Genomic DNA, 448,101 nt, shown 5'->3' with positions numbered 1-448,101 from the left:
TCCGCGATCGTTTCTGGCGCGTCGATTCACGAGAATTATAAGTTCACGGAGTCCGCGTACCCGATATGTCAATCGCCGACACCGCATCGACGGCGGAGGCCGTCGTCGACGAAGTGCTCTCCGCAGTCGTCGCCGATCGAACCGTCCTCGAGGAGGTAACCGCCGGGATCCTCGCCCGCGGTCACGTCCTACTCGAGGACGTTCCCGGGACGGGCAAGACGCTAACGGCCCGGTCGCTCGCCACCGCGCTCGGACTGAAGTTCTCCCGAATTCAGTTCACGCCCGACCTCATGCCCTCCGACGTCACCGGCTCGTACGTCTTCGAGGAGGAGACCGGCGAGTTCCACTTCACCCCCGGCCCGGTGTTCGCGAACGTCGTCCTCGCCGACGAGATCAACCGCGCCCCGCCCAAGACGCAGTCCGCGCTGCTGGAAGCGATGGAGGAACGGCAGGTGACGGTCGACGGCGAGACCCACGATCTCCCGGACCCGTTCGTCGTCATCGCGACGCAAAACCCCGTCGAACAGGAGGGAACGTTCGAACTCCCGGAAGCCCAGCGCGATCGCTTCATGATCAAGACCTCGCTGGGCTACCCCGACGCCGACGGGACGCGCGAACTGATCGACCGGCGGGCCGACCGCGACCGCCCGGATCCGACCGTCGAACCGATCGTCGATCGCGAGACCGTCCGCGAACTCCAGCGCGTCCCAGAGGCCGTCACCGTCGAGGGGCCGGTGCGCGACTACATCGGCGCGGTCTGTCGCGCCACCCGGACCGACGGTCGCGTCGACGTCGGCGTCTCGCCCCGCGGCGTCCAGCGGCTGTTCGAGGTGAGTCGGGCGCGAGCCGTCCTCGAGGGGCGCGACTACGTCGTTCCGGACGACGTCGCGCACATCGCCGCTCCCGCGCTCGCCCATCGACTCGTCCTGACGCCCGAGGCCAGCGTCGACGGCGTCTCCCGACGCACGGTCGTCGACGCCGTGCTGGACGACGTCGAGGTACCGGCGATGGAGCCGCCGTCAGCGGAACAGTAACCAGGCCCCGGCCACGAGCGCAGCGACGCCGCCGAGGACGCCCGCCGTCGCCGGCACCGACAGCGTCGGCGCGAGAACCGTCGCGCCCAGGAAGCCGACCACGGCGACGGGGACGCCGACGGCCGCTACCGTGCCACGCCAGCCGAGCTGGACGAGCTGTGGCCGTCGCAACGCACCCTCGGGACCGATCTCGCGTGCGAGCGTCCGTCCGTAGCGGCCGGCGTCGTACGCGAACAGCCCGGCTGCGATCGCGACGAGCGGTCCCGCCCCGACGCGAATCGTCGCCAGTCCGGGGGCGGCATCGACGGTCGCGCCGACGGTAAGCCCGCCGGCCACGAGCGCGGCGGCGATCGCGGTCGCCGGGCCGGGCACGTCTTCCGTCCGCGTCGCCTCGAGAGCGACTCCTACCGCGACATAGCTCAGGCCGAGAACGATCGTCGCCGCGCCGAAGAGCCCGGCCACGAGGCCGATCCTGCCCCCACTGGCCCCGATCGCGATCGGAGCCGGCAGGACCACCCCGCAGATCGCGACGACGACGAGGGGAACGATGGCGTTGTCCCGGCCGGACGTCTGGACCCACGATCCGCGGACGACCGTCCCGACGACGGCAATCGCGAGGCTCCCCCCCGTCAGCGCCGCGATAAGCCCGCGAACGATGGTACTGTCGGCGATCGCCCCGACGACCGTGTCGATCGGGGGGACGAACCAGGACAGGACCGTCGCCGCCACCAGCAGCGCGACCGCGAGCAGGGTCGTGTACCCGATCGACCACGCGATCGCGGCCCGGACCGTCGCGTACGAATCGCGGTCGGCGGGCGTCGCGAGCGCGGCGGGCGGGACGGCGAACAGGCCGCCCACCACCGCGGCCGCGGCGACGAGACACCCGACGAGTAGGCCGGAAACGCCGTCGCCGGTGAGCCACAGCGCCGACGCGAGCCCCGATCGGAGACCTCCCGCCGTGGAGACGCTGAACACGAGCACAGCCATCCCGCCGGCAGCGCCCGCCGCGTACAGCGCGGTCGATCCCGCGCGCTCGATCGCGACCGGCGTCGGCCGGCCGACGACCACCGCGACGCCGATGCCGACGATCGCACTCAGGATCGTCAGGACGCCGCCGACCGGGTCGGCTCCGACGGCGACGCCGGCGACGGCGATCGCGCCGAGGACGACGACTGGCAGGAGCGCCGCCGCGACCGTCACGCGGCGGTAGGAGCCATCGAACCAGCGCGTTACGGCCACGGCCGCGATCCCGAAGACGGCCCCGACGGCGGCCGACGGTTCCTGGACGACCATCGCGAGCGTCCCGACGACGGCGGCGAGCGCGATCGTCCACGCCGTCGTCGGCGGGATCCGGTCGTCGGGGGCGCTCATCGGTCACCCACCTCCCCGATGGCATCGCCCAGTACCAGCCCGAGCGGACGGTCGAGATCCCAGTCGACGACCCGGGCACCGGTGGCGCGAGCCCTCGCGAGTCGGGTCCCGCGATCGAGCGCCTGCAGTCGCGTCGCGACGTCGTCGGCGTCGTCGGTGACGTCCGGCGCGACGACGCGAACGGCGTACCCGTGCGTTCGGAGCCGTTCGACGAGGTCGATCGGTGCGTCGTCCACGAACGAGGAGAAGAGGTACACCTGCGCTTCCCCGGGAAGCGTCCGGGGGAGTTCCTCGACCGGGTCGCAGACTCGCTTCCGGACGGACTCCCCGCGGATCCCACCCGATCGCCGCGTCGCGGCCAGCAGGTCCGTCGCGCGCCGTCGCGTCGCGGGGTCGGTCCCCGGCGGGACGGTCGCCAGTCGCCGATCACCGATGCCGACGACGCCGGTCGGGTGGCCCGCGTCGACCAGCGTCTCGACCGTTCGCTCGGCAGCGTCGGCCGACAGGTCGACCGCGGGGAGGTGAGCGGTCGTCGCCGCGCGAAACTGGCTCGGGCGGGCGTCGACGACGCAGACGATCCGCGTCGCCCGTTCGGCGCGGTACTCGACGGTCGCCAGGTCCCGGGTTCCGGCGTACCGCCGCCAGTCGATCGCGCCGACCGGATCGCCCGGTTCGTACTCCCGGACGGAGTAGAACTCGACGCCGCTGCCGCCCTCGTCCGTCGGCACCTCGCCCGCGTAGTCGTTCGTCCCACCCCCGAGTGGCACCGACTCGACGACCGGCGAACAGCGGACCGCCTCGTCACCCATCACGCTCGCCGTCCACGTCTCGGCCACCGTTCCCGTGAGGTCCCGCGTTCGGATCGTCGCGTCGTCGAAGCGATGCTCGCCGCGGCGAAGTTCGACCTCGTACTCGAGGGTCGCCGTCTCGAGCGGGTCGAGGGTGACACACGCTCTCGGGGTGCCGGAAACGACCGGCAGCGTCTCGGGAACGCCGTCGACGACGCGCAGGTCGACGATCGGGTCCGAGCCGGCGTTCTGGACGGTCGTCCGCACCGTAACGGTGTCACCGGGATCGCCGACGAGAGCGGATTCCGATCCGACGGCCTCGTCACCGTCGACGAGCCGTCGGCGAACCCGAACCATCGCCCGCTGGCGGCTCCCGAGGACGGTCGCAGCGACGTACCACAGCGGGAGCGTGGCAGCGACGACGAGTAACTGACTCCCGACGGCGATCCCGACGCCCGCGAGCGCGAGCGCGGTGGCGACGGCCCACTCGCCGCGATCGAGCCTGTCGACGGCGCGGTCGCTCATCGAGCCACCTCCGGCCCGTCCCGCGAGTCCGCGTCGGCCGACTCGATCCCCGATCTGCCGTCGTCGATCGCCTCGATCGCGGCGAGCGTGCGCCGGACGCGGCGCTGATACGCCGCCCCGGGATCGATCGCCGCGTGCAACCGTTCGCGGACCGGCTGGCGCAGGTCGTCCGCGAGGAACGCGGCGGCGACCGGGTCACCGGTCCACGTCCCCGACTCTACGGCCTCGCGGGCCGCCTCCGGCGCGAAGCCGCGTTTCGTGGTGAGAACGCGAGTCGCGCCGTCGACGAGGCGGCGGCGAACGTCCGCGGTCGACTCGGACGGCCAACACCGATACCAGTCACCCGCCGCGGTGTCGAGGAGCTGCGCCGTCTCGCGACCGACCCGGTAGTCGGTACGCGTGACGCCCGCCTCGGGGGGGTCGTCCTCGAGCATCGCACCGCGGCTCGACGGGCCGACGGTCCAGACCCACCCGAGCGCGTAGCCCGCGATCGCGAGTCCGAGAATCGGGAACAGCGCCGCAAGCGAATACAGCAATCCGACGAGCAATCGCCCGGTCGGAACGAAGCCCCCGAGTAGCACCGCGCCGATCGCCAGCCCGGTCCCACCGACGACGACCGCGGTTGCGACTCGATCCGGATCGATCTCGACGAACCGGTCGGCCAGTCCCGATCCCCCGGACGATCGGCGGCTCACGTCGATCCCCCCTCGTCAGGATCGTGATCGAGCAACTCGGTCGCCGCCGCCCGTGCACGCGCCACCCGATCCGGCGACGGGTCGCGGCCACCGTACTCGACCTCGCGGACGACCGTGACGAGTCGGGAGACGGGTTCGGCCGGGAACCCGTCGGCGAGCGCACGGCGGGCGACCGCTCCCGGCGTCGCCGTCTCGCGGTCGACCACGTCGAGCCGATCGAGGACCGCGTGCCACGCCGCCCGGATCTCCGCACGCGGCCCGCGGGGAGCGAGCGGTTCGTCCGCCAGCGCGGGACCGGCCGCCGCGGAATCGGTCGGAGCGTCGGATTCGGCGTCGTCGGAGCCGAAGACCTTGCGGAGTGGCGACTCGGGGAGCGGCGATCCGCCGCCCCGCCCCGGCGAACTGAGGAGCGATCCGAGCGACGGTACCGTCCCGAGCGCGCTGCCGAACGACGCGAGAGCCGGGCCGACTGACGGGAACTGCCACTCGAATCCCGGCCGCGGAACCGTGAACGCGGGCAGCGATATCGACGGCCGGTCGATCCCCCGGAGCAGGTCGGCGAGTGCCGCGAACGCGTCGGAGAGCCCCGCGAGGACGTCCGCGAGTACGACGAACGTTCCAACGAGCGCCGCCCCCCGACGGCGCTCGCGAGTCGCGACGAACCGCAGGTAGGTCATCGATCCGCCGACGAGGAATCCGGGGACGAGCACGACCAGCGCGGCCAGCCGACGGTAGAGGTTCCCGACGGTCGCCGTCGCGGTTTCGGCCCCGACCTCGGCGGTCACGGTCGCCTCGTCCTCGATCGGCAGCCACACTCGCGCCCGACCGTCTGCGCCGGTCGTGCTCGTGCCGCCGTCCGCGAGCGATACCGTCGCGTCCGGGACGGCGTCTCCGTCCGCCGACACCTGCACGGGGGCCGGAGAGCCGGGGAACAGCAGGGGAGAGACGAACCGCACCGTCGGTTCGGCGACGTCGACGGTGTGGTTGCCCTCGACCGGCCCGCGTTCGACGCGCAGGTGGGCCGGACCGGCCGTCTCGGGGAGCGTCACGGTGGCCCGTCCGTCCTCGTCTGTGGTCGCGACGGGATGGCCGTCGAGCGACACGGTCGCGTTTGTGACCGGCGTCGATCCGACCGCGGCCGAGAGTTCGAACTCGCGGTCCGGGACCGCCCCGTCGTGCGTCTCGATCGTCGCGTCCGTCTCGACGTCGACCGTTCGCGAGACGTTGTCCTCGGGAACCGAGACGGTCATCTCCTCGGCGTACGGCACGACGAGATCTATCCGTCTCCAGTCCGTCTTTCCGGCCGGTTGGCCGTTCACCTCGACGGTCCGCTCGTTGAACGGGCCGATGTCGTCGATCTCGACCCGCACCTCGTTGCCCGGTTCGATCGGGCCGTCGATCTCGATGTCGGGGGAGATCGGATCGTCGTCCGCGTCGTCCGTATCGGTCGCGCCCGCCCGATCGTCCGGCGGCGTCGTATCGAACTCGGGCGTTCCGTCGATCGAGTCCCACTCGCCGGCGGTCGGTTCCCCGCCGGGATCCCCGGGCGGGTCGAGTCGCGGATCGGCCGCGGGGAGCGCGGTGGCGACGGCGAGCAGACACACGACACAGCCGAGGGCGAACAGCACTCGTCGCGTTCCGGTCACGATACCCCCTCCAGTTCGGCGGCCAGTGCCTGGAGTCGCCGGACGCGGGCGTCGACGGGCGGGTGCGTGTCGGACCCCGCGTCGACGGGATCCGACGGCGTGGTTCCCTCGAGCCACGACGTTACGCGCTCGCGCCGCCGTGCGGCGTCGATCGGCCGATCGAGATCCGGGACCGACGTCGTCCCGTCGCCGGTGACGGGGTCCGCCGGCACGATACACAACGCGCGCAGGCCCGCCACGCGGAGGTCCGTCTCCGGCGTGGTCGTCGTCTCGGCGAGCGTCACCAGTGCGGTCGCGAGCGCGAGTGGCTCGCCGGTGATCCGCGCGGCCGCCGCGTCCGCGGCGAACTCCCGGGCGTGCGAGAGGGTTCGGGTCGCCCGGTTAGCGATGGCGGGAAACGCCCACAGGATCGGCGCGACGAAGACGTACGTTAGCGCGACCAGTGGGAGAAACCACTGGATCGCGACGGTTCCCCGGGTCGACAGCGCGTCCGGGTCGGACAGCGCCCGACGGGCGAGCCGTGCCGCGTGATAGGCTCGATCCGCGATTTCGACGAACAGCGTCGTGATCGTCATCAGCGTCACGTCGCGGTTCGCGACGTGGGCGATCTCGTGGGCGAGGACGGCCTCGAGTTCGTCGGCGTCGAGTCGGTCGACCAGCCCCGTCGTGACAACGATCGTCGCGTCGGTGAGCCGACCGACGGTGTAACAGCTCGGTGCGTCGTCGTCGACGACGCGAACGGCCGGGTCGGGCACGTCGGCGGTCATCGCCAGTCGGCGGACGATCCGCGCGACCGCGTGCTCAGCGTCGCCGGTGTCGCCGCTGGTGCCCGAGAGGACGCGCCGATACCCGTAGTACGTCTGCGCCGCGAGGAAGCCCGCGACCAGGAGCAGGAATGCGGGCCACGAGACGGGGGCCTGGAGGAGGTCGAATCCGACGGTGCCGTGGCGGGCGTAGACGATGCTCCCGGCGACGATCCCCGGGAGCAGAACGCCGTACGCCCACAGCAGCGCGAAGGCGAACAGGGCGTTTACCGCGACGAACACTCCGAGGACGGCACAGATCCGCAGTCGGAGGGTCATGGAGGGAATTGGTTGGTCTTCTTACCGTACGGACAAAAATTTTCCGTGACCGATCGTCTCGTCAGTCACGTTCCGAGCGGCGCCGAACCTTCGACGAGCACGTCGCGGCCGTTCTCGATCGCTTCGCCGATCGCGACGAGGGCGACGAGGACGAGGACGACGAGGACGAGAGCGACGACTACCGGGGTGTGGCCGCGGCAGCCCACCGGGACGAGGCGATCCGCACCACCCGTCCGGTCGGCGGGACTCGCGATCGAGTCGAGGGAATGGTCGAGACGGCGTACACCGACCGTTGGCGGCGCCCGGGGATCAATGGCTACTATCCCGTCGATAATATCGCAATTACCGCTGGAAGTCCCGGTTACATCGCGTGATCAAAAGTCGGACACGTATCGGTGATTTCGGGCGTTAGCTTCGATATAGCAGTGAAATCGGGCCTACGATTTATACGTCCAGTCGTGGTCGGGAGGCCAGTATGTCAGACGCGAACGTCCACAAAATGTCGGCACCGGACGAAACGGTCAGTCACGAGGAGTTCGATCCGGTTGGAACGCTGGTGCTGATCGCGCTGTACTTTCTGGTACTCATGTTGATGTGGCTGTTCACGTACTTCGTCGAGTTTCTCGGGAGCGGCCCGACACCGCTGGTGATCGCATGAGGATCCACACGTACGAGAAGTTGTGGCTCGTTGCAGCGCTGGTGTTGATCGTCGCGTTCATCGTGACGATCACGTACGGCTCGATCGGGCTCGGCATCTCGATGATCGACGACAGCGAGGAAGTGCTGCCCCCCGACGACATCAGCGAGGACGATCGGTTCAGCGAACCGCGCGTCGAGCAGGTCGGCGAGAACGAGTACGAGGCGTACGTCGTCGCCCGGACGTTCATCTTCCAGCCCGACCCGATCGAGGTGCCGGCGAACAGCGAAGTGACGTTCTACGTGACGAGCGCGGACGTCATCCACGGCTTCAGCGTCGTCGGGACGAACACCAACACGATGGTCATCCCCGGCGAGGTGTCGACGATGACGGTCGAGTTCGACGAGCCCGAGGAGTACGGGGTGATCTGTCACGAGTACTGCGGCTCCCAACACCACACCATGGAGGGGAAACTCAACGTCGTTCCCGAAGACGAGTTCGACCTGACCGAACTGTCGGTCGAGGCTCCCGACGAGGTCGAACCCGGGAACGAAACCGAGTTCGAGGTCACGGTCGAGAACGGCCAACTCGAGGACCTCGAGACCACGATCGCGCTCGAAATCGGCAACGAAACGTTCGAGGAGGACGTCACGGTCCCTGGCGACGACAGCGAGACGGTGACGTTCACGGTCGACACGGCCGATCTCGGCGAGGGCGACCACGACTGGACGGTCATCGTCGACGACCACGAGGAGAGCGGGACCCTGACCGTGGCGGAAGCCGGGGACGAGGGCGAGCAGGGCGACGACGGCGGCGACGGGAACGAGACCGGGGCCGGCGACGGGAACGAAACCGGCGACGAGACCGGGACCGACGGCGAAGGTGATGACGATGCGTGAGACGTTCGCCGACGAGTATCCCGTCCAGGCGCGTCTCGTTCGACTGGTGTTTACGTCCTCGTTCGTCGCGTTCGGCGTCGGTGCGATCTTCGGACTCATCCAGGCGCTCCACCGGACGGACGTGTACAGGTTCATCGAGTCGGAGGCCTACTACACCGTGTTGACGGGCCACGGCGTCTTCCTCGTGGTTACGTTCACGATCTTCTTCCTCGTGGGCGTCTATCAGTGGGCGGTCACCGACAGCCTCGGGCGCGGTCCCGTCGACATGCGGGTCACCTGGGTCTGGTACGGCCTGATGGTCACCGGGACCCTACTCGCGGCGTTCGCGATCCTGGCCGGCTTCGTCGACTGGATCAACGTGGATTCGGACACGCTCTTTACCTTTTACGCGCCGCTGCAGGGGCATCCGATCTTTTACGTCGGCCTCGTCGTCTTCGTCGTCGGGACGTGGCTCGCGGGCGTCGACTGGTTCCGCTCGTGGTGGGCCTGGAAGGGGGACCACCCCGGCGAGCGGATCCCGCTGCCGACGTTCATGGTACTGACGACGATGATCATGTGGTACCTCTCGTCGATCGGCGTCGCCGTGGCGATTCTGGCGTTCATCTTGCCGTGGTCGCTCGGCATCGTCGAGTCGATCAACCCGCTGCTGACGCGGACGCTGTTCTGGTACTTCGGCCACTCCGTCGTCTACTTCTGGCTGCTGCCGGCGTACCTGCTGTGGTACATCCTGCTGCCGAAGCTCTCCGGGGGACGGCTGTTCAGCGACCCGCTGGCTCGCGTCGTCTTCATCCTGTTCGTCCTGCTGGGAACCCCGGTGGGCATCCACCACCAGTACCTCGACCCGGGGATCGCGGAGGGGTTCAAGTTCATCGCGATGACGAACACGATGTTCCTGCTGTTGCCGAGCCTGCTGACGGCGTTCACCGTCGTCGCCAGCATGGAACACGGCGCTCGCCAGCGCGGCGGCGAGGGCTATCTCGGCTGGTTGACGGCGCTGCCGTGGCGAGAGCCGGCGTTCACCGGGATGGCGCTGGCCGGTGCCGTCTTCGCGTTCGGCGGATTCACCGGCATCGTCAACGCCGGGATGAACATCAACTACCTCGTCCACAACACGCTCTGGATACCCGGTCACATCCACACGCAGGTGGGAACCGCCGCCGCGCTGACGTTCATGGCCGGCTCCTACTGGCTCGTCCCGCAACTGACCGGGAACCGCCTCGTCGGACGGGGCCTCGGGCTGGTCCAGGTCCTCCTCTGGTTCGTCGGCATCGTCTTCATGACGAACTCGATGTACCGCGGCGGGCTGGCCGGGATACCCCGCCGAACGGCCGAACCGCAGTACGAGGGGTTCGAGTACGAGATCGCCGCCGGCTCGATCGGGGAACTCAACGCCCAGCTCGCGATCGGCGGCATCCTCCTGTTCGTCTCGGCGATGCTGTTTCTCGCGTTGATGCTCCTGACGGCGTTCAACGGGGGTACCGAGCCGATCGACGATCACCGGATCCCGCGTCCGCTGTCGGGTCCCGAGGACTCGCCGCGGGTGCTCGACAACCTGAAGCTGTGGGCCGGCATCGCGATCGTCCTGCTGGTGCTCGCTTACGGGTTCCCGCTCGCCAGTATCGTCTCGAGAGGCGGACTGTTCGGTCCGGATATCGGGCCGTTCCCCGTCCTGACCGAACCGGCGAGTCTCGTCGCCCTCCTCCGTGCGACCGTCGAGGGTGGACTCGCGAGCGTCGGCTACGGATAGTGCGAGTGATCGATCGATGCGAACCACGCTCCCTCGGCTGTTGATCGTGATCGCGATTCTCCTCGTACTCCTCGTCGAACTCCGGACCGCGCTCGCGTTCTTCGGCGTGCGGGTGTCGTTTACGACGACGATCATCGTCGGCGCCGTCGTGATCGGCCTGATCGTCCTCTGGGCTGTGAGTCCGACCGACGACCGATCGAAGGAGTGAACGAGGCCTGCCGATCGCCCCTCCGATCGGTCCCAGCAGTCGGTGAACGCCCGTTCGCGTTCCTCGATCGCGCCGACGGCGACGACCGTTCGAGTGCGATCGGCGTGCGAGTCGATCCGACCGCGGTACCGCCGTCGCAACCGTAATCCGTCGGGCTTTTGCCCTCCCGGACCCGACGATGGTGCAACGACGAATGGCCCGGTACCACATCGAGACGTACGGCTGTACGTCCAACCGCGGAGAGAGTCGCGAGATCGAGCGGCGACTCCGCGACGCGGGCCATTACCGGGTCGACGGCCCCGGGGAGGCGGACGTCGCCATCCTCAACACCTGTACCGTCGTCGAGAAGACCGAGCGGAACATGCTCCGCCGGGCCGAGGAACTGGCCGACGAGACCGCGGACCTCTTCATCACGGGCTGTATGGCCCTCGCACAGGGCGAGGAGTTCGCGAAGGCCGACGTCGACGGCCAGGTCCTCCACTGGGACGAGGTCCCGGAAGCGGTCACCAACGGCGAGTGCCCGACGACGACTCCCGACGCCGAACCCGTCCTCGACGGCGTCGTCGGCATCCTCCCGATCGCGCGGGGCTGTATGTCCGACTGTTCGTACTGCATCACCAAGCACGCGACGGGCAAGATCGAGTCGCCGTCGATCGAGGACAACGTCGAGAAAGCCCGGGCGCTGATCCACGCCGGCGCGACGGAGATTCGGATCACGGGCCAGGACACCGGCGTCTACGGCTGGGACGAGGGCGAGCGCAAACTCCACCGCCTGCTCGATCGGATCTGTGACATCGACGGTGACTTCCGAGTCCGCGTGGGGATGGCCAACCCGAAGGGCGTCCACGGCATCCGCGAGGAACTGGCCGAGGTCTTCGCCGAAAACGAGGAACTCTACGACTTCCTTCACGCGCCCGTCCAGTCGGGCAGCGACGACGTGCTCGGCGACATGCGCCGCCAGCACCAGGTCGAAGAGTACCTCGAAGTCGTCGAAACGTTCGACGAGGCGCTGGACTACTGGACGCTCTCGACGGACTTCATCGTCGGCTTCCCCACCGAGACCGACCACGACCACGAACAGTCGATGGCCCTCCTCCGGGAAACGCGGCCGGAGAAGATCAACGTCACCCGCTTCTCGAAGCGCCCGGGTACCGACGCCGCCGAGATGAAGGGACTGGGTGGCACGATCAAGAAGGAGCGATCGAAGGAGATGAGCGCGGTGAAACGCGAGATCGTCGGCGAGGCCTACGCGGACATGGTCGGGAAGACCCGCGAGGACGTGCTCGTCGTCGAGGAGGGAACCGCCGACTCCGTGAAGTGTCGCGACTCGGCCTACCGACAACTCATCGTCCGGAATGCGGACGAGTACGGGCTCGAACCCGGCGATTTCGTCGATCTCGAGGTAACGGCCCACGAGACGATGTACGCCTTTGGCGAACCGGCGTAGTGTGCAGGCGGTATAGCGGTGCAGGCGGTATACTGGTCGAGACGGGATAGCCATCCAGACAGCATCGCAGCGGCCGCCGGCCCGGTGTTCCGGTCCACGTCGTCCTCGTCGTCAATTCCCGCAGACTGGGAGTAGTGTGCGAGATACACCTTTCCGGACGTACAACGGGCAGATATGAGCGAGACAGCCGACAACCGACCCCGGTGTACGTACGCCGAGCAGGACGGCCCGATGGGGTGTGATCCCCACTCGATAATCGAACTGCTCGCCGCCGGCGACACGCGAGACGTATATCTGCGTGCGGAAGAACCGGTGACGGTCCGTGAAATCGCCGAGGAACTCGACCTGCCGCGATCGACGGCGTACAGGAAAGTCGAGCGGCTTCAGGAGGCCGGATTACTCCGGCAACTCAACGAGCGTTCCAAGGGCGGGCTGCCCGCCCACTACGTCCAGTCGATGGACGCCGTCTCGGTGACCTACGACGATCCCGTCCAGATCGAGTGCTCCCGCAACGGGGCGACCCTCTGGTGTGAACCCGAGTGAGCCCATCCCGAGAACCTTCCCCTCTCCGGATCAGTTCCCGTTCCGCCGGCACGCAACGGCGACCGTCGAGAGTTACTGGCGGACCGCTTTCACTGCCGAGTTGCGTGTCACGAACCAGTGTGTAGTCAGCGGCGCCCCCCTCCCAAAACGTATTATCGTCACGCCAGAGCGGCATCTTATGGCACCAGATCTCCCTCGCCGCACACTTCTCGGGAGCGCGGGAGCAGTCAGCAGTCGTGACTGCGGGTTGTCTCGGCGATCGGACCGACGACAACGTCGAGACGAGTGACGGCGAACGAGAGAAGGCAGCGGATCGAGAGCGAGCGGGCGACGACGCAGACGACACTCCCGACGAATGTGACCTTCGCTCTCGAATCCGCGGGGGCAGGCGGATCCACTCGAAACGATCGTCGAGATCGATCGGGCGGACGACGAAACGGAAGCCTGTCTCAGCGCCGCGTCCGAGGTCGTTCTCGGTCGACTGGAAGAGCGACTCGGTCTCGGCCTTACCGATCCCGAATCGAAGTGGATCACGGCGGGGTGGCGGCGATCCGACGGCCAGTACGCGGTTACGATCGACGTCAGGGCGATAAAACGCAGCGAGGCAACGGGTGATGGGTCGTACACGGTCTGCCCGGACCGCGAGTTCGACTACGACGAGGCGATCGAGTCCATCCCGAGTGACGTGACAGTTACCCTCCGGATCGCGACCGAACGGGACGAGTACGAGTGTTCGCACGAAGTACAGTTGAGACAACGTCGTGTGCAGATCGACTGAGAACATCCCCTGGCACCCGGTCCCACCGTTCGTTTCGACGGCACCTGCCCCTAGGGATCGCCTCACGCGAACCGCCGACGTCGATCAGAGGTCCCCGACAGCGGTTTCGATATCCGATCGGGGGAGCGGCGAGATCCAGTCGTCCGCGACGAACGCGTACTGCACCTCGCGGTCGGGGTCGACGACGAACGCCGATCGCCACGGCGTCGAGACGTTCGCCATGTGATCGCGGTCGGCGAGTAGATCGAGCGACTCGCTCACGGTCCCGTTTACGTCCGCAAAGAACCGAAAGTCGGGCCGGTCCAGCCAGCGGAGGAACTCGTTCTGGGCGTACGGGCCGTCCCGGCTTACACCGAGCACCGGAACCTCCTCAAACTCGTCCCAGTCGGCGCGGAGGAATCGCTTCCACCAATTCTGGGCGATCGCGCTGAACGCGAAGCCGGTACAGACGACGATGCCACCCCGATCGCCGAGCGCCCCGGAGAGAGTCGTCGATCGGAACGTCTCGCCGTCACACAGCGGTGCCTCGAAGTCGGGGAGCGTCTCACCCTCTGACGGTGGCATACCCGGGACTCGCACGCGGGGACCAAAAATCTCCGCACACCGGAACGATGGGGCGAACGACGGAACGACGACGGATCGGGCCGTCGCCCGACGACGGAACGGGGGAGCGATCGGCGGGAAACCGGACGGGACCAGTCGCGGCAGCAAAATCCGACGGGACCAGCCGCGGCGGAACAACCGGAACGAGACGTGGGCCTCACCCACGCTTTTGCCCGTTCGGTGCGAACGACGCCGCATGGTCACCCTGTACCGCCTCGAAGGCTGTCCGTACTGCGAGGTCGTCGTCGATCGGCTCGAGGAACTCGACGTCGACTACGAGAGCGTCTGGGTCGAGGGGCTGCACTCGAAACGAAACGAGGTCAGGCGCGTCTCCGGCCAGCGGCAGGTCCCCGTCGTCGTCGACGAGGAGTACGGGGTCACGATGGCCGAATCGGAGCGGATCCTGGACTATCTCGAGTCGACGTACGCCTGAGAACCGACCGATCGCCCGCGGTTACTCGTCGGCCTCGTCGTCGAGACTGTGCGGATCGAGCCCCGGGTCCTCGACGGCCGGCGCGCCGATCGCGAGGACGACCCCCTCCTCGTCGCCGACGTTACGGTGGCCGTGGCCGATCTCCGGCCGGGCCATCCAGAACGTGCCCGGCCCGGCCTCGACGTACTCTTCCTCGCCCGATCGGCCGAGTTTAAGCGAGAACTCCCCCTCGACGACGAAGTACAGTTCCTCCTGTTCGGCGTGGGCGTGATACTGGATCTCCTCGCCGGGCTCGAAGTACCAGAGCTTGAGCTGGACGTTCTCGGTGGGTAGTACCTCGTCGATCGCTCGGATCTGCAGGTCCGGCGGCACCTCGTCGATCTCCGAGAGATCCGTGATCGGGACGTCCTCCGTGTGGACGACTTCGTACTCCATGTCGCTCGAGAACACGACCCATTCACTCAAAAGCGTATGGACAGGCGGACCGTTTTGCTGGCTCACGGATCGGCGGACCCGCCGATCGAGACGCCACTCGCTCCCGAGAGGCGGTACGAGGGCTCCGCCTTCGTGATCCGTGGAGTTACGGCTCGAAGGCGACGTTCGTCACCGTATCCACGACGCCCGCAACGCCGTGGATTTCGTCGGCAACGACCCGGGGGAGATCGTCGGAATCGTCGAGTTCGAGTTGTGCGACGACGTCGTATTCGCCGGTAACGACGTGGACTGTACTGACCGCGTCGAGGTCGCCGATCTCGTTCGCGGCGGCAGTGACGGCACCCGGGTCGACCAGGATATTGACGTATGCGTCGGTCATGTGTTTCACACCCTGTTACGTTATAGCATGACACGACGGTTCTATTCAAGGTTTCCACCGTCCGCCGAAACGGGCGAATCGGACGCCGAACCCGCGTTTTCGGCCTACTGCTCCGCGTCACCGACGATCGCGTCCCTGAGCCGTGGCACGACCTCGGTCACGTCCGCCCGGAACTCGTGGGTCGCCCGGCGCGACAGCGGCGTCCGATCGAGGTTCGCGATCACGAGCGTCGCGCCGCGATCGGCGGCCGTCTTCGGGAGCGAGGCGGCCGGTTCGACGGTCAGCGAGGAACCGATCGCGAGGAAGGCGTCGGCCGACCGGGCGGCAGCCTGCGATCGCAACAGGGCGTGTTCGGGGAGCGGTTCGCCGAAGAGGACGGTATCCGGTTTGAGAGTGCCGTCGCACTCGTCGCAGGTCGGCGGCAGTTCGCCGTCGCGGGCCCGCTCGAGGATCGGGTCGGCGTCGTACCGCTGCCGGCACGACTGGCAGACCGCTTTCGCCGCGGTTCCGTGGAGTCTGACCACGGAATCGGAGCCGGCGTCGGCGTGGAGGCCGTCGATATTCTGCGTGACGAGCGTGTCGAGGTGGCCCGCGGCCTCGAGGTCGGAAAGCGCCTCGTGGGCGCCGTTCGGTTCGACGTCGTCGTCGAAGAATTCGTCGTGCAGGTCGAGGTGCTGGTCCCAGTAACCGCCCGGATCCGATCGGAACCGATCGACGTGGAAGTCACCCGGGTCGTACTGCTGCCAGAGTCCGTCGTCACCCCGGAAGTCCGGGATCCCCGACGCGGTGGAGACGCCCGCACCGGTCAGGGCGACGGTTTCGTCGGCGTCGCGAATCGCCCGTGCAGCGGTCGCGAGGGTCTCGTCGGTCGTCACGGGAACCCGTTGTGTGCGAGTGCCCAAAACTCCCGGCACTCGACAGCTATCGAACTACTCCACGACGACCGCGGCGTCGTCGCCCGGGACCGTCGTCCCCGCCTGCTCGGCGAACGCCTCGTGGACCCGATCGTAGGTGTCCTCGAGTGCCTGGACGATCACCGACGTATCACTGAGGACGGGCATGAAGTTGGTGTCACCCTTCCAGCGCGGGACGACGTGCGTGTGGAGGTGATCTCCGATCGAGCCCCCGGCCCCCTCGCCGAGGTTGAGGCCGGCGTTGAAGCCGTCCGGTTCGAGGGCCGTCTCGAGTGCGTCGAACGTCCGCTGTTTCAGACGGGCGTGATCGAGCAGTTGCTCGTCGTCGAGGTCGCCGTAGTCGCCGGTGTGTGCGTCGGGGATCACCATCGCGTGACCCGGGTTGTACGGGTAGTTGTTCAGCATGACGACGGCGCGGTCGCTGCGCGCGACGATCAGGTGATTCCGATCGGCGTCCAGCGCCGGGAGTTCGCAGAAAACGCACTCCTCGACGTCGGGGTTTTTCTCCTCGCGTTCGATCCACTCGATCCGCCACGGTGCGAACACCTGCTCCATAGTCGCGAGTCTCCCCACGTCGGTAAGTCGTCTTCGCCACGTCACTGCCACCAGAGAACGAACCCGTCGGAGACCGGACGTGACGAGACGGAGGCGGCGAACTGGTCCCCGCGACCCGTACGTCAGGAGAGACGCGACAGCTACCGGATACTCCAGCGTACCGAGACTGTCACGACGCCCGATCGCCGGTCGAAAATCACCGAGAACTGATACTAAGCAGCACTGAACGCCCTCAGTACGTTTTGCAGGGACGGTGATGCCGACTTGTAATCTGCTAAACTCGTGTTTCGAGACGAAGCAGGGGTTTAAGACGGTACTATTCCAACGGCTCCAGTAATGGCAACGACAGACGATCCGTTCGACGGGATAACCGAGCGCTGTGACGACTGTGGCCTCGAAACTCTCCACGAGGTGTCCGTTCAAATCCGGACCGAGAGCCTCAAAAACGAGAACGCCGAGTTCTCCCGCGAACCCTACCGCGTGGCCGAGTGCCAGCGGTGTGGTAACCGGACCAGCCAGCGGATGAACAACGCCTGACCGACGACCGTCGACTCCGACCCGACGATCGCCGACGCGAATCCGACGATCCTCGACTCGAATTCGAACCGATCGCGATCGGTGCTCTCACAGGAATTCGCGATCGCAGAACGGACGACGTTCGGTCCCTCCCGTTTTCCTCCCTACCTCGTCGTCACTTCACAGCCGTCTTCGGTGACGATGAGCGTGTGTTCCTTCTGGCTGACGAGGAATCCGTCGTCCTCCTTGAGCACCGGATAGCCGTGGACGATGTCGTTGCGCTTGAGTCGGCGCAGCGCCATCTCGGCCCGATCGGTCTCGAGCCAGCGCGTCGCGAAGGGGAGCGTGCGGAACTCCTCGGTGATCTGGTCGAGCGCGTCGCGGGCCTGCCGGTTGCGGACGGTCCCCTCGCGCTCGAGGGCGAAGATTTCCTCGCTGGCCCCCTCGGAAACCTTCCCGCCGCCGTCGGTCGCGAACGGTTCGATCGCGACGACGTCGCCGACCTCGAGCGTCGTCCCCTGCGAGACGGCGCGGTTGGGGATGTTCGGGCTGGTGTGTTGTTCCCAGTGGCCCAGGCCGTGGCCGGTGAGGTTGACGACCGGGTTGAAGCCGTAGCCGTCGATGACGTCCTCGATCTCGGCACCGATCTCGCCGGTCTCGACGCCCGGTTCGACCACCTCGAGCGCCGCCTCGAGGGCCTCTTCGGAGGCCTCGGCGAGTTCCGGGTTCCCCGAGAGGTCGACCGTGATCGCCGTGTCGGCGAGCCAGCCGTCGACGTGGACGCCGATGTCCAGGTTGATCATCTCCTCACCGAAGGTCGTCTCGTCGTCGATCGACGGCGTGGCGTGGGCCGCCTCCTCGTCGATCGAGATGTTCACCGGGAACGCCGGTTTGCCGCCGAGTTCCCGGATCCGGTCCTCGGCGAACTCGGCGACCTCGAGGTGGCTCGCACCGACCTCGACGCGGTCGACCGTCTCTTCGCGTACCTGCGAGAGGATCTCGCCGGCTTCCCGGTGTTTCTCGTACTGCTCGGACTCCAGGTCCACCTCGGATTCGGCCATGCAACTGGGTTGTATCGGTCGACAAAAAGAGGTTCCGCCTCCGGTCGACGCGACGGATCAGCGTTCGGCCCGTCGGTCGTCGATCCAGTTGCAGTCGGGACAGGTGTCGACGCCCTGGACGTTCGAGAGCGTCGCTGCACACTCCGGACACTGTCGCGCCGCGTGATATGAGGGTTCGAGCATCAGTTCTGGAGAAGGTCACGTCAATAATAAAACTATGTGACGACGATCGTCGAATTTCCGAGAACGAGATCCGCCCCGGTAAACCCGGCGTCGACTGTTTCTTTCGGAAACGACTCGTAACGGGGTCGAATTCTGTGAAACGGTCGTGACGAATTATTCCCGTCGACCACCTCCGTCCCGGATGGCGTGAGAGACGCCACAGCCCTCGATCGAGTCGGTTACCGGGCCGTCCAGGCGAGGGGCCCCTCGAGACCGACGGTACCGTACCCGGCGGGAGGCAGCCGGTCTCGAGGGCGGTACCCCGTGGACGAGGGCGTTACCCCGTAGAGGACGTCGCGCGAGCGGTCTGCATCGCGGCACTGTTGTACGCCGACCCGAGAGTACCACGCGCGTCGAGAACGATCACTCCTGCCGTCGAGCCCGTGAGTTCCGCGAACTCCTCGATCGCGAGTTCCGCCGCCGCGGACGCGTCGTGGCCGCGCTCGACGTGACGAGCGACCCGTCGCGAGAGCGTGACGCGGGCGATGTCCTCGCCGGCACCCGTCGCGCTGACCGCGGCGGCGGGCGAACAGTAGAATCCGGCCCCGACCTGCGGAACGTCGCCGACCCGGCCTGCGAGCGCGAGCCAGCGCCCGCCCGTCGACGTCGCCGCGGCGAGCGACTCCCCATCGAACGCGACCGCTCCGACTGTGTCGTGGTCGTACTCGTCGACCGGCCCCGTCCCGTGGTCGCCGGGTCGTCCGCTCCCGTCTGCCCGTTCGTCCCGCCCGTCGGGATCCGATCGGCCGTACCGGTCGCGGATCCACGCGAGTTCGTCGCGAGTGCCTCCGGTCGGCGGGTCGAGTTCCGACCACCGCTCGCGCGTCCGATCGGTCCAGCAGTCGACCCCCGTCTCGACACCGAACGCCTCGGCCAGCGAGACGGCGTGGTCGCCAGAGACGAATCCGTGCGGCGTTTCCTCCAAGACGACGCGGGCGACGCTGACCGCGTGCTCGACGTCCGGCATCGAACACGCCGCCCCGACCGATCGGTCGTCGGTCATGAGCCCCGCGTCGGTCCGGATCCGGCCGTCGCTCTGGACGGCGCTCCCGACGCCCGCGTTGAACCGCGGCGAAGACTCCAGCCGATTGACGGCCGTCTCCACCGCGTCGACGGCCGACGGAGCCGCTGCGCCGGCGTCGGCCGCCGCTTCGAGGACCTCGCGCCGCGAGCCGGGATCGTCGGGATCGCTTCCTGCACCACCGTGGACGAGTACCTGCATACGCGTTCCCTCTCGGACGGCGGCCCTTGTGGTTTTCTACCCCGGGTCCGACGCGGGCGTCCGGCGCGGTCGAACCACCGGGACTTACGATGGCGGCCCGAATACCGCGACGACGATGACGCCGGCCTTCCTGCTCGTCGCGTTCTGTGCCGCGATGGCAGCGATCGCAACCGCACGGCTGGCGGTCGACGACGAGCGGGATCCCGTCGACGTCGGGGTCGTACTGATCGTCGTCGGCAGCACGTCGCTGTCGCTCCTGTGGATGAGTCTCACGGAATCCTGGACGACGACGATCGGCCGATCCGTACTCGCGAGCGTCGGCAGCGTCCTCGTCGTTGCCGGGACGGTACTGCTGTTCCGATACCTGACCCCGCCTCCGGAGTACCCGTCCTGAGCGGCCGCGCGAGGATCCGTCCTGAACCGCCGGGAGCACCACCCCGATCGGCCACCGGAGTACCGTCTCGACCGGCGGGTGCGGGCCCGTTCTGTGGGCGCGGGCCGAATCGGGACCGATCGATTCCCGGTACGAAATTGCGGTTTTGTCGGTATCCCATCGTTCATTCAACGAATGTTTATGATGGAACGAGGGGAATATTTCGGCGCGTATAGCCGCTCGACCGCATCGGTTCTCCTCGCTCCCGGGGTGACGTCGAATTCGTTCTCGTACAATTTTTGCCGCCGTCGATGGAAATGGTAGACCTTTTACCCCCATCGGAGCACCGTACAGACGAGATGAGCTACGACAAGATCGAGGTCCCCGACGCGGGGGAGAAGATTACGCTGAAAGAGGGAACCGACGACGAGCTCGAGGTTCCCGACAACCCGATCATCCCGATCATCCACGGTGACGGTGTGGGGAGCGACGTCGGCCCCGCCGCACAGAAGGTCCTCGAGGCCGCCGCGGAGGAAACCGGCCGCGAGATCAACTGGATGCGGGTCTACGCCGGCGCGAGCGCTCGCGAGAAGTACGACGAGAACCTCCCCGAGGAGACCGTCGAGGCGATCAAGGAACACCGCGTCGCGATCAAGGGCCCGCTGACGACGCCCGTCGGCGCCGGCTTCCGATCGCTCAACGTCGCGCTGCGGAAGAAACTCGACCTCTACGCGAACGTCCGTCCGACCTACCACCTCGACGGCGTCCCGTCGCCGGTCAAAGACCCCGAACAGATGGACATGATCACCTTCCGTGAGAACACGGAAGACGTCTACGCCGGCATCGAGTGGGAGGCCGGCACCGACGAAGTCGAGCAGGTCAAGGAGTTCGTCGAAGACGAGATGGGCGCGACGGGCGTCATCCACGACGGCCCCGTCGGCATCGGCGTCAAGCCGATCACGGAGTTCGGATCCAAGCGTCTCGTCCGCCGTGCGATCGACTACGCCCTCGAACACGACCGCGACTCGGTCACGCTGGTCCACAAGGGTAACATCATGAAGTTCACCGAGGGCCAGTTCCGCGACTGGGGCTACGAGGTCGCCGAAGAGGAGTACGGCGACGAGGTCATCACCGAGGACACCCTCTGGGAGGAACGCGACGGCGAGGCCCCCGAGGACGCCGTGGTCGTCAACGATCGCATCGCGGACAACATGCTCCAGCAGATCCTCACCCGCACCGACGAGTACGACGTCGTCGCGACGATGAACCTGAACGGGGACTACATGTCCGACGCCTGCGGTGCCCAGATCGGTGGGCTCGGTATCGCCCCCGGTTCTAACTTCGGCGACGGTCGCATGCTCGCCGAACCCGTCCACGGCTCCGCACCCAAGTACGAGGGCCAGGACAAGGTCAACCCGACCGCCATGATCCTCTCGGGGCGCATGATGCTCGAGTACCTCGGCTGGAGCGACGCCGCCGACCTCGTCCGCGACGCCGTCGAGGAGACCATCTCCTCCGGCAAGGTCACCTACGACCTCGAACGCCAGCTCGACGACGCCGAGAAACTCGCCACCAGCGAGTTCGCCGACGAAGTCGTCAGCAATATCGAGACGCTCGCGTAAGCTCGCTTCTCGGTCGTTCGGCTCGCGCCGAACGCATCGAAAGGCCGTCGTAGACGGTTTTCGAGCAGTCAGAACCGCCGCGCTCTATCTCTCGGAACACTATTCTCGTGCCCTCTCGGTGCCGCCGAGATTTCCGTTCGTTCTTCGACGGCAGTACGTCGAGCAGGAACCAGTACCCGGTCGGCGCGCACCGCGGTCGAAACCAGCAGCTTTTCGGCCCGGCATCCCCCCATCTCACACATGACATCCGGTCTCGACCTCGATCCGGAGTCCCTGTGCGATCGCGACGAGGTCGCCGTCCAGACCGAGACGCGGACCGGTACTCGATCGGAGTTCGAGACGGCGCGCGAACTCGAACACCACGTGACGGTCGGGATCACAAACGACGACGGGGAGGTACTGCTGGTGAGCGACGGCGCCCGCGGGTGGACCCTGCCAGCCGTTCCCGTCGACCCCGACGAGGACTGGGCCGCGGCTGGGCGACGGGCGATCACGACGACGACCGGCGCCGAGGCGAGCCTCGACGAGCCAGTTCGCGTTCGCCGCGTCGAGTTCAGACAGGACGACCACGCGAATCGGGTCGTGACGACGTACGACGTCCTCGTCCGAGCCACGGTCACCGGCCGGCCGATCGCGGACGAACCAACCCTCGCCGGTGACGACGTGGCGGATCTCCTCTGGCTCGATCGGGCCCCGGAAGCGGGGACGGACGGCGTCGCGGCTGACGTACGAGCGGTCCTCGATCGATCGACGGCGTAGGACGCGGGCGGTGAGGTGCGCCCGTCGTTTCCGGACGGGATGCGGACGGGTCGAAACGCTCTCGGCACGGCGTTGCCTACACCCTCGCGATGGCCGAGGTACGCGCAGTCGACTCGGAAGAGCAACGAGAAGACGCCTACGACGTCCGACAGACGGTGTTCGTCGAGGAACAGGGCGTCGACGAGGCGATCGAGTACGACGAGCACGAGGACGAGTCGGTTCACTTCGTCGCCTACGACGAGGGCGAACCGATCGGGGCCGCCCGCCTCCGCGAGACGGAACCGGGACTCGGCAAGGTCGAACGCGTCGCCGTCCTGGAGTCGCGACGCGAGGAGGGGATCGGCCGGGAGCTGATGGACGCCGTCGAAGACGAGGCCCGCGAGCAGGGACTGACGGCGCTCAAACTCCACTCCCAGACCCGCGCCGCCGAGTTCTACCGCCGGCTCGGCTACGAACGCCGCGGCGAGGAGTTCGAGGAGGCGGGGATCCCCCACGTCGAGATGCGCAAGTCCCTGGAGTGACGCCCACGACTGAACGGAAGTGCTACCCGAGTCGCGGCAACTCGCCCGTTCGCTCCTTCCGAATGAGGTCGCGCACGAACAACCGGAGCTGGCGCTCCAGATCCGCCCGATCGTCGTAGGAGTAGATCCGTGCCTCCCAGCGATCACGGACGGCGGCGATCATCGCGCTGCGGACGCCCGACTCGTGGACGAACATGACCCGCTCGCGGCGGCGGGCCGCGGTCTCCTCGTTGAAAAGGGCCTCGAGGACCGATCCGACCTCGATTCCGACACCGAGGTTGTCGCCAACGGCGGGGACCACGTACACGACCGCATTGCTCGCTCGGGCGAATGCGATGCTCTGGCTCGCGGCGTCCATCTCGGACAGCTCTACACCGACGTCGATCGCGAGGAACGCATTGACGCCCGCTGACGTCCGAAGATGGTCGCGAACGTCCAGCAACAGGTCGAGTGCCGCCTCGTCCCGGCCGAGTTCGTGATCCGACCCGACGAGCGACCCGAAATCGACCGATTCGGGGATCGCGTCGGGATCGACGTCTGCGACCGCACGCTCGACGTCGAACGCCTCGTACGGGCCCATCAGGTAGACGAGAAACCGCGATCGTGGAAGATCACCCAGTTCGTCGATGATCCGGTCGCGCATACCTCGGGTGCTCACCGACCGTATATAAATATGGGTTGTTTCAGTGATTCTTGACTCAGCGAACGCTTAAACAGGAGGGGATTCAAAATAGATGTATGGCCGAATCCGAGCGCTCCGTACGACGATCGGGGGACGAGTTACTGCCCGAACACAGCGTCCTCTCGCTCGAAGAGTACCTCGCGATGCAGCGATCGATCGGGAACGAGACGCGGTTTCGCGTGCTGAACGCGCTGGTCGAGGCGGGACCGCAAAGCGCGAGCGAACTGCGTGACCGACTCGACGTCGAGTCGAACGTCCTCCACTACCACCTCGACGAACTCGTCGACGTCGGTCTCGTCGAGAACCGAAAACGCAAGGAACCCGACACCGACGGGCTCTATTCCTATTACCGGGCGACGTCGCTCGGTGAGGGAATTCTCGATCACGGCGTCCGCGAACTCATGGCCCGCGAGTGGGACGCGATCGAGGAATATAGCTAATTCCGGATCACGCGTTCAACCGAACCGCCTCTCCCACGTCTGGGCGGAATCGACTGCGCGTCGAGGTGGCAGGACTCCGCAATCGTTCGGCGATTACCTGTTCAACTGCGAAGCTTCCCGTTCGAGCGGGTCGAACGCCGTCTGCAGGTCGTGTGGGAGATGGCCCGGATCGTCCCCCGCGGTCGCCCGCTCGAGGTACTCCCGGAGGTCGTCGCGGAAGGCGGGATGGGCACACTCCTCGATCAGCCGGTCGGCGCGGTCGCTCGGCCCGAGTCCGCGAAGGTCCGTGACGCCCTGTTCCGTCACGACGATGTCGATGTCGTGATCCGGGTGATCGACGTGGGTTGCCATCGGGACGATTCGCGACACGGTACCGTCGCGAGCCGTCGAGGGGAGAACGATCACCGACACGAGCGCGTTCCGTGCGAAGTCGCCGCTCCCGCCGATCCCCTGAAGGACCTGTGAGCCCCGGACGTGTGAGGAATTCGCGTTGCCGTAGACGTCGACTTCGACGGCGCTGTTGATGCCGACGAGGCCGAGCCGTCGGATCACCGACGGCTCGTTCGCGACGTCGACGGGCCGAACGCGAAGGCGGTCAGTGAACGTCTCTGCCTCGTCGTACAGTCGGTCTATCCACTTCTGAGAGATGACGATCCCGGTACCGCTTGCGGCCTCGAGCGTTCCGTCGGCGAGCAACTCGAGCAGTCCGTCCTGGATCACTTCACCGTAGTACGCGAGTTCACGACCCGGCGCGGCGAGTCCGTCCAGCCGACGCATGATCTCGTCGCCGAGCGTACCGACGCCGACCTCTACTGTCAGTCGGTCCTCGAACGCGGGGTTGCGCTCGACCTCGCGTTTGAGGAAATCGACGGTCGCATCCGCGATCTCCCGTTCGTCCCCGGTGAGATCGCGGAACGGATACGGCATCGGCGGCTGATCGGATCGGACGACGGCGTCCGGACCGTCGGGGAGTTCGACGTACCGATCGCCGAGTCGGTCGTCGGGGGCGGAAAGCGGGATCGGATCTCGCGGCGGGGTGCCGGGCCGGTAGACGTCGTGGAACTCCCCGACCGCGAGGGGAACGGCTTCGTTCACCTCGACGATCACCCGATCCGCGTGTTCGACGAACGTCGGTATGGCTCCGATAGCCGTCGTCGGCACGAATCGGTCGTCGTCGACCGCCACCGCTTCGACGATGGCGACGGTCGGCCCGTCGAACCCGAACTCGGGTGTGAACACGTCCTGCTGGACCGTCCGGGAGATCGAGGAGAAGTGGTCGTCGACGAACGTCAGTTCGCCCCCATTTGCCGCCTGTCGATGATCCGGCCAGACGGCGAAGGGATACCGGAAGTCGACGCCGCCGCTGCCCACGACCTGCGTGTCTGTGAGAAAGCCCGCGTCGGCGCTGCTGATGATCGACAGCGATAGGTCTCGGTCCGAGCGGGCGAGCGCGAGCGGCAACTCCTTCGGTCCCGTGCCGATACCGCCGGTGTAGAGGGTCGCCTCGTTCGGTATCGACGCCGCTGCGTCGGCGGCCGAGACGACCGGTAGTCCGTCCGCGATTCGATCGTTTGTCATCGTTCTAGGCGTTCGTCGTCCTGACGAATATATGTTTTCTTTATTACACTACTATAAACTTGATTATAGTTTATCGCATCCTCCCCCGAGTTGTTCTCGTTGGAATATACATATTAAAAGAGATAGTTCCGGCGTCCACGCCGACCGATCACGAGCGACGATGCACTCGACGCGAACGGCTGGTCGTGCCGAGACCCCCTACGCCTGCCAGTTCGGGTTCTCGCGCGGCGGGCTGAAGATGTCGATGCCGCGGACCGTCTCGTCGCCCCGGTTCTCGGCCGCGTGGGGCTGCTCGCCCGGGATCGCGTAGGAGTCACCGGGCTCGCAGACGATCTCTTCGCCGTCCGTGAGAAAGACCAGTTCGCCCTCGTAGATGAACCCCGTCTGCTCGTGGGGGTGGCTGTGTTCCTCGACGGTCGCGCCGGGTTCGATCTCGAAGTGCTGGACGTTCATCGATTCGGTGCCCGCCATCAGCGCCAGGTGAACGCCGTCGGCGGCTTCTGACGGATCGAGGTCGGACAGGGGAACGCGTTCCATACGTCTCGACACGGGGTAGCGCCCCTCATAGTTTCCGGAGTGCGATCGGCGACGCGGTGGCAGCCGAGACGCCCGATCGGACCGTACTTCGGACGCCAGGCCGTAGTACGTCGCCAGGAGAACGGCCGGAACGCCGACGAACAGGAGCAGAAATACGACGACGATGCCGTCCAGTAGCAGCGCGCCGCTAACCGGTCCCTCGGGAACTGGCATCGGCGGACAGTATCAGTCAGATACCGAAAACGTTCCGGTCGGCGACACGATCGCGGCGACGGTGCGTGATCACTTCCACCGCGCTTGCCGAACCTTGAACTACGGCCCGCCCGGATCTCGGGGCATGTACGCCGTCGTCGGCTGCAGCGAGTGTTCACACCTCTGGCTCATCGAGGGTCGATCGGAGACGACGCAGTGTCCCCGCTGTGGGTCGCGGAAAGCCTACGAGAAGCGCAAGAAGTTCGTCGAGACCGACGACGCCGACGAGGCTCGCGAGGTCCGGGCTTCGATGCTGGCGAACCGGCAGGGCGAGGGCGAGACGTTCGCCGAACTGGACTCCTTCGCGGCCCTCGAAGACGACGTCGCGGACGGCGTCGTCGACGACGAGGAGTACCTCGACGAGTCGGGCCTCGACGTCGACGAGGTCGCGGACGCGGGCGAGCGGGATCCGCGCGGGCCGAACCGCAGCGGCAGCAAGAAGGAAATCGTCGAGGCGGCACTCGCGGACCTCGATCGGCCGACGGAAGACGAGATCGTCGAGTACGCGAGCGAACGCGGCGTCTCGGCCGCGTACGTCAGGAACGCCCTCGAGAAACTCACCAGACGCGGTGCGGTGAGCGAGAGCCGTGGCCGATACCGCCGCCTGTAGTCCCGGCGTAGCCTGTCGTCCCCGGCGTGACGATCCGGGACGTGTCGGTCCGTGAGCGATCGAACGGCAGGGCTTTGGGTCGCCACGGGACAGAGACACCCATGGACGAAACGGTCGACGTGCAGGAAGTGACGATCGGCGTCGGGACGGTCGTCGCCGTCGCGTTCCTCGCCTACGGCACGCTCGTCAGCCAGTCGATCTTCGGGATCGAGACGACGACGCTGGCGACGGGAACGTTCGCCCTGACCGTCCTCGCGATTGCCATCCTCCACGGGGCCTACGGCCGGCGTGACCTCGCCGGCGCGTACGCCCTCGCGGGAGTCGGACTCCTCCTGGTCTCGACCGCCGCCAGCGGCCGGCAGGTCGCGGGCGGCTTGCTCCTGCTCGTCGCCGGCGGGTCGTACGTCGCGGTCGTGACGATCCGGACCCGGCGGGAGAGCGGCGACGCGCCCGGCTGACCAGTACAGAGACGAGGACCCCCGAAAACGACTACCGCCCGAGATCCTCGTGTGCGCTCGCGAGGTGGTTCGACGCGAGTGCGGCGAGCAGGGAGAGTTCGCCGGCGAGCGCACCGACGGCGACGATCTCGGCGAGCGCGTCCGCGTTCGACCCCGGCGGATCGCCGCCGCCGCGGAGGCCGAGAACGTCGAGGGCCTCGGACTGCGTGGGGAGTTTCGTCCCGCCGCCGACGGTACCGACCTCGAGCGAGGCCAGCGAGACGCTGGCGTAGAGGTCGGTTCCCCCGTCGTCGGACGCTCGAGCGTCCATCGTCGTGATCGCGTTCGCCCCCTCGACGACCTGGGCCTCGTCTTGCCCGGTCGCGAGGAACGCCGCGCCGACGACGTTCGCCGCGTGAGCGTTAAAGCCCAGGCTGCCCGCCTTGGCGCTCCCGACGAGGTTCTTACGGGTGTTGGCCTCGACGATCGCGTCCGCCGTGGTGTGCAGCCGATCCGCGACGACGTCGCCGGGGATCACGACGTCCGCGGTGACCGATCGGCCCCGGCCCTCGACGGCGTTGATCGCGGCAGGTTTCTTGTCCGAACAGAGGTTCCCCGAGAGGGCGACGAGCGAGGCGGGGGTTTCGCGCTCGACGACCTCGCAGGCCGCCTCGGTCGCGATCGTGGCCATGTTCATCCCCATCGCGTCCTTGGTGTCGTAGGCGAAGCGCAGGTAGACGGAGTCGCCGACGACGTAGGGTTCGACGGCCAGCAGTTCGCCGTGGCTCGTGGTGGACTCGGCGGCCTCGCGCAGTGCGTCGACGTTCCCCTCGACCCAGTCGACCGTCTCGGCCGCCTCGGCCACGCCGTCGACCCGGAACACCGGCGCGCGGGTCATCCCGTTCTTCGTGACGCGAGCGTCTGCACCCCCCGCGGAGCGGATCACCGAGAGCCCGCGGTTGACCGACGCGAGCAACGCGCCCTCCGTGGTTGCGAGCGGCAGGTGGTACTCGCCGTCGGCCGCGCCGCCCGCCACGGGGACGGGACCGACGACGCCCATCGGGACCTGGGCCGCCCCGATCATGTTCTCGATGTTCGGCTCCGCGGCTTCGGCCGGGAAGGTGTAGTCGCCGATCGCCTCGAGATCGGTGCCTGTCTCGCGCTCGACGAACAGCCGTCGGGCTTCGGCGGCGGTGTCTGCGTCGGCGTGCGCCTCGAGTTCGTGAATCCGGAGATCGCCCTCGCGGACGCGATCGGCGAGGTCCTGGGGGTCCGTCATAGGTTGGCCATGACAGCCGTGGGTCCTAACAGTTGCTGATCGTCGCGACGCGTCACCCACCGGAATCGAGCGGTGACTCGTCCGTCCGCGCCGCCCGATAGCCGGTGACGACCTCGTAGCAGACGGCTCCCAGGAACACGGTCCCGGCGATGGCGTAGATCGACGCCCGCTGTAGCCCCGTCGCGTCCGAGACGATCGAGAACGCCAAGCCAACCGCGGCGACGGTCGCGAACCAGATCCGGTATCGCGGTGAGACGTCGTCGTCCGTCCTCGCGAGGTAGAGCTGTGGGAGGACGATCGCCACGCCGGCGAGCAGAAGATACCCGACCAGCGGGGCGTCGCCGATCGAGACTCCCAGCCGGCGGTCTGCGAAGGCGATACCGGCGACGACGGCCACGAAGAGGAGGAACGAGCCGAGGATGACGCGGTTCTCGCGGGAGACCATACGAACGGTTCACGCGCTGACAGCTAAGTAGCTGTGGTCCTCGATCGGCCGACTCGATCGTCCGGGTAGACGTCGAGGCGACCGGCTAGCCGCCGCTCGACGACGGTTCCGAACCGGGGTCATCGGCGTCGTCGATGACGGCGAACGCGGTCGAGCCGCAACTGCACCCCTCCTGTCCGATCAGTTTAACCGATCCGTCTGGCCACTGCCGCGCGGCGTAGATGGAACCGCACTCGACGCAGGACGCGAGAACTCTGGTCACGTCGTCTCTGCTCGCCATTGGGGATGAGGTATGGTATGGTAGCACCCACCATGAAAGTATCAGTTCCGGGGCCGCCGTGACGATCACCACGGGCTGAACGTTCCCGCCGCAGTCGCGGATGAACCGAGAGAATCGTCCCCCGGTCAGGACCGGCGCACCGATCGAACCCAACTGTTTTGCTCCTCGCCCGCGCGCACTCTCCCATGACCGCGGCTGCGGATCTCCTGCTGACGAACGCGGAGGTACACACCCTGACGGAGCCCGATCGGACCCACGAGGCCGTCGCGATCCGGGACGGCGAGATCGTCCGCGTGGGCGATACGTACGAGATCGCGTTCCTCGAGGGAGTCGAGACCCATCGGATCGACTGCGAGGGACGAGTCGTCCTGCCGGGCTTTATCGACGCACACACCCACCTCGAGCAACTGGGCCAGCACCTCGTGCACGCGGACCTCTCGGCCGCCCGGAGCCGCGCGGAGTGTCTCGACCTGCTGGCCGAACAGGCGGCGAGCGACCCCGATCGAGAGTGGGTCCTCGGGTTCGGTTACGACGAGAGCGAGTGGGACGAGTCCCGAAATCTCACCCGCGACGACCTCGACAGGGTGAGCGAGGAGCGGCCGGTCGTCGCCATGCGGGTCGACCTGCACACCGCCTCGCTGAACTCGACGGCGTTAGAACGGCTCCGGGACGAGATGCCCGAGTCCGACCTGCGCTCCGCGGACGGGGAGCCGACCGGCGTCGCCGTCGAGGACGCCGCCGAGGCTGTCCGGCGCGAGATCACGGCCGATCGGGCGGAGATGCGCGAGGTGATCGCAGCCGCGGCGGATCACGCCGTCGCCCTCGGCGTCACCGGCGTCCACGACAAGGTCCGGGGATCGATGGCCCCGCGAGTGTATCGAGACATGGCCGCCGACGGCGACCTGCCGTTGCGGGTGCGGATCGACTACTGGAGCGATCACCTCGACGCCCTCGTGGAGGTCGGGCTGGCGACCGATACCGAAGCCGGCGCGGGGACCGGAGCCGCGGCGACCGGCGGATTCGTCCAGACCGGGGCCATCAAGTCCTTCTCGGACGGCAGCATCGGCAGCGAGACGGCGAAGCTGTGGGAGCCGTACGTCGGTGCGGCCGACAGCGGGGACAGGATCGCGACCAGCGACGGCGACGCGGACGACGACCGCGGCCAGTGGGTCGTCGACCCCGGGGAACTCGCCGCGCTCGTCGATCGAGCCGACGGCCACGGCTACCAGCTCTCGATCCACGCGATCGGCGACGCGGCGATCGCGGAGACGCTGTCGGCCCTCGAGGCCACGTCCGATCCCGGCGGAGATCGCCACCGGATCGAACACGCGGAACTGGCGACCGACGACCAGTTCGAGCGGATGGCCGAGGCCGGCATCGTGGCGTCGATGCAGCCGAACTTCCACCGCTGGGCGGGAGCGGGCGGCCTCTACGACCAGCGCCTCGGGGTGGAGCGCCGGGAGCGAACGAACCGGTTCCGGCGCGCCCTCGAGTACGACGTCCCGCTCGCGTTCGGGTCGGACTGCATGCCGCTCGATCCGCTGCTCGGGATCCACCACGCGGTGAACGCGCCCGTCGACGCCCAGCGACTGTCGGTCACCGAGGCGCTCCGGGCCTACACGCGGGGCGCGGCCTACGCCGGTTTCGACGAGGATCGGCTGGGGACGATCGAGGCCGGGAAGCGGGCCGACCTGGTCGTCCTCGAGGCGTCGCCGTGGGACCAGGCCGATCGAATCGACGCGATCGACGTGGCGCTGACGCTGGTCGACGGCGAGGTCGTCTACGACGGTCGGTAAGCCGATCGAGCCGTCGTTCGACTCGTGACGTCCCGGCGACGAGACTATGTGACCGGCGACCAAACAGGAGCCCAATGGCGGATCGTCGCCGGCTCGAGCGGTTCCTGCGATCGAAACTTCGGGAAGCGGGCGAGCAGTACGAGGAGCTACGCACGTCGACCGACGCGCAACTCGACGAGGCCCGGGAGGCCTACCGGGTGGCGAGAAACGCCCGCGAGTTGCCGTCGGACGAGGAGGGACGGGCGAAGATCGTCTGTCGGCGCTACGCCGAACGGCGGGCGGCGACGCTGGACGACGAGTACCGGCCGGCCTGTTACGAGGCGGGCCACCCCGACTGCGAGGGGTGTGCTGAGGACGTGCGAGCGGGGCGAATCGAGACCTGGTAGACGAACCGACTCCGTTCTGCCCGCGCACGGCCGGCGAGGGCGCGTCGACGTGACCTCGCGACCTCGTGGTCCCCGTCACGAACGGGACTGGGGACCAGTGAACGCGTCGCCCGCGGACGATCGATCAGTCGCCGTTCGAGAGGTCGCGGGCCGTTGTGTCGTCGTCGCTTTCGCCGTTCTCGTCTTCGGGCAGGAACGCCCAGACGAGGATCACGCTCACGAGGACGAGGCCGATCAGTGCCGTCTGAGCCACGCTCAGTTCGACGTCGAACCAGGCGAGTACCGTCCGGAGTTCGACGAGGAGCGGGGCGAGCAGCGCGAGGACGACGAGCAGTGCCCCTTTCGAGATGCGCACTATCGGATCACCCCCACGAGGGTCGAGCGGGCGAGGTCGCCGGCGGACGCGAGCGCGCCCGTGGCCGAGTGTTCGATCGCCGTCGCGAGCAGCGTCAGCGAGTCGACGCTGGCCGGGAACGGGTTGATGTCGGGGCCGAACAGCCCACCGCGCTGGATGATGCTCATGAGGGGGAACGTGTACGCGAAGATCACGAGCACGATCGCGATCGCGGTCCAGAGTTTCAGGTTGTCGAGCACGAGCGGGGCGTCCTCGGGACCCGAGAGCGTTTCAGCGTACTCGTTCGCCGGGAGATCGTCGCTCCGGCCGTTGAACGCCGTGCCGATCACGTTCGTAAAGAACAGCACGAGCGAGAGGAACAGCAGGGTGCCGCCGAGCGCGATCTGGGCGTTGAGTTCGCCGACGCTCCCGACGGCGGCGTCGAAGGTCACGCCCTCGTACTGCGGTTCGGCAGTCCGGCGCGGTATGCTGAGCAGGCCGGCACGGTGCATCGCGTTGGACATGAACGTCATCCCGAGGAACCAGATCACGACCTGTGCGAGGGCGACCGATCGGTTCCACAGCGCCTTGCCGGTCACCTGCGGGAGGAACCAGTAGGTGGCGGCCATGAACGTCAGCGCGACGGCGGTGCCGACGGTGAGGTGGAAGTGACCGACGACCCAGAACGTGTTGTGGACGAGGTAGTTGATGTTCATCCCGGCGTTGATCATCCCGGAGAAGCCGGCGGCCGCGAACATCAGGCCGGCGAGCGCCATCCCCGTGAAGACGGGATCGCGCCACGGCAGTGCGGTCAGCCAGCCGAGATAGCCCTCGCCGCCGCGCTGGCGAGCGCCGTGTTCCATGCTGGCGACGACGGTGAACGCCGTCAGCAGGCTCGGCAACAGCAGGAACATCGTGTTCGTCATCGCGATGAACTTGAACCCCTCCGCGATCCCCGGATCGAGGTACTGGTGGTGGATGCCCGTCGGCACCGACAGCACCAGGAACAGCACGAACACGACGCGGGCCAGCGGATCGCTGAACAGTTTTCCACCTGAAATCTTCGGCAGCATGATGTACCACATCATGTACGCCGGCATCAGCCAGAAGTAGACGACCGGGTGGCCGAAGAACCAGAACAGCGTCCTGGTCAGCAGCGGATTGACTGTCTCGATCAGGCCGAGCGACCACGGCAACAGGAACAGCAGGATCGCCGAAGCGACGCCGAGCGTGGCGAGATACCACATCAGCGTCGTCGTCAGCGCCATGAACGTCGGCAGCGGGATCCGCTCGTCGGGATTCTCCTGCTTCCAGGCCCACCACGAGCGGAACCAGTCGACGCCCGCGAGCCACGACCCGACCACGAACAGCACGAGGCCGAGGTAGAACAGCGGGTGGCCCTGCAGCGGCGCGTAGAACGTGAACAGCACCGAGGCGCTCATGTCGATCGAATCGACGAAGCCGGCGAAGATCGGGATCCCGGCGAACACGGTCCCGACGACCATCAGGCCGTACCAGCCCCAGGTGAACCGGAGGTCCTCGACGCCCCGATCGAGACTGGTCGTCACCGCCCAGGTGAAGATCCCGACGAGGAAGAAGATCGTGAACGTGAGCGCGAGCAACACCCCGTGGGCCGTGAGGACGGTGTAGTAGTCCGTCGAGTCGATGAACCGGAAGACGTTGGTCCGGTGGAGCGTCTGGATGATCCCGAACAGTCCCCCGATCGCGAGCGCGAGGAAGGAACTGTAGAACGTCGCCCGGACGACCTTCGCTTCCGCTGGGAAGTCGTCGATGTACGCGTTACTCATCGGTGTCACCTCCGTCGCCGTTCTCGGCGTCCGGATCGACCACGGTCAGGGTCCCGCTCTCCTCGTAGTCGTCGACGGTGACCGTCCAGTCGTGGTCGCCCTCGCCGAGGTCGGCCGTGTCGACCGTGAACGTCACCGTCTCGCTGTCGTCGCCAGGGACCGTGACGTCCTCTTCGAACGTTTCGTTACCGATTTCGAGCGCGATCGTGGTCTCGAGGTCCTCGAGTTGGCCGTTCTCGACCGTGACCTCGAACTCGGTTTCGTTCCCGGGTTCGACCTCGTCGGGAGCCTCGACCGACAGTTCGGTCAGGTCGAACTCGTCTTCGGGGACGACGGTGATCTGTCCTTCCATGGTGTGGTGTCCGGAGCCGCAGTACTCGTTGCAGACGATTCCGTACTCCTCGGGCTCGTCGAATTCGGCCGTCATCGTCGACACCTCGCCGGGAATGACCATCGTGTTGACGTTCGTCCCGACGACGCTGAAGCCGTGAATGACGTCCGGACTCGTCACGTAGAAGGTCACCTCGCTACCGGCCGGTATCTCGATCGGGTCGGGCTGGAACATGAACGTCCGGGCGACGACGTACGCCTCGTACTCGTTCTCGCCGACCTGCTCGACGCGCGGTTCGCTGAACCGATCGTCCTCGCTGAGCGCGCTCGGATCGATCGTTTCCTCGCTGTCGTCGATCATCGCGATACCGAGTCCGACCGAGCCGTAGGTGATCGTCCCGATGAACGCGACGATCAGGAGCAGTGCCGCGACCAGCCAGATTTTCTCGTACGTGTGTATGTTCATAGTCCCCCCATCACCATTCCGACGACCGTCGGATCGTTTCCGAGGAATTCGACGAAGTACATGAAGAACCACAGGGCGACCAGGATCAGGAAGTACAGCCCGATCAGGACGAGCGTCCCGATCGGATCGTACTCGTCGTGGCCGATCTCCTGCGTCTCTTCCGGAGTGCGTACCCCGTCTCGTTCTTCCGATACCTGACTCATATGCCCGTATTGGGAAAGTCACTCCTTAATCAATGGACCAATTCCCGCCCCGTAGGAACGGGGGTTATTATTATACACTGGCTCTGGTAACGACCCAGTATGGTACTCGAGGATCTCTCACCGCGGACCGCACTCGTCGTCGGATTGCTGGCGCTCTTGCCGGTCACGTGGTACGGGCTCGGGAGTTCCCTCTCGGCGGGCGTCGTCTCCGGCATCAACGTCCTCATCATCGTCACCGCACTCTACGTCGCGTTCGAACCCGTCCCCGACACCCACCACGGTCACGAACCGAACGACGCGTAATCCCGCATGACCGGGCACGCGGCAGTCGTTATCGGGACGCTCGTTGCGACACACGATCACGCGGCGACCGGAACCGCCGAACACGCCGACCTGCTGGTGTTCCTGGTCGTCGGCCTGCTCGCAGGGGCCCACTGCCTGGGCATGTGCGGCCCGCTCGTGACGACCTACGCCGATCGGATGCGCAAGGCAAAGGCCGACGGCGGCCGAACCGGGAGAACGCACGAGGACACGCTGACGCTGTTCGAGGTCCGCCAGCACGGCCTCTTCAACCTCGGTCGGGCCGCGAGTTACGGGCTGCTCGGCGGCCTGTTCGGCCTGCTCGGCGGGCTGGCGTTTACGTCGGCAGACACCGTCGCGGCGGTCGGCGACACGGTCCGGGGGGCGATGGGCATCCTCGTCGGGATCGCGATCATCGCCAGCGGTCTCTACTACCTGCGGGGCCGGGCCGGCGTCCCGCACGGTCTGCCCGTCGTCGGCACCGTCTTCGGGTGGCTCTCGGGCCTGCTCGCGAGCCGCGTCGATCGACTCGCCGGGTCGCCCGGCATCGTCGGCCTCGGCGCGGTCCACGGGCTGTTGCCGTGTCCGATCATCTACCCCGCGTACCTCTACGCGTTCGCGCTCGGCGATCCGCTCCGGGGGGCACTCTCGCTGGCCGTCCTCGGGATCGGCACGATCCCGACGCTGTTCCTGTACGGCACGATCCTCACCTCGATCGGGACGGCGAACCGGGTTCGGCTCCACCGGGGACTCGGCGCGGCCTTCCTCCTGCTGGGCTACCTCCCGCTCCAGCACGGGCTGATGCTGTACGGCATCCACCTCCCGCACCCGCCAGTGCCGTTCTACCAGCCTCTCTAACCGGTTTTCGGCCAATGAGCTACCCCAACGCCAACGACTCGCGAGACGAACTCGCCGGCGAGACCGACACGCCGAGCGGTGGCGCCGTCCCCGCCGGCCCCGACGCGGCCGACGACGGCACGTGTACTCTCTGTTCGTTCCCGACGCCGGCCGAACCCCACACCGCACCGGACGTCGACGGCACCTTCTGCTGTCAGGGGTGTCTCGAGGTCCACCGAACGCTCGACGAGGTCGACGACGTCTCGGCCGACGCCGTCCGCGATCGGATCGACGACGGGTCGACCGACTCGGACGACATCGACGGCGAGGACGCGTTCCTCGCGGTCGACGGGATGCACTGTGCGACCTGCGAGGCGTTTCTCGAGACCCGGGCGACGAACACCGATGGCGTGCGAGGTGCGGCGGCGAGTTACGCCACGGACACGGTACGGGTGACGTACGACCCGGACGAGATCGACCCCGCGGACCTCCCCGAGGTCGTCTCCGGCTACGGCTACGACGCCCACGATCGGACCGAGAGCCGTGACGAGGAGCCCCGCGACGCCGCGCTCGTGAAGTTCCTCGTCGGCGGCGGGATGTTCGGGATGATGGTGATGATCTGGTACGCGCTCTTTCTGTACCCGACCTACTTCGGCTACGAGCCGATCGCCGACTTCGGGAGCTACGACGGCTACTACGTGGCCGCGAACATCTGGCTCATGACGTCGTTCGTCCTCTTCTACACCGGCTACCCGATCCTCCGGGGCGCGTACGTGAGTCTCCGGGCCGGGATGCCGAACATGGACCTGCTGATCGCCGTCGCCGCCGTCGGCTCGTACGCCTACAGCACGCTCGCGATGGGGCTCGGCCGGACGGACCTGTACTTCGACGTCAGCGTCGCGATCATCCTCGCGGTCACCGCCGGCAACTACTACGAGGATCGTATCAAGCGCCGGGCGACCGGACTCCTCTCGGACCTGACCGAACAGCAGGTCGACGAGGCGCGTCGGGCGGACGGCGAGACCGTTCCGCGCTCCGAGATCGAGCCCGGAGACCGACTCCTCGTCCGCCCCGGCGAACGGATCCCCCTGGATGGCGACGTCGTCAAGGGCGAGGCGGCGATCGACGAATCGCTCGTCACCGGCGAGTCGGTACCGATCGAGAAGGGGCCCGGCGACGCGGTCCGTGGCGGGACCGTCGTCACCGACGCCCCGGTCGTCGTCGAAGTCGGCGAGGACGCCGAGAGCACCCTGGATCACCTCGTCTCCCTGCTGTGGTCGATCCAGAGCGCCCGCCCCGGCGTCCAGCGTCTCGCGGACAAACTCGCGACGATCTTCGTCCCGCTCGTGCTCGCCATCGCGACGGGCGTGGCCGCCGTCCTGCTCGCCACCGGCTCGGCACCCTCGACGGCGCTGCTCGTCGGCCTCACCGTCGTCATCGTCTCCTGTCCGTGCGCGCTCGGGCTCGCGACCCCGCTCGCGATCGCCTCGGGCGTCCAGTCGGCCGCGAAACGGCGGATCGTCGTCGCCGCGGAGTCGATCTTCGAGGACGCCCCCGAGGTCGACGTCGTCGTCCTCGACAAGACGGGGACGCTCACGACCGGGTCGATGACCGTCGCGGACGTCCACGTCGACGCGGACGCAGACGCCGAGACGGTCCTCGCCCGCGCCGGGGCGGTCGAAACCCTCTCCGAGCACCCGATCGGGGCCGCGATCGCCGAGACGGCCGCAGACGGAACGGATCCCGTCGAGGCCGACGTGAACACCTTCGAGCGTGATAGCCGCGGCGTCAGCGCGATCGTGAACGCGGACGAGGACGACGATCGCGTCGTCGTCGGCCACCCCGACTACCTCCGGGAGCGGGGCCTGTCCGTTCCCGGGACCCTCGAGCCCCACGTCGAGCGCGCCCGATCGAACGGCGACGTGCCGGTCGTCGTCGGCTGGGACGGTCGCGCCCGCGGCGTGATCGTCGTCGGCGACGCGCCCCGCGAGGAGTGGCGCGAGGCCGTCGAGACGCTCTCGGCCGGCCGAGAGATCGTCGTCCTCACGGGCGACGAGGGCGCGGCGGCCGATCGGTTCCGGGACGTCGACGCCGTCGACGAGGTCTTCGCCGGGGTCCCCCCAGAAGCGAAGGCGGAGACGGTCCGCCGACTCCGCTCCAGAGGGACCGTCGCGATGGTCGGCGACGGGAGCAACGACGCGCCCGCACTCGCGGCGGCGGACGTGGGAATCGCGATGGGCAGCGGGACGAAACTCGCGACCGAAGCCGCGGACGCGGTGATCGTCGGCGACGACCTCGGGGCCGTCGCGGAGACGTTCGCGGTCGCGGCCGGCACGCACCGACGGATTCGACAGAACCTCGCGTGGGCGTTCGCCTACAACGCGGTCGCGATCCCGCTGGCGATCGCGGGCCTGCTGAATCCGCTGTTCGCCGCCGTCGCGATGGCGGGCAGCAGCGTGATCGTCGTTGTGAACTCCTCGCGATCGATCTGATGGGGTCGATCGGACCCAGAATCGCCGTTACTCGGACTCCTCGTCGGTGACGACGCGATCGACCACCCGCCGCTCCCCGTCCTCGTAGACGTACGTCTCGTCGTCCTCGTCGGTCGTCCGCCGGTGGCTGCCGTCACAGAACGGGAACGACTCGGAGAGCCCGCACTGGCAGACCGCGACGTCGCCCTTCTCGTCGTCGATGTCCGCTGTGGTCAGTTTCCGCGGTCCTGTCGCGTCGAGTTCGACCAGTCGCGTCATGGGACGTGGTCGGAACCACGACACCGAAAAGCTTCGCCCGGATGCCCGTAACCGGGAGGAAATCGGTGGCCGTTTGCAGCGGTTCACCCGTCGAAACGGCAAACTACTTGGCCCCCGTCTATCATCTCGAACGTACGAAGGGATGAGCCTGCACAGCAGCGGAGCGACGATGGCGATCGCCCTCGCAGTCGTCAAGACGCTCGTGTTGCTCGTCGGCGGCACCATCACGTTTTTCGCGTACAAGGCCTACCGTCGCACGGAACAGCGGGCACTCGGGCTGCTCGCCGCCGGGTTCGGGCTCGTCACGCTCGGGTTCGTCCTCGCGGGCGTGCTGTACGAACTGCTGGACATTTCGCTGTACCTCGGGATTCTGTTCGAGAGTCTCCTGATGCTCGCCGGTTTCCTGGTGATCGCGTACTCGCTGTACGTGAGTTGACCGGCTCCACATCGTTCCCGGACCGCAGCGACGATCGGTCGATCCCGATCGGCGAACGGGGCAAACGATTAGGAGGGGTGCCGTCGGAGTGTGAGACCGTCGCATGGATTGGGATCGGCGCGAAACCCGTGACGCGGCCCTGCCGTCGCGGCTCGACGCGACACCCGCGAGCGGGGGCCGACGCGGACCAGCAACCGGAGCCGACGAGGACGGGGGCGCCACCGGGGCGGACAGGGATGGAACCGCCACCGGAGCGGACAGGAACGAAGCTGCGTCCACGTACGGGCACAGGTTTCTCGAGACTGCCGGCTACCTGACCGAGCCGCGCGAACGGGAGACGGCGTACGCGGCGGGCCGCAGCGTCAGGTACACGGCGAGCGTCGCCGGCCCCGTTCGAATCGGATACTTCGAGTTTCCGTTCAGTTCGGTACCGCGAGAGACGCCCGTCCGCATCGCTCGGGGGCTGGCCCGCCGAACGCGGCTCCAGTACTGCTGGTTTGTCGACCCAGCGACCGATCGCGTCCGGGTGGTTCGAACCGCCGGGCGTCCCGCCCAGTTCGACTACGACCCGGCGTCCGATCCGCCGTCCAGACGGGGCCGGCTCGAGCGCGCCGAGGAGGACATTGCCGCGCTGTTCGACCGCAGCGACGTCGTCGATCGGTTCGCCGGCGACCTCCGGGCGGAGCGTGCGCGGCTCGCGCGGACGCTGACGATCGACGACGCGAGCGACGCCACGGGACGGGAGCGGCTCCTCGCGGCCCAGCGGCTCCTCGATCGGCTGCTGTACTGTTACGTTCTCGTGGCGGGTGGCGTCGTCGTGCCGGTCGACGGCGACGGGACGCCCGCGTCGCACCAGCCGAGTCGGGTCTTCCGGCCGATCGTTCGCGAGTGCGACGACGTCGCGGCGACGCTGGCGACGATCGTCGAGACGCTGCACGCCCCCGAGCCGGCGATCCTGCAGGTGACCGATTCCCGCCGGCTGCACGTACCGTTTCTCGGCCGCGACGACGGCCGATCGGCGGGCCGTGGGCCCGGCGTTGACGACCCGACGGGCGACCGCACGACCGCGACCGTCGACGGCTTCGACTGGGACGGGTTGCTCGATCGGCTCGACGGCTACGACTGGCGACTGAGCGGCTTCCCGTGGGGAGACGGACGCGAGTCCGGGGTCGAATCCAACCCGGCCGCGAACGGGACGATCACGCCTGCGGTACTCGGCGACTGCGGCGAGCGGTTCGTCGTCGCCGTCCGGGACTTCGACGACGGTCGGCTGGACGAGCCCGACGACGCCGCCCGATCGGAGCCCCACTCCGGGGGCAACGACGAACTGGGTGCCTACTACACCGGCGAGCGGATCGCCGACTTCGTGGGTCGACGTGCCCTCTGGGAGGCGCTCCGGGAGTCGATCGACAAGGACCTGGCGGCGGGAACGGCACCGAGTGCCCTCGAGTCGACGCCGCTGTACCGGCCGGCACGCGGACGGCGACGGGAGATCGAGGCCGCGCAGCGGGACGGGTTCGACGCCCTCTACGAGGCATGCGGGGACGACGAGCGCGTACTCGCGTACGTGGACGCGAAACTCCGCGACCTGACCGTCTGTGACCCGGCCGTCGGCAGCGGCTCGTTCGTGCTCGCCGTCGCGAACGTCCTCTTCGAGTGGCGATCGATGTGCCGCCCGACCGTCGACGCGGCCACGCTTCGGCGCGAGATCGTCGCCGACAACGTCTTCGGCGTCGACGTGCGCGACGACGTCGCGGCCCGCTGCAGACGCCGACTCCGGTGCTGGGTGCTCGCCGCGACGCCGATCGCGGACCGCGAGCCGAGTGCGAACTGCGGACCCGACGCAGAGAGTGAGACCGGTGCGAATCGACCGACGCCCCCGGCGCTGTCGGCGCGTTCGATCGGGATCCGATCGGGGAACAGCCTGTTCGGGATCACCGACCCGGACGCCGTCTCCGAGACCGTCCCGAACCGGCCGGATCCGGACCCGCAGGACCCGGAGCAGTACGACGCGGTCCGGGCCGAACTCGACGAACGGTTCGCCAGCACCCGGTGCGACGCCGAGACGGGGTCGCCACTCGAGGTCGAGGACCGCGTCGACACCGCCAGCGCGGCGTGGGAGAGTCTCCGGACCGGTTCGACCGCCGCCACGACGCTCTGCGTGGAGGTCCCGTCGGGGATTCCGGACGGGGTCGACGCGGCCCTGAACGCGCTCGGATTCACCACCTACACGTACAAGGCCCGTCTCGAACGGCCGTTTGCGGAGTCACCGCCGGGAGTCGAACCGGGCGACCTCGGTGCCCTGTTCGGGCTGCTGGGCGATCGGATCGGCGACCGCGACGCGTGGTCGGTCGTCGTCGAACGCGAGTACGCGGGCGTGGACTTCGCCCCGGACGCGCTCGACGCCTGCCACTGGCCCCTCGAGTTCCCGGAGGTCTTCGACGACGGGGGCTTCGACGTCGTCGTCTCCAATCCACCGTACGGGGCCGAACTCGGCCCCGAAGCGGAGCCGCTGGTGAAGCGAAGCGGGACCTACACGTGCCAGGGGGCCAGCGACACCTGCGAGTGGTTCCTCGAACGGATGCTGACCCTCGCGAGCGAGACCGGCGTCGTCGCAGCCGTCGTCCCAAAGAGCGTCGCGTTCTACGGTTCCTGGAGCGACGTCCGTGGACGACTCCTCGCGGAGACGACGATCAAACACGTCCTCGACGTCGGACTCGGGTTCGCCGGCGTGACCCTCGAGACGATCGCACTCGTCGGAACGTGCGCCGACGACGGCGACGGTCCGGTCGCGGATACCGCCGAGCGCGAGGGCGCGATCGGGCCGACGATCCACCGCAGCCGCGACTGTCGGCAGCCGACGGCGAACGAACCGGTTCACCTCGGGCGAGTTCCGCGGCGGTACGTGCGGGACGCGGGAACGATCGTCTTTCGCCCGATCACCGACGACCAGGACGCGGTACTCGATCGGATCGTCGCCGCCGATCGGCGGCTGGGAGAGGTGCTGTCGACCGACGAGACGACGCGCCAGCTCTACGTTCCGGACGACGCGAAGGCGAACCTGGACGAGGGGACCGACCCATACGTCGAGAAGGTCCCGTGGGTCAGCCGCTACCACCTGACGGACGTCCGGTACGCGGATCTGAGCGACTACGACGACGCGGTCGAGCGCTACACCGTTCCGCGGGTGATGCTGAAGGTGCTGCGGGGGTCACGACTCCGGGCGTGGCTCGACCCGATCGGCGCGCTCGTCGGGACGGAAAAGCTGGTGAACGTCCCGCTGACCGGCCGCGAGGGGCGCGAGATCGCGTTCGTCTACGCCGTGTGCAACCACCCGTTCGCGTCGTTTTACCTCCAGAAGACGATCTTCTCGGAGACGACCGAGACCGCCAGGGTGCTCGACGGCCAGTACTCCCGCCCGATTCCGGTCCCCGATCCCGGCCGGGCGACCGAAGCCGCGGTCGCTCGACTCGCCTGGACGCTGACGATCGCGCGGCAACTGGCGGTCGATCGCGAGCGTGGCACGATGGACGCGGCCGCCGATGCAAGAGGGAGCGTCGAGGAAGTGACCGTACCCGTGGACGCGGGTGACCGGGACCTCGAAGACGTGTCCGCGGACCTCGAGCGCGCACTGGAGGCGCTCGTCGCCGCGTGTTACCTGCGTGACGAACTGTGCGATCGCTGGACGGCGGCCCTCGAGCGACGCGGCCCTGCCGCCTCCGCGGTCGAAACGCTTTTCGACGAGTTCTACGCCGAGCGGTACGCGAGAGCGGACGGAACCCCCGGGGCCCGCTGGCCCGCGATCCGGGACGTGCTCGCGGAGACGGTGGCCGTCACGGACGACTGGGCCGTCGATCGGATTCACGAGAGCCACGATCTGGCCGTGGTCAGGGACGTCCTCGAGTGAGAGCGAGACGCCGACGCGTCGGTTCGCCCCCTGCAGTAGCCGGTGTCGGCTATTACTCGATGGACCGAAAAGGCATCCCCGTGAGCGCAAACTTCACAGCGGACGACGAGGGGAAACGAGTCGTCAACGCACAAGGAGACGAAATCGGCGTCGTCCACGACGTCGAACGAGGAACGGCCCACGTCAAACCCGACCCGGGGATGACGGACACGATCAAGTCCAAACTCGGCTGGGGCGATGCCGACGACGAGACCTACGCGCTCGATGCCGACAGCGTCGAGCGGATCACGGACGACGAGGTACGACTCGGACGGCTGTAAACGGCCGCTGCCGGCCCGACGGTTACCCGTTACCCTTTTCGATCGACGACGTGCGCCCGAACGGCCTCGAGCAGCGACTCCCGTGACGGCCGGACCTCGACGAGGGTGACGATCCCCAGTGCCCGGGTGCTGACCTCGCGAACCGGCAGTTCGGCCTCGACGAGCAGTTCGAGCGGTTCCTGGTTCCACCGACACCCCGCCTGCGCGTAGTGGGCGTCGGCCCGCCAGTCCTGGAATCGGGCGATCGGCCCGACGTAGCTCCGGCCGTGTTCGAACAGGAGGATCCGCCCGTCGGGCCGGCAGACCCGGTCCATCTCTTCGAGTGCGGCCACGGGGTCGGGAAACGTACAGGTCGACAGCGACGAGATGACGGTGTCGAAGCTGTCGTCTGCGAACGCGAGGTCCTGCGCGTCCATCTCCCGGAGGCGCCCGTCGATCCCGAGTCGATCGAGCCGTTCGTTCGCCTTCGCCAGCATCTCCGGGCTGACGTCGATCCCGACGAGGTCGACAGTCGACGGCAGGTACTCGAAGTTCGGTCCCGTGCCGCAGGCGACGTCGAGGACCCGGCCCCTCGCAGACTCGAAGAGTTCGCGTCGGTATCGGCCGGTGAGACGCCGTTCGAGCCAGTCGAATCGGGCGGCCCAGTCGGCACACTCCGCGTAGGACGCGCGAATCTCCTCGATCGACATGGGACGGCGCGCCGCCGGATCGTTGGGTTCCGACGCCGTGCGGGAATCGATCGCCATCGCCGTCACCTCCGTCCCCCGCAGCGACGATCGTGGATGGGCGGTACGCTATCCCGACGAGCGGTCCCGCGACGTCGGTCGACGGAGCGGTGATAGCCGGACATCACGGATAGTGGTACCATATAGCGCGCCTTAGTGGTGTCTCCTCGAACCCCGGCAACGGGCAAACACCCGTCACCCGCTGGATCCAACACCCACGCTCTTGTATCACTCCCCAGTACTGATCGGCAATGCTCCGTCGAATCCGCGAACGGGGGCCCGTCGCCCTCGTGCCGCTCGCCTGGCTCGTCGTCACCGGCGCGCATCTGGACCTCGTCGGCGACGACGCGATCTTCGTCGCCCACCTGGTGATGGCCGTCTTCATCGCGGGGTTCGTCGTTACCGGCTGGTCGGCGATGGCCACGGGGGCACTGGCCGGCTGGCGGGCCGTCATGGTCGTCGGGTTCGGGATCACGCTGACCGGTATCGTCGGCTTTCTCGAGTCCGCCGAGCCGGCACTCGCGGTCAGTCTCGTCGGCTGGATGCTCCTTCCGGCTGCCGGACTGGCGTACACCGCTCGCGAACTCCACGCCGCCCGGTTTCGCTACACCGGAGCCGCGCTGTCGTCGACGCTCGGTGCCGGCTGCTACCTCGCCTGGTTGCTGGCCGGCGTCGGCGACTCGATCGCCCTCACCGGATTCGCGCTCGTCGGACTCGGACAGACTGCCGGCATCGTCGACGCCGCGGTCCGCAGCTAACTGCTGGACCGGACGGTAACGCCCACCGCGGGCCGCACACCGTCACGGTTCGATCGCCGCTGCGCCGCGGACCTATCGCGCCGGGGAGGACCGATCCGTTCGCCGACCCCGGCCGATCGCACCGCCGTACCGATCGAGGACGCGGGAGAACAGTTCCCGTTCGGCCCGCCGGAGCAGGACCGACGCGGTGCTCTCCGCACAGTCGAGCGCGTCTGCGACGTCGGCGAGCGACGCGTCCCGCGGCACGGCGTAGTAGCCGATCGCGAGCGCCGTGTCGATCGCGTCGAGTTGTCGCTCCGTGAGCGCACCGGCGACCGTGCCGCCGCGGCGATCGTAGGTTCCGATTTCGTCGATCGTCACGTCGATGGCGTCGGGGAGGTCCGCGAGAACGGCCTGGATATCCGCGCCGTCCCCGACGATCGTCATTCCCATCGCGGCTTCGTCGTCGAATCGGACCGGCGGGACGACGATCAGGTGGCGGTCCTCGAAGGCACCGCGCCACGCCCGGCTCTCGGGACGGGTCTCCTCGCAGACCCAGACGTTGAGCGCGTCGTCGTCGATCGGTGCGAGTTCGTACTCGACGATCGAGTCGACCCGGTCGATCGCGTCCCGATACCGCCCGGGATCACCGGCCACCTCGACGTAGTACAGCGCGTACTCCACGTCCGATTCGGGTCGGATGCTCCAGGCGCGCAGTTCCTCGTACCGTACGACGTCCTCCTCCCGGATGAACCGCTGCATCGGGTGGAGCATCCAGTCTGGCTGGCGCAGTCGCACGTCCAGGTACTTCACGGGGCTGTCACGTCCTACGCGAGTGACTCGTATAAATCGACTAGGAGGTTCGACGGAATCACGATTGTCCCGGCCGTACAACTCGACTGCATGGGAACACAGCGTTCGACGGATCGAACCGGACCGAGCGACGCGCACCGATCGGACGAAAAGCGTCCGCTCCCGCCCGGGCCGGACGGGTATCCGATCGTCGGCACCGTCGTCCAGTTGCTCCGCGATCCGTTCGGGTTCTACGAGACGTTCGACGAGTACGGTGACGTCGTGCGCTACGACGTCGCCGGACGGACGTTCACGGCGCTGCTCGCGCCCGAGTACGTCGAGCGCGTCCTCGTCGAGGAGCCGTGGCGATTCGAACGGTGGGAGTTCGCGGACGTCGGAGTGGAGTTCGCGCCGGAGGGACTCCTCTCCAGCGACCGCGAGCAGTGGCAGGGTCAGCGCCAGCTCATGCAACCGATGTTCACGATGGAACGGATCCGATCGTACGCCGACGTGATGGCCGACATCGCCGATCGCGTCGCCGACGGATGGACGGACGGGCAGACGGTCGCGCTCGACGACGCCTTCTCGGAACTCGCGCTGGCGATCCTCTCGAAGACCCTGTTCGACCTGGAGATCGATCCGGAGTCGGCCGAGGGCGCGATCCCCCGCGCCGCCAGGGCGATCAACGAGCGCACCGGTCCGGAGCGGAACCTCACGATGTTCGTCCCGGACTGGGTGCCGACGCCGGGGAATCGACGGTACAACCGGGCAATGAGCGACGTCGACGAGGTGCTCGATCAGCTACTCGAGCACCGGCGAGCGACGGATCGGAACGCGAACGATCTGCTCTCGTTGCTACTCGAGGCGGAGGGGCCGGACGGGTACGAACTCTCGGAGGCGGAGATCCGCGACAACCTGCTGACGTTCCTCTTCGCGGGCCACGAGACGACGGCGCTCGGACTCACCTACACGATCATGCTGCTCGCCGAGCACGACGACGCCGCGGTCGCCCTTCGCGAGGAACTGGACGCCGTGCTGGACGGCGATACGCCGGGGTTCGAGCACGTCCCGCAACTGGAATACACGGAGCAGGTCGTCACGGAAGCGCTTCGCCTGTACCCGCCCGCGTTCATCATGTTCCGCCGGGCGACCGAGGACGCCGTCGTCGGCGGCTACCGGATCCCCGAGGGAACGATCCTGACGCTCCCCCAGTTCCACATTCACACCGACGATCGGTTCTACGACGACCCCGACGCGTTCCGGCCCGATCGATGGGCCGACGAGCGCGCGGCCGATCGGCCGGAGTACGCCTACTTCCCGTTCGGCGGCGGTCCGCGACACTGCATCGGGATGCGCTTTGCCATGCTCGAACTGCAACTCGTCGTCGCGACGCTGGCGCGGCGGTTCGAATTCGAACACCTGAGCGACCCCGATCCGGAACTCGCGGCCGGCGCGACGTTACGGCCCGCCGAGAACGTCCGCGTCCGGGTTCGCGAGCGAGAGTGATCGACCCGCCGACGGTGCCGTCGGCTCAATCGTCGTCCGCGACTGCCGCCGAGCGCTGCTCGATCGCGTCGAACCCGCGCTCGAGGTCGGCGAGCAGATCGGCGGTCCCCTCCACCCCGGCGGAGACTCGAACGAGCGTGTCGGTGATCCCCAACTCCTCGCGTTCCCCCTTCGGAAGCGGTTCGTGGGTCATCCCTGCCGGGAGTTCGATCAGGCTCTCGACGCCGCCGACCGACACCGCGAGGGTGAACTCCTCGAGCGCCTCCAGGAACGCCGCGGCGTCGTCGATATCGCCCTCGAGTTCGAACGAGAGAATGCCACCGAAGCCGTCCATCCGCTCGCAGGCGAGGTCGTGCTGTGGATGACCCTCGAGACCGGGGTAGTAGACGTCCGAAACGCGCTCGTGGCCCTCGAGGAACTCCGCGATGGCCACGGCGTTGCGTTCGTGCTGGCGCATCCGCATGTGGAGGGTTTTCAGCCCGCGGAGCACGAGGTAACTGTCGAACGGCGCGAGCACGTCGCCGACGCCGACCTGCTGGAGGAATTGCAACTCTTCGGCGAGCGCTCACTCCGGAAACGTCACCGGTTCGAACTGCGCGAGTCCGAAACACGTCAGGACGACGGCACCGACGCCCGTCACGAGGAGTGCGATCGCGGCGAGGACGCCGCCGCAGTTCGCCACCGGTGACGGGCGTCGGCCCGGGGACGTCCGCCCTCGCTCACGCGGAGTTCTGGCCCGGGAAACTGGTCGTCGTACAGCCAGGTGTCGCCGAGTTCACCTGATACGACCTCGATCTGCCCTTCCGAGGCGACGTAAGTCACTTCCCGTGGGCCGGTACCATCGTCCTGAAATGACCGCTGGCTGGAGGCCGATCCAACTCCGTTCCCGGTCCGACGTCCCGTGGTCCCTCCCAGCGCCACGACTCCGCCAGCGCGCAGTACCCGGCGACGTGCGATGTTCTCCTCGTTACTGACCATCACACGGCGTACCACAGCCACGAGAATAAATCGGGGGCGAGCCACGGAACCGGCAGCGATCGTGACACCGAGTCAGTTGCTCGCCCGATACCGACTGATTTTGCGGCCGGACTCAGCGATCGTCGTGATCGTCGGTCTCATCGTGATCGTCGGTCTCATCGTGATCGTCGGTTTCATCGTGATCGTCGCCGAGTGCGTCTCTCACCACGTCGTTCAATTCTGTCAGTTTTTCACGGACGGTCGCAGACCTGTCGGAAGGTGGTTCCGCCAGCGCACGCTGGTCGTGTGGATCGGGGCGGCCGACGACGACACTGCCGATCATTCCGGCCGTCTCGTGTGGGGCACAGTAATAGTGGTACACGCCCTCGGTTTCGAACGTGTGATCGAAGGTCGCCCCCTGTTCCGACAGGACGCCGCTGTCCCACGCTGCTGCCTCGTCGGGGGCGAGTTGCGGGTCGTCATTTGCTGCGTGATAGACCGTCGTAGAGTGACTGCCGCTCTCGTTGGTCCAGCTAACGCTCCCGCCTTTCTCGACCCAGACGACGTGTGGGTCGAAGTGGTCCCCCGAATCGGTAGCGGTCATCAGTACCTCGGCTGCTGCCGAGGGTCCGGCGAGTTCCTCACCGTGGCCTCCGTGGCTCTGCTCGTCCTCTTCGTGAGAATCGTCGTGCGTATCCTCCGCGTCGCTGTGGCCGGTATCCTCGCTGTGGTCGTCAGTATCCGCGTCTCGACCGTCGCTTCCCTGCTGGTCGCTGCCAGTCAGACACCCGGCCAGTCCGGTCACGATTGCGCCGCTGGCGATACCGAGTACGGTCCGTCGAGATGACAGGTCGTTCATTGTCGTCGCTAAAATGGCGATACGGCTGTACTGACTTCCTTATCTGGTCTATAACGTCTCCTGCAAGCCTGCAAGAGAGCTCCCGCGGTGACTATTCCGTACCCCTCCGAAGAGAATCGGTTATCGGTCGGTGGTTGTGACCCCCGATCCCGCTCTGCTGACGCCTGGTATCCTGCTCGCATCCGGGCGTCGTCGAGGCGCTGGAAGACGCACCTCGAACCGTAGTCCACCGACGAGCGCAATCGTGGAGACGAACCACGTCCCCGATCGAAAGTCTCGCGGTCATTCCGTCATCCGATCGGTACTGACGACCGCAGTCGCCGGCGGCTGACGGACGTGCTGCCCGGTGGCTGGAACGATAGTATCAGCCCGATTCCCCATCAATACAGGTACTTCCAGTAGAACGGATAGCCCCTGACGGCGACCGCTCGCAGAAGTGCTGGACACCGCCCGCGGTGAACGACCCCGTTCATCGTGAAGAGTGCGGTGTTCCGTCCGAGGGACACGACTCTCGGATGCCACCGAACGTCGTGTTCTTTCAATCGACGTCCTCGAATCCCTCGACGGACGTTCTTCGCCGCAGTTCTGGCTTCCAGCCCCGCGGAGTAGCCGTCTTTCGCCTTGCCCGGGTACTCGATGACGTCACCGGCGGCGTACACGTCACTGGTACCATCGCAGCGCAGATAGGGATCCACGCGCAAGCCTCGCTCGTTTTGCGGGAGATCGAAGGGTTCGATTACCGGATTCGGTTGCACGCCACCCGCCCAGACGGTTAGATCGGTCCGCACGACGCGGTCCCCGCCCAGCACGACGCGATTCTCTGTCACGTCGCTCACCCGCGTATTCACTCGAAGGTCGATCCCTCGTCGTCGTAACTCCCGCTCGACGAGTTCGCTCGCGCGCGGCGGAAAGTCAGATAACGGACGACGGTCGGACGTGACGAGCGTTACGTCGACGTCCTCGAGAGCGGTCGAGAGCGTTGCACCCGTCTCGACGCCGACCGGGCCCCCGCCGACGATGACGACGTCGCGAACGTCGGGGGACGCCACTGCGCTTCGTATGTCTCGGGCATCAGTCCGAATATCCAGGACGTGCCTTCGATCGTCGATTGTGTACTTCGTCACTCCGCCGACCGTGATCAGGAGCGTATCGAAATGCAGTGACCCGCTTCGAAGGTGGATTCGATTCTCGGCCAGGTCCAGCGTCTCGACGAGCCCCTGAACGAAGGTGACGTCCGTACCTCGGAACGTGCGTCGAAGGTCGAGGCACGCGCTGTCGAACGTTCGGCCCGCTATCACGCGGTAGAGGAGAAACGAGAAGACGTGGTACTCACGCTCGGAGATAACGACCACGTCGGTCTCCGTATCCCGCGCTAAATACGCCGTCGCGATCAATCCCGCGTCGCCACAGCCGAGGATAACCGTCCGCTCCATGTCGTCTGGGATCCCGCTTCTTCGGTGCGACTACGGGGCGACGCTAAACGATTGGGGTCGGACGTAAGTGACACGCGTGCGATTCCAGGATGGCGTCGAAGGGAACGGATCGCGAGCGCTTTCGCCGCGCGCGTGGTCTCCCCGAGAGCTACCGTGCGGTCGCCAGCGTCCGCGATCGGTGCTGGACCGAACGATTCTCGTGATCGGATGGCAGATTTTCGCTCACCACCGTAGCCGGACCCTGTCGGGGCCGACACGCAGCGCCACCGTAGCGGAAGCTAGTTCACGCGGGTATCGGCAAAATAATGGGACCGAAACCGGAATTTACGGTCGATCTCGTGAGTAGAGTATCACAACCCCCCGGAACGCTGAGACTAGATACTGATCGATTCTGGCACGGGACTACTCGCAGGAACGTGCGGGCTCCCTGTCCCTGGTTGTCACGGTGAGCTCGTGCCGTGCGTTATCTCTTTCTGGAGGCTACAAACAGCGGTGAACACGATAACAGCACTGACGAGTACGGGTGCGCCGAAGATAAGCGCGATACTGACCGTGTCGAGCACCTCGATGACGAGGTGATCGCTGAGTTCCTTCGCGGCGATCGAAAGGCTACCAGCGAATAACGTCGCCGCGAAGTAGCCCTTGACGTCGTCCTCGCCGACGTGCTTCGTCGCGCCGACTCCGATACGAGCGCCGAGAGCGCTACCAGCGAGCAGCGATCCGACGGCCGGGAGCGCAACCGCGTTAGCGTCCGCGTAGACGAACGTACCGTATGCACTGGAGACGGTGATCTGCAGAATGTCGGTCCCGACCGCGACCGTGGCAGGAACGCCAAATCCGTACACCATCGCCGGCAGCAGGAAGAATCCGCCCCCGACGCCGAGGACTCCGGAAAGGATTCCGATCATACCTCCGACGGCGAGGACGAGCCACGATGAGACGACGAGATCTCCAGTCAGCGTGACCGTCGGCGGAAGCCGAATCGCCTGCACCAGGGTGGCGAAGTGGAACCGATCAGACCTATCACGGTCACCGCGTGCATCACTCAACGTGAACGTCCCGACGAGTGCTAGCAGGCCGACGTAGGCGACGCTGATCACAAGATCAACCGATCCGATCTTCTCGAGGAGGAAGACGACTCGCATACCGACCTCCACACCGATCGTCATTCCGAGTAGCATCAACGTCGCCAGTTTGTAGTCGATCTGACCGTGGGCGCGGTGTCCGAGCGCACCGATGACGCTAGTACCGAATACAAAGGCGAGCCCGCTCCCGACGGCCACCGGTACCGGATAGCCTACCACGAGCAGCGCCGGCGTCACGAGAAACGACCCGCCCATCCCGAAGAAACCGAAAAGCACGCCGATTAGCAGACCGAATCCGGCGAAGAGCGCGATCGATACGATACCGAGGCCGAAGATTTCCATGGTCAGAGACTCGCGAGCATCTCACGGACGACCGGGCCAGTGATCTGCATCAACGCCCCGTATCCGACGTAGAGCACCAGCGCTTCCGTCAAGACGAGTCCAATCGTGACAGCGGCCCGTTCGGACCCGCCGAGTGCCGGCGCGATCAGCAGGACGGCCAGCGGCACCACCAGCAGGCACACGAGTACGGGGTCGAATACCGACGATCGCCGCGAGATTGCCCCGGGTTCACCGTCGTGATCACTCATGGTTCACTCCACCGTCTGTCCGAACGCTTCCAGACGGTGCGGTGTTCTGATCGAGGCCGAAGGGATTCGTCGGGTCGTACTCGTCCTTCAGCGCAACCAATCGCTCGCACGTCGGCCCGAACGTGGTCCACATCACGTCGTCACCCTCTTCGAGGAACGTATCTGGTCGTCGTCGATCGACTGTTGTGCCATGCGAAATCGTACGACGTGACGGTCGTTGACCTCATCTATCGGACAGCGTTCGGCCGAGAGAATTGGGTTTCAGATAGTGAGAGGACTTTCGGGTCGCGTACGGGGTAGAGTTACACTCGGGTCTACGCCTCTGTCAGAGGGGATTCCGACCCGCTCGACGAACGGACTGATCTGATTCGGTGACACGCGTTCGGTACGGATGGAATAGCTCGTCGGTTTGGGTGCGTGATTTGATCTACCGGATTGGGGAACAGTGCGAGGGTCTCCCGGTACTCCAGTGTCCGAGTCGGATCAGGCGATCGCGGAGTCGGTTCGGGTTCGATACCGCACGCGATTTGATTTCGAGGCGAACGAGCGTTTTCCGAGTTGGACCAAGATCTATGCGTTTCGTCGGCCAGTACTACACATGACCGACCAGCGTGACACGATCGAACCGTTCCCGATACAGCGGCGAGGGACCGTTGACGCACTGCGCATGGCCAGCCGACGAAGCGTCGTTCACGGACTCGTCGAGTTCGACGTAACCGAGGCCCGACGGCGCATTGACGAGCGAGAAGAGCGGACAGGAGCGGAACTCTCGTTCACCGCCTTTCTCGTGTTTGCTCTGGCCCGAGCCCTCGAAGATCATCCCCACATCAACGCATACCGTGACTGGCGGGGGCGGATCGTCCAGTTCGATGACGTCGACGTGATGGTCATCATCGAGGTCGAAATCGACGGGAAACGGATCGGCGTTCCGCACGTCATCAGAGCGGCGAATCGGCGGACACTTCGGTCGATTCACGACGAGATCCGGACGGCCCAGCGGGACCCGGACGAACGACAACGGCCGGGGTTGGCCTCCCTGGCCGTCCGCCTTCCCGGACCTGTACGGCGGCTGTTCTTTCGGCTCCCACAGTGGTTTCCTCGACGCTGGAAACGTATCGCAGGCACAGTCGCTGTGACGTCCGTCGGAATGTTTGGTACCGGCGGCGGGTGGGGAATTACTCCGACGAACTACACGCTTCAACTCACGGTCGGCGGAACCGGCCAGAAGCCGGGGGTCGTCGACGGCGAGATCGAACCCCGCGAGTACCTTTCCATCACGGCGACGTTCGATCACGACATCGTTGACGGCGCACCCGCAACTCGGTTCGTTCAACGGCTGAAGGAACTCGTCGAAGATCCCGAGGTGCTACAACGTGATTCGTCGCGCGCAACCGACTGATCTCGCTGCCAGAGTCGGTCAGACAGTTCATCTCCGGATAGCCGATGAACCGCTCACACGATATTGGTGACAGAGGCCGTCGAAATCGTCACTTGGAGACTCCACAGCGGAGGCTCGCTCATGGGGTTGTCAACAAAACGATTCAAGCCTAGGCCGGGATTTGAACCCGGGCTCTCGTCCTTACCAAGGACGCGCTTTACCGCTAAGCTACCCAGGCGCTACATTCAGATGGAGTGGTGCCACGGGTTATATTGCTTTCCATCTACGGGTGCCGTGTCAGGCGATTCCACCCCGTCAAGGATCGGTCGCCGACGTCGCCCGATCGGTCGTCGGATCGTCGAGCGATCGGTCGGGGGACGTCTCGAAGCGGGTCAGACACTCCCCAGCGGGTGGGAGGGAGGTGCCGACGGTGTCGGCGAGTTGGTCAGCGATCCCGAGCAGTCGTGGCGAGGGCGTCTCGCCGATGGCGGCCGCCCCGGCGAGGACGGCGAGTTCGAGGACGTCGCGTTCGAGGTTGGCGTCGATCGACGCGGAATCGACGGGGCTGGCGGCGTCGGCGTCGGCGGTGGATCCGTCGTGGCCGAACTCCTCGTCGTGTCTCGGTTCGTCGCGAGGGACGGCGTCGCGGCGCGTCTGGTCGCGGCCGAACGCCTGGACGGTCCGGACCGCCTTGCCGGCGGCGTCGGTCCGGGCGAGGAGGTAGAACCCGCGAGCGACGAGGATGTCGGCGGCGAGAATCGCCAGATCGCCGTCCTCGGCCGCGTCGTCGAGGCCAGTCCACGGCGGGTCGTGAGAGAGCGATCGCGTCAGCCGGAGTCCTTCGTAGATGAGTTGGACCCCGGCGGCGTGGGTGACGACTGCCGCTGTCGGGTCGTCGCCGGAGTCGGTCGGATCGTCGCCGGGTCCGCCAGTCCTCGCGTCGGGTTCGACGGCCCCGTCGTGTCCGTGATCGAGTGTCGGATCGAGCCCACCGGTCGTCTCCGGGGCGGCCGCGGCGGCGCTTTCGAGGGTGAGAACCCCGGGAAGCATCGACGCACCGTCGAGCACTGCGTCGATGCGATCGTGCAGCCGGGGCGGTTCGACGTCCGCGACGGCCTCGGCGGCGGCACGCCGACAGCTGTCGGCCTGGTCCATTACCGGGGGGTTACGACGGAGGACGCAAAGACCTTTGGAAAGTGCCAGAGAGGGACCGGGTATGATAACGATCGATACTGAGGATCGGCGATCGATCCGGACCGTGACGCTCGACCGCCCGGACGCGCGGAACGCGCTGACCGTCGCGGGACTGGAGGGTCTCGAGGCGGCGATCGCCGACGCCGACGAAGCGGTGATCTACCTCCAGGGGCGCGGCCCGGCCTTCTGTGCCGGTGCCGACCTCGAGGTCGTGGGTGATCTCGACGGCGATCGCGACCGGGCCGCGGAGTTCGCCCGACTGGGACAGCGCGTCGCCCGGACGATCGAGGACTCGCCGGCGATTGTCGTGGCGGGGATCGACGGCCCCGCCCGGGGTGGCGGCCTCGAACTGGCGCTCGCCTGCGACGTACGCGTCGGGACGCCGGATTCGACGTACGGCGAACCCGGCGTCACGTTCGGCCTGTTCGGCGCGTGGGGCGGCACCGTCCGCCTGCCGCGGGTGGTCGGCGAGGGAGACGCCCTCGAGTTCGCGCTCTCGGGTCGCGTGATCGACGCCGACGAGGCACTGCAAACCGGACTGATCTCGCGGATCGAGGGCGACCCCCGATCGGTCGCCGAGGAAATCGCCGACAACGCCCACGATGCCCTCGGCGTGTTGAAACGGCGGTTGCGAGACGATCGCGAACGGGCCACCCAGGAGCGGCGTGAAGCACAGGTGTTCGGCGACCTCGTGGCGGCCCACGCGGACGATATCGACGCCGTACTCGAGTAACTGCCGGTCGCCGTGCTCGAGCAGCTACGTCGATCGCGAGCGATCGCCGGGAACACGGGTCCCGATATCGGTAGTTCGTCGGTCGTGTGACTTCGTATCACACCGCCGAATGATTCTTCTCCCTCGCGTCGGACAGTAGCCCAATGCCAGGTCCCGTATTTCTGGGCGGCGACGACGTCGCGCTCCGACCGATCGAAGAGGAGGACCTCGACTTCCTCCAGACGCAGATCAACGATTCGGACGTCTGGCGGCCGATCGGCCGATCGAAACCCCTCAACGCCGAGCAGGAGCGGGAGTTCTACGAGAACGTGATCTGTGACGACGACGGGGTTCATCTCCTGATTACCGCCGACTCGACGCCGGTCGGGACGATCGGCCTCCACAACGTCGACTGGGAGACCCAGAAGGCGGAGGTCGGCTACTGGGTGGCCCCCGACTACCACGGCCGAGGGTACGGCACCGAAGCGACGACGCGCCTCGTCGAACACGGGTTCGATCAGCTCGGTCTCCACCGGATCGCCGCGTGCGTGTTCGAGTTCAACGAACCGTCACAGCGGCTCCTCGAGAGCGTCGGCTTCACCCGGGAAGGCGTCCATCGTGACGCCGAGTTCGTCGACGGGGAGTACCAGGACGTCTACTGGTACGGCCTCCTCGAGCACGAGTGGCGCGAGGGGTAAGCACGCTGGAAAGACAGATCAGGCCGGTGGCTCCGGGGCCGGCGGAACCTGACGCTTGTGTTCGCTCCGTTCGTACATCCCGCGGATCTTCTCTACGGTTTCCTCGTCGACGTCGAGCAACCGGCAGGTCGCGGCGACCGACAGCGGGCCGTCGACGTGGGTCACGAGGATCGAATCCAGGGTCTCGTAACTGATTCCTAGCTCGTCCTCGTCGGTCTGGTCGGCCCACAGCTCCGCGGTGGCGGTCTTGGCCGCGAGATCCTCGGGGACGCCCACGTGGCGGGCGAGCTGTCGGACCTGCCCCTTGTAGAGGTTTCCGATCGGGTGACAGTCGACGGCCCCGTCGCCGTACTTGGTGAAGTAGCCGACGGCTGCCTCGCTGCGGTTCCCGGTCCCCAGGACGAGCCGGCCGTCGTGATTGGCGACCAGATAGTTCAGGACCGCTCGGACGCGTGCGCGGGCGTTCCCTACGGCCTCGCGATCGCCCTCCGCTTCGGGGTAGGCGGCGAGCAGCGAGTCGACGATCGGATTGATCTCGATGACGTCGTAGCCGATCTCGAGGTCGCGAGCGACCCGTTCGGCGTCGCTCATGTTCCCCTCGCGGCTGACGTCGCCGGGAAGGACGAGTCCGTGGACGTTCTCGGCACCGAGCGCGTCGACCGCGAGGTGGGCCACGAGCGTGCTGTCGATTCCGCCCGAGAGCCCGAGGACGACACCGCTCGCGCCGGCGGCGTCGACCCGGTCGCGGACGAAGTCGGTGATGTGTTCGCGTCGCTGTTCCAGTTCCGCCTCCGAGAACCGAAGGTCGAGCATTGAATGCCTGTACGGGCCGATCGGTCTAATAGACACTCCCTACGTGAGAAAAGTGACCACACGACCACTTCAATCCGGAACTGGAGTGGGGACGACAACCCTCCGGCTCGATCGAGGTCCGATACCGGAGACCCAACACCGAGGTATTGAACCGCTGGATCGTCGCAGTAGGGAGAAAATTCGAGAAGGGATTGGAGTACACCTGTGAGAATCACGACCAGTTGCATGGCCAAGCAATCATCGACGTTGCCCGTGGGATCGACACTGGCAACGCTGCTCTTCTCGAACAAGGGATCGAATCGATGCTCGAGTACCACGATCGCCAACGGCACGAGGACAATGTGATCGATCTCATTATGTCGCCCGAGGCGACGGCGCTGCACATCGTCGCTCGAGAAAGGGGGTATGACGTCGAAATCGACAGCGAATCCATTCCCACGGAACTCGTCGAGATGAATACGTGATAGGCTAACGTTCGTGGGTTGGCTCTCGATCTTCCTTCTCGTTTCTGGTATGCTGCATGAGATACTGGTCGGTCAACAAGAGGTTGGTGATTGTTCAGTACAGATGACGAGTTCAGCACATCCGCGTCGTTTCTATCAGCGATTCTGTGTGAAGTTCACACCCCGGCTATATGTTGTTGGCACGAGTACCCACATACATGGCCCACGTCCCAGAACGCCCGGAAAAGTACGTTTGCACAGCCTGTCAGACGATGCACGCCGGGACGGTCTCCGCACGAACCGATAGCGGTCCCCAGTACGATGCACCTGCGGAGTGTGGCTGTTGCGGCGCAACGGAGCTGGTCACTGAAGAAAACTGGCCACATTTCAAGCAATGACTACTCTCTCGATCCGAGTCGACGAACACCAGTAGTTCCTGACAGAAATGCCGACGATCGGTTCGCAGACCAGGGTGTGCAGCCGAAGCAATTCAGACAGCCTGAAAGAGACGACGCCGTCGTGATGGAGACATCCCCTTATTAGCGTGCACTGCGAATCGTACAAGAGAATGGCTACGTCACGGGCGATGGGCCGATGGATGAGCGAGAACGTCGGCTATCTCGGGGCCGCACTCGCGTATCTCGTCGCCAGCATCCACCTCCTTCACCCGAAGCGAGGCTTTCCCCGTCTCCTTACGCTCGTCACGACTGGAAACGCGTCGTTGCTCGTCTACGACCCCCGCCCGATCGCCTTCGTGCTGTCGGCGTTCGCTATCCTGCTCGGTATCAAATTAGTGATCGCAGACACCGCGCGCAAGCCCGTGTACGCCCTCGGGATGGTGCTGATAGCGACCTACTTCGTCGGCTACTTCGCCTGGCACCTGTCGGGGCATGGCGGCTTTCTCCCTGGACGGGAACCGCTGTACCACGGTCTCCATCCCGTCGAGGCCGTCGTCTCACACCTTGTGAACTACCCGTTGGCAGCTCTCTCGAAACTCGCGGAAGCGGCCCTATTCATCGTGCTTGTAGTCCTGTACCGCGAAGAATCGTGAGACAGTAACAGCGGTAGGTTCGCACTCCTACTGAGCAACGGGTCCAGTGCAGACCGTGCGAAAGTAGCCAGGTCGTCGTACCGAATTCATCCTCTATCTCTCGCGTTCCATTACTGACAGCAGGTCGGTAGTTCGGTCAGGGTCTGCTGAATAGAAGACGCGTATCGGTTGTGGGCACTACCGCAACCTACGCCTTCAGTATCGGCACGAACAGATCAAGAAAAGCGATGAGAAGGGGCCTCGCAGTGGGTGTGCCTGTGTTTTTATGAACACAGTCGCGTTAATAGGCGTATGACTGATAATAAAGTCGCAGTAGTGACAGCAGCAGGAAGCGGTATCGGGGAGGCCTGCGCACGGCGACTGAACGAGGATGGATACACGCCAGTTCTGTTGTCACGGTCGGGAAGCGCCGTCGAGGTTGCGAACGACCTCGGCGGAGATGGATTTGAAGGCTCGGTGACCGATCCTGATGACTTGGCAGCCCTCGTCGAGACGACGTACGAGCGCTACGGTCGTATCGACGCGGTGGTGAACAACACGGGTCACCCGGCGTCCGGCGACCTCCTCGAAATCTCTGACGAGGAGTGGCACGAGGGGGTAGACCTCGTGCTGTTGAATACTGTCCGGATGGCACGACTCGTCACACCCATCATGGATGAACAAGGCCGCGGATCGATCGTGAACATCTCCACATTCTCGGCATTCGAACCGTCGAGTGAGTTCCCCGTCTCATCGGTGCTTCGGGCTGGACTCGGGAGTTTCACCAAACTCTACGCTGACCAACACGCGGCGAACGGAATCCGGATGAACACGGTTCAGCCCGGGTTCGTCGATAGTTACGACGTAGACGAGGAAACGAGAGAGCGGATCCCGATAGGACGTCCGGCACAAACCGCAGAGATTGCAGACGCAGTCGCGTACCTTCTTTCACCTGCTTCAAGCTACATCACCGGACAGAATATCCGCGTCGATGGTGGCCTTACAGCGTCCGTATAGACGCCGCAGGCTCTCCCAGTGTCTCGTTCTTTAGGAACCATCGCCGTACTGACTCCACCTTCTGTATTCGGCACACCGCTCCTGACAGTGTGTCGGTAGTGCGATCGAGTTCTGCTGAATAGAAGGCGTATCTCGCGCGGGCTTGCCACCAGATTTAGATCACTGAGTCGCTACGTGTAGAGTGGGTATTCGGCGCGCCAACGCAGTAGTGGTATCACCCAAGCATGACCCACGACACGCCCCACGAGACGAGCGAGCGACTGCAGTGGTGTGAGAACTGTCAGCTGAACGTTGAACCGTCAATGGGCGATTCCGGCCTCGAATGTCCGTCCTGCGGCGGCGACTTCGGAGGAACCAGCTCGTGACGAGTATGCGAAGCGCTATGTAGCTACTAATTCGGCAGAACGCACCTGAAGCAACCGTGGATGGAGTGCTGGTACGAGTGCTCCAGCGGTGGCCGTGAGTCGATGACGGCTGGTGGCACAGGAATACGAGAGGCACAACAGCTACACAGATTTGGCGATCCCCGGCTTCGGTTGGGATTCCAGGATGGGGATCCTGCGAGGGCAAGTGCATCTACTGTTGGCCGGTAGCTAGTTTCGAACACAGATCTAGAACACCACATACGAAACGACGTCCCCGGGCTCGCCTTTTGAACCCTGATGGATAGATTGTAGCTAGTTCGGAGCGTGATACAGGTATGTTCGACGACACCTACAGCAACGGCATCATCCGGTCAGAGGGGTATCTGACGGCGGACCAGCCGCACCATCCACCAGTCGATCGCGACGCCGAGATTCACGCGTTTCGTCATGGCGGACACCTCCGGATCGGCCGGTTCGTCTGGCAGTTTGCCGGTGGCTGATCGGTGGTTATACCTCTAGTGGGCCTGAACAGTTTTATAATCGCGTGGCTACGGCGGGGTGATGACACGCAACCCGCCTTGTGGTCTTGGATGGGCATGTGGCTAACTCCTGGAGGATGCCCGAAAGCCAGCGGGAGAAGCCCTGTGGAGTGCGCTGGCCGGGAGTTGAACCCGGGCTATGAGCTTGGGAAAGGGGTTGTGTCAGACGTACGAAATTTCGTGTCACCCACCCGCCAAATCGTCATCGTTCCTGCATCTTTTCACACGTGATTATCTCTCGATCGCCTCTCCGTACTGCATTCTCTTTCGTTGGCGTTCCGGATTTCCTCGCTACGTAATACTATCCAGAATATTATAAAGGCCCGGACCGTGAGCTTCGAGCTTATTTTGGTAAGGTGAATTCACTCAGCACGTAGATTCCGTTGAGTAGTGAACCGACCAATGGAGCTATCACGAACCCTGAATGTTCGATACAAAAAATTAGTCAGGATATGTAGTATCCACTACCAACATCAATAATGATTAAATTACCAATCCGATTTTTCGATATACGACGAGCAGATTCGAAATGAGGGGAAAGAGATCGACTTCCTCAACTGGCCATTTCTTCATTATGCGTTGAAAATAACCGTACAACGGCATGAATCGATAAACTATTCTGACAGAAGATAGTATGGGACGGAAGAAGTTAGCTGTCTCGTTACCGGGTGGCCGCTATCAACTATCGTTAGACGGGGCAGCAGTGGATTTACTGTGTGATGCGCTCGGGTACACCACCGACGACTTCGTGCCGGAACCGTTCGTTCCGATTCTCGTCGCAACCGGTGATGCGTGGTTCCCTCGACAGCGCAACCTCAGAAGCATCGTGGAGGATCTCCCGGTTGACGGATCGGTAACCGAACGAGAGGCGCTCGTCGAATATCTCAGGACAGTTCGGATAAGTCCGCGAAACGAGACACTCGTCAAATCGGTGGTCGCCGAGTCTCCTGTGGCCGACACGATCGATCCGGAGGAACTGCGAGTCAACGAACTGCCACCGATACCGGAGGGAATCGATCTGGGAGGCGAATCGAGAGCGGAGACGGGAACTCGAGAGTTGGACGACGAGGGAACTGAGACGACATCGCCGGATCCGTCTCACGCTGCATCACCTCGCAGTGAGGAGACGAGCGACCGGTCGGTCGACGAGACAGATCTCTGTACCATTCCTGGGATCGGTCCTCACCGCGCTGAAAAACTTCTGGGCTATGGATACGCGAGCGTCGAGCAAATCGCGGATTCGCGACCATCAGACATCGGCGAAGCGACCGGAATCGGCGAACAGTTGGCGACGGTCGCCGTCGAAGGAGCGCGAGAAATCGTCGGATACGAGCAGTCAACGGCATCCCGCCTGGCTTCCGAAACGGGCGTCGAGGAGGACGAATTCGATGCGGCACTGGCTGCGCTGGCCGCGTCTGGTGTTCCACCCTCGGAGGCATCGCCGGTGCTCCGGGTGCTTTACGGTCCATCTATCGTCGAGATCGAGTCTGTCACGGGACAGCAGGCGTACACTGCTCACTAAACGTGCGTATTGATCGCTCGGGAGCCTTCCAGATACAGTCGCCTTTCAAAGAACCGTGCGAGATACAGGGCGCGAATGCGGTACGAGATTCGACTCGATTTGCGAAGATGATAAACGCTCAATCTAGGTGAAAAACAACTCGCTCAGTACTGGTAAAAGATCTTTCAGCAGCGTTCTTCTACGAAGGTCTGGTTTCCTTCTTGGGGAGATCTTTCCGCTCTGAAAAGTAATAGAGTATCACGGCAAATCCACCTGCGGGGACTATTACCCCCAACCAATACATTTCTGGATTTTTAAGGTTGAGTCGCTTTGCATCAAAATACATTAAAATAGCTATAGGATGTTGGATAACGAGCGCACCCAATAACAGTACGACCAAACGGGACATAGTTAATGATCTGACACACTATGGCTTAGCTTTGTTGAAACCCTCAGTAGATGACAAGAGGTGTCTGCTGAATAGAGAGAGTGGATGCAGTAATCCGACCTCATTTGTTCCAAGGGGTCTGTGCTGAATTTGCTGATCAGTAGTCCCGCGAACTACCTACGGGAATCGGTTCGCCATCTACGCTGATGAACACCTCATCTAGCGGACGTGGCTTCCCACAAGGTACAGAACCGCGCCGAAACGGTCCTACATGATCGCCAAGACACCAACTGTCCAGGCCGGAAGCGTAAGCAGTACGAGGGCACTGATAAGTGGACGGTCACGCAGAGACGCCGCCGCGGCGTACAATCCGGCGAAGACGACGGTCCTTCCGAGATAGAGTAACATTTGCCACTGAGTGAATTCGGAGCCACCGGACACCAGACTGGTTGAGATCCGGACGTCGCTCAGTACTAAGGGTGCGAAAAAGAACATGAAGAAATACGCAGCGGCTATCGCGCACGCCCCCCAGAGTACGACGAGACCGATTTCCAAGGCACTCGCTGCAGGTCGGTTCCGCACGTACGCGAGGGCACCGACCACGAAGGGCATTAACCCGACGATTGGTTGCAGTGGTTCCAACAACGCTCGCAGCAGGTCGATCCTTAGCGCTATCGTCGTCCAGTAGGCCCACTCCAGGGCCAGTCCGAACCCGACGATGCCGACCAGCAAGCCGATAAACGTCCGCCTGTCCAGGTTGATGATCGACGAACGAATCTCTCGAGCCAGGTCGGCGACCGATGAAAGAACCTCCGAAATTGTGAACATACTGACTTATAATCTCATGATAATAAGTACTTTCTGAGTCTGGCACCTCCCAGATAGATAGGTTATCTCGCCGTCACATACTTGCCCTGTACTGGCCATTGGACCCTTCCTGAGTGGACGACGATCAATACTACATTCGCGCTATCTATTCAGCAGAAGTTCTGTGAACTACCGAAACGCTGTCAAGTAGTGCCTGCGAGATACAGAGGATAGATTCAGCATACCGATTTCGTTTGTCCCGGACACTCTGTGCTGCATCAGCCGGTCAGTAGAGCGGTATACAGGGCGCGAAAGACATCTTGGATTGACGGCCGTTCGAAACCGAATTCGATCGCTCAGTATAGCGGCGATAATTAGCGGATTGGGCCCCGTTTGTTTTGCATGTGAGACCGTACTGATACGACCAGAAAATCTGTACACCGGACAGTATAGTGACTGGGAGCGTGAAAGTTTATATGAGTGATGACGATACTGTAGGTACGATGGAAAATTCAACAAAATTTATTCTGTGCTGTCTCGGCGCTACCTTCCTCACGTTTACAACAATCGTTGTGGGAGTCGTTTCTTATCCCCTCATCGGTGGCGTTGCTGCCGTAGTGTTAGCTTGTGGTGCAGTTCTAACGACTTCATCGAGTCAGCGCATCGTCGTAGGAACGATCGGCGCATTCGCCGTAATCATGGCTGGGGCCGTTGTCCCGTTAGGTTTGGAGGAAGTAGCAATGCGATGGAACCTGAGCGAGGGCTTATTCGTCTCACTTCTTCTGGCTGGTTCAGTGGCTACGCTCGGAGTTTCTCTCGAGGCTATTCGAAGACGGATGACTGATGTCGAATCGATCCAGTAGCCTCCTGTATTGACCGCTCACCGTTCACCTCAACTGAATAGTTGACCTGCTGAACACACGCTCTGGGCCTTGTTTAGACGGTTAACTTCAGGAAGCGTTGCGCTCATGAAGTTAGTATCGACGTGCTAGTAGCTCCGAGGAAATACCAAATCTACTAGGAAGTGAAGCGGAACGAGTTGGGTGTACAAACCAAGATAGCCCGCTTCACGGAGACAGTCGTATCGCTTGTCCAAAAAGCCGTCGCTGGTGATCCCGAACCAGCCTATCAACCGGGCAAGGACGGGGTACGCTGACTGGGTGATTCTGGCCATTCAAGGACTGAAAGAGTATCTCGGACACGCCCACAGGAAGCTGCTAGATGTACTCGAAGAAATGCCGAGAGTTGCGAAACTGCCTGGGTTGACGGTTGAGACGTTACGCACTTCTCGACGGTTTGCACACGAAAACAAGACATCCCAATGAAGCGGTGGCGAGCAATTTTTGATTCTTCTATTGAATTGTATGATCTTGGTGATGTCCAAGCGATCGATGTAACTGGCGTCGATCGCGTCCAGGCCAGTCAACATTACGCAAAGCGGACGGATTACACGATTGAAGCGGTCAAAACGTCGCTGCTCGTCGATTGCGAAACCAGTGCAATCCTCGACATACACTGCTCGATGAAACAACCGCACGACACACGGATCGGCTGGCAAGTACTCGTGCGGAATCTCGACGAATTGAGCACTGTCGTGGCCGATAACGGATATGACTGGGAAGCTCTTCGTGAAAAACTACGTGCAGAAGGTATCACTCCGCGGATTCCGACGAGAGAGAAAGATCTGATGGGACGAGACAGGAACCTGTTACTCGATGAACGAACGTATCACCTTCGCTCGAACGCTGAATCAGTGTTTTTCGCTCTGCGTCATCGGTACGGTGATACGTTGTGGTCGAGGACGTGGTTCGGTCAGTTCCGTGAACTTGTCATGAAATCGGCGGTGCGCAACATCGAACGCGCTATTGAGGGCCCTACCCGATGAATGCAAGCGTCTGAACAACGCCCAGAGGATGAGTTCACCACGACGGCTTCGTTTGTTTCACTCTGAAACCGGTGTACCATCCGCTCAGTAGACCTGCGAATATTGCCCAATATACGTCTGCGGAGTATGATAAACAAACTTTTAACACATTCGCATCCACGCCGATATATGGATGCAATAAAACAGGCTTTTCTCGGAGTTCAAACGACATTGATCGGCATCTGGATATTGGTTTTCTCTATACCCACACAAAATGCGAATGGATTCTGGCTCAGTGTCATCTTCCTGCTTATCGGAACAATTGTTGTCGGTTCAGCGCTCTCATCCAGCGATTCATCCTGAGGCTGTACTGAGCGACGTGTGCTTCGCCTGTACCAACCGTTCATCACCCTTGATAAATTGTCCTTCGGCTTGTGCTACATTCGCGCTATCTATCTTGCAGAGATTCAACGAATTACCGAGTCGCTGTCAAAATCGGTGTGCGAGATACAGAGGATGAATTCCGCACCCAGGGTGATGTTCTATTCACGCATTCGCGGCAGAGATACTCTCTCGAGAGAGCTGGTACGTGTTGCGCCAGCGTCCGCGTGGGCAATGCGGGGCAGTTCCTCCGCTTTGCGACCGAAGACCGAAGAGTCGACGAGACCGACGTTCTCAACCGCATAGACCCACTGAGGAGTGGCGGTGGCGAGGCCATGATGACGGCACGACGGGTGGACGACCCGACACGCAAGTTCTGGGGCCGACTCACGGCCGTCAGATCCGCATACTGTTTGTTCGTCACGCCAGAGCGATTCCGCTTCAGTTCGTCCGTGATCCGTTATTCCACCCGATCTATCTCACGGTCGAGAAACCAGTCGTAGTGGCGGTTCAACTGGTGGCATTCACCGGACTCGGCAGCGGGTAGAGGTCGGCTGTGGTGTCGTCGCGCGTCGCGTCGACGAGTACGCGGTCGTTCACCGTCACGACAACCCGCTCGTAGTCGATCGGGAGCGAGACGCCCATCTCGAACCGCGTGCGGAACCGCTCGCAGTCGAGTGACTTCTCGGCCGTGTGCTCGACCGTCCGGAAGGCGAGTTCGTACTCGCCGTTCGCCCGGGGGATCACCTCGGCAGTCACCTCAGTACCCGCATCGTGGACGACGGTGGCGTTAAGCGTCACCGCGTACGACCTGCCCGCGGCCACTTCGTGGACCCAGCCAGCGTTCGGAGTCGCGCTGCCGTTGTAACAGCTCGGACCCGCCGAGGAGATCGAGGTCGGCGGGTTCTCGGGGTCGGGAGCCGACTCTCCTGGTCTCTCGGCGAGGCCGGAGGACCCGGCCAGGATGACGGCACCCGCGAGGACGCCCGCGAGAAACACCATCGCGATCGAGAGCCTACGGAGGGAGATCCCGTTCATGACGCTCTATTGTTATTTGTTACTCTTCATTGTTATTTATTACTTTTCATAAAACTTCGCACGCGATCGGCGGATCCAGCGATCGTCGCCGAACCGACCCGGATATCGCCCCCCGTGCTCGTGGTCGAACCGAGTGACTCCTCTCGGCACTCGGCGCGATCGGCGATCGACGTCCGGGATAGAGAGAACGTGTGTGAGGTGACCATCCGGCACTATCAGGAGGCCAGTTACCCACCGTTTGCCGCCTCGATAGAAGAGCGTGATGAGGCAGACGTCTGGCCCTCAAGTCTGGCGAAGTAAAGCGGGCGGTGTTCCATCCAGCGGAGGAGTGTTAGGTGGTGCGCCTCTCCAACCGTAGGATATTGTCTGATATGTCTTCTCACTGAACAAGGACTCAACTGGCTCTATTGAACTTCTTATCAACTGATAATACCGCCCTGCGGGATACAGAGGCTGTCTCCATCACAACAATTTCGGTCGGCCCTCGCCAGAAACCTCGAATCACCCCGTCAGTAACCCTGCGAATCTACCTTCGTATGACGAAACAGCCGAATTTTGAGTGAGAAACCGACCGACTTTTGAAAGCCGTGTCGGTTGTGGCATATGTGCCCTCTGAGAAGACGTGTCCGGACTGTCAGGAACCGTTGGAGCAAATGGAGCTGCAAGGAACTGACGCCCTTGGAACGATCTCTATCGTCTCGCCGGCCTCAGACGACGGGTTTCTTAGCAGCATTCGGGCAGATGAAATCCTCACACCAGTTCCGTACGTCTGTCCAAAGTGTCGGCGGACTCTCGTGTATGCGGAATAGTAACCGAGAACCGGACTCGAAACGCCCACGAGCAACATCGTACGATATAACGAATTGTGGCCCATTTGCTGCGGTGTCCTGCCACTACGTGATTAGTGGCTGTTCTGTAGGTAACACCGAGGCTGGGAAGGTCGTGTGACCGATACGCGTTGTGAGTTCAGCAGGGATAGTCAAAAATAATCGACTTCTGTCAGGAGTGGCGTGACCGACTCAGAGCATGCGTTCAGCACGACGGTTTTATTTGTTTCATCCCAAAGTTGATGAATCAAATATTCAGTAGATCTGCGCACTGAACGCCTTACTAGACTACTGGCTTGCTTTATCGGCATGGATAGACCAAAGGATATGTACACCGGGATGTTGGTGGTCAAGATGTTCCAGGAGTAGTGCTCCTGTTTCGAATTCGACGTTACAGATGTTACAGTAATACTGATGGTGTGGCCATGGCACGGTCTCTTTCTGAAGATCACCGAGAGCGCGTCGCGTTGAGGACGCCACAGGTGGCGCGAGATGCCAGCGCCGTGGACGAAGACGACGAGCGAGTGCGGGGAGAGCATTGTCTGCCGACACTTCTCTGAGGGACCCCAAAGCGTTCACTGTCGTCCGATGACCCGATGTGCGGATTATTTGTGTGTGAGTGTTAGATCCCACTCTACTGATGATTTGGGGCGTGAACGAGTCTGTGCGGGTACGAAAAGTTATCACATTTATCGCATTGGCGTTCGGCATCTCGTGGTCGGGGGCTCTTTTGGTTGCAATCGCGAAAATCGACCTGGCGTCCATTCAGGGGATTGTACTCGTCGTCGTTCTGTACATGTGGGCCCCTGCGATAGCTGCACTCATCACTCAATTGCGGACCGGGGCGTCAATCCGTGTTGGATGCGGCCTCTTCAGAGGACGGCTTCGGTGGGTTGGACTCGCCTGGCTGACACCGGTCGCCCTCCTCGTACTGACGATCGGTATCGGTGCACTATTCCCAGACGTGACGATCACCACGGATTACGCTGCGTTCCTTCGTGGCCTCGGCCTCCCGGAGTCACAGATCGAAGAGTCACTCGCAGTCCTTGCGGAGGTGCCAGTTCCCACGCCCGTGTTCTTCGTCCTCCAGGGGCTCCTTGGTGGACTGACAATCAATGCTGTTGCGGCCCTCGGAGAAGAGCTGGGCTGGCGAGGGCTCCTCCTACGGGAACTTTCGCCGCTCGGATTCTGGCGAGTATCCCTTCTCACGGGAGTTGTCTGGGGTATCTGGCACGCACCGCTCATCGTCCAGGGCCATAACTTCCCGGATGCGCCGTATCTGGGTATCCTGGTGATGACGGGCTGGACTGTTGCTGCCACGCCGGTGTTCACGTACCTGACGGTCCGTGCAGAGTCCGTGTTCGCTCCCACGCTCCTACACGGGTCCTTCAATGCGGTCGCCTCTCTCTCGCTGGTATATCTCACGGGTGCAGGTGCACTGTTCGTGGGCCCGGTCGGCATCGCTGGCATCGGTGCCGGATTATTTGCGACCGCTGCCTGTGTGGTCCACGACCGGTACATCGCTGGGAGACCGCTGACGACAGGTGGAGCGCTCCCGACGTGGGAAGCCCGGTAAATCAACGTCATTGTACAACACGACTCATACGAACTCGCTCTCCCTCGAGAGACCGCTACGAGAAAACCCGAGGAAAGAGCAATCCCATCGTGTGAGCGGATGCGTTATCGGATCCTCACACGTCGTTGTAATCGTGCCGTCCATCTATTGCTCTTCATTCCACAATGGTTGTTCTCACATGCATACCGACTCGCCAAGGGGGTCGCGGAAGAACCTCTTCATTCCATAATAGTTGTTCTCAAATCAATTGTTCACATCGAATACACTCTGTTACCTGAACCTCGGTCGCTGTAATACCGCATGGTTGAGCCAGTTCTGGAGTTCCGGGTAGTCATCGACGATTGGTTTCGACTGTCTATTTTCTCATCTGTACGGATCGGTTCCTTCGTATTCGGATCTGACACCCCCTGAAAGAGATCGATTGAAGGCACGATCGGTTCGGCGAGACGTTGCGGGCTAGAACGTGGTTTGACCAGTTCAGAGGACTCATCCTAAAGGCCGCCGTCAGAAACATCGCGCAAGCCATGAGGCTCTAACACTACTGATCTCATGCGTCTAAACAAGCCCGAAAGCGCATGTTCAGCAGAGCCGAGTCTCAATTAGGAGTAGCGGCGATCGCTCAGTGTGGGTGAAGGACGCACCACCAGAAGGTAGTTCCATAAGAAGCGGAAGAACTGTATATCCAATGACAGATTCGGCACTCATCTGGATAGGACTCATCGTGATTGTAGGCGGCGTATCTACGTCCATTTCATCCGGACATACGCGGCTATCGGTGAACTCGACTACAGGGCGTTTGCAGTCATGTTTCTGTGCTGTGCGGGTTTTCTCGAACTCGGGATGGCCAACGGCTATCTTCCCGTCACAAGGACACATACCGTTGTTAGCGGACTCTCTCCAGTTGTTGCTCTTGTGCTTGTCGTCGTCGCAGTCCGAAAACGAGACACAGGATGGTCTGTGCTGAGGTGCGGCCCACAATAGCTGCGCAGAGCTACTGAACGACTGGTCCATTGGATTTAGCATGAAACGAACAGAGTCGCTGTGCTGAACTCGTCCTCTGTCTCTCGCAGGCACCACTTGACAGCGTTTCGGTAGTTCACAGAGCTTCTGCTGAATAGAACGCGCACCTGAGGCACAGTGACCGCCCCAGCGAAACGCGCGACGGATCGATACGGATGGACATCTACTGGAACGATCGGTATAGAGAGGACCGAATTACCGTCTCCCCCGGCGTCAGTTCGACGTCGTTACCTCCAGCGTGTTTTAATACAGATGGTCATCGAACAGTCCAGGCACGACGAGTGCGACAGTCAGGATGAGGACGGCAACGACCAGCAACACGGCAGGCCCCATCTGTGGGTCAGCGCCCACGGCCCGTGCTGCTCCTCTAGCGACGGGGTCTGTTTCCGTCTCGATTCCCTGGCCAGCGACACCGGTTGCACCGACGCCTATACCTGCGGTGATGACGGCCGGCGGGCCACCTGCTTTCGCGGCTCGACGTATCCTGTGAGAGTCGCCCTGTCCAGGCATGTGGCTTACTGATAGATGCAGTCGGTATAAGCATTCCCAAGACTCTGAACGTTCCCGACAAGATACCCTCGTCGCCGCTACTGGCAGTACAGATCGAGGGACCCTGTTGAACCCCCTCTCTAACCGATATGCTTCAGCAGTCGTGCTGCACAGAGGGCGCGAATGCGGTAGGAACTGATGATCGATCAGGTGGGTCGGAGATCGATCAGTACAGATCGTTCACTTTGCAAACGCTCGTCCGAAATGTATATTCGAGATAGCTGATTAAGCAATTTATGAAGCGCCGCTCGGTTCTTGCTGCTTCTGGTTGTGCTCTCCTGTCGTTATCTGGTTGCGTCGCTGAACCCGGTACGAATGGAGGGTTGTTAGAAATACTTGATGTACAGAAGCCTTCCGGGGCAACAGTTACGCCAGCAAGCGATGAGCGGATTCGTTCTGTAGAACCAATCCAAACCGCACTTGATCGGGCAAGTGCGAACGGAACTGCCGATCTACGGTTGGACCAATCTGAATTTGATGCTACCGCAACTGCACTCACCCCGTTGCCATGGTACGAACGGAAAGGGGACTCTCCCTCGGGAATCTATCTTCGTCACGAAGACGAAATCTTCGTTGCGTCACTGTGGTCCTATTGTGCTGATTCAGTTCTTGGAAGTGGAGAAAGCGAGCGCGGCGTCTACGGTCGTGGTGGTTGTCTGGATCCAGAGGATCGCCCAGGAAATCCTTGATCGATACGCATGGGTAGTAAGTAGACGGGTCACCGGTTTCGGCGTGAAACAAATGAAGTCGTTGTGCTGACCTCATGCTCTGAGTCGGTCACGCCACTCCTGACAGAAGCCGAGTAGTTCGAACAACCTGTGCTGAACTCACAGCGCGTGTCGCGCACACCGTCGATGTCGGAAATGGCGTGTCGCAGTAACGCAAACTTCACTGGTAAGTCGGGTACTTGCTCGCGAAGTCGAACGTTCTGATCTCCGACGACCCCGACCAGCTGGATCGTGTATCCACCTCGTGTACAGAGAGCCGATCGCCGAGATTTGCGACGGTCGCTGTATCCCCCAGTTGAGCGCTATTGAATCCGTCCCGACTCACCCGTTTCAGACTGTATCCAGAACCACCCAATGCAGTCCCAGAGACGCCGAGCCTGTAGGTTACGTCGCTGAAGTCAGCGTTTAGACGGCTATCTAAACTTTGATTCACGGTGATCGTTCTCGGCGACTGGACTGCGTCCTCAGCGTAGGATGACGCGCACGAGATGTTGATCTCGTCTCCCGGTGGTAACACTGACAACAAAATGCGACCGTGTCGCTGTCGTCCGTTAGACTCCCACGAAACGTCGATATATTTCCGTTTGACCTCGCCGGTCACAGAGATGTGTTCGACCCCGAGCCAACCGAGTCCACCAATCGCTGCGAGACCGCCACCACCAAGAAGAAAAGTCCGTCTTGAGGGCATATGGTGAAGTCGCTTGTCGAAGCCTAAAAGCACACGGTTCGTCTGGAGAGACGCGGCAGGCTCTCCGATTATCTCCTCGCTTCTTGCCCAACGGAGTAGCCGCTACGTAGTATAACGCTCTGCTGTACACATCCTCTCGGCCTTGTTTAGACGCGAGTGAGAGCGGTGCTGTGGCTCGATGCTGATCTGCTATCCGATACCTCGTCGAGAGTTTTGACCCTCGATCGAGGCGATGGTGTCCCTCCAACCTCAACAAAACGGCTGTAGAAACGAAATTGTAGAGATTAGTTCCTCGATGGCGATTCCATTTCCAGCCCCTTCGTGTCTACTCTCGGTCTGCGGCTGTCGTTACCCTCGAATTTTCGCGTCTAAACACGGCCCACCCTCTGTATTCAGCAGACGAGATCAGAACTGACGAGGCGTTGGCAAGAGCGGCGTGCTGAATTGAGAGGATCTATACAGTACTCGGTCATCGTTGATTTTCATAACGTTACTAGTGATCCAAGCTCTCAGTAGCTGTGTGTATAGAATACCGATCAGAGCCTGTTTCAGAAATCTGGCAACCTCAACTGAAGTAGCAATAAGTTAATACTTATCTTAGGTGATCTAGGTAATATGGTTGATCCAATCAGTGGGGCAGCGGTCGGTGGAGCAGAAAACACAGATCATCATCGGTCGAACCTATCGAGGGCCCCCTCAGTCAACCCTCCCCCACCACCGTCTACTCCTACGCAATCCGACACGTCACTATTCGATTCGTCTCAGCGTCGTTCGTCGCGTCGAGCGGTTCTCGCAGGCGTGGGAACCGCGACGGCGAGTGTGCTCGCCGGGTGTAGCGTCCTTGGCGACGGAGAGGACGCCGCGACGTTCTACGACGATAACTGGCACCAGTACGGCAACAGCTCGAAGAATACGAACCGCGTCGCTGGCGACGCGCCAAAGCCGGACGAGCATGAATATCTCACCTCGGTCGGCTGGACGTACGCTCCGCCGGTCATTCGTGACGGTGTCGCCTACTTCACCACCGAACGGCGAGTCGTCGCAGTCGCACCCGACGGCAGAAAGCGGTGGTCACGGAACCTCGATGTAGAGGTTTCCGGAGCGCCGGCCCTCAACCCGGATCGTGGTCGTCTCTATGTTCCGACGCGAGTCGTTCCGACGACCACCGGGCCGGATCCAGCACCGGCGTCCGTGACCGTGCTCTCGATCGCAGACGGCGAGGTCATCGGCGCGCCCCGCATCGGTGACGACCGAACGTACGGTGTCTCCATCTTCGACGGCAACGTGTATGCCCGGAGTGCAACCACGTGTGTCAGGCTCGCACCTGACGGCACCGAACGCTGGCGGCGCCCGCTTGACCCACTTATTTACGATGAGTACAACCTCGGCGATGACACTGCGACGCAGGTCGCACCCGCCGTCACCGAGAACGGCGTTTACGTTCCCGACCGGAACGCGCTCGTGATGCTCGACCGCGAGACCGGGAAGGAACGCTGGCGCGTTTCCGTCGATACACCGTACGCCGCCTCGGTTGTCGACGATGGCGGGGTCATCCAAGCAGGTTGGCAGGAGACCATCGCGGTCAACCACTCGGGCGGTGTCCGCTGGCGGCGAGACCTCCACAGTATCGCTGCCGCTGCGGCATCCGACGGGGATGTCTACGTTGCCGCAGGTGACCTCTACGAGCTTGAGGCAGCGTCCGGCGAGACAAACTGGCAGGCCCACGTCTCGGAAAATGGAACGGCTGCACCTGTCGTAACGGACGACGCCGTGTTCCTCCCGATGGGTAACGTCGTGGCGTACCGCAGGGATGCAGGTGGAGCCTTCGGCCCGGATCGCAAGCGGTGGCAGACCTCGTCGGTCAATGCGTCCGCATATTCGTCGCTCGTGATGGCGGCCGGTCACATATTCGCCGCTGGGCCTCGTAGCCTGTTAGCACTCGGATCCGGAGCGGACGGCTGAGGATGGCGAAGGACTCGTTCTGGTACCTAGCGGTGTAGTCCGTCTTCAAACAGGAATCACCTATTTCATTAATTAAATTTTTATACCAATGGAGGCGAACTATGCCACCATCGTCGTGACCATCCTCGTCGTCGTGGGCCTCGGCGTCGGAGCGATAGGACTACTGGAACTGTCCCAGCCGCCCTGTCAGGAGGGATACTACGTTTCCATCCACCACGACGACGGTGTAGAATCGTCCGAAGACGTCGTAGCGTACGACGACCTGCCGGACGACGCCCAGCGAGTGTTCCGGTCGGCACTCCACGCCAGCCGATCCGAATCGGGCGACGACGTCGTCCTCCATCCCACGGATCACCCGGGAACGTTCTCGGAGTCTCTCACGTACGTACGCTACCGCGGTGATACCTATCGCCTCGCCACCACGAACAAGTGGTACGGATGCCCGCCGAACTACGGACCTGAACTACTTCTCGGAGGGCTGTGCGGACTACTGGCCGGTGCAACCGTCTCCGCGTACGGCCGGTTTTCGGCGTGACCCTTCGATCGCGAGGGCACTGTCTGGTCGAGCACCTCCTCGGCTGACGTCCGTCCGTCGAGAGACCGATCCGGTCGATCGTGGTTGTAACCTCTGTATCTCGCACACCGTTCTTGACAAATACTGGGTGATTCTTCCGACCGATCGATATGTGAGTCCCCTGTACTGAGCGATCACTGTCTTCGCAACTTAAGCTAGACTTCGTGCGGCATTCGCGCTCTCTATTCAGCAACGGCTCCGCGATCTGCCCGAACACTGTCACAAATAGCGTGCTGACTACAGAGAATGAGTCCAGTATGACGGCTTCGTTGTTTCACGCCGAATTCAATAAACCAACCATTCAGTAAATCTGCAAACTCGGTGGTAGGAAACTCACTCACACTCAAGCTGTGGCGCTCTCGAAATTCGATTGTCCCAAAAGAAGTGCTGATAATAGAAATATAAGTAGAGGCAAAATCTGTCGTCAGGACTCCCCAAATCATCAAACTCGAAGGTCTCTTGATATTCACCAACCTCCCCATGGAATGCTACGGGATAGGCACCTTCTGGTGGGTCGATAAATACAACCTCCTCGGTATCAGCCTCAACTGTCTGTGATTGCCAATCTAACACTCCCTCTTCGATTTCGAGGGCGACGTTGAATGTCCGAGATCGACTATCCCTATTGTAGATTATTACACCAACTTCTCGAACGGAAGCCTTTGCTCCGAGAATATCTAAACATCCGGAAAGTGCGGACAAGGAAACGCATCCACTGGAGAGCAGAACGTCTCGTCGGGAGGGCATTCGTTGTCTGTTTGGTTGATGTATACTCAACTGTTACGAACCAGATGCCACCTGTATTATACGATCACTATTCCACGTTGAGCGGCCGCTGGCTCATGCTACATCCGCGCCCTGTATCTTGCACAGGTCGTTCTATCTATGCGATCTCTGCCAGAAACCGCCTGTAAGATTTAGCGAATGAGTTCAGCACAACAGCCTCGTTTGTTTCACTTTGGAGTCAGTGGACTACCCATTCAATAGACCTGCGAACTGACCACCGGACGTTTCGAACGTTTTTTGTAAACTTGCCACAAAAAAGAATGTATGGTCCCCCTTCAGTTCGGATTTCCCGGTGGTATCGAACTACTGGTCTTCTTCGGATTTTTTCTGGTCGTTCCTGTCGTACTCGGCTTCGTTCTGGCCTACTGGGTGTACACCGATGCAGATGGACGTGGGGACGAGAACGCTGCACTGTGGGCGCTCGCCGTTGGTGTATTACTGATAACGACGTTCTTTGGCGGGTTACTAGCGTTCGCGGTCTACATCTGGCAACGCGAGTGATACGTTGACTGTCTGTACTGAGCGATCACCACCGTCGCAAATCGAGCCGGATCTCGTGCGACATTTGCGCCCTGAGTTCAGCACACACTACACAAATTACCCGATTCTTGTCAGAAAAGACGTGACCGACTCAGAGGATGCATCTCACAAGGAGACCTCGTTTATTCCGTCTCACCGGTACTGAACTAACCGCGAAATAGCGCGTGCGAGCGTATTAGTGTCCAGCCATTAATCTCAAGATATTTGTTACTTGGGTATGGATTGATACAGATGCCTTCCAGACGACAAATTCTTGGCGTCGTTGGAACCGCCTTTGCCAGTGGCTTGGCTGGTTGTACAACTTTTCAGACTACCTCCGGGGTGGTCGAACGTAAAAAAATCACGGTCGGTGTACCGAGAACTTCAGGCACACCCGTTGACGTATCTGTCGCGTTGCTCACGTACGAATTCGACCAGAGACTGGTATCGGGCGAGCACGCAGACATTCTCCGGGAGGTTGTCAAGGACGGTTCAATGTCCGTCTCCAATACGGTACACGATCGATTGACCCAGCAGTTTGCGTACGTCCACTACTATACGAATATCGTTCCAATGGATGGTTCACAACCCACCAACGGATTCCTCCCCCGGACAGCCTTCAATACCCTCTCGATTGGAGGGACCGCCGTCGTCGAACCCACCATGAAACCCTTTGATTCCTATCTCCGACTCAACAAAACGTCGCCTCTTGACCAGCCTCCCCGAGAGGTCAGGGTTTCCCAGTACAGCTGGGAAGACCGTATTGATGGAATTATTTGGCGGTGACAGATAGGCCCAGGTCCTGTACTGAGCGATTTGAATCCGTTGCTGTACGGCAGAGTCGCTGGCCGATACGCGCCCTCGGCCGTGTTTAGACGCGGAAACAATCGGCTCTCACACGTTGTTATCTACATACAAAACTGGACTGTGAGGTGGTCACTACCGTATTCTGGTTAGACGAAAGGACTCCTGATTCGTCCATTCAGGGGCGTCTAAACAAGGCCCGCGCCCTCTATTCAGCAGCGTCTATACGAACTGCCAGATCACTGTTAAGAGCGGCGTGCTGAATACAGAGGATGAGTTCAGCCCGATAATCTCGTTTATTTCACATCCGATCTAATGAACCATCCGTTCTGTAGATACGCGTATCTAACGCTGGCACTTCTCTCAGCTATCGGTGATGTTGGCAGAATCATGCTGAATACAAAGCGCGTATCGGTCACCAAGTTTTCGTGATTACCTCTTGTAGGAATGCTCCAAACGGTGGGTGGACACGATGCGATTCAGTCGCCGGACAGGTGCTTCCCACGAGCGAGGACATACATAAGTACGATCCCCGCACCGACGGCGAGGATAAATTGCCCGATCACTGCCAGTATCGCAGCTGGACCCTGAGCACCGAGCAAGAATACGAGAGTGAACGGGACGAGACTGACGAGCGCGAACGCACCGATGAGTTTGCGGTGCGGGACTGCTTCGTATCGAATCCAAGACTATCGTCGCAACGGCCCGGCGGCGTGAGGGAGTGCTCGCCATCCATTGTCCGCTTCGATGTCCGAGTGCTTGCGCGTTGTACTGCTGGGCGTCCAAGCAGACCATATTCCGTATCAGGAATGGTTCCACTACCTCGGTGGTGGAGCGGGGTATAGAGGGCTGCAGTACCTACTAGTAGTGATGTCCGAATCAGAAGTGATCCGCTGGGAGTACGAGACGCTTCGCCCACCGCGCGATGAGAGCCAAAAAGAAGCAGAGGATCCGAATGCAGAGTTGAATCAACTCGGTGCAGAGGGCTGGGAGTTTGTGGAGACGATCGACTACGAGGGAGGCGGCACCAAGTACCTCGTTTTCAAGCGACCTGCCCAATCGAGTGAGCCAGTATGACTGACGAGACCGACATCAGTACGGCCAACACGATGCGTGAGCGCTCAGGCGAGAGTCGGATTAAACTCTGGTTGCTGCTGCGCGCGAACCGCCTTCTCGTCTCCAGCGTCCTGATCAGTGCCGTGTTCGTCGCATTCGTCATCGCCGTCGCTGTCCTCAATCCACCATTTTCACGGCAAATCGAGTCCGGCGACATGATCGACACGATGTTCTCGACGATGATCACGGTCATCGTGACTGGGACGACACTCGTCGTCACGATCGGTCAGCTCGTCCTCACCCAAGAGAACGGCCCGCTCGGCGATCAACGCGAGCGTATGTCCAGTTCAATGGATGTCCGGGACTTTACTGAAGAATTAATCGGGTCTCCGAGTCCTGCCGACCCATCCGAATTCCTCCGCCAGATCATCGGAATCACGGCACAACGGACGACGGCTCTTCGAGAGTCTATTGACAAGAATGATAACGAGAACCTCCGAGAAGAGGTCGAGGAATTCGCTGAAAGCGTCACCGGGAACGCTGACACGGTACGTGACCAACTTGAAGGTGCGCAGTTCGGCTCGTTCGATGTGTTATTCGCCGCACTGAATTTCAATTATAGCTGGAAAATCTTCCAAGTTGAACGTCTCGCGAACGAATACGAAGAGAGCCTCAATGAGGAAGAACACGGCTTGCTTGACGACCTCAAAACAGCGCTGTCTCTGTTTGGTCCGGCGCGCGAACACATCAAGACGCTGTACTTCCAGTGGGCACTCATCGACTTGTCTCAGATGATTCTCTATGCTGCAGTCCCGGCATTGGCCGTTGCGGGTATCATGGTCGGAATCGTCGATGTGGGGACGTTCCCAGGAAGCACACTCGGTCTCGATCACATCATCCTCGTCGTGGGCGGTGCGTTTGCGGTGACGCTCGTTCCATTCATGCTGTTCGTCTCGTACGTCCTTCGCATCCTCACCATAGCAAAACGGACACTTGCCATCGAGCCGCTGATCCTCCGCGAATCACAACGCTAAGATCCGACGCAGAACTCAAACCTCAGACACGGTTGGATGTGGACGCTTCGTGAGGTACTGAGGGTAGTCACTCTCAGAACGGGCGTCGATTGCTCGCGTCCCGCCACAGTTCCAATACCGTCCACCGCGAGGAGATCGACACAGGCACTGTTGAATGCCTTTGGGAAATTCCCCAACCCCATTGCAGCCTCTAACATCGAAAATATAGCCCCGAAACGATTCGTCGCCCCTAATCCACTGGAATGACCGATGGACACTCTGTATCTTGCACGCGCTTTCTGACAGCTACTGGATAGATTGAGCGAGGCATGTTGAATACAGAGCGCGAATGATGCACGACATTTGGCACGATCTGCGAAGACGGTGATCGCTCAGTACAGATGCGAATGTAGCATCAAATGGGCATTAATATAGTTGTTCAATAGTTAGTGTAAATATGCATCGACGGACGCTTTTAGCTGGAATCGGTATCGGTATTCCAGCGGTAGTGGCAGGATGCGCTGGAAACGACGAGAACTCAGATCCCACGGCCGCTGTTGAGAACGACGACACCTCCGGTCCGACCGACGCAGTCGAGAACTATTTTCAGGCGGTCGCAGATGGGGATCGAGAGACTGCAAACCAGTACGCACATCCTGACGGTGATTTCTATCTCACGGCCGACCGTTCGATTTCCGAAATGCAGGACCTCCAAATCACGGAGACAGAAATAGTCGAACTCGAAGACGCAGTACAGAGAATGGTTGACGATCCGGAGCACGAATCGGTTGACGAACTCATTGAGGCAGAGCGAACTGGAATCGAGACGCTAAAAGACGAATACGGGTTTGACGCGCATGCGTACGTGCATTACGACGCCAAGCCAGACGATCTATCGCCTTACTCGGACGTGCTCCTCTTTAAAAGCGAGGACCAATGGCTCATTTGGGCAGTACCTGCAATGGTAGCACACTACTGACGAATACATCTTCTGTGAAGACGTCTATCACCGTCGCTCGATTGTTAAAGCAATCTTCTTCGCATTGACACATCGGTTCGGCGAGACGTTACAAGCGAGAACGTGGTTTGGCTGGTTCAGAGAACTCGTCCTAAAAGCCGTCGTCAGAAACGTCAAGCAAGCTGTACAGTTTTGCCACCACAAGTCTCGTGCGTCTAAACAAGCTCCATCCTCTGTATTCAGCACGCCGTTTCTGACAGCAGTTCGGTAGTTCGTTGTGGCTCTGCAAGATACAAGGCGCGACTCTCCCACGAGAGTGGATCGATTTGTGAAGGGGTGATGGCTCTGTGCAGGTGACACAGCTATCGAGACACTGTCCACCAGAAGACCCTTCGCAGATGCTGCTAAAGATCGGTTGAATGAAGCGGCGCGACGTGATCGCCATCGGTGGGCTCAGCGCACTTGGCAGCAGTGGTGCGATCGTCGGCGCGGCCCTGTATGGGTCATCCAGCCTCGATCTCGAACGGACAGACGATGGTACTGTCGTCCGCAAGGATGGTGAACAGATTGATTCCCTTAGCCCCGCTGTTACCCCCGTCGAGGACGACGACGCACTCCTCGGGGTCTCGATCCCTGAGCGAACGACGGAGCAAAAGGTGGCTGTCGAAGTCGTCTGGGCAATACAACGGGACGGGCTCTGGTCAGACGTTACCGTTGAACTCGTGGCGACTGGTGATGTCAGAGCAACGCTCAATCCCGGTATTGCGACCTCCTATAGTTCGACATGGGGTAGATCACCCTCGGAAGCCGAGGGGTCGACGTCTTCCAAGCGCCGATACACGTACCCGCGTGGAACGACAGCGGGGCGCGTCCACTTCCTGCTCACGGTTCTGGATAACACTGATTCTGAGGAGGGGATGGTCGAACTTGAGGCCCGGCTGTCGGCACGCTCACTCAGCGGCACTCGGGTCGAACTCACTGTACCGGCTGAATTGATCTCCAACCTCGGTTAGCAAGCATCTCTACTGAAGGAATGGTTCATTGACTTCGGCGTGAAACAAATGAAGTTGACGTACTGCACTCATCCTCTGTATCTTGCACGCGCTTTCTACCAGTTTCTGAATGGGTTGTGCGAGGCGTGCGAGATACACAGCGCGAATGTGGTACAGATTGAGTGCCGATCTGTGAGGGTAGTGATCGGTCATGATTCCTCTTCGAAGGCTATGATTCCCTCAGTGGTGGCAACGAGACAGAGTCCATCAGCGAGAGATACCGATTGGGCGTAGCCGTCAAGTTCGTGCGTTTCGAGAATCTCTCCACTCGCAAGGTCGACGAGGTGGAACTCATCCATTAAGGGAAGAAACACCGTCTCTCCGCCCACTGCCGCCGAGCGGATACGTACGTCTTCGTCCTCCTCCGGTTCGAATGTCCACCGTTTGTTTCCTGTCGTCGGATCAATCGTATGCAGGCTATCCGACCGATCAGTACCATCCGATTCAATGACCACCAGTATATCATCCGAAGAAACAATCGGTTCGAGTGTGAGCGGAGCGTGCTCCCGTCCGCCTTCGGTGGGAAGTTCTGGATGCGTCTCTGGCGTCACCCACTCCGTTTCACCGGTGGCCGCATTAAGGGCAATCAACATCCCACGGAACGTCCCGAAAAAGAGGCGATCAGTCCCGGCGACGAGGGGATCTCGAACGGCGTCGAACTTCGGATGAAAATACTCAGAAATATCGGTATTCCACTGCTGATCTCCCGTCCCCGCGTCAAGCGCGATGATTTCGCCGTCCCTGCCGGTATCCATTACAATGGTTTCTCCGGCGTGGATAGTACTTGACCTGAGATGATCTGTGAAGCGTTCCCGCCAGCATTCTTCACCGGTACGAGCGTCTATTGCGATCAGATCTGGGGAATCCCGGAAGACGAGTAGCCCTGCATCAAGTACCGGTGCGACGTGTCCGCTGGGTATATCACTAGTCCACTGTTCGCTTCCGTCGGCTGTGGCCCATACCCTCGAGACCGTGTCTCCGTCTTCGCTATCTTGCGGTATCACGAGAGAATCGCCGCCTGCCATGGGCGAGAGTCGCAGTCCCGGCTGTGTCGTGGTGATGGGTTTCGTCCATCGTTCTTCGCCGGTGAACAGATCGTACGAGATAACGAAATCCGGCCGTATTCCCGCGACGAAAACGGAACCGTTGATTGCGATGGGTTGTCCTGGGTCTTGGACGCTGACACTCCATTTCTCGGACAACCCGCTCTCGGGCGCGTGTTCGGACGGGACAGTACGAGTGTTCCCTCCATCGTAGTTGGGGAGGGGCCAGTCAGTCGGCGAGGTATCCAGCGGTGCGGGATTGCAATCGTCATCGGGCAAGAATCCCGACCCGTATGCGTATCCACCGAGTGCACCGCCCCCCACGCAGGAGCCGCAGAGAGCCAGAAGTTGACGCTTCGTAAGAGCGTGACTTTGATCAGTGGAGGGCATAATAGCGAGTTTTCATCAGGGAAATAAAATCCTTTTTACTATAAGGGACACAGGGCTACTGACCGGATGATTCAGCACTAATTCTTGGAAGAGACAAGGGTGGCTTGCTGTATTCATCCTCTCTATTCAGCACGCGACTCCTGTCAACTGAAGGATTCAAGGACACTGAATAGAGAGCGTAAATGTGGCACAAATCGAGAGCCGATCTGCGAAGGGAATTGATCGGCGGGACAGGTAGAGGAAGTATCGAAGACAGTCGATCGCCACTGGAATGGGTGAGTTAGTCTCTGGCTGTCTGATCTTTGCGGGTGAAGTGAAAATATACATGATGGTCATTGGGGCAGTGAACGAGTCGGGTCGTGGTACCTTCGTCTTCGGGCCTTGTGGAATCTGGCTCGGAACTAACCTCAACCTTTGAAATCCCCTGCGGCAGCCCCACTGGCACGGATTCTGAGCAAATCGGACACGTTACTTCCCGAATACCCATAGTGGCTTAGAGTCAACAGAATACTAAAATTCCACTAGCTAAGTCCTTTGATTCTCAGCGGTTGCGGTCCCGACGATCGATCTAAACAGTCGGTACGCACGCGTGGTGAGCGGACGGTTCACCGGTTACGGTATAATTTCGTTGTCGTGCTGGACCCACTCTATATTCAGCAGGCATATTCTGACAATATCTGAGTAGAACGTTCAGTCTCTGCTGAGAATGTAGCATAGATTGATGCCGACTCAGTGAAGCGGCTCAGTACAGGGCACATAGCTCGCCCTTGATCACTGTTGACGACGGACGGTCCCCATCGCTCTGCTACCAGCAACTGCCGCCAGTGGGTCGAATCCCGCTGAAAATGATCACTCGTCCCGCTATTCGAAGGCGGCCACCAACCTCCCTCGATCGAGCGGGTCAGGCGCTCGCGATTCGAACTCATCTACCTCTAACACGGCTGTTCGCTCGGTGATCGACTTCGCGGCTCTCGCCGCGCCGGTTTCGTCGACCGCATATACGACACCCTCGAGCTCCGCGGATGCCGTGCCCTCGCCGCCATCTTCGAAAACCGTCGAGTATATCCCGACTTGTCGAATGAGTACTACGATCGCGATGTCGTCGTACCACTCGTACGCCACGCGCTCTGAAACGTGGTCTGCTATGCTGGTCACGTAGGGGTAGCCCTCCCGGTCACAGAGCACGTCGTGTGTCTCGTACGCCTGATCGAACGCTTCGACGTAGTCGGCGACGTCCTCGCAGGCGAACGACGTCGGTGGCTCCGGATACGGGATCGTCCCTGCGGTCTCGAACGTCTCTACTTCTTTGCGTCCATCGAGGGATCTCGACTCGAATTCGATCGTCTTCGAATCTCGATCACACTCCGGCCGCGTTGCGTCGCCGTCGAAGTGCCCGGCGACTGTATCCGCGTCCGGGGTTCGACTTCCCCCGGATCCGGACGCTCTACAGTCGCCTCGACCATCGCCCAGTACGCCAGCGCAGCCGGCGACGGTGATCGTCGGCGTCGTCCCGACCGCAGCCAGCAGTGTCCGTCTGTCCATTGTTTGAGTACTTTATTGGTTATTTCCTAATGTATTGTGGTGCGTGAAACAGATGTTTTAGTCTACGATAGAAGGTGACCCGCGCTATCGGGCGCTCTCCGTTACTGCATACACCATCTGTATTCAGGCTACTTTTGGGATATTTCGGATAGATCGATAGCCGCTATGCTACCTACTTCCCCTGCACATAGCACGACCGTTAAGTACCTATCAACAACAAAGGGTTTCAACAGGGCCGGTGCATTCATCCGTTCCCGACACTGGTGGAAGTAGTTCCGAGAACTCACCATCGCCTGTATCAGTCACAACGTTGAGCTGAATAGCGTGGGAAATTCAGCCGTTCGTAGCAACGTCGAATGGACGCACTATGCCTACCGCTCAACTTTCGCCTGAAGACGGAGGTATGCGCTATCGGTCTGTATCAAGCTGAGGGTGACGTTTTTCACAGACAGTCTTCTCGTTTAGCACGTGTTGAGAGCGCAGATGAAGAGCTTCAGTGACGTAGAGGTGTGCTCGGCCATCCTTATCGCTGTGGTTGTCAGCGCTACCGTTACGTCCCAAATCGACGTGAGCGGCGTGGTGCTATGGAGTGCGGCTTTCTTTTCGACACTCTTCGCAGCAGCTGCGTTCTTCGCCGGGCTATTGGTTTTGAAACGGTATCAACAGGACATCGAGGGGGAGTTCGAACTCTTCGAGTGCCGATGAGATGAGTTCCGATAGAACCCCAAGACAATTTCAGACCTCGGAAGCGAATCGCTGATACACGTCGAGGCGACGGAGGCCATACTCAATCCCTGCTACGATGAGTATGATGCCCAGGTAGAAGAACCAGCCTCCGAAGTAGAGTGTGTGGGGATCTTCCACATTCGCTGTGAACGCTGCTTGTACGTCGATCAGGATGAACAACGTCAGTAGCGTCGCTGGTGCAATCAGGCGATGCCGTACTAGAAGATAGAGTGGAACCGCCGCGATCACCCACATCCCGACGGCACCGAAAAGATACAACAGCCATTCGAGGCCACCGGAAAGCGTTACCCCGAGCCGAGCAGCGTACCACACCATCACAGCGGCGTGGAGAAGCCCGCCCGCAGCAGCGATAGCAGTCGCTCGTCGTTGTGGTGCAGGAATCGACAGCCACGGAACCGACCCCGGAACTGACGGAGGGTACGTCCACGTATTTCGAACCGCGTATTCGACGAGCCCGAGAAACAAGAAACCGACCGTCCAGACCGAGGCGTTGACCATGTAGCGGACGATATAGAGCCCGTTCTCAACGACGGTGATGCCGGTCGGTTCGGCGAGCCCTTCGAGCTCGGCGACGTCACGAAACGTCGGCCCAGGAGGCGTAAGCTCCACCCCAAGGACGTAGGCCGTCGTAAGGGTGAGAGCAATCAGAGGTGTAATGAGGCGAAATCGGACAGCGAGCCAAACAGGAACTGCCGCTACGACGACCAGACCACCATATCGCCACAGGAGACTGACGGGCGAATACTCCGATGGTCCAATCGAATACCCGAGGCTCACAGCGACGACGAGCAGACCTACCGCATGGACGAAACCGATGGCGAGACTGAAAAAACGGCTCGTCTGGAGGGCATACGTTTTACTATGGGTTCTTCCAGCTTCTTTGTTCTCCCGAAATATATCAGAGAGATGGTGAATCGCTCGGTGCGCTCCAGTCAATCGTCGTGAAGACGGGCAGTCAGCCGACGCTTTCCGCCCTCGTTGACGACCATTCGGAGTCCCCGACGTGTATGCGAGTTTCCCAATCGCAGTAACAATGAGAGCCCACGGAACGTACAGCACCGTGAGTGATCTAATCACGTTCATCACCAGATTCCCTTATGTGATCCGCTCTAAATAAAAGCGAAACCACTCATTCTGAAAGACTGATCGTTGCCGGTAGCCCAACAATGTGGGGTGAAGCTGAGACCAGACGACAGATTGACAACGTGTTCCTTAGAACGTCCAAGATGGTCCTCGATCGGCGAACGGCCCCCCATCTCGCCGGAACAACGGTAGCCACAGCTCTTGGAGGCTGTGCATCACTCACACCCGGTGCCACCACGGATCCAAAGAATGAATATAGCCTCTCACTCGGTCAGATCAATCAACCACTTGTTGAATACGCCCTCTACCATCCAGACGAATCGGTATACGACCAGCCTGCCCACAGGGCATTATCCGAGATTCTTCCCGACGGACAGCATACGACCTACGGCTATAGACCACTGCCCGAGGACGCGTACGTTTCCCACGATGATCGTTACTATCAGACGAAGATCGTCGTCACCGGTGAGCAGCGAATGGAACGATCGTTCGTTCGCGTCATCTCCGTTCCAAAGGAGCAGGCGCCCGACGATGCCCCCACGGTCGAATCACTCGCCCAACCCGTCGGACGCGTCATCAAAATCCTCCACAGTTACACAGTTACAAACGGGAAAGCGGAAGTGCGGATCTGCTTCGTGACGATGCCTACGTATTACGGCGGCCGTACGAACAGAACAGTCGGCTAACCGATGATCTCGACGGGCAAATCGTAGCGGTGGATTCCGACGGTCACTGGGCCTACCGAATCAACGTCACCACTGAACAGCTTCACGAACCCGCATATACGACGCTCGCTGTCGAAGTCGCCGCGACGACAGACGCATTCCGCGACATCGCATTCGCCGCCAGAGTCGATACCCGACTCGACCCAGCCGAACTCGACACGCCCGTTCAACAGTTATTAGAACAAGTCATCGCTCAAGACACATATCAAGAAACGACTCCGCTCTCAACGGAGTATACAAATCTGATCGACGCGCTTGACCTCGAACACATCGAGACTGCCTCAAACGGCCATCACCTCTGGTACGACGACATGCTGTACCGATACGGCCTCTACATCAACGACGCGAACTAGCCCCCACTCTCATTCGCTTCGAGAGACGCCTGAGGTGTACTATCTGCCCCGTTTCCAGTCAACTATGGTCTCCCGTCAAACACTCCGGAACGCCCTTCTCGGCCGTGACGTAGCCATCGCCTACGCGATCACCGTCGCAAATCGGGTCGAATCTCGTGCGACATTCGCGCCCTGTATTCATCACGACGCCTAAAACCTATCAGCGATTGTGGGTTTCAACAAGGCCACTCAAACGTATTTGAGTAACCGGTCTGGCAATTGGTAATCAATATGACAATATTTATCCAGTCATCGTAAGAAGCATCAGCTATGTCACCACCTCGCCTCTCATTCATCGATGACCATCCCGTCGCAGCGTTCTTCATGGGCGCATACGCGTACACGTGGATCGTTTCGGCCCCGGCCGCGTTCATGGAAGAGAGTTGGACCCCATGGATTCTCATCTACGTGGGCAGTTTCGGGCCGCCGGTGAGCGCAGCGGTGGTAACGTGGTTACGAGGCGACGACGTCAGGGCGTGGGCACATCAGATCGTTCGGTGGCGAGTCGGCTGGCCCTGGTGGGTCGCCGCCTTTGGGCTACCGGTTGCTATCGTCGCGGTCACCACAGTGGTTCTCGTGGTTATCGGCGGCCCGGTCGACCTCGATCAACCCCTCCAGTCACCCGTTCTGATCGCCATTGTCTTCCTCTTCGGACTCACGGTCAGCGGTGGGTTGAACGAGGAACCAGGGTGGCGAGGGTTTGCACAACCCTATCTGAACGATCGGTACAGTGCGCTGACGGCGAGCCTCATCATCGGCGTGGTTTGGGCGGGCTGGCACCTTCCATACTTCTTTATCCCCATCACCCCCCAGTCCGGATTCACGCTCGCAAATCAGATCGGGTGGTTCTTCGGAATCGTCCTGTTGTCGATCATCCTCGCATGGAGCTACAACAACACGGGCAGCGTGCTGATCGCGATGGTTCTCCACGCCATGGTGAATACCGCCGACATACTCCTCCCGCTGGCTCCGGACCTACTCGTCGTCGATGGTGTCGTCGACGAAACAGCCATCGCAACAGTTACGGCAACACAAGTGATGGTCCAGTTGCTGGTCGTCCTCGCTATTGTCGCGTACTTTGGCCGGAAATCCCTCTCTCGCGGGGAGATACCGGGGGCAGCCTACATCAGAGGGGAAAACCGGTGATCGTGAACGCACCGCACCGACAGCACAACTGCAAGCAACCGATGGAGGGACTGTAACCGTGGCTGTGATCGAAATCGACGATGTTCGCCTCTCTTACGACGACGTGACGGCACTGGACGGACTCTCAATGACGTTTGGTCCGGGGTTCAACGTCGTCCTGGGGCCGAACGGCGCGGGCAAAACAACGCTGTTCCGCGTCGGTGCCGGCATTCTCCCGCCGGACAGCGGCGACGTAACGATCGACGGGACGGACCCCTTTGCGGACCCGTCGGTGAAGACCAAAATCGGGTACTTGCCGCACGGCACGCCCCTGAACGGCCAGCTGACGGTTCGTGAGAATCTCGACTACTGGGGACGAGTACTCGGCCTCGATGCACAGACTCGGGCGGAACGAATCGAGCAGACGACCGCCACGATGGCCGTCGACGACCTCCTCGATCGGCCCGCAACGGATCTGAGTCGTGGTCAACGCCAGCGGGTGACGATCACCCGGCTGTTGCTCAGCGACCCACGGGTGCTGTTCCTCGACGAACCGACGACCGGACTGGACCCGAGTGCAGCGAAGGTGCTCCGGGATCAGTTGGACGGTCTGGCCTCGGAGGGTCGAATCCTGTGTTACTCGACGCACAACCTCTACGAGGCCGAACTCCTCGCGGACGAACTCGTGGTTATCAAAGACGGGAGGGTCGTTGCCCACGGGCCGAAAGACGAACTCGTCGGGCGGCTCAAAGGGGAGGGATCGCGGGAGATCCGCATTGAGGCCAACGTGGATCCCGAACTGTTCGCCGAAATCGGGGTCGAGGCGCGTGACGTGCGGGACGGCTGGGTCGTAACACTCCCGTCAGAGTGGTCCGTGAGTGACCTCGTCACGTCGCTCGTCAAGCATGGGGTCGCCATTGAAGCCGTCCACGAGGAGGAGACGTCGCTCGAAGAGCTGTATCGTCGGTTGACCGAGGACGAGGAGGTGAGGGTCCGATGAGCGCGACGCCGGGCTGGTGGACGCTCGCGAGAGCCGTCGTCTGGAGTGAACTCCGAGGGCGCGGCTGGCGGCTGTTTGCCTTCCCGGTCGGAGCGGGCCTGCTCTTCCTGGGGCTGCTCGGGGTCACTGCCGTCACTCCCGGCGTCCTCACGGGTACGACCCGCGAGGCACTCGCCGCTCAGGCGGGCCACTACTTCACCGGCATGGACAGCGACACGGCGCTCCTGCTCGCGATGCTGGTCATCCAGGGGCCGTACTTCATCGCGATGACCGGGGCGGTCCTGTCGGTGCTCATCACCCAGACTGGCGTCGGACAGCGGTTAGCTGCTGGTGAACTGGAACTCCTGTTGAGCGGCCCCTATCGCGAACGGGAGGTGTTCGTCGCGCTGATCGCCGGCTCGTTCGTCCTCGCGCTGCTGATGATCGGCGTATTGATGGCGATCGCCTTCGGCGGATCGGCGCTCGTGCTCGTGTGGGCCGACGTGACGTTGACGACGAACGCGTTCCGGCTTCTCGGAACTGGTCTCCTGACACCGATCCCGCTGGCGCTGTGGGCAACGTTCCTCGCGGTCGTCGTTTACCTCCGGTTCCCGAACACACCCGTCAACGGCACGGAACCCGGCAATCTTCTCATACTGGTCGGCATCCTGCCGGCAGTGTCACTCGTCGTCTTGCCTACCGCGGTCCCCTCGATCGATCCGCTCCTGCTCTCGGTCGGTGGAATCGCCGTCTCGCTGGCAGCGGTCGGGATCGGCTGGGCTAGCGTCAGACAGTGGCTCGACGTAAAGACGCTCCTGTAGGTGAGTTTGACCAAGGAATACCACACCCATGAGTTCTGAAAACGAAGGCGAAATTGGCAGTGCTGGCACCGACATACGCACGGCGTCATCGGACACGGGACACTGGTGGACGTTCGGTATTTTCGTGACGAGTACGTTCGCGTTCTCCTGGGGTCTGTGGACCCCGCTCCTGGTCGGGCTGGCCCCGTCGTCGCTGACTGTTCCCCTGATCATGCTCGGCGGGTTCGGTCCGTTCGTCGGGGCTCTGATCACACTCCGATTCACTGGACGGAGCATCCGTGGGTGGCTCCGCTCGAACCTGCGCTACCGCATCCCGCTCCGGTGGTACGCCATCGCGCTCGCCGTACCGCCGCTGTTTATCCTCGTCGGGAGCGTCGTCTACGTGAGCGTCTTCGACGCGTCGTTCGCGCTCGACGAACTAGCGTCCCTGTGGATGTTCCCTCTCGCCCTCGTGCTGGCGTTCTTCCTCGGCGGCGGCCAGGAAGAGCTGGGCTGGCGCGGGTTCGCACAGCCCGCTCTCCAAGACGGCATCTCGGCGTTGTCGGCCAGCCTGCTCGTCGGCGTCGTCTGGTTCGTCTGGCACGTCCCGCTGTTCTACGTGCCGGGGAGCTCCCAGGCCGGGGTCCCCATGGCCCCGTACGCCGTCGCCGTGGTCGCCACAGCGGTCGTGCTCGGCTGGCTCTACAACGCCTCGGGGAGCCTCCTCGTCCCGTGGTTGTACCACGCCAGCCTCAACCCCGCCGGTATGTTCTTCCTGGCCGGCGTCGCCGGACTGAAGACAGCCGCCGGGTACGGCTCGTACGCGCTCCTCGTCGCAGCCGTCGCGATCGTTCTGCTCGTCCACTTCGGTCCGGCTGACCTCGCAGCGAGGTCTCGGGTTCAGCTCTCGAACCTCGTTTGAGTTGTCTCCGTCCTGGCCAAGCGAGAAATCACGTCAGAGCGGTCGCTTAGCGAAGCTCTTTTGATAGAACAGTAAGGGGGTGATGTTTGTGTACAACACTCCTTCCTCTTATCTCGATTACCCGAATGATGCGCTGATCGCCAGCGAAAACGTTGAATCGATATTCGGGATCGGTCGTCGGAATTTTACCGGGTTTCCGAACGTCGATCGAAACGGGAGGATACGCTGCCGGTGGGATTCTATCGACGGCCCCGGATATCGCCGGATTCGTCCGATCGGTATTCACCGGTGCGGTGTTAGAGGAGAGGACGAGTTACTCGGAGAGATGCGGACGTTCGTTGACGCCCTCGACGAAGATGTTTCGGAGCAACAGGGCTACGGCCCCGGTATTCGACACTTACGGATTGACGGCGAGGATGAGCTCTGACACACCGGTACGATTCCTGGCTATTCAGCGATCGCAATCCCGTTGACATTTACGTAACCTATCTGGGCCTTGTTTAGACGCGTGAGATCAGTGGTGTTAGAGCCTCACAGCTTGCTCGATGTTTCTGACGGCGGCCTCTAGGACGAGTTCTCTGAACTGGCCAAACCACGTTCTGGTCCGCAACGTCTCGCCGAACCGATGTGTCAGTGCGAAGAAGGTCGCTTCGACGATCGAGCGGCGGCGATAGACGTTCTCGTCGTGGCGAGCGTTGTGCGCCTTGTCGAGTCCATAGAACTCACGATGTGTAATCACCGGGCGAATACCAGCATTTCTGAGTTTGTGCCGCAGCGCGTCCCAGTCGTAGCTTTTGTCGGCGGTAATCGTGGTGAGCTGGATGAGATTTCTCGTCAGTACCTGCCGTCCAACTTGTGTGTCGTGTGGATGTTTCATCGAACAGTGTACGTCGAGGATCGAACTGGTATCGCAATCGACGAGTGCTGTCGTCTCGATATCGTCAAAGTTGTAGCCGACGCGGAGAACGTAGTGACGGCTGGCTTGATGGCGTTTGAAGCCGGTTGCACCGATCGCCTGAACGTCGCCGAGTTCGTGTAGTGAGACAGACAGCCGCAGCAAGACTCGCCAGACGCGCATTTTGAGATCCTGTTTCCGTGTGCAGACGGTGGTGAAGTCCGGTAGCTGATCCACCGCAAGGCCGAGTTTCGCGACGATTCCGGGCATCTCGTACAGAATGTCGAGCATCCGTCGATAGGGCTGGTTCAGGTACTCTCGAAGGCCGTGGATCGAGACGATCACCCAGTCAGCGTAGCCGCCGTCACCCTTCTCGATCACCGGTGCTGGCTCGCCAGTAACAGCGTTCTGGGACAAATCGACACATCGGTCGGTGAAGCGGGCGAGTTGAGACGGCATACTCGCCGCTTCCTCACTCAACGCCACATAATCCCGGTCGAGACGGCAACTGAGCGGCGTCTAAACGTGGCCCGCGCGCTGTATTCACAGCAGACTCTGTCCAAACTACCGAGTAGCTGTCGAAAGTGGCGTGGAACATGTGGAGGATGGATTTAGCTTCTGGTTCGGTGTCCGCGTCTCCAGCCCGATGTTCTGGACCCGTGTTATCCGGCTCCGCCAGCACCTTGCCGGCGGATGAGCTGTAGCGCAACAGGGCTCGGTAACGTCCTTTATCGACGAGACACTGACAGACTTGCGCCGTCTGTTCAGCAGAAATCGATCGACCTACCCCAATGCCGTCAGAAGTACCGTGCTGCATAAAGTGGATGAGTTTAGCACGACGGCTGCGTTTGTTTCATCCCGAAGTCAATGAATCAGCTGTTCAGTAGATATGCGCACTGATCACCCGTCCGACGAACTGGATGCCTGAGTGACGGCGTCAACAGCCTATTTCCTTCACGAATTTATAATCATAAAATACTTATAATATCTCCAAGTTGGTGTGATATGCCCACTTCTCCATTGTCTCGCTCGTCGGTCGCCGACTGGGACAGGCTCACGTTTGCTGGCTTGCTGGGAGGTATCGTCGTGATCGGGCTGGCCGTGCAGACGTTCGTACTGGTGCGATCCACGGTCCCACCGGCCGAACTGGTACGAGTCGCGCTGGTGCCTATCGTGGTCGGAACGCTCGCATACGTCCGCAACCGTCCGACAGCGGCAGCCTTGGAACTCGGCATCGTCGCAGTCTGGGGGGTCTTCGCCCAGCGGATCGCGAGTTACGCTTGGTATATAGTTGTCATACCCTCCTTCGCGGGCGAAGTCTCGATCTCGGCCACACTGCTGTCCGGTGCCGCTGTGCTCCGCCTGATGGTACTGTTGCGGTTTCTCGGAATGGCCGCCGTCTTCGCCGGGTTCTACGCCGCAGCGGCGTCTCGACGCGATCGACCGATCGTGAGCGTAATCACGTTGTTTGCCGTTCCGGTCGTGTTGGTCGTTATCTATGCGATCGTATAGCACCGCGTGACATCTTGGGCGGCCCTCATCACATGGAGAAGGACAATTGTACGACCGCAGTGAGTAACTCCCCGCTGTAAGAAACCGATTCGGACTTCGTGGAGAGGCCAACCGAACGGTACGTATCCTATACGAAGCATTCGCCCTTTTGGCGGCGTACTGGCCGGTTAGCATATTCGAAACGCGTTTGGCGACACGACAGGCAAGCGTTGAGACTCTCTAAAACAATTTTGTATTCAATAACAGCCGAGTCGGCACTCGTTTCGTCCAGATACTAGAGAATCGTATTTCTGTTGTCAATATGTGGGTGCGGGATGCCAGAAAAATATCAGAATTTTCTAACAAGTGATAAATAGTTTAGAGACTGGTCACTCGGATCGTTCGAGCTTGTCACGTCGAGCTTCGAATTCTTCATCCGTGAGATCGCCACGGGCGTACGCCATACGGAGTTCCTCCATCGCGGGATTGTGAGACGTCTGCGTTTCGCTTATGCGCCGGAAGACAAGGTAGCCACCGCCGATAAGCACGAGGAGGAGGATGATCGGGATGAGCATCCCGACGAACGGCCACCACCCGCCTGTACTACCATACTGGCCCATCATCCCGCCGAATCCCATGCCCATCGTGAGCAAGGGAAGGACGACGATTGCTCCGAGGATCAGAAGCAGTATCGTCGTAGCGTCTAGTTGATCCGATGAAGACATCGCAAGTCAGGCCTCCGATACGGGTTCAAATTCGTCTGTAACGGCTGCCAGTACACGATCGAATCGCTCGGTGACCTCGGTCGCGATGGAGTCAAGCGCGTCGTTGTCTGCGATCCCGACCAACTGCCCCGGGTCAACCGCACTCACTACGATGTCACCATCATCATTCTCATAGACGATGACGTTACAGGGTAAGAGCGCACCGAGTTCGATTTCTTCGGTCAATCCTTCGTATGCCAGCGGGGGATTACACGCACCGAGGATCCGATACTGACGGAATTCTTCGTCGAGTTTCTCTTTAAGTGTCGCCTGGATATCGATGTCACAGAGGACACCGAATCCCTCATCTTTGAGTGCAGCATTCGTTGCGTCGACGACGTCGTCAAACTCACCAGTGACTGAAGTCTGTATTGTGTATTCCATGGGATTTCATACCCCGTTGCCGGGGTTAATGTTTGGTCCCGCCCCGGCAGCCGTTGGGCGGGAATCGTGTTGGACGAGACTACCTCTCGCTCGTTCATCCGGACTGTTCGAGCTGTTTTCGTCGCTGTTCGAACTCCTCGTCGGTGAGTTCACCGCGGGCGTAGCGCTCGCGGAGAACCGATAGCGGTCGTGTATCGTTCTCTCCAGACGCTCGATCGAGGAGCTTGTAGGCGATGTAGAGCGGGATGGCAAGCAGGAGTCCCATCCAGAGGAGACCCCAGAGGCCCATTCCACCGCCGAATAGCCCCCAGCCGCCGCCACCCATCATACTACCGCCGTAGCCTCCGCCACCGTGAGCAGCTGCAGTGCCTGTTGCTGCAACCAACAGCGGAATGCCGAGCATGGCGATTCGACGAGTCGTCCGTCCGAGGGTGTTGGTGTAGTGTGTCATCGTGATCGTTTGTTGGGTAATTCGAGTGTTTATCGTGCTAAACGAATGAAAATCGAACGGGGATCGTTAGCAGCCGTGTCCCTGTCCGTTCATCCCGGCGGTGGTGTGATTGTTGTCCGCCATATCCTGGGCCATTTCATCGACGGTCACGCCCATGTGTGATTCCATCTCGTCAACGGCATCTGGCCCCATGTGGTCGGTCATGTGGCCTTCCATCCAGGCCGACCAGTCCGCTGCTTCACCGTCAGCTGCCGTCTCGTTCCCTTGCGTTGGTTCGTCACCGTGTGCGCTGACTACCGGGGCTGCAAACGCGAGTCCGACGATCGCAAGCACCACGAGCAGCCACCTTCCGAGGTTTTTGTTGGTCATTGTCCTTCGCCTCAAGTAGTCCTACGGGGGATCCGGAGTTATCTCCGTGGGTGTAAATCCAAACAGGAGATCGTTCGAGAACGTCTATAGCGGCTGCTAAACGTTTTGTATCGCGAAGATCGTTCATACCCGCCGAATTCGAAGGTTCCGACCGTCCGATAGCCCGAGACTATTGTCCCGGTTGTTGTTGCCGAAGGTCGTCGCTCGGATAAATGCGATATGTCCGACCTTGCCGCTCCCGGTACAACAAGCCGCGCTCTTCGAGAGAACTCACAGTCTGGCTTACTTTGCTTTTCGAGAAATCGGACCGATCACGTAATTCAATCTGCGTGATACCGGGAGAATTCAGAACAGGCTCTAGGACGCGTCGTTCGTCGTCCGGTAAGAGATCGAGAATACGCGCCCCAGGGTTCGCTTCAGGATTGATAGATTCCCCTTGCGTGTCCCCATTATCCATCGACGCAGACGCCTCCGACGATGACGGATCGAGATCGACACCCTCCACATAGACGGTCTCCTCTGAACCTGTGAGTTCCCCCCGAACCAGGAAATAGACGCCACCGATAACGGCTGCGACGAGAACCGTCCCAAACACGTACCAGAGTGGATCTGGTCCGTGCATTGTCCCCATCGACGAATCCATCATCGAACCCATCGACTGTTCGACGGCACGACGCTGTTGATAGGCCCGCCAACTGAGTGTCCCGCCGGCTAAGAGGACGAACCCGAGGAGCACTCCAACGACGGTATCCGCTCGACGGCGGTTCATATGACGACCCCTGGCTGCGAGACCGGACTACTCATACGGTCATTTTGGGCTCGACGGGTGTGTCAATTACGAATTTAGCAGCTGAGATCACGATCTCCCCACAGGAGATAATCGATGAGTATTCAGTGGTCGTGGTCATGGCTTGTTACCTGTGGACTTTGATCGGCAAACTCCGTCGGATTTTCTTCGAACGTTCGCTGGCAGGTGGTAGAGCAGAAGTAGTACGCCGTTCCCTCGTGGGATGCGCTCGGACCATCGTCGTCGGTCCCGTCGGTCCGCATTCCACAGACGGGGTCACGGTACTGGCCAGGCGTACCGAGGCCACGACGATGCACGTCCAGGAGAAAAAGAGTAACTGGATGCGTTTTCTGGGCTTTCACGTCACTGTGTGAGGGGGCAGGCATCTTCTTGAATCCAGCATGAGCGTGCGCGTTTCGGTACTGCGAGAACGTGTCCCAGAGTCGGAGTGCCGCTGGCGGAGACGGTGCACCGTCCGCCCGTTGGATCCGTACGTACTTACCCAGTTGTCGTGCAACGTCCGTCCGGACCTCCACATCAAGCCAATCGACATCCGTGCCATGCTGTTCATATAGTAGCCGGTTGAGGAAGAGTTCGCGGGCACACTCGAGCGCAAACCAGTGCTTATGATTGTCGTAGTAGAATTGCACCAGATCGCGTTCGCGCTCCAGTTCGCGCTGTGTCAACGTGCTTTCCGCTTTCTCGTCCCCCTCGATGGACTGCTCGAGTTCGAACGGGGCAAGTTCCTCATCCAGCGGCGACTCGAGAACTCCGTCGAGAAGGGCGGCTTGCAGATCTAGACTATCACAGCCATCTGTTTTGTTAGTTGTTCTTAAGAAACTGAAGGGGTAGGCGGCGTCGGTCTTGTATTCAAAAGCTATCCTTGCTATCAACTGTGGTCACCCGTTCAAGATTCGTGTTCAGACTCATCAGTTCTGCGTGTCACTGGCTCCAGTCGGTGGTTACTGCTTGTTCTCCTGACGGACCGGTCACACGGATATGGGCGTTGTCCGCTGTTTCCTCCCGCGATAATCTCGTGCCGTGCTAATAGAGCAGCCCTCCCTTTCGATTTGTAAGAGAAATCCGTATGAAGGAGTCGAGCGTATCTCTAGTCATGAGCACTACTACCACAAACCAAGATGCGTACGAAATGGACTCCACCGCCAGTGGGATGCACCTCGACGCGCTGGCGCTCGCCGGAGCTGCAGCTGTACTCTCCGCCGTCGTGATGCTCCTGCTCGGTGTGTTCGGAGCGATCGGTGTCTATGAGGGTGCAGTCGAAGCGATGGAACAGTGGCACCTGTTCTTCGAACCGACCGTCGTCGGGACCGTGGCGGGCATGGTAGAGGCAGCTGTCATTAGTTTCGTTCTCGTGTACGCCTTCGCGTGGTTGTACAACGCGTTCGCACGATGAGAGCGGAGTGAGATTGGAGACGCTACCATGTACGTCACCGACAGAGCGGAAATCGTCATCGACGCCAGTCCCGAAGAGATCTGGGAGTACGTGACTGACCCGGTCCACTGGACGGCGTCGAACCCCGAGGAACACTACGGGCTCGAATACGACACGCCCGATAACCGCCCCCGTGAGGGCGCGACGTTCCACCAGGCCGAAGAGGTCGCCGGGATGTACGCCGACCTGCACGGTCGCTTCCCTTACATCGACTATCCGAACGTGGCAGTCTGGACGGGAACGGCGTACTATCCGCTCCTTCGCGGGCTCATCACCGTTCGGATTCCCGAAGGTGGCACCATTCGACTGGAGGAGACCGAAGACGGAACGCGGATGTCACACGCCGTCTGGATGGATTTCCCGAACACCCGTCGTGGCCGAGCGTTGAAGTGGATGTTCACGACCGTCCTCAGCGGGAAGGCGAAACTCTACGACCACACGAACAAGGAACTCGTGTACTTCAAGGATCGTATCGAATCGGCGCCGCCTACGGAACCAAAGCCATCGATTGGTCACTGGATTCAACGCCTTTCTAATGGAACGTTGTTATTCAAATCTACTTGCGCCGAAAATATTCTACGATCAAATCACTCGCAGTTTATGCTGTATATACGCCTTGTATCTTGCACGAGGTTACGAACACTCTCTCCAACTGGTAGGAATGCGGCGATCAACAAGCACGCTCAATCTCCTGTTGGATTCCTCGAATCGCGGGCAAATCAAACCGCTGTAATTAGTTCTATGACACCCTCGGTGAGTGGCTATTCGGGAAGTGTCTTAGTTTCGCTGAAGTCCTGAACCAGGTGAAGCGCGATCTGGTCACTCTGGATGTCCCGTTCCGCTATCCGTTGTCGGAGTCTTTTTTGACGATCTCGGTTCGACAGACGATCCAGACCGCGGCGTCGTTCTCGAGGTGTTTTTCCACGTGTTCCAGTTCCCGTGGATTGTTTTCCATCGCGACCTCGACTGCCAGGTCTGTGTTTCCCGTGCTGACGTAGACATCCGCATCATCACGTTCAAGCTCGGCCGGCCAGCCTGCCTCTTCGAACCGTTCTCTGATCCGGTGTTGCCAGTACCGATGGACGATACCGCCTCGTCCCTCGAACTGCGGGTTGACGTCGAGATTGTCTTCGACGTATACCCGACCTTGCTGGGTGAGTTCCAGTAACTTCCGTTGGTCCCCACCTTTGACCTTTCTCTCGATGACGAGGCCGTGGTCGACGAGTTCGTTCTTCAGCTTGTTTTCCTTATACCGGCTCGGAAACTGCTGGTATTGCTCGAGCAACGGCTTGAACGGGTGATCGACCACGTCTTCGAGGAGGAGTTCAGCGTCTCTGGACACCCCCTCATCACCGTGATCGTTGCTGGACTCCGACCTGGTCCGATCGCCCGTCCGGCCACCGCTGAGCATGTAATCTAACCGGGGTGTGATTTCACGCGGTTCGTGGGCGAGTTGCTGCCACGCTCTGCGTTGGTGGTTCTCCAGTTCCTGATCGGAAATCGTCTTCTCTACGCTGTATTTCCGGAGGTACACTGGAATCGGATCCCTGTTCCCGACCTGTACGATCGCCTCTCCAACCTCGAGCCGTCGTGCGAACGCTTGCTGGCGGTCGGACAGCGATATCGAGTCCACAATCGCACGAAACTGTTTCTGATCGCCGATCGGCAACAAGACTTTGGTCGCAGTGTTGGCCTTGATCGAGTCGGTGAGTTTCGACGCTTCCTGATCCGCGACGACGAGTCCTTCACCGAACTCACGCATCTTCGCGGTCAGTTGATCGATTTCAGGGATCCCCGCGGCGTCCTGGCGTTCCTTGTAGACGGAGAACACCTGCTTTCCCTCGTCGAGGAAGAAGACGTGTTCGAGTCCAGTATCTCGCTGGTTCTGCGCCAACCGGTACTCGTAGACGGACGCGAACAGGATCTCCATCAGGAAGTTCTGGAGATCGCGGTTGAGGCCGTCGAACTCGAACACGATGTTCCGATCGAGCAGCGTGTCCAAGGCAGGGCCGTGGCTGCAGTCGAAGACAGTACCCGCTACAAGGTTCATCGCGTCCAATCGGTTGAGGACGGTGTCGCGATAGTTCGACGTCTTCCGGACATAGTTGATGTTCTCGTCCCAGATCAGGAGTTCGAGTTCGTGGAGGCTCGGGTACGGTGGCGACCGGTCGTTGAACAGGTCGTAGAGCTTGTAAAGCATGACCACGTGCTTCAGCAGGTAGTTCTTGGAACCGGACAGCAGCGCCGTCGCGTGACCGAAGATTTCGGCGGAGACCTGTGCCCAGCGCAGCGGAGGAACTCCCTCTGGCGGCTTCAACGGGTTGAACTTCAACTCCGACCACGGCAACACAGGAGGTCATCCCACTCGTGGATGAGGTGGCGGTAGTCCTGCTTCAGGTCGAAACTCCAGAACGGCACCTCGAGTTGGCACATCAGGTTGTAGAAGAACGTGGTCTTTCCCGCACCGGACTGCCCGACTGCGAGGAGGTGCTTGGTGAGGTCATCAGGACTGATACCGACAGGGCGCTGCTGAGGAGTCGTCCCCAACTGAATCGAAGCTGGGTGTCCGTCCTCGGGAAAGGGATAGATCTGCTGCTCCGCCGCTTTCACTGCGAAAATCTGGAGTGCATCCTCTGTGAGCGACTGGCTGCTGGTAACGGTGGCTGCCTTGAGTAACTCGTCGAGGTTCGGATCCTGGACCTCCAATTCGTCTGCGAGACGCAGCAGTCGCTCTACCCGGGTGCGATTCTCGTTTCGACTCACGGGGACCGTTTCGAAGCAGAGTCTCGGATACCTATGGGAAGGGGACGGTTCGGATGAAGTAGCCGGTTTGACTATGGACAACAGATCGAGTGACTCAAGAGCGACACACAAACTCTCGCTGTCTGACTCTTCTAATTACAAGCGCCTGAAGAATTATCCGACACCGTTAGATGGGTTCTCGTGATAGGATTTCGTCCTCTTCTGGATCGCGATGAGTGTTCCCTTTCCTGTTCTGCCGTGTGATTCAGCCGCCAGTCAATCGGATTCCAGCCATCGCAAAGAACAATAGATGGCTATTCCACAAGGTTTGTGTCAAAAACCGCCTCCGGTTCTTCGACGTACTCCGTGAGTCGTTCCAAGAACCGACCGGAATCCGCTCCGTCGAGAACGCGATGGTCAATAGTCAGACTCATGGTGATCACCTTCTCGAAACCGACGGATCCGTCGCGTTCGACCGGCGCGTATTTCCGCCGGCCGAGCGCGAGGATCGCAACCTCCGGCGGATTGATTATGGAGTACGAAATGTCTATGTCGAAAACGCCGACGTTCGTGACGGTGAACGTTCCTCCTCGAAGATCTTCGGGGGTATGATCGCCTTCCAGAACCCGCTGAACGAGATTGTGGCGATGCTCGGCGAGTTCCGGAAGGGAACGATCGGTCACCGTTCTAATCACCGGAACGACAAGCCCCCGCTCTCCGTCGACGGCGTACCCGACGTTCACTTCGTCGATGAGCTTGTGTTCTCCGTCTTCGAAGTGAGCGTTGAATTCGGGAAGATCTTCGAGTACCTGCCCTACCAGAGATACCAGCAGATCGTTCAGCGATACCTCGACGTCGAATCGATCCGTAAGTTGGTCGCGAAACGTTTCGAGTTGTTCGATGGGAATCTCTCGAGTTCCCATAACGTGTGGTTTCTCCCGTGCGCTCCGACTGAGCCTGTCAGCGATAACTTTTCGCGTTCCGGTCAGCTCCGTCGATTCGACGACCGTGAGATCTGGTTCGTCCACGGGTTCCGGCGGCTGCTCGCTTTCCATCGCCGTCAAGTGCTCTTCGACGTCGTCTTCGGAGATTGCGCCTTGTGGACCGGTGCCCTCGATTTCGCTCAGATCGACGTCCGCCTCGCGCGCTCGTCGTTTCGCACGCGGCGTAGCCGTGATGTCTGGTGACGAATCCGTTTCGCTTGCCGGTTCGGACCCCCGTTCGGAAGCGACTGTTGACGCGCCCTCTGTCGACGGTTCGCTCTCGTCTTCGATGTCCGTGAGCGATGGCGGCGTCTCTCCTTCTTCGCCGACGACTGCGAGCGGCTTTCCGACTTCGATGGAAATCTCTTCCCCTTCCTCGACGTACGTTTGCAGTAAGGTGCCATCCGCCGGCGACTCGATCTCGGCGCTTGCCTTGTCTGACTCGAGCACGGCGACGACATCCCCCTCCGAGACCTGGTGACCACGCTCGACTTCCCACGAGACCAGTTCGCCGTACTCGCTCAATCCCAGTTTCGGGATCCTGACGATAGTTACCATACAGCTATGAATATGGTTTGACCAATTAAATCTGATCCAGACACCTTATACATCGAATCGTCGAGACGCGATACATCAGCTCTCCGAATTGGTATTCACAGTTTCGATGGTGAAGTAAACTATATCCACTAGATTGTAGTATGACAACACTGGCATGAAGGCTGCCAGATTGTACGAACCGCACGATCTCAGAGTGATCGATATCGACGAACCAGGGTTGGAACCTGGAATGGTCGAAGTTGATATCGCCTACACGGGGATCTGTGGATCGGACGTTCACGAGTACAAGATTGGTCCGGTGCCGATCCGTGCGGAGGATCAGGATCACCACATTCGGGAATCGGAGTGGGACGAACAACTCCCGAAGAATATGGGACACGAGATCGCCGGAACGGTGACAACGGTCGGGGAGGGTGTCGAAGACGTCTCCGTCGGCGATGACGTCGCGCTGAACATCCTCCTGTCCTGTGGAGAGTGTCAGTACTGCCGCGAGGGGAAAGTGCAGCTCTGTACCGCGTACGACGGCGCGGTAGTGGATAGTGCCGGGTTCGCCGAGTCGATCGTCGTTCCAGCCGAGGCTGCGGTCCCAGTTCCCGATTCCGTGCCGCTTCGACACGCCGCACTGGCCGAACCGATGAGCGTCTCCGTTCACGCTGTCCGACGGTCGGACCTGCAGATGGGTGACGACGTCGCCGTCTTCGGTGCTGGCCCGATCGGACTCGGCATCGTCGACGCCGCGATTGCTGCCGGGGCGAATCGCGTGCTGGTTAGTGAACCCCGAGAAGCGAGACGAGAAATCGCGGCCGATCTCGGCGCAAGTATGGTCGTCGATCCGCAGGAAGAGGAACCGATCGATCGGTTTACCGAAATCTCCGATGGCGGCGTCGATGTCGCCTTCGAGGTCGCCGGCGTCAGCGAGACGTTGACGCAGTCGATGCGATCGACGAAATACGACGGAACGGTGGTCGTCGTGAGCGTCTTCGAGGAGAACGCGTCCATCCATCCGAACGACATCATGCAGGCGGAACGAACCGTTACGGGGGCGTTCGCGTACGTGGACGAGTTCCCGATGACGCTCTCGATGATGGCCGATGGTCGTCTCTCTCCCGAGAAACTTGTCACTGGAGAAGTGCCGCTGGAAGACGTCGACGACGCGTTCGAATCGCTGATCGATCCGGAGAGTACCGACGTCAAGATCCTCGTGGAACCTTGACATCCTCCCTATCCTGAAAAGCGAGGATTCCCGCGCTGGGATAGTAAGTGCCCAAGTGTGGGAGCGTCAGTCCTCGAACGCTCCCATCTCGTCGAGCGTATCCCAGTAGCTGTGGAGACCGCGGATGTGCTGTCCGCCGTCGACATAGATCGTCTCCCCGGTCACCCATTGTGCATACTCGGAGCAGAGAAATGCGACTACGTTCGCGACGTCCCCCGGTTCGCCGAACCGTCTCTCGAGTACCGTTCGGTCGAGGAACTCCTCGCCGATCTTGCCCTCGAGAAGCCCGTTTTCTTCGGTCATCGGTGTTCGCGTAGACCCTGGTGCGACGGCGTTGACCCGAATTCCGTGACGGCCGGCCTCTGCCGCGACGACTTTTGTGAACTGACTTACGCCGGCCTTCGCAGCCGAATAGTGGGGTAAGCCGTCGGTAGCGGCGCTGTAGTTCAGCGAACTCACGTTGACGATCGCTCCATCGTGACCTGCGTCGAGAACGTGATTGAGGACCGCTTTCGTGCACAGGAACGGGCCGTTCAGACAGACGTCGACCGTCTGCCGCCACTCGGATTCGGGCATTTCCCAGGTCCGGGCCAGGTCTGCCGCACCGGCGTTGTTGACGAGAATCCCGATCTCACCGAACTGGTCGACGGATCGATCGACCATTCGGTCGACGGTCTCCGAATCCGTCACATCACAGCGAATAGCGATCGCCTCTCCGTCGTACGTCTCGGTGAGTTCTTCGCTCGTTTCGCGGGCACCCTCCTCGTCGATGTCAGCAAGAACGACCGACGCCCCGTGCTCCATGAGCTCCTCGGCGATCCCGCGTCCGATGCCTTGCGCACCACCCGTCACGATAGCATGATTGTTAACTAATCGCATGGCCCCATTCGCAATATCTTTCGATATAAAACTACCTGGCGCCCGTAATTTTCTGACCGTTCTTACGGATTACACCCGAGACGAGCAGTAGATTCTCGTCTATTTCCCACTCTGGGATAGTTTTATGACTAACACTATGGGATTCTCGTTACGTGGTGTCATATGACACATGACGTCAGCGTAGATGATGAAATGGCCAAGCATCTCCTCCAGGAGATGCTTCGAATCAAGATATTCGAAGAGGAGACGAAGGCTCGATACGAGGAAGGCGAAATTCCCGGATTCGTCCACCTCGATCGGGGGCACGAGGGTTCTCACGCCGGAATGGCGGCGGCAATGCGAGACGACGACTGGCTGGCCGTCGGCGGTGCACGACTCGTCGGACAGTACATCGTTAAAGGTGTCCCGCTCGGCGAGATCATGGCGGAACTCTACGGTCGAACTGGGGGATCGAACAAGGGACACGGCGGTCAGATGCACGTCTCCAAGGTCGATCGGAAACTGTACGGCCACGCCGCGACGATCGGTTCCGGGCAGAATCCTGCGGTCGGACTCGCACTGGCGGAGGAGATGAAGGGAACGGACAACGTGGCAGTGACGACTATCGGTGATGGCGGGACGAGTCGCGGATCGTTCCACACGGCACTCATCTTCGCCGCATACTGGGACCTTCCCGTCGTGTTCATTATCGAGAACAACGGGTGGGCGATATCGACGCCATCCGAGTCGTTACCGCCGGACCGACTCTCCGACTACGGAGATCCGGTTAACATCCCCACCGAGAGTATCGACGGAAGTGACGTGGAGACGGTGTACCACACCGTCTCCGAAGCCATCGACCGGGCCCGCGACGGCGGCGGGCCGACGGTCATCGAAAGCCGGGTCGCCAGGCTCAACCCCCATTTCGAGGGCGACAAAGAGACCTACCGTGACGAGGAGGAACTCGAGCGGGCGCTCGAAGAAAAAGACCCGGTCAAGAACTATCGAGAGCGGGTTCTCGAAGCGGGCGTGGTGAGCGAGAGCGAGATCGAGGACATAATCGACACCATCGAGCGCGAGGTCCAGGAGGCTGTCGAGTACGCCCGCGAGAGTCCCGACCCGGAACCGGAAGCGGCCTACGAACACGTCTACAAGACCCCCCTCTACGGCCAGGGTGAGCAGGAATGACCCGAGAGATCACGTACATCGAGGCGGTTGCGGAGGCGATCGACGAGGAAATGGATCGGGACGACGACGTCATCCTCTTCGGCGAAGACGTCGAGGACTTCGGCGGTAACTTCGGCGAAACGGCGGGCCTCCACGAAAAGTACGATGACGATCGAGTTCGGAACACGCCGCTCGCGGAGATCGGAATCGCGGGGATGGCACTGGGTGCCGCGGTCGGCGGCATCCGGCCCGTCGCGGAACTACAGTTCGCCGACTTCGCGGCGACCGCCGGCGACGAGATCTTCAATCAGATCCCGAAACAGCCGTACGTCAGCGGTGGCAGTCTCGAAGTGCCGCTGACGATCTTCGCCCCGTCCGGCGCGGGGATCGGTGCGGGCGCGCAACACTCGCAGTCCGTCCACTCGTGGCTCGGCAACGTGCCGGGGTGGGTCGTCGTCACCGCGACGACGCCGTACGACGCGAAGGGGCTGCTCAAAAGCGCCATTCGGGACGATAATCCGGTGTTCTACCTGCCACACAAAGCGCTCGTCGAGACGCAGGGCGAAGTTCCAGACGAGGAGTACACGCTTCCGCTCGGCGAAGCAGTCGTCGAAGAAGAAGGCGAAGATGTCACTGTCGTAGCCACCCAGGTTATGTTCCATCGGGCGAAAGAAGCTGCCGCTGATCTCGACGTCAACGTCGAACTCATCAATCCACGCACGTTCGCGCCCCTGGATACCGAGACGATCGCCGAAAGCGTCGAGAAGACGGGGCGACTCGTCGTCGTCGACGAAACCGTCGAACGCTACGGCACGCAAAGTCACATCGCGAACGAAATCGTCGAAAATCACTTCTTCAGCTTCGATGCACCGCCGAAGACGATCGGTGTGAAGGATGTACCTATTCCGGTCAGTCCGACACTCGAGACCGAAGTGATCCCGGGGACCGAGCGTATCAAAGCTGGGATCGAGTCCGTGTTCTAATCTACTTCTCTTCGGACACGGGCTCTCAACCGAGGCGATCCACGTACACTCCCGGCGATAAATGCTATATGTTAGTTTGTGGGAAGGAAACGTATGCGTGGATTAGCGCATAAAAGCGGCTTCGTTACCGGTGGTGCATCGGGAATCGGCCGCGCGACGGCCATTCGACTCGCCGAAGAGGGCGTCGACGTTTGCGTGGCCGATATCGATCGAAAGGGTGGCGAAGAAACGGTCGAGAAGATCACAGCGGCGGAAGACGCGGACGGCGACGCGTATTTCCGAGAACTCGACGTCCAGGACTACGACGACTTCGAGGACGCGCTGATCGAAACTGCTGAAGGGTTCGGGTCGGTCGACGTTCTATTCAACAATGCAGGCATCGGCGAAATGCAGAACTTCGAAGAAACCGACCCTGAACACGTTGCTGAGTTGATCGACGTCAATATCATGGGCGTTTGGAACGGCTGCCATGCCGTGTTGCCAATCATGAAAGATCAGGAGAGTGGATCCATCATCAACACGTCATCGATGGCGGGCTGGCTTCCGTCCGAAATAACCACGTACGGCCTCACGAAAGCGGCAGTTTTGCATTTCACCCGATCAATCGCAGCAGAACTCGGTGAACACGGGATCCGAGTCAATGCCATCTGTCCGGGACTGATCGATACGAGCATGACGCGGACATGGTTTACCGACGAAATGAGAGAACAGGCGCCGCTTCGAACGGCGTTCGATCGATGGGGTGAGCCGGAGGAGGTAGCCAGTTGCGTCGCGTTCCTCGCGAGTGATGATGCGTCGTACGTAACCGGTCGGCCGCTCAAGATTGATGCCGGGTACGTGTAAATTTCCGTTCGACTCGCACGCGGTCGCCATCGTCTACTCCTCCAGGACGAGCCGTTTCGAGGAACGGATCGTCGTACGGAGACTCAGAAGACCGCGCTGAATACGAGGCGCAGGCCGTGTTTAGATGCGGAAACAATCGGCTCTCACGCGTTGTTCTCTACATACGAAACTGGACCGTGAGGTGGTCACCACCGTATTCTGGTTAGACGAAGGGACTCCTGACTCGTCCATTCAGGGGCGTCTAAACAAGGCCCGAGGCGCAGATGCGTGTCGACGGCCGGGATAGGAAGACTCGCCCGAGAGTGGGAACCGAATCGCGTGGCTGTTTCGATCCGCCCTCACCCGTCCGCGCTGTGAACCGATCGATCGCTTTCTCCCGATATCCGGCTGCCCCTCCCTCGGTTGGCACCCTGATTTATATTTCAGAAAATAGTGTGTGAGGCACTAGCAATGAACGATCGAAGGAACGGCGAGGCAGTGATGACGCTCGACCGGTTTTACGCCGGCCTCTTCGATCGGTACGACGAACGGACGGCGATCGTCGACGAACGGCAAGAACTGACGTACGGCGAACTCGGCGATCGAACTGCACGATTCGCGAACGTACTCGCATCAATCGGACTTGGCAACGGAGACTTCGTCGGAATACTGCTCAGCAATCGACTCGAGTACCTCATCGCACAACTCGGCGCCGCACGGGCTGGCGTCGTCGCTGTCCCATTCAATTACCAGGTAGACCAGTCGACGATCGGTCCGATCCTCGAAGATGCGAACGTCAAGACGTTGGTCGTCGGACCGGAGCACTTCGAGACCATCCAGCAGCTCCGACAAGAGGCCTTCGAGTTCAACTACCTCATCGGCGTCGGAGACGAATCAGCGCCGCCGCTTGGCTTTCACCAGTTCTGCGAGATGCTCTCGAGAGTCGACGCCGATCCGCCGTCGATCGCAACGGCTCCGGACGACGCGGCTGCGATCCACTACACCGGCGGTACGACCGGTCCTCCGAAGGGAACGGTTCACACCCACTACGCGACCATCCTGAACATGTACGCCCACGTCAACGAACTCGAGGTCCACCACGGCGTCGAGATGCTGTTGGTGACGCCGCTCGGGCACTCTGCCGGGAAATTCGTCCTCGCCGGACTGATGCAGGGCGGAACGGTGCATCTGCAACAGCAGTTCGACGGGCAGCGGGTTCTTCGGACGATCGACCGGGAGGGGATCACGTGGACGTACCTCATCCCCACGATGATCGCACGTCTGCTGGACGAGCCGGCGATCGACGATCACGATCTCGACAGTCTGGAAACGCTGACCTACGGGTCGGCACCCATCCCGCCGGCCAGACTGGCCGAAGGTCTCGACCGACTCGGCAAGGTGTTCGTCCAATTCTACGGCCTGACCGAGGTACCGAATCTGGTGGCCGTGCTGCCGAAGTCGAAACACGATCCCGAGGACGACCACTGGCTCCGATCGGCGGGCCTTCGAGCCCAGTTAGCCGAGATCACGATCTTCGACGACGAGACGAACTGGGACGACGACGTCGGTGAAATCGGGATCCGGTCGCCGTACGCCGTCGACGGCTATCTGAACCGAGACGGCCCCTTCGACGCCGACGGCTGGATTCGAACCGGCGACGTCGGTTACCTCGACGACGAGGGGCGGTTGTACGTCCTCGATCGCATCCAGGACGTCCTCACGGTCGACGGCGAGGCGGTGTACTCGACCGAGGTCGAGAGCGTCATCCAGCGTCATCCCGACGTTAGCCAGGTTGCGGTTATCGGCGTCCCGACGGAACCGACGCGAGCGGCCGACGGCCTCGATCGGATCAGGATCGATCAACGAGTGAAGGCGATAGTCGTTCCCGCGGACGACGCCGAACTCACGGCCGAGGAACTCCGGGCGTTCTCTGCCGGAGATCTGCCGGACCGCGCTCTTCCAGAGTCGATAGATACGGTCGGACAGCTCCCGGAGACACCGTACGGGAAGATCGACAAGCGGTTACTTCGAGAACCGTACTGGTAATGCCTGGCGATTTCCTCCGGGTGCGATTTCAGCTGCGCGCCGATGACCGGCTCGCACGCTTCGTCGGTGCCGGCGACCGGTTCGGGACGATCGAACTGGACAATGCGATCTACGCGGGCGCCGGACAGTGGTTCGAGTACCTGACGTTCGTGGGAGGCGAGACCGATCCCGAAATGACTCTAGATACCCGGTCCGCGATCGAGGTCCTCGATTGCTGGACCGTCGGCGGTGATCCACCAGTCTACCATGCCGTCCTGTTCGTCGACGAGGTCCCGGAGTTCGTGCTTTCCGAGATCACCCGCTGTCGAGCGCTCCCCCATCGGATCCTGCTCGAGGACGATCGGCTGCGGGTGGTCGCCACCGTCCGGGACTGGAACCACTTGAAAGAGTTCGCCAACGACCTCGAACGAACGTATGCGGGATTCGAGTTACTCGGCACCGAGCAGATCGACGACATCGGCTTTCCGCTCGGCGGGAACGACCTGAAGCATACGGTTCACGGAAAACTGACCCCGGATCAACTGCTGGTCCTGGAAGTTGCCTACCGGATGGGATACTTTCGGGTCCCACAGGAAGCGACCGGGAAGGAAATCGCCGAACAGCTCGAAACGAGCCAGTCCGCAATCAGCGAGCGCCTGCGCAACGCCCAGCAACGGCTCCTCTCGGTCCTGTTCGGATCCCAACTGTAGCGGTATAAAGTCCTGATATATATCACCGGCCTTCGGGCCAATCTTGTTAAGTGCTAACGTAGGACGGGTGGTTGCATGGTATTACCAATCAAATTTTCGCCAGGTGATGACTGGCGAGTAATCAGGAGGTAGAGACGATGGCAGTGGAGGATACGAACGATCCGGAACTCCTTTCGCTCGACACGGGCGGAACGATGACCGACACGTTCGTCGTCGACCACGAGGGGAACTATACCGTCGGAAAAGCACAGACAACACCCGAAGACGAATCCGAGGGTGTCATCGACTCGTTCGACGACGCCCTCGGCTACTGGGGCACCTCGATCGAGGATTCCGCTGACACGCTCCGCGGGACCGTCTATTCCGGAACGGCGATGCTCAATCGCCTGCTCGAACGAGAGGGCGAGGGGAACATTGGTGTCATCACGAACAAGGGGTACGAGGATACTCATCGATTCGGTCGCGGCATCCAGTCGTGGGTGGACCTGCCGTATTCGGGGCGGCTTCACGCCCGCGAACACGAACATCCGGAACCGATCGTTCCGCGAGAGAACATCCGCGGCGTTCGAAGTCGAGTCGGGATGGCAGGACAGGAACTCGTTCCGCTTTATGAGTCGGAAGCGCGCGAGGCCATCGAAGACCTGCTCGATCGCGGCGTTCGCGTCATCTGTGTGTCGCTCGTGTACTCCTATCAGAACCCGGAACACGAGCAGCGCATCAAGGCGATCGCTGAGGACGTGATGGACGAGCGGGGTGTCGAGGTTCCAGTCTGGCTGTCCTCTGAACAGAATCCTGTCAGGGGTGAACTCCCACGGTTGAACAGCCTGATTCTCGAAGCCTACGCCGTCGATCCGTCGCGAGAGCAACTTCGGGGAATCGAAGAATCGCTCCAAGAGCAGGGCAACGACTCGCCGTTCAGGGTGCTCTCTTCCTCAGGTGGGACGGTCTCGCCGGACCACGACTGGCTCGTCGAGACGATGGTCTCCGGCCCGATCGGGGGGATCTTCGGCGGCGAGTTTCTCGCCGACGAGCTCGGCATCGACAACCTCGTCTGTTCGGACGTCGGCGGCACGAGTTTCGACGTCGGTCTCATCACCGAGGGGCACTACCCGACGCGCTGGGACCAATCGCTCGCCCAGTTCATGGTGAACATTCCGATGACGGCGATGGACACCATCGGTTCGGGGACCGGTTCCTACGTGCGGGTCGACAAGGCGTCGAACCGCATCGAGGTCGGTCCCGACTCGGCGGGATACCTCGTCGGCGTCTGTAACGAGGAGAGCGGTCTCGAGACGCCGACCGTCACCGACTGTACCGCAATGCTCGGCTACCTGAACCCGGACTACTTCCTGGGCGGCGACATCGATCTGAACGTCGATCGAGCCGAGGAGTACGTCGAAGACCAGATCGCGGGCCCGCTGGACCAGGATCCCTACGAGACGGCCCGCGGAGTGCTCGACATCGTCGAGCGCAATATGACGAACGAGCTTCGAGCGATGATCCTCGGACTCGGTTACAGCCCGGAAAACTACAACCTCGTGAGCTACGGCGGCGGTGGACCGCTGCACGCGGCCGGCTACACCGAGTCACTCGAATTCAAAGACGTTCTCATCCCGGACTGGGCGGCTGCGTTCTCGGCGTTTGGGTGTGCGACGGCCGATTATGCCTACCGATACGACCACTCGCTCGATCTAGTAATCCAGCCGGATCTGAGCAACGCCGACGAAGCCGCAACGGCACTGACCGACACGCTGCAGAAACTCCACGAGCAGGCCGAAGACGCCTTCGAACGTGACGGGATCGACGTCGAGGAGATGCGCTTCAAGCCCGCCGTCCGCATGCAGTACACCGGCATGCTCGACGATCTCGAGGTGACGATCCCGCAGGAGATCTGGTCCGGCGAGCTCTCGGCGGACGACCTCGTCGACGTCATCGACGTCTACGACCGGGAGTTCGAGCGAGTATTCCAGCGCGCCGCCCAGAGCCCGGAGCAGGGATACACCATCACGATGGCCGTCGGGACCGGGATCGCCCCGTCGCCGAGCCCGACCCTGCCGGACGAAGAGCCGGGCGAGGAGACGCCGCCCGAGGAGGCGAGTCGCGGCGAGCGAGAGATCTACTGGGACGGCGCCTGGCACGACGCAGCGCTGTGGGAGATGTCCGACCTGCGGGCCGGTAACGTCGTCGAGTCGCCGGCCGTGATCGAGGCACCCGCGACGACGACGCTCGTTCCGCCGGGCTTCGAGGCACCGCTCGACAACAACCGCATCTTCCACCTTCAGCAAACCGACTCATGAGTAAACCAGACCAACAGCTAGAGACCGACGAGGTCCAGTACGAACGGGTCGATCCCCCGATCGGCTGGGACGGCAAGACGCTTCACGAGATGCTCGAGGAGAGCGATCGCCACCTCGAGGAGACCGACCGATACTACGGTCTCGACGAACTCGGGATGAAAGCGGACCGGCCGTTCGAGTACGAACAGATGTTCTCCCAGCTTCGCGGGGCGCTCGTTTCCGCGCGGGAGACGGCGCTGCACGTCAGTGCATCGCCGATCGTCCGCGAGATCGGCGAACTGTGTTTCCAAGTGTACACGCCAGAGGGCGACTGCATCGCGCTCTCGACGGGGATCATCGTCCACGTTCACACCGGCTCGCTGGCGATCAAGTACATGATCGAAGAGGATTACGAACACGACCGCGGCATCCAGCCCGGTGATATCTTCTGTAACAACGACAACGATCTCGGCAACGTCCACACGACGGACGTCCACACGATCGTTCCGATCTTCCACGACGACGAACTCGTCGCGTGGGTCGACGGCGTCACTCACCAGGTCGACATCGGCGGGATGACCCGCGGCCACGACCAGTTAGCGAGTACGACCCGCTACGAGGACGGTCTGTACGCCACCTGTGAGAAGATCGGCGAGAACGACGAACTCTTCCAGGACTGGCGCGACCGCGCCCAGCGGGCCGTGCGGACGCCGATGTACTGGGACCTCGACGAGAAGTGTCGGCTGGCCGGGTGTCACATGATCCGCAACGCGGTCAAGTCGATGATCGACGACGTCGGCGTCGAGACGTTCAAGCAGTTCTCCCGCGAAGCCGTCGAAGAGGGGCGCCAGACGCTGCACTCCCGGGTTAAAGAGCGACTCTTCCCGGGAACGTACCGCGACTCGAGTTTCATGCCCGTCCCGTTCGGAGACGAGGCCTGGAAACCGTCGTCGAAGCAGGACATGCTGAACCACCTGCCCGTCGAGGTCAGGGTGGACGCGGACGGCGGCCTGACCCTCGACATGGAAGGGGCGAGCCCGCCCGGACCGCACGCGTACAACTGCGCCGAAGGCGCGATGGAGGGCGGACTCTGGGTATCGCTCACCCAGAGCCTGTTACACGACGGGAAGGTCAACGACGGCTCGTACTTCGCCGTCGACACGAACTATCCCGAGGGGAGCATCGTCAATCCCGAGGACCCGAGCCGATCGTTCCACACTTCGTGGGGATCGCTGATGCCGACGTACAACGCCTTCTGGAAGAACGTCTCGCGAGCGTTCTTCGCGCGCGGGTTCCGCGAGGAGGTCGTCACCGGCTACTCCGAGACCGGCGATCCGCTTCAGGGCGGTGGCCTGTACGAGCCGACGGATCAGTACTTCCCCGTTGCCCCCTTCGAACACTCCTGCCAGGGACTGGGTGCGTCGGCCGTTCGAGACGGACTCGACTGGGGCTACGCCATGTGGAACCCCGAGTCCGACATGGGCGACGTCGAGGAATGGGAGCTCATCGAGTGGGGGCTTCCGTACCTCTCCCGGCAGGTCAAACCGAACACGGCGGGCCACGGCAAGTATCGAGGGGGCTCCGGCTGGGAAGGAATCCGGATGGTCTCGAACAGTTCGGACGTCTCCCTGTACAAACACGTCGTCCCCGGCGTCGGCTTCACGACCTCGGGAATGGCCGGCGGGTACCCCAACTCGCTGAACTACTCGCTGCGAGCCCACGACACCGACCTCGAAGACCGATTCGAGAACGAGGAGCCCTACCCGATCGGCGACTCGCCCCCCGAATCGTTCGACGAGGATATCGAAGGCGACGTCCGGCGAAGTCAGAAGGGCCTGTACTTCCCGGAGGAGTACGAGAACCACGACCTCGTTCACTATCAGATGGGCGGCGGCCCCGGCTACGGGGATCCGCTCGAGCGATCGATCGAACTCGTGGTCGAAGACGTCGAGGACGGGATCTACACGCCCGACATCGTCGAACAGGTGTACGGCGTCGTCGGTGAGTTCGACGAGGACGAGCGCGAGTTCACCGTCGACGAGGATGCAACCGAGCAGCGTCGCGAGGAACTCATGGAGACGCGCCGCGAGGAGACCCGCCCGTACGACGAATTCTACGAGGACGAGCGCGAGCGGGTCGTCGAGGGCGACGTCAGCGACCCGGCGAAGTGGATGTACGAGGGCGTGTTCGACCAGTCCGCGGACTGGGGCGCGTTCTTCCGGGAGTTCTGGGACGTAGACGACGACTTCCGATTCGACCAGGAGGAGTGATACGATGGCAGACACAGACCGCAACCAGATCGAGAAACTCATCGACGGCGACCTCACGTGGGACGAACTGCGCAGCGATGTCCTACCGGACCCGAAGGACGAACAGCGATTCGAAGTCACTCGCGAGATCCTGCAAGAGCGAGTCGAGTGGGACGACCCGATCCTCGTCCCGCTGAACGACCACCTCTTCGCCGTCGCGAAGAACGGCGACCGGATCGTCAAGGCCGAGTGCGGCCACGAGTTCGGCCCCCTCGAAGACAACTGGAAAACGGAGTGTCAGGTGCGAGTCAAGGAGAGCGAAACCGACATGCGCCAGTTGTACCCCAAGTGGATGACGCCGGACGAGGACTGGGGATTCCAGCTCCGGGAGTTCTTCTGCCCGGAGTGTTACACGCTCCTGGACGTCGACGCCGTCCCGGCCGGATACCCGGTCTTGAAACCCTTCGAACCGGACGTCGACGTCTTCTACGAAGAGTGGCTCGAGCAACCAGCACCCGATGCGACACCCTGACCCATGAGCGAGTCGATCACGACGACGGCGAGCGAGCCCGAACCGGGGGCCACGCTGAAAGACGTCTTCGAGACGAGCCTCCGGAAGTACGCCGATCGGACCGCCGTCGTGGATGGCGACCGGGAGCTGACCTACGAGGAATTGGATCGCCGCGCTAACGCCGTTGCTCACGGACTCGTCGAACGGGGAGTGGGCGTCGGCGATCGCGTCGCGCTCATGATGTCGAACCGCCTCGAGTACGTCGTGGCGGACGTGGCGGTGATCAAGGTGGGCGCCGCGAAGCTCCCACTGAACGACATGCTCACCCCCGACGAGTTCGAGTACATGCTCCGAGACTCCGGCACGGAGACGGTCATCTGCGGGCCTAACTTCACCGACACGATGGCGTCGATCCGGGAGGATCTGCCTGCGGTCGAGACCGTGATCGGGATCGAGGACGCCTCACCGGAGGGGTTCGTCCCATTCGAGAACCTCGACGGCGACGAATCCGAGCCACCCGACCAGGTACCCGGCGAGGAGGACGTCGCGGGCCACTACTACACCGGCGGCACGACCGGCAAGCCGAAAGGGGTGTTGCACACCCACGACGGGATTACGACGAACGTCTACGCGCACGTCGTCGAACTCGGGATCACGGGTGACGACACGCTCCTGCTAATGACGCCGTTACCACACTCTGCAGGGATGTTCCTGTGGGGCGCCCTGGTAACGGGGGCGACGTCGATTATCCGTCCGGGGTTCGAGCCCGATGCTGCGCTCGAGTTGATCGACCACCACGACGTCACCTGGACGTTCATGGTGCCGACGATGATCTACCGTGTGTTGGATCGCCCCGACCTCGAGACGACAGATACGAGTTCGCTCGAAAGTCTCGTGTACGGCGCGGCACCGATGACACCGGCGCGACTCCGGGAGGGACTCGACGCGTTCGGGTCGGTGTTCTGTCAGTTCTATGGCCAGACAGAAGTGCCGAACCTCATCACGACGTTTGGAAAAGCGGAACACAGGGTCGCAGTCGAGAGCGATCGCAGCGAGAGGCTTTCGTCGGCGGGACAACCGTGTCTCATGGCGGATGTACGGATCGTCGACGCCGAAACTGGCGATCCGGACGACCGGGTCGATCCCGGTGAGAGCGGCGAGATCCTCGCGACGGCACCGTACGTGATGCGCGAATACTACGAACGGCCCGAGGCGACGGCCGAAACGGTCGTCGACGGCTGGGTCAGAACCGGCGACATCGGTCGCCGCGACGAGGACGGCTATCTCTACCTGCTCGACCGCGCCAGTGATCTCATCATTTCCGGCGGTATGAACGTCTACTCGACGGAGGTCGAAGAAGCGCTCGACGAACATGCCGGCATCCAGGAAGTCGCCGTCATCGGCGTTCCGGACGACGATTGGGGCGAGGCGGTCAAGGCTGTCGTCGTCCCACGGGACGAGGAGTCGCTCAGCACGGACGAGATCGTCGCGTTTGCCGATGATCGCCTCGCCGACTACAAGAAACCGAAGTCGATCGATTTCGTCGACGAAATCCCGAAAACGCCGTACGGAAAGATGGACAAGAAGGCACTTCGCGAACCCTATTGGGAAGACGAGGAACGAGCTGTCGGCTAATCCGTTCTCCGTTCTTCTTGTCGATCAGACTCATAGCAACTTTGAGGCCGAGTGCCTCAATAATACCTCACCTGATGAGGGTGGCCCGTACATATCAACAGTGTCTCGAACTCTATTGAGGCGGTCGTGGTACGCAGGTGTGTCCCGCGCTTCAGATTTGAACCTCGTGGGCTTCCAGTAGTTCTCGGACAGCATCAGTTTCACCGTTCCAGTACTCTTCCTCTCTATGGTCGTCGGATTCGGGCAACTGGTTTGCGCGGTTCGTGACCGTATTCTCACCAAGTATTTCAGGGTGAGGGATACCATCTCCGTACTTGAGGCTGGCCTGCTTGATCTTTCGGCGCTCGGCCATCGTAAGGAAATCCCGAATCTGGTGGGTGTTCGACCCGCCGTTCGAATACTGGATGGACGGATCCCACTCGAGGTTTCGCCCCTTCTCGTACCGATAATACTTGAACAGGGTCTTGATCGCCTTCTGGATGCCCGCCTTGTGCGTCTGCGACGTCTCCTCGTAGGCTAGCTCCTTGCTGTACTCGTCGGCGTGCTCGGTCGTCACCGCCAGCGTGCAGCCGTCTTCGTACTCCCAGACCCAGCGGTAGAACGCGTCGATCTTGTAGCTGCGCTGGCGCGTCGTGTCGTGAGCATATCCCTCGGCATTCTCCGGATCCTTTCCGAGATGGCGCATCCATGTGATGAGTTTGCGCCGGTGGTCGCGATAGTCCTCCAGCTGGCACAGATTCAGTACGTCGTGGCTTGCCTCGGGAACGACGACGATCCCGTCGACTTTCTCCTGCGTGCTCGTCATCGTCTCATCACCGTCCGGGTCGCGCCCTGAATCACGGGGCCGCGTGACCCATCATTCCTAGTAAATCTGTCACGTTTTAAAATCGCTAGACAGCGGAACGATTGTGTTCGAGTACCCACGTTGTGAGCTTTTTTGGGCATGGTTGGGTTTCATCGGGAAACCCGGAAAACCGCCGAGAGAAGGCGTCTGGAGTGCGCTGGCCGGGAATTGAACCCGGGCTATGAGCTTGGGAAGCTCATGTCCTACCACTAGACCACCAGCGCTCGTCCGCGTCGTTCGCTCGCGCCGTCGTTCGTGATTCCTGCGGGATCACTCACCACCAGCGCTCGTGTCGAACTGAACGGCCGGCTCGTATTAAAAGGACCGGACTGCGTGCCCGGCCCGATCGTGTCACTGAGTTGCCGCCGATCGGTCACAAGTAGCCGAATAGTGTACCGGCGAGCAGCAACACCCACATCATCGCCCCGACCAGCAGCATGTCGTTGAACTTCGAGCGCCGAGCGGCTCGCTTGGCCGCGCCGCCGGCGATCAGTCCGAGCGCGACGACGACGAGCATCCGTTGGACGATGACGCCGACGGGCAGCGCGCTGACGCCGAGCAGGCTGTAGTCGAGCCAGATCGCGACCGCGAGAGAGCCCGCGGCGACGACAGCGGCATCGAGTCGGCGCGTGAGCCCGCGTGCGATCAGGTAGGTCGCGATCGGAATCCCGGTCCCGATCACCGGGTACAGTAGCGCGGCGATCTGGTGGGGCGTGAGGAACCCGGCCTGATGCTCGAGGACGAGACCGCCCATTCGGACGCCAAGGTACAGCGTCAGGATGGCACAGACGAGGAGGACGTGACCGGCCTCGAGGCGGGCGTAGGCGGCGGCGAGTCGCTGGCGGTCGACGTCGGTCAGGCGATCGTCGATCGCGTCGGGGGTCCGCTGGGCGATGCGCTCGCCCGATTCCTCGGTTTCGCTGGACGCCTTCGCAGTGCGCCTGCCCGCTCTGACGCCGACTACCGTGGGGACGACGAGCAGTCCGGCGAGTTCGACGACGGTCGCCCAGCCGTCGGCATCGGCGGAGTTTCTGTTATCGAGATATCTGCGTCGCACGTCGTCCTGAACGTCGACTCGCGGGTATTCCATGAGGTCGGCCTCGATTTTCGTCTGGGCGTCCTGCGAGCCGTGGACGCGGTGACGGAGCGTGAACCAGTCGAAGTGTTCGGAGTGGGTCTGCATGATAACCCAGTCGTCGTCCTCGTTGGGGCTCTCGTAGAGCCGGATGTGGTATCGCTGTCCGTAGTAGTCGCCGTCCTCGAGCTGGCGGGTTTCGGTCGTCCAGTACCCGCTCTCGTTCGGACCGGGGTCGACGTAGGCGTAGCGGGTGCCGCCGTCGGCTTCCCCCCAGTCGAGATTCGGGATCGGACCCTGCGGTTCGTCTACCGTCTCGTTGGTCGCGTTCTTCGACGAGTCGCTCGCCGTCGTTTCGTTGCCGGTTCCGTTCTCCGGTCGCGTTCCGTTGTCGGGGGCGTTGTCACCGGTCAGCGAGTAGGTGTCCGGCAGCGCTTCCTCCTCGGACTCGTTGATCTCGGACCAGTCGCCGCCGGCGTCGGCGTCGACCAGTATCCGCTCGACGTCCTCGGCGTCGCCGCGGACGATCACGTTGATCGGACTCCGCTTCTGGAACGTCTGCCGGGGACTGAGATACATCCAGAAACTGCTCTCGGAGTCTTCGATCGTGACGAGCTCCGGCGTCGATTTCGGCTGGGACTGCGACTGCGTCGTCGCGTCGGGTGCAGTCCGATCGGTCGACATCGACAGCAAAAGCGACGGTCCTCCAACGAGCAGAAACGCGAGGACGAGCAACACGGTCGCGATCACGATCGAACGTCGCATCTCCTCGTTACTAGCGACGGGGGAACATATCAAACCGTGTGCAACGTATCTGGTGTGGAAGCGAGCACCGACGGGCCGGTACTCGAGGTCGGTCGTTCAAACGTCGGGACCGACAGTGGTAACGGGGACGGAGGCTTCGCGGACGACCCGCTGGGAGACGCTGCCGACGACGTTGCGCTCGTACTCGTCGCCGCTGGTCCCCATCACGATCAGGTCGGCGTCGACCGCGTCGGCGTAGTCGACGATACGCTCGGCGGGGTTTCCGGTGTCGATCGCCGTGACCGTCTCGACGTCGTGGTCGGCGGCACGTGTCGCGGCCGCGTCGGTCGCTTCGCGGGCAGTTTCCCGGAGGTCCGATCGAACCTGCTCGACGCGGTCGTCGTCGAGCACGAGAAACGCGCGGTCGTCGACCACCGAGAGGACGTGGAGGGTCGCGTTCCGGGTCCGGGCGACGTCGATCGCGTGATCGAGAACGGTCGCCGCGTGCTCACTCCCGTCGGTCGGATAGAGGATCGTCTCGTACATCGCCTTACAGTCGGAACACGGGCGGCCGTGGAGAAAGCCCTTCTCCTCGTTCCCCCGTCGCGGGAACTCGGGGTCGGATCGGACGCGGACTCGGACGCGAACACTGGATCGACGCGACGCCGATCGGGTTCAGACCCCGGGGACGCCGATCGCGTCGGGCGTGAAGAGTCCGAAGACGGTCAGCGCGTAGACGAGTCCGACCGCGACGATCCACGCGACGAACCCGATCGCGGCGGCGGAGCCCCAGCCGCCGGGATACCGCCAGTTGATGACGCCGACCCAGGCGACGAGCATCAGGATGACGCCCAGAAGCGGGATCCAGCCGAGAAAGTAGCTCACGGCCGCCCAGACGAGCGCGCCGATGAGGGCGGTCAGCGCGGCGTTCAGGACGCCGGCGTCGCTGTCGATGACGAGTCGCACGCCGGCCAGGATCGCGATCGTCCCGATGAGGAGGCTGACGACGAACGCGAGGGAGACAGCCAGGACGGACATGGTTCAGGGCTTCCAGTTCAGTTCGATCGTGATCGTCTCGCGGTTCCCCCGCAGCATCGACGATCGTTCCACGACGTCGACGGAGACGTTGACGCTCTCGGGCGGGTTGAGATCGACGGTCTTGTTCCCGACCGTGACGTTGATCTCGTCGCCGCCGCCCTCGAACTCGTCGCCGAGAGAGGCGAGGTACGCAGCGAGTTCCGATCGCGTCATCGTCTCGTCGGCTGTCGTCCGTTCGGTCATATGGATCCCTTGCCGACGCTGTCCGCAAAAGTATGGGCCGCGAACGGAACGCAAACACCGGATTACTGTGGGGGTGTGCGCGGAAACGCTCCACTACGAACGATGCTCCGCGAGGCCGATGTGCCGGCCCGGCGTCCTGGCGATGTGTCGTCCCGACATCCCGGCGATCCGCCGTCCCGCCGACGAGGTTGAGACGACTCGCGGTTCCGGCGACCGTGACGCCACGCGCCGGTGGGAGGCGACGGCAGGGCAACGATCGGCATCGAAGGGAAACGTTCCATACGGGGGTGTGCAGTGTCCTCGCGGGACAGTTCAGGTATGTCGTAGCGTCCCATCCAGACGAGTGTTGTTACCGTCGGGGCTCGAGGCAGACCTTTTTGAGTGCGGGAGGGCTATCCGCCATCGATGGACGTCGACGTCGGACTGGTCGCACAGCGGGAGAACGAGCGCGCACAGGAACTGGCCGCGTCCCTCGCCGAGACGCTCGACGGCGGAGCGGTCTCCGTCGTCGTCGACGAGGCCACCGGCTCCGCGATCGATCGCCCCGCCGTGCCGGTCGCCGCGATGATCGATCGCGACCTCGTCGTGAGTATCGGCGGCGACGGGACCCTGCTATTCGTCGCTCGCGAGGTCGGTGAAACGCCGATTCTCGGGGTCAACCTCGGCGAGGTCGGCTTTCTCAACGCCGTCGCCCCCGCCGACGCGATCGACGTCACGACGGACCTCGTCGCGACCCTTCGGAACGGCAACGATCTCCCGGGCCGCGACCTCGCGCGCCTGCAGGCGTCCGGCGGCGACTGGGCGCTCGAACCCGCGCTCAACGAGGTCGTCGTTCACGGCCCCCGGCGTGGGCACGGTGGCGGCGCGACCGTCGAGATTCGGGTCGACGGGATCCGGTACACCGAGGGCCACGCTGACGGCGTCCTCGTGGCCACGCCGACCGGGTCGACCGCCTACAACCTCAGCGAGGGTGGGCCGCTCGTCCACCCTACTGCGGGGACTCTCGTCGTCACGCAGATGGCCGCACCCGAATCGATGCCGCCGCTCGTCGTGGACCGCGGCGCGGAACTCTCGCTGCGAGTCACCGACGCCGACACCGCCTTCGCGATCAGCGACGGCCGAAACAGACGGACACTCGCGCCGCCCGCGACCGTCTCGGTGTCGATCGCGGACGAGTCGGTCCGGCTGGTCGGCCCGCAGGTGAACTTCTTCGACGGCCTCGAAAAGCTGGACTAGGCCGCGTCGCGAGCGCGCCTCTCTTCCGGGGGACGGGAGACCGGACTTACGTTCCCTCGATCAGTCGCTCGAGTTGTGCCGGCGGCACCGCGCCACGGGCGGCGTGGCCCTCGAAGACGAACGTCGGGACGCCGGTGATTCGTTGCTGTCGTGCCGCGTCGAAGCGATCCTCGAGTTCCGCCCGGAGTCCGTCGTCGTCGACCGCGTCCCGGATCTCGTCCGCGGGCAGTCCGGCGTCTTCGGCCAGCTCGGACAGCACCTCGACGTCGCCGATGTCGCGGCCGTCCTGCCAGAGCGCGTCGTAGATCGCCGCGTCGAAGTCGGCCCAGCGATCGGGATAGGTGTTCTTGACGTACCACGACGCCTGTTGGGCCTGCAGCGAGTCGACCTCGATCGCGATCTCCTGGGCCATGTCGACGCCGTACTCGTCCTGGAGCCGTCGGACGTTTTCTTTCGCCTGTTCGAAGTACGCGTCGTCTTTCCCGTCGTCGACGTCGTGGTCGATCGAGCCGTCAGGACCTCGTTTTCCGCGGCGGAGGTCGAACGGGTGCCAGTCGATCGCGAGCGGCTCGTCGCGCGTCTCGCGATACTGTTCGAGCGATCGCTTCCCCAGGTAACAGAACGGACAGACGTAGTCCGCGTAGAGCGTGAGCGACTCGGAGTCCGAGGAGGTCGAAACCATAGCGGACAGTAGCGGCGCTAGCGTCAAAAATGACTCCTTCGAGACGAGCGAGCGACCCCCGGACGAACGAGCGCCCCTGGGACGAACGAGAGAGGGCGGACCGATCCGGCGAGTCGCCGGGTGTCGACACGCTTCTCGCTTATCCGTCGTTCTCCCACGCTTCGACGAGTTCCTCGCTCGTGGTTCGTTCGGCGTCGTAGACGTCCTCGAGGTAGGTCAGTCCGTCCTGGTGAGCGTCCTCGCTGAACGCCTCGAGGCAGTCAGCTGGCGCAGCGATGTCGTAGCCCCGGAAGAACGCGCTTGCGGACGTGTGACGTGCACACATGTTCGTATGGAGCCCCGTCACGACGATCCGATCGACGCCCAGACTTCGAAGGTGCTCATCGAGGCCGGTGCCGTAAAACGCGTCGTAGAAACGCTTCTCGAAGACGTCGTCCGCGTCGGTGGGGGTGAGTTCCGGAATCACCTCGGCACCCTCCGTACCGGCCATCGCGTGCTCCCCCCAGACGTCGAGTTCGGTGTCCTCGGGCCGGTGAGCATCGTTCGCGTAGATGACCTGGATCCCGTGTTCGCGAGCGCTGGGGAGCAGTTCGTCGCGGAGCGTCGGGATGATCCGTTCGGCCCGTTCGGCGGCGATCTCGCCGGTCACGAAGTCGTTCAGCATGTCGAGGACGATAACTGCATCCGTCATGGCCGATCAAGGTGTGCAGGGAGTGTCAACTGACCACCTGCATGAGAAGGGCGACACCGTCGTTCCGGCGTGGACTCGGCTCTCCCACCTGAAGCGAGTCACGTCTCCTCGGGGTCGGTCGCATCGCCGCTCGTCGATTCAGGGAGGTTCGGATCGCGGTACGGATTCCGGCCGTAGGCCGGGAGGTCGTCGTCGAGCTGGGCCTTGAGGACCCGGCGCAATCGGTTCAGACTCGTCGTGTCGAGCCCGTACTGGGCCGCGAGCCGCCTGAACGCCGTCTCCTCGGTGATGTCGTGGGCGCGGTACTGGCCGAACAGTTCGTCCATTCGATCCGGGGACAGTTCCTGGACGTCGATGTCGTCGAGACCGAAGTACCGCTGGCGGTCGACGTCGACGACGTGGCGGATCACCACCAGTGCGACCTTCGGGATGGCACGCTGGCTGCCGAACTCGGTGAGGTCGATCTCGTCCATCACGCCCAGCGCGAGGTCCCGCTGCCACGGCGTGAGATCGAGCGCGTTACACAGCGCTTGGGTCGTCCGCAGTCGATCGAGGTGGTGTGCGCGTTCGCTGTACCCCGGTGTCGCACCGTGCTGTTCGTCGTGGAGTCGCCGGATGCTCTCCGATAGATCCCCGTCAGGCGACTCCGCACGCCCGATGACGGTCGCACTCGGCGTGACGACCCCCCATCGACGGACGGTCGAGTCCCGCTGGACGTCCGCCCGCGAGAGCGAACCGGAGCCGGGACGCAGCTCGAGACGGCGGTCGTGGTCCTCGTCGACGGCCATCGTTTGCTCACCGCCCGCCCCGGGGTCAGCACCGTCGTATTGCATCTCGTGTTCCGCTCGGACAGGGAGACGGAAAAAGGCTCGCTCGTTTCGTCGGACCTCTAGACGGGACTGACAGTCCTCGTGATACGTCTCCGGGCACGATCGCGTGGCGTAATACGATTCGGCGGACGATCGCGGCGCCGTCGCTCCCGGACAGACGACCCGAAAATCCCTTCGTAGCTTCACCTTGTAACCAGAACCACTTAAAGGCCGAACGGGGGCTGGATCGGCGTCGACTGAGACGATAGGGAGCGATCCAGCCTGCCGAAAGAGCCGCGGCCACTCGATACCGAGCGACCTGAGCCGAGGCTACTCGGTACTGACGTCCGCGAGAACGACCGAATCTCCCGTCATAGCTCCACCTTGTTACCAGAAGCACTTAAAGGCCGATCGCCCCCGACGGCTCGATCACCGCACCGCGGCGAGTATCTCGTCGACGAACTCGTTCAGTCGATCGGGGTCGGGGCCGTCCCGCGCGTGAATGGCGGGGTCGATCTCGATCGGTGGATGCGCGAACTCGCGGCCGACGACGTCGCCGATCGTCGCCGCACCCTCGCCGCGTCGTTTTCGCTCGAGGAGCGTCCGCGCGCGGTCGATCCGGTCCTCGTCGAAGACGGCCGGTGCCTGCTCGGTCAGGAACCGTTCGAAATCGAGCGCCGGCAGGTCGTGGTCCCCGCGCTCGCCGGTCGCTCTCAGGTAGCGAGCCGACATCGCCGCCCGACAGATCGTGAGGTTGCGCTTCACCGTCGGTCGCGTCTGCGTTTCGGCGTATCGCTCGTCGTCCCGATCGACGGTGGTCGTCCCGTCGTCCGTCTCGACGACGTACGCGTCGCCACGCGCCTCGACGATCGGAAAGGTGGCGTCGTCGGTGCGAACCAGGTGCTCGGAGAGGTACTTTCGGTAGTTGCTCGTCGCGATACCGCGCCACGCGTGATAGAGGTCCATCGGGTCGTACGTTCGTTCGACGTACGCGCGGAGTTCCCCGGGGTCGTACGCGGTCCGATACCGGATCGGACTCCGGAGCAGGTCGAACGCGCCGTCGTTCGACGCCGCGAGGAGGGACATCGTCTTTCGCACGTCCCAGCCCTGATACTCGAACTCGCCGCGCTCCGCAGTGATGACCGCGTCCGGCCCGTCGAGGTGGGCGTAGACCCGCAGATCCGTCGGAACGAAGACGAACCCGACGTCGTGGTCGCTGTCGGGAGCGGCTCCGCCCCACGCGTGGCTCCCGCGGGCGGCCGCGAGGGCGACAATCACGTCGTGTCGGACCTCGATCGCGTCGAGGTGCTCCGCGACGGTTTCGTGAACGTGCTGCGGAACGGTTGACATGGACGGATCTCGTGTAGTGAACGGACGAACGATCGGTCGGTAGAACGGCCCGCGTGGCAACCGCTCTTCGATTCGACTGCCGTCCCGAAAACCCCTTCGTATCTTCACCTTGTGACCAGAGACACTTAAAGAACCGATCGCATCCTCGGCAGTTCGACCTCCGACGCAATCGATCGAATCGCCCGCCACATATACTATGGCTTCCGAAAGCCATAATCGCCTGCTACCCTGAATGCGGCCAATGAGTCACCAACTGCCTGACGTGCAGGCTACGTCGCCGGACGTCACCGTCGGCCTGAGCCAGGTCGGCGTCACCGGCGTCGAAAAGCTCGTCAAGATCGCCCGCGAGGGGGAGCGCCCGATCGTCCTCACCGCGGAGTTCGAGGTCTTCGTCGATCTTCCCGCCTGGCGCAAGGGCGCGGACATGAGCCGCAACATGGAGGTCATCGACGAGATTCTCGAGGATGCGACCCGCGACGAGGCCTACCGCGTCGAGGAGGTCTGTGGCGAGGCCGCCGAACGACTCCTCGAGAAACACGACTACACCACGCGCGCCGAGGTTTCGATGGAGGCCGAGTTCATGCGCCGCGAGCAGACGCCCGCGAGCGATCGCGAGACCCAGCATACCGTCGACATCGTGGCCGCCGCGACGGCGACCGACGAGGGCACCCGCGAGGAGATCGGCGCAACGGTCACCGGGATGACCGTCTGCCCGTGTTCGCAGGGCATGTCAGCCGCCCGGGCGAAACAGACCCTCGAGGACCTCGGCGTCGAGGAGGAGACGATCGCCCGGTTCCTCGAGGAGGTGCCACAGGCGGGTCACTCCCAGCGCGGCCACGCGACGCTGACGATCGACGCCGCCGGTGATCCCGACGTAGACCTGAACGACCTCATCGACGTCGCCCGCGACTCGATGAGCGCGCGGATCTACAATCTCGCGAAGCGACCCGACGAGGACCACATGACCTACGCGGCCCACGCGGACGCGAAGTTCGTGGAGGACTGCGTCCGATCGATGGCCGAGGGCGTCGTCGACGAGTTCGATCACCTTCCCGACGACGCGGTGATCACGATGAAACAGTCCAACGACGAGTCGATCCACCAGCACAACGCCCACGCCGAGCGCGTCGTCGAGATGGCGACGCTGCGCGACGAGGTCAACGGCAGGAACTGATTCGCCGCGCAGGAACGTCGGCCGTCGATAGACCGCGATCGGTCCGGCAAAATCGGCTACGGGCGATCGGTCCGTCGATCAGAACTCGAGTGGCTCCGCGTTCTGCCAGTGTGGCGTGAACTCGTCGTGGACGTCGGCCGCGAACTCGGGGTCTTTCAGGTCGATCATGCCGAACGCCTCGCTCGATGAGAGCGGGTTCGGCACCTGGATGCAGACCTCCACGCCATCGATGATGTTGAACGAACCGGAGACCTCCTCGCTCGTCCGCACGTCGAAGTCGTTGCGAGCCTGTAGCGTCTCCTGGTACCGCCTGCCGACGTTCTCGGAGAGGGACGCGACCAGATCCCGGGTCATCAGGATGTCGACCGAGACGCCGCGGTCGAGGGCGTCTTCGAGCTGGGCGAGGACCTCGTCGCCGACCGTTCGGATGTCCATCTGGGGAACCGGGTCCGCGGCGACCATGACGATGTTCCGATCCGCAGCTGCGAGCCGCTCGAGGAGGAGGTCGATCGTCTCTTCGGGGCCGACGGCGGCGGTCCAGAACTGCTCCTCGACGGGTTCGGCCGCGTCGAGTTCGTCGGCGAGGTTGTCGACGATCGATTCGTACTGTTCGGCCTTCTCCTCGAGTTCCCGTTTCTTGTCGTCGAGCAGCCGATCCAGCGCGGTCGAGGGTTCGACGGCGACGTACTTCTTCGGGCGGCTCGCGGTCTGGCTGCGGACGAGGTTGTACTGCTCGATGCTGTTCAACACGTCGTAGATCCGACCCATCGGAACGTCACTCGCGCGTGAGAGTTCCTTCGCCGTCGTCGGACCGGTGTTCAACAGTGCTCGATACGCTCGAGCTTCGTATTCCGAGAGCCCGAGGTCCCTGAGGCTGGCCATATGCAAGCAACACTGACCGTAGCAACATAAACGCTGTGGTGGTTTGCTGTTCGAACGATCTCGGGCGTCTCAGGCCCGGAAATCACTCGTGTATGTTCTGGACGCGGTCGCTCAACTGCTCTGGAGTTTCGGCGGGTGTCGAACGACGGCCGTCACGTTCGACTCGTGCCGTTCCCGGTTCGAGGTCGTCGGTCGCGTCCGGGACGACGATTTTCTCGTGGTCGGCCAGCCGGAGCGCGGCCCGGTGGAGGTCAGTCCCCGGGTCGTCGGCGACGCGGATTACGAGCGGTCCCTCGAGCAGCCGGGCGGCGGCCGTCCCGTACTGTGCGATCTGGACACCGAACCGATCGCTCGCCCCGGCGAACGCCTCGAGCGTCTCCCGAGCGTACTCCCGGTACCGGTCCTCGTCCGTGAGCACCGCGAGTTCGAGCAGCCCGTCCGCGAACGCGACGTTCGAATCCAGCGGCCGCAGCGGCCGCTCGCAGAGGCCGACGCCCGTCGCCGGCCCGTCGAGGAACGAGTCCTCGTCGTGGAGTCGATCGATCGTCGCGTCCGCGACCGCGCGAGCGTCCGCGAGCAGGTCGGTATCGAGCGTGCTGGCGGCCGTCGTGAGCGCGGCCAGGACGCGGGCCTGGTTCGCGAGCAGGCACGTCGGCTCGTCGCCAGCCTGCAGCGTCGCGTCGCGCTCGTGGAGTGCGACACCCTCGTGGAGCATGTCCTCCCGCAGCGTCGCGAGCGCCCGCTCGGCGTACCGGCGGGCTCGCTCGTCGTCGGTGTAGGCGTAGTACGTGAGTAGCCCCTCGATCGCGAGCCCGTTCGGGCCGGCGAAGACGCCCTCGTCGACCGGGGGGTCGTCGGCCGTCGCCCGATCGGTCGCGTCGAGACCGTGGGCGTCGGGTTCGCCGGGCGCCTGACTGTTCGCGAAGGCGTCCGCACTGCTGTTCCATAACGTCGTCGTCAGATACTCGATGGTGCGTTCGGCCGGTTCGCGGTACTCGTCCGCGCCGGTGTGGAGGTAGGCGTTGGCGAACGCCCGCACGAGCGCGCCGTTGGAGTCGAGCAGTTTCTCGTGTTGTAGCCCCGACCAGTCCCGATCGGTCGCGAAGCGGTAGAAGCCGCCGTCGAACTCGTCTAGCAGGTTCGCACCGACGGCGTCGAAGGAGCGCAGTGCCATCTCCCGATCGCGCTTGAGCGCGAACTCGAGGGCGTCGGGTAGGGGGAATTTCGGACGCTCCCCCCAGCCGCCGGCGACCTCGTCGTAGGTCTCGGTCAGCTGACCCAGCATCGCCGACTCGATTTCGGGCGAGAGGTCGCCCGCGGGCGGGTTGTCCTCCCGCAGTGGCCGGGGAATCCGGGCGGCTCCGCTCCCCTTCGTCTCCCACATGGTCCGGACGCTGTCTAACACCTGTCGCATCCCATCGGGGCCGAGATAGCCCGCACCGGTGAGGACGCCGCCGTCCGGCGCACAGAAGACCGTCGACGGAAACCCACCCATGTTGTACCGATCGCGCACCCGCGGATGGCGGTCGACGTCGACGCGCACGGGAACGAAACTGTCGTTGACGTTCGCCGCAATTCGCGGCTCCGCGTACGTCTCCGCGTCCATCTCGTGGCAGTGGTCACACCACGTCGCAGTGAGCGAGAGCAAGACGGGGCGGTCGGCCTCTGCAGCCTCGTCGAAGGCCGCCTGGCCCCACTCGCGCCACTCGACGCGTGTCGGATCGTCCATACCGGAGGGTAGCGAGTCGCGGGCGTAAGCCCTTCGCTGTGAATCGATCGCGACCGAACCGGTAGGGAGGAGTCGATCGGAATTACCTCGAACGCCCCGTTCGGGCGGGGATTCATAGCGGTCTCCATCGCCCATTCCGTCCGAATCACCGCGAGCAAGCGACGCGACGAGAGTAAAGGGTTTTCACCCTTCGTCGGCTATATCGGGGCATGCTTCGGTGGATCTTCGCGCTATTGCTCATCCCGTTTCTCGACGCAGTGCTACTCGCACTCATCGTCACCCAGTTCGGCTTCGTGAGCTGGGTCGGGATGATCCTGCTCGTCGTCCTGACTGGACTCGTCGGCATGCTGCTGGTCCGCGCCGAGGGTCGACGGACGATCAGCAAGATGCAGCGATCGCTGGCCCAGGGTCAGCCGCCGACGAACGAACTGCTTGACGGTGGCCTGCTCATCGCCGCCGGGGCCTTCCTGCTCACGCCTGGCCTGGTCACGGACCTGCTCGGGTTCCTGCTGGTGCTTCCGATCAGCCGGATCCCGATCCGGATGGGACTCAAGCGCTTCGTGATCGTCCCCTACGCGGACAAGAAGACGGGTGGCTTCGCGAGCGGCGGGGTCTGGACGTACGGCTTCCCCGACGACGACGCGGCTCCCGGTCCCGGAGCGGACACGGCCGAACCGACCGACGGCGGTACCTACGACCTCGGCGAGGACGCCTACACCGTCGACTCGGGCGACGACGAGTCGTACACGATCGACTTCGGCGAGAACGATCGGAACGGGGACGGAGACGAGGGAGACGATCGCGACCCCCTCGCTCGGTAGCGGTTCGCACGGCCCCCGAAGAAAGAAACGCTTAAACATACCAGCGGACAACTGTTTGATGCCGACGCGGGCCAATAGCTCAATCAGGTTGAGCGCCACTCTGATAAGGTGGAGGCTCTCGGTTCAAATCCGAGTTGGCCCATACTTTTGCGGCGAGCAAAATCGCGAGTCGCAAGTATGGAATTCGACTCGGATTTGAATTACGGAAGACGCACGCTCACGAGCGAAGCGAGTGAGACCGTCTTCAGGTGGTTCAAATCCGAGTTGGCCCACTGATTTTCCGACGACCAAACCGGTGAGTCGGACTACCCGTGGGTTGTTCAGCCCCTTCCCGATCGACCGGTCATCGATGTCCGTGGTTTTCCCCGTACAGCCCGTAGTGGGACCATGCACCTGCTGGTAACCGGCGGCAACGGCTTCATCGGCCGCCGCATCTGCGAGCGTGCCGTCGCGGACGGCCACGAGGTGACGAGCGTCGCACGAACCGGCCCACCCGCACAGCGCCACTGTGGGCCGTGGGCCGCCGACGTAACGTGGGTGGCCGCCGACGTGTTCAGCCCGGAGACGTGGCGCGATGCGCTGCCGAGCGTCGACTGCGTGGTGCACTCGATCGGAACCATCTCCGAGACTCCCGACGCCGGCGGGAGCTTCGATCGGATCAACGGCGATTCCGCGATCGTGGCTGCCCTCGAGGCCGAGCGGGCCGACGTCGACCGGTTCGTCTACATCTCCTCCTCGGCGAAGCCGCCACTGGTCGGCCAGTCGTACATCACTGCCCGCCGGCGCGCCGAGCGGGCCATCGCCGATCTCGACATGGAGGTGGTCGTCCCGCGCTTTGGCCCGGTGTACGGTCCCGACCAGCCACACTTTCCCGAACTGGCGAACTGGCTGTTCGCCGCAGTCGGAGCGTTCGAACCTATCGCGCGACGACTGGGCGACGATCGGCCCTTCGCCGTCGACAGAGCGGCGGCGGCGATCTATCGACTGGCGGCGATGCCCGACCCACCTGCCAGTCCCGTCATGGCGGGGACGCTCGCCGATCTCGCCTGATACGGTCTGCTGTCACTGGTTACCGGCGCACCCGCGACCCGCCGTGCGGGTGTGCCGGAGATGGCTGACAGTAGTCCGGACGAGTCACGCGTCCCGGAAGAAACGGCCGTGGAAGCCGAAAGGTTCCGCGTGTGGGAGAACCGCCCGCGCCCGAACGTCCAACGTCGCTGCATCGAAGATCATGAGCAGCGTCCGCTCGCGTTCGGTGTCCAGCGCCGTCGCGAGCACGACGCCGTCGTCCTCGTCGTCGGCCTCGGGGTGCTGGACGGGGACCGGTTCCTCGACGTAGACCGAGCGCTCCCACCACTCCCTGGCGGTGCCCGTCTCGCAGTCCACTTTGACGAGTCCGTTCGCGCCCGCGCGATCGGTCGCCTGACCGTACGCGTAGCGGTGGCGTCGGCCGACGACCGAGCGGGCGACGCGCGGCATCTCCATCCCGCCGTCGTAGAGTCGCGTCCGGCTGACCGTGTTCGCGTCGGGGTCGATGCGGTACCGCACCAGGCGGGCGTCGGGCACGGCCGGAAAGCCGTCGCCCTCGAGTTCGGACAGCGACATGGTGTCGACGATGTCGCCGTCCGGGAACTCCACGAGGTCGAGGACGATCGTCCCGCCGTCGACGTAGGCGTTGACGTGGTGGAACGTGAAGGCCGGATCGAGCGTCGGGTCGGCCACGAGGTCGCCGGTATCGCGGTCGACCACGAGCACGCGCGTGTCGCGCTCCGGCTGCCAGTCGAGCATGTCGATCGCGCCCTCCGCGAACGGATTCGCTGCGCGGAGCACCGAGAGGACGAGCGGCGACTCCACGATGACGACGTGATCGGCGGTGACGCTGCAGTCGTGCACGTACGCCGGCCCGTTCGCGTCGATGGAGGCGATGCGTTCGCGCGTACGACGTCCCCGTGGGAGACGGTAGAGGTGGTATCGTGGCGTCAGACCGAACTGCGTGGCGAAGCCGACCAGTTCGTCGCGGTGGGGGTCGTCGACGAGGTGCGCGGCCGTGATGTGCTCAGTCAGGTCGTCGTGGAACCGAAAACGCCCGCGTGTCTCGAGCGTCTCGAGGTCGAAGGCGACCCGGCACGGGGACTCGGTGAGCGCGACGTACTCGCCGTCGATGCGGGCGACGTGAACGTTCGCGTTGTCGGTCGGGTCGGGCACCCCGAGCGAGGTGATCGTCTCGAGGATGCGCCGCCAGCCCCGCGTGTCAGTGCCGAACTGGCCGGTCAGCCGACCGTCCATCGCCTCCTCGTAGGCATCGGTGCGGAGGAACCGGTTCGAATAGCGGAGTCGGCCGTCGTCGAAGGCGTAGCGGCGGAGCATCGCTAACCCGTCGAACCAGTGGTTGACTCGGCGGTCGCCCGCTTCGAAGCGGCCGGGGCCGTTGCGAACCAGCGTCCCGGAGAGCCAGTCGGGGATGGTGCCCTCGACCGTCGGGTGGTGGTCGTGGAGTTCAGTGGTCAGCGAGTGAAAGCCGACGCCGGATACTGTCACGGCCGTGTATTCGGGCGAAACAGCTATCAATCCTCCGTGCGCGTGGATCCGGCGCGTATGCGCGGCTCAGGCCGTCGGGGTCCGCTGATGGCCCGCTGTTTCCGGTGTTCGGATCGGGTACCGTCTGAAGACGGTGGAAGTAGCGACCCCTGCGATCCGAGACGCTATAGTAGCCACTGAAATTCAGTGCACACCCGATCGCACGACGTCTGTACGATCGGTGTGTGAACAGTTTCAGTGGCTACTATAACGGACGATCGAAAGAAGTACTCCGTGCGGGACGCGACTCGGAAGGTCGTTCGGCCCGCTCACGTTCCCGAGACCACACCGTACGGCGTCTGAATGGGGCTGGAACGGGAGCAAGAGGACCTCGAGTGAAGACCGCCATCGCCCGGAGCGATCCAGGCCGGTACGACCCAGCACCGACCGACGCGATCAGTACCGCTTCTGGACCCTGTCGATCTGGCACTGGACACAGAGATCGTCCGCGAAACACCCGACGCTGTCGTACGGACAGTCGTATTCCTCGACGTCGACCGAGAGTCGACGTTTCGCGTGCCGCCATTCGGTTGCCCAGACCCCAATGTCCATCTCGGCGGAAGTGAAGACGACCTCGTCGTCCCGATCGACGATCTTCACGACGGTAGCCGACGACACTGCTTCTTTCGCGGTCTCGATCGCGTCCTCGTACGACGAACACCGGATTCGATCGCGGCGGCCCTCGTCCCTGAGGACGAGAACCGTGATCCGCCCGTCGTACGATTCTGTCGGCTCCAGCCCACGCGTCATGCGCGGAAGGTCGGCGGCCGACGACTAAAGCCCCCCGTTCTGGGTGATGACCTCGCGCTACGACGGCACCGGTTCGAAGCCAGCGAGACACGACCGGGGCGATCGGTCCGGCGGTCGAGCGTCGTCCGACGAGACACATGACGGATAGCTGGTAGAGTTTGATACCACCCAGCATTTCGACACATCTCGAATGAGATGATCAGAGTCCTGCTGGATCGCAGGACTCCGTCGATCGTCCCACCGTGGCTGTGTCGGGGAAGAACGGACGAGTCCCCTCGCGGGCACAGGTCCGCTACACGCGGTACTGGCGGCGGTTCGTAGCGACCGAACCGGAAACGCGTTCGAGCGGTCGCCGGACACCGATCGTGGTCCGTGAACCGAACCGAAAACCCGTACGAAAGGCGTGGTGCCGAGCGTTCTAGCCGTAGACGATGCTTCGAACGGGTCGACTCACCCTGGTTTCGTCGTCGATCGGAGGAGATCGACGCACGTGGAACACGGTATCCGATTGATTCATCACGAAGCTATCTATACGAGAACTATTATTCGAATCCGATATATTATCTCGTTCGAGCGATCGACTTCGGAAGGGTACGATCCAGGTGAACAAATATCAATCGCCGATTTCGATCGCACCGGAATCATCTGCGAGAGGGACCATCGGGCGAATAGTAGCGCTCGAGGATGGCACACCCATCCCAGTGTGAGTGCGGGAACGATACGCCTGCCGAGATTCGTCCCGGCGAACGGGCGAGTGACGTCGTCATTCGTAGCGTCGCGGCCGTCACGAGCCGGGAACCGCTGGCCCTCTCGCCGCTCCACAACTCGATCGACGCGGGCGCGCTCGATCGACTCGTTCGAGACGCGCGGGCCCCGGAGGCGTCACACGCACCGGCCCCGGACGCGTCGAGTACCGTCACGATCCGCTTCGAGTACGAAGGGTGCGAGGTCTGCGTCGTTGACGACGCCGTCCACGTGAAGCGACGGTGAGTCACGAGGCACGAGGGACGCGTCGATCGGTCCGGATCGACCGGGGCACCCGTCCGGTTACGACTCGTGCGACTGTTCCGTCGAGGGGACGCGATAGTCACCTTTTTGTTGCATTGCGGAGACGCGTTAGTCACGTATTTGTAGCCGTTGTGCGAACGGAATGACGTGAACGGCTACTCGATCGACTGTCTCCCCGCCCACCGACGATGAACGGGTACTACCGGCGCTATCTCCAGGTCCTCGTTCGGTTCTTCCCCGTCGCGATCGCCTTCCTGCGGGATCGGCGGCGGTTTCTGCTGTTCGGCCCGTCCCGGACGGTCTCCACGGCAGTCCACCGTGCCCGTGCCGAACGGCTCACCGAGACGATGCTCGACCTCGGGCCGGCGTTCATCAAGGTGGGGCAGGTACTCTCGACGCGACCGGACATCGTGCCGCCGACGTACGTCGACGTCTTCGCGACGCTGCAGGACGAGGTCCCCGAGGACGCGGGCGGCGATCCGTTCGCCGTCCTCGAAACGGAACTCGGCGACGAGATCGACCTGGAAACGGTCGAACCGGTCGCCGGCGGCTCGCTCGCGTTCGTCTACACCGCCGAGTACGAGGGCGATCGAATCGCCCTGAAAGTCCGCCGACCGGGGCTCGTGGCCCAGATCGAACGCGACCTGCGGGTCATCCGGGGACTCCTCCCACTGCTTACAGCCTTCGCCAACGAGCGCCAGCGGTACTCGCTCGAGAACGCGGCGGACGACTTCGAGGAGATCATCCTCGGGGAACTGGACTTCGAGCGCGAGGCGACGATCATGGCGGAGATCGAGGACAACTTCGCCGACGACGACCGGATCGTCGTCCCCGAAACGTACGACGAGTTGTGTTCCGATCGCGTGGTGGCGATGGAGTACGTCGAGGGCCGGAAGATCACCGACGAACGCGTCCTCGCCGACCTCGGGATGGAGCCGACGGAGATGGCGACGCTGATCGCCCGGACGTACCTGAAGATGGGGCTCGTCGACGGGGTGTTCCACGCGGATCCACACCCCGGCAACCTCGCGGTGACCGACGAGGGTCGGCTGGTCATCTACGACTATGGCATGAGTCAACGACTCAGCCAACAGGAACAGGAGGACATTACGAGCCTCTATCGAACCCTGGTTCGTCGCGACGTCGACGGTCTGTTGAACACGCTCATCGCGCTCGAGGTTCTCGAGCCGTCGGTCGATCGGGTCGCCGTCCGGCGGGTGCTCGAACTGGTGATCGACAATCTCGAGGGGCGATCGGACGTCACCTGGCGACTGATCATCAGGGAACTGCTCTCGATGCTGCACGACTTTCCGTTTCGCATCCCGCCGAACGTGATGTTGCTGATGCGGGTCGGAACGGTCGGCGAAGGGGTCTGCCGGAGTCTCGATCCCGAGTTCGACTTCATCGCCGTCACGCGATCGTTTCTCGTCGACCACGGGTTCATCGAGAGCGAGTTCGAGGTGCTGTTCGAGGACGTAAAGCGGGATCTCCGGGAGTCGGTACCCGTGCTGGCGCGGGTACCCGCCCGGTTCGACGCCGTCTTCGGACAACTCGAACGCGGCGAACTCGTCGTCAGGACCGATCCGATCGAACCGACGCCGGGCGGCGACCCGGGGGTCGGCTACGCCGTCCTCGCCGGGGCGCTGTTCGTCGCCACCGCCGTGCTGACGTTTCACGCCCAGCCGTACGAACTCGCCAGTCTGGCCGCGGCACTCGTCGCCGCGCTCCAGTACGTTCGAACGCGCCGATCGAAGGGGCGCTGAGTTCCCGTCAGCAGTTCCACCCGAAATCGATCGCCCGATGCCGGCGGGAGAGCTTCATAGGTATCGTGACCGTACGTTCACCATGGACAGAATCGAGTACGTGTACACGTTCGGCATGGAGGCCGACGAAATCGAACGCCGCCTCGAAGCGGGAGCGGTCGGAGTCCTGGGGCTCGCGGACGACTCGTCCGCGTACGCAATCCCGGTGGACTATCACTACGACGGCGAGTCGCTGTATATCCGGTTGGCGGACGACGGGTCGAGTACGAAGATAGAGTACGTCGAGACGACGACCGACGCCTGCCTGTGTCTCTACAGCGACGGTTCCGGCACGGATAGCTGGAGCGTGCTCGTCAGGGGTCCGTTGCGGAAACTCACCGATGCCGAACGGGAAGCGTTCGACGCAATGACGCTCAACGAGTCGTTCCACCGGCTGCACGTCTTCGACCAGGACGTCGAGGCGATCGACCTCGAGATCTACGAACTGGAGATCGAGTCGATCACCGGCCGGAAAACGGGCGAGTGAACGGGTCCGAAGGCGATCGCCTGTCGGCCGTGCCTACTCGCTGAGCCACCAGCCGTACATCTTGGCGACGTCCGCGTCGTCGCCGGTCCTCTCGTTCAGGGCGTGGGTCTTCCCCTCGAGGATCTGGCGTTCGACCGCGTTCAGGGCGAGCGACACGGCGTGGCCGTCACCGTACCCCTCACCGGAGGCAACGAACAGCCCCTTGTCGGTGTAGAGGCGAACCCGGGCGAGCAGCAGGGGAACGCCCCGGAGTTGCTCGGTGTGCTTCTGGAGGTGGACCTTGGCCTCGAGGACGCGCATGTCCTCGTACTTCCCCGCGACCGCCTCGATCCGATCGGCCAGTTCCGATCGGGAGAGGTCCGTCAGGAGGTCCGCGCCGTACACCTGGATCGGGAGCCGTCCCTCGTCGGTCCAGGTCAGCGACTCGAGCAGGTCCGTCTTCGTGACGATCCCGTCGAGGTTGCCGTCCTCGTCGAGAACGATCGACGAGGAGGCCCCGTGCTCGACCATCGTCGCGAGCGTCTCGTCGATCGTCTCGCTCGCCCGTGCCGTTCCGAGGGTCTCGACCATCACGTTACGCACCGGCAGGCTGAGCAGGTCGTCGCTCTCGCCCTCCCGGGCGCCGAACCCGCCGTGGTGGCCGCCGGACGCGGCGTCCACGTTGGCCGCCGGATCGCCGCCCTGCGACCGCTGGAGTTCCCGCGTGACGAACTCGAGGACGTCGGCGAGACTCACGATGCCGACGACCCCGTCGGACCCGGATTCGGTGACGGGCAGGTGCTGGATGCGCTCGGTTCGGAACGTCGAGAGCGCCGCACCCAGCGACTCGTCCGGGCGCACGGTGACGACCTCTCTCGTCGCGACGTCGTCGACCGCGAGCACCGACAGGTACGGCTGGACCTGCTCCAGGAGGTCGTCCGCACGGACGACACCGGCGAGGTCGTCGCCCTCGAGCACCGGAAGGACCCTGGTGTCGCCGGCGATCATGAGCCGCGCGACCTCTCGGACGTCCTCGTCGCGACCGATCGTCGGGACCGGGCGGACGAGCGACGCCGCCTTCCGGGAGGTCTTCTGGTGGGACGAGATGACGTCCCGCCGAGTGACGATCCCCTCGAACGCGCCGTCCCGGGCGATCAACAGCGTCTGCTGACCGGTCTCCTCGAACGCGCCGCGGAGTTTCGACACCGGCGTCGACTCGTCGTACGTCTCGAACTCGTCGGCAACGATTTCGCGAACGTTCATACGAGACCGTTTCTGTTCCACGGTATACCCGGTACCGACTATTCCCATGCAGGAGGACTTGTCGAAACGCCCAGACAGTCCCAGATTGCGAAGAATCCGGTGCCGACGGCCCGTCCTCTCCGTCGGCAGGCCGCCACCGATCGAGATGGCGAACGTCCACTATCCGGAGAGATTCCACGTGGCGGGAACGTCCCCGGCGGTATATACGTTCGACGGGCGAACGACCGCGTATGCACGTCCTTGTCCCGGTCGACGACTCCGACCCGGCGCGAGCGGCACTCGAACACGCTATCACGACGTTTCCCGACGCGGAGATCACGGTCCTGCACGTGATCAACCCGTCGATATCCGCCTACGACGGGGACGTCCCGTACAACTTCCAGCGGGCCGTCGAAGCCGAGGAAGAGGAGGCCGAACGGCTGTTCGACGCCGCACGAGAGTTCGGCGAGGAACACGACGCGTCGATCGCGACCGAGACGATCGTCGGCGCACCAGCCCGGGGAATCGTCGAGTTCGCCGACGACGCCGACGTCGACGGGATCGTCCTCGGCAGTCACGGCCGGTCGGGCATCTCGCGCGTCCTGCTCGGCAGCGTCGCGGAACAGGTCGTGCGACGCGCGTCGGTACCGGTGACGGTCGTCCGGTGATCGACCGCCGACGACGTCGATGACGATTCCGACGACCCGGGACGGAGATATTTCAGTGTTCCCGGCGAAGGTATTCCCATGGCAACTGACGACTCGATCGTTCGAACGCTCCTGCTCATCATCGCCCTCGTCCTGCTCCTGCCGTTCCTGCTGATGGTACTGATGGCGCCGACGATGGGCATGTGGGGAGGTGGACACATGTGGGACGGCGGGATGTGGAACGGCACGACGGGTGCGTGGATGGGAATCGTGATGTGGCTCGTGTTCTTGCTGGTGATACTCGGAATCGGCTACCTGCTGTACCGGGCGATTCAGGAGCCCGGAGACGAATCCGACGCCGCGATCGAGGAGTTGCGAACGGCCTACGCTCGCGGCGACCTCTCCGAGGAGGAGTACGAGAATCGCCGCGAGCGACTCGAACGGGATCGATGATCGTCCATCCGACTGCACTCGCTCTGCGGTCCGTCAAGGGTACACCTGTCGTCGGATTCCGACGCGGAGTGGACACCCCTGTAATTGGATTCAGCCGCTCCCGTCTCGGGTCGGTTTTCCGTACGGTTCAACGATCGTCGATCTTTCACGCGGTGGGAAGACGTTGGGTATACTTTACGCCGCGCGATCGTAGTTCGACTATCGAAAACCATGGTTGAGTGTCCGATCATCGACGAAGACGGGAATATCAGTTGTGAATGCGATACGGACACCGTCCTTCGCCTACTCGCGGATAACCGTCGCCGGACGATCGTCTCCGTGCTGGACGCCCACGACGACACCGAGATCGAGGTCGAACGACTGGCAGCGACCCTGTCCACGGTGACCGAGGTGAAAGAGACCGACCGCTGGAAAACGGAACTCCATCACGTCCACTTACCGTCGCTCGAAGACGGGAAACTGATCGACTACGACCAACAGAGCGAGACGGTCCGATACTACCAGTGCGAACTGGCCTCGACCGTTCTCGACGCGTCTGAACCGGACGAGATCGGGTGATCGAGACGGTGAGACGCAGGCCAGCGACAGTCTCAGAACCTCGGGACCGGGGTGGGTCGGCAGGAACCGGCACCGACAGTTATCACGGGTGACGTCGATCGTTTATTCGAACCGATGTCCGAGACGACCTTCGGCTACCTGACGGAGCAGAACCTCCCGCTGTTCACCGACCTCTACGAGTTGCGGATGATGCAGGCCTACCACGAACAGGACCACAACCCGAGAGCGACGTTCAGCCTCTTCGTCCGCGATCTGCCGCCGAATCGAGGTTACATGGTGGCCGCGGGAGTAGCGCAGGCGATCCACTACGTCGAAACCCTCTCGTTCGGGGAGCGAGCGATCGAGTACCTGACCGAGCAGGGATTCGACGACGCGTTCCTGTCGTACCTGGCCGATTTCGAGTTCACCGGCGAGGTACGCGCGCTGCCCGAAGGGACGCTGGTGTTCCCGAACGAACCGTTGCTCGAAGTGACGGCGCCCATCCTGCAGGCCCAGCTCCTCGAGACCGCACTGATCAACCAGGTCGGCTACCAGTCGCTCATCGCGACGAAAGCGAGCCGGATGCGGGACGTGATCGATCGCGAGGGGGACGGCCAGCGACTGGTCGACTTCGGCTCCCGACGCGCCCACGGCACCGACGCCGCCATGAAGGCCGCTCGGGCCGCGTACATCGGCGGCTTCGACGCCACCTCGAACGTCGCCGCGGGAGAGGCGTTCGACATCCCCGTCTCGGGAACGATGGCCCACTCGTGGGTCCAGAATTTCGAACACGAACGCGACGCGTTCGAGGCGTTCGTCGACGAGTACGGAGACGAGAGCGTCCTCCTGATCGACACCTACGACACCGTCAGGGGGGCGGAGATCGCGAAGGACGTCGCCGAGACCAGGGAGGTGGACCTCCGCGGCGTTCGCCTCGACTCGGGCGATCTCCCGGCGCTCTCGAAGGCCGTCGACGAGGTCATCCCGGAGATCGACCAGTTCATCTCCTCCGGCATGGACGAGTACGCCATCCACGAGTTCTTCGATCGCGACGGCGTCGGGGCGGGCTTCGGGCCGGGGACCGCCCTGGTGACGAGCACGGACGCCCCCAAAGTCGAGGGCGTCTACAAACTCGTGGCGGTCGAACGCGACGGCGAGATGCAGCCGTCGATGAAGCTCTCGAAAGGCAAGGTGACCTATCCGGGGGCAAAAAGCGTGCGCCGGATCGAATCCGACGGCCGGTACACCGGCGACGTTCTCGGTCTCCGTGGCGAGGAGTCTCCCGGGGAGGAGCAACTGGTCACCGTCATCGAAGACGGCGATCGAAGCTACGAGATCCCTGCTCTCGACGAAATACGGGAGACTGCCCGAGAGCAGCGCCAGAAACTGCCGGAGGAACACCGGCGAATCGAAGATCCCGAACCCTACGACGTCCGGATCAGCGACGGACTTCGGGAGGAGACGGACGAACTGCGGGCGACGATCGAGTCCCGGATTTCGGAGTAGACGGAGCCAGCGGATCCATACGGGGATCGGGGCGTCACGGGGGGTCAGGGTGATCCGATCGACTCTCGCCGGGAGCAGAGGAGGTGAGGCTTTTTGATGCCACCCGGAGACCGTCTACATATGTCAGTCGATGAACTCCAGGACTACGGGCTGGCCGAAATGGACGACGGCGAAATCCGATCCTTCCTGTCGACCCAGAAGATGGGCGTGCTCGGCCTCCCCGAAGACGGTGGTCCCTATCTCCTCCCGCTGTCGTTCGGGTACGACGGCGACAGCCGACTCTACTTCACGTATCTCCTCGGTTCCAGGAGCCGAAAGGAAACGATGAGCGAGGCGGCGGACGACGCGAGCTTTCTCGTATACAAAGTCGATACGATGTACAACTGGCAGAGCGTCCTCCTGTCGGGAACGATCAGCGCCGTCCACGAATCGGGGTGGGACGATCTCGAGGAGATCCTGAGCGACGTGTGGCGCCCGGATCTGTTCGAAACGGCCACCCTGTCCGGGGAGATCAAAGTCTACGAGTTCCGGATCGACGACTGGACCGGGATCAAACACCAGGGACTCCCGCCCGCGCTCGAATCGAACGACGAGTAGGCGCGCCACGACGCCGAGGCCGTCCGCCATCGCCCGTGCCCCGTGTCCGACCGGCGGGCGGAAGTCCGATCGTCGACCGTCGTCGAACGCCGCGGTGCTCGGACATCGTCCGATGGGCCACGGTCGACCGGTGAAGGGGGCAACTCAGGGGGGCGACCCACCTCACCGATCGAGACCCGCTCGACGGCTAGGAGACCGTCAGGACGGGGATCGGTGATCGGCGGACGACGCGAGCCGTCGTGCTTCCCAGCAGTCGGCCGGAGCCGACCGCTCGCCCGCGCGTGCCCATGGCGACGAGGTCGGCGTCGACCCCCGACGCGTACTCGAGGAGTTCCGCGGCCGGGACGCCGCGAAGAACGTCGGTTCCCACGTCGAGGCCCCGCTCGCGCGCCATGTCGGCGATCGCCTCCGTCGCGTTGTTCCCACCCTCCTTGAGCAGTCCGACGATGCTTCGGGGTGCGTCCTCCAGATCGTACGTCGTCGAATCGACCACGTAGACGGCGTGGACGTCGGCGTCGTACTTTTCCGCGACGTCGAGTGCCGTCTCCGCGGCGCGTTCGGCGGCGTCGCTCCCGTCCGTCGGGATCACGAGTCGATCGTACCCGCCATCCCCTGGCTCGGGGGCCTCGCCGGTTTCCATCAGGCGAACCGACAGCACCGGCACGTCCGCCCGCGTGATCACGCGTTCGGTGGTACTGCCCAGGCGGACCCGATCGGCACCGGTCCGGCCGTGGGTCCCCATGACGATCACGTCGACGTCGTGGTCGTCGGCGTACGCGAGGATCTCCCTGTAGGGGACGCCCTCCCGAATCTCCCGTGCAGCTTGCAGGTCCCGCTCCTCGGCTCGGTTCGTGATCCGGATCGTCGCCTCGCGGCCCCGTCGCTCGGACGAGTCGTAGAAGTCCTCGCGATCGTCGTCGGCGAACCCGATCGGCTCGGCACCGGTGTCGACGACGAAGAGTGCGTGCACGGCTGCGCCGTAGGCCCCGGCCAGTTCGGTCGCGTGGGCGATCGTCGCTTCGGCACCGGCGCTGCCGTCCGTCGGGACGAGTACGGTCCTGAACATACCGGTTGGTTCGACCCGAACGCTCATCAAAGCCACTCGTACGCTCACCGAACGTGACCAGTACGCCGTCGGCGAGCAGTGGCCGCACCTGCAGTCACTGCTCCGTGTACGACCCCTCCTCGAGTCGAACCGCTGGAATCGACGGCGGTGCGTAGTACCGGACGATGTGAACGTCGTACGCCGCGTTTTCGGCGACCCCTCCGGCGACGCTGGTCACCGGCTGGGCGATCTCGCCGACGTTTTCCGTGCCGATGAAGACGACCGACGGCCGGATCTCGTCGGCGATTTCGGTGATCCGGGTCGCGATCGCGACGGCCGACGCGGTGTCGATCTGCTCGTGCCGGAACGAGGCCTGGGGGGCAATATCGACCACCCCGTCGCGAAGTTTGCCGGCGACGTACGGAACGCTGAACGGTTCGTCTTCCCCGCGCTCGTACCACCCGACGTCGATCGCGTACGCCTCGTCGTCGGGAACGACGGACAGAGCGACGACGTCCTCGTCGAGCGCCTGGCCGTACTCGGACGCCCGCATCAGTGCTGCTTCCGCCAGATAGGACCCATCGAAGGGGACGAGAAACGCCATGACGGGTAGTACTTGGCCCTTGTCGGTAAACAACCTAGTGGACGCTTCCCCCGACAAGAGAACGGAGACGCTACCCTCGGTCAGGAACCCGTCGTCTCGATCGAACAGGTGAGGCTGGCTGATGATTCGCCGCGAGTCGCGGCCCGCGATCGAGACCTCACCGAACGACGGTGACCGGGACCGGCGCGCGCCGAACGACGGTCTCGGCGACGCTCCCGAAGAGCGGCCGCGTCGTTCCCGGCCGCCCGTGTGACCCGAGGATCACGTGATCGACGGCCTCCTCCGTGGCGTACTCCACGACGAGTCGCTTCGGATCGCCGATGTCCGAGTCGGTCGCGACCGATCGGTCGTAGTCGGCGGCGACCTCGGCGACCTCCGCGAAGAGCCGGTCGGTCGCGTCATCGACGGCCCTGTACCACTCTGCCGAGCCGATCATCGGTTCGTAGGACGACTCGACGTCGGTGCTGTAGTCGGGTTCGAACAGGTCAACCACGTGGTAGGCCGTGATCTCCGCGTCGGGAAACTCCCGCAACGCGTGCCGGAGTGCACGCATGGACAACGGCGATCCATCGACGGGGACGAGAACGCGACTGGTCATACGTGTCCTTTCGGGCGGAATACTATAGTATGACGGGCCGAACTGCCCGTAGCGTGAGCCGAGCGCGGACGGGGATCGGTCGAACTCGCGAACGACTCAGGCCCTGCGATAACGGGCGGGGAGGTAGGGAAACAGCGAGTCCGGAATCAGCGCGACGAGGCGCTCGGCGACGCCCGCGAGGTGCCTGCGCAACAGAACGTACACGGCCGACACCGTGACGAACGCGAGTACGACGGCGGTGACGGGCCGCGTCCCCGTGGCGGCCAGCGGCACCGCCGCGAAGCCGGCGAGCGCGAGATCCTCGGGTGCGCCGTCGTAGCGGATCCAGCGGCGGGGACGGACCCATCGATCGTGATAGTGGCTGTAGACGGCCCGCTCGGAGGTTCCTTCCCAGGGCCGTAGCTCGAGTCCTCCGCCGAAGACGTCGGCCACGGCGTGTAGCGCCGCCGCAGCGAGTCCGACGCCGAGCGCGACCGTCAGCGTCGACGGCGCGAGGAGTGCCAGCGTCAGCGCAGGCACCGCTGCGATCGACGCGTAGACGGGATAGTGGAACGTCTTCCGGTGGCCGGTGTAGAGGTCGAGGTCGGGGACCAGCCCACCGACGAACCCCGCCACGAGCGCGATCGGTGCGAGTTCCGGGGCGATCGCGAGCGCGGGAAGGGCGAGCACCATCCCCCAGAGCGCGTGGGTCGTCGCCATCATTGTGACCAGTCGTAGGCGACGAAACGATAAATGTGTTTCCTGCGAACCGGTACCACCCGTCGGGCCGGATCGATCGAAATGCAGGTGCAACTGATACCACACTCGTCGTAGACAGTTCGCCCAGACCATGCACTCACCGTCCCTCGCGGACCGGTCGATAGCGGCGTACGACGCCGTGACGGGTCCCGATCGGCTCCAGCGGCTCCGCACGCTCGCCGAGGCCCTCGACGACGTCCGGATCCTCCACGTGAACTCGACGGCGACTGGCGGCGGCGTCGCGGAACTCCTCCGCTCGATCGTTCCGCTGTGCAACGACCTCGGGGTCGACACCGACTGGTACGTGATGGAGGCGGACGAGTCCTTCTTCGAGGTGACCAAAGCCCTTCACAACGGACTCCAGGGCAGCGGGACGCGGTTGACCGACGAGATGAAAGCGACCTATCGCGCGGTAACGGGGCGAAACGCGGCCGCGATCGCCGACGAGTACGACGTCGTCGTGCTGCACGATCCACAGCCCCTGGGGATGGTCGAGACGCTGGCGGAGGCGATTCCGAACGCCGCCATCGTCTGGCGCTGTCACCTCGACCTGAGCGATCCGACCCGGGAGCACCTCGCGTTCGTCGCCGAGTACATCGAGCGCGTCGATCACGCGGTCTTCAGCCGGTCCGTCTACGAGGACGGGATCGCCGTTCCGTCCTCGAGCGTCGTCCATCCGTCGATCGATCCCCTGGCGGCGAAGAACGCGGACCTGGACGAGTCGACGGTGGCGACCGAACGCGACCGCCTCGCCCCGATCTCGCTGGACGCACCGCTCGTGACGCAGGTGTCCCGGTTCGACCCGTGGAAAGACCAGTTCGGCACGCTCGAGGCCTACCGGCGAGTCCGCTCTCGGGTGCCGGACGCTCAGCTAGCGCTCGTCGGCAGCATGGCCGACGACGACCCGGAAGGGGCGGCGGTATACGATCGGGTTGCGGCTGCGGCGGCGGACGACCCGGACGTGTTCGTCCTGTCGGAGCTCCCGGATACGGCCGTGAACGTCCTGCAGCGCCGATCGGACGTCGTCGTCCAGAAATCGATACGGGAGGGGTTCGGCCTCGTCGTCTCCGAGGCGCTCTGGAAGCGCACACCGGTCGTCGGGTCGACCGCCGGCGGCATCCCGCTGCAGATCGAGGACGGCCGGAACGGCTACCTCGTAGCGCCGGACGACGTCGGGGGCGTCGCACGGCGAGTCGAACGACTCCTCGACGACGAGGAGCGACGGACGTCGTTCGGTCGGAACGGGCGCGCTCACGTTCGTGACGGGTTCCTGCTGCCGCGCCAGCTCGTGGACTGTCTCGAGGTCTTCGCCGAACTCGGAGACCGCGATCCGTGACTCGTGGGCCGCTCGATCGCGGTCCGAGAACCGGCGCGAGACGGATCGGATCGGCGGGAGTACGGGTTCTCGTCTTCCGAAACTGTTAGCCGTCGGGTCGGAGTACCCCGGGTGATGGCGAGCATCATCCTGCCGACGTTCGAGTGGACGCCGTCGTGCGAGCAGTTGGCCCGTCAGCTCGAGGCCGACGACGAGCTCCTGGTCGTCTGTGACAGCGACGACGATCCGGTCGCGACCGCCGACCGCCCCGACGAGGCCGAACTGCTCGTCGCGGGCGAGCCCGAGGGCTGCTCGGGAAAAGCAAACGCCGTCGCGGTCGGCCTCGAGCACGCCTCTCAGGACCGGATCGTGTTGACCGACGACGACGTCGATCGCGACGAGGACTGGCTGGCGACGATCAAACGCCTCGGGGAGGAACACGGCACGGTAACGGCGATTCCCGTCTTTACCAGCGAGGAATACCCGTTCAAACTGTTCGAACCCCCGTGTCTCGTCGTCGGCTCGTTCGTGGTCGATCGATCCAACTGGGTGCCGTGGGGTGGCGGCGTCACGTTCGATCGGCGCGACGTCGACGTCGATGCGTACGTCGAAGACCTGCGACGGACCGTCTCGGACGACGCGTTGCTCGCCGAGTACGTCGACGAGGTCGTCGCGTCGCGGGAACTCGTCTCCCGGGTCAGCGTTCCGGGCGGGCCACGCGCGACGTACGAGCGGATAACCCGGTTCGCCAAGATCTTCTACCGGTTCGATCCGACCAGAACGCTGGCGTCGCTCGCCCTCTTTCTCTCCGTCATCGCGGTCGGACTCGTCTTCCCGGTCGCGGTTGCCGTGGGTGTGACCGTGCTCGCATACACGCACTACCGCGCGCTCCGCGTCGATCGGCGGACGTGGCTGTTCGCGGCACCATCGCTCGTCCTCGCTCCCATCATCGGCGTCGCCGGACTCGTTCGCCCGACGTTCGTTTGGGGCGGCCGACGGTACCGATGGGACGACACGTTCGACGTGGCTGTCGTCGACTGAACCGGATTTTCCCCTCGTTTTCTCGCCGAGAGTCACGACCGATCGACTATGGCGCTGGACGAACTCGCGATAACGATGGGCAAGCTCGGAGCCGGGGAGTGGACGCTTCGCCTGGACGACGGCGAGACAGTCGCCGCGACCCTCGACGAGGTCGAGGTCAGCGAGGAGCGTGGCTTCCACGCTGAGGGGCGCGACGAGGAGCGGGCGCTGTTGTACGAACTCACGACCGGTACCCAGAACACATGTCAGCTGACCTTCCCACCCGAGACGAACTCGGCCAGGGAACGACCGTGGAGATCGAACAGGAGAACGGCGATCGTATCGTCGGGGAGGTCGGCGTCGTCCTGACCGACGAGCGGACCCACCCCGAAGGAATCCTCGTGAAACTCAAGTCCGGTGCCCAGGGGCGCGTCAAGCGTATCGGGCCGGAGACGTGATTCGGTCCCTGCCTGCGGTGGAGCGGGGAATTCGACCTCACGATTCGTTTTAACTAACTCGGGACCGAACGCACGGACATGAAGGCCCTCGTAGCCGTCGACGGATCCGAAGAGTCCGAGAACGCACTCGCCTACGCCGCCGATATCGTGGACGCGATGGGCGGCTCGATCACGGTGGTCCACGCGGTCGATCCCACCGCTCACGACGAGGGCGGAGCCGAACCGATCACGTCGCTCTCCGATGCCGACCAGCGCCTGATCCTCGAGAGCGTCGAAGACGCCGAACAGCGAGGCCTGGACCTCACCGACGACGCGTCCGACCTGGCCGCCGAACTCGGCCACGACGTCGAGGTTGTACTCCTCTACGGGAATCCGATCACGGAGATCGCCACCTACGCCGAGGCCGAAGGGTTCGACGCGCTCTTCGTCGGCCACCGTGGCCGATCGGAGCGTGCGGGGCTGATGCTCGGCAGCGTCGCGAAGTCGCTCGTCGAACGGGCAACCGTTCCAGTGACCGTCGTGCGATGACGTCGCCCGCTTGCTCCATCACCAGCGGTTGCGGTGGCGATCACTCCTCGAGCAGCCACCCGAACCGTTTCTCCCAGAACTCCTCGCTCGGGGGCTTCTTGCTCCGGCCGTAGGTCTTCTCGTCGCGGATCTGGCGCTCCAGAACCTCGCTCGCCTCGTTGATCGCGTGACTCGCGCCGTACCCCTCCCCGGAGGCGATAAACAGCCCCCGGTCGGTGTGCAGCCGAATCCGGGCGAGCAGGAGCGGCCGCCCGCGGCGCGTCTCGTCGTGTTCGTGGAGGTGGACCTTCGCGTCCAGCACGTTCATCCCGTGATCCCTGTCGTCGAATTTCTCGACTTTCGCGACGATCTCGTCGTACGTCACGTCGTCTATCAGGTTGGTCCCGTAGACCTGGACGCCCCGGTTCCCGCCGGCCTCCCACGTGAGCGAGTCGAGAACGTCGGTCTTCGTGACGATGCCGTGGGGATCGCCGTTCTCGGTGACGACCAGCGACGACGCGTTGATCTCGAACATCTCTTCGACCGCGATATCGAGCGTCTCGTCCGGGCGAATCGTGCGCACGGGCGAGACCATGATGTCCCGGACCGGGAGGTCCAGCATCCGCTCGGACTCACCCTCCCGGGCGCCGAAGCCGCCGCGGCGCGAGCGAGCCGTACTGTCGGATATTTCGCCCCCGAACGGATCCGTCCCGCCCGCATCGCCACCCTGGCTCTGCACCTCGGCCCGAACCGTGATGCCGGTCACGTCGTAGAGGCTGAGGATACCGACTGCCGTGCTATTCTCGACGACCGGAAGGTGCGTGATGTGGTTCTCCTGGAAGACGTTGAGTGCGTTGCCAAGGGTTGACGTCGAATCGACCGAGACCAGATCGGCGGAGTGGGCCTCGGCAACGGTCGCCGCATCGAGGAACGGTTTAACCTTCCGGAGGATCGCGTCGACGGTGACGACGCCGATCAGCTCCCGGCCCTCGAACACGGGGAGCAGCTGCGAATCGCTGTCGATCATGAGCTGTGCCACTTTGCGGACGTCCTCGTCCGGCGCGAGCCGAGGCACGTGCCAGACGAGCGACCCGAGCTTTTCGTTGGGCTGGCGATGCGAGGTAGCGAGTTGTCTCCTGGTGACGACCCCCTCGAACTCGTCGTCGCGGATCACGACGCCCTTGACGTCGGAATCCGCGAACGTACCGACGAGCTTCGAGACGGGCGTCTCCGGGGTGAATTCGACGTACTCTTTCGAAACGATGTCAGCGATATCCATGATTTGTATGAGATTTTTCGATCGATCGGGGTGCTATACCACCGGGACGACGCTGCCATCAGTGCGTTCCCTACTGGAGGGGACGTGTCCGACGGTCGTTATCGTTGCGATCGTTCTCGGCATCGAGGAGACGACCGACGATGCTGGTCGCATACCAGTTACCGTTCCAGATACGCCATCGCCTCCTCGTCGGTCACCTGGCCGAAGGTCTGGTAGAACTGCCCCACGCCCCTGAAACCGCGCGGCGTCTCGAGACAGACGACCTCGTCGGCCTCGGCCTCCAGTTCGGCGATCGTCTCCGGTGGGCCGACTGGGACTGCCAGCACGATACGGTCGGCGTCCGTTTCGTTGAGCTTCCTGAGGCAGGCCCTGACGGTCGATCCCGTCGCCACGCCGTCGTCCACGACGACCACGGTCTTGTCGGTCAGGTCGGGTTCCGATCGATCGCCCCGGTAGCGTTCGGCCTTCCGACGGGCGTTCGCTGCTTCCTCCTCGCGCTGTCGTTCGAAGTACTCCTCGTCGGCTCCCGATCCACGAAATCCCTGTTCGTTCCGCCAGACGCTCCCGTCGCTCGCGACGGCACCGATGGCGTACTCCGGATTGCCCGGGGCACCGATCTTCTTCGCGACGACGATGTCGAGCGGGACGTCGAGCGCGTTGGCCACCGATCGTCCGAGCGGGAGGCCGCCCCGGGGGATGGCGAGCGCGATATCCGCGTCGACCTCCCGCTCACGGAGTACCTCCGCGAGTTGCTCTCCGGCGTCCATCCGGTCTTTGAATCGGCGAGTTTCTCGCATCGTTCTCGGATGGGAACACGGAAAGCGGCTACATATAACACACAGGTGGGATACCCCCGCGGGGGACGACCCCCCTGTATAAAGATCGCCGACGGTGTCAGGTCGAATATGGCACCGCGATCAGAGACCCTCGCGTCCATCCCGGTCGACGACGTGACGCTCGAAGGCATGCTCGAAATCCCGGCGGATGCACGGGGAGTGGTCGTCTTCGCTCACGGGAGCGGCTCCAGTCGAAAGAGCCCTCGCAACAACTTCGTCGCGGAGGTCATCCGCGACAGAGGACTCGGGACCCTGTTGTTCGACCTGCTCACCGAGGAAGAAGACCGGATCCGCGACAATCGCTTCGACATTCCACTGTTGACGGACCGTCTCGTCGCAGCTACCGAGTGGCTGTGGGATCGCGAGGACGCTCGTAACACGCCCGTCGGGTACTTCGGCTCCAGTACGGGAGCGGCGTCCGCGCTCCGGGCAGCGGCGCGCCTGCGGGACGACGTCGACGCCGTCGTCTCGCGCGGCGGCCGCGTCGACATGGCGTCCGACGTCCTCGACGAGGTCCGGGCACCGACCCTGTTCATCGTCGGTGGTGCCGATACCCAGGTGCTCGAACTCAACCGCGAGGCCGAAGCCAAGCTTTCCTGCGAAAAGGACTTGCACGTCGTCGAGGGGGCGGGGCATCTCTTCGAAGGGGAGGGCGAACTCGAAGAAGTCGCCGACGTGGCAGCCGACTGGTTCGCCCGGACGCTGAAGTAGGGGACCGTGACGCCACCTTCCGCTCGGGAACCGGTTCGGGAGCGACCGCAGGAAGTGGCTCTCGAGTAGAGTATCCGCTGAAAGTCAGTACGCACCCGATCGGACAGCTATCGTGCGATCGGTGTAACCCGTTTCAGTAGCTACTATCGCGTCAGGTCCCGTCAGCGTCGACGATGTCGTGCTGTTCGAAGTAGAGGCGGAGTTTCCGCATCGACGGCACGACGACGTCGCAGTGCTGTTCGACGACCGGCACCGGATCGAATCCGACGGCGGTTCCGGCTGCGCGAAGCATCGGGAGATCCGTGGCCCCGCCACCGACCGCGATCGTCCGGTCGAGGTTGTCCCCCTCGGCGACGGCGAGTTCCCCCAGTGGCTGATCTTTCCTGTCGTCGAGCAAGGGACCTTCGACGTCGCCCGTCAGCGCCCCGTTTTCCGTCACGAGCCGATTCGCGACGAGGTGATCGACCGCGACCCCGGCTCGATCGAGCGCCGTCTCGACGCCCCGGTCGAAACTACCCGTAACGATCGCCACGGACACGTCGGATCGTCGCAGGTCCGCGATCAACTCGGCGGCGCCGTCGCGCAACTGACACCGATCGAACGCGGTTTCGACCCGGCGTTCCGGCATCCCCTCGAGCAACGAGACGCGCTCTCGAAGGCTCGTCTCGAAATCGATCTCGTCACGCAGTCCCTGCTCGAGGAGGCCACGCATCTCGCTTGCCACGTCGTACTCCCTCCCGAGGAGGATACTCAGGTCGGACTGGGTGAGCGTTTCGTCGAAGTCGAATGCGACGAGCGTCATGGAGTCCCGTTCATCCGCCGTTTCAAAAATACCCACCTGTCGGATCTCGGCCGCCGGCTGAACGGGGTGAGCCCTTCGAAGCGGGATGTGGGTGCCACCTAGATTAACGTTGCTGGTTCGCGAACGTCGTGGCATGAACTTCGACGAATTCACCGGTACGGTTCAGCACCGGCTCGAGCTCCCGGATACCGGCCGAACAGTACGGGCGATCCGGGCGACCCTTATGACGCTGGGCCAGCGAATCCCCGCGGGGAACGCCGACGACCTCGCCGGCTCGCTCCCGCTCGAAATCAGGTGGTACCTGTCCGGTGCCGTCCACGAACACGGCCAGCGATTCGACTGGCAGGAGTTCGTCGACCGCGTCAGCGAGATCGAAGGGGTCGATCGATCGGATGCGGCCTACCACGCCCGGGTCGTCGTCGACCTCGTCGAAACCGCGGTTCCTCCGTCCGACTTCCAGCAACTCCGCGACCAGCTGCCCGAGAGCGAAGACGACGAGAACTGGCGCAAACTCTTCGAAGTAGTCGACGCTGGCGGGTGGGGAGAGGGCGAGGAGGCACAGGCCGGTGGCGGCCCGCAATCCGACGCGACGAGTCAGCCAGACGCCGATCCGACGGACGAGGGGTCGACCAACGGCGGAGCGGAATAACACGGCCGCGCCGGACCGTCGCGGCGGAGCCGACGAGGGCGCACCCATCGGAATCCGCGTCGCGGACTCGAGCCTACGAGTCGGCCGCCCGATCGACCAGTTCGAGAAGCGGACCGTACGCGTCGGGGAGTTGTTGCAGGGCGTTTTCGAACTCTTCTGGAGGGACTGCATCGGCGAGCGCTGCCATCACGGCCCGCACGTGCTCTCTCATCTCGGCGGTGTCGATCTGTGTGAATACCCCTTAGTTGTCGCGGACCGAAGAAGGAGGTATGGACTCGATCGATACCGTCGCCGAGACGGTCCTTCGCCGACGATACCTCCGACGGGACGAAGACGGGGAGGTCGTCGAGACGCCGGCAGGGATGTTCCGTCGCGTGGCAGAAACCCTCGCGCAGGCAGAGGCACAGTTCGACGGGGACGTCGAAGCGACCGAACAGGAGTTCTACGAAGCGATGACGAACCTCGAGTTCCTCCCGAACTCGCCGACGCTCATGAACGCCGGGACGGAACTCCAGCAACTCGCCGCCTGCTTCGTCCTGCCGGTCGGGGACTCGCTGGAGGCGATATTCACCGCTCTCAAGCAGGCCGCACTCGTCCACCAGAGCGGCGGCGGCACCGGATTCTCGTTCTCGAATCTCCGGCCCGAGGGAGACGTCGTCAAGAAGACGGGTGGCGTGGCCTCTGGGCCGGTGAGTTTCATGCGGATCTTCGACGCGGCCACCGAGCAGATCAAGCAGGGCGGCCGTCGACGCGGTGCGAACATGGGCGTCCTCGACGCCACCCATCCCGACGTCGAGGCGTTCGTCACCGCCAAGGAAGGGGCGGACGCCTTTCGGAACTTCAACCTCTCGGTGGGGACGGACGCGACGTTCTGGGAGGCATACGACGCCGGCGAGCCCTACGACCTCGTCAATCCGCGGACGGACGAGGTCGTGGGACAGGCGGATCCTGACGACGTCCTCGACCTGGTCGCCGAACTGGCGTGGGAAACCGGCGATCCGGGGCTTCTCTTTCTCGACACGATCAACGAACACAACCCGACGCCTCACCTCGGCCGACTCGAGGCGACCAACCCCTGTGGCGAGGTCCCCCTGCTCCCCTACGAGGCGTGCGTCCTCGGCTCGATCAACCTCGCTCGACACACCGACGGCGAGGCGGTCGACTGGGACAAACTCCGCGAGACCGTCCACCTGGGCGTCCGCTTTCTGGACGACACCATCGAGATGTCCGAATTTCCGGTCCCCGAGATCGAGGAGTTGATGGAGACGAACCGCAAGGTGGGGCTGGGAGTGATGGGATTTCACGACACGCTCGTGGATCTGGGGATCCCGTACTACTCCCGAGAGGCCGTCGAGTTCGCAAGCGAGGTGATGGCGTTCATCCACGACGAATCGTGGGCAGCGTCCAGGCAGTTGGCGGATGAACGGGGGCCGTTCCCGGAGTGGGAGGACTCCACTCGGGCGGAGCCGATGCGAAACGCCACGACCACGACCGTCGCCCCTACGGGGACGATCTCGCTCATCGCGGGCTGCTCGGCCAGTATCGAACCGATATACAACGTGGCCTATACGAAGCAGGTGATGGGGGGACTGGAAATCGTCAACGACCGGTTCGTCGACCTCGCGAAAGAGCGCGGGTTCTACTCCGAGGAGCTCGTGGCGGACCTCCACGATCGGACCACGATCCAGAACGTCGAGGAGATTCCGGACGACGTGAAACCGCTGTTCCACACGGCCCACGACGTGCCCGCCGACGGCCACCTCCGCGTTCAGGCCGCGTTCCAGGAACACGTCGACAACGCCGTGAGCAAGACGGTGAACCTGCCACGATCGGCGTCCGTCGAGAACGTCAAAGACGTCTTCCTCACTGCTCGGGAACTCGAAGTCAAGGGAATCACCGTCTTCCGGAGCGGGGCCAGACCCGAGCAAGTACTCGGCGAGACGCCCCTCAAGGAGGAGTGTGCGGGCGAATGCGACTACGTCGCTCCCTGACGCGACGAACGAGTACCGAAGCGGTACCGTGCCGAACGGCGACTTGCCGGTGGTGATCTCGAACGGGACCGCTCGAGGGATCCGGAACGGGGCCTGGCGTCCTACTCGATCTCGTGCACCTCGACGTCGAGACGCGGGCCGACTGACCGGGCGGGGACCCGCCCCGTCCGACAGCGATCCGGTCACGTACCGACGAAGACGACGAGCCCGCTAGCACCGACCAGTACCATCGACGCCACTCCCTTCGATCGCATCTGTCCACCGACGACTTCGACCAGAACGATACTCGTGACGTACTCCGACTCGAGATGGCTAGCGGTGCAGCGGAGCGGCGACCGAATCCGCTTCTATCGCGTCCGGGGCTCGGGTGCAGGCCGTCTCGAATGGTGATCGACAGCGTCGCCAGCAGTCCTGCCGCTCGTGCTGACGTTCGTCACCGGTACCATCGCTGCGGGTTGCTTCGTCGGTGCCGCATTCGGCCCGGTACCGCCGCGACAACGGGCGGGAATTGCCATCCCAGGTATCATCGTCGACTGGTTTCCCGTCGTGACGGGTTGGATGAAAGTCGGTACCGCTCCGTCACAGGTACTACTTGCCGCGCATTTCGGGTTCGGGATCGGCGGGTGTCTGCTGTTGCTATACTGTTTGCTCGGGTGGGTGCGGGATCCCGAACGAACTCGAGCGACGAGAGTCGCATTCGTCGGTATCTGGGGAATCACGTATCTGGCAGGGGAATCGATGGTGATCGACTCGCTTTTGCACTGAGATGAAAGCCCGGAGTACTCCGAACCCCCCTCACCGAAAGCTGTTGACCGGTCGTAGTCGGAACGTCTACCGGTGGCGGTTGGGATCTCGATGCCGACCACACCGGTGCGTAGTTTCACGCCACTTCGACGGCGACCCAGTCGAGGCGATCGGACTCACGGCCGAACCGCAGACTGTTTATCCGCCGACAGAAAAGGGGGCGTATGTCCGAATCCGACGGGGGGTGGATCGCGCTCTTCTCCGGGGGCAAGGAGTCCTCGTGGGCGCTCTACCGGGCCCTGGAGAGCGGTCGTGACGTTCGCAGACTCGCGATCGTCCGGCCGCCGGCGGACTCCCACATGTACCACGCGCCCGCCACGTCGGTGACCCGACTGGCGGCACAGAGCGTCGGGATTCCAGTCGTCGATGTCGGACTCCCCGTTGTCAACATCGAGCCCCCCGACATCGGCGGTGACGTCGCGTCCGCGTCGGGAGGGCAGGACGGCGTGGGGTTCGAACCGCTCGAATCCGCCCTCCGGACGCTAGACGACGAACTCGGCGGCGGCGTGGACGGGATCGTCGCTGGCACCGTCGAGGGCGAGTATCAGGCCGATCGCCTCCGGTCGATGTGCGATCGAATCGGGTGCGAGTTCTTCGCGCCGCTGTGGCGCGCGGATCCGCGCGTGCTCGCAGAAACGATGCTCGAGGCCGGCCTCGAGATCGTCTTCGTCGAGGTGGCGGGGCCCGGGTTCGACGAGTCCTGGCTCGGCCGACGACTGGATCGCGACGCCCTGGCCGACCTGGAGGAACTCCACCGCGAGTACGGCGTCCACCTCCTGGGCGAGGGCGGGGAATACGAGACGATCGTAACCGACGGGCCCCACATGTCGAGACCGATCGCCATCGCGTTCGAGCGGGAGTGGTACGGCACCTGGGGACGGGTACGGATCACCGACGCCCGACTCGAAACACCGGCGTCGGGAGACGATCACCGCCGTGAGCGGGAATAGCAGCGCAATCGGTAGTTTCGGTGGTTCGTTTCAGCACGCGTCAGTCGCCGATCGAATTCCTGCGTCGGCGTCCGATCGCGGGTCCGTCTCGTCGAGAGAAACGGTTCCGCCGACGAGCGTCATCCGGCAGACGTCGTTCAGGGGCGTGACGAGCAGTGCTCGCCGACGACCGCCGGTACAAACGGCTCGAACGTCTCAGTGATCGGACCGAGCGGCGTCGACCGAGTCGTAGCGATCGCTGTCCAGTCGCCCGTCGACGAGTTCCACGAGGTGGACGGCGGGCCCGGTCCGGGGATCGCGTTCGCCGGCGCTCTCGATGGCGTCCACGACGAGGTCTCGTGCCTCCCCGAGCGCGAGCGAGTCCCCGTATCCTCGATCGAGAACGCCGTAGGCGACCTGGTGCCCGCTTCCTTCGGCCGCGTAGTCGGCTTCGACGACCCCCTCGTCCGCGCCGACGGTGAAGACGTGCGATCCGGCCTCGTCGACGCCACCGAGGACGAACGTCGCGTCGAGCGACGGGCGCGATCGGAGTTCACGCCCGGCGAACGTCGCGAGGGCGGGCACGGTCATGTGGCGGCCGTGACGGTCCTCGTAGCGATCGACCTCGGCCCGGAGGGCGTGAACGAACGGTTCGGCGTCGCCGAGATGGGTGGTCGAACCGATCGCAGCAAACGGACGGATGGGCGCGATTTTTCGCACCTCGTCGCTCGTCACCACCGCGTCGCGACTCGTCCGCGTGTCAGCCGCGAGGACCACCCCGTCCGTGTCGTCCGTCGTCCGCACGCCGACGAGGATGCCGCCGCCAATCTCTCCGCCGTCGGCGGAATACCCTCCCTCGTCGGTCGTCCGGAGGCGGTCAGATCTCGAGTTCATCGGTGGGTTCGTTCCGTCGATCGTCGCCGCCGTCACTGCGGTCCATGCCCTGGCCTACGCGACCGATCGAGATGAATCCCGGGTCGTTGCCCACCTCGGCTGACAGGTTCGTTCGACGTCTCCCCGATCGACTTCGGCCCGGAGAGCGGGCGAATACCGACGGGTCGGCGATCGAATACCGGGCAGAGCACTCGAACGGCGTCCCGGGTCTCAACAGAGCCAAGACCGCGGTCGGTGTGCGGGGCGGTATGTACGAGGACGTTCTCATCGCCACCGACGAGAGCGACGGACGCCGCGTCAGTGGGAATCGCGATCGCCCGGACTCGAGGCCAGGGTACATGCCCTGTCGGTCGTCGAGAACGGGCGGGACGATGCGGCACGATGCGACCGGCGAGAGGCGGACGCGGAGGGGATCGCGACCGGGGCCGCCGAGGCGGGTTGCGACGGCGACGGGAGGTCGATCGCTCCCGGAACCGGCGATCGCTACGACGAGTCGTCCTGCCCGTAGAACTCGGCGTGGGGTACGATCGCGTCGACTTTCGGCGGCTCCGGCTGACGAACGATGAACACGTCGTAGGACTCCTCGGCGGCGATGTGGACGCCGACGCTCGTCAGCGGGGTCACGACCCGGCCGACGTTGTCGCTCCCGAGGAAGACGACGCTCGGATCGTGGTCGAGCGCCAGCCTCTCGATGTGGCCGGCGAGTTTCGATTCGGGGGGAAACTCGCGAATCCGTTCGTATTCGAACGTCGCGTCCGGTGCGAGCGTCCGGACCTGCTCGCGGAGGCGTGCGACGACCGCGTCGACGTCGTACGACTCGTTCTCCTCGATCCAGCCCTTCTCTCGCGCGTAGCGCTTTCGTTCCGGGACGACCGAGACGGCTACAACGTCTTCGTCGAGGGCAGTAGCGTACTCGACGGCCCTGACGAGGGCGGCTTCTGCGAGTTCCGATCCATCGAACGGGACGACGAACGTCATACGCGTCGTTTCTATTTGCTGGTCAATAACTTCGAGGGAAGTCGACGCGCCCGTCTCGCTTCGGGAGCCAGACGAACGGGATCGTCCCGGCGAACCGGGCACAGGTGTCATCGGCACTTCATATTACCCCGTTTTCGCCGACGGCAATCGTCGGTTTTCCCGGCAAACCATGACAAACATACGGCTGTAAAAGCGGATAAATACTGCTGCCGTGGTGCAGATTCGGACGACCGACGGGAATCGGGAGGTCGAAATGGTTCGGTAATCGACAGGCCGCCAACACAAGGGCCACATACGAGGACAACGGTGTCCGTCACGTCACCGGAACGGTCACGGGACCGGCCACGATCGGTGATGGCGCGATCGAATAGTCGCCGCGGGACGATCCGAACGCGGATCGACCGGGCGTCGGGTCCAGTTCCGCTACAGTTATTCACCGCGGTGGTGAAGGACCCGACTATGCCACCGATCGAGGACGCGATCGAGTCGGTACTGCTACCGACGGACGGGAGCGAGGGCGCTCTCGCAGGGGCGACCCGTGGACTCGACCTGGCCGTCGCGGCCGGGGCGGACGTTCACGTCCTTTCCGTCGTCGATACCTCGGACGTCGAAGGGGTCTCGGCTATTCTCGAAGACGATATCGACGAGGCGCGAGCGGCGATCGAGACCGAGGCCGAGACGGCCGTCGAGACGGTCGCGAGGACGGTCGAGGAGCGCGATCCGGATCTCGAGGTCACGACGACGATCGACCGCGGGAAACCGTTCCGGGTCATCGAGAGCTACGTCGACACGGCCGGGATCGACGTCGTCGCGATGGGGACGAAAGGCAGAGCGGGACTCGAACGCGTCGTGCTAGGGAGCGTCACCGAAAACGTGCTTCGAACCGTCCCGGTCCCGGTGCTCGCGGTTCCGCCCGGAGCGGGAGACGCCGAACTGACTGCCGAAACCACCGAAAACGTCCTCCTTCCGACGGACGGGAGCGAGGGCGCCGTGGCGGCCGTCGACTGGGGAGTCACCTTCGCAGACGCGTTCGACGCGATGCTCCACACGATCTATTCGGCCGACACGAGCCGATTCACTGGGGACGCAGAGCCCGGGGAGATCCTAACCAAACTCGAGCGCGAGGGCGAGGACGCGCTCGAGACGGTTCGTGACCGTGCGAGAGCGGCTGGCGTCAGCGTCACGGGAACCGTCGCGTCCGGACCGCCCGCACGAGCGATCCTGAATTACGCCGACGAAAACGAGATCGATCTCCTCGCCATCGGAACGCACGGTCGCTCCGGGGTCGAACGGCATCTCCTCGGGAGCGTCACGGAGAACGTCGTCCGGAACGCCGACGTACCGGTCCTCTGTGTCCCGATGCGCGGCGACTAGTCGCGCGAGAGCGCGACGGGGCTATCGATCGAGGCGATTCCTCACGGTTGCGATCGGTCGACCGCCGAAGCGTCACTCGGATTGGATCTCGATGTCGCCCACCTGCGTGCTCGAGTGGTACTGGCAGATGTACGTCGTCATCTCCTGGGTCGCAGTGACGCCTTCGATCGACGCTTCCTCGCCTTCCGTGCCCACGTCTTCGCTCTGGTAGTCTTCGATGACTTCGTCGTTCTCGTCGCGGATCTCCATGTTGTGCGTGATCCCGTCGTTGTTGTACCACCTGAAGGTGTACTCCTGACCCTCGATGAGCGTGATCGTCGGGTTCTCTTCGCCCTCGAGGAAGGCCGGTTCCTCGGCGCCCCAGTGCGAGACCTGTCCGCTGAAGTAGAACTCCTCGACGCTTCCCCAGTCCGCGTCGGCGGCTCCATCTCCGTCCCCGCCGCCACCTCCGTCGCCGCCGTCTCCGTCGCCCGAGCCGCCACAGCCGGCGAGCGCCGTCACTCCTGCCGCGCCGGTGATCTTCAACATCGTCCGTCGAGAATAACTATCGGTGTCAGTCATCACACCGGTATACGGGGATGACCGCTATTAAGAGATGCGGTCAACTCTATCCCGTGGGAATCGTTCGGAGGGGAAACTAACCGTTACCGTACTATCAATCCACGTGTGAATTCCGGCGGCTCCGATCGCTCCCGTCGCTGGCGCTACGCCGAACAAGTAAGGGCCACGGATCGAACGCAGGAGGGCCTCGGACCGCCCGGGCGCACGGAGTCGCCTCAAGCGGTCAATACTGGTCGATTCGCGTTCCGAACCACTCGCTCGGCGACGCTCCCGATCTTCCCGGTCCGATCGTGGCTCTGGCCCTGGAACCCGATCACGATCAGGTCGGCGTCGAGTTCGTCACCCTTCTTTTGGACTTCCTCCCAGGGCCGGCCGTGGCAGACGTTCCAGGTGCACTCGACACCGACGTTGTCCGCGCGGTCGGCCAGTTCCTCGAGCATCGCCGCACCCTGGTCCTCGAGATTGTCGAGGACGATCTCGGCGCTGCTCAGGGCCGGTTCTCCGTACCGGTAGGTCTCGACGCAGTACATCGCGTGTACGTCTGCCCCGTACCGGTCCGCGAGTTCCAGTGCGTGCTCTACCGCTCGGTTCGCCGGGTCGCTCCCGTCAGTCGGGACGAGTATCGTGTCGTACATTGGCTACGGGTATCCACATCGAATGCTGTCAAATAGCTCACGCCGGGATCGCTGACACGTCTTCGGGGTGCCAGTCTCTCAGCGGATCGATCCACGCGTCGCGAACGAGGAGACCATCGGCCGATCGGGGCCGACGTCTCCGGTCGCGTCTCACGCCGTGATCACCGGTCGGTCGACGTACCTGACGACTCGTTCCGCGTTGCTGCCGATCTCACCGCCGGCGCCGAGACCGCGGTTGCCCAGGACCAGCAGGTCGGCGTCGATCTCGTCGGCGTACGTTCCGATCTGCTCGTGGGGGCGTCCGTCGCGGATTTCGCTCGTGACGGGCACGTCGGCCTGGGCCGCGATGTCGTCGAGGAGTTCCCGACCGTGGTCTTCCAGGTCCGAGACGGCCTGGTCCGCGTTCGCCAGCATCGAGTCGCCGTATCGCCGGGTGTCGACGACGTATATCGCGTGGAGATCGGCGTCGAACGTGGACGCGAGGTCGAGCGCGTGATCGACCGCGCGATTCGCCGGTTCACTCCCGTCCGTCGCGACGAGGATCGTGTCGTACATGAGCGTACGGATCCCACAACTGGCCGGCCTATATAGGTTGCAGGGCCATCCCAGCGCGTGACGATCGAGTCCCTAGAGCGTGGGTCACTGGAACATTCCGGTCTGTACCTGCTGCTGTTGCTGGCCCCCTTGCTCTTCGGCCATCTGCTGGTACTGCTGGGCAACCTGTTGCATCCGCCGTTGAATCTCGTCGGCCTGCTCGTCGAGTTCCGTCGTATCGATGTCGAAGTCGACGAGCGGTTCGAGCGCCGTCTCGATCACGGACTTCGCTGCGTTCGGGTCCGGAAGGAACGGGTGGGACCGAACGATCAGCAGCGCGGCCGGGACGTCCGCCTGGTAACACTCCCGCACGAGCGCGCCGGTGATGCCGCCGACGAGCCCCGGCTCCTCGGGTACCGAGATGCCCGCCTCGACGAGATCGTCCTTGACCGCCTCGGTGGTCCCGACGCCAGTCACGTCGCCGATCTGCTCTTCGGACTCCGCCGGTGCGCCCGCGATGAAGATCGCACGGCTGAACTCGTCGGCGAGGTCGGAGAGGACACACCGTGACAGGGGTTCGAACGACTGCTGCGGGAGCGCGAGGTCGCTCTCGAGGGTCAGTACCGCCGGATCGGAGCCGCCGTAGACGCGGACGAGGTCCTGAACGAGCCCGTTTTCGAACGTCACGACCGCCGGGAACTCGTCGGCGGCGACGTTCCCGAAGTGCTCGAGCCCCAGCTGGTTCGTGATCTGATCGACGGCGATCGAGGCGACGAGCCCGTGGCCGGGCAATCCTTCGATGAGTGTCGGCGACTCGGCTTCGACGTCTGTAACCTGTTCGAACGACGCGGATTCAGTCTGGTCGACCATCGGTGACCGATACACCGTCAGCCATCAAGATTGTATGCCCCGTCTGCCGCTCTGCCGGGATGGCGGGGATCGGCCGTCTCGCCGAGGGCCGCGTCGACTAGCCGGAGTACTGGCGCGAGTGGCACGAGAAATCCGAAGCCAAGGCACAGGAACATTTCGACGACGCCCGCGAGATCGCCGGCGAACGCGACATCGAGACCGTCCTCGAGTTCGGCAAACCGGCCGACGTCATCCTCGAGTACGCCGAGGAGCACGACGTCGATCGGATCGTGATGGGGAGTCACTGCCGCACCGGCGCGGAGCGATTCCTGCTGGGGAGCGTCGCGGAAATCGTCGTCAAACGGGCCCCGGGTGCCGGTGATGATCGTGCGATGAGCGGAACCCGCGTGGGAGGTGTCCGGCCGCGCAGTTAGCTGAATTGAGTCGTGTCAGCGGACCACGACTGGCACCATCGAGCAGAATTCGGCGAGGGCAACCGGAATACCCCCTCACGAACGCCGGCGGTGACGATCACGGTAGCGTTGCCACCGATACTCGACCACGACCGATAACACGACTGTCGAGTCCGACGAAGGAGTTAGGTGGATACGTGGCACGTGCTCTACATACAGGTCACCGATGCCGGAACACATCCTCGTCCCGGTGGACGGATCCGAACAGGCAGCGCGTGCACTCGACTACGTTCTCGAGGAGTTTCCCGACGCGACCATTACGCTTCTACACGTCTTTTCGGACGGACCGCCGGAGATTCACCTCGAAAAACGGGGGGAGGATTACGACGATCTGCGAGCGAGACGGCGCGAGATGCTCGATCGACTGGTCGACGAGCGAGCGCACGGTGGCACGATCGAGACCGAGGTGGTCGTCGGCAGGCCATCGCGCGAGATCGTCAGGTACGCCGACGAACACGATATCGATCGCGTCGTGATGGGGAGTCACGGTCGCGACGGTGCCTCGCGCGTCCTCCTGGGGAGCGTCGCCGAGACGGTGGTTCGCCGGGCACCGGTCCCGGTGACGGTCGTCAGGTGAGCGAGCGACGAGGGCGGGCACGCGAGTCACCGGGCGATCGTCACCGAGACGGGGGACCGTCTCGTGACCATTTCCGCGACGCTCCCCAGCAAAACTCTCGACATCCCGGACCGGCCGTGACTCCCCATCACGACGTGATCGACGTCGTACTCGTCGATACAGTAGACGATCGATCGTCCGGCGTGCCCTTCGGTGAGCACCGGTTCGATGCTGCGACCGTACTCTGCAGCGATCGTCTTCGCGTCCTCGAGAATCGCTTCCCCCTCCTCGCTGGCGAGTTCGTAGGGCGAGATATCCGGATCCGACGGGAACCGGGTGACCTGTATCACGTGCAAGACGACGATCTCGGCGTCGGGAAACGACTCGAGGGCCACCTCGAGTGCAGCCTCCGCCTGTGACGAGCCATCGACCGGGACCAGTACGCGGGACATGGTCGACGTAGGCCCCGGACGGGGAAGGTCCTACCGTGACTGTGAGCGCGGGTGATAGATCCGGATCCGTACCGGGCTCGATCGGACCGGGTTCGGATCCCGTCGTGGTTCGCGTGGGGCTCAGTAGCGATCGTAGTACCGATCCAGGCCGCGCTCGAAGATCGCCAACAAGACGCCGAACGCGACCAACGCGATCCCGATCCGGGCCCAGTGAACCAGCCCGAGTGGAACGACGTCGAACAGGACGCCGACCGGCGTGTACAGCAACACCAACTGGAGAGCGACCGTCGTGATCGCGGATATCGACGCGGACACGGGCGCGGCGGTGGCCGACGAACTCGACTGCCGGTTCGAGCGGTGTGACGTGTGCGAGTACGACCAGGTCGAGACGCTCGTCGAGGAGTACGGCGGACTCGACGTCATGGTGAACAACGCCGGCGTCGCGAGCGAGACGTCGGTCGAGGAGATGGATCTGGACGAGTGGGACACGGTGATCGAGACCAATCTCGACGGCGTCATGCACGGGACCAAGGCCGTCCTGCCCCCCTCAAAGCGTCCGGCGGCTGTATCATCAATCTCGGCTCCATCTACGGACTCGTCGGCGGGAAAGGCGCCGCGTCCTACTCCGCCGCGAAAGGTGGCGTCGTGAACTTCACACAGCAGGTCGCGATCGACTACGCCGACCAGGGCGTCCGCGTCAACAGCATCTGTCCCGGGTTCGTCGAGACGCCGATGACGGAAGATCTGCTCGAGTCCGAACGGTTCTACAGCTTCCTCAGGCAGAAAACGCCGATGGGTCGCCACGGCCAACCCGAAGAGATCGCGCCCGTGGCCGCGTTCCTCGCGTCGGACGACGCGTCGTACATCACCGGAGCGAACATCCCGGTCGACGGGGGTTGGACGGCGTTCTGACGGCGTCCGCCCCGAACGTGAGATACGAGAACAGGGAACATAGTTAACACGTTAGACGATGAGTTGCGACTGTATGTCCGAACCAGTACAGCGGCTGGAGCCGCTCGATCGACGACCACTGGCCGGCCGAACATGTCTCGTCACCGGCTCCTCGCGCGGGATCGGGCGGGATATCGCACTCGAGTTCGCACGCTGCGGTGCCGACGTCGTGGTGAACTACCGCAGTTCCGAGGAGTTGGCCCGGGAGGTAACGCAGCACATTCGAGCGAACGACGAGACGGCCATCGCCGTTGGTGCCGACGTCTCGAACCCCGACGACGTCTCCCGAATGGCCGACGAGGTTCACGCCCAATTCGGGGAAATCGACGTCCTCGTCAACAACGCGGGGATCACGATCGATCGGAAGTTCGAGAACATGACGTACGAGGACTGGACGCGGGTTATCGAGGTTAACCTCCACGGGACGTTCAACTGTACGAAGGCGTTCTACGAAGACATCAAAACGGCCGACAAGGGGCGGCTCGTCAACATCTCGAGCGTCGTCGGCCAGCAGGGCAACTACGGCCAGGCGAACTACGCGACGTCGAAAGGCGGGCTCATCGCGTTCACCCGGACGATCGCCCTCGAACTCGCGAGACACGGCTCGACGGCCAACTGCGTCGCACCCGGCTTCACCGAGACCGACATGCTCGAGAAGGTGCCCGACCGCGTTCGAGAGCAGATCCGGGACGACATTCCGCTCGATCGGTTCGCCGACACGGAAGACATCGTCGGAATGGTGCGATTCCTCGCCGGCGACTACGCGGATTATATGACCGGCCAGGTCATCGGGATCAACGGTGGAATGGAGTGGTGACGCGTCAGAACGAACCGGTACGTTCACCGCGCGCTTTGCGTCGAAAACACGAGACGAGCGGCCGTAACCGCTCCCGATGGAACCGTTCTCGCTCGGACCCCGTCGACGACGGGTGACTCGTGGATCCACCTCGAACCCGACCCGGCATTGCGCTCGCGGTGACGCGCGATCCGCGGACGGTCCGATCGTCCGAGGTGACTCGGGAGCTATCGGCCCGCGTCGTGTTCGCCCCGGATCAGCGTCACCGTTCGGGGCGAGTCGCGCGCGACGCGTTCCGCGACGGAGCCCGTCAGTAACCGGGCTGCCAGCGATTGGCCGTGGCTCCCCATGACGATCTGGTCGTACCCGTTCGCGTCGGCGACGTCGACGATCTCGGCGCCCGGACTCCCGTACGCGGTCGCCGTCTCGACGTCGCCGCCGCGATCCTCGGCTACCGCCGTCGCCGACTCGAGGATCTCCGCGGCGCTTCGCTCGTGTGCCGTGCGGATTTTGTCGAGGTAGCCTCCGGTCGTTTCGACGCGAGAGCGATCGAACGGGAGGTCGAGCACGTTCAGGAGCGTGTGGGAGGCGTCCGGGAACGCCTCGATGGCGTACGCGACTGCGGCCTCGGCCTGTTCGGAGCCGTCGACCGGGACCAGTACCCGTCCCGGAAGGTCGCGCTCGCGGATCGCCGACGGCGGTTCGGGAACGATCGTCGTCGAGACGGGAGATCGGCGCACGACGGCCTCACTCACGTGCCCGAGGAACGGCCTGCGGATGGGTGACTCCCCGTGACACCCCATCACGACGTGGTCGACGTCCTCCTCGGAAGCCGCCAACAGGACCTCCGTGTGCGGCGTCCCGGTTCGAAGTTCCGTTCCGATCTCGCGGTTGCGGTCGTCGGCCAGATCCGTCGTTCGGTCGAGGACGCGTTCGCCGCGAGCCGTGGCGCGTTCCGCCGGCGGCTCGGACTCGCCGACGCTCACGGAGCGGTCGTGAGACGAATCGACGACGTACAGCGCGGTGAGCGACGTGTCCGGGAACGAGACGAAACAGTACTCGAGGGCGGCGACGGAGTACTCGAAACCGTCGATCGGGATGAGAACGTGTCGTGGCATGGGGTCTGGAGTGGGGCGGTCGCAACGCCCGTTCGATCGTTCCACGACGATCGGCAAAAAGACGGCTCCCTGCTCCCCGGCCCCGGCAGTCACCCGGGTTTCCACGTCGGCGTTCGAGCAGTACCAGTATCGGTACCAGTGCCGACCCCGTATTCTCGACGGGAGACGGAGTATATACCGGACGATGCCGTAGGGGCTCACATGAGCGATCGCATCCTCGTCCCGTACGACGGCAGCGAGCCGTCGGAGAAGGCGCTCGAGTACACCTTCGAGACGTTCCCCGACGCCGACGTCACCGTCCTGTACGTCGTCCCGATCCCCGAAGGGTACTGGGCGGCGTTCGAGGAGCCAGAAGACAGGATTCCGGACGCCGACGAGGCCCGGGACCGCGGACGCGACATCCTCGACGAGGCGACGGCGATCGCGGAGGAGCACGGCCACGATACCGATACCGAGGTGGCCCTGGGGAAACCCGACCACCAGATCGTCGACAGGGCTGCGGACGAGGCATACGATACGATCGTCATCGGAAGCCACGGCCGGGAGGGGGTCTCGCGGGTCCTGCTGGGCAGCGTCGCGGAGAACGTCGTCCGCCGATCGCCGATCCCCGTCGTCGTCGTTCGCTGATCGATCGCGGTGGCCGCCTCGCGACTCGACCACGGCAAACCGTTAAGCCCCGGCGCTCGATAGTTCGAGCCACGACTATCGATGGCTTCCGACGACCACGCCGCCGATCCGATCCGATCGATCCTCGTCCCGTCGGACGGGAGCGACGCCGCCCGCGAGGCGCTCGAACGGGCGCTGCAACTCGCCGAACTCGACGGGGCGATCGTCCACGTCCTCGCCGTCGTCGATACCACGACGAACCCGTTCCGATTCGGCGTCGCGGACGTGGTCGAACTCGATCGGGCGACGAGACGACTCGTCGACGAGATCGTCGACGCCTACGACGATCGCGACGTCGAGATTCACGGGGCGATCCGTCGCGGCCGTCCCGCCAGCGCGACCCTCACGTACGCCGAGGAGAACGGGATCGACCTGCTCGTCGTCGGCCGAACGGGCAGCGGCGGCGTGACTGAGACGCTCCTCGGCAGCACCGCCGATCGGCTGCTCCGTCAGGCGTCGATCCCCGTCGTCGTCGTTCCAGACGAGAAGAGCGGACGGAGCGGGGAGAGCGAAACCGACCGTGACGAGACCCAGGCGGGCGATCGCCGCGACTGATTCGGGCGGTCGTCGCAGTTGATCCGTGCTCGATCGTCGTATCTGACGCGTACTCGATCGTGAGCCGTGGGAACCGTCGAACCGTGCGGACCGGTACCGGAAGACCGAGCGGTCGACCGTGAGGGTCGTCACCGCGGGGGTTTACCACCGTCACCGTCGAACGACGAGCTAGCGATGTCCCGATCGATCCTCGTCTCACACGACGGCTCGGCTCACGCACAGGCTGCGCTCCGGTACGCCCTCGAGACGTTCCCCGACGCGCGGCTGGTCCTCTTTCACGCGATCGATCCCTTCGAGGTGATCCCCGACGAGGAGGACCAGTTACCGCCGCTGACCCAGGAGTGGCGCGACCAGCAGCGAGCCGACGCGGCCGATCTCTTCGAGGAGGCGCTCGCGGCTGTCGACGAGGAAGGCGCGACGATCGAGACCGACACCTCGGTGGGCTCCCCGGCCCAGACGATCGTGGCCTACGCTGAAGACGCGGCGATCGACGGGATCGTGATGGGGAGTCGGGGCCGGAGCAACGCCGCCGATCTTCGGCTCGGCAGTACCGCGGAACTCGTCGTCAGGCGCGCCAGCGTTCCGGTGACGGTCGTCCGGTAGGGTCGACGTCCCCGATACGGCGGCGGACGCGAGCAATGACGACGAGTTCGCCAGCCTCACCGACACCCCGAGAGCCGCGATCGTCCTCGTCAGTCCGGCGATTCCCACTCGGTCTCGTCAGTCCGGCGATCCTCGATCCACCTCGTCACGAACGACGGTGACGGTGACCGGTGCCCGACTGACGACGAGTTCCGCGGTACTGCCGAGCAACAGCCGCGTCGGGCCCGATCGGCCGTGGCTGCCCATGACGATCGCGTCGACGTCGTGGTCCTCGGCGTAGTCGACGATCTTGCGCGACGGATCGCCGACGACGGACTCGGTCGAGAGCTCCGCGTCGCGTTCGGCCGCCAGGTCGCGCGCCTCGGAGAAGAGCCGTTCCTCTTCCTTGGTGGCGCGCTCGTACCACTCGTCGGAGCCGTGTGGCGGTTCGTTCCTGACGTCGACGTCGATCATGGAACTGTATCCCGGATCCGCGGGATCGATCACGTGGAGCGCGACGACCGAAGGATCCTCGTGTGCGTCGAAGGCGTACTCTAGCGCCCTGTTCGACAGGGGCGACCCGTCTACGGGAACGAGCAGTTGGCGGGACATCGACTCTACGTACGTCCCGTCGCCTCAAAGTTCTATCCGAGGCTGTGAACGTGGCCCGCCGATGGCAGGGGGTTCGCGATCGACGTCACGCTGGCTTCCGTTCGCCGGTACAGGATTCTACCCGGCGGTACAGGAGTTCGGAGACGGTCCCGTAGCCGTCGTTCGACGCCCCGGACGCCGTCGGGCGGTGACGAGAACGGCGACGACAGCACCCGTGGTCCCATCTTTATTTCGACCGGCGTCGAAGCGTTAGCCGTATCGAGCGCACGGCCGACCGGCCGATCGATCGCTCGGCCGGATCGACGCGCCGAGACCGACCAGTCCCACCACCGATCCGTCACCATGAACTACAAAGATTTCGTCGGACAGGTACAGCACAGACTCGAGTACGCGCAGTTCGGACAGGCCGTCCGGGCGACGCGGGCCGTCCTGACCACGCTCGGCGAGCGTCTCCAGGAAGGGGAGGCGACGGACCTCGCCAGCCCGCTCCCGATGGAGATCGATCGCTACCTGACCGAGGCCGAACACGGACAGCGCTTCGACTACCAGGAGTTCCTCGATCGGGTCGCCGAGCGCGGTGGCGGCGATCGGGCGGACGCCAACTATCAGGCCCAGCAGGTCGTCGCCCTCGTCGCCGAGGTGGTTCCGTCGGGGAACGTCGAGAAAGCCGACGCCCAGTTGCCCGAGGACTTCGATCCGCTGTTCGAACTGCTCGAGGCGGACGCCGAGTGAGCGCCGCAACGTGAGCACCGACGAAGGGTCACCGGAGCCCGGCAGCGAGGGCGAGAGGCCGTCGCGAGACGCGGCAGTCGGGACCGCGACCGACGGGACACCGGGACCGATCGCCCGCGTTCCCCGGTCGAAAGGGGCCGCCCGCGAGTGGTACCACGCGCTCAGCCGGTGGTACGACGCGATCGCAGATCCGTTCGAGGCGCCCGCACGGGCCGCGGGACTCGAGTTGCTCGACGCCGGGCCGGGCGAGCGAATCCTCGACGTCGGCTCCGGGACCGGAACCGCCCTCGTCTCGATCGCCCGGACCGTCGGCCCGGACGGGACCGCGGTCGGGATCGACCTCGCGGACGGGATGTGTCGCGCTTCGCGACGGGCGCTCGCCGACGCCGGCCTCGATCGGGGCGCCGTGGTCACGGGCGACGCGGCGACGATGCCGTTCGCGGACGACGCCTTCGACGCCCTGTTCGCGAGTTTCGTCCTCGAACTCTTCGACACGCCCGAGATCCCCGCCGTCCTCGCGGAGTGGCGGCGCGTCCTCGATCCGGCGGGACGACTCTGTGTCGTCTCGCTCTCTCGTCGCGGGGCCGGGCCGGTCACGTGGCTCTACGAACTGGTCCACGACCTGGCCCCGACCGCCGTCGACTGTCGGCCGATCTACGTCCGCGACACGCTTCGTGAGGCCGGATTTCGGACCGTCGACGCGCGACACGAGACCGTCTGGCGCGTTCCGGTCGAGATCGTCCGCTGTCGACCCGCGTAGCGATCACGACGTCAGCGATCGGTCACCGGACGCCGCTCCGACGGGCCTCAGTCCGACGCCGGGGTGCCCCGAACCAGCGTCACCGTCCGTGGCGACCGGCGCACGACCCGCTCCGCCACCGACCCCGTGACCAGCCGGGCCGCGAGCGATCGGCCGTGGCCGCCCATGACGATCTGGTCGTACCCGTTCGCGTCGGCGTAGTCGACGATCGCCTGGGACGGTTTCCCGGACGTGCTCTCGGTCTCGATCGTCGCGCCGAGTTCGTCGGCCAGCGCCGCCGCCGACTCGAGAATTGCCTCGGCACGCTCCTCCCGGTCGTGCAGGACGTCTTCGAGGTAGGTTCCCTCGATCGCCGCCCGTGGGCGATCGAACGGAAGGTCCAGCACGTGGAAGGCGGTGTGCGACGCGTCGGGGAACGTCTCGAGAGTGTACGCGAGCGCAGCCTCGGCCTGCTCCGAGCCGTCCACCGGAACCAGGATCGTTCCGGGGAGGTCCCGATCCTCGAGCGCCGCCGTCGTCTCGGGAACGACCGTCGTCGGGACCGGCGCGCGTCGTACGACGGCCTCACTCACGTGCCCGAGAAACGGACGCGTGAGGGGCGATTCGCCGTGGCTCCCGAGTACGATCCCATCGACGTCGCGCTCAACGGCGACAGCGAGAATCTCCGTGTGCGGCGCGCCGGTTCGCAGGAACGTTCGGAGGTCGCGACCGTGCTCGGACGCGCGATCGACCGCCCGATCGAGCACCTGCTCGCCGTGTGCTTCGGCGCGTTCCATCGGCGATTCGGTGGCTCCCACGGTCGCGTCGTGATCGGACGCGGGATCGACGACGTACAGCGCGGTGAGTGACGCGTCGGGAAACGACGCGAGGCTGTACTCCAGTCCGGCAAACCCGTGATCCGAGCCGTCGATCGGAACGAGGACGTGCTGTGGCATGGTAGATCCACGGTGTACTGGTGGCGAGCGTCGGCTCGCTCGGGTCGATTTCCACGTCGACCCGCATAAAGATCCCCGCAGGACGCGATCGAGAGGCCGGAAAAGGACGTCCGAGTAGCTAAAACAGACCGTCCGAGGAGTCGGAGCAGGGCGTCCCCGTCGATCGGCCCGTCAGCGAACGATCGTCACCGGCACCGCCGCCCGCCGCGTGACCGTCTCCGCGACGCTGCCCAGCAGGACCCGCGAGACCCCCTCCCGGCCGTGGCTCCCGATGACGATGTGATCGACGTCGTGGTCCTCGGCGTAGTCGACGATTTTCCGGCGCGGCCGACCCGACTCGACGACCGTCTCGAGATCCGTCGACGAGGCGACGTCCGTTTCCTCGAATCGGTCGCGGGCCCGATCACAGAGGGTTTCGCCGCGCTCGAGCGCTCGATCGAACGCCGCACCGTCGTAGTAACCGCCATCGACGCCCGCGTAGACGCCTTCGGCCGGATCGACGACGTGGAGTACGGAGATCCGCTCGCCTGCGTACTGCTCGAGTGCGTAATCGAAGGCAGCCCACGACGGGTCCGATCCGTCCACGGGAACGAGCACGTGTTTCGTCATACCGGATTCGACGGGGTAGGACCCTAAAATACCGCCCGTTAGTTCGACGCGGTGAGAAATCCCTTCGCTCGCGTCAGAGTGCCGAAGCGATCGACCGTGGGATTCCAGTTCCTCGGACCACTGCAGGCCCTCGGAACGCCGCTATCGGGATCGTCGCTCGTCCGCCCCGACTTATATGCGACAGTCTCTCGTAGGTCGATGTATGCCCGAATCCTCGACTGACGACCTCGAAACGGAACTGGAAAGCGTCTGCCGAACCGCGATCGGCGACGGACTGCGCAGCATCACGTACTTCACGGCCGACGACTACGACCAGCTCTATCTTCGCACAGATCTCGAGCGTGACGCCGATATCGAGCGGTTCGTGGCGAACGAGCGGCTTGGCTTCACCTCGCAACAGACGTACGGCGACTCCGAACTCGGCGAGTACGAGTTCACCATCCGCGTCTTCGAGCAGGGGTACGTCACCCGGATCATCGTCGGCGAACACGGCGTGTACGTGACCGCCGATCCGCTCAACATGAACGAGTTCCATGAGGTCGCGACGGCGGTCAGGACGGTACTGGCAGACGGTGACGAATCGGACGCGCGGTAACACGCTCGGCTCGACCGTCGGAATCTCGTCGCTCTCGCGGACGAGCGACCGTCGAACCGAACATATCGGACAGCCGTGGCCGAGGTTTTTTATTCTCCGAGTGGTGGCACGTTTCATGAAGGGACTTCGCTGGGTCCAACTGCCCGAAAACGAACGAAACGAGTTCCTGGGTACCGGTGGAACCGGCGTCCTCTCGTTCACGAAGGACGTGGACGAACCGCCAGCCTCGCTGCCAGTGTCGTACGGCTACTTCGAGGACGCCGGACACTTCTACTTCCGCCTCTCGTTTCCGCCGGGAAGCGACAAAGAAGAACTCGTCGACAATCAGGTCTCGTTCGTCGTCTACGGCGAAACCGACGACGGGTGGCGAAGCGTCGTCGTGACCGGGTCCCTCGAGGAACTAACGGAGTTACCCGAGAAGTCGGGAGCCGTCCAGCGGATGTGGGCGGTCACGATCCCGACGGTCGAGATATTCGACCGGCCGCGATCGGAGATCGAGTTCCACGACTTCCGGCTCGTACCGGATACGATCACCGGTCGCAAAGAACCGACGTGACCCGTGATCGGAGTCGTGACTCGTGGCCGGATGAGCGATGGACGCCCACGCTCCTGACGACGGGAGTAGATCGACCGGCGTGAATCCCTCGATCGGCTCGTCCGGCTAGTCGCTTGCCTCGAGTTCGACGGCGGGAGCCGCGTCGCGCCGGGCCGCCCGCTCGTCGAGCCACGCTTCCGCGTCGAGTGCAGCCATGCTCCCGGTTCCGGCTGCCGTGATCGCCTGTCGGTACTGCGGGTCCATCACGTCGCCAGCGCCGAAAACGCCCTCGACGGCGGTCTCGGTCGTCATCCCCTCACTGGTCAGCAGGTAGCCGTCGTCGTCGCGATCGATCGGCGTGTCCGCGAGGAACTCCGTGTTGGGGACGTGGCCGACGCCGTAGAAGATGCCGCCGACGTCGACGTCCTCGGATTCGACCTCGAGACCCGCGTCTAGCTTCTCCTTGGGGTGACCCTCGGGATGGCGCACCAGCGTCGCGCCGGTGACGCCCTCCTCCTGCGAGCCGTGGATCTCGAGTAGTTCGGTGTTCCAGCGGAACGAAATCTTCTCGTGCTCGCGGGCCCGACGGGCCATGATGTCCGACGCGCGCAGTTCGTCGCGACGGTGGACGATCGTGACGCTGTCGGCGAACTTCGCGAGGAACAGCGCCTCCTCCATCGCGCTGTCGCCGCCGCCGATCACGAGGACGTCGTCGCCGCGGTGGAACGCGCCGTCACAGGTCGCACACGTCGACAGGCCGTAGCCCATCAGTTCGTCTTCGTTCTCGGCCCCGACCCAGCGGGCGCTCGCGCCGGTCGCGACGATCAGTGCACGGGTCCGGAGCGTCTCGCCGTTCGAAAGCGCGAGTTCGAACGGTCGCGCTTCGAGCGTCGCGTCCTCGACGGTCCCGTGGACGAACTCGGCACCGAAGCGTTCGGCCTGGTCTTTCCCGCGCTGGATCAGTTCCATGCCGCCGACGCCCTCGGGGAAGCCGAGGTAGTTCTCGACCTCGGTCGTCAGCGTCAGCTGGCCGCCCGGCTCCGGGCCTTCGAGCACGATCGGCTCGAGGTCGGCTCGAGCGGCGTAGACCGCGGCCGAGAGGCCCGCGACGCCGGAGCCGACGATTACGACGTCGTGAACGATCGTTGAGCGATCCGTATCCGTATTCATTCGTTCGTATATTCCTCGATCAAGTTCCGGAGGCGGTCCGCCGGCAGGACGCCGGTTTGCTGTTCGACCTGTTCACCGTCCGCGAAGAGCACGAGCGTCGGAACGCCGCGGACGCCGTAGGCACCCGCGAGCTGCTGGTACCGGTCGACGTCGACCTTCGCCATCACGGCCTCGGTCTCCTCGGCGAGCGCCTCGATAACCGGCTCGAGCATCTTGCACGGGCCACACCAGTCCGCGTAGAAATCGACGAGCACGACGTCGTGCTCTGCGACGATCTCGTCGAGGTGGTCCGTACCCTCGACGTGGACTGGTTCGTCGGTCGGTAGATCGGGAGATCCGGAGTGTGCATCAGTTGCCATCACTCCCCCGTACGAACCGACGGTGTTTAAAGGTTTTGTGTGTATTGTACAATACAGTGGAAAGGACGCTCTCGTCGAACCCGGCAGACACGCGGGATTACCGGGGACGCGCGATCGGGATCGCGAGACCGGTTCCGGAACGGTATCGATTCATTTTTGATTGACACCTGTGACAGAGACCGTAGTGACGTCGATGATACAGGGGACCGAACGTGGGATCCGGTACTCGATCCTCGCCGTATTCGTCGTCGGCTGTCGCCGGCGAGATCCGGGTGCGATCGTGAACGCGCTCCTCGCGCTCGGTGCGACGTATCTCCCCGGTATCGTCGAACGCCGGTACGACGTCGAGTTTCAGCCGTGGCAGCGGGTGTACGCGGAGATCGCGATGGTCACGCACGCCGCCGGGATGCTCGGTCCGTACGACGACGTCTGGTGGTGGGACCACCTCACCCACACCCACTCGGCGACGCTTCTCGGCGGAATCGCCTTCGCGGCTGCCCGTCGTCGCGATCGTGATCCGCGACCCCGGGTCATCGCCGTCGTCGTCTGCGCCGGAATCCTCTGGGAGATCGTCGAGTACGGCATCCACGCGACGGCCGATCGCCTCGGTTTCGAGCCGGTACTCGTCTCCTACGGGAAGACCGACACCCTGCTCGACCTCGTCTTCAATCTCGTCGGCGCGCTACTCGTGCTCGCGTTCGGCGACCGCGTTCTCGAAAATCTCACCTCGTGAGTCGTGATCGTACGAACGGCGTCGTCCGCCGTCGACCCGGCTACGTCGGCACTGACAGTCGTCCGACGTAGCCGATCGACGTTCCGTCCCGATCCTCGAAGCGGAACCCCTGCCGTTCGCCCCGGCGCCGAAGCGCGCCGGCCCTGACGAAGTGCGGATCGGGGAACAGTTCGCCGACGACGAGTCGGCCGCCGGGTTTCAGGACGCGGCGGAGTTCGGCGAGCGCGCGCTCCTGATCGGGAATCTCGCCGAGGACGAGGACCAGATACGCCGCGTCGAAGCTATCGTCCGGATACGGGAGGGTCCGTGCGTCCCCCACGATCGGAGCGACGTTCCGACGGTCGGCGTCCCGCAATCGAGTCCGCAGGTGATCGACCATCGCCGGCTGCACGTCGACCGCGTGAAGCGTTCCGTCGGGTTCGAGCGATCGAGCGACGGGCAGCGTGTAGTAGCCCGTTCCCGGGCCGACCTCGAGGACGCGTTCTCCCGGCCGTGGTGCGAGCAGGTCGCGCACGCGAGAGCGCGTGATGATCGGTCGCGGGAGGTCGATCCAGCGCCGCTGCGAGTAGGGACACGGGGACGGGTTCCGCCGCCACCGGAGGGCGAACGCGATCCCGGCGACGACGAGCGCCAGCAGCCCGAGGAACCGTCGAGATGGGCGTCGTGTGACCATCGAAACGGACGTTTTCCGCGGAGGAGCTAAGTCTTTGGCCTCGACGTCGGCCGCTCGATCGACGTTGCTGCTGCTACCCAAAGAGTAATTCCTGTCGGACCTGTATTGTGCGCTATGTCCTATACTATAAACAAACGGGTCGACGGGGAGTTCGACGACGTCGTCGCGGAGACGATCGACGCACTGGAAGACGCGGGGTTCGGCGTGCTCTGCGACATCGACGTACAGGCGACGTTCGAGAAAAAGCTCGGCGAGGACTTCCGTCAATACAGAATTCTGGGCGCGTGTAATCCCGGACTGGCACACCAGGGCCTCGAGGAGGACCTCGAACTCGGCACCCTGCTGCCGTGTAACGTCGTCGTCTACGAGGGCGACGACGGCGCGGTCGTCGTCAGTGCCGTCGAACCCGGAAATCTGCTCGACGTCACTGGTAACCCGGCCCTCGAGTCGATCGGTGACGACGCTCGCGAACGGTTCGAGCAGGCCCTCGAGCAGCTCTGATCGTCACTACTCGGGCCGCCGAGGGGTCTCCCGGGGAGAGGGTCCGTGCTGGCGGGCCACCATCGACGCGATCGAGCGCGACGCTATCGGTGACGGCGAGAGGCGACCCACACGGCGATACCCTCGGAGAACCCGACGGTCAGTACGGCGGCCGCTGTGCCCGCACGACGCCCGCCAGTTCCTGGTGCTCGTCGGCGAGTAACTCGTTCAGATCGTCGACCGTGATGATACCAGTTAGTTCGTCGTTCGAACCCGTCACGGGAAGCCGACGGATACCGTGTTCGCTCATCGACTCGGTCGCCTGGTAGAAGCCGGCGTCCTCGTCGATCGTCTGCAGGTCGTCCGACATCACGTCCTCCGCGACGACGCCCTCCGGATCCGCTCCGTCCGCGAGCACCTGCATCGCCAAATCGCGATCGGTGACGATTCCGACCGGCGTCTCGCCGTCCGTGATGACGACGCTTCCGACGTCTTCGGCCTGCATCGTCGACGCGAGTTCGCGAATCGATTCGTCGGTCGCGGCCGTGACGACGTCGCTTCGTGCGAGGTTTTCGATCGGCATTGGATCTCTTCCGAAGGTCCCACGACGAGCGGTATAACTCCTTGATGTGATCTGTGTGACAGTCTGCGTCGTGTGAATGCGACGTCAGTGACACCGGCCTCTCCCGTCGTCCCGGCCCGCACCGATCACGAAAGACTGGCCGTCACCGAATCCGTGGTCGTCGCCGATCGCTGACCGTCGCCGAATCGGTGGCCAGTTGTCCGCGATCGAACTTCAGAGAGTCGTCTCGGACAGCGTCTCCTCGCTGCGGAACCGCGGTACTTCGTCGGAATCGTATCCCAGGCGCCCGCCGGTGAGTGCCACGAGGACGAGGACGGTGACGAAGAGGACACCCACCTGTACCGCCAGGAGCGTCGTATGAGTGGGACCGAAGACGATTTCGTCGGCGAACGGCATCAGGTGGACCGTTCCGGTGTTGAAGCCGCCGTGGAGTACCATCGCCAGGAGAATACTCCCGGTGTGGTTGTAGATCCAGGTGTAGAAACACGAGTAGAGCACGATTCCCAGGGCCGTGAGGAGGACCATCCCGCCGAGGACGATCGGGTCGGTTATCCCGTGGGCCGATCGCGGGTCCACGGAAGACCTTGACGCGAAAGGACTGGTTGAACTCGAGGGCAACTCCCGGAACCGCGCCGGAGCAGCGTGGGGAACGTTCCTCCGGATGCTCGAGTACAAGTGCGAACGCGAAGGCACGTATTTCGTGGCCGTCGATCCAGCAGGCACGACCAAAGAGTGTGCGGCGTGCGGTGTCTCGAGCGACAAGCCGCCGTGGGTCCGGGAGCACTCGTGTCCCTCGTGCGGATTCACGGTGGATCGAGACTGGAACGCGGCCTGGAACATTCTTTCTCGCGGTATCAAGCAGGGAGGAGCGGGACGCTCCGAATCACCGCCTGTGGAGACTGCGCTCCCTACGGGAACCACTTCGGTTCCTGCAAAGCGCGTCCTCGAAGCAGGAAGCCCCACCCTCAAGGAGCGAACGGCGTTAGCCGTGAGCGAGTAGGGAGGGGTAGTTCACACCACCGAAACCGGTGTCGACGCCCAGCACTGAGGGGAGGAAGCCGGCCTACGAGACGGCGTAGGCAAGCACGAAGAACGAGACGACCGGGCGACGAACGACTCGCTCGCGAACGGTATGCCGGATCATGCTCGGAGACAGACGGCGATCGGCGATAGCGTCGTCGCTGATTCCCATCGCTCGGGTTCGAGGGCCACTGGAGACGGTTCCACGGATGCCGGGCGATCGGTGTGAGCAGCCGTCGGAAATTCCCCTTCGCGAGTCGATATCTCGTTATATGTCGACGAACAACATACCACTATGACAGACCGACGGGTCCCTCCGGGGACGGCGACCGGGCGCGAGAGCGACACGACGACCGACCGGCCCGCGCTCGCAAATCGACCGGGCTTCGACGTCTGGGGGTTCCTGTTGTTCTCCCACGGCTGGACCTGGCTCTGGTGGAGCGTCCCGATCGTCGCCGGCTGGCACGTCTTCCGGTTCCCGGGAATCGTCTTCCTGATCGTCGGCGGCGTCGGCGTCACGATCGGCGGCGTCGTCATGGCCTGGCAGGTGGGCGGCCGATCCGGACTCGTGGACCTGTGGCGACGACTCGTCGACGCGAGACTGATTCCGGGCCGCTGGGCCGTGGTCGTGCTCGCGCTCTGGCCGGCGCTCGCGCTGGTCGGGGCCGGTGCCGCGATCGTCGTCGACGGGTCGACGCGTCCACTGAGCGCAGCGCCCCTGCTGGGCCTTCTCGGCGAGCCGATCGCGCTTCTGGGGACGCTAGCGGCGATCTTCCTGCTCGGCCCGTTTCACGAGGAGATCGGCTGGCGCGGCTACTGGCTCGATCGGCTCCAGTTGCGCTGGAGCGCGCTGATCGCCAGTCTCGTCCTCGGTCTCGCGTGGGCGGCGTGGCACGCGCCGCTGTTCCTGATGGTCGGGTACTTCAGTAGCTGGGACTTCGCACCGGACCCGGCCTGGTTCGCGTTCAACATCCTCGTCGGCGCGGTCCTGTACACCTGGCTGTACAACAACACGAACCGAAGCGTCCTCGCCGCGATCGGGTTTCACTTCGTCGGCAACGCGACCGGCCAACTTCTCGAGCTTTCGCCGACGGCGGACTTTTACCAGACGGTGGCCACGACGGCGCTCGTCCTCGTCGTCCTGCTCTGGTGGGGGCCGGTCGAACTCCGACGCGGGGCCGATCGGCCGCTGCCGCCGTACTGATCGATCGCGGCCCGACGGCGGCGTTTGCGCCCCGCTGCGAGTCGGTACCCGAGCCGCGTTTCACTCGGCCCCGGCCGCAGTCGGCCAGACGACGTCGGTGGCGAACTCGCGGATGGCCGTCGTGTACGCGTCCGGTCGATCGAGATTACAGGTGTGTCCCGCGTCGGCGATCCGCCGCGTTCGCGCGTCCGGGAGCGTCGGCGCCAGCCGGTCGGCCGCGGGCGGGTTGAGCCGATCGTCCGCGCCGTTCAGCAGCAAGACGGGGCCGTCGTAGGCTCGCAGCGTCGCGTGTGAGTCGATCCCGGCGATCGCCATCGCACCCTGGCCGTAACCGGCTGCCGACACGCCGCCGTCGAGGATCGCGTCGACGACCACGTTCTGAATCGGCTTCGATCGCAGCCCCGATCGAACGTGCTGCCGGAACCGCCGTTCGAGCGGCGCCACCGCGGCCCCGAGTCGGGCGACCAGACCGGCGAGCGCGGTCTTCGCAGCGAGCCAACCGCGATAGTTCGCGCTCGCACCCGAGGGGACGAGTCCGGCGACCCGATCGGGGTACCGCGCGGCCAGTTCGATCCCGACGTAACCGCCGAGCGACTGGCCGACGACGAGCGCCGACTCGGTCACCCCCGCGTCAGCGAGCGATTCGGCGGCGACGGCCACCCCGTCCTCGAGCGAGAACGAATCGCTCGCACGCCGTCCGTGGGCGGGAAGATCGGGTGCGACGACCCGGTAGTCGGCCTCGAGGTCGCGGACCTGTGGAAGCCACATCCGCCACGACAGTCCCGCGCCGTGAAGCAAGAGGATCGGCCGACCGGTTTCGGGACCGCCGACGTAGCTCGCCCCCGCACCCGCAGGCACGTCTGACGACGTCATCCGTTCGCCACCGCGGGTTCGGGGTCGGGAAGCGCTCCCAGGACGTGCTCGCGCAACGCAGTCGTCGCGAGCGAACCGGTCACGTGGCCCTTCTTCAGGACCGAAAGCGGCAGTCCCTCGTAGCTCGGTCGTTGCCGGTCGAACTCGATGATCCGATCGTACCGTGCGAGCAACGGTTCGCAGTCGACCGCGTCGACGGCCCTGAACGGCTCCTCGAAGTCGAGCACATCTCGCAGCCGGTCCGGCTGGTTACGAGCCGAGTCGCTCGCCATCGTTCGGTAGCTAGACGAGACGAATAGCTCGCCGAGTGCTGCGCCGGCGAAGATCGGAACGTAACGATCGACGGAATCGAAGCAGGCACGATGGAGGTTGATCGCCCACCCGCCGAGGCTGATCCCCGACGCCACGACGGGGCCGCCGGTTCGTTCCGTCGCGCGTTCCGCGAGCACCTCGACGAGCGCGGCCGAGGCGGCGAGCATCCCGGCGAAGTTCTCGAGGTCGCCCATCGCACGAGCGTAGTCCCTGCTCGAACCGTCGTGGAACGGCGCCCGGACGGCGACGAGGTTGGCCGGCACGGCCCGCCCGCTCGCGACGAACAGCCGCCGGAACGAGTTCGAGCTGAATCTGCCGAAATCGAACGGACGCTCGCCGCTCCCGTGGAGATAGACGAGCGTCGGGTATCCGGGACCGCGCCACTGCCAGGGCATGTACGCGGCTTCGAAGTCGCCGATCGGGGTCGCTACGGTCACGTCGTGCGCTCCGGCGCGAGACAGGGCGCGGGCGCCGACGCTGGCCGTCGCCTCGGCCGCGACCTCGACGATCGGCGGGGACTCGAGACTTCGTGCGAAGAATTTCGCGTCCCGGAGGAGCAATCCGCTGAGCGCGATCGTTCCGACGTCGACGGCTTCGTGGACGTTCATGGCAGTCGGGTACGACCGCGCTTCTGGTAACGGTATCTACACGTCTCCATCGTCGGGTCGTCCGCCTGCCCGATCGGCGTCGGGAACCCGACCGCGAGGCCGGATCCGGCGAGCGATCCCGGGCGAACGGGCGGGTGGCGGCGGGCGACCGTCAGCGGACGACGGTCATCGGAACGGTCGCTCGTTCGACGAGTTGCTTCGCGACGCTGCCGAGCATCAACTGCGTTCGCTCGGAGCGACCGCGGTGACCGACGAAGACGGCGTCGAATTCCTCGGCGTAGTCGGCTATCTCTTCGACCGGATCGCCGTAGACGAGTTCCGTCTCGATGTCGTGACCGAGTTCGGCGGCGAACGAAACCGCGTCTTCGAGAACGTCCAGCCCCCGCTGTTCGGCGTCCGCCATACTCTCCACGATCAGTCGCTGGTCGGCATCGGAGAGCGACGAGATCGGTTCGGTTCCACCCTCGTCGAAGACGGTGGGATCGACCGCGTAAACGGCCGTGATCGAGCCGTTCATCGCGTCCGCGATGTCGCTGGCGTAGGCGAGTGCTTCCATCGACTCCTCCGAACCGTCGACGCCCACGAGGTACTCCATAGTCGAGTGTTCGCCACGGATCGGGTTAATTCTCTCGCACGCCCGGTCCGCCCGGAGCGGTCTTCGATCGCACTCCCCGGAAGGGTTTTCGAACTGAACTCCCCGGAACGGTCTTCGGTCGAGCGCAGTCGAGGCCAGCGGAGTGAGTCGGGATCGGCGCTCTAGCGGAGGTCGGGTTACTCGCCCCGTTCCGGACGACGATCGGTCTCCGACACCGGACTGCCGTCGCGGGTCGCGGCCGTCGACGGATCGCTCGCCGGCCCGATCGATCGCAGGTACCGACCCAGTAGCGCGAGGCTCGAAAGCGCCAGCAGACCGAAGACGACGAGAACGGGCACCGGAACGAGTTGCCCGTCACGAAGCTGAAAGACGGCCATCGTCAGTACGGCCAGACCGAGTGTCGCCGCCTTCACGAGGAGGACGGCGGTGAACGCGTATCCCCACGCCCGCCGCTTCTGGAGCCAGTACGCAGAGAGCACGAAGGCGGGAAGGACGATCCCCAGGTCCAGCGAGTAGACGACGGACGTCGGCAGCGCCGCCTCGGCGACGCTCGGCGGCGTCGTCCCGGCGACGGTCGCGGGCAGCACCTCGGCAAGCCACAGGAACGCGACCAGGACCGCCAGCAACACCTGGAAGGCGACGTACGGACGGACGGACAGCCCCTCGGCGGCCCGTTCGACCTCGCTCGGGTCGAGCCGGACCATCCCGCCGACGAACGTGACCAGCGTGAGCCACAGCAACGTCGTGTACACGAGGTACAGTTCGTTGAACGCCATCATGAACGCGTACGAGGCGTAGGTGTACAGCAGGTAGCCGTCGACGCCGAGCCAGACGACGTAGCCCCGCAGCGAGCCGCGATCGGCGTAGTACAGCGCGACGGCGAAGACCGGGAGCGCGACGACCAGCGTCAGCAGGTCCTGCCCGTAAACCTGCGGCAGGAGAACCGGCGCGTCGCGGTAGAATCCCGGGACGAACAGCCCGACGAGAGTCGCGGCTCCCGCGAGGACGATCGTCAGGAGGGACGCGAGGACGTACGGCCGCGGGAGCGAGACGTCGCCGTTGCTCACGGACCACCACCTCGTCGCGTATCCGATTCGTCCCTCGTCAGCACCGGACGCTCGCAGATCCCGGAACGGACGGAAAACGTATGCATCGATACTCACCGATTGATAGGTCGAGAGTCGTGATAAAGAGCGATCCCGGTTCTCGGCCGCCGAGAGCCCGGAGTTGCCATCTCTCGATCCGGGAAATCCGCCCCGCGTCCTCGAATCAATTCCCGCTCCCCCACGGGGCAAGCGGTGCGCCGGTCGTGATCCGATCGGCAGCGACGTACCTGTCGTGGGCGACGCAGACGGCGGTCGCGAGGACCGCAGCTACGATCCCAGCGACGCCGACGGAGGCGACCAGAGGTTCGCCAGCGCCGGTGAGATAGAGAGGAGACGTCACGACGAATTCGTCGGAGGGGAATCGGGCGAAGCGCGACCCGTCCCGTCGCGACGGAAGACGAGATACGCGGCCAGCACGGCGGTGACGACCCCGACGGGGAGACCGCCGAAGAGCATCGCCGTCGCGAGGCCGACCGCCTGCGTCCAGAGAACTGCCATCGCGAGTCCCCCTCCGCCGACGAATCCGCCGATCGCCGCGACCGTCGCCCAGAAGCGTCGCGCCGTTCGCACGGAGGGGTGGCCGGTCGCGGCACGTTCCTCCCGGTAGGTGATCCCCAGATACGTGAGCGGGACCAGGGCGAGGCCGATCGTGAGTCCGGCAGGGAGCCCCAGCATCGCGGACGGCCAGACGTGCGGGGCGAGCGCTTCGGTCACGCCGATCCCGACCCCGAGAAAACCGAGGACGCCGACGAACAGACTTCCTGCGATCTTGATTGCGGTGTTCATGGTTTCACTACGGTAGCTGAGAGTATATCCCTACCAGCTAATTCCCGAATACGGAGAACGTTCGGCTACCACCACCGTCCAGCGAGCAGTACGAAACACGCCGCGTCTCTCGTCACCACATAGACGACGTGTGCCGGTTCGATCAGCCATCGGTCGATCCTACCCGTCTTCCAGGAACTCGACGACCCCCCGCGTTCCGTCGACGCGAATCCGATCTCCGGTGTCGATCTCGCGAGTCGCCTCGGCGGCGACGACCGAGGGGATGCCGTACTCGCGGGCGACCAGCGAGCCGTGAGTCATCACGCCGCCAACGTCGGTCACCAGTCCGGCCGCGTTGAGAAACAGCGGCGTCCAGCCGGGGTCGGTGTGTGGCGCGACGAGGATCTCCCCGCGCTCGAGCGTCGCGTTGCCCGGATCGTGGACGACGCAGGCGACCCCCTCGGCGATCCCGTCGGACGTCGGCGTTCCGACGAGCCCGTCGACGTCGGTGTCGGCCGCCGCTCCCCGAGGGATCTCCCCGTCGCTCGCGATCACGCGAGGGGCACGTAGCTGGCGATTGCGACGGTGCTCGGCCCGACGGGCGTCGAGGTCGACGTCGATCGGCTCGGCCGGGGACGCAAGCGCCGACAGCAACTCGTCGAAGTCGTACAGCCAGACGTCCGCCGCGTCGTCGAGGCCGCCCTCGCGTTCGAGGTGCTCGCCGGCCGCCAGCACCTGGCGTCGCGTCTCGTCGAGGAGTTGCGAGAGGGCGTACTTCGGCGTCTCCCGCATCGAGAGGTAGCTCCGGTACCGCGCCGCGAACGGGCGGACCAGGCGCCGGCGGATCGAGCCGAAGGCGGCCTGGGCCGCCCTCCGTTCGAGGCGTTCGATCGCCGCCTCGGCCTCGGCTTCCAGCCGGTCGACGCGTCGGCGATGGTCGCCCCGCTCGCCCGTCTCGAGCGACGCCCTGACGGTCTCGAGCAGCGGCGACGGATCCTCGCGGTATCGCGGTCGGCTGAACTCGATCTCGGCGGGTGCCCTGAATCCGTACTCGTCGAGGAAGTCCTCGAACGCGGCCACGAACGCCTCGCCGCCCTCCACCTCGCGAATCTCCTCGAGGTCGCGCCCGTCGGAGAGCGCTTGCTCGACTGCGGGATGGTCGCGGGCCACGTCGGTGACGTCGCCCAACTCGAGCATCATCGCGGTCGTGACGTTCTCGCGGAGGCCTCGCCCGAGTGCCTCGAACTCCTCGTCTGCGCCGGGACAGAGTCGCTTCAGGGCGGCCCGGTAAACGTAGACGTTCCACAGCTTGAACGCCTGCGTCACCCCCTCGAAGGCGATTTCCTCGTACGTTTCGAGCAGTATCCGGATGCGGTCGCGGTGCGTTTCCCCGCCGCGAACGCCGCGTATCAGCCGTTCTGCAAGCCGGTCCGCCCACTCGCGACTCCGTCGTGGCACTCCCTCGTACGACCTGCTCACCAGCCCGCGAACGATCGCCCGGATCGACCGTCCGACGGCAGGGAGGAGCCGTCCTGCAGTCGAGAGCGTCCGCGTCGGCGAGACGCCACGGAGCAGCGAGATGTCGGCGAGTTCGTCGCCCCGTCGTTCGCGAACTTCCTCGAGCGGGGGGATCGCCGCCCGGTCGACCTCCTCGAGGGAAGCGAACAATCGAGCGGAGAGACGATCGGACCGGACGAGCGGGGTCACGTCCATGTAGACGATCCCGCCGGCCGTCGTGGAGACCGGACCGGTCGGCAGGTCGTAGCCGACGACCCGTCCGAGCGTCGTGGCAGTGACCCGTCGCCAGTGGTCGGCGACCAGGGGCGGCATCGACTCGGTCATTCCCTGTCGGTGGTTGAAGCTGTAGTAGACGTGCAACGCGTCGTCGTCAGGTGGCGGCGACGGGACCGGGAACAGCGTGGTGATCGGCCGGGACTGCAACACCCACAGCCGACCGTCGGCGACGGACCACTCGACGTCCTGGGGCGTATCGAAGAGACGTTCGATCGCGTCGGCGTAGGAGACGAGCGTCGTCACCTGCTCGTCCGAGAGGACGCGCCCGCGGTGAGAGTCGCCGCTTCGACCGTCGTTCGACTCGTCGCGGTCACCGACGCGGTACTCGAGGATCTCACCGCTCTCCCGGTCGACCCGGACGTTGTCCGCCGTCACGGTCCCCGAGACCACCGACTCGCCCAGTCCCGCGGCCGCGTCGATCGAGGCGACCGTCCGCCTGCCGGAGGTCGGGTCGGCCGTGAATAACACGCCAGAGGCGTCGGCGTCGACCATCCGCTGGACGACGACCGCCATCGAGACGTCGCCGTGGGGTACGTCGTTGGTCGCCCGGTAGGCGACCGCGCGATCGGTGAAGAGGCTCGCCATGCACGCGGAAACCGCGTCGAGAACCGCCTCGAGTCCCTCGAGTTCGAGTTCCGTCTCGTGCTGGCCCGCGAACGAGGCCGACGGGAGGTCCTCGGCGGTCGCGCTCGATCTGGCGACGTAGACCGCGTCGTCGTCGACCGCGTCGGCGATCGCCTCCCGGACGTCCGCGGGGAGCGGTCGCTCGCGGAGACGATCCCGCAACTCCCCAGCGAGCGCCCGCTGTCGGCCGGTCGCCGTCGGATCCACGTCCTCGAGGTCGGCGATCAGCGCTTCGATCTCCGCGTCCGCAACGAGGCGGTCGTAGACGGCCGTCGTCACGCAGAAGCCGTCCGGAACGGGCAGTCCCGCATCGATCAGTCGCGCGAGGTTCGCCCCTTTCCCGCCCGTAAGCGTCGCGTCCGCCGCGGCCGCCCCCGTTAACGGGAGTACCGAGTGTTTCGGCTCGAGCGTCTCCATACGCCAAATACGCGGGGTCGATGGGTAAAGCGAACGGAACCGCCCGCGATCGGCGCTCGGCGAATCGTCTCGAACGGGTCGGCGTCGGGGATTGCGAGGAACGCACCGTCCACGCCAGCCATCGTGAGCACCTGGGCGGTGACGTTCCCACCGAGACTGAGTCCAGGATCGTTCTCTGGCCGCGAGACGAAGGGGCGGCGATCCGATGGCCCCGCGAATCAGCCGAAATCGGCGTACCTGGAGGTGATCGGATCCGTCTCGATCAACGCATCGTCGCTGTACGCTCCCATGTGCTCCCGTAATCTCTCGACGTCGAAGGGATCGCCGTGGGCTGGATAGACCCGTTTGGCACCGCTACCGAGGATCTTCTGCCAGCTTTCGTAGTACTGGTCGACGTCGGTAATGAATATCGTGTGGTACTCGATCCCGGCCCAGAGCGGCCTGCTCATCGCCGCATCACCACAGAAGAGCGTGCCATCGTCCAGGAGGACGGAGATCGAGTCCGGGGTGTGTCCCGGCGTTTCGAGGATCGTCCCGTCGATTCCCAGTTCGCGCAACAGCCGGTCGTCGTCACCGTCGACCAGCATATCGTCGTCACGAAGCGTGACGGGCGGAAAGGTCAGGTCCCACTCGGGGGTCAGCCACGATCGCACTTTCGCCAGATAGTACACCCGTCTGTTCAGCAGTCCGCCGCCGGATCTGTCGTTTTCACCGGCCCGTAACAGGGCTTCGGCGGCTTCGTGTGCGATCACAGTCACCCCGTCGAGCAGTTCGTTCGCGAAGCCGACGTGATCGTCGTGGTGGTGGGTCAGGAGCAGGTACTCGATCTCGTCGACGTCGATACCGGCGTCTGCGAGTTGCGCGAGGAAGGTCCGGTACTCCCACTCGTAGCCGGTATCGATCAACAGGTATCCCCGATCGGTCTCGAGCAGGTAACAGTTCGTCGATCCCGGCGATAGTTTGATCCCCGTCACCCCGTTCGTCGCGTCGTCGGTCACGGTTCGTCACCCCCCGCACGCGGGAACAGCACGGTCAGCACCGCCAGCAGGGCGATCGCCAGAAGCGCCAGTCCCACCCAGTCGGCGATCACCGGAAGGAAGTGGCCGACGATCGCTCCCCCGACGGCCCACCACAGCCCGGCCGCGAGGAGCGGCAGGCCGGCGCTGTGGCTGAGCAGTCGTCGCACGGTCACCTCGTCCCACGAATACTCCGCGTTCGGGAGCTCCCAACTGGTAACGTGGCGCTCGACCGAATCGTCGAGCGAGATTTCGCCGCGTTCGGCGAGCTTCAGTACGCCCCACGCGGTGACCGACTTCGTGATCGACTGCACCCGGAACGGGGTGTCGTCGGTCGTCGACCGCCCGGCCTCGGGGTCGGCCTCACCGTACGCGCCGGTCCACGTCAGTTCGCCGCCCTGGACGAGGGCGACGCTCGCCCCGGGAACGTCGTAGCGATCGAGCAACTCCGGGACCCGATCGTCGAAGTGGGCCGGCAACGAGTCGGCGGACGTGTCTCCACTGCCGGGCCCGAGACTGCCGGCGATCGGGCCGGCCAGTCCGGCACCGGCGAATCCGAGGTACCGGCGGCGAGTGGCGTCTCGCATAGCGGCACTTTCGGCCCACACGGTATCTCGGTTGCCGTGATTCTCGGAACGCAGGAACGGCGTGCCACGAATGGAGGGTCGCGGGCGCGCTCGGGCCGGAAAATCGCCGGGTACGTCGGGTGAACTGGAACGGGAACCGCTGGAGACGTCAGGCGGCGCAGTTGTTGGGTCCGAGTTCGAGTTCCGTCGCCTCGTCCGGTTCGTCGAGGTCGTCCCGGCCCGTGTTGAGTTCGATCACGCGCTCGTAGTTCGGCGGCTTCTCGGGCGTCTGGTCGGTGAGCCGATCGACGAACGCGTCCTCGTCCAGCCCGAGGAGGTCGAGGTCCTCGCGGAGGTCGCCGATCCGGGCCGCGATCGGCTCGCCCGGCGAGCCGACCTCGTATCGTCCGTCCGTCGTGACCGAGACGTGTCCCGGGAGGATCCGCACGTCGTCGGGAAGGTCGAGGATCGTCTCGTGAAGCGACTCGTACAGCAGTTCGGCGCCGGTCGCCGCGTCGTCGTCGCCGAACTGGAGTTCCGTGCGTCCGACGGACTCGACGAACAGCGTATCGCCCGTCAGCAGCGCCTCGCCGTCGACGAGGTAGTTCACCATCTCGGACGTGTGGCCGGGCGTGTGCAGGGCCTCGATCTCGATATCGCCTACGTCCATCGTCTCGCCGTCGGCGAGCGGGTCGTACTCGTGGGCGACGTCGCGTTCGCTGGCTCTCTCCCCGAGGTGGTAGGGTACGTCGAGCGTGTCCGCGAGCGTCGACCCGCCGGAGATGTGGTCGGCGTGGACGTGCGTGTCGAGGACGCGCTCGATCGTGAGTCCGGCTTCCTCGGCGGCGATTTTGAACTGGTCCGTCTGTCGGGTCGCGTCGACGACGACCGCTTCCGCGGCGGATTTCGAGCCGACGACGTATCCCAGACACCCCTTCGCGCGCCGCTGGAGTTGCGCGACGAACAGGTCGTCGTTGCGGGTGTCGATCGGAACGACCTCGTACACCGTACTCCAGTCTTCCATTCCGCCCTTGACGACCGAGACGTCGTAGCCGTGTTGCTCGAGTTCGAAGCTGAACGGGGTCGAGGTAAGCCCCTTGCCGCAGATGGCGACGACCGGCTTCCCGTTCGTCACCTCGTCCACGCGGTTCACTTTCTCCTTCGAGAGTTCGTCCTCGGGACCGAACGGGACGTTTTCGGCGCCGGGAGCGTGCCACGCCTCGTAGCTGTCCTCCGGCCGCGTGTCGACGAGCGTGAACGACTCGCCGGCATCGAGCATGTCGGCGAGCCGCTCTGCATCTATCTGGTTCATAATTGGGATATCTTCACAATACAGTACGGCCGTTGACGGACATAGCTCCGCTCCTTGCAAGCGCACGGCCGATCGCGAATCGAACACGGGCGCCGTCGAACCCCATCGAGGGGGCATAGCGTTCCCTGCTCGTTCGCAATCGTCTTCCGGTGAGTCAGACGCGAGGGACCGGGACCGCAACCGGATTCGCTACGTCCGGCCTCCGGTACCGCGAACCTGCCTCCCTAGGTCGACGCGGGAGTCGACAACAGCGATCGGAACACCCGCTGCTGGGCCTTCCGGAGGTGCTGGTGGAACGTCGCCGGAGCGATATCGAGCGACTCGGCGACGGCTTCGCCGGACGCGTCGCGAGGCCACTCGAAGAAGCCCGCGTGATAGGCAGCCTCGAGGGTCGCCCGCTGGCGATCGGTGAGGTCGGTCGTCAGAACCTGCCGAACCCGTTCTGCCGTGTCATCGCGCCGGGTGGTCTGGCGGTGTTTCAGCAGTTCCGCGGCGGGATAGGCGGTCTGTACGGCGTCGATGACTCTTCGAACGTCCGAACCCGGGGCCATGCGGAGCGTCATCAGGTAGTCACCGTCTTCGATGACGACGTTCTCGACGGACCCGCCCAGCGAGGCGACCGTCGACAGCACCGGTGGCTCGGAAAGTCGGAGTTCGAAGGTGGTGTCGCCGCTGTCGTTCCGGAACGTCGCGTCCACCCAGTGTGGAACCGTTTCGACGAGGGCCGCGACGCTGTCGACCGCGTCCGCGGTCGCGCTCCCGTAGACGAGGTACTCGTCGCCCTCGATGGGGACCGTGTGGTCGAGCGTGACCCGTCCGGTCGTCGGAACGCCGACGTCGAGCGCGTCGAAGACGTCGCGGATGCGGAACTGAAGTTCGACGACGTCGTCGCTCATCAACGCTCGCTTGCGCTCCGTGGCGGCGATGGCGTGAGCCACCACCTCCCCGAGCTGGCTGATCACCGTCCGCTCCTGCCCCTCGAACGCGTTCGGCCGATCGGCGTAGACGTTCAGTACCCCGTAGACGGTGTCCTCGTGGACGATCGGGATGGCCGCCGACGAGCGGAAGCCGTACTCCTCGGTGTGGCTCCGCCAGGGGTCGTGCCTGGAATCGGTGCGGATGTCCTGCGTGGTCTGGATCTCGCGCTCCAGGATGGCCCGTCCCGTCGGGCCCATGCTGCGCTCGTCGTCCGGATCGGCGGAGATGGTGATCCCGTCGAGGTACCCCTCCACGCCGGCCTCGGTTCGCACGGACACCGTCTGCGAGGCGACGTCGACGTCGCCGATCCAGGCGAACAGGTACGACTCCGCCGCGGCGAGGTGCTCGCAGACGACCTGTTCGATCTCCTCGCGCGTGGACCGGTCGACGACCTCGTCGGTGATGCTACGGACGACGTCGTTGAGGTCGTCGAGGGCGGCGAGTTGCTCGCGCTGGCGTTCGAGTTCCCGCTCGCGTTCCCTGCGCTCGGTCACGTCCTGGAACATCGCCATGCCGGCGAACACCGACCCGCTCTCGTCGGTCACGGGAACCGTCCATAACTGGATCGTCCGGCCGGCGTACTCGGTCTCGAAGGAGTGCGATTCCCCGCTCAATGCGGCCCGGTAATGCGGTTCGAGAAGCTCGATCTCCTCGGCGGTGCTGCGGTCGTAGAGCGTTTTTCCGATCGTTTCGTCTGGGGATCTGTCGAACACCTCGTAGAGCTCTCCGCCCGCGATCAGATAGCGGAAGTCCTCGTCGAACAAGGTGACGATGCCGTTCGGGAACTTATCCACGAGCGTCCGGTACCGCTGCTCCGACTCCTCGAGTCGACGCTCGCGTTCCTTCTGTTCGGTAATGTCCTGTGACAGCCCCATGGCGGTGAAGACGTCGCCGTCGTCGTCACGAACCGGGACGAAGTGGAACTGGTAAGTGCTGCCGTCGATCGTCTCCTCGAACGCGGAAATTTCGCCGTCGAGCGCCGCTTCGTAGCACGGAACGACGACGTCCGCGATTTTCCGTGGGAGCGCGTCGCGAATGGGTGCCCCCTCGAGATCCGCCCTCGTCACGTCGGTGTCCCCCTCCAGCGTGCCGCCGAACGTGACGTAGCGGAGATCCTCGTCGACGAGCGCGACGGCGCCGTTGGGGAAGTGCTCGACGAACGTCCGGTAGCGGCGCCGGTACTCCTCGAGTTCGCGCTCGCGCTCCTTGCGCTCGGTGATGTCGGTGAAGTACACGGACAGGCCGGACGCCGACGGGTACACCCTGACGTTCTCCCAGATGTCGAGCGGTTCCGAGAAGCGTTCGAAGCTCGTGGCGGTCTGGGTGGCCATCGCCGTCTCGAAGTGATCACGAATCGGGTCGTCGTCGGCCACGGAGAGCGCCTCCCAGACGGACCTGCCGAGGAGTTCGGACCCGGAGTAGCCCAGAAGCTCCTCGGCGCGATCGTTGACGTAGGTGAACCGCATCTCGTCGTCGAGTGCGTAGAACGCGTCGTCGACCCGTTCGAACAGTTCCTGCAGTTCGGACTCGAGGTCGGCGTGCTGGCGTTCGAGGCGTCGAGCCTGCTCTTCGAGCTGTGTAACGTCCTCGAGGGCGACGATCACCTGCTCGACGTCGCCCGTATCGTCGAGGACCGGGGAGGCGTTACTCGACAACCAGCGGTCAGTCCCGTCGGAGAGGGTAATGCCGTGACGATACCCGAGGACCGGCTCTCCCGTCTCGAAGACCTCCGTAACTGGGTGCTCGTCGGGACCGATCGGGTCACCGTTCCCGTCCCAGATATTCCACTCCGGTTCGTCGTACGTTCGTCCCTCGATCTCCACTGCGGTCAGACCGAGCAGTTCCTCCGCGCGACCGTTCGCCCGGACGATCTCGCCCTGGTCGTCAAGGACGGCCAATCCGATCGGACTCGTATCGAAGATGGTCTCGAGGAGATCTCGCTCGCGTTCGAGCATATCCCTGGCCTGCTGTTTCCCGACCAGGCTCCCGAGTTCCGCCGCGATTGCGGTCACGACTTCGACCAGCCAGTCGTCTTTCCCCCTCGATTCCGACATGTAAAACTCGAGAATAACCGCCACCTCCCCGTCGACGAGGACGGGGACACCCAGGCCAGCCTTCACTCCGACCTCGGTCGCCAGCGCGGTCCGGTGATACGTCTCTTCGGGGAGCGCAGAGACGTCGGGGAACCAGACCGGGGTTCCCGAGGACAGGGCTCGACCCGGTATCCCTTCGCCCGGATTGAAGGTGAACTCCAACGACGCTTCGTCGAATGGAGCGTACGCGTCCGACTCGACGTACGAGACGGGAAGGCGCTCGACGACCCCGTCGTCGGTCGGAACCCACGCCTGACCGAGTTCCCAGTCCGTCCACTCACAGACGTGTTCCAGTGTCGCCTGAAGACCGTCCTCGAGCGACGCCGCTTCCGTCAGAGCCCGGCTCAGCGATAGCTGTAGTTGATGTTCCTTCTGGGCCCGTTTGCGATCGGTTCTGTTCCGCGTGACCTTCACGTATCCCTGGAGGTCGCCGTCGTCGTCCCGGATGGCGGTGACGGTGACGGTCGCCTGGAACTGCGAGCCGTCCTCCCGAACGCGCCACCCTTCGTCCTCGATCGCCCCCTCGTCGGCGGCGGCCGCGAGGTTCGCCTCGGGGACGCCAGCCTCCCGGTCCGCCTCGGTGTAGAACACCGAGACGTGTTCGCCGAGGACTTCGTCGGCCGCGTAGCCCGTGATTTGGGCTGCCCCCGCGTTCCAGGTCTGAACGTGGCCGTCCGGACCGAGGGCGAAGATCGCGTACTCCTCGACCGCCTCGACCAGCGATTCGAACTGTGCTCGCTCGTCCGGGGCCGTGTGTTCCGCCCGGTTCCGCTCGGTGACGTCGTCGTAGCGTTCGATCCGGCCACCGGCGTACGCCCCGGACTCGATCGGTTTGCTGCGATACTCGAGCCAGCGATCCTCGCGTCCCTCGCCCGCCGTCACGCGACACTCGAACCGTTCGGGAGACCCGGTTTCGTCGTCGGTCTCCATGACGGTATCGACGAACGACGGTCCGTCCTCGACCGCGGATGCCATCCGTTCCGTGACGAGTTCGCGTTCGTCCTGCCCGAGAACCTGCTCGCGATCGAGTCCGAAGTACCGCTCGGTCGCGCCGTTGATCCACACCACCTCGCCCGCCACGTCGAGGAGGACCACGCCGACGTCCGCGCCGTCGAGCGCGTCGCCGATCGGGGACTCGACGCCGGTCGGCCGATCCTCGCCGCCGGGTGCCGACGCCGGTGGCCGCCACCACACGCGGGCACTCGCTCCGACCTTCTTGGTCTCGAGTTCGTCGTGTTCGACGAGTCGATTCAGGCGTTCGTAGGTGCTCCGGCGGCCGAGGTCGAGGCGGTCCGCGACTTCGGTCGTCGTCCGCGGCGTGCCGGAGCCGTCGAAGAGGGCGAGGGTTTCCCGAAGACTCTCGGTCAACGATCGAGACGTCATTGCAATAACCCTCGCAACACACGCTTTTCAACCCTCCGCCGGCGGAGGCACTTTGCGAACGGAGAGCAGCGGACGGAGATTCGTGATCGCGGTTCCGCTAGTGGTCGGCGTGCCGTCACGTCGGAAACGATCCGTTCCCGGAGAGAACCTAATTACTGTTACTCTAGCCTTACGGACGTCCGGGTTCTTGGATGAAACTATACTGGCCGCCGCTGGCGGGTCAGTGTCCATCGATATGACCCGATCCATACGCGAACTCACGAGGACGTACGCGGAACCAGTCGATCCGTGGGAGAGCGATCACGACCGACCGTTCGAAACGGATCGACGCACGATGACGATCGACGTACTCCTGGGACGGCGCGGTCCGGTCGAACTCGCCGATCTGGCAGCGGGCATCGCCGCGCGCGAAAACGGTGTCGACGAAACCGACGCGGAGACCGTAGACCGCGTCGCACTCGCGCTCCACCACGTTCACCTCCCCAGGCTAGCCGACTGGGGAATTATCGACTACGACCCCGCCGCAAACCGTATCGAGTCCTGTCCTCGTCGCCACGACGCCGGGATCGAGTAGCGCCTCGATCGGCGTCGTCGTCCGCCCTGCGATCGCTTCCGAACGGGAGGATCGGGCGCGTCTCTGCCGAACCCACGGGCCGCCGGACGTACAGTACGCCGCCAGCGACGAGCGGCGGTTCGCGAACCGGGTCCCCATCAGGTCGGCTGTTCGTCCGTCCCGCGGTCGTCCCGAGACGCGGGCGTGGCCGCCTCGTCGCCGCGAATCACGGCGTACCCGCCGGCCACGAACACCGCGCCCGACAGCAGGAACGCGAGATCCCAGAGGAGGACGCTTCCGGGCCCGGCCGGCCAGACGTGGTGAATGCCGAGGAGCTGGTGGTTCACGAGCCCCTCGACGAGATTGAACGCGCCCCAGCCCGCGATCACCGACCCGACGAGCGTTCGCCCCGACCGGGGAACGGCCGGACGCTGCCACGCGCGGACGAGCAGGGCGATTCCGACGATCGTAAAGAGGTACGTCCCGACGTGGAAGAACCCGTCCGCGAGCACGTTCAGACGCAGATTGGCGACGGACGTCGGCGCCGTCCAGGCCGACAGCATGTGGTGCCACTGCAGGAGCTGGTGGAGCACGATCCCGTCGAAAAAGCCACCCAGGCCGATCCCGAGGACGATTCCCGCCCGGACGAGCGGTTTCGTGCGCTCGCGAAGTCCGAGCCACGTGTCTGCTCGTTGAACCATACTGAACGATCGTGGGTCGTGGAAAAGCGTGCACTGCTGTCTAGTGCAAGCGGCCGCCGCCGAACGAGGGCGGTGGGCGTCGGAACGCGGAAATCGGTCCCGCATCCCCGTTGCATCCCGCTGCGGGCCGCCGGACAGCCCCGCAAATCGCGCTCGGCGTCACGCGTTCTCGATCCGCTCGATCGCCTCGTCGAACCGTTCTTTCGGCTGCGCGCCGGTGAGCGTTCCGGCCGCTTCGGCCTCCGGATTGAAAACGACGAACGTCGGGGTACCCGAGATGCCGAACGACCGGGCCTGTTCCGCGTCCGCCTCGATCTCGTCTTCGAACGCCGATCGCCGATCGTCGAGACACGACTCGAGAGCGTCGGCGTCGACGCCGGGGACCGATCGGGTGTACTCGAGGAGGTTCTCGGTCGCGGCCCACCCCGAATTCTTCTCGCCCTGTTCGTCGAAGATCGCCGTGTGCCAGTCCCAGTACGCCGACGGATCGGCGTCGTGAACCTGGTCCCACACGCACTTGCCGGCGACCGCGGCGGTCATCGAATCCGCGCCGAAGTACGGCAGCGCGACGAACGCGACGCGAACGTCACCGGGTTCGACGTGGTCTCGAACGAGGTCGGGGAGCGTCTCCCGTTCGAACCGTTCGCAGAACGGACACTGGAAGTCCGTCCAGTAGTAGATCTCGATCGATGCCTCGGGCGATCCCATGATCGGTTTCCCGGTCAGATCGACGCCGAGCGCCGACGTTTCGTCGCTCGAGTGAAACTCCGGCGACAGGTCGTGAGACCCGTCGTCGTCGGCTCGCGTGAGATAATACGCACCGCCACTGCCGATCGCCACGACTGACCCGGCGAGGAAGGCACGACGGGACGGCTGATCGAGAGACATCTGTTGTACTCGCGCTCACTTCACCTCACCGGACCGTAACGGAATCGCCGATTTGCTGGGTCAGCAAATCGGGACCGCCCTTCGACGGCGGGGGAGGTATTTCGTCGCCTGTGAACGGTTGCTGGCCCGGAAAATCGCCGGATGCGATTTATCCACGGACGCCGATCGAAGACACATGTCCGGACCTGGTCTCGCCCGACGCCGGTTGCTCGGGAGCGCCGCGAGTGCGCTCGCGATCGTGACACTGGCCGGTTGCAGCGATCGGAACGACTCGGATTCCGTCGGCGGTGACGGGACCGACAGCACCGACGACTCGGGTTCGAACGACGGGACCGAGTCCGACGGCCCGGAGCAGCGTGCGGACGACCTCGACCTCCGGGAGGCGAACGTCGTCGACGTCGCGGTCGACGGCGAGGACGGATCGTACGGATTCGACGTGACGCTCCACCACGACGACGACGGCGAGGACGGCTACGCGAACTGGTGGCAGGTCGAGCGCCTCGACGGGACGCGACTCGGTCGACGAGAATTGCTCCACGCTCACTCCGAGCAACCGTTCACGCGCTCGGAGACCGTCGACGTTCCCGACGACGTGACGTGTGTCGTCGTTCGCGGTCACGACCAGACCCACGAGTACGGCGGTCGAGCGATGCTGGTGACCCTCGACACGGGTGCGACGCGGTCCGTCGACCAGGGTCCTGAGCCGCGATCGTTCGACGGGAACGGCTGTCCCTGAGAGAGCCGAAGTCGACGCCGACGCTGCCCCTGACGGGGTCGCGATCGACGCAAGCGCCGGCCGTCGCTACGAGTCGGTGACGTCGAGCGTCCAGTCGCCGTCGGCCTCGACGTTGAGCCAGACGGGTCCGCCCGCCTTGTACGATCGCGAGTTGTCGAACGCGCCGGTCCGGTTGACGAGGACCTCTCGACTGCCGTCCTCACCGTAGCCGTCGACGATAAACGTGCCGTCGCCATCGTGTGTCGCGACGACCCTGACGTCGCCGTCCGTCCACAGCGGCCCGACGAACGACGATCCCGTACCGGCGTCCTCGAACGGAAGGTCGTCGAGGTCGTCGCTGTGAACCGACGGCTGGGAGAGGTCGATCGACCACGCGCCGTCGGCGTCGACCTCGAGCCTGTAGGTGGCGTCCTCGACGGCCATGATCGAGGTTCCGGTGGGATTCCCGGACGTCGTCAGCAGATTCTCGTCGATTCCGAACCCGCCGGTTTTCGTCGCGTCGACGGTGATCTCCCTGCCGTCGTGGGAGACGTTCGCGACGAGGACGCCCTCGTCGAGGTCGAACGTCGGCGAGTCGCCGGTTCCCGATCCCTCGAACGCGTGGGACTGGCCCGCCTCGAGAACGACTCCGTCCGGCCGTTCGCCGGTCTCGGCTTCGTCGCCGCTGCTGTCGCGGTCCAGCGTCCCGTCTACGAGGTCGGAGGGTGTGACGACGTCGAGGCCGCGGTGTTCGATGTGATCGAGGAGCAGTCCGAAGTCGTCGAGCGACATCCTGTTCTCGTCGACGCCCACGTCTTCCTCGTCGACGATCCGCGGAATCCGCAACACAGTGAGCAGGTCGTACTGGTCGGAGAGATTGAGATGGCGGCGAACGCCGGTGTGAAGCGCGGGGCCCCAGATGAACGGGATCATGTGCATCTCGATCGGCGGGGCGGCGGTCGTCCCGGAACTGTACAGGAACGCCGACTCGTGGACGTCCCTGACGACGTCGTAGGTCGTCGAATCCATCCGGGCCTCGGGAACGAACAGGTGGCGCGATCCGTCGTCGAAGCCGTCGCTTGCGAGTGCGTCTCGAGCGGTTTCGAGGATCTCACGCTGCCGATCCGCGGGCTGTTCCGGCAGGGGCGTCGACGTCTGCGGGAGCGAACAGACGTCCCAGCCGCGGTCGCTGAGGTCGCGTAGTTCGTCCAGCCCCATCCGACCGCCCTCGCCGATTCGATCGGGGCTGACCGGAACCGCCGCGGCCCAGCCGCGCTCCTCGAGCATCCCGGCCGCGACGTCGTAGTGCGAATCGTGGCCGCCGTGGAACGCGAGGATCGCCTTGCCGTTGGCGGCCGACTCGGTTCGCCGGAGGTCGTCGACCAGCAGTCTGGTCGGCCCGCCGTCCGGCCCGTCTGCGATGACGTTGATGCCGGTGACGTTCGAGAGGTCCGGATCGTTCCCCGGCTTCTGCTGGTAGCCGCAGTCCATCCGGAACCAGCCGTCGTACCCGTCCGGCACCACGCGAATGCTGGAGAGGCGCTCGCTGCGTGTCGGCGCGAGGAACTCGACGACGATTCGATCTGCGGATTCCGGCTTGACCGCCACCGACGCGTCCCAGCCTTCGAGATCGATCCCGTCGGGGAACCGAAGCTCCATGCCGGCCGTGCCCTCGTCGCTCTCGACGACCGCCGCTTGCGATCCGGATCGCGCCTCGTCGGAGGCGGCCGATATCTCGCCGGTACGGGGAGACCACTCGTCGAGGGTCTCGAAGTCCGAGAGCACCTCGCCCGCCTCGATCGCGGGCCAGCGCACGGAGCCGTCGCCCGGTTCGCCCCCGCCGTTCCCGTTCGTCGCGTCGTCGGGAGTCGTCTCGCTCGCCTCGTCCGAGAGTACGTCCGTACAGCCCGCAAGAGTCGTCGATGCAGCACCGAGTGCGGCCAGCATCCGCCGTCGAGACGAGCCGTCGTCCGCGTCGCGTTCGTATGCCATTGTCGAGAGGTTCCTCGCCAGCACGTTCATTATTGTGTGGGTAAACGGCGCCGCGATTTGCTGACCCAGCAAATCGGAGTCGGAAATTTTAGTCAGCGTTGTATCTGTGTACGCAGATGATCTCGCGCGAGTCGATCACGGGTTACCTGACCAACCTCTCCGCAGCGGTCTCGTACCCGTTCGAGACGTGGCGAGGGACGATCGGACTGGTGATCGTGACGCTCGCCACCTACGTCCTCCTGATACTGAGCGCGATGCCGGAGTTTTCGCTCCAGATGCTCGGCGACGGTCTCCACTGGTTCGACTACGTCCTCGTCTCGCTCACGGAGACGATTTACCGGACCGACGGTCCCTCGTCGATCGCCGTCATCGTCCTCTACGCCCTGCTCACAGGCGTCGCCGTCGTCAACGCCGTCGCGCAACTTCGATTCGTCGGGCCCGCGGGTCTGACCGACCTGTCGGGGGTCCTTCCCGGGCTCCTCGCGTCGGGCTGTGCGAGCTGTGGTGCCGGGCTCCTCGGCTTTCTGGGGTTCGCCGGGGGGCTGGCCGCGCTCCCGTACGACGGGACGCTCCTTCGGATCGGCGGCCTGGTGCTGTTGCTGTTCTTTCTGGGACGGGCGGGCCATCCCGAACGGTGTGCGATCGCGACGGAGGCGACGAAATGACGGGACGCCGGTTCGTCCACTCGATCCGATCGAACGGACGAGCGATCGCGTGGGGAACGGCCGTCGCGATCGGCGTGTTCCTGCTGTTCGGACTCGTCACCGGACTCGTTCCGAACCCGCTTTACGTCCGGATGGTTCCCCGGACGCCGGTCGACTACCTGTTCCTGACGCTGACGGCACTGCTCGCGGGCGTCTATACGGCCCAGCGACTGACGACCGAAGTGGCCAAACCCGAATCCGAAAGCGGCGGCGAGTCGGACGGCGAGGATCGATTGCTACTGGGCGGGCTGGTCGGCGGGTTCCTCGCGGTCGGCTGTCCGATCTGTAACGTCTTCCTGCTCGCGCTGTTCAGTTCGTCGGCGCTCATGACGTACTTCGATCCGCTCCGGCCTCTTCTCGGCGCGGTCTCCGTCGCGATCCTGGCGGGGCTGATCTACGTGCGCCACCGGCGATCGTGTCCGACCTGCGCCGCGTGATCGCCCGGGTGCGGCGCGTTCGCCCGGGATCACTCGGATTCCTTCCAGTCGCCGGCCTCGGTGTCGCGGAACTCTCCTTTGGCTTCCCGCTCGCGCGGCCAGAACGTGATCGCGAGAATCGCGGCGTAGAACGCGCCGACGACGGTCACGACGGCGATCCCGGGAACGGTCCCGACGGAGGCGGCGGCAGGAAATCCCGCATTCCGTGCGAACGCCGTGACGCGAAAGAGCCACGCGATACACAGCACGGTCAGGAGCGCGAAGTAGATGCGTCGCAAGCGATTCGCGATCGCCTCGAACATCGTGATCTTCAGGGTCGGTTGCCGGTAGTCGTCCCCGAGTTCGGTCCGCCAGTTCCCGTGTTCGACGCTCCGGGACGGATCCAGCGTGGGAGCCAGGAAGTTCTGCTGGAACAGTCGCACGCGAGAGCGGTAGACGTCGTAGTCGCGGTACCGCCGCGCCTCGATCGCGAGGAACATCCCGACAGTCAGGACGCCGATGAGGACGATATAGTGTGGATTGTCGGCACTCGAGAACGCCCACGTGAGGATCGCCGCCATCAGCGTGACGGCCCAGGTCGTCGTCTGATCGAGTCTCGACCGCCAGGTCGTCTCGCGATCGAGTTCGCCGCGGTACGCGTGGCCGAGTACCGACGGCAGTTCCGATGCGTCGTGGCCTACCTCGCGTCCCGGATCGGCCTGTGCGGACTCGTCGTCGGCGTTGTCGGTCATGTCTCCAGTCTTCGACGGCCGAGACGAAGAATCTCGGCCCCGACCTCGAGACCCGTCGACGCGGGATCGAAACCGATCGACCATCGATATTGCACACATTGTGCAAACATTCAAATGCTCCTGGCGCGTTCGTTCGGTAATGACCGAACCAGCGCACTCGGAGTCGACCGGCGTCGGACGGACCGCGCAGAAACCCGTCCAGTTAGACGACACCGACGATTACGATGACCTCCTCGCGGAGCACGACCTCGTACTGCTCGAGTTCGTCACGTCGGGGTGCGGAATCTGCGCGTCGATGGACCCGGTGCTCGGCACCGTCGCCCGAAGCGCGCCGGGCGTCGTGGCGACGGTAAACGCCGGTCACGTCCCGGAGCTCACCGGCGAGTTCGACGTCCGGAGCGTCCCGACGCTCGTCGTCCTGAAAGACGGCGAAGAGGTCGCCCGCCTCGACGACGGGTTCCAGAGTGCGGAGACGCTCGTGGACCTGCTCGAGACGCACGCGGCGCAGTAAGGGTGAGAATGCGTAACGAATAGTGTGTTTTGGATGCAATACTGATGCGATCGCGAGGTTTCGACGCGCGAGCGAAGCGATCGGGTCGGGACGACGCGTCGATCACCCGGGACGGGCGTCCGTCTCGACGGCGTGGGTGTCCTTCTCGACGACGAGGTCCTCGAGCACGAGCACGTCGAGTCCCATCCCGTAGAAGTCCTTGAGCGCCTGGGTCGGCGTCCGGACGATCGGTTCGGCGTGATCGTTGAACGAGGTGTTGAGGACGACGGGGACGCCGGTGACGTCGGCGAACTCCGAGATCAGTCGGTGGTATCGCGGGTGCTGATCCTCGCGGACGGTCTGGGGTCGCGTCGAGTCGTCGGCCGGGTGCAAGACGGCCTCGAGGTCGTCGGTCTTCGCCGGACGGACGTCGAACGCGTCGATCATGAACGGTGCCGTCCCGCCGTCGGCGAGGTACTCCTCGGCGGCCGACTCGAGCATCGACGGCGCGAACGGCCGCCACTCCTCGCGGTGTTTGACGAACCGGTTGACCCGATCGCGCGACGCGGCGGTACGGGGATCGGCGAGGATACTTCTGGCCCCGAGTGCTCGCGGACCCATCTCCATGCGACCCTGGAACCAGCCGACCAGGTCGCCGTCCGCGAGTCGTTCGGCGACGTAGCGCTCGAGGTCGTCCGGTTCCGCGTACGCGATCTTGTTCGTCTCGAGGGTCGACCGGATCTCGTCGGTCTCGTACCCGGGACCGAAGTAGACGGACGTCTGTCGATCGACCGCCGCCGGTCGCTGTCGTGACCAGCCCGCCCCGAGCGCGAGGCCCGCGTCGTGGGCGACGGGCTGGACGAAGACGTCGTCGACGACCGGCGATTCGCGAACGCGCTTGTTCAGCTTGCAGTTGAGCGCCACCCCGCCCGCGAGCGCGACGTTCGCGGTACCGAGGCGATCGACGGCCGTCTCCGCGACGTCGACGACCGTCTCCTCGAGCAGTTTCTGGGCCGTGTAGGCGAGGTCTTTCTCCCACCGGTCGAACTCGCCGGGCGTCTCCGTTCGCGAACGACCGAAGGCGTCCTCGAGCAGTTCGACGCCGTGACCGGTGCCCCACCGCCTCGTGAGGCCCGTGACGTCGTAGTCGACGCCGGTGTCGATCAGGTCCCGCAGGACGGCTTCGATCTCCGGATTCTCCTCCCCGTACGGGGCGAGTCCCATCACCTTCCCTTCGCCGTTGAACATCCGGTAGCCGAGGAACTCCGTCACGACGGCGAAGAAGAGTCCGAGACTGTTTGGGTGCTCGTACGTGCGCACGCGACGCAGGCCGTCGTCGTCGGCGTACCAGATCACCGTCGAATCGTACTCGCCTTTCGCGTCCACGGTGAGGACGATCCCCTCGTCGAACCCGGACGGGTGGAACGCGCTGGCGGCGTGACAGCGGTGGTGGGAAACCGTCTCGATCGGTGGCAGCGGCGTCCCGATCGACTCGAGGCGGCGTTCGATCTGCCGCGTCGGGACGAACCGACTCCGGACCTGGCTGACGAGCGTCCGCTCCAGCGCCGAGAGCTTCCGTCCGAGACCGGGCGCTCGAATCGCGTCGATCAGGTAGTGGGTGGCGATCTCTCCCCGGAGTTGCGGATCGTACGGCAGGAGGACGCGATCGAGGTCCGGAAGCTCCAGGTTCCGAGAGTCGAGACACGCCCGGATCGCGTGCTCGGGGAAGGTATCCGTGGCGTGTTTGTCCCGCGTATATCGTTCTTCCTCGACGCCGAAGACCGGCGTTCCGTCCTCGAAGAGCACGGCACTCGGATCGTGTTGGCCGTACAGCCCGATCGCGGGTTTAAATGCGAGTAGATACTCCGTCATGATTCCGTGATAGTAACGCTGGTCTAGGTGGATGCGAGGGGCGCACAAAACACCCGTGGTAATTTGCTGACCCGGCAAATCGTGGCCTATTTAGTCGTGTACAGTGAGGGAGCGTCCGTGCAACAGGAGGGAGATACGGACCCGGGCGACGTCTTCCAAGTCCTGGCCGACGACTACGCCCGTCGGATTCTCGTCGCTGCGGATCGGGGTCCGATGACTGCGAAAGCGCTCAGCGAGGCGTGTAACGCGTCTCTCGCGACGGTGTATCGTCGCGTCTCGACGCTCAAGGAGTACGACCTCGTCGAAGAACGCACGTCGATCGGACCGGACGGCTCGCACAGGAGCGAGTTCGAGACGGCACTCGAGGGTCTCCACGTCGATCTCTCGGACGGCGAACTGACGCTGGCCATGGAGACGCGCGACGAACTTGCGGACAACTTTACGTCGCTGTGGGACGACATTCGGGGAGAGCGATGATCGAGGCGCCGTTGGTCCTCGCGAAACTGGTCACGCTCGCGTTGAGCCTCGCCATCGCGTACCTGGCCTACCACGGCTACCGACGAAACGGTCGCAAACCGATGCTGTACGTCGCCGCCGGATTCGTGTTCATCGGCGCCGGTGCGATCTGTGAAGGCCTCATCTACGTGGTCTTCGGAACGTCGATCCTGTCTGCGGGCCTCATCCAGGCGGCGATCGTCTCGAGCGGGATGGTGCTCGTTCTCGTCTCACTGACCAGGTGAACGGCTACGACTCGCAGGTGGAACAGCCGGTCCGGCGTCGAAGGACGACCGCGGCGACCGCGAGCACCAGCGCAGTCACGACCACCGGAGCGAGACCGGCACCCAGTCCGCTGACGGTAACTCCCCCCGTCACGGCGGCCGTGCCGGGACCGACACAACAGAGACTCGCCAGTCCCGCGAGACCCAGCCGCGCGCGTCGTGATGCCGAATCCGAATCCATTACGCAGCCGTACGGAACCGCCGCTGATATGATTTGTGAACAGTCACTCCGAATGGACACCGCGTCCGCCTACGGGGCCCTCGCGTCGGCTCATTCGTGATCGTGGTCGTGGTGGTCGTGGTCGTGATGATCGTGATCGTGTGCACCACCGCGGCGAGTGAACTGGCCGGCGAACGCCCGATCGACCACTTCCGACAGCGCGGGATGGATGTGGACCGACTCGCGGATGTCCCAGACGGTTCCGGTGCCCGCTTTCATCGCGACGACGACCTCCTCGATCAGGTTCGACGCCTCCGGGCCGACGATGTGACAGCCGAGGATCTCGCCGTCCGGTTCGATGAGCACCTTGACGAGCCCCTCGATCTTCATCGCGCTGCCACGGGCGGTGTCCTCGTAGGGGTACGTTCGCGTGGCGTACTCGCGATCGGCCTCGCGGAGGTCCTGCTCTCGTGCGCCGACGCCGGCCACCTCCGGCGAGGCGAACACGGCGAAGGGCATCGCGGTGTAGTCGACCGGTTCGAGGTCGTCACCGAACAGGTTCCGGACGACGGTCCGGGCCTCGTGGTTCGCGTTGTGTTTCAGCAGATATTCCCCGACGATGTCCCCGAGTGCCCAGATTCCCTCGGCCGTCGTCCGCAGGTACTCGTCGGTCTCGACGAAGCCGTTCGCGTCGGTTTCGACGCCGGCGGCCTCGAGGTTCAGCGTGTCCGAGTTCGGCCGTCGGCCGGCCGCGACGAGCAGGGTGTCGCCCGTCACGGTCACGTCGTCGCGCTCGCCCGCGTCGTCCCACGCCGGCGGGTACGGGCGCGCCTCGACGGTCACCTCGCCGCCGGACTCCGAGGCGGCGACGGCCTCGTACCCCGTGTAGACGTCGAACCGATCGGCGTAGCGCTCGAGAAACGCGGCGGCGACGTCCTCGTCGGCCTCCGGAAGGAGTTGCGCGCGTCGACCGACGATCGTCACGTCGCTACCGAACGTCCCGAAGAAGTGCGCCAGTTCGGCCGCGATGTAGCCGCCGCCGACGATCACGAGGTGGTCCGGCGGCGCCTCGAGCTGGAGCGCCTCCCGGCTGGTGAGGTACTCGACGGTCTCGATGCCGTCGATCGGCGGGATCGCCGGACGCGTCCCCGCTGCCACGAGGATGGTGTCGGCGCTCGCGCGCTTGCCCGCGTCGAGACCGTCGGTAATCTCGATCGTCCGATCGGCGACGAATCGACACTCGCCCTCGAACAGCGTGTGCCGGTTCGACGTGCGCAATCCGCGGTGGATCGACTCGGCGCTACTCGAGACGTCGTCGTTCACCTCGCGGACGATGTCGGCGAAGTCGACGGCCGTGACGTCGGCGTGGATTCCGAACTCGTCGGCCCGATCGACGGTCTCCATCACCTCCGCGTGGTACAGCAGCTTTTTCGAGGGGATACAGCCGCGGTTGAGACAGGTGCCGCCGAGCGGCCCCTTCTCGACGACCGCGACGGACTGCCCGCGGTTCGCGGCCGCGTTCGCGACGTCGAGTCCGGATCCCGAGCCGATGACGAGGAAATCGAACTCCGCAGTTCCAGCGTCCATACGCGTCCCGACGACGGCCAGACCGATGAAACCTCCACCGGCGACCGGAGCCGCGGGACTGGTGACGATAATCGAGCGGAGAACGCGGTCTGCGACGAACCGGGGAGAACTCGTCCGCTACGGGCCGTCTCAGTTCGCGGCGCAGTTGTTCGGTCCCAGTTCGAGCGCCTCGACGTCGCCGCCGGGCTGTTCTTTGCCCCAGTTGATCTGCTTGATCTCGTTGTAGTTTGCCGGCTCGTCCGCGAGGCTCTCGACGATGGTTTCGACGAACGCCTCTTCGTCGTCGTCCTCGACGTAGCTCAGGAGTTCGTTCGTCGTCTCTTCCCGAAGCGCGCCGAGTTCGGTTGCGAGCGGACGAATAGCCTCGTCGCTGAAGTGACCGGGCAGAACGACGGTCTCGTCGTCGAACTCCGTCAGCCGATCGAGGCTGTCGAACAGCCGGCTCGCAGCCGTCCGGACGGCGTCTTCTGCGCCGTCCTCGAGGTCGGGGCGGCCGACGCTGCGAAGGAATAGCGTATCCCCGGCGAGGAGCGCATCGCCGAACTGGAACGAGACGCTGCCGGGCGTGTGACCCGGCGTGTGGAGTACCTCGAGTTCGCGCTCGCCGACCGGGATCGTCTCGCCGTCTTCGATCGTCGCGACGGTGTCGAGTTCGCCGGCGTCGTCCCCGTGGAGGTAGTACGGCACGTCGAGTTCGCCAGCGAGGCGGCGCGCCCCCGAGACGTGGTCGGCGTGGGCGTGCGTGTCCGCGACGCCGACGATCTCGAGGTCGCGCTCGTCGGCCGCGTTCAGATACCGATCGATGTACTGACTCGGATCGACGACGACGGCCCGATCGCCGTCGTGGGCGAGGTACGAGACGCAGCCCGTCCCGGGGCGGACGATCTGGACGACGCCGTCGACGCGATCCACGTCGTACTGGCGGTGGACGCGACCCCAACCGTTCATACCGTCGGTGACCGATTTCGCGTCGAACCCGTGCTCGCGGAGGAATTCCGCAGCGCGTGCCGACGTGATACCGGCGACACAGACGACCGCGATCTCCGTATCCGTCGGCAGGTCGTCGAGGTGGGCCTCCAGCGTGGAGTAGTCGTACGACAGCAGTTCGTCGTAGATGGGGACGTTCTTGCTCCCGTCGATCCGCCACTCGTCGTAGTCGTCTTCGTTTCTGACGTCGAGGACGAAGAGTTCCTCCGTATCGTCTTCGTGAATGCGTCGGGCAACGGCTGCGGGATCGAGGTCGGTATTGGACATTCCGACCAAGACTATCAGAGAGTGGGTATTAAATCCGTTGGTCAGGTCGGGTAGTATCGAATACGTGTATAAGCGGACGAATGGCGTGTAGCCGTAACGAGGGCGGCAATGCGGTCAGTCGGCGCTGAAACGTCGTCCGATCGATACCCGATCGAGAGATTTGCTCACTCAGCGAACCGACGATCACGATTCGATCCCGAACGGGACACCGAGGACGTGCTGCGAACGTACGCCGGGGAACAGGGCGTCGATCTCGACGCTGGGAACTGGCACTTTCTACGACCGGCGCAGTACGACGTCGGCAAAGAGATCGTCAGCGAGCGGTTCGGACTGCCGCTCGAGAAGCGACCGGCCGAGGACTACGAGAACCTCGAGTACATGTTCCCGCATTACAGCTACGTCTTTCTCGTGAACGCGCAGGGGATCGTCGAGCGAGTGTATCCGAACGGAGCGACGAGAGACGCCTCACGCGTCGTCGACGACTTCGAAACAGTGGCGACCGCGTGACATGCGTCGGCGAGAGCTACTCGCCGGTCTCGGAAACCGCGGCGCGATCGGCGGTGCCGGTTCCGTGTCGATACGCGGACTCCCGGCGATCGAGAACGACGTCGGCGGGGAGACCGGGGAGGATCGGACGACAGCAGCAACCGAGCCACCCACCGTCGAGACGATCGACGTACGTCGATCGTCGCCGGCGTCGGCTAACGCTACCTCGCGTCCGTCGTGTATTGCTCGGATCGGGATCGGTCCGCGGCGAACGCGGCCGGCAATCGAGCGTACGTCTCTGCGGTCGCCGCGAGGGCGTCGACGGTCGTGTATTCGTCGCAGGCGTGGACCGTATCGGTCCCGACGGCGAACTCGACGGTCGGAATTCCCGCGTTCCGGAGCTGCTTCGCGTCGCCGCCACCGGTTGCACTCCGGCGGTGGACGCGATCGGCGAGCACGTCCGCCGCGACGGCTCGCGTCGCGGTCACGATCGGCGCGTCCGGCTCCTCGTAACTGCCGACGCTCCAGCTTTCGTCCGCGATCGAGACGCCCTCGTGGTCGTCGATCCACTCCCGAACCTCTCCGAGGACAGCGAGTGTCTCCACCCCCGCGGTAAGGCGAACGTCCAGCCGGGCGCTCGCGTGGCGAGGCACGCTGTTGACGGTCTCGCCGCCCTCGATCGTCCCGAGGTTGACCGTCGGGCGTTCGAACAGCCGCCGTGCAGTCGCCTCGCCCATCGACGGGGCGTAGTACTCGATGGACTCCACCACGATCGGTTCGACCGGGTCCGGAATCGACAGCGAACGGTCTTCGAGCCGCGTCCGGATCGTCTCGACGGCCGACCAGAGCCGATCGATCGCGTTCTCGCCGAGCATCGGGCGCGATCCGTGGGCGGCCTCGCCGGTCGCCTCGAGCGTGAGCCAGATGCTCCCCCGGTCGGCCACCGTGATCGAGTGTGCACCCTCGCTGCAGGTGGGTTCACCGATCACGCACGCGTCGGCGTCGAGCCGATCGGCCTCGACCAGGGCCGTCACGCCGGCGTCGCCGCCGACCTCCTCGTCGCTGACGAACGCGAACGCGAGCGTCACCGGCGGCCGGCTGTCGGATCCTGCGTACGCGCGGGCGACGTGGAGCATCGCGGCGATCGCGCCCTTCATGTCCGTCGTCCCGCGACCGTAGACGCGATCGGCGACGCGTTCGCCGAGCGGATCGTACGACCAGCCGTCGGGGTCGAACGGGACCGTGTCGAGGTGACCGCCGAAGAGCAGCGTCGTCTCGCGCTCGCCGGGGAGCGTCGCGAGCAGGTTCGGTTTCGTGGGAGCGGCCGCGAACCGTTCGGTCTCGAGGCCGAGGTCGGCGACGAACGATTCGAGCCACGCGACGATCTCGCGGGTGTCGCCGGGCGGGTTGGTCGTGTCGAACGCGACGAGTTCGAGCGTCGTCTCGGCGAGTTCGTCCGGGGACACGTCGCGATCGACGGCAGGTTCGGTCACGGCGCTACTCCCCCGACGAGACCGTGGCGTCGTCGACGCTGGCGCGTTCGTACTCCGCCTCGAACTCCCGGATGAGCTGGTCCAGCTTCGCGTACCAGTCGTTTACCATCCGTTGCATGTCGCTCGCGATCTGGTTCGGATCGGTCGGGTAGTAGACGTGGTAGTAGCCACCCTGGTCGTAGTTGACCTGTTCTTTCTGGATGAACCCGCTCTGGAGCAGTCGCCGGACCGATCGGTAGGCGGTCGAGCGTTCGCGGTCGACGCGCTCGGCGACCTCGTCGATCGTCAGCGGCTCTTCGCTCTCGACCACCGTTCGATAGCACTCCGTGTCGAGTCGTTTGAGGCCGTGAATGCACTCCAGCAGTCCTTCACACACCATCTCCTGCTGGAGTTGTTCGGCCATCGAATTCGCCATGGTACTACGTCGACGTTCGGTCCGAACGGTGATAAGAGTTATGTGGAATCTGTACAATACTAATGCGCGATCGTCCCGGCTCTGCGACGGCGGACGCGAACGCCGCATCGACCGTCACCGGACGTTCAACTGGTCCGGAGTGCCGAGCGCACGCCTCCACCGGGCGCGATCGGCGCGTCGAGTCGAGCGGGACGATCGAACAGTGTATTGATCGAACGGAACACGTCTACTCTCGCGTACGGCCTTTCCTCTCGGGTCGAACACCGAGGCACTCGGCCTGCATCACATGGAGAACCGGAGAAGCACGAGAAATCGTGCGAACGCTCACAGCGGCTCACGAACGACGATCGCGGACGACGGCCCCGCCGATTGCCGACGGCCGCGGGACTACCCTTCGACGGCCGGTGCGCCGTCGTCGACGTGTTCGTACTTGTCCTCGAACTCCTGGATGAGCTGGCCCATCTTCGCGTACCAGTCGTTCAACATCCGCTGCATGTCGCTCGCGATCTGGTTCGGATCGGTCGGGTAGTAGACGTGGTAGTAGCCACCCTGGTCGTAGTTGACCTGTTCTTTCTGGATGAACCCGCTCTGGAGCAGTCGCTGGATCGACCGGTAGGCGGTCGAGCGTTCGCGGTCGACGCGCTCGGCGACCTCGTCGATCGTCAGCGGCTCTTCGCTCTCGACCATCACCCGGAAGCACTCCTTGTCGAGTTGTTTGAGACCGTGGATACACTCCAGGAGACCTTCACACTGCATGTCCTGCTGGAGTTGTTCTGCCATCGAACTAGCCATTGTGCTGGTTCGGTGTAGGGCTCCCGCCGATAAAAGGGTTTTGTGGATATTGTACAATCTCGACGACCCGTCGTCAGGTGCCGTCGCGCGCCGCTAGTGTCGCTTCCGTCCCGAAATGACGTCGGGAACCGAACGCCGCGATACGGTTTCCGCCATCGACGATGGAAGGGATGCTAGTCCGCGCTCACGCCAGTCGCGTCGGGATCTGCGCGCATCGTCGTGATCGTGCTGTAGATCACGGCCCCGCTCACCAGCAGCGCCGAGAGCATGATCAGCACGAAGCCGATCGTGTCCAGCACGGGCATGCCGAAGTAGCCGGCCGACTGCTGGAAGGCGACGGCGATCGATCCACCCAGGAGCATCAGCCCGAAGTAGATCTTGATGTCGTCCTCGTTGACGACGCTGGTCGCTGCCGAGCCGATACGGGCACCGAGTGCGCTCCCGGCCAGCAGCGGGACGACGATCGAGAGATCGACACCGCCGTTGAGCCCGTAGGTGTACGCACCGAAGCCGCCCGAGATGACGATCTCGAACAGGTCGGTTCCGACCGCGATCGGCACCGGGACGCCGATCAGGTAGAACAGCGCGGGCATTCGGATGAAGCCGCCGCCGACGCCGAGGAAGCCCGAGAGGAGTCCCGTGGCGAACGCGACGCCGAGGATCATCCACAGCGAGACCTGAATGCCGCCGGAGAGGGTCATCATCGGCGGAACCCGGTAGGACTGGATCGTCTTGGCGATGTCCGGAATGTCGTCCGGATCGATCTCCTGGTTCGCGGCCTCGTGGTGACCGCCAGCGCCGCTGTCGTCCGATCCGTCGGCCTTCAGCGCGTTGTAGCTGACGAACAGGCCGATCGCACCCAGCAGGAAGACGTACGTGACGCCGATGACGCCGCCTGCGAGTCCGATTTCTTCGAGGTAGTACACGATGTGACTACCGACTTCGATGCCTGCGGTCGTCCCGACGACCATCAACCCGCCGAGTTTGTAGTCGACCTGACCGAGGTCGCGGTGTTTCAGCGTCGCGATAACGGCCGTCCCGAAGACGAAGGCCATGCCGCTACCGACGGCGACGCGGGTGGGATACCCCATCACGAGTAACGCGGGCGTGACGAGGAACGAACCGCCCATCCCGAAGAAGCCGAACAGCACGCCGACCATGAAGCCGAAGCTCACGAACAGTGCGAGCATCGTCAGTGCGATTCCAAAGAGTTCCATTTATGTCTGGGTGATCCGCTCGATGAGTGGTTTTGCGACCTGCTCGAGGGCACCGTAGCCCACGTAGAGGACGATTGCCTCGACGAGGACTGCGCCGACGAGCACGATTGCCTGTGCTGGTCCTGAAAGCGTCGCGAAGTCGATCATGCGTCTCGACCCCGTTCCGGATTCGATCGTGTGTAGTTCATGGGTTTCTGCTCAATACTCTCTATCCACAGAGTGCGTATAACGCTTTTGGGATTGGCGCACAATATTACTGCGAGCTATCTCACGGCTATCCAACGAGAATATTCCCATAGGTTTTGCAAATATAGGCCTCGTTTCGCCGGGCGGCCTCGAGGCTCGGACGCGCCAAAATCAGTTACACGCTCGTGATAGTCAGGATTCGCATAGCGAACCAGTTATACCTCGGCGAGAATGGTCGGGGACAATACGGATCGATTGCCGATCGGATTCCCGACGCGCACGGCGCACAGACACGCCACTATATTGGGCGACCCAAACAATATTATACCGTCGGAACCTACAGATGGTATGAAAGCGGTCTGTGCGACTGACCTATCGGCAGCCAGTGAGGCAACGATCGAGAGCGAAACCTGCCTCGAGTGTCTCGGCCGGATCGGCGTCGACGAGATCCACCTGGTGACGGTGATCCCGTCGAACGTGCACGCGGGGATGCCCGGAATGAACTTCGAAGGACGTCGCGAGCAGGCACTCGATCGATATCGTCGCGTCATCGAGAACGCCGGGTTCGACGTCGAGACCCACGTCGTCCGCGGCACGCCACATCGACGGATTACCGGGATCGCCGGGACGATCGGCGCCAGCCTGACGATCGTGGGCTCGCGCGGGAAGAGCCCGCTCGAGAACCGCGTCATCGGTTCGACTGCGCGCAACCTCGCCCGGACGACGGTGACGCCGTTGCTCGTCAACCGGGTCGAACGCGAGGCCGACGAACCGGACGTGGTCCGGGAACACCTGTTCCAGCGCGTGCTGTACGCGACGGACTTCTCCGAGAACGCCGATCGGGCCTTCGAGGCGTTCTCGTACCTGCGCCACGCCACGCAGGAGGCGACACTGGTCCACGTCGAGACGCCGAAGGACCCGGGGCTCCCGGAGGAGGAAGATCCCGAAGCCCGACTGGCGGAACTCGCCTCCCAGCTCGAGGAGTGGGGAATCGAGACGCGGACCGACGTTCGGCAGGGCGACCCGGCCGACGAGATCCTCGCCGCGGAGGCCGAGTACGACCCGACGACGATCCTCGTCGGCTCGCGGGGCCACAGCAGACTCCGACGGCTGTTGCTCGGGAGCGTCTCCGAGGACATCGTCGCGCGGGCAAACGGGAACGTCATGCTCGTGCCGCCGGAGCGGACGGCCTGACGACCGCGGTCTCGGTCCCGCGACGGCAGCACGATTCGCCGATCGCGTTCCCAGAATTGTATATGTCGCACAATACTTAAGCGGAATGCGACGAGCATCTCCGACGGAGGTACGGACGGCGTCGTCGCCGACGACGACCGCGAACGGTACCGGTATCGACCCACGCGACCACCTGCCGACCCGCCACCGACCAGCACACGATGACACGATCCGACGACCTGACGACGTACGAACTGACGGGCGAGCGACACAGCCCGAAACGGATGCGAATCGACACCGGCGACGCCGAGTTCGTCGTCGGCAAAGACGTGAACCCCGTCGAGTACTTCCTTGGCGCGGTCCTCGGCTGTCTGAACTCGACGGGGACGATGGTCGCCCGCGACATGGACATCGCGATCGACGACATGACGGTGACGATAGAGGGCGACGTCGACTACGCCAGCTACCTCGGCGCCCCCTCCGACGCGCGCCCCGGCCTCCAGGACCTCGACGTCACGATTTCCGTGGCGGCAGACGCCGACGAGGACACCCTCGAAGCGTGGCTCGCGGCGATCGAGGACCGCTGTCCGGTCACCGACAACGTCGAGAACGAGACGTCGATCGACGTCGCCGTCGAGTCCGCCTGAACGGTCCGATCGGTCTCGTGGCGCCCGGCCCAGGAGGCGTGAGAGACGGCGATCGGTCACCGACTCGGCCGTTTCCGCGGGGACCTGCACGTATCGGGCGAGATCGACGGGACGAACCGACTACTCGAGCGGGCCCGTGATCTACTCTCGAGTCGGACGAGGCATGGCTTCGAGTTCCTTGATCTCACCCGTCCGCTGGACGCGATCGTACTGCCGTTGCCACGCCGCTTCGGGAAACAGGTCGTTTCGATCGAACAACTCGCGTGCCTCGTCGCTCAGTTCGTAGAACTTGTACGGGTAGCCGCGAATCCGGTTTCCTGGCTCGACGACGAGTTCCTCGACGACCCCGACGTCCTGCAGGATAGAGAGATGGCGTCGGATCGCGTCGTCCTCGAGACTCGGGTTCATGTAGTCTAGCTCCTTCACGCTGGGTGCCCCTTCCGGGTGGCCGACGATGTCGGCGATCAGGTTCGCTCGCGTCCTGTCGGTCGACTTCTGGAGCGCCGCCCACGAGTCGAACGCTCCGGGCTCCCCCTGGCTCCCTCCGTCGGCGTCCGTCCGCTCCGGTTTCGGGTGCATACGAGACGGTACACGAGCAGCCACCATAAACACTCGGTCGATGGCGTAAACTGATTCCTCAACCGGTTCATCAAATGGATGTGGTACCAGTACAGCTATTAGTAGTCCAACGCATCTCACAGCCAGTATGGAAGACGGCGGAGAATCGGGAGACGATGCGACGTACATCGGCGATATCGAGTCACCGGAGGTAACCGACGACGCCCAACTCAACCCGACTCCGGAACAGCACGAGCGGCTGAAGGACGGGCTGCACGGGGAGTTGTTCGCCGACGTTCGGCGTACAGATCGGCGATACCTGGTGATCGGCCGCGGCTCCGGTGAGCCGGGCGCTCGTCGACGACGCGTCTGTGATCTCCTCGACGAGCGCCGGAACGCGATCGCGTTTCGCCTCGAGGATTTCGGCTTTGCCAGCGACGAACTGGACCTGTGGGCGCCCGCGTTCGATATCCTGTCCGAACTGTCGTCGGCCATCGTCGGCGTCCTCGAAGACTACGACGGTGGACACGTCTGGGAACTCGGGTATCTGTACCGCTACCAGACGACCGTTCGTAACAGTCTCTGGCTGTTGAAACGCGTCTACGACGCCGAGGAACGGATGCGCGAACGCTACGACGACGGGATGGCCGCGTCTCACCTGGCCGCACTCGAGGAGGCAGTTGGCGATCGTGTCGTCGAGTGGACCGATCCCGAGGAGCTCCCAGCGGCGGTGAAGTCGATACCGTAGCAGTTGTCGATTGCAACGGGTCCCTCGTCCGCCGCTATCACGATCGGCGTGCTGAATACAGCGGATCGATTCACCGCACTGTACGGGTTTTCTGGGCCAGGTCGATCGATACTAACAGCACGTCACTCGTCGTCCAATCGCAGACCGCACCGGGCGATTGATCCGGTGTAAACGACGCGAAATAACTATCGGTCCGTCCGGTCAAGCTTTAGCACGGGTTGCGTCCAACTAGCGATGGACGGTCGACAACGCGCCCGATTTCAGTATGACGACCGACGAAATTCCCGCAAGAGGAAACGGATACGGTACTCGTACCACCCGTACCAGCGGTACCCGCTCGGTGAGACCGAAAGCCCCCTTCGAGACCGTCTCGACACGGCAACCGGAGCACAGTTCTCCGGTGATCGAGCCGTGAGTTTCCTCGAGGTGTTGCCGCTGGTATTCGTGATGATCGCGGGCCCCCAGATCCTGAGCGCCATCTTCCTCGCGACGAGCGAACGCTGGCGGCGAAACTCCGTCGCGTTCGTGGGCGGTGCGGCCGTCTCGATCACGCTCGTCGTCACCATCACCTACCTGTTCAGCACCGGCACGATCGGCCAGCGGGCGTCGAACACGACGCTCAGCGCGATCGTCGTCGTCGCGCTCCTGCTCGCGATGGTACACACGTACCGAACGAGAGCGACGTCGAAACCGCCGCGATGGATGGGGAGACTCGAGACGGCGACGCCGCGGTTTTCGTTCAGACTCGGCTTTCTCCTCATGGGTTTTTTCCCGACCGACGTCCTCACGTCCGTCACCGTCGGCTCCTACCTGGCGGCCCGTAACGCCCCGTGGACGGACGCCGTCCCGTTTATCCTGCTCACGCTCCTGGTGCTGGCCCTCCCGTCGCTCACCCTGGTTGCCTTCGGCGAGCGGGCAGAGGCCGTCCTTCCGAAGATTCGCGACTGGATGAACACGAATTCGTGGATCGTCAGCGAAGTCGTGATCCTCTTTTTCATCGCGATGTCGCTCAACAACCTGCTGGGCTAGGTATCCGTCGGTCGTACGACGGAGACGCAATTCGGCGGACCGGTCTCGACGAAGTGCATTAGCAGTGCCAGCCGACAGGATAGGCGATCGGTCTCGAGGAGCCGCCCGAAAGAGGGGCACAGTCGTAATCACGAACCGTTCGAGTCGGGTTCGCGCCGATTCAACCCCGCCCCGGTGAGGCGGGGGATCGCCTCGGGTATCGCTCGAAGCGCACCGGACTACTGTCGGCGCTCTGCCACGGCGAGGTCGCGAGCGTGCCAGGCCGTCACGGTCCGGGTCACCGCGACGAGCGCGGTAAACGTCCCGTCGCGTCCGTCGACGTCCGCGATGGCCTCGTGGAACGCGTCGAGCCAGCCGAGCCGTGACTCGGACGAGGTACTGGTTCGCGTCACCGTTTCGGAGGGGTCGGTCGTCGCCACCCTCGCGAACTACGGCGCAGTCGTCCGGTCGCTCACCGCCGACGGCACCGTGGGGACGCTGGTCGCGGAACTCGCCGAGACGGCCGACGTCCGGACCGTCGTCGAGGCCGTCTCCGAGACGCACCCGGAGGCGGACCTCGTGGGCCAGCGCGAACGCGACCGCACGCCCGAGACCCGCGGCCAGTTCCGTTCCGCGGTCCAGGAGCGCGTCACCGATCGGCAACTCGAGGCCCTCCAGTTGGCCCACTTCGGCGGCTTCTTCGAGTGGCCGCGCGAGTCGAGCGGCGACGAACTCGCCGACAGGATGGGAGTCTGCCAGTCGACGTACCTCCAGCACCTCCGGGCCGGTCAGCGGAAGGTCTTCGAGGCGTTCTTCGACTCCGACCGTGGGACGGACGACGGCCGTCCGTCGGGAATCGCCGCCGGAACGGCCGGCACGGACTAGTCTCTCGGGCACCCCACGAACACGCCCGATCGCACTCACCGATCGCGGGAGGCGGGGGCGACGTGTTCCTCGGCGAACCAGTGCGCGATCGTTCCCTCCGCACGGTGAAGCACGTCGCTACAGGTCGATTTGGAGACGTCGAGAGTCGACGCGACGTCCGTCAGCGTCGCCTCGCGCGGAACCTCGTAGTACCCGCTGTCGAGGGCGGTGAGAAAGACCTCGAGCTGTCGGTCTGTCAACAGCTGCTCCGCACGACCCGCGTCGACGTCGTGGACGTACTTGATGCGGTACCCGACGTCGTGCTCGTCGAGGGACGATCCGAGGGCGGAGAGCCGGTCCGAACTCGTCGTCAGTTCCCAGGTCACGACGCCGTCTTCGACCTCGAAAGGCGTCTCGATCGGGACGCCCGCGCGTTGCATCGGTGCGAGCAGCGACGGGTCCGACGTTTCGACCTGGAGGAGCGCCGTCTCGTCGTGCGTCCACAGCAACTCGAGGTCACGAACGTCGTCTCGGTCCTCGATAGCGGCGAGTATCGGAACCGGGTTCGACGCCGACAGTTCGATGACGCCGATCGCGACGTCCGGGCCCGGAAGCACCGAGGTGACCCGGAACGTGACGTCCGGATGTGCCGTCGAGACCTCGTGAATCCAGAGCGACTCGGGAATCCGTACGATGAGTTTCGCGCGGGGCATTCGATGGTATCAGTCGGTCGCCCACCGACGAGAAAACGACTTCGAACATGTTCGAATCCGTCCGACCAGTTCGCGAGAAGGGATACGCTACCGGCGCTCGTTCGAACGTGTATGACCGACAGGACGTCACACGACTCGCGCCAGTCCGTTCCCGAACGCCGACCCGACCGCCGATCGAACGACGGGCCGCTGCTCTCGGCGACGCCCTTTCACGCGGCTGGCGTCGTTTTTCTCGCCGCCGGATTCGTCCTCGCGCTCTTCCAGGGACTGCAGCAGTTCGATCTCGTACCTCAGGTGGCGTGGATCACGTGGACGCACATCCACTTCGTCACGATCGGCGCGTTCACCCAGTTGCTCTTCGGCACGCTCCCGCAGCTGACGGCCAGGAAACTCGATCGACCCGCGCCGGCGTCGTGGGCCACGAGAGCGCGTTTCATCGGGTTGAACGGCGGATTACTGCTCGCCTGGTACGGACGGGCATTCGGCGAGCCGCTGTGGTTCGACGTCGGCCTCGGGACGATCTGGCTGCTCACGCTCTGGCTGTTCGCCGTCGTTCTCGTGATGACCCTCCGGAGCGACGGCGGGCGAGCGCGGGATCCCACTGTCGGCTTCTACCTGCTCTCACCGTTCGTCTACCTGGTCGGACTCGGCCTCGCGTTCGGCCTGTACAGTCACGGCTGGGACGTCCCCGGCGGCTGGTACGGGCTCCGGGAGGCCCACGTCCACGCCAACGCCTGGGGCTTTCTCGGCCTCGCGGCGATCGGCACGCTGTACGACCACTTCCCGCGGCTCGTTGACGCAGACCTGTACAGCGATCGCCTGCGACGGTACTCGTTCCCGCTGTTCGCACTCGGTATCTTCCCGCTCGTCGTCGGGCCGGTGCTCGGCATGGGGCGGACGGTGACCGGAACCGGGCTGGCCCTGTACGCCGCCGGCTACGTGCTGTACGTCTACACGCTCGCCCGGACCTATCTGGCCGGCACGTCGAACGGAACGGCACTCTCGGTGCTGGCCGCGCAGGGTTGGATCCTCGGTCCGGCCGCGTTCGCGCCGTTCATCCTGTTCGGGATCCCGCTCGGGATCCCCGAACCGTGGATCGAGACCGGCGCGCTGCACTTCTTCTTCCTCGGTTGGGGGCTCCCGATCGCGCTCGCGGGAGCGTTGCTCTTCGTCTCCCCCCGCGAGCGGCCGGGAGCCGACGCGAGCGTCGCCGGACTCGTTCCCGCGACTGGCGTCCCCTCGGTCGTCGGACCGTGGATCGTCCTCGCCTGGAACGTCGCGGTGCTCGCCGTCGGGATCGGCTTCTTCTACCAGGACCAGTCCTGGTCGGCACTACTTCACGGGGCGGGATACGCCGTCTTGCTCGCGATCTGGGGGTACTACCTGCTCGGGATCGTCGGTCGGCGGTGGCCGCTGCACGCTCACGCGTCGACGGCCTGAGTGCGAGACGCACAACGGCTGCCGTTTCGGGTCCGAACCGACGGGTGAAACCGCCCGTCCGGTATCGGTTTCCCCAACAGTCGGGCCGTGGACGGGAGATCCGTCGTTCGGTATCGATAGCTCCTATCGATCGGGATTTCGGCTTGGTTTATAATACTCTGGCGTCGGTAGTGTTCATCATGGTCACAAAAGAAGTACGACTCCAGAGTACAGTCGCGGGGCTTACGGCTGACGGGAGAGTCCACACGTTGAGCGTCTGGTTTATCCTCGCGCTCAGACTGATGATGGGACTCGCGTTTTTCCAGAGCGGTCTCGACAAGGTACTGTCGGGAGAGTTCGGTGCCGGCGGCTATCTGACGGGGGCCGTCCCGGACAGCGGCAGTCCGGCAGCCGACCTGTTCGTGGCGATGGGGAATACGCCGTGGTTCGTCGACTTCGTGAACGTCGCCGTTCCGTGGGGCGAACTCCTCATCGGCCTCGGCCTGCTGTTCGGGGCCTTCACGCGACTCGCCGCGTTCTGGGGCGCGTTCATGATGCTGCTGTTCTACCTCGGAAACTGGGACGTCGCACACGGCTACATCAACGGCGACTTCGCGTACATGCTCGTGTTTCTCTCGGTCGCCGCGTTCGGCGCCGGACGGATCCTCGGCCTCGACACCTACATCGAAGGGTACGAGATCGACGGGCAACCGCTCGTCGAACGCTACCCCTGGACGCGGTACATCCTCGGGTGACGAGCGGGTCCGTCGGCGTACGACGTCGATCACTCGATCGATCGCCCGCTCGACGCCCGGAGCCACGCCTTGACGAGTTCGTTCACGTTGTGAAAGACGATGCCGACGGTGAGCAGGGTCGTCGCCAGGTAGATCACGAACCCGGGCGGGCCGCCGACCGCAGCACCGAGGAGGCCGCCGGTGATGCCGACGACCGTGAGTTCGATCCACGTCACCAGTATCCGGGAACTCAGCCGCGGCGGGGACGGACCGGATTCGCCCGGTCCGATCGCCGATCGTTCGTCGGTGCGGTCGGGCGAGTCCGGGTCGCCGACCGCCGGGCGATCGTCCTCGGCGCGTCCGTGTTCGGCGCGGTCGTCGTCGCCGCTGGCCCCCATCAGTACGACTCACCCGCTTCGATCGGACCGCTGAACGCGGAGTAGAGGACCGCGAAGTAGACGAATACGAGCGGGAGCAGGATCGCCGCTCCGATGGACATGAGATTGAGCGGGAGCGTCGAGACGATGGCCGTTTCGACGGTCAGTCCGCCGGCGCGGTCGATGGCCGGATACATCAGGCCGGCGACGATGCCGACCAGGGAGAAGACGAGCCCTGCGGCGGCACCGAACGCCACGTAGTAGCGGTCCGCCCGCGTCGCCGCCGCGTACACCCCGGCGAGGACGAGCGTGGCGAGGACGAGCGCGGTGATCGGCGCGGAGAACAGGGCCGGCCGCAGCGCGGGTGCCGCTCCGTAGACGTATCCCAGCGTCACCACGACCAGGACGAGATACGCCGCGAGCGCGCGAAACCCGTCAGTCCGGAGGTCGTCGCGCAGGTCGCCACGCGTCTTCAGTCGGAGGAAAGCTACGCCGTCGACGACGGTCAGTGCGACGACTGCGAGTCCGACGACGAGCCCCGGCAGCGTCACGATCGTCGTCGCGCCGAACAGCCAGTTCGCCGTGAACATCCCCAGAAAGAACGGGGCCGCGAGGCTGCCGACGACGAACGCCCGCCCCCACCACCGCTGCCACGCCTCGTCGTGGCGCTGTTCGTACATCTCGGGTGCGAGGCCCCGAATAATGAGCGCGCCCAGGATGGCGAACATCAGCAGGTAGTGGCGGCTGAACAGGTTGGCGTAGACGGCCGGGAAGGCCGCGAACATGGCACCGCCGAACACGACGAGCCACACCTCGTTGCCGTCCCAGAAGGGCCCGATCGCGGACAGCAACTGCTCGCGCTCGTCGTCGTCCTCGCGGGTCGCGAACAGCGCGCCGACCCCGAAGTCGAAGCCGTCGAGAAACAGGAACGTGGCGAAGATGAAGAACAACAGTCCGAACCAGAGGTCGGCGAGCGGAAGCCCGAACAGGGGATCGGTCGCGAGCGATGCCGGGTCAGTCATCGGCGCCCACCTCCGACGCGGGCATCTCCGGTCGGTCCACGTCCGTCGTCGACACGTCCGGCGGTCCGGCGCGGACGATCCGGACGACGACGTACGTGTAGAGGGCGAGTAAGCCGAGGTAGACGACGGCGAACCCGGCGAGCGTCGCCGTCGCTTCGAGACCGGTGAGTCCCGGTGAGACGCCGTCGCTCGTCCGCAGGACGTCCTGGATGACCCACGGCTGGCGACCGACCTCCGTGACGACCCAGCCCAGTTCGACCGCGACGATCCCGAGCGGGGTCGAGGCCATCAGCGCCTTGTGGAGGAGGTCGTCTTCGAGGAGTTCCCCGTTCCACCAGCGGTAGCCGCCCCAGACGGCCAGCAGGATGAACCAGAACCCGAGCGCGACCATGATCCGGAACGCCCAGAAGACGATCGCCACGGGCGGCTGTGGCCCCTCGAACTCGTTCAGCCCCTGGATCGACGCCTGCGGATCGCCGCCGCTGGCGAGCCACGACGCGCCACCGGGGATCCCGATGCCGAAGATGTCCTTGGCCCGCGGATCGAGCAGGTCCCCGATGCTCGTCGGGAACGCGACGATGTACTCGGGGACGTATGAGTCGGTCTCCCAGACGGCTTCCATCGCGGCGAACTTCTGGGGCTGGGTTTCGACGATGTGTCGCGCGTACAGATCGCCGTGGAGCACTTGCAGCGGCGCGGTGATGAGCAGTGCGAGGAGGCCGAACTTGAGCGTCGTCTCCCAGAATCCGACGTTCTCGACCGGATAGCCCCAGACGTGGTGTCTGAAGACGAAGTAGGCGCCGAGTCCGGCCATGAACAGCGCGACGGACTCGACGGCGGCGTTTTGCATGTGGACGAACATCCACGGGAACCGAGGGTTCGCGTAGGCCGCGATCGGATCGACCAGGTGGACGATCGTCTGCCCGTTCTCCGTGGCCAGTTCGTAGCCTCGCGGCGTCTGCATCCACGAGTTGGCGATCAGGATCCAGACGGCGGAGAGCCACGTCCCGAGTCCGACGGCGACCGCCGAAACCATGTACAGCGGGTTCCCGACGCGTTCGCGGCCGAAGACGAAGATCCCGAGGAACGTCGCCTCCAGCATGAACGCCATCATCCCCTCGAGTGCGAGCGGCCCGCCGAACAGTTCGCCCGCGGTCGTCGAAAACGCCGCGAAGTTGGTGCCGAACTCGAACTCGAGGACGATGCCCGTCACGGTGCCGACGACGAAGCTGACGGCAAAGATCCGCGTCCAGAACCTGCGTAACTGCTCGTAGATCGGTTTCCCGGTGCGGATGTCTTTCCACGTGAAGTAGACGAGGAAGGGCGCGAGCCCCATGCTCATCACGGGAAAGATGATGTGGACGATAGTCGTGAGCGCGAACTGCAACCGACTGGCGGTGACTGGATCGATCATGGAGTAGACCTGACGGATATTCGGGTGCGATTCTTCCTCGAAGCGACGGGGTGGCCGATCGTAGTCGAAACGACGGAGTGTCCGATCGTAGTCGAAACGACGGAGTGTCCGATCGTAGGTAAGGTGCACCGAGGCGTAGTGTTTGCGGTACGAACGTCGAAAGGCAGTGGCTGAGTACTCCGTCAGGCGGTTTCGATCGACGATGCACTACTCCGCGACTCGTTACCCGTCACCGGCGAGGAGGAGAAGTTGACGTGACGGGACTCACTGGTCGGACCGCTCCTATAGCCGCTCGCCCATCTTACGGGCGACGGAGATCACGAACCCGAGACCCCGCCGAACGTCCAGGTCCCGGAGGGCACGTACGAGTCCGCGGATGCCGAGTGGCTCCGTCGGTTCGGCACTCGCTTCGCCGACGGCTTCGAGCAGCGACTCGAGCGTGCGGGCGACGTCGTCGTCGGCTGCCGTGTCGGCCAGTTCGCCGAGACTGGTGCCGGTCGCCGCGAGATCGGTCACCATCCCGTCGTCCATCGCGGCCGAGCCGAGCGCGGCGACGTCCGCGACGGCCACGAGGTCGTCGAGCGTCCCCGATCGCTGCAGGCGGGCGAGCGTCTCGATCGCGTCGGCGAGGTCGTCGGCGTTCTCGCCGGTCGCCTCGCCGAGCGCCGCGGCCTCGGGCGTCGCCAGCCCGTCCGCCGCGGCGCCGAGGTTCGTCGCGGTTCCGGACAGCTCCTGGACCATCCGATCGTCCATCGCGGCCGTCGCGAGGTCCGCCGTATCGAGCAGATCGTTGACGACGTCGATGCGTTCGAGGAACCGAGCGACCTCGTCGGGGTTCTCGGCGACGAGTTCCTCGAGGGTCGGTTCCCCCGCGTCGGCGGCCTCGGTCACGGATTCGGTGTCGGGCTCGGTGTTCGACATCTACAGTAACCCCCGTGCGGTCAGCCAGTAGGACTCGTTGTAGCCGAGTTTCGCCCAGTGGAGCGGTTTCGACGGCTCGCGGACGAACGGCTCCTCGCCGTAGCTGAACTCGATGAACGTGGCCTCGTCCATCCCCGCCTCGAGGAAGCAAACGGTCTTGCCGTCGTAGGTCGCCGTCGGGACCGTCCCGCGGGCGCGACTGGCGATCCGGTCGGCGACGACGCCCGCTTCGTAGTGGGCGACGCTACCGGCCTTGCTCGTCGGGACGTCGGCGGCGTCGCCGATCGCGTAGACGTCCTCGGCGTTCGTCGCCTCGAGCGTGTGCTTGTCGACGTCGACCCAGCCGTCCTCGCCCAGTCCCGCGTCAGTTACGAGGTCGCTGCCCGCGTGGGGCGGGATGGCCACGAGCAGGTCGTATTCCATCTCGCTGCCCTCGACCGTCTCGATGACCTCCGCGTCCGGGTCGATCTCCTCGACGTTGAAGAACGTCTCGAGGTTGACGTCCCGTTCCTCGAACAGGTCGGTCGCCCAGTCGGCGATCGACTCGAGGCCGTGGGCGCGGTTGATCGGGTACGTGTAGGTGATCTCGACGTCCTCGCGCCGGCCCCGCTCGCGGAGCCAGTCGTCGACCATCAGGGTGAACTCGACCGGCGCGGCCGGGCACATGTGCGGCACGCCGACGACGCTCAGCACGAGGTGACCCTCGGTGAAGTCGGCGAGGTCGTCCCGGAGCCGTTCGGCTCCGTCGGGGCCGTAGAAGTGGTGGCCGCCCTCGGCGAGCCCCGGAACGGCCTCGGGTTCGAGGGTCGCGCCGGTCGCCAGCACGAGCTGGTCGTAGGCGAGCACCGAGCTATCGCCGAACGTCAGCTTCTTTCCGTCCGTGTCGACGTCGACCACCTCGCCGATCGTGAGGGTGACGCGGCGGTCGATGAGGTCCTCGATCGGCCGTCTGGCGTCGTCGACCGTCTTCTTCCCGAACGGCACGTACAGGAACGTCGGCTTGTAGACGTGGTCCGGATCCGCCGTGATCAGCCGGACCTCGACCTCGTCAGCCTCGATCTCGGACTGTAATTCGCTCGCGAGCCGATTCGCGAGGACCGTCCCCCCCGTTCCGCCGCCAACGATAGCGATTCGATGCATCTCAGTTGACCTCGATGTAGATGTTCCAGTGGTCGTCGCGCTCCTCGATCTCGACCAGGTCGTGGCCGGCTTCCTCGAGCCACTCCGGGACGTCGGTCGTGGAGTTTCGTTCCGTGGTCTGGAGTTCGACCACGGTCCCCGGGTCGAGCGTTTTCACCTTCCCGATGAGGTCCATCAGCGGGCCGGGACACGTTGCGTCGCGCGAGTCGATCGTCACGTCTGGTTCGGTAGTATCTGTCATGGTAGTCACCCTTGCAACCGCAGGTTCCGTCGTCGTCGCTCGAACTCCTCGTCGGAGAGTTCGCCCCGTGCGTAGCGTTCGCGGAGTTCCGCGAGCGACCGATCGGGGCGGGCAGTGCGAGCCTCCCGTCCTCGACTCCCGGTCCAGAGGGCCAGCAGTGCGAGCACTCCGAACAACAGGACCGGCCAGAGGAACATCCAACCGCCGAACCCTCCCCAGCCGCCCATCGTTCCACCGGTGCCACCGTGGCCCTGCGCGGCACCCGTCGCGGTCGCGGCGACGAGGAGGACGGCACCGGTCACCGCGAATCTCCGGGCGTACCGTCCGATCGTTTCGCGTAGTTGCGTCATGGTCCGATCACAGTAGAATATATAGTCTTGTGTGGATAAACCATTACCGCGAAATCCACCCGGTCAAGAATAGGCGAAGAGTATATAAGTGACGACCCAGGCCCGAACGTTTCCGGGCGCGTCTCGACTGTCCGAGACAGACGCTCGACCGCCCGGTGCCGATTCAGGTCGATCGATTTCGCTCGTCGTTCTGGCGACGCTGTTGGAATCGGTCCTGTGCTCGCTCGTTTCCGCGCCTACCCTCGACCCGTTCGTCACGGACGCCGATCCACTCGCAACCGACGCGATCGTCGCCCTTCGACCCGCTCTTCGTCCCGCCCGCCGTTCGATCCACTCGTCGCGGTCGACACGTGAGTCGATCCACGCTGACGTCGGCCACGAGACCCCTCCCTCTTTCCCGCGCCAATATTGTCCCTTGCACACACAATTGTTATAGTTGCCGAGTCCGTACGATCGCACGATGAGCGACTCCATGGACGACGAACGGCAGCGAATCCGTGAGCAGAAGAAACGAGAGTTGCGCGATCGTCTCGAGAACGGGTCCGTATCGGGGGACTCCAGCGCCGTCGAGCAGGCGGCCAGCCCGGACACCCCGATCAGCATCAGGGGTCGCGACCACCTCGACGAGGTCGTCGGCGAACACGACGTCGTCCTCGTGGATTGCTACGCCGACTGGTGTGGTCCGTGCCAGATGCTCGAACCGACGGTCGAGTCCCTCGCCGCGGAGACCGACGCCGCCGTCGCGAAAGTCGACGTCGACGCCCACCAACGGCTCGCCCAGCAACTGGGCGCTCGCGGGGTCCCGACGCTCGTCCTCTACGCCGACGGCGAACCGGTCGAGCGCATGGTCGGCGTTCAGGATCGGGCGACGCTGGCGGGGCTCATCGAGCAACACAGCTAACGGGTCGACCGCGATCGGCGCGTCGATCGACGGCTCCGCGCCTGGACCGACTCTCGAATCGAGCACCGAATTGACGACGATATCCCACACAGTTCAGCCATGACCGCCGACTGGAAACGAGCGATCGAGGGGCAACGGGAGGAGAAAGACCAGTACTTCGGCGAGAGTCGACACTCGCCGCTGCCGGCGGACGAGCGCGAGACCTTCGACGGTCTCTCGTACTACCCGATCGACGCGGACTACCGGTTCGAACTCCCGCTACACCGGTACGACGATCCCGAACGGGTGGTCGTCGGGACGAGCACGGACGGCGAACGGGAGTACCTGCGCTGGGGCGAGTTCCGGTTCTCCGTCGCCGGCGAGGACGTCACGCTGCAGGCCTACAAGTCGGATCCGGAGGACGATCGACTCTGGGTTCCGTTCCGCGACGCGACGAGCGGCGAGGAGACCTACGGGGCCGGCCGGTACCTCGACCTCGAGCGCGAGGCACACCGGACGGACGAGGGAACCTGGATCCTCGACTTCAACGCGGCGTACAACCCGACGTGTGCGTACTCGGACCGGTACGAGTGTCCGCTCCCGCCGACGGAAAACTGGCTCGAGGGGCCGATCGAGGCCGGCGAGAAGGCGTACCACTGAGCGCGGCCCCGGTCTGCAAGCGGCGTCAACCGGGCAGGAACAGGTTCAGGAACGCGACCACGATTCCCGCGAGCCCCATCCGGATGCCCGCGACGATCCAGTTCTGCTTCGAGATCGAGCCGAGATACGCGCCGAAACAGAAGAGCACGGCCACGCCGATGGCGACGGCGACGAGCGTCGCCTCGAGCAGGGAGAAGAGGACGCCGTGAGCGAGGAAGGGGAGCAGCGGCAGGACGATTCCGATGAGCGGCCCGATGCCGCTCGCGACCGCGTTGATCTTTCTGGCCCCTGCCTGGCGCTGCTGGGGGCTCGTCCCGTCGAGGTCGGTCAGCATGGCTCGCTCGATCCGCAGCAGTTCCGCCTGTTTCTCGGCTCGCTCGATCTCCCAGACGCTCCAGACGCCCGAGGTTCCCAGTCCGACGGCCGCACCCAGCCCGATGGTGACCACGGTGATTCCCTCTGAAACGCCCGAGAGGTACGCGCCGACGACGATCCCGATGCTCGTCAGCGTGCCGTCGAACCCGTTGGAGATGAAGTACCGCCGCGAGATCGACCTGACGTCCTCGTCCGCGAGAAGGGTCCGGAGGTCGGTCACTCGTCTCACCCCTCAGCGGTCCTGCGGCGTGTCGCGCTGTTCGACCACTCGCTCGCCGCAAACGACCTGATCGATCGAGTGGACCGTCCCGCCGAGGTCGGCGATGGCCTCCTCGACGGCCGTCGCGTCGACGTCGGACCCCTCCATCGTGAGTTTGAGGTTCTGGACCTCCCGATCGGTTTCGATCAGGACGACGTTGACGCCGTCGACACCCTCGTGGTCGGCGACCACATCGGCGAATTCGAGGACGTCCGGTTCGTGCGGCTTCATCACGTCGAGAACGAGGCGTCGTATCGCGGGACTCATGATACGACGGTCTTTCCCGACGGACTTAGTGACGAGGGTAGTCCGGGCGGACACGAACCGGTAAGTGAGATGATCCAAAAGGAAATCGCATGGCTGAGGTGCGGATCCGACGAGCGACCAGCGCAGATGCCGCGGAACTCGCGGACGTGTATCGGAGTGCGTATCGGGAAAACCGTCTGCTCGGGTTTCCCATGAAAGCAGAATCCGTAGCAGCGGACACCGTCGAAGAGTGGATTCACGACCATCGGGTCTACGTCGCCGCGGTCGAAGCCGAAATCGTCGGCGGAGTCCGCCTCGAAGAAACGGAGTCGAACCGGGCCAAGTTGAGCCGTCTCGCCGTTCGGGAAGACTGGAAGGGAGAGGGGATCGGCACCGAACTGATCGCTCACGCGGAGGAACGGGTCAGGGAGTGGAACCACGACACCGTGTGGCTGACGACGCCCGAGGAACATCCCTCGCTCCCCGACTTCTATCGCAGCCGCGGGTACGAGAAGACGGGACCGTATCCGCTGGAGTACCGCGACTACGACGAAATCGTCATGGAAAAGCGGATCCGATAAGTGCGTCTTCCCGCCGCCCCTGGAGGTGCGAACTCGCGGTCGATGACAGCCTACGGCGGGGGAGAATGCGCGTCGGGATACACAGCGGAGGAGAATGCGCGTCGAACGCCGACGGCCGCCACCCGCCCGTACATGACCGGCGGACTCACCGATCGATCCGACTGACGAGCACGGCGACCCCGACGTACGCGGGCAGACACACGGCGAGCACGCCGGCGATGATCCCCCAGTCCGTCAGGCCCAGGGGGATCGTCCCGAAGTACCGGTTGAGCGGCGTGTACAGCACCGCAAGCTGGAGACCCATGGACGTCGCGACGGCGGCCGCGAGCCACCGATTCGACAGCGTCGGCGTCTCGCGCAGCCAGCGGATGACGTAGAGTTTTACGAACTCGAGGCAGACGAAGCCCGTAAACACCATCGTCATCGCGTACGGCGTGACCTCGGGCGCGCCTTTCAGCGTGTAGACCATGAACGCGAGCATGACGACCGTCGTCACGGCACCGGTGCCGCCGATTAGCCCGAGCATCTGGTGGCCGATGATTCCCCGATCGGGATCGCGCGGCGGTCGCCCCATCACGTCGCCGCTCTTGGGGTCCGCGCCGAGAGCCAGCGCGGGCAAGCCGTCGGTCAGCAGGTTGATCCACAGCAACTGGACGGCCGGCAGGATGAGGTAGCCGTACAGCGAGGCGAGGAAGACGAGCGCCACCTCCGCGACGTTCGCACTGAGGAGGTAGGCGACGAACTTCCAGATGTTGTCGAAGATTCCCCGGCCCCGTTCGATCGCTCGTTCGATCGTCGCGTAGTCGTCGTCCAGCAGGACGATGTCCGAGGCCTGCCTGGCGACGTCGGTACCGCGAATCCCCATCGCGACGCCGACGTCGGCGTTTTTCAGCGCGGGCGCGTCGTTGACCCCGTCGCCCGTCATCGCGACGTCGTGATTCCGGGCCTGGAGCGCACGGAGGATGCGAACCTTGTGCTCCGGCGACGTCCGCGCGAAGACGTCGACCGACTCGACCCGATCGCGCAGTGTCTCGTCGTCCATCGCCTCGATCTCCCGGCCCTCGACCACCGCGGTGCCGAGGCCGAGCGAGTCGGCGATCGCCCGGGCCGTCCGGACGTTGTCGCCGGTCACCATCTTCACGGCGATGCCGGCACGCGTCGTCACCGCGATCGCGTCGGCGACCTCCTCCCGCGGCGGATCGATCATCCCGGAAAGACCCACGAACGTCAGCCCGTCCGCGAGGTCGTCGGCGTCGTCCGGGTCCTCGCGGTAGGCCATCGCCAGCACGCGCAGCGCGTCGTCGCCGAACTCCCGAACGATCGCCTCGATCCGATCGCGCCGGTCGTCCGTCAGAGGTTTCGGCCCGTCGTCGGTCAGGATCCGATCCGAGTTCTCGACGACGACCTCGGGTGCGCCCTTGACGTAGCCGACGTCGTCGTGGACGGTGCCCATCCACTTCCGTTCGGATGAAAAGGGGACCTCGCCGGTGCGCGGATTCTCGGCCCGGAGGGCGTCGATATCGAAACCGCGCCGATCGGCGGCCTCGAGCAGCGCCTGCTCGGTCGGATTCCCGTCCTCGAGGGTCGAGTCGTTACAGAGCGTGCCGATCCGCAAGAGCAGTTCCTCGCGATCGGAGACCTGCTCCGCGTCGCCGGTCCCGTCCCCGTCGGGGCCGGCGTCGACGCCGACGACGGCGTCGTTCGTCCAGATCTTGCTCACGGTCATCTGGCCTCTCGTGAGGGTTCCCGTCTTGTCCGTACAGACGACGTCGACGGCCCCGAGGGCCTCCACTGCCGGGAGCCGACGGACGAGCGCGTTCTCCGCAGACATCTCGCGAACGCCGAGCGCGAGCGTGAGCGTGACCACCGCCGGCAACCCCTCGGGGATCGCGGCGACGGCCAGCGACACCGCAGTGAGCGCGGCCTGGACCGGGTCGATCCCCCGGACGAGCAACAGCGGCGCGATCAGCGCCGAGAGGGCGAGGACGCCGAGTCCGAGGGTCCGACCCAGCCGATCGAGTTCGTCCTGGAGCGGCGTCCGCGTCTCTTCGGTCGCGGCGAGTTCCCGGGCGATGTCGCCGACTTCCGTCTCCATGCCCGTTCCGGTGACGACGGCGACCCCCTTGCCGCGGGTGACGTTCGTCCCCTTGTAGACCATGCTCGTCCGATCGGCGAGGGGCGTCCCCGACTCGACCGGCGCCGCCGACTTCGAGACCGGGACGCTCTCGCCGGTCAGCGCCGCCTCGTCGACGTTCAGGTCGGTCGCCTCGAGCAACCGGCCGTCGGCGGGGACGACGTCGCCGCCGCGCAGGACGACCACGTCGCCGGGGACGAGCGCCGTCGCGTCGACGTCGATCGCTTCCCCGTCCCGGCGGACCGTGGCCGTCGGCGCGGCCAGTTCGCGAAGCGACTCGAGGCTCCGTTCGGCCCGGTAGTCCTGGACGAACCCGAATATCCCGTTGGCCACGACGATGATCGCGATCAGGACCGCGTCGACCTCGTGACCCGCCCAGATCGAGAGGCCGGCGGCGGCGAGCAGGACCCAGATCAGGACGCTGTCGAACTGTGCGACGAAGATCGTAAGCGGCGATCGACCGCCGCCCCGGACGATGTCGTTCTCCCCGTACTCCTCGCGTCGTCGACGCGCCTCGTCGCTCGACAGACCGGCGGGTCCCGACTCGAGGGTCTCGAGGACCCGCTCGGACGGCACCGCGTGTGGCGGATCGGGCATCGACATGATCTTGCAGTCGAATCCCTATAGACTCCCCAGATACGTCGTCCGATAGACTCCCCAGACACGTCGCACCGTGGCGACCCCCGTCCCGGATCGCGGCTCTCGAGCCGGACGATCGGAGCGGGCGGGCGACGATCGCGGATCGCGGCCAGGGTCGGGAACCGACGGCTGGTGCGACACTCGTCGTGGAACCGACAACAAGTTACTCCTCCCGGCGGAACATCACGCCAGTGAACGGCTTCGAAATCTCACTCCGCCTCCTCGCCGGGGTCGCGCTCATCCTGGCGAACGGGTTCTTCGTCGCGATCGAGTTCGCGCTCACTCGCGTCAGGCAGTACCCGGAGTCGGAGTTCGACGACCCCGGTCTCCGCCGGGCGTGGGAGATGACGAACGACCTCGAGATCTACCTCACCAGCTGTCAGGTCGGGATCAGCGCGACGAGCATCGCCGTCGGCATCGTCGCCGAACCAGCGCTCGCGACGATCATCGAACCCGTCTTCCAGAACACGGCGCTCGCGTCCGCGGGTGCGGGGGCCGTCTTCGCCTTCGTCGTCATCAACCTCCTGCACCTCACTCACGGCGAACAGACGCCCACCTACCTCGGCGTCGAGCGGACGAAGTTCGTCGCCCGGTACGGGGCGACCCCGCTGTACTGGTTCGCGGTACTCCTCAGACCCGTGATCTGGTTCGGCGACGCCGTCGCGAAGTGGACGCTCCGACGATTCGGCGTCGAGATGACCGGGGCGTGGCTCGAGACCGAGACGGAGATCATCGAGACGCGGGCCGACCTCCGGAAGAAACTCGGCTCGGTCCTCGAACAGGGCGATCTCCCCGAGGAACGCCGGGAGGAGATCCTCAACGCGTTCGTCGTCGGTGAGGAACCGGTCACGGACGCCATGACCGACGTCGAGGACGTTCGGTTCCTCTCGACGCGGACGTCCGTCGAGGAGAACCTCGATCGGATCGGCTCGAGTCCGCACACGCGATTTCCGCTGATCGACGACGTGCCCGAGGAGTTCGTCGGCATCGTCTACGTCCCGACGGTCGTCGACCGGATCGACGACCTGCGAAGCGGCGCGGTGACGTTCGAGGACCTCGCGAAGCCGCCGGTGACGATGGCCGCCGAGACGACGATCAGCGACGCGATCGACGAACTCCAGTCCGAACACCAGGAACTCGCGCTCGTCGACGACGACGGCGAAATCGTCGGGTTGCTGACGGCCACCGACGCCCTCGAAGCGCTCGTCGGCGAGTTCGAGGACCCGCTCGACGGGGACGAACTCCTGCGGGCGGGCCGCCGGTGATCGCCGTCCGCGGACGAGACCGAGATGGCGTCGTCTAACGGACGGATAAACGTATGCCGCTTCCGGACGAACGGGCGGACATGTACGATTTCCTCCTCGTCCCCGTCGACGGCAGCGACTCTTCGATCGCCGCGCTCGATCACGCGCTCGATATCGCGGCCGATCACGGGGCGACCGTCCAGTTGCTCTACGTCGCCGACACGAACAAGCCCAGTCTCGTTCGTTACGAGGGGACCGTCGTCGACGTGCTCGAAGAGGAAGGCGAAGAGATTCTCTCGGACGCCCGCGAGCGGGCAGAGGAGCGGGGGGTCCCCATCGTCGACGACGTCGTCCAGGGCAATCCAGGGACGGCGATCGTCGACGCCGCCGCCGAGGGGCCCGTCGACCTCGTGGTGATGGGAACCCACGGACACCGGGGCCTCGAGGAGTACGTCCTCGGGAGCGTCGCGGAGGGCGTCGTCAACGAAAGCGAGCCGCCGGTCCTGACCGTCCGCGCCGAGGACGCGACGCGATCGTATCCCTACGAGGACGTGCTCGTACCCACCGACGGGAGCGACCACGCGCGGAGGGCACTGCGACTCGGCTCTGCGATCGCGTCCCGCCACGGCGCGACGATGCACCTGCTGTCCGTCGTCGACGAACCGACGCTCGGCCTCGCCGTCGGTTCGTCGCCGGCGGCCGATCGACTCGAGGAACACGCACGCGACGTGCTCGAGGAGGCGTCGACGATCGCGACGAACGCGGGGGTCGACGACGTCGTCACGGCGATCGAGTTCGGGTCGGTCACGCAGGAGATCCAGTCGTTCGCGGACGAGGCGGACGTCGACCTCGTCGTCATGGGCACCCACGGGCGCACCGGACTCGACCAGCACCTGCTCGGGTCCATCACTGAGCGGGTCCTCCGGACGGCCCCGGCTCCCGTCCTGACGACGAACTCGGCGGACGCCGCCGACGACTGATCGCGGGGCTCGAAACGACAGGGGTGCCGCTTTCGCTGGCGGTTTATACGGGCGGTTCGATACGTGACACACGGATGGCTCTTCTCGAGAATCTCGCGATCGTGTTCGTCGCGGGATTCGTCACGGCGCTGGCGACCGGGATCGGCGCGCTGCCGTTTTTCTTCTTCGACGAGATCAGCGATCGAGGCAACGTCGTACTCTGGGGGCTCGCGTCGGGGATCATGGTCTCGGCGTCGGTGTTCGGACTCATCGACGAGGGATTGGCCGAAGGGACGCCAATGGAGATCGCCGTCGGGATGGCCGTCGGCGTCGTCCTCGTCGTCGTCGCCCACGACGTCCTGATGGACGCCGACATCGATCCGCAGGAGTACGAGGAGGCGGACTTCAAGAAACTCGTGCTCATCCTCGGGATCCTGACCGTCCACAGCTTTCCCGAGGGAATCGCCGTCGGCGTCTCGTTCGCCGACCTCGGCCTCAAGGGCGAGGGCGGCGTGGCGATTCTGGGCGTCACCGTCCCGGTGCTGGCGATCTTCATGACAGTCGCGATCTCGATCCACAACGTTCCGGAGGGGACCGCGATCTCGATCCCCCTCAAGGCGATGGGCGTCGCCAGGTGGAAGATGGTCTGGTGGGCGGTGTTCTCGAGTCTGCCACAGCCGATCGGGGCCGTCATCGCGTTCGCGTTCGTCCGGATCGCCGAGGAGTTGCTCCCCTACGGGTTCGGCTTCGCCGCCGGGGCGATGATCTACCTCGTGCTCACCGAGTTCATTCCCGAGGCGCTGGACATCGGCGATCAGTTACCGAGCGGCGGGAAGCCGGAACTCGCGGGCGGGATCGTCCTCGGAATTTTGGTAATGGTGCCGCTCACGTTCGTGTGAGGGCGCGGTGCTACGCGGGGCGGCATCGAAGGTGTGCAGCGTCAGGACCCGGCGACGACCAGCATCGACCCGTAGCCGAGGACGAACGCGAGGGCGAACGACGCGATCCAGGCGACGACGGTGATCCCCAGTTTTCGGGGGCTGACGCCAGCGCCGCCGCCCACCGCGAGGCCGCTGCCGATGATCGCGCTGACGATGATCTCGTTGAACGAGACCGGAACCCCGAGCAGGACCGCCGTCTGGGCGATGAGAAACGAGGGGACGAGGGTCGCGATCGACCGGCGCGGGCCGAGCGAGGCGTACTCCTGGGAGATCGACTTGATCATCCGCGGCGCGCCGGTCCAGGAGCCGACGAGCATCCCGAGGCCGCCGCCGAGCAGGACCGCGATCGGCGAGATCATCGTCAGGTCGTCCAGCAGCGGGAGCAGGGGGCCGACGGCGAGTCCGACCTGACTCGCGCCCGCGGAGAACGCGACGAGTCCCCCGAGTACGAGCAGGAATCGTCGCAGTCCGCCGATCTCGTCGCGGTCGACGTCCCAGCGGACGACGAGCGCGACGAGCACCCCCGCGCCGAGCGAGATTGCGGCCACACTGAGGGGGCCATCGATCGGCATCGCGGCGCTCCCGGCGGTCGCGAGGGTCCCGCCGACCGACGAGAGAAACGCGAACTCGAGGTTCGCGACGACGGCGCCGACGAGTCCCGCGAGCAACGGGACGCTGACGCGCTCCGGAACGTCCGGACGCGGAAGCACGCTCGCGATCGCGTACGCGATCGAGCCGCCGACGAACGGGGTCAGGACCCACAGGACGCCGATTTCGGTGTACTTCGTCCAGGCCGGCTCACCGCCGATAGCGAACCCGACGCCGATCACCGCACCGGTCACGGTGAACGCGGTCGCGATCGGGTAGCCGGTGTAGATCCCGATCGCCATCAGTCCCGCACCGATCAGGAGGACGACGATGACCGCGCTGGGAGGGAGGCTGACGCCGGTGACCAGATCGCGGCCGACGGCTTCGGAGACGCTCCCTCCCTGGGTTACCGCGCCGACAAAACCGAGAATCCCGACGATAAACGCCGCGCGCATCGTCGAGATGGCGTTCGCGCCGACGGCCGGGGCGAACGGCGTCGCACCGCTCGAGCCGGCACCGATCACCCAGGCCATGAAGAGGCTCGCGAGGGCAGCGAGGCCGAACAGGAGTATCGTCGATGGGTCCATCAGTAGTGTACGAAAAGACGGTCTGTCAGCGGTTCGTGGTCCACGATACGTGGGAAAGGGGGTTAGTCGGCACCCGTCGCGGCGGCTTTGGACGCGGAACGGTGGCTCCGCCAGCGGCCCTGGACGTAGGCACCGGCGAACATGCCGGCGAGCGCCCACAGGATGGTGATGTTACCGATCCCGAGGCTAGCGTAGGCCGCGCCGGGACAGATCCCCGAGAGGCCCCAGCCGACGCCGAAGATCGCGCCGCCGATCAGGACGTTCCGATCGAACGACTTCAGTCGCCGACCGTACGGCCTGCCGGTCAGCGGCGCGCGATCGCGGAGTCGGGGCATGGTCGCGAACGCGATGCCCGAGACGATCGCGGCGCCGAACATGACGAACAGCAGCCCGAAGTCGGTAAACTGGAGGAAGTCCAGCACCACTTCGGGGCGGGCCATGTGGCTGAAGGCGAGTCCGAAGCCGAAGATCAGGCCGCCGACGAAGATCAGCGGCATGAACAGGGGATGGCGGTCGGCCATGTTACGGACTCACCCCCATCGCCTGAACCAGTTGCGCTGTCACGATCGCGACCGTCAGGAACGTAATGACCCCGACGATCGACGTCTTCGAGGCCGATCCGACGCCACAGACGCCGTGACCCGACGTACAGCCCTTGCCGATGCGGGTGCCGATCCCGACGAAGACGCCGCCGATCAGCAGCCGCCAGGGCTGGACGTCCGTCGTCCACGCGCCGCGCTGCCAGAAGACGGCGTAGACCGCCGCCCCCAGGATGATTCCTAGCGTGAAGACGACGCGCCAGTCCCGCGACCCGAGATACTGCTGGAACCGCGACTGGTCCGAGACGTACGACAGCGTCGACTCGAGGAACGTACTCGCGCCGGCCGGGATGCCGGTTCCGAGGTAGATCACGACGGCCCCCAGTCCGACGAGCAGCCCCCCGACGGCGTATCGATAGACGCCGTTGGGGAACGGGTCTGCGACCACGGACTGGGCGACGAGTTCAGCGGGCATTCCGATCTCGATCACTTCGATCAGTCACCTGCCAGCGATTCCTGACTGGCGGCGCAGTTGTTCGGGCCGAGTTCGAGTTCGAACGCTTCCTCGTCGTCGGCCTCCTGCTGTCCGAGGTTCGTCGGGATGATGTCCTCGTAGTTGGCCGGCCGCGGCGGCATGTCCGAGAGGATCAGCTCGACGAACTCGTCTTCGTCCATCGTCAGCGCGTCCATCTCCTCGACGAGCTGGCCGATCGGCGCCGTGTAGGTACCGTCGTCGGCGGGCTCGGCCGCGTCGCTGAAGTGGGCACCGCCGATGAGCGTCTCGTCGGGTAGCGTGAGCACGCGCTCTTGCAGCGACTCGTAGAGCAGGCTAGCGGCCTCGGGCGCGCCGTCGTCGCCTTCCTCGAGGTCGGGACGGGCGACGCTCTCGACGAACAGCCCGTCGCCGGTCGCGAGCAGCGAGTCGTCGATCAGGTACGAGGTCATCCCGGAGGTGTGCCCGGGCGTGTACACCGTCTCGATGGTGGCGTCGCCGACCTGGAACTCGTCGCCGTCCTCGGCCAGCGTCAGCTCGTCGGCGTAGGTGACCCCGCGATCGACCGACGCCTCGGGAATGACGCCCTCGACGCCGACGGCGTCGAGCGCGCGGACGCCCGAGATGTGGTCGGCGTGAATGTGCGTGTCGATCGCGTATTCGAGGTCGACGCCCAGTTCCTTGGCGTCCTCGAGGTAACGGTCAGTGAACGCCCGCAGCGGGTCGATCACGGCGGCCTCGCCGTCGTCGTAGACGAGGTAGCCGAGACAGCCGCTGGAGGGGCGCTGGTACTGGAGCAGCGTGCCGGCGCCGTCGTAGCGCTCGACTTCGACGGCCTCGTAGATGCGCGCCCAGCCGTTCATCCCGTCTTCGAGGTGGTGAACGTCGTAGTCGCGCTCGGCGAGGGTTCCAGCGACGTACTCGCTCGCACCGCCTTTCGCACAGAGGACGGTGATCTCGCGGTCGTCGGGGATCTTCTGGAGGACGTGGGCGTCGATCTCGTCCTCGAGGAACTCGAAGTAGGGAACGTTGATCGACTCGACGTTCTCCCCGTCGATGCGCCACTCCTCGTAGTCCGATTCCATTCGCGTGTCGAGGATCGTAACCTCCTCGCCCGCGTCGATACGTGCTTTCAGTTCGTCCGGCGTCACCGATTCGATTTCGACGTCCGGCGTTGGAAAGTCCATGTCGTCCATGTTGTACACTGCCCAGTACCGGCTGCTCGCACTTAAGGGTTTGCATAGTTATTCACTTACCGCACAATACAGCTGGATCGCCATCAACGTATTTAGATCCAATGTGCGCGTGTATTATGGATCATCACCGCAATATGTCCGATCCCGACGAACGACGGCTATTCACATCGGGCACAATAATCGATATCCTTTTATGGTCGTAGCCAATATTGTACGATAGCTCCAATACAGAGCACAGAGAAAACATGAGTTCGAAATACGACACCACGGAGACGCTCGACGTGAAAGGACAGTCGTGCCCGATGCCTATCGTGAAGACCAAGCAGGCCATCGACGACCTCGGAGACGGCGACGTCCTCGAAGTTATCGCGACCGACTCGGGCAGCATGAGCGACATTCAGGGCTGGGCCGAGGGCACCGACGGGGTCGAGCTCCTCGATCAGGTCGAGGACGGCGACCTCTACACCCACTACGTGAAGAAAACGGCATAAGATGAGTACGGACAACCCCACGACACCGATCGACGCTGACGGCGAGATCGACCACGACGAGCTGCAGGCGCTGTACGAGCGCGTCGACGAGCTCGAGGAGTCGATCGCCGACCTGGACGAGGGCGACGACCAGAAGAAGATGACGATCGTCGCGACCCAGGGCAGTTTCGACATGGCCTACCCGCCGCTGATCCTGGCGAGCACGGCGGCCGCCTTCGGCTGGGACGTCGTCGTCTTCCACACCTTCTGGGGTCTCGACATCCTCCACGAGGAGAAATCCCAGAACCTCAAGCTGAGCGCCGTCGGGAACCCGAACATGCCGATGCCGAACGCGCTCGCCGCGCTCCCCGGCATGGACTCGATGGCCACGAAGATGATGCAGAAGAAGATCGACGAGAACGGCACCGCCACCATCGAGGAGCTGATCGACCTCTCGCTCGACAGCGGCGTCGATCTGCAGGCCTGCCAGATGACGATCGAGCTGATGGACTACGACGAAGACGACTTCTACGACGGCGTGACGACGGGCGTCGGCGCGGCCACCGCGCTGCAACACATGGCCGAGTCCGACATCCAGCTGCTGGTGTAATCCATGCCCAGGACCGACACAGTCGGAGAGGACGAGCACGCGTTCACGAAGCCGAGTATGCGCGCCCTCGAGGTGATCGCCGACGCGGAGGGCGTCGCTCCGGCCGACCTCGAGCCACCGCTCAACGAAGTCGTCGACGCGGCCGCGCTGGACCGGTTGTTCGAGCCGGTCGCCGCCGACGACTCGGCCCGACGCGGACGTCTGACGTTCAGGTACCGAGGATACGACGTGACGGTTCACTCGAACGGCCGCGTCGAACTGGAATAACGAGACCATTTTCCGTCGGTCACCCGCGACCCTGCATCACCTGACCACTCGTCGGTTCTGAGCCAGCACCGCACGCTTCGAACGACCGAACTTCGAAACGATCCGTTCACCAATATTGGGGAATTCGCGAAATACTTTACACGGTAGCGGCCCTACCCTGGCGTATGGACGACCCGTTCGTAATCGTCGGCGGTGACGCTGCCGGGATGAGTGCCGCGAGCAAAGCGAAGCGCGAGAATCCGGACCTCGACGTGATCGTCTTCGAGAAAGGCGAGTGGGTCTCGTATGCGGCCTGTGGCATGCCCTACTACGTGAAGGGGGCCGTCGACGACCTCGAGGACCTCGTCGCCGTGACGCCCGAGGAGTTCCGCGAGGAACGCGACGTGGACCTCCGGACCGGACACGAAGTCGTCTCGATCGATCCGGAGGCGAAGACCGTCACCGTCGAGACCGACGGCGATCGGTTCGACCAGCCCTACGGTGCCATGCTGATCGGTACCGGCGCTCGCGCCGTCGAACCACCGTTCGACGGGTTCGATCTCGGGGGCGTGTTCACCCTGCGAAGCATGGACGAGGCGGACGCGATCGAGGACTACGTCGACGCCCACGAACCGGCGTCCGCGGCGATCGTCGGCGGCGGCTACGTCGGCGTCGAGATGGCGGAAGCGCTCACCGAACGCGGAATCGACGTTTCGATCTTCGAGATGCTCCCGCAGACGCTCCAGCCCTTCGGGAAGGAGACCGCGCGTGTCGTCGAAGACCACCTCCGCGATCAGGGCGTCGAACTGCACCTCGAGACGGCGGTCCAGGGGTTCGCCGGCGGCGAACACGTCGAGGCGGTCGAACTGGAAGACGACTCCGTGCCCGCGGACGTCGTCATCGTCGGCGTCGGCGTCGCGCCGAACGTCGAACTCGCCGCGGAGGCCGGGATCGAACTCGGACCGACGGGTGCCATCGCGACCGACGAGTACGGCCGCACGAACTACGACGACGTTTACGCCGCGGGCGACTGTGCGGAGGCGACGAACGTCGTGACCGGCGAACCCGATCACGTCCCGCTGGCACTGACCGCCAACCGCGCCGGGCGAGCGATCGGTACCACCGTCGCGGGCGATCCCACGCCGACCGGCGGCACGGCCGGCACGGCGATCGTCAAGGCCTTCGACCTCGGGGCGGCCCGGACCGGGGTGATCGACCCCGATCTGGCGCGAGAGGTCGGCTTCGACCCCGTCTCCGTGACGATCGAGGCGCCGACGCGCCCGCACTACTATCCCGGCGCGACCGATCTCACCGTGACGCTGGTCGCCGATCGGGAGAGCGAGCGCGTGCTCGGCGCCAGCGTGGTCGGCCGCGAGGGCGCAAAGCGGATCGACACGGTCGCGACGGCGCTGCACGCGGACCTTATCGTCCCGGAGCTGCAGAACCTCGACCTCGCGTACGCGCCGCCGTTCAGCCCCGTCTGGGATCCGATCCTCACCGCGGCGAAGGTGCTTGCCGGCAAACTCGAGGACTAGGTCACTCGTAACCGCGATCGATCTCCGGCCCGATCGGATCTCGGCCCGGATTTTCACCGAGACGGCGACGAGTCGGCGTCTCACTCTCCCTGAACCGGTGGTGGCGTTAACTGGCCACGCGGTGTAGCCGGTCCGTGATGAGCGTCCTCGAAACCGTTCTCGTCGAGCTCGTCGTCGTCTTGCTGATCGCGGCCACGGCCGGCGTCGCACTTGCGAGGGTCGCGAACATTCCGTACACGATCGCGTTGCTCCTCGTCGGCGTCGGCGCGTCGGCGATCGGAGTCCCCCACACGATCGGTCTCTCCGAGGAGATCATCCTGCTCGTCGTCCTTCCCGCGTTGCTGTTCCAGGGTGGTACGAACGTCGACCTGGAGCGCCTGCAGACGGACCTCCTCCCGGTGGTGCTGCTGGCCGGCCCCGGCCTCGTGCTCTCGATTCTCCTGCTCGGCGTGTTCGGTCGGTACGCGCTCGGCTACCCGCTGCTCGTCTCCCTGCTGTTCGCGATCATGATCCTGCCGACGGATGCGATTTCGGTGGTGGCGGTGTTCGAAGACGTCGGGGCGCCGAAACGGCTCTCGACCGTCATCGAGAGCGAAAGTCTGCTCAACGACGGGGTGGGCGTCGCTCTCTTCGCGACGATCCTCGCGGCCGTCGTCGAAGCCGTCCAGCGAGGGGCCTCGCCCACGGCAGTCACGTCCGTCACGGACCTCGCTCGAACCGTCGGGATCGAACTGCTGGTCGCGAGCCTCGGCGGCTTCCTGGTCGGCGTCGTGGCCGGCCACCTCGTCTATCGGGCGATGGTCGCGGCCGACGACGCGATGCTCGGCGTCAGCCTCACCGTCGTCCTGGCCTACGGCTCGTACCTCCTCGCCGACGCGCTGGGTGCGAGCGGCGCGATCGCGGTCGTCGTCGCCGGCCTGTTCATCGGCGATCGCGGGGAGACCGACGCGCTCGATCCGCGGACGCGGATCACCGTCGCCACGACGTGGAGCGCCGTCGCCTTCCTGCTCAACACGCTCCTGTTCGTCCTCATCGGCCTCGAGACGCCGATCGGGGCCTTCGTCGACAGCGCCGGACTCGTGGTGATCGCGTTCGTCCTCGTCGTGCTCGCCCGGTCCGTCGTCGTCTATCCGCTCGTGACGGTGACCAATCGCTGGCTCGACGAGTCGATCTCGCGATCGTCCCAGCACCTGATCGCCTGGAGCGGCCTGCACGCGTCGATCCCCATCGCGCTGGTCCTCGGCTTGCCGCCGGAACTTCCGGCCGCCCTGCGCGAAGAACTCCGCGTGCTCGTCTTCGGCGTGGCGGCGCTCAGCCTCCTCGTCCAGGGGCTGACGATCGCCCCGCTGCTCGATCGCCTCGGGATCGTCCAGCGATCGCCGCCCGAGGAAGTTTATCGGCTCCTGACGGCCCGACTTCGAGGAGTCGACGCCGCCATTGCGACCGCAAGCGCACTGCACCGGGACGAAGAACTCCCACAGGACCTCTACGTCGAGTTCTGCGATACGTACGGTCGGGAGAAGAACCGCCTCGAGGCGGCGATCTCGCAACTTCTCGATCGGTATCCGTCCGTCCGTCGGCGGGCCGAACTCGCGGGCGAGCGGCGCGTGCTCGAGAGCGAGAAGGACGCGGTCATGGAAGCGATCAAGTCGGGCGTCGTCGAGGGAGCCGACGCCGATCGACTCCTCGAGACCGTGGACGAACGACTCGAGCGCGTCGACGCGGGCGAGAGCGACGTGGGACGGCTCGAAGAGTCGGCGTTCCGGGAGTTCTGGACGGACGCGATCGACGCGTACGACCTCGACGTCGATCGACCCTGGCAGGACGACGACGGGGCGACGACCGGCGCCGAGGACGCGTGAGACCGTGAGACGAGCCGTTGGTCAGCGGATCGTCTGCTCCTTTAGGTGTGGAGCCTAGCCGTTCGCCTACGCGGAGCCGGCCAGGCAGCGGGACGAAACGGGTCGTGACTCCACCGTCACGATCGACGGTGTCTGCTAGCTTCATACCCCTCGGCGGTGAACGGACCGATCGAATGACCGAGACTGGCACCATCACGTTCGTCCCGAGCGTCCACTTCTCTCCGGCCCACCGACGGCGGGTTCGCGAGACGATTCGCGAGGTCGACCCCGACGTCGTCGCCGTCGAACTCGACGAGCGACGCTTCGAGCGACTCGATCGGAACCAGCAGTCGTCCCCCTTCGACCTGACCCGGGAGTTCCCGCCGCCGACCGCGGCCGCGTACGCGACACTGCGGGCCCTCCAGCGGACCGTCGTCCGGCTGTACGGACTCGACCCCACGAAGACCGACATGGAAACCGCGATCGAAACCGCCGCGGAACTGGACACCGAGGTCGCCCTCATCGACGACCCGATCGTGGAAACGATGGACGCGCTCGGACGACGCGTGGGGTTCGAGACGCTTCCGAAGCTGCTGGTTCGCGCACAGTTGATGGGGCCCGAGGACTACGCCAGACAGATCGAGGCGATGACGACGTCGTTCTCGGACGTCGATCACGGCGACGACGTCCAGCCGATGATCGACCACGTCCGACGACTGCTGCCGGAAGTCGCCGAGGTGATGATCGACGGACGCGACCGGTCGATGGCGAACCGTCTCCACCGGCTTCGCAGCGACGGGTACGACGTCGTCGCCGTCGTCGGTGCGGGCCACCACAACGGGATTCGACGCGTGCTCGAGGAACTCGAACGCGACTCCACCGATCCCGATACGGTCGTGCCGATCAAAACGTCCTCGCGATCGGTGACCCGGATCCCGATCGACTGATCGATCGGCCGTCCGTCCGGGGACCGGGTGACGCCACGTCGTCAGGAGTCCCGCCCGGAGTCGGGAGCCGCAGGGTCACCGGACCGGTTCGGGAGGTGCTGGTACGTACAGCGGTCACCGTCCCTGATGACGACGTGCAGAACGTCGCCCTCCTCGACGTCGGCCAGCTTCGACGCCGGTTCGACGTGTTGATCGACGAGTTCGCCGTCCGCCTCGAGCAGGAGCACGACGTGTCTGTCGTCGACGATCCGATCGACGACGGCGACGTATCGCTCCGCGCCCGCCGATTCGTCGGCGTCGGAACCCGTCCGTGCGCCGATGCTCGTCGAGGCGACGGTCGTCGCGCCGATACCGGTGCCGAGTGTTCGAACGAGACCGCGTCGGGACAGTTTAAAGTTGGCTGCCATGCCCCGTCCGGCCGCGGTATCACGTATAAACACGCGTTCGGTGTGGCGGGGACGAGTGTTCGATCGTACCAGTGAGAGGGTGATAGAACGATCCGGGCATCAGGAGACGTACTCGACTAGCCCCGGAATTCCTCTGTTTTGAGATATACCTATAGAAACGAGAGGTAAGGAGACCTGTCGAGAGTATAGCGATCGGCGTCGGATCCACGATCGAATGGAGCCAAGCGAGAGTCACACTGGTATGACCCGACTGGAGATCTAATCGCCACCGGAGCCGATCAAACGGTCGAATACGATTCCGCAGTACCCTATCGCTGGACGACAAAATAGAGATCGACGCTCGTAACGAGGCCGAATGTCCGGTTATCTGGGGAAGTTACGGAATATTCGTACAACAATTACGACGTCAGCCGGTCCAGCGAGGGTGATATCTTCGAATTTCTGGGGGAAAACTAGCAAACGAATCTGACGATCGGTTCCCCCTCATAGAATTATTTGTTTTCTGTCTAGTTTAGAGAACCATATATAATTTGGTATAATCGTCGGCGGTGTTCGAGCGCCCCTCTACAGGGGCGACGCACGATCACGGACCCCGGACGATCGGAGAGGAATGCGATCGAACCGGTGAGGCGATCGGAGACGTCGGGATCGCGAAGGAAATAAGCCGGCAGCACGGCGATGGATGGGAACGGCGGCGCTATCGCCGACGAAAATATGTTACAATCATATGTCTGTAAACAGTTAACGTTCCGGTACGTTTTTGCGATCGGATACCCAACGGGAGGACAGTGACCGAATCATCCACATCCCGATCGTCGGACGAGTCGTGTGGCTGCAAACTCGGCCGAATCGCGACGGAGTACGACCTCTCGGGACTCGACGACGACCTCGTCGCGTCCTGGACAGGGACCGGCGACGAACAGTACAGTACGCGGGAACTCGCGACGCGGGTGAACCAGCGCGTCCTCGAGTCGGCACTCGACGACGCCGGCGTGGCGCTCAAGGACGGCGAAGTCGAGAACACGTATCGGCTGCTCACCGACGACGACGTCACCAGCGGGACGCGGGTCCAGACCCGGAACGAACTCGAGCGCGAGGGCGTCCCGATCGAGGACGTCGAGTCGGATTTCGTCTCCCACCAGACCGTCTACAACCACCTGACGGGCTGTCTCGAGGCGTCGCTCGAGGAACCGGACGACGAGGAACGGCTCGAACGGGGCGCGGAGAAACTCGGCGCGCTCCAGAACCGGACCGCAGTGGTGACGGAAGATACGATCGCGCAGCTCGAACGCAACGACGTCGTCGACATCGGCGACTTCGACGTGCTCGTCTCCGTCACGGTAACCTGCCAGGAGTGCCAGCAACAGTACACGGTCAGGGAACTGCTCGACGAACGATCCTGTGACTGCGATCGAACGTAAGTGAGCCGCGCCCGACCCGGCGATTGAAAGTGGCAATACATATTTAGGAGGAACCGAAATAACCACGCATGGAAACTGGTATGGATTCGGAACAACGGAGGACGCCGGAACGGGCAACCCTTTCGGTCGACAACATCGGCGGAATCGACGAAACGGAGGTCACGTTCCAGCAGGGAATCACCGTTCTCTCGGGACGAAACGCAACCAACCGGACGTCGCTGCTACAGGGCATCATGGCGGCGCTGGGCAGCGATCGGGTGAGTCTCAAAGCCGACGCCGACGAGGGTGGAGCCACGCTCTCGTTCGGCGACGAGACGTACCACCGATCGCTACAGCGGGGAGGCGGAACGGTCGTCAGCGACGGCGACCCGTACCTCGACGACCCGGAACTCGCCGACCTGTTCGCGTTCCTGCTCGAGTCGAACGAGGCGCGCCGGGCGGTGGCTCGGGGGGACGACCTCCGGGAACTGATCATGCGCCCGGTCGACACGGACGCGATCACGGCCGAGATCGAACAGTACGAGCAGCGGAAACGGGACATCGACGATCGGCTCGCGCAACTGGACGAACTCGAGAACCGGCTACCCGACCTGGAGGCGAAACGGACGCGAGTGATCGACGAGATCGAACGGCTCCAGGGGGAACTCGAGACGGCACAGGCGGACCTCGAGGACGCGAACGTCGACGTCGAGGAGCGGCGCGCGGACCAGTCGGAACTCGAGGACAGACTCGACGAGTTACGAGAGACGCGATCCGAACTCGAGCGGACCAGAGACCGGGTCGAAACGGAACGGGAGAGTATCGAGGCGCTCGAGACCGAACGGGAGGAGGTCGAGGAGCGACTCGACGACCTCTCGACCGGGGGAGAGACGGAGGTCGACCGACTCGAGGCCGAAATCGACGTCCTCCAGGACGAAAAGGCCGAGCTCAGCGAGGAAATCTCACAGTTGCAAAGCACCATCCAGTTCAACGAACAGCTTCTGGAGGAGTCCACCGAGATCCTCGGCGGTGGCGAGGAGACCGACGGTGGCTCCGTGACCGACCAGTTGCTCCCCGACGCCGAGTCCGATTCGATCACCTGCTGGACCTGTGGTTCGACGGTCGCCCGGGACCAGATCGAAACCACCATCGAACAGTTACAGGCCGCCAGACAGGACCGCCTCGAGGAGCGATCCGACGTCAGCGCCGAACTCGACGAGAAGCGAACGACGCTCGACGAGATCAACGAGAACCGGACGGCGTACCGACGGGCGAAGCGCCGCCTCGAATCGATCGACGACGAGATCGAGCGGCGACGCGACCGGATCGACGAACTGACGGCCGAACGCGAGTCGTTGACCGACGAAATCGACGACCTCGAGGAGACGATCGACGACCTCGAGACCGAGGATTACGGCGACGTCCTCGAGCAACACCGGGCGGTCAACGAACTCGAATTCGAACTCGAGCGCAAAGAGCGCGACCGCGACGAGATCGAGGACGAAATCGCGTCGATCGAGGACCAACTCGACGAGCGAAACCGCCTCGAAGCGGAACAGGAGGACGTCAGGGAGGCACTGACGGACCTGCGAACCCGCATCGATCGGATCGAGGCCGACGCGGTCGAGGCGTTCAACGAGCACATGGCGAACCTCCTCGAGACGCTCGAGTACGACAACCTCGATCGGATCTGGATCGATCGGACGACCCGCGAGGTACGAGAGGGACGTCGCAAGGTCTCGAAGTCCACGTTCGACCTGAAGATCGTCCGCAGTACCGACGCGGGAGCGGCCTACGAGGACTCGATCGACCACCTGAGCGAGAGCGAGCGGGAGGTGACGGGGCTGGTGTTCGCGCTCGCGGGCTATCTCGTCCACGACGTCTACGAGACGGTCCCGTTCATGCTCCTGGACTCGCTCGAAGCGATCGACTCCGCGCGGATCGCCACCGTCGTCGAGTACTTCGAGGAGTACGCGCCCTTCCTCGTCGTGGCGCTGCTCGAGGAAGACGCACAGGCGATCGAGGGAGAACACGACGTGATCGCTGAGATCTGAGCGACGGAGTATTCCCCCTGACGGGGGAGATTGACTTTTCGAACTGTCTGACGCTGGTTTCGAAACTCGTCGTTGGGAAGGGTCCTCCTCGGTCTATCGGTGACTATACCTCGGACGGGATTTCCGGTCGGCACACACCTATCGGTGAAACGCCGTCTCGATCACCCTGTCCCGAGAGCGCGGACCGCTGCCAGCGCCGACCGGTGCTTCGCGCGGCAAAATTCACCACGATTCGCCGTGCAATCGCGCCAACACTCCCCGGATCGGCGCGGAGAGATACGCGACCGCGTTTCGGTATCCGAACTCCCGGTTCAGCCGTACGCGAGCGTCACCTTGATCTCGCCCGCCTTGTCCCACAGGCGATTGACGAGGTCGTCGTGGACGTACTCGTCCCTGAACCGACTCGTGGGGCCGAACAGCCCCAACGCGCCGAGCAGGTCGTCGTCCGGCGTGTAGACCGGGACCGCGACCCCACAGAGGCCGTCCATGTACTCCTCGTCGTTGACCGCGTATCCCCGTTCGCGGATCCGATCGAGTTCGTCGGTGAGAGCGTCCGCGTCCGTGATCGTGTGCGACGTGTGTCGTTCGAGCCCTTTCTCCTCGACGAAGCGATCGACCTCGTCCTCGTCCCACTCCGCGAGAACGACCTTTCCCGAGGCCAGCGAGTGCAGGGGCCGACGCTTCCCGATCATCGTGTCCGAGAGGCTGCCGTACCGGTGGAGGTAGACGCCTTCGGATTCCTCCTCGACCAGGAACAGCGCCCGCTCGTCGGTCTCCTGGCCGAGTTCGAACACTTTGCGTTTCGCGGCCTTGTATCCCGCTTCGCGGTTTCGCGTCTGTTCACCGATCTCGAGCAGTCGCAGGCCGATGTAGTACGCACCGTCACGCTCGATCACGTATCCCATGTCGGTGAGCGTCGAGAGGTGGCGGTAGACGGTGCTCTTCGTCAACTCCGTCCGCCGCGTGAGTTCGGCGATCGTGAGTCCCTCCTCGTCCTTGAGAGCTTCGAGGATTCCGAACGTCTTCCGGGTCGTCTCGACCCCCGTTTCGTCCCCCGAATCTCGATCCATGCTCATAGCGGGACGTCGAGAGGAATCCCAATCAATGTTCCGGATAGTGAAACGCGTTCGCTGCTGTGCGGAACGCGCGTCGACGAGCAACAATCGTGTCGTGGCCGTGTTACCGGTCGAAACGGCGGTGTTCGACGAGGAATCGAACTCCAGATTTCGCCGGTTTCCGTGTCGGGTATCGGCCACGTCGCAGCCGCGTAGCCCGCGTACGTACTCAGATCGCCCCCGTTCGGGCCGTACGCAGCGATCGCGCCGCACGGGGAGGTGACGATCGTCGCGAACCGATTGCTCGGACCCGGATGCTGAAACGAGCGCCCCGTCGGTGTGCGGGTCCGCTACTGGTAGGCCTGGAGTCCGGTCAGGTCCTCGCCGAGGATCAGCGTGTGGATGTCGTGGGTCCCCTCGTAGGTGTAGACCGTCTCCATGTTCGCCATGTGGCGCATCGGCGAGTAGTCCGTCGTGATACCGTTTCCGCCGAGCATCTCGCGGGCGACCTTCGTCTGCTCGCGGGCCATTCGCACGTTGTTCCGCTTCGCCATCGAGACGTGCTGTGGCCGCATCTCACCGCGCTCCTTGAGTTCCGCGAGCCGGTAGGCCAGCAACTGCGCGAGCGTGATCTGGGTCGCCATCTCCGCGAGTTTCTCCTGTTGAAGCTGGAACCGGCCGATCGGGCCGCCGAATTGCTCGCGATCCTGGGCGTACCGGCGGGCCTCCTCGAACGCGTCCCGTGCAGCGCCGACCGCACCCCACGCGATGCCGTATCGCGCCTGCGTGAGACAGGAGAGCGGCCCCTTCATGCCCGAGACGCCGGGGAGGACGTTCTCCTCGGGGACGTAGACGCCGTTCAGACCGATCTCGCCCGTGATCGACGCCCGCAGGGAGAGCTTCTCGGTGATCTTGTTCGTCGTGACGCCGTCCCGATCGGTTTCGACCAGGAAGCCCCGGACCGGGTCGTCCTCGACCGAGCGGTCACGCGCCCAGACGACGGCGACGTCGGCGATCGGCGCGTTCGTGATCCACGTCTTGGAGCCGTTGAGCACGTACCCCTCACCGTCGCGTTCGGCGCGGGTCTCCATCGCGGAGGGGTTCGATCCGTGTTCCGGTTCGGTGAGACCGAAACAGCCGACGGCCTCGCCCTCGCCGAGTTTCGGGAGCCACTTCTCCTTCTGGACCTCGCTGCCATAGGCGTGGATCGGGTACATGACGAGTGCCCCCTGGACCGACGCCATCGATCGCAGCCCCGAGTCACCCGCCTCGAGTTCCTGCATCAGGAGTCCGTAGGCCGTCTCCGAGACGTTCGGCGAGCCGTAGCCCTCGAGATTCGGCGCGTAGAACCCGAGCCCTCCCATCTTCGGGATGAGTTCTTTCGGGAACGTTCCGGCCTCGAAGTGTTCGCCGATGTCGGGTTTGACGTGCTCTTCGACGAACTCCCGGGCCGTATCCCGGATCATCCGTTCCTCCTGATCGAGATCGGCTTCGAGTTGAACGAAATCCAACATACGCTAGTAGTACGGAATTGGCGGTATAGAGATTGCGGTCTTTCCCTCGGAGAGTCGTTCGCGGAGACGCTGGTAGGGATGAGACTATCGCGGGGAACCGGACTGGAGAGGAAGAGAACGCCCGGCGCGGCCGACGAACGGCGCGATCGGTTCGGGCACCGCACGCTGCCACCGGATCGGAATCCCCGGTCCAGCCCCGGTCAGTGACGCCCGATCGGTTCGCCCGCTGATCGCGTCGAGACGAGGAGCGCTGCACCTACCCTGCCCTTACATTATTCAGATATTAGTTTCCATAGTTAACATTGATTCTGTATTCTTCCAAGGGATTTGCAACGTTTGGAAACACCGAAGCTATTTTGTAACTCCCGGCTGAGCATCACGTATGGCCTTTCGCCTGTCAGACGAACACCGGGCGATCCGCGACGCCGTTCGCGAGTTCGGCGAGAACGAGATCGTTCCGGTGGCGGCGGAACACGACCAGGAGGGCAAATACCCCGAAGCGATCCGGAAGGAGGCGGCCGAATACGACTTCGTCGCGCCGAACATCCCGATCGAGTACGACGGGGCCGGAATGGACAAACTCGCCTCGACGATCGTCACCGAAGAACTCTGGCGTGCAGACCCGGGGATCGGTTCCGCGGTCGGCAGCGCCGGCTTCGGGACGGACATGATCGTCGAGTTCGGCGACGAGTGGATGAAAGAGGAGTGGCTCCCGAAGATCGCCAACGGCGAGTCCGCCTCCTGTTCCATGATCTCCGAGCCAGCCCACGGCTCGAACGTGGCGGGAATCGAGACAGTAGCCGACGAGGACGGCGACGAGTACGTGCTCAACGGCACCAAGATGTGGATCACGAACGGCACCGTCGCCGACGTCGGCGTCGTGATGGCCAAGACCAGCCCCGGAGAGGGCCACCGCGGCATCACCGCGTTCCTCGTCCCGATGGACACCGAGGGCGTCACGACCGAGAAGATCGACAACAAACTCGGGATTCGCGCCTCCGACCTCGCGGAGGTCATCCTCGACGACGTCCGCGTTCCCGAAGCGAACGTCATCGGCGAGGTCGACCAGGGCTTCTACCAGTTGATGGAGTTCTTCGCCTCCGGGCGCACCAGCGTCGCCGCCCAGGCCGTCGGTGCCGCACAGGGCGCGCTCGATTCCGCGCTCGCGTATGCACAGGAGCGCGAACAGTTCGACCAGCCGATCGCCGAGTTTCAGGCGATCCAGCACAAACTCGCCGAGATGGCGACCAACGTCGAGGCCGCCCGATCGCTGACCTACCGGGCCGCGACCCAGGTCGAGGAGGGGAACCAGGAGACCGCCGCGCAGTTCTCGAGCATGGCGAAGCTGTTCGCGAGCGAGCACGCGGTCGACGTCGCCGACGAGGCGATCCAGGTCCACGGCGGGTCGGGCTACGTCACCGACTACCCGGCCGAACGCTACTACCGCGACGCCCGCATCACGAAGATCTACGAGGGCACCAGCGAGATCCAGAAGAACATCATCGCCGATCGGCTCCTGTAGTCGGGCGTCGAGGGGGCCGGAGTATCGGAATGGGAACGTTTTTGAGACGCACCGGAGTGGATCCACACATGCAAATCGCAGTCCTTGGCGCCGGGAGCATGGGACACGGAATCGCTCAGGTGTCCGCGATGGCGGGCCACGAGGTCGTCCTGCGGGACGTCGAGGAGGAGTTGGTCGACGACGGCCTCGAAGGAATTCGCGAGAACCTGCAGGGCGGCGTCGATCGGAACAAGGTGACCGAACGCGAGATGGAGACGACCCTCGATCGAATCGAGGGGACGACCGACCTCGAGCGCGCCGTCGCCGACGCCGACCTCGTGATCGAGGCCGTGCCCGAGGAGATGGACCTGAAGAAAGACGTCTTCTCGGACGTCGAGGACGCCGCGGGCGACGAGACGGTGATCGCGTCGAACACCTCCTCGCTGTCCGTGACGGAGATGGCGAGCGCGCTCGATCGGCCCGAGCGCGCCGTCGGCCTCCACTTCTTCAACCCGCCGCACGTGATGGACCTCGTCGAGATCGTAATCGCCGAACAGACCGACGAGCGGACCGAGGCGTTCGCGATCGACTACGTCCGCGACATCGAGAAGGAGGACGTCGTCGTCCGCGACAGCGCCGGCTTCGCCACCTCGCGGCTCGGTCTCGCGACCGGACTCGAGGCGATCCGGATGGTCGAGGAGGGCGTCGCCAGCCCGGCGGACATCGACGAGGCGATGACGCTCGGCTACGGCCACCCGATGGGGCCGATCGAACTCACGGATCACGTCGGACTGGACGTGCGCTTGCACATCGCCGAACACCTCCGCGAGGAACTGGGCGAACGGTTCAAGCCGCCGCAAGCACTTCGCCGCAAGGTCCGGGCGGGCAATCTCGGGAAGAAGACCGGCGAGGGGTTCTACGTCTGGGAGGACGGCGAGCGCGTCGGCACGAGCGGCGACTGGGGTGGTGTCGATGAGTGATCTCGAAGACGAGTACGACGTGCTCTCCGTCGAGGTCGGCGAGCACGCCGATCGGGTCGCGACGATCGCGATCGAGCGACCGGACGCCCGGAACGCGCTCAACGGGCAGGTCCGGGCGGAACTGAAAGACGCCGTGAACGCCGCCGACGAGGACGACGACGTGCGCGTGCTCGTGCTCACCGGCGGCGAGGGATCGGGCGCGTTCGTCGCGGGGGCCGACGTGACCGAGTTCCAGGACCGCGGCCCCGTCGAACAGCGCCGGGCCAGCGAGCGGCCGCGGGTCTACGAGACCGTCGACGACGCGACGATTCCGGTCATCGCCCGGATCAACGGCCACGCGCTCGGCGGCGGCTGTGAACTCGCGCAGGCCTGTGACGTCCGGATCGCCGCGGCCGGCGCGAAACTCGGACAGCCGGAGATCAACCTCGGGCTGATCCCGGGCGGCGGCGGCACCCAGCGACTCGCCCGCCTCGTCGGCGAGGGGCAGGCGATGCGGCTGATCCTCTCCGGCGAACTGATCGACGCCGCGGAAGCGAAGGAGATCGGCCTCGTCGACGCGGTCTACGATGAAGACGACCTCGACGACGGCGTCTACGACCTCGCGAGTTCGATGGCCGAGAAGAGCCCGATCGCACTCGAGTTCGCCAAGAACGCTATCAAGGCCGGGTCCCGGATGGGACTCGAAGAGGGTCTCGAATACGAGTCCGAACTGTTCGTCCAGCTGTTCGCGACCGCGGACAAGGACGAGGGGATCGAGGCCTTCCTCGAGGGGCGCGACCCGGAATTTACCGGCGAGTGACGGCCTCACGATACCCTCGATTTGGGTCTCGATCGACCGATCGGGCCGACGGCTGGACGAGACTCGTCTCGCGGCACGTCGTGCTGCCATATATTACTGTATTATGATGTTTTCCCCAATATGAGTGATGATCGATGTTTCCGATATTATCCAACGATCGTGCTGTATTTCCCATAAAATCTCGTTATTGGAACAGTTCCGATGCCAGGATTTTCGATGAAACAACGCCAACTACTAGTAGATGACTCGAGATAGAGTTCTCTTCGAGTATGGAAAGAGGTTACCGTCCCGAGGGCGAACGTAACGCCGAACAGAGGCCTGATAAATCGCACGAACGGAAACGGAATGGAGTAAATATTCGAAACGTGTCAATACTATCGTACTGAGAGTAATCGTTTCGGATCGCCGATCGAGATCGGCGTACCGGACGACCGACGCGACGCGGTCGTGGTCAGCGACGACTGTACGGATTCCCGTCGGTGTTCCGAATCCCGCCACCTGACCACCTGTGAAGTACCATCTGACCACCAATCACCTGTGAGGTATAAGGATGCGACCGACGTAGCACCGCCTATGCCGATTCCCGGCTACGACCCGGACGACCTCGACGACGCGCTGGAAGCGGTAGTCGACGCCGACGAACTCGAAGACGCGTTGACCGACGATCAGTGGGAGGCCTACCAGCACGACGACGCCGCGCTGGTCGACGTGCTCGACGAGGCGGAGATCGAACGACTGCTCGACCAGCGATCGGAGTCGATCGAGTGATCCCCGCGGGCGCAATCCGATCCCGTCCCGGACGTGAGAAAAAATACATATAGCGTCGCGACCTCGCGTACGGTATGGGTTTGCCCGACGTACTCGACGAGCCGCGCGCGATCGACACCCACGCACATCAACCGACCAGCGAATTCCTCCACGACGCTGGTGGCGAAATGATGCAGGACGCGGCCGATCGGTTCGGTGCCGACCTCGAGACGGACACGTACGACAACATGATCGCGGAGTACCGTGACGCCGGCGTCGATCGAGCCGTCCTGCTCGGGTGGGACGCGGAGACGAACACGGGGAATCCGCCGGTGCCGAACGACTACGTCGCCGAGGTACGCGACGAGTACGACGACTTCTTCGTGGGCTTTGGCTCCGTCGATCCGCTCAAGGACGACTGCGTCGCGGAGGCGATCCGCTGCGTCGAGGACCTCGACCTCTCCGGGTTCAAGTTCCAGCAGATCGCCCAGGGGTTCGATCCGTCCGCGCCCGAACACGAGGCCCTCTGGTCGACGATCGAGGATCTCGGCGTGCCGGTCGTGTTCCACGGCGGAAACTCCACGCTCGGAGCCTGCTCGCCGGGTGGCCGCGGACTGAAGATCAAGTACGGCAATCCGATGCTGATCGACGACGTGGCCGCCGACCACCCCGACCTGCAGATCCTCATCGCGCATCCGGCCTACCCCTGGGAGAAAGAGCAACTCGCGATCTGCCAGCAGAAGGGCAACGTCTACATGGACCTCTCGGGCTGGATGCCCCGGTACATCGACGATCAGGTGCTTCACTACGCGAAATCGCTGCTCTCGGACAAGGTCATGTTCGGTACGGATTATCCGATGCTCGAACCGAAACCGTGGCTCGAACAGTTCGCCGAACTCGACTTCGACGAGGAGATCCAGCGCAAGATCCTCTGGGAGAACGCCGAGGAGTTTCTCGGACTGTAACGGGCCGTCGATCGTCTCGCTCGCCGACGGGTCGACGTCGAACCGGCCGGTGTTCGAACTACTCGAACGACAGTGCTCTCGCGGCCGCCAAGTGATTACAGCCATACGAACGTAATACAATGGGCTCGAACCCGCACCATTCGCGTGACGACGTTCCCGTCTATCGACTGAACCCGAACCGGCCGATGCAACCCGATAGAGCGTGCGAAAGCGACGAACAGGGACGGGATCCAGCTAGCGGCTCCGAACGAGAGAGCGACGTTTCGATCGTGAATCCCGCACGTCGTTCGTTCGAATTACTCGAACAGCGTCCGTGGCGAGGATCTCAGGAGTGTGCGAGATTGATCTCGACTTCGTTGGTCGCACCGAGCAGGAGGTCGGGGAACTCCTCGATCAACAGGTCGCCGCGCAGTCGGTTGGCCGGGCCCGCGATACTGATCGCGCCGATGGCGGTCCCCGACTGGTTCCGGATCGGCGCTCCGACCGCGTGAACGCCGACGACGGACTCCTCTCGATTGAACGCGTACCCCCGGTCTCGAATCGTCGCGAGTTCCTCGCGCAGTTCGTCCCGATCGGTGATCGTCCGGGCGGTCTGCGTGGCGAGGCCGTAGTCGTCGAGGATTTCGTCGATCCGTTCGTCGGGGAGGTGCGCCAGGATTGCCTTGCCCGCGGCGAACTGGTGGAGATACGTCCGCTGACCGATTCGGGCGTGCGTCTTGACCGAGTGGCGGCCCTCCGCTCCGTAGATGTGGACGCCCACGCCGTGTTCCTCGATCACGGCCCAGACCTTTTCGTCGGTTTCCGCGGCCAGTTCGTCCACTTTCGGTTTGACGACCGGGAACAGCGTGTGCTCGTTGCGGACGTGAACGCCGTAGTCGAGAAACCAGGTGCTGATCCGGTACGCGTCGCCCTCCTGGACGAGCAAGCCCCGGGACTCGAGCGTCTTCACGTGTCGGTGGACGGTACTCTTCGCCAGCCCAAGTTCGTCGGCGATTTCGGTGATCCCCGCGCCGTCGTTGCGTTTGAGGAACTCGACGACGTCGAAGGCGGTCTCGACGGTTTCGACGGGCCTGTGTGCCGAGTCGCGTGCCATGGTCCGGTGCTCGTCCCGAATCGACAAAAACCTTGTTCCCGCTATTCGAACGGATATGCAAGTCGTTCGAATAATTCGAACGAGGTGACGAGCCGATCGCGGCGGTGAACGTCGACGTCGCGATCGAGGGAGAAAGCGAACCGGGAACGATGCGGCGAGCAGTCCGGACAGCGGTCCGCGTCGTTCACGAGGTCTGGGAGTACTCCTCGACCCACTCCTGTAACGTGATTCCCATCGTCGCTTGTGTGATCGCGTTCGACGACGCCGAGTTGGCGCTCTTGACGAGTTCGGCCTCGAGCGTTCGCGTCGGAACTTCGCCGATGAAGTGGGGGATCGCCCGCTGGACGGCGAGCGGACAGCCGACCTCGTGGGCGAGCGCGTAGCCGGAGATGGAGTGGGGGATCTCCTCGCTGACGTACCGCGGGTCGGGTTCGTCGAGCAGGTCGCCGTCGACGTGGTCGGGATACTCGTAGCACTTGCCGACGTCGTGCAAGAGACACGCGGCGACGACGGTGTCGGTGTCGGGATCCGCGCCGTGGAACGATCGCTGTTCGTCCGCCGCGTCGAGCGCGATCCGGGTGACGCCGCGAACGTGCTCGACGTTCGTGACCTCGTGGATGTTCCACGCGTACGGAATGTCCGCGACGTCTCGCCACCCGCCGCGCTCCAGACCGAGCGTCCACGCCTCGACGACGCGATCGCGGAGGTCGTCGCTCTCGATGTGCTCGAGTTCCGGAAAGGCGTCGCGAACCTGCTCGTCGAAATCGATGTCGGACATCTCGATCAGCGCTCGGCCGCGGTTTTGACGAGCCGTTCCCGACCGATGAACCGGGGCCGTTCGTCGATCGCGAGGAAGTTGTCGACGTCCTCGCGGGCTTCTCTGGCCTTCCCTCTGTCCGGATCGTAGTCGCGCGAGCCCTCGCTGCCGAGCGCGTCGTAGAGTTTCTCGAGGTCCTCGAAGTACAGTTCGGCGACGCCGTCGAACTCCGCGTGCTCCGGATCGGTCGGAATCACCGTGTTGTACTTCACGACGCCCTCGATCTCGCGGGCGATCGGCGTGTGGTTCGTCTGCCAGTAGTCGACGAACTCCTCGTGGGTCATCCCGTCCTGGCGGACGAGAAACGCCGAGTGCTTGTACAGGCCGTCCGTCTCGCCGTCGACCTCGTCTTTCTGGACGATCTCCTCGCCGATGAATCGCGGCCGTTCCTCGATCGCGAGGAAGTTGTCCACGTCCTCGCGGGCCTTCGCAGCGATCTCCTTCGCGGGATCGTAGTCGCGCGAACCGGGGCTTCCGAGGGCGTCGTGCAGGTCCTCGAGGTCCTCGAAGTACAGTTCCGCCAGCCCGTCGAACTCCGCGTGTGCCGGTTCCGTCGGGAGTACCTGCTGGTAGCGAACGACGCCCTCGATCTCGCGGGCGATCGGCGTGTGCTCGGTCTGCCAGTAGTCGACGAACTCCTCGTGGGATAGCCCCTCCTGGCGGACCAGGAGAGCGATGTGCTTGTACATCACGACTGACTTTTCCACACACTACAATAAATTATGAGGCCGGTGACCAGTTCGCGTGGGGAGATCGGTACCGCTCCGATCGGCTCACGGTCCCATCAGAGCGGCTCGCCGCCCACGAACAGTCGATCGCCGGCCGAACGATGCGCCGCGTAGCCCTCGTAATACTCCATCAACTGGAACAACGCCCCGGTCGGATTGCTCGGCGGAACGAACGCCTCGCTCCAGTGTTCGAACTCCGCGCGGTCGACGACGCTCACGCCGCGGACTTCCAGCGCGTCGATCGCCGACTCGAGGTCGGCGACCTCGAGCGTGACGTGGTGGAAGCCGGGTCCGTGTCGATCGAGAAATTCGGTCAGGAACGACTCGGATCCGTCGTCGGGTGCGATCAGTTCGATTCGGGAGGCGTCGCCGAGGACGTACGTCGCCCAGGTAAACTCGCCGTACTCGCTCGATTCCTCGTGGATCTTCTCACAGCCGAGGGCGAACAGCAGCGCTTCGGCGTTCTCGATCGATTCGACGGCGATGCCGACGTGGTCGACGCGCGTCGCGGGCATCTCGGTCATACACCGGAAACGACTGGCGGCGATCATAATAGTCCGGTTCCCGGTAGCAATCGTCACGTGTCAAGCGACCGCACCCCACCGATAGAACAAAGTCGGCGGACGGCAACAGTGCAGACGCATGATACAACCGGCAGCGCCTCTCGTCCCGAACGAGGAGTACAGCCACGAGGAGGGCGTCGACCCCGGGTCCGGTCCCCGGATGGTCGCCGAAGGAACCGTCCGCGTCGCGTCCGAGGGATGACGTCCACGGCCGCAGCACTCGTCGAGACCCTCGAGGACCTCGACGTCGAATACGTCTTCGGCTATCCGGGCGGGCGGGTGATCGAACTGCTCGAGCACCTCCCCGACTCCGAGGTCGACCTCGTCCGGCCCCGCGACGAACGCGAGGCGAGCGTCATGGCGGAGACGTACGGCCGACTCACCGGCACCCCCGGCGTCCTCACCGGGCAGGGACCCTGGATCGGCAGCCTCGGACTGATCGGACAGATGGAGGCCGCTCTGTCCTCGTCGCCGATGGTCGTGCTCACGGAGGCCTCGGAGCGCGGCGAGTACTCCACGCTCGCGCCCTACCAGCAGGCCCGCGGCGACTACGGCGGGTTCAGCCTCCCGGACATCCTGGGCGGCGTGACGAAGGAGTGGTGGTTCCCCCGGACGCCGATCGAGACCCTGCGATCGACCCAGCTCGCGTTCAAACACGCCGTCGCCGGTCGTCCCGGGCCGACGGCGGTGATCCTCGACGGGGACGGAGTCACGGGCGACGTTCCCGGAGATCCGACGCCGCCCGCGTGGGACGCCGTCGAACAGACGCGAACCTGGGACGCGGCGCCGACCGCAGCCGACGTCGCGGCGGCCGTCGAGCACCTCGAGGCTGCCGATCGGCCGGTTATCGTCGCGGGCAACGGCGTCCACGCCGCGCAGGCGTACGACGAACTCGCGGCCGTCGCCGACGCCTACGACTGCGCGGTCGTCACGTCCTACCTCGGGAAGTCGACCTACCCCGAGACCGACGATCGCGCCGCGGGCGTGATCGGCTCGTTCGGCCACGAGGGGGCCAACAGGGTCGTCAGCGAGGCCGACACGCTGCTCGTCGTCGGCTGTCGGCTGAACCCGATGGACACCAACTGGCAGGCGCCCGAGTTCGTCCGACCCGACGAGCAGACGATCGTCCACGCCGACGTCGACACCCGGAACGCCGGCTGGGTCTATCCCGCCGACGTCGGGCTGATCGGCGACGCGAAAGAGAGCCTGGCCGCGCTCACCGAAGCCGGCGGTGCGTCGAACGACTGGGCGCTCGATCGGGCCGCCGAAGCGCGGGACTGGTTTTCGGCCCCCGAGTGCGAGGACGATTCGGCACCCATCAAACCGCAGCGCGCGGCCAAGGAGATCGAGGCCGTCGTCGACGAGGAGACGATCGTCACCGCCGACTCCGGGAACAACCGGTTCTGGCTGCTGTACTACCTCCAGACGCCGGCCGTCCGCACCTACTTCGGCAGCGGCGGCGTCGGCGGGATGGGGTGGGCGAACCCCGCGGCCGTCTCGGCGGCGCTCGCGACCGAGAAGGACGTGATCGCGGTCGCCGGGGACGGCGGCTTCTCGATGACGATGAACAGCGTCGAGACCGCCGTCGAGTACGGCGTCGCGCCCACCTTCGTCGTTCTGAACGACACCAGTCTCGGGATGGTCCGCCAGATGCAAGGCGAGAACGGCGACATCGCCGGCGTCGAGTTCCACGACACCGACTTCGTGATGGCGGCGGAGGCGTTCGGCGCGATCGGCCGACGCGTGACCGCTCCCGACGAACTGGCCGAAGCGCTCGCGGAGGGGAAAGCGGCGGACGTACCCCACGTCGTCGACGTGCGCATCGATCGCGAGGCGGACATGGCCGAGACGCTGGCCTCCTCGTTCTACGAGTCGGTCGGGGGGCTCCACGAGTAATGCGAACCCGAGCATCGCCGTGCGAACGAACACCAACCTATACGTGACCGATCGAACTATCACCCAGACATGAACGACACCGACACGACGGTACTGGTAACCGGCGGAACCGGCTTCATCGGTTCCTACGTGGTACAGGACCTGCTCGAACACGGCCACGACGTCGTGGCCTACGACCTCTCGACGGATACGGAGATCCTCGAGAAACTCGGCGTCGCCGACGACGTGACGGTGCGCCGGGGCGACGTCTCCGAGGCGACCGACGTGATCCGCGCGGTCGGAGAGACGGGGGCGACCCACATCGTCCACCTCGCCGCGCTGCTGACGACGACCGCCCGCGAGAACCCCCGGGCGGCGGCCGACGTCAACGTCCTCGGAACGAACAACGTCTTCGAGGCGGCCCGCATCCTCGACGACCAGGTCGAGCGCGTCGCGTGGGCGTCCTCGGCGGCGGTCTACGCCCCGCCGACGAACTACGACGCCGACTGGGTCGACGAGGACGAACTCGTCTACCCCGACACGCTCTACGGCGCGACCAAAGAGTACAACGAGCACCAGGCGCGGGTCTACCACGAGGACTACGGCCTCGACCACGTCGCCCTGCGGCCGACCGTCGCCTACGGCCCCTATCGCGAAACCGGCGGTTCGGCCTTTCTCGCAAACATCATCGAGAAGCCCGCGCTCGGCGAGTCCTACAGCGTCGAGTACGGCGATCAGGCGATCGACTGGCAACACGTCGAGGACATCGCGCAGGCCTTCCGGAAAGCGGCGTTCACGCCGGAAGACGAGTTGACCCAGCGCGTCTACAACGTCCGCGGCGTGCTCGCGACGGTCCGCGAGGCCGCCGAGACCGTCGAGGCCGTGCTGCCGGACGCCGATATCGACGTCTCCGACGACGGCGAACTGCCCTGGACGCAGAACCTCGACATGACGAAGGCCCAGGAAGATCTGGGCTACGAGGTCCAGTACGACCTCGAGGCCGGCTTCCGGAAGTACATCAACGTGCTTCGCGAGGAGCAGGGGCTCGACCCGGTCTAACGCGACTGGAACGACAGATCGGGTTCGCTCCGGGCGAGAAAGCGCCACGATTTATGGTGCTCGCCTCGGTTGATACGATCGTACATGACCGGCTACGAGCGGCGCTTCATGGAGGGGACCCGCGGCACGCAGGCCGTCGACTGGGAAGAACGAATCGACACCCAACGGCTCCGGGAGGAGCGCAAGGAGCGGGCGCTCGAACGGCTACGGGAGACGGACCTCGGGGCGGTGTTGCTGCTGTCGGACCCGAACATCCGCTACGTGACGGGGCTGGCGATGACCGGCGGCAGCGGCGCGGACCACTACACCCTGCTGACGGAGAACGGCGACGTCGTCCACTGGGACACCGCCGATCACGCGAGCAACCAGCGGTTCAACTGCCCCTGGCTCCACGACGTCCGCTACGCCTGTCCCGGACTCGGGAACGTCCCGCGAGCGTCCGGACGTGACTCCGCCCGCCAGTTCCTCCGAACGACGATGGCCGAGGGCGTCGCCGAGGCGATGGCGGAGTACGGCGTCGCCGACGAGAAACTCGGCGTCGACGTCGGCAACCGGGGCCTGCTCTCGGCGCTCGAGGCCCAGGGACTCGAGACCGACGTCGAGACCTGCACGGCGATCATGGAGGACGCCCGGAAGGTGAAAACCGACGACGAGATCGAGTGCTTGCGGATGGTCGCCGCCATCTGCGAGGCCGGCTTCCAGACGATCAAAGACGCCGCGAAGCCCGGAATGCGCGAAACCGAGGTGTGGGGCGAGGCCGTCCGCGAACTGTGGCGCCACGGCGCGTTCGTCGGCGGCGGTTACCTCACGTCGGGACCGAACACGTGGCCAAAGCACCAGGCCAACACGACCGATCGAGTCATCCGCCCGGGCGATCTCGTCTACGCCGACTTCTACAACATCGGCTACCTCGGCTACCGATCGTGTTACTACCGCACGTTCAGCATGGGCGAGCCGACCCGGGAACAGAAAGAGGCCTACGAAACCGCTCGAGACAACCTCTACGACGTCTTGGAGCGCATCGAACCCGGCGTGACCACCGACGAGATCGCCCAGGGCTTCCCCGACATGGAAGGCGAGCACGCCGACTACTACGACGCCGACGAACACTGGCAGCTGACGACAAACCACTGGGCTCACGGCCTCGGACTCCAGCTGTACGAGGTGCCGCTGATCTGGCGCGGCCTCTCGCCGGACCACCCGATCGAGATCGAGGAGGGAATGACGATGGCCGTCGAGACCCAGGAGCCCGCCGGTCGGCAGGGCGTCCGCGTCGAGGAGATGGTCGTCGTCCGCGAGAACGGCGTCGAGATCCTGAGCCAGTGGCCGGTCGAGGAGATCACCGTCATCGATCACTGACGGCCCGTCCCGAACCCGCCACGACCGATCGGTCGCCCGCTCACCAACAATTAAGACGCTCACGATCGATGACAGTCGTATGAAACTCGGGACCGGCCTGTTCACGGCCCAGCAGCGGCCGGACGACGATCGAGAGCCGAGCGAACTGTACGACGAGATCCTGACGCTGACCCGCGAAATCGAGGCCGCGGGGCTCGACAGCGCGTGGGTGTCGGAACACCACTTCGCCGAGGACGGCTACCTCTCGGGAACGATGCCGGCGCTCGGCGCGATGGCCGCCGAGACCGACGCCCTCGAGATCGGTAGCTGCGTCTCCCTCGGGCCGCTGTACGACCCGATTCGGCTCGCCGAGGACGCGGCGACCGTCGACCTCTTCGCAGACGGACGGCTCACGCTCGGGCTCGCGATCGGTTCGAACCCCCGCGAGTTCGACGTCTTCGGCGTCCCGCGGGACGAGCGAGCCGATCGGCTCGCGGATCTCGTCCCGTTCCTCCGGGGTGCGTGGAGCGCGGGCGACCTCGCGTACGAGTCGGCGTTCCACGACGTGCCGGCGGACGTCTCGATCACGCCGAAACCCGCCGGTGAATCGGTCCCGATCATGCTCGGCGGGGGCGCGAAACCGGCCGTCCGGCGCGCTGCTCGAACGGCGGACGCCTGGTGTGCCCCGTCGTCGCTCTCGATCGAGGGCGTCAGGAAGCGAGTCGCGGACATCCGATCGGTTCGCGAGGAGGCGGGTCTCGACGACGAGTTCACGATCTACGTCCTCCAGCACGGCTGGGTCGGCGACTCCCGCGAGGGGGCCTGGGAGACGATGAAAGGCGGCTACTTCTACATCCAGCGCCGATACGCCGAGATCTTCTCTGGCGAGTCGGTCGAGGAACTCGACCCCGAACGGAAGCGGGAACTGAAAGACCAGGCGATCTTCGGCACGCCGGAACAGGTAGTCGAAGAGCTACAGGAGTACCGCGAGGCGCTCGGCGACGACGTCCACTTCATCTTCCGGACCTATCACCCCGGCGTCGGCACCGAGGAGATGGTCGACTGCGTCCACCGTCTCGGCGACGAAGTCGCCCCGAGCCTCCGTTGAGTACAGCCGGCAACGCGGGGCTCAGCAGGACCCGCTGGGTTGCCTCCGGAACTATCTTGCCGGAGTAGCTGGTACGGTGACCGCACGGATGGTAGAAAGGAACGTGGTGCGTCGTGGCTACGACGGTGTGGCCGACGTGTGGGCCGACGAACGATCACCGACCGAGCAAGAGGCGCGACTACTCGAAGCGTTTCTCGAACCGCGTTCCTCGTCGGTTCGGATACTCGACGTCGGCTGCGGGCAGGGAACGCCGGCACTCCAGCAGGTCGGTGACGAGGCGACGATCGTTGGCGTCGATTTTTCGCGGGCGCAACTCGACGGTGCCGCCTCGAACGCTCCCGACGCGTCGCTCGTCCAGGGAGACATGACGGAACTGCCGGTGGATGACGACACGTTCGACGTCGTTACGGCGTTTCACTCCCTCATACACGTCCCCGTGGACGAGCATCGGACGGTACTCGACGAGTTCGCACGCGTCGTCCGCCCGGACGGGCGGGTGCTCGTCTCCGAGGGGAACGGGGAGTGGACCGGGACCAATTCCGACTGGCTCGGAAGCGGTGCCGAGATGCAGTGGGACATCGCGGGCGCAGCGGCCACACGAGCCAGAATGCGTGACGCCGGCTTCACTATCGAGGCCGAGTGGGAAGTCCGCGACGTCCTCGTCGAAGGCGAACGGTGGGTCTTCTTCGCAGCCCGGCCGGACGCGTAACCCGTTCCGTTCTCCCAGGAATCGAGACGGTCGAACGGCGCTCTCTAGCCGGTTTTGTACACGCCGCGTGCGTCCGCGATGAGGGTACCGACGGCTTCGCCGTCTTCCCGAGACTCCAGCGGAGTCTCGCCGTCCTCGTCCGCGGCGTACACCTCCACGTCGACGGTCCCGACGTCGCTCCCGCAGCGGACGACGTCGGCTTCCGCGTAGAGGTCGCCTGTGCCCGCCGACAGGTAGTCGATCCGCATGTCGATCGTCGGCACGGGCTGGTCGACGATCGAGACGAGCGCCGCGCCGCCGACGGTGTCCGCGAGGGTGAAGGTGACGCCCCCGTGGGCCATCAACTGCTCCTCGTTCCACGAGAGGTCTTCGGTCATCTCGAGGTGCCCTTCGGCGTGGCCGTCGGCGCACTCGGTTACCTCGATACCCAGCAGGGACGCGAACGGCATCCCCTCGAAGAAGGCTTCGGCGTCCATACACGACGATCGCACGCGACTGGTAATAAAAGTGGGAGATCCTCCGAGGGGCTGTCGCGGTACGATCCAGGACGACGATCGATCCGCGTCGGCGGGTTAGCGATGATCGTACACGCGCTTGACCTTCCCGACCTCCGTCCGTTCGATCGTCCCGTACTCGACCAGGTCGAGGGCGTCCGGCCTGAACGAGAGGGTGTTCTCCAGCCGATCGAGCACCGCCTCGCGGAGGGCGGCCGTCTCGCCGTCGAATCCGTCGACCAGTTCGATCGTCAGTTCGAGTCGATCGAGGGTCCCCTCCCGATAGAGGTCGATCCGATACTGCGGCGCGATCGGGTCGAACTCGAGGACGACGTCCTCGATCTGGCTGGGGTAGAGGTTGACGCCGCGGACGATGAGGAGGTCGTCGGCGCGGCCGGTGACGCTGTCCATGCGAACCATGGTGCGCCCGCACTCGCACTCGTCGGACGTGAGCGTGGTGAGGTCGCCGGTCCGGTATCGCAGGACGGGGACCGCCTCCTTCGTCAACGACGTCAACACGAGTTCGCCCTCCTCGCCCTCGGGGAGCGCCTCGCCCGTCTGGGGATCGATCACCTCGGGGTAGAAGTGATCCTCCCAGATGTGCATGCCGTCCTGGGCCTCGCGGCACTCGGCGGCGACGCCGGGGCCGATCAGTTCCGAGAGGCCGTAGTTCTCGATCCCGGTCGCGTCGAGTCGGTCTTCGATCTCCTCGCGCATCGGTTCCGTGCAGGGTTCGGCCCCGTACAGCACCGTGGAGATGGACAGGTCGCGCGGATCGACGCCCATCTCGTCGGCCGTCTCGGCGAAGTAGAGCGCGTACGAGGGCGTACACGCGATCGCGTCGCTCTCCAGGTCGCGAGCGAGTTCGACCTGCCGCTGGGTGTTGCCGCTGCTCGTCGGGACGACCGTCGCCCCGAGTTCCTCGGCACCGCCGTGAAAGCCGAGGCCGCCCGTGAACAGGCCGTAGCCGTAGGCGTTCTGGACCGTATCGGCCGGCCCGATGCCCGCGGCGTCCATCGATCGGGCCATCACCGCGTTCCACAGGTCGAGGTCGTCCTCGGTGTAGGCGACGATCTTGGGTTTGCCGGTCGTGCCGGAAGAGGCGTGGATGCGGAGAACGTCGTCGTCGCCGACGGCGAAGAGGCCGTCGGGGTACTCGTCGCGGAAGTCGGCCTTCGTGGTGAACGGTACCGTCTCGATGTCGTCGACGCCGTCGATATCCGCCGGCGAGACGCCGGCCTCGTCCAGCCGTTCGCGATAGAACGGCACGTTCTCGTGGGCGTGTTCGACTGTATCTCGGAGTCGCTTCGACTGCAACTCCCGCAGTTCCTCGCGGGAGGTGTGCTGGCTAATCCCTGCCATGTGTTCAGTTTGCATTCTCGCTTTCGAGGACCAAAATTCTTCGTTCGACTGGCAGTCACCGATCGGGACAGGTAGGCGGGGACGCGACTCCCGTCCCGACCGGTCCTACTCGAACTTCTCGAACGGCTGCTCGCAGCCGTTGCAGTAGTGCATCGACCGGCAGAGCGACGGCCCTTTCGGGTGCTCGCGGACGGTGTCGGTCGAGCCGCAGTACGGGCACTCGGCGCCGGCATCGTCGCCGCCCGTCGTGACGCTCGGATCTGACGTTCGTCTCATATGCTCAGGCCGAACTCTCGCAGGTCGTCTTTGCCCCGTTCGGTCACCATCTCGACGGTCCACTCCGGACTCCAGACGAGTCGCAACGCCGCCTCCTCGATGCCGTCGACGGCGGCGACCGCCTCCTCGACCTGCTCCGTGAGCATGTCCCGGGCCGGACAGCCCGAGTAGGTGAGCGTCATGTCGACCGTCGCGACGCCGTCCGCGACCGTGACGCCGTAGATCAGCCCGAGGTCGACGATGCTGATCGGCATCTCGGGGTCCTCGATCTCGTAGAGGACGTCCCACACGTCGGCCTCGACGCCGGTCGCGTCGTCGCCCGTCGCCGGGAGGTCGTCGGCCGCCTCACCCTTTCGGTAGTCGGTGTACGCGCAGGGCGTCGCCTCGGCGTCCGGGGCGGGGGAGAAGCTCGATTTCGCGCCCGGGTCCGGAATCTCGCCGCTCATTCTGGTTCGTCCATGATTTTCGTCGTGTCGCTTCGCCCGAGGTCGCGGTACGTGTGGGTGAACTCGTCGTAGAGGTCGAACCACGCGTCGGTGTGGGAGCCGTCCCGGCCGCGCGCCTCGGGGAGCATCTCGCGGGTGACCGCGAACTCGAACTCGTCGTCGGCGTCCCGCTGGCCGCTCGCGGGAACGACGAGATCCAGGGACTCGAGGTACGGGACGACGATCGACAGCCACTCCTCACCCAGTTCCTCGAGGGTCGCGTCGCGAAGGCCGAGGTCGACGATGTCCGCCTCGATATCAGGATCCACTGGCTCGAAGAGCGTCAACGCGTGCGGGAACAGCCGATCGAGCGCGTCCTGCAGGCGCTCGTGGCCCTCCTCGCCGTCGGCGAGGCGGTCGAGCCAGTTCTGGGCGTGCTCGCGGTGGTACTCCTCCTCGCTGCGGATCTTGCCAACCCGATCGGCGATCTTCGGGTGCGACGAGTCCTCCAGCGCCTCGAGCCGGAGGTCCTCGGCGACGTCGTAGAGGTACGATCGGAGGACGGCGTCGGCCCAGTCGCCCTCCTCGAACGGGAGTTCGACGAGCGTGCTGTGCCGGAAGTCCTCGGGGTCGCGCTCGTACACCAGATCGCGCTCCTCGAAGCCGAGGTCCGCGAGCACGTCGTACCACAGGCGGGCGTGGCCGAGTTCGTCCTGCGCGTTGTTCGCCAGCGCGAGGTCGGACTCGAGGCTCGGCGCGCGAACCTGCCACTCCGTGTAGCGTTCGGCGAGTACGAACTCGTCGTCGCCCAGTCGCTTTAGCAGGGTTTCGAGCGCGGTTCGTTCGCGCTCGTCGAGGTCCGTGGGATCGTCAAGCGTCGTCGACATCAGTCGTCACCCCGCTGTTTTTCGGCCGTCGCCTGTTCGTCCTCCGATTCGACGACCTCGCGGGCGTCCTGCCCGGTCGTGTTGTACGCCGTCGCCCAGCGGTAGCTCTTGTCGATCGTCCCGCCGAAGGCGACGTCCTCGGCGTCGATCTCGCCGATCTCGTCCCTCGGAACGACCCAGAGGCTGTTGGTGGGCTTGCGGCGGCCGTGCTGGATGGCGGCGAACTGCTTCGCCATCTCCCGATCGGGCGCGTGGACGTTGCCACAGTGGGTGTGGTACCCCCCGGTCTTCTCCTGGCGGAACACTTCCCAGATCATGGTCAGTCGGCCGCCTGCGGCGCGTGGCCGCCGGCGGCTGTACTGTCGGTTTCGATCGTGTCGCGGACCCACTGGACGGCCTCCTGTGCGGCCTTGCGGCCGTTGATCTGGCCGAGTCCGGGGTCGTACTCGTTCTTCGCGATCGTGAAGAACTCGTCCCAGTCGAGGTCGCTCTCGACGACCTCGTAATCGCCCTCGTCGTTCTTGCGGATGCGGGGCTCGTCCGGGATCTCGAGGCCGTACTTCTCCGCCTTGGGGATGTACTGGTTGAGGAAGGCGGTCCGGAGTTCGTCGTTGGACTTCTGTTTCAGCCCCACGGAGGCCGCGAAGTCGTGGTGCGTGCTCTGATCGTCGGTCGGCCCGAAGAACTGGATGATGCGGGGCCACCACGTCTCGAAGGCCTCCTGGGTCTGTTCCTGTTCTTTCCGCGAGCCGCTCATCAGCGTCGCGAGGATGTCCTCGCCGTGTTTGACGTGGAACCCTTCCTCGAAACACACCTTGTCCATCGCGTGGGCGTACGGTTCCCAACTCGTCCGCCGGAGCGTGGCCTGCCGACGCATCGCCGCACCGTCGACGAAGAACGCGATCATCGCCGTCTCGGGCCACTTCTCCATCGGGTAGTGAAAGCAGTTGAGGAACTTCCCGTCGCCGTTGGCGAGGTCGTCCAGCATCTCCTCGCGGGTCTTGACGCCGAGCGATTCGGCGGCGCGATAGAGCAACTGTCCGTGACCGATTTCGTCCTGTACCTTCGCCGAAAAGGCCAGCTTCCGATCGATGCTCGGGGCCTGGCGGATGAACGGCCGCTCCAGGTACGCGCCCATGATCTCGCTGTTCGCGTGGAATTCGATCATCCGCGTCGCCGCCTTCCGGTACTCCTCGGGGAGGTCGTCGGCGGGGCTAAACTCCCGCGGCCCCGCCCGGTCTTTCACTGTGTCGAGGTCCATCGTTTCACTAGAATGAACGATGGATAGACCCTTAGAAATTGACCGCCATATAACGAGGTTTTAAATACTACGCCGAAGTAAACGTGTGTAGACGATCCGGATGATCGACGAATGTCTCGCGGTCGAATTTCGCGTCGAAAACGACGATTGTCCGCTTGCGGAGGCGACACAGGCGAGTTCCGTCGACGTCGAGGTCAGCGCGCAACCGCCACAGCGGCGCAGCGACGGCTACGATCTCCTGCAGTTCAGTTCGCCGACGAGCGATCGGTTGACCCAGGCCCTCGACGACGACGAGCGGATCTCGTACCTGCACGTCTCGAAGACCGACGGACGGAACCGGTATCGGTGCCTGTCGAAACATCCCTGCGTCGTCCACCGACTGATCGACGGGGGACTCATCGTCGAGACGCTGCGATACCGGGATGGCGCGGCGATGATCTTCGGCGCGGTCGTCGGTCGAGACGTTCTCAAGGGCGTCATGGAGGCGGCCGGCGACACCGTCGGCGTCAAACTCGAGCGGGTCTATCCACTCCAGTCCGAAGCGAAGGAGTCCCCCAGTCAGCGGTGGAATCTCACGCCGGCCCAGGAGGAGTGCATCCGCACGGCCCTCGAGATGGGATACTTCGCGATTCCCCGCGAGACGTCCTCCGAAGTCGTCGCCGACGAACTCGGGATCAGCAAGTCCGCGTTTCTCGAGCGACTCCGCCGCGGCGAAGCGGCGCTGTTTCGGCAGATCTTCCGGTAGGTTCGGCTCCACCGGCGAGGTTCCGATCGAGTTCCGGATCCACTAGATACATTTCCGCGGAAATCGGTGTGGTATGGTATGACGGATACCGAGGCCATCCGCAACCACATCGAGAGCGACCCCTACTGCGAGACGCTCGGGATCGACCTCGTCGACCTCAAACCGGGAGTCGCACGGACGCGACTCGAGATCACCGACGACCTGACGAACTTCCACGGGACGCCCCACGGCGGCGCAATCTACTCGCTCGCCGACGCCGCGTTCGCCGCCGCCTCGAACGCGGACGGGGAGACCGCGGTCGCCCTCGAGACGAACATCTCGTACCTCGAAGCCGTCGAGGTCGGGACCGTCCTCACCGCGACGGCCGAAGAAACCCACGACGGTGGGCGCACCGCAGAGTTCGAGGTCGTCGTCACCGACGAGGACGACGATCGCGTCGCGACGTTTCGCGGCCGCGTGTACAACCCGTGAGCGACGCGTGAGTGTGTGAGCGACGAGAACGATCGTCCGGACGCCACGATGGTGGTGTCTCGATCGCTCGAAAATCCGGCGGAATCGACTCGATCGTACAGACTTCGGGCCAGCCTCGCTCACGCGGTGACGCCGAGGTACCTGTCGAGGACGTCGTCGTTCGCCCGGAGGTCCGAGGCGGTTCCCTCGTAGACGATCTCGCCCTGGTTGATCACGTAGTTCCGATCGGCGAGTTCGAGACAGACGTGGACGTTCTGTTCGACGAGCAGGACGGTGATTCCCCGATCGTTGAGGTCGGCGACGATGTCCATCACGTCCTGGACGATGTAGGGCGCGAGCCCTTCGGTCGGTTCGTCGAGCAGGACGAGCTCGGCACCGCCGACGAGGGCGCGAGCGATCGCGAGCATCTGCTGTTCGCCGCCCGACAGCGACGACCCGGGGTTGCCCGCGCGCGTCTGCAGGTTCTCGAACGTCTCGAGCGCCTCGTCGACCGACAGCGAATCGGCGTCGGGGGCCCCGCCGTGGTCGGCGAGTTCCAGGTTCTCCCTGACCGAGAGCTCCGGGAAGATCCGTCGCTCCTCCGGCACGAGTGCGAGCCCCCGCTGTGCCGTCGTCGTCGCGTCGAGCGTCGAGATGTCCTCCCCACGGTACGTGACTCGCCCGCTCGTCGGGGCGAGGATTCCCATGATGGTCCGCAGCGTCGTCGTCTTCCCCGCGCCGTTTCGACCGACCAGCGAGACGATCTCGCCCTCGTCGACCGACAGCGACAGGTCCCGGAGCACTTGCGTCTCGCCGTAGCCCGAGTCGACCCGATCGACCGAGAGCAGCGGATCGTCACTCATTCGAGCATCCCCCCGAGATAGGCGTCCTGAACGTCCTGATTCTCGGCGATCTCGTCGGGCGTCCCCTCCGCGAGGACCTGCCCGCGGTTCAACACGGTGATGCGATCGGAGAGTTCCATGACGAGTTCGATGTCGTGCTCGATGAGCAACAGCGTCTGGTCGACCAGCACCTCCTCGATCAGGTCGATCGTCTCCTGGGTCTCCTCGACGCTCATGCCGGCGGTCGGTTCGTCGAACAGGACGAGATCGGGGTCGGTCGCGAGCACGACCCCGATCTCGAGTCGTCGCTTGTCCCCGTAGGCGAGCGCGTCCGCCGTTTCGTCGGCGACGTCGGCGAGGCCGATCCGGTCGAGGATCCGATCGGTCCGATCGTTCATCTCGTCGTACCGATCGGTCGGTTTGAACAGCGATTCGGCGACGTTGTACTGGTCGCGCCCGATCGACTGGGCGGCGAGCCTGACGTTTTCGCGCACGGTGAGCCCACCGAAGACGTTCGATATCTGGAACGATCGGCCGATCCCGCGGCGCACTCGCTGCGAGGGCGACAGGGAGGTGATCTCCTCGCCGTCGAAGTAGATCGACCCGTCGGTGACGGGCAGTGCGCCCGTGACGAGGTTGAACAGCGTGGTCTTGCCGGCGCCGTTCGGGCCGATGATGCTCCGAAACTCGCCTCGCGGCACCGTCAGGTCGATCCGATCGGTCGCCGTGAACTGGCCGAACTTCTTGACGAGGTTCTCCGTCCGGAGGATCGGTTCGTCGGTATTGCGTCGTGTGGATGTGGTCGGTTCCGTAGCCATCAGTCGTCACCTCTGACGCTCGGTTCGTCCGGCGTGGGCTCCGCGGCGTCCGGGCCGGGACCGGACCCGCCCGTCACGTACGGGGCGACCTGGGCCGGGAGCGACACCAGTCCGCGCGGGAGGAAGATGACGAACAGGACGAAGATCGTCCCGAGCACCAGCCGCCACCTGCTGGTAAAGTCCGTGAGTACCCCTTCGAGACCGAAGAACACCGCCGAACCGACGATCGGTCCGTAGAGCGTTCCCAGGCCCCCGAGGATGACCATCACGATCACTTCGCCGGAGTGGAGCCAGTAGGCGAACGACGGCGTCGCGTACCCCGCGTTGAGGGTGAAGAGCCCGCCGGCCACGCCCGCCAGCGCGCCGCTGATCACGAACGCGCGCCGCTTGTAGACGGTCGTCTCGTAGCCGATGAACGTCGCTCGCTGCTCGTTCTCGCGGATGGACTTGAGCACCGACCCGAACGGCGACTCGAGCATCCGCCGGGTGAGCAGGAACGCGGCGACCAGACTCGCGAGCGCGATGTAGTAAAACAGCGACTGGCCGGTCAGCGCGACGGGGCCGAGGAAAATCGCGACGTCGTCGAGCGAGACTCCCATCCCGGCGATCCCGTAGTACGTCGAGAGCCCGAACTGGCCCTCCGAACCGCCGGTCAGCCCGCGCGGGTCCCGGTACAGGGCGTTGTAGAACAACTCGGCGAAGGCGAGCGTGATCATGGCGAAGTAGACCCCGGAGACGCGGATCGAGAGGTAGCCGACGAACCAGGCGATCGCCGCGGAGACGACGATCGCGAAAGCGATCGCGACGATCGCGGAACCGCTCACGTAGAGCAAGGCGATCGCGACCGCGTAGGCCCCGAGCCCGTAGAACAGCGCGTGGCCGAGCGAAACCAGTCCCGTGTAGCCCATCACGAAGTCCAGGCTGAGCGCGAACAGCGCCCAGATCATGACCTCGATCACGAACGTGACCGCGTACGACGAGTACAGCGTCCCCGCCCCGAGGGGGACCACCGCGAGCACGCCGACCATCGCGAGTCCGAGTCGGGTCCGGGTCCGCGGGTCGAGGATCCCGCCATCGGAGCCGGTGAGGAGGTCGCCGCCGCTCTCCTCTTCGAATTCGACCCCGAACAGCCCGCGGGGTCGAAAGAGGAGGACGACGATCATCAGCAGGAAGATCACCAGTCCCTCGAAGAACGGGACGTAGGTACGCAGGAACGTCTGGATGATCCCGACGAGGAGACCGCCGACGACGGCGCCCCTGAAGCTGCCGAGGCCGCCGAGGACGACGATTACGAACGCCGGAATGATGATCGACATCCCCATCCCCGGGTTGACCGTCTGGTAGCCGCCGAGGATGATACCCGCGACGGCGGCGAGCGCCGCGCCCCCGCCGAAGACGAGCGAGTAGTACCGATCGATGTCGATCCCGAGGTTGCGAACCATTTGCCGGTCCTGGGACCCGGCCCGGATGATCAGCCCGTACTTCGTGTGTTCGAGGACCGCCCAGACGGCCAGCGCCATGACGCTCCCGAAGACGATGATGAACGTGTTGTAGACGCTGGTGTTGAGCCCGAGGACGTCGATCGATCCCGAGAGCACCGCCGGCACGGCGAGGCTGGTGCTTCCCGTCCCCCAGACGAGGTATATCAGGTCGTTTATCACCAGCACCAGGCCGAACGTGAGCAGGATGTGATAGAGGGGATTCCGACCGTACAGCGGTCGCACCGTGTAGCGTTCGATCGCGACGCCGACGACGCCGACCAGCAGCGGGGCGACGAGCAACGCGACGAAGAAGCCGGCCGCCCCGAACGGCGCGACCAGTGCGAGCGCGAAGTACGCCCCGAGCGCGAACAGTTCTCCGTGGGCGAAGTTGATGACGTGCATGACGCCGAAGATGACCGACAGTCCGGCGGCGAGCAACACGTAGACGACGCCGATCGTCAGCCCGTCGAACAGAATCTGGAGGAGTTCTCCGACCATGGTTATCTGGAAGCGCCTGGCACGCACCCGTTACAGGTCACAGTCGATCTCCTCGCAGTCGGGCGCTGCGTCTTCCCCGGACAGGTCCGTCAGGAGTTCGACGTCCGCGATGTCGCCGTCGTCCGGTTCGACGCACTCGCCCATCCAGACCGGGTTCAGCGCCTGTTGGTCGCACTCCCGGAACTCGTTCGGGCCGAAGATCGTGTCGTGTTCCAGTCCCGAGAGCGTTTCCGCGACCGTCGTCGGATCGCGCGATCCGGCCTCGCGGATCCCGTTCGCGACCATCCGGATCGACTCGTAGCCGACGCGCGAGAAGTTGTCCGGGACGGCGTCGTACTCCGATTCGTACGCCTCGACGAACGCCTGGTTGTCACCGGTCTCGATGCTCGGAACGTATCGGACCCCGCTGTAGGTGTTGTACGCACCCGCGCCGGCACCGGCGCGGATGGCGCGGAACGACCCCGTCGTCGTCACGATCGGAATCTCGTCCTGTAGCCCGCGCTCGCTGGCCTGCGAGAGGAAAATCGCGAGGTCGGCACCGGTCATCCCCACGACGAGCGCGTCGGCGTCGTCGCTCGCGCTCGCGATTTGGCTGATGAACGCCTCGAAGTCGGTCGACCCCGGGTCCGATCGGGTCACGTCGACCTGTTCGTAGGAGTCGCTGATCGACTCCATCCGCGTCTCGACTTCGTTCAGGACCGACTCGCCGTAGGCGTAGTCCGCGATGTGGTAGAAGATCCGATCGCCGAATTCGTCGGTGGTCCACTGGGCCATCACTTCGGCGATCTGTGCGGTGTTCGTCTCGAACCGGAACACGTACTCGTTGCAGTTGCTCCCCGTGATCGAGACGTCTGCCGCCCCCGGCGTGTAGACTACCTCGTTCTCGAGCGCGAAATCGTTGATCGCGAGCGCGACGGAACTCGAGATACAGCCGGTGATGAACTGCGCCTCGTCGGACTGGACCGCCTCCTGGGCTCGCTGTGTCGCCGTCGCCGGGTCGAGTTGCGTGTCGTACTCGCTGTACTCGATTTCGAAGTCGTACTCGTCGCTCTCGTTGACCTGCTGGATCGCGAGTTCGGTCCCCTGATGTCGCTCTTCGGCGAGGTCACTGAACTCGCCCGTGAACGGTTCGAGGACGCCGAACTGGACCGTGTCGAACTCCTCGTCGTCTTCGTCGGATGCTTCTTCAGGATCGCCAACACAACCGGCCAATCCGGTCAGTCCGGCGACAGTCCCCGCAGTTATTGCTTTGAGAACGTCACGTCTCCGCCCATGGCCCCTGCCACCTCGGGTCATACGTTCAGTAGATCATAATAACCTATAAAAATCGACCACCATTTATCGTGGTTTTATATACAAACTGCCGGCAAAACTCTCCGAGTTCGGACTCTCGATCGTCCGAGGCGCGCTCGACCAGTTCGGAACGATGCCGGACGACCGGGGACCCTACCCGTCACGGGACCCCCCGCAGACGGCTCCGAACTCGGCCGTACTCTGCGGGGAGGGCGGTCATCCGGCGCATCGACGACGTCCCCCGATAGTATAAAACCCGTATAAATAGCGCCCGATCGTTATGCATTCCGCGAACGAGTAGCGTGATATGTACCGGATACTGGTCGGACTCGACACCGACGTGGACCGGGCGACCGCACAGGCGTCGGCGATCGAGACCATGCCGGGTGCGACCGACGAGATTACGGCGATACTCGCGCACGTCTTTCAGGAGAACCCCGAGGGACGATCGGTCCAGCAACTCGACGGCGTCCGACACGTAGCAGCGTCCTTCGACGAGCGCGGCGTCGACTACGAGTACTACGAGGCGAGCGGGGAACCGGCACGCGAACTGATCACCGCGGCCGACGAGACGGACGCGGACATGATCTGTCTGTCGGGACGGAAACGAACGCCGACTGGGAAGGTCATCTTCGGCAGCGTCACGCAGTCGGTCATCCTCGGAACCGATATGCCCGTGATGACCGTCAGTCCCGAAGGGTGATCCGTGGCGACGAGTCGCCCGTGCCGCGACGGTGACTCATCCCGCCGCTCGACGCTATCCTATAAAAAGGGCGTACATAAACGGGACGAGAGTGATGGGCGTGTGCGTCCAACTCACACCCGTGACCGCCGATGCCGACCGATACCTGCTCCGCCTGGGACCCCTCGAACTGTGACGGAACGGCGGGCTGTCCCCCTCGCTGCCCCCGATTCGTCGACAAACACGGCGAACCGATTCTGGTCGAGCCTTTCGAGTCCGCTCGCTTCGAGGCGCTCGTCTCGATGTACGTCGACTATCCCGAGGCCCACCGATCGATGGGGATTCCGCCCGTCGGCCGCGATCGCATCGCGGAGTGGCTCGATCGCCTGATCGAGCGCGGCTTTAACGTCGTTGCCGCTCACGACGGGACGGTCGTCGGCCACGCGGCCTACTCGCCGTGCTCGAGCGTGGAACCCCAGTTCGTCGTCTTCGTCGATCCGGCGTTCCACGACCGCGGCATCGGGACCGAACTCTGCCGACACGTGATCGCCTTCGCCGCCGACGCCGGACACGACGCGCTCGTGCTCGACGTCGACGCCGCGAACGAGCGGGCAGTGCACGTCTACCGTCGGATGGGGTTCGAGACGGTCGATCGGAGCGGGAACGACCTCCGGATGCGCCTCTCGTTCGACGAACCGATCGTCGAGACGGTGCAGTTACCGCCGGCGGAGCGACCGGCGAACCGCTGATCGTACGCGACGGGATCGACTTCCGGAAGGTCCAGAAGGGACGGCGAGTCCGTCACACCGTTCCGAGTCGGACTCTCGCAGTCGGGTTACGACAGTCGGCCGAACGTGACGGCGCTCGTCCGACCTCGATCGTCGAGAGAGCCGATCGAGACCCACAAATTTTCCATCTACAGATGAGTGTGTACACACCACATGATTTTTGTCGGGGCACGGAAGATTGGTGGACGAGGATGAGTTATACGCAGATCGAGACGGCACCGCGGGAAGAGATTCGGGAGCTGCAAAACGAACGGCTCCGCGAGACGGTCCGCAACGCCTACGAGAACGTCGAGTACTACCGGGACGCGTTCGACGAAGCGGGCGTCGCGCCGGAGGACATTCGGACGGTCGACGACCTCCAGAAGGTACCGTTCACCACGAAAGCCGACTTCCGCGACGAGTACCCCGACGGCCTCTTCGCCGTCGACGACGACGACGTTCTCCGCATTCACGCCTCTTCCGGCACGACCGGCAAACCCAAGATCGTCGCCTACACCGAGGACGACCTCGACGTGTGGAGCGAGGTCGTCGCCCGGAGTCTCGTCGCGTCCGGCGTCGAACCGGGAGATACGGTCCAGAACGGCTACGGCTACGGCCTGTTCACGGGTGGCCTCGGCCTCCACTACGGGATCGAAGAACTCGGGGCGACGGTCATCCCGATCGGCGGCGGCCAGACTCAGCGGCAGGTCGAGTTGCTGCAGGACCTGGAGAGCGACGCGATCGCGTGTACGCCCTCGTACTCGTTGTACCTCGCCGAGACGGCCGACGAGATGGGGATCGACCCGTCGGAACTGCCGGTCTCGACGGTTATCTTCGGTGCCGAACCCTGTACCGACCCGATGCGCGAGGAGATCGAAGACCGACTCGACGCGACCGGGATCGACATCTACGGCCTCTCGGAGATCATCGGCCCTGGCGTCTCAAACGAGTGTCACGAGGCCCAGGACGGGTTGCACATCTGGGAGGATCACTTCTACCCCGAGGTGATCGATCCCCAGACGGGCGAGGTGCTCCCCGAGGGCGAGGAGGGCGAACTCGTGTTGACGACGCTGACGAAAGAGGCCTTACCGGCCATCCGGTATCGCACCGGCGACCTCACCACGCTCACGTCCGACGAGTGCGAGTGCGGGCGCACCATGGTTCGCATGGACAACGTCACCGGTCGTGCCGACGACCTCCTCATCGTCCGCGGCGTCAACCTCTACCCCAGCCAGATCGAAGAGGTCGTCCTCGAGTTCGACGAGGTGGCGCCGTACTACCGGATCGACCTCTATCGGGAGGACAATCTGGATCGCCTCGAACTGTCGATCGAGCGCGAACCGGACGTCGCCGTCGACGAGACGGAGTTGCACGACCGCGTGCTCACCCGACTCGAGAACGTCCTCTCGTTCACGCCGGACGACCTGATCATCGCCGAACCGGGCAGCATCGAACGGACCGAGGTGGGGAAGGTCAAGCGTGTCTACGATCACCGGTAGCGGCCGCGACCGGCTACCGACGTCGATCGCGCCGGCCTCGACGGCGCGTCGATCGTCCCACCGACCGCCGCGGGACTGAAGACGACGGACGCCGTCGGTGAGCGACGCCCGTCGCCCTCTCGCTACCGGGTCGGCTCTCGATAGCGGAGACCGTGACGAACGCCCCGTCGGTGAACCCGATCGCGAACGGGGGCGGTCACGAGGGTCGTTCCGGTATCAATCGCACGATGCGTGTCCCGTTGACGTATTCGAGGTAAACTATTTGTATGGTGGTTAGGATGTCTACATATGGCATACAGTTACGAGCCGCATTACTTCGAGGACTTCGAAGAGGGCCAGGAGTTCCAGAGCGTCGGTCGCACCGTCACGGAGACCGACTTCGTCATGCACTCGGCGCTGGCCGGCGACTGGACGGAGTTACACACCAACAAGGAGTACGCCGAGGACGGCCCGTTCGACGGCCGAATCGCCCACGGCCCGATGACGTTCGTCCACGCGACGGGCTTCGTCTACCGATCGGGAATCGTCGAGCGCACGGCCTACGCCTTCCTCGGAATGAACTACATGGACATTCCGAACCCCGTCTACATCGGAGATACGATCTCGCTCGAGATGGTCGTCAGCGAGAAGAACGACGTCGATCACGACGACGCCGGAATCGTCGTCCTCGACACCGAAATGACCAACCAGGACGGCACCGTCGTCTTCCAGGGCGACATGAAGTTCCTCATTCATCGCAAGGAGTGATCTGACCGCCGATCGGCGGCGAACCTGGATCGACGGATACGGGCGGTACCGATCGCGCTCGACCGCACGGCCGATCGGGTGACCACACGGACGTTGAAGTCGACCGCCGACGCACGGTACCGCATGCACGTCCACGACGCGGACGCCGTCCGGTACCTCACGTTCGATCGACCCGACGTTCGAAACGCGTTCACCGCGGAAGTCGCGCGCGAACTCGCGGACGCGCTCGCCGATCTCGATCCGACCGAACTCGACGCCGTCGTCCTCGCGGGAGAGGGCGAGGCGTTCAGCGCCGGCGGCGACATCGAGGCGATGGCCGAGCGCGAGGAGACGCCGAAGGAAGCGTACGATCGCGTCCGCACCACGCTCGGCCGCGTCGCGGAATGGGCGCTGCGGAGTCCCGTCCCGATCGTGGCGAGCGTCGACGGCGACGCCGTCGGCGCGGGGCTCTCGCTCGTCGCCGCCGCGGACTTCGCCTACGCCGGCGAATCGGCCCGGTTCGGTGCGTCGTTCGTCAACGTCGGGCTCGTTCCCGACCTGGGTGGAACGGTGACGCTGCCGCGACTCGTCGGGTTGCGGGAGGCGAAGGAACTCGCGTTCACCGGCCGACTCGTCGACGCCGCGGAAGCCGAACGGCTGGGCATCGTCAACGAAACGGTTCCCGACGACGAACTCGACGACCGCGTCGACGACCTCCTCGAGACGCTCGCGGCGCAGCCGACGGAGAACATCGGGCTCGCAAAGCGGGCGATCCACGACAATCTCGGGCGATCGTGGCGGGACGGACTCGAGCGCGAAGCGCACCTCCAGTCGCTCGCGTACGGAACGGACGCCCACGAAACGGGCGTCGAGGCGTTTCTCGAGGGTCGATCCCCGACGTTCGAGTGACGCGACCGGAGAGCGGGCGTGCCGACCGCCCGCAGCGATCGTACCGAACGGGAGACCGCGCTCACGAGCCATCGTGGCCGGCGGAGCCGTCGATCCGAGAGATAATAGCTATCGAACTAGTGGCCCAAATGATCAGTAGGATGGTATTTTTCGCGATCGGTCTTCGAATTCAGCCGATATCGATAGAATTCCGAAATAGTCGCCCAGGATCGTGTTTTCGGCGGCAGCAATCTCATCGGTCAAGTCCAGAGACGATCGAGGAACTCCATCCCAGATGACCAGTGTTGAAGCATACAGCCACCTATTTCGACCGAATCGATAGGGATCGTCGATATCGAACACTGTTCGAACATATCGTATACACAGGTATAATTTTCTGGTTAGCTATTTGTCGCTGATCGCCGCTCGCTTTTTCGAGAGCGATCGGGGGTGAGCGAGGGACGGCGTCCGAACCCAACCAGTTAGGCGCTCAGTTCGTATGGAGTCGTCGCCTACGGACAGGTACCGTCCGGGGATCCGGACGGCGGCCCCGGGGGCGCACGTGGGAAAAACGACGGGGCCACTTTTCACCTCGATCACTCCCCCTCGCTGCCCCTCGATCACTCCCCCTCGCTGCCGAATCGCCACGTGCCGATCGGGCGATCCGAGAGCCGCCGCCCGGTCGATCGCGCTCATCGAGTCTCGTTCTCCGACCGATCGCTCGGAAGCCGGTGCCGGCGAACGGACAGTTTCGGGTGTCGCGGACCGGCCCGTCGACAATGCCGACCGTTTAAGCCGTTCAGCGGAAAGGTTCAGGTATGGCCACGGAGCGGAGCGCTGACCCGGCTGCCGACCGGCGTGCGAACTACGACTACCGGAGCGAGGGCGTCGATCGGCCGGCGCTCGTCGCGGACCTGGCGGAGCTCGTCGAGTGCACCGTGCGTGCCGACACCTACTCGCGCGAACTGTACGCGACGGACGCGAGCGCCTACGAGGTGACCCCGATCGCGGTCGCCTTCCCCGAGTCGACGGCCGACGTCGTCGGGATCGTCGAGTACTGCGCCGCCCGGGGGCTTCCGGTTCTCCCGCGGGGTGGCGGGACGAGTCTCGCCGGTCAGACGGTCAATCGGGCCGTCGTACTCGATTTCACGCGACACATGAACGAGATCCGCTCGATCGATCCCGACGCTCGAACGGCGACGGTCCAGCCGGGGACGATCCTCGGGACGCTGAACGAGGCCCTCGTCCCGCACGATCTCAAGTTCGCGCCCGACCCCGCCTGGGGCGACAAGAGCGCGATCGGCGGCGCGATCGGGAACAACTCGACCGGGTCGCACTCGCTCGTGTACGGCAAGACCGACGCCTACGTCGAGGAAGTCGAGGCCGTGCTCGCCGACGGCACGGTGACGACGTTCGGCGCGGTCACGCTCGACGAAATCGCCGAACGGGCCGATCCGGACGGCGACCTCGAAGGCCGGATCTACGCCGAAGTCGAACGGATTCTCGAAGAGGACGCCGACGTCATCGCGGAGACCTACCCCGATCTCAAGCGAAACGTGTCGGGATACAACCTCGATCGGCTCGTCGCGGAGGCCCGTGGCGCGGCGTTGCCGGGCGGCGAGGAGAGCGCGACGGCGGAGTCGTCGCGAACCGAAGGCGGTGCCGAAGCCGGCGGTGAGCCGGGCACGGTCAACCTCGCACGGCTCCTCGCGGGCAGCGAGGGGACGCTCGCGATCGTCACCGAGGCCACGGTGTCGCTCGAACCGATTCCCGAGACCAAGGCCGTGTCGCTGCTCTGTTACCGGGACCTCCACGAGGCGATGGAAGACGTCGAACCGATCCTCGAACACGACCCCGCGGCGGTCGAAGTGCTAGACGACGTGTTGATCGACCTCGCACGCGATACCGCGGAGTTCGGCCCCGTCACCGGGATGCTTCCCGAGGGGACGAACGCCGTCCTCCTCGTGGAGTTCTACGCCGACGACGGCGACCACGGCCGCGACCAGGTCGCCGGCCTGCTGGCCGATCGCTGTCCGGCCGTCACTCCCGAGGGTGCGCCCGCCGCAACCGCGTCGGCGAGTAGCGAGGGACGAAGTCCCTCTGACCATTCGCACGGACAGCGCCCGCGCGAAGACGATGCCGAGCGGCTGGCGATCGACGCGCTCGAAGCCTACGAGAAGGACGAGCGCGCCAAACTCTGGAAACTCCGCAAGTCCGGGCTCCCGATCCTGCTCTCGCGAACGACCGACGAGAAGCACATCTCGTTCATCGAGGATACGGCGATCCCGCCCGCAAAACTCCCGGAGTTCGTCGAGCGGTTCGAAGAAATTCTCGAGGAACACGGCACCTACGCGAGCTTCTACGCCCACGCCGGCCCCGGCGTCCTCCACGTCCGGCCGCTCGTCAACACGAAGACGGACGTTGGCCTCGAGCAACTGCACGGCATCGCGGACGATGTGACCGACCTCGTCGTCGAACTCGGGGGCTCGGTCTCCGGGGAACACGGCGACGGCCGCGCTCGTACCCAGTGGAACCGGAAGCTGTACGGCGATCGGCTCTGGGAGACCTTCCAGGACCTCAAGTCGGCGTTCGACCCCGACTGGCTCCTGAACCCCGGACAGGTCGTCTTCCGGGATGACGATCCCACGGACCTACGCGAGCACCTGCGGTTCGATCCCGACTACGAGTTCGAGACCGGTTTCGAACCCGAACTCGAGTGGGACAACGACAACGGGATGCAGGGGATGGTCGAACTCTGTCACGGCTGTGGCGGCTGCCGGGGCGAGCAGTCGACGACCGGCGGCGTGATGTGTCCGACCTTCCGCGCGAGTCGCGAGGAGATCACGGCCACCCGCGGCCGGGCGAACGCACTCCGGCAGGCGATGAGCGGCGACCTGGATCCAGACGAGGCGTTCTCCGACGAGTTTATCGAGGAGGTGATGGGGCTGTGTATCGGCTGCAAGGGCTGTGCCATCGACTGTCCGAGCGAGGTCGACATGGCGAAGCTCAAGGCCGAAGTGACCCACGAGTACCACCAGCGCAACGGGTCGACGCTGCGCGATCGACTCTTCGCCAACGTCGCGACCCTCTCGAGGTGGGGATCCCAACTCGCGCCGCTCTCGAACGTCCTCCCGAAACTCCCGGGCGCTCGCACGCTGCTCGACGCGACCGTCGGCATCGCCTCGGATCGTCCGCTACCGACGTTCTACGCGACCACGTTCCGGGACTGGTTCGAGTACCGCGGCGGCGCACAAGTCGATCCCGACGAAGCCGATCGCCGGGTCGTTCTGTATCCCGACACCTACACCAACTACAGCCACCCCGAAGCGGGAAAAGCGGCCGTCCGCGTGCTCGAGGCGGCGAACGTCCACGTGACGGTCCCCGACGAACTCGGCGACACCGGCCGTCCGGCGTTCTCGAAGGGGTTCCTCGAGACGGCACGCGAGACCGCCCGGGAGAACGTCCGGGTGCTCGACCCGCTCGTCGAGAACGGCCGGGACGTGGTCGTGATCGAACCCTCCGACGCGGTCATGTTCCAGTCGGACTATCGCGACCTGCTCACCGGCGAGGCCGTCGATCGGGTCGCGAACGCGACCTACGGCGTCTGCGAGTATCTCGACGCGTTCCGCCTGGACGAATCGATCGCGTTCGCCCGCGACCCCGAGAGCGGGCCGGGCCTGACCTACCACGGCCACTGCCACCAGAAGGCGACCCGGAAGGACCACCACGCCGTCGGCGTCCTCCGGCGGGCCGGCTACGCGGTCGATCCGCTCGATTCGGGCTGTTGCGGGATGGCCGGGAGCTTCGGCTACGAGACCGAACACGCCTCGATGAGCGACGCGATCGCCGGGATTCTCTACGACCAGGTGGACGACAGCGACGGCGAGCGGGTCGTCGCCCCCGGCGCGTCCTGCCGGACGCAACTCGAGAACCGCCCCGGAGCGGCCAAGGAGCCGCCCACGCCGATCGAACTCGTCGACGCGGCGATCGAGTGATGCCGGCCGAGTCGCGACGCTCGCTCGAGTGAGCGCCGATCGTCGGTCGGACCTCGCTCGATCGGGACGTGGATCCCGACCTGCATTCACAGCGCGAGGACGAACCACGCCATCCCGACCCCGCCACCGCCGACGATGAGGTACGCCGCGTGAACCCCGCGGACGAAGAGCAGACAGGTCACGATGGCGAGCAGGACGGTAAACGTATCCACGAACGACTCCGCGGCGAGGGTCACGGTCGCGCCGAGGATCGCGCCGACGACCGCGGCGTTGACGCCGACGAGGGCCGATTGGATGACGTCGTTCTCCCGAACCCGCGCGAAGTACGGGAAGAAGCCCATGATGAACGCGAACGACGGGCCGAACGCGCCGACCATCGCGACGAACGCGCCGACGACGGCGATCGAAACCAGCCCGTAGGTGTCGAGCATGAGCTTGTAGCCGACGAACGCGGTCGTCATCACGACGGGGCCGGGCGAGAGCTGTCCGATCGCGATCCCGTCGACGAACTCGCGACCGGTCATCCAGCCGAACTCGCCGACGACGTAGAGTTCGATGAACGGGATGAGGACGAGTCCGCCGCCGTAGATGAACGAGCCGGTGTAGACCATGAACGCGAACAACTGTACCCACGGATTGGCCCATATCGCGAGCAAGACGCTCCACAGCGGGCTCGTCTCGATAGTCCGCCGCGTCGCCGGGCCGAGGAGGTCGAACAGCCGGTCCCGGAGCGCGAACGCGATGCCGGCGACTACCCCGCCGATCGTCCACAGCGAGACGCGACGCCAGTGTTCCCGAACCCACGTCGAGCGGTAGATCGCGACCGCGATCGCGCCGGCGACCACGAACTGGACGACCGGATTCGTGCCGAGCGTGGCGGTCGCGACGACCGCGGCGGCGAGCAGTGCCACCAGCAGGTAGTCGATCGTCCACGTCTCGTCGCCGAGTTCGAACTCGAGGTCGCGCCGTCCCTCCGCGAAGGCGCTCTGGGCCATCGACCACGACGCACCGACGATCAACCCGATCACGACCGGATTGATGCCGTAAAACAGCGCCTCAACCGACGGCAGTTCCTGGTAGGCGAAGTAGAGCCACGAGAAGAAGACGACGATGACGAACGTCGGGAGCATGAAGAAGAAGCCGGCGACGATCGCTCCCGGATTCCCGGCGTAAATCCAGCCCATGAAGATCCCGAGTTGCGTCGAGGCGGGGCCGGGAAGCATGTTACAGATCGCGAGCCCTTCCATGAACGTCGACTCGTCGGTCCACTCGCGACTGCCCTCGCCGACGAGGTCGTCTTCCATCATCGCGATGTGGACCAGCGGCCCGCCGAACCCGACGATACCGATGAACAGGTAGTACGTCGCGATTTCGAGGAGTTTGCCCCGGGTCGGATCGCCGCGATAGGCGTCGGCAGGGGACTCCGTGGTCGTCGCGTCGGTCACACGCCGGACGACGATATCGGGTCCGATAAGTGTTCGTCACCCCGGAACCCGGCTTCGTCGAGCACCGACCTTCGCGATCGAGTCAGCGGCCGACCAGTTCCTCGTACCGCGCGCCGGTCTGTTTCAGCGTCTCGGTCGAGTAGAGTCGCTCGTGATCGACGGGAAGGTAGTCGGCGCCCAGTTCGTCGATCTTCTCGTCGACGGCCGCGGGGTCGCGGCCGTGGATCATCGTGAACAGGTTGTACGGCCACTCCTGGTCGGGACGGCGCGGCCGGTGATAACAGAGCGTGACGTACGGCAGCGAACCCGCGCGCTCGCCCCACGCGTCGAGGTGCTCGTCCGGCACGTCCCAGACGACCATGCAGTTCGCGTCGAACCCGGTGACGACGTGGTTGACGATGCAGCCGATGCGCTTGATACAGCCGTCGTTCCGGAGCCGTTCGACGCCGGCGAGCACGTCGTCCACGTCGGTCCCGATCCGATCGGCCACGTCGCCGTACGGCGTCCGCGAAAGCGGGAATCCGTCCTGGATCGCGAGCAGGAGGTCGGCCTCGAACGCCGAGAGGTCGCCCGCGGCCTCCTCGCTAATGTGCGTCGCGGACGAATCGGTCCCCTCGCACAGCGATTCCCGCGCGAACCGATCGGCGTTGACCACGGGGAACTCGAGGTCGATGTAGTAGTCGGTCAGCATCGGCAGGTTCAGCACGTCACAGCCGGTTCGAGACTCGATCTCCGCGAGGATCTCGTCGCGCCGCTCGCGCGATCCGGCCGTGACGACGAACCACATGTTCCACTCGTGGTCGCGGGCGTAGTTGTGGTTGACCTGCCGATACTCGTTGACGATCGCGGCGACCTCGTCGAATCGATCGTCCGGGGCCTGCACCGCGGCGAGCGTCGACGACCCGATCACCGGCGGGTTGAGGACGGCCCCGAACCGGCGGAAGATCCCCCGGTCCGAGAGCGTTCGGACGCGATCGAGGGCGGCAGACTCGTCGATTCCGAGTTCCGCGCCGACGCGACGGAACGGACGTTCCTCGATCGGGAACCCGCTCTGGTAGCCGTCGACGATCGCGGCGTCGACGTCGTCGATCGCTTCGCGCCAGTCCCCCGACAGGCTGCTCATTGTCGGACCTAGGGAGAACGGCACCGTATGGTTTTCGGGTCAGTGCGGCGACAACAGGGGTCCAGCCGTTCCTCCGGGTGGGCCGCCCGACGCGCGGCCACGGAGAACCGACTGCAACGGACTGCAACGATTATTACTGTGGGTATCGTTATCAGCGCGCATGGAACTCACCGAACCGATCTCGATCGAGGGCGACGAGCGGGAACAGATCTACGAGTACGTCGAATCCCACGGCGCGGTCGATCGGGAGGAAGCACGCGAGGAACTGTTCCCGGCGGACCCGCCGGGAGATCCGCAGTATTCGCGTGCGTTCCAGCACAACGTCGCGATCCTCAAGCGGGACGGCTATCTCAGGGAGGACGACGACGGCACCCTGCGCATCGCGATCGACATCGAGGCGGAGGGCCAGGAGTTCACGGCCGAGGACGTAGACGTCACGGTCAGGCCGGCGAGACAGGAGGACCTCTCGGGCATCGTCGGCGCGATGCGACAGGTCGTCGAGGAGATGACCTACATCGAGGCCGAGAGCGTCGCGGACGAACTCGACCACGAGAACGTCCTGCTCCGGCACAACGAGTTCGAGTCCCGGATGTTCTTCGTCGCGGCCGTCGACGACGAGGTCGTCGGCTGGGCCCACCTGCACGTCCCGAACCTCGAGAAGCTCTCACACACCGCGGAACTCACCGTCGGCATCCTGGAGGAGTACCGCGGGATGGGAATCGGGAGCGAACTGCTCGATCGGGCCCTCGGGTGGGCCGAATCGAGCGGCCACGAGAAGGTCTACCAGAGCGTCCCGTCGACGAACGAGGACGCGATCGAATTCTTCGAGGATCGCGGCTGGGTGACCGAGGCAGTGCGCGAGGACCACTACAAACTCGGCGACGAGTACATCGACGAGGTGATGATGGCGATCACGCTGTAGGGAGCTCTCGCCGCGTCACCCCATTTGATGGGGGGAGAAGAGGCCGGAAGCGGGACGCTTTTGCACGGCCCCTCCGAACCCTCGGACATGGCTCAGGCATCCCAGGAGTTCGGCGAGTGGCCGCTCAAGCGGCTGATGACCGCGGTCGTCGGCTCCGGCCCGAAGTCCGCCGACGACATGACCCGCGAGCAGGCCCGCGAAGCGATGCAGCGCATCTTCGCGGGCGAACCCGACGAAACGACCCTCGGTGCCTTCTGGCTGGCCAACCGCTGGAAGCGAAACACCCCCGAGGAACTGGCGGCCTACACCGACGTCATGCGCGAGGAGTCGGTCGTCACCGCCGAACCCGACTGCGACCCGATCGACTGCGGCGCGAACTACGACGGCAAACACACCTCCGCCCTGCTCGGCGTCGGGGCCGGCCTCGTCGCCGCCGCCGCGGGCACGCCCGTCGTCGTCCACTCCGGCGATCGCGTCCCGACTCAGAAGGCCACGGCGTACAAACACGTCCTCGACGAACTCGGCGTCCGGACGGACCTCACGCCCGCGGAGAGCGCGGACATGGTCGACGAGACCGGGTTCGGATTCTACTACCAGCCCGCGTTCAACCCCGGTATCCACGACCTCTACGATCGGCGCGACCAGATGGGCGTGCGCACGTTCGTCAACACGATCGAGACGGTCGCCAACCCCGCGAACGCCGACGTCCACCTCGGCTCGTTCTATCACCTCGCGTTCGCGAAGAAGATGACCGACCTCATGGTCGAGAGCGCGGAACTCGGCTATTCGCGCGCGATCTTCTTCCAGGGAATGGAAGGCTACGACGACGTCCGACCCGGGTACACGAAGGTCGCCGAGTGGAACGAGAGCGAGGCGCGTAGCGCCTCGGACGATGCGAGCGGCGACGAGCCGCGAGCAGGCGACGAACTGGAGGACTACGAGATCGAGACCGCCACCTACGGCATGGAGATGGAGAGCGAGGATCTCGCGGTGGACGACGTCACGGCCGACTCCGCGTCGATCACCGAGGAGGTACTCGCCGGCGAGCGCGACGACCGGTTCGCCGACGCGATCGCGCTCAACGGCGCGTTCCGGATGTACGCCCGTCAAGACGTCGATAGCCTGGAGAATGGACTCGAACAGGCTCGTGACGCTATCGCGGACGGCAGTGCCCAGGCGGTGCTCAAAGACCTGCGCGAGTACTGAAACCCTCTCGCAGATTCACTCGCCGTCAGTTTCGTCAACAGCCTCGATCGCACGTTGGTATCGGTCGTCTCCGATCCAGAATTCCGCATCCCGAAGATGTTGTCAGTTAAGGTGATGAGGCCATCTTCACTTACCACTGTTTTCCTGGAAAGGTACCTATCCAAACATCGGCACCATTGATCGCCAAAATCATGAACGAATTTATGTAGCGGTCGTCCGATTGCGGAGGTATGCGACTCGATAACGAGACAGCGCTCATCACGGGTGCGGCGTCGGGCATCGGGAAGGCGACGGCCGAACGGTTCGCCGACGAAGGCGCACGGGTGATCGTGACGGACATCGACAGCGACGGCGGCCAGGCGGTTACCGAGAGCCTCCAGGAATCGGGGGCGGAGGCGGAGTTCTACGACCTCGACGTCACCGACAGCGAGGGGTTCCACGCGGTCGTGGACACGGTCGCCGAGGAGTACGGCCTCGATATCATCGTCAACAACGCGGGGACCGGCCACCCCTCGGCCCGCCTGGAGGACACCGACGACTCGATGCGGGACTTCGTCATCGACGTCAACGTCAAGGGCGTCTGGAACGGCTGTCACGCCGCCCTCCCGCACATGAAAGAGCAGGGCCACGGCTCGATCGTCAACGTCGGCTCGCTGGCGAGCATTCTCGGCCTGCCCAAGCAGGCGGCCTACTCGCTGAGCAAGGGCGCGGTGCTGAACCTGACCCGCGCGATCGCCGCCGAGGCGGGTCCCTACGGTGTGCGAGCAAACACCGTCTGTCCCGGCTTCACCGACACGTCGCTGCTCGAACAGTACCTGGCAACCCAGGACGACCCCGAGGCCGCCCGCGAGGCGATGGCCGAGGACTACCCGCTCAAACGCCTGGGCGAAGCCGAAGAGATCGCCGACGCCATCCTGTTCCTCGCCAGCGAGGAGGCCTCGTTCGTCAGCGGCCACGGTCTGGTGGTCGACGGCGGCTACTCGACCTGCTGATCGGACGGACAGCGTTTCGACGAGGAGCGGCCGACGGAACCGCGTTCTATCATAACGACTATGGTTCTCTTCTGAATACTCTCGACGAGTGACACCGTACGATTCCGTCCTGTTCGACAGCGATGGGGTTCTGGTCGAACCGCCTGCGTTCGAAATCCAGGCCGAGGCGGCCCGGGCCGCGTTCCGCGAGGTCGGCGTCGACGACCCGGACCAGCGGGACGTCGACGATATCGTCGCCGGTGTGACCGTCGATCGACTTCGCGAGATCTGTACGACGTACGACCTCGACGTGACGGCGCTCTGGAAGGCACGCGAGCGACAGGACGAGCGATCGCAGTTCGAGCAGTTCCGTGCCGGTTCTCGAGCGCGGTACGAGGACGTGACGGCGATTACGGATCTCGACCACCGCTTCGGGATCGTGAGCAACAACCACCACAGCACGATCGAGTTCGTCCTGGAGTTTTTCGACCTGAAGCCGCTGTTCGAGACCTACTACGGTCGTCCCAAGACGATCGAGAGCCTCGAGTTGAAGAAACCGAACCCGCACTACCTCGAACGGGCGCTCGCCGATCTCGACGCCGAATCGGCGCTCTACGTCGGCGACAGCGAGAGCGACGTGATCGCGGCCCACCGGGCGGGGCTCGACTCAGTCTTCGTCCGCCGATCACACCGCAGCGAGGCGACGCTCTCGACCCCGCCGACCTACGAGGTGTCGACGCTCCACGAGGTCGCCGACCTGGTGGCCGACTGAGTCGGTCGAACCCGCGTCCTCGGTTCCGGTCGGAGGCCGTCGCCTTCGCGATTTTCCGTCCGAGGGCGTCTCCTCCGTGACCACCTGTCCGGAAACGCCCTATTCGGGTTCCGTTCGAACGAGCGCGATGCTCGCGAGTTGATCGCCAGCCGTGACCGTCGCCTCCCTCGTGAGCGCGTAGCACAACCCGTCTCGATCGGCCGTCGCCACCTGTAGCTCCTCGTAGGTCGTCGGATCGTAGAGCGTCCCGAGATCCGCGCCGTCCGGCACGAACTGGCCGACCTCGAGCGACGGCCTCGGGCGGAAGAGGCCGGAACGGTTCGCGGTCACCTGTCCCAGGTGGTTCCGAGCGATCGTCTGGTCCCGATCGGCGACCTCGCCGCGGAGCATGTCGAGCGACCGGCAGACGTCGAATAGTCCCTCGACGCCCGTCTCGACGACGTCCTCGACGATCTGCTTGTTGTAGGCGAGTTCCGGCGTGATCGAGGGGATTCCTTCGTTGACAGCGGCGACGCGGAGTTTGCCGTCGAATCCCCGGCGGTGCCACTCGTCCGTAGCGTCGTCGTCGGCCTGCTCGGAGAGCAGGAGGTCGGTCCCGAACGCCGCCGCGAGGTCGCGCGAGCGCTCGTCACCCTCGAGGTAGACCACGTGGGGGAGCATGTTCGGACTGCCCGTGTGAAGGTCGACGACGGCGTCGGCCCGTTCGACGTACTCCCAGAGGCGGGCGGCCATCCGCTGGTGGAGGCTCCCCTCGGGGTCCCCCGGCCAGACCCGGTTCATGTTCGGGTTGACGCTGTCGAGTTGCTCGGGCGTCGTGTAGGAGACCCGATCGAACGTCAGCGGGTTCGTGACGGGGACGGCGATGATCGTTCCGGACAGCGATCGCAGGGAGAGGCGATCGTGAAACCGGCGGAGGGTCTCGGTCCCGTTGATCTCGCGGCCGTGCTGGGCCGCCTGCACGTAGAGCGTCGGCCCGTCCTCCGCCCCGCGATAGGTGTGGACCGTGGTCGTAATCTCGACGCCGGAGGGGAGCCTCGCGAGCGTCACCGACTCGGCGGTGTGGGTCCCGGCGGTCATGGCCGGGCGTACCACCTCCCGCGGTATGTACCTGCGGGAGGCGACGGCCGGCGGGGCGATCGTCGCGGAGACGATCCGGCGACGGGCGAACGTGAGGGGTTCCGGAAGGGGTGGTCCGAGACCACTATTGTTTTCCGTCGGCCCGCCGTCACCGAGAGTATGGGAGACGTTACTGCGACCCTGCACACCAACAGGGGCGACATCGAGGTCGAACTCTACGACGAACGCGCGCCGCGAACCGTCGACAACTTCGTCGGCCTCGCGACCGGCGGCAAGACCTGGACCGACCCCGAGACGGGCGAGGAAGTCGAGGGCGAACCGCTGTACGACGACGTCGCGTTCCACCGCGTCATCGAGGGCTTCATGATCCAGGGCGGCGACCCGACCGAAACCGGTCGCGGCGGCCCCGGCTACGAGTTCGACGACGAGTTCCACCCCGAACTGCGCCACGACGACGAGGGGATCCTGAGCATGGCCAACTCCGGCCCCGACACCAACGGCTCGCAGTTCTTCATCACGCTCGACGCCCAGCCCCACCTCGACGATCGTCACTCCGTCTTCGGAAAGGTCGTCGACGGAATGGACGTCGTCCGGGAGATCGGCAGCGTCGATACCGACCCGAACGATCAGCCACGAGAGGAGGTCGTGCTCGAGTCGGTGTCGGTCGACTACGAGTGAGGCGCGGGAACGAATCGACGTCGATCGACTCCGAGTACCCGATCGCGGCCGCGGTCCGTCCGGACTGGCGATCGGCCCCGTCCGGTCGCTGACGGCGGTTCGAGGCTGGAGCGGACCGAGATCTTTTATCGCATGCACCGCTGTGTGTGGCTAGAATGGGATCGTCTTCGCCCACTGATGCAACACACCACACCCGGATCAGACGGCAGGAGGTCGTCTCAGAACTCGGCCAGCAGGCCCTGGAGACCGACGATCTCGACCAGCTGCTGCACGATGCCACGGCGGCCGTCGCGGAGACGCTGGACACCGAGTACTGCGGCGTGCTCGAACTTGTGCCAGGCGAGGACGAGGGCGTTCTCAGACGTGGCGTCGGCTGGCAGGCCGGACTCGTCGGGGAGACGACGGTCCCGACCGACCGGGGTTCGCAGACGGGGGACACGCTCCGTACCGGCGAGCCGGTCCTCGTCGACGACGTGCGGGCGGACGATCGGTTCTCCGCCCCCGAATTACTCACCGATCACGACGTCGTCAGCGGTGTCAGCGTCCGTATCGGCTCGATCGACGACCCGTGGGGCGTAGTGGGAGCGTATACGACCGAACAGCGGGAGTTTACCGGGTCCGAGGCCACGTTCGTCCGGCACGTCGCGAACCTCCTCGCATCCGCCATCGAAAACGAGCGGGAGCGACGCGAACTCGAACGTGAACGCAAACGACAGGAGCGGCGCTTCGAGGCGATATTCGAGGACCCGAACATCCTCGTCGGCCTGCTCGAGCCCGACGGGACGGTGCTCGACATCAACGGGACGGCGATGGAGTACGTCGACGCCGACCTCGAGGACGTGACCGGCGAGCCGTTCTGGGAGACCCCGTGGTGGGGGACCGGCGACGAGGTCCGGGCCGACGTCGAGCGGTGGACCGAACGAGCCGCCGACGGCGAGTACGTGGACTTCGAAGCGGACCTCACGCGGCCGGACGGCCAGCGGTACACCCTGAACGGCGTCTTCAGGCCCGTCACGGACGACGAGGGGGACGTCGTCTCGGTCGTCGTCTCGGATCGCGACATTACCGAGCGCAGGGAACGGGAGCGCCGTCTCTCGAGGCTGATGGACAACGTTCCCGGGATGGTCTATCGCTGCCGGAACGAACGCGGCTGGCCGATGGAGTTCGTCAGCGACGCCTGCGACGAGTTAACCGGCTACGATCCCGAAGCCATCGAGCGCGGCGACGTCAGCTGGGGTACGGACGTCATGGTGCAGGCGGACTGCCAGAAGCTGTGGGAAACGATCCAGCGGGAGGCGGGCGAGGGCGAGACGTTCTCCGAAACCTACCGCATCGAGACTGCCGACGGCGACCAGCGGTGGGTCAGGGACTACGGCCGAGGCGTCTTCGACGACGCGGGCAATCTCGTCGAACTCGAGGGGATCGTCGCCGACGTGACCGAGCGCAAGCGCCTGGAATCCGAACTCGAGGAGTCCGAGCAACGGTACCGAACGCTGGTCGAAAACTTCCCGAACGGTGCCGTCGCCCTCGTCGACGAGGACCTTCGGTACCGGACTGTCGGCGGCGATCCCGTGGACGTGGCCGGCGTCACTACCGAAGAAGTCGAGGGGAAACCGATCCGGGACGCCCTGCCGTCGGGGTTGGCGGACGAACTCGGCCCGCGCTACGAGGCCGCGCTGGACGGGGAGTCGAGCGAGTTCGAGACGACGTCCAACGGTCGCGTCTACGACTTCCAGGTCGTCCCGGTTCGCGACGACGACGGCGAGGTATTCGCCGCGCTGGGGATGTCCCAGGACGTCACGGAGCGCACGGAAATCCAGCGCCAACTCGAGGAGTCGGAACGGCGCTATCGGACGCTGATCGACCACTTCCCGAACGGTGCGGTGGGACTGTTCGACGAGGATCTGCGATACCAGGTCGCGGGCGGCAGGGCCTTCGACGACATCGAGGACTCGACGGAGTCAGTCGTCGGCAAGACCCTCCGGGAGCGCTATCCGCCGGACCTGGCGGATCGACTGGAACCGAAGTTCAGGGCCGCCCTGGAGGGCGAGACGAACGCCTTCGAGATGGAGTTGCACGGACAGGACTGGATGGCGTACACGGTCCCCGTCACGGACGACGAGGGCGAAATCTCCGGGGGGATGATCATGGTCCAGGACATCAGCGAGCAGAAGGACCGCGAACGCGAACTGCGCGAGCGCAAGACGCACCTCGAGCGATACGAAACGATCGTCGAAGTGGTCAACGACGGGGTCTACGTCGTCGACGCTGACGGCCGGTTCACGATGGTCAACGAAACGTACGCGGAGATGCTCGGCTACACCCCCGAGGAACTCGTCGGTGCCGACGTCTCCATCGTCGTCGACGACGACGTCGTCGACCGAGTCGAAGAACTGCAGACGGCCACGGTGGAGGGACGCGTCGATCGGCCGACGATGGAGGCCGAACTCCGGACGGCGGACGGCGATCGCCTCCCCGTCGAGGCGACCTTCGCGACGGTTCCCGGGGACGACAGCACGTGGTATCGGGTCGGCGTGGTCCGGGATATCAGCGAACGGAAGGCGCGCGAACGACGGATCGAGGAGAGCGAGCGCCGGTACCGGACGCTCGTCGAGAACTTCCCGAACGGGTCGGTCGGCATGTTCGACGACGACCTGCGATACACCGCGGTCGGCGGACAGCTCCTGGATACGCTCGGCCTCTCACCGGAAGATCGGATCGGGAGACGCATCTCCGAGATTCACTCGGACGAGTTGCTCGCGGAGATCGAACCGTACTTCCACGCCGCGCTCGAGGGCGAAGAGAACTCGTTCGAGCTCGGGTTCGCCGACCGGTATCTGCACGCTCACACCCTCCCCGTCAGGAACGCAGACGGCGAAATTTTCGCCGGCATGCTCGTGGTCCAGGACGACACCGAACGGCGGGAGTACCAGCGCAAACTCGAAGAGTCGAACGAGCGGCTCGAGCAGTTCGCCTACGCCGCCTCGCACGACCTGCAGGAACCGCTCCGGATGGTCACGAGCTACCTCCGGTTGCTCGAGAACCGGTACGGCGACGCCTTCGACGAGGACGGCGAGGAGTTCCTCGAGTTCGCCGTCGACGGTGCCGATCGGATGCGCGAGATGATCGACGGACTCCTCGAGTACTCGCGGGTCGAGACGCGAGGCGATCCGTTCGAACCGGTCGACCTGGACGCCGTCGTCGACGAGGTGCTCGCGGACCTGCAGTTCCGTATCGACGAGAGCGACGCCGAGATCACGACGGCGGAACTGCCACGCGTCGAGGGCGACGCCAGTCAGTTACGCCAGGTCGTACAGAATCTCCTGTCGAACGCGATCGCGTACAGCGGCGACGAGCCGCCGCGCGTTCACGTCGGTGCCGATCGACGGGGCGGGAAGTGGGTCATCTCGGTCCGCGACGAGGGGATCGGGATCGATCCGGCCGATCAGGACCGGGTGTTCACCATCTTCGATCGGCTCCACAGCCGCGAGGAGTACGAGGGGACGGGCATCGGGCTGGCCCTCTGCGAGCGCATCGTCGAGCGCCACGGCGGCGACATCTGGGTCGAGTCCGAACCCGGCGAGGGGGCGACGTTCTCGTTCACGCTTCCCGCGAGCGACGATCGGTAGCGTCCCACCGCGGAGCCGGCGAGCGTGGGGGGATACCCCATTCGTTTAGCGCCGAGCGAACGAGGCGATCGTATGGACTGGACGGCAGACGACGTTCCCGATCAGGACGGACGGACGGTCGTCGTCACGGGCGCGAATAGCGGGATCGGCCTCGAAGCGACGCGGGAACTGGCGCGCAACGGCGCGACAGTGATCATGGCCTGCCGGAGCACCGACCGCGGCGAGGACGCGGCCAGCGATATCCGTGGCGACGTCCCCGACGCCGACCTCCGCGTGGTGGAATGCGATCTGGCGAGTCTCGAGTCGATCCGATCGTTCGCGGATCGACTCGAGGGCGAATCCCTCGACGTCCTGGTCAACAACGCGGGCGTCATGGCGATTCCGCGCTCCGAAACCGACGACGGGTTCGAGACCCAGTTCGGCGTCAACCACCTCGGTCACTTCGCGCTCACGGGCCTGTTGCTCGAGAACCTACTCGCGGCGGGCGACGACGAGCGGGAGTCGCGAATCGTCACCGTCTCGAGCGGGATGCACGAACGGGGCGAGATCGACTTCGACGACCTCCAGGGCGAGCGATCGTACGACGAGTGGGACGCCTACGCCCAGTCGAAACTGGCGAACGTGCTGTTCGCGTACGAACTCGAGCGCCGGTTCCGCACCGCGGACCTGAACGCCGCGAGCGTCGCGGTCCATCCGGGCTACGCGAACACGCACCTCCAGTTTCGCGGTCCCGAACAGAACGGCCAGCGGTTCCGGAAGGCCGCGATGTGGCTCATGAACACGGTGGTGGCTCAATCGGCCGAGAAGGGCGCGCTGCCGACGCTGTACGCCGCGACCGCGCCGGACGTCGAGGGTGGCGCGTACTACGGCCCCGGCGGACTGCTCAACATGCGCGGCCCGCCCGAACGACAGGCCTCTTCGGACCGATCCTACGACGAAGAGACCGCACGCCGCCTGTGGAACGTCTCGAGCGACCTGACCGGCGTCACCTACGACCTGCCGAGACCGAAGCCGGGACCGGAACCCGAATCCGGAGCACGTCGGTGACCGCCGCCACCGCCGATCGACCGTAACGCGAAAGGCGACGCACGCGAAGGGGTACGTAATGAGCGACCTGGACGCCGAAATACAGGATCCCAGCGACGTCGGATCGGCCGACGCGCCGCCGATCGAGGAAAAGCCCTACAAGATCATCTTCGAGGCGAATCGGTGCTTCGGCGCGGGCAAGTGCGCCGAGGTCAGCGACACCTGGGAGATGTCGATCGACTCGGGTATGGCCCAGCCCACCACCTACTTCATCGGCGAGGAGGACCTCGACCACAACGTCCGCGCCGCGGAGGTCTGCCCGGCGAAGAAAGACGACGGCTGTATCCACGTCGTCGATCGGCGCACCGACGAAGAGATCGCCCCCGATCCGCACGGTGACGGGACGCTGAGCGTCGACTGGTAGGGTCTCCAATCCGGCACGGACATCGAAACGCACATTCCCGGCGGGGGACTACTTGCGGGTGCGCTTCTGTGCGAGGGTAGCCAAGCAGGCCAACGGCGGTGGGCTTAAGACCCGCTCCCGTAGGGGTCCGAGGGTTCAAATCCCTTCCCTCGCATACCGACTCGAACGACAGTGAGAGTCGTGTATGCGAGACACGGGATTCGAACGAGAGAAGTCGCAGCCCGGACGTGAGCGAAGCGAACGACCCGGACCGTCTTGGGCGGGGTTCAAATCCCGTCCCTCGCACTGCTGTTGCTCTCGATTCGCTCACAACAGTAGCAGAAGGCCGAGAGTCGACGCTCGAACCCGATCGAGCCCAGTGAGACGGCGAGTCCCGTACAAGACGCTCGATCCCGAGCCAGTAACTTCGTGGAGACGCGTCCGAGTCGATCGGATCAGCCCCTGCCCGCCGATCGGCCGGAGGGTGCAGGGCGCACCGTTTCACGCGTTCGTCACGACTCGGCACGCGACGGACACCATGGGCGCTCCGGACCGCGATCGATCGACCGTCGAGGAGAACCGGATGGCGGCGATGATCGTCGTCGGTTCCGTCCTCGTCGCCGTCGGCCTCGCCATCCTCCACCGGTACGGCTGGCTCGAGGTCCTCGTCCCGGCGGGAGGGCCCGCGATCGACGCCGTGCCTCTGATCCTCTTCTTGATCGCGGTCGCGATCGCGCTGACGATCTGGGGCTGGAAACGGGTCCTCTCGTTCTTCGAGTGACGATCGATCGTACCCGACCGATCGGCCCCGTCAGAAGCGATCAGCCCGTCAGAACGGGTACTCCCGCGGCTCGCGCTGGATCGAGACCCACTTCGTCGTCGTGAGTTCCTCGAGAATCGAGTCGGCGTTGTACCGGCCCAGACCGGACTGTTTCATCCCGCCGAAGGGGACGTGGGGCTCGTCGTTCATCGGCTGGTCGTTGACGTGGATCATTCCCGTCTCGATCCCGTCCGCGATCCGGCGGGCCTGGTCGAGGTCCTCGCTGTGAACCGACCCGGAGAGGCCGTGGATCGTGTCGTTCGCCAGTTCGATCGCCTCCGCGTCGCTCGAATATGGGACGACGGGTGCGATCGGGCCGAAGTGTTCGTTACACGCGGCGGCCATGTCGTTTTCGGCGTCCGAGAGCACCGTCGGCTCCACGATCAGTCCGTCGTGGTCGCCGCCGGTCTCGACAGTCGCGCCGGCGTCGATCGAATCCTGCACGAATTCGAGCATCGTGTCCCGCTGGGTTTCGTCGATGACCGGGCCGATGATCGTGTCGTCGGCGGTCGGATCGCCTGTCGGAAGGCTCGTCGCGCGATCGGCCAGGGCGTCGACGTAGTCGTCGTACAGGTCCTCGTGGACGAGATGGCGGTTGATCGAGATGCAGGCCTGGCCCTGGTGGAGGAACGACCCGAAGACGCCGCCGTCGACGGCGCGATCGATGTCGGCGTTCTCGGTGACGACGTGGACGTTGTTCCCGCCGAGTTCGAGGGCGGGCAGCGCACAGTTGTTCGCGGCTTTTTTCGCGACCCGCTGACCGATTTCGGTCGATCCCGTGAACGCGAGTACGCGGGGAAGCTCGTGATCCGCGATCGCGTCGCCGATGTCGGAGCCCCGGCCGGGAACGACCGAAAGCACGCCCTCCGGAAGTCCGGCCTCCTCGAAGATCCGTGCGAGCAACAGGCCCCCGGTGATCGGCGTGTTCGAGGCGGGTTTGAGCACGACCGCGTTCCCGGTCGCGATCGCGGGCGCGACGGCCCGCATCGACAGGTGCAGGGGGAAGTTCCACGGCGAGATGACGCCGACGACCCCGGCGGGCTGGCGCTCGACCACGTTCTCCTTGCCGGGCACGATCGATTCGGCGTGTTGGCCTTTCATCCGGAACGGGTAGCTCGCCGCCTCCTGCATCATCCCGCGAGCGGTCTGGATCTCGACGTCGCTCTTGACGTGCGTGCTGCCCGATTCGCGGGCGAGCAACTCGACGATCTCCCCGCGGTGCTCGCGAACGAACTCGAGCGCCGCCGTCACGGCGCCCGCCCGGCGCTGGGGCGGCTGGTCGGCCCACGACGCCTGTGCGTCGGCGGCGGTCTCGTAGGCCCGATCGACGTCGTCCGTCGTCCCCGCCGGAACCGTCGCGATCGATTCGCGCGTGTAGGGGTTCTCGACCTCGATCGAATCTCGATCGCCGGGATCGGTCCACTTCCCGGCGAGATACAGCGCGTTCCAGCCCGAGTCGGGTGTCAGCGGGAGATCGTCCGGCATGGATGAGTGAACCGGCGCAGCGTCGATAAGGGAGAGACATGCACGGGCAAGCCGGCAGCTGAGGCTTGCGTGACGGTTTTACCCGTCCGACGCCTCTCTTCAGCCGTGACTACCGACCCCGAGATCCGTCGTGCGAGCGGCGACGACGCGGCTGCGATCGCACGCTGTTACCGGACAGCGTATGCGACGGCTGCCGAACTCGGGTACCGGACTCGCCTGGCCGACGTCGGCGCCGGGACGATCGGTTCGTGGTTCGATCGAGACGGGATCAGCTTCGTCGCCGAAGACGACGGGGCGCTGATCGGGACGCTTCGCCTGGTCGACGACACCGTGCCGAGCGTCGAACGCCTCGCGGTCGTCCCGGAACGTCAGCGGGAGGGGATCGCGACCCTGTTGCTCGATCGAGCCGAGGCCCTCGCCCGGGAACGGGGCGACGATCGGCTCCGACTGACGACGTTCAGGGACCACCCCTTCCTGCTCGAGTGGTACCGGTCACGGGGGTACGAACCGATCGGCCTGCCGGGGCAGCCGGGGTGGGCTGGCGAGTTCGTCTCGATGGAGAAGTCGTTCGTCGGCACGCCAGACCGCGGTGCCTCGGAGGAGAACGACCGCACGGCTCACTCCCGCTCGAAGTCCGACGACTCCACGTCGACCTCGACGTAGTCGGGCGGGACCCGGTCGGTAGTGTACGTTTCCACACCCCGTTTCGCGATCCGGTGACCGTCCGCGAGCATCCGCGCAGCGTCGACGACGAGCACGATCGGGTCGTTCGCGCGGCGACGGCCGACGCGACGCGCTCCCGCGCGGCTTCCCGACAGGTGGACCCGCTGCCGTGACATCGGTTGCAGCCCCTCCTCGCGGATCGATGCGAGGTTCCCGGGAGCGGTCCCGTGGTACAGTTCGTCGGGGACCGGCGCGTCGGTGGGTTCGAGGTCGACGTCTACGGAGTGGCCGTACGCGGCACGGACGCAACCGGCGATCGACTCGGCGGTCGACGCATCGACGTCGGGACGCTCGAATCGGCCCTTCGGGTCCGTCGCGATCACCGCGGCGACGTGCTCCGGGATGGCCCAGTCGTACCTGTCTTCGACCGCGTCGACGAGCGCGTCGTAGCTCACCCACCCCCGATCGTCGAGATCGAATTCCGCGTCGTCCGGAAAGTGCCGAAGTGCACCGCTCAAGAACTTCGAGAGTTGGCGTCGCTGGGGTCCCGACAGCAACTGCGCGCCGCGGGCACTGCAGACGGGACAGCGTTCGCGCTCGCCGCCGAACGGGCCGTGCTCCTCGCAGATTCGGATCGGCTCCGTCACGGGGGACACTGGTCGAGCCAGCGAAAAAGATCGATCGGTGGGGAGGGAGCAACGCGACCGGATTCAGCCCGGAGTCCCCCACCGAACGCGTGTCCGGCCGGATTCTAGCGAAACGGGTTTGGACGCGCTCACCCTGGTCTTCCCTATGCTCCCCGAGTCCGTCTGGGATCGACACGCGAATCCGAACAGCGGATGGAGTCGTCTCGCCACCTATCCCGTCCTCGTGTTCGCCCTCTACGCCCGGAAGTGGTGGCTGCTCGCCCTGACGGGACTGTTCGTACTCGTCAATCCGATTCTGTTTCCGGAACCCGATCCCGAAACGGCGACCGACGACTGGATGTTCCGGGTCGTGCGCGCCGAACAGCAGTGGACCGACGACGGCAACCCGCTGCTCGGGCTCGGGTTTCCGCAGGTGCTGAACCTCGTACAGGTTCCGGTGTTCTGCTACAATCTGTACGCTGCGTACCGACGACAGCCTGTTCGGACGCTCCTGGCGACGATCGCCACGATGGGGCTCAAACTCTGGTTCGTCGCCGAACTCGTCGATCGATACGCGCCCGACGGCACCGGGGCGGAGTGACCACGAACGGGGTCGCGATGCTCGACTGCGGGCCCTACTCACCGGTCCGGAACGACAGATCCAGCGACGGTGCCGAGTGCGTGAGCGATCCCATCGAGATCACGTCGACGCCCGTTGCGGCGTACTCAGCGACGGACTCGATCGTGATCCCGCCGCTGGCTTCGACGAGGACCTCGTCGTGGCCCTCCGCGCGGAGCCGATCGACGGCTGCCCGGTTCTCCGCGGGCGTCATGTTGTCGAGGAGGACGATATCCGCGCCCGCCGCGGCGGCTCGCGGTGCGTCGTCGACCACTTCGACTTCGACGTCGATTTTCGTCGCGAAGGAGGTCCGGTCCTGGAAGTGTTCGATCGCGCCCTCGAGTCCCATCTCGTTGACGTGGTTGTCCTTGACCATGACCATGTGCGAGAGATCGAGCCGGTGGGTGTCGCCGCCGCCCGCGACGACGGCCCGTTTCTCGATGCCGCGGAGGCCGGGCGTAGTCTTGCGGGTCGCGGCGATCCGGACGTCGTCGGACTCGGTGCGAACACGCTCGACGACGCTGTCGGTCCGCGTCGCGATCCCGGACGCGTGACCTGCGAGGTTCACGGCGACGCGTTCGCCGCGGAGCACGTCGCGTGCGGGCCCCTCGATGCGAAGGAGCGTGTCACCGGCCTCGATCGACGTTCCGTCCTCGGTCGACTCGCACACGTCGACATCGAGGTAGTCGAAGACGGCGCGTGCAGCGTCGAGGCCCGCGACGACGCCGGATTCCTTCGCGACGAGTCGCCCAGTCGTCTCGCCGGGGACCTGGTTCGTGACGTCGTGGTGGCCGACGTCCTCGCGGAGCCAGCGATCGATCTGCAGATCGGTGATCATGCGACTCGTTGTGCGCGGATGCGGGCCCGGTGAGAATAAAGCACCCGTTTTTGGAACCGTCCGCCCGGTCGGCGTCGACCGATACGGGCACGACCGCTGACGGTCAGGAAGACGTGACGCTCAGGATGCAAAAACAGTTACGTCGATCATCGCCCTGTTTCAGCCATGATCGACGTCCTCCTCGGTCCGCTCACCTCGCTGTTCGAGGGAGTACCCGCCTGGCAAGCGACCGCGCTGCTCGTGGGAATCTCGCTCGGGATTGCCGTCCTCCTCGAAGTTGTCGTCCTCCGGACGCTGCTGGGCTATACCAGTCGCACGAGGACCCAGTACGATTACATCCTCGTCCAGGAACTCCGGATACCGGTCGTTCTGACGGCCGCGCTGGCGGGCGTCTATTTGCTCACGCAGATCCCCTCGATCAGCGAGAACGTCCTGCTCTCGCCCGAACAGCTCGATACGTTCTTCGGGAAGCCGTCGCTGTCCGTCATCATCGTCGCGTGGGCCTTCGCCTCCAACCGGGTCGTCAACCGGTTCGTCGAGGAGATCAAGGACAGGGGCTCGCGCTTCGACTTCGCACCGGTCTTCTCGAACGTCTGGACGTTGATCGTGTTCGTCGGCACGATCGGCGTCTTGCTGTCGCTGTGGGAGTACAGTATTTCGCCGCTGCTCGGAGCGGCGGGCGTCGCGGGCATCGCCGTCGGTTTCGCCGCCCGAGACACCGTCGCCAATTTCTTCGGCGGTATCGCGCTGTATTTCGACGACACGTACAAACTCGGCGACTACATCGAACTCGACTCGGGCGAGGCCGGGACCGTCGTCACCGTCGGCGTCCGATCGACGACGCTGATGATGCGCGACGAAGTCCTCGTCACGGTTCCGAACGCGGCGTTGAACGCTGCGAAGGTCATCAACCAGTCGGCACCCCAGCGTCGGAAGCGACTCAAGATCCCCATCGGCGTCGCCTACGGGACGGATATCGACGCGTTCGAGGAACTCGTACTGGACATCGCCCGCGAGGAATCGCTCGTCCTCGATTCGCCGAAACCGCGGATGCGATTTCGAGCCTTCGGCGATTCGGCGCTCGAGTACGAACTCCTCTGCTGGATCCCGTCGCCGACTCGCGCCAGCAAAACGCGACACGTACTCAACCGGTCGATGTACAAGGCGCTAACCGCGGCGGAGATCGAGATTCCGTTTCCGCAACGCGACATCAATCTGCAGACGGCTACTGCGAGCGACGATGACGGCGCGTCAGATTCGACCGCATCGATCGGGACCGGATCGGAACCGATCACCTCCGAACGGCGACCGTAACGGCCACTCCTGGTCAGGGCGCGAACGGCGGCGCGTGTTCCCGCCGAGTCGCTACTGCGCTACTGCGTTACTGCGTGCTGGCCACGTCGTCCTCTCGGACGTAGTGACACCCGACCGACTCGCGATTCTCGCTCGCCGCGCGCGCGATCAGCAGCGCCACGACGCTGGCGTTACGGAGTTCGTAGAGGTCTCGAGCCGTCCGCGTTCGGATGTAAGCGTCGACCTCGCCTTTGAGCCGCCGGAGGACGGCACTCGCGCGGCCGATCGCGGCGGGATCGCGTTCGAGGCCGAGCGCCTCGTCCATCGTCCGATTCAGCCGGGTGAACTTCTGGGCGGCGAAGCGATCTGGCAGGGCCGGATCGCTGTCGCGGAGTTCGGGCGCTTCGACGACCTCGGCATCGGCCCGTTCCGCGGTTTCACCGCTTCGCTTCGAGGCGCGTTGCGCCTCGCCGACCGCGTCCTCGCCCGCGCGCAGCCCCCAGACGAGTCCCTCTAGCAGGCTCGTACTCGCGAGGCGGTTCGCGCCGTGGACGCCCGTCCGGGCACACTCGCCGACCGCGTAGAGCCGATCGAGGCTCGTTCGACCGCGATCGTCGACGTCGATCCCGCCACACAGGAAGTGCTCGCAGGGTGCGACGGGAATCTCGTCGCCCTCGATGCCGCGATCGCGACACGTGTCGGCGATGTCCGGATACTCGGCCTCGAACTCGAGCGGACTCACGTCGAGGACGACCTCCCCGGTCGCTTCGCGTTCGGTCTCGACCGCACGGGCGACGACGTCCCGCGGTGCGAGGTCGCCCTGCGGGTGGTAGTCCGCCATGAACTGCTCGCCGTCGCCATTTCGCAGTACTGCGCCCTCCCCCCGAAGTGCCTCCGAGAGCAGGAAGGGATCGTCGCCATCGTAGGCCGTCGGGTGGAACTGGATGTACTCGAGATCCTCGACGTCCGCACCCGCGAGCGCGGCCATGGCGATGCCGTCGCCGGTCGCGTCGTCCGGGTTGGTCGATCGGGTGTAGAGCGCGCCGATCCCGCCGGTCGCGAGGATCGTCGCGCCGGCGTAGATCGGCTTGCCCGTCGGTTCGTCGTCGCTTACCACGCCGTGGACGCGGCCCTCGTGGGTGATCAACTCGAGCGCGGCGGTGTCCTGGCGCACCTCGATCCGATCGTGGTCGTCGACGTGGTTCAGGAACGGTCGGAGGATGTGCGACCCGGTCGCGGCGTCGACGTGGAGGATGCGGGACTCGGAGTGGGCAGCCTCGCGGGTGTAGTCGAACTCGCCGTCCGCGGACTCGTCGAAGCCGATCCCGAGCGTGTCGAGCAGGACGTCCTCGACGGCGTCGTCGGCGTCCGCGACGAGGACGTCGACGGCGTCGGGATCGGCCGTCCAGTCGCTGGCCTCGAGGATGTCCGCTTTGAGGCTCTCCGGGTCGCCGCGGGTGGTCGAGATGCCGCCCTGTGCCCAGTCGGTGCTGGCGTCGTCGGGCCGCTCGGCCTTGGTCATCAGGAGCACCTCGGCACCCTCCCGGGCGGCCGCGAGGGCCGCCGCACAGCCGGCGATCCCGCTGCCGACGACGAGGACGTCCGCGGTCTCCGCGTTCGTATCCCCGTCCGTGTGGGCGTCTGGTGGAGTCTCGGTCATGGAATCAGATCTCGAGCATTCGATCGAGCGCCAGTTCCGCGAGCTCTTTCTCCTCGGGGGCGACCTCGATTACGTTGCGTTCACGTCCCTCGACCAGTTCTTCCAGCACCCAGGTGAGGTAGTTGGGGTCGATCTGACGCATGGCGTTGCAGTCCATGCACGCGTCGCCACACAGCGGCAGCACGTTCACCTCGGGGTACCAGCGCTGGAGGTGCTCGGTGAGGTGGATCTCGGTGCCGATCGCCCACGTTTCGCCGGGGTCGGCCGTTTCGATCGTCTCGCAGATCGTCGCCGTCGAGCCGGCCCTGTCGGCGGCCTCGACGACCTCGCGTCGACATTCGGGGTGGACGACGACCTTCGCGTCGTCGTGTTCGGCGCGAATCGCCTCGACGTGGTCCTCGCGGAACCGCTCGTGGACCTGGCAGTAGCCGTCCCAGAGGATGATGTCGCTCTCGGCGACTTCGTCGGCGTCTTTCCCGTCGGGATCCCACGGGTCCCACTCGGCGATTTCGTCTTCCATGCCCAGTCGGTGGGCCGTGTTCTCCCCGAGGTGTTTGTCGGGCAAGAAGAGGACCTTGTCACCCCTCTCGAAGGCGTACTCGAACGCCTCGTGCGCGTTCGAGGAGGTGCAGACGAGGCCGCCCTGGCTCGCACAGAAGGCCTTCAGGTCCGCGTAGGAGTTCATGTAGGTGATCGGGACGATGTCTGCTTCGGGCGCGGCCGCGGTGATCTCGGCCCACGCGCTGTCGACCTGAAGGGCCTCGGCCATCCCGGCCATCGGACACGACGCCTCCATGCTCGGGAGGATGACGGTCTGGTCGTCGTCGGTGATGATGTCCGCGCTCTCGGCCATGAACGTGACGCCGCCGAAGATCACGTACTCGGCGTCCGCGTTCGCCGCCTCCGTCGAGAGCTGGTAGGAGTCACCGACGAAGTCGGCGTGCTCGACGATCTCGCGTCGCTGGTAGTTGTGTCCGAGGATCACGACGTCGTCGCCGAGTTCCTCGAGTGCCGCTTCGATACGTTCGGTCCGTTCTTCGGCCTCGAGGTCCCGATACCGGGGCGGCAACTGCTCGAGGTTGTCGTACTTGAACAGACTCAGGTCGGTCTCCAGCTCCGCCGTTTCCATCTTGACCATTTCACGTCACCTGTGATTGTCCACACGTCAGTCCCGCCTATTGAATAACTTTTTCCTTCGAAAGGCGAATCTGAGAAGATACTACCGAGTGATGCAACGTCCGAAAACCAGCCGTCCGTTTTTCAGCGGTGAAGACAGGTTCACCTCCGTGGGTGGACGGTATCGGTGAACAGAATCGTTTCGTGACTCCTTCTGAAAGAAGTATGGCACCGGTGGACGCCGGTGCGGAGCGACTGACGACTCCGTCTTCGCGCGTCTGCTACGCCCGGTCGGGCGCGAGCGCGTCGATCGTCCGTTCGGTCTGGTCGCTCGAGGCGGGTTCGGGGATCACGACGATCGGATGGTCGATCTCGGTCTCCGAGACGAGTGTCCGGAGTTGTTCGCGGGCACCGTCGGGCGTCCCCGCGACGCCGAGGTCGGCGACCATCTCGTCCGTGACGGCCCCGGCAGCCACCCGTTTCTCGCCGTCGCGCCATGCCTCGGCGATCCGATCGGCCGCCTCGGGGAAGCGCGTCGCGACCGCCCGGCGGTATCCCTCGCCGCTCCCGACGTAGTAGGCGAGGTGTTGCCGGAGCACGTCTCGCGCCTCGGCGGGATCGTCACTGACGACCGAGGGGACGTAGGGAGCGATCGTGATCTCCGCCGGGTCGCGGTCGCGCTCTCGCGCCGCGTCAGCGACGACCTCGAACGCCTCGTCGAGTTCGGAGAACGGAATGTTGTGCGGGATCCAGCCGTCACAGAGTCGCCCGACCACCCGTCGGTTCGCCGGGCCGAGGCCCGCGTGATAGATCGGCACGTCCGCGTCGATCGACGGGAAATCCGCGACCTCGAGGACCTCGCCGTCGTAGGCGACCGGGTCGCCGGTACCTGCGGTCAGTTCTCGGACGATCTCGATCGTCTCGTGGGCCCGTCGCACCGGCCGATCGAACGACATTCCGTGGAGGTCCTCGACCGCCTTCGGGGTGCTCGTCCCCAGGCCCAGCGTGAACCGCCCGTCCGACGCGTCCTGGAGCGACGCCGCGGTCATCGCGAGGACGGCCGGCGACCGGGAGTAGACGTTCAGGATCGCCGTCCCGAGATCGATCGAGTCGGTCCGACAGGCCATCTCCGTCACCTGGACGGTCCCGCTCGCACCCCAGAGTTCGCCGACCCAGACCGCGTCGTAGCCCCGCTTCTCCGCTCGAACGGCGACATCGGCCAGGTCCACGTCGCCGAAGGCCGTCACCATGAGTCCAACGTCCATGCCCGGACCGTGAACGGCCAGCACGAAAACAGGTACGGAACGTACGGGAAACGGCGTTCGGGCAACGGCCACATCGTCGGGACGAGAGCACCCCAGATACCCATCGAGTCGGCCTCTTCCGGCGGTAACGCGGAGTCGGTTTCACTTTCGCTCCGGTGGCGGCAGTTTAAATACGATCGGGAACGAAACGGCGTATGCCTCCCAGTGAAACCAAGGAGGAGGCGTGACACCATGAGCGACGTACGACAGCACGCGGACGACATACACGACCAGTTTTCGGACCACCTCGACCTGAGCGTCGACGACGTCGAACAGCGCCTTCGAACGCTCGTCGACGAGTACAAGGTCCCGATCGACGAGGCGCGCCGGAGCGTCACCAACCACTACCTCGACGAGGCGGGCCTCGATCGGGACGACCTCTCGAGCGGGTCGAGCGAGGCGGTCCAGATCGAGGACGTCGACGAGTCGGAGCAGTGGATCGACCTCACGGCGAAGGTCATCGAACTCTGGGATCCCCGCAGCGACGCCGTCGCACAGGTCGGCCTGCTGGGCGATCCGACGGGGACGATCAAGTTCACCAAGTGGGCGAAATCCGACCTCCCGACCCTCGACGAGGGCGGCGTCTACGAACTCCGAAACGTCGTCACCGACGAGTACCAGGGCCGGTACTCGGTCAAACTCAACTCGACGACCGTCATCGAAGAACTCGACGAGGACATCGAGGTCGGCGACGACACCAGCGAGATCGAGGGTGCACTCGTGGACATGCAAAGCGGCAGTGGCCTCATCAAGCGCTGCCCCGAGGAGGACTGCACCCGGGTGCTCCAGAACGGCCGCTGTAACGAACACGGCGAGGGCGAGGGCGAGTTCGACCTCCGGATCAAAGCCGTCGTCGACGACGGCATCGACGCCCACGAGGTCATCTTCGACAAGGAGGCCACCGAGGACCTGACCGGGATCAGCCTCGAAGAGGCCAAGGACATGGCGATGGACGCGCTCGATACCACCGTCGTCGCCGACGAGATCCGCGAGAAGGTCGTCGGCACCTACTACCGCATCGAGGGCCCGACCTTCGGCCGGTACGTGCTCGCCGACGATGTCGAGGAACTCGACGGACCGGCGGATCCCGAGGAACTGCTGATCAAAGCGAGGTCGATGTGACATGAGCCAGGCAGAACTCACCCGCGAAGTCGCCCGCCGCGTCTTCGCCTCCGAATTCAACGACTCGACGTACGCCTTCAAAGAGAGCGACGACGAGCGCGCGCCCAACTACGCGCTCCTCCCGACGGGCGATCGCGCGAACCGCGTGTTCATCGTCGGCACTCTGACCGAGACCGAGGACGTCGGCGAAGACAGCGAGTACTGGCGCGGCCGCGTCGTCGATCCGACGGGGACGTACTTCGTCTACGCCGGCCAGTACCAGCCCGAGGCCGCCTCGGTCCTCCGCGACACGGAGCCGCCGGCGTACGTCTCCATCGTCGGCAAACCCCGCACCTACGAGACGGACGACGGCACCGTCAACGTCTCCGTACGACCCGAATCGATCGCCGTCGTCGACGACGACACCCGCGACCGCTGGGTCGTCGAAACCGCCGAACGCACGCTCGATCGGATCGAGGCGTTCGACGAGTGGGAAGCCGAACAGGAAGCACCCGAGAGCGGGTCGACCCACCCCACGAACGAGTACGCCCAGATGGCTCGCGAGCAGTACGACTCGCCGGTCGAGAACTACCGCCGCGACGTGATTCAGGCGCTCGAGAGCCTCGAGGACGTCGAGGCGACGGCGGAACCGAACTGACGCCATCCGAACCACGAACCACCCGCAGCCTGCGGTTTTTCGGAGTGCGAGCGTCGGACAAACTGTTAAGTGTGACGATGGTCGACTAGACCTACCAATGGGCAACAAGAACAAGACGATCTCGTTTCGCGTGAACGAGGACGCGTTCGAGGCGCTCCAGGACATCGCCGAAGAGCGCGACATCTCGTTGTCCGCGGTCTTCCGGGACTACGTCGACCAACTCGTCGAACACGACGGGCAGGTCGCCGTCGTGCCGGAGGCCGACCTCGAGGCGGCAGGTGGCGAGGGCGAAAGGGGCGAGGACCTCACGTTCCCGCCGACCATCGAGGTCCCGAAGAGCTTCATCCGGGAACACGAACGGCTCGAACTCGAGGCCGACCACCTCCGGGAGCAACTCGACGAGTACAAGGCCTACGTCAACGACCTCCAGGACCGTCTCGAGGACGAAGAAAACGAGGTGCTCTTGCTCGACGACCTCGACGAGGCCGACGGCCCGTCACAGCTTCGGTAACCGGTAGCCGGTAGACTGACAGCGTCGCGGCGGGACGAGCGCAGGCGCAGACTAGTCAGTGCGCGATCGATCCAGCGATCCCGTTCGCGTTACCGCGCGAGATCCCGTTTCGACTGGCGAATCTCGTCGGCCTTGTCGGTGTCCCCGTCGACGCGAGCGAGGGATTCGGCCGCTTCGAGCGTTCGAACGCCGTCGTCGAGAAAGGAGAGGATGTCGCCGGGGTAGGCGTACACCATGTAGTCGTCGGTCATCACGTCGACGATCGCGTCCGGGCCGAGCCCCTGTGCGCGCAACTCCAGTAAGTACTGAACGAACTTCCGTTCCGGGCAGCCACAGTAGGGGTTGTTGTCGCAGTCACAGTCGAGGAAGTCCTCCGCGAAGTCGAGCACCCGATCGCGAGTCGTGTCGTCGAGTTTCTCGAGGCCGTCGCCGCGGAAGAGCATGTCCAGCGTCGCCCCTTTGAACGCGCCCTTGGGGATGTTCGTCTCGAGCTGGGAGCTGAGCTGGCGGTGGTTCTTGACGTAGATCTTGTCGGTGATGGCCACGCGTTGGCGGTGCTACGGGGTTCGGGCCGAAAAGCGTCCCGGTCGCGGGGCGACGGTGCTGAGAGGCGATCGGGCGGGTGAAATCCCGCGGTACGGAGTCGCACACCCCCGTCCCCGAGTCGTAACGTATTTGAGGCCATCCGCCTGTAGAGTGAGGTGTACGCGTGTCCGGGTTGGGGTAGTGGTTATCCTTCAGCCTTGTGGAGGCTGAGACGCGGGTTCGATTCTCGCACCCGGACTTTTTCGCGACGAGTACCACGAGGAGCGGAAAAGCCGGAACGCGAGACGAGCGTGAGCGGGTCTCGCAGTCGGGTTCGATTCTCGCACCCGGACGTCCCGCAGCGTCATCGCGAACGTAACGACACCTGGTTATCAGTACTCGAACATACCGACTGGCGTTATGCGAGTGCTGCTCCAAGTACCGATCGTACTCGACGCGGGTTGGGTACGGACGAAACGACAATGGATGGAATCGACAACGCGGTAGCGATCGTAACGGGCGCGAGTACCGGTATCGGCCGCGCGGCAGCCTCGCGGTTCGTCGAGGAAGGAGCGCGCGTGGTCGTCGCGGACGTCAACGTCGAAGACGGGGAGGAGACGGTCGACGAACTCGAAGCGATGGGCGGAGAGGCGACGTTCGTCGAGACGGACGTCAGCGAGCGGGCGGACGTCCAGGCGATGGTCGAGACGGCAGTCGATACCTACGGTCGACTCGACTTCGCGTTCAACAACGCGGGCATCGAAGGGGCCAGCGGACCCGCAAGCGAGCAGCCGCTGGACAACTGGGAGCGAGTGATCGACGTCAACCTCAAGGGCGTGTTCCTGGGCTTGCGAGCGGAGATTCCGGCGATACTGGAGAGCGGCGGCGGTGCGATCGTCAACACGTCCTCGATCGCCGGCGTCGTCGGCTTCCCGGAACTAAGTCCCTACGTCGCCAGCAAGCACGGCGTGGTCGGCCTGACCCGGGCGGCCGCCCTGGAGTACAGCGGCGAGGGCGTCCGCGTCAACGTCATCTGTCCCGGCGTCATCGACACGCCGATGGTCGAGCGATCGTCCGAAGCGGACGGCAACGTCGAGCAGGCGATCGCCGCGACACCGATGGGACGGCTGGGCGAACCCGAGGAGATCGGCGACGCCGCCGTGTGGCTCTGTTCGGCGGATAGTTCCTTCGTCACGGGTGAGACGATGGTGATCGACGGCGGGTACGTGAGCCAGTGATCGATCGTCCGCAGGTCGCTCGCGGCGTCGGTTCTTACGGCGACGACGCGGCTTCGAAGAAGGAGAGTACCCGATCGACCAGATACTCCGGCCGCTCCTCGGGGATCCAGTGGCCGGCTCGATCGACCACCTCGCCGTCGACGTCGTCGGCGACAGCCTGCATGTCCCGGATCGGCAGGTCCCCGAAGGACTCCGTCCCGCCCAGCGCGAGGACGGGAATTTCGAGCGGGTCCTCGGCGTGGTGCCGGTTATTTTCGGCGTCGGCGTCGTAGGCGCGGTAGTACTCGAACCCGCCGCGGAGTCCGCCCGGCTGGGAGTAACAGCGGGCGTACTCCTCGCGGGCGTCGGCGTCGATCGCCGACGGATCGTACGCGCCCTCCTTGAAGAACCACGAGAGGTACAGTCGCTCCCTGCCGGCGACGAGTTGCTCGGGCAGGTCGGGGACGCTGTGAAAGCGGGTGTGCCACAGCTGTCGCTTGTGCTCCTCGTTGATCCCGGGGAGTCCGGCGTCGAGGACGGCCAGCGCGCACACCTCGTCGCGGTACTGGGCGGCGTAGGCGTAGGCCGTCGCCATCCCCCAGTCGTGGCCGACGAGGAAGACTCGGTCGTGCCCGAGGTGGTCGACGAGTTCCCGGACGTCGGTCGCGACGGTGTCCTTGTCGTAGCCCGATCGGGGCGTGCCGGAGTCGCCCAGACCGCGGAGATCGGGGGCGATGACGGTGTATTCCTGTGCGAGATCCGGGATGACCTCGCGCCACTCGTACCAGGTCTGGGGCCAGCCGTGGAGCAGGACCAGCGGCGGGCCGCCGGCGTCGCCGGCGGTGACGTAGTGGAGTTTGACCCCGTTGACCCGGGCCAGCCCGTGCTCGAGATCGACGTCGTCGACTGCGACCATATCCAAGTGTTCCCACACGAACGCATCACTCTTCCGTCGTGTCCGGCGGGCGATCGGTCGATCGGTCGGCGAACGGGCGGCAACCGGTTCGTCAGTGCTGCACGACGGGTTACCGTGGATACAGCCCCAGTAGGGGATCCCCACGGCGTTAGCCGTGGGAGGATGTCAGAGCGGTGCGCCGACCAGCAGGAGTGTGGCTCGATCGTCGCCGCGGTTGTGGATCTGGCGGCGTTCGTCGGGATCGAGACGGATCGCCTCCTCGGCCTCGAGCGAGACCGTCTCGTCTGCGAGTTCGACCTCGACGGTTCCCTCGACGACGTAGTAGGCCTCCTCCTGTCCACTCTCGGTCTCGTCGTGTTCTTTTCCCTTGCCGCCTGGTTCGAGTTCGAGCACCGTCAAGCCCAGTTCGTCGGTGTCGAGCGCGCCCTTCAGGAACCACATGCCGCCCCACTCCTCGGGGACGACGGAGTCGACGTCCGTCTTCGACGCGGTGTCGTAGCCCATACGCGATCGTCGGCGTCCAGCCCCTAAAATCGACCCGCCGCAGGTAACGCTATCACCGACCGTTCCGTACCGTCTCGAACGTCGATGTCCAGTCACGACGACGAGACCGGGGAGGAGTTCGAGTGTGACACTTGCGGGGCCGTGCTCGCCTTCGAGGACGCCCGCCGAACGAAGACGATGGGTGGACTCGATCCGACGAAGTGGCAGACGCTCTGTTGTCCGAACTGTGGAAGCCGCCTGAAGACGGTGTTCGTCGACGAGTGAGCGAGGCGGTAGCCGGGAGGGCGACCGATGGGGTTGACCGGCGAACCGATCGGATCGCAGGTCGAGTAACCCACGTGTCGAGACGCGCCGGGTATGCGACCCCCTAATAGACGAGGTCGCGCGTTTAGGCGTTCCAGCACGTAGCGAGGCGCATGGCCGACGCCCGACTCGGTGGGATGGTCGACGATCCGCAGCGAAACGCGGTGGTGGGGTGGCTCGTCACGGCAATCCTCGCCGCGCTGGCAGTCAACTACGCCCTCGCGGCGTCGTACCGCTGGTTCGCCTTCACCGGGATCGCGATCGCGATCGTGCTGGCCCCGGTGGCCGCGTTCCGGGATCCGCTCGCGCTGCCGTCCTGGGAACTGCTGGTGCTCGTCCTGGTTCCCGTCGTCGACGCGACGGTCCTCGGCGAGTCGTTCCTGACGACCATCGCCGTCTACGTCGCCGTCGCCGCGGTCGCGCTCGTCGTCGCCGTCGAGATCGATCGCTTCACGGCGGTGCGGATGAACCACGCGTTCGCGATCGCGTTCGTCGTACTCACGACGCTCGCCGTCGCCGGCGCGTGGAACGTCGCCCAGTGGGTCTCGGACGTCGCGTTCGGCACGGCCTACGTGCTGGACGGGCGATCGCAGGACGCGGCCAATCGGGCGATGATGTACGACTTCGCCTACGCCGCGGTCGCCGGACTGTTCGCCGGCGTCGTCTTCGATCGGTACGGTCGGTCCACGACGGAGCGCGTCGCCGAGGGGTCGTCGGAAGATCCGTCCGAACCGCAGCGATCCGCGCCCGACTCGGAGCCGGATCCCGTCCCGTCGCTGGTCCGCGATCGGCTGGACGTGCCCGAACGGACCGTGAGGCGGCTCTCCCGGACGATGCAGGCGGCCCTCGTGCTGGTGCTCTGTTACGGGGTCGTCGCCCGCGACCTGACGACGATCGCGAACGGGGCGATCGCGCTGGCGATCACGTTCCTCCCCGCCGTCCTCGAGCGGGACTACCGGCTGCCCCTCGAGCCAGAACTCGTCTTCTGGCTGACGGCGGCCGTCTTCCTGCACGCCCTCGGATCGGCGGGTCTGTACGGGTTCGTCGGCCCGTGGGACAGCCTGACAACACGATCTCCGCGACGATCGTCGCTGCGGGGGGCTACGCCGTCGTTCGGGCGATCGACCTCCACACGGACGACGTGTTCTTCCCGACGACGATGCTGGTCGCGTTCATCCTCGTGTTCGTGCTGGCGTTCGGCGTCCTCTGGGAACTCATGGAGTTCGGCATCGACCAGAGTGCCGCCCTGCTCGGTCTCGACGCGGTCCTCGCCCAGCACGGGATAACCGATACGATCGTCGACCTCGTCTACGACGTCGTCGGTGCCGCCGTCGCCGCGGTCTGGGGATCGATCTACCTCACCGACCTCACGCACCGCATCGCCGGTCGGTTCGGCGGCTGACGCGAGCGGTGTGCGGACGGCGGAGGATCGGTTCGACGGCCGAGACGCGAGACTCGCAATCCGCGAGGAATCAGTCCGCCGACTCGGTGATCCGCTGTACCTCGTCGTCGGTCAGCGACACCTGCGAGGCCGCGAGGTTCGACTCGAGGTGGGCCGGATCCGACGTCCCCGGGATCGGGAGGACGACGTCCGATCGCTCGAGCAGCCACGCCAGCGCGACCTGTCGCCGGGACGCGTCGTGATCCTCGGCGACGTCGTCGAGGAGGGTGCCGTGTTCCGCGAGGTCGTCGCCGTCGATCGGTGCCCACGGAATGAATCCGATGTCGTGTTCCGCACAGACCTCGAGCACGTCGGCGTTCGACCGATCGGCCACGTTGTACCGGTTCTGGACGGTGGCGACGTCGACGTGCTCGCGGGCCGTCTCGAGTTGCTCGACGGAGACGTTGCTGACGCCGACGGTCCGGACGAGGCCGTCGTCCTGGAGTTCGCCGAACGTCCGGATGGAGTCCTCGAACGGGGTATCGGGGTCGGGTCGGTGGAACTGGTAGAGGTCGATGGCGTCGGTCCGGAGCCGATCGAGCGACGCCAGCACCTGGTTCCGGATGTAGTCCGGGTCGCCGTGGGCGATCCACTCGCCCGATCGGTTGCGAAGGAGGCCGGCCTTCGTCGCGACCAGCACGTCGTCGGCGTCACCGATCGTCTCGCCGATGAGGCGTTCGCTCACGCCGGGACCGTAGGAGTCGGCCGTGTCGACGAAGTCGACTCCCAGGTCGATCGCCTGCCGAAGTACCTCGCGTGCTCGCTCCTCGTCCTCGGGCGGGCCGATGATCTCGTCGCCACAGAGGCGCATCGCCCCGAACCCGAGCCGATGGACGGTCGTTTCGCCGATCTCGAACGTGTCGCTCTCGTTTGCGATGGTGTCGCGGCTCACACGGCCAGTACGGCGGTGTGACGGAAAACCGTTGAGCGTTCACCAGTCGGGAACACGCGTTGGCGATCGGACCCGAGTACTCAGGCCGGGTACGCCCCGTCGAGTTGCGTGGCCGCGACGACGTGACCGTCCATGGCTTCGGCGAGATCGTCGGCGTCGGTCTCCGACGACAGGTCGAGCGTCGTCTCCAGCGCGAAGAGTTTGAACCGGTAGCGGTGTTCCGCGTCCGGCGGGTTTGGCCCCCCGTAGCCGACCTCGCCGAAGTCGTTCGTCCCCTCCGCGGCGTCTTCGGCCTCCCAGTCCTCCGGAATCGTCGTCGTGTCGGGCGGGACGTTCCAGACGAGCCAGTGCGTCCAGACCTGCCCGGCGGCGTCGACCGCGTCCGGATCGTCCACGATCAGGGCGAGCGATTCGGCGTCGTCGGGAACGTTCTCGATCGACAGCGGCGGATTGACGTTCTCGGCCTCGTAGCCGTACCGATCGGGGATCCGATCGCCGTCGTCGAACGCCGGGCTCGTGAGTGCAAGGTCGCCGATCTGGTCTACTTCGCCGGTGGCGTCGACGCCGTTTTCGGACGATTCGCCGTCGCTACCGTCGGCACCGTCGGTCGCGTTCGAACCGTCAGTGCCGTCGTCTTCGGCCGAGGTCGAGTCATCTGCCTCGTCGAGACAGCCGGTTACGAGCGCGCCCAGACCGACGACGATCGTTCGACGCGTGACAGGTGCAGGCGTGGACGGTTTCACACGGGCCACACGGGTTCCTTCGCCCGCGATCCAGATATAAGACGCCGGTGGGGGTACCGGCGGAGGGGGTCGAACGCGCCACGGGGCGACGATACCAGCGAGGACGGCGGTGGTGATGGCCGCGACGGCGACCGGCAAGATATACGATCACCCGACACGTACTCGCCGGTATGCCGACGGTTCACTTCCGCGATCGGCAGATCGACTGTGATGCGGGGGAGATCCTCCGCGACGTGCTCCTGGAGGCGGGCGAGAGCCCACACAACGGAATGGCCGATACCGTGAACTGTCGCGGGAAGGCCACCTGCGGCACCTGTGCCGTCGAGGTGGACGGGGCGGTCAGCGAACCCACCGATCGGGAGGAGCGGCGACTCTCGTTCCCGCCGCACGATCCCGACCGCGGACTCCGACTGGCCTGCCAGACGCGAATCGAAGGCGACGTCGCGGTGACGAAACATCCCGGATTCTGGGGCCAGAAGATCGAGGATTCGGACTGATCGAGCCGTCGATCGGCCCGTCTGGACCTGGCGGCCGTCCCAGCGAACCGCCCTCAACGGACGTGCGGAAGGACCTCCTCGCGCAGGTACGCCAGATACTGCCCGGAGTCGAACTCGGACGGACGATAGACCTCCACGTACCCACTTCGAGCCGCCGTCATCTTCACGTCGGTCCCGTCGTAGCGGTAGGACAGCCCCACCTGATTCAGGCTCGAGTTCGCGAGGATGTCGTCCACATCGTGGCTCGTCCGCAGGTCCGCCCCGTGGAGGACCCCGTTCATGCCGTTTTCACCGGTCCCGTAGAAACCGGCTTTCCACGGCGTCGCCGACTCGTGGGCCGCGAAAAACCCGTCGAGGTCCAGCGTCGCGCGCTCGATCCTCGTGTCGGTCTCCGCCGCGACGAGGTCGAAGGCGAACGTGCCGTCGCTACTGTCGACGGCGACGAACTCCCCGGGGACGCCGACGAATTCGGTGTACTTCGTCTCGGTCCGCGCCCGTTCGGTGACGTGAATCTCGCCGTCCTCGATCGTCGTCGTGGCCCGGTCCGTAAGCGTGTCGGCAGCGGCACGCCCGGCGAAGGCCATCTCCCCGGTCGGAAGTGAAAACACGCGATCGATCTCGAGACAGCGATCGAGTTCCTGCTCCGCCGCCGTGACGGTCTCGGTATACGAATCGACGACGTCGAACGTTCCATCGACGATGCCGAGCACTCCTGCCTTCATCTTGCAATCCCCATCAAAGGGCCGTACTATAACGATTCCGACTGCTCGCAAACGAGTCGTCTCGAGATACTGGTTGGTAATCACACACAGTATATAACCGATGGGCGATCATAGGTGTCGTGTGGTCGCTCCCGGACAGCTCTACGCCGCGATCGTCATCGTCCTCCTGCTCTTCGCGTTAGGGGTCGGTATCCGAGTTCTCACGCGGATCTTCCGGGACGGCCTCGAGCGGCAACGCAAGCGGCAGGCCGGAGAGATGGAACGCTACACCGAAGACGAGGAGTACGACCGAGGGCCCGCCGCTTTGCTCAACGAGGACGCCGCGGGGAGGACGCGCCTGACGTGTCGTCACTGTGGTGCGGAGAACGACCCGGCGTTTCGGTACTGTGGGCACTGCGCAGAGCCCCTGTAACCCGCGTGTCCGCCCAGGGGGAATTACTCGCTCGCCGCTTCTCGCCCGATTCGTCGGTCAGGTCGCCGATCGGCGGGCCGTCACGCGTTCCACGGAGCCGACGGAAAGTCGACCAGCCGGGTGGTCCGATCGATCCCGTCGATTCGTTCGATCGCCGAGTCGTCCAGCCGCAGCCGTCTCGCCTCGAAGTTCTCCCGGATGTGGTCCGTCGAGGTCGACTTCGGAATCGGGACGACGTTTTCCGTCGACTGGAGCCAGGCGAGCGCGACCTGGGCGGGCGTGGCCCTGTACTCCCTCGCGATCTCGACGAGTTCGGGCACGTCGGTGACGGTCCCTTTCGCGAGCGGGGAGTACGCGACGAGGTAGTGATCGTGCTCCCGGGCGTGCCGGCGGAGTTCCGCCTGCTGTAACAGCGGGTGACACTCGACCTGGTGTGCGAAAAGCGGTGCGTCCAGCAGTTCGATCGCCTCCTCGAGCAACGACGGGGTGAAATTGGACACGCCGACGCGTCGAATTTCGCCCCGATCGTACAGTTCGTCGAACGCCGCGAGCGTCTCTTCGGGGTCGTACGCCCGGATCGGCCAGTGGACGTACAGCAGATCGATCGCGTCGACGCCGAGACGGTCGCGACTCGCGCGAGCGTGGGCGATCACGTCGTCGAACGCCAGGTTTCGCGAGTGAATTTTCGTCGCGACGAACACCTCGTCGCGATCGACCGCGGCCCGATCGATCGCCCGGCCGACTGCGGCTTCGTTCTCGTACATTTCTGCGGTGTCGACGTGGCGGTACCCGAGGTTCAGCGCCGAGGTGACTGCCGTCGTACAGGCCTCGGGCGAGACGTCGTACGTTCCGATACCGATTTCGGGGAGTGGCGTGAGTGACATAGTTGGGTCGAAGGGGGGAGCGGTCGAACGACGGCGCGACGCGCCCGCGCGCGGTCGCCGTTCACGGTAGTTCCCGGGCGATCGAATCCGAGCGCCGACGAAGCGTCGCATCGATCGCATCGACGGCCCGATCGACACCCCCATCAGCCCTCGAGAGACCCAGGTACGGTTCGATCAGTTCGAGTTCCATCAGCACGAACGTCCCCGCTCGCTCGATCCCGTCGACGCGTGCGTAGCCTAGCGTCGCCGGGTCGATCGAGAGGACGTCAGCGGCGGCGTCAAGCACCGTTCTGGCCTGGTCGACGAGACTGGCCGTCGGATCGAACGCGTCGGTAGCGACGCCGAAATTCGGGTGCGCCCTGAAATCGTCGGCGGCCGGAACGCTTCGATTGGCGTGGCTGAACGCGCCCTCGAAGAAGATCATCGAGAGTTCACCGTCGGTCACCTCCGGAACGAACTGCTGGACCAGGAGGTCGCGTTCGGCGCGCTGGGTCTCGAATCGATCCTCGTCGCCCGGACCGATCGGCGTCGACGCCCGCCAGACGCCGCTGGAACTCGTCCCGATCGCCGGTTTGACCACGGCGTCCGTCCAGCCGTTCCGGTCCAGTATCGTCCCGAGGTCGACGTCGGATTCCCGCTCGACGTACGCAGTCGGGACGACTGAGACGCCCGCAGTCTCGAGGTCCCGGAGGTAGAACTTGTGCACGTTCCATCGGATCACGTCGGGGGGATTGACCACGACGATACCGTTCTGCTCGACGGTCGCGAGCCACGCGCGGAACGCGTCCGGGTCGTCGTAATACTGCCAGCACGATCGGACGACCAGGGCGTCGAACTGCGACCAGTCCACCGTCGAGTCGCTCCAGATCGTCGGCGCGGTTAGGTACCCCCGTTCACGGAGTCCCGACACGATGGCGCGGCCATCGTCGGTCAATTCAGGGGCCTTCTCTCCGGTCACGATCCCGATACGCGGTCGCTCGTCCGCCATCACAGGCGAAATACAGAGGGGGGCAACAAGAACGCTTGCTGAAACCGATTACTGTACGCAGATCGACGTGTCGGCGCTTTCCGTCGCGGAGTACTCGATCGCGACCCGTGGTCGATGTCGACCCCCGCGAGAATTATCCATGGAGTTGGGTTCCGTACCGGGGCCGAAGTCGATCGGGTGCGGACTGTACGGGTCACGGGTCGTTCGCCGCAAATGCACGTCGCCTCTCGTAGTGGACTCACGTGAACGCGGACGCGGTCGCTCGCTACGCCCCGAACCCCGTCGCTCACTGTGCCTGTGCTTCGCGGTCTCTAGTTCAAATCCGGGACTGTTCTCCAGTCGCTTCGGACGCCGGACGCCCATGTTACCGTCTGTGGTCGCTTCGGACGCCCGATCGGAGACCCAGTACCTCGTCGCAACCGCTAACAGCGAACGGACACATCGGCAGGGGACATGACCACAGCGGGCAGTCGGCGACCCACTAGAGGTCTTTGCCGGTCGCTTCTTCTGCCGTCTCCTCGACACCCTCCGATATCGCCTCCTCGGCGCCGCCAGAAACGTACCCCTCGATTACTTCCGCTAGTATCTCGATCACGTTCATAGTTCCTGATTATTCGGGGTGTACAATAATCTACCGTACCGGCCGGCCTTCTCGATCCCGGGTGTGCGATTGCTTCGACGAGACCCCGCCCGAGGCGATCGCACACCCAGCCTCGATCACGACGAAGTGCTGCACCCCGGATTCGAACCGCGTCGGGAGGACCTGCACGTGGTTCGAGACGGCTTTGCCGTCTCGTCATCACGAACGGCGCGCAGCACCGTTCGAACGACTTCGCTGTGCGGGCTGTAGCTCGTCTTCTCCGAATCCGATCGGGTTCCATTTCTACGCCGCGATCCACGCGGCACGCTGAGCACCGAATGGGCGCGTCAAAAGGCAGTGGAGGCCATTGAATTTGCCACGCTCACTAAGGACGAAGTTGCGCGTCTCTTAGAGATGGCCCACAGGGGCGTGTACGACACCGACGATATGCCGAGCGGTGGCTGGGCGTCTTCGAAGATATGGAACGAGAACCTTGAGGCGCAGTGAAATCCACAGCGGCTGATACAAACGGCCTGCTGACTACAGAGGGTGTGTGCAGCAGACGGTCGGTGTGGGTTTCTACGTTGATCTGGTGACTGAGCCGGTCACGCGGACTGCGAGTCGAATTCGTACAGATAGAAAATACATTAGTATTTGAAATTATTAATACAGAATATGAAAGAACCTGAATGGAGTCTTCTCGCAATTGCGTTTCTATTATCTGTGATAGCATACGAACTCGCACTGATTCTGGATGGAATCCAAGCTCTTTCCAGTCCCTCCGAGGGTGTATCCAGCCTCTCTGAACCGGTGTTAGTGCTTATTCTTATTTTCTTGTACGGAATCCCTGTCTACGTTGGCGTTATCGGCGTATATCTTTTCGGAACATATATTGTCGATTCTAAATAGGTGCTAGGCCTGCAGCTATTGTTTCTGTGGGGCTGATACGAGAGCGTTCGGTATCCTATGGACCTGTACTGAGCAGTCACTCTACTCGTCGATCAACATCTGGTTGGTACTGCATTCGCGCGTTCTATTCAGCAACGGCTCAGCGATCTACCCGAACACTGTCACAAATAGCGTGCTGAATACAGAGTATCGGTCTTGTTTAGACGCCAGAGAGAACGACTTAGTTCCTGTGTGGATATCCTCGGTTCGACTACTCGCTCGTTCCTCGCATCACGAGTCGAGCCGTCGCGATATCGCGTTCTGAGGTCCTGAGAAATCCCTTCGTGAAGCCCGCTCCGAACGTTGCGTCAACGAGAGCATCGCCTGCCTCGGGTGCCTCGTCACGGTCCACGACAGTGGCGAAGCAAAAGGTGCGGGAGTTCCCCGTCGCGGCGTCAAAAGTCAGGTGCCACCGGTACCGTCCCGTCGACCGGTTGGTACCTAGATAGAGGTTCGAGTCGGCGTCGCCGTCGTCGGCGGGAACGACATCTCCGGGGTGGGAGACGAGCGAACCCGAGCGCCAGGCGTGTTCGACGGTCAGCGAGATCGTTTTCCACCCGCTCCCCGCGTGGTAGTTTGATCCCGGGATGAGTCGATACCTGGTGACGAGGGCGTACCGACCAGTCGGTTCGAGATCGAGGACTGACGCGTGCTGTCGGACGGTCCCGTACATATCGCTTCCTGCCGTCGTCGTGTCGGTGGCCACAACGGGGCGGTTCCATTCCCACGCCCGGGGTACGGGCTCGTCGGCGTACGTGGCTGGTGGAGCGGAGGGCTCGTCGTCGATCCCAACCGTGGCCCCGAGGACGCCAACGATCCCTGCGCTGGCGGCCAGCCCGAGAAGCGTGCGACGCTGCATCGTTTCGAGGGAATCTCGCCGAGATAGAATATCTGTTGAAAACACCCGGTGGGACATCTGCGCACAAAATAACTCGAGAAGTGCGACGCAGTCAACCCGTAGTTTAACTGAGCGGTCGATCCGTGGCCCATTAACGAGAGGAATGAGCTGTTGCTCCGCGTCTAAACAAGGCCCGGAGTATCTATTCATCAGAGAGGAGTCGTTTGTTTCTGACCTGGTCTTCTGAATCTACCGGTAGAACAAGCATGCGAACCGAACAGCGGGATCTCTAACAGTTATCGATGACGTTTGTTGAGCCGTGCTGCATATACAGCGCACCAGCGCGCTCTATTCTTGAACAGAGGCTGTTTAAGGATCACAGATAATGAAGGGAGAGGTGTTTTTCGGTGGCGATGTAGATCGCACACTGATGGGTTTCCCCGAGATAGATTCGGCTGTTTTCTTTGGTTCGATTACAATGGTAACGTGGGGAATCTGGGTGGTCTTGGGCAACGCTGCGTCGGAGTCCATCGACCCGAGGACGGCCGCCGCGATCTCCTATCTTGTTGCGGGACCCCTTGCACTCGGATTCATCCTCGTTTCAGACGCATCGCTCGCCATTACTGCGAGAGGAGGACTGCTCGCTGGCACGGCCGGATTGTTCACCGGAATAGGCCTTATTTCGATGTACGTCGGCCTCTCCGGAGGGTCAACAACGATCGTCTCTACTCTCGGTGCGATGTACTTCGTCATCGCGGCCCTCATCGGTATGGTCGTCCTCGGAGACGAAGTTACGATAACGAGACTTGCCGGGATAGCGTTCGCAGTTATTGGGGTCGTCTTGGTTACCCGATAGATCAGCCCTACGCAATTGTTGGGCATGGAGGTCACGATAGTACTCCCGAAAAAAGCGAGTCGAAGCGCGCCTTCCACTCGGAAGAATAACCGAGTAGCCCCTCAAAACGTCGTTCTTGGTAGTTATCGGAGGGAGTAGAATCCGTCACGTTGCTGGTTCATCTGTAGCTACCAGTCCACGTTGTTTCCGCCTGCACTCGTCGCCGTGCTGGATTTTCGCTCTGGCTTCAGCACGCCGTTCTCGATAGAGGGTGAGTAGATCCCGATCCGCAGCGTTCCATCGTTTGCCTGTACTGAGCGATCACCACCGTCGCAAATCGACCCGGATCTCGTGCGACAGTCGCGCCCTGTATTCAGCACGACTCCTGAAACCGATCACCTGTTGAGGGTTTCACCAAGGTCAACTCTGAGTAAGTCCCCACGCACCGATTGGAAGTCAGTCTGTGCGATGATCGAGAAAATTCCATTTCGAGGTCGATGAACGGCGACGAAAAACACCGATATTCCGCCCGCGAAGTGCCCCAGGCATTTGAACTCTGAGACTAATGCCGCCTCCCGGATTTGAACCGGGGACAGCTCGATCTTCAGTCGAGTGCTCTCCCAGTCTGAGCTAAGGCGGCTCATCTACACCTCCGTCCATGGTATAAAAAAGGATTTCGAATCGGAATCGCCAGTCGACGGCCAGGAAGAACGACACATTTCCCACCGGATCGGACCAGTAAGACAAACACGAATTAGTAACGGGGTGACTACCGTCGTGTTTGGGATTGCCTGACCGTCGTTAGTTGGAATATCGGATATTCAAGACACGCTTTTCCGCGCTGGGGAGTAACATCATGTTATGGAAGCACTTGCCTCGGACGAGGGAGAGACCGAACTCTCGGCCGACACCATCCTCGAACTCCTGGCGAATCGACGCCGGCGGTATCTCCTCTACGCCCTCAGGGGGCAAGACGGCCCGATCGAGCTGTCGACGATCGCCGAACAGGTCGCGGGCTGGGAACACGACGTCCCGCCTGACGAGGTCGCGAAAAACGAGTACAAGAGCGTTTACGTCTCGTCCGTCCAGTGTCACGTCCCGAAACTCGCCGACTCCGGCGTCGTCGATCACGACGAGGAGAACCACACCGTCGTGCTCGCGGACAACTTCGAACAACTCGAACCGTACCTCCGCGTCGTGGTCAAGGACGAACCGGAGAATTCGACGCTGCACACCGCCCTCGAAGCCGAGTCCGAGGAAGGACTACTCGGTCAGATTCGCGAGAACGTCGCGCGACTCAAGCACTGACTGACCGCGCCTATTATACTGCTACTCCTTGCAATCGCTGGCTACGATCGATCCCCACGCACGAACGATCGTCGACGATGCGACGATAGACGATCCACGGACGATTAGGGAACGGGGTCCGCCGACTCGAGTCGATCGTATTTCGTCCCCACCAGTTCGAAGTACGCGTCCGTCATGATCCGGGGTGACGAAACCCGGTGGAAGGAGTCGCGGACGAAGGCCGCGTCACGCCGAGTGAGTCCGTAGGCGTGGCAGGCCGCCGCGTCGATCTCGGCCTGCAGTTCGGTTCGGGTCTCCGCGTCCGTCACCGGGTCGATACCGCCGAGCCGATCGCGCATCTCCGCGAAGGCCGCCCCGTAGCAGTTGAGACGCGCCGCGCGGGTCGAGATGTACTCGAACCAGTCGTCGCCCGCGGTCAGTCGCGGCACCTGGGATTCGGTCAACTTGTACATAACGAGGTTCTCCTCGATCTTCGTCCGCATCAGGTAGTCGAACGGCAGACTGTTCAGGAGACCGAGCGCCGCGAACAGTTCGCGATCGGTGAACACCCGTTCGTAGACCGAGTGGAGCGGGTCGTCCGAGAGGTCCGATCGATCGATATCGAACGTGTAGGGACGAATCGTATTGAGTGCGTGGTGGCAGACGACCCCCTTCGGAACCACCGCACAGATCATCGTCCGCTCGTTCGTCGAGTTCGTGATGTTCCGGAAGACGATGCGGTACGCGCTGCAGTCGAGTTTGACGTCGTCGGGCGAGAGCGGTTTCCCGCGTTCCCGTTCGAGGAGGTCGTTCACGAACGCCTTCTGTGACCCCGTCCCGTCGAACGCCTCGTAGATAGCCTTCTTGAGTCCCATCTCGGGGTCGCGCGACCGGAACGCTTTCTCCCGGATCCGTCGTTTGGCGCTGCGCTCCGGGTCGCGGTCTTCGCCGACGCTCCACAGCGTCGGTGCGTCCAGGTCCTCGACGACGTCGGGTGAGTAACTGTACTGGTAGACGTTCGACCCGCCGTAGACCGGGTACTCGCCCTCGGCTTCGGATTCGACGTAGCGGTCCCGATCCTGGTTGCGATCGAGTTCCCGGTACGGGGTCACCGTCCACCCCTGGGAGTCGTCGCCCAGCGGTGGATGGTCGACGAGCGTGCGGAGGACCGCGACCTGCGCCGCCGATTCGAGCAACGGGAACAGGCCCGTACTCGGCGAGTACTCGGTCAGGACCTCCCGGGGGACGGTGACAGCCGACTCGTCGATGCGTCCCAGCACGTCGAGGTCGCCGCTCCGGTAGATCGTCTCGAATCGCTCGGTGCGGCCGCTGTTCTTGCACACGGCGATTCCGAACTTGTACCGGGTATCGACGTCCGGAAAGATACCCCGGTTCTCGTACAGGACGACCTGCTGGAGCGTCGTCGCGTCCAGCAGGTGCGTTCGAAGGTCCGCCCCTGCCGCCCCGACGAAGACGGTCCCCGGAAGGATCTGGGCTACGTAGGACTCGTCGTTCGCCACCTCGAAGACGCGCTCCAGGAACAGCATCGAGAGGTCGTTCTCGTTCCCAACGGCGCTCCCGCCGACGTCGGGGTTCTGGAGGACGTACTGCGAACTGCCGTTGAAGTACGCTGCGCGGGTCGCCATTTTCTCCTGGTACGCCTCCCATCCGGCGGCGATCGACGGGTCGGCCAGGAGTCGCTCCTGGACGGCGTCTTTCTCGGACGGCGGCCGCGTTCGAAACAGTTCGTCGAACGTCGTGAAGTACTCCTCTCGGTTGGGTGCGACGACGTCCCAGGGCGGATTGCCGATGACGACGTCGAAGCCGCCCTCGGCGTACACCGCCGGAAATTCGAGCGGCCAGTGAAACGGGGAGTGGTCCGCGAGGTCGTCACGCGTGAAGTCCTCGATGCCCGCGTCGTGGAAGTCCGCCAGCACTCGGTCGTCGAATTCCTCGCGGGACGAGAACAGTCGACGCGCTGCCGCTTCGCGCCGGGCGCTCTCGTCGCCCTCCGTCGTCTCGGCCCGATCGATCGCCTCGTCCTCGACGGGCGCCGCCACCGTGTCCCGGGCGCTCTCGCCGGCCTCGCCCCCGTCGATCGTGAGCGGCGCGCCCCCGTCCCGGTCGTCGACGAGGTCGGTGACCCCGACGAGGGAGTTCCCCTGTCGAATACTGGCGTCGACGTCGGGCAGCGGTTCGACGTCACCCGGATCGCCTTCGATGTCCGCGACCATCGACAGCCAGAGGCGGCGCTTACAGATCTCGACCGCCCCGTCGTCGACGTCCACGCCGTAGAGGGCGTTGCGAACGATCGCCCGCTTCGCGTACAACGAGACGCTCCCCGCACCGGATTCGATCGCCGCCAGTTCGTCCCGGGTTCGGGCGTCGAGGTCCCGGCCGCGCCCCTCGCGGTCGAGTCGCCGGAAGAACTCGAGACACTGCACCGAGACGTCCAGCAACACCTCCTGGGCAGCGAGCAAGAACGCCCCACTCCCGACTGCCGGATCCAGGACTCGCGTGTCCATCAGCACGTCGTGATAGAGCGTCTCGACGTGAGCCGGCGTCACCGTCTCGATCGGGACCGGGGGTGTCGTCGCTCCGCTGTCTGCGATCGGGTCGGCGTCACTGGCTCCGTCCCCGGTGAAGCCGAAGACGTCGTCGATCGACTCGTAGTCCGCCTCGACGGTCTCGTTGAGCCGATCGACGAGGGAGGGATGGATCGTCCGGCGCGCCATGAAGCCGGTGATCTCCGTGGGCGTGTAGTACGCGCCCAGGTCCTTCTGGGTGACCGTCTGCTCGTAGATGTGCCCCAGGATCGCCGGAGAGAGGGTCTTCGGGCCAGCGACGGCGAGCCGTTCGTCGACGTCCCACTCCCAGTCGGACAGGAACGCGAGCACGTCGTCGAAGAGTGCGTTGGTCTCCGCCGGTGTCTCGCCCAGTTTGGCGTCGTCGAACTCCCGTTCGACCGGACTCTCGGCGAACAACCCGCCGTCGAGATGCGGGAGCGTACCGAACGCAGGGTCCTGATCGTCCGTCGCGAGATAGTCGAAGCAGAGCGGCCGATAGAACGCTTCGTACCGATCGTCGCCCTCGTCGACGACGGTCGCGGGCCGTTCGTGGAGATACCGTTCGTCCCCGTCGAGCAGCCCCTTCGCCTGGAGAAAGGAGAGGAAGAGCAGCCGATCGAGAACGACCTGGACGTATCGCCGCTTCGCGTCGCCACGATCGTCCGGGATGCCAGCGACCGCCTGCACGAGGTCGGTCCGTAACGCCTCGAACTGTCGGGCGAACGCCTCGACGACTGCTCGCGTGTCGAAGAGCGCCTCGGCGACCCCCGTCCCCGTCGACGAGTCGTCCTCGATCGCATTGAGTCGCTCGAGGATCGCGTCCGTCTCCGCACACTCCCGTCCGAACTGCTCCTTCGTGAACGTGAGCGTCCGGTACGTGATGCGACCGTGCTGCTGGTCGGCCCTCCGTCGATCCCGCGTGACGAACGTGAACGACTCGAAGTCGTGGGTCGCGACGAGATGCGTCCGCCGACCGCGGCGCTCGGGCCCGCACTCCGACGGCGACTCGCCCGGCCCCGCTTCGACGAGGCCGAAAAACTCGTCGGCAACGTGGCACCCGAGGCGCGTCCGCTCGCCGGGCGTCGATCGGAACTCGAGACCACGCTTCGCGAGCGCGTCCGCGATATCCCGGAGCGAAGTCCATCCCCGGACGTCCGCCGCAGTAATCCGCTGCTGGGTCACGTGTCGGCAGACACACGGATCGCATATCAACGTGGGGCATCGGCGGTGCAGGGTCGGCCCGCTCACGATCGTGCGCTGCTCGGCCATCGATCGCGATTTGCCCGTTCACCGATCGCCGATCGGTCCGATCGTGGGCCCGGGCGGGTTCGACCCTATCGCTCACGGATCGTTCGCGACAGCAAAGTGGGCTCGGGCGGGTTCGAACTACGCCGAGACGTGCTCGCTTCGCTGTGCGCGTCTCGTCTACTTCGAACCGCCTCTCGCGGCATATTTCTGCCGCTCACGAGTTGTTCGCGGCAGGAATATGGGCTCGGGCGGGTTCGAACCGCCGACCTCGGCCTTGTAAAGGCCGCGTCATGACCAGCTAGACCACGAGCCCGCATCTCGACTGAGTTCCCCCGTCCGAATAACCTTTACTTTCTCGCGTGGCAGCTATTCGGCATGGCCCTCGAACGCGTCTGGAAAGGGTTGCTCGTGATCGCAGCCTGTTCGGTCGTCCTCGTCCTCCTCGTCCAGAGCGGCATCGTCTCCGCGCCGTGGACTGCAGACGAGGGCGAGGTGCGCGTCGTCGACGACGACACCGACGAGGACGAACCCAAGGCAGTCGTCGAGGTCGAAGTCGCGGATACGCCAGGGGAACGCTACACTGGCCTGAGCGACCACGACTCCCTCGAATCGGGAACCGGGATGCTGTTCGTACACGAGGACGAAGAGGAGCGCACCTACGTCATGCGGGAGATGGATTTCGACATCGACATCATCTTCATCGACGCCGATCGGACGGTGACGACGATCGAACACGCGCGGGCCCCCGAACCCGGCGAGGACGGCGAGGAACTCCAGTACTCCGGCGAAGCGAAGTGGGTGCTCGAGGTCCCACGCGGCTACGCGAACGAGACGGGGATCGAGGTCGGCGACGAGGTCGAGATCGACCTCGAGTCGAACGAGGTGAGCGTCGGGACGATTATCCCGCAGGAGCCACGCGCGGACGCGAGCGAGTCGGTCGTCGGGGCCCGATCGATCGCCGAACCGACCTATTTCGATTCGTAGCAAACTCTTATTTGCGACGGCCCCCGAGGCGCTGGTAATGAGCGGCGTCGACTGGGAGAAAGACGATCCGTTCGAGGAACAGCGCGAGAAAATCGAGAATCCGATGAAGCGGCTGTTCTTCGAGTACGGACGGACCTACCGGAACTCTGCAATCGTCGGCGTCGTCGCGAGCGTCTTCGCGCGACTGCTCGACCTCGTTCCGCCGATTTTGCTGGGCTTTGCCGTCGACGCGATCTTTCGCCAGGAGAAAGCGTTCGCCGACATCTGGTTCGTTCCGGCGGCGTTCGTCCCCGCGGACCCGCAGGAGCAACTCCTCCTTACCGTCGGCCTGATCGCGGGCGCGTTCTTCGGCGCTGCGCTGTTCCACTGGGTGCGTAACTGGGGATTCAACTCCTTCGCACAGAACATCCAACACGACATCCGAACCGACACCTACGACAAGATGCAGCGGCTGAACATGGACTTCTTCGCCGACAAACAGACCGGCGAGATGATGTCGATCCTCTCGAACGACGTCAACCGATTAGAGCGCTTCCTCAACGACGGGATGAACTCCCTGTTCCGACTGGTCGTGATGGTGCTCGGGATCGCGGGCGTCCTCTTCTACTTCAACTGGCAACTCGCGCTCGTGGCGCTGCTGCCCGTGCCGCTGATCGGCCTCTTCACGTACTACTTCATCAAGATCATCCAGCCGAAGTACGCCGAGGTGCGATCGACGGTCGGCAGGGTCAACTCGCGGCTGGAGAACAACCTCGGCGGGATCACGGTCATCAAATCGAGCAACACGGAGTCGTACGAATCCGATCGCGTCGACGACGTCTCGCAGGAGTACTTCGACGCCAACTGGGACGCCATCGAGACCCGGATCAAGTTCTTTCCCGGGCTGCGCGTCCTCGCGGGGATCGGCTTCGTCGCCACGTTCCTCATCGGCGGCCTGTGGGTGCTCTCGGCCGAGGGGGAGGCCCCGTGGATCTTCACCGAACCGCTGGCACTCGGGGAGTTCGTCACCTTCATCCTGCTCACCCAGCGGTTCATCTGGCCGATGGCGCAATTCGGGCAGATCATCAACATGTACCAGCGCGCCCGCGCCTCGAGCGCGCGGACGTTCGGGCTGATGGACGAACCGGCGCGAATCGCGGAAAACCCCGACGCGACCGAACTCGAGGTCACGGAGGGTCGCGTCGAGTACGACGACGTCACGTTCAGCTACGACAGCGAGGCGCCACGCGCCTCGGACCGGTCGAGCGAAGCGAGGTCCGAACGAAGTGAGGACCTCGGAGACGCAAACGGGGAGGGACGACCCGTGAGCGAGGAGCATCGCGACTCGGGAGACGATGGGAAGACGATCATCGAGGACGTCGACGTCACGGTCGATGGGGGCGAGACGCTCGCGCTCGTCGGTCCAACGGGAGCCGGCAAGTCCACAGTGCTGAAGCTCCTGTTGCGGCTGTACGACGTCGACGAGGGCGCGATCCGGATCGATGGACAGGACATCCGGAACGTGACACTGCCCAGTCTCAGGCAGGCGATCGGCTACGTCAGCCAGGACACGTTCCTGTTCTACGGCACCGTCGAGGAGAACATCACGTACGGCACCTTCGACGCCAGCCGCGAGGAGGTGATCGAGGCGGCGAAGATGGCCGAGGCACACGAGTTCATCCAGAACTTGCCGGAGGGATACGACACTGAGGTCGGCGAACGCGGCGTCAAACTCTCGGGCGGCCAGCGCCAGCGCATCTCTATCGCGCGTGCGATCCTCAAAGACCCCGACATCCTGATCTTGGACGAGGCCACGAGCGACGTCGACACCGAGACGGAGATGCTCATCCAGCGATCGATCGACGACCTCGCCGCGGATCGAACGACGTTCGCGATCGCCCACCGGCTCTCTACGATCAAGGACGCCGATCAGATCGTCGTCCTCGAGGACGGCGAGATCGTCGAGCGGGGGACTCACGAGGAACTGCTGGCCAACGACGGCCTCTACTCGCACCTCTGGGGCGTCCAGGCGGGCGAAATCGACGAGTTGCCACAGGAGTTCATCGAACGCGCCCAGCGCAGGCAGGCGCGGACCGAAGTGGACGTGGACATCGGCGACGACGACTAATCTAGCCGCTAACGGCCCATCGGGCAGCCGAGGCCCCGTCTCCCGATCGCGCAGACGGTCAGAACGACTCCTGCTCGCGCTGTCCCTCCTGGTCCGGTGCCCCCTCGTTCTGCCTGTCTTCGCCCGCCGCCGGCGGCGTCCGATCGCTGTAGTTCTTCCGACCGATCGCCTCGTCGCTCACCATGTTCATGATCGCCTGCTCGATCTCGCCGTAGTCCCGGTACTCGTCTTCGTTCAGCGGCCCGATGAGTTCTTCGAGGGTCATCGTCTCCTCGCCCATGCCGATCCGCTCGTCCCCGTACTCGTCGAGCAGATCGTCCTGACTGACGGGATACTCCTGACTCTCGAGTTCGTCTTCCAAGTCGCCGAGTTCGACACCGAGTTCGCGGTTTTCGTCACTCATGGGTGGATACTGAGTGAGGTCGTTAAAACAGGTTGGCCCTGCGCACGCCACCGTGGGCACGTCGATGACGCCGCTGAACCAGCCACCGACGACCCGCTACGGCCACCGGGAGTTTCATGTCCACACGGTCGGAGCACTCATCTATGGACCTCTCCGACGCGACGTGGACCGACGTGCGAGACGTCGATACCGACCTCGCGGTCGTCCCCGTCGGCAGCACGGAACAGCACGGCCCTCACGCGCCGCTCGGGACGGACGTGATCGGGGCCGAAGCCGTCACCGACGCCGCCGTCGATCGAACCGATCGCGAGGTCGTCCGGGCCCCGGCGATTCCGATCGGGATCGCCGAGGAACACCGCCAGTTCCCCGGGACGATGTGGGTCTCGGAGGACACCTTCCGGAGCTACGTCCGCGAAGCCGTCGAGAGTCTCGCTCACCACGGGTTCGAGCGGGTCGTCCTCGTCAACGGCCACGGCGGGAACGTCGACGCGCTGCGGGAAGTCGGGGGGAACCTGACGCGGTCGGGGGCGGCGTACGCCGTGCCGTTCACCTGGTTCGAGGCCGTCGGTGAGCACTCGGCCGATATGGGCCACGGCGGCCCGCTCGAGACGGCGCTGCTGCGCCACGTCGACCCGGAACTGATCCGTGAGGACCGGATCGAGGCCGCACAGGAGGGGCGAGCCGACGGCTGGGGCGAGTGGACGAGTCACACGAACCTGGCCTACGACGCGGCGGAGTTTACCGACAACGGCGTGGTCGGCGATCCGGGCAACGGCGACGAACGACGCGGCGAAGAGTTGCTCGAACTGGCGGCGGACGCGCTCGTGAGACTCCTCGAAACGATCGTCGAGCGCGACGTCTCGCGGCCCGAGCGTCGATAGCGACGAGGAGAATGGGCGCGGTACCGACGAGGGAGAAACCGAGTTCGGTCGTTACTCGTCTTCCTCCGCCGCGTCCGCTCCGTCGGCCTCGTCCTCGGCGGCTGGTCCGGCGTCCTCGAGCGTACTCCGAAGTGCCGGGATCGTCGACGTGAGATCGCCGACCTGCTCGCCCGCCGCGGCGATGTCCGTGATTGCGTCCTCGAGATCGCCGATCTCTTCCTCGAGGTCGTCGGCGTCGTCGAAGGCGTCAGCCCGCTGGCCCATCGTGAACCACTTCTTGGCGTCCCGGAGGTGATCCTCGGCGTCTCCGGCGTCCAGCGCGGAGTTGAGCCCGTTGAGCACGCCCAGGACGTTGTCCGCGTCGGTCTCCCAGACGTCGTCGGCGGTCGGCAGTGCGTCCCAGGCCGCTGCGAGCGAGGATTCGACGTCCTCGCGCATCTCGTTGGCCGCTTCGCCGAACAGTTCGTCGTCGTCGCCGAGTGTCGCTTGACTCATGTCCTTGCCTTCACGGGGACCGGGGTTAAAAGGTAGCCCGAAAGTGAAAGTGAAAACCGGCGCAAGAGAGTTGATATCGGCCGATCGACGATCGAATTTCGAAAGGGTAGTTGTCCCAGGACGTCGAACGACTGGACGTCGAATCCCCGGTGCTCGATGCGGGTTCGATCGGGCACGGTCGCTTCGTGGCGAAAACTGGAGCCTCTTGCCAGTCCGAGTCGGCCCCAAACTGCGTCAGAACCGATCCGCTCAGCCGTCGCCATTTCGATCGGATCGGGGTATCGGTTCGCGGGCGAAGAACGATCACACCCCACGATTTATTGCCATACGTTACCAAGTAGCAATATGGAACGGAGACGGTTCCTGGCCGCGTCTACCACCGTCACAACCGTCGTTCTTGCCGGCTGTAGTAATCCGGACGACGATGGGAATGGGGATGGGGATGGAGGCGGATATGCCCTCGACGAACCGGAACGGGAAGCGGTTCAGCGGAACTCCTGAGCCGCGAGGCGTCGGTCTCCCCGCGAGGGGAGTCGGTTGCAGGATTCCGGAAACAGGTGCCCCGGCACAGCATCGCCGTTCGTATAGCGTGTGACGGGAACGCCCCTCAGTAGGGCGCCGGTCCGTTATTCTCGCCCGCGAACCGACTCGAGTCGCATCAGCGGATACCCGTCTTCCATTTCCATGCGCGTAACGACCTCACAGCCCTCGTACTCGACGATGATCTCGACCTCGAGAAAGCGGCCCGTCAGTTCGGTGTAGTCCGCGGTCGCCTCCGCGAGTGCCGCGGCCAGTTCGTCGTCCCGGACGTCGACCGTCACCTCGGTACAGTGGGGCTGATTCTCGATCGACTCCTCGATCGCGGTCGCGAGACTCGGCGCGCTCTCGGGCGAGATCGGGGTGCCGGCGAACTGGTGGTAGAGCGAACCGAACTTGATGCCGGCCTCGAAGCAGGCGGCTTCGGCGTCCGTCGGGGTCGAGTTCGGGTCCGAATCGGGAGCCATACGGAAGGACTCGAGTGCAACCGAGAAGGTCATTCCGGTGTCGCGACGTCGCGCGAGCGCGTCGGGAGGCGGGGTGGACTATGCCAGCGACGACCGAACCGACGCGGAATCGCACGTTACTTATCGACGCTCACCTTCACACCGAACGAATGGCACAGTCGGTCCTGCTCACGGGGGCTGCGGGGCGCGTCGGTGAGGCGATTCTCGGCGGCCTCGCCGACGAGCACGAGTGGCGCTTGATGGATCGCGATCCGCCGACAGAGGACCACCCGGGCGAGTTCGTCGTCGCGGACATCACCGACGAGGACGCCGTCCGCGAGGCGATGGAGGGGATCGACGTGGTGATCCACCTCGCGGGTGATCCCCGCCCGGAGGCACCGTGGGAGAGCGTCCTGACGAACAACATCGACGGCACGCAGAGCATTTTCGAGGCCGCCGTCGACGCCGGCGTCGAGAAAATCGCCTTCGCCTCGTCGAACCACGCCGTCGGCGCCTACGAAACCGACGAGCGCACGCCCGACATGTACCGATCCCACGACGACTACCTGTTAGACGGCACCGAGTTACCCCGCCCTAGCAACCTCTACGGCGTCTCGAAGGCGGCCGGCGAAACCCTCGGCCGCTACTACCACGACGAGTACGGGATTTCCGTCGTCAACGTCCGCATCGGTAACCTCACCGAGGGCCACCCGCCGATCGACTACGAGCGCGGACAGGCGATGTGGCTCTCCTACCGGGACTGTGCGCACCTGTTCGATCGGTGCATTCGCGCCGACTACGACTACGAAATCGTCTACGGCATCTCCGACAACGATCGCAAGTACTACTCGATCGATCGTGCTCGCGAAGTGCTCGGCTACGACCCACGGGACAACTCGGCGCGACACGATTGACTGCGATCAGGCCTCGAAACCCCACGAGTGGGCCGGGAGAAGTCCCGACCCGAGCAGTCTCTCTACCCTCGCTTTCGGAGCCAGAGACGGTATCTCGGCGAGAGACAGCTATCGATCGGATCGTCCGTAATCATCCCACAGACAGTACCCGGATTTTTGAACTCGAGCGGTCCGAATGTGGAACGGGTGGGGTCGCCAAGCGTTTAGTATTCTATATAGAAGTAAATGAAATTATGGTCCAGAGAGTCGTTCCATCTCCCCCCCCGAGTGTGTTAGTTATTACCATGGTGCGGGCGGCGGACGCCGCCTGGAGAGGTACAGTATTCGATACATTGGTTATCAGACTTTATCGAGATGGAACGATCCTGTCACTATATTCCTCCGTGAGTTTACGTATTCGACGCAGGCGACAGCAACTGGGGGAGTGATACGATGCGATCACCCGAGGCGGAGAGAACAGAGGAATCGTTCGACAAACCGATAGCCGAGTGGATCGACTTCGAGCGGCGACCGCTGCTGAAAACGCTGGGCGCGGGGATCACCCTCTCGCTGGGCAGTGGTCTCGCATCCGCTCGCGACGACGATGACTCCGACGCAGAAGAGACCGATACTACCGGGTCCGACGCGGCGGAGATCGACCCGCAGTACGGCTTTGCGGCGCCGGACGTCGAGGCAATTCCCGAGACCCTTGTCCCGGACCACGAAATCGAACTCCACACGGAGGAACCGGAAGACCCGGAGAACCCGGGTCGTCCCCCCTTCTTCCACTTCGAACCGACTGGCATTCACGTGAGTGCTGGCGACGTCGTGCAGTTTACCCCCGAATCTCCCGATCACACGATTACGGCCTATCATCCCGCACAGGGCTTCCAACAGCGGGTGCCTGACGGAGTCCCCCCGTTCTCGTCGCCGGTACTCAACGCCGGTAGCGCCTGGCTCTACGAGTTCACCGAAGCGGGCGTGTACGACGTGTACTGTGGTCCACACCACGTTCTCGGCATGGCCATGCGAATTATCGTCGGCGACTTCGGGGAGGACGACGTGCCAGACTACGAGGATACGTTCGAAGGGAGTGACGACCCGCCGCTCCTTGCGCCGTTTAGCACGGAATTCCTCGAACACGAACTCAACGCGACGACCGAGGGGAACGAGGACTGCGAGTGGGCGTGGCTGACACCGCACGAAATCCTCGCCGCTCCCGCGCTCGATCCGGCGACGATTCAAGATCAGGGAACGGTGCCGTTCGAGGACGTCCTCGCCGATATCGATCGCTTCGCAGATGAACTCCCGGATCGTGACGAAGCCGAGGAGACAGCGCCGACCGTTCAAGTCCGCGACCACCCCGAGCACGGGGACATCCTGGTCGACTCGGACGAAATGACGCTGTACATGTTCGATCAGGACACCCAGGGAGAGTCGGAGAGTGCCTGTTACGAGGATTGCGCCGATGCGTGGCCGCCGCTCACCACCGACACGATCGCCGCTGGCGACGACGTCACCGCCGACCTCGAGACCTTCGAGCGAGAAACCGGCGAGATGCAGGTGATGGCCAACGGCTGGCCGCTGTACGGCTTCGCCCAGGACGACGCACCGGGCGACGCTCGTGGACAGGGGAGCAACGGCGTCTGGTGGGTCCTCGGACCCGATGGGACTCCCATTCGGTCCGACTCGAACGAATAGACTGCCGAACGTCGGCGTCGGGGACGAGCCACGAAATAATTCGGCGGAAGGCGATCGAGATCCGGTGCGACCGACCCGAGGAATTGGGTCGGTCAGAACAGCCCTTCGACGTCTTCTTCGCGATGTGTCCGCCGCTGGACGTGCTCCGTCAGTCGCTGGAAAACGATCCCGCGGTGCTCGTCTTCGCGGACGAAGTCGAACAGCAACGTGATGAACTGGCTGTCGTCTTCGCCGGCCGCCAGATCGCTCTCTGCGTAGGCTTTCGCCCGGTCGATCGGTTCCTCGTCGAACTCAAGTTCTTCGGCGAGGACGACCGCCGCGATCGCCGTCGGTTCGAATCCGAGATCCGCGAGCGCGGGCGTCGTGCCCTCGTGTTCGATCGGCGGCGGCGAGCGGCGCTCGACGACCTCGGGATCCGCCGCGAGCGTCTCGAGAACCGACCGGATCGCGTCGAGTCGAACGTCGCGGTAGTCCGCCGGCAAGCCGTCGAGGTAGTCCCGACCGCTCCTCGCGAGGCCGACGGCACCCGCCCAGTTGCGATCGCGGGCGTGGTAGACGGCGGCGGTGAACTGGATCAACCCGTGTAACAGGCGCTCGTCGTCGGTCCCGGCGTCGAGGTCGAGCCAGTAGTCCTCCCAGGCGTCGTGTGCGGCGTGGTAGTACCCGTCGTTGTAGACGGCGACACCTGCCCGGAGCCGATCGCGCATACCGATCGTTCGGACTCGACGGCGATAAATGGAACCGATAGTGCCGGATACGTACCGCCTCCGGCAGGGCGGGCAGACAACTGTCGAAGCGGGGGAGGGGCGATGAGCAGCGTATCGCCCGGACCGGTTACTGGCCGCCACCGGTCATGGCGGTGTCACACTCGAGGGGAGAATCGACCATTACTATGCGGTCACTTCGATCGTCCATCTCGCAGCGAGACGGCCAGTAATGTGGTGTTACTCCGGTAATCGGTTCCTGTCCGCACCGATCGCACTGTCGCGGTTCTCGCTCACTCCGTTCGCTCCGAACCGCGCTCGCTCCACGGCTCACGGGTCACGTCCGTTTCCCGTTCGCATACCGCGGTTCTCGCTCACTCCGTTCGCTCCGAACCGCGCTCTTCCCACCGAAAACGACCGTTCTCCTGGATCACCTCCCCGTCGATCTCGAGTCGGGAGTCCGCGCTGACGTCGGTGATCATGTCGACGTGGACGGCGGAATCGTTGCCCGACTCGCCGTCGGGCAGACAGGCGTCGTAGGCCCGCCCGAGCGCGAGGTGGATCGTCTCGCCCATCTTCTCGTCGAAGAGGATATTGTCCGTGTACCGATCGATCCCGCGGTTCATCCCGATCCCGAGTTCGCCGAGGCGGCGGGCACCCGCATCGGTCTCGAGAATTTCGCCGATCACGTCCTCGCCCTGTTCGGCCGCGTAGTCGACGACTTCGCCGTCCTCGAACGTCATCCGGGCGTTCCGGACCGGTTCTCCGCGGATCGTCATCGGGACGTCGAAGCTGACCACGCCCTCGGTCGCGGCGGGGGCGGTGAAGACCTCGCCGCTCGGCAGGTTGTGCGAGTCGTAGACGACCGACGCCGCGCTGTTGACCGCGGTCCGGCCCTCGATCGACACCGTGAGATCGGTGTCGGTCGAGACGAGTCGTACCTCCGTCCCCTCGTCGAGCAGGTCCTTCAACCGGGCCATCTCCTCAGCGAGGGACTCCCAGTCCCGAAGGATGGCGTCGTACGCGAACTCCCGGTACTCCTCGAATGCCATGTTCGCCTGCTGGGCGAGCGATCGGGTTGGATGGACCGTCGAGACCCAGCGCGTGTCGTACCGCTCCTCGCGGATCTCGGTCCGGGCGCTGCTGTAGGCCTGCCGGATCTCGCCCGGCACGTCGGCGGTCGCACTCGTGTTCCGCCCGCCGCCCAGCGAGAGGTAGACGTCGCTCTCCTCGAGCAGCGCGCGTTCGTGGGCCGGGTTCTCGTCGAAGTCGCCGTCGTGCGCCCGGAGGTACGCACGCGTGACCTCGCCGGAACTGTAGGTCGCGAGCAGGTTCGCACCTCGCTCGCCGAGTTCCTCGGCGACGGCGACGGCGAGTTCGTGGGCGTCCGGGCCCGCCGAGAGAACCACGTTGTCGCCCGCCTCGATTCGTGCGCTCCAGTCGACCAGTACCGCCGCGTGTTCGCGAACGCGTTCGTCCATACCGGTGGCTCACCCGCGAGGTACTAAAACGATCTCCGATCGATCGTGGGAGAGAATTCGGCCGACCGCACGCGAACAGTTGCGATCTCAGAACTAGCGGATCACTCGAACAGGAATCGGAATCAGGCGACGTGCGCCTCACCGGCCTCCGCACCTTCGCGCGATCGCACGAGCGAGACGATCGCGTAGACGATTGGCGTGTCCAGCACCGCGATCGCGAACTTCAGCAGGTACTGGCCGATCACCAGGTTGAGCGCCGCCCGGAACCCGAGTGAGTCCATGCCGACGTCCAAGAGTGCCGGCGCGACGACGAAGCCGACGGCGACGAAGACGACGGTGTCGATCGCCTGGCTGCTCGCCGTGGACCCGATGTTGCGGAGCCAGAGTTTCTCGGAGCCGGTGTACTCCCGGATCCGGTGGAAGACGATCACGTCCCAGTTCTGGCTAATTATGTACGCGAGGAGACTGCCGAGGACGATGTTCGTCGACGCGCCGAGCACTGTCGCGAACTGCCCGGCACTGTCTGGATCGGCCGCCGGTGCGGCAATCGTCGACCAGACGAGCGCGAGGACGACGAAGTTCAGCGCGAACCCGACGTTGACGACGATCTGAGCCGCGCGCTTGCCGTACAGTTCGGTGTAACAGTCGCTCGCGAGAAACGTCAGCGCGTAGGCGAGCGCCGCTCCGGGTAGGGCGAGTTGTGCTCCCGTGATCGGGAGCGCCACGGGGATGTCGAACGCGAGTACCTTCGAGGCGGTCAACTGGGCCGTGACGAGCGCCGCCACGAATAGCCCGATCAGGGCCACCTGTGCGATCGTCGGCGTGCCGCGATGCTGAGTCATATCCCTGGGTTAGTCAGTGAATCTACCTAAACGGTGCTATTCGAGGCGGGCCCGAGTATGATCCCGGTGATCGCAAGCGATGGCCGTCGGGCTGTGAGCACGCCCCATACGACGCGGACGCACGGCCGAGACGTGGTCGTTCTGGACGATCGGTCGGCGTCGAACGCGACGATCGTCTCGATCGCCGCCGTCGTGTCGCGGAACGAGACGGACACAGCCACGCCCACACACTGCCGAAGCGGTGCGGTAGGCGTCGCTCCGGGGACGGACCGATCGTCATTTCGTCCCATCGAGACGTGTTTTGTCCGAGATTCGTGAAAACCGAATCTGACGTATTTGAGCCGATCGTTCCCCGTATGGTAGATTCCACTTCGAATTATTTTCCTTTCGATAGAATAACTATAACACAACTGTTATACGTGTGGCGGGGGTTCGTTAGGTTGCAATGGCGAAAGGAAACGTTGATTTCTTCAACGACACAGGCGGCTACGGTTTCATTTCGACGGACGACGCGGACGATGACGTTTTCTTCCACATGGAAGACGTTGGCGGTCCGGACCTCGAAGAAGGCACAGACATCGAATTCGACATCGAACAGGCCCCCAAGGGCCCCCGCGCCACCAACGTCACCCGCCTGTAACACGGCCTCTCACGTTCGGTAACGGGTTCACATTCGATTAGCAATTCTTCAGCACGCTACTCGACGAGCCACGGCCGCGTCGGCTACGACGCGACGCGTCGCTCGAGGAGCCGCGGCTGTTCCGGCAGGCCATCACGCCGATCGCGGACCGGCGGGTGCCTTCTCCCGGCGACGTGAGACGAGTCGTCACGATCGGGGTTGCTATCGTCACCATTACGATAGTCGGCAGTCACTACGACGTACACACGCCGCGTCTCGCGGCGGAAAACCGGCCTTCGATCGACGACTACGACGGCACGACAGCCGGTCGCGGTAGGTGGCTCCTACGGTATAGCGTCGCCACGATTGTGGTCGCTACGCCGATCAGGACCACGAAACCGGCACCAAAACCCCAGATACGTGATCGATAACAAACAATCAGTCTACTGGTGTGACTACATGGGTGAACCATGGACGATCTGACCGGGTTTCAGCGAGATCTCCTGTACGTCATCGCAGGCGCCGACCAGCCGTCCGGCCAGGACGTGAAAGACGAGATCGAGACGTACTACAGCAGCGACATCAACCACGGCCGACTCTATCCGAACCTCGACACGCTCGTCAACAAGGGGCTCGTCGAGAAGGGACAACTCGATCGCCGAACGAACTACTACGCGATCAGCGACGAGGGCCGCCAGCAGATCGAACAGCGCCGGGAGTGGGAAACGCAGTACCTCGACGAACTGTAACGCACGAGTCCGGCGTCGACACCGATCGACGAGCATCGATCGAGCGACGGCCACCGGCTGGATAGCTCGGTTCCGGCAGACGTTCCCGGGAGTCGTCACGGATCCAGGACGACCGTCGACGGCGACCGATCACGCGAACGCGACGAGATTCCGGAAGAAATCGCTGAAGGTGATGAGAAACAGTGCGGCCAGGACGATGAGGATGAGAAAGGTAAAGAAGATGATCGCTGCCTGACGCCCGGTGAGTGATTCCCCTTCGAGGAGTTCGTCGAGTTCCATAGCTACTGATAGCAGGTGTCACTCTTAAAATGCAACGGTGTCCGGGAGCCGACTGCTCGGATCCGGGCGCCCCCGACCGTCGGGACCGGCTTCGAAACGCCGCCGTCGTCACGCCCGCTCCAGCGCCGCCGCCAGATCGGCCTCGATCGCGTCGACCTTGCTGCGATCGTACAGCGCTGCGGCCGGGTGAAACGACGGGACGACGATCCGCTCCGCACGCTCTCCCGACTCGTCTCCGCGAGCGGTGCCCGTCATCTCGCGCTCGAACTCTCGACCGTGCAGGTCGGTGATCGTCTCGTCGGTGTCGAGTATCTCGGCCGTCGCGAAGCTTCCCATCGGAACGATGACGGTTGGGTCGACGCGCTCGATCTCGGCCTCCAGCACCGGCCACCACGCCTCGATCTCCGCGACGTGGGGATCGCGGTTCTCCGGCGGCCGCACCTTGACGAGGTTGGTGATGTACAGGTCCCGGCGATCGTGGCCGATCGATTCGAGCGCCCGATCGAGCTGGGAGCCGGCCTGTCCGACGAACGGTTCGCCCTCGGCGACCTCCCGTCCGCCCGGTGCCTCGCCGACGAGCATCACGTCGGCCGACAGCGGGCCGACGCCGGGGACGAACCGATCGGGATCGTGGTGGTCGTCCGGAACCGCGTCGAGCGCGTCCGCGAACGCGGTCTCGAACGCCCAGTCGGTCGATGGCTGATCGGTCATCGTGCGGAGCTACGACCGGGACCGGAAACACCGTTTCCCTTACTTTCGCACCCCGGTCGACGGACATCCGTCGGCGAGATCGATCGGGAACCCACTCCGGTACGCGAGCGCTACGCGTGGTCGACCTCGTCCGATTCGTCGTCGGCGTCGCTTCCGTCCGGTCAGGCCTGATGCTGCGTGACGTCGATCTCGCCGTCGTCGACCTCGACGGTCAGCATCGTCGCCTCCTCGGCCGGATCGGCCCCCGTGACGGAGCCGGGGTTGAGGACGCGGACGTCCTCGTGGACCGTGTCCTCGACCTGGTGCGTGTGGCCACCGACGCCGACGATCCCCTCGCCGTCCCAGGCTCGCGTTCGGGCGCGGGCCGTGTCGGCGATCGCGCTCGCCCAGCCCTCGGCGCTCATGACGAACCCGTAGTCATTGTAGACGGCCGCGCTGACCGGGTTCAGCGTCCCGTGGGTGACGACGAAGGTGACGCCGTCGACCGCGACCTCGGCGACCGACAGCAGGCCGATCTCGGCCGGATCGACGTTGCCGTGGACGGCCGTCAAATCCGCTGTGAGTTCCTCGACGTCGGCGAGGACTTCGGGCGTCTCGAAGTCGCCGGCGTGGATGGTGTAATCGGCAGCGGCGATCCGCTCGCGGAACGGCTCCGGGATCGACGACTCTCGCTCCGGGATGTGCGAATCGGAGATAATCGCGAGTGTCACGGTCGTGGATCGCTCGACCGGTTGAAACAATCACTGGTGGTGCGACGGCGGCCGATCCGGGCTACGTCGGCCTGCACGTGAGACGCGTCCTCCGGCGGACTCGGTTCGGGTTCCGCATCCTCGGTCTGGACGGGCTGTAACTGCTCGGGGACGGAGTCGGTGGCCTCGCTCGCTTCGTCCGCCAGCGACGACTCGGAGAGATCGATCTCGACCGCGTCGTCGGACCCGTTGTACCGCGGGTCACCCGGCGTATCATCTCGAGATCGGGTTTCGAGCGCGGTTCGTCGCTCGCCGTCGTGAACTGGACGGCACCCTCGTCGGCCTCACCCCCGAAGGGGTCCGATACGCCACGCGGGTTCGTCTCGGACTGGCTCAGCACGTCCCCACGGTCACGGGCGGCGGTAGCGTCGTCCGGCACCGCTTTCTCGGCGCCGAGCCGTCCAGACGCGTCGGCTCCGCTGACGGGCGATTCGTCACCACCGATCAGCAGGGCGAGCAGTCCGATCCGACGGCCAGTATCGCCAGTACCGCGCTACGAGTCCGACCGATCGTCGACGATGACGACGACGTCCGGCCCGGCGACAGCTGGATCGGTCCGGCCCGGTCCGGTCTCCGGGTTCGATCGCGTATCGACGACGGTTCCGTCGGGATAGACGTCGACCAGATCCCGGAGGACGACCGCTCGGCCGTCGTACTCGTCACGGACGGTTTCGAGCGCCGTCTCGAGGTCGGCGGGATCGTCACGGCCGACGTGCGACAGGGCGAGGGTGTCGATCCCGGCCGTCCGGGCGTTTCGCCCGCAGTCGCTCGCGGTCGGGTGGAGGCCCGTTTTCGGACCGTCCGCGTCGTCCTCGAGCACGCGGTGGTGGACGAGGACGTCGGTTCCGCGGGCGATTTTCGGCACGTTCCCCGATTCGGCGGCGTAATCGCCGGTGAACGTGAACGACTGTCCCGCGTACGAGACCCGGTAGGCGAGCGTCGGAATCCGCCCGTGAACGACCGGGATCGCGTCGACGGCGACGCCATCGCGCTCGTAGATCCGCGCCACCTCGTCGTCCGCCCCGACGACGGCGTCGACTTCGGTGACCGGGAGCGCCAACTTGCCATCCGCGTACCGCTCGACGAAGTCGGACAGGTAGCCGTACGCCCCGTCCTCGTCGAACAGGGTCGAGAGCCACGATTCGGTTCCAGGCTGCTGTGCGTTCCCCGCGGGTCCGTACACCGCCAGGGGCCGATCGCCACGACCCTGTTGATACGCGGCCTTGACGATCGCCGGGACGTCGGCCGCGTGATCGACGTGGAGATGCCCGAGAAAGACCGCGTCCAGCGCGGTCAGATCGATCCGGGCGTCGCTGAGTCGCGCGGCAGTCCCGCCGCCGGCGTCCACCAGCAGCGTCGGAACGCCGGCGACGTGGACGACGTACCCGACGGACGCGCGCTCGTTGTCCAGTGCCGACGCGCCCGTTCCGAGGGCGGTGACGTAGAATCCGTCGTGATCGCCTGCGCGGGCGTCTGTCATGGCAGTTTCGACGATCGGATCGGCCCTAAGTCCCGAGCCTGAGCATTCCGGTCTCCCACACGCGTCGTCGCCCTGTATCCGCTCTCGGAACGGACCGAGACCGGGCCGTGTCGTTCCGGAACCGAGCGTGAACTGCCGTGTACGCAGCGACTCGCTCGTCGGTATCGAGTCGCGCTCGAATGTGGGTCGTCCAGCGGGCCGGCCCGTTCTGGTACGCAACAGGCCCAGTGACGGTGCCGCCCGTCTCGGGTTGCGTCTGTTGGCAGAAGGTGTCAGCCGTGATCGCAGGCGCAATCATCCCGCCACCCAAAAGCCCGATAACGCCGACCGACGCGACTGTTATCGGACCGGGTGTCGGTGTAACTCGGCCGCTCAGTCGCGTTCCACGTCCGACGAATTCGCGCAAATCGCGCGTTTCTCCCGCGTCCCTCCTCGGAGGGAGTACTTCTATTCGGAACGGTATCTGTCTGCCAACCGGTTGGTGATCTACTCGCGGGTGCACTCGGACGGGATAGATCGGAGTCGGTCGGCGGATCGAAATCCGTCGCGACGACAGTCACAACCGATACGGAGCCCTAGTTTGTCAGCTGAGTTATAAGTCCTGATTTCTCGATCTTCCACACGCCATCCGATCAAAACGTGGCGTTTCTGTGGCGTCGGTGCCCGATCGAAGCGTGCAAATGAGTGCAAACGTCCGCAAATCACTCCGATCGTCTCGTCCGTTTATCATCCATCAGGACGTGAGTGTCACCAACGATGAGACGAACTGAAATCGGCTCCGTACTGCTCGCAGCGTTTGTCGTGATCGGGATGACTGCTCCGGCGGTGGCACTCTCAACGAGTACCGCCCAACCATCCGGAAGTGGCCTTTCGGGGACGACAGCTGCGATGACGGCACAGGAAACCGCGAACAATTCGAGCGTGAACGTCACGGTCGGCCAACAGCTCTCGACGGTCATCGGCGCGTCGAGTGACGAGGTCCAGACGGACTTCGAGAACACCGCGTTCGAGATTTCCGTCGAGAACGGCGGCGAAGAGGAGAAGGCCGAGGCGATCGCGGACCGCACGGATGAACTCCGTGATCGCGCCGAAGCCATCCGCGAGGACTACGAGGAGGCCACCGAGGCGTACGAGGAAGGGGAAATTAGCAAGTCCGAGTACGCCCAGCGGCTTGCCACCTTGAACGCCCGGGCGACGAACCTGCTCGACAGCTACGAACGGCTCCAACAGCGGGCTGCGGACGTCTCTGCGGCCGAACTCCGGGCCGCCGGCGTCAATCGGACCGCCCTCGATACTGCCGTCGAGAACGTGAGTAGCGTCAGCGGCAGTGGGGCCGCGGCGCTCCTCAGGCAGTTCACCGGCGAGTCGCAAGGCGAGATCGAACTCGAGGCCGAGAACGGGCTGTCTATCGAGGTTGAGAGCGACGACGGCGAACAGTCCCGTGAATTCGAACGCCCGCGCGACGACGGCAACAACATCACCGTGACGCAGTCCGCGGCTCTCGAGACAGCACGGGGTGCACTCTCGACGCCCACGAACGGCGACTGGGAGTTGACCGAGTCCGAAGTGTCGCAGGACGAGGGCGCCTACGAGTTCGAGTTTGCCCTCCGGAACGCCTCCAACCTGTCGGGCGAAGCCGAGGTGAGCGTCGATGGGTCTTCTGGAGAACTCTTCGCGCTCGAAGAGGAGATCGAACCTCGCGAAGACGAGGATGAAGAGGACGAGAGTGACGACGAGGACGACGAAGACGATGAACTCGCGATGAACGTCACCGAGGGAACGCCCGCTCCGAACGCGACGGTTACGTTGCAGGTCCTCGCCGACGGTGCACCCGCCGAGAACGCCACCGTCTCCCTGAACGATCGGACTGTCGGGACGACTGACGCGAACGGCACGGTGACGGTGACGCTCCCGGCATCCGGCGAGGCCGATCTGACGGCACAGTTGGGCGACGCCGAGGGCGACCTCGAGTTCGAGATCGAAGCGGAGGAAGAAGTCGAGCAGGAACCCGAATCCGAGTCGGACGACGAAGAGGAAGAAGACGAGCAGGAAACCGACTCTGAGTCGGACGACGAGCAGGAAACCGACTCTGAGTCGGACGACGAGGAAGAGTCCTAAGCCGCCCCGCCGATTCGGTCGTTATTGTGCGGTCGATCTGGGCAAGACGATATTCGATTATGCAACACGGATACGATTCATACGTATGACTGACGACGACGGATCTCACACAGCATCGAAACGCCGAATGACTCGCATCGGGTGTGCAATAGTTGCGACGGTTCTCCTCGTGACCGCACCAGTCGCTGCTGTGACAGGAGTCGGCGCGACCCAGACAGCAGCGGGCACGACCCAGACAGCAGCGGACGTGCCCACTAAATCGGCGTTTGTGGTGGCGCTCAACGCGGACGGATCGGCTCGCACGACGATCACCGTCACGTTCGATCTAACGACCGACGGTGACCGGCGGGCATTCGAGGCTCTCCGCGAAAATACGACGGCGCGTGAGCGACGAACGGACCGATTCGCCACGCGGATGCGAGCCATCGCTGCCAGGGCTGAAAACGAATCCGGACGGGACATGCAAATCCATAACGCTTCCATCACCTTCACCGAGCAGAACGATACTGGAATCGTCGCGCTCTCGGCGACGTGGGATGGACTTGCGGTACAGAACGGCGATCAGCTCGTGATCCGGGAACCCTTCAGTAGCGGATTCACCGTCGATCGCATGGTCCGGATTATCGGTCCGAACGACTACAAAGTTACGTCGGTGACGCCGACGCCGACCGATCGAACCCGGATCGCCGCGACGTGGAACGCCGGGGCGGAGTTCGATGGCTTCGAGGCGACCTTCGTCCCCGTGCAGGAGGAGACGGCGACCGACGGTGACGGAACCGGGATCGGAATGCCCGGATTTGGAGTCGGCGTCGCCCTCTTCGCGGTACTGGTCAGCACAGCGGTGCTGCTGTACCGCCACTAGAAGTAGCAATACGGAGTCACGAGCGAGTCGTCGGTTTCGATACTATCCATATCCCCGGTGCGTCTCGATTTCTGCACCGCCGGTCGACGGGCGTCGACCCTGTCATCCTTCACCTTCCGCTCTCCAGTTGACGCTCGCGCGGCTACGGTGTGCCGGCAAAGTCGATCGCGGAGAAGACGTCCACGACGGGGGAGAGGAAACAATAGCGGAAATCGAGTTCCGTCGTGACCGTCCGACGATCAGCGTCTACCGTGATGGCGCTTCCCGCGTCTACGACACTCGTGCCGGTTAGGTGGATTCTCCCGAGCAGGATCGGGCGCCCGTTCGATCTCGTCCGTCACCTCGGCCTCGACGTCTCGTCGGCGTTCGACGTCGGCGATCGTCTCGTTCTCCATCAGGGTCTCCAGCCGGCGTTCGAACTCTGCGTCGTCGATCTTCCCGACCGCGTACTGCTGTTTGAGGGTCGCCAGGGCTGCTTCCCCGTCAGTCGAAGCGTCCAGACCGTCGCTAGAATCTCCAGAACGGGGGGTCGATCCCCCTTCACCCAAGATCCACATCGCACCGACTCCGCCAATAAACGCGGGGAGGAGCCAGTACCAGGGAATGACCGTGCCCGCAGCGACGAGACCGACGCCAAGCGTCAGGAGGCCGACTATCCAGACGCGCCCCACTGGGGAGATCGGAATTGTGAGCTTCATACATTACTGTGGTGTTCCCACAGCCAAAAGACCTCGGCTTCGCCGGTTCGCTCACACCACGGCGGACTCTGTAAGACCTTCGACAGGAAGGTCATCGTCGGTGGGATCGTCTTCGGGGACGGCTGGGAGCTCTCAGGAGTCTGCCCCGGAGCCGGCTGTGCGAGTCTGGGGATCGGAAAGTACAGAATCCTCTGGGTCGTCGTCGGGATGTTCGTCGGTGCCTACGTACAGGGGCTCTGGCGCGCTCGCTGGAGCACAACAGCCCGTGAGACGCCGGCTACCGATGAGTAGCCGCACTTGCCCTCGACGAGGACTAACCGAAGCTGCAACGTCTCGAGCGTGACGGCGCCGAAATGGGGCGGTACTGGGCTTTCGATACCGAGTGTGGGGAGTGGCGGTCCTACTCGCGGTCATACGTAACTGTCCGCCCCCAGCTACTCTTCTTCCCCCACAGGCCGGATCGAATGCACTCGAGTTCGACGATCTGTGAATTGTCGACGAAGAGATTGACGTTCGGTCCGAAGTTCTTGATGTACCATTCGAATACCGGCGGATCAGCGGCCTCGAATACGCAGTTCTCGACCCCCACTTCGTTGGCGATCTCGAATGCGACGTCCGTCCGCCAGTCGCGAACGCGTTCGGTGATCCCCTCGGACTCGACCATGATCTTGTACGCCCCGGCGTCGAGGTGCCGTTTGGCTTCGGCGATGGCGCTCGCCGGATCGATGGCTTCCTCGCTCTCCAGTTCCTCGACGCTCGAGGCGCCGCCCGCGCCGAACTGGACGTTGATCTCCGGTTTCGGCTTCAGCCCGCGGTCGTCGACGAGTTCGGTCAGTGCGATCACGTCGTCGACGTCGATCGCGAGAAACCCGCTGGAGATCTCGACGATGTCGAAGCCCAGATCGTCCGCCTCTTCGACGTACGCCTCGACCTCGTCGTGATCGCGGACGAGAACGTTCTCGATGAAACCGCCAGTGGAGACCTCGACGTCGAACTCGTGGCAGGTGTCGATGAGTTCGCGGACGGCGGACTCGGGCATCAGCGCGAACGACCCACCCGAGAACTTGTAGATGTCGACGTACCGTCCCATCGTCTCGAGAATGTCGCGGAGTTCGCGAGGCCCCATCGGATCGTAGTAGGGACCCCGGATCTCGGTGATGCCTTTCTCACGCGGTTTGCTCGGTCGATGATTCTGGTGCAGGAAGTCGAACGATCGGTCTGAGTTGGCCATGAGACGGTGTACCACACGCCGTTGACTTCCTTAGTCCCCCGGCCTGCTCGCTCAATCTAACAGGGTAACGAGATCGTCGACGTCGCGTTCTTCGAGGTTGCGAATCGTCGTAACGATCTCTGTCCGTCGATCCGCGTCGTAGCGGTCCTCGGTCATCGTCACGAACTTCTCCTCGAGTTGGTCCCAGGACATCGGATCCGACGGATGGCCGCCGAAGGCGTCCTTCTCGATCCGGTGGACCGTCCCATCGGTCAACTCGATTTCGATTCGAGCGGGCATCTCGCCGTTCTCGAATCGGTCGGTGAGTTCGGGATCCTCCGTCACCTCCACCGTCCGAAGGAGCGTCTGCACGGCGTCACGACGGATCCGTTCCGATTCGTAGGCCGTATTGGTCATCTCGCGATCGATGAGCGAGGCCGCGAGCATGTACGGCAGCGAGTGGTCGGCCTGCGCCTTGGTTTCGACCTCGTACCGGGAGCCCTCGCCGCCACCGATGATGAGTTTCGCACCTGCGAACGTATCGAGGCGAATAGCCTCGACCGCCTCGTGGTCCAGTTCCTCTCGCTCGGCGAGTTCGATGATACCCTCGACGGCCGACTGCGCGTACGTCTCCGCGACGTAGCGCTTGGTCATCGTATCAAACACCTGCTCACACCGGGGATCGAGTTCCACTTCGAACTCCCCGGAGACGACCTCCTTCCACCCCTTCTGTCCCTCGAACAGGTCGACTGGCCCCTCCATCCCGTTTCGCGCGAGCAACACCGAGTAGACCGCGTTGCGGGCCGCGTTCGCGCTCGCGATCCCCTTCCACTCGTTGATTCCGCCCGTTCGAGTGACGCGGAGTGCGTTGTGAGCGGTGCCGGCGATACCGATCGCGTTCCGGAGTTGATCGGGCGTGAGACCGAGTACCTTCCCCGCGCCGGCTGCCGCCGAAACGACCGTGTGAGTGACGTGATCGAACCCGCGGTCGCGCACGGGAGCGTTCCACGCGAGTTCGCCCTGTATCTCGTAGGCGACGCCGATTCCCTCGAGGAGGTCCTGCCCGGACGCGTCGACGACCTCTCCACAGGCGATGACGCTCGCGATATTGTCGCTCGGATGCGGCGTTTCGCCGGGCGCGAGAAACGAGTCCATGAAATCGAGATAGCGCGTGAGCGCCGTGTTGTACATGGCCGCCTGCGCCGGCGGAACCGTCTCTTTGCGACCCCAGAGACGGCTCGGTCCACCGTGACCGAACTCGGTGACGGTCGCCGCGACGGCATCGACCGGCTCTGCGCCGATCGCCCCGATACCGATGCCGACCGAATCGAGTACGCGCTTTTTCAACGCGTCCCGGACGTCCGACGGCAGCGAGTCGTACGAGACGGTACCGGTGAATTCGGCGAGTTCTGCTGTCGTCGTCATACGCTTCGAGAGGACGACGAGAGCGAAAGAAGGAGGGGGTGTGACAGTAAGCGTGAGACTCCGGTCTGGCGGTAAGACCGTCGAGGCGGTTGAGTTCGGACACGGACACCCCGAAGACCGATCGTCTCGCGTTTCAGACCCGATCGCCAGCACCGCACGGGTACGCGCAACCGCTCGCTTCCACGCACAACCTATCTGGTAGCCCTCGGCGTACCACGGCGTGCGATAGGACGGGTCACGAGTCGTCGTTCAGAGGGAGAGTGACAGCCACTCGACGGCACCCGCCCGCTGACCGCGACGGCGACCTCAACGACGACCCGACTTCGTATCCGCACGCGTCACCGACCTGCAGGGACAATCGATGCAGCCGTACCGGATCTACTGCGACAACCCGACGTCGGGGCCCGACTTCGAGTTCGGTGAGTACGGGATCGACGGCTTCGGTTTCGTAGCCGAACTCCGCGAGTGCAATCGCGATCAGGAAACCCTGCCGTCGATCGGAGAGTATCGCGGGCGTGAACTGTGGCTTCCGATAGAAGGTCTCGGAGGAATCGCGATCGTGGTCACAGCGAACGGCAACCAGAAGCTGGCAGAGGCGTCCCCGATGGTGTATCAACCGGACTCGTGTCCAGCGATCGGCCCTCTGTTGGCACATTCGCTACCGATAGCGAGAGAGTCGGTTGGTGCGATGAACCGCTATCGTTACAACGACAGGGCCCCACTCCCTCGCCGGTTGAATAAACCGACTGCGATCGATTAAATCTATTGGCCGATCAGCACTTCTATTGACAATCCCTCCTTCGGAGGAAACGGTATCGACTCGATCAGCGCCAGGAGCGTTCGTCGATACTGTTCCGGTACGCCCCTGAACTCTGCTCGATTGTAGAAACGGAACGCTATTTTTCCAGACGCAGATTCTCCCAGGCAGGACCTAAACAAGGCCCCTCTGTATGCAGCACGCTGTTTGTATCAACCGCTGAGGGTTTCAACAGAGTCGTTTGGTCCTACTCGGGGAGGCGTTCGCTCCGGCCACGAGATCGGATTTCGAATCGTCTGTGACGGCCGATCGATTCTCATAATCGGTCTAAACGCCCGCAAGGTGGGCTATTGCGTGGGTTTTTGAAACTAACTAGGTCGTCACACACCTTGTCGAACCACGTCACTCGATCGTCGTGATGCGGGAACACGAGTGGGGGCTGGGGCGGTAGGGACGTCGATCGCTTCGGCGATCAGATTGAAAGCTGGTTCGACACCTCGATAATTGACAGGCTGCGCCCCGATTACGAGTATGGGCTATCTGAACGCGGCGATCGTATTTTCCTCAGGAGTTGTCGCGACTGTGGCTTCACCCGTTCGATCGATCGGTATTTCGCGATCGGCGATCCGAACGGAACTCCTTCGAGTGCGTCCTGTGATCTACGGACCAAAACCGATAGCCGGAGGCCGATTATGAACGATCGAACCGATCGGATACAGCTCCGTTCTCGCGGTCAAGAATGAGGGAATTCAGCGATTCGTGGCCGATCGAGGCTCTCTATCGATCGGATTCGGCCTTCTCTATCATTTCCGGACCCGATACTAGATCGCACTACGGGAGTCTCCGTTAGCCACCTTGCGGACGGGAATCGCTATTATAGATCGGAGAGGACCGCTCGATAACTCCGCAGAATCAGTATAAGTGCGGGAGAATGGATAGGATAGATTCGAATCTCTTCTCGGCGGACTGCCGTTTCTTGGACCGCGTCGCCGTAACTACTCGTCGCCGCCGTCAGCTTCGGCAGCGTCTCGGGAGCGATCGGTGGCGCTCATCGGCCCACCTCGCGAGTGTTGCGATGGTTACAGCATTTTTATTATATTCATATTTTATGTATTTAAATTATACGGGCGGGACTACCTATTGCTAATGAAATTTGAGAAGTAAAATGGAGTGTATAATCCCGTTACGTGACTGTGAACGTTGCTACTGTGTTCGCACCTTCACCGTTTTCGTACAGGGCAACAACAGAGTAATCACCAGCACCTGCGTTCACGTCGCCATTCCCATTACTATCGACAGTAAGCGATCCACCGACAGAATTTATAGTTCCGTCACCGGGATTAGTGCCAATCTCGTTACCTGCACTGTTACGAATCTCAACCTTGTCTGCGTTGGCTAACGACTCAACAGTGACAGTAACTTCCGCAGTCTCATCGTCACTGATACTAACGCCCGCTTGAGCTTGGTTCTCAAGTCCGCTACCAAGGTCCAGTACGAATGCCGCGATCACGGCCGCGAGAATCACAGTGATGGCGACCATTAGAATGACGCCGATAACTGGCGATACGGCTCGTTCCTCCTCGTTTCCGATCAACTTTTTGCGATAGTTTTCAACGTTCATGATTACACAGCACCCCTGAACGGTCGGAAAAGTTATTGGTAGCAGTATGGAACCACCGCATGACGCCTATAAGGGGATTGGGACAGCCCTCTTGTGCGTCGCCTTTCCGTGCCATTCTTTCGGGGTCAACTGATAGGAGTTGACCGACCCCACTTATAGATAAGGGATCGTGACCTTCCCAGAAATTGAGAGGGTTTTCAAAGCTGATAATCAGAACCCCATGGAAGAGTTACAGCGGTGACTTGAAGCATCGCTGTCTTGCGATTCCCAGGAAATGAAAGCGGGTCAATAACTGTTATGCGTGATCGATCCCAGGCTCAGGTACAACCAGTTCGCGCCCGATCGACGAACAGGCGATCGCCCGCACTTCCGACGGTGGGTCGTACGCGGACGTCTGGGAAGCGGGCGAACAGTATCGCGAGGCGATCGACCACGCCCGAAAGAACGGTTGCGAATCCGGGGCAACCGCGTCGGCGCTCGATCTCCCGCGATCGCGACTGCGAACCTGGATCGACAACGGTGGTGCACCCGACGCCATTCGGGCGATCGAAACGGCCCGCGATTCGCGAACGGCGCAACCACGACTATCTGGAGAACTTGGTAGCACTGATTCGGGAGGTTTCCGGCGATCGCGTCGAACTCGGCGAGCAGTACATCACGATCTCCGCGGATGCGGCTCGGAATCTGGGTACGGTTCGATAGAACGGTGTTTTTGATGCGACTGTGGCTCTGCTGAATCGTTGCTACGGCCCTGTTGAAACCCTTTGTTGTCGATAGGTACTCAACGGTCGTGCTATGTACAGATGGTGTAACTGCTGATTATGCATCCACCACCCAGACCATCTCTTGATCGGACGATTCCAATCGATTACGGTCGAAGCCGCCATAGGCCTGCCAGTCGTTGAACTCCGTCAGTTCGAACAACAGTTCGAATTGGCGTTTGGGAATAAGTGCTAACGGCGTCTTGCGCTCGGCAACTAATTCCTCGCCGCGATACACCTCTTGATGGAGATGAGCGACCTGCTCGACTTCATCACTGAGATATGAAGTCATCACTAAACGATACGAGTCATCGTTCACTATCATCTGGTCTTCCTGAGGTTCGCCATAGTTTTCGACTACGGTCTTGAACCGTGGGACAAACGTATTGAGGGCAAACTGGCCATTGGATGCAAGTGCGTCGCGAATATTGAGAAGTGCCGCGCGCTGGTCAGCCAGCGTCGGTAAGTGATTAAACACTCGATTGGGAGCATATATAAGGTCGTACTTTCGATCAGGGTCAAAATTGGTGATATCCGCAACCCGGACTGATGGATCTAAATTGCGAGAATCAGCGTTTTCGTGGAGTTGATCAAGCATAGCCTGCGAGAGGTCGATTCCATCGGCGTCGATATCATCATCCAGTAGTTCCAAATAGATCCGACCGGTCCCGACACCGAGTTCAAGCACGGGGCCGTCGGCTTCCCGGGCTAACTCCCGGTAAAAGACGGTATCGTCTGGGAGCGATTCGTCATCGTCTGAAGCCACATGAGCGTCGTAGAGTTGGGCAACTGGATCGAAGAACTCGCCGGGGCCGTTCATGCTACTATCTTCATGCCAGATTTGAAATCAATTTTGGATATGTGTCAGAGAATACCACAGCAATCGAACGATAGATATGCACATCTACGTGACAGCTGTTTCAAGCAAGATTACGTCTGAAGAATGAAATTTCAACGGACCCGTTGCTACATCTTTCGAGACGATGCTCTATCGCACCTACCGCCGTCGGCTCTCGACCGACGTCCGATACCGGAGTCCGATTACCGAGGTGTTTGCGATCGTCTGGATCGTCTCGGGATCGAACTCGCCACGAGCGTCCTGGACGTTCTGTTCCGACTCGAGGAGGTGCTGAAGTGCCGCATCGATCACGACGGACATCGTCGGGTCGTCGTGCTGGTCGGCGGCGATCAGTTCGCTGGCGCGTTCGAGCTGGCGTTCTCGTTCGTCGGTGAGTTTCAGGCTGGTTCGTCGCGTCATGGTTTAAACCGGTGTATGCACGGAGGGTTTGATTGCGTCCCCCTCGGATGAGCGACCGATCTGTTCTTTGAGTAGATTGGTCGGGCCGTCGCGTCGACCGGCGCGGGGGCCGGATCGATCGGGTTCGATTCTCTGCACCCGAACGGCCCATCGCCCACAGCAGGGTGCAGAGATCGAAGTCTGTCGATACATCTGAGCACGACCCGTGGGGTCGGACCTGAAGAACCTGTTTCACAGTCTTTGATCACGTGTTAATCCCCTCGACGAGTTCGAGCGTCCACTCCCCCTCGTCGACGTGGCGGCTATGGACGTGGTGCTCTCCCTCGAGATCGCCGTTCTCATCTAACAGCCCCTCGACGCGCACGTCGTCTTTCTAGAGCGTGATTCCGATCGAGCCTCGATCCAGCTGTCGGAGTTTGTTCAGCGCCATATCCGGCGGGCAACCCCCCATCTCATAAAAGTTGGTGAGTATCGGGAGACCCGAGGGATTCCGGCGGTTTTCCTGATGCTTTCACCGAGGAGATCCCGTTCGCCGAGATCGAGGGCGCCGATCTCATCGACACCGTGCTCGCTTTCCTATTCGTCGCGGCGACGCTCGCGATGAGCGGGATCGACACGATCGGCGTCGACGATCCCGTCACGTTCTACCTGAGCGACGCGCTGTACTCGCCGTCCGGGACCGAGATCACCTGGGCGTTCGTCTTCACGATGGGCGCGATCGCGATCGCCGCACCGTTCGCACTCGTCGGATTCGACGAGGCGGCTCATCGCGAATCACCGCCTTCGCGATTGGCGTTCTTGTGCGATGGCCGAAACCGTTCAAATTCCAGTACTACGCAATTTACGCCCGTGGGGCCCTCCGTACCAGTCCAATGAATGTGCCCTGTCCGGAGTGTCTGTTTTCTCCGTGCGAGGAGATTTGTCGAGAGGTGATCGAAGAAGGGTTGCAGCGAACGTTCGAGTGCAGCGACTGCGGCCACGTCTGGAACGTCGTCTTCTGAACACCCGGTCTCTCGCGGCGAACCGTACTGCTCACGCCGACCCACCTCTGTTCTCGACTGCGCACCGAACTTGCTCGTCCGTCGCCTGCGCCGCAGGGTGGGCTATGGACGTCCGACTCTCGACGTCGTACAGCCGACTTGCCGAGACGAACAGTCCGTCACGCAGTCGCCTCACCTCCGTGACGGCCAGATGACGTCTCCGGATCGGGAATCCCAACGTCGACGCCAGCAGCGGATCCGCGGCTCAGTCGGCGGTAGCTATCGCAGTCGCTGCAACGATGGGCGCGAACGCGATCGTCACCGAAGACGCGGCGGAACCGATCGGTGACGTGAGCTCCGCAGTGACGGCACGTCGATCGATCGACTGACGACCACGACGCGATCGTCACGCCGACCACCTCGTTTCGGCTACGAATATCGCACGACAGCGACGACCCGGAACCAGTGACTGGTTCGGTTCAGGTTCTGGGGCCGGTGTTTCCGATAGGAAGAATGAAACTCTCGAATGGGTGAAGTCCCGAGTATCGGCCGAATTCGTTTCGGCCACGCTTCGGGTTTTTTGCGCATGGGCCCTGACGGATTCGAACCATCGACCACTCGGTATCCCACACGGACTCACGATCGTGGGCGTGGGACCGCGTTATGAGCCGAGCGCTCTTACCAGACTGAGCTAAGGGCCCGTACGAAATACGAACACGCTGAACGATAATTAACGCTTACTGTCCGCCGATCGCTGCCGGCCTACGCCGTCCCCTCGATCGCGTCCAGTTCTGCGGCGGACAGTTCGGCCTCGGGTTCCTCCCGATCGTGGGATTCGAGTACGTCTTCGCGCTCCTCGGCTGACAGGTCTCGGACGTCCTCGAAGCAGTGGCACATAGCACACGAGACTATCCTCGCAGTGTCAATAAAGACCAGTTCAGGCCAGGCGAACGGTCCGGATGATCGAAACGATAGCCGCCCGGACCGTACCCCGGTCGCCGCGATCGAAAACCGAATCCGTTCGATCGGGCCGTCACTCGGACTGGTAGGCCGACAGGGACTGGTCGGTCGCGTCCTGTTGGTGACGGGTCGCGAGCCCCACGAGGTGAGGCGCCTCGGGGACGATCAGTTCCTCGCAGGCGGTCTCGCAGGCACCCGTGCTCCCGGGCAGGCAGAAGACGGGGGTGTCGACGGCGATGCCGGCCGTCGCACGCGAGGCCATCGCGCGGGTACCGACCTCCTCCCACGAGAGCGATCGGAACAGTTCGCCGAAACCCGGTAGGTCGCGCTCGAACAGCGACGACGTCGCCTCGGGAGAGACGTCGTCGGCCGTCACCCCGGTACCGCCCGTCGTCAGGACGACGTCGACGTCACGACGCGCGACGAGGCTCCGAACGGCCGTGCGGATCGAGGAGTAGTCGTCCCGGACCAGCACGCGCTCCCGGATTTCGTGTCCCTCGGCCTCGAAGCACTCCTGGATGGTGTCGCCGCCCGGATCGTCCGGGTCCTCCGCGGCGGCGCGGGACGTCGAGACGGTGACGATCCCGACGTAGAGCGGATCAATGACGTCGTGGCCGTGGTCGTCTGTACTCCGGCGATCGCTTCGATCCGTTGCCATGGGCGTACGTCGTCGCCGAAGGGCGATAATAGCTCCCCCGGATCGACGCGCTCGCCTCGATGCCGGGGCCGACTCATGGAGCATATCCGCGAGTGAGCCGCCAATCGGGCCTGTCGACTACTTGCTGGTGCCACCGGTCGACCCCGCCGGGTCGAGATCGTAGCGACGACTCGCGGACCACTACGGTTGTTGGAGTTCCTCGAGGCGGTCGTCGAGCAGGTAATCCCCGCACCAGTTGATCCCGATTTGTTGCCCGTTCTTCGGCTCACGGAATCGGAGTTCGATTTTGCCGCTCGCAGCGTCGGAAACCGGCACGAGATAGCGGTTGTCGTTGATCGGATCGTAGACCGCGAAGTACTCCGCGCGGTCGTCGTACCCTCGTCGATCGTAGCCATCCCGGCGCTGTCGCGTGCCGACCGTTTCGAAAGCGACCGTCCCCTCGCTCTTTCGGTACGCCGTCTTGCACTGAATTCGGTGAAAACGGCCACCGACCTCGACCACCATATCGTACGGCTCGTTATCGTATGTCGGAACGAGAACCGGGATATCGCGGAGGACGAACGCCGACTGGACGATCGCTTCCGTCGCCTGTCCACGTTTCTGTGGCTGTTCGAGTTCCTAGTACCGCGTCGTTCGGTCGACCATAGAACGGTTGGCCGCGTAATCAGTTATAAATCGTCGGGGAGGAACCAATCGCTCCTCGCGAAAGGATGGTTTAATAAAAGCGCCGAAGCCAGGACTCGAACCTGGGACAACCTCGTATCTGCGGCGATCAGATGACCTGAATCACCGTAACAGCGAGGTGCTCTACCATCTGAGCTACTTCGGCTCATCTTTTGGTAGTGGGGTGTATTTGATAGGGCTTTCGTTTTCCCCGCCCCGTGCCCGTGTTCGACACACTTTCCCTCGGTGCGCGAGTACCACCCGCCAATGAGTGACGAGAGCGACGGAGACGCCGATCGCGACGACCGGGCGTCTGACGAAGGCGACTTCGAGAGCGTCGTCGCCACGGTGCGCGATCGCATCGACCCCGACGCGGACGAGCGTAGCCAGCTCCGATCGGTCGCCGATCGACTGCTCGAGCGCGCCGAATCCGCGGCGACCGAGCGCTGCCCCGACGCCGACGTCGTTCAGGTCGGCTCGACCGCCCGGAACACGTGGATCAGCGGCGATCGCGACATCGATATCTTCGTGCGGTTCCCGCCGGACCTCGATCGGGCGACCCTCGAACGGTACGGCCTCGCGGTCGGCCACGAGACCCTCCCAGAGGGCCACGAGGAGTACGCCGAACATCCCTACGTGAAAGGGACCGTCGAGGGGTTCGACGTCGACGTCGTCCCCTGTTTCCGGCTCGAGTCGGCGACCGAGATCCGATCGGCCGTCGATCGGACCCCCTTCCACACCCGGTACCTCCAGGAGCGCCTCGACGACGACCTCGCCGACGACGTGCGACTCGCGAAGCAGTTCCTGAAGGGGATCGGCGCGTACGGCAGCGACCTCCGGACCCGGGGCTTTAGCGGCTACCTGACCGAACTGCTCGTCCTCGAGTACGGCGGCTTCCGATCGCTCCTCGAAGCGGCAGCCGACTGGCAGCCGCCGGTGGAACTCGATCCCGAAGAACACGGCCGGGCGCGCGAGACGGCATCGCCGTCCTCCGCATCCCGAGACGACGACGCCGACCTCCCGTTCGACGATCCGCTCGTCGTCATCGATCCGACCGATCCCGAGCGCAACGTCGCGGCGGTCTGCGCGGCGGAGAACGTCGCCCGGTTCCAGCACTACGCTCGCGAATTCCTCGCCGAGCCGCAAATCGAGCACTTCGAGCCCGACACGCCAGAACCGATCGACGCCACCGACCTCCGCGAGCACGTCGACCGCCGGGGAACCAGGCCGGTCGCGATCCGGTTCGACGCCCCCGACCTCGTCGAGGATCAGCTCTATCCGCAGCTCCGCAAGTCACTCACCGGCGTCACCGACGGCCTCGACGATCGCGGCTTCGACGTCTTCCGCGCGGCGGCGTTCGCCGACGAGACGGCCGTCCTCTTCGTCGAACTCGCCGTCGCCGAACGCCCCGCCGTCGAGCGCCACAGCGGACCGCCGGTCCACGTTCGCGAGCACGCCGAAGGGTTCTACGAGGCCTACGCCGACGATCCGGACGCCTACGGCCCGTTCGTCGAATCCGATCGGTACGTCACGGAGCGACCCCGCGAGTTCACCACTGCCCGGGCGTTCCTCGAGAGCGATCGGCTCTTCGACGTCGGCCTCGGGGCCCACGTCGAGACGGCGCTCGAGGACGAGTACGACGTGCTGATCGGCGACGCGGTAACGGAACTCTTGCCCGAGTTCGGGGCGGATCTCGCGGCCTACTTCGATCCGGACCCCTGACGGCCGCTCGATCGATCGGACGGCCGACCGTCGCGGCCGCTAGTCGAAGTCCGCGTCGAGGTCGTGTTCCTCGACGACCGCCTCGATCACCTCTTCGGCCTTCTCGCTCACGTCGGCCCCGGGTTCGATCGGCTCCCGACCGTCGAACGTCTCGTGGACGATGGCCACGCTGTCCGCGAGCACGTCCAGCCCGTAGCCGCCCTCGAGGACGAACGCGAACGCGGCGTCGGTCTCGTCGGCGAGCGTGCGGAGGCGATCGGTCAGCAGGGCGTAGGCCTCGGTCGTGAGGCGAATTCTCGAGATCGGGTCGTGGCGGTGGGCGTCGAACCCCGCACTGACGAGCAGGAGGTCGGGATCGTAGTCCGTGAGTGCGTCGTGGATCGGGCCCTCGAACGCGGCGAGGTACTCGACGTCGTCGGTGCCGGCCGGCATCGGGAGGTTCATCGTCGTCCCCGCACCGTCGCCCTCGCCCGTCTCGTCGACGGCACCGGTGCCGGGATACAGCCCCTGTTCGTGTACCGAGACGAAGAAAACGTCGTCCCTGTCGTAGAAGATGTCCTGCGTCCCGTTGCCGTGGTGGACGTCCCAGTCGACGATCGCGACTCGCTCGACGTCGTAGTCGTCGTGGTCGAGCGCGTACTGGGCGGCGACCGCGACGTTGTTGACGAAGCAAAAGCCCATCGCGTCGTCTTCGACCGCGTGATGTCCCGGCGGTCGTCCGATCGAGAACGGCGTCTCCCGACCGGTCGCCCCGTCGAGCGCCTCCTCGGCGGCCCAACAGGCGAGTCCGGCGCTCTTGCGGGCCGCGTCCCAAGTCTCCTCGACGGCGGTCGTGTCGGGATCCCAGTTGCCGCCGCCCTCGGCGCAGAACTCGCGAACCGACTCCAGGTAGTCGCGATCGTGGATGGTTGCCAGCCGATCGATGTCACAGGAGTCGCTGTCGACGTACTCGACGCCGTGTTTCCGCTTCAGCCGTTCGCGGATCGCGCGGAGCCGGTCCGGCGTCTCGGGGTGGCGCGAGCCGGGATCGTGTGCGAGACAGAGCTCGCTGTAGCCAAAGCGCATCTCACTCGAACAGCGAGAAGTACGTCTCGATGTCGGCCTCGGTGATCGTTCGCCGGTCGGCGTGGTGGGCGAGAATCGTCGCCGCGCGGGCGACGTTGTCCGCGTAGTCCTCGAGGATGTCCGCGAGCGCGACGCGGGCGTCCATCGAGACGCGGTACCGATCGTCGATCTCGAGCCGTGCGATCCGGTCGACGGGCGCGACTGGTAACTCGAGGTCGTCCTTGTCGACGACCTGTTCGACCCCGAAGTCCTCGGCCATCAGCGTCTTGCGCCCGTCCGCGGTCGCTCGCTCGGCGGCCTCGATGGCGAGCTCGCTCCCGTGTTCCTGGATCCGCGTTGCGAGTTCCTTCGACGCGTCGGCACTCACCCGAAGATCGCCCGCGTTCCGCCGGATGATCGTATCCACCGGGGCGAACGGGAGTTCGACGTTCATACAAAGATACGCGAAGGTGACTCCCTTAACGCTTTTCCTAATCGCTCAATCGGCGTGCTCGCGGCCTCAGAACACGTCGCTCGCCTCGAGACGACCGTCGCGGACGACCCCTCGGGCGGTTACCTCCTCGCCGAGCCCGACGTTCGCGTCGGTTGCCACGCTCATCGTCGTTTCGCCGTCGTCGAGCACGACCGGGTCACCGGCCTGAACGACCACGCCGGTGAACTCGATCTCCTCGCCGTCCACGGGGACGTCCGCGTCGGTCGCGCCGTCGTCCGCCGACGACGGTCCAGCGTCCGTCCCCGCACCACCTGCGTCATCGACGGTCGTCGAGTCCGACGCGTCCCCGCCGTCGTCCGCGAAGGCCGAGAGACCGCTGTTCGCGTCGTTCCCGCCGTTCGCGTCGCCCGACTCGCCGTCGCCCGAGTCGGAGTCCAGGACGGTGACCGTCGACTGCCACCCCGCGGAGGCCTCGAGGTCGTCCTGCCAGCCGTCCTGGATCTCGACGTCCGCCAGTGCGACCTCGTCGCCCGGCCCGATGTCGAGGTCCGCCTTCCCGCCCCAGAGCGCGACGCGGATGTCGCCCGTCGCGTCCTGTACGCGGATATTCCGGACCTGCCCCTCGGAGCCGTCGTCGCGATCGAACGTGCGCTTCGGATCGGCCGACCGGACGACGCCCGCGATGTCGACCGTCTGGCCGATCTCGAGATCGTCGATCGGCGTGCTCTCGGGGACGTACTCGACGTCTTCGTCGACTTCCTCGATCGCGCCGCGGTTCCCGACGTGGAGTTCGAGCGAGCCGTCGCGCTCGCGCACGTAGCCGTCGACGACCTCGACGGTCGTTCCGGTCGCGAGTTCTTCGGCCTGGTCGGCCTGCTCGTCCCAGAGCGTGACGCGTACGCGACCGGTCGAGTCGCCGAGCGTGAGATTCGAGACTTTTCCCTCCGAGCCGTCGTCGCGCTCGAACGTGCGCACGGAGTCGGTATCCAGGACGAGTCCGACGAGGTTGACGTTCGAGAGGCCGAGCGAGAGGTCCTCGGCGGTGTGGGTGTCCGCGACCTGGACGTCGATTTCGGTGTCCGGGTCCGGTTCGACGTCGTCGACGCTGACCTCGACGCCGCTGTAGCCGTCCTTGGGCCGTCCCTTGATCCGCAGAACGTCGCCCTCTTCGAGTTCTTCCGTGGCGGCCTCGGCGTGCTCGTCCCAGAAGGCCGCGCGGACCGAACCGGTTTCGTCGGCGACCTCGACGTTGACGACGCGCCCGTCCTCGTCCTCGCCGTCGCGTTCGAACGTCCGGACCTCACCGATGCTCGTCACCTTGGCGACGAACTTGGCCTCCTCCATACCGGGTTCGACGTCGGCGACGCCGCCGACGTCGCTCTCGCCGAGTTCGTGAGCGACGAGCATCGCCGCCGTCTCCTCGTCCGCGAGTCCCCCCATCTGCTCGACTTTCGCCTCGACGGCCTCGCGAAACTCCTCGAGAGAGACGTCGGCCTCGAGATCCTCGTAAACACCCTCGATGTCGCTCATTCTATGCTCGTGCATGCGTAGCCCGCGCATAAGCGTTGTCCATTCGGTGTCCCGACGGATCACCGCGCTCGACGCGTACAGCGGAGGGATGGATCGAATCGACCGGTATCGGCCTCGCGGATACGGCGCTTCCAGGCCGCCCCTCGACGGGGCTCCAGAGGAGGATCATGCCCCCTCTTGGCATCCCTCTGTACATAAACCTCCGCGCGGCCACCGCGTGCCGTCACGGCCCCAGCCGAGGGGCCCGTCGGTGCGCCCACTGCGCGGACGAACGCTCCCGGATACGGAGGGCCGAAGGGACGAAAGGCGAATTTATTTTCACGCGAATGAGTTGCGTACGACCGTTCACGTTACCCTCGCTCCGCAGCCAGTGATCACGACGGTGCGGACCACGGAGTGATCTCCCTGTGAGACGGGTCGACGCGAGGTCGATCGCGATCGCCCGGAAACTCGAGGACCTGCTCCGCGCTCGCTACCGGGGCTGGAACGGGGCGCATTCGTCGGGGAAACGAACCTCGAGTGATCGATCCGATCGACACCCTCACCGAGTCCGCGGGTCGTTACCCACCGACCGCAGATCAGATTGCGCGTGTATCAGGTCTCTTCGTCCGCTCCCGTGAATCTTCGTCCGTCCCCGTGACGCTCGATTCGCCCGCGACGCTCGTCGCTGCGCCGATCTCCGTCTCCACCACGACGTCCTCCTCGCCGGCGGTCGTGGCGTGGCGCACCGTGATCCGCTCCGGGACGCCTCCCTCGAACTCGATCGTCGCCGCGTACTCGATCCGCGCGAGACACTCCTGGCAGACGTCGACGGCCTCGCTCACGACGTCGACGGTCACCGAAACGGTACCGTCGGTCGCGAACTCGACCGCGGACAGCACCGCCTCGTGGCACGGGTTCGGTGCTTCGATGCATCCGGTGATTTCGACCCGATCGCGCTCCGCGTCGACGGTGGCCTCGCTGTCGACTTCCTCGCCCGACGCGCAGGTCGCGGCCGTGGTTTCGATCGATTTCGATGCGATCGACGGCGACGTGGAATCGTCACCGGCGGTCTCGTCGTCCGCCCCGTCAGAATCAGTGCCGCGATCGGAATCGCTGTCGCCGTCGTCGAGACAGCCAGCACCGACCCCCGTAATCGTGACCGCCCCGATGCCCACACGCCGGAGGAGGATCCGTCGTCGCATACCCCGGGTTGGACCCGTATCGGGATATTCGTTCGTGGCCTCCACTGCCGCGAGCGGATCCGATCGTCAGTGTCTCACACGATCGAATTCGCGGGCAGCGGTCGGGCTGCTTTCGAAAGGGCTTTAATGTCCACGCGGTTACGAAGAGATGAGTCCTGATAGGGTAGTGGACTATCCTCTTGGCTTGCGGAGCCAGGGACCGGAGTTCAAATCTCCGTCAGGACGCTCACTTATCGCGGACGCTTCACATTGCTCAGCGCCCGCTTTTGCGTTCGGTCCTGACGTGCCTCACGCTCGCCACGCTCGCGTGAGACTCCGTCAGGACGTTTCTGGCGCGATAAACCCACGGGAACCGCGTAGCGGTGCGAGTATCCGTCGCGTCAAAACGGACTCAGGAGAGTTGAGCAGGGAAGGACGGGTCTCGCCCCAGAAGTTTTGACTGAATCCCCGATCACAAAACTCATCTCGAGACGTCAACGATTCGTACCAAATGCCCTCCAGGCGAAAACTTCTCCTCGGCATCGGTGCCACGAGCACCGCGGCAGTCGCCGGCTGTCTCGGCAGTCGTACCGACGAGCCGGGAACCGACGACGACTACGGGTGGACGACCGTCGGTGCCGACCTCCGGAACTCGAGAACCATCTCCGACGGCGCGGCACCGCGAGACGATCCGGACGTCGAGTGGCGGGTCGACCTCGAGTCCGGCATGGCGACCGGCGAACCGATCGTGACCGACGACACCGTCCTCGTGAACACGGGACGCGACGTCGTCGCGTTCGACAGGGAGACCAGAGAGCGACGCTGGTCGATCGACCCCGAGAACGACGTCTACTCCTACGGCGGTTCACCGACGGTGTTCGACGGCACGGCCTACGTCCCCGAACGTCGGGTGCTGGCGGCTCGAGACCTCGAGACGGGCGAAGACGACTGGACGTTCGAACTCGAGCGGATCATCAGCGAGAGTTCCCTCACGGTAACGGACACGGACGACGGTCGGGTGTACGTGGCTGGCGGCAACGCCGTCCACGCGCTCGACGCGGAGAGCGGCAAGGAACTGTGGGAACAGGAATTGCTCGGGATCGCACAGTACGCGATCGCGAAGTACGCCGACTGGCTGTTCGTCGCGACCGGGGGCGGCGAACTGTACCGAATCAACCGGTGGGAGGGTCGAGTCGAGTGGCGACGGACGATCGAGGCGGGCATCTCGAGTGCGCCGATCGTCCTCACTTCCGACGACCGCCGGGTCGGACACGGCGTCGCAGTCGCGGGCGGTGACGGCTCGGTCATCTACTTCGATATCAGTGGCAAACGCGAGTGGCGGACGGAGCTCCGCGCGTTCGGAAACGACGGGCTCGCGATCGGCCACCGGACCGTCCTCGCTCGGTCGGGTTCAACGCTGTACGCGCTCGACGCGAACGACGGGGGCAATCTCTGGCGTGCCGATATCGGACGCAGTTCCCGAAACCCGCCGATCGTCGTCGGCGACACGGTGTACGTCGGCGGGGATCGACTCCGGGCGTTCGACGTCGGTGGCGGATACGGCATTCGCTCGCTCCGGGTCGGTGGCCAGCGATTCGAGCGCGAGGAGACGGGCGACGTCGACTACGTCACCGCGGCCGACGGGAAGCTGTTCGTGACGACGGACGTCGGCCGGTTCGAGGGCGACGACACCGCGGAGTTGCTCGTTCTCTCGTAGGGTGCCGGAAAGTGCCTGCACGGGGCCTACTCGCCTCGAGGAACCAGTCGAACAGTCAGGACGAGTAGAGGGCGAGACCGACGTGGTCGAGGATCGTTGCGACTATTCGAACCTCGGGGTCGGCTGTGTGCCACGGATCGTGGCCGACTTCGAGTGACTCGAGCGTCGCCACTCGCGTACTGAGAACGGGTGAGAGGAGTAAGCCCCCTTCTGTTCGTCCCGGCATTCGGCTGAGCGTCCGCGCCGTCCGCGGCGAGGCCGCGGGGCGTTCGGGCTACCACGGCACGGACTTGCACCGGTGAGGGTTCGCCGTTCCATCGCTCCTCGGCCGTCTCTCCGTAGCCGACCGTGACAAACACGGTCCGTGGCGTCGAACCACGATGCTCGACTACGGGCTCTCTGCGGGTCAACTCCCCTTCCTCGCGGTCGGGTTCGCGCGCGTCATCGATCGGGCCGAGACGTGTCGTTTCTGTTCCAGAGCCAGCGGTCTCCCGCTCCGGACTTGCGTCCGGTCACCTGCCCGAACAGGTGGGGGGACTTTCCTCGCGAGCGTGGCGCATCTCGGAGAGATGGGCCACGTTAGTGCGTTGCGCGTCCCGGAGGGACGGGCAACGGTAGGGTGATCGCGCCGTTGCCGGCGCGATCATCGCGGCAGCCGGGCTCTCTCTCCCACCGATCGTAGGGGCGTGACCCGAATAAGTCCCCCGATCGTACGGGACGGTGCCTCCGCGTCGGCGTGGACTCCCCTCGCGGTCGGCCGCGGCCGTCACAGCGGCCGGCGAAATCCGGCGCTCCGTTCCGTGCTGGACGGCCGCGTCGTCCCGCCGCATAGCGGAGTGATCGCGGGGGTCTCGGGCGCGGCGAAACCGGCCGGGATATGGTGCCCGTGAGAAGTCGCGTTGGTCGGCGATCGGGTCCGACGACCCTGACGCGGACCCTCTAGGGCCGCTCCTGCATCCAGTTCACGGGGCGATTAACGGCGAATTAATTCCCCGAACAGCGTCGTGGTCCGATCGCGAAGCGAATGGAAGCGTTTTAGGACGACTATTCCCATGTGTACCTGTATGTCCCAGCGACAGGGCGTCGACCTCTCCTTCGAGGACGGCGCGCGCGCCGTCGAGCTTGCGCGCGAGTCCGTCGAATCCTACGTAGAACACGGGCAACGAGAACAACCGGGCAGCATGCGCGAAGCCTTCTACGAGCGCACCGGTGCGTTCGTGCGCCTCGAATCGACCCGCGGCCGCGGCAGCCTGCGCGGCTGCGCCGGCGGCTATCGATCGGGTGAACAGCTCGGACACGTGATCGTCGACGCGGCGATCGAGGCCGCGAGCGGGGATTCGTGTGGCTCGGAAGTCAGTCCCTCGGAGCTCCCGAACCTCACCGTCTCCGTCTGTGCGGTCAGGAACGTCGTCCTGACGGACGATCCGCTGGCGGACCTCGACCTCGGCACCCACGGGGTCGCCGTCGACGGCGGCGGCAAGAGCGGCTGGCTCTACCCGACCGTCCCGGTCGAGAACGGCTGGAGCGCCCGCGAATACCTCGATCGAACCTGCCGAAAGGCGGGCCTCCCGCCGTCCGCCTGGCAGGACGACGACGTGGTCGTCACGCTGTTCGAAGGACAGGTGTTCCGCGAGCGCGAACCCGACGGGAGCGTCGAGCAGGTCTAGCGGCGCTGTTTTCGGCCTTCAGTATCGATACCGGTCCCGATCGGAAGACGGGAGTCTCGCGGCACCGCCTCCGACGACCCTATCGCATTTCGACGGCACACGGATCGGCGGCGACCCGCCGCTCCACCTGCAGGAGTGGGTCGCCGTGCCCGTTGCTGTGCTGGATCGCGATCCCGCTGGCGATCGGCTACTGGCGGTTCGAGGGAACGGACCCGAACTGATTACTCGACCGGGGCTTCGCCGCCGGTCTCACCCGCGAGTTTCGCGTCGAGAAAGACGTCGAGTGCCTCGAACAGCAACAGCAGGCTGAGCCAGAGTGCGACGACGAACGCGACCGCCAGTGCGACGAACGGGTCCAGGAACAGCGCGCTCGTGAGGGCGAACCCGACGAACGTTGTCCCCACGACCGCCGCGACGATCCTGAAAACCAGCCAGGTCGCGAGTCGAACGGACGAGTCGGTCGAGTTCGGACGAAAAGCGGGCATACTCGACCGTCTCGGGTTCGAGACGTGTTTCTTTCGATTCGATCCGCCACGTATCAACTACCCGCCGAACCCGACCGCCTCGGCGTCGGCCAGACACCGATCGCTCGCCTCGTCGAGGTCGAACTCGCGGACGACCTCGCCGTCCCGAACGAGCGGTTCGAGGAGCGATTCGCCGTCCTCGGGCCCCTCCTGATCGGCCAGGGCGACGTGATGGCCGCCGTCGGGGGTGCGGTAGACCTCTTTCACGCCGGAGAGTTTGCCGCGCTTCGAGATCGGTTCGCCCTCGATTTCGACGATGTCGAGGCTGAAGTCGATCGGGTCGCGATCGGTGACGTGGCCGCCGACGCCGAAGCCGTCGGCCACGTCCCGCAAGTTGCGGAGCTGTTCGGGGCCGAGTCCGCCGCTGCAGAAGATGTCGACGTCCTCGTGGCCGCGGGCGTCGAGTTCCCAGCGCACCTCGCGGATGATGTGCCGGAAGTCGCCGCGGCGCGAACTCGTGGTGTCGATGCGGACGCCGTCCAGATCGTCGCCAAGCGTCTCGGCGGCCAGCAAGCTCTCGCTGACCTCGTCCCAGAACGTGTCGACCAGCGCGATCCGCGGGGTCTCCTCGGGAACGGCCTCGTCGAACGCCCGCCACGCGTCGGCCTGGTTCCCCTCGCCGAAGCAGAACATGAGCGCGTGCGGCATCGTCCCGCCCGGGTCGCGATCGAGAATCTCGCCCGCCGCGACGTGCGAGAAGCCGTCCAGTCCGGCGAGCAGTGCGGCGCGTTCGACGATCGAGGAGATCGACGGGTGGACGTGGCGGGCACCGAACGAGAGCACGAGCGAGTCGGGCGCGGCCAGGCGGGCCTCGAGCGCCGCGGTCGCGAAGCCGCTGGGCTGGGACAGCAGTCCGAGCAGCGACGTCTCGAGTTCGGCGAACCCGAGGTACGGCCCCTCGATCCGCATCACGGGGCCGCCGTCGAACAGTTGCCCGTCGGGCAGGGCGTCGATATCGACGTCCCGGCCCTCGAAGAGGGTGGCGACGTCCTCGACCCCGGTCAGGACCTGGAACGCGCCGGTCGGGAACTGGTCAGCGGTCACCTCCGCGACGACGTGGGGGTTCGTCCCCGCGTGTTCGAGCGTCGATCGGGTGCGCTCGAAGTAGGCGTCCGTCGCAGTCCCCTCGAGAATAGCGTCTGGCGTGACGGTTCCGAACGGATTCGACATACCGGCGGTTTCCGACCGGAGGCAAAAAAGCTACCCGTCTGCCGCGGCGGACACCGGCGATTCGGCACCCCGAACTGGGCGGCGATCGACGACGCCCCGGTCCCTACGCGCCGATCGCGGACGGCGCAGTCGCCGATCTACTGCTGGCCGTCGCGGGCGCGATCGACGCCGTCGTCGCGCCGATCTCCGCGCGGGTCTCGTTCGACGCGGTGCCGTCGGCGTGGATCTCGTCGAGTTCGGGGACGGTCGGTGCGCCGACGATCGTGACCCGCTCGCCCGTGACGGTCGCGCGGTAGGCACCGGCGAAGGGGTCGCCGTCGTCGATCCGGTAGACGCCGTCGTCGACCTGCCTGGCACCGTTGGCCGCGAGCAGGTCGCGGTAGGCGTCGGCGAACGCCTCGGCGTCCGCCTCGCTCTCCCACGCCAGCGACCAGACGTGGCCAGTCCGATCGTTCCCGTCCGCGTAGACGCGGAACGTGTCGCCCGTCCACCCGTCGGTCGCGGGCGCGGAGTAGTTGTACGGCGACAGGGCGGTCGCCCCCGCGGTGAGCGACGAGCGATCGACGACCCCGTTGGCCCACAGCGTCGCGAACAGGGTCGCCTCGCCGATCGTGTCCGCCTCGATCTCGCCGTCCTCGTCCGTCACGGGGTCCCAGTCGCCGCTCGATCGGTCCTCGATCGCCACGTCGGCCGGTTCGACGTCCGGATAGGTCTCGGGGGAGAGCAACTGGCTCGTGCTCGCCGGTCGCGCGTCGTGGGCGCGATCGACCCGGTCCCAGCCGCCGGTTTCGTGGAGGTGGGCGACGAACGGCGGTCCTTCGGAGTACGGCGCGTAGATCGAGAGGAAGAGGCCGAGGTTGAACGAACGGGGCTCGGACGAGGCTCGCTCGCGGTCGGCCAGACACTGCCACTCCTCGCCGCAGCGCTCGTCGTACAGGTGCGGCACGTAGTTCGCCTCGCCCTCGATCAGGCCGAGTTCCGCCCGGCGTTCGTCGACGGTCTCGCCCGACCGTTCGAGTCCGAAGTGCTGATCCTGTAGCGCGTGGACGAGTTCGTGGACCAGCGTCCGCCGATCGATCCGGATCTCGTCCGGGTCGTCGGTGACGATCACGATCCGATCGTTCACGTAGTAGCCCTGGACGGAATCGCCGTAGAGGTCGTCGAGCGCGTCGTGGACGTCGGTCTCGCCGTCGACGACGAACGCACCGCGCCAGAGTTCGTTGTCGAACTGCGAGGCCGGTTCGCTTCCCTCGCGTTGCTCGCGGTACTCGTCCCTGCCGATCACCTCGAGTTCGACGTCGCGGTCGAACCTGAGCCCGCGGACGACCTCGATCCGGGCCATCGACCGGTACTTGACCGCCTCGAGCTGGCGCTCGGTGAGCGCCTCGTTCCCGTCGAACGCGAAGGTGTCGTCGTGGGCGTACCCCCTGACGTGGCCGAGTTCCCGGTTAGGATCGAACTGCTGTGGCGTGCCGGGCAGCGTACACCCCGACAGGGTGACGAGTGCGACGATCGCGAAGAGTCTGGCCCGACCCATCGACTGGAGCTTCGAACGGCGAACTATAAGTCCGCCGGTTACCGACGTCGACCGTGCCGGACCGTCAGGGCGCCGAGCACCAGCGACACGACGGCGACCGAGACGCCGAAGCCGGGGATCGTGTCGCTCTCGGCGCTGGCCTCGGCGGTCCCGTCGTCGCCGTCGGTCTCGAGTCGGTCGTCGCCCTCGGGTGCGGCACCCTGCTCCACCTCGTCGAGCGCGTCGACCGACGGCGCGTGGACGATCGTCACCGTCGCGCCGTCTTTCTCGAGGTAGTAGGCACCGGAGAAGTCGTCCTCGATCTCGTAGGTGTCCCGTCTGTCGTCGACGGCGTCGGCCCCGTTGATGTCGAGCAACTGCAGGTAGCCGTCGACGAACTGCTGGGCGTCCTCGTCCGACTGCCACTCGGTCCGCCAGACGTAGCCGGCGGCGGCGGCCGCGGCGACCGGATCGTCGGTCTCGTCCGCGCTGTCGACGTACGTCACCAGTTCGTCGCCGGCCCAGCCGTCGGTGTAGGGCTGGTCGTAGTGAATCTCCTCGCGATCGCCCAGACTCGATCCGATGAACTCCTCCATCGAAACGACCGATGGCCGGTTTCGGTCGAGCGCACCGTCGGCGAACATCGAGGCCATCCCGGCCTCGCCGACGGTTTCGGTGGCCGGTTCGCCGTCGATCTCGAGTTGCGTCCAGTCCTCGCTCGACTGGTCAGCGACGTCGATATCGGCGGGTTCGCGTTCCTCACCGGGGTGGATCACCTCGGCCGTGCTGGCCGGCGGCTCGTCGTAAGCGTCGTCGACTGCGTCCCAGCCGCCCCGGTCGCGCAGGTGGTCGATGTAGTCGGGACCGTCGGCGTACGGCAGATAGATTGTGAAGTAGAGGCCCCAGTTGACTTCCTCGGGGACTTCGCGCGTCCCGCCGGCGGGCAGCACGCACTCCCACTCGGTGCCACATCGCTGGTCGTACGCCCGCTCGACGGCGACGGCGTCACCCTCGATGAGGCCGTTCTCGGCATTGCTCCCGTCGATCGTCTCCCGATCGTAGCTCGTCAGGTCGAAGTGCTGGTCCTGCAGGGCGTGGACCAGTTCGTGTCCGAGAATCACTTCGTTCAGTTCGGGTTCGTCGGGGGTGTTCGAGACGATGACGATCCGGTCGGTCCGTGGCTCGTAGTAGCCCTCGACCGCGCCACCGTACAGCGTCTTCGCTTCGTCGACCGCGTTCGTCTCGCTGTCGACCATGAACAGCGCCTCGTAATTGACGTTCTCCTGCAGGCGTTCGGTCGGACCGAGATCGACGAAGAGACCGTCCTGTTCGGCCTGGTACTCCGAGCGGGACTGGATCTCGACCGAGACTTCCTCCTCGAACGTCCGCTCCCGGATCACCTCGACGCGAGCCATCGCCCGGTAGACGACCGCATCGAGTTCGTCGTCCTCGACCGTGGCACCCTCGCGGTCGTCGACGGGCAACTCGTCGTCGTACCAGTAGCCCTCGACGTAGCCGATCGTGTCCTCGGTCGAGGGATCGTCGTCGCGTTCCTGGATCGACGTCGCCGCGGCCCGATCGATCGGCGCGGTCGCGCCGGCGCTCCCGGTGCGGTCGTCGACGGCGGTCACCGACGACGGCGCGGTATCGATCCCGGCAGCAGTCGCCACCGACGGCGAGCCACCACTCCCGGCCGCCGACAGCGGAACGGCACACAGTGACAGCACGACCAGGGCGACGAGCAGCGGGACACGCGTCGATCTCATGAACGGTGGATGGTGGCAATACGGAAGCGACCGCAAAAAGGGCCCCGATCGGACTACCGGACGGAGAGGGCTACACCGGACGGGGATGGCTGCGGTGAGACGATCGATTTCGGCGACCGTCCGGCGACCGCGAATCCTCGCCGTCGTCGGGAAACCAGCGCCCCGGTCGTCTCGCGGGCGCGAACGTTTTTGGGGTCGTGTTCGTAGCATCACACATGCACCTCGAGCCAGACACCACCGCGGTCGTCGTGGTCGACATGCAGAACGGATTCTGTCACCCCGACGGCTCGCTGTACGCACCGGGCAGCGAGGCAGTCATCGAACCGATCGCGACGCTCGTCGATCGAGCCCGCGAGGCCGGCATCCGGATCGTCTTCACGCGGGACGTCCACCCGCCCGACCAGTTCGAGGACACCCACTACTACGACGAGTTCGATCGCTGGGGCGAGCACGTCGTCGAGGGCTCCTGGGAGGCCGAAATCGTCGACGAACTGCCGGTCGAGGAGGGAGACCACGTTATCGAGAAACACACCTACGACGCCTTCCAGAAGACGGAGTTCGAGGGGTGGCTGAACGCCCGCGGCATCAAAGACCTCGTGTTCACCGGGACCCTCGCGAACGTCTGCGTCCTGCACTCCGCCGGCAGCGCGGGGCTGCGGGACTTCCGGCCGCTCCTGGTCGAAGACTGCATCGGCGCGATCGAGGACGAGCACCACGAGTACGCGCTCGAACACGCCGACTTCCTGTTCGGCGAGGTCGTCCGGAGCGACGACCTGACGTTCGGGTCCGAGACGGAGTGATCGGCCACGGTCGCTCGATCGCCGACTCGACAGTCGAGTACGACCGCCGATTCGACACCGCGATCGAAGCCGATCGGCGCCGCCACGGCCAGAACCGATCGGCGCCACGATCGCGAACTGCGACAGTTTTCACGGTCGACTCCTAACGACCCGGTATGGCAGGATTCCAACCGAGTCGTCCGACGACGATTCGACCGCGCCAGCCCGGTCCGGGTCGCGACGCGACGGCGGGTCACGACGTGACGAAAGCGCACGGGGACGCCACGAGCGACGAGGGAGCCCACGAATGAACCCCCGGCGACTCCGATCGGTGTACGTCTTCGGGATCGGGCTGAACGCGATCGCGCTGGTGTACGCGGTGCTGGACGGGGCGTACCTGTTCGCGGTCACGTTCGGCTTCATCATGGTGTACCTGGGGCTGCGGCTCCGAATGCTCTCGAACCGCTGAAACGAGGGACGCGGGTGTGAGGACCCGACGAGGCCCGCGCGACGGACCGATAAAGAGCGTGTACCCGTTCAGGCGTGGCGCTATCCGCCGCGAGACGAACGATCACCCGATGCTCGAGTCGGTCCCCGCGTACGTCGAGTTCGCCATCTACTGTTACTTCGGCCTCGTCGCGGCGATCGGTCTCTCCGTCCACGTCCGACTCTGGCACCGCTACCGTCGCGCGGAGTACGCCGACGACGGCGCGACCGAGACGGCGGCGGACGACGGCACAGTGTGAAACGACGCGGACCGCGGTCCCCCGTACCCGAGGCGCGCCCGACGGCCACGCCAGTCCCCGCGTCCGATCACAGCAGGTCGTCCCAGCCCCGGATCTCGCCGTCGTGGACGGTGACGAACGCCTCGGCGTCGCCCCGATCGGCGAACGGAACGATCGCGTCGCCCATGGCCCCCTCGACGCCGCTGTCGACGACGTAGTCGAGGGTCGTCGCGTCCGCGAACGCGCCGACCTCGACGTGACTCGAGATGTAGATCACGCCGTCCCGTTTCGTGAGGGCGTACTCGACGCTCGAGTAGTCGGTGACGAACGCGTCGCGAAGCTCCCAGCCGCGGGCGACGCGCTCGGCGTGGAACGTGAGCAGTTCGCCGACGCTGTCGAATCGGGCCGGCCCGTCGCGGTCCTCGGGCTTCCCGTCGGCGTAGAAGAGTTGTCCCGCGGGCCCGTAGTGGTCCGCGATCGTCATCCCGCAGACGTCACACGACTGGCCGTCGGTCAGGGCGATCGGCCCGGCGGGCGACTCGTGGCCTCCGTCGTCGGCTCCGAGACAGCCCACCAGTCCAGCTGCGGCGACGGCCCCGGTGCCGGTCAGTACGCGACGACGCGAGTAGCGTGCGTTCCCGGCCCCTTCGCCGGAGTGGCCGGGAGCGCAGTCGTGCGTGCGATCGCGTCGGGTCATAGTCGTCGCCTCCGGACCGCGATCGTCGCGAGTGCGGTCGGAACCACGATCCAGGCGAGCAGTGCCGCGACGAGCACGCCCGTCGAGAGGCCGGACGACGCGATCACGGCGGCGAAGCCGGCCTCTCCGCCGGCACCGAGTGCGCCGAGGACGAGCGCCCGGAAGACCGCGGTGGGGTTTGCCACCACCATCGCCGAGACCGCCGTCTCCGAGAGACCGAACGCGGCGACCAGGCCGAGCCCGAGCAGGTCGTGAACGAGGACGAACCACGCCCACGCCAGCAGGGCGATCCCGAGCGCGTGGGTCTTCTCGCGAGCGATCGTCGACAGCAGGACGCCGATCGCGAGGACGGCCAGCCCGAGTCCGACGGTCCCGAGCAGGAAGCCGACGTAGGCGTCGAAGCCGGCGAGACCGTACTCGAGCAGGAGGAACCCGCCGGCGACGCCGAACCCGACGATCGTCGCGCTCGCGAGCACGGTCGCCCGCCCGAGGAGCGTCCCGAGGACGACCCACGATCGCGAGACTGGCAGCGCGAACAGCGTCTGGAGCCAGCCGCTCTCCTCCCGGCCGACCACGGCGTCGTAGCTGAACGCGAACGCGACCAGCGGCACGAGGTAGACAGCGAGCACGGCGAGGCTCGCGACGACTCGCTCGAACCCCTGAGGACTCACCGCGGAGCCGCTGAAGGTCGTCAACCCGAGCGCGAACGCGGCGAAGATCGCGGTGAGCGCGATCGCCCACCGGCTCCGGATCGCCAGCCGATACTCCGTCTCGGCGACGACGAACAGTTGCCGGTACCAGCGCCCGGACTCGGCGGCGAGACCGGTCGCGATCGCAGCCTCGGTCCCGGTTTCGGCCTCGTAGCCGCCGTCGGGCGTCGGTTCGGACGACGCGCTGTCGTCGCCGTCGATCCGGGTCGGGTCGCCAGTCACGCCCCCACCTCCCCGGCCGCCGCTGACCGGTCCTCGGCGATCGCCTCGTGGAACGCCGTTTCCAGGCCCGGTTCGCGGACTTCGAACCGATCGACGAGATCGGAGTCGATCCCGGCGACGAGATCGAACGCGGCCTCGCGGTCGCAACCGACCTCGATCGCGTCGCCCGCGTCGGTGACGTCGCCGCGACCCTGGACGACCGCGAGCAGCGCCGCCCGATCGTCGGCGGGGTGGAACGTGACGGTCACCCGATCGGCCGCGGTTCGGAGGTCGTCGATGGGACCGGCGGCGCGTAGCTGGCCGTCCTGCAGGATGGCGACCTCGTCGCAGAGCCGCTCGACTTCGCTCAGCACGTGCGAGGAGAGGACGACCGTGGCGTCGGTCCCCTCGTCGATGCGCTCGACGATGCGGTGAAACGCCGCCACGCCGCGCGGATCCAGCCCGGCAGTCGGCTCGTCGAGGACGAGCACGGGCGGCCGCGAGAGCAGGACCGACGCGAGGCCGAGGCGTCGCCCCATCCCGTTCGAGTAGCCGGAGACGGGACGGTCGGCGGCGTCCGCCAGTCCGACGAGGTCGAGACACTCCGCGATCCGATCGTCGCGGCCCGAGAGGCCGCGGATGCGGGCGTGGACCGAGAGCACCTCTCGGCCGGTCATCGACGCCGGGAAGCCGCTGTGCTCGGGTAGGAAGCCGACGCGTTCGCGGACGCGGTGGCCCGCCCGCTCGACGTCGAGGCCGCCGACCTCGATCCGGCCCTCGTCGGGCCGGTCGTGGCCGACCAGCAGTTCGAACAGCGTCGTCTTTCCCGCCCCGTTCGTCCCGAGGACGCCGAACGTCGACCCGGAGGGCACCTCGAAGGAGGGGCCGTCGAGGGCGACGACGTCGCCGTATCGCTTGTAGACGTCAGTGATCGTGATGTTCATAGTAGGACCTCCAGTCCTCGTGTGCTGGCTCGGCCAGCGGTCGCTGGTCGACGATGCCCGGCGTCTCGACGATCGGGAACGAACTCTCGGCCAGTCGAACGGCGTCGAACGCCGGACTCTCGGCGAAGACGGCCGCTTGCGGGTTGTCGTGGACCACCCGTTCGACGGTTCCGGCGGGCTGGTGACGGGCTTCGCTCGTCCCGTCGCCGTCGAGGTCGACGGCGCGGGCGTCCGACCAGTAGTTGCCCCGATCGGTGTCGTTCCAGCTGACCTGCGAGTTCGTCTCCGCGAACGCGGCGTCGTCGTTCCCGATGAAGCTGTTGCCCGTCACGAGTTCGCCGCTGCTGCCGGCCGTGACGTGCACCCCCACGTCGTTCTCGAGGACGAGGTTGTCCGCCATGCGGTTGTGCTGGGCGTTGTAGACGTACAGGCCGTTGTCGTTCCCGACGACGTCGTTCCCGACGATCTCGCTGTTCTCGACGTCCTTGACGAGGATGCCGTGGCCGCTCGAGCCGTCGTTGTTCACCGCGGTGTTGTTCCGCAGCGAGAGTTCCTGGGAGACCATCAGCGCGAACCCGACGTCGTTGTCGAACGCGACGTTGTCCGCCAGCAGGTTGTCGTTCGAGTACATGTAGTGGACGCCGTACCGCAGGTCCCACATGACGTTACCCTCCGCGACGACGCCCTCCGCCCACTGGTAGTAGATCCCGTCGCGGACGGTCGTGACGTAGTTGTCCCTGATCTCCGCGTCGGTGGTCTCCCAGAGGTGAATGCCGTTGCCGCGCTCGGGGGTCGTGACGTCCTCGCGGCCGGCGACGATGCTGTGCTCGACGGTCACGTCGTCGACCGCGCCGATCCAGACGCCGAAGTCGACCTCCGTCAGGCGAAGCGCCGACAGCGTGACGTTCGAGCCGTTGACGAGGACGCCGCTGTCGTCGTCGGTCTGGTCGGATCCGGAGTTGCGTATCCAGACGCCCTCGATCGTCACGTCGTCGGCGCGGACGTCGACGACGGTGCCCTCGCCGCCGCCGTCGATCACCGCGCCGTCTCGGTCGACGGCCGCGATCGAGACGTTCGGCGTCTCGACGGTCACGCGCTCGTCGAACCGACCCTCGAGGCGCACCGCGTCCCCGGGTTCGGCGGCGTCGATCGCCGCCTGCAGCGAGTCGTACTCTCGATCGCCGACGGTCGCGGTGCCGTCTCCGCCGGGTACGGGGACGTCGTGGACGGCCGGCACGTCCGCGCTCCAGTCGTCGACGCTCCGATCGTCGGCCGATTCGTCGGTCGCGGCGACGGCTGCACCCGCGAGCGACCCGACGAGCATCACCGCGGCGACGATGGCGAACCAGGATTCGGTCACGTGGACTCACCCTCCGTGGTCGAGCGAGCGGGGTCGGTCGCGTTCGACTCGCGGTCGGTACCCGATCGGCCGCTCGAACCGGACCGATCGCGCCACCGGCGGATCCGGGCGCGGAGGCGATCGACGCCGGCCCGGAGGAGCGCCGGGACGTCCCGGATCGTCGCCCCGGAGTCCCGGGAGCGGAACGCGACGACCAGCAGGCCGACGGCGACGACCGTCGCGTACCCGCCGGGACCGAACCAGGCGTTGCCGCTGATGTTAGCTACCTCGTAGGTCCCGAGGACCGGCGGAGTGAACCCCTCGACCCCGGACAGCGGCGCGTCCGGATCGAGCGAGTGGCCGGCCTGATAGAGCCGGTACTGGACGATCGCGAGCATCGCGCCGAAGATCGCGATCGTCCCGGCGACCAAGGCGGTCAGGCCGCGTCGCAGCGTTCGGCCCGCCGGCAGGAGCGCGACGACGGCGCTGGCCGCGGCGAGACCGACGAACACCACGGGGCCGAGCACCCACTCGGGGACGGCGACGGCCTTCTCGTGAACGTCGTAGTTCGGGTCGACGTACACCGGATCGGGGTAGTAGAACCCGACGTACTTGTTGAGGGCGTGTACCTCCCCGAAGTCGCCACCCAGTCGCGGGTACGCGTAGAGTTCCACGACCAGCGGGTCCATGTATTGTGGCGCCGTGAGGACGATCCGCCACACCGGCATCGTCAGCGCGAGCAGGAACAGCCCGGCCGCTGTCAGCGGGAGGAGGCGCCTGAGTTCGGTCAGCCGTGCGAGGCGGGACATCGTGATCACTCCGCGGGTTCGACGATCAGTCGCGAGCGCATCTCGAGGTGCAGTGCGCTACAGAAGAACGCACAGTACATCCAGTAGACGCCCGGTTCGTCGGCCGTGAACGTCACCTCGCGCGTCTCCTGCGGGGCGAGTTTCAGGTTGACGTCGTGCTCGGGGATCGCCAGCGCGTGCAGCAGGTCGGGCGTCTCCTCGACGTTCGTGACGGTAACCGTCACCTCGTCGCCCTCCTGGACGGTGACGTCCTCGAAGCCGAACTCGTTTCGCACCGAGTACATCTTCACGTGCACCCGACCGTCCTCGCGGACGACCTCGCTCTCGTCCGGCCCGACGAACTCCTCGTCGTAGTCCTCGGGATCGTAGACCTTTGCGGGGTCGAGCTTGTCCGCACTCACGATCGACGCGTCGTGTGGCTCGGCGTACGACGGGGTGTCCTTGACGAGTTTCATCCCCGCGTCGTCGTCCCCGATGTAGATCAGCTGGTCGTTCTCCGGGTGCATCGGTCCGACCGGGAGGAACCGGTCTTTCGAGAGCTTGTTGAGCGAGACCAGCCAGTCGCCCTGCGGGTCGGCCGTGTAGGACTCCGCGGCGATCAGGTGGCCCGGGTTGTAGTGGACGTCGATCTTCTCGATCACCGGTTCCTCGGAGCCCGGTTCGGCCTCGACGGCCGCCTCGATGTCCCACTTGGCGACCTGCGAGTCGATGAACAGCGTCGTGTAGGCGTGGCCCCGGCCGTCGTAGGCGGTGTGCAGCGGTCCCATCCCGACGCGGGGCTGACCAACGATCGCCTCGTTCGGATCGTCGGCGTCCGCCAGCGTCTCGATGTCGATCACCGAACAGGTCGGGTCGAGTTTCCCGCTCGCGATCGCGTAGGCCCCGTCGGGCGTGACGCTCACCCCGTGTGGACTCTTCGGCACGTCCACGTACCGGACGACCGGGCGGTCGCCGCTGTTCAGCGCGCTGCCCCGAGTGCCGTCGACGACCGGAACGCCGCCGATCTCCTCGTACTCGCCGGCCTCGACGGCCTCCTCGATCGCGGGGACGTCGAAGGCCTTCACCCAGTCGGTGTCGGACGAAGACATCTCGCTCTCGGAAACCCCGCTCTCGCTGTTGTAGCCCGTCGCGAAGAACCAGCGACCCTCCTTGCCGCCGTCGCCGTTGTCCATGTTGCCGTCGACCAACACTTCCCACTCGACGTTCATCGTCTCGGGATCGATCGCGGCGATGGTCGAGGTGTAGCTGTCGGGATCGTCGAGGTCGCGCCCGTCGTTCGGCATCGGGACGCGGAACTCGCCGACGCCGAAGACGTACTTCGTATCGGGGAGCAGACAGCAGGCCCCGTGGGTCCCCTGCTGGTTCGGAATGTCGACGATGGCGTCCGTCTCGAAGTACGTCAGGTCGATGCGGGCCATGCGGCCGTTCGCCTTGTCGTTGACGAACGCCCAGCGGCCGTCGTAGTCGTTGTCCGTCTGGCTGATACGCGGGTGGTGAGTGTCACCCCACGAGTAGCCACCCGCGTCCTCCAGCATCTCGCTGGTCCGATCGTCGTAGCCGTAGCCGCGGGCACTCTCGGTGTTGAACACGGGGATGCGCATCAGCTGACGCATCGAGGGAATGCCGTAGACGCGGATCTCGCCGGAGTGACCGCCGGAGAGAAACGCGTAGTAGTCGTCGTGTTCACCGGGTTCGACGGTCGCGCCGACGTCCGCCGCCGACGGGAGGTCGTCGTCGCTGAGCAGCCCCGTACAGCCGGCGAACGACCCCATCGCGCCGGCTGCCGCGCCGGCCTTCATGAAGTCGCGTCGGGGAATGCGGTCGAACAGCGGCTCTCGATCGGCCCCAGCGGTCGTCGCGTCGGTCTCGGTCCGGTCTCGATCGGTCGAAGTGGGTGTGTCGGTCATCGTTCTGGATGGGAACGTCGATCGCAGTTCTGTACAGCAGGTCGCCGATTACACCCGGGGATCGGAACAGCGAGTTATTAGAGGGGCGTATAAATTCTCTTCAGGTGGAACAATTGGGGAAGATGTTCGTCGAAGCGCTAAGGAGGGGACGGGAGCTAGTTACTCCGGAGCGTACGCTCGTCGAATCGCGGGTCCAGAACGGCCGTCCGAGTGGGACCGATCGGCCGGATCGGGTCGCGCGCGACTGGCAGCGCCACGCGACGTCCGACGCTCACTCCTGTCGGAAGATCCGATACGCGCCCTGCCCGGTCGCGACCGCTCGCGTCTCGCCGTCGGGGGTCGTGCTCTCGACCGTTACCTCGCTGACGCCGACGGTGCCGCCGACGCGGATCACGTCGGCCGTCGCCGTGAGATCGCCCGTCGCGGGCTGGAGGTAATTGACGTTCAGGTTGATCGTGGCGATGCTCACGGCGATCGGGTTCTCGAGTTCGGTCCGGAGGACGAACCCGCCGGCGGTGTCGATGAGCGTCGCCGCGATCCCGCCGTGGATGTCCGGTCGCGCGTCCTCGTCGGCGTAGGGCCGGACGTTCGTCAGTTTGTCGTCGTACGGGATCGAGAGCGTCATCGTTCCGGGACCGATGTCGTCGACGGTCGTGCCGATCCACAAGAGGAACTCCTGGTACTCCTCGATGTAGCCCTGCAACAGCTGTTCGAGTTCGTCGTAATCCTCGATCGAATCCGGTTGGTCCGGGCCCATGACCCGTCGTCTGCTACCGATGCTCTTGATCCCTGCGTTTCGCGGATTCCCCGTTGTCGAGAATTCATCCGGACTCGATCGTCGGCGCGATACCACCGATCGAGCCGACGACTCACTCGCCGATCGCGTCGACGCGAATCCGTATCATCACTCGCCGATCGCGTCGACTCGGACCCGGAGCGACTCGGCGACCGCGAACGATCGATCGGGACAGATCAGCTTCGCGCCGAAGTCGGCGTCGCGGGCGCAGAACAGCGAGAGGCCGGTAATCGGCTCGCCGTTCGCGGTGACGGTCACGTCGTCCCACGCGATCGTCCGGCCGTCGACGACGCCGAGTCGATCGCCGTTCAGGGAGACCGACTCGCCGTCCGCAACCGAACGGCCCCGATCGAGCAGGCCGCCGCCGTCGTAGTGGGGGAGTCCGCCGTCGAGAACACCGCCGCCGTCCGCGCGAACGCCGACGAACGTCTCCCCGGGTGCGGGGTGGGTGGGCGCATCGAGGACGGCGTAGGTGTCGCCGGTCGCGACGACCGTCCCGGTCCCGTCCCACCGGAGGGGGTCGAGGTCGATTCCGAGGTCGATCGGGAGCGATCCAGACGCACGGTAGGGATTCCGGTCCGGCGGGCGGAATCCGACGTGGAGGTGGTTGTCGACCCACGGTGCGAAGAAGCCGGCCCGGACGAGGTCGCCGAGCGAGTCCCCGCGGGCGACGCGATCGCCGGCCTCGACCGCGGGATCGACGTGGAGCACGCGGGCCGTCAGCCCTCCGAGGTCGCCCGGCCCCTCGCACTCGAGCAGGATCAGGTGATCGTGGTCGGGCGCGTAGGGTTTCGGCGGGGCCGTGACGGTTCGGGTCTCGATTACCGTCCCGGAGACCGGACTCGGCGCAGCAGTGGTCCTGCCGTCGCGGAGGGTGCCGGGATACAGGTCGATCGCCCGGCCCTCGTCGTGGGCACGGTACGGCGAGTTGTACAGCGAGAACCGCTCGTACTGGGTCAACAGCGACTCGGGTAGCGTGACGGCCATCAGTGTCTGGAATCGTACGCACGGATGCGTGCCGGGAGCGTTTAGGTGCATCGAGACGAACGCTCCCGACATGCACGTGTTCCGGGGGCGGGCGGGGACGATCGAGGCGGATCGCGACGTGAGCCGGCGACTCCTCTCGGTCGCGGGCGACGGCGAGTCCGCGGTTCGCGTCTGGATCCCCCACCGGCAGGTCGCGTTCGGCCGCCGAGACGCGCGCCGCGACGGATACGACGACGCCCGGGAGGCCGCCAGGGAGCACGGCTTCCCACCCGTCGAGCGCACCGTGGGCGGCCGGGCCGTCGCCTACGACGGCGCGACGACTATCGCGTTCGCCCGCGCCGAACCGATCGACGATTTTCGGGAGGGGACCGACGAGCGGTACGATCGCCTCGCGGCCGCACTGGAGCGTACCCTCGGCGGGTTCGGCCTCGATATCGAACGGGGTGAACCCGACGACGCGTTCTGTCCCGGGACCCACTCGCTCTCGGCGATCGACGCGCAGGGGCGACGGCGGAAACTCGTCGGGATCGCTCAGCGGGTCCAGCGCGGGGCCGCCCTCGTCGCCGGCATTCTGCTCGTGGCCAACCGAGACGAACTCGCGAGCGCCCTCGATGCCGTCTACGACGCGCTCGCGGTGCCGCTGGCGCCCTCGTCGGTCGGGAGCGTTCGGGCCGCGGGCGGGCCGGGGGATCCGGATCGGCTCCGAACCGCGGTCGAAGACGCGCTCGTCGGGGACGACCCCGGACCGATCGCCGTCGAGGACGTCGGCGATCACGCCGGCGGTCACGACGATGAGAGTCACGCCGGCAGCGGTCACGACGACGACAGCGATCACGCCGGCGGCGATCGGTGACCGGCAGGGACGACCCGCGATCGACGGTGAACACACTATTTTTCGCCCCCGTCCCGTCGGGAGGCGTATGGACGCACGATCGAACGGAGCGGGATGCCGATGAGCGACGAGGAGAGCGCACCCACGACGGCACCGGAGTGGGCGGAACTGCTGGCGGACGCGACTGCGATCGCCGACGAGTACCGGGGGCACGGCTGGGAGGCCGTCGTGCTCGAGCCAGGTGACGTCGAACCGATCGAGAGCGACGACCGGGTTGGACTTCGCGTCGCGGTGTCGCCGGACGAGTACGATCTCGTCGAGTCCGTCGTCGGCAGCGACGACGGTCGCTTCGGGTCGGCCGAGGTGTACTATCGCCCGGCCGACGGTGCTGACCGGCGGTTCGCGCTCGCGGTCGAGCGCGACGAGACGAGCGAAACGGCGATTCTCGTCCCGCTGACGTACTCGATCTCGGACGCGCGATCGGTCCTCGAGCGGGCACTCCACGAGGAGGAACTGCTGCTCCACGTTCGGCCGGAATCGGCCGCGGAGTGGGTCGTCTTCTCGCACGACGACCCGTCGCTGTTCCTCGAGGAGTCGGACGTTCGCGCGTGGAGCGAGGACTAGCACGCGTCAGCGGGCCGGGCCCGCGAATCCTGTCGGATATCCACTCCGGTAGTCCGCACTCTGAAAGCGGTCGGAAAATATATGCGCTGCGCGGATGGACACGGACGTGCTGGTGGCGTCCCAACCGGGTCGCCGACTGATCCGGGACAGTCTCGACAGGGAACAGGGGGCACGGACCCGGCGACAGCGTGGATCGCCATCGGCCCGGAGGCCGCTGAAACCGCTTCCACGCCGATCGCGCGTCGGCCGTGCGATCGGGTGTCACTGACGTTCAGCAGCTACGATATTCGACGCCGTCACTCCGCCTCCTGCTCGCGGAGTTCCTCGCTCGCCTCGCGAACCTCCCGCATCACCGACGAGATCCGTTCTTCGGCCTCGAGTTCCTCCTCGACGGAGAGGTCCACGCCCTCGACCTCCAGCAGGAACTTCGCGATCTCGGTCGATTCGTACATCACGTCGTCGAGTTCCTCAGCGGTGAAGAAGTCACACATCGCCCCGTAGAGGAAGGTCGCCCCCGCCTTCCGGACTTTCTCCTCGAACGAGGAGCGGGCCTGGTTGACCGCCTGTGGCGTGTAGGTGTCGGTCATGAACGGCACGAGTTCCGGCAGGTTCTCCCCGATCTTGGTCATCTCCACGCCGGTTTCCGTCCGGAAGTCCGAACAGAGGCGGGCGATCGCCCACTCGCGGGCGGTGATGTAGGTCCGATCGCGGAGGAACTCGTTGACCCGATCGTACTGGGCGCCGTCCATCTTCGTGAACCGGGCGTACTTCCGGACGTCCTCCGGAACGTCGTTCGCCTCGGGTCCGGGGTCGGGAACGCCGGGCATCGACCCCTCACCGTCCGAGGAAGGGGAGGTGTCGTCGTCCGCGGCGGGCGGCGTCTCGTCGTCCGCGGTGGGCGGCGTCTCGTCGTCGGCTACCGCGTCCGGTTGCCCATCGGTCGAGTCGTGTTCCCGTTCGGTAGCGTCTCCGTCGGGGGTCGCCGCCACGTCACGATCGTCTGCGTCCCGATCGCGATCGGCGTCTGCGTCCCGATCGGCACGGTCCGGTCGGTCGTCGGCGGGCCGATCGAGGTGCTCGTCTCCGTCCATGGACTGGCATTTCCTAACGGACGGGAAAAGGATTCCCCTCGGCGCGCTCGCTCGGAACCGTCGAGTCGAGCGGGAAGGAGGCGTCGCCTCGTTACAGATCGAGTCGCGTCTCCTCCTCCCAGGTGGTCTGGTCGAGGACGACGGCCTCGTCCTGCCCGAACACGTAGAGGTAGTCGTCGACGTACATCGCGCGCGTTCCGGGCCCGCCGACGTCGACGCGGGCGACCTCCTCGAGTTCACCGCCCTCGTAGCCGAACACGTAACTGTGCTCGCTTCCCGGCACAAAGAACACGTCGTACGCTTCGTCCTGCAGGAAGGCGGTGTGGGTCCGGCTGACGTCGCTGTAGTGCTCGTCGGTGAGGATCACCGAGTCGCGCTCGATCGGATCCTCGCGATCGCTCACGTCGAACAGCGAGAGTTTGGGCTGGCGTTCTTCCTGACCGACCCCGAGCACGAGGTCCTCCTCGAGCGGGTGGAGGTACTCGGAGAATCCGGGCAGTTTGAGTTCGCCCTCGACGGTCGGTTCCGTGGGGTCCGAAAGATCGAGCGTGTAGAACGGATCGATCTCGCGGAAGGTGACGACGTAGCCCTCGTCGCCCTCGAAGCGCACGGAGTAGACGCGCTCGTCGAGTCCGAGTCCGGTCACCGCGCCGACCGTCTCGAGGTCCGAATCGAGGACGTAGACGTCGTTCTCGGAGTCGACGCCGTGGCTCCGGGGGATCGTCGTCGCGATGCGCACGTGATCGTCGTGTTCGTCCATCGAGAACTGGTTCAGCGGGTATCCGGGCACCTCGCCGTTCCCGTCGGCGGTCAGTTCCCCGTCGATGTCGATCCTGACGATCCCGGTTCGCGTCAGGTCCCGCTGGTTGTCCTCGACGTACGCCGCCAGGCCGTCGTCGAACGTCCGCCGGGCCTCCCTGCGTTCGGCGTCGTCCATCCTGTCGTACCAGTCGTCGATGATCTCGCGGAGTTCGACCGTCTTCGCGCGCTCGGAGATGTCGAGATCGGCGAGCGTCCGGACCCGATCGCGGGCGGTCTCGTCGAGTACCTCGCTGCCGTTCTCGCTCAGGAGGTACGACCGCAGCAGGTCGTACTCGGAGGTCGATCGCGTGTACGAGAGGTAGATCGCCTCCTCGGAGACGTACGTCGCCGAGTGCGACTGCGAGCCGATCACGCTCTCCTCGCTCTCGACGTCCCCCGTCTCGGGGTCGACGCGCATGGCCGTGTAGACGACGTCCGCGTCGGCCGGCGCGTCGGGACGGACGACGTCGGTGCACTCGATCGCCCGATCGCCGTAGGGCTCGATCGGACACGGGTCGCTCCCGGGTCGATCGACGAGGACGAGATAGAGGTCGCCGTCGTACAGGCGGGCGGTGTCGATCCTCGCGTCGAGGTCCTTCCGCCACTGCTCCTCGGGATCGGCGGGATCACTCACGTCGTAGCCGGCGACCTGGTCGTGGCCGAGCACGACGAGCGTGTCGTTCGCGAGCAACAGCGTGCCGGAGAGCGGAATCGAGCCGATCCGTTCCGGATTCGCTGGTTCGCTCACGTCGACGATGGTCGTCTCCTCCCATCGGGAGGTGTACCGGACGTCGGCGTAGTAGACCGACTCGCCGTCGGTCTTCAGAACGTCCGGTTCGTCGATCCCGGCTTCCTGAACGTTCGTCTCGGAGTGTCGCGGTTCGCTCGCAGTGGCGCTGTCACCGGCGGCGGAGTCGGTATCGGCGTCGGCCGCCTCGTTCCTGGCGGCGTCGAACTCCACGTCCTCCTCGACTGCCCCGTCGTCGCCGCCGGCCCGAGCGACGGTCGGGCCGCCCGACTGGACGAGTCCCGATCGATCGTCGTCGAAGTACGCGGCGAACTCGTCGTCCGATTCGAAGGTCGTCAGGGACGCGTCGGACGATTCACCGAGCGGCGATCCGGACCGGTCGTCTGGCGACGTTGCGTCGACACGCGATTCGTCGAACAGGGTCGTGAGGCCGACGCCGATGGCCGACCCGACGAGCAACGCCGCGAGGGCGATCGCGATCAGTCTCGTTCGATCAGGCATAGTCTGCCAAACGTATCACTGTAATAAGGCATCACCGAAAGGTAAAACGGCGATTTCACCCACGAGACATCGTAAACCGCCAGCCCGCCCGAGGGAGTTGTGTCGGATTTAAGTTAATGAGGGACATTCGGTATTGTATGTCACAGACACCTGTCGTTGTCAACGCGGTGCGAACCCCACAGGGGAAAGAAGACGGCGTCTTCGCGGACCTTCGCAGCGAGGACCTGTCGGTACCACTGATCGACGAGATTCTCGCCGAGACGGGCCTCACCGGCGAGGACATCGACGACCTGATGTGGGGCTGTGCCCAGCAGCGCGGCGAACAGGGCAACAACCTGGCCCGCGTCATCGCCCTCCTCTCCGAACTCGGCGAGGAGGTCCCGGCGACGACGATCAACCGCTGGTGTGCCTCCTCCATGCAGTCGGTCATCTCCGCCTCCGACGCGATCGCCGCGGGCAACCGCGACGCGATCATCGCCGGCGGCGTCGAGTCGATGAGCCGGGTTCCGATGGGCGAGAACACCCCGAACGTCCACCCCAAGATGGCCGAACTCTACAACATGGGCGAACTCCAGATGGGGATGACTGCGGAGAAGGTCGCCGAGGAGTACGGCGTCAGCCGCGAGGAACAGGACGAGTACGCGGCCCGCAGCCAGCAGCGCGCGGCCGAAGCGACCGAGGAGGGTCGCTTCGACGACGAGATCGTCCCGATCGAGACCGAAGACGGCACCGTCACCGAGGACGAGGGCATTCGCCCGGGCACAACCGCCGAGAAGCTCGCCGACCTGCCGACCGTCTTCAAGTCCGACGGCACGGTCACGCCCGGCAACGCCTCGCAGATCTCCGACGGTGCCTCCGCCCTGCTCGTCACGAGCGAGGCGTTCGCGAACGAACACGATCTCGAGATCATGGCCGAGATCGGCAGGAACAACGTCGCCGGCGTCGACCCGACCGTCATGGGGATCGGGCCGGTGCCCGCCACGCGGGGACTGCTCGAGCGCAACGGCCGCGATATCGACGATTACGACCTCGTCGAACTCAACGAGGCCTTCGCCAGCCAGTCGATCTACTCCCGCGACGAACTCGGCATCGACCCCGAAATCTTCAACGTCAACGGCGGCGCGATCGCGATCGGCCACCCGCTCGGTGCCTCCGGGGCTCGGCTGCCGGTCACGCTGATCAACGAACTCCAGAAGCGCGGCGGCGGTCTCGGCCTCGCGACGCTGTGCGTCGGCTTCGGACAGGGAGCGGCGATCGAGTTCGACGTCAACTGAGACGGTTCGTCTGGGCCTTTTTGTCCAGATTTTGTGAGGGAAACGCCGTTCGAACGACGTCGGAACCGCGAGCGAACGAAGCGAGTGAAGCGGCCGAGACAAAGGGTGGCCGCGCCAGGGTGTGGCGATCGAGTTCGAGATCGACCGAAACGATCGATCCCCGGCGTGTCCGCTGCGTCGATCGTGATCCGATCGTACCGACGGTTTAGTAGCCTCGAGCCGTAGCTCCGGTATGAGCACGCACCTGCTGGCAGCCGTCGTCGGCATTCCGCTGGCCTGGCACCTCGGGCTCACCGCGGTCGCCTACTACGACGCCGATCGGGTCGGCCTCGAACCCCGCGAGAAGTGGGCGGCGATCACCTTCTGCATCCCGATCTTCGGCTTCTTCATCTACCTCTTCGAGCGGAGCGAGTTGTCCTACGACCCGGAGAGCGATCCGTACCGGGGGCACAACTTCAACATCCATCCCTCGCGGGCCGACGACACCACGCTGCCGTCCCGGGGTGACGATCGACTCTCGCCGGAGGACGACGCGGAAGGCGAGTCCGATCGGCCCGACTGACTCGACCGATCGGGCGCGCGGCGCACCGACCGGTTCGTCGCAGATGAGTACCGTTTTCACCGGCGCGACGAAGGGCCAGCATGGACCGGGAACGCGTCTGGACGGCGGCGATTTTCCTGTTCGTCTTCGGTGACGCGATCGCGATGCAGGCCCGGGGACCGATCCTCGCCAGCCTCGAAGACGGCTTCGGCGTCTCCGAGGCCGCACTCGGACTCGTCGCCCCCGCGGGGACGGCCGGCTTCGTCGTGGCCGCGATCGTGACGGGGTTTCTCGCGGGTCGGCTCCGGATCCGGTGGGCCCTGCTTCTCGGCGTCGTCGGGGTCTGTGGCGCGCTCGTTCTGATGGCGGGCGCACCCCTGTACGTCCTCTTTCTGCTCGCACTCCTCGCACAGGGCGGTGCCGCAGGAGTGTTCCGCGGCCTCGATCGGGTCGTGTTGAGCCACCTGTACACCGCTCGCCGCGGTCGCGTCTTCACCGTCTACGCGCTCGTGTGGGCCGTGGGTGCCGTCCTCGGTCCGCAACTCGTCAGTGCCGTGCTCGCGGTCGCCGACTGGCGGGCCGTCTTCGTCGTGATCGCCCTGTGTTTCGTCCCGACCGCGATCGTCGCGGGCCGTGTCGACCTCCCCTCGATGTCGGCCGAACGATCGCTCTCGGTGGCCGCGCTCCGCGACCTGCTCCGGCGACCGGCCGTCGTCGGTGCCTGCACCGGAATGCTACTCGTCGGGTCCGTCGAGGGGATCCTCTTCACCTGGCTCGCGTACTACGCGACCGGCTTCTACGGGACGACGACGGCCAACCTCCTGCTGTCGGCGTATCTACTGGCGTACGTTCCCGCTCGCGCCAGCTACACGATCGCCGTCAGTCGCGTCCCGTACCTCGCGCTGTTGCTCGTCGCGACGTTCCCCGCGATTCCGTCGCTCACGGTCGCGTTCTCCGGGATTACCGGCCCCGTCCTGTTCCTCGCAGTGTTCGTCGCCGGTGCCGGACTCTCCAGCGGGTTCCCGACGCTGTCGGCGTACGCCGTCGAAGCCGCCCCGGAGTACAGCGGACCGCTCAACGCCCTGACGACCGGCGCGACCTACGCCGGAATCGCGATCGCTCCCGCCGTCGTCGGCGTTCTCGCGGAGCTGTACGGCATCGATCGGGCGCTGTGGCTCGCCGTCGTCGTTGCGAGTGCGCTCCCGGTGACGGTCGCGGTGACGTGGGCCTGGACCGGCACGCCGGACGCGCCGACGGCCGGGGCGGCCGCGAACTGAGTCGCTAACGTACTTCTCACGGGAAAATCGAACCGCGAACCGGACCGATCGGCGTCGGGTACCGATCAGTCGTCGGCCGGTGCGGCGGTGTCGCTCTCGAACGTGCCCTCGGGGACCGTCCCGTCCTCGTTCCAGCCGCGTTCGTCGTAGTACTCCTGCAGAGCGGACTCGAAGTCCGGCAACTCGTACGGGAGCGTGTCGTCGCTCTCGTCGAAGCCGCGCTGGTTGTTGAAGTGGCGTTCGAGCGAGACGACGGTGCTGCCGAGCGCCTGCAGGTCCTCGTAGTCGGCGTCGAGCAGCGTCTCCAGGCGCTCCTCGTTCACGAAGTCCCGCGAGAACTTACAGAGGACGGCGCTGTCCTTGATCGCGTTGACGTTCTCGAGTTCGACGATCTTCGGCGGCTTGTTCTCGAGTCCCTCCTTGTCGAAGGCCTTGTCGGCGTCGACGAGCGGGTACTCGTAGGGGTAGAATTCGGCGTACATGTGGTCGGCCCCGCGGTTCGAGGTCGCGAAGGCGAGTCCCTGCCCGTTGAGGGTGCGGCCGTCGTGGGCGGAGAACTCCATCCCCTTGACCGACCAGTTCTCGACGCCGAGGTCGTCGTGGATCCGATCGACCCCCTCCGCGAGCCGATCGCCGATTCCGTCGCGGTAGGCGATCCGTTCGACGAGGTCGTGGATCAACTCGGCGTTTCCGAACTCGTCCTCGCTGGCGAGATAGGCTGCGACGACGTCGCCCGCCGAAATCGTGTCGAGTCCGAGATCGTCACACAGCTTGTTCGACTTCATCAGGTCGACGATATCGTCGATGCCCGAGTTCGAGCCGAACGCCATCAGCGTCTCGTACTCGGGCCCCTCGGTTTCGAGCCCCGACTCCTCGTCTCTGGTCGGGAGTTTGCACGCGAACGCGCAGGCCGAACACGTCCCTTTCTTGTACTTTTTCTCCTCGACGCGATCGCCGCTGATGCCGTCGATGCCCTCGAAGGAGAGGTCGGAGAAGTATCGAGTCGGCAGGGCTTCGACCATGTTCGCGTACTCGGCGACGGAGGTCGTCCCCTGCTGTTTCATGGGATGGTCGGCCTGGGCGGCCTCGCGGTGGACGTCCATCTGGAGCGGAGGAATCTCGACCTCGCGGGTCGAGTCGCCGTCGAAGGTGATCGCCTTGACGTTCTTCGCGCCGAGGACTGCGCCGAGGCCGCCCCGCCCGAAGGCACGTTCCTCGGAGGTCATGATCGAGGCGAACCGGACCTCGTTCTCGCCGGCCGGGCCGACGACGGCGGTGTGTTCGGACTCGAGTCCGTGTTCGTCTTCGACGTACTCGCAGGTCTCCGAGACGGTCGCTTCTTCGAGTTCGGGTACCGCTTCGAACTCGACCCCCTCGTCGGTGACGTGGACGATCACGAGGTCGTCGCTCGCGCCGGTCACCTCGACGGCGCTGTACCCCGTCCCCGTGAAGTTCCGCGAGAGGAAGCCACCCGCGTTCGAGGAGAGCAGCCCGTCCGTCAGCGGCGAGACGCCGGTCGCCGACATCCGTCCCGTGAAACTCATCGTCGAGTGCTGGAGCGGGCCCGTCGCGAAGTAGAGCCGGTTGTCCGGCCCCAGCGGGTCGACGTCGAACGGGATCCGATCGTGAGCCAGCTTGGTTCCCAGGGCTCGGCCACCCACGAACGACTCGAGGACGTCGTCGATCGGTTCTGTCTCAGCGGTTCGGTCACCGACGTCGATCGAACACAGCGGTCCTCGCACGTGTTTCATATGCCAGTAGGTGACAGGCGCTACCTCAAATCGGTACCGGTTCGTCGGACTCGCGTTGCCGTCGTGAAGCGACGGGCCGGTTCCGGCGGCCGTTACGGGTCCCAGTTCCATCCCGATAGAGGCGTGAACGACACAGGTTCGACCCGATGGAGGCCTGGGCGACACAGTTCCGTCCCGAGGGACGCGTGGAGCGTGGACGCAGTCGTCGGGAACCCCGAAACCGAGAGCAACCCGATCGAAGACCACAGTACGCGGTCGAGAGCGCCGGCCGATCCGGCGAGATACTGTACCCGTCGTCGTCCGGGCGGAATCCGCACGGTCGACTGGGTTGTTAGGGTCAAGAGCGAACCGCCGTCGGTCCGGATAAGCGGATGCATGAGGGAATGGGCCGACACCGACTGCCCGACCTGTGGCACACCGCTGCGGGTCGGTATGCCACAGGATGCGAACGTTTTCGGGATCACCGATAGCCCGGATCCAGCACTCGAGGCCGAAACCGAGTCGAACGCCCAGCGCCGGTGTCTGACGGCCCGCTGTCCGGAAGGGCACCTCGCCCACGTCTACTACGGATTTTGACCGGGCGTCGGCGAACGCACCGTCGTCACCGTCACCGTCCGCCGCGACCGCCCGACGCGACCGCCCGGCGGTGTTCGACGCCAACCGTACACCGCCGACCGCACACCGCGGCCCTCGATACGCAAGACTGGGACGGGAGTACCCGTTCAGTCAATCCTTACGAACGTCTGTGACATCACGGGCGTACTCATCCTCTTTACCGTGGTCCGGCTCGTGGTCTGAGGACTCGCCGGTTACCGTCGGCGACCGCTACACCGGCACGCCACAGCGCTCGATCGCCTCGCGAACCGCCTCGGTTCGGCCGATGAGCGTGATGTGATCCCCGTGCTGCAGTTCGACGTCGGGGTTCGGGACCTCGCTTTCCCCGTTTCGACTCACGAGCGCGATGAGAACGCCGTTCGGCAGTTCGCTCCCGACGTCGACGATCCGCTCGCCGACGAGATCGCCGTCGGTGACCTCGATTTCCTGAACGTCGCCGGATCGACCGAGTTCTGACATCCAGTTCGAGAGCGCGGGCCGTTCGATCACGTTGTCGATCGCCCACGCCGTCGATTCGGCGGCGGAGATGGTTTCGACGCCGAGATCCTCGAACGCCGACGCGTTCGAGGGATTGTTCGCCCGGGCGATCACCGTCTGGACGTCGAAATTCGACTCGGCGAGTTGCGCGACGAGGAGATTCACGTCGTCGTCGCCGGTCGCCGCGACGACGATTCGGGCGTTCTCCACCCCCGCCTCGCGTAACACCTCGACGTCGGTCCCGTCGCCCTCGCGAGCACTGTACCCGTCGTTGCGAAGGCCCTCGAGGGCCGTCCGGTCGTTCTCGATCAGGACCACGTTTTCACCGCGCGCTTCGAGCCGTTCTGCCAGCGAGCGGCCGACCCGGCCGCCGCCGATGATGAGTACACGCATGGGTATTACCTCGAGTTTTTCCGCGATCTGTCTGGCGAACCCGCCCTCGATGACCACCGTCACGAAGATGACGAGAAAGACCGTCCCGACGAGCAGATCCGCACCGGCAGGGTTCGTCGGCGCTTCGGCCGTCTGCAGCCGGATCGCAAATAGCGTCGCGACCGACGCCGGAATGATCCCCCGCGGCCCGACGGCGCTCATGAAGACTCGCTCCCTGACCGTGAATCGATCGCCACGCGTCGCGAGAAAGACCAGGAACGGTCGCAAGACGAGCATGACGATCGCGACGACGGCGACGCCACCGAGCCCGAGCGCGAACAGTTGGTCGAACTCGAGCAACGCCGCGAGGGTGATGAAGACGAACGAGAGCACGAGCAGCGTAATGTCGCCCTTGAACGCCTCGATCTCCTCCTCGTAGGGGAGGTTGGCGTTACCGAGAATCAGGCCCGCCGTCGCCGCAGCCGCGACGCCCGCCTCGGAGAAGACGTAATCGGCCGTCCCGAAGGCGACGATCGCGCCCGCCAGCGTGAGCAGCCGCGCGTTCCGCGGCGCGTCGTCGGGCGAGATGTCGACGTACTGGAGTATCCCCCAGACGATCGCGGCGACGACGACGCCGACGAGCAGCCCCGTCCCCAACCGCTCGGCGAACAGTTGCAAGTAGATGTCGGCGGACAGCTCCCGGACGGTCATCGCCTTGAACAGCACGATCGCGAGGATCGCCGCCGTGACGTCGTTGACGATCCCCTCCGTTTCGAGGGTCGCTGCGACCCGATCGCGGACGGGGACGACCTTCAGGATCGGCGTGACGACCGTCGGGCCCGTCGCGACCAGCAGCGCCCCGATCAACAGCGCGATGTCCCACGTGGACCCGAGGAAGAACCGGACCGCGACGGCCGTTCCGACCAGCGCGATCGCTGCCCCGACCGTTACCAATCGGAACACGGCCGCCGGCGCTTCCCTGATCTTGTCGATCTTGAGGTGGAACGCGCCCTCGAAGACGATGATGGCGACCGAGAGGCCGACGATCGTCGACAGCCCGCTGCTCCCGCCGAACGAGGCGACGGACAACACGCCGAGCCCCTCCGGCCCGATCGCGACGCCGGCGAGGATGAGAAAGAGGACGCTCGGGACCCGGAATCGCGCCGACAGGAGCTGCGAGATAACGCCGAGTCCGACGATCGCCGCGACCAACACCAGCAGGTCGCCGGTAGCCTCTGCTCCCGTCATACTCTCGAGCGTCGCTCGGCGAACAGTCGGCACGTCGCTGCTAGTGCGTCCATTCCTGCCGGAAGGAGGCTCTCCAGGCGGTTAACTCCTGCGAGGCGACGGTCGTCATCCCCAGCGTTCGCAGCCGAACCGTCGCGCCCCGAGCCGTTCGCTACACGTGCAAACCTACTGCTGTTACTTCTATCAGCTACCACTGGTATTGACGGAGCCGTGCTGGATACGAGGATATCAATCGTTCTGGCCGTGAGCGCTTGTAGCGAGAGCATGAATAGAGTAGGTGCCTGAAACTACGGTATGGAAGAACGCGACCTAACAACCGACGTTTGGAGGATCGATGCCGAGGAATTTCCGGCCGACGCTCCACTCGCCGAACGTGCGCGATTCCTCCTCCGATACGCGATTCTCGCACCATCGAGTCACAACTCCCAGCCCTGGGAGTTCGTCGTGGAGGACGGACGAATTGAGATCCACGCCGTCGAGGAGCGATGGCTGGAGGCGGCTGACCCGGACAATCGGGAGTTATACGTTAGTCTTGGGTGTGCCGTCGAGAATTTGTGCATTGCCGCCGAACAGTTCGGATTCGATTTCGAAATAGCGTATCACGACGACGCAGTGCCGGTCGTCGTCATGCTTCGACCCGATAGCGACACTTCGTCCCACCGTCCACCGGATTTGTTCGCTCAAATCACGGACCGATCCACGAACCACCAACTCTTCCGAGACGAATCGCTCGGTGACTCCGTTCGGGACGAATTGCGAGACTGTGTTCTCGAGGACGACGTTACACTCGAATTGATCGACGATTCCGAGCGGAAAGGCTCGATCGCCGCGTTACAGGCAGAGGCCGACCGACTCCAGATGGATCACCCGGACTATCGCGAAGAGTTGGGGTACTGGATGGGGATCGGCGCGCTCGGTGATTCGTGGCTCAAGGCACGGATCGGGCAGGCGGTTGTCACCCACCTGGATATCGGGGACAGGGAAGCCAAAAAGAACTCAAAATTGATCCAGAGCACCCCGGTTGTCGGCGTACTCACGACGAACTCGGACGACCCGTCAGCACGTGTCAAGACTGGCCGAGTTTTCGAACGCGCGGCGCTGATTATGTCCAGCAACGGCGGCGCTGTCCACCCGATGAGCCAGATCCTGGAACGCCCTGAGATGCGTGAGGACCTAGCGTCCGTACTCGATGGAGACGGCGAATTGCCACAGCAGCTGTTCCGTCTCGGGTACCCACAGGAGGAACAGGGCCACACCCCTCGATGGCCGCTGGAGAAATTCCTCGTCGAATGAGCGTAAATTCGGCCTCTCGCTACGCACGGGCCCCAGCGCTCGACGCGGAGGAGACTCGTACACCGAAAATATAACTCCGGGATCAGGTATAGTTCATGTATGGCTAGTCTTCTCACGTACTTGGCCGCGCTCGTCCTCGTAGCACACGGGGGAGTCCATCTTCTCGGAACGGCCGTCTATCTCGAGCTTGCCGAAGTCGCCGAGTTTACCTACAAAACAACGCTCCTCGGTGGCTTCGTTGACGTGGGCGACACGGGAATGCGAGTATTTGGCGTCCTCTGGGCAGTGGCTGCTGTTGGGTTCGTCGTCTCTGCCAGCGCGCTGGTCACGGACTGGGATCACTGGCAACTGTTGCTGAGCACGGTTGTGGTCTTTTCGCTGATCCTCACCGCCCTCGACTACACGGTCGCCTATGCCGGCGTCGTCGTCAACGTGGTAATTATTGCTGTAGTGTCGCTCTCGTCCCGCATGTGACTCGAATACTTCGTCGGATACCGGTGCACACCTGCTCTGTATTCAGCACGCTGTTTTTGACAGCTATCGGGGAGATCGACCCCCTCCGCTGATTGTTTGACCTGTACTTAGCGTCGGAGCGTCTCTACTTGTCATCCCCACAGGATTGCGACAAAGCCGCGAATCCGCGTCGTTCCCATCGATTCGATGCTACGACTGCCGCCGATCGAGAACAGGACTCGGGCCGATCGAAGCGAGACGCGTCTCAGCCACCACCACGACCGCTACGCCGTCTGCGGCCGTTCGGGAGCGTCCTCGCCGTAGATGTCCGCGACCTCCTCGTCGTACGCCTCCAGGATGACCCGACGTTTCTTCTTCATCGTCGGGGTGAGCATCCCGTTGTCCTCGGTGAACTCCTCGGGGACGAGGCGGAACTCCTTGATCGTCTCGTGGGCCTCGAAGCGCTCGTTGACCTCGGCGACAGTCGTCTCGATGCGATCGCGCACCCAGTCGTGGTCGCAGACGGCCCCGGGATCGGCCGGCAGGTCGATCCCCTCCTCGGCCGCGATCCGTTCGAGCGGCTCGAAGTTGGGGACGATGAGCGCCCCGATGAACTTCTCGCCGTTGCCGACCACCAGACACTGCTCGACGACGTCGCTCGCGGCGAAGGCGTCCTCGATCGGGGCCGGCGCGACGTTCTTCCCCGTCGAGAGGACGACGAGTTGCTTCGAACGCTCGTGAAAGACCATGTAGTCGTCGGGGCGAATGCTGACGATGTCGCCGGTGCGGAACCAGCCGTCCTCCGTGAATGCCTGCTCCGTTGCCTCGGGCTTCTCCCAGTACCCGTCGGTCACGTGCGGCCCTTTCACGAGGAGTTCGCCGGTTTCGCCGAGCGTGTCGATCGTCTCGCCCTCCGGAATCACGGATCGGTCGACTTTGACCTGGCAGTCGACCACCGACGGGCCGATCGTGCCGATCTTCGCGTTCTCGGGCGGGTTCGTCGAGACGACGGGAGCGGTTTCGGTCAGTCCGTACCCCTCGAAGATGGGCAGGCCCATCCCGTGATAGAGGGTACAGAGGTCCTCCGAGAGCGTCCCGCCGCCGCTGACGAGGAACTCGATATTCCCACCGAGTGCCTCCGTGACCTGGCTGAAGACGAGTTTGTCCGCGATCGTCCGCTTGAGTTCGAGGAGCAGCCCCGGATTGTCAGCCCGGTAGTAGTCGCGGCCGACGTCGGTGGCCCACTCGAAGATGCGCTCTTTGACCGGCGACTCGCTCGCCTGTTCGCGGATCGCGTCGTAGATCTTCTCGTAGACCCGCGGGACGCTGGTCGCGCCCGTCGGCTGGACGAGGCTGAAGTCCTCCTGGAGCGTGTCGACGCTCTCCGCGTAGGCGACGGTGCTCCCGGCAGTGAACATCATGAAGTGGCCACACGTCCGCTCGAAGACGTGGGCCAGCGGCAGGTACGAGACGAGCGTACTCTCCTCGTCGATCGCCGGCACGTCGTCGGCCTTGTCGGGCCGCGGGCCGTACCGCCGGTAGATCTGGTTGACGTTCGTCCGAAAGTTCCGGTGGGTGAGTTTCACCCCCTTCGGCTGGCCGGTCGTCCCGCTTGTGTAGATGATACTCGCGAGGTCGTCGACGGCGACCTCGTCGAGCCACTCGTCGTACGTCTCCGGATCGTACGCCACCGCGCCCTGCTCGTACACCGCCTCCAGCGTGTAGACCTCCTCGCGATCGGCGTGCTCGTCGCCGAGGTCGTCCATCACGACGATCCACTCGAGATCCAGGCCGTCCTCGACCTCGAGGACGCGCTCGAGCAACGCCTCGTTCTCGACGACGACGCCGCTCGCGTCCGGATCGTCGAGCAGGTACTGCGCCTGGTCGGGCGAGGAACTCGTGTAGACGGTGGTGACGACCGCGCCGGCCGACAGCAGTGCGAAGTCCGACTGGGCCCACTCCATCCGGGTGTCCGCGAAGATGCCGACCCGATCGCCCGCTTCGATCCCGAGCGATCGAAACCCCGCGGCCAGCGAGCGTACGACGTCGCCCATCTCCTCGTAGGTCAGACTCGCGTACTCGCCCGCCGGTGCCGGCTCGAACGCCGTCCCCGCAAGACTCCGATCGTAGACGCCGCCCTTGTACTGCTGGGCGACCGACGCGGCGTTTCGCTCGACCGCCGCGTCGAACAGCCGTCCGATCGGCTCCATCCCCAGTACCTCGCTCGAGAATCCCCGTTCTGCGTTCTGCCAGTCCATTGGTCCTTCTACCATGTTTCGGACGTATCATTAAAGTGGGGGATCGTCCCGGTCGCGGTCGTATCGATCGTCGGCCCGGACGAAGACGAACGGCATGCGCCCTGCTGGGTCGGGACGACGTTCTCGAGTTCGATGGTCAGGTCGTCGTGACGGTCGAGCACGCGGCCGAACGAGACTGCCGCCGGCGGGACGGTCACCTCGGCAACGAACGCCATTCTGACCGAGTCCCGCCAGCAGCACGCGCATAATAGTTCCGACCGTTGCGGTCGGTTGCGGCTCTCGAAACCACTCGATCGTGGCTCTCGAACCTACCTTCGACGCGCACACCAGCGTGACCGATCAGGCTTCGGCGTAGATCCGATCGACGCGGCCCTCGAACCGGTCCAGGATGACGCGGCGCTTCTTCTTCATCGTCGGGGTCAGCATGTCGTTGTTCTCGGTGAACTCCCGTGGGACGAGTTCGAACCGCTTTATCGTCTCGTGTTTCTCGAGGTCCTCGTTGACCCGCTCGACCTCCTCCTCGATGTACTCGCGGACGCGTTCGTCGTCGACCATCGCCGAGGGTTCGTCCGGGATGTCGATCCCTTCCTCGCCGGCCCACTCGCGGACGCGTTCCGTGTTCGGGACGATGAGCGCCCCGATGAACTTCTCGCCGTCGCCGACGACCATCGCCTGCTCGACGCGCTCGCTGGCCGCGAAGGCGTCCTCGATCGGGGCCGGCGCGACGTTTTTCCCCGTCGAGAGGACGATGATCTGCTTGGCGCGATCGCGGAACTCGACGTAGCCGTCGGGCCGCAGATGGACGATGTCGCCGGTGCGGAACCAGCCGTCCTCCGTGAACGCCCGATCGGTCGCTCCGGGGCGCTCCCAGTACCCCCCGAACACGTTCGGCCCCTTCACGAGGAGTTCGCCGACCTCGCCGGGATCGTCGAAGGCCTCCTGGTCGGCGACGGACTCGTCGATCCGCAACTCGACGTCGGGGAGGGCCGGTCCGATCGTGCCGATCTTCGGCTCCTCTGGCGGGTTGACCGTCACGACCGGCGACGTCTCGGTGAGACCGTAGCCCTCGTAGATCGGCAGCCCCATCGCGTGATAGAGCCGACAGAGTTCCGGCGAGAGGCTCCCGCCGCCGCTGATCAGAAGTTCGACGTTACCCCCGAGTGCCTCCCGGACCGTCGAGAACACCAGTTTGTCCGCGAGCGACTGTTTCGCCGCCAGGATCGGGCCGGGATCGTCGGCCTGCTGGTACTCGACCCCCACGTCGGTCGCCCACTCGAAGATGCGCTTCTTGACCGACGATTCGCTGGCCTGTTCGCGGATCGCGTCGTAGATCTTCTCGTAGACCCGCGGGACGCTGGTCGCCGTGTTCGGCTGGACCGCACCGAAGTCCTCCTGGAGCGTCTCCGGATCCTCCGCGTAGGCGACGCAGGCACCGCTCGCGAAGAGCAGGAAGTGACCCGAGGTTCGCTCGAAGACGTGGGCCAGCGGCAGGTACGATACCGACTGGACGGCCTCGTCGATCACCGGCACGTCGTCCGGTTTGTCCGGCCGCGGGCCGTACCGCTTGCGGATCTGATTGACGTTCGAGCGGAAGTTCGAGTGGGTCAGTTCGACCCCCTTCGGCTTGCCCGTCGTTCCGCTGGTGTAGATCATACTCGCCAGGTCGTCCATCTCGGGCTCGTCGACCCACGATTCGTAGGTTTCGAGGTCGAACGCCGCTTCGCCCCGGTCGTGGACCTCGGCGAGAGTCAGGATATCCTCGCGGTCGGCGTAGCCGTCGAGTTCGTCCATCGAGACGATGAACTCGAGGTCGAGGTCGTCTTCGACCTCGAGGACGCGCTCGAGGACCTCCTCGTTCTCGACGACGACGCCGCTCGCGTCCGGATCGTCGAGCAGGTACCGCGCCTGGTCGGGCGAGGAACTCGTGTAGACGGTGGTGACGACCGCGCCGGCCGTCAGCAGTGCGAAGTCCGACTGGGCCCACTCCATCCGGGTGTTGGCGAAGATACCGACGCGATCACCCCGTTCGACGCCGAGTTCGCGAAAGCCCGCCGCGAGGTTGCGCACGATCCCGCGCATCTCCGTGTAGGAGATCGGCCGGAATTCCCCCGGCGAGGCGGCCGGCAACACCGCCTCGGTCAGCGATCGATCGTAGACGCCCCCCTTGTACTTCTGCGCTGGGCGATTCGGGTGCCGCTCGGCCGCATTTTCGAACATTCGTCCGAGCGTCGTCTCCCCGATCACCTCGTCCTCGTACTCTCGTTCGGCGTCCCGCCAGTTCATATACGCGTGACAGTAGCTCCCGTGCGATAAAACGTGATGAAACCGATTCCATCTGTAATTCCGTTTATTCTCGCCACCCGATCGGGATTTCAGGCCCTGCAAGGTCCGATCCGCCCACCTCAGGGGATCTCAGACGCGACGATTCGTCGCGCGCATCGAATGATAGCAAGCCACGCAACCACTCGATTCGACGGCCGTCACCGCAGTTTTCGATTCGGGGAGGATTTCCGTCGTTTCATAACATTCGTTCGATAGTTACGAATACATAACTATTCAGTGACAGTTATAGAACGCGTCGATCGGGGGTGGGTCTCAATCGCGGTGATCGAGGTATCCGAGGACGCCGCGGGCGTTCATCGCCGCCTCCGCGCGGGCCTTGCGCTCGCCCCAGACGTCGACCATCTCGGCGGTCTCCCTGAAGTGGTCGACCGCGGCCTCGTCGTCCTCGAGTTCCGCCCGCGTCTCCTCGACTGAGGCCACCCAGTCACTGAGCACCGTCGCGTACTCGTCGAGGACTCGATCGAGGTCGTCGCCGACCTCGCGCGGGCCGAAGTGGGTGTACAGCAGGACCTGGGGATCGATCTCCGCGAGCGTCTCGAGGTCGTCGAGACACTCCTCGAGATCGAAGTTCGACGGCGGCGTCGTCTCCCTGATCTCCGCCGTTTCGGGAACCCAGATTCCGGCCGCGTCGCCGGTGAAGACCGCGTCGTTCGCGGGATCTTCGAAGACGACCTGGTGGAACGCGTGGCCCGGTGCCTCGTGAACGTGCAGTTCGTGTTCGCCGAGATCGATCGTCTCACCGTCCTCGATCTCGACGACCCGATCCTCGGGGATCGGCTCCGGGTCCGCGTAGAACTCCCACTGATCGCCGACGGCGGCTTTCGTTCCCGCGACCAGTCGCGACGGATCGACGAGCAGATCGGCACCGGCGGCGGGCACGTAGATGTCGGCGTTCGGGCACCGGTCGGCCAGAAAGCCCGCTCCGCCGGCGTGATCGAGGTGGATGTGCGTGACCGCGACGACCTCGAGGTCCGTCCGATCGATCCCGACCTCCTCGAGCGCGTCGAGGATCAGTCCGTGGTTGGTCCCCAGCCCGGTCTCGACGACGGCGGGTCGATCGTCGTCGAGGATATAGACCGCGCCGTACTCGCTCGTGTCGTACATCCCGGTGTCGACGTAGTACAGGTCCGAACAGTTCCCCGCCGTAACCTCGCGAACGTCTCCGACTTCCATACCGAATAGCCACTCGCGCGACGTGATAAAAGGTGTCGACGTCGATCGCCGGCGGGGTTGGCCAGCGCCTGCATCGACTGTCGTGCGCGGGCGTCGGATCGTCACCCGTCGTCGATCCGTTCGTCGAATCGATCGCGCCCGTCCTTCCACTCGCCGATGCCCGAGGGATCGAGGTGAACGTGGGCGTCGCCGACGTCGTCGATCGCACGCAGACGGCTCACCAGTTCGGACTCGACGTCGTGGGCCTGCCGGAACGGCATGTCGCCCTCGACCTCGACGTGGACCTCGACCTCGAGGACGGTGCCGTCGTAGAAGACCGCCAGATCGTGGACGCCCCGGACGTCGGGATGGTCCCGGAGCGCAGCCGTGATCTCCGTGCGCTTCGCGGCTGACGGGGCCGCACCGATCAGGTAGTCGACGTTCTCGCTACCGATCTCGACGCCCTGGTAGACCACGAGCAGGCTGACGAGCGCGCCGGCGATCGGATCGAGCACCGGGAACCCCGCCAGCACGCCGAGGACGCCGACGATGGCGGCGACCGAAGTGTAGATGTCGTTGAGGCAGTCCGTCGCGAGTGCCGCGAGTGCGGTCGACTGCAGGCGATCGTTGATCCGGACGGTGTAGCGGTAGACGAGGTACATGTCGACGATCGCGAACCCGAGCGCTGCGAGGAGCAACGTGTTGAACTCGATGTCGGTTCCGTACAGCAATCCCTCGACGGACCGGTAGAGCAGGTTCAACCCGAGGAGCGCGATGACGGCACCGACGAATAGCGCCGTCAGGGGTTCGATCCGATCGTGACCGTGCGGGTGCGTATCGTCGGGTTCGTCGAACGCGCTCCGCCCCCAGACGAGAACGACGACGCTGGCGACGAGATCCGCGAGGGAGTGCGCTGCGTCGGCGAGCAGAGCGACGCTTCCGAAAACGTACCCCGCCGCACCCTCGGCGACGATCTTCACGACGTTGCCGAGGACGTTGACCCACGCCGCTCGCGCGAATCCGCCCCGGCCGCCGTCCCCGGCCACAGTGTCCGCCATTGTCCGGTTTAGATGGAGTCTAACCTTGGGTCTTTTCCTTTTTCAACGGCGTGCAGTTGCGAGCCAGGGTACCCCCGACGCAGTCGGTGGCATCGATCGATTCGAGGTGCGTGATCGAGAGCGCATCAACTCACGATTCGATCGGTAGCTTTCGCAGTGCTCATTGCCGGCCCGCGTGAACGGCTCCGTATCCGGGCGTCACTGCACACCCGATCGCACGACGGCTGTGCGCCCGACACGAAGATCGGTTCACTGGCACCGAGCGCACAACAACCCGACCCTCGCTCGGCGGTTCGAGCTCTTGGGGTGTGTTATACTACCACAACCGTTATGTCACAGCCGATGGATGACGACCCATGGCGAACCGAAGTCCTCCGACCGCGTACCGGGCCGTCGACCGATGGAACGACGTGTTCGACGCACTGCGAGCCGAGCCGCGACGGCAACTCGTCCTCTCACTCCTCGAGGCGTCGATCGACGGATGGATTACCCTTCCCGACGCCGCGGCCGATCCGAATCGCAGCGTCGACCGCGAGACGTTGACCGTCGAGTTGTTCCATCACCACCTGCCACTGTTGGCCGAGTCGGGCTACGTCCGGTGGGAGTCCGACCCGTTTCGCGCGGCTCGCGGTCCCCGGTTCGACGAGGTCGCAGTCGTCGTCGAGTCCGTCCGGGAGAACGCCGATCGGCTCCCCGAGCGACTAGTCGACGGCTGTCACACCCTCGAGCGGGAGCGACGGGAGGACTCCGGGCTGTCGCCGCGTCGGTGAGGAACGCGTTCGACCGTTCGCGTGCAGGGCCCAGGATCGCCACAACGCCCGCTTCCCGGTAATTTTAACAGGTGACTTCGAAAGGTACTGGTATGGGTGTCCGGAGCGACTTCTGGTCGATCTATCGCGAAGCGCTCCCCGTTCTCGTGATCGCGCTCGGCGGCGGTCTCTTCTCCGGCCTCGTTCTCGAGGGCATCGTCGAAAGCGTCGCGCGCTTTCCGGGCCTGCTCGTGATGGTGCCGGTCTTTCTCGCGACTCGCGGGAACGTCTACGCCGCGCTCGGCGGGCGGATCTCCAGCGGACTCCACCAGGGGCTGCTCGAGCCGCGATTCGAGTGGAACGATCGACTCGTCAACGCGGTCGTCGCCTCGTTCGTCAACGCGATCGGGATCTCGATCGTCATCGGCGTCATCACGTGGCTCGCGTTGCTGGTGCTGGGCTGGGAGGTAGCCGCCCTGTACGAACTCGTCGGTATCATGGTGATCGCCGGCGTGTTGACCTCGGTCGTGCTGATCTTCGGACTGCTCGCGTTGATCTTCGCCGGCTACACGTCCGGCTACGATCCCGACAACCTCGTCGGCCCGATCGTCACCACGCTCGGGGACATCTTCGGAATGCTGTTCATGCTGTTCTCGATCAGGCTGGTCGAGGTGATCGTCTGATGGCCGGGTCCCGCGGCCCCCGGGAGTCGCTGGGGACGTGGAACTGGAAACGGATCGTTCGCAGCCAGTTTCCGCTGCTCGTGGTCCTCTCGGTCATCGTCCTCTGGGCGGGCATCACGCTCGAGGGGGCCGAGGAGTTGCTCGAACGGTACGCCGTCCTCGCCATCATGGTCCCGACGATGGTCGGGACGGGCGGGAATCTCGGCGCGATCCTGAGCGCCCGCCTCTCGACCCGCCTCCACCTGGGGACGACGACGTTCGACCCGCGGAACCGGGAACTGTGGGCCAACGTCGCCGCGATCCTGGCGCTCGCCGCGACCATCTTCACCGCCCTCGCGATCGGCGCGTGGCTGCTCGGACCGGTCATCGGGACGCCGATCGGCCTGTCGACGCTGCTCGTCATCTCGCTCGGCAGCGGTCTCTCGCTCGCCGTCATCGCGATCGTCTGCAGCTTTCTCGCGACCTACGGCTCCTATCGGCTGGGGATCGACCCCGACGACACGACGATCCCGATCGTCACGAACGTCGTCGACGTCTTCGGAATGGTCATCTTCATCGGCATCTCGGCACTCGTGCTCGGGTTTTGAGACGTACGTTTTCACGAGGACCTCCCTCGCTCGCGTCGTTCACCCGGTCGAACCCGTCAAAAACTTCGACGCGAAAAGGCCGCCTCCGAAGGATTCCGCGTGCTCGTCCGGCGGGCTTCGAGGTCGGCGAGCGATCGGACTTCGTCGAGAGACCGCGTGCGTCCCGATCAGGCCCGGGCCAGTTCCTCGAACGCCGCCGCTGCCGTCCGGGTCCCCTTCGATATGAGTACGTCGCCGCCCTGTACCTCGGCGTCCGCGTCGCCGACCAGCAGCCACCCCTCGCCGGGCCGGCGGATGGCGATCACCGACATCGTCGTCTCGGTGTCCGGCAGGCCGTCGACGATCGGCGTGCCGTCGAGGTCGCTGCCGGCCTCGACCGTAACGTGCGTGATGATCTCGTCGCTCTCCTCGACGGCCATCCCGACGACGGGGTGGACCTCGATGTTCCGGAGGACTCCCTCGCTGATGTCGACCGCCGCGTCACTGATGACCTCCGTCGAGTTGCCCAGGTGAATCAATCCGCGGAGGGCTACCGGGTCCGACGTGTCCCCGGCCGCCCGGAGCGTCCAGGCCTCGAACCGCGATTCGAGCGCGTCGACCTCGACCTCGAGGTTCCGGACCTCCTCGGCCAGGGCCTCGCTGTCGAACAGGACGGCGCTGTAGGCCAGGTCGACCGCCAGTTCGGAGAGGTTCTTCATGTGGACGATCGTGTCCACCGCGCGCTCTAAGTCCTCGATGTCCGAGGCCGCCGCGGTCGGGGGCTCGTAGGCCGCCCCGGTCAGCGTCTCGAAGACGTCGCCGATCGCGACGTCCGGTCCCCGCAGCAGCGCCGCATCGTCGGGCCTGATGGTGGTCGTCGGCCCGGGGTTCAACAGCCAGTCGTCACCCCTCCGGAGTGCGATCACGCGTACCCCCGTCTCCGATTCGAGGTCGATGTCTTGGAGCGTCCGATCGGCGTACAGCGAGTCGGCGTCGACGACCCCGCGGACGAGCGTCTCCACGGCGTCGGGTAGTGCCGCCCGCATCGCCTCCGGGAGACCGATGTCCTCGAGGACGACCTTCGCGATGTCGCCGGCGGCGTCGCTGATCGCGTCGGCGGCGGCGACGATCCCGAGCACCGGCGCGAGCCGCTCGGCGTCGTCCGGGCTTCGCGTCGCCATCATCAGCCCCATTCGCGCCCGCATCTCGAGGACGTTCATCTGCTCTTCGAGGCGCAGGACCTCCGTCGCGATGTCCTCGCTCGAGTGGAGGACGGCCGAATAGGAGAGGTCGATCAACAGCTCCGCCGTGTCCTTCATCTCGACGAGCACGTCCTTGACGTTGACGGGCTCGTACTCGATCGGTACCGACGCCTCGCCCTCGAGCGGATCCATACTCTACCTGAGCCCCGCTCGGCAAAAAAGCGTTTCCCGGACCGATCGGCCGTCTTTCGGAGACGCGTGTCCACTCGTTTGGTAGCACCGAAGGCACCTCGAAACCCATCCGCTTTCGGGACGGGACGAGCGTTGTGAAACACGCGGCGCCTGAACCGGGCAGTGGCGGGCGGTTCGTGACCCGCGAGGACGGCGGCTTCCGACACGGTTTTGGACGGGCGCAAAGAACGGACGAGCAATGATCGATCGGACCTACCTCCGCGAGCATCCCGACGAGGTACGCGACGCCCTCGAGAACCGGGGCACCGACGTCGACCTCGACGAACTACTCGATCTCGACGAACGCTGGCGGGGACTGAAGGCCCGCGGCGACGAACTGCGCCACGAACGCAACCAGATCACCGAACGGATCGGGAAACTGGTCGCCGAAGGGAAAGACGACGAACGAGAGGAGGCGATCGACCGATCGAAGGAACTCAAATCGGAGATCGAGGAGATCGAGACCGAGGCCGCCGATTGCAAGGACGAACTCGATCGGCGCATGCTCGAGGTGCCCCAGATACCCCACGAGAGCGTCCCGCTTGGGGTCGACGAGCGCCACAACGTCGAGGATCGGCGCTGGGGATTCGACGACCTGCGCGACCTGCCCGACGCCGTGACGCCCCACTACGACCTCGGCGAGGAACTGGACGTCATCGACGAGGGACGCGGGGCGAAGACGACCGGCGCCGGCTTCTACTTCCTCAAGGGCGACGGGGCCCGCCTCGAGCACGCCCTGATCCAGTTCATGATGGACGTCCACCGCGAACAGGGCTACGTCGACCTCTTCCCGCCGGTACCGGTCAAGAGCGAGGCCATGCGCGGCACCGGCCAGTTCCCCAAGTTCACCGACGACGCCTACCGGCTCGGCGGCAGCAACGAGGAGGACTACGAGGACGACGACCTCTGGCTCTGTCCCACCGCGGAGGTGCCCGTCACCAACATGTACGCCGACGACATCCTCCTCACGGACGACCTCCCGCTGAAACACCAGGCCTACACCCCCAACTTCCGGCGCGAGGCCGGCGAGCACGGCACCGAGACGCGGGGGATCGTCCGCGTCCACCAGTTCAACAAGGTCGAACTCGTCAACTTCGTCGAACCCGAAGAGAGCTACGACCGCCTCGAAGGGCTGCTCGACGAGGCCGAAGAGGTCCTCCGGCAACTCGATCTCCCCTACCGGATCCTCGAACTCTGTACCGGAGATTTGACCTTCGCGAGCGCGAAGACCTACGACATCGAGGTCTGGGCTCCCGGCGACGACATGGAGGACGGCCCGGAGGAAGGCGGCCGCTGGCTCGAGGTCTCGTCGGCCTCGAACTTCGAGGACTTCCAGGCCCGCCGCGCCGGCCTGCGCTACCGTCCCGAGCGCCACGAATCGGCCGAGTACCTCCACACCCTGAACGCCTCGGGGCTCGCGCTGCCGCGCGTGATGGTCGCGATCCTCGAGTACTACCAGAACGAGGACGGCACCGTCACGATCCCCGAGGCCCTCCGGCCGTACATGGACGGCCAGGAGGTCATCGAGGGCCACGAGAAGGTCGGCGAGGCCGCGCTCGGTGCGGGCGATCGGGAGTAACGAGCCGGACCCCATCCCGATCCCGAAGCGACCGCTCGCGATCGGCGAAACGAGGAGCACGTCGGGTACCGAACGGACTGCAGGAGGAACGTCCGTTTCGAGTATAGTTCGTCGAAACGGTTATGAATTCTTCCCGAGAAATCTCGTTATGTATCTCGATGTTCGGCAGAAACTAATCGCCTCGATCGTCGGCCTCCTGTTCGCTCTCGGGGCCATGCTCCTGTTTCCGTGGTGGCTCGCGCTCGTCGCGTACGGGGCGATGTTCCCGTTTTTCGCCAGGGTTCTCGCGGCGTGAACGGCGGCGTCACGGCTCGCGGGGAACCAGTCCACACCGATTCCGTTCCCCGATCACGGGACCCGCTGCGTTTGCGGCGGACCGGACGTGGGCAAATACAGCCGACAGTATCGGGTCGCGTCTCGGCCGACAGTATCGTTTATATCGATCGACGACCGTCCTCGAATATGACCCGCTACTACGAGGACGTCGAGATCGGAGAGACGATCGACTGCGGGAGCTACGAGATCTCGAAGGACGAAATCATCGAGTTCGCGGAGAAGTACGACCCGCAGCCGTTTCACCTGGACGAAGACGCCGCGAAGGACTCCTTCCTGGGCGGACTGGTCGCCAGCGGCTGGCAGACCGCCTGCCTGTGTATGCGCCAGAACGTAAAGCACATGGACGATCGCCAGTTCGCGGGCGCACGCGGCGTCGACGACCTCCGGTGGATTCAGCCGCTCCGGCCGGGCGACACGCTCTCGGTCGAGACCGAGGTCGTCGGGAAAGAACCAAACGAGACGTATCCGTCGATCGGAAACGTGACGATGGAGACGATCGGACACAATCAGCGCGACGAACCGGTCATCTCCTACTGCGCGCTGGGGATGATGGAGCGGCGGGACTCGGCCGAGTGACGGACTCGTTGCTGGTACTCATAAGAGCGTCGAGACGCGGTGGAATACACCGCTTGCACCCGCGAGTGCGTCCGCCGTACGAATGCACGAGCGGCTTTTTTGATCGTGATTTTTTGCTCAAGAGTGAGCGAAGCGAGCCCGAGAGGAAAAGAGGCCGTTAGATGTAGTCGATCGACGGCGGCAGTTCGAGCTTCATGCCCTTGCGCTCGCGGATCTCCATGATCTTCTCGCGCTGGAGCGAGTCGGACATGACCTCGAAGCCGGCGTTCTCGGTGTTCCAGGAGGCACGACCCTCGGTCGCGGAGCGGATGTCGCTCGCGAAGCCGATCATCTCGCCGACGGGCGCGATACCCTCGACGACCATGAGGTCTCCTTCCTGGTACATGTCGTCGACGCGGCCACGACGACCCTGGATCTCGCCGGAGGCGGCACCCATGTGGTCGTTTGGCACGTCGATGCGGACGTCCTGCATCGGCTCGAGCATCTTGATCTTGCCGTCGATCAGGGCCTTGTGGACGGCTTCACGCGTGGCGGGGATGACCTGTGCCGGACCGCGGTGGATGGTGTCCTCGTGCAGTCGGGCGTCGTGCAGGCGGATGAGCGTCCCCTGGACCGGCTCGTTGGCGAGCGGGCCGTTGTCGAGCGCTTCCTCGAGCCCCTCGATGACGAGTTCCATCGTCTCGTTCAAGTGCTGGATCCCCTTCGTGTCGTCGATGAGGATGTTCGTCCCGTGCATGTGCTCGACGTTCTGGGACGTATCCTTGTCCATGCCGGCCTCCTGCAGGGCCTCGCGGCGCTCCTGCTCGGGCATGTCCATCGACGCCTCGCCGAGCTGGATCGTCTCGACGAGTTCGTCCGACATCGGCTCGATGGAGATGTAGAAGCGGTTGTGGCGGTTGGGCGAGATGCCCTCGACCTGATCGCTCGGTTCCTGGGGCTGCTCGCGGTAGACGACGATCGGTTCGCCGGTGTTGACCGGAATGCCCTGATTCTTCTCGATACGCTGGGTGATGACCTCGAGGTGGAGTTCACCCTGTCCGGAGATCAGGTGCTCGCCGGTGTCCTCGTTGATCTCGATCTGGATCGTGGGGTCCTCCTTGGACACTTGTCGCAGCGTCTCGATGAGCTTCGGCAGATCGTCCATGTTCTGGGCCTCGACGGCCTTCGTGATGACCGGCTCGGAGATGTGTTCGATCGACTCGAAGGGGGTCATCTCGACGCTCGACACCGTCGAGCCGGCGATGGCGTCCTTGAGGCCGGTGACGGCGGCGATGTTCCCCGCTGGAACTGCTTCGACTTCCTCGCGCTCGCCACCCATGTAGATGCCGACGGACTGGACGCGGTTCTTGCCCGCGGTCCCGGAAACGTAGAGTTCCTGGCCCTTCTCGAGGGTACCCGAGAAGACGCGACCGGAGGCGACTTCGCCCGCGTGGGGGTCCATCGCGATGTCGGTGACCATCAGGACGACCTCCCCGGACTCGTCGACCAGACGCATCGACTCGGCGAGTTCGGACTCGTCGTCACCGCGCCAGATCCGCGGAATACGACGGGGCTGGGCGTCGACGGGGTTCGGGAAGTGCTCACAGACCATGTCGAGCACGACGTCCGACAGCGGCGTGCGCTCGTGGAGTTCCTGGCGCTTGCCCGACCGCTCGAGTTCCATGATGTCGCCGAAGTCCATGCCGGTGCGTTGCATCGACGGCATCGAGACGCCCCACTTGTACAGTGCGGAACCGAAGCCGACGGTCCCGTCCTCGACGGAGACAGTCCAGTCGTCGACGTCGTCTCGTTCCTTGGTCATCCCGCGAATGAGTTCGTTGACGTCGTGGATGACCGAGAGGAGGCGCTCCTGCATCTCCTGGGGCCCTTCCTGGAGTTCCGAGATGAGGCGGTCGACCTTGTTGATGAACAGGGTCGGCTTGACGCCCTCACGCAGCGCCTGGCGAAGCACCGTCTCGGTCTGGGGCATCGCCCCTTCGACGGCGTCGACGACGACGAGCGCGCCGTCGACGGCGCGCATCGCACGGGTCACGTCGCCACCGAAGTCGACGTGGCCCGGCGTGTCGATGAGGTTGATGAGGTGGTTGGTCCCCTCGTACTCGTGGGTCATCGACACGTTCGCCGCGTCGATCGTGATCCCGCGTTCCTGTTCGTCTTCCTCCGTGTCCATCGCCAGCTGCTCGCCGGCGGTCTCGTCGGAGATCATGCCGGCCCCGGCGAGGAGGTTGTCAGAAAGTGTCGTTTTTCCGTGGTCGACGTGAGCGGCGATGGCGATGTTCCGGATGTTCTCCGGTTCGTCCATCAACCGTTCACACTCTTGGACGATCTTCTTGCGTCGGCCCATATACCCCCCATTACCGGTAGCGGGGTCAAAAGGGTAGTGTTTCGTCGCGAGTCGAATCCGCCGAATTTCCCCGTTGGGGCGCCGGAATTTCCAATTTGCGTGAGTGAATACCACGCATCGAGGCGGGGCCCGATCGGGCGTCGGCGGGCGACAGACGCCGGTCGGTCCCCGATCGCACCGATCGTCGCCGCTCGATCGGTCTTCCGGGACGATCGTCCGGACCGGTGCGGGCGATCGCCGATCCTGTCGCGGTCGTCGATACCGGGCGTAAGAGACATACTTCGAGGGGACATGGTATCGGTACGCATGGATGTCCACGTTCAGGGACCGGGGCCGACCGCACCGTTTCTCAGCGCCCGGGACCGCTTCGAAACCGAACACGACCTCTCGCTCCCGGTCGAGGTCCAGTTGCGGGACGATCCCGACGAACGCACCTGGGCCGGCCACTACGACGATCGCCACGTCCTGAACATCTCGCGACAGGCCGCCTCCTCGGCGATGGCCCCGGAACTGGTACTCCACGAGTTCGCCCACATGGCCAGGTACGAACAGGAACACCCGTCCCACACCCAGTCGACCGAAGAGGCTCTCTATCTCGCGCTCGCAGGCAAATCCGTCGAACGGCGCAAACTCACCCACTGCTACCAGATCGCCAACCACATGAAAGACATCTACGCCGACGACATCACCCTCTCGGTGGGCCCCGGCGAGAAACTCCTCTCCTTTCTCGAATCGAGTCTCGCGGCAGCAGTCGCCGATCGGCCCGGTCCGCCGCCGCGACCGGGTCTCGAGCGGATCTCGCCGAGTGCCGATCCCGAGATCACGGCCGTGAACGCGGCGTTCGCGCTGGCACTCGCGGAGCGTCACGACCTCGTCGGCGACGGCCACCGACTGTACGACATCGCACACGCGGCATCGATGGACGCACCACAGGTCCCGTTCGGGGAGTTCAAACGCCGGTTCCGGGAACTCGCGCGCGATCCCGATACGAGTAGCTACCGGCAAGTGCTCGTCGAGGCGACCCGGTCCTACGTCAGCGGTGCGGAACCCGCGGCCGATTAGCGATCAGTTCTGGACGCATCCGGTGTGGAACGGTTCTACGGGATCGATACGCCTCCGCAACGGTGCCGGTTTTGCGTGATCGATACGCCTCTGCAACGATGCGATCGATTCACGGTTCACCACCGCTCGAACCCTCGAAAACTCCGGTCACCCCGAGTCGCTCGCTCCTCGTCCTGTTCGACCAGAACGTTTAATGTTTGACACGGACAACAGTTGGAACATACAATTGATGTTCTCGGCCAAGGACCGCCAGCAGGAGCCGGCCGACGATTCGTTTACCGAAGAGTTGTCACGGTTGAAACGGCAGGGCGCGAGCGTCCTCGTCGTCGGCTCCGTCCACCCCGAACATCAACGACGGTCCGCTCGACGCCTGCTGGGTCACGCGTCCGATCGGGTTCGTCGCCGCGTGCTGGTCTCGACGAACAGCGACGGCCACCACCGCTCGCTCGTCGACGAGCCATTCTCCTCGGACCCGCACCGGATCGTCCACTACGAGAGCCAGACGCGTAGCGCCGTCGCACAGGAATCGGGCGGCGACGGGCACACCACGCCGGCGATCGACGACGGTAACGCGGCCACCGTGGAAACGCTCGTCGACCTCGGCATCGCCATCTCGGGCGCGATCGAGAGCTTCGAAACCGACGTCGACGGACTCGAACCCAGCGAACTCCGGGTCGGCGTCGACTCGCTGCTCCCGCTGCTCGAGGACTACAGCACCGAACAGGTGTTCAAGTTCGTCCACCTGACCAGCGGACGCGTGAAAGACGTCGACGGAATGGTCCACTACCGGCTCCCCGTAGAGCCAGACACCAGCGTCGTCCCGGTTCTGAAACCGCTGTTCGACGTCCTGGTCGAACTCCGGGACCGGAACGGCCGTCCCCAGGAGCGATGGTCCCTTCCGGACACCGGCCACTGTTCCGGGTGGCTCACCTCGCCCGAGGCGTAACAGCTATTTCACCGGCGGCCATCCGATTTGGATAGTTCGACGAACGGTTCCCGACTGCCGCTCTACACTTCGACTCCTCACTCCAATGAAACCGAAATTCGAACCGATCGAGGACGGCCTCGAAATCATCGATCCGATCGAACGGCATCGGTACCGGCTTACGACGCACGGGCCGGTGACACCCGAACCCGTCGACTGCGATCGGATCCGATATCCGATCGATGCGGCTGTCGAGATCACGACCGATATGCTCACACTCTCGACGAAGGAGACGGTGTATATTCGGACTGGAGGCGGCTCGATGCTGGGCGAAGTACAACCCAACGAACAGCAGTCGTTCCCGCGGGGCGAATACACCCTCGACCTGTCTACGTCGATGAAAGTGTACGTGCAGTCAAACAGTGGGATCCACATCTACTCTGATATGAATCGAACGTATATTTCGTTCGAAGATCCGACGTCGACGATCATCGGCGCACGGTCGTATCACACGCGCCCTGCAGAGACGATCACTACGACGAGGGACCCGGCGGACGTAATGACAGCAGTCTCGGCGTTCGGCTCGGCCCTCAAAACGACGACACCGGAACGATCGTATCCAACACTTCGCGGTCATCCGCCAGCACTCGAACTGGGAGACGAGTTGCACATACCAGCAGCGATCGACCGACCCCGGACCGGTATCCGAATCGAGGTGCCCCCGGAACTGGGCCGCGTGTTCGTCGTTACGCCGCTTGCATACTATCTCGGAGCGTCCGTAACACCCGGACCGGATCCGAAGCTCGTAACTGACACAGGGTATACACATCAACTCGAGAAGAACGGCGAGTTCGAATCGACCGTCGAACGAGCGCTAAAGCAGTTGTTCTTGCTCGATTGCGTCGTTCGAACCGAGGGAATGACGCCGCTTTCCCTCCACGAACGGCAAGCCGTCGAACCGGTTCTCGATTTCGACCCTGCAGAAGCGTACGAACACCCGCTCGCCGAACAGGTCGAGATGTTCCTCGAGATTCCGTTCGCCTCGTTGGAGCCACATCTCCCGAAATGGCAACTCGAAACGCAGATCGATTCTCCGAACGAGGCGGTCGAATTTCTCCCGTTCATCGCTGACGACCTCTCGATCGTGAAAATCGGCGAGAGCGATGAAAATCGGAGCGAAAAGCCACAGGTCGAGACCCAGACGCAAGCGATCGAAGCGTTTACGCGAGGAGGGAGTAGCCGGAGTGAACGTTCGATCAGGGGAACGAACACCCGTGCTTACCCTCGTGGTGGGTCGACGATTCCGACGATCCGACAGCGGTGGAGCGGGACAAACTCGTCTCCGATCACGAGTACGACCCCGTTGGCGGCGTTTCACAACGACATCGGACGGACGCCGAAAGACGGCCCGATCGCGATCGACGTCGTCTGTAACGACTCGGAGATGAACGAAGAACTCGAAACGGTAAACGAACTCTACGGAAATCACGAAGAACTTCCGTTCGACGTGACAATTCATCACAACCTCACGAAGGACGAGTTCGAACGCGTTCTCACGCACGAGAGCGATTTTTGTCATTACATCGGTCACATCGATACGGACGGATTTCAGTGTTCGAACGGTAAATTCGACGCCAAATCGATCGAAACCGTCGGACCGAAGGCCTTCTTGCTCAACGCGTGCCAGTCGCACGACCAGGGGCTGTATTTGGTAGAAAAAGGCAGCATCGGCGGGATCGTAACGCTCACCGACGTCGTCAACAGTGGCGCCGTTAGCGTTGGGAAGACGATCGCACGGTTGCTGAACCAGGGGTACCCGCTTTATGCTGCGCTGGATATCGCTCGAAAGAAAAGTGTGATCGCTGAACAATATTACCTCGTCGGAGATGGGACGACGACGATAGCTCAGTCGAAAACAGGAGTTCCAGAGGTCTGTTCGGTGGCGCAAAAAGACGGGGAGTGGAAGGTCGAAATAGAGACTTACATAGGTTCCAATGGGACAGGCGGGCTATTTATTCCGCATTTAGAACCGATCACTTCTCATTACCTCTTCCCCGGAGAAACGGAGAACATCCCAGTAACGACCACACAATTATTAGATTTCCTATGCATTGACAGTATTCCGATCGTATTTGATGGAGAAGTGACTTGGAGCGAGGAATTTCTACAGAAACGGCTTGGAATTCAAGGGCCGAAATAAGCACTGTTCGACGCTGCAACGGTACCCGTATTCGACAGGAGCACCGTAATCGTGAACAGGACGCCGATCATTCGCGGGTGATTCGTCAGGTATTCGGTTAGGTCCGTCATGGTACACCTGACCCATGGAACGCCCTCGTAATGAATTTATTTTAATATATCATAGATAGCAATCATAGTATTATTCTCTGATTTAATCGGGCGAAACGTATAGAATACTAATACAGGCGCTCAAACTGGTACGTGGCTGCTTCAGAGGGAAAGTTGCAGACCAATCGATCAGTCGTCGAGCAATTGCCGCAACGCTCGATCGAACTCGTCGCTCGACAACTCGTCGCGAATCGCTGCTGCACGCTCGCGACACTCGTCCAGTTCCCGGGTGACGGACTGATATTGATCAGCCGCGTCGACAGCCGACTCCAGTTCGGTCTGTAGCAACGCACGTTCGGTCGCCAGACGATAGAACTCGCTCATCGTCTCCTCGTATGTCTTTTGCAGAGCCAGTCGCTCGATCGTCCTGTACAGCGTTTCGTCCGTCACGGGTTCGACGAGAAACTCGTCGGCACCGCGATCGATCGGATCCGTTGCCGGGACGTCAGTGGTGAGCGCGAGGATCCGAGTGTCGGGGGCGTGCTGTCGGACCGTATCCAGTACTCCGCGCGCGTCCGGTGCATCGAGACCCCAGTCGAGGACGAGTAGATCGTAGTGTTCGTCGATCTGTTCGAGGATCGATCTGTCGAAGTTCGCGTAGGTGATGTGCATGTCCATCCGACAGTGATCTGCAGCCGGACTCCCGAGAGACAGGTCGGGATCCACGACGAAGAGGTGAACAGTAGATTCCAGCAACACGTCTCGTTTCAGTAGTGGTCGGCAGGTACTATTAAATCTGGTCAGGGGAGAGTAACGTGTCACATCGAACCACACGGACACTGGTGTACGTGCGAATCCAGAAGGGACTGGGACGTACGACCCGCCATCCTTAGACGGCAGAATTCGAAAGACGCGATCGTGGATGGGGGCGATTTAACGAATTCACTAGCGGCGTCCTGAAAGAGGCGAAAACAGATCCCGCGTTAGCGTGCAGCCGCCGCAACGCGCTCTTTCTCTTCTTTCTGGCTGATCGCGTACGTCTGGACGTCGTAGTTGGCGGCACCGACGAGCTGGTTGGCGATCGCTTCTGCAGCGGGCGTCGCAGTCTTGAACGAGTCGTTGTAGACGCCTTCGGCGAGGAACTTCAGGGCCTGGTCGACCCGTCGCTGGGGAGCGACGTCGACGGCCTTGGGGACCGAGATGCCACCGTACTTCAGGCGGACGGTCTCCTCGCGCGGGGCGGCGTTCTCGACGGCGGTCACGAGCACCTGGATAGGGTTCTCCTCGGTGCGCTCGTTGACGAGTTCGAACGCCTCGCGGACGTGGTTGAGCGACTGCTGTTTCTTGCCCGTGTTCTCTTCGGTCTGCATTAAGCGATTGATGAACCGCTCGACGATCGAGACCTGGGACTTCTTGAACTGCTTGCTGGCGTGGCGGCCCGCGGTGTGGGCGATCGGCGTCACCGTGATGTAGCGTTCGGTGGAGGGGTCGCCGTACTCGATCTCGCCGATCTCCCACGTACCGAACAGCTTCGCGGAGACGTCGGCACCGCCTGCCGGGGCGTCAGGATCCGGTTGGTCTTCTGCAGCCATGGTTATCGCACCGGTTTCTCTGCGTTCCCGCGGACCAGTTCCTTGAGCGCGACGCCGTTGACCTTGTCGACCTTGTAGTTGACGCCGGAGAGGTCGCCCATCGCACGTCCCTTCGCCCCGCCGATTCCGGCGATGGTGACTTCGTCGTGCTCGTCGATGAACGAGATCGCACCGTCACCAGGACAGAACGCGGTGACCTGCTTCCCGTTCTTGATCAGCTGCACCCGGACGCACTTCCGGATCGCCGAGTTGGGCTGTTTGGCTTCGATGCCGACCTTTTCGAGTACGATACCTCGGCCCTGCGGAGCGCCCTCGAGGGGGTCGGACTTCTCGCGAAGTCCGCGGGCGCGGCGCGCGTAGTCCGAGTCGGACCACCGCTGCTCCTGGCGGTCCTTCTTGAGCTTGCGCGCGGCGTATTTGCCGTTTGCCATGGACGTCGATATCCGTCGGAGCCACTTAAGCGACCCGTTTCGAGTTGCCCATTACGGCACGAGAACGCTTTAGATACGCCGCTCGGCGACTCTGCGGGCGTCTCGCGGATTCGAACGACGGCCACAGCGGACGTTAGCGACGCTCGGACGCCCTGAGGTTCCCGAACGAAGAAGCGAGTGGACCGATCGACCGTCAGATCAACTGCACGTCGTTGATCCCGAAGTGCCGATCGGCCAGCGTGCGCGCAGCGTCGATCGTTCGGCCGTTCGATCCGATCGCGACGCCGTGATCCTCCTCGGCCACCTCGACGTAGGCGACGGTGTCGTCGTTCTCGCTGATCGTGACGTTGTAGACGGCCGCCGGTGCGAGCGTGTTCGCGACGAAGGTCTCGGGATCGTCGGCAGCCTCGACGAGACGGACCTGTGCGTCGACGCGGTCTTCGAACTGCTGGACCGTCCGGCCGCCGGGGCCGATCGCGTCGCCCATCCGATCGCTCGCGACGACGATCAGGAGTCGATTCGGGCCGTCGCCGTCCGCATCGTCGACGATGCAGTCCGTTCCGCTGACTCCCGTCACGTCCTCGAACAGCGCGAGGTACTGGCGGGCGTCGTCGGTAAGCCGGACGCCCATCGATCAGTCGGCCTGCCTGCTGCCGGAACTCGTCGATCCCATGCGCAGGTCGACGTCGCCGGTCCCGAGTTTGATCGGTTTGCCGACGATGACGTTCTCGGTGACGCCATCGAGGTCGTCGACCTCGCCGTGAATCGCGGCGTTCAGCAGGTGGTTGACCGTCACCTCGAACGCCGCACGGGCGAGGACGGACTCCTTGGAGCCCGAGATGCCGTGACGGCCGATCGACTCGATCTCACCGCGGTTGGTCATCATGTCCGCGACGAGCATCAGGTGTCGGACGTTGACGTCGTCCAGCCCCTGCTCGGCCAGCGTGTTGTTCGTCTCCTCGATGATCGCCTCCCGGGCGGCCTCGATGCCGAGGTTGCGGTGAATCTCGTGGATGTTGTTACACGTGGTGCGGGAGGCGTCGACGCCCTCGATCTCGAGGACGTCGCCGAAAGCCGATCCCTCGGTGTAGAGGACGAACTCCTCGTTGCCGTCGTCCAGTTCTTCCCGGCGGATGACGACCCGCGAGATGTCCTCGATTCCCTTGAACGTGATGTCGCGCAGTTCCTCGACCAGCTGGAGCAGGTCGCGGTAGGACGGCTCTTCGGGGCCGAACTGGATCTGGGTCCCCTGTTGGACCGTGCTCACGCCGAGGTGGTCCTCGATGATCTCGGCGACCTCCTCGGGCGTGATCATCCGCTCCGCTAAGGTGTCCTCGTTGAGCGAGATCTGGACCCGCATGTCCGCGACGTTCGTCGAGACGTCTCCCAGTGCGAGGATCTTGGTCGCCTCGATCTTCCAGACGACCTCGTGGGCCCGCTCGCGCTCGGTGGCGTACTCGTCCTCCAGGTGGACGGTCATCATCGGGGTGTCCGGGGTCTTCCGGGCGTCGACCAACTCGATGAGTCGGGGTAGGCCCTGCGTCACGTCGATCTCCGCGACCCCCGCGTAGTGGAACGTGTTCATCGTCAGCTGGGTCCCGGGTTCCCCGATCGACTGGGCGGAGACGGTGCCGACGGGGTCGAGCGGATCGACGCGAGTGTCCGTGTACCGGGCCTCGACCGCCTTCGCCAGTTCGTCGGCGTCCTCGACGGTGGCGTCCCCGCGGTCTTCGAGCGTCTCGTAGACGTTGTCCTTGAGCCGACGGGGGAGATCGGTGTCCTCGACGACCGCGATCGTGTCGTCGTCGACGTCGTAGTCGACCTCAGTCATCGGAGGTCACCTCCGGACCCTCGTAGAAGCGACGATCGTCCGCCTTCTCCGAGAGGTTGGTCGGCTCCTGTGTCGTCCCGAGGAACTCTGCTCGCTCTTTCTCGGACGCGAACTCGGAGTCGAGCACGCGATCGGCGATCCGTTCGACGTCGATCTCGTTCTCGTCGCCGGAAGAGACCTTGACCGGCGAGGTACCGTCTTCGCCGAACTCGAACTGGACGATCGTATCGGACGTGTCGCGGACCGTCCCGTCGTACTGGGTCTCGAGTTCGGAGAGGGCGTTGATCAGCCGGCGCTGGAGGTAGCCGGACTTCGACGTTCGCACGGCCGTGTCGACCAGCCCCTCGCGGCCGCCCATCGCGTGGAAGAAGAACTCCCGCGGGGTCAGCCCGCCGGTGTAGGAGTTCTCGACGAAGCCGTGAGCCTCGGCCGAGAGGTCGTTTGGCTTGTAGTGAGAGAGCGTCCGGTCCTCGTAGCCGCGGTTGATCCGCTCACCGCGGACCGCCTGCTGGCCGACGGCACCGGCCATCTGGGTCAGGTTCAGCATCGACCCACGCGCACCCGAACTGGCCATGACGACCGCCGGGTTGTCCTCCGAGAAGTGCTCTTCCGCGATGTTCCCCGCGTTGTCACGCGCGCGGGAGAGCGTCTGCATGATCTTCATCTCGAGGGTCTCGTCGATCGTCCGGCCCGGGAGACTCTCGAGTTCGCCGCGTTCGTAGGCCTCGATCAGTTCCTCGACGCGATCGTTGGCGTCCTCGATCGTCTCGTCGATGCGGGCCTCCGCCTCTTCGGGAATGGTCTCGTCGTCGATCCCGATCGAGAACCCGAAGTGCATGATCGCCCGCATCGCCAGCGTCGAGACCTCGTTGATGAAGATCCGAGAGCGGGTGTTGCCGTAGACCTTCGTGATGGTGTCGACGATCTCGCCGCCGAACTCGCCGACTTCGTCCTCGGCGATGGTGCCCTCGATCAGTTGCCCGCCCTCGATGACGACGTCGTCGCCGACGGTGCCCGTGAACTCGAGGTCGAGGTCGTCGGGCAGCAGTTCGGAGAAGACGTCGTAGCCGGTCCAGAACGGATTCCCTTCGTCGTCGATCCCGCTGGGGTCCGGCAGTTCGTCGATCCGGGTGGCACGCAGCAGGTCGAGCGCCTGGGTCTCGTTGAACTGGGGGTTGTCGTGTGTCAGGAGGTACATCCCGGAGATGTGGTCCTGGATGGCCCCGATGATGTTCTCCCCGAAGCGAGGGCTCAGGATCTGCTCCTGGACGCGCATGAGCACGCGCGCTTCCGCGCGGGCCTCCTCGTTCTGTAAGGCGTGCATGTTCATCTCGTCACCGTCGAAGTCGGCGTTGTACGGCGGACAGACGACGGTGTTCAGGCGGAAGGTCTTGTACGGCATGACCACGACCTCGTGAGCCATGATCGACATCCGGTGCAGCGACGGCTGTCGGTTGAAGATGACGATGTCGCCGTCGATGAGGTGGCGGTTGACCTCCCAGCCCGCGTCGACCTTCTCGGCGAGCTGTTCGCAGTTCTTCTCGGTCACCTTCAGTCGGCGGCCGTCGGGTCGGCGCACGTAGTTCGCACCGGGGTGGCCCTCGGGACCGTTCGCGACGAACCGCCGGGCCTCCTCCAAGTTGCGCTCGGTGACGTTCATCGTCTGGGTCATCTCCTTTGCGACCCGGTCCGGAACGCCGACCTCGTTCAGCGAGAGAGTCGGGTCCGGCGAGATGACGGTCCGAGCGGAGAAGTTCACGCGCTTCCCGGACAGCGAGCCGCGGAACCGGCCCTCCTTGCCCTTCAGCCGCTGAGAGAGGGTCTTGAGCGGCCGGCCGGAACGGTGCCGGGCCGGCGGCGTCCCCGAAATCTCGTTGTCCATGAACGTCGTGACGTGGTACTGCAGCAGTTCCCACAGGTCCTCGATGATCAGCTGGGGTGCACCGGCCTCGCGGTTCTCCATGAACCGCTGGTTGATCCGGATGATGTCGACCAGCTTGTGCGTGAGGTCGTCCTCGGAGCGCTGGCCGTTGTCGAGGGTGATCGACGGTCGCGCCGTTACGGGCGGCACGGGAAGGACGGTGAGGATCATCCACTCGGGCCGGGACCGCTCGGGATCGATCCCCAGCACTTCCATGTCCTCGTCCGGGATGTCCTCGAACCAGTCCCGAATGTCGCTCGGCATCAGTTTGTTCGTGTCCTCCTCGGTGAGGTCGATGTCCAGCGCCTTCTCGATCGCCTGGCGCTGGCTCTCTCGCGGGCGGAACGAACCCGAGAGGATCTCGTTGATCCGGGTGAGCTCGATCTCGGTCTCCTCGGCGAGTTCGTCCGGCGTCGTCCGCTCGACGCCGGCCTCCTCGTCGCCCTGCATCGCGCCGGCGATGCGCTGGGAGTACTCGCTGGTCAGAACCTGCTGGACCTCGTAGTACGTGGTCGGTTTCTCGTGGTCGATGTCGTACTGGATCTCGCCGCAGAACGGACAGCGGTCCTTCTTGCGGGCCTGTCGGATGGCCGCCTTGGTCACGTCGTTCAGATCCCGGCCGAGTTTCCTGGACTCCTCGATCTGACCGTAGAACTCCTCGCGTTCGTCCTCGGTCAGCAGGAGCCGCGAACACTCGCGACACGTGCCGCGGAGCAACCGCCGGATCAGTTTCGTGAAGCCGACGTGGATGACCGGCGCGGCGAGTTCGATGTGGCCGAAGTGGCCATTACACGAACCCGAGTGCTTCCCGCAGGTTTTGCACTCGAGGCCGGGGTCGATGACTCCCAGTCGAGGGTCCATCAGCCCCATGTCGATCGGGAAGCCGTCGTCGTCGTAGGTGTCGGCGGTGATGATCTTCGTCGCGCTCATCTCCCGGTACTCCTCGGGCTCCATGAGCCCGAAGTTGATCTTGCCGATGTCTTTTGGTGTCCCGTTTTGCATGGTCTTAGACGGCGTCCTCAAGTTCGAGTCGTGGCGCGATACCCAGGGCCTTCATCTCGTCGAGCAGGAGCTTGAACGCGTAGCTCATCTCGATCTCGTGGATGTCGGTCTCCTCGTCGCAGTTCGGACAGTAGACCCGTCGTTGTTCGACGTTCTCGACCGCGCTCATCCCACAGTTGCCACAGATGTGGATGAACTCGCGGTCCGACTCGTCGAGCAGTCGTTCCTTCAGCGTCATGGCCGCCCCGTGGCCGATGAACACGTCGCGTTCCATCTCCCCGATACGGAGCCCGCCCTCGCGGGCGCGCCCCTCCGTCGGCTGCCGGGTCAGCACCTGCACCGGCCCGCGCGATCGGGCGTGCAGCTTGTTCGAGACCATGTGGTAGAGCTTCTGGTAGAAGATGATCCCGACGAAGATCTCGGCCTCGATCTTCTCGCCGGTGATCCCGGAGTACATGGTCTCCTTGCCCGCGGAGTCGAAGCCGGCGTCCTCGAGTCCCTGCCGGAGGTCTTCCTCGTCTTCGCCGAGGAACGGCGTGCCGTCGACGCGACGGCCCTCCATCGCACCGAGTTTGCCGCCGATCATCTCGAGGATGTGCCCGACCGTCATCCGCGACGGCAGGGCGTGCGGGTTCAACACGAGGTCCGGCACGACGCCCTCCTCGGTGAACGGCATGTCCTCCTGGGGCGCGAGGTGGCCGACGACCCCCTTCTGGCCGTGTCGGCTGGCGAACTTGTCCCCCAGTTCCGGAATGCGCTCGTCGCGCACCGAGACCTTCGAGAGCTTCGAGCCGTCCTCGCCCTCCATGAGCGTGACGGTGTCGACGACGCCGCTCTCGCCGGAGCGCATCGTCACCGACGTCTCGCGGCGCTTCTGTGGCGAGAGCCCGCCCATGTCGTCCGGTTCCTCGAGGAACCGTGGCGGGGAGGTCTTCCCGAGCAACACGGAGTTCTCGTCGACTTCCGTCTCGGGGTTGACGAGGCCGTCCTCGTCGAGGTGATTGTAGGCCTCCTCGCCGCGAGCCCCGCGGACGTCCTGGCTCGGGATCTCGAAGCGGTCCTCCTGACCGCCCGGATACCGCCGTTCCTCGCCCTCGTAGGTGCGGAAGAAGTGCGAGCGGGCCAGGGCCCGTTCGACCGAGGCCTTGTTCATGACCAGCGCGTCCTCGATGTTGAACCCCTCGTAGCTCATCACGGCGACGACGAAGTTCTGGGCGGCCGGGCGATCGTCGAAGCCGATCTGTTCCGTCGTCTGGGTCTTCACCATCGACAGCTGTGGATAGTGAAGCAAGTGCTGGCGGGTGTCCGGCCGAATGCGGTAGTTCGCGCTCGGCAGCCCGAGCGACTGCTTGATCATCCCCGCACCCATCGTAATGCGCGGCGAGGCGTTGTGCTCGGGGTAGGGGATCATCCCCGCACCGATCCCGAATATCAGCTGTGGGTCGATCTCGAGGTGGGTGTGCTCCTCGTCCAAGTCGTCCTCGTCGACCGCGACGTAGATGTCCTCCTCTTCCTCGGCGTCGATGAACTCGATGTAGCCGTGGTCGACGAGGTCCTCGAACTCGAGGTCGCCCTCGCGCAGCGCTTCGATCTCCTGGTCGGAAATGCGCGGTTCGCCGTCCTCGACGACCAGCAGCGGTCGGCGGGCACGGCCCGCGTCGGCGTTGACGATCACTTCGCGCGTGCGATCTTTCACCGAGACGTTGACCATCTCGCTGACGTCGCCGATGCGTCGTGCTTCCCGGATCTGTTCGGCCAGTTCGTGCGGGTTCGGGTGTGTCCCCACCAGCGACCCGTTGACGTATACCTTGGCTTCTCGTTCTTGGCTACTCATTGTGTATCAGTCGTCCGCCGTCGATCGTTCGATGCCTTCGAGGCCCGGAATGCCCTGGACCCCCATCGATGCCAGTTCCCGCTTGAGTTCCTGTTCGTCCTCGACGTTCTGGGAGAGCTCCATCGCCTGCGCGAAGTTCTTTACCAGCCCACAGTTCGGTCCCTCCGGCGTCTCGGAGGGGCAGATACGACCCCACTGCGTCGCGTGCAGGTCCCGCGCCTCGAAGTGCGGCTGGGACCGCGAAAGCGGCGATCGAAGGCGGCGCAGGTGCGAGAGCACGCCCATGAAGTCCGTCCGGTCTACGAGCTGGGAGACGCCGGAGCGGCCGCCGACCCAGTTCCCCGTCGCGATCGGATGCTCGAGCCGCTCGGTCAGGACGTCCGATCGGACGACCGTGTTCACCGAGAGGGTCCGGTTGCGCATGTTCGCGCGCTCGAGCTGGTACTTCACGTCCCGGGCCAGTTTGTTGAGTGCGGTCCGGAACAGGTCTTTCATCAGGTCGCCGGAGACCTTCAGGCGCTTGTTCGCGTAGTGGTCCTTGTCGTCCGACTCGCGCCGGCCCAGAGCGAGTTCGAAACAGGCCTCGGCCATCCGACAGAGGTAGTGGGCCTTGTTGATCCGGACGTCCTCCTCCTCGACGCCCTCTTCGTGGAGGTGTGGCAGGAGATAGCGATCGATCACGTAGTTCGCGCGCTTGAGCTGGTAGTTCTTCCCCTGGCCGGAGGCGACGCGCTTCCCGAGGGCCTCGATGGCCTCTTCCTCGGTCTGGACCTCCGCTTCCTCCAGGTTCTCCAGCATGTACTTGACGACTTCGGGGTCGTTCGAGACCTTGTGGACGATTTCCTCGTCCGATTCGAGGCCGAGCGCGCGCACGAGCGTCACGAAGTTTATCGAACCCGAGACGGAGGGGAACGAGACCTCGAGCAGCCCGTTCCGGGTCCGTTCACAGAGCACGAGCGCGCGGTAGCCACGGCGCTGGGAGAAGGTCTTCGCGACCTGAATCTCGTCGCCGTACTTGGTGTCGTACTCCGCGAGGATCTTGTTCGGCGCGAGGTCCTCGCTGGTCATCAGGACCCGTTCGGAGCCGTTGACGATGAAGTAGCCGCCGGGGTCGGCGGGGTCCTCGCCGATTTCGATCAGTTCCTCGTCGGAGAAGCCGGCGATGTTACACTTCTCGGAGCCGACCATGATCGGCATCCGGCCGATCTTCGTCTCGGTCGAATCGACGACCCGCTGGTCGCCTTCCTCGCCCTTGACGATCGACATCTCCATGAACACCGGCGCGGAGTAAGTGATGTTGCGGAGGCGAGCCTCCTGCGGGTAGAGCAGTTCTTCGGAGCCGTCCGCCTCCCGAACGCGGGGCGTCACGACACGAACGTCGCCCAGTTCGACGTGGACCGGTTCTTCGCCTTCCTTGTCGCCGATATCCGTATCGATAGTCGCCTTCTCGTCGACGACTTCCTGCATTCCCCTGGTCAGGAACGCGTTGAACGACCGGTAGTGGTGTTCGGCGAGGCGTTCCCTCGAGAAGTACTCCCGCGAGATGTCCCGTCGTTTCGCTCGATCGAGTTCCATTGCCATTTATTCCACCACGAGTCGGTATACGACTGCCTGATCGGTTGTCCGTGAGTTCCGGACGATCTTGATGACGTCGCCGACCTCCGCCTCGTCCGGCAGGGCGGGATCGTTGCGCTTGATTTTGGGCAGGTCTGTACGGTCGATGTCGTACTCGGAGAGCACCTCCTCGAGAACGTCCTCCTCGAGAACGGTGTGCTCCGGGACGAGTTCGTGTTGGCTTACGTCTACCATGTTGTGTTGGTGTGCGTGTCGGCTATCGGGAGAGAAACGGCTGTCACGAGATACTACAGGCAGGTATCGGTGGCAGGCAGTTAAGGGTTACTAACTCGGTCCAGAAGCACGGCTACCCGGCCGGGCAAACCTGACCGGAATCGACTGTCACGTTCTACGGTAGCCGGCTATCAGTTAAATTCCTTGTGGGTCGTGCGGACTGGTGGCACGGGATCGAATCCGGCGGGATCTATCGTGGCCCGATTCACCGTACCACGGAGGGTTCGATTGAAAAGCCTTAATACTCTCACCGGGAAACTAAGGGTTGCGAGCCCGGATGGTGTAGTGGCCCATCATACAACCCTGTCACGGTTGTGACGCGGGTTCAAATCCCGCTCCGGGCGCTTCTTCGATTGCTACCTCGTGAGCGACCAGTCCGTCTCGTCTACTGGGCCCGAGCATAATCGAGATTCGAAACGCGGTACGAGGGGTCGAGTTCGCTCACGATATGTGAAAAGAAGCAACACGACTGCGCCACTGGAACAAAACCCTTAATACCGTCACCCGGAAAGCAGGGGTTGCGAGCCCGGATGGTGTAGTGGCCCATCATACAACCCTGTCACGGTTGTGACGCGGGTTCAAATCCCGCTCCGGGCGCTTCTTCGAGGGACTGATCGGCGAGCGAAGCGAGTCGCTGTCGCTCGAAGAACCACACGGGCAGATTTTCGTCCTGGCGTTTTTTCGCCCACCCAGCCTACAAGCGACAGCACGTCAGCGGTGGTGCGAGTGAGCCGTTTCGTCCGCGGGTTTTTGTCTCAGAACGGACCCAGATCGACGAGAACTGCATGTCCAATCCGAAGGCCGTCGGCGACGAAACGGAAGCGAAGATCGTGGCCACACTCATCGCCGACGGATACTCCGTCTCGGTACCGTTCGGTGACAACGACAAATACGATCTCGTCGTCGACGATGGCGATCGCCTCTATCGCATCCAGTGCAAAACGGCGTGGCAGAACAAAGCCGAGACGATTCGTTTCAATACGCACTCGCAAACGACGAGAGACGGCAGCTATCACGAACAAACGTACGACGACGTGATCGACGCGTTCATCGTCCGAGACCCGGGCCGAGACCAGCTCTACTGGATCCCGATCGATGACGCGACGGAACAGAAGATGGAACTCCGATTCGAAGCCAGCATCGATCATCCGTCGATAAACTGGGCAACTGACTACGAATTCGATGGCGAAATCCCGTAACCGGACGGACACCCCGAACACGGAGAGACGGTCTCGAACGAGCGGCCATCATGCGGTATCCCGTTCGTCGTGCCCCTGAATCCCGCCCCGGGAGTACTAACATATTAGTATCCCGATCGGACTGGTACCGATAGCGACGCCTCACCGGTCGGAATCGCCGATCGGTGACGATCGACACGAAACCCATGTCACAGCCGATCACCGTCCTCGTCGTCGACAACGAACCGGGATACGCCGATCTCGCGGGATCGATGCTCGAACGCGAACACGACGCGATCGAGGCCATCGCTGCGACGGGTGCCGACGAAGCGCTCGCGGCGTTCGATCGTCGCGACGTCGACTGCATCGTCAGCGAATACGAGATGCCGACCCTGTCGGGCCTCGAGTTGCTCGAGCGGGTCCGGGAGGACGATCCGGACCTGCCCTTTATCCTGTACACGGGCCGGGGATCGGAGGAACTCGCCAGCGAGGCGATCGCCGCGGGAGTCACCCAGTACTTCCAGAAAGAGCCCGGCGAGGAGCAGTACGCGTTGCTGGCGAACCAGATTACGAACGCGGTCTCGCAGTACCGCGCGGAGACGGAACTGCGCGAGAGCGAGCGCCGGTACGAACGGACGCTGACGACGCTCCACGAGACGACGCGGGATCTGATGCGGGCGGAGACGAAAGACGAGATCTACCAGTCAGCCGTCGACACGGCCGGCGAGATCCTCGACGTCCCGGTCGCCGCGGCCTACGCGTTCGAACCGACCGACGGGGTGCTCGCCCACGCCGCGTCGATGCGGGAGTCGCGCGAACTGGTCGACCCCGAGATGACGTTCGAACGCGGCGAGGGGCTCGTCTGGGAAGCGTTCTCGGAGGGCGAGAGCGCGTACTACGAGGACGTCCAGGGAACGGGCGTCGAGCGCGCACAGACGTGGAGCCGGAGCGAACTGATCGTTCCGCTCGGTACGCACGGCGTGCTGGTCGCGGGCACCGAGGACGTCGACGGGTTCGACGAGACGATGACGGAACTGTTGCACATCCTGGCGGCCAACACCGAGGCAGCCCTCGACCGGGCCGAGCGCGAGCAGTTGCTCCGCGAACACGATCGCACCCTGACCCAGCAAAACGAGGAGTTGACGCGACTCAACCATACGAACGAGATCGTCCGCGAGATCAACCACGGCGTCGCCCAGGCCTCGACGCGCGACGAGATCGAGACGCGGGTGTGTGATCGCCTCGCCGACACCGAACGGTACCTGTTCGCCTGGATCGCGACGAGCGACGACGACCCGCCGACGCCGACGGCCTGGGCGGGCGTCGACGCGGCCTACATCGATCGGATCCGTGACGATGGCGATTGCGCTCCCGAGGTCGGGGTGATCCGGGAGACGCTCGCCACGGAGCAGGTCCAGGTGGTCCGCAACGTCCTCGAGGCCGACGGCTGGGCCCCGCGACGGAAGGACGCGCTCACGTACGGCTACCAGACGGTGCTTTCGGTGCCGCTGGTCGACGACGAACGGCGGTACGGTGCCCTGCTCGTCCACGTGCCCGGCGTCGACGCGATCACCGACAGCGAGCGCGAGGTGCTCGGCGAACTCGGGGAAACGATCGGTCACGCGATTCGATCGGTCGAGCAGACGCGGGCGATGCTCACCGACAGTCGCGTCGAACTCGAACTGACGAGTCACGACGAGCGCTTGCTCGTCAACCGCCTCTCCGAGCGGATCGGCGGCCCCATCACGCTCGAAGGGGTGATCGATCGAGCGGACGACGAGGTCGTCGTCTTCGTGAGCGTTCCGTCGACGGCGGAACTCGGGTCGATCACGGAGGGATGGGCATCCGTCGAGACGCTCTCAGTCGTCTCCGGGGGCGAAGACGAGACGCTGTTCGAGGTGACGCTCTCGTCGACGCCGTTTCTCGACGTGTTGCGGACGTACGACGTGCAGTTACGCGAGGCCACGGCAGAGGACGGCACGACGTCGCTCGTCCTCGAGGTCCCCCACCACGTCGAGACGCGATCACTGATCGAGGGGGTCCAGGACAGCTATCCCGACACCGAACTCGACGCCAGGCGAGAGACGACGGGAACGCGATCGGCCCGCCAGGTCGACACCTATCTCGAGGAACGGCTCACCGACAAACAGTTCGAGGCGCTACAGGCGGCCCACTATAGCGGCTTCTTCGAGTGGCCCCGCGAGAGTACCGGAGAGGACCTCGCGGACGCGCTCGACGTGTCGCCGCCGACGTACCACTATCACCTTCGGGCCGCCGAACGAAAGCTGGTGACGCTGGCGTTCGACGGAGGTTCTAATTGATTAGTATCACGGATCCGGTCCATCCAAACAGTTAGAAATTATATTTAACCCCCATCACTACATACCAGTAACTGGCGATCTGAGATAGACTGTCGCCACCCCCAATCCCCCACCCCCACTTTCCCCCTGGCACACGCCTTCCAGCGGCAGCGCCGTCCGAGCACTTCTCGCGGTTCCGACGACAGCCGTGTCGATCGACCGGCCAGGACATCCGTGACGATCGGTCGCGGCGTCGGCGAGAGACGGGACAGCAACCGCGTGTCGTCAGTCCGAGCGCGACGGCGAATCGATCGCGTCGTCCCACTCGATCCACTCGTGTTCCCAGCCGCGGCGGGATTCGGCGCGGCGCTGGGCGTGTTCGCGGTCCTCGCGGGCCATCCGGTTGCGTTCGACGGCTCCCGACTGTTCACCCTCCACGAGGAGCGGGTCGAACGAGACGGCGGCGAACGATTCGGTCTCGCCGTCGGCAGTGATCGCCTCGAGTCGTTGTCGATGGGTTCCCCGAGGAAAGACGAGTCGGCCGTCGTCGCGCAGTTGCTCGCGGAGCGCTCGCGGTGGCTCGACGGCCGCGGCCTCCAGCAGTATTCGATCGAACGGCGCGTACTCGGGGAACCCCTCGGCCCCGTCCCGGCAGTCGACGAGGACGCCGTCGTAGCCCGCCTCCGCGAGGTTCTCTCGCGCCTCGATCACGAGCGGGCGGGAGATGTCGACGGCGTGGACCCTGGTTTCGCCGACGACGTCGGCGACGACGGCGGCCGTGTAGCCGACGCCGACCCCGACGATCAACACCTCCTCGTCCCCGTCCAGTGAAAGCGCCTGGAGCAACCGGGCGACCGTACTCGGAGCGAGGACGCGAGTGCCGAGGATCTCGTGGGCGCGATCGGCGTAGGCCGTCCGCTCGTCGTCGACGAACACGTGACGTGGCACGTCCCGCATCGCGACGGCGACGGCGTCGTCCGTCAGGACGTTCTTGGGGGGAGACGCGAGCCCGTCGATCAGGTCGTCGCGCAGTACCGCGGGATCCATACGCCAGCTATCGCGCCGGACGTAATCAATGGCGCGCTTGCGCAACGCTAGCGCATCCGAACGAACCGCACACCCCCGTGTTCGCTTCGAGCGAGCGTGCCGTCCGGGCGTTTCTCGGCCCTCACCAGCGTCTGGAATCCGGTCCCGATCGGCGCGAGTAGCCGCCCGCCCGATCGAACCTGGTCGACGACGGGGGAGGGGAACTCCGTGGCCGCGCACGTGAAATACGCGGCGTCGTAGGGAGCGTGCTCGGGCCATCCCTCCTTGCCGTCACCGATCCGGATGGAAATCCCGTCGTAGCCCGTCTCGGCGAGCGTTTCCCGTGCCCGATCGGCGAGGTCGGCACTGTACTCGACGCTGTAGACGTTCTCCGGGCCGACGAGTTCGCCCGTAACCGCGGCGTGGTAGCCACAGCCCGTACCGATCTCGAGCACCGCTTCGCCGGGGTCGAGTGCCAGCCTGTCGGCCATGATCGCGACCATGTGCGGGGCGCTGATCGTCTGGGCGTCCCCGATCGGCAGCGGCCGATCCGTATAGGCGTCGCCGCGGCGATTCTCGGGGACGAACTCGTGGCGCGGGACCGCCGCGAACGCCTCGAGGACCCGATCGTCGTCCACGCGTGAGGCGACGGTCCGGACCATTCGATCGCGGGCGGCCTCGTAGTCGTCGGCGTCGGGGCTGGAGTCGCCGAAGCCGAACATGCGTTGGTGAGACGTACTCGCTCGATCGCAATAGGCTGTTGGGCGCGACTGCCAACCAGCCTGCTGTGGGACTTGCGCTCCGATCGTCGATACGAATACGACCACCACGAAAGTCCCCTTTCAGTCCCCCCGTACCGACTGACCGAACAGGCCACAGTGGGTGGGACGTTCGTGGTGTGAGAAACGGAGACTGATCGGGAACGGGCCGCTCGTACCGCCCGAAGAAAAGGTACTACGCTACCAGGCCGACCAGGCGCTGGACGTCTGATCGTAGGCGTAGACGCGTTTGGCGTCCTTCGCGAGGACGGTATCCCCCTCCATCTCGTATCGATCGCGATCGTAGCCCGAGGCGTCGCCGCGGACGACGACGGCGTCGATCTCGATCTCGTCGTCGCCGAACTCCTCGACCTCGCCGACCGCGAACTCGTAGTCGCCGGGGACGTGGACCGTGATGCTCCGGCTATCGTCCCGCGAGCCGTCCTGCGGGTGGACGGTGACGTTGACCGCGACGTTGTCCACCTCGCGGGTCCAGACGGTCTCGATGTTCTCGGCAGCGGCGGTCTCGGTCCGCCGGTGTTCGTCGAGTTCGATGCTCGTGACCCGAACCGTCGAAAGCAGTTCCTCGGTCTCGAGGATGAACTCGTCGCCGGTTTCGATCGTCTCGTCTTCGGGCGTGGTGACGTTCGCCGTGAATGACTCGCCCTCCTGGGAGACGACCACGTCGAGAGTGACCTCGCGCTCTCGTTCGGGCTGGATCTTGTGGACGTGGCCACACTCACTGCAACGGACTGTTACGGTGCCGCCGCCTTCCGTCGCCGTCAGGACCTCGTGAACCGTCTCGAGGTCCGGCGAGCACGACGGACAGGGCGTCGGAACGCGATCCGGTGGTTCGCTCATAGCACACCGTAGACGCCACGCACCTAAAAGGCGATTGAACCCGCCGTAGTACGCCGGGCGGGCAGGCTTCGAACGGCACTGGGTCCCCTGAGGCACTAGTTCCCCTGAATCGCGTCGATGACCATCGCCGCGGCCACGACGGGTTCTTTCGGGACGGTGCTGGCGTCGTCGATGGTGATCTCGTAGCGGTCCCGCAGCGAGAACTGACCGTCGATCGAGCCGACGTGAGTGCCCTCCTGGTCGGTGATTTCGTACTTGTGTGGAATCCAGCCGCCGAACGGGACGACGTTCCGGGCCACCGTCACCATCGCACCGCGGGAGTTGATCTCGGCCAATTTCGCCTCGGTGGTCGCGTCGCGGATCTTCCACGTGTCCTGCAGCAGCGAGTAGTCGTTGTCGAGCACGACGAGATCCTCGCCGGTCTGTGCGTCCGTAAGGAGGTAGTTCCCCGCGACGTCAATGATGCCGCCGGCTTTCACCGTGAACACCTCGTTGCCGTCGGCGTCCGTAACGGGGAACTCCTCTTTCATCTTGAACATCTTCTGTTTCCCCTTGAGAACGGTGTTCCCGTCGGCGTCGAGTGCCCTGTACTTGTTCCGGATGAATCCCTGTTCGACCGTGTACCGATCGTCCGTGAGTTCGATTCCCGCGATATCGTATTTCCGAGTGTCGCTCATCGACTCGAACTCACACTACCGCTACTTGAAACCAATCGGATCTCACCGATACGTCCAGGGGAAAACCCATCGAAGCGAACGGGATCGCAATTCGGGAGCCGAACCGGAGCCGATGCGAGAATCCGAGCGTCACCCTGCCGCTCAGGCGCCGTGCACCGTCGGCAGTTCCACGGGGTCGCCGTCGGCGTAGACCGACGGCTCGCGGATGATTCCGTCGAGGTGAATCGGAGCCTCGACGTCGCCGCCGATCCCGGCGTCGTCGCCGATCGCGATGTGGATCGTGCCGCCGGCCTTCTCGTCGAGCAGGACGGAGCCGACGAGGTCCGTGACGGCGACGTTCGTTCCGATCCCCAGTTCGGCGAGGTTGTGGGCCGCGTCGCCGACCTCGTCCGCGGCGGTCTCGATCGTCGCCCGGATCTCGTCGTCCGAGACGTCGGTGACGAGGCCGTCTTCGACCTCGAACGAGAGCGTCTCCCCGTCGTCGAGCAGTCCGTGGGGCATCATCGTCCCGTCGACGACGAACGTGCCGTCGGCGGACGCGGGGCTGATGAACACCTCGCCCGCGGGGAGGTTCGACATCATCCCCGACTCGTGGACGATCCCGGTGTCGGAGAGCCAGTCCCGATCGGCGACGTCGAACGTGATGTCCGTGCCCGCGGGAGCCGTCACGCGGACCGCGTCGGCGTCGGCGACCTGCTCGCGGACGGCCGCACAGTGGGCCGCGATCGACTCGTAGTCGGCGTCCAGTCCCGTCGTGAAGACGGTCTCGGTGATCCCCGGCAGCGTGGCGACGCGTGCACCCGCCTCGTTGGCCTCGGTGCGCGCCCTGGTGTGGCTCAGACTCTTCGTCGTCGGCGCGAGGACGACGTCGGCGTCGGCCATCGCCGCCGCGACCGGGGCCGGCGGCTCCCCACCGTGGGTCTCACCCGGCGGATAGCGAACGACGACTGCGTCGTCGGTGATTTCGCTCGCGACCTCGTACAGCGCCTCGCCGATCGGTTCTCGTTCGTCGTCGGTGACGATCGCACAGGACTCGTCGGACTGGAGGTTCAGACACTGGCTCAGGGCCGTCTCGGCGGCGGGTCGGAGTTCGGACATACACGTAATGTGGCCGCAGCGGCCCGATATGCTTTGCCTTCCCGCGCTCGGCCGATCGACCGGGACCGAGACGTGGCCACCCCGGAGAATCGGACGGGCGACCGCCGATACGGCGGTCGCTGCCTCCGCCGTCGCTCGATCGGCGACCGTCGGTCGACGACCGCACCGGTTCCCACCGATCTGTACCGGTGGCGATCAGCGGTGCCGGGCGAGCGCAGCGGGCGTGGCATCGGCTCTGGTTCGATCGAATTCGTACGAGAATGCGCGTAAAACTCACGTTCGAGTTAAAATCGATCGCGAATCCTCGAAACGGTTATCCCCCTCGGTAGTGGACTCCCGGATACATGATGCAGGTCGCCGTCAACGGCTACGGGACGATCGGGAAACGCGTCGCGGACGCCGTGGCACGACAGCACGACATGGACGTGCTCGGCGTCGCGAAGACCCGCCCCAACTTCGAGGCCGAAACGGCCATCGAGAAGGGGTTCCCGCTCTACGCAGCCGTCGAGGAACGCGAGGAGTTGTTCGCCGAGGCGGGCCTCGAGATCGCCGGCCCGGTCGAGGACCTCGTGGCCGACGCCGACGTCGTCGTCGACGCCACGCCGTCGGGAATCGGGGCCGAGAACAAGGCGCTCTACGAGGACCACGACACCCCCGCACTCTACCAGGGCGGCGAGGACGCCGACGTCGCGGACGTCAGCTTCAACGCCCGATCGAACTACGAGGACGCGACCGGAGCCGACCACGTCCGCGTCGTCTCCTGTAACACGACCGGGCTCTCGCGGATTATCGCCCCGCTGCGCGAGGCCTACGGCGTCGAGAAGGTCCGCGCGACGCTCGTCCGTCGCGGTGGCGACCCCGGACAGACCTCCCGCGGCCCGATCAACGACATCCTTCCGAACCCGGTCACGATCCCCTCGCACCACGGACCCGACGTCGAGACCATCTTCCCGGACCTCGACATCGACACGCTCGGGATGAAGGTTCCCGCGACGCTGATGCACATGCACAGCCTGAACGTCACGCTCGAAGCGGAGGTCGACGCCGCCGACGTCCGCGACCTGTTTGCGGACGAGTCACGGCTCTTCCTGATCCCCGAACGCATGTCGATCGACGGCAGCGGCAAACTCAAGGAGTACGCGCTGGACGCGGGTCGCCCGCGGGGAGACCTCTGGGAGAACTGCATCTGGGCGGAGTCGGTCTCGACCGTCGGCCGGGACCTGTACCTCTTCCAGGGCATCCACCAGGAGAGCGACGTCGTCCCCGAGAACGTCGACGCGATCCGTGCCGTTCTCGGCGAGGCCGACGCCGAGGAAAGTATGGCGACGACCGACGAGACCCTCGGCATCGGACTCTGAGCGGCCGGAGACCGACGGCTGGATTCCAGACGGGAGGAGTCGGTCACGCCGACGAACCCTCGACAGATTCGCCGATCGTGGTTCCCGCAAACAACTAGCGACTACAGAAAGTTTTTGCACCGCGGCCCACTAGGGGCGACCATGCGCCGAGACGACCGCGACGAACCCTTCGACGATCTGTTTCGCGAGATAGAGCGGATGATGAACGAGATGATGAACGGGGCCGACAACGTCGACTTCGAGTCCTCGAACAACGTCGACAACGGGTTCGGAATGGACACCCACGTCACGATCCACGACTCCGACGACGAGGTCCGAGTCGTCGCGGACCTCCCCGGCGTCGAGAAAGACAATATCGAGCTCGAGTGTGACGGCAAAACCCTGACCATCTCCGCCGAGAGTAGCCACCGCCAGTACGACGAACGCGTCTCGCTGCCGAAACGCGTCAACGAACACACGGCCTCCGCGACCTACAACAACGGCGTCCTCGAGGTCGTTTTCGACCCGGCCGAGCAGTCCTCCGGGATCAGTCTCGAGTAACGCAGTCACGTCGCGGTCGCAGATGTCCTTCGTTTCGACTCCGGTTTACAGGCGGTCGAGGCGAATGCCCCGGGGCTTGACCCCGGGGTTGAAGCTAACAACTCGGATACAAATAATTAAGTTATCACATCGCTAATCAAGAGACAGCGATGGAGTACAGTCACCGCTATCCTGCGTACCCGACACAACAGGTAGCGGCTCAACTGGAATACCACCTCGACGTTCATCGCCAAGCGTACAACTACACTCTGTACGAGTACGAAAACGTCAACGCCGACGACATCGGCTCTGCATACAAACACCACTACAGACTCCCCGGTTGGAAAGACGAGTTTCCCGTCTTCTCGGAAGTCAATTCGAAACACGAGTGGCCGACACGCAACGCTCTGGCTCTCTAAAATCGGCAACATCAAAATCCGCTACCACCGCGAGATCCCCGACGATGCCGACATCAAGGAGGTTACAGTCAAGAAGGAGACGACCGGCGAGTGGTTCGTCTCGTTCGGTCTCGAAACCGATGGCGCTGACCTGCCCGAGAAACCTGACGTGAACTCGTTGGACGCGAGCAACAGCGTTGGGATTGACCCCGGCATCCTCAACTACATCCACACATCGGATGGCAAGAGTGTGGACTGGCTCGACCTCGAAGACGAATATGACTGTCTCCGACGTGAGCAACGCAAGTTGTCTCGCAAGGAGAAAGGGTCGAACAACTACGAGAAACAACGAAAGAAAGTCGCCAATGTCAAGCGTCACGTCCGTCGGAAGGTGCTGGACTACCAGCACAAAATAACGACGTGGCTCGTCCGCGAGTACGACGCCGTGTTCGTGGAAGACCTCAACGTGAAGGGGATGCTTTAACAGTCGCACAACGCCCGAAATAGGCAGGATGCGGCGTGGCGACAATTCATCTCCCTCCTCGAATACAAGGCCGACCTGTACGGCACACACGTCAAGCAAGTCAAATCCGAAGGGACGACCAAAGAATGCGCGTCGTGTGGTGTGGAGACGGCGAAGCCTATCTGGGTTCGTGAACACTCGTGCCCGGCGTGTGGGTTCGAGTGTGACCGTGACGCGAACGCTGCGATGAACGTCGTTCAACGCGGTTTTTCTGAATTAGGGCTGGGACGGCCCGAAGACACGCCTGTGGAGTCTGCGCTCCCTACGGACACCACTTCGGTGTCTGCAAAGTGCGTCGTCGAATCAGGAAGCCTCGGGGCTTGACCCCGAGGCGATTCACCGCCCCGAAGCCGCGCGTATCGCCGCCGCCAGCCGATCGTAGAAGTCCGGTTCGTACTTCGTCGCCGTATCGATCGTCGGCCGGGCGTTCGTCTCGTTGACCACGACGGCGTCGTCCGTCGCGAGGAGGTCGACCCCGAGGAACGGAATCTCGAGTTCGGCGGCGACGGCCTCGGCGATTTCGCGCCACGCCGCGGGGAGGTCGACGCCGGTCGCTTCCGCCCCGCGATGGACGTTGTGTTTCCACTGGCCCTCGGACACCGCGTCCTCGGGGAGTCGGCGCTCGACCGCCCCGACGTACTCGCCGTCCACCAGCATCACCCGGTAATCGGTCGCGCCGGGGAGGAACTCCTGGACGAGAAAGGATCGATCGCCGGTCGCCCGGTAGTCGTGGACCAGCGAGAGGTAGTCACAGATCCCGAGGAAGGAGTCGCGGTCGTGGGCCTTCGCCACGCCCACCCCGCGGGTCGTCGAGTTCGGCTTGACGACGACCGGCGGTTCGAACCGATCGAAGACCCGTGCCAGCTCGTCCTCCCCGACGTCGTTCGAGACGTACACCGACTCCGGCACCGGGAGGTCGGCCCGATCGAGCCGCGCGATCACCTCGGCCTTGTTCCGCGAGGTGAGCACGGCGTCGCGATCGTTGAGCCACGGCACGTCGAGGATCGCGTCGCCGACGCCGCCCTCCATCAGTCGACCGGGATAGACGAAGCCCACGTCGTAGTCGTCCGCCGACCACGGGGCGTCCCCACCGAGCGGAATCGTGCGCTCTCTCACGGGGACGTGATGGGCCTGGATGCCTCGATCGGCCAGCGGGTCGCGCATCCGCTGGAACGTCTCCTGGTTGTTCGCGACCGCGAGATCGATCATGCGCGAGACTCGGGATGGGACGGACAAAAAGCTACTCGAGAGACGTAACGCGATCGGAGAATCGCATCCAGGAATCAGTGGCCGGGAGGACGGTTCGAGCAGACGCGAGAGCCGTCCGACTCGGGCGAGGGCAGACGGTCACACCGTCACCGACCGCGAGCGATCGCAGAGAGCGAGCGGGCTGACGACCGATGTGGACGAACGACTGGACGGAGTGAGGACGGAGGGAGGAGTGCTTTTAATCGGTTTTTTGCCGAGGGTGTGCTTCGGCACACCCGCAGAGCAAAACTTCGTTATGCGATCAGCTGCTCTTCGCCCTTCTCGACGACGATGCGACACGGCGGCGTGATCTTGTTGTAGGCGCGGCGGAACGCTTCCTTGGCGTGCTCGGCGTCGTCGACGTCACACCAGACGGTGAAGATGCGATCGCCGGCGTCGATGCGGGCCGCGGTACCGACGATCTTCCCGAACGACTGGCGCATCCCGTCGGAGACGCGGTCCGCACCCGCACCCGTCGCCTGCTTGTTCTCCCGGATGACGTGGTGGGGGAACTTGCGCAGGATCATCTTGTAGTTGCCCTCGCCGGCGTTTTTCAGCATGTGCCGGTTGGCCGAGAGACGGGAGGCTTCGAGCGAGCCGTGGCGGATCTGGACCTCCTCTTCGGTGATGAGGCTGATCTGGACGGGGTAGTCCTCGGGCTCGGCCCCGATGTCACCCATCTTGTGCTGTGCGATCTTCGATCCGGGGATCCCAGTAATGTATTCGCGGCGCGTGTAGGCCGGCTTACTGATCTCCCGGTACATTGAGGCGGGTTTGTCGGACATGGTTGTGGTTACTTACGAAAACGGAGGCCTACCGTTCGGATAAAGGCTTCGAACCGCCGCGTCGCCGTGTGGATCGACGACAGGGGCGAAAACGGCTCCGCGAACGCGAACGGACTGGGCACCCTCGCGACCGATCGATCGAACGAACGACAGCGTTCCTGCAGCCGGGTACCGCGATCGGCTCAGTCGAGCGGGACGTACGTCTCGCCGTCCTTCGCGACGAGATCCTGCTTCGAGAGCGAACTGAGAACGCTCAGGATCGCGATCTTCTGCATCGACAGCGTCTCCTTCAGGTCGGCGACGGTCGTCCCGCCGGTCGCGTCGAGATAGAGGTAGACGAGTTTCGCCTGCGGCGAACTGAGTTCGGTCGGTAACTGGTCGAACTGGTCGGTCGCAAGTTGGTGTTCCATCATCGTACTACCACCGACGACGATCTGCAGTATAAATCTATGTAGCATCACGTGGGTATTGACTAGTCAGTATATATGTGATAATATGTATTGTGAGGCGTTATCGAGGGAACGTGTCAAGTCATCGCACGGGACGAGACGCTACTATTACGGCTGTAAAGACCGCAGGTCTGGTTTCCTGTCATCGTTAATCGACACCGACACGATCGGAGCCTGCGACCGTCGAGCGGCGATCAGCGGCCGATTGGCGGCGATAACAATCACTAAAGATCGTGATAGTAACGCCGTTTGGCGCGCATATAATGAATAATATCACACTGTCTGAAACGTGTCGATCGTTTCCGGATCCGTGTACGACAAACCGCCCGTCTGCGGACTGTCTACGGCCCGATCCGCGAGCGTCGCGATCGCTCTCCGCCGCCGACGCTCCCGGACCGTATCTGTGGGACCTGACAGGTGACGGAGTGCCGTCGAACGTGAGACCGACGAAGGGCGGACGGTGACCTCCCCCGTCGTTGCAGCAGCGTGTTTAAGGTTCCGCCACCGATAGCATTCGGTATGATGAAGAGTTTCCGGATCGGGTCCCTGTTCGGCATCCCGATCAAGCTCGACCTCACGTTCTTGCTGGTGCTCCCGCTGTTCGCGTACCTCATCGGGGCCCAGATCCAAGAGGTTGCCGACCTCCTGAACGAGTTCCTCGGTGCGGGAATCGACGTCGGAACCATCACTGCCGGTTCGATGCCGTGGCTCCTCGGGTTCGCCGCAGCGATCGGCCTGTTCGTGGGCGTGGTCCTCCACGAACTCGGCCACTCGTTGACCGCCCAGCGGTACGGGTTCCCGATCGACTCCATCACGCTCTGGCTGTTCGGCGGGATCGCCGCCCTCTCGGAGATGCCCGAAGACTGGCGACAGGAGTTCACCATCGCCATCGCGGGCCCGATCGTCTCCGTGCTGGTCGGTATCGGTTCGTTCGCACTCTTCTCCGTGACGCCCGAGGGACTCGGCGGCGCACGGTTCGTGCTCGGCTACCTCGCCGTCCTGAACGTCGCACTCGCGATCTTCAACATGATCCCCGCGTTCCCGATGGACGGCGGACGGATCCTCCGGGCGCTGCTCGCCCGCGGGCAGCCCTACGCCAAGGCGACCCAGCAGGCCGCCAGCATCGGAAAGCTGTTCGCGATTTTCATGGGCCTGTTCGGCCTGCTCGCGTTCAACATTATCCTCATCGGCGTCGCCTTCTTCGTCTATATCGCTGCCTCGAGTGAGGCCCAGCAGGTGACGATGAAGGCTGCCTTCCAGGACGTCACCGTCAGCGACATCATGACGCCCGCGAGCGATCTCCACACCGTCGAACCGGACACCTCGATCGCGGATCTGATCCAGCGGATGTTCACCGAGCGCCACACCGGGTATCCGGTCGTGGACACCTCGACGAGGGGCGAACGGCTGGTCGGTCTCGTAACGCTGACCGACGCTCGCGAGATCGACCCCGTCGAGCGCGACGCCTTCACCGTCGAGGACGTGATGACGACCGACCTGAAGACGATCACGGCGGATTCGGACGCGATGACCGCGATCGAGCGCATGCAGGAGGACAATATCGGACGACTGCTGGTCGTCGATCGGGGGGACGATCGGTTCGGTGCCCACTCGCGCGCCGCCGAAGACGGCGATCTCGTCGGGCTGATCTCGCGATCGGATCTGATGACGGCCCTGAACATCGTCCAGGAGAGCGGCGCCGAGAACCTCACCGGGCGACCACGGGCCGCGGACTGAACGCCGCTGGGTCGGCGGTGATCGGCTTCGGATCCGCCAGTACCGACGATTGCGGCCACCGATCGCGTGAACCGCAACCCTCAGACTTGCACAAACTCGGCACAACCCATACCGCGAGTTCCGAGTCCGACATCGTTAACCGCGGCCGGGGCCGATTCCCAGCCGATGCCACCGGCCATAGAGACGACGGACCTCGTGAAGGAATACGGCGATTTGCGCGCGCTGCAGGAGCTCTCGCTCACGGTCGAGGAGGGGGAGTTCTTCGGCCTGCTCGGCCCCAACGGCGCGGGAAAGACGACGTTCATCAACACGCTGGTGGGCCTCGTCCGCAAGACCGGCGGCGAGGCGCGAGTCTTCGGCTACGACGTCGAGGAGGACTACCGGCAGGCCCGCGACGCGATCGGGCTCGCGCCACAGGAGTTCAACGTCGATCGGTTCTTCCCCATCAAGGAGGTGCTGATGCACAAGGCCGGCTACCACGGCGTCCCGAAAGCCGAGGCCGCCGAGCGCGCGGACGAGGTGCTGAAACGGGTCGGGATCTACGACAAGCGCCACGAACGGTTCGACTGGCTCTCGGGCGGGATGAAACGCCGGCTCCTGCTCGCACGAGCGCTCGTCACCGAACCCGACCTGCTCATTCTGGACGAGCCGACCGCCGGCGTCGACGTCCAGCTCCGCCACGACCTCTGGGAGTTGGTGACCGAACTCAACGAGGAGGGGACGACGATCCTGCTGACCACCCACTACATCGAGGAGGCCGAACGCCTCTGCGATCGCGTCGCGATCATGAACGAGGGCCGGAAGGTGACCGTCGCGACCCCGGACGAACTGAAACAGCGCGGCACCGATACGATCGCCGTCGGGCTCGAATCCGCTCCACCGATCGCGCCAGATCTCGGCACCTACGCACACGAAACGACGGTCTCCGGGGATCGGCTCGAGGTCCGCGTCGACGACGGCGGGTCGACCGCGCCCCGCTTGCTCAACGACCTCGAGGCCACGGGTCACGAGATCGTCGATCTCGAGATCACCCGGACCTCGCTCGAGGAGATCTTCGTGGATCTCACCGAGCGCGACGATCGAACGGTGACACGATCCTCGGCAGAGAGTGCGGGCAACGGAGACGACGCCGGCGGGAGCGAGACGGAGTCGCCGTCGAGGCCCGAACGGGAGCAGGAACGAGAGCAGGAGGGGGTCGCCTGATGCTGTCCGTCGGCTTCCGCGCGCTCTTCCGGCGCGAAGTGTTGCGGTTCGTCCGCCGGCCGAAGAACACGTTCATGCCGCCGGCGATCACGAACGTGCTCTACTTCGCCGTCTTCGGGGTCATTCTCGGCGGCCGGATCCAGGAGATCGCGAACTTTCCCTACATCCTCTTTATCGTGCCCGGACTCGTCGTGCTGGGTGCGATCTCGAACGCCTTCGAGAACGCCTCGTTCTCGATCTTCCACGGCAGGTGGAACGAGTACATCCACGAGACGCTGACCTCGCCGCTATCGTACGTCGAGATGGTCGTGGCCTACGTCGGTGCCAGCGCAGTCCGAGGGATCATCGTCGGTGTCATCGTCGCCGCCGTCGGCCGACTGTTCGTTCCGATCGGTATCGAACACGGCCTCTACCTGGTCGCCACGATGGCCGTCATTACGGCGCTGTTCGCCGGGTTCGGCATCATCGGCGGTCTCGTCGCCCGCGATTTCGACGATCTGACCGTGATGAACCAGTTCATTCTCCGGCCGCTCGTGTTCTTCGGAGCCGTCTTCTACTCCCTCGAGACGTTCGACTACGCCTGGCAGGTGAACCTCTCGCTGCTGAACCCGATGGTCTACATGGTCGACAGCGTCCGGTTCGGACTCCTGGGCTACTCGGATCTGATCGCGGTCGGCATCTTACCCGGTCCCTACGCCGACCTCGCGCCGCTCGTCTCGCTCGCCGTGCTCACGACGTGCACCGTCATCGTGCTGGCGATCGACGTCTACCTGTTCAAGACCGGGTACGGACTGACGGACTAGGATCGATCATGGCCGGTCGGCGGCCCCCTCGTCTCGCCGAAAACACAGATCGGGCTCGTTCAGTAGCGGGAAAGAAGATCTCACCGTAGCCGTGGGCCGACAGTCCCCGTACGCGGGCGCACGTTATATCTAAACGGTCGACTCTTGGTGATATCTAAAGCCGACGGTCGACTGCTCAGTCGCCGCGTTCCGCGACCTCGACCAGTTGCTTCCCGATGTTCTCGCCCTCGAACAGGCCCATGAACGCGTCGGGCGCGTTCTCGAAGCCCTCGACCACGTTTTCGCGGTAGTGCAGTTCGTCCTCGCGGACGAACGTCGAGAGCCGCTGGAGGGCCTCGCCCCAGCGGCCCTCGTAGTCGCGTACGAGGAACCCCTCGACGCGGGCGCGCGACTCGATGAGTTTGGCGAGCTTGCGGGGCCCGGTCGGTACCTCGGTCGCGTTGTAGATCGAGATCTGGCCACAGACCGCCACGCGCGAGCGGACGTTCAACAGGGGCCAGACGGCGTCGGTGATCGGGCCGCCGACGTTGTCGAAGTAGACGTCGATTCCGTCGGGACAGGCCTCGGCCATCGCCCCGGAGAGGTCGTCGGTGGCCTCGTAGTTGATCGCCGCGTCGAAGCCGAGGTCGTCGGTGAGCCACTCGATCTTCTCGTCGCTGCCCGCCGTGCCCACCACGCGCGCACCGGAGAGCCGCGCGAGCTGGCCGACGACCGAGCCGACCGCCCCGGCCGCGGCGGAGACGACGACCGTGTCGCCGGGTTTCGGTTCCGCGACGTCGAGCAGCCCGAAGTAGGCCGTCACGCCGGGCATGCCGAGTACGCCCAGCGCCGTCGAGATCGGACCGTGATCGGGGTTCACCTGTCGCAGTTCGTCGCCGTGTGCGACCGCGTGTTCGGCCCACAGGAGTTCGCCCGTGACGACGTCGCCGGCCTCGAGGCCGTCGTAGTTCGATTCGACGACCTCTCCCACGACGCCCGCCTTCATCGGATCGCCGACGTCCCACGGCTCGGCGTACGACTCCGCGTCGCGCATCCGCCCGCGCATGTACGGGTCGACCGACTGGTAGAGCGTCCTGACGAGGACCTCGCCCGGCCCCGGTTCGGGTCGATCGATCGTGACGAGGTCGAAGTTCTCGCGGCTCGGTTCGCCGACGGGACGGCTCGCGAGTCGCCACTGCCTGGTGTCTGCCATACTCGGTCGTCGCGTCCCGCACAGGTGAATATTGGTATCCCGGAACCCGTTCGCCCCGGACGGCCCGTGGGAGCGCGATCGGCGTCTGCGGATCGCGATCGGGGGCCTCGAGACTCCCGCGTGGCGATCGGCGAACCCGTCGCGAAACGTGAGTGAAAAGTAACGACTTTGGATCCGGTACGCGGAGAGTACCCGTATGAGCACGGCCGACGACGAGAGCGTCTTGCACGAGTTGCTCGCGGGGAACGACCGTCACGTCGACGGGCTCCCGGACGATTACTTCGCGGCGGTCCAGACCGGACAGGAACCCGACGTCGTGTCGGTGTGCTGTTCAGACTCCCGGGTCCCGCAGGTGGGGATGTGGGGCGTCGACGAGCCGGGGACGGTGTTCACGCCGAGTACCATCGGCAACCAGGTCTGGGACGTCGACGACGGCGAGCGGATCGTCGACGGTGGCGTCCTGTACTCGATCCACCATACCGGGACCGACGCGGTCGCCGTCGTCGGCCACACCGGCTGTGGCGCGGTGACCGCCGCCTACGATGTCGCGACCGGCGCGGACCGTCCCGGCCCGCGGGGCGTCGACAAGTGGGTCGACCTACTCGTCCCGATCGTCGAGGAGGCGCTCGAGAGCGACGCGATCGATCCCGACGACGACGACGAGACGGTGATCAACCGGCTCGTCGAGTACAACGTCGACCGCCAGACGCAGTTCCTCCGGGAGTCCGACGACGTCCCGAGGGACGTCGACGTCTACGGCTTCGTCTACGACTTCCAGGGCGTCTACGGCGACGATCACGGCCGGGCGTACCTCGTCAATCTGAACGGCGAGGCGGACCCCGATCGGATCGCCGACCGGCTACCCGGGGAGTACGAGCCGGCGGTTCGCAGGCTCCGCCACTGAGCGATCGGCGGCCATCGATCGAGAACGGCGTCGGGCCGGTCACGCGGTCAGGGTCCGTCCGCGTCACCGAAACACTGGCTGCACCTGCTGGCGGACGACTCGCGCGTCGCTCGCTCGACCGAGATCAGCCGCAGGGAGTCGTGAGAGACGTGCGACGCCGCGCCACAGTACGTTCGAAAGTCCGTCTCTCCGAGTTCGTGCTTGTGAACCTTGTTCGTGGCTTCGTTCAGTACCCCATCCATGCTATTTGGTACCAACACCCGATGTCATAATACCCCGGGCTGCCGATCGGGATTGGAGACGACGGAATCGGAGACGCCGGGATCGGGTGCCGGGCGGTGGCGCGGGCCGCCCGGCACCGCGGTCGGTACCGTTTTGCCGACGCCGCGGGAACGAGACGGTATGAAGGAGTTTCTCGAGACGGACACGGGCTTTTACTACGCGATCGGCCTCTTCATTATCGCGGTGTTTTGCGTCGGACTCGCGGCGCTGGCGATCGTCGACCCCGACGCCGTCGGGTCGCGCGAACTCGTCGGACTCGTCGGCGGTTTCTTCCTCTTCATGCTGGTCTATTTCGTCTCGGTGACCGTTCACCGGCTGGAGGAACGCGACGGTATCTGACCCGTTGTTTCGACGACGTATTCTGGCAGTATCGAGCGCAAAGCGCCCTCTATGACCCGAATTCCGAGATTGAGCCGAGTCGGTGGGTTTATCAGTATCGGGCTGTTCCCTTTAGAAGCAATGGCGAAAGGAACCGTTGATTTCTTCAACGACACTGGCGGCTACGGATTCATCGAGACTGAGGACGCGGACGACGACGTGTTCTTCCACATGGAAGACATCGGCGGCCCGGACCTGGAAGAAGGACAGGAACTCGAGTTCGACATCGAGCAGGCCCCCAAGGGCCCGCGCGCGACGAACGTCGAGCGCCTGTAAGGCGGAATTCGTAACGGTATCGGCACTTGACTGCAGTATTTTACACCCCCGAGCGACGGCGCCGGCGAGAGCGTACAACGTTTAGTGGCCGCGCCACCCACCCACGAGTATGCCCGACCCACTGATCCGATCGAGCGACGAGATCGAGTACGAATCCGTCGACGCCGCCGACGGCCTCGAGAAAGGCGTCCTGATCGACGAGGACGACGACGCGCCGAACTTCGCGATTCGGCGGTTCGTCCTCGAGGCCGGTGCTGAAGTGCCGAAGCACACGAACGCCGTCGAACACGAACAGTACGTGCTCGAGGGCGAGTACACGGTGGGGATCGAAGACGAGGAGCACGAGGTCGCGGCGGGCGACTCGCTACTGATCCCCGCCGGGACGGTCCACTGGTACCGCAACGAGGGCGACGAACGGGGCGCGTTTCTCTGTGCCGTGCCGAACGGCGACGACGCGATCGAACTGCAGGAGTGAAGGCGGTCGCGCGGCGAACGGCCACCTGACCGGGTTCGAAACGGCTCACACTCCTCCGTCGGCGGCAGTCGCTGGATCGTCCGACAATCGCAACGACTTTAGGCGTTTTAGGACTACCTAAATTCGATGGAAGCAGCGCAGTCGGTCGGCGGACACGCCTCCGATCGAGAACGAGAGGGATGGGTCACGGGGACGCTCGTCCTCTTCTGTCTGGCGAGTACGGTCGTCACCGTCGTGGCCGGGCTCGTGCAGGTGAGTTTCGGCGAGTACTCGATGACGTTCGTCGAAGCCTGGACGGCGGTCTTCGACCCCGAAGTGGTCTTCAATCTCGACGTCTGGTCGGCGTTCCTGTTCGGAACGGAGTTGCCGAATATGACCACGTCGAGCGTCGTCGTCTGGAACCTCCGGCTGCCGCGGGTGGTCGTCGGTATCATCGCCGGCGCGACGCTCGCGGTCTCCGGCGCGATCTTTCAGGCCGTGACGCGGAACGAACTGGCGAGTCCGTTCGTGCTGGGAGTTAGCTCCGGCGCCGGATTCGCCGTCCTGGCGACGCTGGTCGTCTTCAGCGGCCTCGCGCCGTTCCTGCCGTTTATCGCAGCCCTGGGCGGGACGATCGCGTTCCTGATCGTGTACACGATCGCCTGGAAGGGCGGGACGAGCCCCGTCCGGCTCGTGCTCGCGGGGGTCATCGTCAACATGGTCTTCCAGTCGCTCCAGCAGGGGCTGTTCTTCTTCACGGACGACCTGGGCGTCGTCCAGACGGCGATCGCCTGGATCACCGGATCGCTCACGGGGACCGGCTGGGAGGAGGTCCGGATCGCGATCCTGCCGGCGATCGTCTCGATCGGGATCGCGCTCGCCGGCGCGCGACAGTTGAACGTCCTCATGCTGGGTGAGAGCACCGCCCGATCGCTCGGCATGCGCGTCGAGCGGGTCCGGTTTTCCCTCTCCGCCGTCGCTATTCTGGCCGCCAGCGTGGCAATCGCCGTCGCTGGCGTCGTCAGCTTCTTCGGGCTCGTCGTCCCCCACATCGTCCGGAATACGGTCGGCGGGGACTACCGACGGCTGATGGTCGGATGCGTCTTCGCCGGCCCCGCACTGCTGGTCACCGCCGACGTCGGCGCTCGACTCGCGCTGGGGGGTACCCAACTACCCGTCGGCGTCGTCACCGGACTGATCGGCGGCCCGTACTTCCTCTATCTGATGCGCAAGCAGCAAACCATGGGTGAACTCTGATGGGACAGCAACGGGGATCCACGACGCGGGAACAGATCACCGACACCGATGGCGTTGCGATCGAGAGCGCGCTCGTCGGCGACGGACTCGAACTCAGCTACCCGACGAGCGAGGAGACGATCGTCGACTGCGCGCGCCTCGACGTCCCCGAGGGGGCGGTGACCGCGCTCGTCGGTCCGAACGGCAGCGGGAAGAGTACGCTCCTGAAAGCGCTCTCGAACCACCTCGAGCCGGACGCGGGAACGGTCCGGATTCACGGCGAGGACCTCGACTCGTTCGATCGGAAGGAACTGGCGCGTGAACTGAGCGTGCTCTCCCAGGAGAACGACTCGCTCGGCTCGATCACCGTCGAAGACCTCGTCTATCACGGCCGGTATCCGCATCGAGGGTTTTTCGACGGCGTCAGCGACGAGGATCACGAGGCGGTCGACCGCGCGATCGAGCTGGCGGGAATCGACGGGATCCGGAACGCCGAACTCGAACAGCTAAGCGGCGGTCAGAAACAGCTCGCCTGGATCGCGATGGTGCTGGCCCAGGACACGGACGTCCTGTTGCTCGACGAGCCGACGACGTTCCTCGACGTCCACCACCAGTTCCGCGTCCTCGAGACGATACGCCAATTAAACGAGCGGAAGGGCGTCACCGTGGCCATCATCCTTCACGATATCTCGCAGGCGGCTCGCTTCGCGGACTACCTGATCGCCATGCGCGACGGCGAACTGTACGACTGGGGGCCACCCGAGGAAGTCGTGACCGAGCAACTGCTCGCCGACGTCTTCGGCGTCGAGGCCACCGTCGAGTACGAGCCCGAACTGCAGGTGCTGCCCAAGCGAGCGTTGCCCGACCGGTAACGGGGGCGCTCGCAGTCGGAAGAGTTTTGTATTTTTAGGTCAGCCTAAAAACTGATGAGTGACCAGCGAGTCTGGACGCGACGGAACGTCCTTCGAACGGGTGGCGCGATCGCCGGGGTAAGCGCGATGGCCGGCTGTACCGGCAACGGAAACAGCGGGGACGACGGAACCGGCGGTGAGTCGGACGACGGAGCGCACACGGTGACGATGCCGCCGGTCGGCGAGGTCGAGTTCTCCGCCGTGCCCGCGACGTGGGCCGCCAATAACGGTAGCTGGGCCGACATGGGGATCGCGCTGGGGCAGGAGCCGCCCGAGGCCGTGTACCTCACCAGCCGGTACCACACGCAGTACTACGACGACATCCCGGACGTGAGCGTCGACAAAAGCGACATGACGGCGCTCTGGGCGGGAGGCAGCCTGGACCCGGAGGACTTCCTCGAGGTGGGAACGGATGCGGACGTGTTCGTCATAGATCCGAACTTCATCCTCGGGCGAACCGACAACTGGGAGCAGGAAGACATCGATCAGATAGAGTCGGCGGGAACACCCTTCTTCGGTAACAGCATCTTTTCGCGTGGCTACGAGTGGCACGACTACGACTATCTCACGCTGTACGAGGCCTTCGAGAAGCTGGCTCAGGTCTTCCAGGAGGAAGAGCGCTACGAGGAATTCGCCGCGCTCCACGACGAGTTCCAGTCGGCGCTCGACGATATCGTCCCGCCGGAAGACCAGCGGCCCTCGGTCGCGATCCTGTGGCCGAACGGCGACGGTACGTTCCTCCCGTATCTCATCAGCGAGGGGACGAGCTTCAAACAGTGGCGCGACCTCGGCGTCCGCGACGCCCTCGCCGAGACCGATGTCGACGACTTCCACAGCTCCCGCGGTCAGGTCGACTACGAAACGCTGCTCGAGATCGATCCCGATGTCATCCTGTGTCGCGGTCGGGAAGCCTCGAGTGCACAGGAGTTCCAGAACACCGTCGTCGCGAGCATGGAGGACGATAACGCGGGCAGCCAGCTGACGGCCGTCCAGAACGGCGACGTCTACCGCGGCGGCCCGCTCTACCAGGGCCCGATCACGAACCTCGTCGTCACGCAGCGCGCGGCCGAACAGGTCTACGACGTCGACGAACAACTGTACGATCCACAGGACGTCTCCGACATCGTCAACGGCGACTTCTAGGCGATCGGTCGACATCTCCGCCACGGATCCACGTTCGGCCCGACCGTCGTGGCCGACGCGCCCGAGTCCGAATCGCTCAAGTAGATCACGCCGCTATTCGGGATCGTGTCGAAGCAGGTCCAGGACGTCGAGACGATCTTCTGTCACGAGACGGGTGACGACTACCTCGTCGTCGTCGAACGGGATGGTCAGCGGCTGTTCCGGGCGAAACTCGGACTCTCGGAGACCTCGGCCGGCCCCCGGCCCGCGAAGTTCCGGCTCAAACAGGGCTCGAGCGAGGAGCCCCGGCAGCCCGACGAGTTCGTCGAACTCACCCGCCGAGCGAAGCGGATCCGCATCTCCGAGCAGACCTCGCCCGAGGGGCGGCGCGAATTGCGGGAGATGTTCGCCGGCTACCAGCTCGCGGACAAGGCCAAGGCCGTTCGGACCTGCCGCTACTGCGCCTCCGCGGGCCGGTACTCGCCGATCACCACCGAGACCGCCGTCAAGGACGACGAGGACTGGATCTGCCGCGACTGCGCACGCCAGGAACTCGAGCGACAGCTGACCTACTCCGGCAGCGGACGGGTCACCGGCGCCGCCAAGGAGCGCCTCGAAGAACTCATGCTCGAGGTTCAGGACCTCGATCGGATCGTCAACCTTCTGAAAGGACAGCTCGATCCCGACCTCACGAAGTTCGATACCATCTCGGCGACCACCGACGAGGTCGACCCCGTCCGGGTGGACTCGCTGAACCTGCACCCGGGGCTGCAGAACCTGCTGGAGGATCGATTCGAGACCTTGCTTCCCGTCCAGAGTCTCGCCGTCGAGAACGGACTGTTCGAGGGCGACGACCAGATGGTAGTGTCGGCCACGGCGACAGGGAAGACGCTGGTCGGCGAGATGGCCGGGATCAATCGCGTGCTGAACGGCAAGGGGAAGATGCTCTTTCTCGTGCCGCTGGTCGCGCTCGCGAACCAGAAGTACGAGGACTTCAAGGACGAGTACGGTCACCTCGTCGACGTCTCCATTCGCGTGGGTGCGAGCCGGATCAGCGACAACGGCAACCAGTTCGATCCCAGCGCCGACGTGATCGTCGGCACCTACGAGGGGATCGACCACGCCCTGCGGACGGGCAAGGACATGGGTGACATCGGGACCGTCGTCATCGACGAGGTCCATACGCTCAAAGAGGACGAGCGGGGCCACCGCCTCGACGGCCTGATCTCGCGGCTCAAGTACACCTGCGAGCAGCGGGCGACGCGACGGGACGACTACACCGGTGCGCAGTGGATCTACC

452 protein-coding genes, 12 tRNA genes, 1 other RNA gene and 14 pseudogenes (1 of these 479 only partly in view) are annotated in these 448,101 nt (G+C 64.5%); 234 read left to right on the top strand and 245 right to left on the bottom strand.

Going from position 1 to position 448,101, the window contains the following annotated elements; genetic code table 11:
* The first annotated feature begins 65 nt into the window (after positions 1–65).
* On the top strand, positions 66–1,034 hold the full coding sequence (locus tag MUG98_RS24975; protein ID WP_265110096.1) for an AAA family ATPase: 969 nt from the start codon (positions 66–68) through the stop codon (positions 1,032–1,034).
* Here the strand turns inward: MUG98_RS24975 and MUG98_RS24970 are convergent.
* Genes MUG98_RS24970 through MUG98_RS24950 form a run of 5 tightly spaced genes read right to left on the bottom strand, consistent with a single transcriptional unit; the run spans position 1,020 to position 7,141 of the window.
* Positions 1,020–2,405, bottom strand: coding sequence for a hypothetical protein (locus MUG98_RS24970; RefSeq protein ID WP_265110095.1), 1,386 nt, complete (start codon positions 2,403–2,405; stop codon positions 1,020–1,022). The genes MUG98_RS24975 and MUG98_RS24970 overlap by 15 nt on opposite strands.
* Positions 2,402–3,718, bottom strand: coding sequence for a DUF58 domain-containing protein (locus tag MUG98_RS24965; RefSeq protein ID WP_265110094.1), 1,317 nt, complete (start codon positions 3,716–3,718; stop codon positions 2,402–2,404). Before MUG98_RS24965 ends, MUG98_RS24970 begins: the two co-directional genes overlap by 4 nt.
* Positions 3,715–4,413, bottom strand: a complete 699-nt coding sequence (locus MUG98_RS24960; RefSeq protein WP_265110093.1) for a DUF7269 family protein — start codon at positions 4,411–4,413, stop codon at positions 3,715–3,717. Before MUG98_RS24960 ends, MUG98_RS24965 begins: the two co-directional genes overlap by 4 nt.
* Entirely contained in the window at positions 4,410–6,059 is a 1,650-nt protein-coding gene (locus tag MUG98_RS24955; protein ID WP_265110092.1) for a DUF4129 domain-containing protein, read from the bottom strand. Before MUG98_RS24955 ends, MUG98_RS24960 begins: the two co-directional genes overlap by 4 nt.
* Complete coding sequence (locus MUG98_RS24950) at positions 6,056–7,141, bottom strand: M48 family metalloprotease (RefSeq protein ID WP_265110091.1); 1,086 nt, start codon at positions 7,139–7,141, stop codon at positions 6,056–6,058. Before MUG98_RS24950 ends, MUG98_RS24955 begins: the two co-directional genes overlap by 4 nt.
* An 8-nt stretch (positions 7,142–7,149) precedes the next feature.
* Between MUG98_RS24950 and MUG98_RS24945 the strand changes: the two genes are divergently transcribed.
* The 7 genes from MUG98_RS24945 (at position 7,150) to MUG98_RS24915 (ending at position 12,622) form a co-directional block, all read left to right on the top strand.
* Positions 7,150–7,515 carry a hypothetical protein gene (locus MUG98_RS24945; protein ID WP_265110090.1) on the top strand — a complete coding sequence of 122 codons (366 nt, stop codon included), beginning with the start codon at positions 7,150–7,152 and terminating at the stop codon, positions 7,513–7,515.
* Between the two features lie 101 nt (positions 7,516–7,616).
* The gene (locus MUG98_RS24940) at positions 7,617–7,799 is read left to right on the top strand and encodes a cytochrome oxidase (RefSeq protein WP_265110089.1); all 183 of its coding nucleotides are present in this window, start codon (positions 7,617–7,619) and stop codon (positions 7,797–7,799) included.
* Positions 7,796–8,677 carry a cytochrome c oxidase subunit II gene (locus tag MUG98_RS24935; RefSeq protein ID WP_265110088.1) on the top strand — a complete coding sequence of 294 codons (882 nt, stop codon included), beginning with the start codon at positions 7,796–7,798 and terminating at the stop codon, positions 8,675–8,677. The genes MUG98_RS24940 and MUG98_RS24935 overlap by 4 nt, the downstream gene beginning before the upstream one ends.
* Positions 8,670–10,424: a b(o/a)3-type cytochrome-c oxidase subunit 1 gene (locus MUG98_RS24930; RefSeq protein ID WP_265112523.1), complete on the top strand. Its 1,755-nt coding sequence runs from the start codon at positions 8,670–8,672 to the stop codon at positions 10,422–10,424. Before MUG98_RS24935 ends, MUG98_RS24930 begins: the two co-directional genes overlap by 8 nt.
* Before the next feature lie 16 nt (positions 10,425–10,440).
* Positions 10,441–10,632, top strand: coding sequence for a CbaC protein (locus MUG98_RS24925; RefSeq protein ID WP_265110087.1), 192 nt, complete (start codon positions 10,441–10,443; stop codon positions 10,630–10,632).
* A 193-nt stretch (positions 10,633–10,825) separates the two neighbouring features.
* Entirely contained in the window at positions 10,826–12,079 is a 1,254-nt protein-coding gene (locus MUG98_RS24920) for a tRNA (N(6)-L-threonylcarbamoyladenosine(37)-C(2))-methylthiotransferase (RefSeq protein WP_265112522.1), read from the top strand.
* 174 nt (positions 12,080–12,253) lie between these two features.
* Positions 12,254–12,622, top strand: a complete 369-nt coding sequence (locus tag MUG98_RS24915; RefSeq protein ID WP_265110086.1) for a winged helix-turn-helix domain-containing protein — start codon at positions 12,254–12,256, stop codon at positions 12,620–12,622.
* An 862-nt stretch (positions 12,623–13,484) separates the two neighbouring features.
* Here MUG98_RS24915 and MUG98_RS24910 read toward each other — a convergent pair.
* Complete coding sequence (locus MUG98_RS24910; protein WP_265110085.1) at positions 13,485–13,964, bottom strand: peroxiredoxin family protein; 480 nt, start codon at positions 13,962–13,964, stop codon at positions 13,485–13,487.
* Between the two features lie 235 nt (positions 13,965–14,199).
* Between MUG98_RS24910 and MUG98_RS24905 the strand changes: the two genes are divergently transcribed.
* On the top strand, positions 14,200–14,436 hold the full coding sequence (locus MUG98_RS24905) for a glutathione S-transferase N-terminal domain-containing protein (RefSeq protein ID WP_265110084.1): 237 nt from the start codon (positions 14,200–14,202) through the stop codon (positions 14,434–14,436).
* Positions 14,437–14,457: 21 nt separating this feature from the next.
* Here MUG98_RS24905 and MUG98_RS24900 read toward each other — a convergent pair whose 3' ends face one another.
* From MUG98_RS24900 to MUG98_RS24885, 4 genes are all read right to left on the bottom strand, one after another.
* On the bottom strand, positions 14,458–14,871 hold the full coding sequence (locus tag MUG98_RS24900; protein ID WP_265110083.1) for a cupin domain-containing protein: 414 nt from the start codon (positions 14,869–14,871) through the stop codon (positions 14,458–14,460).
* 145 nt (positions 14,872–15,016) lie between these two features.
* Positions 15,017–15,250 (bottom strand): Lrp/AsnC family transcriptional regulator, encoded by a 234-nt coding sequence (locus MUG98_RS24895; protein ID WP_265110082.1) that lies wholly within the window; start codon positions 15,248–15,250, stop codon positions 15,017–15,019.
* 104 nt (positions 15,251–15,354) lie between these two features.
* On the bottom strand, positions 15,355–16,125 hold the full coding sequence (locus MUG98_RS24890) for an NAD-dependent protein deacylase (protein WP_265110081.1): 771 nt from the start codon (positions 16,123–16,125) through the stop codon (positions 15,355–15,357).
* 54 nt (positions 16,126–16,179) lie between these two features.
* The gene (locus MUG98_RS24885) at positions 16,180–16,719 is read right to left on the bottom strand and encodes an HIT family protein (protein ID WP_265110080.1); all 540 of its coding nucleotides are present in this window, start codon (positions 16,717–16,719) and stop codon (positions 16,180–16,182) included.
* Between the two features lie 336 nt (positions 16,720–17,055).
* Between MUG98_RS24885 and MUG98_RS24880 the strand changes: the two genes are divergently transcribed.
* On the top strand, positions 17,056–17,256 hold the full coding sequence (locus MUG98_RS24880) for a DUF7835 family putative zinc beta-ribbon protein (RefSeq protein ID WP_265110079.1): 201 nt from the start codon (positions 17,056–17,058) through the stop codon (positions 17,254–17,256).
* A 143-nt stretch (positions 17,257–17,399) separates the two neighbouring features.
* Here the strand turns inward: MUG98_RS24880 and map are convergent, their stop codons facing one another.
* From map to MUG98_RS24865, 3 genes are all read right to left on the bottom strand, one after another.
* Positions 17,400–18,296 carry a type II methionyl aminopeptidase gene (gene map, locus MUG98_RS24875; protein WP_265110078.1) on the bottom strand — a complete coding sequence of 299 codons (897 nt, stop codon included), beginning with the start codon at positions 18,294–18,296 and terminating at the stop codon, positions 17,400–17,402.
* 57 nt (positions 18,297–18,353) lie between these two features.
* Positions 18,354–18,479 carry a hypothetical protein gene (locus MUG98_RS24870; protein ID WP_265110077.1) on the bottom strand — a complete coding sequence of 42 codons (126 nt, stop codon included), beginning with the start codon at positions 18,477–18,479 and terminating at the stop codon, positions 18,354–18,356.
* A gap of 316 nt (positions 18,480–18,795) precedes the next feature.
* Positions 18,796–19,740, bottom strand: a complete 945-nt coding sequence (locus MUG98_RS24865; RefSeq protein ID WP_265110076.1) for an isoaspartyl peptidase/L-asparaginase — start codon at positions 19,738–19,740, stop codon at positions 18,796–18,798.
* Between the two features lie 28 nt (positions 19,741–19,768).
* On the opposite strand from MUG98_RS24865, the gene MUG98_RS24860 reads away from it, so the two are divergent.
* From MUG98_RS24860 to MUG98_RS24845, 4 genes are all read left to right on the top strand, one after another.
* Positions 19,769–20,134, top strand: coding sequence for a hypothetical protein (locus MUG98_RS24860; RefSeq protein ID WP_265110075.1), 366 nt, complete (start codon positions 19,769–19,771; stop codon positions 20,132–20,134).
* Positions 20,135–20,472: 338 nt separating this feature from the next.
* Entirely contained in the window at positions 20,473–21,735 is a 1,263-nt protein-coding gene (gene icd, locus MUG98_RS24855) for an isocitrate dehydrogenase (NADP(+)) (protein ID WP_265110074.1), read from the top strand.
* Positions 21,736–21,975: 240 nt separating this feature from the next.
* The gene (locus MUG98_RS24850; RefSeq protein WP_265110073.1) at positions 21,976–22,494 is read left to right on the top strand and encodes an NUDIX hydrolase; all 519 of its coding nucleotides are present in this window, start codon (positions 21,976–21,978) and stop codon (positions 22,492–22,494) included.
* 89 nt (positions 22,495–22,583) lie between these two features.
* Positions 22,584–23,015 carry a GNAT family N-acetyltransferase gene (locus tag MUG98_RS24845; RefSeq protein WP_265110072.1) on the top strand — a complete coding sequence of 144 codons (432 nt, stop codon included), beginning with the start codon at positions 22,584–22,586 and terminating at the stop codon, positions 23,013–23,015.
* 22 nt (positions 23,016–23,037) lie between these two features.
* Here the strand turns inward: MUG98_RS24845 and MUG98_RS24840 are convergent, their stop codons facing one another.
* Entirely contained in the window at positions 23,038–23,658 is a 621-nt protein-coding gene (locus MUG98_RS24840) for a DUF7509 family protein (protein ID WP_265110071.1), read from the bottom strand.
* A 95-nt stretch (positions 23,659–23,753) separates the two neighbouring features.
* Here MUG98_RS24840 and MUG98_RS24835 point away from each other — a divergent pair, with 95 nt between their 5' ends.
* On the top strand, positions 23,754–24,137 hold the full coding sequence (locus tag MUG98_RS24835) for a winged helix-turn-helix domain-containing protein (RefSeq protein WP_265110070.1): 384 nt from the start codon (positions 23,754–23,756) through the stop codon (positions 24,135–24,137).
* A gap of 93 nt (positions 24,138–24,230) precedes the next feature.
* Here MUG98_RS24835 and MUG98_RS24830 read toward each other — a convergent pair whose 3' ends face one another.
* Complete coding sequence (locus MUG98_RS24830) at positions 24,231–25,715, bottom strand: acetyl-CoA hydrolase/transferase C-terminal domain-containing protein (RefSeq protein ID WP_265110069.1); 1,485 nt, start codon at positions 25,713–25,715, stop codon at positions 24,231–24,233.
* Between the two features lie 198 nt (positions 25,716–25,913).
* Entirely contained in the window at positions 25,914–26,252 is a 339-nt protein-coding gene (locus tag MUG98_RS24825; protein ID WP_265112521.1) for a cupin domain-containing protein, read from the bottom strand.
* Between the two features lie 337 nt (positions 26,253–26,589).
* Between MUG98_RS24825 and MUG98_RS24820 the strand changes: the two genes are divergently transcribed.
* Both MUG98_RS24820 and MUG98_RS24815 read left to right on the top strand, forming a co-directional pair.
* Complete coding sequence (locus tag MUG98_RS24820; RefSeq protein ID WP_265110068.1) at positions 26,590–27,114, top strand: DUF5817 domain-containing protein; 525 nt, start codon at positions 26,590–26,592, stop codon at positions 27,112–27,114.
* Positions 27,115–27,215: 101 nt separating this feature from the next.
* The gene (locus MUG98_RS24815; protein ID WP_265110067.1) at positions 27,216–27,572 is read left to right on the top strand and encodes a hypothetical protein; all 357 of its coding nucleotides are present in this window, start codon (positions 27,216–27,218) and stop codon (positions 27,570–27,572) included.
* A 31-nt stretch (positions 27,573–27,603) separates the two neighbouring features.
* Here MUG98_RS24815 and hmgA read toward each other — a convergent pair whose 3' ends face one another.
* The 3 genes from hmgA to MUG98_RS24800 form a co-directional block, all read right to left on the bottom strand.
* A complete protein-coding gene (gene hmgA / locus MUG98_RS24810; protein WP_265110066.1) occupies positions 27,604–28,830 on the bottom strand; it encodes a hydroxymethylglutaryl-CoA reductase (NADPH) in 1,227 nt (408 codons plus the stop codon).
* Positions 28,831–28,882: 52 nt separating this feature from the next.
* Positions 28,883–29,275: a hypothetical protein gene (locus MUG98_RS24805; protein ID WP_265110065.1), complete on the bottom strand. Its 393-nt coding sequence runs from the start codon at positions 29,273–29,275 to the stop codon at positions 28,883–28,885.
* Between the two features lie 85 nt (positions 29,276–29,360).
* A complete protein-coding gene (locus MUG98_RS24800) occupies positions 29,361–29,537 on the bottom strand; it encodes a hypothetical protein (protein WP_425601070.1) in 177 nt (58 codons plus the stop codon).
* Between the two features lie 203 nt (positions 29,538–29,740).
* On the opposite strand from MUG98_RS24800, the gene MUG98_RS24795 reads away from it, so the two are divergent.
* Positions 29,741–31,351 carry an amidohydrolase gene (locus tag MUG98_RS24795; RefSeq protein ID WP_265110063.1) on the top strand — a complete coding sequence of 537 codons (1,611 nt, stop codon included), beginning with the start codon at positions 29,741–29,743 and terminating at the stop codon, positions 31,349–31,351.
* 74 nt (positions 31,352–31,425) lie between these two features.
* Positions 31,426–31,737 (top strand): DUF7091 family protein, encoded by a 312-nt coding sequence (locus tag MUG98_RS24790; RefSeq protein WP_265110062.1) that lies wholly within the window; start codon positions 31,426–31,428, stop codon positions 31,735–31,737.
* Between the two features lie 124 nt (positions 31,738–31,861).
* On the opposite strand, the gene MUG98_RS24785 is transcribed toward MUG98_RS24790, so the two are convergent.
* From MUG98_RS24785 to MUG98_RS24770, 4 genes are read right to left on the bottom strand one after another with little or no spacing between them, the layout of a single operon-like run.
* The gene (locus MUG98_RS24785) at positions 31,862–32,092 is read right to left on the bottom strand and encodes a CbaC protein (protein WP_265110061.1); all 231 of its coding nucleotides are present in this window, start codon (positions 32,090–32,092) and stop codon (positions 31,862–31,864) included.
* Positions 32,092–33,879 (bottom strand): b(o/a)3-type cytochrome-c oxidase subunit 1, encoded by a 1,788-nt coding sequence (locus MUG98_RS24780; RefSeq protein ID WP_265110060.1) that lies wholly within the window; start codon positions 33,877–33,879, stop codon positions 32,092–32,094. The genes MUG98_RS24785 and MUG98_RS24780 overlap by 1 nt, the downstream gene beginning before the upstream one ends.
* Positions 33,872–34,675, bottom strand: a complete 804-nt coding sequence (locus tag MUG98_RS24775) for a cytochrome c oxidase subunit II (RefSeq protein ID WP_265110059.1) — start codon at positions 34,673–34,675, stop codon at positions 33,872–33,874. Before MUG98_RS24775 ends, MUG98_RS24780 begins: the two co-directional genes overlap by 8 nt.
* Positions 34,672–34,878 carry a hypothetical protein gene (locus tag MUG98_RS24770; protein ID WP_265110058.1) on the bottom strand — a complete coding sequence of 69 codons (207 nt, stop codon included), beginning with the start codon at positions 34,876–34,878 and terminating at the stop codon, positions 34,672–34,674. The genes MUG98_RS24775 and MUG98_RS24770 overlap by 4 nt, the downstream gene beginning before the upstream one ends.
* Before the next feature lie 99 nt (positions 34,879–34,977).
* On the opposite strand from MUG98_RS24770, the gene MUG98_RS24765 reads away from it, so the two are divergent.
* From MUG98_RS24765 to MUG98_RS24755, 3 genes are read left to right on the top strand one after another with little or no spacing between them, the layout of a single operon-like run.
* Entirely contained in the window at positions 34,978–35,181 is a 204-nt protein-coding gene (locus MUG98_RS24765; RefSeq protein ID WP_265110057.1) for a DUF8131 family protein, read from the top strand.
* Positions 35,182–35,187: 6 nt separating this feature from the next.
* On the top strand, positions 35,188–36,036 hold the full coding sequence (locus MUG98_RS24760; protein WP_265110056.1) for a sulfite exporter TauE/SafE family protein: 849 nt from the start codon (positions 35,188–35,190) through the stop codon (positions 36,034–36,036).
* A gap of 14 nt (positions 36,037–36,050) precedes the next feature.
* Entirely contained in the window at positions 36,051–38,507 is a 2,457-nt protein-coding gene (locus MUG98_RS24755) for a heavy metal translocating P-type ATPase (RefSeq protein WP_265110055.1), read from the top strand.
* Between the two features lie 27 nt (positions 38,508–38,534).
* Here MUG98_RS24755 and MUG98_RS24750 read toward each other — a convergent pair whose 3' ends face one another.
* A complete protein-coding gene (locus MUG98_RS24750; RefSeq protein ID WP_265110054.1) occupies positions 38,535–38,765 on the bottom strand; it encodes a CDGSH iron-sulfur domain-containing protein in 231 nt (76 codons plus the stop codon).
* A gap of 142 nt (positions 38,766–38,907) precedes the next feature.
* Here MUG98_RS24750 and MUG98_RS24745 point away from each other — a divergent pair, with 142 nt between their 5' ends.
* The 3 genes from MUG98_RS24745 (at position 38,908) to MUG98_RS24735 (ending at position 43,428) form a co-directional block, all read left to right on the top strand.
* Entirely contained in the window at positions 38,908–39,201 is a 294-nt protein-coding gene (locus MUG98_RS24745) for a DUF7521 family protein (RefSeq protein WP_265110053.1), read from the top strand.
* A 103-nt stretch (positions 39,202–39,304) separates the two neighbouring features.
* Positions 39,305–43,108, top strand: a complete 3,804-nt coding sequence (locus tag MUG98_RS24740; RefSeq protein WP_265110052.1) for an Eco57I restriction-modification methylase domain-containing protein — start codon at positions 39,305–39,307, stop codon at positions 43,106–43,108.
* An 80-nt stretch (positions 43,109–43,188) separates the two neighbouring features.
* On the top strand, positions 43,189–43,428 hold the full coding sequence (locus MUG98_RS24735) for a PRC-barrel domain containing protein (protein ID WP_265110051.1): 240 nt from the start codon (positions 43,189–43,191) through the stop codon (positions 43,426–43,428).
* A 29-nt stretch (positions 43,429–43,457) separates the two neighbouring features.
* Here MUG98_RS24735 and MUG98_RS24730 read toward each other — a convergent pair whose 3' ends face one another.
* On the bottom strand, positions 43,458–44,174 hold the full coding sequence (locus MUG98_RS24730) for a class I SAM-dependent methyltransferase (protein WP_265110050.1): 717 nt from the start codon (positions 44,172–44,174) through the stop codon (positions 43,458–43,460).
* A gap of 230 nt (positions 44,175–44,404) precedes the next feature.
* Between MUG98_RS24730 and MUG98_RS24725 the strand changes: the two genes are divergently transcribed.
* The gene (locus MUG98_RS24725; RefSeq protein ID WP_265110049.1) at positions 44,405–44,911 is read left to right on the top strand and encodes a hypothetical protein; all 507 of its coding nucleotides are present in this window, start codon (positions 44,405–44,407) and stop codon (positions 44,909–44,911) included.
* 72 nt (positions 44,912–44,983) lie between these two features.
* On the opposite strand, the gene MUG98_RS24720 is transcribed toward MUG98_RS24725, so the two are convergent.
* Positions 44,984–45,703, bottom strand: coding sequence for a helix-turn-helix domain-containing protein (locus tag MUG98_RS24720; protein ID WP_265110048.1), 720 nt, complete (start codon positions 45,701–45,703; stop codon positions 44,984–44,986).
* A 90-nt stretch (positions 45,704–45,793) separates the two neighbouring features.
* On the opposite strand from MUG98_RS24720, the gene MUG98_RS24715 reads away from it, so the two are divergent.
* Positions 45,794–47,188 carry a cytochrome P450 gene (locus MUG98_RS24715; protein WP_265110047.1) on the top strand — a complete coding sequence of 465 codons (1,395 nt, stop codon included), beginning with the start codon at positions 45,794–45,796 and terminating at the stop codon, positions 47,186–47,188.
* 25 nt (positions 47,189–47,213) lie between these two features.
* Here the strand turns inward: MUG98_RS24715 and MUG98_RS24710 are convergent.
* The 6 genes and pseudogenes from MUG98_RS24710 to MUG98_RS24685 form a co-directional block, all read right to left on the bottom strand.
* Positions 47,214–47,753: pseudogene (locus tag MUG98_RS24710) on the bottom strand (PLP-dependent transferase); the annotation flags it as partial.
* Between the two features lie 525 nt (positions 47,754–48,278).
* On the bottom strand, positions 48,279–49,004 hold the full coding sequence (locus MUG98_RS24705; RefSeq protein WP_265110045.1) for a cupredoxin domain-containing protein: 726 nt from the start codon (positions 49,002–49,004) through the stop codon (positions 48,279–48,281).
* Positions 49,005–49,384: 380 nt separating this feature from the next.
* Complete coding sequence (locus tag MUG98_RS24700; RefSeq protein ID WP_265110044.1) at positions 49,385–50,437, bottom strand: NAD(P)/FAD-dependent oxidoreductase; 1,053 nt, start codon at positions 50,435–50,437, stop codon at positions 49,385–49,387.
* Between the two features lie 440 nt (positions 50,438–50,877).
* Entirely contained in the window at positions 50,878–51,864 is a 987-nt protein-coding gene (locus MUG98_RS24695) for a sulfite exporter TauE/SafE family protein (RefSeq protein WP_265110043.1), read from the bottom strand.
* Positions 51,865–51,866: 2 nt separating this feature from the next.
* Positions 51,867–52,016, bottom strand: a complete 150-nt coding sequence (locus tag MUG98_RS25620; RefSeq protein ID WP_425601103.1) for a DUF7512 family protein — start codon at positions 52,014–52,016, stop codon at positions 51,867–51,869.
* An 88-nt stretch (positions 52,017–52,104) separates the two neighbouring features.
* Positions 52,105–52,269: pseudogene (locus tag MUG98_RS24685) on the bottom strand (BBE domain-containing protein); the annotation flags it as partial.
* A gap of 441 nt (positions 52,270–52,710) precedes the next feature.
* Between MUG98_RS24685 and MUG98_RS24680 the strand changes: the two are divergent.
* Positions 52,711–53,511 (top strand): 2-oxo acid dehydrogenase subunit E2, encoded by an 801-nt coding sequence (locus tag MUG98_RS24680; protein WP_265110041.1) that lies wholly within the window; start codon positions 52,711–52,713, stop codon positions 53,509–53,511.
* 145 nt (positions 53,512–53,656) lie between these two features.
* On the opposite strand, the gene MUG98_RS24675 is transcribed toward MUG98_RS24680, so the two are convergent.
* Both MUG98_RS24675 and MUG98_RS24670 read right to left on the bottom strand, forming a co-directional pair.
* A tRNA-Thr gene (locus tag MUG98_RS24675) sits at positions 53,657–53,728 on the bottom strand.
* Positions 53,729–53,805: 77 nt separating this feature from the next.
* Positions 53,806–54,645: a DUF7114 family protein gene (locus MUG98_RS24670; RefSeq protein WP_265110040.1), complete on the bottom strand. Its 840-nt coding sequence runs from the start codon at positions 54,643–54,645 to the stop codon at positions 53,806–53,808.
* 61 nt (positions 54,646–54,706) lie between these two features.
* Between MUG98_RS24670 and MUG98_RS24665 the strand changes: the two genes are divergently transcribed.
* Complete coding sequence (locus MUG98_RS24665) at positions 54,707–55,417, top strand: enoyl-CoA hydratase/isomerase family protein (protein WP_265110039.1); 711 nt, start codon at positions 54,707–54,709, stop codon at positions 55,415–55,417.
* 143 nt (positions 55,418–55,560) lie between these two features.
* The gene (locus tag MUG98_RS24660) at positions 55,561–56,094 is read left to right on the top strand and encodes a GNAT family N-acetyltransferase (RefSeq protein ID WP_265110038.1); all 534 of its coding nucleotides are present in this window, start codon (positions 55,561–55,563) and stop codon (positions 56,092–56,094) included.
* A gap of 18 nt (positions 56,095–56,112) precedes the next feature.
* Here MUG98_RS24660 and MUG98_RS24655 read toward each other — a convergent pair whose 3' ends face one another.
* The gene (locus MUG98_RS24655) at positions 56,113–56,907 is read right to left on the bottom strand and encodes an NAD+ synthase (protein WP_265110037.1); all 795 of its coding nucleotides are present in this window, start codon (positions 56,905–56,907) and stop codon (positions 56,113–56,115) included.
* Between the two features lie 146 nt (positions 56,908–57,053).
* Here MUG98_RS24655 and MUG98_RS24650 point away from each other — a divergent pair, with 146 nt between their 5' ends.
* From MUG98_RS24650 to MUG98_RS24625, 5 genes are all read left to right on the top strand, one after another.
* Positions 57,054–57,371, top strand: coding sequence for a hypothetical protein (locus MUG98_RS24650; RefSeq protein WP_265110036.1), 318 nt, complete (start codon positions 57,054–57,056; stop codon positions 57,369–57,371).
* Between the two features lie 547 nt (positions 57,372–57,918).
* Positions 57,919–58,401 (top strand): hypothetical protein, encoded by a 483-nt coding sequence (locus MUG98_RS24640; protein WP_265110034.1) that lies wholly within the window; start codon positions 57,919–57,921, stop codon positions 58,399–58,401.
* 291 nt (positions 58,402–58,692) lie between these two features.
* On the top strand, positions 58,693–59,397 hold the full coding sequence (locus MUG98_RS24635) for an SDR family oxidoreductase (RefSeq protein ID WP_265110033.1): 705 nt from the start codon (positions 58,693–58,695) through the stop codon (positions 59,395–59,397).
* A gap of 700 nt (positions 59,398–60,097) precedes the next feature.
* The gene (locus MUG98_RS24630; protein ID WP_265110032.1) at positions 60,098–60,262 is read left to right on the top strand and encodes a hypothetical protein; all 165 of its coding nucleotides are present in this window, start codon (positions 60,098–60,100) and stop codon (positions 60,260–60,262) included.
* Positions 60,263–61,250: 988 nt separating this feature from the next.
* A complete protein-coding gene (locus MUG98_RS24625) occupies positions 61,251–61,823 on the top strand; it encodes a helix-hairpin-helix domain-containing protein (protein ID WP_265110031.1) in 573 nt (190 codons plus the stop codon).
* Positions 61,824–62,457: 634 nt separating this feature from the next.
* On the opposite strand, the gene MUG98_RS24620 is transcribed toward MUG98_RS24625, so the two are convergent.
* Entirely contained in the window at positions 62,458–63,018 is a 561-nt protein-coding gene (locus MUG98_RS24620) for a hypothetical protein (protein WP_265110030.1), read from the bottom strand.
* A 455-nt stretch (positions 63,019–63,473) separates the two neighbouring features.
* On the opposite strand from MUG98_RS24620, the gene MUG98_RS24615 reads away from it, so the two are divergent.
* Positions 63,474–63,860, top strand: coding sequence for a hypothetical protein (locus MUG98_RS24615; RefSeq protein WP_265110029.1), 387 nt, complete (start codon positions 63,474–63,476; stop codon positions 63,858–63,860).
* A gap of 161 nt (positions 63,861–64,021) precedes the next feature.
* Positions 64,022–64,882: pseudogene (locus MUG98_RS24610) on the top strand (IS5 family transposase).
* Positions 64,883–65,752: 870 nt separating this feature from the next.
* Here the strand turns inward: MUG98_RS24610 and MUG98_RS24605 are convergent.
* On the bottom strand, positions 65,753–66,280 hold the full coding sequence (locus MUG98_RS24605) for a hypothetical protein (RefSeq protein WP_265110028.1): 528 nt from the start codon (positions 66,278–66,280) through the stop codon (positions 65,753–65,755).
* 1,524 nt (positions 66,281–67,804) lie between these two features.
* Between MUG98_RS24605 and MUG98_RS24600 the strand changes: the two genes are divergently transcribed.
* Entirely contained in the window at positions 67,805–68,683 is an 879-nt protein-coding gene (locus MUG98_RS24600; protein ID WP_265110027.1) for a CPBP family intramembrane glutamic endopeptidase, read from the top strand.
* A 434-nt stretch (positions 68,684–69,117) separates the two neighbouring features.
* Positions 69,118–69,219, top strand: a pseudogene (locus tag MUG98_RS24595) (IS5/IS1182 family transposase); the annotation flags it as partial.
* A 727-nt stretch (positions 69,220–69,946) separates the two neighbouring features.
* On the opposite strand, the gene MUG98_RS24590 reads toward MUG98_RS24595, so the two are convergent.
* Entirely contained in the window at positions 69,947–70,213 is a 267-nt protein-coding gene (locus MUG98_RS24590; RefSeq protein WP_265110026.1) for a hypothetical protein, read from the bottom strand.
* Positions 70,214–72,466: 2,253 nt separating this feature from the next.
* Here MUG98_RS24590 and MUG98_RS24585 point away from each other — a divergent pair.
* Both MUG98_RS24585 and MUG98_RS24580 read left to right on the top strand, forming a co-directional pair.
* Complete coding sequence (locus MUG98_RS24585) at positions 72,467–73,630, top strand: outer membrane protein assembly factor BamB family protein (protein ID WP_265110025.1); 1,164 nt, start codon at positions 72,467–72,469, stop codon at positions 73,628–73,630.
* Positions 73,631–73,718: 88 nt separating this feature from the next.
* Positions 73,719–74,165 carry a DUF7979 domain-containing protein gene (locus MUG98_RS24580; protein WP_265110024.1) on the top strand — a complete coding sequence of 149 codons (447 nt, stop codon included), beginning with the start codon at positions 73,719–73,721 and terminating at the stop codon, positions 74,163–74,165.
* Between the two features lie 372 nt (positions 74,166–74,537).
* Here the strand turns inward: MUG98_RS24580 and MUG98_RS24575 are convergent, their stop codons facing one another.
* Positions 74,538–74,951, bottom strand: coding sequence for a hypothetical protein (locus MUG98_RS24575; RefSeq protein WP_265110023.1), 414 nt, complete (start codon positions 74,949–74,951; stop codon positions 74,538–74,540).
* Positions 74,952–75,254: 303 nt separating this feature from the next.
* Between MUG98_RS24575 and MUG98_RS24570 the strand changes: the two genes are divergently transcribed.
* The 7 genes and pseudogenes from MUG98_RS24570 to MUG98_RS24540 all read left to right on the top strand — a co-directional run bounded on the left by MUG98_RS24570 (position 75,255) and on the right by MUG98_RS24540 (position 80,353).
* Positions 75,255–75,491: a hypothetical protein gene (locus MUG98_RS24570; RefSeq protein ID WP_265110022.1), complete on the top strand. Its 237-nt coding sequence runs from the start codon at positions 75,255–75,257 to the stop codon at positions 75,489–75,491.
* A 270-nt stretch (positions 75,492–75,761) separates the two neighbouring features.
* On the top strand, positions 75,762–76,295 hold the full coding sequence (locus MUG98_RS24565; RefSeq protein ID WP_265110021.1) for a hypothetical protein: 534 nt from the start codon (positions 75,762–75,764) through the stop codon (positions 76,293–76,295).
* An 888-nt stretch (positions 76,296–77,183) separates the two neighbouring features.
* Positions 77,184–77,390, top strand: coding sequence for a Sp36 family protein (gene sp36 / locus MUG98_RS24560; protein WP_265110020.1), 207 nt, complete (start codon positions 77,184–77,186; stop codon positions 77,388–77,390).
* Positions 77,387–78,403 (top strand): DUF7972 family membrane protein, encoded by a 1,017-nt coding sequence (locus MUG98_RS24555; protein ID WP_265108195.1) that lies wholly within the window; start codon positions 77,387–77,389, stop codon positions 78,401–78,403. The genes sp36 and MUG98_RS24555 overlap by 4 nt, the downstream gene beginning before the upstream one ends.
* Positions 78,404–78,839: 436 nt before the next feature.
* Positions 78,840–79,361 carry a hypothetical protein gene (locus MUG98_RS24550; RefSeq protein ID WP_265110019.1) on the top strand — a complete coding sequence of 174 codons (522 nt, stop codon included), beginning with the start codon at positions 78,840–78,842 and terminating at the stop codon, positions 79,359–79,361.
* A gap of 16 nt (positions 79,362–79,377) precedes the next feature.
* Positions 79,378–79,530: pseudogene (locus MUG98_RS24545) on the top strand (IS5/IS1182 family transposase); the annotation flags it as partial.
* 229 nt (positions 79,531–79,759) lie between these two features.
* Positions 79,760–80,353 carry a hypothetical protein gene (locus MUG98_RS24540; RefSeq protein ID WP_265110018.1) on the top strand — a complete coding sequence of 198 codons (594 nt, stop codon included), beginning with the start codon at positions 79,760–79,762 and terminating at the stop codon, positions 80,351–80,353.
* A 188-nt stretch (positions 80,354–80,541) separates the two neighbouring features.
* Here MUG98_RS24540 and MUG98_RS24535 read toward each other — a convergent pair whose 3' ends face one another.
* The 3 genes from MUG98_RS24535 to MUG98_RS24530 form a co-directional block, all read right to left on the bottom strand.
* Positions 80,542–81,825: an outer membrane protein assembly factor BamB family protein gene (locus MUG98_RS24535; RefSeq protein ID WP_265110017.1), complete on the bottom strand. Its 1,284-nt coding sequence runs from the start codon at positions 81,823–81,825 to the stop codon at positions 80,542–80,544.
* Positions 81,826–82,105: 280 nt separating this feature from the next.
* Positions 82,106–82,312 (bottom strand): hypothetical protein, encoded by a 207-nt coding sequence (locus MUG98_RS25615; RefSeq protein WP_425601069.1) that lies wholly within the window; start codon positions 82,310–82,312, stop codon positions 82,106–82,108.
* A 374-nt stretch (positions 82,313–82,686) separates the two neighbouring features.
* Positions 82,687–83,367 (bottom strand): hypothetical protein, encoded by a 681-nt coding sequence (locus MUG98_RS24530; RefSeq protein ID WP_265110016.1) that lies wholly within the window; start codon positions 83,365–83,367, stop codon positions 82,687–82,689.
* 468 nt (positions 83,368–83,835) lie between these two features.
* On the opposite strand from MUG98_RS24530, the gene MUG98_RS24525 reads away from it, so the two are divergent.
* Positions 83,836–84,072 carry a hypothetical protein gene (locus MUG98_RS24525; protein ID WP_265110015.1) on the top strand — a complete coding sequence of 79 codons (237 nt, stop codon included), beginning with the start codon at positions 83,836–83,838 and terminating at the stop codon, positions 84,070–84,072.
* Between the two features lie 30 nt (positions 84,073–84,102).
* Here MUG98_RS24525 and MUG98_RS24520 read toward each other — a convergent pair whose 3' ends face one another.
* On the bottom strand, positions 84,103–85,197 hold the full coding sequence (locus MUG98_RS24520) for a hypothetical protein (RefSeq protein ID WP_265110014.1): 1,095 nt from the start codon (positions 85,195–85,197) through the stop codon (positions 84,103–84,105).
* A 143-nt stretch (positions 85,198–85,340) separates the two neighbouring features.
* On the opposite strand from MUG98_RS24520, the gene MUG98_RS24515 reads away from it, so the two are divergent.
* From MUG98_RS24515 to MUG98_RS24485, 7 genes are all read left to right on the top strand, one after another.
* Positions 85,341–85,883: a hypothetical protein gene (locus tag MUG98_RS24515; RefSeq protein ID WP_265110013.1), complete on the top strand. Its 543-nt coding sequence runs from the start codon at positions 85,341–85,343 to the stop codon at positions 85,881–85,883.
* A gap of 29 nt (positions 85,884–85,912) precedes the next feature.
* Entirely contained in the window at positions 85,913–86,275 is a 363-nt protein-coding gene (locus MUG98_RS24510; protein ID WP_265110012.1) for a hypothetical protein, read from the top strand.
* A gap of 309 nt (positions 86,276–86,584) precedes the next feature.
* The gene (locus MUG98_RS24505) at positions 86,585–87,460 is read left to right on the top strand and encodes a CPBP family intramembrane glutamic endopeptidase (RefSeq protein WP_265110011.1); all 876 of its coding nucleotides are present in this window, start codon (positions 86,585–86,587) and stop codon (positions 87,458–87,460) included.
* 127 nt (positions 87,461–87,587) lie between these two features.
* On the top strand, positions 87,588–88,439 hold the full coding sequence (locus MUG98_RS24500) for an ABC transporter ATP-binding protein (RefSeq protein WP_265110010.1): 852 nt from the start codon (positions 87,588–87,590) through the stop codon (positions 88,437–88,439).
* Entirely contained in the window at positions 88,436–89,239 is an 804-nt protein-coding gene (locus MUG98_RS24495) for a hypothetical protein (RefSeq protein ID WP_265110009.1), read from the top strand. Before MUG98_RS24500 ends, MUG98_RS24495 begins: the two co-directional genes overlap by 4 nt.
* A 124-nt stretch (positions 89,240–89,363) precedes the next feature.
* Positions 89,364–90,140, top strand: coding sequence for a CPBP family intramembrane glutamic endopeptidase (locus MUG98_RS24490; RefSeq protein WP_265110008.1), 777 nt, complete (start codon positions 89,364–89,366; stop codon positions 90,138–90,140).
* Between the two features lie 88 nt (positions 90,141–90,228).
* A complete protein-coding gene (locus MUG98_RS24485; RefSeq protein ID WP_265110007.1) occupies positions 90,229–90,567 on the top strand; it encodes a hypothetical protein in 339 nt (112 codons plus the stop codon).
* A gap of 96 nt (positions 90,568–90,663) precedes the next feature.
* On the opposite strand, the gene MUG98_RS24480 is transcribed toward MUG98_RS24485, so the two are convergent.
* Entirely contained in the window at positions 90,664–91,494 is an 831-nt protein-coding gene (locus tag MUG98_RS24480) for an IS5 family transposase (protein ID WP_265112520.1), read from the bottom strand.
* 627 nt (positions 91,495–92,121) lie between these two features.
* Between MUG98_RS24480 and MUG98_RS24475 the strand changes: the two genes are divergently transcribed.
* Positions 92,122–92,547, top strand: coding sequence for a hypothetical protein (locus MUG98_RS24475; RefSeq protein ID WP_265110006.1), 426 nt, complete (start codon positions 92,122–92,124; stop codon positions 92,545–92,547).
* Positions 92,548–92,915: 368 nt separating this feature from the next.
* Here MUG98_RS24475 and MUG98_RS24470 read toward each other — a convergent pair whose 3' ends face one another.
* The 6 genes and pseudogenes from MUG98_RS24470 to MUG98_RS24445 form a co-directional block, all read right to left on the bottom strand.
* Positions 92,916–93,251, bottom strand: coding sequence for an SHOCT domain-containing protein (locus tag MUG98_RS24470; protein WP_265110005.1), 336 nt, complete (start codon positions 93,249–93,251; stop codon positions 92,916–92,918).
* A gap of 6 nt (positions 93,252–93,257) precedes the next feature.
* Entirely contained in the window at positions 93,258–93,674 is a 417-nt protein-coding gene (locus MUG98_RS24465) for a DUF302 domain-containing protein (protein WP_265110004.1), read from the bottom strand.
* A 94-nt stretch (positions 93,675–93,768) separates the two neighbouring features.
* Complete coding sequence (locus MUG98_RS24460; protein ID WP_265110003.1) at positions 93,769–94,125, bottom strand: SHOCT domain-containing protein; 357 nt, start codon at positions 94,123–94,125, stop codon at positions 93,769–93,771.
* A gap of 66 nt (positions 94,126–94,191) precedes the next feature.
* Positions 94,192–94,494, bottom strand: coding sequence for a hypothetical protein (locus MUG98_RS24455; RefSeq protein ID WP_265110002.1), 303 nt, complete (start codon positions 94,492–94,494; stop codon positions 94,192–94,194).
* A gap of 169 nt (positions 94,495–94,663) precedes the next feature.
* Positions 94,664–95,263, bottom strand: coding sequence for a helix-turn-helix transcriptional regulator (locus MUG98_RS24450; protein WP_265110001.1), 600 nt, complete (start codon positions 95,261–95,263; stop codon positions 94,664–94,666).
* Positions 95,264–95,385: 122 nt separating this feature from the next.
* Positions 95,386–95,610 (bottom strand): annotated as a pseudogene (locus MUG98_RS24445) (YHS domain-containing protein); the annotation flags it as partial.
* Positions 95,611–96,395: 785 nt separating this feature from the next.
* Here MUG98_RS24445 and MUG98_RS24440 point away from each other — a divergent pair.
* The gene (locus MUG98_RS24440) at positions 96,396–96,695 is read left to right on the top strand and encodes a hypothetical protein (RefSeq protein WP_265110000.1); all 300 of its coding nucleotides are present in this window, start codon (positions 96,396–96,398) and stop codon (positions 96,693–96,695) included.
* A gap of 27 nt (positions 96,696–96,722) precedes the next feature.
* Complete coding sequence (locus tag MUG98_RS24435) at positions 96,723–97,532, top strand: SRPBCC family protein (RefSeq protein ID WP_265109999.1); 810 nt, start codon at positions 96,723–96,725, stop codon at positions 97,530–97,532.
* 43 nt (positions 97,533–97,575) lie between these two features.
* On the opposite strand, the gene MUG98_RS24430 is transcribed toward MUG98_RS24435, so the two are convergent.
* The 3 genes from MUG98_RS24430 to MUG98_RS24420 all read right to left on the bottom strand — a co-directional run bounded on the left by MUG98_RS24430 (position 97,576) and on the right by MUG98_RS24420 (position 101,017).
* Positions 97,576–99,066: an ATP-binding protein gene (locus MUG98_RS24430; RefSeq protein ID WP_265109998.1), complete on the bottom strand. Its 1,491-nt coding sequence runs from the start codon at positions 99,064–99,066 to the stop codon at positions 97,576–97,578.
* Positions 99,063–99,497 carry a hypothetical protein gene (locus tag MUG98_RS24425; RefSeq protein WP_265109997.1) on the bottom strand — a complete coding sequence of 145 codons (435 nt, stop codon included), beginning with the start codon at positions 99,495–99,497 and terminating at the stop codon, positions 99,063–99,065. Before MUG98_RS24425 ends, MUG98_RS24430 begins: the two co-directional genes overlap by 4 nt.
* Before the next feature lie 293 nt (positions 99,498–99,790).
* The gene (locus MUG98_RS24420; protein WP_265109996.1) at positions 99,791–101,017 is read right to left on the bottom strand and encodes a dihydrolipoamide acetyltransferase family protein; all 1,227 of its coding nucleotides are present in this window, start codon (positions 101,015–101,017) and stop codon (positions 99,791–99,793) included.
* A gap of 229 nt (positions 101,018–101,246) precedes the next feature.
* Here MUG98_RS24420 and MUG98_RS24415 point away from each other — a divergent pair, with 229 nt between their 5' ends.
* Positions 101,247–102,230, top strand: coding sequence for a zinc-binding dehydrogenase (locus tag MUG98_RS24415; protein ID WP_265109995.1), 984 nt, complete (start codon positions 101,247–101,249; stop codon positions 102,228–102,230).
* A 66-nt stretch (positions 102,231–102,296) separates the two neighbouring features.
* Here MUG98_RS24415 and MUG98_RS24410 read toward each other — a convergent pair whose 3' ends face one another.
* Positions 102,297–103,109 (bottom strand): SDR family NAD(P)-dependent oxidoreductase, encoded by an 813-nt coding sequence (locus MUG98_RS24410; RefSeq protein WP_265109994.1) that lies wholly within the window; start codon positions 103,107–103,109, stop codon positions 102,297–102,299.
* Between the two features lie 162 nt (positions 103,110–103,271).
* Between MUG98_RS24410 and MUG98_RS24405 the strand changes: the two genes are divergently transcribed.
* The 9 genes from MUG98_RS24405 (at position 103,272) to MUG98_RS24365 (ending at position 115,466) form a co-directional block, all read left to right on the top strand.
* A complete protein-coding gene (locus MUG98_RS24405) occupies positions 103,272–104,276 on the top strand; it encodes a thiamine pyrophosphate-dependent dehydrogenase E1 component subunit alpha (RefSeq protein ID WP_265109993.1) in 1,005 nt (334 codons plus the stop codon).
* On the top strand, positions 104,273–105,238 hold the full coding sequence (locus MUG98_RS24400; RefSeq protein WP_265109992.1) for an alpha-ketoacid dehydrogenase subunit beta: 966 nt from the start codon (positions 104,273–104,275) through the stop codon (positions 105,236–105,238). Before MUG98_RS24405 ends, MUG98_RS24400 begins: the two co-directional genes overlap by 4 nt.
* Before the next feature lie 93 nt (positions 105,239–105,331).
* Positions 105,332–106,081, top strand: a complete 750-nt coding sequence (locus MUG98_RS24395; protein ID WP_265109991.1) for an SDR family NAD(P)-dependent oxidoreductase — start codon at positions 105,332–105,334, stop codon at positions 106,079–106,081.
* A gap of 450 nt (positions 106,082–106,531) precedes the next feature.
* A complete protein-coding gene (locus MUG98_RS24390) occupies positions 106,532–108,106 on the top strand; it encodes an AMP-binding protein (RefSeq protein WP_265109990.1) in 1,575 nt (524 codons plus the stop codon).
* Positions 108,106–108,795: a helix-turn-helix domain-containing protein gene (locus tag MUG98_RS24385; protein ID WP_265109989.1), complete on the top strand. Its 690-nt coding sequence runs from the start codon at positions 108,106–108,108 to the stop codon at positions 108,793–108,795. The genes MUG98_RS24390 and MUG98_RS24385 overlap by 1 nt, the downstream gene beginning before the upstream one ends.
* Positions 108,796–108,932: 137 nt before the next feature.
* Positions 108,933–111,092: a hydantoinase/oxoprolinase family protein gene (locus MUG98_RS24380; protein WP_265109988.1), complete on the top strand. Its 2,160-nt coding sequence runs from the start codon at positions 108,933–108,935 to the stop codon at positions 111,090–111,092.
* Entirely contained in the window at positions 111,089–113,341 is a 2,253-nt protein-coding gene (locus MUG98_RS24375; protein ID WP_265109987.1) for a hydantoinase B/oxoprolinase family protein, read from the top strand. The genes MUG98_RS24380 and MUG98_RS24375 overlap by 4 nt, the downstream gene beginning before the upstream one ends.
* A gap of 4 nt (positions 113,342–113,345) precedes the next feature.
* Positions 113,346–113,852, top strand: coding sequence for an acetone carboxylase subunit gamma (locus MUG98_RS24370; RefSeq protein WP_265109986.1), 507 nt, complete (start codon positions 113,346–113,348; stop codon positions 113,850–113,852).
* 3 nt (positions 113,853–113,855) lie between these two features.
* Positions 113,856–115,466 (top strand): class I adenylate-forming enzyme family protein, encoded by a 1,611-nt coding sequence (locus MUG98_RS24365; protein WP_265109985.1) that lies wholly within the window; start codon positions 113,856–113,858, stop codon positions 115,464–115,466.
* A 151-nt stretch (positions 115,467–115,617) separates the two neighbouring features.
* Here MUG98_RS24365 and MUG98_RS24360 read toward each other — a convergent pair whose 3' ends face one another.
* The 6 genes from MUG98_RS24360 to MUG98_RS24335 form a co-directional block, all read right to left on the bottom strand.
* Complete coding sequence (locus MUG98_RS24360; protein ID WP_265109984.1) at positions 115,618–116,271, bottom strand: hypothetical protein; 654 nt, start codon at positions 116,269–116,271, stop codon at positions 115,618–115,620.
* Between the two features lie 192 nt (positions 116,272–116,463).
* Positions 116,464–116,534 (bottom strand) — tRNA-Gly (locus MUG98_RS24355).
* A gap of 149 nt (positions 116,535–116,683) precedes the next feature.
* The gene (locus MUG98_RS24350) at positions 116,684–118,150 is read right to left on the bottom strand and encodes a hypothetical protein (RefSeq protein WP_265109983.1); all 1,467 of its coding nucleotides are present in this window, start codon (positions 118,148–118,150) and stop codon (positions 116,684–116,686) included.
* A gap of 96 nt (positions 118,151–118,246) precedes the next feature.
* Complete coding sequence (locus MUG98_RS24345; protein ID WP_265109982.1) at positions 118,247–118,675, bottom strand: universal stress protein; 429 nt, start codon at positions 118,673–118,675, stop codon at positions 118,247–118,249.
* A 129-nt stretch (positions 118,676–118,804) separates the two neighbouring features.
* Positions 118,805–119,167 (bottom strand): hypothetical protein, encoded by a 363-nt coding sequence (locus MUG98_RS24340; protein WP_265109981.1) that lies wholly within the window; start codon positions 119,165–119,167, stop codon positions 118,805–118,807.
* 3 nt (positions 119,168–119,170) lie between these two features.
* Positions 119,171–119,410, bottom strand: a complete 240-nt coding sequence (locus MUG98_RS24335; protein ID WP_265109980.1) for an amphi-Trp domain-containing protein — start codon at positions 119,408–119,410, stop codon at positions 119,171–119,173.
* Between the two features lie 405 nt (positions 119,411–119,815).
* Between MUG98_RS24335 and MUG98_RS24330 the strand changes: the two genes are divergently transcribed.
* Complete coding sequence (locus MUG98_RS24330; protein WP_265109979.1) at positions 119,816–120,646, top strand: NAD(+)/NADH kinase; 831 nt, start codon at positions 119,816–119,818, stop codon at positions 120,644–120,646.
* 46 nt (positions 120,647–120,692) lie between these two features.
* Here the strand turns inward: MUG98_RS24330 and MUG98_RS24325 are convergent, their stop codons facing one another.
* The 4 genes from MUG98_RS24325 to MUG98_RS24310 all read right to left on the bottom strand — a co-directional run bounded on the left by MUG98_RS24325 (position 120,693) and on the right by MUG98_RS24310 (position 124,178).
* Positions 120,693–121,328: a DsbA family oxidoreductase gene (locus MUG98_RS24325; protein WP_265109978.1), complete on the bottom strand. Its 636-nt coding sequence runs from the start codon at positions 121,326–121,328 to the stop codon at positions 120,693–120,695.
* A gap of 139 nt (positions 121,329–121,467) precedes the next feature.
* Entirely contained in the window at positions 121,468–122,019 is a 552-nt protein-coding gene (locus MUG98_RS24320) for a cysteine hydrolase family protein (protein ID WP_265109977.1), read from the bottom strand.
* A 98-nt stretch (positions 122,020–122,117) separates the two neighbouring features.
* Entirely contained in the window at positions 122,118–122,852 is a 735-nt protein-coding gene (locus MUG98_RS24315; protein WP_265109976.1) for a DNA-directed RNA polymerase subunit epsilon, read from the bottom strand.
* A gap of 405 nt (positions 122,853–123,257) precedes the next feature.
* Positions 123,258–124,178: a nucleotidyltransferase domain-containing protein gene (locus tag MUG98_RS24310; RefSeq protein WP_265109975.1), complete on the bottom strand. Its 921-nt coding sequence runs from the start codon at positions 124,176–124,178 to the stop codon at positions 123,258–123,260.
* A 241-nt stretch (positions 124,179–124,419) separates the two neighbouring features.
* On the opposite strand from MUG98_RS24310, the gene mptA reads away from it, so the two are divergent.
* Positions 124,420–125,352: a GTP cyclohydrolase MptA gene (gene mptA, locus MUG98_RS24305; RefSeq protein ID WP_265109974.1), complete on the top strand. Its 933-nt coding sequence runs from the start codon at positions 124,420–124,422 to the stop codon at positions 125,350–125,352.
* A gap of 78 nt (positions 125,353–125,430) precedes the next feature.
* Here the strand turns inward: mptA and MUG98_RS24300 are convergent, their stop codons facing one another.
* Entirely contained in the window at positions 125,431–126,234 is an 804-nt protein-coding gene (locus tag MUG98_RS24300; protein ID WP_265109973.1) for a TrmB family transcriptional regulator, read from the bottom strand.
* A gap of 82 nt (positions 126,235–126,316) precedes the next feature.
* Positions 126,317–127,963, bottom strand: coding sequence for a DUF255 domain-containing protein (locus MUG98_RS24295; RefSeq protein ID WP_265109972.1), 1,647 nt, complete (start codon positions 127,961–127,963; stop codon positions 126,317–126,319).
* 209 nt (positions 127,964–128,172) lie between these two features.
* Between MUG98_RS24295 and MUG98_RS24290 the strand changes: the two genes are divergently transcribed.
* The 3 genes from MUG98_RS24290 to MUG98_RS24280 all read left to right on the top strand — a co-directional run bounded on the left by MUG98_RS24290 (position 128,173) and on the right by MUG98_RS24280 (position 129,834).
* Entirely contained in the window at positions 128,173–128,784 is a 612-nt protein-coding gene (locus tag MUG98_RS24290; RefSeq protein WP_265109971.1) for an FxsA family protein, read from the top strand.
* A 68-nt stretch (positions 128,785–128,852) separates the two neighbouring features.
* Positions 128,853–128,926 (top strand) — tRNA-Ile (locus MUG98_RS24285).
* Positions 128,927–129,171: 245 nt separating this feature from the next.
* Positions 129,172–129,834: an NAD-dependent epimerase/dehydratase family protein gene (locus MUG98_RS24280; RefSeq protein ID WP_265109970.1), complete on the top strand. Its 663-nt coding sequence runs from the start codon at positions 129,172–129,174 to the stop codon at positions 129,832–129,834.
* Between the two features lie 84 nt (positions 129,835–129,918).
* Here the strand turns inward: MUG98_RS24280 and MUG98_RS24275 are convergent, their stop codons facing one another.
* Positions 129,919–131,322 (bottom strand): carotenoid oxygenase family protein, encoded by a 1,404-nt coding sequence (locus MUG98_RS24275; protein ID WP_265109969.1) that lies wholly within the window; start codon positions 131,320–131,322, stop codon positions 129,919–129,921.
* A 435-nt stretch (positions 131,323–131,757) separates the two neighbouring features.
* Complete coding sequence (locus MUG98_RS24270; protein ID WP_265109968.1) at positions 131,758–132,111, bottom strand: hypothetical protein; 354 nt, start codon at positions 132,109–132,111, stop codon at positions 131,758–131,760.
* Positions 132,112–132,795: 684 nt separating this feature from the next.
* Here MUG98_RS24270 and MUG98_RS24265 point away from each other — a divergent pair.
* The 3 genes from MUG98_RS24265 (at position 132,796) to MUG98_RS24255 (ending at position 135,408) form a co-directional block, all read left to right on the top strand.
* Positions 132,796–133,101, top strand: coding sequence for a HalOD1 output domain-containing protein (locus MUG98_RS24265; RefSeq protein ID WP_265109967.1), 306 nt, complete (start codon positions 132,796–132,798; stop codon positions 133,099–133,101).
* A 206-nt stretch (positions 133,102–133,307) separates the two neighbouring features.
* On the top strand, positions 133,308–134,882 hold the full coding sequence (locus MUG98_RS24260; RefSeq protein WP_265109966.1) for an ABC1 kinase family protein: 1,575 nt from the start codon (positions 133,308–133,310) through the stop codon (positions 134,880–134,882).
* An 82-nt stretch (positions 134,883–134,964) separates the two neighbouring features.
* Complete coding sequence (locus MUG98_RS24255; protein WP_265109965.1) at positions 134,965–135,408, top strand: pyridoxamine 5'-phosphate oxidase family protein; 444 nt, start codon at positions 134,965–134,967, stop codon at positions 135,406–135,408.
* Positions 135,409–135,441: 33 nt separating this feature from the next.
* On the opposite strand, the gene MUG98_RS24250 is transcribed toward MUG98_RS24255, so the two are convergent.
* Positions 135,442–136,650, bottom strand: a complete 1,209-nt coding sequence (locus MUG98_RS24250; RefSeq protein WP_265109964.1) for a CBS domain-containing protein — start codon at positions 136,648–136,650, stop codon at positions 135,442–135,444.
* 230 nt (positions 136,651–136,880) lie between these two features.
* Here MUG98_RS24250 and MUG98_RS24245 point away from each other — a divergent pair, with 230 nt between their 5' ends.
* The 5 genes from MUG98_RS24245 to MUG98_RS24225 all read left to right on the top strand — a co-directional run bounded on the left by MUG98_RS24245 (position 136,881) and on the right by MUG98_RS24225 (position 140,369).
* The gene (locus MUG98_RS24245) at positions 136,881–137,297 is read left to right on the top strand and encodes a universal stress protein (protein ID WP_265109963.1); all 417 of its coding nucleotides are present in this window, start codon (positions 136,881–136,883) and stop codon (positions 137,295–137,297) included.
* Positions 137,298–137,375: 78 nt separating this feature from the next.
* The gene (locus tag MUG98_RS24240; RefSeq protein WP_265109962.1) at positions 137,376–137,729 is read left to right on the top strand and encodes an SHOCT domain-containing protein; all 354 of its coding nucleotides are present in this window, start codon (positions 137,376–137,378) and stop codon (positions 137,727–137,729) included.
* 210 nt (positions 137,730–137,939) lie between these two features.
* Entirely contained in the window at positions 137,940–138,287 is a 348-nt protein-coding gene (locus tag MUG98_RS24235) for a DUF7344 domain-containing protein (RefSeq protein WP_265109961.1), read from the top strand.
* Between the two features lie 114 nt (positions 138,288–138,401).
* Positions 138,402–139,772: a nicotinate phosphoribosyltransferase gene (locus MUG98_RS24230; RefSeq protein WP_265109960.1), complete on the top strand. Its 1,371-nt coding sequence runs from the start codon at positions 138,402–138,404 to the stop codon at positions 139,770–139,772.
* Positions 139,773–139,892: 120 nt separating this feature from the next.
* Positions 139,893–140,369: a pyridoxamine 5'-phosphate oxidase family protein gene (locus MUG98_RS24225; RefSeq protein WP_265109959.1), complete on the top strand. Its 477-nt coding sequence runs from the start codon at positions 139,893–139,895 to the stop codon at positions 140,367–140,369.
* A gap of 187 nt (positions 140,370–140,556) precedes the next feature.
* On the opposite strand, the gene MUG98_RS24220 is transcribed toward MUG98_RS24225, so the two are convergent.
* The 4 genes from MUG98_RS24220 to MUG98_RS24205 form a co-directional block, all read right to left on the bottom strand.
* Entirely contained in the window at positions 140,557–141,435 is an 879-nt protein-coding gene (locus MUG98_RS24220; protein WP_265109958.1) for a universal stress protein, read from the bottom strand.
* Positions 141,436–141,529: 94 nt separating this feature from the next.
* Complete coding sequence (locus MUG98_RS24215; RefSeq protein ID WP_265109957.1) at positions 141,530–142,018, bottom strand: universal stress protein; 489 nt, start codon at positions 142,016–142,018, stop codon at positions 141,530–141,532.
* 157 nt (positions 142,019–142,175) lie between these two features.
* A complete protein-coding gene (locus tag MUG98_RS24210) occupies positions 142,176–142,616 on the bottom strand; it encodes a universal stress protein (protein WP_265109956.1) in 441 nt (146 codons plus the stop codon).
* Between the two features lie 96 nt (positions 142,617–142,712).
* Complete coding sequence (locus MUG98_RS24205; RefSeq protein ID WP_265109955.1) at positions 142,713–143,318, bottom strand: metal-dependent hydrolase; 606 nt, start codon at positions 143,316–143,318, stop codon at positions 142,713–142,715.
* 127 nt (positions 143,319–143,445) lie between these two features.
* On the opposite strand from MUG98_RS24205, the gene MUG98_RS24200 reads away from it, so the two are divergent.
* From MUG98_RS24200 to MUG98_RS24185, 4 genes are all read left to right on the top strand, one after another.
* Positions 143,446–144,690: a glycosyltransferase gene (locus MUG98_RS24200; RefSeq protein WP_265109954.1), complete on the top strand. Its 1,245-nt coding sequence runs from the start codon at positions 143,446–143,448 to the stop codon at positions 144,688–144,690.
* A gap of 114 nt (positions 144,691–144,804) precedes the next feature.
* A complete protein-coding gene (locus MUG98_RS24195; protein ID WP_265109953.1) occupies positions 144,805–145,710 on the top strand; it encodes a glycosyltransferase in 906 nt (301 codons plus the stop codon).
* A 242-nt stretch (positions 145,711–145,952) separates the two neighbouring features.
* On the top strand, positions 145,953–146,147 hold the full coding sequence (locus tag MUG98_RS24190; RefSeq protein ID WP_265109952.1) for a YwbE family protein: 195 nt from the start codon (positions 145,953–145,955) through the stop codon (positions 146,145–146,147).
* Between the two features lie 78 nt (positions 146,148–146,225).
* Positions 146,226–146,675, top strand: coding sequence for a universal stress protein (locus MUG98_RS24185; protein WP_265109951.1), 450 nt, complete (start codon positions 146,226–146,228; stop codon positions 146,673–146,675).
* A gap of 40 nt (positions 146,676–146,715) precedes the next feature.
* On the opposite strand, the gene MUG98_RS24180 is transcribed toward MUG98_RS24185, so the two are convergent.
* Both MUG98_RS24180 and MUG98_RS24175 read right to left on the bottom strand, forming a co-directional pair.
* Positions 146,716–147,933 carry a CBS domain-containing protein gene (locus tag MUG98_RS24180; RefSeq protein WP_265109950.1) on the bottom strand — a complete coding sequence of 406 codons (1,218 nt, stop codon included), beginning with the start codon at positions 147,931–147,933 and terminating at the stop codon, positions 146,716–146,718.
* Positions 147,934–148,091: 158 nt separating this feature from the next.
* The gene (locus MUG98_RS24175; RefSeq protein ID WP_265109949.1) at positions 148,092–148,730 is read right to left on the bottom strand and encodes a phosphoribosyltransferase; all 639 of its coding nucleotides are present in this window, start codon (positions 148,728–148,730) and stop codon (positions 148,092–148,094) included.
* A 108-nt stretch (positions 148,731–148,838) separates the two neighbouring features.
* Here MUG98_RS24175 and MUG98_RS24170 point away from each other — a divergent pair, with 108 nt between their 5' ends.
* Positions 148,839–149,480, top strand: coding sequence for a dienelactone hydrolase family protein (locus MUG98_RS24170; RefSeq protein WP_265109948.1), 642 nt, complete (start codon positions 148,839–148,841; stop codon positions 149,478–149,480).
* A gap of 151 nt (positions 149,481–149,631) precedes the next feature.
* Here the strand turns inward: MUG98_RS24170 and MUG98_RS24165 are convergent, their stop codons facing one another.
* Positions 149,632–150,282 carry an HAD family hydrolase gene (locus MUG98_RS24165; RefSeq protein WP_265109947.1) on the bottom strand — a complete coding sequence of 217 codons (651 nt, stop codon included), beginning with the start codon at positions 150,280–150,282 and terminating at the stop codon, positions 149,632–149,634.
* A 133-nt stretch (positions 150,283–150,415) separates the two neighbouring features.
* Between MUG98_RS24165 and MUG98_RS24160 the strand changes: the two genes are divergently transcribed.
* A complete protein-coding gene (locus MUG98_RS24160) occupies positions 150,416–150,931 on the top strand; it encodes a DUF2267 domain-containing protein (protein ID WP_265109946.1) in 516 nt (171 codons plus the stop codon).
* Between the two features lie 73 nt (positions 150,932–151,004).
* Here MUG98_RS24160 and MUG98_RS24155 read toward each other — a convergent pair whose 3' ends face one another.
* Positions 151,005–151,142 carry a DUF2267 domain-containing protein gene (locus MUG98_RS24155; protein ID WP_265109945.1) on the bottom strand — a complete coding sequence of 46 codons (138 nt, stop codon included), beginning with the start codon at positions 151,140–151,142 and terminating at the stop codon, positions 151,005–151,007.
* Positions 151,143–151,200: 58 nt separating this feature from the next.
* On the opposite strand from MUG98_RS24155, the gene MUG98_RS24150 reads away from it, so the two are divergent.
* Both MUG98_RS24150 and MUG98_RS24145 read left to right on the top strand, forming a co-directional pair.
* Positions 151,201–152,922, top strand: a complete 1,722-nt coding sequence (locus MUG98_RS24150; protein ID WP_265109944.1) for an adenosylcobalamin-dependent ribonucleoside-diphosphate reductase — start codon at positions 151,201–151,203, stop codon at positions 152,920–152,922.
* 968 nt (positions 152,923–153,890) lie between these two features.
* Positions 153,891–154,676: a diphthine--ammonia ligase gene (locus MUG98_RS24145; RefSeq protein ID WP_265109943.1), complete on the top strand. Its 786-nt coding sequence runs from the start codon at positions 153,891–153,893 to the stop codon at positions 154,674–154,676.
* A 195-nt stretch (positions 154,677–154,871) separates the two neighbouring features.
* Here the strand turns inward: MUG98_RS24145 and MUG98_RS24140 are convergent, their stop codons facing one another.
* Both MUG98_RS24140 and MUG98_RS24135 read right to left on the bottom strand, forming a co-directional pair.
* Positions 154,872–155,549, bottom strand: coding sequence for an Ntn hydrolase family protein (locus MUG98_RS24140; protein WP_265109942.1), 678 nt, complete (start codon positions 155,547–155,549; stop codon positions 154,872–154,874).
* Between the two features lie 483 nt (positions 155,550–156,032).
* Positions 156,033–156,527, bottom strand: a complete 495-nt coding sequence (locus MUG98_RS24135; RefSeq protein WP_265109941.1) for a universal stress protein — start codon at positions 156,525–156,527, stop codon at positions 156,033–156,035.
* A 459-nt stretch (positions 156,528–156,986) separates the two neighbouring features.
* On the opposite strand from MUG98_RS24135, the gene MUG98_RS24130 reads away from it, so the two are divergent.
* Complete coding sequence (locus MUG98_RS24130; RefSeq protein ID WP_265109940.1) at positions 156,987–157,901, top strand: universal stress protein; 915 nt, start codon at positions 156,987–156,989, stop codon at positions 157,899–157,901.
* 72 nt (positions 157,902–157,973) lie between these two features.
* Here the strand turns inward: MUG98_RS24130 and MUG98_RS24125 are convergent, their stop codons facing one another.
* From MUG98_RS24125 to MUG98_RS24105, 5 genes are all read right to left on the bottom strand, one after another.
* A complete protein-coding gene (locus MUG98_RS24125) occupies positions 157,974–158,462 on the bottom strand; it encodes a PKD domain-containing protein (protein ID WP_265109939.1) in 489 nt (162 codons plus the stop codon).
* Between the two features lie 215 nt (positions 158,463–158,677).
* Entirely contained in the window at positions 158,678–159,097 is a 420-nt protein-coding gene (locus tag MUG98_RS24120; RefSeq protein ID WP_265109938.1) for a universal stress protein, read from the bottom strand.
* A 150-nt stretch (positions 159,098–159,247) separates the two neighbouring features.
* Positions 159,248–159,652 carry a universal stress protein gene (locus MUG98_RS24115; protein ID WP_265109937.1) on the bottom strand — a complete coding sequence of 135 codons (405 nt, stop codon included), beginning with the start codon at positions 159,650–159,652 and terminating at the stop codon, positions 159,248–159,250.
* 84 nt (positions 159,653–159,736) lie between these two features.
* On the bottom strand, positions 159,737–160,501 hold the full coding sequence (locus tag MUG98_RS24110; RefSeq protein WP_265109936.1) for a proteasome assembly chaperone family protein: 765 nt from the start codon (positions 160,499–160,501) through the stop codon (positions 159,737–159,739).
* Positions 160,502–160,518: 17 nt separating this feature from the next.
* Complete coding sequence (locus MUG98_RS24105) at positions 160,519–160,785, bottom strand: hypothetical protein (RefSeq protein WP_265109935.1); 267 nt, start codon at positions 160,783–160,785, stop codon at positions 160,519–160,521.
* Between MUG98_RS24105 and MUG98_RS24100 the strand changes: the two are divergent.
* Both MUG98_RS24100 and MUG98_RS24095 read left to right on the top strand, forming a co-directional pair.
* Positions 160,672–160,914: pseudogene (locus tag MUG98_RS24100) on the top strand (universal stress protein); the annotation flags it as partial. The gene MUG98_RS24105 and the pseudogene MUG98_RS24100 sit on opposite strands and share 114 nt — an antisense overlap.
* A 205-nt stretch (positions 160,915–161,119) precedes the next feature.
* Positions 161,120–161,530 (top strand): universal stress protein, encoded by a 411-nt coding sequence (locus MUG98_RS24095; RefSeq protein ID WP_265109934.1) that lies wholly within the window; start codon positions 161,120–161,122, stop codon positions 161,528–161,530.
* Between the two features lie 26 nt (positions 161,531–161,556).
* Here MUG98_RS24095 and MUG98_RS24090 read toward each other — a convergent pair whose 3' ends face one another.
* Together MUG98_RS24090 and MUG98_RS24085 are read right to left on the bottom strand one after the other, a co-directional pair.
* Complete coding sequence (locus tag MUG98_RS24090; protein ID WP_265109933.1) at positions 161,557–161,961, bottom strand: universal stress protein; 405 nt, start codon at positions 161,959–161,961, stop codon at positions 161,557–161,559.
* A 120-nt stretch (positions 161,962–162,081) separates the two neighbouring features.
* Complete coding sequence (locus tag MUG98_RS24085; protein WP_265109932.1) at positions 162,082–162,228, bottom strand: hypothetical protein; 147 nt, start codon at positions 162,226–162,228, stop codon at positions 162,082–162,084.
* A 13-nt stretch (positions 162,229–162,241) separates the two neighbouring features.
* Between MUG98_RS24085 and MUG98_RS24080 the strand changes: the two are divergent.
* Together MUG98_RS24080 and MUG98_RS24075 are read left to right on the top strand one after the other, a co-directional pair.
* Positions 162,242–162,873, top strand: a pseudogene (locus MUG98_RS24080) (SDR family NAD(P)-dependent oxidoreductase); the annotation flags it as partial.
* A 73-nt stretch (positions 162,874–162,946) separates the two neighbouring features.
* Positions 162,947–163,729: a beta-ketoacyl-ACP reductase gene (locus MUG98_RS24075; RefSeq protein ID WP_265109931.1), complete on the top strand. Its 783-nt coding sequence runs from the start codon at positions 162,947–162,949 to the stop codon at positions 163,727–163,729.
* 206 nt (positions 163,730–163,935) lie between these two features.
* On the opposite strand, the gene MUG98_RS24070 is transcribed toward MUG98_RS24075, so the two are convergent.
* Complete coding sequence (locus MUG98_RS24070) at positions 163,936–164,826, bottom strand: universal stress protein (protein ID WP_265109930.1); 891 nt, start codon at positions 164,824–164,826, stop codon at positions 163,936–163,938.
* Positions 164,827–165,027: 201 nt separating this feature from the next.
* Here MUG98_RS24070 and MUG98_RS24065 point away from each other — a divergent pair, with 201 nt between their 5' ends.
* The 3 genes from MUG98_RS24065 to MUG98_RS24055 all read left to right on the top strand — a co-directional run bounded on the left by MUG98_RS24065 (position 165,028) and on the right by MUG98_RS24055 (position 166,650).
* The gene (locus MUG98_RS24065; protein ID WP_265109929.1) at positions 165,028–165,453 is read left to right on the top strand and encodes a universal stress protein; all 426 of its coding nucleotides are present in this window, start codon (positions 165,028–165,030) and stop codon (positions 165,451–165,453) included.
* Positions 165,454–165,534: 81 nt separating this feature from the next.
* On the top strand, positions 165,535–166,047 hold the full coding sequence (locus tag MUG98_RS24060) for a universal stress protein (RefSeq protein ID WP_265109928.1): 513 nt from the start codon (positions 165,535–165,537) through the stop codon (positions 166,045–166,047).
* Between the two features lie 174 nt (positions 166,048–166,221).
* Positions 166,222–166,650: a universal stress protein gene (locus MUG98_RS24055; RefSeq protein WP_265109927.1), complete on the top strand. Its 429-nt coding sequence runs from the start codon at positions 166,222–166,224 to the stop codon at positions 166,648–166,650.
* A gap of 117 nt (positions 166,651–166,767) precedes the next feature.
* Here MUG98_RS24055 and MUG98_RS24050 read toward each other — a convergent pair whose 3' ends face one another.
* A complete protein-coding gene (locus MUG98_RS24050; RefSeq protein ID WP_265109926.1) occupies positions 166,768–167,241 on the bottom strand; it encodes a universal stress protein in 474 nt (157 codons plus the stop codon).
* 342 nt (positions 167,242–167,583) lie between these two features.
* Between MUG98_RS24050 and MUG98_RS24045 the strand changes: the two genes are divergently transcribed.
* Together MUG98_RS24045 and MUG98_RS24040 are read left to right on the top strand one after the other, a co-directional pair.
* Positions 167,584–167,973 carry a DUF2267 domain-containing protein gene (locus MUG98_RS24045; RefSeq protein WP_265109925.1) on the top strand — a complete coding sequence of 130 codons (390 nt, stop codon included), beginning with the start codon at positions 167,584–167,586 and terminating at the stop codon, positions 167,971–167,973.
* A gap of 10 nt (positions 167,974–167,983) precedes the next feature.
* Entirely contained in the window at positions 167,984–168,733 is a 750-nt protein-coding gene (locus MUG98_RS24040; RefSeq protein WP_265109924.1) for a class I SAM-dependent methyltransferase, read from the top strand.
* Between the two features lie 47 nt (positions 168,734–168,780).
* On the opposite strand, the gene MUG98_RS24035 is transcribed toward MUG98_RS24040, so the two are convergent.
* Both MUG98_RS24035 and MUG98_RS24030 read right to left on the bottom strand, forming a co-directional pair.
* A complete protein-coding gene (locus MUG98_RS24035) occupies positions 168,781–169,668 on the bottom strand; it encodes a universal stress protein (RefSeq protein WP_265109923.1) in 888 nt (295 codons plus the stop codon).
* A 171-nt stretch (positions 169,669–169,839) separates the two neighbouring features.
* Positions 169,840–170,277 carry a universal stress protein gene (locus MUG98_RS24030; protein WP_265109922.1) on the bottom strand — a complete coding sequence of 146 codons (438 nt, stop codon included), beginning with the start codon at positions 170,275–170,277 and terminating at the stop codon, positions 169,840–169,842.
* A gap of 202 nt (positions 170,278–170,479) precedes the next feature.
* Between MUG98_RS24030 and MUG98_RS24025 the strand changes: the two genes are divergently transcribed.
* Both MUG98_RS24025 and MUG98_RS24020 read left to right on the top strand, forming a co-directional pair.
* Positions 170,480–170,872, top strand: coding sequence for a DUF7522 family protein (locus MUG98_RS24025; protein WP_265109921.1), 393 nt, complete (start codon positions 170,480–170,482; stop codon positions 170,870–170,872).
* Positions 170,873–170,987: 115 nt separating this feature from the next.
* Positions 170,988–171,428 carry a pyridoxamine 5'-phosphate oxidase family protein gene (locus MUG98_RS24020; RefSeq protein WP_265109920.1) on the top strand — a complete coding sequence of 147 codons (441 nt, stop codon included), beginning with the start codon at positions 170,988–170,990 and terminating at the stop codon, positions 171,426–171,428.
* Between the two features lie 105 nt (positions 171,429–171,533).
* Here MUG98_RS24020 and MUG98_RS24015 read toward each other — a convergent pair whose 3' ends face one another.
* Together MUG98_RS24015 and trxA are read right to left on the bottom strand one after the other, a co-directional pair.
* Positions 171,534–172,577, bottom strand: a complete 1,044-nt coding sequence (locus MUG98_RS24015; protein WP_265109919.1) for an NAD(P)/FAD-dependent oxidoreductase — start codon at positions 172,575–172,577, stop codon at positions 171,534–171,536.
* On the bottom strand, positions 172,574–172,936 hold the full coding sequence (trxA, locus tag MUG98_RS24010) for a thioredoxin (RefSeq protein ID WP_265109918.1): 363 nt from the start codon (positions 172,934–172,936) through the stop codon (positions 172,574–172,576). Before trxA ends, MUG98_RS24015 begins: the two co-directional genes overlap by 4 nt.
* 193 nt (positions 172,937–173,129) lie before the next feature.
* Between trxA and MUG98_RS24005 the strand changes: the two genes are divergently transcribed.
* On the top strand, positions 173,130–173,669 hold the full coding sequence (locus MUG98_RS24005) for a DUF2238 domain-containing protein (RefSeq protein WP_265112518.1): 540 nt from the start codon (positions 173,130–173,132) through the stop codon (positions 173,667–173,669).
* Positions 173,670–173,709: 40 nt separating this feature from the next.
* Here the strand turns inward: MUG98_RS24005 and MUG98_RS24000 are convergent, their stop codons facing one another.
* Entirely contained in the window at positions 173,710–174,342 is a 633-nt protein-coding gene (locus MUG98_RS24000) for a class I SAM-dependent methyltransferase (protein ID WP_265109917.1), read from the bottom strand.
* Positions 174,343–174,456: 114 nt separating this feature from the next.
* Between MUG98_RS24000 and MUG98_RS23995 the strand changes: the two genes are divergently transcribed.
* On the top strand, positions 174,457–174,843 hold the full coding sequence (locus MUG98_RS23995) for a DUF302 domain-containing protein (protein WP_265109916.1): 387 nt from the start codon (positions 174,457–174,459) through the stop codon (positions 174,841–174,843).
* Positions 174,844–174,982: 139 nt separating this feature from the next.
* Here MUG98_RS23995 and MUG98_RS23990 read toward each other — a convergent pair whose 3' ends face one another.
* A complete protein-coding gene (locus tag MUG98_RS23990; RefSeq protein WP_265109915.1) occupies positions 174,983–175,405 on the bottom strand; it encodes a CBS domain-containing protein in 423 nt (140 codons plus the stop codon).
* Positions 175,406–175,618: 213 nt separating this feature from the next.
* Positions 175,619–175,930, bottom strand: coding sequence for a CPBP family glutamic-type intramembrane protease (locus tag MUG98_RS23985; RefSeq protein WP_425601068.1), 312 nt, complete (start codon positions 175,928–175,930; stop codon positions 175,619–175,621).
* A gap of 37 nt (positions 175,931–175,967) precedes the next feature.
* Between MUG98_RS23985 and MUG98_RS23980 the strand changes: the two are divergent.
* A pseudogene (locus tag MUG98_RS23980) lies at positions 175,968–176,405 on the top strand (RNA-guided endonuclease InsQ/TnpB family protein); the annotation flags it as partial.
* A gap of 315 nt (positions 176,406–176,720) precedes the next feature.
* A complete protein-coding gene (locus MUG98_RS23975; protein WP_265109913.1) occupies positions 176,721–177,629 on the top strand; it encodes a CPBP family intramembrane glutamic endopeptidase in 909 nt (302 codons plus the stop codon).
* Positions 177,630–177,689: 60 nt separating this feature from the next.
* Here the strand turns inward: MUG98_RS23975 and MUG98_RS23970 are convergent, their stop codons facing one another.
* The 11 genes from MUG98_RS23970 to MUG98_RS23920 form a co-directional block, all read right to left on the bottom strand.
* A complete protein-coding gene (locus tag MUG98_RS23970; RefSeq protein ID WP_265109912.1) occupies positions 177,690–178,502 on the bottom strand; it encodes an alpha/beta fold hydrolase in 813 nt (270 codons plus the stop codon).
* The gene (locus MUG98_RS23965) at positions 178,499–179,422 is read right to left on the bottom strand and encodes an alpha/beta fold hydrolase (RefSeq protein ID WP_265109911.1); all 924 of its coding nucleotides are present in this window, start codon (positions 179,420–179,422) and stop codon (positions 178,499–178,501) included. Before MUG98_RS23965 ends, MUG98_RS23970 begins: the two co-directional genes overlap by 4 nt.
* Before the next feature lie 151 nt (positions 179,423–179,573).
* Complete coding sequence (locus MUG98_RS23960) at positions 179,574–180,017, bottom strand: universal stress protein (protein WP_265109910.1); 444 nt, start codon at positions 180,015–180,017, stop codon at positions 179,574–179,576.
* A 176-nt stretch (positions 180,018–180,193) separates the two neighbouring features.
* Positions 180,194–181,084 carry a hypothetical protein gene (locus tag MUG98_RS23955; RefSeq protein WP_265109909.1) on the bottom strand — a complete coding sequence of 297 codons (891 nt, stop codon included), beginning with the start codon at positions 181,082–181,084 and terminating at the stop codon, positions 180,194–180,196.
* 202 nt (positions 181,085–181,286) lie between these two features.
* On the bottom strand, positions 181,287–181,463 hold the full coding sequence (locus tag MUG98_RS23950) for a hypothetical protein (protein ID WP_265109908.1): 177 nt from the start codon (positions 181,461–181,463) through the stop codon (positions 181,287–181,289).
* Positions 181,460–181,909 (bottom strand): DUF8147 domain-containing protein, encoded by a 450-nt coding sequence (locus MUG98_RS23945; protein WP_265109907.1) that lies wholly within the window; start codon positions 181,907–181,909, stop codon positions 181,460–181,462. Before MUG98_RS23945 ends, MUG98_RS23950 begins: the two co-directional genes overlap by 4 nt.
* Before the next feature lie 159 nt (positions 181,910–182,068).
* Positions 182,069–184,723: a PEP/pyruvate-binding domain-containing protein gene (locus tag MUG98_RS23940; protein ID WP_265109906.1), complete on the bottom strand. Its 2,655-nt coding sequence runs from the start codon at positions 184,721–184,723 to the stop codon at positions 182,069–182,071.
* A 218-nt stretch (positions 184,724–184,941) separates the two neighbouring features.
* On the bottom strand, positions 184,942–185,721 hold the full coding sequence (locus MUG98_RS23935) for an MBL fold metallo-hydrolase (RefSeq protein ID WP_265109905.1): 780 nt from the start codon (positions 185,719–185,721) through the stop codon (positions 184,942–184,944).
* Entirely contained in the window at positions 185,718–186,326 is a 609-nt protein-coding gene (locus MUG98_RS23930; RefSeq protein ID WP_265109904.1) for a serine hydrolase domain-containing protein, read from the bottom strand. The genes MUG98_RS23935 and MUG98_RS23930 overlap by 4 nt, the downstream gene beginning before the upstream one ends.
* Before the next feature lie 148 nt (positions 186,327–186,474).
* Positions 186,475–187,620 (bottom strand): MBL fold metallo-hydrolase, encoded by a 1,146-nt coding sequence (locus MUG98_RS23925; RefSeq protein ID WP_265112517.1) that lies wholly within the window; start codon positions 187,618–187,620, stop codon positions 186,475–186,477.
* A gap of 221 nt (positions 187,621–187,841) precedes the next feature.
* Positions 187,842–192,071, bottom strand: coding sequence for a PAS domain S-box protein (locus MUG98_RS23920; protein WP_265109903.1), 4,230 nt, complete (start codon positions 192,069–192,071; stop codon positions 187,842–187,844).
* A gap of 235 nt (positions 192,072–192,306) precedes the next feature.
* Between MUG98_RS23920 and MUG98_RS23915 the strand changes: the two genes are divergently transcribed.
* A complete protein-coding gene (locus MUG98_RS23915; protein WP_265109902.1) occupies positions 192,307–192,645 on the top strand; it encodes a DUF7344 domain-containing protein in 339 nt (112 codons plus the stop codon).
* Positions 192,646–192,782: 137 nt separating this feature from the next.
* Here the strand turns inward: MUG98_RS23915 and MUG98_RS23910 are convergent, their stop codons facing one another.
* Complete coding sequence (locus MUG98_RS23910) at positions 192,783–193,325, bottom strand: DUF2243 domain-containing protein (protein WP_265109901.1); 543 nt, start codon at positions 193,323–193,325, stop codon at positions 192,783–192,785.
* 159 nt (positions 193,326–193,484) lie between these two features.
* Entirely contained in the window at positions 193,485–194,213 is a 729-nt protein-coding gene (locus tag MUG98_RS23905) for a DsbA family protein (protein ID WP_265109900.1), read from the bottom strand.
* A gap of 175 nt (positions 194,214–194,388) precedes the next feature.
* Here MUG98_RS23905 and MUG98_RS23900 point away from each other — a divergent pair, with 175 nt between their 5' ends.
* The gene (locus MUG98_RS23900; RefSeq protein ID WP_265109899.1) at positions 194,389–194,949 is read left to right on the top strand and encodes a hypothetical protein; all 561 of its coding nucleotides are present in this window, start codon (positions 194,389–194,391) and stop codon (positions 194,947–194,949) included.
* 66 nt (positions 194,950–195,015) lie between these two features.
* On the opposite strand, the gene MUG98_RS23895 is transcribed toward MUG98_RS23900, so the two are convergent.
* Complete coding sequence (locus tag MUG98_RS23895; protein WP_265109898.1) at positions 195,016–196,920, bottom strand: polysaccharide deacetylase family protein; 1,905 nt, start codon at positions 196,918–196,920, stop codon at positions 195,016–195,018.
* A gap of 116 nt (positions 196,921–197,036) precedes the next feature.
* On the opposite strand from MUG98_RS23895, the gene MUG98_RS23890 reads away from it, so the two are divergent.
* Together MUG98_RS23890 and MUG98_RS23885 are read left to right on the top strand one after the other, a co-directional pair.
* Positions 197,037–197,585, top strand: coding sequence for a hypothetical protein (locus tag MUG98_RS23890; RefSeq protein ID WP_265109897.1), 549 nt, complete (start codon positions 197,037–197,039; stop codon positions 197,583–197,585).
* On the top strand, positions 197,582–198,061 hold the full coding sequence (locus tag MUG98_RS23885; RefSeq protein WP_265109896.1) for a hypothetical protein: 480 nt from the start codon (positions 197,582–197,584) through the stop codon (positions 198,059–198,061). Before MUG98_RS23890 ends, MUG98_RS23885 begins: the two co-directional genes overlap by 4 nt.
* A gap of 29 nt (positions 198,062–198,090) precedes the next feature.
* Here MUG98_RS23885 and MUG98_RS23880 read toward each other — a convergent pair whose 3' ends face one another.
* On the bottom strand, positions 198,091–198,792 hold the full coding sequence (locus tag MUG98_RS23880) for a DUF2270 domain-containing protein (protein WP_265109895.1): 702 nt from the start codon (positions 198,790–198,792) through the stop codon (positions 198,091–198,093).
* A gap of 139 nt (positions 198,793–198,931) precedes the next feature.
* Here MUG98_RS23880 and MUG98_RS23875 point away from each other — a divergent pair, with 139 nt between their 5' ends.
* A complete protein-coding gene (locus MUG98_RS23875; protein ID WP_265109894.1) occupies positions 198,932–199,303 on the top strand; it encodes a thioredoxin family protein in 372 nt (123 codons plus the stop codon).
* A 102-nt stretch (positions 199,304–199,405) separates the two neighbouring features.
* Here the strand turns inward: MUG98_RS23875 and MUG98_RS23870 are convergent, their stop codons facing one another.
* The gene (locus MUG98_RS23870; protein ID WP_265109893.1) at positions 199,406–201,154 is read right to left on the bottom strand and encodes a carbamoyltransferase family protein; all 1,749 of its coding nucleotides are present in this window, start codon (positions 201,152–201,154) and stop codon (positions 199,406–199,408) included.
* Between the two features lie 117 nt (positions 201,155–201,271).
* On the opposite strand from MUG98_RS23870, the gene MUG98_RS23865 reads away from it, so the two are divergent.
* Both MUG98_RS23865 and MUG98_RS23860 read left to right on the top strand, forming a co-directional pair.
* Positions 201,272–201,631 carry an ArsR/SmtB family transcription factor gene (locus MUG98_RS23865; RefSeq protein WP_265109892.1) on the top strand — a complete coding sequence of 120 codons (360 nt, stop codon included), beginning with the start codon at positions 201,272–201,274 and terminating at the stop codon, positions 201,629–201,631.
* Positions 201,628–201,894 (top strand): DUF7521 family protein, encoded by a 267-nt coding sequence (locus MUG98_RS23860; RefSeq protein ID WP_425601067.1) that lies wholly within the window; start codon positions 201,628–201,630, stop codon positions 201,892–201,894. The genes MUG98_RS23865 and MUG98_RS23860 overlap by 4 nt, the downstream gene beginning before the upstream one ends.
* 4 nt (positions 201,895–201,898) lie before the next feature.
* Here the strand turns inward: MUG98_RS23860 and MUG98_RS23855 are convergent, their stop codons facing one another.
* The 3 genes from MUG98_RS23855 to MUG98_RS23845 all read right to left on the bottom strand — a co-directional run bounded on the left by MUG98_RS23855 (position 201,899) and on the right by MUG98_RS23845 (position 204,934).
* A complete protein-coding gene (locus MUG98_RS23855; RefSeq protein WP_265109891.1) occupies positions 201,899–202,114 on the bottom strand; it encodes a hypothetical protein in 216 nt (71 codons plus the stop codon).
* Positions 202,115–202,204: 90 nt separating this feature from the next.
* Positions 202,205–203,680, bottom strand: a complete 1,476-nt coding sequence (locus MUG98_RS23850) for a dihydrolipoyl dehydrogenase (RefSeq protein ID WP_265109890.1) — start codon at positions 203,678–203,680, stop codon at positions 202,205–202,207.
* A gap of 129 nt (positions 203,681–203,809) precedes the next feature.
* Positions 203,810–204,934: an MBL fold metallo-hydrolase gene (locus MUG98_RS23845; protein ID WP_265109889.1), complete on the bottom strand. Its 1,125-nt coding sequence runs from the start codon at positions 204,932–204,934 to the stop codon at positions 203,810–203,812.
* 189 nt (positions 204,935–205,123) lie between these two features.
* On the opposite strand from MUG98_RS23845, the pseudogene MUG98_RS23840 reads away from it, so the two are divergent.
* A pseudogene (locus MUG98_RS23840) lies at positions 205,124–205,441 on the top strand (SCO family protein); the annotation flags it as partial.
* 200 nt (positions 205,442–205,641) lie between these two features.
* On the opposite strand, the gene MUG98_RS23835 reads toward MUG98_RS23840, so the two are convergent.
* From MUG98_RS23835 to MUG98_RS23815, 5 genes are all read right to left on the bottom strand, one after another.
* A complete protein-coding gene (locus MUG98_RS23835; RefSeq protein ID WP_265109888.1) occupies positions 205,642–206,913 on the bottom strand; it encodes a M20 family metallopeptidase in 1,272 nt (423 codons plus the stop codon).
* Between the two features lie 4 nt (positions 206,914–206,917).
* Complete coding sequence (locus MUG98_RS23830) at positions 206,918–207,328, bottom strand: helix-turn-helix domain-containing protein (protein WP_265109887.1); 411 nt, start codon at positions 207,326–207,328, stop codon at positions 206,918–206,920.
* 387 nt (positions 207,329–207,715) lie between these two features.
* Entirely contained in the window at positions 207,716–208,120 is a 405-nt protein-coding gene (locus MUG98_RS23825) for a helix-turn-helix domain-containing protein (protein WP_265109886.1), read from the bottom strand.
* Between the two features lie 173 nt (positions 208,121–208,293).
* On the bottom strand, positions 208,294–209,337 hold the full coding sequence (locus MUG98_RS23820) for a sulfite exporter TauE/SafE family protein (RefSeq protein WP_265109885.1): 1,044 nt from the start codon (positions 209,335–209,337) through the stop codon (positions 208,294–208,296).
* Positions 209,338–209,484, bottom strand: a complete 147-nt coding sequence (locus tag MUG98_RS23815; RefSeq protein WP_265109884.1) for a DUF7512 family protein — start codon at positions 209,482–209,484, stop codon at positions 209,338–209,340.
* Between the two features lie 387 nt (positions 209,485–209,871).
* Between MUG98_RS23815 and MUG98_RS23810 the strand changes: the two genes are divergently transcribed.
* Entirely contained in the window at positions 209,872–210,717 is an 846-nt protein-coding gene (locus MUG98_RS23810; RefSeq protein WP_265109883.1) for a universal stress protein, read from the top strand.
* A 200-nt stretch (positions 210,718–210,917) separates the two neighbouring features.
* Positions 210,918–211,343 carry an OsmC family protein gene (locus MUG98_RS23805; RefSeq protein ID WP_265109882.1) on the top strand — a complete coding sequence of 142 codons (426 nt, stop codon included), beginning with the start codon at positions 210,918–210,920 and terminating at the stop codon, positions 211,341–211,343.
* 141 nt (positions 211,344–211,484) lie between these two features.
* On the opposite strand, the gene MUG98_RS23800 is transcribed toward MUG98_RS23805, so the two are convergent.
* Positions 211,485–211,922 (bottom strand): ArsR family transcriptional regulator, encoded by a 438-nt coding sequence (locus tag MUG98_RS23800; protein WP_265109881.1) that lies wholly within the window; start codon positions 211,920–211,922, stop codon positions 211,485–211,487.
* Between the two features lie 127 nt (positions 211,923–212,049).
* Between MUG98_RS23800 and MUG98_RS23795 the strand changes: the two genes are divergently transcribed.
* The 3 genes from MUG98_RS23795 to MUG98_RS23785 all read left to right on the top strand — a co-directional run bounded on the left by MUG98_RS23795 (position 212,050) and on the right by MUG98_RS23785 (position 214,542).
* Positions 212,050–212,649 (top strand): DUF8170 family protein, encoded by a 600-nt coding sequence (locus MUG98_RS23795; RefSeq protein ID WP_265109880.1) that lies wholly within the window; start codon positions 212,050–212,052, stop codon positions 212,647–212,649.
* Between the two features lie 411 nt (positions 212,650–213,060).
* A complete protein-coding gene (locus tag MUG98_RS23790; protein WP_265109879.1) occupies positions 213,061–213,678 on the top strand; it encodes a GAP family protein in 618 nt (205 codons plus the stop codon).
* A 327-nt stretch (positions 213,679–214,005) separates the two neighbouring features.
* Positions 214,006–214,542 (top strand): bacterio-opsin activator domain-containing protein, encoded by a 537-nt coding sequence (locus tag MUG98_RS23785; RefSeq protein ID WP_265109878.1) that lies wholly within the window; start codon positions 214,006–214,008, stop codon positions 214,540–214,542.
* Positions 214,543–214,577: 35 nt separating this feature from the next.
* On the opposite strand, the gene MUG98_RS23780 is transcribed toward MUG98_RS23785, so the two are convergent.
* Positions 214,578–215,234, bottom strand: coding sequence for a helix-turn-helix domain-containing protein (locus MUG98_RS23780; RefSeq protein ID WP_265109877.1), 657 nt, complete (start codon positions 215,232–215,234; stop codon positions 214,578–214,580).
* A gap of 111 nt (positions 215,235–215,345) precedes the next feature.
* On the opposite strand from MUG98_RS23780, the gene MUG98_RS23775 reads away from it, so the two are divergent.
* Entirely contained in the window at positions 215,346–216,674 is a 1,329-nt protein-coding gene (locus MUG98_RS23775) for a hypothetical protein (RefSeq protein ID WP_265109876.1), read from the top strand.
* Between the two features lie 179 nt (positions 216,675–216,853).
* A complete protein-coding gene (locus tag MUG98_RS23770) occupies positions 216,854–217,408 on the top strand; it encodes a DoxX family protein (protein WP_265109875.1) in 555 nt (184 codons plus the stop codon).
* A 29-nt stretch (positions 217,409–217,437) separates the two neighbouring features.
* Here the strand turns inward: MUG98_RS23770 and MUG98_RS23765 are convergent, their stop codons facing one another.
* The 7 genes from MUG98_RS23765 to MUG98_RS23735 form a co-directional block, all read right to left on the bottom strand.
* The gene (locus tag MUG98_RS23765; RefSeq protein ID WP_265109874.1) at positions 217,438–217,785 is read right to left on the bottom strand and encodes a hypothetical protein; all 348 of its coding nucleotides are present in this window, start codon (positions 217,783–217,785) and stop codon (positions 217,438–217,440) included.
* Positions 217,785–218,786, bottom strand: a complete 1,002-nt coding sequence (gene cydB, locus MUG98_RS23760) for a cytochrome d ubiquinol oxidase subunit II (protein ID WP_265109873.1) — start codon at positions 218,784–218,786, stop codon at positions 217,785–217,787. The genes MUG98_RS23765 and cydB overlap by 1 nt, the downstream gene beginning before the upstream one ends.
* Positions 218,779–220,200, bottom strand: a complete 1,422-nt coding sequence (locus MUG98_RS23755; protein WP_265109872.1) for a cytochrome ubiquinol oxidase subunit I — start codon at positions 220,198–220,200, stop codon at positions 218,779–218,781. The genes cydB and MUG98_RS23755 overlap by 8 nt, the downstream gene beginning before the upstream one ends.
* Before the next feature lie 282 nt (positions 220,201–220,482).
* The gene (locus MUG98_RS23750) at positions 220,483–221,121 is read right to left on the bottom strand and encodes a DUF1641 domain-containing protein (RefSeq protein WP_265109871.1); all 639 of its coding nucleotides are present in this window, start codon (positions 221,119–221,121) and stop codon (positions 220,483–220,485) included.
* Positions 221,122–222,261, bottom strand: a complete 1,140-nt coding sequence (locus tag MUG98_RS23745) for an NAD(P)/FAD-dependent oxidoreductase (protein WP_265109870.1) — start codon at positions 222,259–222,261, stop codon at positions 221,122–221,124.
* Position 222,262: 1 nt separating this feature from the next.
* A complete protein-coding gene (locus MUG98_RS23740) occupies positions 222,263–222,502 on the bottom strand; it encodes a sulfurtransferase TusA family protein (RefSeq protein WP_265109869.1) in 240 nt (79 codons plus the stop codon).
* Between the two features lie 5 nt (positions 222,503–222,507).
* On the bottom strand, positions 222,508–222,852 hold the full coding sequence (locus tag MUG98_RS23735) for an SHOCT domain-containing protein (protein WP_265109868.1): 345 nt from the start codon (positions 222,850–222,852) through the stop codon (positions 222,508–222,510).
* 460 nt (positions 222,853–223,312) lie between these two features.
* Here MUG98_RS23735 and MUG98_RS23730 point away from each other — a divergent pair, with 460 nt between their 5' ends.
* Entirely contained in the window at positions 223,313–223,753 is a 441-nt protein-coding gene (locus tag MUG98_RS23730) for a thioredoxin family protein (RefSeq protein WP_265109867.1), read from the top strand.
* Between the two features lie 99 nt (positions 223,754–223,852).
* Positions 223,853–224,392, top strand: coding sequence for a DUF1684 domain-containing protein (locus MUG98_RS23725; protein WP_265109866.1), 540 nt, complete (start codon positions 223,853–223,855; stop codon positions 224,390–224,392).
* A 25-nt stretch (positions 224,393–224,417) separates the two neighbouring features.
* On the opposite strand, the gene MUG98_RS23720 is transcribed toward MUG98_RS23725, so the two are convergent.
* Positions 224,418–224,987 (bottom strand): VIT1/CCC1 transporter family protein, encoded by a 570-nt coding sequence (locus MUG98_RS23720; protein WP_265109865.1) that lies wholly within the window; start codon positions 224,985–224,987, stop codon positions 224,418–224,420.
* 12 nt (positions 224,988–224,999) lie between these two features.
* Entirely contained in the window at positions 225,000–225,293 is a 294-nt protein-coding gene (locus tag MUG98_RS23715) for a DUF211 domain-containing protein (RefSeq protein ID WP_265109864.1), read from the bottom strand.
* An 89-nt stretch (positions 225,294–225,382) separates the two neighbouring features.
* Here MUG98_RS23715 and MUG98_RS23710 point away from each other — a divergent pair, with 89 nt between their 5' ends.
* Positions 225,383–225,853, top strand: coding sequence for a GNAT family N-acetyltransferase (locus MUG98_RS23710; RefSeq protein ID WP_265109863.1), 471 nt, complete (start codon positions 225,383–225,385; stop codon positions 225,851–225,853).
* A gap of 145 nt (positions 225,854–225,998) precedes the next feature.
* On the opposite strand, the gene MUG98_RS23705 is transcribed toward MUG98_RS23710, so the two are convergent.
* Positions 225,999–228,584: a cation-translocating P-type ATPase gene (locus MUG98_RS23705; RefSeq protein WP_265109862.1), complete on the bottom strand. Its 2,586-nt coding sequence runs from the start codon at positions 228,582–228,584 to the stop codon at positions 225,999–226,001.
* A 233-nt stretch (positions 228,585–228,817) separates the two neighbouring features.
* On the opposite strand from MUG98_RS23705, the gene MUG98_RS23700 reads away from it, so the two are divergent.
* The 3 genes from MUG98_RS23700 to MUG98_RS23690 all read left to right on the top strand — a co-directional run bounded on the left by MUG98_RS23700 (position 228,818) and on the right by MUG98_RS23690 (position 231,728).
* The gene (locus MUG98_RS23700; RefSeq protein ID WP_265109861.1) at positions 228,818–229,891 is read left to right on the top strand and encodes a CNNM domain-containing protein; all 1,074 of its coding nucleotides are present in this window, start codon (positions 228,818–228,820) and stop codon (positions 229,889–229,891) included.
* Positions 229,892–229,971: 80 nt separating this feature from the next.
* Positions 229,972–230,850, top strand: a complete 879-nt coding sequence (locus MUG98_RS23695) for a universal stress protein (protein ID WP_265112515.1) — start codon at positions 229,972–229,974, stop codon at positions 230,848–230,850.
* Positions 230,851–230,924: 74 nt separating this feature from the next.
* Entirely contained in the window at positions 230,925–231,728 is an 804-nt protein-coding gene (locus tag MUG98_RS23690) for a ZIP family metal transporter (RefSeq protein WP_265109860.1), read from the top strand.
* A gap of 41 nt (positions 231,729–231,769) precedes the next feature.
* Here MUG98_RS23690 and MUG98_RS23685 read toward each other — a convergent pair whose 3' ends face one another.
* The 4 genes from MUG98_RS23685 to MUG98_RS23670 all read right to left on the bottom strand — a co-directional run bounded on the left by MUG98_RS23685 (position 231,770) and on the right by MUG98_RS23670 (position 235,173).
* Positions 231,770–232,945, bottom strand: a complete 1,176-nt coding sequence (locus MUG98_RS23685; RefSeq protein ID WP_265109859.1) for an inorganic phosphate transporter — start codon at positions 232,943–232,945, stop codon at positions 231,770–231,772.
* 62 nt (positions 232,946–233,007) lie between these two features.
* Complete coding sequence (locus tag MUG98_RS23680; RefSeq protein WP_345779783.1) at positions 233,008–233,466, bottom strand: DUF6691 family protein; 459 nt, start codon at positions 233,464–233,466, stop codon at positions 233,008–233,010.
* A gap of 1 nt (position 233,467) precedes the next feature.
* Positions 233,468–233,959 (bottom strand): YeeE/YedE family protein, encoded by a 492-nt coding sequence (locus MUG98_RS23675; protein ID WP_265109858.1) that lies wholly within the window; start codon positions 233,957–233,959, stop codon positions 233,468–233,470.
* A 20-nt stretch (positions 233,960–233,979) separates the two neighbouring features.
* A complete protein-coding gene (locus MUG98_RS23670; protein WP_265109857.1) occupies positions 233,980–235,173 on the bottom strand; it encodes an MBL fold metallo-hydrolase in 1,194 nt (397 codons plus the stop codon).
* Positions 235,174–235,418: 245 nt separating this feature from the next.
* On the opposite strand from MUG98_RS23670, the gene MUG98_RS23665 reads away from it, so the two are divergent.
* The 6 genes from MUG98_RS23665 (at position 235,419) to MUG98_RS23640 (ending at position 240,822) form a co-directional block, all read left to right on the top strand.
* Positions 235,419–235,664, top strand: coding sequence for a sulfurtransferase TusA family protein (locus MUG98_RS23665; protein WP_265109856.1), 246 nt, complete (start codon positions 235,419–235,421; stop codon positions 235,662–235,664).
* Position 235,665: 1 nt separating this feature from the next.
* The gene (locus MUG98_RS23660) at positions 235,666–236,253 is read left to right on the top strand and encodes a DsrE/DsrF/DrsH-like family protein (protein ID WP_265109855.1); all 588 of its coding nucleotides are present in this window, start codon (positions 235,666–235,668) and stop codon (positions 236,251–236,253) included.
* Between the two features lie 3 nt (positions 236,254–236,256).
* The gene (locus MUG98_RS23655) at positions 236,257–236,520 is read left to right on the top strand and encodes a HalOD1 output domain-containing protein (protein ID WP_265109854.1); all 264 of its coding nucleotides are present in this window, start codon (positions 236,257–236,259) and stop codon (positions 236,518–236,520) included.
* Positions 236,521–236,684: 164 nt separating this feature from the next.
* Complete coding sequence (locus MUG98_RS23650) at positions 236,685–238,034, top strand: FAD-dependent oxidoreductase (RefSeq protein ID WP_265109853.1); 1,350 nt, start codon at positions 236,685–236,687, stop codon at positions 238,032–238,034.
* 137 nt (positions 238,035–238,171) lie between these two features.
* A complete protein-coding gene (locus MUG98_RS23645; RefSeq protein WP_265109852.1) occupies positions 238,172–239,896 on the top strand; it encodes a cation:proton antiporter in 1,725 nt (574 codons plus the stop codon).
* Between the two features lie 173 nt (positions 239,897–240,069).
* Positions 240,070–240,822: a TraB domain-containing protein gene (locus MUG98_RS23640; protein ID WP_265109851.1), complete on the top strand. Its 753-nt coding sequence runs from the start codon at positions 240,070–240,072 to the stop codon at positions 240,820–240,822.
* Positions 240,823–240,863: 41 nt separating this feature from the next.
* Here MUG98_RS23640 and MUG98_RS23635 read toward each other — a convergent pair whose 3' ends face one another.
* On the bottom strand, positions 240,864–241,229 hold the full coding sequence (locus MUG98_RS23635) for a DUF3006 domain-containing protein (RefSeq protein WP_265109850.1): 366 nt from the start codon (positions 241,227–241,229) through the stop codon (positions 240,864–240,866).
* 788 nt (positions 241,230–242,017) lie between these two features.
* Between MUG98_RS23635 and rdfA the strand changes: the two genes are divergently transcribed.
* Positions 242,018–242,650, top strand: coding sequence for a rod-determining factor RdfA (rdfA, locus tag MUG98_RS23630; RefSeq protein ID WP_265109849.1), 633 nt, complete (start codon positions 242,018–242,020; stop codon positions 242,648–242,650).
* A 68-nt stretch (positions 242,651–242,718) separates the two neighbouring features.
* A complete protein-coding gene (locus tag MUG98_RS23625) occupies positions 242,719–244,683 on the top strand; it encodes an archaea-specific SMC-related protein (protein ID WP_265109848.1) in 1,965 nt (654 codons plus the stop codon).
* A gap of 311 nt (positions 244,684–244,994) precedes the next feature.
* Here the strand turns inward: MUG98_RS23625 and MUG98_RS23620 are convergent, their stop codons facing one another.
* Both MUG98_RS23620 and MUG98_RS23615 read right to left on the bottom strand, forming a co-directional pair.
* A complete protein-coding gene (locus MUG98_RS23620) occupies positions 244,995–245,759 on the bottom strand; it encodes an IclR family transcriptional regulator (RefSeq protein WP_425601066.1) in 765 nt (254 codons plus the stop codon).
* 329 nt (positions 245,760–246,088) lie between these two features.
* Positions 246,089–247,252 (bottom strand): acyl-CoA dehydrogenase family protein, encoded by a 1,164-nt coding sequence (locus tag MUG98_RS23615; RefSeq protein ID WP_265109847.1) that lies wholly within the window; start codon positions 247,250–247,252, stop codon positions 246,089–246,091.
* Positions 247,253–247,634: 382 nt separating this feature from the next.
* Here MUG98_RS23615 and MUG98_RS23610 point away from each other — a divergent pair, with 382 nt between their 5' ends.
* The 5 genes from MUG98_RS23610 to MUG98_RS23590 all read left to right on the top strand — a co-directional run bounded on the left by MUG98_RS23610 (position 247,635) and on the right by MUG98_RS23590 (position 252,244).
* Positions 247,635–248,774 carry an acyl-CoA dehydrogenase family protein gene (locus MUG98_RS23610; RefSeq protein WP_265109846.1) on the top strand — a complete coding sequence of 380 codons (1,140 nt, stop codon included), beginning with the start codon at positions 247,635–247,637 and terminating at the stop codon, positions 248,772–248,774.
* Positions 248,775–248,842: 68 nt separating this feature from the next.
* On the top strand, positions 248,843–249,733 hold the full coding sequence (locus MUG98_RS23605) for a 3-hydroxyacyl-CoA dehydrogenase family protein (protein ID WP_265109845.1): 891 nt from the start codon (positions 248,843–248,845) through the stop codon (positions 249,731–249,733).
* Positions 249,726–250,532, top strand: a complete 807-nt coding sequence (locus MUG98_RS23600; protein ID WP_265109844.1) for an enoyl-CoA hydratase/isomerase family protein — start codon at positions 249,726–249,728, stop codon at positions 250,530–250,532. The genes MUG98_RS23605 and MUG98_RS23600 overlap by 8 nt, the downstream gene beginning before the upstream one ends.
* Positions 250,533–251,105: 573 nt before the next feature.
* On the top strand, positions 251,106–251,300 hold the full coding sequence (locus MUG98_RS23595; protein ID WP_265109843.1) for a DUF8027 family protein: 195 nt from the start codon (positions 251,106–251,108) through the stop codon (positions 251,298–251,300).
* A 74-nt stretch (positions 251,301–251,374) separates the two neighbouring features.
* A complete protein-coding gene (locus MUG98_RS23590; protein ID WP_265109842.1) occupies positions 251,375–252,244 on the top strand; it encodes an amidohydrolase family protein in 870 nt (289 codons plus the stop codon).
* Positions 252,245–252,569: 325 nt separating this feature from the next.
* On the opposite strand, the gene MUG98_RS23585 is transcribed toward MUG98_RS23590, so the two are convergent.
* From MUG98_RS23585 to MUG98_RS23570, 4 genes are all read right to left on the bottom strand, one after another.
* Complete coding sequence (locus MUG98_RS23585; RefSeq protein WP_265109841.1) at positions 252,570–253,337, bottom strand: IclR family transcriptional regulator; 768 nt, start codon at positions 253,335–253,337, stop codon at positions 252,570–252,572.
* A gap of 184 nt (positions 253,338–253,521) precedes the next feature.
* Positions 253,522–254,115 (bottom strand): HD domain-containing protein, encoded by a 594-nt coding sequence (locus MUG98_RS23580; protein WP_265109840.1) that lies wholly within the window; start codon positions 254,113–254,115, stop codon positions 253,522–253,524.
* Between the two features lie 5 nt (positions 254,116–254,120).
* Positions 254,121–254,843 carry an EthD domain-containing protein gene (locus MUG98_RS23575; RefSeq protein WP_265109839.1) on the bottom strand — a complete coding sequence of 241 codons (723 nt, stop codon included), beginning with the start codon at positions 254,841–254,843 and terminating at the stop codon, positions 254,121–254,123.
* A 95-nt stretch (positions 254,844–254,938) separates the two neighbouring features.
* Complete coding sequence (locus MUG98_RS23570; protein WP_265109838.1) at positions 254,939–255,406, bottom strand: VOC family protein; 468 nt, start codon at positions 255,404–255,406, stop codon at positions 254,939–254,941.
* 118 nt (positions 255,407–255,524) lie between these two features.
* On the opposite strand from MUG98_RS23570, the gene MUG98_RS23565 reads away from it, so the two are divergent.
* The 6 genes from MUG98_RS23565 (at position 255,525) to MUG98_RS23540 (ending at position 261,534) form a co-directional block, all read left to right on the top strand.
* Positions 255,525–255,647 (top strand): hypothetical protein, encoded by a 123-nt coding sequence (locus tag MUG98_RS23565; RefSeq protein WP_265109837.1) that lies wholly within the window; start codon positions 255,525–255,527, stop codon positions 255,645–255,647.
* Entirely contained in the window at positions 255,644–257,341 is a 1,698-nt protein-coding gene (locus tag MUG98_RS23560) for a thiamine pyrophosphate-binding protein (RefSeq protein WP_265109836.1), read from the top strand. Before MUG98_RS23565 ends, MUG98_RS23560 begins: the two co-directional genes overlap by 4 nt.
* A gap of 69 nt (positions 257,342–257,410) precedes the next feature.
* Positions 257,411–258,379 (top strand): NAD-dependent epimerase/dehydratase family protein, encoded by a 969-nt coding sequence (locus MUG98_RS23555; RefSeq protein ID WP_265109835.1) that lies wholly within the window; start codon positions 257,411–257,413, stop codon positions 258,377–258,379.
* An 84-nt stretch (positions 258,380–258,463) separates the two neighbouring features.
* On the top strand, positions 258,464–259,738 hold the full coding sequence (locus MUG98_RS23550) for a M24 family metallopeptidase (protein ID WP_265109834.1): 1,275 nt from the start codon (positions 258,464–258,466) through the stop codon (positions 259,736–259,738).
* 79 nt (positions 259,739–259,817) lie between these two features.
* Positions 259,818–260,825, top strand: a complete 1,008-nt coding sequence (locus MUG98_RS23545) for an LLM class flavin-dependent oxidoreductase (RefSeq protein ID WP_265109833.1) — start codon at positions 259,818–259,820, stop codon at positions 260,823–260,825.
* Positions 260,826–260,913: 88 nt separating this feature from the next.
* On the top strand, positions 260,914–261,534 hold the full coding sequence (locus MUG98_RS23540; RefSeq protein WP_265109832.1) for a class I SAM-dependent methyltransferase: 621 nt from the start codon (positions 260,914–260,916) through the stop codon (positions 261,532–261,534).
* A 44-nt stretch (positions 261,535–261,578) separates the two neighbouring features.
* On the opposite strand, the gene MUG98_RS23535 is transcribed toward MUG98_RS23540, so the two are convergent.
* The 7 genes from MUG98_RS23535 to paaA all read right to left on the bottom strand — a co-directional run bounded on the left by MUG98_RS23535 (position 261,579) and on the right by paaA (position 266,239).
* Positions 261,579–262,010 carry a PaaI family thioesterase gene (locus tag MUG98_RS23535; RefSeq protein ID WP_265109831.1) on the bottom strand — a complete coding sequence of 144 codons (432 nt, stop codon included), beginning with the start codon at positions 262,008–262,010 and terminating at the stop codon, positions 261,579–261,581.
* Between the two features lie 96 nt (positions 262,011–262,106).
* A complete protein-coding gene (paaK, locus tag MUG98_RS23530; protein ID WP_265109830.1) occupies positions 262,107–263,390 on the bottom strand; it encodes a phenylacetate--CoA ligase PaaK in 1,284 nt (427 codons plus the stop codon).
* 105 nt (positions 263,391–263,495) lie between these two features.
* Complete coding sequence (gene paaE / locus MUG98_RS23525; RefSeq protein WP_265109829.1) at positions 263,496–263,666, bottom strand: 1,2-phenylacetyl-CoA epoxidase subunit PaaE; 171 nt, start codon at positions 263,664–263,666, stop codon at positions 263,496–263,498.
* Complete coding sequence (gene paaD / locus MUG98_RS23520; RefSeq protein ID WP_265109828.1) at positions 263,663–264,112, bottom strand: 1,2-phenylacetyl-CoA epoxidase subunit PaaD; 450 nt, start codon at positions 264,110–264,112, stop codon at positions 263,663–263,665. Before paaD ends, paaE begins: the two co-directional genes overlap by 4 nt.
* Positions 264,109–264,978, bottom strand: coding sequence for a 1,2-phenylacetyl-CoA epoxidase subunit PaaC (paaC, locus tag MUG98_RS23515; RefSeq protein ID WP_265109827.1), 870 nt, complete (start codon positions 264,976–264,978; stop codon positions 264,109–264,111). The genes paaD and paaC overlap by 4 nt, the downstream gene beginning before the upstream one ends.
* Entirely contained in the window at positions 264,978–265,295 is a 318-nt protein-coding gene (gene paaB, locus MUG98_RS23510) for a 1,2-phenylacetyl-CoA epoxidase subunit PaaB (protein WP_265109826.1), read from the bottom strand. Before paaB ends, paaC begins: the two co-directional genes overlap by 1 nt.
* Positions 265,296–265,297: 2 nt before the next feature.
* Positions 265,298–266,239: a 1,2-phenylacetyl-CoA epoxidase subunit PaaA gene (gene paaA / locus MUG98_RS23505; protein ID WP_265109825.1), complete on the bottom strand. Its 942-nt coding sequence runs from the start codon at positions 266,237–266,239 to the stop codon at positions 265,298–265,300.
* Positions 266,240–266,339: 100 nt separating this feature from the next.
* Between paaA and MUG98_RS23500 the strand changes: the two genes are divergently transcribed.
* Entirely contained in the window at positions 266,340–266,984 is a 645-nt protein-coding gene (locus MUG98_RS23500; RefSeq protein WP_265109824.1) for a helix-turn-helix domain-containing protein, read from the top strand.
* A gap of 78 nt (positions 266,985–267,062) precedes the next feature.
* On the top strand, positions 267,063–267,455 hold the full coding sequence (gene paaI / locus MUG98_RS23495) for a hydroxyphenylacetyl-CoA thioesterase PaaI (protein ID WP_265109823.1): 393 nt from the start codon (positions 267,063–267,065) through the stop codon (positions 267,453–267,455).
* 119 nt (positions 267,456–267,574) lie between these two features.
* Here the strand turns inward: paaI and MUG98_RS23490 are convergent, their stop codons facing one another.
* Genes MUG98_RS23490 through MUG98_RS23475 form a run of 4 tightly spaced genes read right to left on the bottom strand, consistent with a single transcriptional unit; the run spans position 267,575 to position 272,369 of the window.
* Positions 267,575–268,297 (bottom strand): ABC transporter ATP-binding protein, encoded by a 723-nt coding sequence (locus MUG98_RS23490; protein ID WP_265109822.1) that lies wholly within the window; start codon positions 268,295–268,297, stop codon positions 267,575–267,577.
* Positions 268,294–269,094 (bottom strand): ABC transporter ATP-binding protein, encoded by an 801-nt coding sequence (locus tag MUG98_RS23485; protein WP_265109821.1) that lies wholly within the window; start codon positions 269,092–269,094, stop codon positions 268,294–268,296. Before MUG98_RS23485 ends, MUG98_RS23490 begins: the two co-directional genes overlap by 4 nt.
* A complete protein-coding gene (locus tag MUG98_RS23480) occupies positions 269,094–271,073 on the bottom strand; it encodes an ABC transporter permease (protein ID WP_265109820.1) in 1,980 nt (659 codons plus the stop codon). Before MUG98_RS23480 ends, MUG98_RS23485 begins: the two co-directional genes overlap by 1 nt.
* A 30-nt stretch (positions 271,074–271,103) precedes the next feature.
* On the bottom strand, positions 271,104–272,369 hold the full coding sequence (locus MUG98_RS23475; RefSeq protein WP_265109819.1) for an ABC transporter substrate-binding protein: 1,266 nt from the start codon (positions 272,367–272,369) through the stop codon (positions 271,104–271,106).
* A gap of 304 nt (positions 272,370–272,673) precedes the next feature.
* Here MUG98_RS23475 and MUG98_RS23470 point away from each other — a divergent pair, with 304 nt between their 5' ends.
* The 6 genes from MUG98_RS23470 (at position 272,674) to MUG98_RS23445 (ending at position 280,923) form a co-directional block, all read left to right on the top strand.
* Positions 272,674–273,069: a universal stress protein gene (locus tag MUG98_RS23470; protein ID WP_265109818.1), complete on the top strand. Its 396-nt coding sequence runs from the start codon at positions 272,674–272,676 to the stop codon at positions 273,067–273,069.
* 131 nt (positions 273,070–273,200) lie between these two features.
* Complete coding sequence (locus MUG98_RS23465) at positions 273,201–273,797, top strand: GNAT family N-acetyltransferase (RefSeq protein ID WP_265109817.1); 597 nt, start codon at positions 273,201–273,203, stop codon at positions 273,795–273,797.
* A 230-nt stretch (positions 273,798–274,027) separates the two neighbouring features.
* Positions 274,028–275,314, top strand: coding sequence for a phenylacetate--CoA ligase PaaK (gene paaK, locus MUG98_RS23460; RefSeq protein WP_265109816.1), 1,287 nt, complete (start codon positions 274,028–274,030; stop codon positions 275,312–275,314).
* Between the two features lie 288 nt (positions 275,315–275,602).
* Positions 275,603–276,061, top strand: coding sequence for a MaoC/PaaZ C-terminal domain-containing protein (locus MUG98_RS23455; RefSeq protein ID WP_265109815.1), 459 nt, complete (start codon positions 275,603–275,605; stop codon positions 276,059–276,061).
* 123 nt (positions 276,062–276,184) lie between these two features.
* Positions 276,185–276,949 carry an enoyl-CoA hydratase/isomerase family protein gene (locus MUG98_RS23450; RefSeq protein ID WP_265109814.1) on the top strand — a complete coding sequence of 255 codons (765 nt, stop codon included), beginning with the start codon at positions 276,185–276,187 and terminating at the stop codon, positions 276,947–276,949.
* A 797-nt stretch (positions 276,950–277,746) separates the two neighbouring features.
* Positions 277,747–280,923: an FAD-binding and (Fe-S)-binding domain-containing protein gene (locus MUG98_RS23445; protein ID WP_265109813.1), complete on the top strand. Its 3,177-nt coding sequence runs from the start codon at positions 277,747–277,749 to the stop codon at positions 280,921–280,923.
* Positions 280,924–281,009: 86 nt separating this feature from the next.
* On the opposite strand, the gene chrA is transcribed toward MUG98_RS23445, so the two are convergent.
* Both chrA and ahbB read right to left on the bottom strand, forming a co-directional pair.
* Positions 281,010–282,368, bottom strand: a complete 1,359-nt coding sequence (gene chrA / locus MUG98_RS23440) for a chromate efflux transporter (RefSeq protein ID WP_265109812.1) — start codon at positions 282,366–282,368, stop codon at positions 281,010–281,012.
* An 82-nt stretch (positions 282,369–282,450) separates the two neighbouring features.
* The gene (gene ahbB, locus MUG98_RS23435; protein WP_265109811.1) at positions 282,451–283,491 is read right to left on the bottom strand and encodes a siroheme decarboxylase subunit beta; all 1,041 of its coding nucleotides are present in this window, start codon (positions 283,489–283,491) and stop codon (positions 282,451–282,453) included.
* Positions 283,492–283,651: 160 nt separating this feature from the next.
* Here ahbB and MUG98_RS23430 point away from each other — a divergent pair, with 160 nt between their 5' ends.
* The 4 genes from MUG98_RS23430 (at position 283,652) to MUG98_RS23415 (ending at position 287,362) form a co-directional block, all read left to right on the top strand.
* Entirely contained in the window at positions 283,652–284,413 is a 762-nt protein-coding gene (locus MUG98_RS23430) for a GNAT family N-acetyltransferase (protein WP_265109810.1), read from the top strand.
* Between the two features lie 87 nt (positions 284,414–284,500).
* Positions 284,501–285,619 (top strand): anthranilate phosphoribosyltransferase, encoded by a 1,119-nt coding sequence (locus MUG98_RS23425; RefSeq protein WP_265109809.1) that lies wholly within the window; start codon positions 284,501–284,503, stop codon positions 285,617–285,619.
* A 230-nt stretch (positions 285,620–285,849) separates the two neighbouring features.
* A complete protein-coding gene (locus tag MUG98_RS23420) occupies positions 285,850–286,611 on the top strand; it encodes an SDR family NAD(P)-dependent oxidoreductase (RefSeq protein ID WP_265109808.1) in 762 nt (253 codons plus the stop codon).
* Positions 286,612–286,699: 88 nt separating this feature from the next.
* On the top strand, positions 286,700–287,362 hold the full coding sequence (locus MUG98_RS23415) for an HAD family hydrolase (protein ID WP_265109807.1): 663 nt from the start codon (positions 286,700–286,702) through the stop codon (positions 287,360–287,362).
* Positions 287,363–287,461: 99 nt separating this feature from the next.
* On the opposite strand, the gene MUG98_RS23410 is transcribed toward MUG98_RS23415, so the two are convergent.
* Complete coding sequence (locus MUG98_RS23410; protein ID WP_265109806.1) at positions 287,462–288,439, bottom strand: succinylglutamate desuccinylase/aspartoacylase family protein; 978 nt, start codon at positions 288,437–288,439, stop codon at positions 287,462–287,464.
* Positions 288,440–288,598: 159 nt separating this feature from the next.
* Between MUG98_RS23410 and MUG98_RS23405 the strand changes: the two genes are divergently transcribed.
* The 6 genes from MUG98_RS23405 to MUG98_RS23380 all read left to right on the top strand — a co-directional run bounded on the left by MUG98_RS23405 (position 288,599) and on the right by MUG98_RS23380 (position 294,956).
* Entirely contained in the window at positions 288,599–289,117 is a 519-nt protein-coding gene (locus MUG98_RS23405) for a peptidylprolyl isomerase (protein WP_265109805.1), read from the top strand.
* Between the two features lie 155 nt (positions 289,118–289,272).
* A complete protein-coding gene (locus MUG98_RS23400) occupies positions 289,273–292,746 on the top strand; it encodes a PAS domain S-box protein (RefSeq protein ID WP_265109804.1) in 3,474 nt (1,157 codons plus the stop codon).
* Positions 292,747–292,818: 72 nt separating this feature from the next.
* On the top strand, positions 292,819–293,793 hold the full coding sequence (locus MUG98_RS23395) for an oxidoreductase (protein ID WP_265109803.1): 975 nt from the start codon (positions 292,819–292,821) through the stop codon (positions 293,791–293,793).
* 58 nt (positions 293,794–293,851) lie between these two features.
* Positions 293,852–294,196: a ferredoxin gene (locus MUG98_RS23390; RefSeq protein ID WP_265109802.1), complete on the top strand. Its 345-nt coding sequence runs from the start codon at positions 293,852–293,854 to the stop codon at positions 294,194–294,196.
* A 70-nt stretch (positions 294,197–294,266) separates the two neighbouring features.
* A tRNA-Leu gene (locus MUG98_RS23385) sits at positions 294,267–294,350 on the top strand.
* Positions 294,351–294,713: 363 nt separating this feature from the next.
* The gene (locus MUG98_RS23380; RefSeq protein WP_265109801.1) at positions 294,714–294,956 is read left to right on the top strand and encodes a hypothetical protein; all 243 of its coding nucleotides are present in this window, start codon (positions 294,714–294,716) and stop codon (positions 294,954–294,956) included.
* Between the two features lie 48 nt (positions 294,957–295,004).
* On the opposite strand, the gene MUG98_RS23375 is transcribed toward MUG98_RS23380, so the two are convergent.
* Positions 295,005–296,480 (bottom strand): aldehyde dehydrogenase family protein, encoded by a 1,476-nt coding sequence (locus tag MUG98_RS23375; protein ID WP_265109800.1) that lies wholly within the window; start codon positions 296,478–296,480, stop codon positions 295,005–295,007.
* Positions 296,481–296,585: 105 nt separating this feature from the next.
* Between MUG98_RS23375 and MUG98_RS23370 the strand changes: the two genes are divergently transcribed.
* Positions 296,586–297,143 carry a GNAT family N-acetyltransferase gene (locus tag MUG98_RS23370; protein WP_265109799.1) on the top strand — a complete coding sequence of 186 codons (558 nt, stop codon included), beginning with the start codon at positions 296,586–296,588 and terminating at the stop codon, positions 297,141–297,143.
* Here MUG98_RS23370 and MUG98_RS23365 read toward each other — a convergent pair.
* A complete protein-coding gene (locus MUG98_RS23365; RefSeq protein WP_265109798.1) occupies positions 297,098–297,790 on the bottom strand; it encodes an RNA 2'-phosphotransferase in 693 nt (230 codons plus the stop codon). The two genes, MUG98_RS23370 and MUG98_RS23365, sit on opposite strands and share 46 nt — an antisense overlap.
* A gap of 145 nt (positions 297,791–297,935) precedes the next feature.
* Between MUG98_RS23365 and MUG98_RS23360 the strand changes: the two genes are divergently transcribed.
* On the top strand, positions 297,936–298,370 hold the full coding sequence (locus tag MUG98_RS23360; RefSeq protein ID WP_265109797.1) for a DUF6653 family protein: 435 nt from the start codon (positions 297,936–297,938) through the stop codon (positions 298,368–298,370).
* A 34-nt stretch (positions 298,371–298,404) separates the two neighbouring features.
* On the opposite strand, the gene nadC is transcribed toward MUG98_RS23360, so the two are convergent.
* Positions 298,405–299,226, bottom strand: coding sequence for a carboxylating nicotinate-nucleotide diphosphorylase (nadC, locus tag MUG98_RS23355; protein WP_265109796.1), 822 nt, complete (start codon positions 299,224–299,226; stop codon positions 298,405–298,407).
* Positions 299,227–299,391: 165 nt separating this feature from the next.
* Here nadC and MUG98_RS23350 point away from each other — a divergent pair, with 165 nt between their 5' ends.
* A complete protein-coding gene (locus MUG98_RS23350; RefSeq protein WP_265109795.1) occupies positions 299,392–300,540 on the top strand; it encodes a mechanosensitive ion channel family protein in 1,149 nt (382 codons plus the stop codon).
* A 67-nt stretch (positions 300,541–300,607) separates the two neighbouring features.
* Here the strand turns inward: MUG98_RS23350 and MUG98_RS23345 are convergent, their stop codons facing one another.
* The 3 genes from MUG98_RS23345 to MUG98_RS23335 form a co-directional block, all read right to left on the bottom strand.
* The gene (locus MUG98_RS23345; protein WP_265109794.1) at positions 300,608–302,179 is read right to left on the bottom strand and encodes an L-aspartate oxidase; all 1,572 of its coding nucleotides are present in this window, start codon (positions 302,177–302,179) and stop codon (positions 300,608–300,610) included.
* Positions 302,180–302,183: 4 nt separating this feature from the next.
* Positions 302,184–303,317, bottom strand: coding sequence for a quinolinate synthase NadA (gene nadA, locus MUG98_RS23340; RefSeq protein ID WP_265109793.1), 1,134 nt, complete (start codon positions 303,315–303,317; stop codon positions 302,184–302,186).
* A 259-nt stretch (positions 303,318–303,576) separates the two neighbouring features.
* Complete coding sequence (locus MUG98_RS23335; RefSeq protein WP_265109792.1) at positions 303,577–304,560, bottom strand: LLM class flavin-dependent oxidoreductase; 984 nt, start codon at positions 304,558–304,560, stop codon at positions 303,577–303,579.
* A gap of 231 nt (positions 304,561–304,791) precedes the next feature.
* Here MUG98_RS23335 and MUG98_RS23330 point away from each other — a divergent pair, with 231 nt between their 5' ends.
* From MUG98_RS23330 to MUG98_RS23320, 3 genes are all read left to right on the top strand, one after another.
* Complete coding sequence (locus MUG98_RS23330) at positions 304,792–305,721, top strand: replication factor A (protein WP_265109791.1); 930 nt, start codon at positions 304,792–304,794, stop codon at positions 305,719–305,721.
* A 1-nt stretch (position 305,722) separates the two neighbouring features.
* Positions 305,723–306,358 carry an RPA family protein gene (locus MUG98_RS23325; RefSeq protein WP_265109790.1) on the top strand — a complete coding sequence of 212 codons (636 nt, stop codon included), beginning with the start codon at positions 305,723–305,725 and terminating at the stop codon, positions 306,356–306,358.
* A gap of 97 nt (positions 306,359–306,455) precedes the next feature.
* Positions 306,456–306,869: a DUF8146 domain-containing protein gene (locus MUG98_RS23320; protein WP_265109789.1), complete on the top strand. Its 414-nt coding sequence runs from the start codon at positions 306,456–306,458 to the stop codon at positions 306,867–306,869.
* A gap of 89 nt (positions 306,870–306,958) precedes the next feature.
* Here the strand turns inward: MUG98_RS23320 and MUG98_RS23315 are convergent, their stop codons facing one another.
* The gene (locus MUG98_RS23315) at positions 306,959–307,414 is read right to left on the bottom strand and encodes a DUF5814 domain-containing protein (protein WP_265109788.1); all 456 of its coding nucleotides are present in this window, start codon (positions 307,412–307,414) and stop codon (positions 306,959–306,961) included.
* Positions 307,415–307,581: 167 nt separating this feature from the next.
* Between MUG98_RS23315 and MUG98_RS23310 the strand changes: the two genes are divergently transcribed.
* Positions 307,582–307,653: transfer RNA gene (locus MUG98_RS23310), tRNA-His, on the top strand.
* A gap of 223 nt (positions 307,654–307,876) precedes the next feature.
* Positions 307,877–308,632 carry an SDR family NAD(P)-dependent oxidoreductase gene (locus MUG98_RS23305; RefSeq protein WP_265109787.1) on the top strand — a complete coding sequence of 252 codons (756 nt, stop codon included), beginning with the start codon at positions 307,877–307,879 and terminating at the stop codon, positions 308,630–308,632.
* 34 nt (positions 308,633–308,666) lie between these two features.
* On the opposite strand, the gene MUG98_RS23300 is transcribed toward MUG98_RS23305, so the two are convergent.
* Both MUG98_RS23300 and MUG98_RS23295 read right to left on the bottom strand, forming a co-directional pair.
* Positions 308,667–309,527 carry an alpha/beta fold hydrolase gene (locus tag MUG98_RS23300; RefSeq protein ID WP_265109786.1) on the bottom strand — a complete coding sequence of 287 codons (861 nt, stop codon included), beginning with the start codon at positions 309,525–309,527 and terminating at the stop codon, positions 308,667–308,669.
* Positions 309,528–309,692: 165 nt separating this feature from the next.
* Positions 309,693–310,031 (bottom strand): cupin domain-containing protein, encoded by a 339-nt coding sequence (locus MUG98_RS23295; RefSeq protein WP_265109785.1) that lies wholly within the window; start codon positions 310,029–310,031, stop codon positions 309,693–309,695.
* Positions 310,032–310,115: 84 nt separating this feature from the next.
* Between MUG98_RS23295 and MUG98_RS23290 the strand changes: the two genes are divergently transcribed.
* A complete protein-coding gene (locus MUG98_RS23290; protein WP_265109784.1) occupies positions 310,116–310,295 on the top strand; it encodes a hypothetical protein in 180 nt (59 codons plus the stop codon).
* 152 nt (positions 310,296–310,447) lie between these two features.
* A pseudogene (locus MUG98_RS23285) lies at positions 310,448–311,736 on the top strand (DUF2238 domain-containing protein).
* A gap of 70 nt (positions 311,737–311,806) precedes the next feature.
* Here MUG98_RS23285 and MUG98_RS23280 read toward each other — a convergent pair.
* Entirely contained in the window at positions 311,807–312,667 is an 861-nt protein-coding gene (locus tag MUG98_RS23280) for an aldo/keto reductase (protein ID WP_265109783.1), read from the bottom strand.
* 80 nt (positions 312,668–312,747) lie between these two features.
* Positions 312,748–313,203 carry a YbhB/YbcL family Raf kinase inhibitor-like protein gene (locus tag MUG98_RS23275; RefSeq protein WP_265112512.1) on the bottom strand — a complete coding sequence of 152 codons (456 nt, stop codon included), beginning with the start codon at positions 313,201–313,203 and terminating at the stop codon, positions 312,748–312,750.
* A 377-nt stretch (positions 313,204–313,580) separates the two neighbouring features.
* Between MUG98_RS23275 and MUG98_RS23270 the strand changes: the two genes are divergently transcribed.
* Positions 313,581–313,907 carry a (2Fe-2S)-binding protein gene (locus tag MUG98_RS23270; RefSeq protein WP_265109782.1) on the top strand — a complete coding sequence of 109 codons (327 nt, stop codon included), beginning with the start codon at positions 313,581–313,583 and terminating at the stop codon, positions 313,905–313,907.
* A 53-nt stretch (positions 313,908–313,960) separates the two neighbouring features.
* Here MUG98_RS23270 and MUG98_RS23265 read toward each other — a convergent pair whose 3' ends face one another.
* Positions 313,961–314,629, bottom strand: a complete 669-nt coding sequence (locus MUG98_RS23265) for a hypothetical protein (RefSeq protein ID WP_265109781.1) — start codon at positions 314,627–314,629, stop codon at positions 313,961–313,963.
* Between the two features lie 121 nt (positions 314,630–314,750).
* Between MUG98_RS23265 and MUG98_RS23260 the strand changes: the two genes are divergently transcribed.
* Positions 314,751–315,041, top strand: coding sequence for a zinc ribbon domain-containing protein (locus tag MUG98_RS23260; RefSeq protein WP_265109780.1), 291 nt, complete (start codon positions 314,751–314,753; stop codon positions 315,039–315,041).
* An 80-nt stretch (positions 315,042–315,121) separates the two neighbouring features.
* Here the strand turns inward: MUG98_RS23260 and MUG98_RS23255 are convergent, their stop codons facing one another.
* Positions 315,122–315,925 (bottom strand): aldo/keto reductase, encoded by an 804-nt coding sequence (locus tag MUG98_RS23255; protein WP_265109779.1) that lies wholly within the window; start codon positions 315,923–315,925, stop codon positions 315,122–315,124.
* Between the two features lie 61 nt (positions 315,926–315,986).
* Positions 315,987–316,913 (bottom strand): ATP-grasp domain-containing protein, encoded by a 927-nt coding sequence (locus tag MUG98_RS23250; protein ID WP_265109778.1) that lies wholly within the window; start codon positions 316,911–316,913, stop codon positions 315,987–315,989.
* 937 nt (positions 316,914–317,850) lie between these two features.
* On the opposite strand from MUG98_RS23250, the gene MUG98_RS23245 reads away from it, so the two are divergent.
* Both MUG98_RS23245 and MUG98_RS23240 read left to right on the top strand, forming a co-directional pair.
* A complete protein-coding gene (locus MUG98_RS23245) occupies positions 317,851–318,000 on the top strand; it encodes a hypothetical protein (RefSeq protein WP_265109777.1) in 150 nt (49 codons plus the stop codon).
* A 168-nt stretch (positions 318,001–318,168) separates the two neighbouring features.
* Positions 318,169–318,402, top strand: a complete 234-nt coding sequence (locus tag MUG98_RS23240; protein WP_265109776.1) for a hypothetical protein — start codon at positions 318,169–318,171, stop codon at positions 318,400–318,402.
* A gap of 250 nt (positions 318,403–318,652) precedes the next feature.
* Here the strand turns inward: MUG98_RS23240 and MUG98_RS23235 are convergent, their stop codons facing one another.
* On the bottom strand, positions 318,653–319,300 hold the full coding sequence (locus MUG98_RS23235) for a hypothetical protein (RefSeq protein WP_265109775.1): 648 nt from the start codon (positions 319,298–319,300) through the stop codon (positions 318,653–318,655).
* A 409-nt stretch (positions 319,301–319,709) separates the two neighbouring features.
* On the opposite strand from MUG98_RS23235, the gene MUG98_RS23230 reads away from it, so the two are divergent.
* Complete coding sequence (locus MUG98_RS23230) at positions 319,710–320,135, top strand: EamA family transporter (protein WP_265112511.1); 426 nt, start codon at positions 319,710–319,712, stop codon at positions 320,133–320,135.
* A gap of 545 nt (positions 320,136–320,680) precedes the next feature.
* Here the strand turns inward: MUG98_RS23230 and MUG98_RS23225 are convergent.
* Positions 320,681–320,754, bottom strand: a tRNA-Phe gene (locus MUG98_RS23225).
* Positions 320,755–320,975: 221 nt separating this feature from the next.
* Here MUG98_RS23225 and MUG98_RS23220 point away from each other — a divergent pair.
* Positions 320,976–321,422, top strand: coding sequence for a DUF7344 domain-containing protein (locus MUG98_RS23220; RefSeq protein WP_265109774.1), 447 nt, complete (start codon positions 320,976–320,978; stop codon positions 321,420–321,422).
* Positions 321,423–321,526: 104 nt separating this feature from the next.
* Here the strand turns inward: MUG98_RS23220 and MUG98_RS23215 are convergent, their stop codons facing one another.
* Positions 321,527–325,150, bottom strand: a complete 3,624-nt coding sequence (locus tag MUG98_RS23215; protein ID WP_265109773.1) for an Eco57I restriction-modification methylase domain-containing protein — start codon at positions 325,148–325,150, stop codon at positions 321,527–321,529.
* A gap of 305 nt (positions 325,151–325,455) precedes the next feature.
* Positions 325,456–325,529 (bottom strand) — tRNA-Val (locus MUG98_RS23210).
* A gap of 62 nt (positions 325,530–325,591) precedes the next feature.
* Between MUG98_RS23210 and MUG98_RS23205 the strand changes: the two genes are divergently transcribed.
* Together MUG98_RS23205 and MUG98_RS23200 are read left to right on the top strand one after the other, a co-directional pair.
* The gene (locus tag MUG98_RS23205) at positions 325,592–326,200 is read left to right on the top strand and encodes a DUF192 domain-containing protein (protein ID WP_265109772.1); all 609 of its coding nucleotides are present in this window, start codon (positions 325,592–325,594) and stop codon (positions 326,198–326,200) included.
* A 37-nt stretch (positions 326,201–326,237) separates the two neighbouring features.
* Complete coding sequence (locus MUG98_RS23200; RefSeq protein ID WP_265109771.1) at positions 326,238–328,307, top strand: ABC transporter ATP-binding protein; 2,070 nt, start codon at positions 326,238–326,240, stop codon at positions 328,305–328,307.
* A 58-nt stretch (positions 328,308–328,365) separates the two neighbouring features.
* Here MUG98_RS23200 and MUG98_RS23195 read toward each other — a convergent pair whose 3' ends face one another.
* Entirely contained in the window at positions 328,366–328,710 is a 345-nt protein-coding gene (locus tag MUG98_RS23195) for a DUF5789 family protein (protein WP_265109770.1), read from the bottom strand.
* 143 nt (positions 328,711–328,853) lie between these two features.
* Here MUG98_RS23195 and MUG98_RS23190 point away from each other — a divergent pair, with 143 nt between their 5' ends.
* Positions 328,854–329,591, top strand: coding sequence for a creatininase family protein (locus tag MUG98_RS23190; protein ID WP_265109769.1), 738 nt, complete (start codon positions 328,854–328,856; stop codon positions 329,589–329,591).
* 51 nt (positions 329,592–329,642) lie between these two features.
* Here the strand turns inward: MUG98_RS23190 and MUG98_RS23185 are convergent, their stop codons facing one another.
* Together MUG98_RS23185 and MUG98_RS23180 are read right to left on the bottom strand one after the other, a co-directional pair.
* Entirely contained in the window at positions 329,643–330,086 is a 444-nt protein-coding gene (locus MUG98_RS23185) for a DUF5790 family protein (protein WP_265109768.1), read from the bottom strand.
* 626 nt (positions 330,087–330,712) lie between these two features.
* Positions 330,713–331,090: a dihydroneopterin aldolase family protein gene (locus MUG98_RS23180; RefSeq protein WP_265109767.1), complete on the bottom strand. Its 378-nt coding sequence runs from the start codon at positions 331,088–331,090 to the stop codon at positions 330,713–330,715.
* A gap of 149 nt (positions 331,091–331,239) precedes the next feature.
* On the opposite strand from MUG98_RS23180, the gene azf reads away from it, so the two are divergent.
* Together azf and MUG98_RS23170 are read left to right on the top strand one after the other, a co-directional pair.
* A complete protein-coding gene (gene azf / locus MUG98_RS23175; protein WP_265109766.1) occupies positions 331,240–331,983 on the top strand; it encodes an NAD-dependent glucose-6-phosphate dehydrogenase Azf in 744 nt (247 codons plus the stop codon).
* Between the two features lie 432 nt (positions 331,984–332,415).
* Positions 332,416–333,663: a plastocyanin/azurin family copper-binding protein gene (locus tag MUG98_RS23170; protein WP_265109765.1), complete on the top strand. Its 1,248-nt coding sequence runs from the start codon at positions 332,416–332,418 to the stop codon at positions 333,661–333,663.
* Between the two features lie 92 nt (positions 333,664–333,755).
* Here the strand turns inward: MUG98_RS23170 and MUG98_RS23165 are convergent, their stop codons facing one another.
* From MUG98_RS23165 to MUG98_RS23155, 3 genes are all read right to left on the bottom strand, one after another.
* Positions 333,756–334,370 carry a DUF309 domain-containing protein gene (locus tag MUG98_RS23165; protein ID WP_265109764.1) on the bottom strand — a complete coding sequence of 205 codons (615 nt, stop codon included), beginning with the start codon at positions 334,368–334,370 and terminating at the stop codon, positions 333,756–333,758.
* Positions 334,371–334,741: 371 nt separating this feature from the next.
* Positions 334,742–335,848 (bottom strand): aminopeptidase, encoded by a 1,107-nt coding sequence (locus MUG98_RS23160; protein WP_265109763.1) that lies wholly within the window; start codon positions 335,846–335,848, stop codon positions 334,742–334,744.
* 122 nt (positions 335,849–335,970) lie between these two features.
* On the bottom strand, positions 335,971–336,690 hold the full coding sequence (locus tag MUG98_RS23155) for a queuosine precursor transporter (protein ID WP_265109762.1): 720 nt from the start codon (positions 336,688–336,690) through the stop codon (positions 335,971–335,973).
* Between the two features lie 445 nt (positions 336,691–337,135).
* Between MUG98_RS23155 and MUG98_RS23150 the strand changes: the two genes are divergently transcribed.
* Complete coding sequence (locus MUG98_RS23150; RefSeq protein WP_006087767.1) at positions 337,136–337,330, top strand: cold-shock protein; 195 nt, start codon at positions 337,136–337,138, stop codon at positions 337,328–337,330.
* Positions 337,331–337,779: 449 nt separating this feature from the next.
* Positions 337,780–338,058, top strand: coding sequence for a PadR family transcriptional regulator (locus MUG98_RS23145; RefSeq protein WP_265109761.1), 279 nt, complete (start codon positions 337,780–337,782; stop codon positions 338,056–338,058).
* Between the two features lie 129 nt (positions 338,059–338,187).
* On the opposite strand, the gene MUG98_RS23140 is transcribed toward MUG98_RS23145, so the two are convergent.
* From MUG98_RS23140 to MUG98_RS23125, 4 genes are all read right to left on the bottom strand, one after another.
* On the bottom strand, positions 338,188–338,337 hold the full coding sequence (locus MUG98_RS23140) for a hypothetical protein (protein ID WP_265109760.1): 150 nt from the start codon (positions 338,335–338,337) through the stop codon (positions 338,188–338,190).
* A gap of 108 nt (positions 338,338–338,445) precedes the next feature.
* Positions 338,446–339,048, bottom strand: a complete 603-nt coding sequence (locus MUG98_RS23135) for a uracil-DNA glycosylase (RefSeq protein WP_265109759.1) — start codon at positions 339,046–339,048, stop codon at positions 338,446–338,448.
* Positions 339,049–339,209: 161 nt separating this feature from the next.
* Positions 339,210–339,758: a metallophosphoesterase family protein gene (locus MUG98_RS23130; protein ID WP_265109758.1), complete on the bottom strand. Its 549-nt coding sequence runs from the start codon at positions 339,756–339,758 to the stop codon at positions 339,210–339,212.
* Positions 339,759–340,290: 532 nt separating this feature from the next.
* Positions 340,291–341,277, bottom strand: coding sequence for an MBL fold metallo-hydrolase (locus MUG98_RS23125; RefSeq protein WP_265109757.1), 987 nt, complete (start codon positions 341,275–341,277; stop codon positions 340,291–340,293).
* A gap of 756 nt (positions 341,278–342,033) precedes the next feature.
* Here MUG98_RS23125 and MUG98_RS23120 point away from each other — a divergent pair.
* Entirely contained in the window at positions 342,034–343,395 is a 1,362-nt protein-coding gene (locus tag MUG98_RS23120; protein ID WP_425601065.1) for a DUF7096 domain-containing protein, read from the top strand.
* 190 nt (positions 343,396–343,585) lie between these two features.
* Positions 343,586–344,257, top strand: coding sequence for a DUF7345 domain-containing protein (locus MUG98_RS23115; RefSeq protein ID WP_265109755.1), 672 nt, complete (start codon positions 343,586–343,588; stop codon positions 344,255–344,257).
* A gap of 239 nt (positions 344,258–344,496) precedes the next feature.
* On the opposite strand, the gene MUG98_RS23110 is transcribed toward MUG98_RS23115, so the two are convergent.
* Positions 344,497–344,955, bottom strand: a complete 459-nt coding sequence (locus tag MUG98_RS23110; RefSeq protein WP_265109754.1) for an SHOCT domain-containing protein — start codon at positions 344,953–344,955, stop codon at positions 344,497–344,499.
* A gap of 6 nt (positions 344,956–344,961) precedes the next feature.
* Between MUG98_RS23110 and MUG98_RS23105 the strand changes: the two genes are divergently transcribed.
* Entirely contained in the window at positions 344,962–345,246 is a 285-nt protein-coding gene (locus tag MUG98_RS23105; protein WP_425601102.1) for a DUF6691 family protein, read from the top strand.
* A gap of 109 nt (positions 345,247–345,355) precedes the next feature.
* On the opposite strand, the gene MUG98_RS23100 is transcribed toward MUG98_RS23105, so the two are convergent.
* From MUG98_RS23100 to MUG98_RS23075, 6 genes and pseudogenes are all read right to left on the bottom strand, one after another.
* On the bottom strand, positions 345,356–346,186 hold the full coding sequence (locus MUG98_RS23100) for a phosphosulfolactate synthase (protein ID WP_265109753.1): 831 nt from the start codon (positions 346,184–346,186) through the stop codon (positions 345,356–345,358).
* Between the two features lie 51 nt (positions 346,187–346,237).
* Positions 346,238–347,590: an MmgE/PrpD family protein gene (locus tag MUG98_RS23095; protein WP_265109752.1), complete on the bottom strand. Its 1,353-nt coding sequence runs from the start codon at positions 347,588–347,590 to the stop codon at positions 346,238–346,240.
* 1,940 nt (positions 347,591–349,530) lie between these two features.
* The gene (locus MUG98_RS23090; RefSeq protein WP_265109751.1) at positions 349,531–349,968 is read right to left on the bottom strand and encodes a type IV pilin N-terminal domain-containing protein; all 438 of its coding nucleotides are present in this window, start codon (positions 349,966–349,968) and stop codon (positions 349,531–349,533) included.
* A gap of 819 nt (positions 349,969–350,787) precedes the next feature.
* Positions 350,788–351,549, bottom strand: a complete 762-nt coding sequence (locus MUG98_RS23085) for a methyltransferase domain-containing protein (RefSeq protein WP_265109750.1) — start codon at positions 351,547–351,549, stop codon at positions 350,788–350,790.
* 177 nt (positions 351,550–351,726) lie between these two features.
* Positions 351,727–351,987, bottom strand: a complete 261-nt coding sequence (locus MUG98_RS23080) for a DUF7386 family protein (protein WP_265109749.1) — start codon at positions 351,985–351,987, stop codon at positions 351,727–351,729.
* 244 nt (positions 351,988–352,231) lie between these two features.
* Positions 352,232–352,417, bottom strand: a pseudogene (locus MUG98_RS23075) (DUF8053 family protein).
* 134 nt (positions 352,418–352,551) lie between these two features.
* Here MUG98_RS23075 and MUG98_RS23070 point away from each other — a divergent pair.
* Positions 352,552–352,863 (top strand): DUF8023 family protein, encoded by a 312-nt coding sequence (locus MUG98_RS23070; RefSeq protein WP_265109748.1) that lies wholly within the window; start codon positions 352,552–352,554, stop codon positions 352,861–352,863.
* Positions 352,864–353,146: 283 nt separating this feature from the next.
* Here the strand turns inward: MUG98_RS23070 and MUG98_RS23065 are convergent, their stop codons facing one another.
* From MUG98_RS23065 to MUG98_RS23040, 6 genes and pseudogenes are all read right to left on the bottom strand, one after another.
* Positions 353,147–353,386: a DUF7563 family protein gene (locus MUG98_RS23065; RefSeq protein WP_265109747.1), complete on the bottom strand. Its 240-nt coding sequence runs from the start codon at positions 353,384–353,386 to the stop codon at positions 353,147–353,149.
* 168 nt (positions 353,387–353,554) lie between these two features.
* Positions 353,555–353,668, bottom strand: a tRNA-Ile gene (locus MUG98_RS23060).
* A 61-nt stretch (positions 353,669–353,729) separates the two neighbouring features.
* Positions 353,730–353,864, bottom strand: a complete 135-nt coding sequence (locus MUG98_RS23055; RefSeq protein ID WP_265109746.1) for a hypothetical protein — start codon at positions 353,862–353,864, stop codon at positions 353,730–353,732.
* A gap of 136 nt (positions 353,865–354,000) precedes the next feature.
* On the bottom strand, positions 354,001–354,585 hold the full coding sequence (locus MUG98_RS23050) for a MogA/MoaB family molybdenum cofactor biosynthesis protein (RefSeq protein ID WP_265109745.1): 585 nt from the start codon (positions 354,583–354,585) through the stop codon (positions 354,001–354,003).
* 180 nt (positions 354,586–354,765) lie between these two features.
* Positions 354,766–355,230, bottom strand: a pseudogene (locus MUG98_RS23045) (group I intron-associated PD-(D/E)XK endonuclease).
* 80 nt (positions 355,231–355,310) lie between these two features.
* Positions 355,311–355,414, bottom strand: a tRNA-Asn gene (locus MUG98_RS23040).
* A gap of 101 nt (positions 355,415–355,515) precedes the next feature.
* Here MUG98_RS23040 and cca point away from each other — a divergent pair.
* Positions 355,516–356,970: a CCA tRNA nucleotidyltransferase gene (gene cca, locus MUG98_RS23035; RefSeq protein WP_265109744.1), complete on the top strand. Its 1,455-nt coding sequence runs from the start codon at positions 355,516–355,518 to the stop codon at positions 356,968–356,970.
* 39 nt (positions 356,971–357,009) lie between these two features.
* Here the strand turns inward: cca and MUG98_RS23030 are convergent, their stop codons facing one another.
* The 4 genes from MUG98_RS23030 to MUG98_RS23015 all read right to left on the bottom strand — a co-directional run bounded on the left by MUG98_RS23030 (position 357,010) and on the right by MUG98_RS23015 (position 361,182).
* On the bottom strand, positions 357,010–358,035 hold the full coding sequence (locus tag MUG98_RS23030) for a histone deacetylase family protein (protein ID WP_265109743.1): 1,026 nt from the start codon (positions 358,033–358,035) through the stop codon (positions 357,010–357,012).
* 1 nt (position 358,036) lies between these two features.
* Positions 358,037–358,468 (bottom strand): histone, encoded by a 432-nt coding sequence (locus tag MUG98_RS23025; protein ID WP_265109742.1) that lies wholly within the window; start codon positions 358,466–358,468, stop codon positions 358,037–358,039.
* 66 nt (positions 358,469–358,534) lie between these two features.
* Positions 358,535–359,998, bottom strand: a complete 1,464-nt coding sequence (locus tag MUG98_RS23020) for a single-stranded DNA binding protein (RefSeq protein WP_265109741.1) — start codon at positions 359,996–359,998, stop codon at positions 358,535–358,537.
* A 578-nt stretch (positions 359,999–360,576) separates the two neighbouring features.
* Complete coding sequence (locus MUG98_RS23015; protein ID WP_265109740.1) at positions 360,577–361,182, bottom strand: hypothetical protein; 606 nt, start codon at positions 361,180–361,182, stop codon at positions 360,577–360,579.
* 152 nt (positions 361,183–361,334) lie between these two features.
* Here MUG98_RS23015 and MUG98_RS23010 point away from each other — a divergent pair.
* Positions 361,335–361,407: transfer RNA gene (locus MUG98_RS23010), tRNA-Arg, on the top strand.
* 265 nt (positions 361,408–361,672) lie between these two features.
* Positions 361,673–362,878, top strand: a complete 1,206-nt coding sequence (locus tag MUG98_RS23005) for an outer membrane protein assembly factor BamB family protein (protein ID WP_265109739.1) — start codon at positions 361,673–361,675, stop codon at positions 362,876–362,878.
* Between the two features lie 191 nt (positions 362,879–363,069).
* On the opposite strand, the gene rnpB is transcribed toward MUG98_RS23005, so the two are convergent.
* Positions 363,070–363,441: RNase P RNA component (gene rnpB / locus MUG98_RS23000), an RNA gene on the bottom strand.
* A gap of 501 nt (positions 363,442–363,942) precedes the next feature.
* Here rnpB and MUG98_RS22995 point away from each other — a divergent pair.
* The gene (locus MUG98_RS22995) at positions 363,943–364,545 is read left to right on the top strand and encodes a TIGR00296 family protein (protein ID WP_265109738.1); all 603 of its coding nucleotides are present in this window, start codon (positions 363,943–363,945) and stop codon (positions 364,543–364,545) included.
* Positions 364,546–364,766: 221 nt separating this feature from the next.
* Here the strand turns inward: MUG98_RS22995 and MUG98_RS22990 are convergent, their stop codons facing one another.
* From MUG98_RS22990 to MUG98_RS22975, 4 genes are all read right to left on the bottom strand, one after another.
* Positions 364,767–365,030, bottom strand: a complete 264-nt coding sequence (locus MUG98_RS22990; RefSeq protein ID WP_265109737.1) for a hypothetical protein — start codon at positions 365,028–365,030, stop codon at positions 364,767–364,769.
* Positions 365,031–365,087: 57 nt separating this feature from the next.
* The gene (locus MUG98_RS22985; protein WP_265109736.1) at positions 365,088–366,239 is read right to left on the bottom strand and encodes a nicotinate phosphoribosyltransferase; all 1,152 of its coding nucleotides are present in this window, start codon (positions 366,237–366,239) and stop codon (positions 365,088–365,090) included.
* Between the two features lie 103 nt (positions 366,240–366,342).
* The gene (locus MUG98_RS22980) at positions 366,343–367,776 is read right to left on the bottom strand and encodes an Hvo_1808 family surface protein (RefSeq protein ID WP_265109735.1); all 1,434 of its coding nucleotides are present in this window, start codon (positions 367,774–367,776) and stop codon (positions 366,343–366,345) included.
* 38 nt (positions 367,777–367,814) lie between these two features.
* A complete protein-coding gene (locus tag MUG98_RS22975) occupies positions 367,815–369,521 on the bottom strand; it encodes an Hvo_1808 family surface protein (protein WP_265109734.1) in 1,707 nt (568 codons plus the stop codon).
* Positions 369,522–369,736: 215 nt separating this feature from the next.
* Here MUG98_RS22975 and MUG98_RS22970 point away from each other — a divergent pair, with 215 nt between their 5' ends.
* From MUG98_RS22970 to MUG98_RS22955, 4 genes are all read left to right on the top strand, one after another.
* A complete protein-coding gene (locus MUG98_RS22970) occupies positions 369,737–370,321 on the top strand; it encodes a cysteine hydrolase family protein (protein WP_265109733.1) in 585 nt (194 codons plus the stop codon).
* A 155-nt stretch (positions 370,322–370,476) separates the two neighbouring features.
* The gene (locus tag MUG98_RS22965; RefSeq protein WP_265109732.1) at positions 370,477–370,611 is read left to right on the top strand and encodes a hypothetical protein; all 135 of its coding nucleotides are present in this window, start codon (positions 370,477–370,479) and stop codon (positions 370,609–370,611) included.
* Positions 370,608–370,769 (top strand): hypothetical protein, encoded by a 162-nt coding sequence (locus MUG98_RS22960; RefSeq protein WP_265109731.1) that lies wholly within the window; start codon positions 370,608–370,610, stop codon positions 370,767–370,769. Before MUG98_RS22965 ends, MUG98_RS22960 begins: the two co-directional genes overlap by 4 nt.
* A gap of 16 nt (positions 370,770–370,785) precedes the next feature.
* Positions 370,786–371,046, top strand: coding sequence for a hypothetical protein (locus tag MUG98_RS22955; protein ID WP_265112567.1), 261 nt, complete (start codon positions 370,786–370,788; stop codon positions 371,044–371,046).
* Positions 371,047–371,113: 67 nt separating this feature from the next.
* Here the strand turns inward: MUG98_RS22955 and MUG98_RS22950 are convergent, their stop codons facing one another.
* From MUG98_RS22950 to MUG98_RS22915, 8 genes are all read right to left on the bottom strand, one after another.
* Positions 371,114–371,722, bottom strand: coding sequence for a nitrous oxide reductase accessory protein NosL (locus MUG98_RS22950; protein WP_265109730.1), 609 nt, complete (start codon positions 371,720–371,722; stop codon positions 371,114–371,116).
* The gene (locus MUG98_RS22945) at positions 371,719–372,654 is read right to left on the bottom strand and encodes an ABC transporter permease (protein WP_265109729.1); all 936 of its coding nucleotides are present in this window, start codon (positions 372,652–372,654) and stop codon (positions 371,719–371,721) included. The genes MUG98_RS22950 and MUG98_RS22945 overlap by 4 nt, the downstream gene beginning before the upstream one ends.
* Positions 372,651–373,577, bottom strand: coding sequence for an ABC transporter ATP-binding protein (locus MUG98_RS22940; RefSeq protein ID WP_265109728.1), 927 nt, complete (start codon positions 373,575–373,577; stop codon positions 372,651–372,653). The genes MUG98_RS22945 and MUG98_RS22940 overlap by 4 nt, the downstream gene beginning before the upstream one ends.
* Entirely contained in the window at positions 373,558–374,937 is a 1,380-nt protein-coding gene (gene nosD, locus MUG98_RS22935; RefSeq protein ID WP_265109727.1) for a nitrous oxide reductase family maturation protein NosD, read from the bottom strand. Before nosD ends, MUG98_RS22940 begins: the two co-directional genes overlap by 20 nt.
* Positions 374,934–375,725 carry a hypothetical protein gene (locus tag MUG98_RS22930; protein ID WP_265109726.1) on the bottom strand — a complete coding sequence of 264 codons (792 nt, stop codon included), beginning with the start codon at positions 375,723–375,725 and terminating at the stop codon, positions 374,934–374,936. Before MUG98_RS22930 ends, nosD begins: the two co-directional genes overlap by 4 nt.
* Before the next feature lie 5 nt (positions 375,726–375,730).
* Positions 375,731–377,632: a TAT-dependent nitrous-oxide reductase gene (gene nosZ, locus MUG98_RS22925; protein WP_265109725.1), complete on the bottom strand. Its 1,902-nt coding sequence runs from the start codon at positions 377,630–377,632 to the stop codon at positions 375,731–375,733.
* A 271-nt stretch (positions 377,633–377,903) separates the two neighbouring features.
* A complete protein-coding gene (locus MUG98_RS22920; RefSeq protein ID WP_265109724.1) occupies positions 377,904–378,389 on the bottom strand; it encodes a PaaI family thioesterase in 486 nt (161 codons plus the stop codon).
* 147 nt (positions 378,390–378,536) lie between these two features.
* Positions 378,537–379,415, bottom strand: coding sequence for a DUF8155 domain-containing protein (locus MUG98_RS22915; RefSeq protein ID WP_265109723.1), 879 nt, complete (start codon positions 379,413–379,415; stop codon positions 378,537–378,539).
* 70 nt (positions 379,416–379,485) lie between these two features.
* On the opposite strand from MUG98_RS22915, the gene MUG98_RS22910 reads away from it, so the two are divergent.
* Both MUG98_RS22910 and MUG98_RS22905 read left to right on the top strand, forming a co-directional pair.
* Positions 379,486–380,268 carry a lipoate--protein ligase family protein gene (locus MUG98_RS22910; protein WP_265109722.1) on the top strand — a complete coding sequence of 261 codons (783 nt, stop codon included), beginning with the start codon at positions 379,486–379,488 and terminating at the stop codon, positions 380,266–380,268.
* Positions 380,269–380,367: 99 nt separating this feature from the next.
* A complete protein-coding gene (locus MUG98_RS22905) occupies positions 380,368–380,871 on the top strand; it encodes a DUF7529 family protein (RefSeq protein ID WP_265109721.1) in 504 nt (167 codons plus the stop codon).
* A gap of 296 nt (positions 380,872–381,167) precedes the next feature.
* On the opposite strand, the gene MUG98_RS22900 is transcribed toward MUG98_RS22905, so the two are convergent.
* Together MUG98_RS22900 and MUG98_RS22895 are read right to left on the bottom strand one after the other, a co-directional pair.
* A complete protein-coding gene (locus tag MUG98_RS22900) occupies positions 381,168–381,962 on the bottom strand; it encodes a DUF5806 family protein (protein WP_265109720.1) in 795 nt (264 codons plus the stop codon).
* A 91-nt stretch (positions 381,963–382,053) separates the two neighbouring features.
* Positions 382,054–384,012, bottom strand: coding sequence for a beta-propeller domain-containing protein (locus tag MUG98_RS22895; RefSeq protein ID WP_265109719.1), 1,959 nt, complete (start codon positions 384,010–384,012; stop codon positions 382,054–382,056).
* A 137-nt stretch (positions 384,013–384,149) separates the two neighbouring features.
* Between MUG98_RS22895 and MUG98_RS22890 the strand changes: the two genes are divergently transcribed.
* The 3 genes from MUG98_RS22890 to MUG98_RS22880 all read left to right on the top strand — a co-directional run bounded on the left by MUG98_RS22890 (position 384,150) and on the right by MUG98_RS22880 (position 387,104).
* Positions 384,150–385,286: a thiolase family protein gene (locus tag MUG98_RS22890; RefSeq protein WP_265109718.1), complete on the top strand. Its 1,137-nt coding sequence runs from the start codon at positions 384,150–384,152 to the stop codon at positions 385,284–385,286.
* 232 nt (positions 385,287–385,518) lie between these two features.
* On the top strand, positions 385,519–385,848 hold the full coding sequence (locus MUG98_RS22885) for a hypothetical protein (protein ID WP_265109717.1): 330 nt from the start codon (positions 385,519–385,521) through the stop codon (positions 385,846–385,848).
* Between the two features lie 80 nt (positions 385,849–385,928).
* Positions 385,929–387,104 carry an MFS transporter gene (locus tag MUG98_RS22880; RefSeq protein ID WP_265109716.1) on the top strand — a complete coding sequence of 392 codons (1,176 nt, stop codon included), beginning with the start codon at positions 385,929–385,931 and terminating at the stop codon, positions 387,102–387,104.
* A gap of 65 nt (positions 387,105–387,169) precedes the next feature.
* Here MUG98_RS22880 and MUG98_RS22875 read toward each other — a convergent pair whose 3' ends face one another.
* Entirely contained in the window at positions 387,170–388,855 is a 1,686-nt protein-coding gene (locus MUG98_RS22875) for an aldehyde ferredoxin oxidoreductase family protein (protein WP_265109715.1), read from the bottom strand.
* Between the two features lie 192 nt (positions 388,856–389,047).
* Between MUG98_RS22875 and MUG98_RS22870 the strand changes: the two genes are divergently transcribed.
* Positions 389,048–389,431, top strand: coding sequence for a hypothetical protein (locus tag MUG98_RS22870; protein ID WP_265109714.1), 384 nt, complete (start codon positions 389,048–389,050; stop codon positions 389,429–389,431).
* A gap of 249 nt (positions 389,432–389,680) precedes the next feature.
* On the opposite strand, the gene MUG98_RS22865 is transcribed toward MUG98_RS22870, so the two are convergent.
* Positions 389,681–391,567, bottom strand: a complete 1,887-nt coding sequence (locus MUG98_RS22865; RefSeq protein ID WP_265109713.1) for a cation:proton antiporter domain-containing protein — start codon at positions 391,565–391,567, stop codon at positions 389,681–389,683.
* Positions 391,568–391,861: 294 nt separating this feature from the next.
* On the opposite strand from MUG98_RS22865, the gene MUG98_RS22860 reads away from it, so the two are divergent.
* Together MUG98_RS22860 and MUG98_RS22855 are read left to right on the top strand one after the other, a co-directional pair.
* Positions 391,862–392,860 carry an Acg family FMN-binding oxidoreductase gene (locus tag MUG98_RS22860; RefSeq protein ID WP_265109712.1) on the top strand — a complete coding sequence of 333 codons (999 nt, stop codon included), beginning with the start codon at positions 391,862–391,864 and terminating at the stop codon, positions 392,858–392,860.
* 99 nt (positions 392,861–392,959) lie between these two features.
* Entirely contained in the window at positions 392,960–393,334 is a 375-nt protein-coding gene (locus MUG98_RS22855; protein WP_265109711.1) for an ABC transporter permease, read from the top strand.
* A 263-nt stretch (positions 393,335–393,597) separates the two neighbouring features.
* Here MUG98_RS22855 and MUG98_RS22850 read toward each other — a convergent pair whose 3' ends face one another.
* From MUG98_RS22850 to MUG98_RS22830, 5 genes are all read right to left on the bottom strand, one after another.
* Positions 393,598–395,571, bottom strand: a complete 1,974-nt coding sequence (locus MUG98_RS22850; protein WP_265112510.1) for an AMP-dependent synthetase/ligase — start codon at positions 395,569–395,571, stop codon at positions 393,598–393,600.
* Between the two features lie 8 nt (positions 395,572–395,579).
* Complete coding sequence (locus tag MUG98_RS22845) at positions 395,580–395,786, bottom strand: hypothetical protein (RefSeq protein WP_265109710.1); 207 nt, start codon at positions 395,784–395,786, stop codon at positions 395,580–395,582.
* A 124-nt stretch (positions 395,787–395,910) separates the two neighbouring features.
* The gene (locus MUG98_RS22840; RefSeq protein ID WP_265109709.1) at positions 395,911–397,854 is read right to left on the bottom strand and encodes an AMP-dependent synthetase/ligase; all 1,944 of its coding nucleotides are present in this window, start codon (positions 397,852–397,854) and stop codon (positions 395,911–395,913) included.
* A gap of 312 nt (positions 397,855–398,166) precedes the next feature.
* Complete coding sequence (locus MUG98_RS22835) at positions 398,167–399,087, bottom strand: MBL fold metallo-hydrolase (protein ID WP_265109708.1); 921 nt, start codon at positions 399,085–399,087, stop codon at positions 398,167–398,169.
* 101 nt (positions 399,088–399,188) lie between these two features.
* Positions 399,189–400,124: a cation diffusion facilitator family transporter gene (locus MUG98_RS22830; RefSeq protein WP_265109707.1), complete on the bottom strand. Its 936-nt coding sequence runs from the start codon at positions 400,122–400,124 to the stop codon at positions 399,189–399,191.
* A 356-nt stretch (positions 400,125–400,480) separates the two neighbouring features.
* On the opposite strand from MUG98_RS22830, the gene MUG98_RS22825 reads away from it, so the two are divergent.
* From MUG98_RS22825 to MUG98_RS22815, 3 genes are all read left to right on the top strand, one after another.
* Entirely contained in the window at positions 400,481–400,894 is a 414-nt protein-coding gene (locus tag MUG98_RS22825; RefSeq protein WP_265109706.1) for a hypothetical protein, read from the top strand.
* A 92-nt stretch (positions 400,895–400,986) separates the two neighbouring features.
* Positions 400,987–401,556 (top strand): magnesium transporter, encoded by a 570-nt coding sequence (locus MUG98_RS22820; RefSeq protein ID WP_265109705.1) that lies wholly within the window; start codon positions 400,987–400,989, stop codon positions 401,554–401,556.
* On the top strand, positions 401,556–402,143 hold the full coding sequence (locus MUG98_RS22815; protein WP_265109704.1) for a magnesium transporter: 588 nt from the start codon (positions 401,556–401,558) through the stop codon (positions 402,141–402,143). Before MUG98_RS22820 ends, MUG98_RS22815 begins: the two co-directional genes overlap by 1 nt.
* A 167-nt stretch (positions 402,144–402,310) precedes the next feature.
* On the opposite strand, the gene MUG98_RS22810 is transcribed toward MUG98_RS22815, so the two are convergent.
* A complete protein-coding gene (locus MUG98_RS22810; protein WP_265109703.1) occupies positions 402,311–403,516 on the bottom strand; it encodes a potassium channel family protein in 1,206 nt (401 codons plus the stop codon).
* A gap of 238 nt (positions 403,517–403,754) precedes the next feature.
* Here MUG98_RS22810 and serS point away from each other — a divergent pair, with 238 nt between their 5' ends.
* The 3 genes from serS to MUG98_RS22795 all read left to right on the top strand — a co-directional run bounded on the left by serS (position 403,755) and on the right by MUG98_RS22795 (position 406,046).
* Positions 403,755–405,134, top strand: a complete 1,380-nt coding sequence (gene serS / locus MUG98_RS22805) for a serine--tRNA ligase (RefSeq protein ID WP_265109702.1) — start codon at positions 403,755–403,757, stop codon at positions 405,132–405,134.
* A 148-nt stretch (positions 405,135–405,282) separates the two neighbouring features.
* Positions 405,283–405,429, top strand: a complete 147-nt coding sequence (locus MUG98_RS22800) for a hypothetical protein (protein WP_265109701.1) — start codon at positions 405,283–405,285, stop codon at positions 405,427–405,429.
* A 167-nt stretch (positions 405,430–405,596) separates the two neighbouring features.
* Positions 405,597–406,046, top strand: coding sequence for a MaoC family dehydratase (locus tag MUG98_RS22795; protein ID WP_265109700.1), 450 nt, complete (start codon positions 405,597–405,599; stop codon positions 406,044–406,046).
* Between the two features lie 157 nt (positions 406,047–406,203).
* Here MUG98_RS22795 and MUG98_RS22790 read toward each other — a convergent pair whose 3' ends face one another.
* Positions 406,204–408,390, bottom strand: coding sequence for an elongation factor EF-2 (locus MUG98_RS22790; protein WP_265109699.1), 2,187 nt, complete (start codon positions 408,388–408,390; stop codon positions 406,204–406,206).
* A 306-nt stretch (positions 408,391–408,696) separates the two neighbouring features.
* Here MUG98_RS22790 and MUG98_RS22785 point away from each other — a divergent pair, with 306 nt between their 5' ends.
* The 3 genes from MUG98_RS22785 (at position 408,697) to MUG98_RS22775 (ending at position 412,577) form a co-directional block, all read left to right on the top strand.
* Positions 408,697–409,452: a DUF5781 family protein gene (locus tag MUG98_RS22785; protein ID WP_265112509.1), complete on the top strand. Its 756-nt coding sequence runs from the start codon at positions 408,697–408,699 to the stop codon at positions 409,450–409,452.
* A gap of 229 nt (positions 409,453–409,681) precedes the next feature.
* Complete coding sequence (locus tag MUG98_RS22780; protein WP_265109698.1) at positions 409,682–410,398, top strand: DUF7504 family protein; 717 nt, start codon at positions 409,682–409,684, stop codon at positions 410,396–410,398.
* A gap of 175 nt (positions 410,399–410,573) precedes the next feature.
* Positions 410,574–412,577 (top strand): hypothetical protein, encoded by a 2,004-nt coding sequence (locus MUG98_RS22775; RefSeq protein WP_320443096.1) that lies wholly within the window; start codon positions 410,574–410,576, stop codon positions 412,575–412,577.
* Here MUG98_RS22775 and MUG98_RS25610 read toward each other — a convergent pair.
* The 10 genes from MUG98_RS25610 to MUG98_RS22730 all read right to left on the bottom strand — a co-directional run bounded on the left by MUG98_RS25610 (position 412,562) and on the right by MUG98_RS22730 (position 423,086).
* Positions 412,562–412,648, bottom strand: coding sequence for a DUF7503 family protein (locus MUG98_RS25610; RefSeq protein WP_425601101.1), 87 nt, complete (start codon positions 412,646–412,648; stop codon positions 412,562–412,564). The two genes, MUG98_RS22775 and MUG98_RS25610, sit on opposite strands and share 16 nt — an antisense overlap.
* A 207-nt stretch (positions 412,649–412,855) precedes the next feature.
* Entirely contained in the window at positions 412,856–413,425 is a 570-nt protein-coding gene (locus MUG98_RS22770; protein WP_265109696.1) for a HalX domain-containing protein, read from the bottom strand.
* 224 nt (positions 413,426–413,649) lie between these two features.
* Positions 413,650–414,258, bottom strand: a complete 609-nt coding sequence (locus MUG98_RS22765) for a 30S ribosomal protein S7 (RefSeq protein WP_265109695.1) — start codon at positions 414,256–414,258, stop codon at positions 413,650–413,652.
* Positions 414,259–414,260: 2 nt separating this feature from the next.
* Positions 414,261–414,689 (bottom strand): 30S ribosomal protein S12, encoded by a 429-nt coding sequence (locus MUG98_RS22760; RefSeq protein WP_006671958.1) that lies wholly within the window; start codon positions 414,687–414,689, stop codon positions 414,261–414,263.
* Between the two features lie 193 nt (positions 414,690–414,882).
* Positions 414,883–415,320 (bottom strand): NusA-like transcription termination signal-binding factor, encoded by a 438-nt coding sequence (locus MUG98_RS22755; RefSeq protein ID WP_265109694.1) that lies wholly within the window; start codon positions 415,318–415,320, stop codon positions 414,883–414,885.
* A gap of 3 nt (positions 415,321–415,323) precedes the next feature.
* On the bottom strand, positions 415,324–416,520 hold the full coding sequence (rpoA2, locus tag MUG98_RS22750; RefSeq protein ID WP_265109693.1) for a DNA-directed RNA polymerase subunit A'': 1,197 nt from the start codon (positions 416,518–416,520) through the stop codon (positions 415,324–415,326).
* Positions 416,513–419,443 carry a DNA-directed RNA polymerase subunit A' gene (locus tag MUG98_RS22745; protein WP_265109692.1) on the bottom strand — a complete coding sequence of 977 codons (2,931 nt, stop codon included), beginning with the start codon at positions 419,441–419,443 and terminating at the stop codon, positions 416,513–416,515. The genes rpoA2 and MUG98_RS22745 overlap by 8 nt, the downstream gene beginning before the upstream one ends.
* 4 nt (positions 419,444–419,447) lie before the next feature.
* Positions 419,448–421,277 (bottom strand): DNA-directed RNA polymerase subunit B, encoded by a 1,830-nt coding sequence (gene rpoB / locus MUG98_RS22740; RefSeq protein WP_265109691.1) that lies wholly within the window; start codon positions 421,275–421,277, stop codon positions 419,448–419,450.
* 6 nt (positions 421,278–421,283) lie between these two features.
* Positions 421,284–422,858: a DNA-directed RNA polymerase subunit B'' gene (locus tag MUG98_RS22735; RefSeq protein ID WP_265109690.1), complete on the bottom strand. Its 1,575-nt coding sequence runs from the start codon at positions 422,856–422,858 to the stop codon at positions 421,284–421,286.
* A complete protein-coding gene (locus MUG98_RS22730) occupies positions 422,859–423,086 on the bottom strand; it encodes a DNA-directed RNA polymerase subunit H (protein WP_265109689.1) in 228 nt (75 codons plus the stop codon). It abuts the gene before it with no gap.
* Positions 423,087–423,396: 310 nt separating this feature from the next.
* On the opposite strand from MUG98_RS22730, the gene MUG98_RS22725 reads away from it, so the two are divergent.
* The 4 genes from MUG98_RS22725 (at position 423,397) to MUG98_RS22710 (ending at position 426,624) form a co-directional block, all read left to right on the top strand.
* A tRNA-Asp gene (locus tag MUG98_RS22725) sits at positions 423,397–423,469 on the top strand.
* A 180-nt stretch (positions 423,470–423,649) separates the two neighbouring features.
* Positions 423,650–423,722 (top strand) — tRNA-Asp (locus MUG98_RS22720).
* Between the two features lie 188 nt (positions 423,723–423,910).
* A complete protein-coding gene (locus MUG98_RS22715; RefSeq protein WP_265109688.1) occupies positions 423,911–424,324 on the top strand; it encodes a group I intron-associated PD-(D/E)XK endonuclease in 414 nt (137 codons plus the stop codon).
* A 185-nt stretch (positions 424,325–424,509) separates the two neighbouring features.
* Positions 424,510–426,624, top strand: a complete 2,115-nt coding sequence (locus MUG98_RS22710) for a bacterio-opsin activator domain-containing protein (RefSeq protein WP_265109687.1) — start codon at positions 424,510–424,512, stop codon at positions 426,622–426,624.
* Between the two features lie 264 nt (positions 426,625–426,888).
* On the opposite strand, the gene MUG98_RS22705 is transcribed toward MUG98_RS22710, so the two are convergent.
* From MUG98_RS22705 to MUG98_RS22685, 5 genes are all read right to left on the bottom strand, one after another.
* Complete coding sequence (locus tag MUG98_RS22705) at positions 426,889–427,650, bottom strand: protein-L-isoaspartate O-methyltransferase family protein (protein ID WP_265109686.1); 762 nt, start codon at positions 427,648–427,650, stop codon at positions 426,889–426,891.
* Positions 427,651–427,697: 47 nt separating this feature from the next.
* Positions 427,698–428,351 (bottom strand): protein-L-isoaspartate(D-aspartate) O-methyltransferase, encoded by a 654-nt coding sequence (locus MUG98_RS22700; RefSeq protein WP_265109685.1) that lies wholly within the window; start codon positions 428,349–428,351, stop codon positions 427,698–427,700.
* A 237-nt stretch (positions 428,352–428,588) separates the two neighbouring features.
* Positions 428,589–429,248 carry an HVO_0476 family zinc finger protein gene (locus tag MUG98_RS22695; RefSeq protein WP_265109684.1) on the bottom strand — a complete coding sequence of 220 codons (660 nt, stop codon included), beginning with the start codon at positions 429,246–429,248 and terminating at the stop codon, positions 428,589–428,591.
* 95 nt (positions 429,249–429,343) lie between these two features.
* Complete coding sequence (locus MUG98_RS22690) at positions 429,344–429,925, bottom strand: LURP-one-related/scramblase family protein (RefSeq protein WP_265109683.1); 582 nt, start codon at positions 429,923–429,925, stop codon at positions 429,344–429,346.
* A gap of 141 nt (positions 429,926–430,066) precedes the next feature.
* Positions 430,067–431,023: an aminopeptidase gene (locus tag MUG98_RS22685; RefSeq protein WP_265109682.1), complete on the bottom strand. Its 957-nt coding sequence runs from the start codon at positions 431,021–431,023 to the stop codon at positions 430,067–430,069.
* Positions 431,024–431,367: 344 nt separating this feature from the next.
* Between MUG98_RS22685 and MUG98_RS22680 the strand changes: the two genes are divergently transcribed.
* The 3 genes and pseudogenes from MUG98_RS22680 (at position 431,368) to MUG98_RS22670 (ending at position 434,145) form a co-directional block, all read left to right on the top strand.
* A complete protein-coding gene (locus MUG98_RS22680) occupies positions 431,368–432,381 on the top strand; it encodes a type II glyceraldehyde-3-phosphate dehydrogenase (protein ID WP_265109681.1) in 1,014 nt (337 codons plus the stop codon).
* Positions 432,382–432,522: 141 nt separating this feature from the next.
* Complete coding sequence (locus tag MUG98_RS22675) at positions 432,523–432,921, top strand: Hsp20/alpha crystallin family protein (protein WP_265109680.1); 399 nt, start codon at positions 432,523–432,525, stop codon at positions 432,919–432,921.
* A 149-nt stretch (positions 432,922–433,070) separates the two neighbouring features.
* Positions 433,071–434,145: pseudogene (locus tag MUG98_RS22670) on the top strand (RNA-guided endonuclease InsQ/TnpB family protein).
* 12 nt (positions 434,146–434,157) lie between these two features.
* On the opposite strand, the gene MUG98_RS22665 reads toward MUG98_RS22670, so the two are convergent.
* From MUG98_RS22665 to MUG98_RS22655, 3 genes are all read right to left on the bottom strand, one after another.
* Entirely contained in the window at positions 434,158–435,030 is an 873-nt protein-coding gene (locus MUG98_RS22665) for an ATP-grasp domain-containing protein (protein WP_265109679.1), read from the bottom strand.
* A 293-nt stretch (positions 435,031–435,323) separates the two neighbouring features.
* The gene (locus MUG98_RS22660; RefSeq protein ID WP_265109678.1) at positions 435,324–435,854 is read right to left on the bottom strand and encodes a 50S ribosomal protein L16; all 531 of its coding nucleotides are present in this window, start codon (positions 435,852–435,854) and stop codon (positions 435,324–435,326) included.
* 182 nt (positions 435,855–436,036) lie between these two features.
* Entirely contained in the window at positions 436,037–436,267 is a 231-nt protein-coding gene (locus MUG98_RS22655; RefSeq protein WP_265109677.1) for a MarR family transcriptional regulator, read from the bottom strand.
* Positions 436,268–436,825: 558 nt separating this feature from the next.
* Between MUG98_RS22655 and MUG98_RS22650 the strand changes: the two genes are divergently transcribed.
* The 3 genes from MUG98_RS22650 (at position 436,826) to MUG98_RS22640 (ending at position 440,046) form a co-directional block, all read left to right on the top strand.
* Positions 436,826–438,040 (top strand): site-2 protease family protein, encoded by a 1,215-nt coding sequence (locus MUG98_RS22650; RefSeq protein WP_265112508.1) that lies wholly within the window; start codon positions 436,826–436,828, stop codon positions 438,038–438,040.
* 165 nt (positions 438,041–438,205) lie between these two features.
* On the top strand, positions 438,206–439,243 hold the full coding sequence (locus MUG98_RS22645; RefSeq protein ID WP_265109676.1) for an ABC transporter ATP-binding protein: 1,038 nt from the start codon (positions 438,206–438,208) through the stop codon (positions 439,241–439,243).
* Entirely contained in the window at positions 439,243–440,046 is an 804-nt protein-coding gene (locus tag MUG98_RS22640) for an ABC transporter permease (RefSeq protein ID WP_265109675.1), read from the top strand. Before MUG98_RS22645 ends, MUG98_RS22640 begins: the two co-directional genes overlap by 1 nt.
* A 175-nt stretch (positions 440,047–440,221) precedes the next feature.
* Here the strand turns inward: MUG98_RS22640 and MUG98_RS22635 are convergent, their stop codons facing one another.
* Entirely contained in the window at positions 440,222–441,238 is a 1,017-nt protein-coding gene (locus MUG98_RS22635; protein WP_265109674.1) for an NADP-dependent oxidoreductase, read from the bottom strand.
* Positions 441,239–441,434: 196 nt separating this feature from the next.
* Between MUG98_RS22635 and MUG98_RS22630 the strand changes: the two genes are divergently transcribed.
* A complete protein-coding gene (locus MUG98_RS22630; RefSeq protein ID WP_265109673.1) occupies positions 441,435–442,142 on the top strand; it encodes a carbonic anhydrase in 708 nt (235 codons plus the stop codon).
* Positions 442,143–442,189: 47 nt separating this feature from the next.
* Here the strand turns inward: MUG98_RS22630 and MUG98_RS22625 are convergent, their stop codons facing one another.
* The gene (locus MUG98_RS22625; RefSeq protein WP_265109672.1) at positions 442,190–442,384 is read right to left on the bottom strand and encodes a hypothetical protein; all 195 of its coding nucleotides are present in this window, start codon (positions 442,382–442,384) and stop codon (positions 442,190–442,192) included.
* A gap of 160 nt (positions 442,385–442,544) precedes the next feature.
* Here MUG98_RS22625 and MUG98_RS22620 point away from each other — a divergent pair, with 160 nt between their 5' ends.
* The 7 genes from MUG98_RS22620 to MUG98_RS22590 all read left to right on the top strand — a co-directional run.
* Entirely contained in the window at positions 442,545–442,763 is a 219-nt protein-coding gene (locus MUG98_RS22620) for a hypothetical protein (protein WP_265109671.1), read from the top strand.
* Between the two features lie 120 nt (positions 442,764–442,883).
* Complete coding sequence (locus MUG98_RS22615; protein ID WP_005554588.1) at positions 442,884–443,078, top strand: cold-shock protein; 195 nt, start codon at positions 442,884–442,886, stop codon at positions 443,076–443,078.
* Between the two features lie 109 nt (positions 443,079–443,187).
* On the top strand, positions 443,188–443,553 hold the full coding sequence (locus tag MUG98_RS22610) for a cupin domain-containing protein (protein ID WP_265109670.1): 366 nt from the start codon (positions 443,188–443,190) through the stop codon (positions 443,551–443,553).
* Positions 443,554–443,679: 126 nt separating this feature from the next.
* Positions 443,680–444,789: a FecCD family ABC transporter permease gene (locus MUG98_RS22605; protein WP_265109669.1), complete on the top strand. Its 1,110-nt coding sequence runs from the start codon at positions 443,680–443,682 to the stop codon at positions 444,787–444,789.
* Positions 444,789–445,640, top strand: coding sequence for an ABC transporter ATP-binding protein (locus MUG98_RS22600; RefSeq protein ID WP_265109668.1), 852 nt, complete (start codon positions 444,789–444,791; stop codon positions 445,638–445,640). The genes MUG98_RS22605 and MUG98_RS22600 overlap by 1 nt, the downstream gene beginning before the upstream one ends.
* 54 nt (positions 445,641–445,694) lie before the next feature.
* Positions 445,695–446,822, top strand: a complete 1,128-nt coding sequence (locus MUG98_RS22595) for an ABC transporter substrate-binding protein (protein WP_265109667.1) — start codon at positions 445,695–445,697, stop codon at positions 446,820–446,822.
* 105 nt (positions 446,823–446,927) lie between these two features.
* Positions 446,928–448,101: the 5' portion of a DEAD/DEAH box helicase gene (locus MUG98_RS22590; protein ID WP_265109666.1), read on the top strand. 893 nt of this gene lie beyond the right edge of the window; 1,174 of the gene's 2,067 nt are visible here — the first part of the coding sequence; its start codon is at positions 446,928–446,930; the stop codon falls past the right edge of the window.

Source organism: Halosolutus halophilus (assembly GCF_022869805.1).
GTDB lineage: Archaea > Halobacteriota > Halobacteria > Halobacteriales > Natrialbaceae > Halosolutus > Halosolutus halophilus.
This window is presented reverse-complemented; position numbering and strand designations above follow the sequence as displayed.

Bases quoted from the DNA above. Each gene is read 5' to 3' on its own strand.
- MUG98_RS24975 (WP_265110096.1), top strand. From the start codon at position 66: ATGTCAATCGCCGACACCGCATCGACGGCGGAGGCCGTCGTCGACGAA.
- MUG98_RS24970 (WP_265110095.1), bottom strand. From the start codon at position 2,405: ATGAGCGCCCCCGACGACCGGATCCCGCCGACGACGGCGTGGACGATC.
- MUG98_RS24965 (WP_265110094.1), bottom strand. From the start codon at position 3,718: ATGAGCGACCGCGCCGTCGACAGGCTCGATCGCGGCGAGTGGGCCGTC.
- MUG98_RS24950 (WP_265110091.1), bottom strand. From the start codon at position 7,141: ATGACCCTCCGACTGCGGATCTGTGCCGTCCTCGGAGTGTTCGTCGCG.
- MUG98_RS24940 (WP_265110089.1), top strand. From the start codon at position 7,617: ATGTCAGACGCGAACGTCCACAAAATGTCGGCACCGGACGAAACGGTC.
- MUG98_RS24935 (WP_265110088.1), top strand. From the start codon at position 7,796: ATGAGGATCCACACGTACGAGAAGTTGTGGCTCGTTGCAGCGCTGGTG.
- MUG98_RS24930 (WP_265112523.1), top strand. From the start codon at position 8,670: ATGCGTGAGACGTTCGCCGACGAGTATCCCGTCCAGGCGCGTCTCGTT.
- MUG98_RS24925 (WP_265110087.1), top strand. From the start codon at position 10,441: ATGCGAACCACGCTCCCTCGGCTGTTGATCGTGATCGCGATTCTCCTC.
- MUG98_RS24920 (WP_265112522.1), top strand. From the start codon at position 10,826: ATGGCCCGGTACCACATCGAGACGTACGGCTGTACGTCCAACCGCGGA.
- MUG98_RS24915 (WP_265110086.1), top strand. From the start codon at position 12,254: ATGAGCGAGACAGCCGACAACCGACCCCGGTGTACGTACGCCGAGCAG.
- MUG98_RS24910 (WP_265110085.1), bottom strand. From the start codon at position 13,964: ATGCCACCGTCAGAGGGTGAGACGCTCCCCGACTTCGAGGCACCGCTG.
- MUG98_RS24905 (WP_265110084.1), top strand. From the start codon at position 14,200: ATGGTCACCCTGTACCGCCTCGAAGGCTGTCCGTACTGCGAGGTCGTC.
- MUG98_RS24900 (WP_265110083.1), bottom strand. From the start codon at position 14,871: ATGGAGTACGAAGTCGTCCACACGGAGGACGTCCCGATCACGGATCTC.
- MUG98_RS24895 (WP_265110082.1), bottom strand. From the start codon at position 15,250: ATGACCGACGCATACGTCAATATCCTGGTCGACCCGGGTGCCGTCACT.
- MUG98_RS24885 (WP_265110080.1), bottom strand. From the start codon at position 16,719: ATGGAGCAGGTGTTCGCACCGTGGCGGATCGAGTGGATCGAACGCGAG.
- MUG98_RS24880 (WP_265110079.1), top strand. From the start codon at position 17,056: ATGGCAACGACAGACGATCCGTTCGACGGGATAACCGAGCGCTGTGAC.
- map (WP_265110078.1), bottom strand. From the start codon at position 18,296: ATGGCCGAATCCGAGGTGGACCTGGAGTCCGAGCAGTACGAGAAACAC.
- MUG98_RS24870 (WP_265110077.1), bottom strand. From the start codon at position 18,479: ATGCTCGAACCCTCATATCACGCGGCGCGACAGTGTCCGGAGTGTGCA.
- MUG98_RS24865 (WP_265110076.1), bottom strand. From the start codon at position 19,740: ATGCAGGTACTCGTCCACGGTGGTGCAGGAAGCGATCCCGACGATCCC.
- icd (WP_265110074.1), top strand. From the start codon at position 20,473: ATGAGCTACGACAAGATCGAGGTCCCCGACGCGGGGGAGAAGATTACG.
- MUG98_RS24850 (WP_265110073.1), top strand. From the start codon at position 21,976: ATGACATCCGGTCTCGACCTCGATCCGGAGTCCCTGTGCGATCGCGAC.
- MUG98_RS24845 (WP_265110072.1), top strand. From the start codon at position 22,584: ATGGCCGAGGTACGCGCAGTCGACTCGGAAGAGCAACGAGAAGACGCC.
- MUG98_RS24840 (WP_265110071.1), bottom strand. From the start codon at position 23,658: ATGCGCGACCGGATCATCGACGAACTGGGTGATCTTCCACGATCGCGG.
- MUG98_RS24835 (WP_265110070.1), top strand. From the start codon at position 23,754: ATGGCCGAATCCGAGCGCTCCGTACGACGATCGGGGGACGAGTTACTG.
- MUG98_RS24830 (WP_265110069.1), bottom strand. From the start codon at position 25,715: ATGACAAACGATCGAATCGCGGACGGACTACCGGTCGTCTCGGCCGCC.
- MUG98_RS24825 (WP_265112521.1), bottom strand. From the start codon at position 26,252: ATGGAACGCGTTCCCCTGTCCGACCTCGATCCGTCAGAAGCCGCCGAC.
- MUG98_RS24820 (WP_265110068.1), top strand. From the start codon at position 26,590: ATGTACGCCGTCGTCGGCTGCAGCGAGTGTTCACACCTCTGGCTCATC.
- MUG98_RS24815 (WP_265110067.1), top strand. From the start codon at position 27,216: ATGGACGAAACGGTCGACGTGCAGGAAGTGACGATCGGCGTCGGGACG.
- hmgA (WP_265110066.1), bottom strand. From the start codon at position 28,830: ATGACGGACCCCCAGGACCTCGCCGATCGCGTCCGCGAGGGCGATCTC.
- MUG98_RS24805 (WP_265110065.1), bottom strand. From the start codon at position 29,275: ATGGTCTCCCGCGAGAACCGCGTCATCCTCGGCTCGTTCCTCCTCTTC.
- MUG98_RS24795 (WP_265110063.1), top strand. From the start codon at position 29,741: ATGACCGCGGCTGCGGATCTCCTGCTGACGAACGCGGAGGTACACACC.
- MUG98_RS24790 (WP_265110062.1), top strand. From the start codon at position 31,426: ATGGCGGATCGTCGCCGGCTCGAGCGGTTCCTGCGATCGAAACTTCGG.
- MUG98_RS24780 (WP_265110060.1), bottom strand. From the start codon at position 33,879: ATGAGTAACGCGTACATCGACGACTTCCCAGCGGAAGCGAAGGTCGTC.
- MUG98_RS24775 (WP_265110059.1), bottom strand. From the start codon at position 34,675: ATGAACATACACACGTACGAGAAAATCTGGCTGGTCGCGGCACTGCTC.
- MUG98_RS24770 (WP_265110058.1), bottom strand. From the start codon at position 34,878: ATGAGTCAGGTATCGGAAGAACGAGACGGGGTACGCACTCCGGAAGAG.
- MUG98_RS24765 (WP_265110057.1), top strand. From the start codon at position 34,978: ATGGTACTCGAGGATCTCTCACCGCGGACCGCACTCGTCGTCGGATTG.
- MUG98_RS24760 (WP_265110056.1), top strand. From the start codon at position 35,188: ATGACCGGGCACGCGGCAGTCGTTATCGGGACGCTCGTTGCGACACAC.
- MUG98_RS24755 (WP_265110055.1), top strand. From the start codon at position 36,051: ATGAGCTACCCCAACGCCAACGACTCGCGAGACGAACTCGCCGGCGAG.
- MUG98_RS24750 (WP_265110054.1), bottom strand. From the start codon at position 38,765: ATGACGCGACTGGTCGAACTCGACGCGACAGGACCGCGGAAACTGACC.
- MUG98_RS24745 (WP_265110053.1), top strand. From the start codon at position 38,908: ATGAGCCTGCACAGCAGCGGAGCGACGATGGCGATCGCCCTCGCAGTC.
- MUG98_RS24740 (WP_265110052.1), top strand. From the start codon at position 39,305: ATGGATTGGGATCGGCGCGAAACCCGTGACGCGGCCCTGCCGTCGCGG.
- MUG98_RS24730 (WP_265110050.1), bottom strand. From the start codon at position 44,174: ATGGCGATCGATTCCCGCACGGCGTCGGAACCCAACGATCCGGCGGCG.
- MUG98_RS24725 (WP_265110049.1), top strand. From the start codon at position 44,405: ATGCTCCGTCGAATCCGCGAACGGGGGCCCGTCGCCCTCGTGCCGCTC.
- MUG98_RS24715 (WP_265110047.1), top strand. From the start codon at position 45,794: ATGGGAACACAGCGTTCGACGGATCGAACCGGACCGAGCGACGCGCAC.
- MUG98_RS24705 (WP_265110045.1), bottom strand. From the start codon at position 49,004: ATGAACGACCTGTCATCTCGACGGACCGTACTCGGTATCGCCAGCGGC.
- MUG98_RS24700 (WP_265110044.1), bottom strand. From the start codon at position 50,437: ATGGAGCGGACGGTTATCCTCGGCTGTGGCGACGCGGGATTGATCGCG.
- MUG98_RS24695 (WP_265110043.1), bottom strand. From the start codon at position 51,864: ATGGAAATCTTCGGCCTCGGTATCGTATCGATCGCGCTCTTCGCCGGA.
- MUG98_RS24680 (WP_265110041.1), top strand. From the start codon at position 52,711: ATGACCGACCAGCGTGACACGATCGAACCGTTCCCGATACAGCGGCGA.
- MUG98_RS24670 (WP_265110040.1), bottom strand. From the start codon at position 54,645: ATGGACCAGGCCGACAGCTGTCGGCGTGCCGCCGCCGAGGCCGTCGCG.
- MUG98_RS24665 (WP_265110039.1), top strand. From the start codon at position 54,707: ATGATAACGATCGATACTGAGGATCGGCGATCGATCCGGACCGTGACG.
- MUG98_RS24660 (WP_265110038.1), top strand. From the start codon at position 55,561: ATGCCAGGTCCCGTATTTCTGGGCGGCGACGACGTCGCGCTCCGACCG.
- MUG98_RS24655 (WP_265110037.1), bottom strand. From the start codon at position 56,907: ATGCTCGACCTTCGGTTCTCGGAGGCGGAACTGGAACAGCGACGCGAA.
- MUG98_RS24640 (WP_265110034.1), top strand. From the start codon at position 57,919: ATGGCTACGTCACGGGCGATGGGCCGATGGATGAGCGAGAACGTCGGC.
- MUG98_RS24635 (WP_265110033.1), top strand. From the start codon at position 58,693: ATGACTGATAATAAAGTCGCAGTAGTGACAGCAGCAGGAAGCGGTATC.
- MUG98_RS24630 (WP_265110032.1), top strand. From the start codon at position 60,098: ATGTTCGACGACACCTACAGCAACGGCATCATCCGGTCAGAGGGGTAT.
- MUG98_RS24620 (WP_265110030.1), bottom strand. From the start codon at position 63,018: ATGTTCACAATTTCGGAGGTTCTTTCATCGGTCGCCGACCTGGCTCGA.
- MUG98_RS24615 (WP_265110029.1), top strand. From the start codon at position 63,474: ATGAGTGATGACGATACTGTAGGTACGATGGAAAATTCAACAAAATTT.
- MUG98_RS24605 (WP_265110028.1), bottom strand. From the start codon at position 66,280: ATGAACGGGATCTCCCTCCGTAGGCTCTCGATCGCGATGGTGTTTCTC.
- MUG98_RS24590 (WP_265110026.1), bottom strand. From the start codon at position 70,213: ATGCCTGGACAGGGCGACTCTCACAGGATACGTCGAGCCGCGAAAGCA.
- MUG98_RS24580 (WP_265110024.1), top strand. From the start codon at position 73,719: ATGGAGGCGAACTATGCCACCATCGTCGTGACCATCCTCGTCGTCGTG.
- MUG98_RS24575 (WP_265110023.1), bottom strand. From the start codon at position 74,951: ATGCCCTCCCGACGAGACGTTCTGCTCTCCAGTGGATGCGTTTCCTTG.
- MUG98_RS24570 (WP_265110022.1), top strand. From the start codon at position 75,255: ATGGTCCCCCTTCAGTTCGGATTTCCCGGTGGTATCGAACTACTGGTC.
- MUG98_RS24565 (WP_265110021.1), top strand. From the start codon at position 75,762: ATGCCTTCCAGACGACAAATTCTTGGCGTCGTTGGAACCGCCTTTGCC.
- sp36 (WP_265110020.1), top strand. From the start codon at position 77,184: ATGTCCGAATCAGAAGTGATCCGCTGGGAGTACGAGACGCTTCGCCCA.
- MUG98_RS24555 (WP_265108195.1), top strand. From the start codon at position 77,387: ATGACTGACGAGACCGACATCAGTACGGCCAACACGATGCGTGAGCGC.
- MUG98_RS24550 (WP_265110019.1), top strand. From the start codon at position 78,840: ATGCATCGACGGACGCTTTTAGCTGGAATCGGTATCGGTATTCCAGCG.
- MUG98_RS24540 (WP_265110018.1), top strand. From the start codon at position 79,760: ATGAAGCGGCGCGACGTGATCGCCATCGGTGGGCTCAGCGCACTTGGC.
- MUG98_RS24535 (WP_265110017.1), bottom strand. From the start codon at position 81,825: ATGCCCTCCACTGATCAAAGTCACGCTCTTACGAAGCGTCAACTTCTG.
- MUG98_RS25615 (WP_425601069.1), bottom strand. From the start codon at position 82,312: ATGGGTATTCGGGAAGTAACGTGTCCGATTTGCTCAGAATCCGTGCCA.
- MUG98_RS24530 (WP_265110016.1), bottom strand. From the start codon at position 83,367: ATGGACAGACGGACACTGCTGGCTGCGGTCGGGACGACGCCGACGATC.
- MUG98_RS24520 (WP_265110014.1), bottom strand. From the start codon at position 85,197: ATGAACGTGATTAGATCACTCACGGTGCTGTACGTTCCGTGGGCTCTC.
- MUG98_RS24515 (WP_265110013.1), top strand. From the start codon at position 85,341: ATGGTCCTCGATCGGCGAACGGCCCCCCATCTCGCCGGAACAACGGTA.
- MUG98_RS24505 (WP_265110011.1), top strand. From the start codon at position 86,585: ATGTCACCACCTCGCCTCTCATTCATCGATGACCATCCCGTCGCAGCG.
- MUG98_RS24500 (WP_265110010.1), top strand. From the start codon at position 87,588: ATGACGTTTGGTCCGGGGTTCAACGTCGTCCTGGGGCCGAACGGCGCG.
- MUG98_RS24495 (WP_265110009.1), top strand. From the start codon at position 88,436: ATGAGCGCGACGCCGGGCTGGTGGACGCTCGCGAGAGCCGTCGTCTGG.
- MUG98_RS24480 (WP_265112520.1), bottom strand. From the start codon at position 91,494: ATGCCGTCTCAACTCGCCCGCTTCACCGACCGATGTGTCGATTTGTCC.
- MUG98_RS24470 (WP_265110005.1), bottom strand. From the start codon at position 93,251: ATGTCTTCATCGGATCAACTAGACGCTACGACGATACTGCTTCTGATC.
- MUG98_RS24465 (WP_265110004.1), bottom strand. From the start codon at position 93,674: ATGGAATACACAATACAGACTTCAGTCACTGGTGAGTTTGACGACGTC.
- MUG98_RS24460 (WP_265110003.1), bottom strand. From the start codon at position 94,125: ATGACACACTACACCAACACCCTCGGACGGACGACTCGTCGAATCGCC.
- MUG98_RS24455 (WP_265110002.1), bottom strand. From the start codon at position 94,494: ATGACCAACAAAAACCTCGGAAGGTGGCTGCTCGTGGTGCTTGCGATC.
- MUG98_RS24450 (WP_265110001.1), bottom strand. From the start codon at position 95,263: ATGAACCGCCGTCGAGCGGATACCGTCGTTGGAGTGCTCCTCGGGTTC.
- MUG98_RS24440 (WP_265110000.1), top strand. From the start codon at position 96,396: ATGAGCACTACTACCACAAACCAAGATGCGTACGAAATGGACTCCACC.
- MUG98_RS24435 (WP_265109999.1), top strand. From the start codon at position 96,723: ATGTACGTCACCGACAGAGCGGAAATCGTCATCGACGCCAGTCCCGAA.
- MUG98_RS24420 (WP_265109996.1), bottom strand. From the start codon at position 101,017: ATGGTAACTATCGTCAGGATCCCGAAACTGGGATTGAGCGAGTACGGC.
- MUG98_RS24415 (WP_265109995.1), top strand. From the start codon at position 101,247: ATGGTCGAAGTTGATATCGCCTACACGGGGATCTGTGGATCGGACGTT.
- MUG98_RS24410 (WP_265109994.1), bottom strand. From the start codon at position 103,109: ATGCGATTAGTTAACAATCATGCTATCGTGACGGGTGGTGCGCAAGGC.
- MUG98_RS24405 (WP_265109993.1), top strand. From the start codon at position 103,272: ATGACACATGACGTCAGCGTAGATGATGAAATGGCCAAGCATCTCCTC.
- MUG98_RS24400 (WP_265109992.1), top strand. From the start codon at position 104,273: ATGACCCGAGAGATCACGTACATCGAGGCGGTTGCGGAGGCGATCGAC.
- MUG98_RS24395 (WP_265109991.1), top strand. From the start codon at position 105,332: ATGCGTGGATTAGCGCATAAAAGCGGCTTCGTTACCGGTGGTGCATCG.
- MUG98_RS24390 (WP_265109990.1), top strand. From the start codon at position 106,532: ATGAACGATCGAAGGAACGGCGAGGCAGTGATGACGCTCGACCGGTTT.
- MUG98_RS24385 (WP_265109989.1), top strand. From the start codon at position 108,106: ATGCCTGGCGATTTCCTCCGGGTGCGATTTCAGCTGCGCGCCGATGAC.
- MUG98_RS24380 (WP_265109988.1), top strand. From the start codon at position 108,933: ATGGCAGTGGAGGATACGAACGATCCGGAACTCCTTTCGCTCGACACG.
- MUG98_RS24375 (WP_265109987.1), top strand. From the start codon at position 111,089: ATGAGTAAACCAGACCAACAGCTAGAGACCGACGAGGTCCAGTACGAA.
- MUG98_RS24370 (WP_265109986.1), top strand. From the start codon at position 113,346: ATGGCAGACACAGACCGCAACCAGATCGAGAAACTCATCGACGGCGAC.
- MUG98_RS24365 (WP_265109985.1), top strand. From the start codon at position 113,856: ATGAGCGAGTCGATCACGACGACGGCGAGCGAGCCCGAACCGGGGGCC.
- MUG98_RS24360 (WP_265109984.1), bottom strand. From the start codon at position 116,271: ATGACGAGCACGCAGGAGAAAGTCGACGGGATCGTCGTCGTTCCCGAG.
- MUG98_RS24350 (WP_265109983.1), bottom strand. From the start codon at position 118,150: ATGCGACGTTCGATCGTGATCGCGACCGTGTTGCTCGTCCTCGCGTTT.
- MUG98_RS24345 (WP_265109982.1), bottom strand. From the start codon at position 118,675: ATGTACGAGACGATCCTCTATCCGACCGACGGGAGTGAGCACGCGGCG.
- MUG98_RS24340 (WP_265109981.1), bottom strand. From the start codon at position 119,167: ATGTCCGTCCTGGCTGTCTCCCTCGCGTTCGTCGTCAGCCTCCTCATC.
- MUG98_RS24335 (WP_265109980.1), bottom strand. From the start codon at position 119,410: ATGACCGAACGGACGACAGCCGACGAGACGATGACGCGATCGGAACTC.
- MUG98_RS24330 (WP_265109979.1), top strand. From the start codon at position 119,816: ATGGACGTCGACGTCGGACTGGTCGCACAGCGGGAGAACGAGCGCGCA.
- MUG98_RS24325 (WP_265109978.1), bottom strand. From the start codon at position 121,328: ATGGTTTCGACCTCCTCGGACTCCGAGTCGCTCACGCTCTACGCGGAC.
- MUG98_RS24320 (WP_265109977.1), bottom strand. From the start codon at position 122,019: ATGACGGATGCAGTTATCGTCCTCGACATGCTGAACGACTTCGTGACC.
- MUG98_RS24315 (WP_265109976.1), bottom strand. From the start codon at position 122,852: ATGCAATACGACGGTGCTGACCCCGGGGCGGGCGGTGAGCAAACGATG.
- MUG98_RS24310 (WP_265109975.1), bottom strand. From the start codon at position 124,178: ATGTCAACCGTTCCGCAGCACGTTCACGAAACCGTCGCGGAGCACCTC.
- mptA (WP_265109974.1), top strand. From the start codon at position 124,420: ATGAGTCACCAACTGCCTGACGTGCAGGCTACGTCGCCGGACGTCACC.
- MUG98_RS24300 (WP_265109973.1), bottom strand. From the start codon at position 126,234: ATGGCCAGCCTCAGGGACCTCGGGCTCTCGGAATACGAAGCTCGAGCG.
- MUG98_RS24295 (WP_265109972.1), bottom strand. From the start codon at position 127,963: ATGGACGATCCGACACGCGTCGAGTGGCGCGAGTGGGGCCAGGCGGCC.
- MUG98_RS24290 (WP_265109971.1), top strand. From the start codon at position 128,173: ATGCTTCGGTGGATCTTCGCGCTATTGCTCATCCCGTTTCTCGACGCA.
- MUG98_RS24280 (WP_265109970.1), top strand. From the start codon at position 129,172: ATGCACCTGCTGGTAACCGGCGGCAACGGCTTCATCGGCCGCCGCATC.
- MUG98_RS24270 (WP_265109968.1), bottom strand. From the start codon at position 132,111: ATGACGCGTGGGCTGGAGCCGACAGAATCGTACGACGGGCGGATCACG.
- MUG98_RS24265 (WP_265109967.1), top strand. From the start codon at position 132,796: ATGGCACACCCATCCCAGTGTGAGTGCGGGAACGATACGCCTGCCGAG.
- MUG98_RS24260 (WP_265109966.1), top strand. From the start codon at position 133,308: ATGAACGGGTACTACCGGCGCTATCTCCAGGTCCTCGTTCGGTTCTTC.
- MUG98_RS24255 (WP_265109965.1), top strand. From the start codon at position 134,965: ATGGACAGAATCGAGTACGTGTACACGTTCGGCATGGAGGCCGACGAA.
- MUG98_RS24250 (WP_265109964.1), bottom strand. From the start codon at position 136,650: ATGAACGTTCGCGAAATCGTTGCCGACGAGTTCGAGACGTACGACGAG.
- MUG98_RS24245 (WP_265109963.1), top strand. From the start codon at position 136,881: ATGCACGTCCTTGTCCCGGTCGACGACTCCGACCCGGCGCGAGCGGCA.
- MUG98_RS24240 (WP_265109962.1), top strand. From the start codon at position 137,376: ATGGCAACTGACGACTCGATCGTTCGAACGCTCCTGCTCATCATCGCC.
- MUG98_RS24235 (WP_265109961.1), top strand. From the start codon at position 137,940: ATGGTTGAGTGTCCGATCATCGACGAAGACGGGAATATCAGTTGTGAA.
- MUG98_RS24230 (WP_265109960.1), top strand. From the start codon at position 138,402: ATGTCCGAGACGACCTTCGGCTACCTGACGGAGCAGAACCTCCCGCTG.
- MUG98_RS24225 (WP_265109959.1), top strand. From the start codon at position 139,893: ATGTCAGTCGATGAACTCCAGGACTACGGGCTGGCCGAAATGGACGAC.
- MUG98_RS24220 (WP_265109958.1), bottom strand. From the start codon at position 141,435: ATGTTCAGGACCGTACTCGTCCCGACGGACGGCAGCGCCGGTGCCGAA.
- MUG98_RS24215 (WP_265109957.1), bottom strand. From the start codon at position 142,018: ATGGCGTTTCTCGTCCCCTTCGATGGGTCCTATCTGGCGGAAGCAGCA.
- MUG98_RS24210 (WP_265109956.1), bottom strand. From the start codon at position 142,616: ATGACCAGTCGCGTTCTCGTCCCCGTCGATGGATCGCCGTTGTCCATG.
- MUG98_RS24205 (WP_265109955.1), bottom strand. From the start codon at position 143,318: ATGATGGCGACGACCCACGCGCTCTGGGGGATGGTGCTCGCCCTTCCC.
- MUG98_RS24200 (WP_265109954.1), top strand. From the start codon at position 143,446: ATGCACTCACCGTCCCTCGCGGACCGGTCGATAGCGGCGTACGACGCC.
- MUG98_RS24195 (WP_265109953.1), top strand. From the start codon at position 144,805: ATGGCGAGCATCATCCTGCCGACGTTCGAGTGGACGCCGTCGTGCGAG.
- MUG98_RS24190 (WP_265109952.1), top strand. From the start codon at position 145,953: ATGTCAGCTGACCTTCCCACCCGAGACGAACTCGGCCAGGGAACGACC.
- MUG98_RS24185 (WP_265109951.1), top strand. From the start codon at position 146,226: ATGAAGGCCCTCGTAGCCGTCGACGGATCCGAAGAGTCCGAGAACGCA.
- MUG98_RS24180 (WP_265109950.1), bottom strand. From the start codon at position 147,933: ATGGATATCGCTGACATCGTTTCGAAAGAGTACGTCGAATTCACCCCG.
- MUG98_RS24175 (WP_265109949.1), bottom strand. From the start codon at position 148,730: ATGCGAGAAACTCGCCGATTCAAAGACCGGATGGACGCCGGAGAGCAA.
- MUG98_RS24170 (WP_265109948.1), top strand. From the start codon at position 148,839: ATGGCACCGCGATCAGAGACCCTCGCGTCCATCCCGGTCGACGACGTG.
- MUG98_RS24165 (WP_265109947.1), bottom strand. From the start codon at position 150,282: ATGACGCTCGTCGCATTCGACTTCGACGAAACGCTCACCCAGTCCGAC.
- MUG98_RS24160 (WP_265109946.1), top strand. From the start codon at position 150,416: ATGAACTTCGACGAATTCACCGGTACGGTTCAGCACCGGCTCGAGCTC.
- MUG98_RS24155 (WP_265109945.1), bottom strand. From the start codon at position 151,142: ATGAGAGAGCACGTGCGGGCCGTGATGGCAGCGCTCGCCGATGCAGTC.
- MUG98_RS24150 (WP_265109944.1), top strand. From the start codon at position 151,201: ATGGACTCGATCGATACCGTCGCCGAGACGGTCCTTCGCCGACGATAC.
- MUG98_RS24145 (WP_265109943.1), top strand. From the start codon at position 153,891: ATGTCCGAATCCGACGGGGGGTGGATCGCGCTCTTCTCCGGGGGCAAG.
- MUG98_RS24140 (WP_265109942.1), bottom strand. From the start codon at position 155,549: ATGAACTCGAGATCTGACCGCCTCCGGACGACCGACGAGGGAGGGTAT.
- MUG98_RS24135 (WP_265109941.1), bottom strand. From the start codon at position 156,527: ATGACGTTCGTCGTCCCGTTCGATGGATCGGAACTCGCAGAAGCCGCC.
- MUG98_RS24130 (WP_265109940.1), top strand. From the start codon at position 156,987: ATGCCACCGATCGAGGACGCGATCGAGTCGGTACTGCTACCGACGGAC.
- MUG98_RS24125 (WP_265109939.1), bottom strand. From the start codon at position 158,462: ATGACTGACACCGATAGTTATTCTCGACGGACGATGTTGAAGATCACC.
- MUG98_RS24120 (WP_265109938.1), bottom strand. From the start codon at position 159,097: ATGTACGACACGATACTCGTCCCGACTGACGGGAGCGACCCGGCGAAC.
- MUG98_RS24115 (WP_265109937.1), bottom strand. From the start codon at position 159,652: ATGTACGACACGATCCTCGTCGCGACGGACGGGAGTGAACCGGCGAAT.
- MUG98_RS24110 (WP_265109936.1), bottom strand. From the start codon at position 160,501: ATGGTCGACCAGACTGAATCCGCGTCGTTCGAACAGGTTACAGACGTC.
- MUG98_RS24095 (WP_265109934.1), top strand. From the start codon at position 161,120: ATGCCGGAACACATCCTCGTCCCGGTGGACGGATCCGAACAGGCAGCG.
- MUG98_RS24090 (WP_265109933.1), bottom strand. From the start codon at position 161,961: ATGTCCCGCGTACTGGTCCCGGTCGATGGCTCGTCACAGGCGGAGGCT.
- MUG98_RS24075 (WP_265109931.1), top strand. From the start codon at position 162,947: ATGTCCGAACCAGTACAGCGGCTGGAGCCGCTCGATCGACGACCACTG.
- MUG98_RS24070 (WP_265109930.1), bottom strand. From the start codon at position 164,826: ATGCCACGACACGTTCTCATCCCGATCGACGGTTTCGAGTACTCCGTC.
- MUG98_RS24065 (WP_265109929.1), top strand. From the start codon at position 165,028: ATGAGCGATCGCATCCTCGTCCCGTACGACGGCAGCGAGCCGTCGGAG.
- MUG98_RS24060 (WP_265109928.1), top strand. From the start codon at position 165,535: ATGGCTTCCGACGACCACGCCGCCGATCCGATCCGATCGATCCTCGTC.
- MUG98_RS24055 (WP_265109927.1), top strand. From the start codon at position 166,222: ATGTCCCGATCGATCCTCGTCTCACACGACGGCTCGGCTCACGCACAG.
- MUG98_RS24050 (WP_265109926.1), bottom strand. From the start codon at position 167,241: ATGTCCCGCCAACTGCTCGTTCCCGTAGACGGGTCGCCCCTGTCGAAC.
- MUG98_RS24045 (WP_265109925.1), top strand. From the start codon at position 167,584: ATGAACTACAAAGATTTCGTCGGACAGGTACAGCACAGACTCGAGTAC.
- MUG98_RS24035 (WP_265109923.1), bottom strand. From the start codon at position 169,668: ATGCCACAGCACGTCCTCGTTCCGATCGACGGCTCGGATCACGGGTTT.
- MUG98_RS24030 (WP_265109922.1), bottom strand. From the start codon at position 170,277: ATGACGAAACACGTGCTCGTTCCCGTGGACGGATCGGACCCGTCGTGG.
- MUG98_RS24025 (WP_265109921.1), top strand. From the start codon at position 170,480: ATGCCCGAATCCTCGACTGACGACCTCGAAACGGAACTGGAAAGCGTC.
- MUG98_RS24020 (WP_265109920.1), top strand. From the start codon at position 170,988: ATGAAGGGACTTCGCTGGGTCCAACTGCCCGAAAACGAACGAAACGAG.
- MUG98_RS24015 (WP_265109919.1), bottom strand. From the start codon at position 172,577: ATGAATACGGATACGGATCGCTCAACGATCGTTCACGACGTCGTAATC.
- trxA (WP_265109918.1), bottom strand. From the start codon at position 172,936: ATGGCAACTGATGCACACTCCGGATCTCCCGATCTACCGACCGACGAA.
- MUG98_RS24005 (WP_265112518.1), top strand. From the start codon at position 173,130: ATGATACAGGGGACCGAACGTGGGATCCGGTACTCGATCCTCGCCGTA.
- MUG98_RS24000 (WP_265109917.1), bottom strand. From the start codon at position 174,342: ATGGTCACACGACGCCCATCTCGACGGTTCCTCGGGCTGCTGGCGCTC.
- MUG98_RS23995 (WP_265109916.1), top strand. From the start codon at position 174,457: ATGTCCTATACTATAAACAAACGGGTCGACGGGGAGTTCGACGACGTC.
- MUG98_RS23990 (WP_265109915.1), bottom strand. From the start codon at position 175,405: ATGCCGATCGAAAACCTCGCACGAAGCGACGTCGTCACGGCCGCGACC.
- MUG98_RS23985 (WP_425601068.1), bottom strand. From the start codon at position 175,930: ATGGTCCTCCTCACGGCCCTGGGAATCGTGCTCTACTCGTGTTTCTAC.
- MUG98_RS23975 (WP_265109913.1), top strand. From the start codon at position 176,721: ATGACAGACCGACGGGTCCCTCCGGGGACGGCGACCGGGCGCGAGAGC.
- MUG98_RS23970 (WP_265109912.1), bottom strand. From the start codon at position 178,502: ATGACGTCGTCAGACGTGCCTGCGGGTGCGGGGGCGAGCTACGTCGGC.
- MUG98_RS23965 (WP_265109911.1), bottom strand. From the start codon at position 179,422: ATGAACGTCCACGAAGCCGTCGACGTCGGAACGATCGCGCTCAGCGGA.
- MUG98_RS23960 (WP_265109910.1), bottom strand. From the start codon at position 180,017: ATGGAGTACCTCGTGGGCGTCGACGGTTCGGAGGAGTCGATGGAAGCA.
- MUG98_RS23945 (WP_265109907.1), bottom strand. From the start codon at position 181,909: ATGAACACCGCAATCAAGATCGCAGGAAGTCTGTTCGTCGGCGTCCTC.
- MUG98_RS23940 (WP_265109906.1), bottom strand. From the start codon at position 184,723: ATGGAGACGCTCGAGCCGAAACACTCGGTACTCCCGTTAACGGGGGCG.
- MUG98_RS23930 (WP_265109904.1), bottom strand. From the start codon at position 186,326: ATGCGAGACGCCACTCGCCGCCGGTACCTCGGATTCGCCGGTGCCGGA.
- MUG98_RS23920 (WP_265109903.1), bottom strand. From the start codon at position 192,071: ATGACGTCTCGATCGTTGACCGAGAGTCTTCGGGAAACCCTCGCCCTC.
- MUG98_RS23915 (WP_265109902.1), top strand. From the start codon at position 192,307: ATGACCCGATCCATACGCGAACTCACGAGGACGTACGCGGAACCAGTC.
- MUG98_RS23910 (WP_265109901.1), bottom strand. From the start codon at position 193,325: ATGGTTCAACGAGCAGACACGTGGCTCGGACTTCGCGAGCGCACGAAA.
- MUG98_RS23905 (WP_265109900.1), bottom strand. From the start codon at position 194,213: ATGTCTCTCGATCAGCCGTCCCGTCGTGCCTTCCTCGCCGGGTCAGTC.
- MUG98_RS23900 (WP_265109899.1), top strand. From the start codon at position 194,389: ATGTCCGGACCTGGTCTCGCCCGACGCCGGTTGCTCGGGAGCGCCGCG.
- MUG98_RS23895 (WP_265109898.1), bottom strand. From the start codon at position 196,920: ATGGCATACGAACGCGACGCGGACGACGGCTCGTCTCGACGGCGGATG.
- MUG98_RS23890 (WP_265109897.1), top strand. From the start codon at position 197,037: ATGATCTCGCGCGAGTCGATCACGGGTTACCTGACCAACCTCTCCGCA.
- MUG98_RS23885 (WP_265109896.1), top strand. From the start codon at position 197,582: ATGACGGGACGCCGGTTCGTCCACTCGATCCGATCGAACGGACGAGCG.
- MUG98_RS23880 (WP_265109895.1), bottom strand. From the start codon at position 198,792: ATGACCGACAACGCCGACGACGAGTCCGCACAGGCCGATCCGGGACGC.
- MUG98_RS23875 (WP_265109894.1), top strand. From the start codon at position 198,932: ATGACCGAACCAGCGCACTCGGAGTCGACCGGCGTCGGACGGACCGCG.
- MUG98_RS23870 (WP_265109893.1), bottom strand. From the start codon at position 201,154: ATGACGGAGTATCTACTCGCATTTAAACCCGCGATCGGGCTGTACGGC.
- MUG98_RS23860 (WP_425601067.1), top strand. From the start codon at position 201,628: ATGATCGAGGCGCCGTTGGTCCTCGCGAAACTGGTCACGCTCGCGTTG.
- MUG98_RS23855 (WP_265109891.1), bottom strand. From the start codon at position 202,114: ATGGATTCGGATTCGGCATCACGACGCGCGCGGCTGGGTCTCGCGGGA.
- MUG98_RS23850 (WP_265109890.1), bottom strand. From the start codon at position 203,680: ATGGACGCTGGAACTGCGGAGTTCGATTTCCTCGTCATCGGCTCGGGA.
- MUG98_RS23845 (WP_265109889.1), bottom strand. From the start codon at position 204,934: ATGTCCAATACCGACCTCGATCCCGCAGCCGTTGCCCGACGCATTCAC.
- MUG98_RS23830 (WP_265109887.1), bottom strand. From the start codon at position 207,328: ATGGCGAATTCGATGGCCGAACAACTCCAGCAGGAGATGGTGTGTGAA.
- MUG98_RS23825 (WP_265109886.1), bottom strand. From the start codon at position 208,120: ATGGCTAGTTCGATGGCAGAACAACTCCAGCAGGACATGCAGTGTGAA.
- MUG98_RS23820 (WP_265109885.1), bottom strand. From the start codon at position 209,337: ATGGAACTCTTTGGAATCGCACTGACGATGCTCGCACTGTTCGTGAGC.
- MUG98_RS23815 (WP_265109884.1), bottom strand. From the start codon at position 209,484: ATGATCGACTTCGCGACGCTTTCAGGACCAGCACAGGCAATCGTGCTC.
- MUG98_RS23810 (WP_265109883.1), top strand. From the start codon at position 209,872: ATGAAAGCGGTCTGTGCGACTGACCTATCGGCAGCCAGTGAGGCAACG.
- MUG98_RS23805 (WP_265109882.1), top strand. From the start codon at position 210,918: ATGACACGATCCGACGACCTGACGACGTACGAACTGACGGGCGAGCGA.
- MUG98_RS23800 (WP_265109881.1), bottom strand. From the start codon at position 211,922: ATGCACCCGAAACCGGAGCGGACGGACGCCGACGGAGGGAGCCAGGGG.
- MUG98_RS23795 (WP_265109880.1), top strand. From the start codon at position 212,050: ATGGAAGACGGCGGAGAATCGGGAGACGATGCGACGTACATCGGCGAT.
- MUG98_RS23785 (WP_265109878.1), top strand. From the start codon at position 214,006: ATGGCCTCGTGGAACGCGTCGAGCCAGCCGAGCCGTGACTCGGACGAG.
- MUG98_RS23780 (WP_265109877.1), bottom strand. From the start codon at position 215,234: ATGCCCCGCGCGAAACTCATCGTACGGATTCCCGAGTCGCTCTGGATT.
- MUG98_RS23775 (WP_265109876.1), top strand. From the start codon at position 215,346: ATGACCGACAGGACGTCACACGACTCGCGCCAGTCCGTTCCCGAACGC.
- MUG98_RS23770 (WP_265109875.1), top strand. From the start codon at position 216,854: ATGGTCACAAAAGAAGTACGACTCCAGAGTACAGTCGCGGGGCTTACG.
- MUG98_RS23765 (WP_265109874.1), bottom strand. From the start codon at position 217,785: ATGGGGGCCAGCGGCGACGACGACCGCGCCGAACACGGACGCGCCGAG.
- cydB (WP_265109873.1), bottom strand. From the start codon at position 218,786: ATGACTGACCCGGCATCGCTCGCGACCGATCCCCTGTTCGGGCTTCCG.
- MUG98_RS23755 (WP_265109872.1), bottom strand. From the start codon at position 220,200: ATGATCGATCCAGTCACCGCCAGTCGGTTGCAGTTCGCGCTCACGACT.
- MUG98_RS23750 (WP_265109871.1), bottom strand. From the start codon at position 221,121: ATGTCGAACACCGAGCCCGACACCGAATCCGTGACCGAGGCCGCCGAC.
- MUG98_RS23745 (WP_265109870.1), bottom strand. From the start codon at position 222,261: ATGCATCGAATCGCTATCGTTGGCGGCGGAACGGGGGGGACGGTCCTC.
- MUG98_RS23740 (WP_265109869.1), bottom strand. From the start codon at position 222,502: ATGACAGATACTACCGAACCAGACGTGACGATCGACTCGCGCGACGCA.
- MUG98_RS23735 (WP_265109868.1), bottom strand. From the start codon at position 222,852: ATGACGCAACTACGCGAAACGATCGGACGGTACGCCCGGAGATTCGCG.
- MUG98_RS23730 (WP_265109867.1), top strand. From the start codon at position 223,313: ATGAGCGACTCCATGGACGACGAACGGCAGCGAATCCGTGAGCAGAAG.
- MUG98_RS23725 (WP_265109866.1), top strand. From the start codon at position 223,853: ATGACCGCCGACTGGAAACGAGCGATCGAGGGGCAACGGGAGGAGAAA.
- MUG98_RS23715 (WP_265109864.1), bottom strand. From the start codon at position 225,293: ATGAGTCCCGCGATACGACGCCTCGTTCTCGACGTGATGAAGCCGCAC.
- MUG98_RS23710 (WP_265109863.1), top strand. From the start codon at position 225,383: ATGGCTGAGGTGCGGATCCGACGAGCGACCAGCGCAGATGCCGCGGAA.
- MUG98_RS23705 (WP_265109862.1), bottom strand. From the start codon at position 228,584: ATGCCCGATCCGCCACACGCGGTGCCGTCCGAGCGGGTCCTCGAGACC.
- MUG98_RS23695 (WP_265112515.1), top strand. From the start codon at position 229,972: ATGTACGATTTCCTCCTCGTCCCCGTCGACGGCAGCGACTCTTCGATC.
- MUG98_RS23690 (WP_265109860.1), top strand. From the start codon at position 230,925: ATGGCTCTTCTCGAGAATCTCGCGATCGTGTTCGTCGCGGGATTCGTC.
- MUG98_RS23685 (WP_265109859.1), bottom strand. From the start codon at position 232,945: ATGGACCCATCGACGATACTCCTGTTCGGCCTCGCTGCCCTCGCGAGC.
- MUG98_RS23680 (WP_345779783.1), bottom strand. From the start codon at position 233,466: ATGGCCGACCGCCATCCCCTGTTCATGCCGCTGATCTTCGTCGGCGGC.
- MUG98_RS23675 (WP_265109858.1), bottom strand. From the start codon at position 233,959: ATGCCCGCTGAACTCGTCGCCCAGTCCGTGGTCGCAGACCCGTTCCCC.
- MUG98_RS23670 (WP_265109857.1), bottom strand. From the start codon at position 235,173: ATGGACGACATGGACTTTCCAACGCCGGACGTCGAAATCGAATCGGTG.
- MUG98_RS23665 (WP_265109856.1), top strand. From the start codon at position 235,419: ATGAGTTCGAAATACGACACCACGGAGACGCTCGACGTGAAAGGACAG.
- MUG98_RS23660 (WP_265109855.1), top strand. From the start codon at position 235,666: ATGAGTACGGACAACCCCACGACACCGATCGACGCTGACGGCGAGATC.
- MUG98_RS23655 (WP_265109854.1), top strand. From the start codon at position 236,257: ATGCCCAGGACCGACACAGTCGGAGAGGACGAGCACGCGTTCACGAAG.
- MUG98_RS23650 (WP_265109853.1), top strand. From the start codon at position 236,685: ATGGACGACCCGTTCGTAATCGTCGGCGGTGACGCTGCCGGGATGAGT.
- MUG98_RS23645 (WP_265109852.1), top strand. From the start codon at position 238,172: ATGAGCGTCCTCGAAACCGTTCTCGTCGAGCTCGTCGTCGTCTTGCTG.
- MUG98_RS23640 (WP_265109851.1), top strand. From the start codon at position 240,070: ATGACCGAGACTGGCACCATCACGTTCGTCCCGAGCGTCCACTTCTCT.
- MUG98_RS23635 (WP_265109850.1), bottom strand. From the start codon at position 241,229: ATGGCAGCCAACTTTAAACTGTCCCGACGCGGTCTCGTTCGAACACTC.
- MUG98_RS23625 (WP_265109848.1), top strand. From the start codon at position 242,719: ATGGAAACTGGTATGGATTCGGAACAACGGAGGACGCCGGAACGGGCA.
- MUG98_RS23620 (WP_425601066.1), bottom strand. From the start codon at position 245,759: ATGAGCATGGATCGAGATTCGGGGGACGAAACGGGGGTCGAGACGACC.
- MUG98_RS23615 (WP_265109847.1), bottom strand. From the start codon at position 247,252: ATGTTGGATTTCGTTCAACTCGAAGCCGATCTCGATCAGGAGGAACGG.
- MUG98_RS23610 (WP_265109846.1), top strand. From the start codon at position 247,635: ATGGCCTTTCGCCTGTCAGACGAACACCGGGCGATCCGCGACGCCGTT.
- MUG98_RS23605 (WP_265109845.1), top strand. From the start codon at position 248,843: ATGCAAATCGCAGTCCTTGGCGCCGGGAGCATGGGACACGGAATCGCT.
- MUG98_RS23600 (WP_265109844.1), top strand. From the start codon at position 249,726: ATGAGTGATCTCGAAGACGAGTACGACGTGCTCTCCGTCGAGGTCGGC.
- MUG98_RS23595 (WP_265109843.1), top strand. From the start codon at position 251,106: ATGCCGATTCCCGGCTACGACCCGGACGACCTCGACGACGCGCTGGAA.
- MUG98_RS23590 (WP_265109842.1), top strand. From the start codon at position 251,375: ATGGGTTTGCCCGACGTACTCGACGAGCCGCGCGCGATCGACACCCAC.
- MUG98_RS23585 (WP_265109841.1), bottom strand. From the start codon at position 253,337: ATGGCACGCGACTCGGCACACAGGCCCGTCGAAACCGTCGAGACCGCC.
- MUG98_RS23580 (WP_265109840.1), bottom strand. From the start codon at position 254,115: ATGTCCGACATCGATTTCGACGAGCAGGTTCGCGACGCCTTTCCGGAA.
- MUG98_RS23575 (WP_265109839.1), bottom strand. From the start codon at position 254,843: ATGTACAAGCACATCGCTCTCCTGGTCCGCCAGGAGGGGCTATCCCAC.
- MUG98_RS23570 (WP_265109838.1), bottom strand. From the start codon at position 255,406: ATGACCGAGATGCCCGCGACGCGCGTCGACCACGTCGGCATCGCCGTC.
- MUG98_RS23565 (WP_265109837.1), top strand. From the start codon at position 255,525: ATGATACAACCGGCAGCGCCTCTCGTCCCGAACGAGGAGTACAGCCAC.
- MUG98_RS23560 (WP_265109836.1), top strand. From the start codon at position 255,644: ATGACGTCCACGGCCGCAGCACTCGTCGAGACCCTCGAGGACCTCGAC.
- MUG98_RS23555 (WP_265109835.1), top strand. From the start codon at position 257,411: ATGAACGACACCGACACGACGGTACTGGTAACCGGCGGAACCGGCTTC.
- MUG98_RS23550 (WP_265109834.1), top strand. From the start codon at position 258,464: ATGACCGGCTACGAGCGGCGCTTCATGGAGGGGACCCGCGGCACGCAG.
- MUG98_RS23545 (WP_265109833.1), top strand. From the start codon at position 259,818: ATGAAACTCGGGACCGGCCTGTTCACGGCCCAGCAGCGGCCGGACGAC.
- MUG98_RS23540 (WP_265109832.1), top strand. From the start codon at position 260,914: ATGGTAGAAAGGAACGTGGTGCGTCGTGGCTACGACGGTGTGGCCGAC.
- MUG98_RS23535 (WP_265109831.1), bottom strand. From the start codon at position 262,010: ATGGACGCCGAAGCCTTCTTCGAGGGGATGCCGTTCGCGTCCCTGCTG.
- paaK (WP_265109830.1), bottom strand. From the start codon at position 263,390: ATGGCAGGGATTAGCCAGCACACCTCCCGCGAGGAACTGCGGGAGTTG.
- paaE (WP_265109829.1), bottom strand. From the start codon at position 263,666: ATGAGACGAACGTCAGATCCGAGCGTCACGACGGGCGGCGACGATGCC.
- paaD (WP_265109828.1), bottom strand. From the start codon at position 264,112: ATGAGCGGCGAGATTCCGGACCCGGGCGCGAAATCGAGCTTCTCCCCC.
- paaC (WP_265109827.1), bottom strand. From the start codon at position 264,978: ATGTCGACGACGCTTGACGATCCCACGGACCTCGACGAGCGCGAACGA.
- paaB (WP_265109826.1), bottom strand. From the start codon at position 265,295: ATGATCTGGGAAGTGTTCCGCCAGGAGAAGACCGGGGGGTACCACACC.
- paaA (WP_265109825.1), bottom strand. From the start codon at position 266,239: ATGGACCTCGACACAGTGAAAGACCGGGCGGGGCCGCGGGAGTTTAGC.
- MUG98_RS23500 (WP_265109824.1), top strand. From the start codon at position 266,340: ATGATCGACGAATGTCTCGCGGTCGAATTTCGCGTCGAAAACGACGAT.
- paaI (WP_265109823.1), top strand. From the start codon at position 267,063: ATGACGGATACCGAGGCCATCCGCAACCACATCGAGAGCGACCCCTAC.
- MUG98_RS23490 (WP_265109822.1), bottom strand. From the start codon at position 268,297: ATGAGTGACGATCCGCTGCTCTCGGTCGATCGGGTCGACTCGGGCTAC.
- MUG98_RS23485 (WP_265109821.1), bottom strand. From the start codon at position 269,094: ATGGCTACGGAACCGACCACATCCACACGACGCAATACCGACGAACCG.
- MUG98_RS23480 (WP_265109820.1), bottom strand. From the start codon at position 271,073: ATGGTCGGAGAACTCCTCCAGATTCTGTTCGACGGGCTGACGATCGGC.
- MUG98_RS23475 (WP_265109819.1), bottom strand. From the start codon at position 272,369: ATGACCCGAGGTGGCAGGGGCCATGGGCGGAGACGTGACGTTCTCAAA.
- MUG98_RS23470 (WP_265109818.1), top strand. From the start codon at position 272,674: ATGTACCGGATACTGGTCGGACTCGACACCGACGTGGACCGGGCGACC.
- MUG98_RS23465 (WP_265109817.1), top strand. From the start codon at position 273,201: ATGCCGACCGATACCTGCTCCGCCTGGGACCCCTCGAACTGTGACGGA.
- paaK (WP_265109816.1), top strand. From the start codon at position 274,028: ATGAGTTATACGCAGATCGAGACGGCACCGCGGGAAGAGATTCGGGAG.
- MUG98_RS23455 (WP_265109815.1), top strand. From the start codon at position 275,603: ATGGCATACAGTTACGAGCCGCATTACTTCGAGGACTTCGAAGAGGGC.
- MUG98_RS23450 (WP_265109814.1), top strand. From the start codon at position 276,185: ATGCACGTCCACGACGCGGACGCCGTCCGGTACCTCACGTTCGATCGA.
- MUG98_RS23445 (WP_265109813.1), top strand. From the start codon at position 277,747: ATGGCCACGGAGCGGAGCGCTGACCCGGCTGCCGACCGGCGTGCGAAC.
- ahbB (WP_265109811.1), bottom strand. From the start codon at position 283,491: ATGAGCAGCCTGTCGGGGGACTGGCGCGAAGCGATCGACGACGTCGAC.
- MUG98_RS23430 (WP_265109810.1), top strand. From the start codon at position 283,652: ATGGAACTCACCGAACCGATCTCGATCGAGGGCGACGAGCGGGAACAG.
- MUG98_RS23425 (WP_265109809.1), top strand. From the start codon at position 284,501: ATGGCTCAGGCATCCCAGGAGTTCGGCGAGTGGCCGCTCAAGCGGCTG.
- MUG98_RS23420 (WP_265109808.1), top strand. From the start codon at position 285,850: ATGCGACTCGATAACGAGACAGCGCTCATCACGGGTGCGGCGTCGGGC.
- MUG98_RS23410 (WP_265109806.1), bottom strand. From the start codon at position 288,439: ATGACCGCCGGGACCCACACCGCCGAGTCGGTGACGCTCGCGAGGCTC.
- MUG98_RS23405 (WP_265109805.1), top strand. From the start codon at position 288,599: ATGGGAGACGTTACTGCGACCCTGCACACCAACAGGGGCGACATCGAG.
- MUG98_RS23400 (WP_265109804.1), top strand. From the start codon at position 289,273: ATGGGATCGTCTTCGCCCACTGATGCAACACACCACACCCGGATCAGA.
- MUG98_RS23395 (WP_265109803.1), top strand. From the start codon at position 292,819: ATGGACTGGACGGCAGACGACGTTCCCGATCAGGACGGACGGACGGTC.
- MUG98_RS23390 (WP_265109802.1), top strand. From the start codon at position 293,852: ATGAGCGACCTGGACGCCGAAATACAGGATCCCAGCGACGTCGGATCG.
- MUG98_RS23380 (WP_265109801.1), top strand. From the start codon at position 294,714: ATGGGCGCTCCGGACCGCGATCGATCGACCGTCGAGGAGAACCGGATG.
- MUG98_RS23375 (WP_265109800.1), bottom strand. From the start codon at position 296,480: ATGCCGGACGATCTCCCGCTGACACCCGACTCGGGCTGGAACGCGCTG.
- MUG98_RS23360 (WP_265109797.1), top strand. From the start codon at position 297,936: ATGCTCCCCGAGTCCGTCTGGGATCGACACGCGAATCCGAACAGCGGA.
- nadC (WP_265109796.1), bottom strand. From the start codon at position 299,226: ATGATCACCGATCTGCAGATCGATCGCTGGCTCCGCGAGGACGTCGGC.
- MUG98_RS23350 (WP_265109795.1), top strand. From the start codon at position 299,392: ATGATCGACGTCCTCCTCGGTCCGCTCACCTCGCTGTTCGAGGGAGTA.
- MUG98_RS23345 (WP_265109794.1), bottom strand. From the start codon at position 302,179: ATGACCGAGACTCCACCAGACGCCCACACGGACGGGGATACGAACGCG.
- nadA (WP_265109793.1), bottom strand. From the start codon at position 303,317: ATGGTCAAGATGGAAACGGCGGAGCTGGAGACCGACCTGAGTCTGTTC.
- MUG98_RS23335 (WP_265109792.1), bottom strand. From the start codon at position 304,560: ATGGACGTTGGACTCATGGTGACGGCCTTCGGCGACGTGGACCTGGCC.
- MUG98_RS23330 (WP_265109791.1), top strand. From the start codon at position 304,792: ATGAGCGACGTACGACAGCACGCGGACGACATACACGACCAGTTTTCG.
- MUG98_RS23325 (WP_265109790.1), top strand. From the start codon at position 305,723: ATGAGCCAGGCAGAACTCACCCGCGAAGTCGCCCGCCGCGTCTTCGCC.
- MUG98_RS23320 (WP_265109789.1), top strand. From the start codon at position 306,456: ATGGGCAACAAGAACAAGACGATCTCGTTTCGCGTGAACGAGGACGCG.
- MUG98_RS23305 (WP_265109787.1), top strand. From the start codon at position 307,877: ATGGATGGAATCGACAACGCGGTAGCGATCGTAACGGGCGCGAGTACC.
- MUG98_RS23300 (WP_265109786.1), bottom strand. From the start codon at position 309,527: ATGGTCGCAGTCGACGACGTCGATCTCGAGCACGGGCTGGCCCGGGTC.
- MUG98_RS23295 (WP_265109785.1), bottom strand. From the start codon at position 310,031: ATGGGCTACGACACCGCGTCGAAGACGGACGTCGACTCCGTCGTCCCC.
- MUG98_RS23290 (WP_265109784.1), top strand. From the start codon at position 310,116: ATGTCCAGTCACGACGACGAGACCGGGGAGGAGTTCGAGTGTGACACT.
- MUG98_RS23270 (WP_265109782.1), top strand. From the start codon at position 313,581: ATGCCGACGGTTCACTTCCGCGATCGGCAGATCGACTGTGATGCGGGG.
- MUG98_RS23265 (WP_265109781.1), bottom strand. From the start codon at position 314,629: ATGAAGGCAGGAGTGCTCGGCATCGTCGATGGAACGTTCGACGTCGTC.
- MUG98_RS23255 (WP_265109779.1), bottom strand. From the start codon at position 315,925: ATGTCACTCACGCCACTCCCCGAAATCGGTATCGGAACGTACGACGTC.
- MUG98_RS23250 (WP_265109778.1), bottom strand. From the start codon at position 316,913: ATGGCGGACGAGCGACCGCGTATCGGGATCGTGACCGGAGAGAAGGCC.
- MUG98_RS23240 (WP_265109776.1), top strand. From the start codon at position 318,169: ATGAAAGAACCTGAATGGAGTCTTCTCGCAATTGCGTTTCTATTATCT.
- MUG98_RS23235 (WP_265109775.1), bottom strand. From the start codon at position 319,300: ATGCAGCGTCGCACGCTTCTCGGGCTGGCCGCCAGCGCAGGGATCGTT.
- MUG98_RS23230 (WP_265112511.1), top strand. From the start codon at position 319,710: ATGGGTTTCCCCGAGATAGATTCGGCTGTTTTCTTTGGTTCGATTACA.
- MUG98_RS23220 (WP_265109774.1), top strand. From the start codon at position 320,976: ATGGAAGCACTTGCCTCGGACGAGGGAGAGACCGAACTCTCGGCCGAC.
- MUG98_RS23205 (WP_265109772.1), top strand. From the start codon at position 325,592: ATGGCCCTCGAACGCGTCTGGAAAGGGTTGCTCGTGATCGCAGCCTGT.
- MUG98_RS23200 (WP_265109771.1), top strand. From the start codon at position 326,238: ATGAGCGGCGTCGACTGGGAGAAAGACGATCCGTTCGAGGAACAGCGC.
- MUG98_RS23195 (WP_265109770.1), bottom strand. From the start codon at position 328,710: ATGAGTGACGAAAACCGCGAACTCGGTGTCGAACTCGGCGACTTGGAA.
- MUG98_RS23190 (WP_265109769.1), top strand. From the start codon at position 328,854: ATGGACCTCTCCGACGCGACGTGGACCGACGTGCGAGACGTCGATACC.
- MUG98_RS23185 (WP_265109768.1), bottom strand. From the start codon at position 330,086: ATGAGTCAAGCGACACTCGGCGACGACGACGAACTGTTCGGCGAAGCG.
- MUG98_RS23180 (WP_265109767.1), bottom strand. From the start codon at position 331,090: ATGGCTCCCGATTCGGACCCGAACTCGACCCCGACGGACGCCGAAGCC.
- azf (WP_265109766.1), top strand. From the start codon at position 331,240: ATGGCACAGTCGGTCCTGCTCACGGGGGCTGCGGGGCGCGTCGGTGAG.
- MUG98_RS23170 (WP_265109765.1), top strand. From the start codon at position 332,416: ATGCGATCACCCGAGGCGGAGAGAACAGAGGAATCGTTCGACAAACCG.
- MUG98_RS23165 (WP_265109764.1), bottom strand. From the start codon at position 334,370: ATGCGCGATCGGCTCCGGGCAGGTGTCGCCGTCTACAACGACGGGTAC.
- MUG98_RS23160 (WP_265109763.1), bottom strand. From the start codon at position 335,848: ATGGACGAACGCGTTCGCGAACACGCGGCGGTACTGGTCGACTGGAGC.
- MUG98_RS23155 (WP_265109762.1), bottom strand. From the start codon at position 336,690: ATGACTCAGCATCGCGGCACGCCGACGATCGCACAGGTGGCCCTGATC.
- MUG98_RS23150 (WP_006087767.1), top strand. From the start codon at position 337,136: ATGGCGAAAGGAAACGTTGATTTCTTCAACGACACAGGCGGCTACGGT.
- MUG98_RS23145 (WP_265109761.1), top strand. From the start codon at position 337,780: ATGGACGATCTGACCGGGTTTCAGCGAGATCTCCTGTACGTCATCGCA.
- MUG98_RS23140 (WP_265109760.1), bottom strand. From the start codon at position 338,337: ATGGAACTCGACGAACTCCTCGAAGGGGAATCACTCACCGGGCGTCAG.
- MUG98_RS23135 (WP_265109759.1), bottom strand. From the start codon at position 339,048: ATGACCGATCAGCCATCGACCGACTGGGCGTTCGAGACCGCGTTCGCG.
- MUG98_RS23125 (WP_265109757.1), bottom strand. From the start codon at position 341,277: ATGACAGACGCCCGCGCAGGCGATCACGACGGATTCTACGTCACCGCC.
- MUG98_RS23120 (WP_425601065.1), top strand. From the start codon at position 342,034: ATGAGACGAACTGAAATCGGCTCCGTACTGCTCGCAGCGTTTGTCGTG.
- MUG98_RS23110 (WP_265109754.1), bottom strand. From the start codon at position 344,955: ATGAAGCTCACAATTCCGATCTCCCCAGTGGGGCGCGTCTGGATAGTC.
- MUG98_RS23100 (WP_265109753.1), bottom strand. From the start codon at position 346,186: ATGGCCAACTCAGACCGATCGTTCGACTTCCTGCACCAGAATCATCGA.
- MUG98_RS23095 (WP_265109752.1), bottom strand. From the start codon at position 347,590: ATGACGACGACAGCAGAACTCGCCGAATTCACCGGTACCGTCTCGTAC.
- MUG98_RS23090 (WP_265109751.1), bottom strand. From the start codon at position 349,968: ATGAACGTTGAAAACTATCGCAAAAAGTTGATCGGAAACGAGGAGGAA.
- MUG98_RS23085 (WP_265109750.1), bottom strand. From the start codon at position 351,549: ATGAACGGCCCCGGCGAGTTCTTCGATCCAGTTGCCCAACTCTACGAC.
- MUG98_RS23080 (WP_265109749.1), bottom strand. From the start codon at position 351,987: ATGACGCGACGAACCAGCCTGAAACTCACCGACGAACGAGAACGCCAG.
- MUG98_RS23055 (WP_265109746.1), bottom strand. From the start codon at position 353,864: ATGTGCCACTGCTTCGAGGACGTCCGAGACCTGTCAGCCGAGGAGCGC.
- MUG98_RS23050 (WP_265109745.1), bottom strand. From the start codon at position 354,585: ATGGCAACGGATCGAAGCGATCGCCGGAGTACAGACGACCACGGCCAC.
- cca (WP_265109744.1), top strand. From the start codon at position 355,516: ATGAGTGACGAGAGCGACGGAGACGCCGATCGCGACGACCGGGCGTCT.
- MUG98_RS23030 (WP_265109743.1), bottom strand. From the start codon at position 358,035: ATGCGCTTTGGCTACAGCGAGCTCTGTCTCGCACACGATCCCGGCTCG.
- MUG98_RS23025 (WP_265109742.1), bottom strand. From the start codon at position 358,468: ATGAACGTCGAACTCCCGTTCGCCCCGGTGGATACGATCATCCGGCGG.
- MUG98_RS23020 (WP_265109741.1), bottom strand. From the start codon at position 359,998: ATGAGCGACATCGAGGGTGTTTACGAGGATCTCGAGGCCGACGTCTCT.
- MUG98_RS23015 (WP_265109740.1), bottom strand. From the start codon at position 361,182: ATGCGACGACGGATCCTCCTCCGGCGTGTGGGCATCGGGGCGGTCACG.
- MUG98_RS23005 (WP_265109739.1), top strand. From the start codon at position 361,673: ATGCCCTCCAGGCGAAAACTTCTCCTCGGCATCGGTGCCACGAGCACC.
- MUG98_RS22995 (WP_265109738.1), top strand. From the start codon at position 363,943: ATGTCCCAGCGACAGGGCGTCGACCTCTCCTTCGAGGACGGCGCGCGC.
- MUG98_RS22990 (WP_265109737.1), bottom strand. From the start codon at position 365,030: ATGCCCGCTTTTCGTCCGAACTCGACCGACTCGTCCGTTCGACTCGCG.
- MUG98_RS22985 (WP_265109736.1), bottom strand. From the start codon at position 366,239: ATGTCGAATCCGTTCGGAACCGTCACGCCAGACGCTATTCTCGAGGGG.
- MUG98_RS22980 (WP_265109735.1), bottom strand. From the start codon at position 367,776: ATGGGTCGGGCCAGACTCTTCGCGATCGTCGCACTCGTCACCCTGTCG.
- MUG98_RS22975 (WP_265109734.1), bottom strand. From the start codon at position 369,521: ATGAGATCGACGCGTGTCCCGCTGCTCGTCGCCCTGGTCGTGCTGTCA.
- MUG98_RS22970 (WP_265109733.1), top strand. From the start codon at position 369,737: ATGCACCTCGAGCCAGACACCACCGCGGTCGTCGTGGTCGACATGCAG.
- MUG98_RS22965 (WP_265109732.1), top strand. From the start codon at position 370,477: ATGGCAGGATTCCAACCGAGTCGTCCGACGACGATTCGACCGCGCCAG.
- MUG98_RS22960 (WP_265109731.1), top strand. From the start codon at position 370,608: ATGAACCCCCGGCGACTCCGATCGGTGTACGTCTTCGGGATCGGGCTG.
- MUG98_RS22950 (WP_265109730.1), bottom strand. From the start codon at position 371,722: ATGACCCGACGCGATCGCACGCACGACTGCGCTCCCGGCCACTCCGGC.
- MUG98_RS22940 (WP_265109728.1), bottom strand. From the start codon at position 373,577: ATGAACATCACGATCACTGACGTCTACAAGCGATACGGCGACGTCGTC.
- MUG98_RS22930 (WP_265109726.1), bottom strand. From the start codon at position 375,725: ATGTCCCGCCTCGCACGGCTGACCGAACTCAGGCGCCTCCTCCCGCTG.
- nosZ (WP_265109725.1), bottom strand. From the start codon at position 377,632: ATGACCGACACACCCACTTCGACCGATCGAGACCGGACCGAGACCGAC.
- MUG98_RS22920 (WP_265109724.1), bottom strand. From the start codon at position 378,389: ATGGGCCCGGACCAACCGGATTCGATCGAGGATTACGACGAACTCGAA.
- MUG98_RS22915 (WP_265109723.1), bottom strand. From the start codon at position 379,415: ATGGCCGTCACGCTACCCGAGTCGCTGTTGACCCAGTACGAGCGGTTC.
- MUG98_RS22910 (WP_265109722.1), top strand. From the start codon at position 379,486: ATGCACGTGTTCCGGGGGCGGGCGGGGACGATCGAGGCGGATCGCGAC.
- MUG98_RS22905 (WP_265109721.1), top strand. From the start codon at position 380,368: ATGAGCGACGAGGAGAGCGCACCCACGACGGCACCGGAGTGGGCGGAA.
- MUG98_RS22900 (WP_265109720.1), bottom strand. From the start codon at position 381,962: ATGGACGGAGACGAGCACCTCGATCGGCCCGCCGACGACCGACCGGAC.
- MUG98_RS22895 (WP_265109719.1), bottom strand. From the start codon at position 384,012: ATGCCTGATCGAACGAGACTGATCGCGATCGCCCTCGCGGCGTTGCTC.
- MUG98_RS22890 (WP_265109718.1), top strand. From the start codon at position 384,150: ATGTCACAGACACCTGTCGTTGTCAACGCGGTGCGAACCCCACAGGGG.
- MUG98_RS22885 (WP_265109717.1), top strand. From the start codon at position 385,519: ATGAGCACGCACCTGCTGGCAGCCGTCGTCGGCATTCCGCTGGCCTGG.
- MUG98_RS22880 (WP_265109716.1), top strand. From the start codon at position 385,929: ATGGACCGGGAACGCGTCTGGACGGCGGCGATTTTCCTGTTCGTCTTC.
- MUG98_RS22875 (WP_265109715.1), bottom strand. From the start codon at position 388,855: ATGAAACACGTGCGAGGACCGCTGTGTTCGATCGACGTCGGTGACCGA.
- MUG98_RS22865 (WP_265109713.1), bottom strand. From the start codon at position 391,567: ATGACGGGAGCAGAGGCTACCGGCGACCTGCTGGTGTTGGTCGCGGCG.
- MUG98_RS22860 (WP_265109712.1), top strand. From the start codon at position 391,862: ATGGAAGAACGCGACCTAACAACCGACGTTTGGAGGATCGATGCCGAG.
- MUG98_RS22855 (WP_265109711.1), top strand. From the start codon at position 392,960: ATGGCTAGTCTTCTCACGTACTTGGCCGCGCTCGTCCTCGTAGCACAC.
- MUG98_RS22850 (WP_265112510.1), bottom strand. From the start codon at position 395,571: ATGGACTGGCAGAACGCAGAACGGGGATTCTCGAGCGAGGTACTGGGG.
- MUG98_RS22845 (WP_265109710.1), bottom strand. From the start codon at position 395,786: ATGGCGTTCGTTGCCGAGGTGACCGTCCCGCCGGCGGCAGTCTCGTTC.
- MUG98_RS22840 (WP_265109709.1), bottom strand. From the start codon at position 397,854: ATGAACTGGCGGGACGCCGAACGAGAGTACGAGGACGAGGTGATCGGG.
- MUG98_RS22835 (WP_265109708.1), bottom strand. From the start codon at position 399,087: ATGGAAGTCGGAGACGTTCGCGAGGTTACGGCGGGGAACTGTTCGGAC.
- MUG98_RS22830 (WP_265109707.1), bottom strand. From the start codon at position 400,124: ATGGCGGACACTGTGGCCGGGGACGGCGGCCGGGGCGGATTCGCGCGA.
- MUG98_RS22825 (WP_265109706.1), top strand. From the start codon at position 400,481: ATGGCGAACCGAAGTCCTCCGACCGCGTACCGGGCCGTCGACCGATGG.
- MUG98_RS22820 (WP_265109705.1), top strand. From the start codon at position 400,987: ATGGGTGTCCGGAGCGACTTCTGGTCGATCTATCGCGAAGCGCTCCCC.
- MUG98_RS22815 (WP_265109704.1), top strand. From the start codon at position 401,556: ATGGCCGGGTCCCGCGGCCCCCGGGAGTCGCTGGGGACGTGGAACTGG.
- MUG98_RS22810 (WP_265109703.1), bottom strand. From the start codon at position 403,516: ATGGATCCGCTCGAGGGCGAGGCGTCGGTACCGATCGAGTACGAGCCC.
- serS (WP_265109702.1), top strand. From the start codon at position 403,755: ATGATCGATCGGACCTACCTCCGCGAGCATCCCGACGAGGTACGCGAC.
- MUG98_RS22800 (WP_265109701.1), top strand. From the start codon at position 405,283: ATGTATCTCGATGTTCGGCAGAAACTAATCGCCTCGATCGTCGGCCTC.
- MUG98_RS22795 (WP_265109700.1), top strand. From the start codon at position 405,597: ATGACCCGCTACTACGAGGACGTCGAGATCGGAGAGACGATCGACTGC.
- MUG98_RS22790 (WP_265109699.1), bottom strand. From the start codon at position 408,390: ATGGGCCGACGCAAGAAGATCGTCCAAGAGTGTGAACGGTTGATGGAC.
- MUG98_RS22785 (WP_265112509.1), top strand. From the start codon at position 408,697: ATGGATGTCCACGTTCAGGGACCGGGGCCGACCGCACCGTTTCTCAGC.
- MUG98_RS22780 (WP_265109698.1), top strand. From the start codon at position 409,682: ATGTTCTCGGCCAAGGACCGCCAGCAGGAGCCGGCCGACGATTCGTTT.
- MUG98_RS25610 (WP_425601101.1), bottom strand. From the start codon at position 412,648: ATGATCGGCGTCCTGTTCACGATTACGGTGCTCCTGTCGAATACGGGT.
- MUG98_RS22765 (WP_265109695.1), bottom strand. From the start codon at position 414,258: ATGGCTGCAGAAGACCAACCGGATCCTGACGCCCCGGCAGGCGGTGCC.
- MUG98_RS22760 (WP_006671958.1), bottom strand. From the start codon at position 414,689: ATGGCAAACGGCAAATACGCCGCGCGCAAGCTCAAGAAGGACCGCCAG.
- MUG98_RS22755 (WP_265109694.1), bottom strand. From the start codon at position 415,320: ATGGGCGTCCGGCTTACCGACGACGCCCGCCAGTACCTCGCGCTGTTC.
- rpoA2 (WP_265109693.1), bottom strand. From the start codon at position 416,520: ATGACTGAGGTCGACTACGACGTCGACGACGACACGATCGCGGTCGTC.
- MUG98_RS22745 (WP_265109692.1), bottom strand. From the start codon at position 419,443: ATGCAAAACGGGACACCAAAAGACATCGGCAAGATCAACTTCGGGCTC.
- rpoB (WP_265109691.1), bottom strand. From the start codon at position 421,277: ATGAGTAGCCAAGAACGAGAAGCCAAGGTATACGTCAACGGGTCGCTG.
- MUG98_RS22735 (WP_265109690.1), bottom strand. From the start codon at position 422,858: ATGGCAATGGAACTCGATCGAGCGAAACGACGGGACATCTCGCGGGAG.
- MUG98_RS22730 (WP_265109689.1), bottom strand. From the start codon at position 423,086: ATGGTAGACGTAAGCCAACACGAACTCGTCCCGGAGCACACCGTTCTC.
- MUG98_RS22715 (WP_265109688.1), top strand. From the start codon at position 423,911: ATGTCCAATCCGAAGGCCGTCGGCGACGAAACGGAAGCGAAGATCGTG.
- MUG98_RS22710 (WP_265109687.1), top strand. From the start codon at position 424,510: ATGTCACAGCCGATCACCGTCCTCGTCGTCGACAACGAACCGGGATAC.
- MUG98_RS22705 (WP_265109686.1), bottom strand. From the start codon at position 427,650: ATGGATCCCGCGGTACTGCGCGACGACCTGATCGACGGGCTCGCGTCT.
- MUG98_RS22700 (WP_265109685.1), bottom strand. From the start codon at position 428,351: ATGTTCGGCTTCGGCGACTCCAGCCCCGACGCCGACGACTACGAGGCC.
- MUG98_RS22695 (WP_265109684.1), bottom strand. From the start codon at position 429,248: ATGAGCGAACCACCGGATCGCGTTCCGACGCCCTGTCCGTCGTGCTCG.
- MUG98_RS22690 (WP_265109683.1), bottom strand. From the start codon at position 429,925: ATGAGCGACACTCGGAAATACGATATCGCGGGAATCGAACTCACGGAC.
- MUG98_RS22685 (WP_265109682.1), bottom strand. From the start codon at position 431,023: ATGTCCGAACTCCGACCCGCCGCCGAGACGGCCCTGAGCCAGTGTCTG.
- MUG98_RS22680 (WP_265109681.1), top strand. From the start codon at position 431,368: ATGATGCAGGTCGCCGTCAACGGCTACGGGACGATCGGGAAACGCGTC.
- MUG98_RS22675 (WP_265109680.1), top strand. From the start codon at position 432,523: ATGCGCCGAGACGACCGCGACGAACCCTTCGACGATCTGTTTCGCGAG.
- MUG98_RS22665 (WP_265109679.1), bottom strand. From the start codon at position 435,030: ATGATCGATCTCGCGGTCGCGAACAACCAGGAGACGTTCCAGCGGATG.
- MUG98_RS22660 (WP_265109678.1), bottom strand. From the start codon at position 435,854: ATGTCCGACAAACCCGCCTCAATGTACCGGGAGATCAGTAAGCCGGCC.
- MUG98_RS22655 (WP_265109677.1), bottom strand. From the start codon at position 436,267: ATGATGGAACACCAACTTGCGACCGACCAGTTCGACCAGTTACCGACC.
- MUG98_RS22650 (WP_265112508.1), top strand. From the start codon at position 436,826: ATGAAGAGTTTCCGGATCGGGTCCCTGTTCGGCATCCCGATCAAGCTC.
- MUG98_RS22645 (WP_265109676.1), top strand. From the start codon at position 438,206: ATGCCACCGGCCATAGAGACGACGGACCTCGTGAAGGAATACGGCGAT.
- MUG98_RS22640 (WP_265109675.1), top strand. From the start codon at position 439,243: ATGCTGTCCGTCGGCTTCCGCGCGCTCTTCCGGCGCGAAGTGTTGCGG.
- MUG98_RS22635 (WP_265109674.1), bottom strand. From the start codon at position 441,238: ATGGCAGACACCAGGCAGTGGCGACTCGCGAGCCGTCCCGTCGGCGAA.
- MUG98_RS22630 (WP_265109673.1), top strand. From the start codon at position 441,435: ATGAGCACGGCCGACGACGAGAGCGTCTTGCACGAGTTGCTCGCGGGG.
- MUG98_RS22625 (WP_265109672.1), bottom strand. From the start codon at position 442,384: ATGGATGGGGTACTGAACGAAGCCACGAACAAGGTTCACAAGCACGAA.
- MUG98_RS22620 (WP_265109671.1), top strand. From the start codon at position 442,545: ATGAAGGAGTTTCTCGAGACGGACACGGGCTTTTACTACGCGATCGGC.
- MUG98_RS22615 (WP_005554588.1), top strand. From the start codon at position 442,884: ATGGCGAAAGGAACCGTTGATTTCTTCAACGACACTGGCGGCTACGGA.
- MUG98_RS22610 (WP_265109670.1), top strand. From the start codon at position 443,188: ATGCCCGACCCACTGATCCGATCGAGCGACGAGATCGAGTACGAATCC.
- MUG98_RS22605 (WP_265109669.1), top strand. From the start codon at position 443,680: ATGGAAGCAGCGCAGTCGGTCGGCGGACACGCCTCCGATCGAGAACGA.
- MUG98_RS22600 (WP_265109668.1), top strand. From the start codon at position 444,789: ATGGGACAGCAACGGGGATCCACGACGCGGGAACAGATCACCGACACC.
- MUG98_RS22595 (WP_265109667.1), top strand. From the start codon at position 445,695: ATGAGTGACCAGCGAGTCTGGACGCGACGGAACGTCCTTCGAACGGGT.